The following is a 453,606-nucleotide window of genomic DNA, read 5'->3' as shown; positions in this document are numbered from 1 at the left end:
ACGACGACATCATCAACCCGGTGCAAAGCAACGGCGTCTACGTGCCTTCGCTCGAATTCTTCGGCGGCCAGTTCATCTTCAAGGCCGACCAGCCGATCATCGACAAGCTGCGCGAAGTCGGTGCGCTGATGCAGACCGACACCATCAAGCACAGCTACATGCACTGCTGGCGCCACAAGACCCCGCTGATCTACCGCGCCACCGCGCAGTGGTTTATCGGCATGGACAAAGAGCCGACCAGCGGCGACACCCTGCGTGTCCGTTCGCTCAAAGCCATCGAAGACACCAAGTTCGTCCCGGCCTGGGGCCAGGCGCGCCTGCACTCGATGATCGCCAATCGCCCGGACTGGTGCATCTCCCGCCAGCGTAACTGGGGCGTGCCGATCCCGTTTTTCCTCAACAAGGAAAGCGGCGAGCTGCATCCGCGTACCGTCGAACTGATGGAAGAAGTGGCCCAGCGCGTTGAACAGGAAGGCATTGAAGCCTGGTTCAAGCTGGACGCTGCCGAACTGCTGGGCGACGAAGCGCCGCTGTACGACAAGATCAGCGACACCCTCGACGTCTGGTTCGATTCGGGTACCACCCACTGGCACGTGCTGCGCGGCTCGCACCCGATGGGCCACGCGAGCGGCCCGCGCGCCGACCTGTACCTGGAAGGCTCGGACCAACACCGTGGCTGGTTCCACTCCTCGTTGCTGACGGGTTGTGCCATCGACAACCACGCACCGTATCGCGAATTGCTGACCCACGGCTTCACCGTCGACGAGACGGGTCGCAAGATGTCCAAGTCGCTGAAGAACGTGATCGAGCCGAAAAAGATCAACGACACCCTGGGCGCCGATATCATGCGCCTGTGGGTCGCGTCGACCGACTACTCGGGCGAAATCGCCGTGTCGGACCAGATCCTGCAGCGTAGCGCCGATGCCTACCGCCGGATCCGTAATACCGCACGCTTCCTGCTGTCGAACCTGACCGGTTTCAACCCGGCCACCGACATCCTGCCGGCCGAGGACATGCTCGCCCTGGACCGTTGGGCCGTGGACCGTACCCTGTTGCTGCAACGCGAGTTGCAGGAACACTACGGCGAATACCGCTTCTGGAACGTCTACTCGAAGATCCACAACTTCTGCGTGCAGGAGCTGGGTGGTTTCTACCTCGACATCATCAAGGACCGCCAGTACACCACCGGCGCCAACAGCAAGGCACGCCGCTCGGCGCAGACCGCGCTGTATCACATCTCCGAAGCGCTGGTGCGCTGGATCGCACCGATCCTGGCCTTCACCGCCGACGAACTGTGGGAATACCTGCCGGGCGAGCGTAACGAATCGGTGATGCTCAACACCTGGTACGAAGGCCTGACCGAACTGCCGGCCGACTTCGAACTAGGCCGTGAGTACTGGGAAGGCGTGATGGCCGTGAAGGTTGCGGTGAACAAGGAGCTGGAAGTGCAGCGTGCGGCCAAGGCCGTCGGTGGCAACCTGCAAGCCGAAGTCACCCTGTTTGCCGAGGAAGGCCTGACCGCTGACCTGGCCAAGCTGAGCAACGAGCTGCGCTTCGTGCTGATCACCTCGACCGCGAGCCTGGCACCTTTTGCCCAGGCGCCGGCCGATGCCGTGGCCACTGAAGTGCCGGGCCTCAAGCTCAAAGTCGTCAAGTCGGCCTTCCCCAAGTGCGCCCGTTGCTGGCACTGCCGTGAAGATGTCGGCGTGAACCCTGAGCATCCGGAAATCTGCGGCCGTTGCGTGGATAACATCAGCGGTACTGGCGAGGTTCGCCACTATGCCTAACGCCAGTCGTTTCGGACGTCTGGGCTGGCTCGTACTGAGCGTGCTGGTCCTGGTCATCGACCAGGTCAGCAAGGCTCATTTCGAAGGCTCGCTGGAGATGTTCCAGCAGATCGTGGTGATCCCGGATTACTTCAGCTGGACCTTGGCCTACAACACCGGCGCCGCTTTCAGCTTCCTGGCTGACAGTGGCGGTTGGCAGCGCTGGCTGTTCGCCCTGATCGCCGTGGTGGTCAGTGCGGTGCTGGTGGTCTGGCTCAAACGCCTGGGCCGCGATGACACCTGGCTCGCCATCGCCCTGGCGCTGGTGCTGGGTGGCGCGCTCGGCAACCTGTACGACCGCATTGCCCTGGGCCATGTGATCGACTTCATTCTGGTGCATTGGCAGAACCGCTGGTATTTCCCGGCATTCAACTTCGCCGACAGCGCCATCACCGTCGGTGCAATCATGCTGGCGTTGGATATGTTCAAGAGCAAGAAAACCGGAGAGACCGTCAATGACTGATCAGGTATTGGCTGAGCAACGCATCGGCCAGAACACGGAAGTCACTTTGCATTTCGCACTGCGCCTGGAGAATGGCGACACGGTCGACAGTACGTTCGACAAAGCCCCGGCGACCTTCAAGGTCGGCGACGGCAACCTGCTGCCGGGTTTTGAAGCAGCCCTGTTCGGTTTCAAGGCCGGCGACAAGCGCACCCTGCAGATCCTGCCGGAAAACGCTTTTGGCCAGCCCAACCCGCAAAACGTGCAGATCATCCCGCGTTCGCAGTTCCAGGACATGGATCTGTCGGAAGGCCTGTTGGTGATCTTCAACGACGCGGCGAATACCGAGCTGCCGGGTGTGGTCAAAACCTTCGATGACGCGCAAGTGACCATCGACTTCAACCACCCGTTGGCCGGTAAAACCTTGACGTTCGACGTTGAAATCATCGACGTTAAAGCAATCTGACCGACAAAACCGGTTCCTGTAGGAGCTGGCTTGCCTGCGATTGCATCCACTCGGGTTGCCTTCTACACCAAGTCGACTGCATCGCAGGCAAGCCAGCTCCTACAAAGACACGAGGCACAGCATGCAAATCAAACTCGCCAACCCGCGTGGCTTCTGCGCCGGCGTGGACCGGGCGATCGAAATCGTCAATCGCGCCCTGGAAGTCTTCGGGCCGCCGATTTACGTGCGCCATGAAGTCGTCCACAACAAATTCGTGGTCGAAGACCTGCGCGCGCGCGGTGCCATCTTCGTCGAAGAGCTGGACCAGGTGCCGGACGACGTTATTGTCATCTTCAGCGCCCACGGTGTTTCCCAGGCGGTGCGTACCGAAGCGGCAGGCCGTGGCCTGAAAGTATTCGATGCCACCTGTCCACTGGTCACCAAGGTGCATATCGAGGTCGCGCGCTACAGCCGTGACGGCCGTGAATGCATCCTCATCGGCCACGCCGGGCACCCTGAAGTCGAAGGCACCATGGGGCAGTACGACGCCAGCAACGGCGGCGCCATCTACCTGGTGGAAGACGAGAAAGACGTCGCCAACCTGCAGGTGCGCAACCCCGAGCGTTTGGCCTTCGTGACCCAGACCACCTTGTCCATGGACGATACCAGCCGCGTGATCGACGCGTTGCGCAGCCGCTTTCCGGCCATTGGCGGACCACGCAAGGACGACATCTGCTACGCCACCCAGAACCGCCAGGATGCCGTTAAGCAACTGGCCAATGAGTGCGACGTCGTGCTGGTGGTCGGCAGCCCTAACAGCTCCAACTCCAACCGCCTGCGCGAGTTGGCTGAGCGCATGGCGACACCGGCGTACCTGATCGACGGTGCAGAGGACATGCAGCGCAGCTGGTTCGATGGCGTCGAGCGAATTGGTATTACTGCGGGCGCTTCGGCCCCGGAAGTGCTGGTGCGCGGTGTTATCCAGCAGTTGCATGCCTGGGGCGCTACCGGCGCGGATGAATTGGCCGGTCGTGAAGAGAACATCACTTTCTCCATGCCCAAGGAGCTGCGGGTTCGCTCGCTGCTCTGAATGCCAGGGTGCCGGAGTAGCTCCGGCACAACGCCTGCTCGGCCCTGTCGCTGCGCAGGCTGATGCGCCCGCTGGGGGCCAGCACTATCTGGTGCAGGCTCTGAGCCTCGTCCGTCGCGCACACGTGCACGGTACCGGCACGGAATCCCCCACCTGAAAATACCGGTTCACCCAACCCGCTGAAGCGAACCTGGCTCTTGACCGGCCCATTGCCCACGATCGCTACTTGCCCGCTGTCCTGGCGCTCCAGCAGCACGGGGTTGTCGTCGTCCAGATGGCCGCGTCCACTCACATCCACTATCACCCGCCAACCCTGGCTCCAGTCGTCTTCGCGTGCGTGAATCACCACCGCCTGGTTGCGTGCAATGGCTTGCGTGCGTGCAAAGCGCAGCGCGCTCGCCAGCGATTGTGCGGCACTTTGTCGTTGCTGGGACGCCAGCAGGTGCTTGAAATTGGGCACCGCCAGGTGCGCCAGGATGCTGCTCACGATCAGCCCGAGCAGCAGTTCGATCAGGGTAAAACCGCGTTGTCGCATGTGCTGTCCCTCCGTGGACCCGATTCAGTGTTGGGGTGCTGCCGTAGGTATAGCGCCACGTCGGCGGTAACGGATGATGGCCTTCATGTCCAAAGTATTTCCCTTTGTTCCCGCAGCAGCGCGGGCTGAAAACCGACGCTAGTCTTGGGCCGCACAGCAGGATTTTCCTGCTTCCCTTGGCCTTCGACACGGATGACGACGGTAATGCTTGCCTGTCCGACTACCTGCTTTTTTAATGCCGCGCCCAGGCGCCAGGGCGGCACTACATTGGTCGAGGTGCTGATGGCGGTGCTGATTCTCGCCGTCGGCCTGCTGGGTGCGGCAGTGATCCAATTGAACGCGCTCAAGTACACCGACAGTTCACGGATGACCAGCCAGGCCAGTTTCATCGCCTACGACATGCTCGACCGAATTCGCGCCAATGCCGGTGCCGATTACGCTTGGCGCGCCGGGGCGAGCGTGCCGGCCAGTACCGCAAACGCCAGCGTGCGCGATCTGGATCTGCATGACTTCGAGGCGAATATTCGCGGTTTCGCCGGGGAGAGCGCGACGGGTTCTGTGGTGATCGGCGCCAATGAGGTGACTGTCAGCATCAGTTGGAGCGATCAACGCGGCACGCATACCCCGGGTGCGCGCGAAACCTTCACCCTGACCAGTCGCATGGAGGCCGCACAGTGAGGAGGGGCGCACGCGGTTTCAGCCTGGTGGAATTATTGTTGGCCCTGGCCGTCGGGCTGGTGCTGATCCTCGGCGTCAGCCAGGTGGCGATCAGCTCGCGAACGACCTCTGCCAGTCAGCAGGCGGCGATGTTGCTGCAGGATGATGCGCGGTTTGCCCTGGGCAAGTTGATCCAGGACATTCGCCAGGCCGGCATGTTTGGCTGCCTGGCGACAGCGTTTATCGAGAATGCCCCGCCGGCCTTTGATCGGCCTGTCGCCTGGAGTGCCGTGGGCGCCTCAAAGTCGCTGACGTTGATCACCGCTGATATCGCAGGTGGCAAGCCCGACTGGACAGTGCTGTCCGACTGCACCGGCACTGCCCATGCCTACTCCGCCAGCGCACCTGCGCCAACGCCTGGGCAAATCTCTTTTGCGCTACGCCAGCTTACCTACACCTTTGAGGCGGGGCAGTTGAAGGTCAGCACGCCCGCTGCGCCGGCCAAGGCGGTGCTGGTGGATAACGTGCAGCGTTTCGAAATCAGTTTTGGCATGGCTGACAGGTTGGACTCATTGACGGTGGCGCGCTACGACGACAGCCCGGTCGACGCTGCCTTGATACGCAGCGTGCGCATCCTGATGACGCTGCAAGACCCGACCGGCCGGGTCAAGGATCAAACCTACAGCGTCGCGGCGGCGCTGCGAAACCGTGTGGGGTAGGGCTGCCATGGTGTTTTCTCGTCAAGGCGGCATGGTGCTGTTGATCAGCTTAGTGTTTCTGCTGCTGTTGTCGCTGGTCGGTTTGTCATCGATGCAAATGGCTGTGACTCAGCAAAAGATCGCCGCGAGCCTCTGGCATCGCAACCAGTCACTTCAGACGGCTGAAAGTGGCTTGAGGCTGGGTGAGTCAAGGGTGCAGCGGGAGTTTGCGGGGTTGGCGCCGTGCCAATCGTTCGTCACCTGTGCACCACCCGGTGAGGCGTTCTCGGTGACAGGTGCTGGCGTGAATCCGGTGTCGGGCGTGAATTGGGCCGGCCTGAAAAGTGGTCTCTACGGTGTGCAATCCCTGGGGACTGGCGTGGGGGTGGCGCATTTGCCGGCGCAAACCCCGGCCACCTTGTACCGAGTGACCGCGGTCGGGTTCAGTGGCCAATCGCGTACGGTGCTGGAGAGTGTGTATGTGCGGGTAGAGGAGGACGGGCGGTCGTGGTTTCGGCGAGTGGCCTGGCGACAACTTCAATAAGGAGTAGAGGGATGGACATGGATAGCCAGGGTTTTACCCTGATCGAGTTACTGATCGCCGTGGCGATCATCGCGCTTCTGGCCGGTATCGCTTACCCCGGGTACGCCGGTCATGTGAAAAAAGTCTATCGCGCCGAGATCGTCGCGCTGTTGACCGAGCAGGCTCAGTACCTGGAGCGCTTTTATGCGAGGAACGGTACTTTTATTGACGCAAGCGGCGTCAGTACGGGCAATGATCGCTATAGAATCACCGCAGCATTGAACCCTCAGGATTACCGCCTGGTGGCTACGCCTGCCGTCGACTCGGGAATGGCCGGCGATCCCTGCGGTGACTTCAGCCTGACCAGCAGCGGTGCGCGGGCCAACCCTGGCGCCGCACCCGCCATGTCGCGCAAGACATGCTGGGGGCAATGATGAGAGTGCTGGATGATTGGGCGCCGGGTGCGCTTGTTCCTATTTATCGGCTGGATCAAATGATGGCTAAGCAACAGCAAGTGGTGATTGTCGGTGGCGGTGTTATCGGCTTGTTGACGGCGTACAACCTGGCGACGCAAGGGCAGGCGGTGGTGCTGCTGGAGCGCGCGGGCGTGGGGCAGGAGTCTTCCTGGGCCGGCGGTGGCATTGTTTCGCCCTTGTACCCATGGCGCTACAGCCCGGCGGTCACTGCGCTGGCCCATTGGTCCCAGGATTTTTATCCACAGCTGGCCGATCGGCTGTTTGCAGCCACGGGCGTTGACCCGGAGGTGCACACCACCGGGTTGTACTGGCTCGATCTGGATGATGAAGCCGAGGCCCTGGCCTGGGCGGCACGTGAAGGCCGGCCGTTGAGCAAAGTGGATGTGTCCGCTGCCCACGATGCCGTCCCGGTACTGGGCGGCGGCTATGCCCGGGCGATCTACATGGCCAACGTGGCCAATGTACGCAACCCGCGGCTGGTCAAATCGCTCAAGGCGGCGCTGTTGGCGTTGCCGGGTGTGACGATTCACGAGCAATGCGAGGTGGCCGGTTTTATCCTCGAGGATGGTGATGTCGTGGGCGTGAACACGGCGGATGGCCCGATCCATGGCGATCAGGTCGTGCTGGCGGCGGGGGCGTGGAGTGGTCAGCTGCTCGGTACGCTGGGGTTGGCGCTGCCGGTGGAGCCGGTCAAGGGACAGATGATTCTGTACAAATGCGCCTCGGATTTCCTCTCGAGCATGGTCCTGGCCAAGGGGCGCTATGCGATTCCCCGGCGCGACGGGCACATCCTGATCGGCAGCACCCTGGAACATGAAGGCTTCGACAAGACGCCTACCGACACTGCGCTGGAAAGCTTGAAGGCGTCGGCGGTGGAGCTGATTCCAGCCTTGGCAGATGCCGAAGTGGTGGGGCACTGGGCCGGTTTACGCCCCGGCTCTCCGGAAGGTATTCCGTATATCGGCCAGGTACCGGGTTTCAATGGGCTATGGCTCAACTGCGGGCATTACCGCAATGGCCTGGTGCTGGCGCCGGCGTCCTGCCAGCTGTTTGCGGATTTGTTGCTGGAGCGAGCGCCGATCATTGATCCAGCGCCCTACGCGCCCGCTGGTCGCCTCAACGCTGGATAGACTTCGGCCCCTGTTCCAGATGCGCCTGGGTGCAATACCACTCCTGGCGTGAGCTGAGGGCGCGGTCCTGCGGGAGGTGCACGCCGCAATGTGCGCAGCGCACCATCAGGGCTGCGCCCGGTTCGCCGGGGCGTTGCTGTCTGGCGGTCGGGCTTTTGAATTTGCGCCAGAACCATACCGCGGCAGCAATGACGGCAATCCAGAACAGTAGACGAACCATGATGGGCAGTTTCTCGATAAGTAATGCGCCAGTTTAGCCAAGGACGCGACAGGCGCACAGCGCAATAATGCTGGTGCATAAAAAAGGGAGCCCCGTGGGGCTCCCTTTTGCGTTGCGTCGACTGAATCAGTCGAACACACCGAAGGTCATGTAGCTGAACCACGAGCGGTCCTGGTTGTTGCCCAGGGCCTGCGGCTCTTGCTCTTCGATCACGTCGCCGTTCTCGTCGTGTGGCTTGAGGTCCGAAGGGATCGCGTCCTTGGCGTCCTGGTACTGCTTGATCACGTCCTGGTTGGCGCGGGTTTCGCCCGGCGGCAGCGGCGGACGGGACTCGATCAGGCCCAGGGTGTACTTGCTCAGCCACGAACGGTTGTCGGCTTCGGCAACCTGAGGCACGAACTGGCCGTCCTTCAGGCTTGGGTGGTCAGGGTAGTTGAGCTTGAGGGTTTCCAGGCTGGTGCTGGCCAGTTCATCCAGGTGCAGGCGCTGGTAAGCCTCTGTCATCACTGCCAGGCCATCACCGACCGAAGGCGTTTCCTGGAAGTTTTCCACGACATAACGACCACGGTTGGCTGCCGCTACATAAGCCTGACGGGTCAGGTAGTAGTGAGCCACGTGAATCTCGTAGGAAGCCAGCAGGTTGCGCAGGTAGATCATGCGCTGCTTGGCGTCCGGCGCGTAGCGGCTGTTGGGGAAGCGGCTGGTCAGCTGGGCGAACTCGTTGTAGGAGTCGCGGGCAGCGCCCGGGTCACGCTTGGTCATGTCCAGCGGCAGGAAGCGCGCCAGCAGGCCGACGTCCTGGTCGAACGAGGTCAGGCCCTTCATGTAGTAGGCGTAGTCGACGTTCGGGTGCTGCGGGTGCAGGCGGATGAAACGCTCGGCGGCGGACTTGGCAGCTTCCGGCTCGGCGTTCTTGTAGTTGGCGTAGATCAGCTCGAGCTGGGCCTGGTCGGCGTAGCGCCCGAACGGATAGCGCGACTCCAGTGCCTTCAGCTTCGCTGTGGCGCTGGTGTAGCTATTATTGTCCAAGTCTTTCTGAGCCAGTTGGTACAACTCGACTTCGCTCAGGTTTTCGTCGACGACTTCCTTTGTTGACGAGCAAGCAGCAGTCATGGCGAGGATGGCGATCAGCAGCAGGTGTTTCACTTGCATGGCGGCTTGCGTCCCTATGACGGCCGCTGTCTTGGGCGGGGCCGTCCTGTTATGATGAGCGCCCCGTTGAAAGCCTCGGGGCAAAAGACGCCGTATTTAACCACAAGCGCGCAGCCGAAACCAAAGGCTGTGCCACGCCTAGTCTGAGCATGTCCGATAAAATTGAACTTCGCGCAGAGGTGCCGTCCGAATTGGGCGGCCAACGCCTCGATCAAGTCGCCGCACAATTATTCGCTGAGCACTCGCGCTCGCGCCTTTCCGCCTGGATCAAAGACGGCCGCCTGACTGTGGATGGAGCGGTTATCCGCCCGCGAGACATAGTGCATGGCGGTGCGATTCTTGAGCTGACTGCCGAGCAGGAAGCCCAGGGAGAATGGGTCGCCCAGGACATCGAGCTGGATATCGTCTATGAAGACGACGACATCCTGGTCATCAACAAACCCGCAGGCCTGGTGGTTCACCCGGCGGCCGGGCACGCTGATGGCACCTTGCTCAATGCCCTGTTGCACCACGTGCCGGACATCATCAATGTCCCGCGTTGTGGCATCGTGCACCGCCTGGACAAGGACACCACCGGCCTGATGGTGGTGGCCAAGACCATCCAGGCACAGACACAGCTGGTGACGCAATTGCAGAGCCGCAGTGTCAGCCGGATCTACGAGTGCATCGTGATCGGTGTAGTGGTGGCGGGTGGCAAGATCAACGCCCCAATCGGTCGCCACGGCCAGCAGCGCCAGCGTATGGCGGTAATGGAAGGTGGCAAGCAGGCTGTCAGCCACTACCGTGTGCTGGAGCGTTTCCGGTCCCACACCCATGTGCGGGTCAAGCTGGAAACCGGGCGTACCCACCAGATTCGTGTGCACATGGCCCACATCAACTTCCCGTTGGTCGGCGACCCGGCCTACGGTGGCCGCTTCCGCATTCCGCCGGCGGCCAGTGCGACCATGGTTGATTCGCTGAAAAACTTCCCGCGCCAGGCACTGCATGCACGTTTCCTGGAGCTGGATCATCCGACGAGCGGTAAGCGGATGAGCTGGGAATCGCCTCTTCCAGACGATCTGGTCTGGTTGTTGTCGCTGCTCAAGCAGGATCGCGAGGCGTTTATCGGATGAGTGACTGGCTGATTCCTGACTGGCCCGCGCCGGCTCAGGTCAAGGCCTGCGTCACCACCCGTGCGGGCGGCGTCAGCCTGGCGCCGTTCGACAGTCTCAACCTGGGCGATCATGTCGAGGACAGCCTGGAGGCTGTACTCGAAAACCGCCGTCGCCTCACTGATGCCTTTGATATCCAGCCCGCCTGGCTGCGTCAGGTCCATGGGGTGAAGGTGGTCGAGGCGAATCCTGGAGTGACCGCCGAAGCCGATGGCAGTTGGAGCAGTACGCCCGGCATCGCCTGCACGTCCATGACCGCCGATTGCCTGCCCGCATTATTCTGCAACCGTGCTGGCACGCGTGTCGCAGCAGCCCATGCCGGCTGGCGTGGCCTGGCAGCGGGTGTGCTCGAAGCCGCTTTCGAAAGCCTGGATACCGATCCCGGTGAGGTGTTGGTGTGGCTGGGCCCGGCCATCGGTCCACAGGCCTTTGAGGTCGGCCCGGAAGTGCGTGAGGCCTTTCTGCAGCAACTGCCGGTTGCCGACGAAGCCTTTGTGCCGAGCCGCAATCCCGGCAAGTTCATGGCCGATATCTACCAGTTGGCCCGCCTGCGCCTGGCGGCACGTGGCATCACCGCGGTTTATGGGGGCGGCTTCTGCACCGTCACTGACCCGCGCTTCTTTTCTTACCGGCGCAGCCCCCGCACCGGTCGTTTTGCCTCCCTTATCTGGCTTGAGCGCTAGACTCTGTTGATCTGGGTCAACACTGATCCATATCAACCGTCGGTCGCTTGAATCTTCCAGAATCCACCCCATCTATAGGGGTATCTGGCAGGTTTCTTCATTCAGGATGTGTTTATCGCGAGCAAGCTCGCTCGCACATAGCTCCGGCCTGCTCAAAAGGAAGGTGACTAATGCGTATAGATCGTTTAACCAGCAAATTGCAGTTGGCCTTATCGGACTCTCAATCGTTGGCGGTGGGCCTCGACCACCCGGCCATCGAGCCTGCGCACTTGATGCAGGCGCTTCTGGATCAGCAAGGTGGTTCTATCAAGCCCTTGCTGATGCAGGTGGGCTTTGACGTCAACAGCCTGCGCAAGGAGTTGAGCAAAGAGCTCGACCAACTGCCGAAAATCCAAAACCCTACCGGCGACGTGAATATGTCGCAGGACCTGGCACGTCTGCTCAACCAGGCCGATCGCCTGGCCCAGCAGAAAGGTGACCAGTTCATTTCCAGCGAGCTGGTATTGCTCGCCGCCATGGACGACAACAGCAAGCTTGGCAAATTGTTGCTGGGCCAGGGCGTGAGCAAGAAAGCCCTGGAGAACGCCATCAACAACCTGCGCGGCGGCGAGGCGGTCAACGACCCCAACCATGAGGAGTCGCGCCAGGCCCTGGACAAGTACACCGTCGACCTGACCAAGCGCGCCGAAGAAGGCAAGCTGGATCCGGTGATCGGCCGTGACGATGAGATTCGTCGCACCATCCAGGTCCTGCAGCGTCGCACCAAGAACAACCCGGTGCTGATCGGCGAGCCTGGCGTGGGTAAAACCGCGATTGCCGAAGGCCTGGCCCAGCGCATCATCAACGGTGAAGTGCCGGACGGCCTCAAAGGCAAGCGCCTGTTGTCCCTGGACATGGGCTCGCTGATCGCCGGTGCCAAGTTCCGTGGTGAATTCGAAGAGCGCCTCAAATCCCTGTTGAACGAGCTGTCGAAGCAGGAAGGGCAGATCATTCTGTTTATCGACGAACTGCACACCATGGTCGGCGCCGGTAAAGGCGAAGGCTCGATGGACGCAGGCAACATGCTCAAGCCCGCATTGGCGCGGGGTGAGTTGCATTGTGTGGGTGCCACGACGCTCAACGAGTACCGCCAGTACATCGAGAAAGACGCAGCCCTGGAGCGGCGTTTCCAGAAAGTGCTGGTGGAAGAACCGAGCGAAGAAGACACCATCGCGATCCTGCGTGGCCTGAAAGAACGCTATGAGGTCCACCATAAGGTGGCGATTACCGACGGCGCGATCATTGCGGCGGCCAAATTGAGCCATCGCTATATCACTGACCGGCAGTTGCCGGACAAGGCCATCGACCTGATCGACGAAGCGGCCAGCCGCATCCGCATGGAGATCGACTCCAAGCCGGAAGTGCTCGACCGTCTGGATCGGCGCCTGATTCAACTGAAAGTCGAATCCCAGGCCCTGAAGAAAGAAGAGGACGATGCGGCGAAGAAACGCCTGGAAAAACTCCAGGAAGAAATCGTCCGCCTCGAACGCGAATACTCGGACCTCGAAGAAATCTGGACCTCGGAAAAGGCTGAAGTACAGGGCTCTGCCCAGATCCAGCAAAAGATCGAGCAGTCGCGTCAGGAGTTGGAAGCGGCGCGCCGTAAAGGCGACCTGAACCGCATGGCCGAGTTGCAGTACGGGGTAATCCCGGACCTGGAACGCAGCCTGCAGATGGTCGACCAGCATGGCCACAGCGAGAACCAGCTGCTGCGCAGCAAGGTGACCGAGGAGGAAATTGCCGAGGTTGTCTCCAAGTGGACCGGCATCCCGGTGTCGAAGATGCTCGAAGGCGAGCGCGACAAGTTGCTGAAGATGGAGCACCTGTTGCACCAACGCGTCATCGGCCAGGAAGAGGCGGTGGTCGCGGTGTCCAACGCGGTGCGGCGTTCCCGGGCCGGCTTGTCCGACCCGAACCGCCCAAGCGGCTCGTTCATGTTCCTCGGCCCGACCGGCGTGGGCAAGACCGAGCTGTGCAAGGCCTTGGCCGAGTTCCTCTTTGATACCGAAGAGGCCATGGTGCGGATCGATATGTCCGAATTCATGGAGAAGCACTCGGTGGCCCGCTTGATCGGTGCGCCACCAGGCTATGTGGGCTACGAGGAGGGCGGTTACCTGACCGAAGCCGTGCGGCGCAAGCCTTACTCGGTGATCCTGCTGGACGAGGTCGAGAAGGCCCACCCGGATGTGTTCAACATCCTGCTGCAGGTGCTCGAAGATGGCCGTCTGACGGACAGCCACGGGCGTACCGTGGACTTCCGCAATACGGTGATCGTGATGACCTCCAACCTGGGCTCGGCGCAGATCCAGGAGTTGGTAGGTGATCGCGAAGCGCAGCGTGCTGCGGTGATGGACGCACTGACCACGCACTTCCGTCCGGAATTTATCAACCGGGTCGATGAAGTGGTGATCTTCGAGCCTTTGGCGCGGGATCAGATCGCGGGCATTACCGAGATCCAGTTGGGTCGCCTGCGTGGCCGCCTGGCCGAGCGCGAGCTGTCGCTGGAGCTGAGCCGAGAGGCGTTGGACAAACTGATCGCGGTCGGTTACGACCCGGTGTATGGCGCACGGCCGTTGAAGCGTGCGATCCAGCGCTGGATCGAAAACCCGCTGGCGCAGTTGATCCTGTCGGGCAGCTTCATGCCAGGCACCAGCGTCACGGCGACGGTGGAAAACGACGAAATCGTCTTCCACTGAGCCCGGCCTGTATGGCGATAAGAGGAGGCCCCGCATTGCGGGGCCTTTTTTTTCGATAGGGCGTTGAACTGTAAGGCAAAGGCTTGTAAAGTGCGCCCCGCAGCAACGTCAGCCCACGGGTTTCTTCTCCCCAAGAAGAAATCAGAAAGAAGCGCAAATCATTGTCTTAAAAGCAATTTAAAGGGTTGACAGGGGTTTTTAAGATTGTAGAATAGCGCGCCTCAGAGACATGAACGTAGCGATACGGACGGGTCGAAGAGAAGGTTACACCGCAGCAAAAGTTGTACTTTGAAATATGTAGTTCCGTGATAGCTCAGTCGGTAGAGCAAATGACTGTTAATCATTGGGTCCCAGGTTCGAGTCCTGGTCACGGAGCCAATTTCAAACCGGGGTATAGCGCAGTCCGGTAGCGCGCCTGCTTTGGGAGCAGGATGTCGGGAGTTCGAATCCCCCTACCCCGACCATATTTGGGTCGTTAGCTCAGTTGGTAGAGCAGTTGGCTTTTAACCAATTGGTCGTAGGTTCGAATCCCACACGACCCACCATTTTTGAGACCAGTTAACACTGGAATCGAATCTTAAGATCAGAGGCCAAAAGCGCTGATCGAAGAAGGCGACTGAAAGGTCGCCTTTTTTTTACCGGGGTATAGCGCAGTCCGGTAGCGCGCCTGCTTTGGGAGCAGGATGTCAGGAGTTCGAATCCCCTTACCCCGACCATATTAAAAATCCCCGTATCGAAAGATACGGGGATTTTTTTTGCCCGAAATTCAACCTCTGTAGGCGCCAGCACAATTCCAATGTGGGAACTGGCAGCCAGCGCAATTCCCCTGTGGGAGCGGGCTTGCCCGCGAAAGCGTTGTATCAGCGACACCTTCGTCGACTGACCCACCACCATCGCCAGCAAGCCAGCGCCTACAAGGAGTCCGCCAGCGCAACTCCCATGTGGGCTTGCCCGCGAAAGCGTTGTATCAGCGACGGCTTCGTCGGCTGACCCACCACCATCGCCAGCAGGCGAGCGCCTACAAGGAGTCAGCCAGTGCAACTCCCATGTGGGAGCGGGCTTGCCCGCGAAAGCGTTGTATCAGCGACGGCTTAGTCGACTGACCCACCACCATCGCCGGCAAGCCAGCTGACCCACCACCATCGCCAGCAAGCCAGCGCCCACAGGGTTGTGAGGTATCAGTGCAGCTTGAGGCGCGGCTCGGTCCCGCGCCCGATCTTGCTGCCCAGCATCAGCATCGCCGTGCGGAAGAAGCCATACAGCGCCATCTGGTGCATGCGGTACAGCGACACATAGAACATCCGCGCCAGCCAGCCTTCGAGCATCACGCTGCCGGTGAGGTTGCCCATCAGGTTACCTACCGCCGAGAACCGCGACAGCGAGATCAGCGAGCCGTAGTCGGTGTACTTGTAGGACGGCAGGTCCTTGCCCTCGATCCGCAGCTTCAGCGACTTGGCCAGCAATGAGGCCTGCTGGTGAGCCGCCTGGGCGCGTGGCGGTACATTGCGGTCAGTGCCCGGTTGCGGGCAGGCGGCACAATCGCCAAAGGCGAAGATATTTTCGTCGCGGGTGGTCTGCAGTGTCGGCAGCACTTGCAGCTGATTAATGCGGTTGGTTTCCAGGCCATCGATATCCTTGAGGAAGCCAGGCGCGCGAATACCGGCTGCCCACACCTTGAGGCTGGCAGGAATCACCTGGCCGCTGCTGGTGATCAGCGCGTCGGCCGTCACTTCGCTGACGGCCGAGTTGGTCAACACGGTCACCCCAAGTTTCTCCAGGGTTTTATGCACAGGCCCGCCTATGCGCTCCGGCAGCGCGGGCAATACCCGTGGGCCGGCTTCGATCAGGGTGATGTGCATGTTTTCCGGTTTGATCCGGTCCAGGCCATAGGCCGCCAGCTCATGGGCGGCGTTATGCAGCTCGGCGGCCAGTTCCACGCCGGTGGCACCGGCGCCGACGATGGCGACGCTGATCTGTTCAATGGTATCGGTCTGCCCGGCATGGGCGCGCAGGTAGTGGTTGAGCAATTGCTGATGGAAGCGCTCGGCCTGCTTGCGGGTGTCGAGGAACAGACAGTGCTGTGCGGCGCCTTCGGTACCGAAATCGTTGGTGGTGCTACCGACCGCAATCACCAGGCTGTCATAGCCCAGCACGCGCGCGGGCACCAGCTCACGGCCCTCTTCATCGAGGGTGGCGGCCAGCTGGATTTTCTTCTGCTCACGGTCGAGTCCGCTCATGCGCCCCAGTTGGAACTCGAAGTGGTTCCATTTGGCTTGGGCGACGTAATTGAGTTCGTCTTCCGAAGAGTTCAGCGAGCCGGCAGCCACTTCGTGCAGCAACGGCTTCCAGATATGGGTCAGGTTGGCGTCTACCAGCGTGATGCTGGCGGTGCCGCGCTTGCCCAGAGTCTTACCCAGGCGGGTAGCCAACTCCAGGCCGCCGGCGCCGCCGCCGACGATAATAATACGATGGGTCATGGGGATATCTCGCAAGGCTAAAAGAAATCGGAGCAGTTACCCCCGCGAGCGCCAGGCAGCTCATAGCGTCAGGTAACTCAAAAGGCGGCTCAGCAACCCGAGCCCGATCACCACCACCAGCACCACACCAAGGAGCAGCCACGGCCGGAAAGGCTTGCGCTCGACTTGGTTCTGGGAGAGTTGCAGGTACTCTTCGACATGCTGTTGGTCATCGGGGTTCAGGCGGCTGGTCATAAAGGCCTCGTCAGGTAGACGTTGCAAAAGGGCGCCACGTTACAGTCGGGAAGTGGGCGGTCTCGCCACAAGCGTAGCCTGTGCCCGCTTCACAGGCTGATGCCCACGTCGAACACTATGCTGCGCCCCAGGTTGTTGCGCAAGAAATCCGGTGCATCCGGATGCGCGAACAATACCCGCGCAAATGTCGGCCCAACCAGCGACAGCGAGCGCCAGCCCTGGCGCAGGTATTCGGTAGGCGGCGGGAAGTGGCTGTTGAGGTCCAGCACTTCGCGCTTGAGGCTGGTGAAGGCGACGATGTCCAACTCGCCCAGGTCCATCCCGCGTTCCTTGTAGTTATGGGCCTTCTTGCGCAGGGTCGGCGCCAGGCGCAGCAGGAATTCGTGGGCGGGAATACGCCGAGGCTTGGCTTCGCGCCGCACCAGTTGGCTGAGGGAAAACGCACTGCGCCGGCGCAGCAATTCGTCGCGCCATTCGTCGTTCAGGCGCCGTCCCTCATCCAATACGAAAAACACTTCGAAACTGGCATCGCGAAACAGCACGTCCGGCGGTTCCTGCCCGGCGGCGTGAAACTCCTCGGCCCGATAAGGCACATTCAAGCCTTGCAACAGGCGCTGGCAGACCCAACGCTCACGCTCCCATTTGCGGGCATTGGACAGGAACGCATTGGCTTGTTCGGCCGCTACGGTGAGCAGGCGCAAATAATCTGAGTCATCCATGCTTGCAGCTTAGCGTCCAAATGATGACCGCAGGAAGTCCCACTGCAAAAGGTCGGTGTAGACTGGCCACTCGACCGCTATGCCGAGGATGAGGAGTCCGCTGTGAAGTTTTTTCTGCTGCTGTTGCTTGGCCTGCTGCCCTTGTGCGCCCAGGCCGTCGAGGTGGGTGAGCGCCTGGCGCCGTGGACCCTGCTGGATCAATTTGACCAGGCCTACACCCTGAATGATCAGGCGCAGATTCTGCTGGTCGCGCGCAGCATGGACGCCGCCAAGCAGGTGGACGCAGCGCTGCAAGGCCAGCCCAAAGGTTACCTGGAAGCACGGCATGCGGTGTTTGTCGCGGACATACAGCGCATGCCCCGGCTGATCGCCAAGCTGTTCGCCGTACCCGCCATGCAGGCCTACAACTACCGGGTCATGCTTGATCGGGACGCGCGCATCGCCCCGCGCTACCCGGGCGCTGTGGATAAAGTGCTGTGGCTGCAGCTGGATAAAGGCCAATTGATTGAGCAACGCGAATACAGCTCCGCCACCGATCTGCGCCAGGCCCTGGAGCAGGTGAAGCTGTGATCAGCGCCGCCGTGCTGGCACCGACGACGCTCGGCATCGGTTGGTTGTTGTACGCGCCGGTGTTGCTGTGGGCGATCCTGCGCGCGCCGTGGGTCGAGTTGTTTGCCGACCGGCGGCGCCAGCATTTGCTGTTCGGCACGGTATTCGCGCTGTTCATGCTGTGGCTGGTACGGCGTGATTTCGATACCGGGGTTTCCTACCACTTTATCGGCATGACTGCCGTGACCCTGTTGCTGGATTGGCCGTTAGCCATTGTCGGTGGGTTTGCCGCCCAGCTGGGCCTGATGGCACTGGGGCGCCAGGATCTCGCAGCCCTCGGCGTCAATGGCATGCTGCTGATTGTGTTGCCGGTGCTGGTCACTGAAGGCTGCGCACTGCTGGTGGAGCGGGCGCAACCGCGCAATCCCTTCGTGTACATCTTCTGTTCCGGTTTCTTCGCTGCGGCGTTGTCGGCGTTGCTCTGCCTGCTAGCCGCATTGGGCCTGCTGTGGCTGGACGGGCGTTTTGCCATGCCGGAATGGCTGGAAGATTTCATCGGCTACCTGTGGCTGATCATCTTCCCCGAGGCCTTTATCAACGGCATGGTCATCAGCGCCCTGGTAGTGTTTTGCCCGGAGTGGTTGGAGACGTTCAATCGCACGCGCTACCTGTCGGCACCCTGGAAGGATGACGATTCGCGGCGTTGATCCAGATCAAATCCCGCGGGGTCGCGCAGGCCCATGCTCTGCAAAATTTTCCAGGAGCACGGACATGAGTGTGTACGAATGGGCACGGCAGGAGTTGCGCAGAAGCCAGGACGCGGCACAGGAAATCGGTTTCGATCCGGGCTTGACCCTGCGCGCCATGCTCAGCGCGGTGGTGCAGCAGAGCAAGGGGGTACGCAGTTTCGAAGACCTGGCCGACGAGCTGCAATACCTTGCAGAGAATCTCGACGACCAGCAGGAATATGCCTTTATGCGCCCTTAATGACGCGGCGGCAGGTCCTCGGAGAACAGCTCGTCTTCAGCATCCGGAGCCACCGGGATCTTGTGTTCCTCAGCGGCCCACGCGCCGAGGTCGATGAGTTTGCAACGGTCCGAGCAGAACGGCCGGTTGAGGTTGGTCGCTTTCCATTCCACGGGGGCGCCGCAGGTTGGGCAATCGACGGTCAAGGGTTGGCTCATGATCGGCCTCCACGCAAAGTAAGGTAAAAGTGGTGCAGTCGCTCGACCTCGCTGTGCAGCCAGGCCAGGTCCTGGTCATTGACCAGTACGTCATCGGCATGGTTCAGGCGGTCTTCGCGGCTGGACTGGGCCTTGAGGATCGCCTGCACCTGCTGTTCGCTGATGCCATCGCGCTGCAGGGTACGCTGAATCTGCAGCGATTGCGGCACGTCGATCACCAGGATGCGCTGGGTCATGCTGTACTGGCCGGATTCGATCAGCAGCGGCGACACCAGAATCGCGTAGGGTGACTGCGCGCGCGCCAGGTGGCTGCGAATCTCTTCGCCAATCAGCGGATGCAGCAAGGCTTCGAGCCAGCGTCGCTCTTCAGGTACTTCAAAGATCAGCTTGCGCAGTGCGGCGCGGTCCAGCTGGCCGTCAGGTTGCAGCACGCCGTCGCCGAAATGCTCGGCGATGCATGCCAGTGCCGGCCGCCCAGGTTCGACCACCCAGCGCGCGGCGTGATCGGCGTCCACCAGGTCGATGCCCAGGTCGACAAAGTGCTGGGCAGCTGCGCTCTTGCCACTGCCGATACCGCCAGTCAGGCCAAGAATCCAGGGTGTTGCAACAGAATTGGTCATCTGAAACCGACAGACTGCAAATAGAAGTCGGTTATTTGACCACCCCAGAGCAATGCAATCCAGCCGGCAATCGCCAGATACGGACCAAATGGCATGGGTGTCGACGCCTGGGCCTTGCGCATTCGCATCAGGATCAAGCCACAAAATACCCCCACCAGCGATGACATCAGCAGTGTCATGGGCAGGATCTGCCAGCCGCCCCAGGCCCCGAGCAGGGCGAGCAACTTGAAGTCGCCGTGGCCCATGCCGTCCTTGCCGGTGGACAGCTTGAACAGCCAGAACACGCTCCACAGGCTCAGGTAGCCGATCACGGCGCCCCACAGGGCATCGGGCAACGTGGTGAACAGCCCGAAGCTATTGACGATCAGCCCCAGCCACAACAGCGGCAATACCAGCACATCCGGCAGCAGTTGGTGGTCGGCATCGATCAGGCTCATCGCCAATAACCCACAGCTCAACAGCATCAGCGCTGCGGCTTGCCAACCGAAACCGAAATGCCAGGCCACCAGCGCGCAGAGCAACCCGCTCGCCAGTTCGGTGAGTGGGTAGCGCGCACTGATCGCTCCCCGGCAGTGAGCGCAGCGGCCCTTGAGCAACAGATAACTGAGCAGGGGAATGTTTTCCCAGGGGCGGATGGGGTGATTGCAGTGGGGGCAGCATGAGTGGGGCAGCATCAGGTTGTAGGTCGGCCCGGCAGGTTCGGCGGGCAAGCCGAGCACTTCATGGGCCTGGGCTCGCCATTCCCGTTCGAGCATTTTTGGCAGGCGCCACACCAGTACGTTGAGAAAACTGCCGACGATCACCCCCAGCACCAAGGCCATCGACACAAAGGCCCAGGCGTGCTCGCTCAGCAGCAGGCTCAAAATGCGCTCCCCAATTGGAAAACCGGCAGGTACATGGCAACGACCAGTGCCCCGACAATCCCGCCCAATACCACCATGATCAGGGGTTCCATCAAGCTCGTGAGGTTATCGACCTGGTCGTCCACTGCGGCCTCGTAATGACTGGCGACTTTTTCCAGCATGCGGTCCAGGGTGCCCGACTCTTCGCCGATCGCCGTCATCTGGATCGCCATGCCGGGAAACAGCCCGCTGGCGGCCATGGATTGATTCAATTGCATACCGGTGGATACATCGTGTCGCATAAGCTCGATTGCCTGTTTGAACGGTTCTGAACCAGCAGCGCCGGCCACCGACCCCAGCGCCTGCACCAGCGGAACGCCGGCAGCAAACGTCGTGGAGAGCGTACGGGCGAAGCGGGCTACTGCCGATTTCTGCAGCAGTTTGCCTGCCAGGGGCGTTTTCAACAAACCGGCGTCCAGCCAGCGACGAACCTCTACTGAAGCGCGATAGGCGTGACGCAACCCCATGGCGGCAGACCCCAGGCCCAGCGCCACGATCCACCAGGCGCGTTGCATGAACTCGGACAGCGCGATCACGTGGAGGGTGAAATCCGGCAGCTTGCCGTCGACCCCGGCAAACAACGTCTGGAATTGCGGCACCACGTGGATCAACAGCACGCCGGTGACGACGCTCGCGACCACCAGCACTGCGATCGGATAGGTCATGGCCTTTTTGATTCTGGCTTTGAGCCGTTCGCTCTTTTCCCGGTGGACCGCCACGCGCTCCAGCAAGGTCTCAAGTGCCCCCGCTTGTTCACCGGCAGCCACCAGGTTGCAGTACAGCTCATCGAAATAGCGCGGTTGTTTGCGCAACGCTTCACTCAGGTTGGTGCCGGCGGCGACCTCCTGCTTCAAGCGCTGCACCCGCTCGCGCACCGAGGGGTTGTCGACGCCTTCGCTGATGATGTCGAAGGCCTGCAGCAGCGCGATCCCGGCTTTGAGCAGCGTGGCCAGTTGGCGCGTGAACAAGGTGATGTCCGCCGGTTTAACGGGCGGGGTGAAGCTCGGCAGCCAATGCGATCGTTCGCGCACGCGACCGGGGCTGATGCCTTGCTGGCGCAGCTGCGCCTTTACCAGGGCCGGGTTGTGCGCCGTGGCATGCCCGCAGACCTTGCGTCCTTTGCGGTTGATGCCTTCCCAGGCGTAAATCGTCGAGGCGTTGTTCATGTCACGGTTCCGCACACAAGTCGTCGAAGATTTATAGCTTAGTCAGGTGACGGATTCGGGCTGGCGGGGAACCACCGATAAAATGTCAGAATGTGCGTCTTGTGCGCGATTGACCGCTTGCAGATGAGTACACTGGCGCCGCTGCAAAATACGGGGCGCAGGACGCGCCTGGTCATGAGTTTTATTCTGGAGAGTGAATGTGATGCGTCAGAAAGGTTTTACCCTGATCGAGTTACTGATCGTCGTGGCAATCATCGGCATTTTGGCCACCATCGGCCTGCCGATGTACACCACCCACCAGGCCAAGGCTAAATTCACTGCCGGCCTGGCTGAAATCACGGCGTTGAAAGCCGGGTACGAAGACACCCTCAATCAAGGGACCGTGCCCACCCTGGCATTGATCGGCGGCACCAGCCCCACGGCCAACTGCAAGATCGACGTCTCCGGCGACGTTGCCACGGGGGCCGGTTCCATCAGCTGCGAAATACTCGACGCACCGGCACCGGTGCTGGGCAAGAGCATCAACCTCACGCGCAATGCCACCACGGGCTGGAAGTGCAGTACGACCGCCGATGCCAAATATGCAGCCAAAGGTTGCGGCGCCGACGGTGCCTGACTGCTAAACCATCCACATGGACGTAGAGGTGGCCGATGTCGTTATCTGTACAGCAGCGCGGCAGTATTTTCCTGGTAGTGACGGTGTGTTTGCTGGTTGTGGGGATATGCGTGCCCTTCAGTGGGCATGATCTACAGCGGACATTGCAGATTGCCATTGCCGTCTGCGCGGTGCTGTATGGGCTGTCGGTGACTTCGCAGGAGCGGTTGGTGGATCGGTCCACGGCCCTCGGGCTCGCGCTGATCATCGTGCTGGGGCTGGTGTCCTCGGCGCTGGCCCGACAGCCGCTCTGGGCGTTTACCGAAGTGGCGTTGTTTGTCGGTTGCGCGGCGATCACCGTGGCGTTTGCCGTGCTGCGTCGCCGCGAAGGTGAGCCTCTGGACCGTTTGCTGGTCATGGTCGTGGTGTTGCTGTGCCTGATCAAATCCATCCAATACCTGTACGCCGGCGCGGTGGCCTTCAGCAGTGGTGCGCTGACGCTGGACCCTGACCTGTTGCTGTCGAGCTTTTCCAACAAGCGCTTTTACGGCCAGTTCCAGACCTTTACCTTGCCGCTGCTGGCGCTCCCCCTGTTACTGCCCAAGGCCTCTCGAACCCAGCGAGGCCTGGTATTTGCGTTGCTGTGTGTCTGGTGGTTGATCGCGATCAGCGGCGGCACGCGCGGTACATGGCTTGGCCTCGGCGTGGCCGGGGCGGCGCTGGCGATGTTGGGGCCCTGGGGGCGGCGCTGGCTCGGCTGGCAATTGGCTGCAGTGTCATGCGGCTTGTTGCTGTACTGGCTGTTGTTCACGGTGTTGGCGGATTACCTGGGAATCGAGATTACCAATGCTGCGCGTGATCGCCTCACCACCTCGCTGTCGGGGCGTGGCCCGATCTGGTGGCAAGCGTGGCATATGCTCGTCGAGCGCCCCTGGCTGGGCTTCGGGCCGATGCATTTTGCCGATATTGCCAACAAGATTGCCGCTCACCCCCACCAGGCCATTCTGCAATGGGCCAGTGAATGGGGAGTGCCATCCGCCGTGTGCGTTGCGGCCTTGGCGTGGCGAGGTGGCTGGGCCACGTTGGCTGTGCTGCGTGAGCGCGCGCTGTCCGCCGAACGTGCGGACCTGCTGAGGCTATGCCTGTTTGCGGCATTGGTTGGCGCGTTGGTGCAGTCCATGGTCGACGGCGTTATTGTGATGCCAGTCTCCCAGGTCTGGCTGGCGCTGGTCGTGGGCTGGCTGCTGGCACTGCATGAGTGGCGGTTGCCGGCTTTCGCAGCGGTGCCATGGTTGCAGGGGGCATGGAAAGCCCTGAGTGTATTGGCCGTTGGTCTGTTGATCTTCATCGCAGCGCGCGACATCCCGCACATCACCCAAGCCCAGCAGCAGTACCTGGACAGCCATGGCAATTTGCTGCAACCCCGCTTCTGGACCCAGGGCGTGATTGCCCGTTGAGGGCCGCAAGTTGCCGGACGCCCGATGCGGTGCTAGCTTTAGCCCACCGCCCGTGTAGCTCAGCCGGTAGAGCAGCGCACTCGTAACGCGAAGGTCGCAGGTTCGATTCCTGTCTCGGGCAAAAGGGCACTACTGTTTCAAAGGCAACACTGTCTCAAAGGCAATACTGTTTTCAGATGATCCCAGAATGGTTCTGAAGGCCAGACGAGCTGGCATTTGCGCCCGCTCTTTTGTATCTGCGCAACCTTGATGACCCAGATGCATCCCCATTCCTCGATCTAAGAGAACAACATGACCACAACTGAAATGACCCAGGAAGTTCGGCATCAAGCAGCCCTCGAAAAATACCTCGAGGAATCGCCGCAGCTTAAAGAAGAGATCAAGGACCTGAGCGCCGATGATCAGCGCGACCAGATTCAGTGGGCATTCGAGGACGAGGCCGAGAGCCGGGGCTACCAGCCCTGGGAGCTGACCCTCTATTACACGTCGACACCGGAAGAATTCGAAGCCGCCAGGCTCGCCTTGCACAAGGAGGCGTCCGAGGTACTGGGCGTCGACTGGGAAGAATATTGCGAGATGAACGGCCTGGTTGTTTGAATCAGCCTGCAGGAGCCGGCAACCCGGCTCCTGCAGATTTTCCTCAGATGCTGAGACGCATCGACAGATCCACCGCTTTTACATCCTTGGTCATCGCGCCAATGGAGATGTAGTCCACCCCGGTCTCGGCGATAGGCAGCAGCGTGCTTTCATTGATCCCGCCGCTGGCCTCCAGCTTGGCCTTGCCGCCATTCAGGCGCACGGCTTCACGCATGTCTTCCAGGCTCAGCTCATCGAGCATGATGATATCGGCGCCCGCCGCCAGCGCTTCGCGCAGTTCCTGCAGGCTTTCCACTTCGATTTCCACCGGTTTGCCGGGGGCGATCTTGTGCGCGGCGGTGATGGCTTGGGCGATGCCACCACAGGCGGCAATATGGTTTTCCTTGATCAGGAACGCGTCGTACAAACCGATACGGTGGTTGTGGCAGCCGCCGCAGGTCACCGCGTACTTCTGCGCCAGGCGCAGGCCCGGCAGGGTTTTGCGGGTGTCCAACAGCTTGACCTGAGTGCTCGCGACAAAATCCGCCAGGTACTGCGCGCGGGTAGCGACCCCGGAGAGCAATTGCAGGAAATTCAGCGCACAGCGTTCGCCGCTGAGCAGCGAGCGTGCCGGTCCTTCAAGGCGGAACAGCACCTGATTGGGGCTGACGCGCTCACCGTCGGCCACCTGCCAATGCACGGCGACGCGTGGGTCCAACTGGCGGAACACTGCATCGACCCAGGCCGTCCCGGAAATGACTGCGTTGTCGCGGGTAATGATGGCGGCCGTGGCCAGCCGTTCGGCCGGGATCAACTGTGCGGTGATGTCGCCGCTGCCGATGTCTTCCAGCAGTGCGCGGCGCACGTTGGCTTCGATTTCGGCGATGAGGTCGGCAAGACGGAGATTCGGCATAACAGGCTCCACAAACAAAGTGCCCCGATTATAGGGGCAGTGCGCGTCCGAACCCACACTCGCTGCTCATTTACCGCGCCGTCGCAGAGTTTGCTGGCGCAACCCCCCTCATTTGCAAGATAATCTCGCGCCTTTCAATTGGCGTCATAGCTTTGACGTCATGGTAATCATCGGCTATCCAGTGTGCCCACGCGGGCCCGTAGCCGGTCTTTGCCCCACTCAATACCGCCGTTTCAGGAGGCCAGGATGCACAATGACGGAAAGGTGGTGCCAATCAACAAGGCACACGCCACGCCATCTCCGCTCGCCCGGTTGCCGGTGGTGTTGCTGCAGGTTCGCGACAAGGCAGCGCAACAGCTGCAGCAGGGGCTGCAGGAACTGTTCGATAACGCCGACGACACGTTGTTCGAAATGGCCGACAAGGCCCGTAACAACGTCGATCACCATATTTTCTTCGAAGCCATGCGCGACCTGCGCCTCAAGCGCAAGAATTTCGAGCGCGTGTTCATGGAGCGCCTGTTCGAAGCCTTTGCCAACCTGGGCGACGCGGGGCGGGGGGCGTTGAAATGGGTGCCGGTGATGTCCTACGACGCTGCACCTGGTACCTCCAGGGATCAACTGGAAAAAGCCGTGGCGCTGGAGGCCATGCTGGGCCGGGTGCATCACCGCGACGGCCTGGCGCTGGGGCAACTGACCGCCCGTTTGAGTGCATTGCTCGGCAATCGCCTGGACGATCGGGAGAACCCGCTCGGTCCGGCGCTGCTCTGCGAGTTTTTCCTGCGGGCGGGGCGCAGCCTCGGCGTGGAAATTCGCGTCAAGCTGATCATGCTCAAGCTCTTCGAGAAATACGTGCTCAGCGATGCCGACCAGTTGTACGGCGAAGCCAACCAATTGTTGGTCGCGACGGGGGTGTTGCCGGAACTCAAGGCCGCCCCCTCGCGCCGCCCCGGTGGGCGTGCCGCCCGTGAACAACCCAGTCCGGATGCGCAGCCGGGCGCCGAGCAGCCTGTCGATGACAGCGGCCAGCAAGCGTTCGCCGTCCTGCAGGAGCTGCTCAAAGCCGTGCGCGGCAGCGTGGCCCCCACCCTCGAAGCCAGCGCCGAGCCCCAGCCAATCGCCACCCGTGACCTGCTCAGGCTGCTGTCCCATTTGCAGCAGTATGTGCCGGAGCCGGAGCTTGAAGACGACTTCGATCTGCGCAACCAGCTGGAACAACTGCTCACGCGTGTCAGCGTCAAGAGTGGCAAGTCGCGGGTGGTGGAGGATGCAGACGAAGACGTGATCAACCTGGTCGCGCTGTTGTTCGAGTTCATCCTCAATGACCGCACGGTGCCCGATGCCTTCAAGGCCTTGATCGGCCGATTGCAGATCCCGATGCTCAAAGTCGCGGTGTTGGACAAGAGCTTTTTCACCCGCGCCAACCACCCCGCGCGGCGCCTGCTCAATGAAGTCGCGGCGGCGGCCATGGGCTGGAGCCCGTGTGATGACTATCAGCGCGACCACCTGTACCTGCGTATCGAACAAGTGGTGCAGCGCCTGCTCAACGATTATGTCGAAGACCCAGCGATTTTTTCCGGGTTGTTGACCGAGTTCAGTGCGTTTACCGCCGATGAGCGGCACCGCAGCGAATTGCTCGAACAGCACACCCGCGAAGCCGAGGAAGCTCGCGTACGCACCGAGGCGGCCCGTCAGCGAGTGGCTGATGTGCTCAACCGGCGGCTGCTGGGTAAGGTCCTGCCACGCACGGTGGTGCAGTTCCTCCAGCAGGCCTGGAGCCAGGTGCTGTTGCTGGCCAGCCTCAAGCACGGTGAGCAGTCGGTGCAATGGCAAGCGGGGCTGCGCACCCTCGACGAACTGATCTGGAGTGTCAGCCTGCAGCAAGACACCGAAGCCGGGCGCCACTTGCTGGAACAGTTGCCGGGATTGCTCAAGGCGTTGCGTGACGGATTGACCAGCGCTGCGTTCGACCCATTCAGCACGCGTGATTTTTTTGTGCGGCTGCAGGCCCTGCATAGGCAGGCGACTGACGACCTCGATGAGCTGATCGAGGTGAGTGAGCCCTTTGTACTTGGGGCGGTCCCGCATGAGACGGATGAAGACCTGCCGGACAACGATCCCGACCTGCTCCAGGCTCGGCAATTGCGGATGGGGCAGTGGTTGGAGTTCCATCGCGAGACTGCCAGCAGCCTGCGATGCAAGCTCACGATGATCATGGCGCCGGCCAATCGCTACATCTTTGTCAGTCGCACGGGGCTCAAGGTCCTGGAGCAAAGCGCCGGCCAACTGGCGGTGGCATTCAAGGCTGGCACGCTGCATAGGCTCGACGATGGGCCCTTGTTCGAGCGTGCGCTGGCGGCGGTGGTGGGCAAGCTGCGACAACTCAATCGCGGCAAGTGATCGCAACCACAGGGGCGAACGCGGCATACTGGTAACACTTTGTCTCGTTCAAGGAACCGGTATGCAGTTGGACTCCGCCAGCGGTTGGTGCAAGGGTATTCGTCATTGCCCTTCGCCCAACTTCAACGAGCGCCCCGCAGGCGAAATCTCACTGTTGGTGGTGCATAACATCAGCCTGCCGCCCGCGCAGTTCGCTACCGGCAAGGTGCAGGAGTTTTTCCAGAACCGCCTGGATGTCACGGAACATCCCTACTTTGAAGGGATTGCTGACCTACGGGTGTCCGCGCATTTTCTGATTGAGCGCGACGGCGCGGTGACGCAGTTTGTGTCCTGCATCGACCGCGCCTGGCATGCCGGGGTCTCGTGCTTCGAAGGGCGAGAGACGTGCAATGATTTTTCCCTGGGAATCGAGCTGGAAGGCACCGATGACCTGCCGTTCACCGACGCCCAGTATGTGTCGCTGATCGACCTGGCCCGCCAGTTGCTGGCGGCCTACCCAGGGATCACGCCGCAGCGGATTTGTGGCCACAGCGATATCGCGCCGGGACGCAAGACCGATCCCGGCCCCGCTTTTGATTGGACGCGCTTTCGCAGCGCCCTGCTGGATGGAGGACACGCACAATGAGTTTTCTGGTGTTGGTGCTGGCGGTCTGGATCGAGAAATTCTCGGCCCTGCGCCGGCGTGTGCAGCGCGATGGCGGTTGGTTGCGCGAGCTGGCCAAGCTGGAATCCAGCCCGCGCATGGGCAAGCAGCCCTGGCTGATTCTGACCGTGATGGTGTTGCTGCCGGTGGCGTTGCTGGCGCTGTTGCTTCTGGTGCTGGAGCCGGTGGCCTACGGGTTGTTGGCACTGCCGGTGCACCTGGTGGTGGTGATCTACAGCCTGGGGCGTGGCGATCTACTGGCCGGGCTGGGCCCGTTTCGCGATGCCTGGCGGCGCGGCGACCTGCAAGCCGCGGAGCACGTGGCCGAACGCGACCTGAGCCTGAGTGCCGACAGCGGCGAACAGCTGCTCGAGCGTGTCCAGGGGCATCTGCTGTGGCAGGCCTACCAGAGCTTTTTCGCGGTGATTTTCTGGTACTTCCTGCTGGGACCGGTGGCCGCCCTGGCGTATCGCCTGCTGGCGCTGGCCAGCGAATACAGCAAGAACCCGCTGGTGGCCGAGCGTGCCGGGCAATTGCGGCATGCGTTTGACTGGTTGCCGGTGCGCCTGCTGGCAGCCAGCTTCGCCCTGGTAGGCAATTTCGTCGCGGTCAGCCGCGTGATGCTGCACGAGCTGTTGAACTGGGATATCAGCGCCGCCCAACTGGTGGAAAAGGTGGGCCTGGTTGCCGCCGAAATCCCGCCGCCAGTGGTCGGTGCCGATGGCATCAACAGCTTGGACCGCCTGTGGGAGCTGCTGCTGCGCGCGGCGGTGCTGTGGTATGCCGGGTTCGCTATTTGGACCGTGTTGCCCTGATCCTCACAGACCCCCGGTTCGCTGGCGATACGAGCACTTTGGTGGTTACACCACCCGAGTTGCGTCGATCGCCGGCAAGCCGGCGCCTATCTCGTTAACTTTACGTTACAAAACTCCCTTTCAAATTGAGCTATACAGACAGAGCGCCAAATAGTGGCTTTCTGCCGCCGCCCTGCGCCTCAAATAAAAATAATAGAAAGGGAGTTCACCTGTGAAGAGCTTGCTCTATCCCGCCGTCGCGCTGATGAACCGTCTGAGTTTCGGCATGAAGTTCAGCCTGATCAGCGTGCTGTTCCTGCTGCCGATGCTGGCAACCAACTATTACCTGGTACGTGATTCCTGGCGCGAGTTCCAAGGCACGCGTATCGAACTGCAAAGCCTGGATCTACTCGGCAGCAGCCTGGCGCTGCGCCGCGACCTGGAAACCCTCAACAACCAGGTGCAGATCAACGCGACCCTGGGGCAGGCCGGCAAAGCCGGTGACCTGGAGGGCAAGATCACTGCCCTGGAGCAAAGCGTGCTGACCCGCCTGCAAGGCCTCAGCGCGATGGCCACCGACCCTGAGCAAATCGCCGCCTTTGACGCCAAGCGCGACGAGCTGGTCGCGGCCTTCAAGGCCCAGCAACAGGAAACCTCGCTGCTGAGTAAAAGTGCGTTGATCGGCAAATTGCTCAACAAGGCGCAGATGCTCAGCCAGATCATCGCCAGCCAATCCGGCTTGAGCCGCGACCCCCAGAGCGATTTGCGCCAACTCAGCGAACTCATCACCAGCGTGACCCCGCAGGTCACGCAAACCCTGGGGGAGGGCCGGGCGATGGGCGCGTATTCGCTGGGCCAGGGGTTCCTCAATTCATCCTCCAGCACGCGCTTTGACGAGTTGTTGCAGCAGTTGGAAAAGCTCCAGGCCGAATACGGCTTGAAGTTGCAGGACGCGTTGGGTTCCAGCAAGACCGCGCACACCGCGCTCGACAGTTTGGCCAAGGCCAGCAACGCCAGTCTCAAGCAAGGCAGCGAGCTGTTTGAAGAACAGGTGGTGATGGCCGAGACCCTCGATGCGCCCTGGCAGGCGTTCTACGACAACGTCACCCAACTGATGGCCCAGACGTATCAATTGGATGAAGCAACCCTGAGCTTCATCGGCCAGCAACTGGAGCAGCGCCTGGCGCAGAACCGCACACACATGGTGGTGCTGGTGTCGGCCCTCAGCGCGGTGTTCCTGCTGATCTTTTACTTGTATGCAGGTTTCTACGCCTCCACGCGTACCACGCTGCGGCGTTTGGGGGCGATGATGGACAAGGTCGCCGCCGGTGATATGACCGTCACTTTTGTCGCCCACAGCCGCGATGAATTGGGCGACCTGGGCCAGGTGTTCAACGGCACCGTGGCAAAAATCCATGACTTGATCGAGCGCGTCGGTCACACCGTCAGCCAGGTTGAACTGCAGGCCGGCCAGGTGGAAGCGGTCTCGGCGCAGAGCAACCAGGCCGTCTCCGGCCAGCGCACTCAAATCGAGCAGGTCGCAACGGCCATGAACCAGATGTCGTCTACTGCCCAGGAAGTCGCGCGCAGTGCGGCGGCGGCGGTCAGCAGTGCCCACAGTGTCAATGATGAAACTGTCAGCGGCCGTGGCCTGGTGCAATCCCAGCAGGGCAGCATCGCCCGGCTGGCCTCGGAGATCGATGAGTCGGTGCGGGTCATCAACCAGCTGGCCACCGACAGCCAGTCGATCAGCAGCGTGTTGGAAGTGATCAAGAGCATCGCCGAGCAAACCAACCTGCTCGCGCTCAATGCTGCCATCGAGGCGGCGCGGGCGGGTGAGCAGGGGCGCGGGTTTGCGGTGGTGGCCGATGAAGTGCGCACGTTGGCCCGCCGCACCCAGCATTCCACCGAAGAAATCGAGCAGATGATCAGTCGTTTGCACAGCGGGGTGGCAGCCGCGGTGAAGGCCATGGGCACCAGCCATGAAATGGCGAATGGCACGGTAGGGCAGTCGGAAAAAGTCCAGCAGGCCCTGGAAAACATCCTCGGGGCCGTAGGCATGATCGTCGATCAGAACCAGCAGATTGCCGCCGCGGTGGAGCAGCAGACCGCCGTCGCCCACGATATCGACCAGAACATCGTCGAAATCAATCGTGCCGGCGAGCATGCGGCCGAGGGCGCACATCAGACCGAAGCGGCGAGCCGGCAGCTGTCGATGCAGGTGATCGAATTGAAGCAACTGATCGGGGCGTTTCGTGTGTAAGGCGCAAGAGTAGGAATTGTCTACTTATGACGTAGTTCGTGTCTTGATTCGCCGCTCGCTCTTCTGTGGCTGTGTGAATGGGTGAGAATTTGTTTCACACACTCAAGGTACTGGGGAGCACGGCGATGGCCACGGCAATCGGCATCAAAGGGCACTGCGCCCATTGCGACATCACGTTTGAGCTCAAGCCTTGGCAGTTGAATGCCATCGCCATCGAAGAGCCCTTCGATTGCCCGTATTGTCATCGGGTGTTGCAGCTGAGCTGTCCGCGGCAACTGCGTCAGTTCAAGGCGCTCGACCACTGGGCGCTGGTGCATCCGAGCATGGCGGTCCTGACGTGTGTGGTGCTGATCGTGGCACTGGTGGCGGAGTGGGTGGGATTGATCAGTGTGATCGGCCAGCTCAACGTGTCATTGGTGGTGCTGCTGGTGCACTTCCTGGCATTGCGTTATGCCCGTTCGCGGCAGCGGATCACCCTGGACCTGCAAGCGGTCATGCCGGCACTACCAGTTGAACACCTCGCACGCATTGCGTGTGCTCGCCTCAGCCAGCAATAAGGGCGTGGTCCCCATGCGCGCGGCCAGGTCGATGCAGATCGCCGGCAAATGCTGCGGGCTATTGCGTTGGCCAGGGTACATGGCGGGCGCCATGTCCGGTGAGTCGGTTTCCAGCACCACCGCGTCCAACGGCAATTGCGCCAGTACCTTGTGCATACGCAAGGCCTGGGGCCAGGTAGCGGCGCCGCCCAGTCCCAGTTTGAAGCCGAGCTTGATGTACTCGCGGGCTTCTTCCCGGCTACCGGCAAAGGCATGGATGATGCCGCCCCGTGGCAGGCGGATGCGCTTGAGGGTGGCGATCACCGCCGCGTGACTGCGGCGTACATGCAGCAATGCCGGCAGTTGGCAGTCCACGGCGAGCTTGAGCTGGGCTTCAAACAGGTGTTGCTGGCGTTCGCGGTCCAGGGTTTCGAGGAAATAATCCAGGCCGATCTCGCCCACGGCGCACAGTTGCCGATGGCCCTGCAGGCGGGTCAGCCAGTCGCCCAGCTCGGTCAGGTCGGCAGGTCGATGATCATCGAGGTACACCGGGTGCAGGCCGAAGGCGGCGAACAGGCTTTCGTCTGCTTGCACCAGGTCCCACAGCCGCTGCCAATTCTGCTGATACACGCCCAACACCACCATGCGCCGAACGCCCAGCGCGTGGCTGTGGGCGAGGACTTCGCGGCGATCGCTGTCGAAGTCCGGGAAGTCCAGGTGGGTGTGGGTGTCGATCAGCTCCACGCTCAAGCCTCGTGAATACGCTGCTTGAACGTGCGGCCGATGGCGTGCACGCCGGGTTGGTACTGCTCGTCTTCGATGGCGGCCAGGGCCAGGCGCAGGGCGGTGTCGGCGATCAGTTGGTGCTGCTGGGCCATTGCGTTGACCGGCAACGGCAGGAAGTCCAGCAGTTGGGTGTCACCAAAGGTGCCGAGGCTCAGGGGTCGCGACTTCAACGGGAAGTCATGCAGCGCATCGAACACGCCTTGCAGCAGCACGTAGGACGTGGTCACCAGCGCGTCAGGCAAATGCCCCAGGCGTTGCAGTAATTGCTCCATCAGTTGTCGGCCACAGTCACGGCTGAAGGCTTCGCCGTGTTCGACCAATACCTCGCCCTTGAAGCCTTGCAGCGCCTCATGGAAACCTGCCGCGCGCTCCTGGCTGATGCTCAGCTCGGGGCGCGCGCCGATCAGCACGATCTGCTTGGGCAGCGGTTGCAGCAGGCTGCTGGTCAATTGCTGGCAGGCCTGGCGGTCGTCGCTGACCACCGAGCAGAACTGCCCAGGCTCCATTACCCGGTCGATGGCGATCACCGGCAAGCCCTTGGCTTGCAACTCGCGGTAACTGTCATCGCTGGCGGGCAGGCAGCTGGCGACGAACAGCGCGTCACAACGGCGCGCGCGGAACAGCTGCAGCAGTTGGCGCTCGCTGTCGGCCTCGTCATCGGAACTGGCGATCAGCAACTGATAGCCACGTGCCCGTGCGCCTTGCTCCAGCAGCTTGGCGATGCGCGCGTAACTGGGGTTTTCCAGATCCGGCAGGATAAACCCCAAGGTACGCGTGTGCCGGCTGCGCAGCCCGGCGGCCTGGGGGTTGGGGGTGAAGCCATGGGCTTCGACCACGGCACGCACCCGTTCGACGGTGGCGTTGCTGATCCGTTGCTGTTCAGCCTTGCCATTGATGACATAGCTGGCGGTGGTCACGGACACACCGGCGAGACGCGCGATATCACTGAGTTTCAAACCGGGATTTCCTTGTTTTTTGGAGCTTGCCCCGACATTTTGTCCAATCGTAACCGATTACGGCACGCGACCAATGTCTCAGCGCAAGTGCCGAGTGGTCCTTCAAGGATGCGCAATTAACGCGTAATCTGCCATAAATTCTAGATTAAACGTTTCAGCCAGCGTATTTTTACGACGTTCGCGACTGAGTAACTACTGCCAATTGACTGCTCAGTCAGTTATCCCGAAACGCCCTTACACTGTTTTATTCAAAACAATACCTAGTGCGGCCCCCGCACTAACTAGGAGAACGGCATGCTTGAGCTCACTGTAGAGCAGATTTCCATGGGCCAGACGGCTGTGGATAAATCTGCCGCCCTGCACCTGCTCGCTGACAAACTGGTGGCTGACGGCCTGGTCGCCGAGGGGTATCTCAGTGGCTTGCAAGCCCGTGAAGCCCAAGGCTCGACCTTTCTCGGCCAAGGTATTGCCATCCCCCACGGCACCCCCGAAACCCGCGACCAGGTGTTCTCCACCGGCGTGCGCCTGCTGCAGTTCCCCGAAGGGGTGGACTGGGGCGACGGCCAGATCGTCTACCTGGCGATCGGCATCGCGGCCAAGTCCGATGAACACCTGCGCCTGTTGCAACTGCTTACCCGTGCCCTCGGTGAAACCGACCTGGGCCAGGCGCTGCGGCGTGCCGGCAGTGCCGAAGCGCTGCTGAAACTGTTGCAGGGTGCGCCACAGGAGCTGGCGCTGGACGCGCAGATGATCAGCCTGGGCGTGTCCGCCGATGATTTTGAAGAGCTGGTATGGCGCGGCGCCCGCCTGTTGCGTCAGGCCGATTGTGTGAGCAATGGTTTCGCCGCCGTCTTGCAACAGGTCGATGCGCTGCCCCTGGGCGATGGCCTGTGGTGGTTGCACAGCGAGCAGACCGTCAAGCGCCCGGGCCTGGCGTTTGTCACCCCGGACAAACCCATGCGCTACCTTGGCCAGCCGCTCAACGGCCTGTTCTGCCTGGCCAGCCTGGGCGAAGCGCACCAGGCCCTGCTGGAGCGCCTGTGTGCATTGCTGATCGAAGGGCGCGGCCAGGAGTTGGGCCGCGCCACCAGCAGCCGCGCGGTGCTCGAAGTGTTGGGTGGCGAACTGCCGCTGGACTGGCCCAGCGTGCGCGTCACCCTCGCCAATGCCCATGGCCTGCACGCGCGGCCGGCGAAGATCCTCGCGCAGTTGGCGAAAAGTTTCGACGGCGATATCCGCCTGCGCATTGTCGACGGCCCGGTAGGCGCTGTGTCGGTAAAGAGCCTGAGCAAGTTGCTCAGCCTCGGCGCCCGACGTGGCCAGGTGCTGGAGTTTGTCGCTGAACCGGCGATTGCCGGTGATGCGCTGCCCGCGCTGTTCGCTGCCGTTGAAGCCGGCCTCGGCGAAGAAGTCGAGCCGCTGCCGACCGTGAGCGCCCAGCCTGCCACTCCGGATAGCGCACCGGTGCTCAGCGCACCGCTGGCCGGCAGCCAGCTCCAGGCCATCGCCGCCGCCCCCGGCATCGCGATTGGCCCGGCGCATGTCCAGGTTCAACAGGTGTTCGACTACCCGCTGCGCGGCGAGTCCTCGGTCATCGAGCGCCAGCGCCTGCAGGCCGCATTGACCGATGTGCGCGGTGATATCCAGGGCCTGATCGAACGCAGCCAGGCCAAGGCCATCCGCGAAATTTTCATCACCCACCAGGAAATGCTCGACGACCCGGAACTCACCGACGAAGTCGACACCCGCCTCAAGCAAGGCGAAAGCGCCGAAGCGGCTTGGATGAGCGTGATCGAAGCCGCCGCCAGACAGCAGGAGTCGTTGCAGGACGCCTTGCTCGCCGAGCGCGCGGCCGATTTGCGCGACATTGGTCGCCGCGTGCTGGCGCAACTGTGCGGCGTCGAAACCGCCCAGGAGCCCAGCGAACCCTACATCCTGGTGATGGACGAAGTGGGCCCCTCGGACGTCGCGCGGCTGGACCCGGCGCGCGTCGCCGGCATCCTCACCGCGCGTGGCGGTGCCACGGCCCACAGCGCCATCGTCGCCCGCGCCCTGGGGATTCCCGCGCTGGTGGGCGCCGGTCCGACGGTGTTGCTGCTGGCTGCCGGCACCGCGTTGTTGCTGGATGGCCAGCGTGGCCGCCTGCATGTCGACCCCGATGCCGCCACCCTGCAACGGGCCACCGTCGAACGCGATACCCGCGAACAACGCCTGCAAGCCGCCTCGGCCCAGCGCCATGAACCGGCCCTGACCCGTGACGGCCACGCGGTGGAAGTGTTCGCCAATATCGGCGAAAGCGCCGGTGTGGCCAGCGCGGTGGAGCAGGGCGCCGAAGGCATTGGCTTGCTGCGCACCGAACTGATTTTCATGGCCCATCCGCAAGCGCCGGATGAAGCCACCCAGGAAGCCGAATACCGCCGCGTGCTCGACGGCCTGGGCGGTCGCCCGCTGGTGGTGCGCACCCTCGATGTGGGCGGCGACAAACCGCTGCCGTATTGGCCGATCGCCGAGGAAGAAAACCCCTTCCTGGGCGTGCGCGGGATTCGCCTGACCTTGCAACGTCCGCAGATCATGGAGGCGCAATTGCGCGCGCTGCTGCGCTCAGCGGACAACCGCCCGTTGCGCATCATGTTCCCCATGGTCGGCAGCGTGGATGAATGGCGCGCGGCCCGCGACATGACCGAGCGCCTGCGCCTGGAAATCCCGGTAGCCGATCTGCAACTGGGGATCATGATCGAGGTGCCATCTGCGGCATTGCTCGCGCCGGTGCTGGCCAAGGAAGTGGATTTCTTCAGCGTCGGCACCAATGACCTGACCCAGTACACCCTGGCCATCGACCGTGGCCACCCGACCCTGTCGGCCCAGGCCGACGGCCTGCATCCGGCTGTGCTGCAACTGATCGACATCACCGTGCGCGCCGCCCATGCCCAGGGCAAATGGGTGGGCGTGTGCGGTGAGCTGGCGGCAGACCCGCTGGCAGTGCCGGTGCTGGTCGGGCTGGGGGTGGATGAGCTGAGCGTGTCGGCCCGCAGCATTCCTGAGGTGAAGGCGCGCGTGCGTGAATTCAGTCTGAGCGAGGCCCAGGGCCTGGCGCAAAAAGCACTCGCGGTGGGTTCGCCCGCCGAAGTGCGTGCCCTTGTGGAGGCCGTGTAGATGGCAATGATTCTGACCCTGACGCTGAACCCGGCGTTGGACCTGACGGTACGCCTGGGGCGCCTGGAGCCGGGTGAAGTCAACCGTAGCGAAACCCTGCTGACCCACGCGGCCGGCAAGGGCGTGAATGTCGCGCAGGTGCTGGCCGACCTCGGCCATCAGGTGAGCGTGGGCGGCTTTCTCGGTGCGGCCAACCCCGAGGCGTTCGAGGCGCTGATCGCCAGCCGAGGGTTTGGCGACGCGTTCATTCGCGTGCCGGGCGAAACCCGCAGCAATATCAAGATTGCCGAACAGGACGGTCGGGTCACCGACATCAACGCGCCGGGGCCGCTGGTGAGCGAGCAGGCACAACACGCCTTGCTCAAGCTGCTCGCGGTGATCGGCCCTGAGTTCGATGCCGTGGTGGTGGCTGGCAGCTTGCCGCGCGGCGTCAGTGCGCAGTGGTTCCAGGACTTGCTGGCGCAACTCAAGGACCTGGGTTTGAAAGTCGCCCTGGATACCAGCGGCGAGGCCCTGCGCGCCGGTCTGAAGGCCAGCCCATGGCTGGTCAAACCCAATACCGAGGAACTGGCCGATGCCCTGGGGCATTCCACTGACGTCATCCACCAACTGCATCAGCAAGGCGTGGAACACGTGGTCGTCTCCGACGGCGCCGCAGGCGTGACCTGGTACAGCCCGCAGGGGGCCCTGCATGCCACGCCGCCGAAGGTGACGGTCGCCAGTACGGTCGGCGCCGGTGACTCGCTGCTGGCCGGGATGCTTCACGGTCTGCTCAGTGGCGATACACCGGAGCACACCCTGCGCCGCGCGACGGCGATTGCCGCGATGGCGGTGACGCAGATCGGTTTTGGCATCAGCGATGACGCGCAGTTGGCGCGCCTGCAAAACGGCGTCGACGTCCGCACGCTGACAGAACAATAAGAGGGATTGTGATGAAGTTAGCCATTGTTACTGCCTGCCCGAACGGCATGGTCACCAGTGTGCTGTGCGCCCGCTTGTTGGACGCAGCCGCTCAGCGTCAAGGCTGGAGCACCAGCGTCGAAGTGGTCGACGTGCAACGTCCGGAACGCCAGCTGTCCCAGGCGACGCTCGACGCGGCCGAATGGGTGTTGCTGGTCAGCAGCACCGCGGTGGACATGCAGCGGTTTGTCGGCAAGCGCGTGTTCCAGAGCACCCCGGCCCAGGCGCTGGCGGATGTCGAGGCGGTCTTGCGCCGTGGTGCGCAAGAGGCGCAGGTGTATGTCGCGACGGCCCCCGTCGCCGCGAAAAACGTCCCGCGCATTGTTGCCGTCACGGCTTGCCCCACCGGCGTGGCCCACACCTTCATGGCTGCCGAGGCCTTGCAGCAAACGGCCAAGCGCCTGGGGTATGACTTGCAGGTCGAGACCCAAGGCTCAGTCGGCGCCCGCACGCCGTTGAGCCCGCAGGCCATCGCAGACGCCGATGTGGTGTTGCTGGCGGCCGACATTGAAGTCGCCACCGAGCGCTTCGCCGGCAAGAAAATTTACCGCTGCGGCACCGGTATTGCGCTCAAGCAGTCCGAAGCGACCCTCAACAAGGCCCTGGCCGAAGGTGCGGTGGAAAGTGCGGCCGGCGGTGCGGCGACCAAGAAGCCGGAAAAAACCGGCGTCTACAAACACCTGCTCACGGGCGTGTCGTTCATGTTGCCGATGGTGGTGGCGGGCGGCTTGCTGATCGCCTTGTCATTCGTGTTCGGCATCCACGCGTTCGAACAGGAAGGCACCTTGGCGGCGGCGCTGAAAACCGTCGGCGACCGCGCCTTCATGCTGATGGTGCCGTTGCTGGCAGGCTATATCGCCTACTCGATTGCCGACCGTCCGGGCATTGCGCCCGGCATGATCGGCGGCCTGCTCGCGGGGACGCTGGGCGCCGGGTTTATCGGCGGGATCTTCGCCGGTTTCCTCGCCGGCTACTGCGTCAAGCTGATCACCCGCGCGGTAAAGTTGCCGCAGAGCCTGGAAGCGCTCAAGCCGATCCTGATCATCCCGTTGCTCGCTAGCCTGTTCACCGGCCTGGCGATGATCTACCTGGTCGGCCCGCCGGTGGCGCGCATGCTCACCGGGCTGACGGATTTTCTCAGTACCATGGGCACCACCAATGCGGTGCTGCTGGGCATCCTGCTGGGCGGCATGATGTGCGTGGATCTCGGCGGGCCGATCAACAAGGCCGCGTATGCGTTTTCCGTCGGCCTGTTGGCCGCGCAGAGTGGCGCACCGATGGCCGCGACCATGGCCGCCGGCATGGTGCCGCCGATCGGCATGGGCATCGCCACGTTCCTGGCGCGGCGCAAGTTCGCCCAGACCGAACGCGAGGCCGGCAAGGCCGCGATGATCCTGGGCCTGTGCTTTATCTCCGAAGGTGCGATCCCGTTTGCCGCCAAGGACCCGCTGCGCGTGATCCCGGCCAGCATCGCCGGCGGCGCGTTGACCGGCGCGCTGTCGATGTACTTCGGCTGCAAACTGGCGGCGCCCCATGGCGGCCTGTTTGTGCTGGTGATCCCGAATGCGATGAACCATGCGTTGCTGTACTTGCTGGCGATTGTCGCGGGTAGCCTGCTGACCGGGTTGGTGTACGCGCTGATCAAGCGCCCGGAAGCGGTGGAGCTGGCCGTCGCCCCTGCCTGACCCTGTAGGGGCCGGCTTGCCGGCGCCTACACTGGGGTGTCATCTGGCTTTCATCCCGGCGTGGTTAAGTTGCCCTTTTGATACTCAAGAGGGCACCTGCATGAGCCACTTCGACCTCGGCCGTCGCCGCGTGATGCAAGCCGTCGGCGCCGGCCTGTTGCTGCCGGGCCTGGCCCCGGCGGTGATCGCTTCGGTGAAAGATCGTCCGCAACTCACCGATGGCGTGCAGTCCGGCGACCTGCTGGGCGATCGCGCGATGATCTGGAGCCGCAGCGACCGCCCGGCGAAGATGGTGGTGGAGTGGGACACCCGCAGCGTGTTCAGCAACCCGCGCAAATTCGTCTCGCCGCTGGCCGACAGCCGCACCGACTTTACCGCCCGCGTCGAACTCACCGGGCTCCCCGCCGACCAGGCGATCTTCTATCGCGTGCACTTCGAAGACGCCCAGACCGGCGTGGCCAGCGAGCCCTGGTTCGGCCACCTGCGCAGCGTGCCGCAACAGCGCCGTGACATCCGGTTTGTGTGGAGCGGCGACACCGTGGGCCAGGGCTTTGGCATCAACCCGGAGATCGGCGGCATGCGCATCTACGAAGCCATGCGCCTGCGCCTGCCGGATTTTTTTATCCACAGCGGCGACACCATCTACGCTGACGGCCCGGTGCCCGCGCAACTGGCCACCGAAGGCGGGCGCATCTGGCGCAATATCACCACCGAGGCCAAGAGCAAAGTCGCCGAAACCCTGGATGAATATCGCGGCAATTACCGCTACAACCTGCTGGATGAAAACGTGCGCCGCTTCAATGCCGAAGTGCCGCAGATCTGGCAGTGGGACGACCATGAAGTGGTGAACAACTGGTCGCCGAGCAAGCAGCTCGACGAGCGCTACCAGACCAAGGACATCAACACCCTGGTCGGCCGCGCGCGTCAGGCCTGGCTGGAATATTCGCCGATGCGCCGGCAAGCCGCCGATGGAGGCGGGCGCATTTATCGCAAGCTCAGCTATGGTCCGCTACTGGATGTGTTCGTGCTCGACATGCGCAGCTATCGCGGCCCCAACGACGACAACCTGGGCGCAGAAAAGCCCTTCCTCGGCCGCGAGCAACTGGACTGGCTCAAGCGCGAACTCAAGGCTTCCCAGGCGCAGTGGAAGGTCATCGCCGCCGACATGCCCATCGGCCTCGGCGTGCCCGACGGCGAAGTCAGCCCCGGCGTGCCGCGTTGGGAAGCCATCGCCAACAATGACCCGGGCCCGGCCCAGGGCCGCGAGCTGGAAATCGCCGAGCTGCTCGGGTTCCTGCGTGCACAGCAGGTGCGCAACCATGTCTGGCTGACGGCAGACGTGCATTATTGCGCCGCGCATCACTATCACCCGGATCGCGCGGCGTTCCAGGATTTCGAGCCGTTCTGGGAGTTTGTCGCCGGGCCGTTGAATGCGGGGAGCTTCGGGCCTAATCCGCTGGACAAGACCTTTGGCCCCGAGGTGGTGTTCGAGAAGGCCCCACCGGCGCAGAACACGTCGCCGTTTGCGGGTTTCCAGTTTTTTGGCGAGGTGCAGATCGATGGGCAGACTGCGGAGTTGACCGTGATCCTGCGTGACCTGGATGGCGTCTCGGTGTTCGAGCAAAAGCTGCAACCCGCCTGATTGGCCTGCGCTCAAGACTGTGGGAGCAGGCAAGCCAGCGCCCACAGTTGATCATCAGTAGACGTCGCGGCGGTAGCGGCCTTGTTCGATCAAGCGCTCCACCGCGTCACTGCCGAGTATGTCCACCAACGCCTGATCCACCCCGGCCGCCATCCCCTGCAGGCTCCCGCACACATAAATCGCCGCGCCTTCTGCCAGCCACCTGCGCAGTACCTCGGCCGATTCACGCAGGCGATCCTGCACGTAGATTTTTTCCTCCTGGTCGCGTGAAAACGCCAGGTCCAGCAACGCCAGGTCACCGCTGGCGAGCCAGCCTTGCAGCTCGTCCTGGCACAGGAAGTCATGCTTGATATTGCGTTCGCCGAACAACAGCCAGTTGCGCTGCTGGCCATCGGCAATGCGCGCCTTGAGCAAACTGCGCAGGCCAGCGAGGCCCGTGCCATTGCCCAGCAGGATCAACGGCACGGGCGCGTCCGGCAGGTGGAAGCCACTGTTGCGGCGCAGGCGCAGGCTGATTGCGGCACCGATGGCCGCATGCTCGGTGAGCCAACCCGAGCCGACGCCCAGGCCGCCATCCGGGTGGCGCTCCTGGCGCACGATGAGTTCCAGCACGCCGTCGCTGGCGATCGAGGCGATGGAGTATTCGCGCATGCCCAGCGGCGCCAGTGCATTCACCAGTGCCTGGGCATGCAGGCCCACCAGGTGCGCGCGGTTGTCCGGCAATTGGCGTGTGGCCAGGGCCTGGTTGAGGGTTTGCGCCAAGCCGTCGATCAGTACGCCGTCGCTGCCGGCCAGGCCCAGTCCTTCCAGGAAGTGCTCGATGGCCCATGGGCAGTTGCGCGGCAGCACTTCGACCAGATCGCCGGCCTCCCAGCGCTGTGGCGACGTGCTGGTGAGGCCGAGCAGGTAGACATCCGAGCCTGTGCTGTCGCGGTTGAGCAGGGTGCGCTGGCTCAGCGTCCAGTTTTCGTATTGGGCGGTCGGCCAGGCGGCGGCCGGTGCGTGCCCTGTCAGCTGTCCCAGTTGTTGTTGCCAATTGAGCAGCGCGGCGCTGTCGCCGCTATCCACTTCGACCGGGGCGAACAACGGGTTGCCGCCCTGGTTGGTCAGCCAGAAATGCAAGCGGCGGGCAAAGCCGCAGAAGTGTTCGTACTGTCGGTCACCCAGGGCCAATACCGAGTAGTTCAGGCCCTTGAGGGACATGTCCTGGCCGAGCACGCTGCGCTCGAAACCCCGCGCGCTGTCGGGCGCTTCGCCGTCACCGAAGGTGCTGACTACAAACAGCGCATTCTGCGACTGGCGCAGGTCGTCCTGGCTGACACTGCCCAAGGGCTGCACCTTCACCGGCAAGCCGGCAGCCTGCAATTGCCCGGCCGTCTGCCAGGCCAACTGCTCGGCAAAGCCGCTCTGGCTGGCAAAGCCGATCAACCAGGCCGGGGCATCGCTGGGGTTGGCGCCGAGGCCTTTGCGTGCATCGCGCACCTGGCGTTTTTTACGCCGGCGGTCCAGGTACAGCAGCCAACCGGTGATGAAGAACAACGGCATCAGCAGCGAGCTGACGGTGAGGATGATGCGCCCCGCCACGCCGAAATAACTGCCGGTGTGCAGCGCGTAAATACTGGTCAGCAGCTGCGACTTGAGGCTCTTGCTCGCGTACTGGTCGTGGGATTTGACCTCGCCGGTGGCCGGGTCCAGGTTGATCTGGTTCAGCGCTCGGTCATGGGGCGAGTCTTTCAACAGGTAGTAGACGGTGGCCGGCTGCCCCGCGACGGCGGGCATGCGGATGTTGTAGGCGCTGAGGCCGGGACCGGCATTGCTGTAGATGCTGCTCCAGATCGCGTCATAGTTGGCCACCGGCAAAGGGCCTTCGGGTGCCGGGCCACGTTTGCGCACCCGTTCATTTTGCGGGGCATCGGACAGCAGCTTGGTCAGGCCCTGGCTGTACCAGTCGTAGGACCACGACAGGCCGGTCAGCGCCGACAACAGGTAGGCCAGCAGGCACCAGGTGCCGAACACGGAATGCAGATCCCAGTTGAAGCTGCGACCTTTTTTGCGCCAGTCCAGGGTCAGCCAGGCACGCCAGCTTGCCACCTGGCGTGGCCAGCGCAGGTACAGGCCGGAGAGGCAGAAGAACACCAGGATCAGCGTGCACGCACCGGTAATCTGCCGGCCGGTTTCACCCATGACCAGGAAGCGGTGCAGTTGCAGGATAAAGCCGAAGACATCCTGGCCGACAGCATCGCCCATGTAGTCGCCGGTGTAGGGATCGAAGTAGCGCATCTGGCCACGGCGCTCGCCGGGTGGCGGGGTGAAGAACACGCGCGCGGCGTTGCCGCTTTCGCCTTCGACCCACAGCATCGACACGGTTTTGCCTTCGGTGGCTTCGAGCTTGCGCACCAATTCGGCGGGCGGCAGTACCCCGGCCTCGCGTTTTTGCACGCTGAGCACCGTCGGGTTGAGCGCCCGCAGTATTTCATCCTGAAACGAGACCGCAGCCCCGGTGATCCCCATCAAGGCCAGCACCAGCCCGGCAGTGATGCCGAAGAACCAGTGCAACTGGAACAGGGTTTTCTTCAACACGTCGGACCGCCTCGCTCATCTGTCTGTAAATGCCACGGCGCGCATTATGCCGTGAGTTGTCGAGAAACATTCTGTTTTACACGCAAAAGCCCCACGCATCCGATGCGTGGGGCTCCTGGTTGCGCGTCGAGCGCGTTTAGAAGTGGAAGCTGGTGGTCAACAACGCAGTACGCCCGGCCGCCTGGTTGGCGAAGTGGGTGGAGAAGGCCTTGTCGTAATACACCTTGTCGGTGAGGTTCTGCACGTTCAACTGCAGGTCGACGTTCTTGGTCAGCTTGTAGCTGGCCATGGCGTCATAGCGGGTATAGGACGGTACATAAACGAGGTTGCCGGCATCGCCATAGACTTCGTCGACATAGAACGCGCCGCCGCCGACGGTGAGCTTGGAGGTGATGTCGTAAGTGGTCCACAGGCTGAACGTGTTCTTCGGCGTGTTCGGCATCTGGTTGCCTTTGCTTGAGCCCGTGCTGACCACGCCGTTTCGACCGTTGAGGCCGGCGTTGACCAGTTCGCTGTCCAGGTAGCTGTAGCCCGCGAACACCTGCCAGTGATCGGTGATCTTGCCGCTGGCCGACAACTCCACGCCATCCACGCGGGACTCGCCGGCGTTTTCGTAGGTGAGGGAGTCCACCAGGATGCGGGTGTTTTTCTTCTCGGTACGGAACACCGCCGCCGTCAGGGACAGGCGATCGTGGAACAGGTCCCACTTGGTGCCCAACTCGTAGTTGACGGTTTCCTCAGGTTGCAGGTCGCTGGTCGCGGCGCCGGCGGACAGCGGGTTGCCGTCCGAGCCTTCACCGACCAGGCCACCGGCAGGGGTTGCCGAGGTGGCGTAGGAGGCATAGATGCTGGCGTTCTCCACCGGCTTCCAGACCAGGCCGGCCTGCCAGTTGAAGAACTGGCTGTCTTGCTTGAGTTTGGTGCGGCCGGTGGCGGAGTCGGTATTGGCCACAGTGTCGAAGGTGTCGTAGCGCAGGCCGACGTTCAGCAGCCATTTCGGGTCCAGCTCGATCGTGTCGAAGACATACGCGCCACGGCTGGTGGCCTTGGTGTTGGTGCCGAAGTAGTTGCGCGCGACGCTGCCGGTCCACGCGTCGTCCGGGTTGGGATTGCCCAGCGAGGTGCAGTTGCCGCCGCTGCTGCCGATCTGGCTCGGCAGGCAGCCGCCGCTTGGGTTGGCTGCGACGGCACCGTTGGCGGTGCGCACGGTGTAGCTGCTGGCGCGGGTTTCTTCGCCGGTGAATTCCAGGCCGGTGGAGTAGGAATGCTTGAAGCCCAGGGCCTGGAAGCTGCCGAACAGGTCGGTCTGGTTGGTGGTGGTCTCCGTGGTGGAGACGCGTGAGTTGGGGCGACGCCACACGGTGCCGAACCGGTTGACGTTGAATTTGCTGTCGTCCGGTTGCGTCAGGATGTAGTCCTGGCCGGTGCTGCCATGACGCAGGGTGTTTTTCAGCGTCATGGTGTCGCTCAGGTCGTGCTCGATGGAGATCGTGCTGATATCGGCGCGGGTCTTGCGGAAATCACGGTCCTTCAAGCCATAGAAGTTCGTGCTGTCGCCGCCATCGTTGGGTTTGTCATGCACGTGGGCGGTGGCCGTCGAGGAGCCGTAGCCATACGGAATGCCCGAATCCGGCAGGTCGTCGCTTTCCATGTGGTAGTAGCTGAGGTTGACGCGGGTCGGCGTGCCCAGGCCGAAGGTCAGCGACGGCGCCACGCCCCAGCGGTCATAGTTGATCGCATCGCGACCGGCCACGTTTTGCTCGTGGCTCATCAGGTTCAGGCGGAACGCGGCGCTGTCGTCGAGGAACTGGCGGTTGACGTCGAGCACATAGCGGCGAGTCTGGTCGGAACCGTAGGTGAAGCCGCCGTTGGTGAAGTCCCGCGCTTGTGGGGTCTTGCTCACCAGGTTGAGGCTGCCACCGGCCGAGCCACGGCCGCCGAACGAGGAGTTCGGGCCTTTGCTGACTTCAATGGATTCAATGTCGAAGATCTCACGGCTCTGGCCGCCGGTGTCACGCACGCCGTCCAGGTAGGTGTCGCCCTGGGCGTCGAAACCGCGGATGAATGGGCGGTCGCCCTGCGGGTTGCCGCCTTCGCCGGCGCCGAAGGTGATCCCCGGGACGGTGCGCAAGGCATCCTGCAACGAAGTGGCGGCGGTGTCCTTGAGCACTTGTTGCGGCACCACGGTGACCGAGCGCGGCGTGTCCACCAGCGGGGCGGTGTATTTCTGCGAAGAGGCTTTTTCGACCTGGTAGGACGTGGTGTCCTGCTCTTCCCCGGTAATGCTGGTGGCGCCCAGGGAGATGCTGTTGCGCTGGCCTTTTTGTTCAGTGTCTTCGGCCGCCTGCGCCAGATGGGCAACAGAGCCGGCGCTGAGGGCGACGCCGATGGCCGAAGCCAGCATGCGTGGTGAACTGGCAGGTATTTTTGTAGTGGTGCGCGACATGACGTGTCCTTTCCCCAAGGATGTGAGGCCGCGGAATATAGGGTCAACAAGACTTTCTATCAATTGCGATACATTGCTATTCGCACTGAATTTACATTCTTTACACTTTTTGCTTACGGTTTTTACGAAGTCGTTCGTCTGGCATGTTTTACAGCGTGGATAAGAATCAATATCATTGATGTCTCTTCGATATCAGGTACTGCCCATGCTGCTGCACATTCCCGGCCTGTTCTCTCGTGAGGAAGTGCAGCGCATTCGCCAAGCCCTGGAAAACACCGAGTGGGCCGACGGAAAAATCACCGCCGGGCACCAATCCGCCAAGGCCAAGCACAACCTGCAATTGCCCGAAGGCCATCCATTGGCCAAGGAAATCGGTGCGGCGATGCTTGAGCGCTTGTGGAAAAATCCGCTGTTTATGTCAGCGGCGTTACCGCACAAAGTTTTCCCGCCGTTGTTCAACTGCTACACCGCGGGTGGCAGCTTCGACTTCCATATCGACAATGCCGTGCGCCAGGCCCGGGGCAGTCACGAGCGGGTGCGCACCGACCTGTCGTCGACGCTGTTCTTCAGCGACCCGGAGGAATACGACGGCGGCGAACTGGAGATCCAGGACACCTTCGGCCTGCAGCGCGTGAAGTTGCCGGCCGGCGACATGGTGCTGTATCCCGGCTCCAGCCTGCACAAAGTCAACGCCGTGAGCCGTGGTGCGCGCTATGCCTCGTTTTTCTGGACGCAGAGCCTGGTGCGCGAAGACAGCCAGCGCACCCTGCTGTTCGAGATGGACGGCGCGATCCAGCAACTGACCCGCGATGTGCCTGACCATCCGGCCCTGATCCAGCTCACCGGCACGTATCACAACCTGCTGCGCCGCTGGGTCGAGGTCTGACATGGGCTTTTTGTTGCGTCGTGAAGAAGTGCTCAACGTCGAGCAGTTGCAGAGCATGCTCGACGACTCCCCGGTGCGCGCGGCCCAGGCGATCCTGATGGCGGCGAAAGAGGGCGTGGTGGATGCCCAGGCCCTGCTCGGGCAAATCCTGCTGGAAGGCCGTGGCATTGCCCGCGATGAAGCCTTGGCGCTGCGCTGGTTCCAGATTGCGGCGGAGGGCGGCCACTTGATGGCGCGCAATATGACTGGTCGCTGCCTGGAGCATGGCTGGGGCTGCGCGGTGGATGAGGCAGCCGCGGCGCGTGAATACCGCGTGGCAGCCGAGGCCGGACTGGATTGGGCGCAGTACAACTATGCCAATCTGTTGGCGACCGGGCGAGGCGTCGCTGAAGACCAACCGCAGGCACTGGCGTTATACCGCCAGGCGGCGGAGCAGGGGCATGCCAAGTCGATGAACCTGTTGGGGCGCTATCTGGAAGACGGCCGGTGTTGCCCCAGGGATCTGGAGACGGCGGTGACGTGGTATCGCCGCTCAGCCGAAGCCGGGGATTTTCGTGGGCAGTTCAGTTATGCAGCGGTGTTGGCCGACGGAGGCCAGATCGAGGCGGCGCTGGAGTGGCTGCGCAAGGCGCTGGCCGGTGGCAACCTGAAGTTCCTGCGCACGGCGCACAAGGCGCTGGCGGCGGCGAATGACCCGCAGATCCGGGCGATGGCCGAGGCTTACAAAGAGCGCGCCACACACCTGAACCCGTAGGAGCCGGCTTGCCGGCAATGGCGTCTTGAAGATCGCCATCGCCGGCAAGCTGGCTCCTACAGAGGGTGATCGTTCCCGGGCGGGATGATCAGACGTAGAACGACTTCAGCGGCGGGAAGCCATTGAACTCAACCGCGCTGTAGCTGGTGGTGTAGGCACCGGTCGACAGCCAGTACAGGCGGTCACCGATCGCCAGGTTCAGCGGCAGGCCGTACTTGTAGTTTTCGTACATGATATCGGCGCTGTCGCAGGTAGGACCGGCGATGACCACTTCTTCCATCTCGCCTTTCTTCTCGGTCCAGATCGGAAACTTGATGGCTTCGTCCATGGTTTCGATCAGGCCGGAGAATTTGCCCACATCGGTGTACACCCAGCGCTCGACGGCGGTGCGCGATTTGCGTGCCACCAGTACCACTTCACTGACCAGGATGCCGGCGTTGGCGATCAACGAACGGCCCGGCTCCAGGATGATTTCCGGCAGGTCATCGCCGAAATCTTCCTTGAGGAAGCGAATGATTTCTTCGGCGTAGGTTTCCAGGCTGTTGGTACGGGTGATGTAGTTGGCCGGGAAGCCGCCACCCATGTTGATCAGCTTGAGGTGGATGCCGTCTTCTTCCTTCAGGCGCTCGAAGATCACTTTGACCTTGGCAATCGCCGCGTCCCACACGCTGATGTCACGCTGTTGCGAGCCGACGTGGAAGGAGATGCCGTAAGGCACCAGGCCGAGGTCACGGGCAAGGATCAGCAGGTCCATGGCCATGTCGGTCTGGCAGCCGAATTTGCGCGACAGAGGCCAGTCTGCGGTGGTCGAGCCTTCGGTGAGGATGCGCACATAGACTTTCGAGCCCGGCGCGGCCTTGGCGATGTTGCGCAGGTCGGCTTCGGAGTCGGTGGAGAACAGGCGCACGCCCTTCTCGTAGAAGTAGCGGATGTCCTTGGATTTCTTGATGGTGTTGCCGTAGCTGATACGGTCCGGGCTGACGCCGCGGCCGAGCACCTTGTCCAGCTCGTAGATCGAGGCGATGTCGAAGCTCGACCCTTTGTCTTTCAACAGGTCGATGATCTCGACGGCCGGGTTGGCCTTGACGGCGTAGTACACCTTGGCGAATTCGAAACCGGCGCGCAGGTCATCGTAGGCCTGGCTGATCATCGCGGTGTCGATGACCACGAACGGGGTTTCTTGCTTGTCGGCGAACGCCTTCATTTTGTCAAAAGTGGCGCGCGCGAAATAATCTTCGACGTTGATCGACATGCTGGGAACTCCTAAGGGCAAACTGTATTGATCAATGGGTGCAAATGAACGTCCTCCGTATCCCCACTTTGGTTCGCCTACTTCCCAAGGCATGTCGCCGAAAGCAAAAAGGCCATGGGAATAACCGCTTCCCTTGGCCTTGCTGTCTCGTCGTCAGTACTTGAGCCGGATGGATCGTTTCCAGCATGGACGTTCGGCGCGAACTTTAGGACGTGAGGGGCCATAGATCAACTAAAAATGTCGCGTTTTTGCACGCGTTCGTCGCGCGATGGCGTGCAGCTACTTATGTAACCGACAGGTGTGACGGATTGATGTTCCCCGGGAGGGGCAATTTGCAAGGAAAACGGCTGGTCGGCGAGGGCTTTTGTGGCGAGGGGGCTTGTCCCCCGTTGGGCTGCGGAGCGGCCCCAAATCCTGCCCCCGCGTTTTGTATGAAAAAAACGCGCGGAGTTCATTGGGGCTGCTACACAGCCCAACGGGGGACAAGCCCCCTCGCCACACAGGCAGGTTTATCAGGCCAGCGCAGTTTCCGCAGGGGAGACGATGCTGGTCTTGCCGCCACGCGACTTACCGGAACTCAGGTACTCGGCAATCGACTCCTGGGTCACCTCGCCGAGGAATACCCGCTCGGCATCCATCACCGGCAACCACGAGCGGTTGAACTCGTACATGCGCGACAACAGGATGCGCAAGTGCTCGTCGTACGCCGCGGTGGCGTTGAACTCGCGCAGGTACTGGCCGCAGGTGCCGGTCTGACGGTGCAGGTCGCGACGTCGTACATAACCCAGCGCCTTGTTCTCGGCGCAGGTGACCACCATGTAGCGGCGGTCATGTTCGTCCATCAACTCCAGGGCCTCGGCCACCGGGGTTTCCGGGCTCACCGACGGGGCGTTGTCGGCGGCGACTTCGGCCTTCACCAGCAGCAGGCGCTTGAGGGTGCTGTCCTGGCCCACGAAGTTGCTGACGAACTCGTCGGCCGGATGCGCCAGCAGGGTGTCCGGGTGGTCGATCTGCAGCAGCTTGCCGGCGCGGAAGATGGCGATCTTGTCGCCCAGCTTGATGGCTTCGTCGATGTCGTGGCTGACCATGATCACGGTCTTGTTCAGCGCGCGCTGCATCTCGAAAAACTCGTTCTGGATCATCTCGCGGTTGATCGGGTCGACCGCGCCGAACGGCTCATCCATCAGCAGCAGCGGCGCATCGGCCGCCAAAGCGCGAATCACGCCGATCCGCTGTTGCTGGCCGCCCGACAGCTCGCGCGGGTAGCGGTGCAGGTACTGCTTGGGTTCCAGCTTGATCATGCTCATCAACTCGCGGGCGCGGTCATGGCATTTCTGCTTGTCCCAGCCGAGCAGCTTGGGCACTACCACGATATTTTCTTCGATGGTCATGTTGGGAAACAGGCCGATCTGCTGGATCACGTAGCCGATGTTGCGGCGCAGGGTCACCTCGTCAAGGTCGGTAGTGTCTTCGCCGTTGATCAGGATCTTGCCCGAGGTGGGCTTGATCAGGCGGTTGATCATTTTCAACGTGGTGCTCTTGCCGCAGCCCGAGGGGCCGAGGAATACGCAAATCTCGCCTTCGTTGACGGTCAGGCTTACGTCGTTGACGGCGGAAACAGTCTTGCCGTTGCTTTGAAAAGTCTTGGTCAGGTTTTGAAGTTCGATCATTTGAGCAGTCCTTTTGGAGTCAGCGAGCGTTGCAGCCATTGCAGAAGCAGGTCGGCGAAGATGGCCAGGAGACTGACCAGCACGGCGCCGACGATCAGCATCGACATGTCGCTGCGGCTGATGGAAGCCAGAATAAGTACACCCAGGCCACCGGCGCCGATGGTGGCGGCGATGGTCATCACGCCGATGTTCATCACCACGGCGGTGCGCACACCGGCGAGGATCACCGGCACGGCGATGGGCAACTCGACCATGCGCAGGCGCTGGCCGAAGGTCATGCCGATGCCGCGTGCGGCCTCGCGAATGCCCGGTTCAACGCCGGTCAGGGCCAGGTAGGTGTTACGCATGATCGGCAGCAGGGAGTAGAGGAACACGGCGGTGATCGCCGGCATCGGCCCCAGGCCCTGGCCGAATTTGGAGTAGAACGGCAGCAGCAGGCCGAACAGGGCGATGGACGGCACGGTCAGCAGCACCGTGGCGCTGGCTTGCAGCGGGCCGGCCAGGGTCGGGAAGCGGGTCATCAGGATGCCCAGGGGCACGCCGATAAAGATCGCCAGCAGTACGGCGATCCCCACGAGGGTAATGTGCTGCCAGGTCAGATGCAGGACTTGTGCCCAATCAAGATGGGAAAAGGCGTTCAGGAATTCCATGTCTTCTCCTCTTAGTTGAGTGGGTGCTGGCGCAGGAAATCGGCAGCCACGGCGGACGGGCTTTCATGCTCGACGTCGACCCGCGCGTTCAGCTCGCGCATGGTTGCATCGTCGAACAGGGCGGCCAGCGGCTTGAGGTCGGCGGCCAACTCAGGGTGGGCGTCGAGATAAACCTGACGCACCACCGGCGCGGCGGTGTAGTCCGGGAAGTAGTGCTTGTCGTCTTCCAGCAGCTTCAATTTGAAGGCGTTCAGGCGACCGTCGGTGGTGTAGACCAAACCGGCAAACACCTGGCCATTACGCAGGGCGGTGTAGACCAGGCCGGCGTCCATCTGCCGGGTGTTTTTGCGCGTGAGGTTCATGTCATACAGCTTGACCATGCCCGCCATGCCGTCGGAACGGTTGGCGAACTCGGTGTCCAGGGCGACCAGGCGCGTGCCTTTGGTTTTTTCCGCAAGGGCTTGGGTAAGGTCGCTGATGCTGTTGATCTGCGGGAATTCCTTGGCCACGTTCTCGGGGAGTGCCAACGCGTAGGTATTGCTGAATTTCGACGGCGAGAGCCAGACCAGACCTTTTTTCGCGTCGAGTTCTTTCACCCGGGCGTAGGACTGTTCGCTGTCGAGTTTCTCGTCGACGTGGTTGTAGGCCACCAGCGACACGCCGGTGTATTCCCAGATCAGGTCCAGTTGCCCGCTTTCCTGGGCACTGCGCGCCAGGTTGCTGCCCAGGCCGCCGGTCACGCGGGCGTCGTAGCCCTTGGTGCGCAGGTACTGGGACGTGATTTCGGCGAGCAGGGTCTGTTCAGTGAACACCCGGGCGCCGATGCGGATCACCGGTTTTTCGGCAGCTTGCGCAATGCCTGCAAACAGCAGGACGCAGCTCAATATCAGGGTCAGTCTTTTCATGTGATTTCCTTTGCCAAGCCTTAAGACGGACGCAACCCGCGTTCCAGCCAGAGGCGGCTGGCCATGGTCACCAGACCGTCGAGCAGCAATGCCAGCAACGCGGTGCACGCGGCGCCAAGCAGCAATTGCGGCTGGTTGTTCAGGGCGATGCCGGGGAAAATCAGGCTGCCCAGGCTGTTGGCGCCAATCAGGAAGGCCAGCGGCGCGGTACCGACGTTGATCGCCAGGGCCACGCGCACACCGCCGATGATGATCGGCACGGCGTTGGGCAATTCCACGCGAAACAGCACCTGGCGCGGCGTCATGCCGATGCCGGTGGCGGCTTCTTTCAGCGAGCCTTGAACGTTTTTCAGGCCTTCGTAGGTATTGCGCACGATGGGCAACAGGGAGGCGAGGAACAGCGCGAAGATAGCCGGGCCACTGCCGATGCCGAGGACGCCGAGGGCGATGGCCAGTACGGCCAGGGGAGGGACGGTGTTGCCGATGTTGAAGATCTGCATGAAGCGTTCTGCGCGCCCGACCATAGTCGGTCGACTGAGCAGGATACCGGCGGGGATGCCCACAATCAGGGCGGCCAGCATGGAGACAAGAACGAGGATCAGATGAGCTTGCAGGTAAAACAACAAATCGTCGCGGTACAGTTCGATCGTGTTGATGCCGATCCAGTGGACCAGCAGGGCCAGGAGAGCGACGACAACCGCTCCTCCTATCAGCCCTTTGCCATAGCGAATAGCCACAGGCGGACTCCTTTTTTCTTTTGTCGGCGACCACATTTCCGAGCGGCAATGCCATTCCTGGCTGTCGGCGAATAGGGTCGCGAAAAGCAGCTCGTCGATACCGGCAATGCGGTATGTATTCGAGCCATGAGCGCAGCCTCGTCAGGCTAACTTGCTGATTTTTCAGCCCCTGTTACGAGTGCGGCAGCAGGGGAGTGGACGTCTCTACCTTTTAAAAGGTTCCACACTTGGCAGCATTTAGCCACCCCCAATGGGGTGAACGGTGGTCCGTGACCCTGGGTTTGCGCTATACTCGCCGCCCTTTTTTGACTCACCTGCCAGGCGATTTCCCATGACCCACCAGGCCGCCGAAGTCGCGAAACGCCGCACTTTCGCCATTATTTCCCACCCCGATGCCGGTAAAACCACCATCACCGAGAAGCTCCTGCTGATGGGCAAGGCAATCGCTGTGGCCGGCACGGTGAAGTCGCGCAAATCCGACCGCCATGCGACATCCGACTGGATGGAGATGGAAAAGCAGCGCGGTATTTCCATTACCACGTCGGTCATGCAGTTCCCGTATCGCGACCACATGGTCAACCTGCTCGACACCCCGGGCCACGAAGACTTCTCCGAAGACACCTACCGCACCCTGACCGCGGTGGACTCGGCCCTGATGGTCCTCGACGGCGGTAAAGGCGTCGAGCCACGCACCATCGCGCTGATGGACGTGTGCCGTCTGCGGGATACGCCGATTGTCAGCTTCATCAACAAACTCGACCGCGATATCCGCGACCCGATCGAACTGCTCGATGAAATCGAAGCGGTCCTCAAGATCAAGGCCGCGCCGATCACCTGGCCGATCGGTTGCTACCGCGACTTCAAGGGCGTGTACCACCTGGCTGACGACTACATCATTGTCTACACCGCCGGTCACGGTCACGAGCGCACCGAAACCAAGATCATCGAGAAACTTGATTCCGACGAAGCCCGCGCCCACCTGGGTGACGAGTACGACCGCTTTGTCGACCAGCTGGAACTGGTGCAGGGCGCCTGCCATGAGTTCAACCAGCAGGAATTCCTCGACGGCCAGCTGACCCCGGTGTTCTTCGGGACCGCCCTGGGCAACTTCGGTGTCGACCACGTGCTCGACGCTGTCGTCGACTGGGCGCCGCGTCCCTTGGCCCGTGTGGCCAACGAGCGCACCGTGGAGCCCGTGGAAGAGAAATTCTCCGGCTTCGTGTTCAAGATCCAGGCGAACATGGACCCCAAGCACCGCGACCGCATCGCCTTTATGCGCATCTGCTCCGGCAAATACGAAAAAGGCATGAAGATGCGCCACGTGCGCACCGGCAAGGACGTGCGCATCGGCGACGCGCTGACATTCTTCTCCTCCGAGCGTGAACAGCTCGAGGAAGCCTACGCCGGCGACATCATCGGCCTGCACAACCACGGCACCATCCAGATCGGCGACACCTTCACCGAAGGCGAAACCCTGGGCTTCACCGGTATCCCGCACTTCGCCCCGGAACTGTTCCGCCGCGTTCGCCTGCGTGACCCGCTGAAATCCAAGCAACTGCGCCAAGGTCTGCAGCAACTGGCGGAAGAGGGCGCCACCCAGGTGTTCTTCCCCGAGCGCAGCAACGACATCATTCTTGGCGCCGTCGGTGTGCTGCAGTTCGATGTGGTCGCCAGCCGCCTGAAAGAGGAATACAAGGTCGAATGCTCCTACGAGCCGATCACCGTGTACTCCGCGCGCTGGATCGATTGCAGCGACAAGAAGAAGCTGGAGGAATTCTCCAACAAGGCCGTGGAAAACCTCGCGGTCGATGGTGGCGGCCACCTGACCTACCTGGCCCCGACCCGGGTCAACCTGGCGCTGATGGAAGAGCGCTGGCCGGACGTGAAATTCCGCGCGACCCGTGAGCATCATTAAGGTCTGAGTGGTAAAGAGAAGGGCGAAGCTGTCATGGCTTTGCCCTTTTTTGTGGGTGGCATAAAGCTAAGGGTGGGAAGCCTGAATCCTGTGCCTGGCGCAGTTACCACACTTATTTGTGTGGGGCCTGATTCCTGTGCCTGGCGCAGTTCCAATGTGGGAGCGGGCTTGCCCGCGAAAGCAGTATGTCAGTGATAAATAGGTTGTCTGACCCAACGCTTTCGCAGGCAAGCCAGCTCCCACACTTATTGTGTGTGGCCTGATTCCTGTGCCTGGCGCAGTTACCACACTTATTTGTGTGGGGCCTGGTTCCTGTGCCTGGCGCAGCTCCAATGTGGGAGCGGGCTTGCTCGCGAAAGCGGTGTGTCATTGATAAATAGGCTGGCTGACCCAACGCTTTCGCAGGCAAGCCAGCTCCCACACTTATTTGTGGAGGCCTGATTCCTGTCCCTGGCGCAGCTCCCATACTTATTTGTGGGGCCTGATTTCTGTGCCTGGCGCAGTTCCAATGTGGGAGCGGGCTTGCCCGCGAAAGCGGTGTGTCAGTGATACTAGGCTGGCTGACCCAGCGCTTTCGCAGGCAAGCCAGCTCCCACACTTATTTGTGGAGGCCTGACTCCTGTGCCTGGCGCAGCTCCCACACTTATTTGTGAAGGCCTGATTCCTGTGCCTGGCTCAGCACCTACAGGGTGGGGGGCTGAATCGGGTGCCCGCCGTTGCTTTTCATCTGTCAGGGCGATTGGCGAGAAGCCCACATCCAGTCTAGCGTTTGAACTACTTCACCCACTCACCGACGGATCAGGAGAGGACCTTGCGTATAACTCAACGCGCCATCCAACTGGTGCTGCTGGGAGCCTTGGGCGTGTCCACTACCCTGGCGTACACCTCGACGCTGGCGGACGCGGGCACGCCCCAGTGGAAGGACACCGGACCGGTGACCAAGAAAAAGCAGAACGAGGTCAACTCGGGCGGCTGGCAGCCACAGGCCCAGCCGGCGCCCAAGGAGGATGCAGAAAACCCCTACAACGAAGGGGAAGACAGTGAAACCTATGACGACGGTGATACCTGAAGCGCGAGTGGCGCAAACCCAGGATCGGAACTAGCTTAATTCACAGCGACGGTCGAACGCCGGCGCACGTGATTCACTGACTGGACGGAAATCGACCATGAGTATTTTTCAACGTTTAGTGCTGCTGCTGAAAGTGCTGGTGATGTTGTCGCTGGGCGCGTCCTCTGCGTGGGCCAGTACGGCCGTGCAGAGCCAGGCCCCAGGGTTTGTAGCGGCGAAGACGGCGCAGGCGGGTGGCTTGCAGCTGGCCAAGAGCGAGTCCGAGCCGGGTGATGAAGGCCAGGGCGGCTCCAAGGATGATGACGACCAGCAAGCCCCACCAGACGACGATGACGCCGATGCTGACGGTGACAGCGATACGTAAGTCGAGGTAAAAAAAGCCCCGCCTGCCGGACTGATGCGCAATCCGACAGGTGGGGCGGTACAACTTCTGCAAGGCCCTGGGCTAACCCCCCAGGGCCTTTATCATTTCCGAGCAGGGCACGGATGATTTCAGGCGACGAATTGCTCCGCGTAGTGGCAAGCCACCTGACGGTTATCCAGCGCCCGCAATTGCGGCTCTTCGGTGCTGCATCGCGCGGTCGCATACGGGCAGCGTTTATGGAACGCGCAGCCCGGCGGCGGGTTCAGCGGGTTGGGCAGCTCGCCGACGATCTTGATCTTCGGCTTGTTCGGGTCCGGGTGAATCGTCGGGGTCGCCGACAGCAGCGCCTGGGTGTAGGGGTGCAAGGGGCGGGCGTAGATATCTTCCTTGGGTCCCACTTCCACCGGGCGACCGAGGTACATCACCATCACGTCGTCGGCCACATGCTGCACCACCGCCAGGTTGTGGGAGATGAACACGTAGGCAGTGTTGAACTCCTGCTGCAGGTCCATGAACAGGTTGAGCACCTGGGCCTGGATCGACACGTCGAGTGCCGAGGTCGGCTCGTCCGCCACCAGCACCTTGGGCTGCAGCATCATCGCCCGGGCCAGGGCGATGCGCTGGCGCTGGCCACCGGAGAACATGTGCGGGTAGCGCTGGTAATGCTCGGGGCGCAGGCCCACCTGCTTCATCATCGCCTGCACTTTCTCGCGGCGTTCGGCAGCGGACAGGTTGGTGTTGATCAACAACGGCTCGCCGAGTTGATCACCGACTTTCTGCCGAGGGTTCAGCGAGGCGTACGGGCTCTGGAACACCATCTGCACGTCTTTGCGCAATTGCTTGCGCTGGGCTTTGTCGGCACCGGCGACTTCCTGGCCGGCGATTTTCAACGAGCCCGAAGACGGCTCTTCAATCAGCGTGAGTGCACGGGCCAGGGTGGACTTGCCGCAACCCGACTCGCCTACCACGGCGAGGGTCTTGCCGGCTTCCAGCTCGAAGGACACTCCATTGAGGGCACGCACGGTGGCGTGGCCCTTGAACAGGCCACGGGACACTTCGTAGTGACGGGTCAGGTCGCGGGCGGTAAGAACGACGGCCATTACGCCACCTCCTGGTTCAAGGGGTAGAAGCAGCGTGCAAGGCTGTTGGATTTAGGGTCCAGGCCCGGGCGGGTCTGGCGGCAGCTTTCCTGCACATACGGGCAGCGTGGCGACAGCAGGCAACCCTGCGGACGGTCGTAGCGGCCGGGCACGATACCCGGCAGCGTGGCCAGGCGCGTGGCGCCGAGGCTGTGCTCGGGGATCGCCTTGAGCAGCGCTTCGCTGTACGGATGCGCCGGAATGTCGAACAGTTGCGGCACCTGGCCGACTTCCACGGCCTGGCCGGCGTACATCACGCACACGCGCTGGGCGGTTTCGGCCACGACCGCGAGGTCGTGGGTGATCAGCACCAGGCCCATGTTCTGCTCTTTCTGCAGGGCCAGCAGCAGGTCCATGATCTGCGCTTGAATGGTGACGTCCAAGGCGGTGGTCGGCTCATCCGCGATCAGCAGTTTCGGCTCGCCGGCAATTGCCATCGCGATGGCCACACGCTGGCTCATCCCGCCGGAGAGTTGGTGCGGGTAGGCATCCATACGGCTGGCAGCGCCTGGGATTTCGACCTTTTCGAGCAGCTCGATGGCCCGCTTGCGCGCTTGCTTGCCGGACATCTTCAGGTGCAGGCGCAGTACTTCTTCAATCTGGAAACCCACGGTGTAGCTGGGATTCAGCGCGGTCATCGGGTCCTGGAACACCATTGCCAGGTCCTTGCCGACGATCTGGCGGCGCTGGCGGTTGCTCAGCTTGAGCATGTCCTTGCCATCGAAGTTCAGCGCGTCGGCGGTGACGATGCCGGGGTGCTCGATCAGGCCCATCAGCGCCATCATGGTCACGGATTTACCCGAGCCCGACTCGCCAACGATCGCCAGTACTTCGCCTTTGTCGACGGAAATGTCGAGGCCATCGACCACCGGTACGGCGGTCTTGTCGCCGAAGCGCACGTTGAGATTCTTGATTTCTAACAGTGACATGGGAATCTCCTCAGGCGGCGTTCTTGAGTTTCGGGTCCAGCGCGTCGCGCAGGCCGTCACCCATCAAGTTGATTGCCAGCACGCTGAGCAAAATGGTCAAACCAGGCAAGCTCACCACCCACCAGGCGCGTTCGATGTAGTCACGGGCCGAAGCCAGCATGGTGCCCCACTCAGGGGTTGGCGGTTGGACGCCAAGGCCGAGGAAACCCAGGGCTGCGGCATCGAGGATCGCCGAAGAGAAACTCAGGGTGGCCTGGACGATCAGCGGTGCCATGCAGTTGGGCAGCACGGTGATGAACATCAGGCGCGGCAGGCCGGCACCGGCGAGGCGGGCGGCGGTTACGTAGTCACGGTTCAGCTCGCCCATCACCGCAGCGCGGGTCAGGCGGACGTAGGACGGCAGCGACACGATGGCGATCGCGATCACGGTGTTGATCAGGCCAGGGCCGAGGATCGCGACGATGGCAACCGCCAGCAGCAGCGACGGCAGGGCCAGCATGATGTCCATCAGGCGCATGATGGTCGGGCCGAGCAAGCGCGGGAAGAACCCGGCGAACAGCCCCAGCAGGATCCCCGGGATCAGCGACATCACCACCGAGGACAGGCCGATCAGCAAGGACAGGCGCGAGCCCTGGATCAGGCGCGAGAGCAGGTCACGGCCCAGTTCATCGGTACCGAGCAGGAATTGGATCTGCCCGCCTTCCAGCCACGATGGCGGGGTCAGCAGGAAGTCACGGTATTGCTCGCTGGGGTTATGCGGGGCCACCCAGGGGGCGAAGATCGCGCAGAACACGATCAGCAACATGAACAGCAGGCCGGCAACCGCGCCTTTGTTCTTGGAAAAGGCTTGCCAGAATTCTTTGTACGGGGACGGGTACAGCAGGCTCTGATCGACTGCTGACACTTGAGTAGGTGTGGTCATGGTCATGATCTCAGCGCTGGTGACGGATGCGTGGGTTGGCGAAGCCGTAGAGGATATCCACCACGAAGTTCACCAGGATCACCAGGCAGGCGATCAACAGGATGCCGTTCTGCACCACCGGGTAGTCCCGCGCGCCAATGGCTTCGATCAGCCATTTGCCGATGCCGGGCCACGAGAAGATGGTTTCGGTCAGGACCGCACCGGCCAGCAGGGTGCCGACTTGCAGGCCGACCACGGTCAGTACCGGGATCAGCGCGTTACGCAGGCCATGCACGAACACCACGCGCGCCGGCGACAGGCCTTTGGCCTTGGCGGTGCGGATGTAGTCTTCGCGCAGCACTTCGAGCATCGACGAACGGGTCATCCGCGCAATCACCGCCAGCGGGATGGTGCCCAGCACGATGGCCGGCAGGATCAGGTGGTGCAGGGCGTCGAAAAACGCGTCCGGCTCGTCAGCCAGCAGGGTGTCGATCAGCATGAAGCCGGTGCGCGGCTCGATGTCGTAGAGCAGGTCGATACGCCCGGATACCGGGGTCCAGCCCAGGCTTACCGAGAAGAACATGATCAGGATCAGGCCCCACCAGAAGATCGGCATCGAATATCCCGCGAGGGAGATGCCCATCACCCCATGGTCGAACAGGGATCCTCGCTTGAGTGCCGCGATCACCCCGGCCAGCAGGCCCAGGATGCCGGCGAACAACAGGGCGGCCATGGACAGTTCCAGGGTCGCCGGGAAAAGCGCGGTGAACTCGGTCCACACGCTGGTGCGGGTGCGCAGCGATTCGCCAAGGTCGCCCTGGGCGAGCTTGCCGACATAGTCCAGGTATTGCGCATACAGCGGCTTGTTAAGGCCAAGGCGTTCCATTGCCTGTGCGTGCATCTCGGGATCGACGCGGCGTTCGCCCATCATGACTTCTACGGGGTCGCCAGGGATCATGCGAATTAACGCAAACGTCAGCAACGTGATGCCGAAAAACGTGGGGATCAGTAACCCCAGTCGGCGGGCAATAAAACTAAACATCTTGTTGTGTACCTCAATCAGCCGGTTAGGCAGGTTCGGCGCCTTCAATAGCGAAGGCGCCGAGCGTTTTTCTTATTTACTTCACCTGGGTGGTGGCGAAGTTATTTGTCCCCAGAGGGCTTTGGGTGAAGCCTTCCACGTTCTTGCGCATGGCGGTGAACAGTTTCGGGTAAGCCATGGGAAGCCATGGTTGGTCCTTCTCGAAAACGTCCTGTGCTTGTTCATAGAGTGCAGCGCGCTGGCCGGGTTCAGCGATGGCGCGTGCCTTGTCGATCAAGTCTTGAAACTCTTTGTTACACCAGCGGGCGTAGTTTTCGCCGTTTTTCGCAGCATCGCAACTCAGGTTTGGGGTCAGGAAATTGTCCGGGTCGCCGTTGTCACCGACCCAGCCAGCCGAAACCATGTCGTGCTCGCCGTTCTTGGCGCGCTTGAGCATCTCGCCCCATTCCATGACTTTGATGTTGATCTTCAGGCCAATCTGCGCCAGATCCGCCTGCATGCGCTGGGCGCCGAGCATCGGGTTGGGGTTGGTCGGGCCGCCGCCGTTACGGGTGAACAGGGTGAACTCGGTGCCTTCCGGTACGCCGGCTTCCTTGAGCAGGGCGCGGGCCTTGTCCAGGTCGCGGGGCGGGTTCTTCAGTTTGTCGCTGAAACCCAGCAAGGTCGGCGGATAAGGGCCGGTACCTACCACCGCATTGCCTTTGCCGAACAGGGCTTCGGTATAGCCGGTCTTGTCGAACGCGATGTTGATCGCGTGACGTACCCGCGCATCGCTCATGTATTTGTGAGTGGTGTTCAGCGCGGTGTAACTGGTGGTCATCGCCGCCAGTTCGTCGACTTTCAGGTTCGGGTCTTGCTTGATGCTTGGAATGTCATCCGGCTTGGGGAACAGCGCGATCTGGCATTCGTTGGCCTTGAGCTTCTGCAGGCGCACGTTGTTATCGGTGGTGATCGCCAGGATCAGCGGGTCGACTGCTGGTTTGCCGCGGAAGTAGTCCGGGTTGGCCTTGAATCGCGCCTGGGCGTCTTTCTGATAACGGTTGAAGATGAACGGACCCGTGCCGATGGGCTTGGCGTTGAGGTCTTCGGTCTTGCCGGATTTCAGCAACTGGTCGGCGTATTCCTTCGAGTGGATTGAAGAGAATGCCATGCCCAGGTCGGCCAGGAACGGTGCCTCAGGGCGGGTCAGGGTGAAGACGACGGTGTGATCGTCGGTCTTTTCCACGCTCTTGAGCAGTTCCTTGAAGCCCATGCTTTCGAAGTACGGGTAGCCCACTAGGGACTTGTTATGCCACGGGTGATTCGGGTCCAGCTGGCGCTGGAAGCTCCAGAGCACGTCGTCGGCGTTCATGTTGCGCGTGGGTTTGAAGTAGTCGGTGGTGTGGAACTTGATGTCGTCACGCAGCTGAAAGGTGTAGGTCAGGCCATCGGCGCTGATCTGCGGCAGGTCTTTGGCCAGCGCGGGGATCACTTCGGTGGTGCCGGGCTTGAAGTCCACCAGGCGGTTGAACAGGGTTTCAGCGGCGGCATCAGCGGTGACGGCCGTGGTGTACAGGACCGGGTCGAAGCCTTCCGGGCTGGCTTCGGTGCAGACTACCAGCGGTTTGGCCGAAACGCCGATCGCCACGCTCAACAGCGCAGCGGCAATGGCGGCTTGTAGCGGGAGCATTTTCATTCAGAGCCCTCTGCAATCGATGGGACCAGACAAGCGTAGACGGCAGGCTCGTCCTGAGCCCGCCGTTTACCTGGTGCTAATTAAAGAATGTTGAACGGGATGGTGGTGACCAGACGGAATTCTTTGATGCTGCCGTCGGATTGGAACTCGCTGCCACGGTGCTCAACGTAGGTTGCGCGCACGGTGGTGGCCTTGAGAGCGCCGCTCTGGATGGCGTAAGAAGCGCCTACACCGTATTCCTGGTGTTTTTCGCCGTCTTGTTTCTGGATGCCGTCGTAGGCGAACTTGGCCCGCCCGTTGTTGCCGGTGTAGTGAGTACCGTCGATGTCCCAGCCGCGCGCCGAGTAGGCGTTGAACTTCAGACCTGGCACGCCGTATTCGGCCATGTTGATGCCGTAGGCGATCTGGAAGGATTTCTCGTTCGGACCGTTGAAGTCAGAGGTCAGGGAGTTGGCGAGGTAGATACCGTTGGTTTCGTGCAGGTAATCGAAGTACTCGTTACCGTTCACTTGCTGGTAGGAGAAGGTCAGGCTGTGAGCCTGGTGAGCCAGGCCCAGGGACAGGGAGAAGGTATCGTTGTCGATTTTCCCCATCTCTTTTTTGCCTTCATCGACGGTTTTGTAGTAGTTGAAACCGGTGGTCAGCGCCAGTTGCTGTGCATCGCCCAGCTCGTGGGTTGCGCCGAAGTAGTACTGGTTCCAGAAGTCCTTCACGTTAGCGCCGAAGACGCTGACTTTCAGGCTTTTCAGCGGCTGGTAGTTCAGGCCCAGTGTGGACACCTTATCGGTTTCCGCGCCATTGCCGTATTCGGTACGGAATTTCGACAGGCTCTGTTCGGTACGTGGCGAAACGCGGTCAAACACGCCGCCCTGGAACGACAGGTTGCTGAATTCTTCGCTGTTGAAGCTCACACCTTCGAAGCTCGATGGCAGTGCACGGTTGCCGATGGTGTCGACGATGCCGCTGCTGAAGTTCTGACGACCGGCGGTCAACGTGGTGTTCGATACGCGGAACTGCACGTTGGCCAGGCCCAGTTTGCTCCACTGGCCTACTGCATCACCGTCGGAGTCAGCCAGGGTACGGTTGGAACCACCCTTGATGTCACGCTTGTTACGGTCCAGGACCAGCGCGTTGTAGACCGCCAATTCGGTCTTGACGCCTACGGTGCCTTGGGTGAAGCCCGAGCTGCCGTTGATGATGGTGCCCTGTACCCAGTTGGTACGGTTACGGTCGGTACGGGTTACACCGTTCTTCTTGTATTCGAAGGTGCCGCCACGGTATTTGCTTTCGTGGGAGTACCAGTTGCGCGTGGTGCCGCCCAGGCTGAAATCTTCGATAAAGCCTTTGGCCTCGCTTTGAGCGCTGGTGCCGGCCAGTGTGGTGGGGACGAATTCCTGGCTGGCGGATTCAGCGAAGGCGGTAGCCGTGATGCTGCTGATGGCCAGGGCCAGAAGCGCTTTGCTGCTCAGTTTCATGGGTTGAAGCTCCTTTGGTTCTCTTTTTTATGCCGGTCTTTTTTGGTGATCCGGCTATTGGGTGTGTAACTCGTTCAAGCTATTGCAAACGTTTGCCGTAGGAAAATTCCCAACAAAAGGCTGCACGTTTGCCGGAGAGCGAGTTTCGCTCCCCTGCATCCGGTTATTTTTTATGGGTTGATACTGACGCCCGAGAACACGTTGCGGCCGAAGGGGCTCACTTTGAAATCTTCGACTTTGGCGCTTAACGGCTGGTTGACCGTCGAGTGGGCGACCGGCGTGATCGGCACCTGCTGCTTGAGCAGTTGCTGCGCCTGTTTGTACAGAACAGTCCTTTGTTCTCGGTCGGTGACGACCTTGGCTTGCTTGATCAACTTGTCGTACGCCGGGTCACACCACATGGAGTAGTTGTTCCCGCCGATGGCGTCGCAGCTGTAGAGGGTGCCCAGCCAGTTGTCCGGGTCACCGTTGTCGCCGGTCCAGCCGATCAGGCTGATATCGTGCTCACCGTTCTTGGTGCGCTTGATGTATTCGCCCCACTCGTAGCTGACGATCTTGACCTTGAGGCCGATCTTGGCCCAGTCGCTTTGCAGCATCTCGGCCATCAGCTTGGCGTTGGGGTTGTACGGCCGTTGCACCGGCATCGCCCACAGAGTGATTTCGGTACCTTCCTTCACCCCGGCAGCCTTGAGCAGTTCCTTGGCCTTTTCCGGGTTGTAGGCGGCGTCCTTGATGGTGTCGTCGTAGGACCACTGCGTCGGCGGCATGGCGTTGACCGCCAATTGGCCCGCGCCCTGGTACACGGCATTCAGGATGCTCTGCTTGTTCACCGCCATGTCCAGCGCCTGGCGCACTTCGAGCTGGTCGAACGGCTTATGGCGCACGTTGTAGGCGATATAGCCGAGGTTGAAGCCAGGCTTGGTCAGCAGTTGCAGGTTCGGGTCGGCCTTGAGGGCCTCCACATCCGCCGGACGCGGGTGCAGGGTGACCTGGCATTCGCCGGCCTTGAGTTTCTGCACGCGCACCGAGGCGTCGGTGTTGATGGCGAAGATCAACTGATCGAGCTTGACCTTGCTCGGGTCCCAGTACTGTTTGTTGCCTGCATAACGGATCTGCGAATCTTTCTGGTAGCGCTGGAACACGAACGGTCCGGTGCCGATCGGCTTCTGGTTGATGTCGCTGGGTTTGCCGGCCTTGAGCAACTGGTCGGCGTATTCGGCCGACAGGATCGAGGCGAAGCTCATGGCGATGTTTTGCACGAAGGCAGCATCGACCGTGTTCAGCGTCATCACCACGGTGTACGGGCCGGTTTTCTCGACCTTGGCGATGTTCTTGTTCAGGCTCATCCCGTTGAAGTACGGAAACTCGGTGGGGTAGGCCTTGCGAAACGGATGGTCGGGGTCAAGCATGCGGTTGAAGGTGAACAGCACGTCGTCCGCGTTGAAATCGCGCGTCGGCTTGAATTCCTTGTTGCTGTGGAATTTCACCCCTTCACGCAGGTGGAAGGTGTAGGTCAAGCCGTCTTCGGAAATATCCCACTTGGTCGCCAGCCCAGGTACGACATTAGTCGCGCCCTTTTCAAATTCAACCAGGCGGTTGTACAGCGGCTCGGCCGCATCGTTGTCGGTGGCGGTGGTGTATTGCGCAGTGTCAAACCCTGCCGGGCTGCCTTCGGAGCAGAACACCAGGCTCTTCTTGTCGGCGGCCTGGCCCAGCGTGGCGACAGCCAGCAGGCTGGTGCCGAAAATTGCGGATAGAACGGTGGTATGGCGCATGACGATCCCGATCCTTGTTTGTAGTTGTCATCAGCGAGCAATCACCCAGGCCTTGCGGCCAGGGCGACATCACTGATCCCACACACGGCAAGTGCCTTTCCCAGATTGCAGCCTCTGCTGTCCTACGACGTTATGGGTCGCGGACTTCGCAGTAAATGCGCAAAATCGGACTGACCTTGTAGGCAAAAGAGCTGCGTATCGCAGTGCGTTGCTGTAGGAGGCAACGACTGCGAACGTGGTCTGTTTCCTACGGTCCAGGCGGATGCAATAACGGCGACGTTATGAAACGTCGCCGTCAGTGATCCTTACTTGCCGCTTACGCTCACGCCGTAGAAGGAGTTCAAGCCAAACGGGCTGATCTTGAAGTCCTGCACGGTGGTGCGCATGGGTTGATACACCGTCGAGTGCGCGATAGGTGTCATCGGGACTGCATCTTTGAGGATATGTTGCGCCTGCTTGTACAGCTCGGTGCGTTTGGCGACATCCGAGGTAGCCTTGGCTTCTTTCACGATGCCATCGAATTTCTTGTCGCACCATTTGGAGAAGTTGTTACCGGCCAGCGAGTCGCAGCCGAACAGCACGTTCAGCCAGTTGTCCGGGTCACCATTGTCACCGCTCCAGCCAATGATCATGGCCTGGTTCTCGCCGCCTTTGGAGCGCTTGATGTACTCGCCCCACTCATAGCTGGTGATTTTTACGTTCAGACCGATCTTCTTCCAGTCGTTCTGCAGCATTTCAGCCATCAGCTTGGCGTTCGGGTTGTACGGACGCTGGACCGGCATGGCCCACAGCACGATCTCGGTACCTTCCTTGATGCCCGCTTCCTTGAGCAGCGCCTTGGCTTTCTCAGGGTCGTACTTGGCATCCTTGATGGTGGTGTCATACGACCACTGGGTTGGCGGCATGGCGTTGACGGCCAGTTGGCCCGCGCCCTGGTACACGGAGTCGATGATCTGCTGCTTGTTCACCGACATGTCCAGCGCCTGGCGCACGCGCAGGTCTGCCAGTGGGTTCGGCTGGTCGCTGCCCTTGACCTTGTCCATGACGTTGTAGGCGATGTAGCCCAGGTTGAAACCGGCCTGGTGCGGCAGTTTCAGGTCCTTGTCTTCGCCCAGCGCCTTGAGGTCGGCCGGACGCGGGAACAAGGTGATCTGGCATTCGTTTTTCTTGAGCTTCTGGATACGCACCGACGGGTCGGTGGTGATGGCGAAGATCAGGTTATCGATCTTCACATCGGCAGGGTTCCAGTAGTCCTTGTTGCCGGTGTAGCGAATGTTCGAGTCTTTCTGGTAGCTCTTGAACACGAACGGACCGGTGCCGATCGGCTTCTGGTTGATATCTTGCGGCGTGCCGTTCTTCAGCAGTTGGGCTGCGTACTCGGCGGACTGGACCGAGGCGAAGCTCATGGCCAGGTTCTGGATGAAAGCGGCGTCCACGGTGCCAAGGGTGAACTTGACGGTGTGGTCATCGACTTTCTCGATGTTCTTGATGTTGGTGTCCATCCCCATGTCCGTGAAGTACGGGAACTCGGTGGGGTAGGCTTTGCGGAACGGGTCGTCCTTGTTAATCATGCGGTTGAACGTGAACAGCACGTCATCGGCATTGAAGGTACGGGTCGGCTTGAAGTACGGGGTGGTGTGGAACTTGACGCCGTCGCGCAGGTGGAAGGTGTACGTCAGGCCATCCGGGGACACGTCCCAGCTGGTGGCGAGCCCAGGAATCACAGCGGTGCCGCCGCGTTCGAACTGGGTCAGGCGGTTGAACATGGTTTCGGCCGAAGCATCGAAGTCTGTTCCGGTGGTGTACTGGCCTGGATCGAAACCAGCCGGGCTCCCTTCGGAGCAGAACACCAGGTTAGTCGCCGCATGGGCGAAAGGGGCCGCGGCCATAAGGCCAGCGCTCACTAATAACGGAAGGACTGCGTGTTTAAGCATGTTGGCCTCATGATTTGTTGTCATTTTTGGTGGTGAGGGCGACCTCGTGAGTCGGCCTGCGGATACTTATGCAGGCGCCATACCCATTGCAAGATGCTGAACCGTTGCGAGGCTGAAACAGTGGTACGAACGTACAGGAATGTCGCAATTATGAAAGTTTCTACACAATTGCGTCTATTTCGAGGGTTTTTTCGGTGCAACAGGCGCACCAAAAAAGCCCAACCGAGGCGTCTAGCGCACTCGGTTGGGGCGCTGCTGTTACTTATCTAGACTCACGCCGTAGAACGGCGTCAGGCCGAACGGGCTGATCTTGAAGTCGCGCACTTCCTTGCGCAGCGGTTGGAAAACCGTCGAATTCGCAATAGGCGTTATAGGTACTTGTTCCTTAAGTATTTTTTGCGCCTGTTGATACCACTTGATGCGCTGCTCGCGGTCGCTGCTGACCTTCGCTTCCTGGACCAGTTTGTCGTACGCCGGGTTACACCATTTTGCGTAGTTGCTGCCCTTGACCGCAGCACAACTGTAGAGCACGCCGAGCCAGTTATCCGGGTCACCATTGTCGCCCGTCCAGCCATAAATCATCGCGTCGTGCTCGCCATTTTTGGCGCGCTTGATGTATTCGCCCCACTCATAGCTGACGATATTGGCCTTGATGCCGACCTTTTCCCAATCCTGCTGGATCATCTGCGCCGACATGCGTGCATTCGGATTGGAGGCACGCTGGACCGTCATCGCCCACAAGTTGATGGTCGTACCCGGTGCAACCCCTGCTTCTTTTAGTAGCGCCCGCGCCTTGGTCGGATCGTAGGGCGCATCCTTGATGTTCGGGTCATAAGACCACTGCGCCGGAGGCAACGCGTTCTGCGCCAATTGCCCGGCGCTCTGGTACACGGCCTTGATGATCGCCGGCTTATCGATGGCCATGTCCAGGGCCTGGCGCACCTTGAGCTGGTCCAGCGGCGGGTGGGTCACGTTATAGGCCAGGAAGCCCAGGTTGAAACCGGCTTGCTGCAGCACGCGCAGGTTGGGGTCCTGTTTCATCACCTCGATGTCGGCAGGCCGCGGGTAACCGCTGACCTGGCACTCACCGGCTTTGAGCTTCTGCAGGCGCGAGGCGGCGTCCGGGGTGATGGCGAACACCAGGTTGTCGAGCTTCACATCCTCGGGCTTCCAGTACTGTTTATTCGCCACGTAGCGAATCTGCGAGTCTTTCTGGTAGCGCTTGAACACGAACGGCCCGGTGCCCACGGGCTTCTGGTTGATGTCTTCGGCTTTGCCTTGTTTCAGCAGTTGGGCGGCATATTCGGCGGACTGCACCGAAGCAAAGCTCATGGCCAGGTTCTGCACGAAGGAGGCATCCACGTTGTTGAGGTTGAAGCGCACGGTGTGTTCGTCGAGTTTTTCGACGTTTTTGATCGTGGTGTTCAACCCCATGTCGGTGAAATACGGCGACTCGGAGGGGTAGGCCTTGCGGAACGGACTGTCGACATCCAGCAGGCGATTGAAGGTAAACAGCACGTCATCCGCATTGAAGTCGCGGGTAGGGGTGAAGAAATCGGTGGTGTGGAACTTGACGCCATCGCGCAGGTGGAAGGTGTAGGTCAGGCCGTCTTTGGAGACATCCCAGCTCGTCGCCAGGCCAGGTTCGACTTCGGTGCCGCCACGCTTGAACTGGGTCAGGCGGTTGAACACGGTTTCGGCAGAGGCATCGAAATCGGTGCCGCTGGTGTACTGGCTGGGATCGAAGCCGGCGGGGCTGGCTTCGGAGCAATAGACCAGGGTGCTGGCCGCGTGGGCCATCGGCATAAAGGCCAGCAGGCCTGCGGCAAGGAGGAGCGGTTTGAAAGCAATTCTTTCCATGGAGACCCCTGAAGTGGCAGGAAACTAACGCTGTCCTAACGAAAACGGCGGTAACCGAGGTTACCGCCGTTCTGGTTTTTCAGGTAGCGGCAGGGCTATTGATGGTCGGTGATAATCGACGTCCTCAAGGTAAAGGGCGCGCTGGTATCGATGACGTATGGATTGGCCTCTTGTTCCAGATCGTTGCTTTCTCGAATGTGGAAAGTTCGTTCCGTGGCGGCGGCTGTGTTGGGAATCGGGGCGGCATCCTTGTCCAGATCAAGCAGTGTCATTTGAGCGTCGAAGCTGACCTGGGCCTCATTGGTGGCAGGGTCATAGGTGATGACGTAATGGGTGTCCTTGCCTTTGAAACCCACGTGATCTTGCAGTTGATTTATTTTCAGCTCCACCGATGTCGGGGCGACACTGCCCTGATGAGCAACTTCGGAGATGCGCGCGCGCATGTTCGCATCCGGAACTGCTTGCTCAAACTGCTGCAAGCGCATACGCAATGTTGCTCCGTCGGCGCTTCCCGTGGCATCCAGTTCCACCGTGGTGTACCCGTCGGGTTGCTTGATCCGCACGGAATAACGGTCACGGTTCAAATCTTTTAAAAAGTTTGGCGAATAGTCAGTTGAGCCATACTCATTGGGTTGCGCCTTTTCACTGGGAAAAACTTCGAAGTTCTCTTCCTCGACAGTCCAGGAAACCGTGAGCTTTCTTTTGAAAATACCGTCCTCTTCAAAGTTGCTCACCCCTTGTTGGTAGGCGGTGTTGCGGTTGTATTTAAAGATCTCATCAAACTTGTCGGCCCCACTGGTTTTGGCGTCGCCGAGAATTTCGAAGCCATCGGAAAGCCTGGGCTCTGCCTTGAGGTCGTTGCTGGGCGTTGGTGAAGGTGCACGTTGCCACGGCCACTTCATGCCGCCATCGGTTTTGATGCGGGCCCAGTCACCGTTTCCGTCAGCGTGTACTGTCATTACCGGCTTACCGGTACCGGGTTCAATAATCTGCACATAATCATTGCTCAGTTTGAAATCGCTTTTTATCTCAAATACCTGGCGAATACCCTTTTCGTCGGTGTAGCGAATAAACCACTGGTCCAGTCCGGTGGTTGCCTCTTTGACCTGGTAGATACCCTTCGTGTTACGTACAGCCGTTTCGATGAGTTGCTCGCCGTTCGGTACCGCGTATTGATTGAGGTTGCCCGCTTGGCTGGGCTGCAAGCGGTTGGGAGCCGGCACGGTTTGTGGGCTTTCAACTCGTGGTGGCTCGTTCGGGGTGGGCGTGATGGGGCTTTCTTCAGGGGGCACAAACGGGTCTTCAACCGAGCCACTGGCGCCCACCGAGAACAACATATTCAGCAAGCCATCGAATGCCTTTGATGCTCCGTCATTGCGTTCAGCCAGGGTATCGCCCGAGGCTTGTTTTTCCACCCCAAGTGCCAGCTCGGCCAACCCGGTAGCCACCGCCGCGGCGGCCACAGGGGCGGCGATGGGTGCCAGCTTGGCCAGCAAACCCGCTGCCACGGTAATGTCGTTGAGCCAGGTGTCCCGCGTTACTTCACTGTTGGACTTGATCATTACGTCGGCGTCACTGGTCATGCGCGCCTTAGTCGCGGTGGCGATAGCGCAGAAGACGTCACCCTCAATATTCGAGCCGTCACCATCGAACGTCGGATCTTTCAGTTCTCCACTGGCGAGCTTTTCGAACGTGCTGTCCAAGCCTTCGGTTTTTCTGGCCACATTGGTAAAAGACACTATGGGCATGAAAATGCCTGCCAGTTTTTCAATCGTCCCGGGCTCGTGGTCCTGGCGGGCGATCAGTGGGAAATGTTTCATCAAGGATTCGCGTTTTTTCGGATCCTTGGCTTGGTCGATTACCCATTGATCCAGTTTCTCCAGGGAGTCGAACCGCAGGAAGGCGGGTTCCGAGCCCGGTATGTAGAGGACCTGGCGGCCACCGTCGGCAGCACTGAACCGCACAATATCGTTGGATAAGAAGCCCTTGATATTGAAGGCATGCGCCTGGACTACACCTTTTACAGGCGCCTGGGACTTGAGTTGTTCGACATTGAGCGGTGCATTTTCGTCAAGCGGAAGGTTGGAGACCGCGCCCATGACCAAGCGGTAGTCTTCCCGCGTGAACCGATGCTCGGGTGCTTGTAGCGTTTGCTCGGCCGCCGGCCTGGCGGCGACCGTCTTCAGTTGTTTTCGGGCCTGATAGGCGAACTCGCCTTTGATCGCTGTCTGGTAATCGGTGCCGTGGGTATTCCAGAAATCGTCGATTTTCTGCGTCATGACCGATTGGAAGTCGGTTTTCCAACTGGCGTGCATCAACACCGAAGGAGCCAGTGGGAATTGGTTATGCGCACCGTACCCACCCGTTCTACTTTTACCTGGCCCGTCTATATATAAACCGGCTTCCGAGTCCAGATTGCCGGGGACCCAGTCGTTTTCAGAGAAGTTCTTCAGCAGTGCATCCGGCAGGCGCAGGGAGGCGGTTGGCTCCTCGCCCATGTGCTCCCAACCGGTAGCCGTTGATGCGCTTTGCGAACTGTTGAAACGGTTGAGATAAAGGGTGTCGGCATCCACGTGTTTGCCCGTCAGTTTGAAAATGACCGACTCCGCCCATTGTTTTGCTTGGGCGCGCACATTTGGCAATGTCTCGGCAACTTCCACTGCCAGGTGTTTGTAGGCCAACGCCTGGGGCGCTTGGGCGTAAAAGGTTGCGGCACGCAGCTTGAGCTGTTCAAGCGCTTGCGCCGAGCGCTGGTTCGCCGGGCGTACGGGATCCTCAGGCGAGAGGGGGTCGAAGGCTTGGTTGTGCTCCAGGCGCCTGATTTGTGACCTGCCCTCGGTCAGTGATGTTGGAAGGTGTTCACCCTGGAAGTTGGCAACCAACCCTGCGCGCACTTGGATGAAGTCGTCGCCAAAGCGCATCTGCAATTTCTCTACAGTTCCTGGCGCAATGACTTTGGCCGCTTCAAGCAGCGGGCGGCTGACTTGGCCCCAACCGGAGTTGTCCGTGAGGGTGAACGTTTTCATCTTGCCGTCCGCGGCGGCTGTCAGAGCGCCTGTGCGCGGATTGACGGCGATTAGGGTGGTCGGGTCGATCTTCTGGTCACGCATCCAGCCTTGAACCACAGGATGCTGCAATTGCGCCCGATAGACTTCGAGCCACTGGCCCAGATTGCTCTCGCGGGGGACTTTGATAAGCCCGGGTTTTTTACCCTCTGCTTTGCTCTGCACCGCTGCGAGGTATTCGTTGAGCAACGCCGTTTCGTGGGGGGATGTCGATAGGCCAGGATTGCCCTGTCGCGCCGCTGGGGTGGCTGTCTCGCTGGTCTTTGTCTGCTCGTTTGACAGAGGGGAGATGGGGTGCCGAGGAGGAGCGGTGTTGCTGGAGGGTGCGTACATGGTTTTCAGTTCTCGTGAAGTGAATAAGTACCGCCACTGCACTCCCTGTTAGCCTTGGCACTATTTGCGTAACGAAAACCGGTGGGTTGATTCCATTGAATGTGCCGCTGGATATGACATGTCCGTGGGGACACATCGCAAAAAAAAGGCGCAAACCCGTGAGGGCTGCGCCTTTGTTTTGTCCAGATCGTGGTTATTGCAAGACTTCGATCACCCCGTCAGCGCTCATGCTGACCTGGCTGGTACCGGCTTCTACTTCCGGCGTCGGTGCCGAATCGGCCATGGCCGCCTTCATCATCATCCCGCCACGGGCATAAGGCATCGGGTAGCCATTGGTGTTGAAGTTCAAGTTGACGATCTTGTAACCCTTGCCGCCCAGCGCGTCGGTGGCCAATTGTGCGCGGGCTTTGAAGGCGGCAACCGCGTCCTTGAGCAGGGCGTCTTCGCTGGCCTTGCGCGTGGCGTCGGCGATGGCGAAGTCCATGTTTTCCATTTTCAGGGTGTTGAGCAACTCGCCGGTGAGTTTGGACAGTGCCGGGAAGTCCGCGCTTTCCAGGCGCAGTTCAGCGCGCTCACGCCAGCCGGTGATCTTCTGGTTCTTGTTGTCGTAGATCGGGTAGCTGTTGCGGCTGCCCTGGCGCAAGGTCACGCCTTTGACTTCGCGCGCCTCGCCCAGGGCCTTGTTCAGGGTGGTGGTGATTTCGGCGGCGAGCTTGGCCGGGTCAGTGTTCTGGGACTCGGTGTAGAGGGTGACGATCATCTTGTCGCGGGCCACTTCCTGGCTGACCTCGGCACGCAGGGAAATCTGGTTGTAATGCAGTTCATCGGCAGCCAGGGCCGGGAGGCTGGCCAGGGCGCTGGCGCTGAGGGTGAAAATGGCTGCACTGCGAGTGAAACGAGACATGGAAGCTCCTTAGGGGGGTCGTATCGGGTATGACTGTAGACGGTGGCATCGGGTTCTTCGGGTTTACGAATTAGAAAAAAAAGTTTCAAGCTGCGAGCTACAAGCTAAAAGGCGCGCGGATTCCTGCTGTTTGAAGCGTGCCACGTGAAGCGGCGGCGCCCTGCGTCAAAGAGCCACACACCCAATGTCCGAGGCGCCGCTTCGTTTATACTCGTGCCGATCCGCCTGCAGCGCTCACCGGGAGAGCTCATGCTCGCCGCCGTAAAACTGACTTCCGCCACCCGCCAGAACCTCTGGCGCCTGACGTTCATCCGCACCCTGGTACTGGCCGCACAGGCCGGCTCCGTCGGGCTCGCCTATTGGTTCGACCTGTTGCCGCTGCCGTGGCTGCAACTGGCCGTGACCCTCGGTTTCTCCATCGTGCTGTGCGTGTTCACCGCGATCCGGTTGCGCACCACGTGGCCGGTGACCGAGCTGGAATACGCCCTGCAATTGGCCTGCGACCTGTTTATCCACAGTGTGTTGCTGTATTTCTCCGGCGGTTCCACCAACCCGTTCGTGTCTTATTACCTGGTGCCACTGACCATCGCCGCCGTGACCTTGCCGTGGCGCTACTCGGTGGTGCTGTCGGGTATCGCCCTGACCTTGTACACCCTGTTGCTGGCGCGCTTCTATCCGCTGCAAACCTTCCCCATCGCCCGCGAAAACCTGCAGATCTACGGGATGTGGCTGAGTTTTGCGCTCTCCGCCGCCGTGATCACCTTCTTCGCCGCGCGCATGGCCGAAGAGTTGCGCCGCCAGGAAGAATTGCGCGCCATCCGTCGTGAAGAAGGCCTGCGCGACCAACAGTTGCTCGCGGTCGCCACCCAGGCTGCCGGCGCTGCCCATGAATTGGGCACACCGCTGGCGACCATGAGTGTGCTGCTCAAGGAAATGACCCAGGACCATCACGACCCGGCCCTGCAGGACGATTTGAGCGTGCTGCAGGAACAGGTCAAGCAGTGCAAGCAGACCTTGCAGCAACTGGTGCGCGCCGCCGAGGCCAATCGCCGCCTGGCGGTGGAGATGCAGGATGTGACCCAGTGGCTCGACGAAGCCCTGAACCGCTGGCACCTGATGCGTCCCGAGGCCAGTTACCGTTTCAACCTGCTGGGGCAGGGCACAGTGCCACGCATGGCGCCGCCGCCAGACTTGACCCAAGCGCTGCTGAACCTGCTGAACAATGCCGCCGACGCCTGCCCCGAAGGCCTGGGCGTGCAACTGGACTGGGACGCCGAAAACGTCACCATCAGCATTCGCGACCACGGCGCGGGCGTGCCGCTGGCCATTGCCGAGCAGATCGGCAAACCCTTCTTTACCACCAAGGGCAAAGGCTTCGGCCTCGGCCTGTTTTTGAGCAAGGCCAGCGTGACCCGCGCGGGCGGCTCAGTGAAGCTCTATAGTCATGAGGAAGGTGGCACGCTCACCGAGCTGCGCCTGCCCCGTGTCGCACGAGGAGATATCGATGAGTGACGAGATCCAAGTCGAAGGCGAAGAACTGCCGCACCTGCTGCTGGTAGATGACGACGCCACCTTTACCCGCGTGATGGCGCGCGCCATGAGCCGTCGCGGCTTTCGCGTGAGCACTGCAGGTTCGGCCGAGGAGGGCCTGACCATCGCCCAGGCCGACCTGCCGGACTATGCCGCGCTCGACCTGAAAATGGACGGCGACTCCGGCCTGGTGCTGCTGCCCAAGCTGCTGGAGCTCGACCCGGAAATGCGCGTGGTGATCCTTACCGGTTATTCCAGCATCGCCACCGCTGTCGAGGCCATCAAGCGCGGCGCCTGTAACTACCTGTGCAAACCGGCGGACGCCGACGACGTGTTGGCCGCCTTGCTCTCGGAGCACGCCGACCTCGACACCCTGGTGCCGGAAAACCCGATGTCGGTTGACCGCCTGCAGTGGGAACACATCCAGCGCGTGCTGACCGAGCACGAAGGCAACATCTCCGCCACTGCCCGCGCCCTCGGCATGCACCGCCGCACCTTGCAGCGCAAGTTGCAGAAGCGCCCGGTACGGCGCTGAACGAAGTCTGAACAATCTGCTTCAGGCCGCACGGAGCCCTGAACCGATCGTCTATGATCGGTTCAAACGCCTGTCATTCTTTACCCTACCGAGCCTGAACGATGAATCAGAACGCTGAGTATTCCGCGGTCAATGACGCGGTGCGTGGGCAATTCTTCCGCCGAACCTGGACGATGATCACGCCGTATTGGCGCAGTGAAGAGAAGGGCAAGGCCTGGCTGCTGCTGGCTGCGGTGATTGGCCTGTCGTTGTTCAGCGTGGCAATTTCGGTCTGGATCAACCACTGGTACAAAGACTTCTACAACGCCTTGGAGAAGAAGGACACGGCGGCCTTCTGGCAGTTGATCGGCTACTTCGGCGGGATCGCCGCCGTGGCGATACTCGGCGCGGTGTACCGCTTGTACCTGACCCAGATGCTGACCATCCGCTGGCGGGCCTGGCTTACCGAGCAGCACTTCGCGCGCTGGCTGGGCCACAAGAACTACTACCAGCTGGAGCAGGGCGGTTACACCGATAACCCGGACCAGCGGATTTCCGAAGACCTCAACAACTTCACTTCAAGCACCTTGAGCCTGGGCCTGGGGCTGTTACGCAATGTGGTCAGCCTGGTGTCGTTCTCGATCATCCTGTGGGGCGTGTCGGGCAGCATCGAAGTGTTCGGCATCACCATCCCGGGCTACATGTTCTGGTGTGCGCTGCTTTATGCCGCCGTCGGCAGTTGGCTCACGCACCTCATCGGCCGTCGCTTGATCGGCCTGAGCAACCAACAACAACGCTTCGAAGCGGACCTGCGTTTCTCCATGGTGCGTGTGCGCGAGAACGCCGAGAGCATCGCCCTGTACAACGGCGAGCCGAATGAGAACCAGCGCTTGAGCGCCCGCTTCGCCAAGGTCTGGCACAACTTCTGGGACATCATGAAAGTGTCCAAGCGCCTGACCTTCTTCACCGCTGGCTACAGCCAGATCGCGATCATCTTCCCCTTTATCGTCGCCGCGCCGCGTTATTTCACCGGCAAGATCGAGCTGGGCGAGCTGATGCAAATCAACTCGGCGTTCGGCAATGTGCAAGAGAACTTCAGCTGGTTTATCAGTGCGTATTCGGAGCTGGCGTCGTGGCGCGCCACGAGTGATCGTCTGCTGAGCTTCCACCAGGCCATGCGTGATAACGAGCAGCGTGCGCCGGCGATTGATGTGCGCGCGGAAGGCGAGCGCCTGGTGGTGCAGGACCTCGGCATGGACCTGGCCGATGGCCGCCACTTGCTCACCGCCGCCGACATGACCGTGGAGCCTGGCCAGCGCCTGATGCTCAGCGGGCGTTCCGGCAGTGGCAAAAGTACCCTGCTGCGCGCGATGGGCCATCTGTGGCCGGCGGGGCACGGCAGTATTCGCCTGCCGGCGGCGCGTTATTTGTTCCTGCCGCAGAAACCTTATCTGCCGATCGGCACCTTGAAGGCCGTGTTGAGTTATCCACAGGACGACAGCGTCTATCCGGCAGAACGTTATGCACAGGTGCTGGAAACCTGCCGCCTGCCGCATCTGGTCGCACGCCTGGACGAGGCCAACCACTGGCAGCGCATGCTCTCGCCGGGCGAGCAGCAGCGCCTGGCCTTCGCGCGCGCGTTGCTGTTTGCACCGCAATGGCTGTACATGGACGAAGCCACTTCGGCGATGGATGAAGAGGATGAGGCGAGCCTGTATCAGGCATTGATCGACGAGCTGCCGGGGCTGAGCATTGTCAGCGTCGGCCATCGCAGCAGCCTCAAGCGCTTCCATGGACGGCACGTGCGGATCGAGAGCGGGTTGCTGCAAGAGCAACCCGTAGCCTGAGCCTGAACGCAATCAAAATGTGGCAGCGGGCTTGCCCGCGAATGCGGTGTGTCAGCGACACAGATGCCGAATGACCCACCGCCATCGCCGGCAAGCCAGCTCCCACAGTTGAGCGCGGTTGCCTGATGGATTCGGCTCCCAAGGGCAGCATGTGTAGATCGAGAGCGAATTGCTGCAGCAGCAACGCCTCTCCCGAGCCTGGGCTCAATCAAAATGTGGGAGCGGGCTTGCCCGCGAATGCGGTGTGTCATTGACGCAGATGCCGAATGACCCACCGCCATCGCCGGCAAGCCAGCTCCCACAGTTGAGCGCGGTTGCCTGATGGATTTGGCTCCCGAGGGCAGCATATGTAGATCAAGAGCGGGTTGCCGCAGCAGCAACGCCGCTCCCGAGCCTGGGCTCAATCTAAATGTGGGAGCGGGCTTGCCCGCGAATGCGGTGTGTCAGTGACACAGATGCCGAATGACCCACCGCCATCGCCGGCAAGCCAGCTCCCACAGTTGAGCGGGGTTGCCTGATGGATTTGGCGCCCACAAAAAAGCCCGGCTGATCATCGATCAGCCGGGCTTTTTCAGTGCTTGAAAATGACTTACTTCTTCAAGCCGTAATGCTCATCCAGCATGCCCGGGGCGTTTGGCGTTTTTGGCGCGTAGTCCCGTGGCGGCTCCTGGTTTTCCCGGGGTGGGGTCAGGCGCTCGCGTGGAGCTTGCGGTGCATCGGAATGCAGCGCGGCCAGCAGGCGCTGGCGGGTGATGTCGTCGAGGGCCAGGCGGTTGGCGCCATCGGCGAGGTGATCCTGTACTTCCTGGTAGCTCTGGGTGAGCTTCTTGACCAGGGTCGCGGTGCTGTTGAAGTGGGTAACAACCTCGTTCTGATAACTGTCAAAACGTTCCTGGATGTCATCCAGCTGACGCTGCGTGCGGTTAGGCGCGGCATTCGGCAGCAAGCGAGCAACCAGGAAACCAATGGCGACACCGGCAACCAGGGCAAGAGTCGGCAACAACCAAACTAAGAGCGAGTGTTCCACGAGTCCTTCCTCTATAAACGGCTTTGCTTTACGTTAACGGCTCGGACCTGCGCTGTATACCGCGATTAAGCTCGCAATGATGCCATGCACAGACTTTTAGCTAGACGAGTCGACCCTTTGAGAGGTCACGGAGTTCATTCCTTGCTCATGCGTGAAACCCCCGTTTTGATCGATGGCCCGGTAGGCCAACTGGAAGCCCTGTACCTTGATCACCCCGAGCCACGTGGCCTGGCGCTGATCTGCCACCCTAACCCGGTGCAAGGCGGGACCATGCTCAATAAAGTTGTATCGACCCTGCAACGCACCGCCCGCGATGCCGGTTTGATTACTTTACGTTTCAATTATCGTGGCGTCGGTGCGAGTGCCGGCACCCACGACATGGCCACCGGTGAAGTGGACGATGCCGAAGCGGCCGCCACCTGGCTACGGGAAAAGCACCCCGACCTGCCGATCACGCTGCTGGGTTTTTCCTTCGGTGGCTACGTGGCCGCCAGCCTGGGCGGTCGCCTGGAAGCCAAGGGCGAAAAGCTCGCGCACCTGTTCATGGTCGCCGCGGCGGTGATGCGCCTGCGCGATACCGACGTGCTGCCGCAGGGTTGCCCGTTGACCCTGATCCAGCCGGAAACCGACGAAGTGGTCGACCCGCAAGTCGTCTACGACTGGTCCGCCGCCCTGAAACGCCCCCATGAGCTGCTGAAAGTGGCAGAATGCGGACACTTTTTTCACGGCAAGCTGACCGATCTCAAGGATCTGGTGCTGCCGCGTCTCTCGAATTGATAGCAGTCTGATAAGCGATTACCCATGACGACTCGTACCCGTATCCTCACCGGCATCACCACCACCGGCACGCCGCATCTGGGCAACTACGCCGGTGCGATCCGCCCGGCGATTCTCGCCAGCCAGGACGCCAATGCCGACTCTTTCTACTTCCTGGCCGACTACCACGCCCTGATCAAGTGCGATGACCCGCAGCGCATCCAGCGCTCGCGCATGGAAATCGCCGCGACCTGGCTGGCCGGTGGCCTGGACGTGAACCGGGTGACGTTCTATCGCCAGTCCGACATCCCGGAAATTCCCGAGCTGACCTGGCTGCTCACCTGCGTGGCCGCCAAGGGCCTGCTCAACCGTGCCCACGCCTACAAGGCCTCGGTGGACAAGAACGTCGAAGCCGGCGAAGACCCGGATGCGGGCATCAGCATGGGCCTGTACAGCTACCCGGTGCTGATGGCGGCGGACATCCTGATGTTCAACGCGCACAAGGTGCCGGTCGGCCGCGACCAGATCCAGCACGTGGAAATGGCCCGCGACATCGGCCAGCGCTTCAACCACCTGTTCGGCAACGGTCAGGAATTCTTCACCATGCCCGAGGCGTTGATCGAAGAAAGCGTCGCCACCTTGCCGGGCCTGGATGGCCGCAAGATGTCGAAAAGCTACGACAACACCATCCCGCTGTTCACCAGCGCCAAGGACATGAAGGACGCGATCTCGCGGATCGTCACTGACTCCCGCGCGCCGGGCGAAGCCAAGGACCCGGACAACTCGCACCTGTTCACCCTGTACCAGGCCTTTGCAACCAAGGCCCAGGAAGAAGAGTTCCGCGCCGAGCTGCTGCAAGGGCTGGGTTGGGGCGAGGCGAAGAACCGTCTGTTCCAGCTGCTGGACAGCCAACTGGCTGAGCCGCGTGAGCGTTACCACCAGCTGATGTCGCGCCCTTCGGACATGGAAGACCTGCTGCTGATCGGCGCCAAGAAAGCCCGTGCCGTCGCTGCGCCGTTCCTCGCCCAGTTGCGCGAAGCGGTTGGCCTGCGCTCGTTCGTCAACCAGGCGGCCGCGCCGGTCGCTACCAAGAAAAAAGCCGCGAAAGCCGCGCGCTTCGTAAGCTTTCGTGAAGACGACGGCAGCTTCCGCTTCCGCCTGTTGGCCGCCGACGGCGAGCAATTGCTGCTGTCGCGCAACTTTGCCGATGGCAAGGCGGCGGGCGCCGTGACCAAGCAACTGCAAAGTGGCACCGCGCTGGACGTACGCACCGAGGCCCTGAGCTTCAGCGTATGGCTGGACGGCGCCGCTGTCGCCGACAGCGCCGAGTTCGCCGACAGCACGGCGCGCGATGCCGCCGTTGAAGCGCTGCGCGTTGCGTTGACCCCAATCGAGGATTAACCCGACCAAGGGTTGATTGCCATTATCCAGGGCCGTCGTTACAGTGACGGCCCGTTTTTGTTGCCTTGCTAACGAAATTATGACGCCCCTAGAACGATATCAAGCTGATCTGAAACGCCCTGAGTTCTTCCACGACGCCGCCCAGGAAAATGCTGTGCGTCATTTGCAGCGCCTGTACGACGACCTGGTCGCGGCCTCGCAGAGCAAACCAGGGATGTTCAGCAAGCTGTTTGGCAAGAAAGACCACGTGCCGGTCAAGGGCCTGTATTTCTGGGGTGGCGTCGGCCGGGGCAAGACATACCTGGTCGACACGTTCTTCGAGGCGCTGCCGTTCAAGGAAAAGGTCCGCACGCACTTCCACCGCTTCATGAAGCGTGTGCACGAAGAGATGAAGACCCTGCCGGGCGAGAAGAACCCGCTGACCATCATCGCCAAGCGCTTCTCCGAAGAAGCACGGGTGATCTGCTTCGATGAGTTCTTCGTCTCCGATATCACCGATGCCATGATCCTCGGCACCCTGATGGAAGAGCTGTTCAAGAACGGCGTGACCCTGGTCGCCACCTCCAACATCGTGCCCGACGGCTTGTACAAGGACGGCCTGCAGCGTGCGCGCTTCCTGCCGGCCATCGCGCTGATCAAGCAGAACACCGAGATCGTCAACGTCGACAGCGGCGTCGACTACCGCCTGCGTCACCTCGAGCAAGCGGAGTTGTTCCACTTCCCGCTGAACGAAGCCGCGCATGACAGCCTGAAGAAAAGCTTCCGCGCGCTGACGCCGGAATGCACGAAGGCGGTGGAAAACGACAAGTTGATGATCGAGAACCGCGAAATCATCGCGTTGCGCACCTGCGATGACGTGGCCTGGTTCGAGTTCCGTCAACTGTGCGACGGCCCGCGCAGCCAGAACGACTACATCGAACTGGGCAAGATCTTCCACGCGGTGATCTTGAGCGGCGTCGAGCAGATGGGCGTCACCACCGACGACATCGCACGCCGTTTCATCAACATGGTCGACGAGTTCTATGACCGCAACGTCAAGTTGATCATCTCGGCTGAAGTCGAGCTCAAGGACCTGTATACCGGCGGCCGCTTGAACTTCGAGTTCCAGCGCACGCTGAGCCGCTTGCTGGAAATGCAGTCCCACGAGTTCCTGTCACGCGGCCACAAGCCGTAGTCGATGTGCTCGAAATAAAAAAGGCCTTCAGCGATGCGGGCCTTTTTTATGATCTCCAGTACAGCGCAGATCAAATGTGGGAGCCGGGCTTGCCCGCGAATGCGGTGTATCAGTGACGAATGTTTCGACTGACACTCCGCATTCGCGAGCAAGCCCGCTCCCACAGTTTTCTACCGCGTTTAGCCTTGGTTACGCGGCTTGCTGGAACTGCTGGCGGTACTGGTTGGGCGACAGCTCCGTGTGCTGCCTGAACAGCCGCGCAAAGAAACTTGCGTCGTCGTAACCCACCTCATAACTGATGGTCTTGATGCTCTTGCGGCTGGCCGAGAGCAGGCCCTTGGCGGTTTCGATGCGCAGCCGCTGCAGGTAATGCAGGGGCTTGTCACCGGTGGCGGTCTGGAAGCGGCGCATGAAGTTGCGGATGCTCATACCGTGTTCCCGGGCGACGTCTTCGAAGCGGAACTTGTCGGCGAAATGTTCTTCGAGCCAGTGCTGGATCTGCAGGATGATCACGTCCTGGTGCAGCTTCTGCCCCCCAAACCCGATGCGCCCAGGCGAGTAACTGCGCTGCACTTCGTAGAGAATATCGCGGGCCACGGCCTGGGCGATGTTGGCGCCGCAGAAGCGCTCGATCAGGTAGATATAAAGATCACACGCCGAGGTGGTGCCGCCGGCGCAGTACAGGTTGTCGGCGTCGGTGAGGTGCTTGTCCTGGTTGAGCTGGACCTTGGGGAAGCGTTCGCCGAAGGCATTGAAGAAACGCCAGTAGGTGGTCGCCTCCTTGCCATCGAGCAGGCCGGCTTCGGCCAGCCAGAACACCCCGGTGGCTTCGCCGCAGAGGACGGCGCCACGGGCGTGTTGTTCGCGCAGCCAGGGCAGCACTTGCGGGTAGCGCGTGCACAGGGCGTCGAAATCATCCCAGAAGGCCGGCAACACAATGATGTCGGCGTCTTCGAGGCCGCCGTCCACCGGCATGATCACATCACTGAAGCTGCGCACCGATTGCCCGTCGGGGCTGACCAGGCGCGTTTCGAATGCCGGGGTCAGGCCCAGGCCTTGCTGTTTGCCATACCGCAGGCTGGCGAGGTGGAAGAAATCCTTGGCTTGCATGAGGGTTGAAGCGAATACCCGATCAATGGCCAAAATGCTGACGCGCCGCAACGGCGTGGAGATTTGGTTAGACATAATTTCATTTATTCTTATAGGGGAAAGTGGTCACCAGACGGCTGGATCGTCTTATTTTTTGTCGCATGTGTCCAGTGTCCTGTGATGCCTTCGCGGCATAGGCTCTGTGGGCTCGTTCTTGTCCGACAATCCCAGCAGGTGACCCATGATCCCCAGAACCTTGTTCAGCCCGGAGCACGAACTCTTTCGCGAGAGCGTGCGCACCTTCCTTGAAAAAGACGCCGCACCGTTCCACGGGCAATGGGAGAAACAGGGTTACATCGACCGTGCCCTGTGGAGCAAGGCGGGGGAGGCGGGGATGCTGTGTTCCCATCTGCCGGAGGAGTACGGCGGCCTGGGGGCGGATTTTCTCTACAGCGCGGTGGTGATCGAGGAGATCAGCCGGCTCGGGCTCACCGGCATCGGGTTTTCCCTGCATTCGGACATTGTCGCGCCGTACATCCTGCATTACGGCAGTGAGGCGCTGAAGCACAAGTACCTGCCTAAATTGATCTCCGGCGAAATGGTCACCGCCATTGCCATGACTGAGCCCGGTGCCGGCTCCGACCTGCAAGGCGTCAAGACCACGGCCGTGCTGGATGGCGATGAGTACGTGATCAATGGCTCCAAGACCTTTATCACCAATGGCTTTCTTGCCGAGCTGGTGATCGTGGTCGCCAAGACCGATCCCAAGGCCGGCGCCAAGGGCACCAGCCTGTTCCTGGTGGAAGCCGACACGCCGGGCTTCGACAAGGGCAAGCGCCTGGAGAAGGTCGGCATGAAGGCCCAGGACACCTCGGAGCTGTTCTTCCAGGATGTGCGCGTGCCCAAGGAGAATCTGCTCGGGCAAGCGGGCATGGGCTTCGCGTACCTGATGCAGGAGTTGCCCCAGGAGCGCCTGACCGTGGCAATTGGCGCGCTGTCGTCCGCCGAGGCGGCGTTGCAGTGGACGCTGGAATACACCCGTGAGCGCAAGGCGTTCGGCAAGGCCATCGCCGACTTCCAGAACACGCGGTTCAAGTTGGCGGAGATGGCTACCGAGATTCAGATCGGCCGCGTGTTCGTCGATAAGTGCCTGGCGCTGCACCTTGAAGGCAAGCTGGACGTGCCCACCGCCGCGATGGCCAAGTACTGGGCCACGGACCTGCAATGCAAGGTGCTCGACGAATGCGTGCAGTTGCACGGCGGCTACGGTTTCATGTGGGAATACCCGATTGCCCGGGCCTGGGCGGATGCGCGGGTGCAGCGGATTTACGCGGGGACCAATGAGATCATGAAGGAGATTATTGCGCGGGCGCTTTGACCACGGAACGCTGGGCTGTTGTGGCGAGCGGGCTTGCCCCGCGTTGGGGTGCGTAGCAGCCCTGATCCCGCCCATCCCCTTTTTCCTTCAGAAGGATTGAGGGATGAGGTTTTGGGGCTGCTGCGCAGCCCAACGCGGGGCAAGCCCGCTCGCCACGGGGGCGGTGTCGGGCTGGTTAATTAATCAAGGCGCAGGGTTCGGATGATCCTTCTGAATCGCCTCGATCCCTTCCAGCACTTCCTTCGACAGCTTCAGGTCGGCACTGGCAATGTTGCTGTCCAGTTGCTCCAGACTTGTCGCGCCAATGATGTTGCTGGTCACGAATGGCTGCTGTGTCACAAACGCGAGCGCCATTTGCGCCGGGTCCAGGCCATGCTCGCGCGCCAGTGCCACGTAGCGACTGCACGCCGCTTCCGACTGCGGGTTGAAGTAGCGGCTGAAGCGGCTGTATTCCGTCAGGCGCGCCTTGGCCGGGCGTGCGCCATTTTCGTATTTGCCGCTGAGCATGCCGAACGCCAGGGGCGAGTAGGCGAGCAGGCCGCACTGTTCGCGGATCGCGACTTCCGCCAGGCCCACTTCAAAGCTGCGGTTGAGCAGGTTGTAAGGGTTCTGGATCGACACCGCGCGGGTCCAGCCACGGGCTTCGGCGAGGGCGAGGAATTTCATGGTGCCCCATGGCGTTTCATTGGACAGGCCGATGTGGCGGATCTTGCCTGCCTTCACTTGCTCGTCCAGCGCTTCGAGGGTTTCCTCCAGCGGGGTGAGGTCGTCCTCGTCCTTGTGCTTGTAGCTCAGTTGGCCGAAGAAGTTGGTGCTGCGCTCCGGCCAGTGCAGTTGGTAGAGGTCGATCCAGTCGGTTTGCAGGCGCTTGAGGCTGGCGTCGAGGGCCTCGACGATGTGCTTGCGGTTGTGGCGCAGGTGGCCGTCGCGAATATAGTCGATGGTGTTGCCGGGGCCGGCGATCTTGCTGGCAAGCACCCAGTCGGCACGGTCGCCGCGGCTCTTGAAGTAATTACCGATATAACGCTCGGTGGTGGCATAGGTGTCGGCCTTGGGCGGTACCGGGTACATTTCCGCGGTGTCGAGGAAGTTGATCCCCGCGGCCTTGGCCCGTTCGATCTGAGCGAAGGCCTCTGCCTCGCTGTTCTGCTCACCCCAGGTCATGGTGCCCAAGGCGATCGCGCTCACGTTCAGATCGGTGCGGCCCAGCTGTCGATAATCCATCGGGTACTCCTTCGGGGAAAACAATCATAAAAGCAGGTTGAATTTTTTTTCGCAATCTGCATAATTGCCCACCTCTTTCTGCAGTGGAAGTGATGCGCCGCCTGCCGAAGAATCTTGCCGTTGAACGGACGCGCCGACCCGAGCCCCCGATAGCGTCTGTATCCGGCTGCCTTTGACTTGTCAAAGTACGCACTATTCAGTAAGATCCGCCGTCTAATTTACAGGGCGGCCCCTGAGGCTATTAAAGAATGACAACTTTTACTGCAAAACCGGAAACAGTTCAGCGCGACTGGTTTGTCGTCGACGCCGCTGGTCAGACCCTGGGTCGTCTGGCCACTGAAGTCGCCAGCCGTCTGCGTGGCAAGCACAAGCCTGAGTACACCCCTCACGTTGACACCGGTGACTACATCGTGATCATCAACGCTGAGCAGGTTCGTGTTACCGGCAACAAAGCGCAAGACAAAATGTACTACCGTCACTCCGGTTTCCCAGGCGGTATCAAGTCTTCCAACTTTGAAGGCCTGATTTCCAAGAAGCCTGAAGCCCCGATCGAAATCGCGGTCAAAGGCATGCTGCCGAAGGGCCCACTGGGTCGCGATATGTTTCGCAAGCTGAAAGTCTATGCGGGCGCTGTACACCCTCATGCTGCTCAGCAGCCCCAAGAACTGAAGTTTTAACGGAATAGTTCATTATGTCGGCGACTCAAAATTACGGCACTGGCCGTCGCAAAACCGCAACCGCACGCGTTTTCCTGCGTCCGGGCACTGGTAACATCTCGATCAACAACCGCTCCCTGGACAACTTCTTCGGCCGCGAAACTGCCCGCATGGTAGTTCGTCAGCCGCTGGAACTGACCGAGACCGTTGAAAAGTTCGACATCTACGTCACCGTTATCGGTGGCGGTGTAAGTGGTCAAGCTGGCGCAATCCGCCACGGTATCACTCGCGCTCTGATGCAGTACGACGAAACCCTGCGTGGCGCTCTGCGCAAAGCTGGCTTCGTAACTCGCGATGCCCGTGAAGTTGAACGTAAGAAAGTCGGTCTGCGTAAAGCGCGTAAGCGTCCGCAGTACTCGAAGCGTTAATTCGCTTTACGTTCCACAAAAACGCCCAGCCTCCTCACGGAGCTGGGCGTTTTTTATTGCCTGCGATTTATGCACAAATTTGCGCGTGACAACTTGCCACATCCGTAGACCCCCTATACTACAAGGCCTGGAGGCGGAGGCCCCGGCAATTCCCTTGTCATACGTGGGGCTTTTCATTACCATTCGGCAAAATTTTTATAAGTAAAGATTCAACACTTAGTAGACGCCTGATTTAACAGGCCAAAAAGCTGATGGGAGAGGACTGAATGAGCAATGACGGCGTGAATGCAGGCCGGCGTCGCTTCTTGGTAGCAGCCACATCCGTGGTGGGTGCTGCAGGAGCGGTGGGGGCTGCGGTCCCGTTCGTGGGGTCATGGTTTCCCAGTGCCAAGGCGAAAGCCGCAGGTGCACCGGTGAAAGTGAATGTCAGCAAGATCGACCCAGGCCAGCAGATGATTGCTGAGTGGCGCGGTCAGCCGGTCTTCATTGTTCGTCGTACTGAGGAGATCCTGGGGAATCTGAAGAAAATCGAAGATCGCTTGTCTGATCCCGATTCGAAGAATTCCGACCAGCCCGCCTACGTCGATAAGGAAATGCGTTCGATCAAGCCTGAGATTCTGCTGCTGATCGGTATCTGCACCCACTTGGGTTGCTCCCCCACCTTCCGCCCGGAAGTGGCGCCTGCGGATCTGGGCAAGGACTGGGTCGGCGGCTATTTCTGCCCCTGCCACGGTTCTCACTATGACCTCGCTGGCCGCGTCTACAAGTCACAACCCGCACCACTGAACCTGCCAGTTCCGCCACATCACTACGAGACTGACAGCATCATTGTCATTGGCGTCGACGAGGGGGAGAAAGCCTGATGAGCAAGTTCATGGATTGGGTGGATGCGCGTTTTCCTGCTACCAAGATGTGGGAAGACCATCTCAGCAAATATTACGCTCCGAAAAACTTCAACTTCTTCTACTTCTTCGGCTCCCTGGCCCTGCTGGTGCTGGTCAACCAGTTGGTCACCGGTGTCTGGCTGACGATGAGCTACACGCCGTCAGCCGAAGAAGCCTTCGCCTCCGTTGAAGGCATCATGCGCGACGTCGAGTACGGCTCGATCCTGCGCCTGCTGCACTCCACTGGCGCGTCGGCGTTCTTCATCGTGGTCTACCTGCACATGTTCCGTGGTTTGCTCTACGGTTCGTACCAGAAGCCTCGTGAGCTGGTGTGGGTCTTCGGCATGCTGATCTACCTGGCGCTGATGGCCGAGGCCTTCATGGGCTACCTGCTGCCATGGGGCCAGATGTCGTACTGGGGCGCCCAGGTGATCATCTCGCTGTTCGGTGCGATCCCGGTGATCGGCAACGACCTGACGCAGTGGATCCGGGGTGACTACCTGATCTCCGGCATCACCTTGAACCGCTTCTTCGCCTTGCACGTCGTGGCCCTGCCGATCGTGATTCTCGGCCTGGTCGTGCTGCATATCCTGGCGCTGCACGAAGTGGGTTCGAACAACCCGGACGGTGTGGACATCAAGAAGCATAAAGACGAAAACGGCGTACCGCTGGACGGCATTCCCTTCCACCCGTACTACACCGTGAAAGATATCGTCGGTGTGGTGGTGTTCCTCTTCATCTTCTGCTCGATCGTGTTCTTCTTCCCGGAAATGGGCGGGTATTTCCTCGAAAAACCCAACTTCGAACAGGCCAACGCGTTCAAGACGCCGGAGCACATTGCACCGGTCTGGTACTTCACGCCGTTCTACGCCATTTTGCGGGCGATCCCCGACAAGCTCATGGGTGTGGTTGCCATGGGGGCTTCGATCGCGCTGTTGTTCGTGCTGCCCTGGCTCGACCGTAGTCCGGTCAAGTCCATGCGCTACAAGGGCTGGCTGAGCAAGATCTGGCTGTGGGTGTTCTGCATCTGCTTCGTGCTGCTGGGCTGGACGGGCGTCAAGGCGCCGACCCCGCAGCTGACGTTGCTGTCGCAGGTCTGCACCTTCCTGTACTTCGCCTACTTCATTCTGATGCCGTTCTACACCCGGCTCGAGAAGACCAAACCGGTTCCGGAAAGGGTGACTGGCTGATGAAAAAGTTATTCGTTGCATTGATGCTTGCGGCCCTGCCGCTACTGTCCTTCGCTGCCGAGCACGGCGGTCCGGAGCTGGAATCGGTCGATATCGACGTCTCGGACAAAGCCGCCATGCAAGACGGCGCCCGTACGTTTGCCAACTATTGCATGGGCTGCCACAGCGCCAAGTTCCAGCGCTATGAGCGTGTTGCCGATGACTTGGGGATTCCCCATGAAGTGATGCTGGAAAAACTGGTGTTCACCGGCGCCAAGATCGGCGACCACATGAACATCGGCATGCAGCCTGCAGACGCCAAGGCCTGGTTCGGTGCTGCACCGCCTGACCTGACCCTGGTGGCGCGGGTTCGTGGCACCGACTGGCTCTACGGCTACCTGAAATCGTTCTATGAAGACCCGACGCGCCCTTGGGGCGTGAACAACCGGGTATTCCCGAACGTCGGTATGCCTAACGTTCTGGTCAGCCTGCAAGGCAAGCAAGTGGTAGGATGCAAGCAGGTCCAGGTCGTTGAAGACGGCAAGAAGCAATACGATCCGTTGACCGGCACGCCGCTGACGCATGAGGCGTGCGATCAACTGAAGATAGACACCCCCGGTGCACTGACTGACGAGCAGTTCGACGAGAAGGTCAAGAATCTCGTGACCTTCCTGGCCTACTCGGCCAACCCGGTCAAACTGCAGCACCAGCGCATTGGTACCTATGTATTGTTGTACCTGGCCTTCTTCTTCGTATTCGCCTATCTGCTCAAACGCGAATACTGGAAGGATGTGCATTGATCCAACCGTAAGCAATTGCTGTTAATCTTGCGCGCCCAGCGGCATCTCTGAACACGTAGTGATCGGGTAACTCCCACTACAGAGATGCTCCCTGGGCGCGCTCGTTTTTGAGCTTTCGATAATTTCAACAAGCGAGGAGGACCGCCATGGGCGTGACCAACCGGTTGGCCTGTTACTCCGACCCCGCCGACCACTATTCCCACCGAGTACGTATCGTGCTCGCAGAGAAGGGTGTCAGCGCCGAGATCATCAGTGTGGAGGCGGGCCGTCAGCCGCCGAAACTGATCGAAGTGAACCCTTACGGCAGCTTGCCCACCCTGGTCGATCGTGACCTGGCGTTGTGGGAGTCGACTGTGGTGATGGAATATCTGGATGAGCGTTACCCTCATCCGCCTTTGCTGCCGGTGTACCCGGTAGCGCGTGCCAACAGCCGCCTGCTGATCCATCGGATCCAGCGTGACTGGTGCGGGCTGGTGGATGTGATCCTGGATACACGTAGCAAAGAAGCCGCTCGGGTGCAGGCACGCAAGGAATTGCGTGAGAGCCTGACCGGTGTTTCGCCGCTGTTCGCCGACAAACCTTTTTTCCTGAGCGAGGAACAAAGCCTGGTGGATTGCTGCCTATTACCCATACTCTGGCGCTTGCCGATCCTGGGCATTGAACTGCCACGGCCGGCCAAGCCGTTGCTTGATTACATGGAGCGCCAGTTTGCGCGTGAGGCTTTCCAGGCGAGTCTGTCTGGTGTCGAACGCGATATGCGCTAAGGCTTAAGGAGCCGCTGATGAACTCCAGTCGACCCTACCTGGTCCGCGCGCTCTATGAGTGGATTGTGGACAATGATTGCACCCCGCACATGCTGGTCAATTCCGAATTTCCTGCGGTTCAGGTACCGCAGGGTTTTGCCAGTGATGGACAGATTGTGCTGAACGTATCACCGAGTGCCGTGCGCCACCTGCACATGGACAACGAGGCGGTCAGTTTCGAAGGGCGTTTCGGCGGTGTGCCGCACACGCTGTTCGTGCCGATTGGCGCCATCCTCGGGATCTACGCCCGGGAAAATGGCCAAGGCATGGTGTTCGATCTGGAGTCGCCTTTCGAGGATGACGAAGCGATCGAAAGCGAAGACGGTGATGATGTGCCGCCACCGGATGCCGAGCCACCGCGTCCAAGCGGTCGGCCGAGCCTGAAAGTGGTGAAGTAAGCGGCTTTCATCTTCGGATGAGCCGGGAAAATGCCTCGACCTGTGTCGGGGCCTTTTTTTGCGCGCAGGATATGGATGAAAGTCGTGACAGGACGGTGATCGTACAACCGCCATGGGCTATGATGCGTGCTCAAGTTCACCGAGAAAGATGATCCATCATGGAAAACGCCAACACCGCCCCTCGTCTTCCCCGCAAGCGTCGCAGCCTTGCCCAGGAATTGGTCACGGTGTTGTCCGAGCAGATCCGTGACGGGCAGCTCAAGCGCGGTGACAAGCTGCCCACCGAGTCGGCCATCATGGACGCCCATGGTGTCAGCCGTACCGTGGTGCGCGAGGCCATCTCGCGCTTGCAGGCGGCGGGGCAGGTGGAAACCCGGCATGGCATCGGCACCTTCGTGCTCGATACGCCAAGCCCGAGCGGCTTTCGCATCGACCCGGCCACGGTGGTGACCCTGCGTGATGTGCTGGCGATTCTCGAGTTGCGTATCAGCCTGGAAGTCGAATCCGCTGGCCTGGCCGCATTGCGCCGCAGCGACGAGCAACTGGCAGCCATGCGCGCCGCCCTCGACGCCCTGAATGAAAGCGCCGCGCACGCTGGCGATGCGGTTGCCTCAGACTTCGCCTTCCACCTGGAAATCGCGTTGTCCACCGGCAACCGCTATTTCACCGACATCATGACCCACCTGGGCACCAGCATCATTCCACGTACCCGCCTGAATTCGGCGCGCCTGGCCCACGATGACCAGCAGCACTACATGAGCCGCCTGAGCCGCGAGCACGAAGAGATTTATGAGGCGATTGCGCGCCAGGATTCGGACGCGGCGCGGGCGGCCATGCGCTTGCACCTGACCAATAGCCGTGAGCGGCTGCGCCATGCCCACGAAGAGGCAGAAGCGCAGCGCGGCTGACGGGGCCTGTAGGTGCCGGCTTGCCGGCGCTAGCGGAGTATCAGCCAATGAGGTTTGACTGACACTCCGCCATCGCGGGCAAGCCAGCTCGCACAGTTGATCTCCATTGTCTGGAGCAATGCGTGTACTTAGCTTGCGGGCTGGTTGGGCTTGTAGTCCTTGAGCAGCAGGTACGTACTCCATCCCCACCAATCATTGGTCCAGTGCCTGTCGTTCAGGTCATTCACATCCTTGCGCCGCAGCACTTTGTCTCCCTCCACCTTGAACAGCGGCGAGAAGTTGTTCGCCGGGTTCTGCGCGGCATTCAGGTCCGGCACATACAGCGGCGCCTTGAAGGTGGCCGGGGAGGGCGCCACGCCGCTGATAAAGGTCGCGAAGATTTCATCAGCCGAGGCCTGTACCGCGCGTTTGACCTGCAGCCGATTGTCCGCGTCGATGGCGTCGAAGTAGCGCTTGTCCCCATAGGCGTGCCATTGGTCGCCCATGGCGTTGCGCACCTTGAGGCCGAACTTGCTGTCTTCATCGTGCATGAAGCGGCTGATCAGCGAACCCAACTCCCCCGGCGTGACTACGGCGGCCAGCTGTTTGCGCGGCACACGCAGGTGCCCGGCGGAAAACAGGTCGGTCAGGAAGTGATCGGCAAAACTGTTCATCGCATACGCCAGTTCCAGCGCCTGGTCGGTGCCGGTCTGATGCGCCACGACGGCTTGCTGCAGCGCGGCCGTATGGCCTGCCAGGTACGCCGAGAGCGCCCATTCGCCGAAGTGGTCGGCATTGTCCGCCGCCAGTTTCAAATAGCGCCCCAGGGGAATCAGCGCCGACACCGCACTGCCGCCGCCGGTGATGCGGTTCCATTCCTCGGACAACGTATCACCCAGCGCGTCATAGGCTTCATGGGCTTGCTTGCCGTCCTTGATCGCCTGGTTGACCGCGTTGATTTCCTTTTGCATGACCGCGAGGATCTTGTGCGCTTCCTCGCGTGAAGCGGGCAACACGGCCAGGGAGTTGAACGCGGCGGTAAAGCGCTGGATGCGCTCGGCGGGGGAGGCGCCGTCGCTGATGGGTTGGCCGGGAATGCCATAAAAGTCGCCGCCCAGGGCGATCACTTGGCCGTAGGTGAGGGCCAGCCCGTTGGGCAGGTGCAACTCGACCTGTCGCGCAGGAATCGCCGGGGCGTCCTTGGCAAAGCGCAACAGGGTGTCGTCGCCGATGGCGGTGTGTTCACCCCCTTCGAAGCGCAGGGTAGGAGGGTTCTTTTCGGGTGCTGCGAGTTCTGGACCTGACATGTTAGCTCCTTGCTATGTCGTAGGAATCTTCCGTAATAACTGTATGCATATACAGTTGTCTCGAGCATAGAGGAATAAATTCCTACGTCAAGAACGCCTCTGCATGAGGTGTCGCCCACCCGCACGTGCACCACGGCGATGAATTGCAGTTGACGAAATTATTTATAGTTGTACGATGACGTACGACATCATCAAAACCAACAACAACCTTTCCATCGAAAGTTTTCGCCCAGGGTGTTCGAATAATGAATCCACAAGAACTGAAGTCCATCCTCTCCCACGGTCTGCTGTCTTTCCCGGTGACCGATTTCAACGCCCAGGGTGACTTCCACCAGGCGGGCTATATCAAGCGTCTGGAATGGCTGGCCCCGTACGGCGCCACTGCCTTGTTCGCCGCCGGTGGTACCGGTGAGTTTTTCTCCCTCGCCGCCAGCGAATATTCCCAGGTGGTCAAGACCGCCGTTGATACCTGCGCCACCAGCGTGCCGATCCTCGCGGGCGTGGGCGGTTCGACTCGCCAGGCCATCGAGTACGCCCAGGAAGCCGAGCGCCTTGGCGCCAAAGGCCTGCTGCTGCTGCCGCACTACCTGACCGAAGCCAGCCAGGACGGGGTTGCCGCCCACGTCGAAGCAGTGTGCAAGTCGGTCAAAATCGGCGTGGTGGTCTACAACCGCAACGTCTGCCGCCTGACTGCACCTTTGCTGGAACGCCTGGCCGAGCGCTGCCCGAACCTGATCGGCTACAAAGACGGCCTGGGCGACATTGAGTTAATGGTGTCGATTCGCCGTCGTCTCGGTGACCGTTTCAGCTACCTGGGCGGCCTGCCGACTGCAGAGGTTTACGCCGCTGCCTACAAGGCCCTGGGCGTGCCGGTGTACTCCTCGGCGGTGTTCAACTTTATTCCGAAGACCGCGATGGATTTCTACCACGCCATTGCCAAGGACGATCACGCCACCGTCGCCAAGATCATCGACGACTTCTTCCTGCCGTACCTGGACATCCGCAACCGCAAGGCGGGCTATGCGGTGAGCATCGTCAAGGCCGGTGCGAAAATCGCTGGCTACGACGCCGGCCCGGTGCGCACGCCGCTGACCGACCTGCTGCCGGAAGAATACGAAGCCCTGGCCGCGCTGATCGACAAGCAAGGCGCGCAATAACTTATCTACAAGGCCGCTGAGTAATCAGCGGCCTTTTGCGTCAGGAGAAGATTTGTGTCCCAAGCTCAGCGTTATGAAAACTACATCAATGGCCAGTGGGTGGCCGGTGCCGACTACTGCGTTAACCTCAACCCGTCGGAGTTGTCTGATGTCATTGGCGAATACGCCAAGGCTGACGTAGCCCAAGTCAATGCTGCCATCGACGCCGCCCGCGCCGCGTTCCCGGCCTGGTCCACTTCCGGGATCCAGGCGCGTCACGATGCGCTGGATAAAGTCGGCAGCGAAATCCTCGCCCGCCGTGAAGAACTCGGCACCTTGCTGGCCCGGGAAGAGGGCAAGACCCTGCCCGAAGCCATCGGCGAAGTGACTCGCGCCGGTAACATCTTCAAATTCTTCGCCGGTGAATGCCTGCGCCTGTCCGGTGACTACGTGCCGTCCGTACGCCCAGGCGTCAACGTCGAAGTTACCCGTGAAGCCCTGGGTGTGGTCGGCCTGATCACCCCGTGGAACTTCCCGATTGCGATCCCCGCCTGGAAAATCGCCCCGGCCCTGGCCTACGGCAACTGTGTGGTGATCAAGCCGGCTGAGCTGGTACCGGGCTGCGCCTGGGCCCTGGCCGAAATCATCTCTCGCGCAGGCTTCCCCGCCGGTGTGTTCAACCTGGTGATGGGCAGCGGCCGCGTGGTCGGCGACGTGCTGGTCAACAGCCCGAAAGTCGATGGCATCAGCTTCACCGGTTCGGTCGGCGTAGGTCGCCAGATCGCCGTCAGCTGCGTGTCGCGCCAGGCCAAAGTGCAGTTGGAAATGGGCGGCAAGAACCCGCAGATCATCCTCGACGACGCCGACCTCAAGCAGGCGGTCGAGTTGTCGGTGCAGAGTGCGTTCTACTCCACCGGCCAGCGTTGCACGGCCTCGAGCCGCTTGATCGTGACCGCCGGGATTCACGACCAGTTCGTCGCGGCCATGGCCGAGCGCATGAAGTCGATCAAGGTCGGCCACGCCCTCAAAAGCGGCACCGATATCGGCCCGGTCGTGTCCCAGGCCCAGTTGGACCAGGACCTCAAGTACATCGACATCGGCCAGAGCGAAGGCGCGCGGCTGGTCAGCGGTGGCGGCCTGGTCACTTGTGACACCGAAGGCTACTTCCTGGCGCCGACGCTGTTTGCCGACAGCGAAGCCGCCATGCGCATCAGCCGTGAAGAAATCTTCGGCCCAGTGGCCAACGTGGTGCGCGTGGCGGACTACGAGGCGGCGCTGGCCATGGCCAACGACACCGAGTTCGGCTTGTCGGCGGGCATTGCCACGACGTCGTTGAAGTACGCCAATCACTTCAAGCGCCACTCCCAGGCCGGGATGGTGATGGTCAACCTGCCGACCGCCGGCGTGGATTACCACGTGCCGTTCGGTGGCCGCAAAGGTTCCTCCTATGGTTCGCGCGAGCAGGGTCGCTATGCGCAAGAGTTCTACACCGTGGTGAAAACCAGCTACATCGGTTCGTAATACGCGACACCCGTGGCGCCTGCTTTGTGTGGGAGCTGAGTTGCCTGCGATAGCATCACCGGTGTGTGCCTGACACACCGAGGTGCCTGTATCGCGGGCAAGCCCGGCTCCCACATGAAAGCGGTCCCACCGACAAATAGACCATTACCCGCAAAAAAAATAATTAGTGGGAGTACTTCTACATGCAAGCGACCAAGCCGACCCACGTCCGCTATTTGATCCTGCTCATGCTGTTCCTGGTGACCACGATCAACTACGCCGACCGGGCCACCATCGCTATCGCCGGCTCCAGCCTGCAAAAAGACCTCGGCATCGACGCGGTCACCCTCGGTTATATCTTCTCCGCATTCGGTTGGGCCTACGTGGCCGGGCAAATCCCCGGCGGCTGGCTGCTGGATCGGTTCGGCTCGAAAAAAGTCTATGCCCTGAGCATTTTCACTTGGTCACTGTTCACCGTGCTGCAAGGCTATGTCGGTGAGTTCGGCGTCTCCACCGCAGTGGTTGCGCTGTTCATGCTGCGCTTCCTGGTGGGCCTGGCCGAAGCGCCGTCCTTTCCCGGCAATGCGCGAATCGTCGCGGCCTGGTTCCCCACCGCCGAGCGCGGCACGGCTTCGGCGATCTTCAACTCGGCGCAATACTTCGCCACGGTGCTGTTCGCGCCGTTGATGGGCTGGATCGTCTACAGCTTCGGCTGGCAGCACGTGTTTATCGTGATGGGCGGGATCGGCATTGTGTTCTCGCTGATCTGGCTCAAAGTTATCCACAGCCCACGCCAGCACCCGATGATCAACGAGGCCGAGTTCAATCACATCGCCGCCAACGGCGCGATGGTCGATATGGACCAGGACAAGGTCAAGGGTAAGAAAACTGACGGTCCGAAGTGGGATTACATCCGCCAACTGCTGACCAACCGCATGATGCTCGGCGTGTACCTGGGCCAGTACTGCATCAACGGCATCACCTATTTCTTCCTGACCTGGTTCCCGGTGTACCTGGTGCAGGACCGTGGCATGACCATTCTCAAGGCCGGTTTCATTGCCTCGTTGCCGGCGATCTGCGGCTTTATCGGCGGGGTACTGGGCGGGGTGATTTCCGACTACCTGTTGCGCAAGGGCCACTCGCTGACCTTCGCGCGCAAGGCGCCGATCATTGGCGGGTTGCTGGTGTCTTCCAGCATCGTGGCGTGCAACTACGTGGACATCGAATGGATGGTGGTGGGCTTCATGGCCCTGGCCTTCTTCGGCAAAGGCGTTGGCGCACTGGGTTGGGCGGTGGTGTCCGACACTTCGCCGAAACAAATCGCCGGGCTCAGTGGCGGCTTGTTCAACATGTTTGGCAACCTGGCGTCGATCAGCACGCCGATCGTGATCGGCTACATCATCAGCACCACCGGCTCGTTCAAGTGGGCACTGGTGTTTGTGGGCGCCAACGCGCTGCTGGCGGTGTTCAGCTACCTGGTGATCGTGGGTCCGATCAAACGTGTGGTACTCAAGGAGCCGCCAAGCAAAGGGCCTGAGTTGACTAACCTTACCGAAGCGCATTCCTGAGGGGCGATGTAATGCAGTTGATTGAACATGCCGACTCGCCGCGCTCGATTCGTTTGCACGAGCGCGACAATGTGGTGATCGTGGTCAATGACCAGGGCGTACCGGCCGGGACCGAGTTCCCGGACGGCCTGGTGACCGTGGATTTCATCCCCCAGAGCCACAAGGTGACCCTGGAAGATATTCCCGAGGGCGGTCAGATTATTCGCTACGGCCAGACCATCGGGTACGCCCTGGCGCCGATTCCGCGCGGCAGTTGGGTCCAGGAAGATCAACTGCGCATGCCGACCGCGCCGCCGCTGGACAGCCTGCCGCTGTCCACCGATGTGCCCGAAACCCAGGCTCCCCTCGAAGGCTTTACCTTCGAGGGCTACCGCAATGCCGACGGCACCGTGGGCACGCGCAATATCCTCGGCATCACCACCACGGTGCAATGCGTCACCGGTGTGCTGGACCATGCGGTCAAGCGCATCAAGGACGAGTTGCTGCCCAAGTACCCGCACGTGGATGACGTGGTCGCGCTGACCCACAGCTATGGCTGTGGCGTGGCCATCACCGCGACGGATGCCTACATTCCGATCCGCACGGTGCGCAATCTGGCGCGCAACCCGAACCTGGGCGGCGAAGCCCTGGTGATCAGCTTGGGCTGCGAGAAATTGCAGGCCGGGCAGGTGATGCACGACAACGACAGCTCCGTCGACCTGAGCGAGCCGTGGCTGTATCGATTGCAGGATTCCAGCCACGGCTTTACCGAGATGATCGAGCAGATCATGGCGTTGGCCGAAACCCGTTTGAAAAAGCTCGACCAGCGCCGCCGCGAAACCGTGCCGGCATCCGAGTTGATCCTGGGCATGCAGTGCGGCGGCAGTGATGCGTTTTCCGGCATCACCGCCAACCCCGCGCTGGGGTATGCGTCGGACCTGTTGTTGCGGGCCGGGGCGACGGTGATGTTTTCCGAAGTCACCGAAGTGCGCGACGCGATCTACCTGCTGACCTCCCGCGCGCAGACCCGGCAAGTCGCTGAGGAATTGGTCCGGGAAATGGACTGGTACGACCGCTACCTGGCCAAGGGCGAGGCGGATCGCAGCGCCAATACCACGCCGGGTAACAAGAAGGGTGGGTTGTCGAATATTGTCGAGAAGTCCCTGGGGTCTATCGTCAAGTCCGGCAGCAGCGCGATCAACGGCGTGCTGGGTCCGGGCGAACGCTTCAAGAGCAAGGGCCTGATCTTCTGCGCGACACCGGCCAGCGACTTTGTCTGTGGCACCTTGCAACTGGCGGCGGGGATGAACCTGCACGTGTTCACCACCGGGCGCGGCACGCCGTATGGGCTGGCGATGGCGCCGGTGGTGAAGGTTTCCACGCGCACGGAGCTGGCACAGCGCTGGCCGGACCTCATCGATATCGACGCCGGGCGCATTGCCACCGGGCGCGCGACCATCGAGGAGCTGGGCTGGGAGTTGTTCCATTTCTACCTGGATGTGGCCAGCGGCAAGAAGCAGACGTGGGCCGAGCAGCATAAGCTGCATAACGACATCACCTTGTTCAACCCCGCGCCGATTACCTGAGACTGGCGCGGACCTTGTAGGCGCTGGCTCGCCTGCGATAGCGGTGTATCAGTAACCGATGTAACGCCTGACACACCGCCATCGCAGGCAAGCCGGCTCTCACATTGAGCGAGTGTCAACCAGACGAACCGGTTCGTACTGGCTTATCATTAGCCACCTGACGACGCTCACCAAGGTTCTCCCCGGCATGCTGGCAATTTTCCTCACCACCCTCACCATCACCGCGCCGGTGTTTGCCATGCTGTTTCTGGGGGTGTTGCTCAAGCGCGTCAACTGGATCAACGACAACTTTATCCACACGGCCTCGTCCCTGGTGTTCAACGTCACCATGCCGGCGCTGCTGTTTCTTGGCATCCTGCATGCCGACCTGCACTCGGCGCTCAAGCCGGGCCTGCTGATCTACTTCGCTGTCGCCACGCTGTTGAGCTTTGCCCTGGCCTGGGGCTGGGCGATTTTTCGCTGCCCGCGTGAAGACCGTGGCATCTACACCCAGGGCGCGTTTCGCGGCAATAACGGTGTGATCGGCCTGGCGCTGGCCGCCAGCATGTACGGCGACTACGGTATCTCCCTTGGTGCGATTCTCGCGGCGCTGGTGATCCTGTTCTACAACACCCTGTCGACCATCGTGCTGGCGGTGTACAGCCCGGTGATCAAGTCCGACCCGTGGAGCATCTGCAAGAGTGTGGTGGCCAACCCGCTGATCATCAGCGTGATCGCCGCCACGCCGTTCGCGGTGTTCCAGATTGGCCTGCCGGGTTGGCTGGAGTCGTCGGGCCAGTACCTGGCGGACATGACCCTGCCCCTGGCGCTGATCTGCATCGGTGGCACCCTGTCGCTGGCGGCTTTGCGCAAAAGCGGCAGCATGGCGCTGAGTGCGAGTCTGGTGAAGATGATCGGCTTGCCCGTGGTGGCGACGCTGGGGGCATGGTTGCTGGGCTTTCGCGGGCCGGAGTTGGGGATCTTGTTCCTGTACTTCGGCGCGCCGACCGCAGCGGCCAGCTTTGTCATGGCCCGGGCGGCCGAGGGCAATCATGAGCTGGCGGCGGCGATTATCGTGATCACCACGCTGATGGCGGCGGTGACCACCAATATCGGGATTTTCGTGTTGCAGGCGGGGGGTTGGATCTGAGGTTGCAGGGCTCTTGAGGGCCAATCGCGAGCAAGCCAGCTCCCACAGGAATTGAGGTATGGCTCAGGCACTCGGGCATATGGAGATCAAATGTGGGAGCGGGCTTGCCTGCGAAAGCGGTGGGTCAGGCAACGAATGCATCAGCTGACAAGCCGCCTTCGCGAGCAAGCCCGCTCCCACAGGAATTGAGGTATGGCTCAGGCACTCGGGCATATGGAGATCAAATGTGGGAGCTGGCTTGCCTGCGAAAGCGGTGGGTCAGGCAACGAGTGCATCAGCTGACAGGCCGCTTTCGCGAGCAAGCCCGCTCCTACAGGAATTGAGGTATGGCTCAGGCCCCCGGGCCTATGGAGATCAAATGTGGGAGCTAGCTTGCCTGCGAAAGCGGTGGGTCAGGCACCTGATGCATCAACTGACACATTGCCTTCGCGAGCAAGCCCGCTCCCACAGGAGTTGAGGTATGGCTCAGGCACCCGGGCCTATGGAGATCAAATGTGGGAGCTGGCTTGCCTGCGAAGGCGGTGGGTCAGGCAACGAATGCATCAGCTGACAGGCCGCCTTCGCGAGCAAGCCCGCTCCCACAGAAATTGAGGTATGGCTCAGGCACCCGGGCATATGGAGATCAAATGTGGGAGCAACTGGCTTGCCTGCGAAGGCGGTGGGTCAGGCACCTGATGCATCAACTGACAAGCCGCCTTCGCGAGCAAGCCCGCTCCCACAGGAATTGAGGTATGGCTCAGGCACTCGGGCCTATGGAGATCAAATGTGTGTGCTGGCTTGCCTGCGAAAGCTAGCTCGCCGTCACGGCTGATCGGCCTGATACGCCTCAATCACTTCCTGCGCCGCGCGGAACGCATCAATCGCCGCCGGGACGCCGGCGTACACCGCGCAGTGCAGCAGTGCTTCGCGAATCTCCTCCACGGTACAGCCATTGTTCAGCGCGCCACGCACGTGGCCCTTGAGTTCCTGGGGGCACTTGAGCGCGGTCAGGGCGCAGAGGGTGATCAGGCTGCGGGTCTTCAGCGGCAGGCCTTCGCGGTTCCATACGCTGCCCCAGGCATGCTCGTTGACGAAATCCTGCAGCGGTTGGGTGAACTCGGTGGCGTTGCCCAGGGCACGGTCGACGAACACATCGCCCATTACCTGGCGACGCATCTCAACCCCGGGCTTTTTCTGATCGGTCATTGCGAATCCCTCTTGTGTTGGCGGCGCCAGGCTCGCAGCGTGCTGAACAACAGGAAAGCCACTAGCACTGGCAGGACGTAATACAGCATCAGTTGTTCCAGCTTGTTGGCCAGGGGCATGCCGGTGGTGAACGACATCACGTGCAGCCCGTACGCCAGGTACAGGCCCAGCAGCACCAGGCCTTCGGCGCGGGTCACGCGGTAACCGGTGTAGAACACCGGCAGGCACAGCACCACTACACCGAGCATCACCGGCAGGTCGAAATCCAGCGCATTGGGCGACACCGACAGCGGCGAGGGCGCGAGCAGGGCGGTGATCCCCAGCACGCCCAGCAGGTTGAACAGGTTGCTGCCTATCACGTTGCCCACGGCAATTTCCCGCTGCCCCCGTAGGGCGGCGATCAGTGAGGTGGCGAGGCAGGGCAGCGAGGTACCGACGCCGATCAGCGTGAGGCCGATGATGCGTTCCGAGAGGCCCAGGTCCGCTGCCACATCCACCGCCGCGCCCAGCAGCAAGTGCCCGGCCAGGACCAGCACCAGCAGGCCTGCGAGCATCAGCAGAACGCTGCTGAGCCACGGCGCGCGGGCCACGGTGTCGAGGGTGCGCGGGCGGCGGGAATGGCGCGTCTGGTAGTGCAGCACGCCCAGGTAGGCGACCAGCGCCAACAGCAACCACAAGCCGTCGACGGGTGTCAGTTCTTCATTGGCCGCCAAGGTGAATACCAGCAGCCCGGCGAGGATCATCACCGGGATATCCACGCGCACCAGTTGGCGTGAGACGCGCAGGGGAATGATCAGCGCCGACAGGCCCAGGGTCACGAGGATGTTGAAGATACTGCTGCCGATCACGCTGCCCACGGCGATATCGGTGTTGCCGGCCAGGGTGGCCTGCAGGCTGACGGTCATCTGTGGCGCACTGCTGCCAAAGGCGACGATGCTCAAGCCGATGATCAGCGGTCGCACTTTCAAGCTCGCGGCCAGGCGCACGGCGGCGCGCACCAGGACCTCGGCGCCAACGATCAGCAGCAGCAGGCCGCTGACCAGTTCGAGCAGGCTCCAGGGCGAGAGGGCGGTCAATCCGAAAATGGCCACGGCTGCGCCTTCAGTTGCTCATGGCTTGCACGCGCACGCGCGCAGTGCCACTGCCGAGCATGCCCAGTTGTTCGGCAGCCTTGCGTGAAAGGTCGATCAAGCGCCCACGCGTATGCGGGCCGCGATCGTTGATGCGGACCACGACGGATTTGTCGTTGTCCAGATTAGTCACCTTGACCTGGGTGCCGAAGGGCAGTTGCCGATGGGCCGCGGTCAGGGCGTTCTGGTTGAAGGGTTCACCGCTGGCGGTCTTGTTGCCATGGTGTTTGGCGCCGTAATAGGAGGCGGTGCCGGTTTCGTCGTAGCCGTTGGGGTTGATGATGCCGCTGGCGCAACCGGCCAGTAGGGAGAACAGGGCCAGCAGGCCGAGTAGACGCTTCATGCAAGGAGTCCCATTACAAATGTTGGAGTTGGCTTGCGTGGGAGCTGGCTTGCCTGCGATGGCTTCACCTCGGTGTAACTGATGCTCCGAGGCGCCTGCATCGCGGGCGAGCCCGGCTCCCACAGAAGCCGGGTCCTACACGTGTCAGCCTTCGAGCTTGCTCTTCAGCAATTCGTTCACCTGTTGCGGGTTGGCCTTGCCCTTGGAGGCTTTCATGGCCTGGCCGACAAAGAAGCCGAACATCTTGCCGCGCTTGGCTTCGTCTGCCGCACGGTACTGCTCGACCTGCTCGGCGTTGGCCGCCAGCATTTCATCCAGCACGGCCGAGATCGCGCCGCTGTCGGTGACTTGCTTGAGGCCACGCTTCTCGATGATTTCGTCGGCGCTGCCTTCACCGCTGGCCATCGCTTCGAACACGGTCTTGGCGATTTTGCCGGAGATGGTGTTGTCCTTGATGCGCAGCAGCATGCCGCCCAATTGCTCGGCGGACACCGGCGCTTCGTCGATTTCCAGGCCTTGCTTGTTCAGCAGGCTGCCCAGCTCAACCATCACCCAGTTGGCCGCCAACTTGGCGTCACCGGCGATGCTCACGACTTTCTCGAAGTAGTTGGCTTGTTCACGGCTGGAAGCCAGGACGCTGGCATCGTAGACCGACAGGCCGAACTGCTCCTGGAAGCGCTCGCGTTTCTGCTGTGGCAATTCCGGCAACGTGGCGCGGATGTCGTTGAGGAACGAGTCTTCAAGGACGACCGGCAACAGGTCCGGATCGGGGAAGTAACGATAGTCGTTGGCTTCCTCCTTGCTGCGCATGGCGCGGGTTTCGTCTTTGTTCGGGTCGTACAGGCGGGTCTGCTGGATGACCTTGCCGCCGTCTTCGATCAGCTCGATCTGGCGACGCACTTCGCTGTTGATCGCCTTCTCGATGAAACGGAACGAGTTGACGTTTTTGATCTCGCAACGGGTGCCGAACTCGACCTGGCCCTTGGGCCGGATCGACACGTTGCAGTCACAGCGCAGCGAACCTTCGGCCATGTTGCCGTCGCAGATGCCCAGGTAGCGCACCAGCGCGTGGATGGTCTTGACGTAGGCCACGGCTTCCTTGGCGCTGCGCATGTCCGGCTCGGACACGATCTCCAGCAACGGCGTGCCGGCGCGGTTCAGGTCGATACCGGTGGCGCCCGGGAATTCTTCGTGCAGGCTCTTGCCGGCGTCTTCTTCCAGGTGCGCGCGGGTTACGCCGACACGCTTGATGGTGCCGTCTTCCAGCGGGATGTCCAGGTGGCCCTTGCCGACGATCGGCAACTCCATCTGGCTGATCTGGTAGCCCTTGGGCAGGTCCGGGTAGAAGTAGTTCTTGCGCGCGAACACGTTGTGCTGGCCGATCTCGGCGTCGATCGCCAGGCCGAACATCACCGCCATGCGCACCGCTTCCTGGTTCAGCACCGGCAGGACACCGGGCATGCCCAGGTCGACCAGGCTGGCCTGGGTATTGGGCTCGGAGCCGAACGTGGTGGCGCTACCGGAGAAAATCTTCGATTGGGTGGCGAGCTGGGTATGAATCTCCAGCCCGATCACAACTTCCCATTGCATAGTGTTCTCCTCAGAAGCCGGTAGGGGTGCGGGTGTGCCAGTCGGTGTGCAACTGGTACTGGTGCGCCACATTGAGCAGGCGGCCTTCCTGGAAATACGGGGCGAGCAGTTGCACGCCGACCGGCAGGCCATCGACGAAACCGGCGGGCATGGACAAGCCCGGCAGGCCCGCGAGGTTTGCGGTGATGGTGTACAGGTCTTCCAGGTATTCGGCGATCGGGTCGCCGGTCTTGGCGCCGATCTTCCAGGCCGGGTTGGGCGTGGTTGGGCCGAGGATGACGTCGACTTCTTCAAAGGCCGCCATGAAGTCGTTCTTGATCAGGCGACGGATTTTTTGCGCCTTGAGGTAGTACGCGTCGTAGTAACCGGCCGACAGCGCGTAGGCACCGACCATGATCCGGCGTTGTACTTCGACACCGAAGCCTTCGCCGCGCGAGCGTTTGTACAGGTCGGTAAGGTCTTTCGGGTTTTCGCAGCGATAGCCAAAACGCACGCCGTCGAAGCGCGACAGGTTGGAGGAGGCTTCAGCGGGCGCGATCACGTAGTACGCAGGAATCGCGTGCTGGTTGTTCGGCAGGCTGATTTCCTTGATCACGGCGCCGAGCTTTTCCAGCTCCTTGACGCTGTTGTGCACCAATTCGGCGATACGCGGGTCGAGGCCGGCGCTGAAGTATTCCTTCGGCACGCCGATGCGCAGGCCCTTGAGCGAGGTATTGAGGCTGGCGCTGTAGTCCGGCACCGGCTCATCGATGCTGGTGGAGTCCTGTTTATCGAAGCCTGCCATGCCTTGTAACAAAATCGCGCAGTCTTCGGCGGTGCGAGCCAGGGGGCCGCCCTGATCGAGGCTGGATGCGTAGGCGATCATGCCCCAGCGGGAAACACGACCGTAGGTCGGTTTCAGGCCGGTGAGGTTGGTGAAGGCCGCCGGCTGGCGGATCGAGCCGCCGGTATCGGTGGCGGTGGCAGCCGGCAGGAAGCGAGCCGCCACGGCCGCAGCCGAACCACCGGACGAACCGCCGGGCACGTGCTCCAGGTTCCACGGGTTTTTCACCGCGCCGTAGTAGCTCGACTCGTTGGCCGAGCCCATGGCGAATTCGTCCATGTTGGTCTTGCCCAGGGTCACGGCCCCGGCGGCAGCCAGCTTGGACACCACGGTGGCGTCGTAGGGCGCCTTGAAGTTGTCGAGCATCTTCGAGCCGCAGCTGGTGCGAATGCCCTGGGTGCAGAACAAGTCCTTGTGGGCGATCGGCGCGCCCAGCAGGGCACCGTTCTCACCGTTGGCGCGACGTGCGTCGGCGGCCTTGGCCTGGCTCAGGGCCAGTTCCTCGGTGAGGCTGATGAAGCTGTTGACCTTTGGATCGTGCTCGGCGATGCGCGCCAGCAGGGTCTTGGTCAACTCTTCGGAAGAAAACTTTTTATCGGCGAGACCGCGGGCGATCTCGGCCAGAGTCATGTGATGCATTGCAGGCTCTTTCCCTTTAGTCGATGACTTTCGGAACCAGGTACAGGCCGTTTTCGACCGCTGGCGCGATGGACTGGTAGGCCTCGCGATTATTACTCTCGGTCACGACGTCTGCGCGCAGGCGCTGGCTGGCTTCCAGCGGGTGAGCCAGGGGCTCGATGCCGTCGGTGTCCACGGCCTGCATTTGGTCAACCAGCCCGAGAATGCTGTTCAGGGCTGCGGTGGTCTGTGGAAGATCGGCTTCATTCAGGCCAAGCGAGGCCAGATGAGCGATTTTTTCCACGTCGGAGCGTTCAAGCGCCATGGGAATCTCCAGTGGAAAACAGAACGGAGGCTGTCCGTGTGTTAGATTGTCGGAACACTACCGCATTTCTACGGTCTTACGGCCGCGATTGTGGGGGTTGGTGCACAGAAAGTCGGCCAATTTAGCACATTGGCGCCTTGCCCAAAATCCCTGTCGTTGTTAGAGTTTGCCGCACTTTTTTACCCACGCGTTGCCTAGGGTCCCTTTCCCATGTTCAAGAAACTGCGTGGCATGTTTTCCAGCGATCTTTCCATTGACCTGGGCACTGCCAACACCCTTATTTACGTGCGCGAGCGCGGTATCGTCCTGAATGAGCCATCGGTTGTGGCCATTCGGACCCATGGTAATCAGAAAAGTGTCGTTGCCGTTGGCACCGAGGCCAAGCGCATGCTCGGCCGTACACCAGGCAATATTGCTGCCATTCGTCCGATGAAAGACGGCGTGATCGCCGACTTCAGTGTCTGCGAGAAGATGCTGCAGTACTTCATCAACAAGGTTCATGAAAACAGTTTCCTGCAGCCCAGCCCTCGTGTGCTGATCTGCGTTCCATGCAAGTCCACCCAGGTGGAGCGTCGTGCCATCCGTGAATCGGCGCTCGGTGCCGGTGCCCGCGAAGTGTTCCTGATCGAAGAGCCAATGGCCGCTGCGATCGGTGCCGGCCTGCCGGTTGAAGAAGCCCGCGGTTCGATGGTGGTGGATATCGGTGGCGGTACCACTGAAATCGCCCTGATCTCCCTGAACGGTGTGGTGTATGCCGAATCCGTACGGGTTGGCGGCGACCGCTTCGACGAAGCGATCATCACCTATGTACGTCGCAACTACGGCAGCCTGATCGGCGAATCCACCGCCGAGCGCATCAAGCAGGAAATCGGTACCGCTTACCCGGGCGGCGAAGTTCGCGAAGTCGATGTTCGCGGTCGCAACCTGGCCGAAGGCGTTCCACGTGCCTTCACCCTGAACTCCAATGAAGTGCTGGAAGCTCTGCAAGAGTCCCTGGCCACCATCGTTCAGGCTGTGAAGAGCGCCCTGGAGCAATCGCCGCCGGAACTGGCTTCCGACATCGCCGAGCGTGGCCTGGTGCTGACCGGTGGTGGCGCCTTGCTGCGCGACCTCGACAAGCTGCTGGCCCAGGAAACCGGCCTGCCGGTGATCGTTGCCGAAGACCCGCTGACCTGCGTCGCTCGTGGCGGTGGCCGTGCACTGGAAATGATGGATAAACACACCATGGACCTGCTCTCCAGCGAATAAGAGTTTGCTGGTTTGCCCATGTTTCGCCCGCAGGCAGCACTTTGCAGTGCTGCCTGTTGGCGTTTATCTTCTTCAATCTGCATCCAGGCCGGTTAGATGCCGTATGAATAAAGAGAACATTTGCCTGGGAGGAGCGGCTTATTAAACCGCTTTTCGCCAAAGGCCCCTCATTGGGCGTGCGCCTGCTGGTGCTGGTCGTGCTTTCGGTCGCGCTGATGGTGGTCGATGCCCGCTTTGCACTGCTCAAGCCTGTGCGTAGCCAGATGTCGCTGGTGTTGATGCAGACATACTGGATCACCGACCTGCCGCAACGTCTGTACCAGGGCGTGGCCAGCCAATTCGGCAGCCGCACCGAGCTGGTCGCCGAGAACGAAAAACTCAAGACCGAAAACCTGCTGTTGCAGGGGCGCATGCAAAAGCTCGCGGCCCTCACCGAGCAGAACGTTCGGCTGCGCGAGTTGCTCAACTCTTCCGCACTGGTCAACGAAAAGGTCGAAGTGGCCGAGTTGATCGGCATGGACCCCAACCCCTTTACCCACCGCATCATCATCAACAAGGGTGAGCGCGATGGCGTAGTGCTCGGTCAGCCGGTGCTCGACGCGCGTGGCCTGATGGGGCAGGTGGTCGAGTTGATGCCCTATACCTCGCGAGTGCTGTTGCTGACGGACACGACCCACAGCATTCCCGTGCAGGTCAACCGTAACGGCCTGCGCGCGATTGCCAGCGGTACCGGCAACCCGGAACGCCTGGAATTGCGCCACGTCGCCGATACGGCCGACATCAAGGAAGGCGACCTGCTGGTCAGCTCCGGCCTGGGCCAGCGCTTCCCGGCGGGTTACCCGGTGGCGACGGTCAAGGAAGTGATCCACGATTCCGGCCAGCCCTTCGCGATTGTGCGCGCGGTGCCGACTGCCGCCTTGAACCGCAGCCGCTACCTGCTGCTGGTGTTCAGTGACAACCGTACCCCGGAAGAGCGCGCCAACGAAGCTGCCCAGGCCCAGGAAGCGGAAGACAAGAAGAACGGCACCACGCCCATCATTCCTGCGACCGTGCCCAAGCCTGCCGCTGCTGCACCGGTTACGCCCGCGGTGGCCCCGGCTGCAGCGCCTGTGGCGACCGCCGTGAAGCCTGCGACGCATACCACGCATCCGGTTAAACCGGCGGCGACCAAACCCCCTGCGTCAACGCCAGTTGCTGCACCGGCGGCCAAGCCGCCCGTGACGGCACCGGCCGCCCGCCCAGCGACCACCGCTCCGGCGACCACACGGCAGAGGGAGGAATAAATGGCCGGTACTCATTCGCGCAATGGCTGGATCGTCTGGCTGACGTTCGCCATCGGCTTGTTGCTCAGTGTTTCGCCACTGCCGCAATTCATGGAAATCCTGCGTCCGCTCTGGCTGGCGTTGTTGCTGGCTTTCTGGTCGCTGAACCTGCCGCACAAAGTCGGCATGGTCACGGCCATGTTTCTGGGCTTGGCGGAAGATGTGCTGTATGGCACCTTGCTGGGCCAGAACGCATTGATCCTGACGCTGATCACTTTCCTGGTGCTGTCGTTGCAGCAACGCCTGCGCATGTTTCCCATGTGGCAGCAATGCCTGGTGATCCTGGTGATCTTCGGCCTGGCGCAGCTGGTGCAACTCTGGCTGAGCGCCCTGACCGGCAATCGCCAGCCAACCCTGGCACTGGTGCTGCCGGCCCTGGTCAGCGCCTTGTTGTGGCCGTGGATCAGTTTCGGCCTGCGTGGGTTACGTCGTCGCTATAAAATCAATTGAATGGATTGCGAGGCTCTGCCTGGTTATCGAACTCTACAGGGAGAGTCTGCAATGAATTCGCTTTACCTGGCCTCGGGCTCCCCGCGGCGGCGTGAACTGCTGACCCAGATCGGTGTGCCTTTCACCGTGGTCAGCGCCGCCATTGATGAAACCCCTCTTACCAACGAAACCGCCGTTGCCTACGTCGAGCGTCTTGCTCGCGGCAAGGCAGCGGCGGGTTTTGCTGCGCTTGAACACACCGCCGGCGCTTGTGTGCTGGGCGCCGACACTGCCGTGATTGTGGACGGCAAGATCCTCGGCAAGCCGGTAGACCAGGCCGACGCGCTGGCGATGCTGATGGCCCTGGCAGGGCGTGAGCATGAAGTGCTGACCGCCATTGCCCTGACTGACGGCCAGCGCTGCGAAACCCACTGTGTAAGCAGTCGCGTACGGTTTCGCGGGATTTCTGTCGAAGAGGCTACAACCTACTGGCACAGTGGCGAATCCCAGGACAAAGCGGGCGGCTATGCTATCCAGGGCCTGGGTTCGGTGTTCGTTGCCGGTCTCAATGGCAGTTATTCCGCCGTGGTGGGCCTGCCGGTGTGCGAAACCGCGCAACTGCTCGCCCAATTCGGCATACCCTGTTGGCAACACCTTACCGCGCGCTGAACGCCTTTAATTGCGCGCCCAGCCTTAAGCGATCGGTCACTATTGTGAAAATGCCTGAACGAGACCCAGCCATGAGTGAAGAGATTCTGATCAATATCACGCCGATGGAATCGCGCGTGGCGGTGGTAGAGAACGGTGTTCTGCAAGAAGTGCACGTCGAGCGCACCCAGAAGCGCGGGATCGTCGGCAATATCTACAAAGGCAAGGTGGTGCGAGTACTGCCGGGGATGCAGGCCGCATTCGTCGACATCGGCCTGGACCGTGCTGCGTTTATCCACGCCTCGGAAATTTCCCTGCGCGAGGGCCCGGCTGTCGAAAGCATCAGCGCCCTGGTGCACGAAGGGCAGAGCCTGGTGGTGCAAGTCACCAAGGACCCCATCGGCTCCAAGGGCGCACGGCTGACAACCCAGCTGTCGATCCCGTCGCGCTACCTGGTGTACATGCCGCGTACCGCGCATGTCGGCATTTCGCTGAAGATCGAAGACGAAGCCGAGCGCGAGCGCCTGAAAAAGGTGGTCAGCGACTGTGTGGCGGCCGAAGGTATCAAGGAAGCCGGCGGTTTTATCCTGCGCACGGCTGCCGAAGGCGCCGGTGCCGATGAAATCCTCATGGATATCCGCTACCTGCGGCGCCTGTGGGACCAGATCGGCGCGCAGATCAAGACCATCGGTGCGCCGAGCGTTATCTACGAAGACCTCGGTCTGGCCCTGCGGACCTTGCGCGACCTGGTCAGCCCGAAGATCGAGAAAATTCGCATCGACTCGCGGGAAACCTTCCAGCGAACCACGCAATTTGTTGCCGAATTGATGCCGGAAATTGCCGACCGCCTGGAGCATTACCCGGGCGAGCGGCCGATCTTCGACCTGTATGGCGTCGAGGACGAGATCCAGAAAGCCCTGGAACGCAAGGTCCCGCTCAAGTCGGGCGGCTACCTGGTGGTGGACCCGGCGGAAGCCATGACCACCATCGACGTCAACACCGGGGCGTTTGTCGGTCACCGCAACCTCGAAGAAACCATCTTCAAGACCAACCTCGAAGCGGCCACCGCGATTGCCCGTCAACTGCGCCTGCGCAATCTGGGCGGCATCATCATCATCGACTTCATCGACATGGAAGACGAAGAGCACCAGCGCCAGGTGTTGCGCACCCTGGAGAAACAGCTGGAACGCGATCACGCCAAGACCAACATCATCGGCATTACCGAGCTGGGCCTGGTGCAGATGACCCGCAAACGCACGCGCGAAAGCCTGGAGCAAGTGCTGTGCGAGCCTTGCAGCAGCTGCCAGGGGCGCGGCAAGTTGAAGACCCCGGAAACGGTTTGCTACGAGATTTTCCGCGAAATCCTACGGGAGGCGCGTGCCTACCAGGCCGAAGGCTATAGAGTGCTCGCCAACCAGAAAGTGGTCGACCGGTTGCTCGACGAGGAGTCCGGCAACGTGGCAGAACTGGAAGGTTTTATCGGGCGCACGATCCGCTTCCAGGTTGAAACCATGTATTCCCAGGAACAATACGACGTGGTGCTGCTCTGATCCCCAATCGTTTTCTTTTTACGAGACCTGCAGACCTTGACCTGCTGTCCGTCTACTGCCTTGAGGGTCGCCTGACATGGAGCGTCTGATACGCTTTTTTGCCGCTTTGACCCGTTGGGGCCTGGGCCTGTGCACTTTGCTGCTGGTGTTGGCGGCGGTGTACGTGAGCCTGGGTCGTGAATTGACCCCGTTGGTGGCTGAATACCGCGCAGAAATTGAAGCCAAGGCCCAGGCTGCGGTGGACATGCCGCTGCAGATCGGCAGCCTCGAAGGGCGTTGGAGCGGTTTTGCGCCGGTGCTGCTGGCCCATGACGTGATGGTCGGCGAGGGCAGCAGTGCCTTGCGTCTGGACCAGGTCGAAGTGGTGCCGGACCTCTGGGCCAGCCTGATGGCGCGCGAAGTGCGCATTGCCCATCTGGAAGTCAGTGGCCTGCAATTGAGCGTCAAGGAAGACAAGGACGGCCATTGGGCCTTGCAAGGCTTGCCGGTGCAGGATGACCAGCCATTGGACCCGGAGCAGGTGCTCACGCGCATGCAGAGGGTCAAGCGCGTGTCTTTGCTCGACAGCCAGGTCACGTTGCAGCCGTACGGCCAGGCACCGCTGACCCTGACGTACGTAGGCCTGAGCCTGCACACGGGGGCCACCCGCCAGCGCCTGGATGCCCGCCTGACACTGCCCGACGGCCAGCCGCTGGCCCTGAGCCTGCGCAGTCGCATTCGCGCGAGCCAGTGGAAAGACGGTGCCGTCGATGCCTACCTGAGCCTGCCACAAAGCGATTGGGCCAAGTGGATTCCGGCCCGGCTGACCCAGCAGTGGAAACTCACCCAATTCAAGGCCGGCGGCGAATTCTGGTTGAGCTGGGGCCAGCGCACCGTGCAGAGCGCGGTGGTGCGTCTTAATTCGCCACAGGTGAAGGGCAGCTACGCCGACCGCAAGCCCGTGCATATCGAAAACCTCGCGCTGACAGCGTACGTGCAACGCAGCGAGAGCGGTCTCAAGGTGTTGTTCGACTCGCTGGCCATGAACCTGGGGGACACCCGTTGGGAGTCGCGCCTGCAGCTGCAGCAAAGCCTGCCCACCGACACGGCGCAGGAGGTCTGGAAGCTGCAGGCTGACCGCCTGGACCTCACGCCGATCACCCCACTGTTGAATGCCCTGGCGCCGCTGCCCGAAGGCTTCGCCAAGACTATCGAACACCTCAAGGCCACCGGCTTGCTGCGTAATGTGCTGGTGGATTTCCGTCCCCAGGACAGCACCGACCAGAAGGTCAGCTTCGCCGCCAATCTTGAACGTGTGGGTTTTGATGCGTACTTCGGCGCGCCGGCTGCGCGCAACGTGTCCGGCAGCATCAGTGGCGACTTGGGCCATGGCGAGTTGCGCATGGACAGCAAGGACTTTTCCCTGCACCTCGACCCGATTTTCGCCAAGCCCTGGCAGTACCTCCAGGCCAATGCACGCCTGACCTGGAAACTCGACAAGCAGGGTTTCACCCTGATCGCCCCGTATATCAAGGTGCTGGGTGAGGAAGGCAAGATCGCGGCGGATTTCCTGATTCGCCTGCATTTCGACCATACCCAGGAAGACTACATGGACCTGCGGGTCGGCATGGTCGACGGCGATGGGCGTTTCACCCCCAAGTATTTGCCTGCGGTGCTGAGCCCGGCCCTGGACGAATGGCTGCGCACGGCGATTCTCAAGGGCGCGGTCGACCAGGGTTTCTTCCAGTACCAGGGTTCGCTGAACCACGACGCATTGCCGGCTTCACGCAACATCAGCCTGTTCTTCAAGGTGCATGATGCCGAGCTGGCGTTCCAGCCTGGCTGGCCGCATGTGAGCAAGGTCAAGGGCGAAGTGTTCGTCGAAGAGAGCGGGGTGCGCATCCTGGCCAGCAAGGGCCAACTGCTCGACACCAAGGTCAAGGACGTCTACGTCAATATTCCGCACGCGCCTGAGGGCAAGGACAGCCACCTGTTGCTCACCGGCGAATTTGCCGGCGGGCTTGGCGATGGCCTGAAGATCCTGCAGGAAGCTCCGATCGGTACGGCATCGACCTTTGCCGGCTGGAAAGGCGAGGGCGACCTGAAAGGCAAGCTCGACCTGGACATTCCATTGGCCAAGGGCACCGAGCCCAAGATCGTGGTGGATTTCCAGACCGACAAGGCGCGCCTGCAATTGGCTGAGCCGACCCTGGACCTGACCCAGCTCAAGGGCGATTTCCGTTTTGACAGTGCCAAGGGCCTGAGCGGCCAGAACATCACGGCCCAGGCGTTCGACCGGCCGATTACCGCGCAGATTTTCGCCGATGGCAAGCCGGGTAGTATCAGCACCCGTGTGACGGCCAAGGGGCAGGTCACGGTCAAGCGGCTGACCGATTGGCTGAAAATCAGCCAGCCATTGCCAGTATCCGGGGATATCCCGTACCAGCTGCAGGTCAACCTGGACGGTGCCGACAGCCAGTTGATGGTCAGTTCCAACCTCAAGGGCGTGGCGGTGGACCTGCCGGCCCCGTTCGGCATGCCGGCCAGCCAGGGCCGCGACAGCACATTCCGCATGACCTTGCAGGGTGCCGAGCGGCGCTACTGGTTTGACTATGGCGAGTTGGCGAACTTTACCTTTGCCGCGCCGCCGGAAAAATTCAATGACGGGCGCGGCGAGTTGTTCCTCGGCGATGGCGATGCGGTGCTGCCCGCAGGCAAGGGCCTGCGGATTCGCGGTGTGCTCTCCGAGTTGGATATCGACCCGTGGAAAAAACTGGTCGACCGCTATGCGGGCAAGGACCCGGGCGGCAGCGCCAAGCAATTGCTCAGCGGCGCAGACTTCAAGGTGGGCAAACTGACCGGCTTTGGCACCCAGTTTGATCAGGTCAGCCTGCAACTGGACCGCAAGCCTGCCGCTTGGGGCCTGCAGCTCGACAGCCAGCAAGCCAAAGGCACGGTGAACCTGCCGGACGCCAAGGGCGCTCCGATTGCGGTCAACCTGCAATACGTGAAACTGCCGGCGGTGGACCCGACGGTGCAGGCCGACGAGAACGCCCCGGACCCATTGGCCGACGTCGACCCCAAGGACATTCCGGCCCTGGATATCGCGATTGATCAACTGTTCCAAGGGCCCGACCTTGTCGGGGCGTGGTCACTGAAAATCCGTCCGACCGCCAAGGGCCTCGCCTTCAGCAACCTGGACCTGGGGCTCAAGGGCATGCAGCTCAAGGGCGCCGGTGGCTGGGAAGGTGCGCCGGGAGCCAGCGGCAGCTGGTACAAGGGCCGCCTGGATGGCAAGAACATCGGTGATGTGCTCAAGGGCTGGGGCTACGCGCCGACGGTCACCAGCAAGGACTTTCACCTGGATGTGGACGGTCGCTGGCCCGGTTCGCCGGCTTATGTCGGGCCGAAGCGTTTCTCCGGCAGCCTGGACGCGGCTTTCCGCAGCGGCCAGTTCGTTGAAGTGGAAGGCGGCGCCCAGGCGCTGCGGGTGTTTGGCCTGCTTAACTTCAACTCCATCGGCCGCCGTTTGCGCCTGGACTTCTCCGACCTGCTCGGCAAAGGCCTGAGCTATGACCGGGTCAAAGGCTTGTTGGCCGCCAGCAATGGCGTGTTCGTGACCCGTGAGCCCATCACCATGACCGGGCCGTCGACCAACCTGGAGCTCAACGGCACCCTGGACCTGGTGGCCGATCGGGTCGACGCCAAGTTGCTGGTGACCCTGCCCGTCACCAATAACCTGCCGATTGCTGCGCTGATCGTGGGGGCGCCGGCCATTGGCGGCGCGTTGTTCCTGATCGACAAGTTGATCGGCGACCGTGTGGCGCGCTTTGCCAGCGTGCAATACAAGGTGGAAGGCCCGTGGAAGGATCCAAAAATCACCTTCGACAAGCCATTTGAAAAACCAAACTGAGAGCCTGTGGAGTAGCATGGCCGCATGCCTTCTATGGAGTAGCGGCCCATGTCCTTTGCGGTAATTCAAATGGTCAGCCAGAGTGATGTGCTGGCCAATCTCGCCCAGGCCCGGCGTTTGCTGGAGCAAGCGGCGGCAGGCGGTGCGAAGCTGGCGGTATTGCCGGAAAACTTTGCCGCCATGGGCCGCCGCGACGTGGCCGCTATCGGTCGCGCCGAGGCATTGGGTGAAGGCCCGATCCTGCCATGGTTGAAACAGACCGCCCGCGACCTCACCTTATGGATAGTGGCCGGCACTGTGCCGTTGCCGCCCAGGGACTATCCGGATGCCAAGGTCAATGCCTGCTCGCTGCTGATCGATGATCAGGGCGAGATCGTTGCCCGCTACGACAAGTTGCACCTGTTCGATGTGGATGTTGCGGATGCCCGGGGTCGTTATCGCGAATCCGACGACTATGCTTTCGGTGGCAACGTGGTGGTGGCGGATACGCCGGTGGGCCGGTTGGGCCTGACCGTGTGCTACGACCTGCGCTTCCCGGAGTTGTACAGCGAGTTGCGTGCGGCGGGGGCTGAATTGATTACGGCGCCCTCGGCCTTCACCGCAGTGACCGGCGCCGCGCACTGGGACGTGCTGATTCGCGCACGCGCCATCGAGACCCAGTGCTACTTGCTGGCGGCAGCCCAGGGGGGCGTGCATCCGGGCCCTCGGGAAACTTACGGCCACGCGGCGATCGTCGACCCGTGGGGGCGTGTGCTGACACAACAGGATCAAGGCGAAGCGGTGTTGCTGGCCGCACGCGACAGCAGTGAACAGGCGTCGATACGGGCGCGCATGCCGGTGGTCAACCATCGGCGCTTTTTCTCGCAGGGCGCGCAGCGACCTGCTTCAGAACGATGAATTTAAGGCCAAACCTATGAGCGAGTTGTTGTCCTCAGTCAGTGAATACCTCCTGGCACCCGGTGGCGTGACCATCGAAAGTCTGCAAACCGTGCTCGGCGATCTGGCCGGGCCCGGCATCGACGCCGCCGACCTGTATTTCCAGGGACAGATTTCCGAGTCCTGGGCGCTGGAAGATGGCATCGTCAAGGAAGGCAGTTTCAACCTCGACCAGGGCGTGGGCGTGCGTGCGCAGTCCGGTGAGAAAACCGGCTTCGCCTACAGCAACGCAATCACGCTGGAGGCCCTCGGACTGGCCGCGCGTGCTGCGCGTTCGATTTCCCGCGCCGGCCAGAACGGCACGGTGCAGGCGTTCAGCACCCAGGATGTGGCGCAATTGTATGCGCCGGATAACCCCCTGGAAGTGATCAGCCGCGCGGAAAAAGTCGATTTGCTCAAGCGTATCGATGCGGCCACCCGCGCTCTCGACCCGCGTATCCAGCAAGTCACCGTGAGCATGGCCGGTGTGTGGGAGCGCATCCTGGTGGCCTCCACCGACGGCGGCCTGGCGGCGGATGTGCGCCCGCTGGTGCGGTTCAATGTCAGTGTGATCGTCGAGCAGAACGGCCGTCGCGAGCGCGGCGGCCATGGCGGCGGCGGGCGTACCGACTACCGATATTTCCTCACCGATGACCGCGCCATGGGGTATGCCCGTGAGGCGCTGCGCCAGGCGCTGGTCAATCTGGAGGCGATTCCGGCGCCGGCCGGCACGTTGCCGGTGGTGCTGGGGTCGGGCTGGTCCGGTGTGTTGCTGCACGAAGCGGTCGGTCATGGCCTGGAAGGCGACTTCAACCGCAAGGGCAGCTCCGCCTACAGCGGGCGCATGGGCGAGATGGTCGCGTCCAAGCTGTGCACGATTGTCGATGACGGCACCCTGGCCGGTCGCCGTGGCTCGCTGAGTGTCGACGACGAAGGCACTCCGACCGAGTGCACCACCCTGATCGAAAACGGCGTGCTCAAGGGCTACATGCAAGACAAGCTCAACGCCCGCCTGATGGGCGTGGCGCGCACCGGTAACGGCCGTCGCGAGTCCTATGCGCACCTGCCAATGCCGCGCATGACCAACACGTACATGCTCGGTGGCGAAAGCGATCCGGCGGAAATCATCGCCTCGGTGAAACGCGGTATCTACTGCGCCAACCTCGGTGGCGGCCAGGTGGATATCACCAGTGGCAAGTTCGTGTTCTCCACCAGCGAGGCGTACCTGATCGAAGACGGCAAGATTACCGCGCCGGTCAAGGGGGCAACGTTGATTGGCAACGGCCCGGAAGCCATGAGCAAGGTGTCGATGGTCGGCAACGACCTGGCGCTGGACAGCGGCGTGGGCACGTGCGGGAAAGATGGGCAGTCGGTGCCGGTGGGTGTCGGCCAGCCAACGCTGAAGATTGATGCGATCACCGTGGGTGGCACGGGGTCGTAAGCCGTGGAGCGCCGGGTGGCGAAGGTCGCCACCCGGGGAAGAGGATCAGCGCAGGCCGCGTTGAGTCTCGTCCAGCTCACGGATGTACTTGAAGATTTTACGGCTGGTGGCCGGAGCCTTGTTTTGCGCCAGTTCGTGCTGGGCCTGACGAATCAGGGAGCGCAGTTGCTGGCGGTCCGCGTCCGGATAATCCACTACAAACTTCTCCAGTACAGCGTCATCGCCCGAGATCAGGCGGTCACGCCAACGTTCCAGGTTATGGAAACGTTCGTTGTACTGGCGAGTGGAGGCATCGAGTTGATCGAGCAAGGTCAGAATGGCGTCAGTGTCCTGGTCGCGCATCAGTTTGCCGATAAACGAGATGTGCCGTTTGCGCGCGATATTCGCGGTGTGCTTGGGTGCATCCGCCAGGGCCCGGCGCATTTCGTCGGTCAGTGGCAGTTTTGCAATCAAGTCCGGCTTGAGCGTTGTAAGGCGCTCGCCGAGGTCAACCAGAGCATGCAGCTCACGTTTGACCTGGGATTTGCTTTTCTCCCCATCGAGGGAGTCGTCGTAAGAATCAACCATGGTGGCAGTCCGCAAAGAAACGCCGCCATGATAACCAGTCGGGGGCCGCTTGTCCGGCCCGGTCGCTCGATGGCCTTAACCGAAAGCAGAATTTGAGTGGAGAAAACCATGAGTGCAGCCCAAAGCGTCGGTCCGCAAGCGTTACCGGCACTGCAGGAACAAGTCGAGCAGATCCTTGCCGAGGCCAAGCGCCAGGGGGCCAGCGCCTGTGAAGTTGCGGTGTCGCTGGAGCAGGGGCTGTCGACGTCGGTACGCCAGCGGGAAGTCGAAACCGTCGAATTCAACCGTGACCAGGGCTTTGGCATCACCTTGTACGTGGGCCAGCGCAAAGGTTCGGCCAGCACCTCGGCGAGTGGCCCGGAGGCGATTCGCGAAACCGTGGCCGCCGCCTTGGCAATCGCCAAGCACACCTCCGAGGATGAAAGCTCGGGCCTGGCCGATAAAGCGCTGATGGCCAAGGACCTGAAGGACTTCGATCTGTTCCACGCCTGGGACATCACGCCCGAGCAAGCCATCGAGCAGGCACTGACCTGTGAGGCGGCGGCGTTCGACGCTGATGCCCGCATCAAGAACGCTGATGGCACCACGTTGAGCACCCATCAGGGCTGTCGCGTGTATGGCAACAGCCATGGTTTTATCGGCGGTTATGCATCCACTCGACACAGCTTGAGCTGCGTGATGATCGCCGAGGCCAATGGCCAGATGCAGCGTGACTACTGGTACGACGTGAACCGCCAGGGCGATTTGTTGGCGGATCCGGCCAGTATTGGCCAGCGCGCTGCACAACGTGCCGCGAGCCGCCTGGGCGCGCGCCCGGTGCCGACGTGCGAAGTGCCAGTGCTGTTTTCCGCGGAGCTGGCCGGCGGCTTGTTCGGCAGTTTCCTGGGGGCGATTTCCGGTGGCAACCTGTACCGTAAATCATCGTTCCTGGAAGGCGCGATCGGCCAGCAGCTGTTTCCGGAGTGGCTGACCATCGACGAACGTCCGCACCTGATGCGGGCCATGGGCAGTTCGGCGTTCGACGGCGATGGCCTGGCGACTTATGCCAAGCCGTTCGTCGAGAAAGGTGAATTGGTGTCCTACGTGTTGGGCACCTACTCGGGCCGCAAGCTCGGCCTGCCGAGCACTGCAAACTCCGGTGGCGTACACAACCTGTTCGTCACCCACGGCGACGAAGACCAGGCGGCGTTGTTGCGGCGCATGGGCCGTGGCCTGCTGGTGACCGAGTTGATGGGCCAGGGCCTGAACATGGTCACCGGGGATTATTCGCGCGGTGCGGCGGGGTTCTGGGTCGAAAACGGCGAGATTCAATTTGCCGTCCAGGAAGTCACCATTGCCGGCAATATGCGCGACATGTTCAAGCAGATCGTTGCGGTCGGCAATGATCTGGAGCTGCGCAGCAATATTCGCACGGGTTCGGTATTGATCGAACGGATGACCGTCGCCGGCAGCTGACCGTAGCGAGGTTCAACCAAAGCGCGTTATCCCACGGATAGCGCGCTTTTTTTATGCCTGCCTGACAGGTGGATTACTCTGCCGTCATTGCGTTGATTCTCAATATCATTTAATAATAAATATCATTACCGAATGAGTGTGGATCATGAGTTCTGTCCTGCATGAGGATCCGTACCTGGAGAGCTGGCGCTGGATGAGTCGTCAGATTCGCTGTGGCCTGGATCCGAATGAACCTCGCCTGATCGAACATTACCTCAACGAAGGTCGATACCTGGCCTGTTGCACGGCCACCCATCCGTGGACGATCGCTGAAACGTCGTTCCGGCTGCTGATCGACACCGCCAGCGATATCGCCTTGCCCTGGCACTGGCGTTCCCTGTGCCTGGACCAAGCCTGGCGCCCGCTGCGCGACCTGGAAAAACTCTCCCGCTGTGCCTGCCGCCTCAAGCGCTGGCAGACCTTTGCCTGGCAATTGGCGACCTGCGAATTGCTGCCGTCTATTTCTCACTCCGACCTGGTGCAAGGATCTAACGATGAGTAACACCCGTATCGAACGCGACAGCATGGGCGAACTGCAGGTACCGGCCGAGGCCTTGTACGGTGCGCAAACCCAGCGTGCGGTGAACAACTTTCCGATCAGCCATCAGCGTATGCCGGCGCAGTTCATCCGCGCCCTGATCCTGGCCAAGACGGCGGCCGCCAAGGTCAACGTCGACCTCAAGCAAATCAGCGAAGGGCAGGGCAAGGCCATCGTCGATGCCGCCCAGGGCTTGCTCGAAGGCGATTTCATGCAGCACTTCCCGGTGGACATCTTCCAGACCGGTTCCGGCACCAGCTCCAACATGAACGCCAACGAAGTGATCGCGACCCTCGCCAGCCGTTTGCTCGGCGAAGCGGTCAATCCCAATGATCACGTCAACTGCGGGCAAAGCAGCAACGACATCATCCCGACCACGATCCACGTCAGCGCCGCGCTGGTGCTGCACGAGCAAACGCTGCCGGCACTGCTGCACCTGGTACAGGTGATCGAGCAGAAGGCCGAAGAAGTCCATCCGTTCATCAAGACCGGCCGTACTCACCTGATGGACGCCATGCCCGTGCGCATGAGCCAGGTGCTCAACGGTTGGGCTCAGCAGCTCAAGGCCAATATCGGTCATTTGCAGGACCTGCTGCCGAGCCTGCAGGCCCTGGCCCAGGGCGGTACGGCGGTGGGCACCGGGATCAATGCGCACCCGGAATTTGCTGCGCGCTTCAGCCAGCAACTGAGCAGCCTGACCGGCGTGAAGTTCACCCCGGGCAAGAACCTGTTCGCGTTGATTGGCTCCCAGGACACCGCCGTCGCCGTCTCGGGCCAGTTGAAAGCCGTTGCCGTCTCGCTGATGAAAATCGCCAATGACCTGCGCTGGATGAACTCCGGCCCGCTCGCCGGCCTCGGTGAAATCGAACTGGAGGGCCTGCAGCCTGGCTCGTCGATCATGCCCGGCAAGGTCAATCCGGTGATCCCGGAAGCGACTGCGATGGTCGCCGCGCAGGTGATCGGCAACGACAGTGTGATCACCATCGCCGGCCAGTCGGGCAATTTCGAGCTGAACGTGATGTTGCCGATCATCGCGCAGAACCTGCTCGGCAGCCTGGAGCTGCTGGCCAATTCCAGTCGCCTGTTGGCGGACAAGGCCATCGCCAGCTTCAAGGTCAACGAAGCCAAGCTCAAGGAAGCGCTCTCGCGCAACCCGATCCTGGTCACCGCACTCAACCCGATCATTGGTTACCAAAAGGCCGCTGAAATCGCCAAGAAGGCCTATCAGCAAGGCCGCCCGGTGATTGATGTCGCCCTCGAGCACACCGACTTGCCGCGCAGCCAACTGGAGGTCCTGCTGGACCCGGAAAAGCTCACGGCCGGCGGCGTGTAATCACCGACACTGCTTTGGAGGCTCACCATGGAGCATTGGAAACGCACGATCGAACGGGCCAATCGCTGCTTTATGCAGGGCGAGCTGGTAGACGCTCGCGAGGCCTATCTACAGGCCCTGGCCCTGGCTCAGGTGTTGTTCGAGCGCTGGGCGGATGCCGACGAAGCGGTGGCGGCTTGCGTCATTTCCCATCACAACCTGGCGGACCTGCACCTGCGCCTGAACCAGCCGGAGGAGAGCGCCGAATACCTTTGCGCCATCCACCAGCGCCTCTTGCAGACCATGCAGGACCCGCGCCTGAGCCCGCAATTGCGTGAAGCGGCCCTGCGCCAGAGCAGCAAGACCTACGTTGAGCTGTTGAATTTCATCAGCGACCACGGCGAGTACCCGCGTACTCATCGGCTGCTGGGCAGCACGGCGGCGCCCTCGGATGCGTCGACTCGCAACAGTCCTTATTACGGAGCACATTGAAATGTCCTACACCTTGCCTGCCTTGCCTTACGCCTACGATGCCCTGGAACCGCATATCGATGCGCAAACCATGGAGATTCACTACACCAAGCACCACCAGACCTACATCAATAACCTCAATGCTGCGGTCGAGGGCACCGAGTTCGCCGGCTGGCCGGTAGAGAAACTGGTCTCCAGCGTGCAACAACTGCCGGAAAAACTGCGTGCGGCGGTCATCAACCAAGGCGGTGGCCACGCCAACCACTCGTTGTTCTGGGCGGTGATGTCGCCCAAGGGTGGCGGCAAGCCAGAAGGCGCGCTGGGCAAGGCCATCGACGAGCAACTGGGCGGTTTCGACAGCTTCAAGGAGGCGTTCACCAAAGCCGCGTTGACGCGTTTCGGCAGTGGCTGGGCCTGGTTGAGCGTGACACCGCAAAAGACCCTGGTGGTGGAAAGCAGTGGTAACCAGGACAGCCCGCTGATGAACGGCAATACGCCGATCCTGGGCCTGGACGTCTGGGAACACGCTTACTACCTGCTGTACCAGAACCGTCGCCCGGAATACATCAATGCCTTCTACAGTGTTATCAACTGGCCGGAAGTTGCCGCGCGCTATCAGGCCGCCCTGGCCTGATCTTCACCCTTCATAACCCGATCTAAGGCCGACTATGGGCACGCAAACACTGGCGATCAGCAGCGGACGAATGTTTCGTTATGCGTTTGGCTCGCTGCTGCTATTGGCAGGTACTGCATTGTTGGTGGCCCATGGGCTGGCCTGGCTGGACCTGGAGCCGCGTATCTTGCGCGCCCTGCAGGGCGGGTCAATCTGTGCACTCGGCACGGCACTCGGCGCGGTGCCGGTGTTGGTGATTCGGCGCATGCCGGTGGCGTTGAGCGATACATTGCTGGGCTTTGGCGCCGGGGTAATGCTGGCGGCGACGGCGTTTTCGCTGATCGTGCCGGGCATTGCCGCGGCTGAAGGCCTCGGGCTCTCGCCCTGGGGCGCCAGTGGCTTGATCAGCTTCGGCATCATGCTGGGTGCATTCGGGTTGTATCTGGTTGACCGCAAGGTCTCCGGCGCAAGCCCGGAAATGTTGGTGGGCACGCCGGACAACCCGGTGATCCCGCCGCGCATCTGGCTGTTCGTGTTTGCCATTATTGCCCACAACATTCCGGAAGGCATGGCGGTGGGCGTTTCCGCCGGCGGCGGCATGCCGGACGCCGATAGCTTGGCCATGGGTATTGCCTTGCAGGACGTGCCCGAAGGGCTGGTGATTGCGTTGGTATTGGCCGGGGCCGGGATGTCGCGGGTCAAGGCCTTCCTGATCGGAGCCGCGTCAGGCTTGGTGGAGCCGGTATTTGCAGTGCTTTGCGCATGGCTGGTGAGCCTGGCCGAGGTGCTGTTGCCGTTGGGCCTGGCCCTGGCTGCTGGGGCGATGCTGTTGGTGGTGACCCACGAAGTGATCCCGGAGTCGCGGCGCAATGGTCATGAGAAGCTCGCCAGCCTGGGATTGTGCATCGGGTTCTGCTTGATGATGGTGATGGATACAGCCCTGGGGTAAACCGCTCCCGGTTAGGCGTCGGCTCGCCGGCGCTCGGTCGCGGTCTTGAAGGACGCTATCGCCGGCAAGCCGGGCTCCTACGGAAGGTTATTCGCCTTCGTCGAAGAAGTTATTGATCAATGCCACCAGTGCGGCCATTGCTTCGTCTTCCTGCTCACCCTCGGTCTTCAGATGAATCTTGGTGCCCTTGCCGGCAGCCAGCATCATCATGGCCATGATGCTCTTGCCGTCGACCATGGATTCCGGGGTGCGCCCGGCGCGGATCTGACAGGGAAACTGCCCGGCAACACCGACGAATTTGGCCGAGGCGCGGGCGTGCAGGCCCAGCTTGTTGATGATTTCAATTTCCAGAGCGGGCATCGCGGGGGTGTTCCTTTCAGCTAAGGTCGCGGTGGCGAACCTGGACGTTCTTGAGGGTTTGTTGCAGCACCTGGCCCAGGCGCTCGGTCAGGTAGACGGAACGGTGGTGGCCGCCGGTGCAGCCGATGGCGATGGTGACATAGGCGCGGTTGCTCGCGGCAAAGCGCGGCAGCCATTTGAGCAGGTAGCTGGAGATGTCCTGGAACATCTCCTCCACATCCGGCTGCGCTGCCAGGTAATCGGCCACCGGCTGATCCAGCCCGGACTGATCACGCAGTTCCGGTTTCCAGTAGGGGTTGGGCAGGCAACGCACATCGAACACCAGGTCGGCGTCCACCGGCATGCCCCGCTTGAAGCCAAAAGACTCCACGAGAAATGCTGTGCCAGGCTCCGGCTGATTCAGCAGGCGCAGCTTGATGGCATCGCGCAGCTGGTACAGGTTGAGGCTGGTGGTGTTGATCTTGAGGTCGGCGAGGTCGATGATCGGCCCCAGCAACTTGGTCTCATCTTCGATGGCTTCAGCCAGCGAGCGATGAGGGCTGCTGAGCGGGTGGCGTCGGCGGGTTTCGGAGAAGCGCTTGAGCAGCGTCTCTTCGTCGGCGTCCAGGTACAGCACATCGCAATGAATGTGTTTGGCGCGCACTTCCTCGAGCAATTGCGGGAAGCGCTCAAGGTGGCTGGGCAGGTTGCGGGCGTCAATGGAAACAGCGACCAGGGGTTGCGCCAGTTCGGTGTGGATCAACGCACGTTCCGCCAATTCCGGCAGCAGGCCGGCGGGCAGGTTGTCGATGCAATAGAAACCGTTGTCCTCAAGAACATTGAGGGCGGTGCTTTTACCCGAGCCGGAGCGGCCGCTGACGATGATCAAACGCATGATTACTGCCCGTTTTGTTCATCCAGGACAACCTGATAGAGCGCCTCACTGGTGGCAGCGCTGCGCAGTTTGTCGCGTACTTCCTTGCGGTCTAGCATGCTGGCGATCTGCCGAAGCAGCTCCAGGTGCGCATCGGTGGCAGCCTGTGGGACCAGCAGTACAAACAGCAGGTCGACCGGGGCGCCGTCGATGGCGTCGAAATCGATAGGTTTTTCCATGTGCAGCAAGGCGCTGACAGGTGTTTCACAGCCTTGCAGGCGGCAGTGTGGAATGGCGATGCCGTTACCAAAACCGGTCGAACCCAGTTTTTCACGGGCGATCAGCGACTCATAGACAACTTGCTCATCCAATTCAGGCACTTGGCCATGGATCAGTTTGGCAATTTCTTCGAGGGCTTTCTTTTTGCTGCCGCCCGGCACGTTCACGAGGGAACGGCCGGGGGTCAGGATGGTTTCAAGTCGGATCATGGGGGGAGAGTTAACGACCTGTACCTTGCATCAGGTGCAGATTCTTTTCCTTATGCTTTATGAGTTGGCGGTCCAGCTTGTCGTAGAGCGAGTCGATCGCCGCGTACATGTCCTCATGTTCCGCATTGGCGACGAGCTTGGCATTCGGTACGTGCAGGGTGGCCTCGATTTTCTGCTTGAGCTTATCGACCTCCATGATGACCTGCACGTTGGTGATCTTGTCAAAATGCCCCGCAAGTTTGTTCAACTTGCTCTCGGTGTACTCACGCAGGGGCTTGGTGACTTCCAGCTGGTGTCCACTGATGTTGACTTGCATACAGCTTCTCCTTCGTTGCCAGTGCATAAAGCGGCAGGCCGGGGTGCCTGCCACTGGAACGCTTTGGCCCGCCCGTCACATCAAACGCTTTCGCTCGCTGGAAGGCGCGATCCCAAGGGATTCGCGGTACTTGGCGACGGTTCGACGGGCGACCTGAATGCCTTGTGCCTCCAGTAAACCAGCGATCTTGCTGTCACTCAACGGCTTTTTCTGATTTTCCGCGGCAACCAGTTTTTTGATGATCGCGCGAATCGCCGTGGACGAGCATTCGCCGCCTTCAGAGGTGCTGACATGGCTGGAGAAAAAGTATTTCAGCTCATATATACCGCGTGGGGTATGCATGAATTTTTGCGTGGTCACCCGCGAGATCGTCGATTCATGCATGCCCACCGCCTCGGCGATGTCGTGCAGGACCAGCGGTTTCATTGCTTCGTCGCCATATTCCAGGAAGCCGCGCTGATGCTCGACGATCTGGGTGGCGACTTTCATCAGGGTTTCGTTGCGGCTTTGCAGGCTCTTGATGAACCAGCGCGCTTCCTGCAATTGGTTGCGCATGAAGGTGTTGTCGGCGCTGGTGTCGGCGCGGCGCACAAAACCGGCATATTGCGGGTTGACCCGCAGGCGTGGCACGGATTCCTGGTTCAGCTCCACCAGCCAGCGCTCGTTGTCCTTGCGCACGATCACGTCAGGCACCACGTATTCGGCTTCGCTGGACTCGATCTGCGAGCCCGGACGCGGGTTGAGGCTCTGCACCAGTTCGATGACCTGGCGCAGGTCGTCTTCCTTGAGCTTCATGCGGCGCATCAGCTGGCTGTAGTCGCGGCTGCCGAGCAGGTCGATATAGTCGGTCACCAGGCGCTGGGCCTCGACCAGCCAAGGGGTCTTGGCTGGCAGTTGGCGCAGTTGCAGCAACAGGCATTCACTGAGGGTGCGCGCGCCAATGCCGGCGGGCTCGAACTGCTGGATGCGGTGCAGGACGGCTTCAATCTCGTCCAGCTCGATATCCAGCTCCGGATCGAAGGCTTCGAGGATCTCTTCGAGCGTTTCGTCCAGATAACCCTGGTTATTGATGCAGTCGATCAGGGTCACGGCGATCAGGCGATCGGTGTCCGACATCGGCGCCAGGTTCAGTTGCCACAGCAGATGGCTCTGCAGGCTCTCGCCGGCTGAGGTGCGCGTGGTGAAGTCCCATTCGTCATCGTCGTTACTGGGCAGGCTGCTGGCGCTGGTCTGGTAGACGTCTTCCCAGGCGGTGTCCACGGGAAGTTCGTTGGGGATGCGTTCGTTCCAGTCGCCTTCCTCAAGGTTATCCACCGTTGGGGCGGTTTCCTGGTAGGAGGGTTCCTGCACGTCGGAATTGGGTTTTTGCTCGATGTTGTCGGCCAGCGGGTCTGCATTATCGAAGTCGTCGCCTTCTTCCTGGCGTTCGAGCATCGGATTGGACTCCAGGGCCTCCTGGATTTCCTGTTGCAGGTCCAGGGTCGACAATTGGAGCAGGCGGATGGCCTGTTGCAGCTGCGGTGTCATCGTCAGCTGCTGGCCCATTCTCAGGACTAGCGATGGTTTCATGGCAGGGGCTTAACACCTTATTCGCCGGCGCAATGCGCCATCCACGACAGGGCGCGTGAGCGCCAAACATAAGCAAATTATATGCCTGATATCGGGGGCTTTGCCTAGAGCGCGGTAACAATAAAAATCCGGAGGTTTTCATTGACTCCCGCGCACCTTGGCGAACGGCCTGCCACCGCCTTTTTCAAACAGGCAGGCTTACAGGCGGAACTCGTGACCCAGGTACACTTCCTTGACCAGTTCGTTGGCCAGGATAGTGGCGGAGTCGCCTTCGGCGATCAGCTGGCCATCGTTGACGATATACGCGGTTTCGCAGATATCGAGGGTCTCACGGACGTTGTGGTCAGTGATCAACACGCCAATGCCCTTGGCCTTGAGGTGGTGGATGATCTGCTTGATATCACCCACCGAGATCGGGTCGACACCGGCAAACGGTTCGTCCAGCAGGATGAACTTGGGTGCAGTGGCCAGCGCCCGGGCGATTTCCACGCGGCGACGCTCACCACCGGACAGGCTCATGCCGAGGTTGTCGCGGATGTGGTTGATATGGAATTCCTGCAGCAGGCTTTCCAGCTCCTTGCGACGGCCGTCACGGTCGAGTTCCTTGCGGGTCTCGAGGATCGCCATGATGTTGTCGGAAACCGACAGCTTGCGGAAGATCGACGCTTCTTGCGGAAGATAGCCGATGCCCGCGCGGGCGCGGCCGTGCATCGGCTGGTGGCTGACATCGAGGTCGTCGATCAGGACGCGACCCTGGTCCGCCTGGACCAGGCCGACGATCATGTAGAAGCAGGTGGTCTTGCCGGCGCCGTTGGGGCCGAGCAAGCCGACGATCTGGCCGCTGTCGATCGACAGGCTGACGTCGCGCACGACCTGGCGGCTTTTATAAGCCTTGGCCAGATGCTGGGCTTTCAGGGTTGCCATTAGTTCGCCTTCTTCGCATCGGGTTTAGGCGCAGGCTGGGCAGCGCCGTCTTTCTTCTTCGGCTGGATAACCATGTCGATGCGTGGACGCGGTGCGCTGAGCTTGCTGCCCGTGGCGCGGCCGGCGTTGGCGACCTGCTTCACGGTGTCATAGGTGATCTTTTCACCTTCCGTGGAGTTGCCGTCGGGGCTGAGCACCTTGGCCTGGTCGATCAGCACGATGCGATTCTGCTGGGCGTGATACTGGATGGTCTTGCCATAGCCTTTCATCGGGCCGGTATCGGTCGCGGACTGCTTCTGTTCGAAGTAAGCCAGGTTGCCCACTGACGTCACCACGTCGATGTCGCCGGATTGGGTGCGAGTCAGCGTCACCGTGTTGCCGGTGATCTTCATCGAGCCTTGGGTGATGATCACGCCGCCGGTGTAGGTGGCGACGCCTTGCTTGTCATCCAGCTGCGCATCGTCGGCCGAGATGTGGATCGGTTGCTGGCTATCGTTCGGCAGAGCCCAGGCGCTCACGCTTCCCAGTGCTGCGCCCAGACCGAGCAAAATAGGGAGAGTTTTAACGAGCCTCATACTGTCCTCTTACGTTCGATAGCAGGTGTATCCTGCTTTCTTTCAAATACGCTTTCATTCCCTTGCCAGTCGATACACCGCCAGCGCCGTCGATTCTAACGTCTTGCTCGGTCTGCGCATATTGCTTCTGCGGGAATACGGTCATGCGACTGCTGGTAATCACGGTGTCGCGGTTTTTCGCATCGGTGCGTGCAACACGTACCGAGTCGATCAGTTCTACCTGGGTGCCGTCCGGGTTGACCTCGCCACGCTTGCTGGTGACGTGCCATGGAAACTCGGTGCCACGGTAGATGTTCATGTCCGGGTTGGTCAGCAGGGTCACTTCGGTGGCCTTCAAATGCTCGACCTTGTCCGACGTCATCTCGTACTGCACCTTGCCATCGGGCAGGAACTGCACGCTCTTGGCATTGATGGCGTAGTAGTCGATAGCCCCTTCGTCGACCTGCGCAGCAGGCTGGTCGAGAAAGCGCTCCGGGCTGATATTCCAGTAGCCCACCGCCAGGAACAGCGCGGCAATGACCCCGAATAGCAGGAAGTTGCGAATCTTTTTACTCAGCATAAAACGCTCTATAAGTAGGCGGCGTGGGCCGCTTCAAGGCTGCCCTGGGCACGCAGGATCAGCTCGCAGAACTCGCGGGCGGCACCTTCGCCACCACGCGCGGTGGTGATGCCATGGGCGTGCTCGCGGACAAAGGCCGCCGCATTGGCGACGGCCATGCCCAGGCCCACTCGGCGAATGACCGGCAGGTCAGGCAGGTCATCGCCCAAGTAGGCGACCTGCTCATAGCTTAGGTTGAGTTGGCCAAGAAGCTCGTCCAGGACCACCAGTTTATCCTCGCGGCCCTGATACAGGTGAGGAATCCCCAGGTTTTGTGCGCGGCGTTCCACAACGGGAGTCTTTCTGCCGCTGATAATCGCGGTTTGCACGCCCGCTGCCATCAGCATCTTGATGCCTTGGCCGTCGAGGGTGTTGAACGTCTTGAATTCGCTGCCGTCTTCGAGGAAGTACAGGCGGCCATCGGTCAGCACGCCGTCAACGTCGAAAATCGCCAGCTTGATGTTTTTGCCGCGTTGCAACAGGTCGCTGGTCATTTACATCACTCCTGCACGCAGCAAGTCGTGCATGTTCAGGGCGCCGATCGGGCGGTCGTCGGCATTGACCACCACCAGTGCGCCAATCTTGTGGTCTTCCATGATCTTCAGGGCTTCGGCGGCCAGCATGTCCGGGCGCGCGGTCTTGCCGTGGGGCGTCATCACGGCATCGATGGTCGCCGTATGGATGTCGATGGTGCGGTCCAGGGTGCGGCGCAGGTCGCCGTCGGTGAAGACCCCGGCCAGGCGCCCGTCGGCTTCCAGGATGACTGTCATGCCCAGGCCCTTGCGGGTCATTTCCATCAGCGCGTCCTTCAGCAGAGTGCCGCGCGGGACGTGGGGCAATTCATCGCCCGAATGCATGACGTTTTCCACTTTGAGCAGCAGGCGCCGGCCCAGGGCGCCGCCTGGGTGGGAAAATGCGAAGTCTTCCGCGGTAAAACCGCGTGCTTCCAACAATGCCACGGCGAGCGCATCGCCCATCACCAGGGCTGCGGTGGTGGAGGAGGTCGGCGCCAGGTTCAGCGGGCAGGCTTCATGGGCCACGTGAACATTGAGGTTCACTTCGGCGGCCTTGGCCAGCGTCGATTCCGGGTTGCCGGTGATGCTGATCATCTGGATGCCCAGGCGCTTGATCAGCGGCAGCAGGGTCACGATTTCGTTGGTGGTGCCGGAGTTGGACAGCGCCAGGATGATGTCATCCTTGGTGATCATGCCCATGTCGCCGTGGCTGGCTTCGGCCGGGTGCACGAAAAACGCGGTGGTCCCGGTGCTGGCCAGGGTCGCGGCGATCTTGTTGCCCACGTGACCTGATTTGCCCATGCCGACCACGACAACGCGGCCTTTGCTGGCCAGAATCATCTCGCAAGCGCGTACGAAATCCGCGTCGATATGCGCCAGCAAGCCTTCCACGGCTTCAAGCTCTAGGCGGATGGTGCGTTGTGCGGATTGAATAAGGTCGCTGGATTGGCTCATGTCTGAAATCGTATAGCCTGACGAAAAGTCGGCGATTATAACGGTAATGATCGATTCCCTCACGCAAGTTCGTCAGGCTTTATTCACCTGATGCCTGAGATTCCTTCTTCAGTAACACAGCCGGCAACGTTTTTTCGCTGTCCCCAATCTGAACAAGCGCAGTTCCGGCCTTGGGCGCGTTGTACCAGCAGTGATATAGTTCGCCGCCAGTTCGGTCCGCCCAGCCCATGTGGCTATCAATTGCGCAATCGTTGCAAACGTTTGTCGCAAGCGTGGTGTCTGAGTGAGAGGCTGCATCCCAAGGAGTTTAGATGAGTGCCGATAACGCCTACGCGGTCGAGCTGAAGGGACTGACCTTCAAGCGCGGGACGCGCAGCATCTTTGAGAACGTCGATATTCGCATTCCCCGCGGCAAGGTCACGGGCATCATGGGGCCTTCCGGTTGCGGCAAGACCACCCTGTTGCGCCTGATGGGCATGCAATTGCGTCCCAGCGCCGGCGAAGTGTGGGTCAACGGCCAGAATCTGCCGACGCTGTCGCGCAGCGATCTGTTCGATGCGCGCAAGCACATGGGTGTGCTGTTCCAGAGCGGCGCGCTGTTCACCGACCTCGATGTGTTCGAGAACGTGGCCTTTCCGCTGCGGGTGCATACGCAGCTGTCTGACGAAATGATTCGTGACATCGTGTTGCTGAAACTGCAGGCCGTCGGCCTTCGCGGTGCCATCGACCTGATGCCCGACGAGCTGTCCGGCGGCATGAAGCGCCGGGTCGCCCTGGCGCGTGCGATTGCCCTCGATCCGCAGATCCTCATGTACGACGAGCCCTTCGTCGGCCAGGACCCGATTGCCATGGGGGTGCTGGTACGCCTGATTCGCCTGCTCAACGACGCCCTCGGCATCACCAGCATCGTGGTGTCCCACGACCTTGCAGAAACCGCGAGCATTGCCGATTACCTCTATGTAGTTGGCGATGGCCAGGTACTGGGCCAGGGCACGCCAGAAGAACTGATGAACGCAGACAATCCGCGCATTCGCCAATTCATGACTGGCGATCCCGATGGCCCGGTGCCTTTTCACTTTCCGGCAGCGGATTACCGCTCAGATCTTCTGGGGAAGCGCTGATGCGCAAGACATCTCTTATCGAAAAGGTCCGCCTTTTCGGTCGCTCCGGCATCGACATTGTCGAAGTCCTGGGCCGCTCGACGATTTTCCTGTTCCACGCCTTGCTCGGCCGCGGCGGCATCGGTGGCGGCTTTGGCCTGCTGGTCAAGCAACTGCATGCCGTGGGCGTCATGTCCCTGGTGATCATCGTGGTCTCCGGTGTGTTCATCGGCATGGTGCTGGCGCTGCAGGGCTTCAATATCCTCTCCAGCTACGGTTCGGAGCAGGCGGTAGGGCAGATGGTTGCCCTGACGTTGCTGCGTGAGCTCGGGCCGGTGGTCACCGCGCTGCTGTTCGCGGGGCGTGCGGGTTCGGCGCTGACGGCTGAAATCGGCAACATGAAGTCCACCGAGCAGTTGTCCAGCCTGGAAATGATCGGCGTGGACCCGCTCAAGTACATTGTTGCCCCGCGCCTGTGGGCCGGCTTCATTTCCCTGCCATTGCTGGCGATGATCTTCAGCGTTGTGGGTATCTGGGGCGGTTCGTGGGTGGCAGTGGACTGGCTGGGCGTCTATGACGGTTCCTACTGGGCCAACATGCAGAACAGCGTGACCTTCAGCGGCGACGTGCTCAACGGCATCATAAAAAGCATCGTCTTCGCCTTTGTAGTGACCTGGATCGCCGTATTCCAAGGCTACGACTGTGAGCCCACTTCAGAAGGGATCAGTCGCGCCACCACCAAGACCGTTGTGTACGCCTCGCTGGCGGTACTGGGCCTTGACTTCATTTTGACCGCCTTGATGTTTGGAGATTTCTGATGCAAAACCGCACTGTGGAAATCGGTGTCGGCCTTTTCTTGCTGGCTGGCATCCTGGCTTTATTGTTGCTGGCCCTGCGAGTCAGTGGTCTTTCCGCGAGCCCCACCGCCGACACTTATAAACTTTACGCGTACTTCGACAATATCGCCGGTTTGACTGTCAGAGCTAAAGTGACCATGGCCGGTGTCACCATCGGCAAGGTCACGGCAATCGATCTGGATCGCGACAGCTTCACCGGTCGAGTGACGATGCAACTGGACAAGAAGGTAGATAATCTGCCGACCGACTCCACTGCATCTATCCTCACTGCGGGTCTGCTGGGCGAGAAGTACATCGGTATCAGCGTGGGCGGGGAAACAGCCTTGCTCAAGGATGGCTCGACAATCCACGACACACAGTCGTCGTTGGTACTTGAAGACCTGATCGGTAAATTCCTGCTCAATACGGTCAATAAAGACGCCAAATGAGGAATCTGTACATGATCTCTACCTTGCGACGTGGCCTCCTGGTACTGCTGGCGGCGCTGCCGTTGATGGCTAACGCGGCGGGTTCTGCGCACGATCTGGTGCAGGACACGACCAACAAGATGCTGGCCGACCTGACTGCCCATAAAGAGCAGTACAAGCAGGATCCCAGCAAGTTCTACGACGCGCTCAACACCATCGTCGGCCCGGTCGTCGACGCCGAAGGTATTTCGCGCAGCATCATGACCGTCAAGTATTCGCGCAAGGCGACGCCTGCGCAGATGCAGACGTTCCAGGAAAACTTCAAGAAAGGCCTGTTCCAGTTCTACGGCAATGCACTGCTTGAGTACAACAACCAGGGCATCACCGTTGATCCAGCCAAGGATGAGTCGGGCGATCGCACCAGCGTTGGCATGACCGTCAAGGGCAACAACGGCGCGGTCTATCCTGTGCAGTACACCCTGGAGAAGGTCAACGGCGAGTGGAAACTGCGCAACGTGATCATCAACGGTATCAACATCGGCAAGCTGTTCCGTGACCAGTTCGCTGACGCGATGCAGCGCAATGGCAACGACCTGGACAAAACCATCAATGGTTGGGCCGGTGAAGTTGCCAAGGCCAAGGAAGAGACCGACAAAGCCGCCGGGAAGCCCGCGCAATGACCGAGTCGGCTGTTCGTCTCGGCGACGCTGGCGAGCTGTTCATCAGCGGCGTGCTGGATTACCGCACCGGGCCTGACCTGCGCAAGCAGGGCCAGGCGCTGATCAAGACCAGCACCGCGCCTGCGCTGGTGCTGGATTGTTCGGCGGTGACCAAGTCCAGCAGTGTCGGTTTGTCGTTGCTGCTGTGCTTCATGCGCGATGCAGAGGCGGCCAAAAAGCCGGTCAGCATCCGTGCATTGCCCGAAGACATGCGTGAAATTGCCGAAGTTTCCGGTTTGACCGAACTGTTGGCGCATCCTTAATACACATTATTAAAGAAGCCCCCCGTCAGAGTCCTGCTATGCGGGGTTCGCAGGCGCGGGGCTTTTTTGTATGATGTGCGACCCGTGCGCACTGGGCGCCGATAGAGGTTGAGCATGCAGGCCCTAGAAGTTAAAAGCTTCCTTGAAGGAAAGCTGCCGGAAACGAACGTAGAAGTTGAAGGCGAAGGCTGCAACTTCCAGCTGAACGTGATTAGCGATGAACTGGCGGCATTGAGCCCGGTCAAGCGTCAACAGCAGGTCTATGCCCATTTGAACCCGTGGATCACCGATGGCAGCATCCACGCGGTCACTATGAAATTTTTCAGCCGCGCGGCCTGGGCCGAGCGCACCTGAGCCCCCAAGGCGTCGAGATTCTTATGGATAAATTGATTATTACCGGCGGTGCCCGCCTTGATGGCGAGATCCGCATCTCCGGTGCAAAAAACTCCGCCTTGCCGATCCTGGCAGCGACCCTGCTGTGCGATGGCCCGGTGACCGTGGCCAACCTGCCGCACCTGCATGACATCACCACCATGATCGAGCTGTTCGGTCGCATGGGCATTGAGCCGGTGATCGACGAGAAACTGGCCGTCGAAATCGACCCGCGCACCATCAAGACCCTGATCGCTCCGTACGAACTGGTGAAAACCATGCGTGCTTCGATCCTGGTGCTGGGCCCGATGGTTGCCCGTTTCGGCGAAGCTGAAGTAGCCCTGCCTGGCGGTTGCGCGATTGGCTCGCGTCCGGTTGACCTGCACATCCGTGGTCTCGAGGCCATGGGTGCAACCATCGACGTCGAAGGCGGCTACATCAAGGCCAAGGCGCCGGAAGGCGGCTTGCGCGGTGCCAATTTCTTCTTCGATACCGTCAGCGTGACCGGTACCGAGAACATCATGATGGCGGCTGCCCTGGCCAACGGTCGCAGCGTCCTGCAAAACGCCGCGCGCGAGCCGGAAGTGGTCGACCTGGCCAACTTCCTGATCGCCATGGGTGCCAACATCACCGGCGCCGGCACCGACACCATCACCATCGAAGGCGTCAAGCGCCTGCATTCGGCCACCTACAAGGTGATGCCGGACCGCATCGAGACCGGTACCTACCTGGTTGCCGCTGCCGTCACCGGTGGTCGCGTCAAGGTCAAGGACACTGATCCGACCATCCTTGAAGCCGTGCTGGAAAAACTCAAGGAAGCCGGTGCTGAAATCACTACCGGTGCCGACTGGATCGAGCTGAACATGCATGGCAAGCGGCCAAAAGCCGTGAACGTGCGTACCGCTCCGTACCCGGCGTTCCCGACCGACATGCAGGCGCAGTTCATCTCCCTGAACGCGATTGCCGAAGGTACCGGTGCCGTGATCGAGACGATCTTCGAAAACCGCTTCATGCACGTGTACGAACTGCACCGCATGGGCGCGAAGATCCAGGTCGAAGGCAACACCGCTATCGTTACCGGCACCGAGAAGCTCAAGGGCGCGCCAGTGATGGCGACCGACCTGCGCGCTTCGGCCAGCCTGGTGATCTCGGCGCTGATCGCCGAAGGTGACACGTTGATCGACCGCATCTACCACATCGACCGTGGTTACGAGTGCATCGAAGAAAAACTGCAGATGCTCGGCGCGAAAATCCGCCGCGTACCGGGCTAGTCCCGGCACTGCAAACACCTTCACTGTGGAGAGGGAGCTTGCTCCCGCTGGACTGCGCGGCAGTCCCATTTCCAGCGCCGCTTCGTGCCCCAGCGCGAGCAAGCGTCCTCGCCACGGGAAGGTGTTTGTTGTTAAATGGTTTGTTTCAAATCGAGGCAGTAATGGCCTCGATCTGTGTCTGGCGCCGTTTGTGACCGGACCGCAATAGCCTGATGAAGGACTGACGTTTCCCATGTTGACCATCGCACTGTCCAAGGGCCGCATCCTTGACGACACTTTGCCGCTTCTGGCTGAAGCGGGCATCGTGCCGACCGAGAATCCGGACAAGAGCCGCAAGCTGATCATCCCAACGACCCAGGACGACGTGCGCCTGTTGATCGTGCGGGCTACCGACGTGCCGACCTACGTTGAACATGGCGCGGCCGACCTGGGTGTCGCCGGCAAAGACGTGCTGATGGAATACGGTGGCCAGGGCCTGTATGAGCCGCTGGATCTGCGCATTGCCCTGTGCAAGCTGATGACGGCCGGCCGTGTCGGTGACGTCGAGCCCAAGGGGCGCCTGCGAGTGGCCACCAAGTTCGTCAACGTCGCCAAGCGTTACTACGCCGAGCAAGGCCGCCAGGTCGATATCATCAAGCTCTACGGCTCGATGGAGCTGGCGCCGCTGATTGGCCTCGCCGACAAGATCATCGATGTGGTCGACACCGGCAACACCCTGCGCGCCAACGGTTTGGAGCCGCAGGATTTCATTGCCGACATCAGCTCTCGCCTGATCGTCAACAAAGCCTCCATGAAAATGCAGCACGCCCGTATCCAGGCGTTGATCGACACCCTGCGCAAGGCAGTGGAGTCTCGACACCGCGGTTGACTCACCCGCGTAGCCGGAAGGCTGCGCCCGTCTATCCGCCTCATAGCCAGAATTCTCAGGTGCCCAAGCGGAAACGACTGCTAGTTTAGGGCGCCTGAGTTTTTGCCAATTCTATTGAGGCCCTCGCTATGACCACGTCCACTGCAATTGCCCGACTCAACGCTGCCGACCCGGATTTCGCCCATCATCTGGATCATCTGCTGAGCTGGGAAAGCGTGTCCGACGATTCGGTCAACCAGCGGGTGCTCGACATCATCAAAGCCGTGCGCGAACGCGGTGACGCGGCGTTGGTGGACTTCACCCGCCAGTTCGACGGCTTGGACGTGAAGTCCATGGCCGACCTGATCCTGCCGCGCGAACGCCTCGAGCTGGCCCTGACGCGCATCACTGCGCCGCAGCGCGAAGCCCTGGAAGTGGCCGCAGCGCGGGTGCGCAGCTACCACGAGAAACAGAAGCAGGATTCCTGGAGCTACACCGAAGCTGACGGTACCGTGCTGGGCCAGAAGGTCACGCCACTGGACCGTGCCGGCCTGTACGTGCCGGGCGGCAAGGCGTCGTACCCGTCGTCGGTGCTGATGAACGCGATCCCAGCCAAAGTGGCGGGCGTGACCGAAGTGGTCATGGTGGTACCGACCCCGCGCGGCGAAATCAACGAGCTGGTGCTGGCTGCGGCCTGCATCGCCGGGGTCGACCGCGTCTTCACCATCGGCGGCGCGCAGGCTGTTGCCGCGCTGGCCTACGGCACCGAGAGCGTGCCGAAGGTCGACAAAGTGGTCGGTCCGGGCAACATCTACGTCGCCACTGCCAAGCGCCACGTGTTTGGCCAGGTCGGTATCGACATGATCGCTGGCCCGTCGGAAATCCTCGTGGTGTGTGATGGCCAGACCGATCCGGACTGGATTGCCATGGACCTGTTCTCCCAGGCCGAGCACGACGAAGACGCCCAGGCGATCCTGGTCAGCCCCGACGCCGAATTCCTCGACAAGGTGGCCGCCAGCATCAATAAATTGCTGCCGACCATGGAGCGCGCCGAGATCATCGAGAAGTCGATCAATGGCCGTGGCGCGCTGATCCTGGTGCGTGACATGGAACAGGCTATCGAGGTGGCCAACCGCATTGCGCCGGAGCACCTGGAGCTGTCGGTTGCCGACCCACAAACCTGGCTGCCATCGATTCGTCATGCCGGTGCGATCTTCATGGGCCGCCACACCAGCGAAGCCCTGGGCGACTACTGCGCGGGCCCCAACCACGTGTTGCCGACCTCGGGCACCGCGCGTTTCTCGTCGCCACTTGGGGTGTATGACTTCCAGAAGCGTTCGTCGATCATCTTCTGCTCGCCACAAGGCGCTTCCGAGCTGGGCAAGACCGCGTCGGTGCTGGCCCGTGGTGAATCCCTCAGCGCGCATGCTCGCAGCGCCGAATATCGCATCCTTGAAGACAAGCAGGGGAACTGAGACATGAGCAAATTCTGGAGCCCCTTCGTCAAGGACCTGGTGCCTTACGTGCCTGGCGAACAGCCCAAGCTGACCAGGCTGGTCAAGCTCAACACCAACGAAAACCCCTACGGCCCGTCGCCCAAGGCGCTCGCCGCGATGCAAGCCGAGTTGAACGACAACCTGCGCCTGTACCCGGACCCCAACAGCGACCTGCTCAAGCAGGCGGTGGCCAAGTATTACGGGATCGACGCCGGCAAGGTGTTCCTTGGCAACGGTTCCGACGAAGTCCTGGCGCACATCTTCCATGGCCTGTTCCAGCACGATCTGCCGCTGCTGTTCCCGGATATCAGCTACAGCTTCTATCCGGTCTACTGCGGCCTTTATGGCATCAAGTCCGCCCCGGTGCCGCTGGACGAGCAGTTCCAGATCCGCGTGTCGGACTACGCCAGGCCCAACGGCGGGATCATCTTCCCCAACCCGAACGCGCCGACCGGCTGCGTGCTGGCGCTGGACGCGGTGGAGCAGATCCTCAAGTCCAGCCCGGACTCGGTGGTGGTGGTCGATGAAGCCTATATTGACTTCGGTGGTGAAACCGCCATCAGCCTGGTGGACCGCTACCCGAACCTGCTGGTGACGCAGACCCTGTCCAAATCGCGCTCACTCGCCGGTTTGCGCGTGGGCCTGGCCGTGGGCCACCCGGACCTGATCGAAGCGCTGGAGCGGGTCAAGAACAGCTTCAACTCCTATCCGCTGGATCGCCTGGCGATTGTCGGCGCGGCGGCGGCGTTCGAGGATCGTGAGTACTTCGAGGCGACCTGCCGATTGGTTGTCGATAGCCGTAACAAGCTGGTCGCTCAATTGGAGGAGAAGGGTTTTGAGGTGTTGCCGTCGGCAGCCAACTTCATCTTTGCGCGTCACCCACGGCACGACGCTGCGGGTCTTGCCGCCAAGGTGCGTGAGCAGGGCGTGATCGTGCGGCACTTCAAGCAGGAGCGGATTGCCCAGTTCCTGCGGATCAGCATCGGTACGCCGGAGCAGAACCAGGCGCTGATTGATGGCCTTGGTGAGCTGTAAGACTTCAGTGCTTGATTGACTGAACTGGCCTCATCGCGGGCAAGCCCGGCTCCCACATTGGAATGCATTTCCCTGTGGGAGCCGGGCTTGCCCGCGATGAGGCCATCAGCAACACCGAAAATCGACAGCCTTAGAGCAGTGGCTCATCAGATTTTTTGTTCTTCCAGCCATCGTTGCCCGGCAGCAGCAGGTTCAAGCCAATCGCTACCACCGCACACAGGGCAATGCCCTTGAGGCCGAAATCATCCGGGCCGGTGCCGGTACCGACCAGCACCCCGCCAATCCCGAACACCAGGGTCACCGACACAATCACCAGATTGCGCGCCTCACCCAGGTCGATCTTGTGGCGGATCAAGGTGTTCATCCCCACCGCGGCAATCGAGCCGAACAGCAGGCACAGGATCCCGCCCATCACCGGCACCGGGATGCTTTGCAGCAGTGCGCCGAACTTACCGATAAACGCCAGGCTGATGGCAAAGACCGCCGCCCAGGTCATGATTTTCGGGTTGTAGTTCTTGGTCAGCATCACCGCGCCGGTCACTTCGGCGTACGTGGTGTTCGGCGGGCCGCCAAACAGGCCGGCGGCCGTGGTGGCAATCCCGTCACCCAGCAGGGTGCGGTGCAGGCCGGGCTTCTTCAGGTAGTCGCGACCGGTCACGCTGCCCACTGCAATCACACCGCCGATATGTTCGATCGCCGGGGCCAGGGCCACCGGTACGATGAACAGGATCGCCTGCCAGTTGAACTCCGGCGCGGTGAAGTGGGGCAGGGCAAACCAAGGGGCGGCAGCGATTTTTGCCGTGTCGACCACGCCAAAGTAGAACGACATGGCGAACCCCACCAGCACGCCGGAGATGATCGGCACCAGGCGGAAAATGCCTTTGCCGAACACCGCCACGATCAAGGTGGTCAGCAGCGCTGGCATCGAGATCATCATCGCGGTTTGGTAATGGATCAGCTCGGCGCCGTCACCGGCCTTGCCCATCGCCATGTTGGCGGCGATCGGCGCCATGGCCAGGCCGATGGAGATGATCACCGGCCCGATCACCACGGGCGGCAGCAGCCGGTCGATGAAACCGGTGCCCTTGATCTTCACGGCGAGGCCGAGGAAGGTATAAACGAAACCGGCCGCCATCACCCCGCCCATGGTCGCCGCAAGGCCGAACTGGCCCTTGGCGAGAATGATCGGCGTGATAAACGCGAAGCTCGATGCCAGGAATACCGGCACCTGACGCCCTGTGACCACCTGGAACAGCAACGTGCCCAGACCAGCGGTAAACAGTGCGACGTTTGGATCAAGACCTGTGATCAGCGGCATCAACACCAGCGCGCCAAATGCTACGAAGAGCATCTGTGCGCCGGACAGGATCTGGCGCCAAAGCGGGTCGTTGAATTCATCCTGCATGCTCACGCGTCCTTCTGCTTGGTGCCGAAGATCTTGTCACCGGCATCGCCCAGGCCTGGGATGATGTAGCCGTGCTCGTTCAGGCGCTCATCGATGGAGGCGGTGTAGATCTGCACGTCCGGGTGCGCTTTCTCGACGGCAGCGATGCCTTCGGGAGCGGCCACCAGCACCATGGCGCGGATGTCCTTGCAACCGGCCTTTTTCAGCAAGTCGATGGTGGCAACCATGGAGCTGCCGGTGGCGAGCATCGGGTCGATGATCATGGCCAGGCGTTCGTTGATTTCCGGAACGAGTTTTTCCAGGTACGTGTGGGCCTGCAAGGTTTCTTCGTTGCGGGCCACGCCGACGGCGCTGACCTTGGCGCCCGGGATCAGGCTGAGCACGCCTTCGAGCATGCCGATACCGGCGCGCAGGATCGGCACCACGGTAATTTTCTTACCGGCGATTTTCTCCACCTGGACGGGACCGGCCCAACCGGGGATCTCGTAGCTTTCCAGGGGCAAATCCTTGGTGGCTTCGTAAGTGAGCAGCGCTCCGACTTCCTGAGCAAGCTCACGGAAATTCTTCGTGCTAATGTCGGCACGGCGCATAAGGCCGAGTTTGTGTCGGATCAGCGGGTGGCGGATCTCGCGAGTGGGCATGGGAAAGGCTCCGGCGGCGGGCAAAAAAACCGGCCTAGATTAATCTATCCGAGGGTGTTGTCCTATAGACATCAAGTACGTTAGTCCATAAAGGCTTGAACGTTGCGCCTCACATGCGTACCTTTGCCCGCTTTTCTTGCCACAGCACCCCCTTGGAGAGCGCCATGTCCGCTGATCTCGAGCATATCCGTCAAATCATGCGCGAGGCTGACTGCCTGTACACCGAAGCGCAAGTCGAAGAAGCGATCGCCAAGGTCGGCGCACACATCACTCGCGAGATGGCCGACACCAACCCGGTGGTCTTCTGCGTGATGAACGGCGGGCTGATCTTCGCCGGCAAACTGCTCACTCACCTGCAGTTCCCGCTGGAAGCGTCCTACCTGCACGCCACGCGCTATCGCAACGAAACCAGCGGCGGTGACCTGTTCTGGAAAGCCAAGCCGGAAGTCTCGTTCATCGACCGTGACGTGCTGATCATCGACGACATTCTCGACGAAGGTCACACCCTGGGCGCGATCATCGACTTCTGCAAACACGCCGGCGCACGCAAGGTGCACACCGCCGTGCTGATCGACAAAGACCATGACCGCAAGGCCCGCCCGGACCTGAAAGCCGATTACGTCGGCCTGCCGTGCATCGACCGTTACATCTTCGGTTACGGCATGGACTACAAAGGCTACTGGCGCAATGCCAACGGGATTTTCGCCGTCAAGGGGATGTGATTGATGACCCGCTTTCTGGATCAGACGCTGTTCGCCGAATTGACCGAGAAAGCGGCCGCCAGCCCGCGTGGCCGGCACCATCACAACTTCCATCAGATGGATGAGCCCTGCCATCGCCTGGCCGTGGGCCTGCAGCCCGACACCTATGTGCCGCCGCATCGGCACCTGAGCGCCGACAAGGCGGAAACCCTGCTGGTGCTCCAGGGCAGCCTGGGCCTGCTGGTGTTCAGCGACACCGGTGAAGTCATTGCCAAGCGTGTGATGCAGGCGGGCAGCGCATGTGCCGGTGTCGACCTGCCGCCAGGGGTGTTCCACGGCTTGGTGGTGCTGGCACCGGATACAGTGATGTTCGAGTGCAAAGCCGGGCCTTATCGGCCGGTAGGCGAGGGCGAATCAGCCAGTTGGGCGCCACGCGAGGGCGATGCCGACGTGGTCGAGTATCAGCGCTGGATGCTTGCCCAGTTCGATTGAGCTACAGTGCTGGGCCATCTCCCATGGAGCGGCCCATGAGCCTGTTGATACGCACCTGCGCCGCCCTGGCGCTGACCCTCAGTTTGCCCCTGGCCGCCGCGCCTGCGCCGATGCACAGTCAGTTCCTGCCGTCGGACGACCTTACCCTGCGCGCCGAGACGCCCGATCAGCAGCAGTTGCTGCAAGTCACTGAATACGCGGTGGTGGTCGGCAACCAGCGTCAATCCAACCAGCAACCGATCCCGGTGACTTCGCCGCTGATGATCCGCCTCAAGGGCAAGCCCCTGAACAAGGGCGCGACCATCGCCCAGGTGGTGCTCAACTTCGACGCCGAAAGCAAAAGCCTGAAAAAGCCGGCATACGACGACAAGAGCAAAACCTTGACCTTGTCCTACCCGGTGGCCCAGTACCGCGTGATCGTCGACCTGCTGCGCAATGACACGGTGTATGTGCAATTCCTCAGTTATGCCAATGGGCATATCTGGGCGGACTTGCACACCGGTGTCGTTCGTTCCAGGCAGTGACAGCGCTGCAGAACACATCTGGGAGCTGGCTTGCCTGCGATGCAGCCAACTCGACCTGTTAGTAAAACCGAGGCGACACCATCGCAGGCAAGCCAGCTCCCACATTGAACGTGTGTTGCTTCCGCAGCGTGTGCCCCGCAGGTAAACTGCGTTTCCCGTGTAAATGTCTGCAGGCTGGAGTCGGTAATGCGTAAAGATAAGAAACAGGTGATTGGTGACGAGATCGGCGACGATCAGATCAAGTTGTTCCTGGACTTCGAGCCGGTCGACGCGACTTCACCGTCCCTGCACAAACTGATCAAGGCTTACCGTGGCCTGCGTATCGACGATTTCGAACGGTTCCTGGGCTTTTTCAAGGAAGCCGGCCTGGACCTGGACGGCAAGGACGAGCATGGCCAGACCTTTGTCGACCTGATCAAGGACCAGCGCAACGCCGCCGAGTACATCGAGCTGATCGATAACGCGCGCAGCTGATTATCCCGGCCATAAAAAAACGCCCCGTTCTCAGGCCGAGAGCGGGGCGTTTTTTATTGCAGCACGGCCTTAAGCGTAGCTTTCGGCTTCGTTGCTTTGCTCAACCAGTTCCAGGCTGATGTTGTTCTGCGCGTTGATCTTGCGATACAGCTCGGCATCGGTCTCCAGGACCTTTTCGCGAGCCGGGAAGATCTCGTGCAGCTTGGTTGCCCACTCGCCTGCAGCTTTTTGTGGGAAGCAGCGCTCGATCAGTTCCAGCATGATCGACACGGTCACCGAAGCGCCAGGGGAGGCGCCCAGCAGTGCCGCCAGGGAACCGTCCTTGGCCGCGACCAGCTCGGTGCCAAATTGCAGCACGCCGCCTTTTTTCGGGTCTTTCTTGATGATCTGCACCCGTTGGCCGGCCACTTCCAGGCGCCAGTCCTCGGCTTTCGCTTCAGGGTAGAAGCGGCGCAGGGATTCCAGGCGCTGCTCCATGGACTGGCGCACTTCGCTGACCAGGTACTTGGTCAGGTCCATGTTGTCGCGGGCCACGGCGAGCATCGGGCCGATGTTGCCGGCACGGATCGACAGAGGCAGGTCGAGGAACGAGCCGTGCTTGAGGAACTTGGTGGTGAACCCGGCGTATGGCCCGAACAGCAGGGACTTCTTGCCATCGACCACGCGGGTGTCCAGGTGCGGCACGGACATCGGCGGCGAACCCACGGCGGCCTGGCTGTAGACCTTGGCCTGGTGGTGCTTGACCACTTCCGGGTTGTCGCAACGCAGCCACTGGCCACTGACCGGGAAACCGCCAAAACCTTTGCTTTCTTCGATGCCTGAGGCTTGTAGCAACGGCAGGGCCGCACCACCGGCGCCGAGGAACACGAACTTGGCGTCCACCTCGCGGCTGTTGCCGCTGTTGACGTCCTTGATGCTCACGGTCCAGCCGGCGCCGTTGCGCTTGAGGCCGGTCACGCGCTTGCTGTACTTGACCTGGGCATCCGGCGAACTGGTGAGGTGGCTGAGCAACTGGTTGGTCAGGGCGCCGAAGTTGACGTCGGTGCCGTTCATCACGCGGGTGGCAGCGATTTTTTCGTCGAGCGGGCGGCCCGGCATCATCAACGGCATCCACTCGGCCATCTCATTGCGGTCTTCGGTGTAGTGCATGTCCGAAAACGCGTGGTGCTGGCTGAGGGATTCAAAGCGTTTCTTGAGGAACGACACGCCTTTTTCGCCCTGCACGAAGCTCAGGTGCGGGACTGGGCTGATAAAGGACTTGGACGAGCCAAAGGTGCCCTTTTTGGTCAGGTACGCCCAGAACTGCTTCGAGACCTCGAACTGGGTGTTGATGTGCACGGCTTTCTTGATGTCGATGGAGCCATCGGCGGCCTGCGGCGTGTAGTTCAGCTCACACAGGCCGGCGTGGCCGGTACCGGCGTTGTTCCACGGGTTGGAACTCTCCGCGGCACCCGAATCCATCAGCTCAACGACTTCCAGCTTGAGGCCGGGGTCGAGCTCTTTGAGCAATACGGCCAGGGTGGCACTCATGATGCCGGCCCCTACCAGTACTACGTCGACTGCTTCGTTATGCGCCATTTAACGCGTCTCCAAAATCTGCAGCACCAAATTGACGGCATGGCTGCCAGGAGTGACGGGGCGGTTCACGTGTTGCCCCAGGTTACCCATGGCCAGGATCGCCATGTCCGATTCGCAATTCTTTGCAATTTCAGCGCACGCTTCCTGCCGGCTAATCTGCCTATGAACGCATTCATGGGCGCCTGTGGCAATTCGACTTATGGTCAAAGCGTGCGATTCGTGCAACCAATCCGTAGCGGACAGGCTCAAGCTCCGGTTGTTGAGGAGTACTCGGTCCTGTGTGGTTGGGCTGTTCCAGACGCTGATGGTGCTTGTACAAACGCCAAACTATTCATTTGCTCGCCACACTCTTGTGAAGTTGTGAAAACCCGTTTTTTTCACGCTCTTTTGAAGACGTGAACCTCAAAAAAGGGCTGCCCCAGCCTGGCACCTGGCCCGCACAACCTTTGCCGAGACGCGGCAAGACGGGCAAACAACTCAAGTGGCCGAGCGCAATGGCAGCTCTGGCAGATTCGGTAAAGAGGGGTGGTTTGCAAAGAAAACAGCAAGCGCGCCAGCTTCACTCGATCTGTGTGGGCGGCTCTCTGTGGGCGATTCTTGAGGTTAATGCCGAGGCATTAACGATGCTGCGAGGCCCGATCAGGAGACGTCCTTATAATCGGGGGGAGATTGTAGCGAAGAACGCCAAGGAAATGGGCGTGTTTTATGACTTTTATTAGGACTTCGGTCAGGCGGCCAACGGCTGGTGGCGGGGCGACCGCGCAGGGCGTGGGCTGACGCGTGCGCTGGCCGGCAATGGGTGGTGCATCCAGCTCAGGCGAATCTCTTCGATTTCTACCCAGCCTTCGCCCACCGGAGGCTGGTGGCACTCTTTAAAGGCCTGGCAGCGACCTTGCACATCGAGCAGGGCGAACTGGCGAAGGGCGGGCTTGCGGGTAAACAGAGACCAGAGAAAATGCATGGCGATCAACCTCCTGAGATTGGGGCCAAGCATGCCCGCGTGGGGTGACGAGCCCATGTAACGGCTGTGACATCTGGGTTACAACGAACCGCGATCTCGGCTACAGGTCACAGGTTGTAACTGGCGCTAGTTCCGCGCAGTGGCGCCCCGCTATACTGCCGGCCTGTCGGTACCTGATTTCTGGAGAGAAGAGCATGTTGCAACGCCTGTTGTTCGGTTTGATCACTGTGACCAGCTTGACCCTGGTTGGCTGCGCCAACAGCCCGCAACAACTGAGCCCTGAGCCGAAAATCACCACGCAATTGGCTCCGGTGGGCCATGGCCAGCCGGTGTCGGTGCGGGTCGTGGATGGTCGTCCGTCGCCAACCCTGGGTTCCCGTGGCGGCCTGTACCCTGAAACCGCCCTGGTGTCGGTGAACGGCCAGGACGTGTTGCCCAAGCTGCAGGCCCAGGCCGAAGCTGCCGTGCGTTTGCTGGGTTTCACCCCGGCCAACTCGCCGGGCGCGCCTCAGCTGACCATTACCCTGGCCGAGCTGAAGTACCAGTCGCCCAAGGAAGGCCTGTACGTGACTGAAGCCTCGATTGGCGCGACGTTCAAGTCCGACGTCACTGCCGGCACGCGTCGCTACAGCGGCCGCTACGGCGCTTCGCTCAACCAGCGTTTCGGCATGGCGCCGAACCAGGAAACCAACACCAAGCTGGTCAGCGACGTGCTGAGCGATGCCTTGACCCGTCTGTTCAAGGATCCAAGCATCGGTTCATTGCTCAGTTCGCAATAACCGCTTACTAAAAAAGCCGGGCTCAGCGATGAGCCCGGCTTTTTTTCGCCTTCAGTTTCATGCGGCGGTGTCGATACAGAAATCCAGCAGGCTTACCCCCGTCAACCCATCGGCCTCCGGCAGGTCCGCATGCTGATGCCCGCCCAGGGCGCAATACACCAGCCAATGGCGGTCCTGGACGTTGAACGCCAGGCCGCCGATCAGCGCCTCTTGCTCATCGCTGGGGGCGATCAGATACAACCGATCCTGGTTTTGCGCGTGCAGCATGACAAGCTCCCGAACGTTCGAAGGGCAACAGAGTGGCCTGTTAAGGTGACGTTCAGGTGACGCTGTAAATTACTGGATACATTAGCCGTCAATGGGGGAGGGAGCATTTCAGGCGCCGGAGGCCACTATCGTTCAGGTTTGTATCTGAATTGATACCAAGACACTGTATTCCTGAGGTTTGCGATGGCGCTGCCCGCACTATTGATCAATGCTGTGGCTTTATTGGTGGCCTGCCCTGGGGCGGCCCTGCTGTTTTTTACCCGCCTGCGTGAACAGCGCGCGATGGCCGACCTGGCCGCGCAAAGCGAAGACCGCGCGATCGACCAACCGATGTTGTTTCTGGATGTGCGCACCGAACGGGCGCATCGTCTGGCTTACCGCGTCGGGTTCGCCTGCCTGGCGTTGGCACTGGCCATCTCGTGGCTGAGCACCCACCTCTGAAAAAACCGCTGAACAGATCTGGGAGCGGGCTTGCGTGGGAGCTGGCTTGCCTGCGATAGCATCACCTCAGTGTGACTGATACACCGAGGTGTCTGCATCGCGGGCATGCACGGCTCCTATACAAGCCCGCTTCTACACAAGATGGTTCGTACAGCGGTTACAGTGGAATGCCCGCCTTGACCCGATATTGATTGCGCACCGGTGTTGCATATTGCACCACCAGGAACGGCCGGTGCTCGGCCGGGCATTCGTTCAGGCGCCGCTCCCATTCAGCCTTGGCCTTGGCCAGTTCGTCCGCCGGGAACACCTCGGCCGCCGTCGGCACCTGCAATTGCGGGTCGGCGTCGCTCCATTGCTGATACGCCAGGTAGTGCACCGGGAACAGCCGGTAACCGCCGAGAATCTGCCGGTCCATTTCTACCGCCAGCAGCTTGGTGTCTTCGAAACGCTCGGTGATCGGTGGCGCGAAGTTGATGTGCACCCGGCCCTTGTAGCCGGTGATACCCAAGGCAATGCTCACGTCATCTTCGCCCGGCGCCTTGGTGTAGGTGCCGGTGGTGGCGCGGATATACAGCTCGCGGGCCTTGGCCGCGTCGCATGGGTCGTACTCGTAGCTGATGGACACCGGCGTCAGGTTCAGCGACTGGATGACCTCGGCAAACGGCTCGTCCTTGCGGCTGACGTGGAACATCTTGAGGATCGCCGACTCGGTGCGATCATCCCCATCCTTGGCGCGGCCTTCGGCCTGGGCGATCCAGATGGACTGGCAATCGTTGCGGATCGAATGGTTGATGTAGGCCGACAGCAGGTTATACGCCGCCATCTTCTCCTTTCGCCCGGTGATCGAGCGGTGCACGATAAAACTCTTGTTCAAGCGCATCAGGTCGCTGACAAACGGCTTTTGCAGCAGGTTGTCGCCGATGGCGATGCGCGGCGTCGGCAGGCCGGCGTGGTACACGGCGTAGTTAACGAAAGCCGGGTCCATCACGATATCGCGGTGGTTGGCCAGGAACAGGTAGGCGATGCCGGACTTGAGCTGCTCGACGCCGGTATAGGTCACGCCGTCGGTCGCCCGGTCGATGGTGTGATCGACGTAGTACTCGACTTTGTCCTGCAGCGTGGCCACGGTAGTGACGCCGGCAAACTCACGGCGCAATTTGCGGGCGATCATCGGCTTGAGCAGCCAGCCCAGGGCGCCGGCAAAGCGCGGGAAGCGGAAGTGGGTCAGGATGTCCAGAAAGGCCTTGTCACTGAACAGTCGGGCCAGCACTGCCGGGACTTCGCTGTCGTTGTAAGGTCGGATGGTATCGAATTCGCCCATCATGCTCTCTTGTTAGAAACGGCTAGGGTAAGTAGAGGAAATACCAGGGGGCGGCCGGAGTAATGGGCTCGGCCGAACGATAACCCTGTAAATAGACCGGCGATTATACGCACAAGTCACCTTGGAGGCTGCGATGCTGGAAACCGCGACGTACGATTGTCCTTATTGTGGTGAAGTGGTCGAGACAACGGTGGATTTATCGGGCGGCGATCAGACCTATATAGAAGACTGCCAGGTGTGCTGCCGGCCGATCACCTTCGTTCTTCAGGTCCATGATGAAGAATGGATGCTTGAAACCCGTAGCGAAAATGAATAGCGGGGACGCCCATGCAGCGAATCTACGAACCGGAAAACCTGATGGAAGGCGAGCTGCTGCAACAGATGCTCGCCAGCGAAGGTATCGAAGCGCACCTGGTGGGCCGTCATTTGCTCGGCGGCACCGGCGAGCTGCCGATCTTCGGCCTGCTGGGGCTGGAGGTGGACAACGACCAGGCGGCCTACGCCCGCGAGCTGATTACCGCCTACATCGGCGCGCAACCGCTGCCAGGCGATGAACCCGACAGCTTCCCCGACGTGCTGGTCTGTTAGGCTGTCGGTCGGTTTACCCAAGAGTCGTGTTGCCCCATGTGTGGACGTTATGCCCTGTTTCGCTGGAACCCCACCTTTGCTGCCTTGCCGGGCTTTCCGGCGGACCAGCAGGCCCAGTGGAACATCTCTCCGAACGATTCGGTGCTGATCCAGCGCCAGAGCGAAGGCCAGCGCACCCTGGCTCGCGCCCGCTGGGGCCTGACGCCGCCGTGGCTGACGGACCTGTCCCGCACGCCGGCTCATGCCCGCGCCGAAACCCTGGCCGAACAACCGATGTTTCGCGAAGCGTTTCGCCAGCGCCGTTGCCTGCTGCCCGCCAATGGTTTCTACGAATGGCGCGGTACCCAGCGCAAACGCCCCTATTGGTTGACGCCGGGGGAGGGCTCCACGTTGTTTTTTGCTGCGATCTGGGAAGCCTACCCGGTGCAGGAGCAGGTGTGGCTGAGCACGGCGGTAGTGACGCAAGCCGCGCAGAGTCAGCGACGACCATTGATCCTGGACGCTGCCGGGCAGGCCGCCTGGCTGGATCCGGAGACCCCACTGCATGTGCTGCAAGGCCTGCTGGCCAGTGAGCCCGTCGCGTTGCGCGAGCGGGTCCTGGCCAATATGGTCAACGATCCCAAGCTCAACGGGCCGGAGTGCCTGACCCCGGCCTGAGTCTGGGGTTTATGGGGTGTAGGTGCGGGCCTCATCGCAGGCAAGCCAGCTCCCACATTTGGATCTGTGAATACACTCCGATGTGGGCGCTGGCTTGCCTGCGACAGGGCCCTCGAGACCGCCAAAAGCTCAACCTTGAACGGATGGATTCGCTGGCACCGCCGCAGTAGGGGCTTGTGGGATGTATCCGAAAATGAGTGGTTAAACGTCTGTTGTATCTGGCGTCGATACACACGAGCGCCTACGATACGCGCCATGTTTTCAGGGAGAGCGTTTATGAAGAAATCATTGGCGGTAAGTGTGTTGGCGGCAGCGGTGTCGCTGGCCGGGTGCCAGTCGGTCAATACCACCAGCGGCGGCGCCGTTGGGGTAGAGCGCAAGCAATACATGTTCAGCATGCTGTCGAGCCAGGAAGTCGACCAGATGTATGCCCAGTCCTACCAGCAGACCCTGGGCGAAGCCAGTGGCAAAGGCCTGGTGGACAAGACCAGCGCCAACGCCAAGCGCGTGCAGGCGATCGCCAACCGCTTGATTGCCCAGGCGCCCACGTTCCGCCCCGATGCGGCGCAGTGGAAGTGGGAAGTGAACCTGATCAAAAGTGATGAGATGAACGCCAACTGCGGGCCTGGCGGCAAGATTTTCGTGTACAGCGCGTTGATCGATAACCTCAAGCTCACCGATGACGAATTGGCCGCGGTGATGGGTCATGAAATTGCCCACGCCTTGCGTGAACATGGCCGCGAAGCCATGTCCAAGGCCTACGGGATCGAGATGGCGAAGCAGGGCGCCGGCGCGTTGTTCGGCCTGGGCCAGGACAGCCTGGCACTCGCGGACACGGTGGCCAACTACGGCATGACCTTGCCCAACAGCCGCAGCAATGAAAACGAAGCGGACCTGATCGGCCTGGAGCTGGCGGCGCGTGCCGGCTACAACCCGAACGCCGCCATCACGCTGTGGAACAAAATGGCCAAGGCTTCCGAAGGCGCGCCACCGGAGTTCATGAGTACTCACCCGGCGTCCGACAGCCGAATCGCCTCGTTGCAGGCGGCAATTCCGAAGGTGATGCCGCTGTACCAGCAAGCCAAGAAATCTTGATTAAACGCTGAACCTTTGTAGGAGTCCGGCTTGCCGGCGATGGCGTCCTGAAGATCGCTATCGCCGGCAAGCCGGACTCCTGCAGGTGGTGTGCTAGATCCAGCCGCTGCTTTGCATGGCCTTGTACACCGCCACGATCGCCAGGATGAAAAACGCCGTGGCAGCCAGTCGGCGGATCAAGGTCAGCGGCAGTTTCTCTGCAGCAAAATTCCCCGCCAGAACCACCGGTACGTTGGCAATCAACATGCCCAGGGTGGTGCCGATAATTACCAGCCACAGCTCCGGGTATTGCGCCGCCAGCATCACCGTGGCGATCTGCGTCTTGTCACCGATTTCTGCGAGGAAAAACGCGATCAGCGTGGTCAGGAATGGCCCGAACTTGCGCGTGGTGCTGGCTTCGTCATCGTCGAGTTTGTCCGGCACCAGGGTCCACAACGCCGTGGCGCAGAAGCTCGCCGCGAGTATCCAGTGCAACACTGCATCCGAGAAGAAACTGCCAAACCAGGCCCCCACGGCACCAGCGGCCGCATGGTTGGCCAGGGTCGCGGCGACGATGCCAGCGATGATCGGCCAGGGCTTGCGAAAGCGAGCGGCGAGAATGAGCGCGAGCAGTTGCGTCTTGTCGCCGATTTCGGCCAAGGCAACGATTGCGGTAGGAACGAGCAGTGAATCCAGCATCAGGTAAGTTTCCAGGGGCGGGTCGACACGGCTATGACACGTACAGCCTTCCCGCCCCGGGTAAGGTGTGCGTGTCATAGGTCTTGTCAAACCCCGGTCCGTCTGTGCGGACTCCTGGGTCGCATACGCCATGGCCTGTTGACCAAGTATGTTGACGTATGCCGGACGAGCGTGGCGCTCGTGGGAGACTACTCCCCTAGGACGGAGCGGATTCTGCCTAGGCAAAACCCATTCGGCAAGCCTTCTTTTTCAAATTGCCATTAGCCGCGCTTGGCACGATAAATGCGAAAACCGTTGCCTTCGGCCTTGATCGCACACACGCCCAGATGCTCCTCGATCAGCGGCTGGTACTTCAGGAAGCTATTCGCGACCAGGCGTAGTTCGCCGCCTTTTGCCAGATGTTTGGCAGCTTTTCGCAGCAGGTTCTCGGTGGCGAAATAATCGGTATGCACGCCGACATGGAACGGCGGATTGCTCAAGATCGCGTTCAAACCCATCGGCGCGGCATCGATGCCGTCACCGGTCAACACCTCGGCTTCCAGGCCATTGGCGGCCAGGGTCAGACGGCTGCTGGCGGCGGCAAAGGCATCCACATCCAGCATCGTCACGGTGTTGTGCGGGTAGCGACGTTTTACCGCAGCCCCGAGCACGCCGGCGCCGCAACCGAAGTCGAGCAAATGGCCGCTCGGCAACTTATCCAGATGCTCCAGCAACAGCTCGGTACCGCGGTCCAGGCGACCGTGGCTGAACACGCCGGGCAGGCTCACAACCTTGAGTGGCCCTTCGGCCAGCGGGACGTCGAAGACCTGCGCGAGGCTTTGCAGGTCGACCGCCTGCGGCGCGTTGGCCACCGTAACCTGCCACAGCTGGCAATGGCGCGCGTTGTCGAGCTTGCGCGGTTTGCCAAAGGGGATCAGCTGTTTGGCGGCGCTTTCGATGCCGCCTTTTTTCTCGCCGACCAGAAACAGCTCGGCGCCGGGCAGTCGCGCGGCCACGGCGTTGAGCAGGTAGTCGGTGAGGTCCTTGGACTTGGGCAGGAAGATCACCGCCGCATCAAACGTACGCTCGGGCACCGTCACGCCGAACTGGCTGCGCGCGGGGAAACGCGCGTCGAGCGCTGCCTGGTCGCCGGCATGCCAACTCCAGCCGTGGGCGTTGGGCAGGCGACCCAGCAGGTCGTCGGCAGGCAAACCTACCAGCAGCAGGTTGCCTTGAAAAAGTTCGGCCTGACGAAGCAGTACTTCACTGCGCGGATCCATGGTCTGCTCCTTGAAAAGGGGCGCAGTTTATCAACTCACAACGCGCAGCGGGGCGCCGCTGAAAAAGCCCCGGGCGTTTTCCGTCAGTTGCCCGACGATGCGCTGGCGCGCCTCGCGACTGCCCCAGGCATTGTGCGGGGTGACGATCAGCCGAGGGATATCACCGGCCAGCAGCGGGTTGCCGTTGACCGGCGGTTCCACGCTCAATACGTCGGTCGCCGCGCCACCCAGGTGACCGCTGCGCAACGCGTCTGCCAGGGCCTGCTCGTTGATCAAGCCACCGCGCGCGGTGTTGACGATGAACGCGCCGGGCTTGAGCAGTGCCAGTTCGCGGGCGCCGATAAAGTCGCGGGTGTGCTCGTTGAGCGGGCAGTGCAGGGTCAGCGCGTCGACCTGCGCCAGTAGTTCATCCAGCGGCACGCGGTCGGCACGGGCAGGGCGGCCCGGGATCGCGCCGAGCAGCACGCGCATGCCAAAGGCTTCGGCCAGGCGTGCGACCGCGCTGCCCAGCTCGCCATGGCCCAGCAGGCCGAGGGTTTTGCCTTCCAGCTCGACAATCGGGTAGTCCAGCAGGCAGAACTGCTTGGCTTGCTGCCATTTGCCGGCGGCCACGTCCCGCTGATAGTCCTTCAAGCGCGTCGCCAGATTGAGCAGCAACATGATCGTGTGCTGTGCCACCGACGGCGTGCCGTAGCCCTGGCAGTTACTCACGGTGATGCCATGCGCGCGGGCGGCCTCAAGGTCGACGTTGTTGGTGCCGGTGGCCGACACCAGGATCAGCTTGAGTTGTGGGCACGCCGCCAGGGTTTCGGTGCTCAGCGCGATTTTGTTGCTGATCACCACGTCGGCGCCCTGCAGGCGCTCGACCACGTTCTGGGGCGTAGTGTCGGTGAACAACTGCAACTCGCTGAAGGTGTTGCGCAACTCACTGAGATCAAGATCCCCCAGGTCCAGGGACGGGTGATCAAGGAAGACGGCGCGGCGATTGTTCGTCATCAACTGTACCTTTTGCGACTGAGTTCGAAGGCGTAATCTGCCGAGCCTATCAGATGAAATAATCAGTTACTTAATGGAGTGAGTATGTACGTCGCCGAGTTTTTGACCGTGGCCTTGATTCACTTGTTGGCGGTGGCCAGCCCTGGCCCGGATTTCGCCGTGGTGGTGCGCGAAAGTGTTACCCACGGCCGTCGCGCCGGCACCTGGACCGCGCTGGGGGTGGGCTCGGCGATTTTCCTGCACGTGGGGTATTCGCTGCTCGGTATCGGTTTGATCGTGTCCCAGTCCATCGTGCTGTTCAACGCGCTCAAATGGGCGGCGGCGGCCTACCTGTTGTACATCGGTTTCAAGGCCCTGCGCGCGCAGCCGGCCAAGCCTGCCGCCGAGGGCGAGTTGCACCGTGAAGCCGGTGAGCGCACCCCGCGCGGCGCGTTTACCGCAGGTTTCGTGACCAATGGCTTGAACCCCAAGGCCACGCTGTTCTTCCTCTCGCTGTTCACCGTCGTCATCAACCCGCACACGCCGCTGGCGATCCAGGCCGGTTACGGTGTGTACCTGGCGGTGGCGACGGCGCTGTGGTTCTGCCTGGTGGCGATGCTGTTCAGCCAGCAGCGCGTGCGCGCAGGTTTTGCGCGGATGGGGCACTGGTTCGATCGGACCATGGGCGCGGTGTTGATTGCGATTGGGGTGAAGCTGGCATTCACCAGCATGAAATAAGCCGAATGCTGGCGCAAAGCTAGCATTCATTGGGGTCTGCAAATCATTCCTTTGGCTGATTTGGCTGAAACATAAGGTCTCTAAAGTGCAGGCCTACAAGCCAAGACCGTGCAGTCATTAAAGGGATTCTTATGTTGCAGACCCGTGTTATCCCGCCCGCCGAAGGCGCTTACCAGTACCCGCTCTTGATCAAGCGCCTGTTGATGTCCGGTACCCGTTACGAGAAGACCCGGGAGATCGTCTACCGCGACAAACTGCGCTACACCTACCCGACCCTGACCGAACGGGTTGCCCGCCTGGCCAATGTATTAACCGAGGCCGGGGTCAAGGCCGGTGACACCGTGGCGGTGATGGACTGGGACAGCCACCGTTACCTGGAATGCATGTTCGCCATCCCGATGATCGGCGCGGTGATCCACACCATCAACGTGCGGCTGTCGCCGGAACAGATTCTCTACACCATGAACCACGCCGAGGACCGCTTCGTGCTGGTCAACAGCGAGTTCGTGGGGCTCTACCAGGCCATCGCCTCGCAGCTGACTACCGTCGACAAAACCTTGCTGCTCACCGACGGCGACGCGAAAACCGCCGAGCTGCCCCACCTGGTCGGCGAGTACGAAACCCTGCTGGCGGCCGCCAGCCCGAAGTACGATTTCCAGGATTTCGACGAAAATTCCGTCGCCACCACCTTCTACACCACCGGTACCACCGGTAACCCTAAAGGCGTGTACTTCACCCATCGCCAGTTGGTGCTGCACACGATTGGCGTGGCGACCATCATGGGCAGCGTCGACAGCGTGCGCCTGCTCGGCACCAACGACGTGTACATGCCGATCACGCCGATGTTCCACGTGCATGCCTGGGGCTTGCCGTATGTGGCGACCATGCTCGGTCTGAAACAGGTCTATCCCGGCCGCTACGACCCCGAATACCTGGTGGAGTTGTGGCGCAAGGAAAAGGTCACTTTCTCCCACTGCGTGCCGACCATCCTGCAGATGCTGCTCAACGCCAAGGCTGCCCAGGGCGTGGATTTTGCTGGCTGGAAAATCGTCATCGGCGGCAGTGCCCTCAACCGTTCGCTGTATGAAGCGTCCAAGGCACGCGGGATTCAACTGACCGCTGCGTACGGCATGTCCGAGACCGGCCCGCTGGTGTCCTGCGCCCACCTCAACGAAGAGCTGATGGCGGGCACCGAGGACGAGCGCACCACGTATCGCATCAAGGCCGGCGTACCCGGGCCGTTGGTGGAGGCGGCGATCATCGACGGCGACGGGAATTTCCTGCCGGCCGATGGCGAGTCCCAGGGCGAGTTGGTGCTGCGCGCGCCGTGGCTCTCGGAAGGCTATTTCAACGAGCCGCAGAAGGGTGCCGAGCTGTGGGCGGGTGGCTGGATGCACACGGGCGACGTGGCCACGCTGGATGCCTTCGGCGTGATCGATATCCGCGACCGCATCAAGGACGTGATCAAGACTGGGGGCGAGTGGATCTCTTCCCTGGCCCTCGAAGACCTGGTCAGCCGGCACCCGGCGGTACGCGAAGTAGCGGTGGTGGGCATCGCCGACCCGCAGTGGGGCGAGCGCCCGTTTGCGTTGCTGGTGGTGCGTGATGGCCATGTGATAGGGGCTCGTGAACTCAAGGAACACCTCAAGCCGTTCGTGGAACTGGGCCATTTGAGCAAGTGGGCGATTCCGAACCAGATCGCCGTTGTTACGGAAATTCCCAAGACCAGTGTCGGCAAACTCGACAAAAAACGTATCCGCATCGACATCATTGAATGGCAGGCGAACAACAGTACGTTCCTGTCCACCCTCTGAGCCGCTTGGCCGTGCCCAAAAGGCACGGCAATGCTCTATCTCGCGCCTTCACTTGTGATTTGCCAATTTTCAGCCATCCTTGCCGCGTCGGCCCTCGCCGACATGGCGAAAGGGTTGTGGCAGACGGGTTGGTGATGCAAATCACACTTTAGAGGGATCAAGCGCTACCCCCTGCTGGCTATAGTCCCTTCCAGAGTTTTTCACGGATGTTCCGCTTCGGGCCATGGGGGCCCGGTTGCCGAGCGGCATTGGAATCGTTGTATTCCGGCCGTTACACGCATCACAGAAAGAACTCACTGCCATAACAATAATGCACATGGAGTAGCGTCGATGACCTCAGTAAACCAGTTCTGGCGCCGGGCGAAGTTGCCCCTGGCCGTCAGTCTCGCCTCTACGCTCGCCGGGCCCGCATTCGGCGTCAGTTTCAATATCGGTGAAATCGAAGGGAGTTTTGACTCGTCTCTTTCCGTGGGGGCCAGTTGGTCGACAGCCAAGCCCAACCAGGATCTCATTGGTGCCAACAATGGTGGCAATGGTCTGTCCCAGACATCCGATGACGGCCACTTGAACTTCAAGCGTGGTGAGACGTTCTCGAAAATTTTCAAGGGTATCCATGATCTGGAGCTGAAATACGGCGATACCGGCGTATTTGTGCGTGGCAAGTACTGGTATGACTTCGAACTCAAGGATGAAAGCCGCGAGTTCAAGGACATCAGCGACAACAACCGTAAAGAGGGGGCGAAATCTTCGGGTGGACAGATTCTCGACGCGTTCATCTACCACAACTACGCGATTGCCGATCAACCTGGCAGCGTGCGGTTCGGTAAGCAGGTAGTGAGTTGGGGCGAAAGTACCTTTATCGGTGGCGGCATCAACTCCATCAACCCGATCGATGTGTCTGCATTCCGTCGTCCGGGGGCTGAGGTCAAGGAAGGTTTGATTCCGGTCAACATGTTCTATGTGTCGCAGACACTGACCGATAACCTTTCGGCGGAGGCGTTCTATCAGTTGGAGTGGGACCAGACGGTTACCGACAACTGCGGTACGTTTTTCTCGCAGCCGGACATCGTTTCCGATGGCTGTAAGGACAACCTGCGCGTGCTGAACAGCCGTCGTACGTTGCCGGCAGCACTCAACCCAGGGTTGGCAGCAGCAGGTGTGGACGTCAACAACGAGGGCGTGCTGGTTCGTCGCGGTCCAGACCGCGATGCCCGTGACAGCGGACAGTTCGGGGTCGCGTTCCATTACAACTTCGAGCCGCTGGACACAGAGTTCGGCGCCTACTTTATGAATTATCACAGCCGTGCGCCGATTTTCAGTGCCCAGGGCGCACCGCAATCGGCCTATACCGGCCCTACACCTGGGCTGCCGCCACAATTGCGGCCCTTGGTTGTCGCGGGTAATTCCAACTACTTCATCGAGTACCCGGAAGATATCCGTCTGTATGGCTTGAGCTTCTCTACCACGCTTCCTACAGGTACTGCCTGGAGTGGTGAGTTGAGCTACCGCCCTAACGCGCCCGTACAGTTGAACTCTACGGATATCCTGTTCGCCGGCGTTAAACCTATTGGTGGGCCGGTACTGGGCAATGCTTCGTTGCTCAACGGCAGCCCGGGGCAGGACTTGCATGGCTATCGCCGCAAAGAGATCAGCCAGTTCCAAACAACGTTTACTCACTTCTTCGACCAAGTCATGGGTGCCAGCCGCTTGACGCTGGTAGGTGAAGTTGGCGTTACCCATGTGGGCGGGCTGGAGAGCAAGTCGGACGTACGTTACGGTCGCGACCCTGTCTTCGGTCCGGGTTCGTTGCCTAACAATGCCTGTGCGGCATTGAACCTCTCGACTGCCCAAGGCGCCGGCCTGGGTAATGCCAACGGGCTGAACACCAACTGCAACAATGATGGTTTCACCACAGCCACTTCGTGGGGCTATCGCGGTCGGGCTATCTGGGAATACCCGGATGTCTTCGCGGGTGTGAACCTCAAACCGAACGTGGCATGGTCCCATGACGTCAAGGGCTACTCTCCTGGACCGGGCGCCAACTTTGAAGAAGGCCGCAAAGCCGTGAGCCTTGGCCTGGACGCCGAATACCAGAACACCTACACCGCCAGCCTCAACTACACCAACTTCTTCGGTGGCGATTTCACTACGGTGAATGACCGCGATTTTGTTGCGCTCAGCCTCGGCGTGAACTTCTAAGCACACTGTATTTTCAGGAAGAACCAGAACATGAAAATAACTAAAAGTCTGTTGCACGTGGGTGTGCTTGGGCTGTCGATCCTGGCGAGCAACGTCATGGCGGCAGTCTCGGCGGATGAAGCGGCCAAGCTGGGTACGACCCTGACGCCGATGGGGGCCGAGATGGCCGGTAATGCGGCGGGTACCATTCCGAAATGGACGCCATTGCCGACCAACGCCGGCGCTGTCGACGCGCGTGGTTTCCTGGCCAACCCTTACGCCAGCGAACAGCCGCAGTTCACCATCACCGCGGCGAACGTCGAGCAATACAAAGACAAGCTGGCGCCGGGCCAATACGCGATGTTCAAGCGTTATCCGGACACCTTCAAGATGCCGGTCTACCCGACTCATCGCGGCGCGACCGTGCCGGCGGATGTGTTCGCCGCCATCAAGAAGAACGCCACCACCACCAACCTGGTGTCCGGCGGCAACGGCCTGGAAAACTTCGAAACCGCGATTCCGTTCCCAATCCCGAAAAGCGGCGTGGAAGTCATCTGGAACCACATCACCCGCTATCGCGGCGGCAGCGTGACCCGCCTGGTGACCCAGGCCACGCCGCAAACCAACGGCTCGTTCAGCCTGGTGTACTTCAAAGACCAGTTCGTGTTCCGCGACAAGATGAAGGATTTCGATCCGAAGAATCCGGGCAACGTGTTGTTCTACTTCAAGCAGCAAGTGACCGCGCCGGCACGTCTGGCCGGTGGTGTACTGCTGGTGCACGAGACCCTGGACCAGGTGAAGGAGCCGCGCTCGGCGTGGGTCTACAACGCTGGCCAGCGCCGTGTCCGCCGGGCGCCGCAAGTGTCCTATGACGGCCCGGGTACCGCCGCCGACGGCCTGCGTACCTCCGACAACCTCGACATGTACAACGGTGCGCCGGATCGCTACGACTGGAAACTGGAAGGCAAGAAGGAAATCTACATCGCCTCCAACAGCTACAAGATCGACGATCCGAAGCTCAAGTACGCCGACATCATCAAGGCCGGCCACATCAACCAGGACCTGGCACGTTACGAGCTGCGCCGCGTGTGGCACGTGGTTGCGACCCTGAAGGAAGGCCAGCGCCACATCTATGCCAAGCGTGACTTCTTCATCGACGAAGACACCTGGCAAGCCGCGGTCATCGATCACTACGACGGTCGTGGCCAACTGTGGCGCGTCGCCGAAGCGCATGCCGAGAACTACTACGACAAGCAAGTGCCGTGGTACGCCCTGGAAACCCTCTACGACCTGCAGTCCGGCCGCTACCTGGCCCTGGGCATGAAGAACGAAGAGAAGCAGGCCTATGACTTCGGTTTCACCGCCACCACCAGCGACTTCACCCCCGCAGCCCTGCGCCAGGATGGTGTTCGCTAAGCCCGCAATCCCTCGATAGGTAAGCCGGCCCCGTGTAGGAGCTGGCTTGCCAGCGATAGCATCCCCTCGGTGCAACTGACAGACCGAGGCGCCTGCATCGCCGGCAAGCCAGCTCCTGCTTTTTTGTGGTGAGATTTTTTGTCGCAGTTCTTTTCAGTCATTTGTTGCAAAGATCTACAAACCTGCCGCTTTTACCGCTAGTCTGCGGACATCTGCAATGCCGACAACAGCCTTCTACAAGAGCCCGGCGATGACTGATCTGTCCCGAATCCAAGGGCCTGCCAGCGCGGTAATCCCGACCCTGGAAGGTCGTTTCTACAGGCCACCGCTGCCTGAAGGCTACGTGCTGCGACCGCGTTTGTGCGAACGCCTGGCTGCTGGGCTGGAAGGTCGCCTGCTCTTGGTCAGTGCGCCGGCGGGGTTCGGCAAGAGTTCGTTGGCGGTGGAGTTCTGCCAGGGTTTGCCTGCTCACTGGCAAAGCCTGTGGTTGGGCCTGAGCCCGCGCGACAATGACCCCGGGCGTTTCCTCGAGCGCCTGCTCGATGGCTTGCAGCAATTCTTCCCGCAACTTGGCGCCCAATCCCTGGGCCTGCTGAAGATGCGCCAGCGTCACCAGCCTTTCGCCTTTGAAGAGTGGCTCGATGGCCTGCTCGATGAACTGACCGTACACCTGTCCAGCCGTGCACCGCTGTTGCTGGTGCTGGATGACTACCATCTGGCCCAGGGCCCGGTGCTCGACCGCTGCCTGCAATTTTTCCTCAATCATTTGCCTGATGGGCTGGTGGTGCTGGTCACCAGTCGCCAGCGGCCGGATTGGCATTTGGCGCGCCTGCGCCTGTCGCGGCACTTGCTCGAGTTGCATGAACAGGACTTGCGCCTGACCCATGCCGAATCCCTGGCCGTGCTGGACCACCACAGCAGTTCATTGCGCGGCGAGGCCCTCGACAACCTGATCCGCCGTAGTGAGGGCTGGGTTGCCGGCCTGCGTTTCTGGTTGCTGGCCGCGTCCGAAGCCGGCAGTGAAGGCGCCTTGCCGCAAAGCCTGCATGGCGGTGAAGGGCTGATTCGCGATTACCTGTTGGAAGAGGTGATCGACTGCCTGCCGGCCGAAGTGCAGGCCTTCCTGTTCGACACCGCCCCCCAGGAGCGCTTTTGCAGCGAGCTGTGCGACGCGGTGCGCGAAGCCCACGACAGCGCTGAAATCCTGCGGTACCTGCAATCCCACCAGGTGTTCCTGGTGCCGCTGGATGAGCAGGGCCATTGGTTCCGGTATCACCATCTGTTCTCCGACCTGCTGCGCACCCGCCGTGCCAGCAGCAATGTGTTGCCTGCCGCCAGCCTGCACCTGCGTGCCTGCCGTTGGTTCAACGCCCAGGGCTTGATCGACGAGGCGGTAGAGCAGGCGCTGCGCGCCGGGCATCTGGACGTGGCCGCCAACCTGGTGCAGAACCTGTCCGAGGAGCAGCTGCTGGCCGAGCAGAATGTCGGCATGCTGCTGCGCTGGAAAATGGACTTGCCCGACAGCCTGTTGATCAGTACGCCGCGCCTGATCGTGCTGTACAGCTGGGCCTTGGGCCTGGCCTGCCAGTTGGACGCGGCGGAAGAGTTGTCGAGCTACCTCAGTCGTTTCCTGCCGGCACCGTCGGCAACCGCGCAGAAATCGATGCTGGCCCAATGGCTGGCGCTGAGCGGGATCATCGCGCGTGGGCGCGGTGATCGCGAGCTGACCCAGCGTTATTGCAGCGAAGCCTTGGAAAGCCTGCCGCAACGCCGTTATGGCCAACGGCTGATGTGCCTGTCGACCCTTTCGAACCTGGCCATCGTCGACGCCGACCTGTGGCGCGCGCGCGGTTTGAATCGCGAGTCGCTGGAGCTGGCGCAGCGCGTCGGCAACCCGCTGTTCGAGGCGCTGGCGCATTACGACCGCGCGCGGGTACTGCAGGCGCGCGGTGAAATCCTGCGGTCTTTGGATGAGGTTCGCCAAGGCCTGCAGCGCCTGCACGGGCTGGCTCCACAGCGGCTTTATGCGGTGCGCGCGCGGTTATCGCTCTATGAAGGTTATCTGTTGCTGGTGCGGTTCGAGCCCGAGGCCGGCCTGGCTCGCCTGCGTGCCGGTCTCGCCGAGGCCCGTGCGTGCCGCGACATCAGTGTGCTGATCGGACATTGTGTGATCGCCAGTTTCGAAGGGCGCCGCGCGGATTTCCCCAAGGCCTTCGCCGAACTCGCCGAAGCCGAACGCCTGATGCACATCTGGGATGTGCCGCCGATCTACTACCTGGCGATGATTACCCTGATCAAATGCGAACTCTGGCTGGCCCAGGGCCGCACCGACCTGGCTGACGCCTGGCTGACGCGCCTGGGGCAAACCTACAACGGTGAACACGCCGCCGCGGCGCCGGAGTTTCATCCCCATTTGCCGCAACATATCGGGCTGCAACAGGCTGCACTGGATGCCACTCGCCATCAGCCCGAGGCGGCGCTGCAACGGCTTGAAGCGCTGGCGCAGCAGGCCCACAACAGCGGGCGCCAGATGATTGCCCTGATGGCCCTGACCCAACAGGCGCAGTTGTTGCTCGAGAACGGCGACGAGGCCAAGGCTCGACCGGTAGTGGCACAGGCGCTCGAGGCGGGGGCGGGCGGCGCGCTGCAGCCCTTCCAGCGGCTGCTGGAAAACCACCCGGACTGGATGCGCGAGCAACTCGGCAAGGATCCCCACGGTTTGCTCAATCAGAGCCTCCTGGCCCGGCTGCCGGCGGTCATCGTAATCGAGGCGTCACCCAACCACGAAACCTTGAGCGCCCGCGAGCTGGCGGTCCTGCAATTGATCGCCCAGGGCTGTTCGAACCAGGAAATCAGCAACCGATTGTTCATCTCCCTGCACACGGTCAAGACCCACGCGAGCCATATCAACAGCAAGCTTGGGGTAGAACGGCGCACCCAGGCGGTGGCGCGGGCGCAGGAATTGAGGCTGATTGGGTAAAGAATCCACCTTCCTGCCGACCGAGCCTGTCAGGGTGAGCAAGCGTTCTGTGGCGAGCGAGCTTGCTCGCGTTCGGCTGCGCCGCCGCGCCATTCTGTTTTAATAGTGCAATCAGAACATCACCTTGCACTTGCACCAGAGGCCCGCCATGAACACCCCCAAGCCGACACTCATCCGCGAAACCTTTCCCGTCGGCCCTTTGCAGTGCAACTGCACCATCATCGGCGATCCCGTCACTAAAAAGGCCATCGTGGTCGACCCGGGCGGCAACCACGAATTGATCCTGGCACGTCTCGATGCGCTGGGCCTGAAAGTGGTGAGCATCATCCACACTCACGCTCATCTCGATCACTTCCTGGCATCGGGCCAGTTGAAAGAGAAAACCGGCGCCACCCTGCATCTGCACAAGGAGGACCAATTCCTCTGGGACAACCTGGAAATGCAATGCCAGATGTTTGGTGTGCCCTACACCCCGGTGCCCGCGCCGGACCGCTGGCTGGCCGATGACGAAGAGCTGGCCTGCGGTTGCGGTGTGGCACTGCATACGCCGGGGCACACGCCGGGGTCGATGAGTTTCTGGTTTGCGGAAGCCAAGCTGCTGATTGCCGGCGACACGCTGTTTCGGCGCGGAGTAGGCCGCACGGACTTGTGGGGCGGTGACCAGGCGACGATCGTGCGTTCGATCAAGCAGCGGCTCTACACACTCGACGAAGGTGCGACGGTGGTGACGGGGCATGGACCGGATACGCGCCTGGGGGATGAGATGCGCGAGAACCCGTTTGTTAGGGCGTGAAGGACTAATCCCAAGGGCATGGCTGACCTTTAGCGGGCAAACGTTGTAGCAAAAAACACAGGTCGCATTCAGGAACCGTCTGCTACGGTTTCTGTAGCGGCGATGGTGGCCAATGTTTTGTTACAGGCCCGCACGTGGTCGCGGAATTTTTACCGTCTGTCGTGTTCCAAACTCGGCACAGGTCCATTGCCAATGTCCTTTGCACCACAGAATGCAAAAGTAGGAGCTCCCCTCATGTTCACTTCGCGTCGTCTGCTTGTTGTCGCTACTGTCGTAGCCCTGTTATCCGGCTGCGCTTCACCTAATCCTTATGACGGCAGCAGCCAGGGACAGGCGAGCAATGAATCCGGCGGTATCAGCAAGACCGCCAAGTACGGTGGCCTGGGCGCCCTGGCAGGCGCATTGGCAGGTGCGGCCATCGACCATAACAACCGTGGCAAGGGCGCACTGATCGGTGGCGCCATCGCCGGTATCGGCGCTGCAGGCTACGGCTACTACGCCGACCAGCAGGAAAAGAAACTGCGCGAGAGCATGGCCAACACCGGGGTTGAAGTTCAGCGCCAGGGTGACCAGATCAAGCTGATCATGCCGGGCAACATCACCTTCGCCACCAACTCGGATGCGATCTCCAGCAGCTTTTACCAGCCGCTGAACAACCTGGCCAACTCGCTCAAGCAGTTCAACCAGAACACCATTCAGATCGTTGGCTACACCGACAGCACTGGCAGCCGCCAGCTGAACATGGATCTGTCCCAGCGTCGTGCGCAGAGCGTGGCCAACTACCTGACCTCGCAAGGCGTCAGCCCGACCAACCTGAGTGCCCGCGGTGCCGGCCCGGATAACCCGATTGCCAGCAACGCCGACGTCAACGGTCGTGCCCAGAACCGTCGCGTCGAAGTGAACCTCGGCCCGATCCCTGGCCAGCAATACGGTCAGCCAGGTGCCCAGCAACAAGCGCCGCAGCAGAACAACCAGTTCCAAGGCAACCCGTACTCGCAGTACCAGTAAACTTTCGCCAATAAAAAGGGCGCCGTGCAGTCAATGCACGGCGCCCTTTTTTGTGGCTGTCGGTTACATCAGTCGATGTACTCGAACACCTTCACGATTTTTTGCACGCCGGACACGCCTTGCACCAGGTTGGCTGCGCGAGTGGCTTCGGCCTGGGTCAGCAGGCCCATCAGGTAGACGATACCGTTGTCGGTGACGACCTTGATGCGCGAACCGGGGATCGCATTGTCAGTGAGCATCTGCGCCTTGATCTTGGTGGTCAGCAGGGCGTCATTGCTGATGGCCAGCAGGGTGATCGGTTCCATGACCTGCAATTCGTTGTGGACCTTCTTGACCCGCTGCACGGCCGACGCCGCTTGTTCGGCCTGGGCCTTGAGGTCGGCGCGCGGGGTCTGGCCGGCAAGCAGCACCACACCGTTGAAGCTGGTGACGACGATGCGCGAGGCGCCGTTGCCCAGGTCCGTGGCGGCCTTGGCGACGTTCACTTCGACCTTGGTTTCGATCAGCGAGTCATCAATCTTGCTGCCGAAGGTGCGGGTACCCTTGTCATCCTGAATGGGGGTGTCTCGTGTCGCGGTGATGGCCGTGCTGCAACCGCTGATGCCGAGGCACAGCGCAATAGCCAATAGGCTGAGACGTTTAACGGTCATTCTTCACTCCCGAACAGTTGGCTGTCGATCAGATCGCACAGGCAGTGGATCGCCAGCAGGTGGACTTCCTGAATACGTGCGGTGACATTGGCCGGGACGCGAATTTCCACGTCTTCAGGCAGCAACAGCGAGGCCATGCCGCCGCCATCGCGTCCGGTCAATGCTACGACAATCATTTCGCGATCATGTGCGGCCTGGATCGCTTGAATAATATTCGCCGAGTTGCCGCTGGTGGAAATCGCCAGCAGCACATCGCCCGGTTGACCCAGGGCGCGGATCTGCTTGGAGAAGATTTCGTTGTAGCTGTAGTCGTTGGCGATCGAAGTAATCGTCGACGAGTCGGTCGTCAGGGCGATGGCCGGCAGGCTCGGGCGTTCACGCTCGAAGCGGTTGAGCAGTTCGGACGAGAAATGCTGGGCATCGCCGGCTGAACCGCCATTGCCGCACGAAAGCATTTTGCCCTCGTTGAGCAAGGCGTTGACCATGACCTGACTGGCTTGCTCGATGTGCGGTGCAAGTACTTCCATCGCCTGTTGCTTGGTGTCGATGCTGGCCTGGAAAAGCTGGCGAATTCGGGATTGCATGTCCATCTGTGTGACCTTAAGTAGCGCGGCTGTTTGGCACAGGAATGTGCAGCCCGCAAAGCAAAGAGCAAAAGTGTGTGGTGAAGATGTCCGGTGAATCAGCTGTCGAAGGCACTCTTGAGCCATCTCAGATCAGCAGAACCCGACGGTGTGCTTTCTATGGCAACCACATCGAAACGGCAGGGGGAATCGGCCCAGCGATGCTCTTTCTGCAGGAAAAACTGCGCGGCGAGTATCAGCTTCTGACGCTTGCGCCCGTCAATACTGGCGAGCGCGCCACCCCATTGTGCGTGTTTTCTGTAGCGGACTTCGACGAATACTACTGTATCGCCGTCAAGCATGACCAGATCAAGCTCGCCGCGTTTACATAACCAGTTCTGCGCCAGAAGGCGCAGACCCTGTTGTTGCAGATGTTTCAGAGCTTGAAGTTCGGCATCCTTGCCGCTTTGCGCGCGGGACCGCTCGGGCATCAGCGCGGGGTGTCCGGCAGGCGTTGGATATCGCCACCGACGAACTTGGCCCACGGCATCTGGCGGTCAACGCGCTGGTTGGCGTTGATGCCCAGGCTGCCCGAAAGGCCGTCAACGCGGGTATCCGGGAGCGCCTTGAGCTGACCCAGGCGCGGCGCCAGGCGGTAGGCATCGACACCCATCGCATACAGGCGGCCGAGGCTGCCATTGGCTTGTGGCCATTGCGCGGCAACCTGGTTGCGCAGTGGGTCGGTGGTGTTCAGCAGCCAAGGGGTTTCGCAGAACATCACGTTGGTCATGTCCAGGTACTGGTTCTTGTCACCGCTGGCGCTGAACACGTGGGAGGTCGCGTACACCGGCACGTCACCGGCATATTGGAAGTTCAGGGTCGGCTTGATCTGCTGGGCCAGTTGCGGGGTCACGGCCAGGAAGATGAACTCAATGTCCTGGCGACGCGACGGCTGTGCCGCTACGTCGGTGCCCACCGTGCTTTGCAGGCTCTTGGCGCGGCCTTCGCTTTTACGCAGCTGGAACAAGTCGGCAATTTGCTGGGCGAGGGCAACAGGCTGGTCGACATACTCGACACCGACGACGGTGCCGCCGTTGGCTTCCCAATCCTGGCGGAAGGCCTTGTAGACACGCTCGCCCCATTCGCCACGCGGCACCATGGCGGCAGCGCGATGCAGGCCGTCGGCGCGGGCGCGGCGCGACACTTCGCGAGCTTCGTCTTCAGCCGCGAGGCCGAACTGGAACAGTTGCGCCGGGCTCTGATCGGTCTCGCTGTAGTTCAGCGCCAGGGTAGTGATCGGCAATTGCGGGCGTGCGCTCAGCTGTTTGACCAGTGGCTTCTCCAGCGGGCCGACCACCAGTTGCACGCCGGCAGCCTGGGCCTTGGCGTAGAAGTCGTCGAGGGAAGTGAGGCGCGAGCTGTCATAGAACTCGATAACCGGCGGCTTCTGCCCGGCTTGTTCAGCCTGGTAGTGCGCGGCCATGAAACCTTCACGCAGCGCCTTGCCGACACCGGCCAGCGGGCCGTCCTGTGGCAGCAGCAGGGCGATCTTGTTCAAGGGCTGGCTGGCCAGCTCCTTGAGCTTGGTCAGCGGCGTCGGCAGCTGCACGGCCGCCGGGTGACCCGGGTTCTGCGCGCGCCAGGAGTCGATGGCCGCTTGCTGCTGTTCCAGCGTACCAGCGCCCTTGACCGACTGGGCCAGGGTGATCCAGCCGTCGAGCACCGGGTTGCCGCTGGCTTGCAGCTGATCGGCCGGCAGGGCGGCGATCAAGGTCCAGATGGCTTCGTGGTTGCTGCGGGCGGCGTCGCCGGTCAGCAGCGGGGCCATGGCCACGCGTTCGCGGACGGCGGCCAACGTCTGGCCATCGGCTTCATACGCGCGGGCATGCACGCTGCCGGTGCGGATCTGCTGTTCGGCCGGCAGGTCCTTCAAGCTTTGCAGGCTCGGATGGTTCAGGGCCGTCAACGCCGCCTTGGGCTGGTTGCGAGCCATCGCCAGCTCAGCGGCCAGGGTGCTGGCAAAGACTTGCGCCGCTGGCTTGAGGACGTCCAGTGGCACCTGCGCAAGGATCTGCGCCGAGCGGCCAGGATTGTTCTGCTTATAGGCCATGTCAGCCGCACTCAGGCGCAGTAATGCGGCCTTTTCTGGCGTCTTGGCGGTAGTGGCCTGTTCGAGCAGTTGCTCGATACTGGCGTCCGGGGTCCGTGGAAGGTCGCCAAGGCTGGACGAGGGCGAGCTGGCGCAAGCGGCCAGCAAGGCAGCGAGGCAGAGGGCGGAGAGCAGCCGCAGGCAAGCGATCATGTAAGTGTTCCTGATACCGATCAAATTAGCGTGGAATTGTACCCAAGCACTGGCCCAGGCGCGATGTTACTGGCGTGAAACCGTCGATTTAGGTGGTGCAAATGTTGCTGTCGGGCGTCGACGGCTGAAAAGGCATCGGCCTTGATGGCATTTTTTCAAAGCGCCTACGCGCTACAATATGGCTTTTGCCAACCATCGAGGTGTGCGTTTTGACTGCTCCAGGTCCTTTGAATTCCACTGCAGGCTCGCTTTTTGTCGTGGCGACGCCCATTGGCAACCTGGACGACATCAGTGCCCGGGCGCTGAAAGTGTTGCGCGAGGTTAAATTGATCGCGGCCGAAGACACGCGGCACTCCCAGCGCTTGATGCAGCATTTTGGTATCAGCACGCCATTGGCCGCCTGCCACGAGCACAACGAGCGCGAGGAAGGCAGCCGTTTTATCGTGCGTTTGCTGGCCGGCGACGATGTGGCGCTGATCTCCGATGCGGGCACACCGCTGATTTCCGACCCGGGCTATCACTTGGTCCGCCAGGCGCGGGCCGCTGGTATCAATGTAGTGCCTGTTCCGGGAGCGTGCGCGCTGATCGCTGCATTATCCGCGGCGGGGTTGCCGTCGGACCGCTTTATTTTCGAGGGTTTCCTGCCCGCCAAGGCGGTGGGGCGGCGTGCGCGTCTTCAGGCCTTGAAGGAAGAGCCGCGTACCCTGATCTTCTACGAAGCCCCTCATCGGATTCTCGAATGCCTGCAGGACATGGAGCTGGTGTTCGGCGGCGAGCGCCTGGCGCTGCTTGCCCGTGAGCTGACCAAGACCTTCGAAACCCTCAAGGGGCTGCCGCTTGAAGAGCTGCGCGCCTTTGTCGAGGGTGACAGTAACCAGCAGCGCGGCGAGTGCGTGGTGTTGGTGGCAGGTTGGACTGCGCCGGAAGCGGACGACGCCGTGGGCAGTGAGGCGATGCGCATCCTCGATTTGTTGCTCAAGGAAATGCCACTCAAGCGCGCGGCAGCCCTGGCGGCGGAAATTACCGGGGTGCGCAAGAACCTGTTGTATCAAGTTGCGCTGGATAAACAGAAAACCGAATAGTTCCGCAGCTAATCCTGTATTCCGTCTGAACGTGATGGCAATGCTGCACTTTAATACTTGTCCTCAAGCCGCCGTGCCGTTAACCTGCGCGGCGGAGAGTCGATTGGACAGTCGCTGCCCTCTATGAAAATTAGGGGGGGGAGGAAAGTCCGGGCTCCATAGGGCGAAGTGCCAGGTAATGCCTGGGAGGCGTGAGCCTACGGAAAGTGCCACAGAAAATAACCGCCTAAGCACTTCGGTGCCGGTAAGGGTGAAAAGGTGCGGTAAGAGCGCACCGCACGTCTGGCAACAGTTCGTGGCTAGGTAAACCCCACTTGGAGCAAGACCAAATAGGGTCCCAAGGCGTGGCCCGCGCTGGGACCGGGTAGGTTGCTAAAGATGTCCAGTGATGGCCATCGTAGACGAATGACTGTTCAAGACAGAACCCGGCTTACAGATCGACTCTCCACCTTTTTCCTTTTGTCCGAATCTCGGGCAGAAACCCGGTAATAACGCAAGAATCCCTCCCTGCCGAATCATTGGCAGATGCATCTTCGTAATACCAAAAAAATCTTACTCTTAATAAATCACTTTAACTTTAAGCCATAGCTCTTTGAGCTAACTGCGCTTGCTGGGCCCAAAACATCGCCGAACTCTGGTTTCTCCTCCTTTTACGCTCCTAAATCTCCGTTCTGTAAGGCTTTTCCTTGAATCCGCGCCTTGACGGTGTGGTAGGCGCATTCCTATAGTGTGCGCAAGTGGCGGAAAGTGGCACAAAGTGGGTTTTTTGAACGTAAAACGCTAAAATTTGGAGAAACGCATCTGTGTTTCGCGGAGCTAACGCTATCAGTCTCGATGCAAAAGGCCGTCTCGCCATGCCGAGCCGGTATCGTGACGAGCTCATTTCGCGAAGTTCCGGACAGTTAATCATCACCATCGATGCCGTTGACCCTTGTTTGTGCGTTTACCCCCTCGATGAGTGGGAGTTGATTGAAACCAAGTTGCGCTCCTTGCCTTCATTGCGTGAAGAAAACCGCCGTCTGCAGCGATTGCTGATTGGTAATGCCGTCGACCTCGAACTCGATGGCAGTGGTCGTTTCCTGGTGCCCCCGCGTTTGCGCGAGTACGCCAAGCTCGATAAGCGCGCAATGCTGGTCGGCCAACTGAACAAGTTCCAATTGTGGGACGAAGATGCCTGGGATGCTGTTTCTGCAGCTGACCTGGCTGCTATTCAACAACCGGGCGCGATGCCTGATGAACTGCGTGATTTGATCCTGTGACTATTGATAGCGGCTTTAACCACATCACCGTACTGCTTGACGAAGCCGTTGAGGCTCTCGCCGTACGCGCGGATGGCTGCTATCTGGATGGCACCTTTGGCAGGGGCGGGCATAGCCGCTTGATACTCAGCCAGCTCGGATCCGACGGTAAGCTCCTCGGGTTCGACAAAGACCCTCAAGCGATTGCCACCGGGCAAGCGCTAGCGGCCGAAGACGGCCGCTTTGTCGTTGTGCAGCGCAGCTTTGCCGAGCTGGGTGCCGAAGTGGCCGAGCGCGGCATGGCGGGCAAGGTGGCCGGGGTTTTGCTCGACCTGGGCGTGTCCTCGCCACAGCTTGACGACCCGGAGCGCGGTTTCAGTTTCATGAATGACGGTCCGCTCGACATGCGCATGGACCCCACCCGGGGTGTCAGTGCCGCACAGTTCATCGCCACTGCACCGGTGGAAGAAATCGCCCGTGTGTTCAAGGAATACGGTGAAGAACGCTTCGCCGGTCGCATGGCGCGTGCCGTGGTCGAGCGCCGCGAAATCCAGCCGTTCGAGCGCACTGCCGATCTGGCCGAGGTGCTGAAAGTCGCCAACCCCGCGTGGGAAAAGGGCAAGAACCCGGCAACTCGCGCGTTCCAGGGCCTGCGCATTCACGTCAACAACGAATTGGGCGACCTGGAGGCTGGCCTCGAGGCGGCCCTCGAGGCGCTGGAAGTGGGCGGTCGCCTGGTGGTGATCAGCTTCCACTCCCTGGAAGACCGCATCGTCAAACTGTTCATGCGTCGCCTGGTCAAGGGCGAGTCCGATAACCTGCCGCGCAACCTGCCGGTACGTTTCGAAGCCTTTGTGCCGAAAATCAAAATCCATGGCAAAGCGCAGTTCGCTTCCGAAGCCGAACTCAAGGCCAACCCGCGTGCCCGCAGTGCCGTCATGCGTGTTGCGGAGAAGTTGCGGTGAGCAAGCTTTTCGCCAAGCCCCTCCCGGGCGGCAGCTTCTTTATGTTGCTGCTGTTTGTCGGCGTGCTGGTGTCCGCGATTGCGGTGTCTTACAGCGCCCACTGGAACCGCCAGTTGCTCAACACCCTCTACGGGGAGTTGAGCGTGCGCGATAAGGCCCAGGCGGAATGGGGTCGGTTGATCCTGGAGCAAAGCACCTGGACCGCCCACAGCCGTATCGAAGTGCTGGCCACCGAACAGCTGAAGATGCACATCCCGGGCGCGGCCGAAGTTCGGATGGTGGCGCCATGATGAAACTCGAAGGCGCACTCTACCCTTGGCGCTTCCGCCTGGTGCTCGGCTTGCTGGCACTGATGGTGGGCGCGATCGCCTGGCGGATCATCGACCTGCAAGTAGTCGACCGCGACTTCCTGATCGGCCAGGGTGATGCCCGCAGCCTGCGTCATATTCCTATTCCTGCACACCGCGGCCTGATCACCGACCGTAACGGCGAGCCCCTGGCCGTCAGTACGCCGGTGACGACCCTGTGGGCCAACGCCAAAGAGCTGCAGGTGGCCAAGGACCGCTGGCCGGCACTCGCCGCCGCCCTCGGCCAGGACCCGAAAGCCTTGGCTGAGCGCCTGGAAGCCCAGGCCAACAAAGAATTCATCTACCTGGTTCGCGGCCTGACTCCCGAGCAGGGCCAGCAGGTGCTCGACCTTAAAGTCCCTGGTGTGTATGGCATCGAGGAATTCCGTCGTTTCTACCCGGCCGGTGAAACCACCGCGCATATGGTGGGCTTCACCGATATCGATGACCACGGCCGCGAAGGCGTGGAGCTGGCCTACGATGAATGGCTGGCCGGGGTTCCCGGCAAACGACAAGTCATCAAGGATCGGCGCGGCAGACTGATCAAGGATGTCCAGGTCACCAAAAACGCCAAGGCCGGTAAGCCCTTGGCGTTGTCCATTGACCTGCGCCTGCAATACCTGGCCAACCGCGAGCTGCGTAACGCGATCATCGAGAACGGCGCCAAGGCCGGCAGCCTGGTGATCATGGACGTGAAGACCGGCGAGATCCTGGCCATGGTCAACCAGCCGACCTACAACCCGAACAACCGTCGCAACCTGCAACCGGCGATGATGCGTAACCGCGCCATGATCGACGTGTTCGAGCCGGGTTCGACCATGAAAGCCATCTCCATGAGTGCTGCCCTGGAAACCGGGCGCTGGAAACCCAGCGACAAGGTCGAGGTGTATCCGGGTACCTTGCAGTTGGGCAAATACACCATTCGTGACGTATCCCGTACCGAAGGTCCGGTGCTGGATTTGACAGGTATCCTGATCAACTCCAGTAACGTGGGCATGAGTAAGGTCGCCTTCGATATCGGCGGCGAGACCATCTACCACCTGGCGCAGAAAATCGGCCTCGGCCAGCCTACCGGCCTGGACTTCCCAGGCGAGCGTGTCGGCAACCTGCCCAACTACCGCGACTGGAAAAAGGCCGAGACGGCCACGCTTTCCTATGGCTACGGCCTGTCGGTGACGGCGATTCAATTGGCGCACGCTTTCTCTGTATTGGCCAACAACGGCCGCATGGTTCCGTTGAGCCTGATCCATGTCGACGAGGCACCGAAAGCCACCCAGGTGATCCCGGAAAACGTCGCCAAGACCATGCAAGGCATGCTGCAACAAGTGATCGAAGCACCACGCGGCGTATTCCGTGCCCAGGTGCCGGCGTATCACGTGGCCGGCAAGTCGGGTACTGCGCGTAAGACCTCGGTGGGCACCAAGGGCTACGCCGAAAACTCCTACCGTTCGTTGTTTGCAGGCTTCGGCCCGATGAGCGATCCACGCTACGCCATCGTCGTGGTCATCGATGAGCCGAGCAAAGCCGGTTACTTCGGTGGCCTGGTCTCGGCACCGGTGTTCAGCAAAGTGATGTCCGGCACCCTGCGCCTGATGAACATCACGCCGGACAATCTGCCGCCGACCCAACAAGCGAACGCCGGACCACCGGCCGCTGCTGCAAAAGCCAATGGAGGGCGCGGCTGATGTCTCTTAGCCTGAACAAGATTTTTGCCCATGCCGGTCGCGATCTGTTGATCCGCGAGTTGAGCCTGGACAGCCGTAATGTGCGCGCCGGAGACCTGTTCCTGGCGGTGCCTGGCGGCAAGTACGATGGTCGTGCGCATATCTCCGATGCCCTGCAGCGCGGTGCGGCTGCCGTGGCCTATGAAGTCGAAGGCGCCACCGTGCTGCCTATCACTGACGTGCCGTTGATTCCGGTCAAAGGCCTGGCTGCGCAGCTGTCGGACATTGCAGGGCGCTTTTATGGTGACCCGAGCCGTCACTTGAACCTGGTCGGCGTGACCGGCACCAATGGCAAGACCAGCGTGACCCAGCTTGTCGCGCAAGCGCTGGACCTGTTGGGCCAGCATTGCGGCATCGTCGGCACGTTGGGCACCGGTTTCTACGGCGCGCTGCAAAGCGGCCTGCACACCACGCCGAACCCGATTGCCGTGCAGGCGACCCTGGCCGACCTGAAGAAGGCCGGCGCCAAGGCGGTTGCCATGGAGGTTTCGTCCCATGGGCTGCACCAGGGGCGTGTTGCCGCGCTGGCCTTCGATGTGGCGGTGATGACCAACCTGTCCCGCGATCACTTGGACTACCACGGCACCATGCAAGCCTACGCCGCCGAGAAGGCCAAGCTGTTTGCCTGGAACGACCTTAAGTGCCGGGTAGTGAACCTGGACGACGAGTTCGGTCGGCAGTTGGCGGCTGAAGACCGTGAGTCGCGCCTGATCAGCTACAGCCTGGAAGATGCCAGCGCCTACCTGTATTGCCGCGACGCCCAGTTCAATGACGAAGGCGTGCGCGCCACGCTGGTGACGCCACAAGGCGAACACCATCTGCGCAGCAGCCTGCTCGGTCGGTTCAACTTGAGTAACGTCCTCGCCGCCGTCGGCGCGTTGCTCGGCCTGGATTACGCGCTGGACGAAATCCTGCGCGTGCTGCCGAAGCTGGAAGGTCCGGTCGGCCGCATGCAGCGCCTGGGTGGGGGCAAGCAGCCGTTGGTGGTGGTCGACTACGCGCACACGCCGGATGCCCTGGAAAAAGTCCTGGTGGCCCTCCGTCCGCACGCCAAGGGCAAATTGCTCTGCCTGTTCGGCTGTGGCGGTGATCGCGATCGCGGCAAGCGTCCGTTGATGGCCGAGATCGTCGAGCGCCTGGCCGATGGCGTGCTGGTCACCGACGACAACCCGCGCAGCGAAGACCCGAGCCAGATTTTCGACGATATCCGCGTTGGTTTCAAAGATCCGTCCAAGGCCGCCTTCGTTGCCGGTCGCGGTGCAGCCATTGCCCAATTGATCGCCAGCGCCAGCGCTGATGACGTGGTGGTGCTGGCCGGTAAAGGTCACGAGGACTACCAGGAAATCAATGGCGAACGCCATGCCTTCTCCGATCTGGTCGAGGCTGATCACGCCTTGACGGCCTGGGAGGTCGCCCATGCTTAAGGCGATGAAATTCAGCGAACTGACCCAGGCCTTGTCGGCCCGTGTACTGTCGAGCGATTGCAGCTTCGACGGCGTCAGTATCGACAGCCGCAACATCAAGCCGGGGCAACTGTTTGTCGCCTTGGCCGGCCCGCGCTTCGACGGCCACGACTACCTGAATGACGTCGCCGCCAAAGGCGCCGTGGGTGCCTTGGTGCAGCGCGAAGTGGCGGACTCGACACTCCCGCAATTGCTGGTTGCCGATACGCGCCTGGCCTTGGGTCAATTGGGCGCGCTGAACCGTGCCGCATTTACCCAGCCTGTGGCGGCCGTCACCGGCTCCAGCGGCAAGACCACGGTCAAGGAACTGCTCGCCGGCATCCTGCGCACGCGCGGACCGGTGCTCGCCACCCGTGGCAACCTCAACAATGATTTTGGCGCACCGCTGACCCTGCTCGAACTGGCCCCGGACCACACTGCGGCGGTGATCGAGCTGGGCGCATCGCGCGTCGGCGAAATCGCCTACACCGTGGCGCTGACCAAGCCCCACGTGGCAATCATCAGCAACGCCGGTACCGCCCATGTCGGCGAGTTCGGCGGCCCGGAAAAAATCGTCGAAGCCAAGGGTGAAATCCTCGAAGGCCTCGATGCCTCCGGAACGGCGGTATTGAACCTGGACGACAAGGCCTTCGACACCTGGCGTATACGCGCCGCCGGTCGCAAGGTCCTGACGTTTTCCGTGCTCAACGCCGCGGCGGATTTCCACGCCTCCAACATCAGCGTCGATGCCCGTGGTTGCCCGTCCTTCACCTTGCATACCCCGCAAGGCAGCGAGCATGTGCAACTGAATCTGCTCGGCAACCATAACGTCGCCAACGCCTTGGCGGCTGCCGCTGCAGCATCCGTCCTGGGCGTGTCGCTGTTCGGTATCGCCACCGGGCTGGGTGCCGTGCAGCCGGTCAAGGGCCGCACTGTCGCGCAGCTGGCAACCAATGGCATGCGCGTGATTGATGACACCTACAACGCCAATCCGTCCTCCATCAATGCCGCTGTCGACCTGCTCAAAGGCTTTGCCGGGCGCAAGGTGCTGGTGCTGGGCGATATCGGTGAACTGGGCGACTGGGCGGAGCAAGGCCATCGCGAAGTCGGCGCTTATGCCGCCGGCAAAGTCGACGCCCTCTACGCCGTGGGGCCGAACATGGCCCACGCCGTCAATGCCTTCGGGCCGGGTGCGCGGCATTTCGCGACCCAGGCCGAGTTGATCCAGGCGCTGGGTGCCGCTGAACAAGACAAACACACAACCATTTTGATCAAGGGATCGCGCAGCGCGGTGATGGAAAACGTCGTCGCGGCCTTGTGTGGCTCAAGTACGGAGAAACATTAATGCTGCTGCTGCTGGCTGAGTATCTGCAACAGTTCCACAAAGGCTTCGCGGTCTTTCAGTACCTGACCCTGCGCGGGATCCTGGGTGTGCTGACTGCGCTGTCTTTGTCGCTGTTTCTGGGGCCGTGGATGATCCGCACCCTGCAGAACCTGCAAATTGGTCAATCGGTTCGCAATGACGGCCCGCAGTCGCACCTGTCCAAATCCGGCACCCCGACCATGGGCGGCGCGTTGATCCTGTCGTCCATCGGTATCAGCACCTTGCTGTGGGCCGACCTGCACAACCGCTACGTGTGGGTAGTGCTGCTGGTGACCCTGCTGTTCGGCGCCATCGGCTGGGTGGACGACTACCGCAAAGTCATCGAGAAAAACTCCAAGGGGCTGCCTAGCCGCTGGAAGTATTTCTGGCAGTCGGTGTTCGGTCTTGCCGCAGCGATCTTCCTCTACACCACGGCGCCAAGCGCAGTCGAAACCACCTTGATCATCCCGATGCTCAAGGACGCCAGCATTCCACTGGGCATCGGCTTCGTGGTGCTGACCTATTTCGTGATCGTCGGCTCCAGCAACGCGGTCAACCTCACCGACGGCCTCGACGGCCTGGCGATCATGCCAACGGTGATGGTCGGCGGTGCACTCGGCATCTTCTGCTACCTGTCGGGCAACGTGAAATTCGCCGAATACCTGCTGATCCCGTACGTACCGGGGGCGGGTGAGCTGATCGTGTTCTGCGGCGCACTGATCGGTGCGGGCCTGGGGTTCCTGTGGTTCAACACCTACCCCGCACAAGTCTTCATGGGCGACGTCGGCGCACTGGCGCTGGGCGCGGCCCTGGGCACCATCGCGGTGATCGTTCGCCAGGAAATCGTGCTGTTCATCATGGGCGGTGTGTTCGTGATGGAAACCCTGTCGGTGGTCATCCAGGTGGCCTCCTTCAAATTGACCGGGCGCCGCGTGTTCCGCATGGCGCCGATTCACCACCACTTTGAACTCAAGGGCTGGCCCGAGCCACGCGTGATTGTCCGCTTCTGGATCATCACCGTGATTCTGGTACTGGTCGGCCTTGCCACCCTGAAACTGAGGTAGAAACGAGTGTCCCTGATCGCTTCAGACCACTTCCGCATCGTTGTCGGCCTCGGCAAGAGCGGCATGTCCCTGGTTCGCTTCCTGGCGAACCGGGGCACGTCGTTTGCCGTGGCCGATACGCGGGAAAATCCACCGGAGCTGGTCACGCTGCGCCGTGACTACCCGCACGTGGAAGTGCGTTGTGGCGAGTTGGATGTCGAGTTTCTGTGCCGCGCCGATGAGCTCTACGTGAGCCCTGGCCTGGCCCTGGCGACACCGGCCCTGCAAGCTGCAGCGGCGCGTGGCGTGAAGCTGTCCGGCGACATCGACCTGTTCGCGCGTAACGCGAAGGCGCCGATCGTGGCCATCAGCGGTTCCAACGCCAAGAGCACCGTGACCACCCTGGTCGGCGAGATGGCGGCTGCGGCCGGCAAGCGCGTCGCCGTCGGTGGCAACCTCGGCACCCCGGCACTCGATTTGCTCAGCGACGACGTCGAGCTGTACGTGATGGAACTGTCGAGCTTCCAGCTGGAAACCACCCACGACCTCGGCGCCGAAGTGGCCACCGTGCTGAACGTGAGTGAAGACCACATGGACCGCTACAGCGGGCTGCCGGCCTATCACCTGGCCAAGCACCGGATCTTCCGTGGCGCCCGGCAAGTGGTGGTCAATCGCCAGGATGCCCTGAGCCGTCCGCTGATGGGCGAGGGCCTGCCCTGCTGGACCTTCGGCCTGAGCAAACCTGATTTCAAGGCATTCGGCATTCGTGAAGAGAACGGCGAGAAATACCTGGCCTTCGAATTCCAGAATCTGATGCCGGTGCGCGAGCTGAAAATCCGTGGCGCGCATAACCAATCCAACGCCCTCGCGGCATTGGCGCTCGGGCATGCCGTCGGCTTGCCATTCGACGCGATGCTGGCGAGCCTGCGCAGCTTTGGCGGCCTCGAGCATCGCTGCCAATGGGTACGCGATCTGGATGGCGTCAGCTACTACAACGATTCCAAGGCCACCAACGTCGGTGCGGCCCTGGCAGCCATCGAAGGCCTCGGCGCCGATATCGAAGGCAAGCTGGTGCTGATTGCCGGTGGCGACGGCAAGGGCGCCGACTTCAAGGACCTCAAAGGCCCGGTGGCCGAGCATTGCCGCGCCGTGGTGCTGATGGGCCGCGATGCCGACCTGATCGCCGCTGCCCTGGGCGATGCCGTGCCGCAAGTGCGCGCGACTTCGCTGGACGACGCCATCGCCCACTGCAAGGCCCTGGCCCAGCCGGGTGACGCCGTGTTGCTGTCGCCGGCGTGCGCCAGTTTCGACATGTTCAAGAACTACGAAGAGCGCGGCCTGCTGTTCGCTCGCGCCGTGGAGGCCTTGGCATGAATTTGCGCAATATCATCAAGCCCTATCCGTCGCCGATCATTACCGGGCGCGGTATCGACCTGGATTTCCCGATGCTCGCCGGTTGCCTGGCGCTGCTCGGCCTGGGCCTGGTGATGATCACTTCGGCGTCTTCCGAAGTGGCTGCCGTGCAGTCGGGCAACACCCTGTACATGATGATTCGTCACCTGGTGTACCTGGTGATCGGCCTCGGCGCGTGCATCGTGACCATGATGATCCCCATCGCCACCTGGCAACGCCTGGGCTGGTTGATGCTGATCGGGGCGTTCGGCTTGCTGATCATGGTGATCCTGCCCGGCATCGGTCGCGAGGTGAACGGTTCGATGCGCTGGATCGGCTTCGGCGCCTTCAACGTGCAACCCTCGGAAATCGCCAAGGTGTTCGTGGTGATCTACCTCGCCGGCTACCTGGTACGGCGCCAGAAAGAAGTGCGCGAAAGCTGGATGGGCTTCTTCAAGCCGTTCATCGTGTTGCTGCCAATGGCCGGCCTGTTGCTGATGGAACCCGACTTCGGGGCCACCGTGGTGATGATGGGCGCGGCGGCGGCGATGCTGTTCCTCGGCGGCGTGGGCCTGTTCCGCTTCACCCTGATGGTGCTGCTGGCCGTGGCTGCCGTGACCATCCTGGTGCAGGCGCAACCCTACCGGATGGCGCGCCTGATTACCTTTACCGACCCGTGGTCCGATCAATTCGGCTCCGGCTACCAGCTGACCCAGGCGCTGATCGCCTTCGGTCGCGGCGAGTGGCTGGGCGTGGGCCTGGGCAACAGCGTGCAGAAGCAGTTCTACCTGCCGGAAGCGCACACCGACTTCGTGTTCTCGGTACTCGCCGAAGAGCTCGGCGTGGTCGGCTCGCTGTGCACCGTTGCGCTGTTCGTGTTCGTGTGTGTACGCGGCATGTACATCGGCTTGTGGGCCGAGAAGGCCAAGCAGTATTTCGCCGCTTATGTGGCGTACGGCTTGTCGTTCCTGTGGATCGGCCAGTTCCTGATCAACATCGGCGTGAACGTCGGCCTGCTGCCGACCAAGGGCCTGACCTTGCCGTTCCTCAGTTACGGCGGCAGTTCGTTGGTGATTTGCTGCGCGTGCCTGGGCCTGTTGCTGCGCATCGAGTGGGAGAGTCGAACCCACCTGGGCAGCGAAGAGATGGAATTCAGCGAAAGCGATTTTGCCGAGGAGCCATCCCATGGGCGCTAACGTGCTGATCATGGCGGGCGGCACCGGGGGCCATGTGTTCCCGGCCCTGGCCTGCGCGCGGGAATTCCAGAACCGTGGCTACACCGTGCACTGGCTGGGAACACCGCGCGGCATCGAAAACGAACTGGTACCGAATGCCGGCTTGCCGCTGCACTTGATCAACGTCACCGGGCTGCGTGGCAAGGGCAAGCTGTCCCTGCTCAAGGCGCCGTTCGTGTTGCTCAAGGCGGTGTGGCAGGCGCGCAAGGTCATTCGCGAATTGAAGCCGGTGTGTGTGCTCGGTTTTGGCGGTTATGTGACCGGTCCTGGTGGCGTCGCGGCGAAGCTCGCCGGTGTGCCGGTAATCGTGCATGAACAGAACGCCGTCGCCGGTACCGCCAACCGTTTGCTGGTGCCCCTGGCGGCGCGGGTCTGCGAGGCATTCCCCAACACCTTCAGCGCCGCGGACAAGCGCCGCACTACCGGCAACCCGGTGCGCACCGAATTGTTCATGGATATCGCCCGCGAGCCCCTGGTCGGGCGCAAGGCGCACCTGCTGATCCTGGGCGGAAGCCTGGGGGCTGAGCCGCTGAACAAATTACTGCCCGAAGCACTCGCGCAACTGCCTGTGGACCTGCGCCCGGAGATCTTCCACCAGGCCGGCAAGAACCACGATGAAGTCACCGCCACGCGCTATCGCGAGGCCGGTGTCGAGGCGAATGTGCAGCCCTTCATCAAAGACATGGCCCATGCCTATGGCTGGGCCGACCTGGTGGTCTGTCGCGCTGGTGCGCTGACCGTCAGTGAATTGGCCGCCGCCGGTCTGCCGTCCTTGCTGGTGCCTTTGCCCCATGCAATCGACGATCACCAGACCCGCAACGCCGAATATTTGGCCGGGGAGGGCGCTGCCTTCCTGCTGCCGCAAAGAACGACTGGCGCCGCCGATTTGGCCGCACGCCTGACCGAGGTTTTGATGCAACCGGAACGACTCAACAGCATGGCGAGCACCGCAAGCCGCCTGGCCAAACCTGACGCAACCCGCACCGTGGTCGATATCTGCCTGGAGGTGGCCCATGGTTGAGAATCAGAAAGCCATGCCACAACCCGAGATGCGTCGCATCCGTCGTATCCACTTCGTCGGTATCGGCGGCGTGGGCATGTGCGGGATTGCCGAAGTATTGCTGAACCTGGGTTACCAGGTGTCCGGCTCCGACTTGAAAGAGTCGCCGGTCACGGATCGCCTGAAGTCCTTTGGCGCGCAGATCTATATCGGTCACCGTGCCGAGAACGCCGCCGAGGCCGACGTACTGGTGGTTTCCAGCGCCGTGAACACCTCCAACCCGGAAGTGGCCACTGCCCTTGAGCGCCGTATCCCGGTGGTGCCACGCGCCGAGATGCTCGCCGAGCTGATGCGCTACCGCCACGGCATCGCCGTCGCCGGTACCCATGGCAAAACCACCACCACCAGCCTGATCGCCTCGGTGTTCGCCGCCGGTGGCCTGGACCCGACCTTCGTGATCGGTGGCCGCCTGAATGCAGCGGGTACCAATGCCCAGCTCGGTACCAGCCGCTACCTGATCGCCGAAGCCGATGAAAGCGACGCCAGCTTCCTGCACCTGCAGCCGCTGGTCGCTGTTGTCACCAACATCGACGAAGATCACATGGCCACCTACGATGGCGACTTCAACAAGTTGAAGAAAACCTTCGTCGAGTTCCTGCACAACCTGCCGTTCTACGGTCTGGCCGTGGTGTGCCTGGACGACCCGGTGGTGCGCGAAATCCTGCCCTTGGTCAAGCGTCCGACCGTGACCTACGGCTTCAGCGAAGACGCTGACGTGCGTGCGATCAATGTGCGCCAGGAAGGCATGCAGACCTTCTTCACCGTGCTGCGCCCTGACCGCGAGCCGCTGGATGTCTCGGTGAACATGCCGGGCAACCACAACGTCCTGAACTCCCTGGCGACCATCTGCATCGCCTCCGATGAAGGCGTCAGCGATGAAGCCATCGTCGAAGGCCTGTCGCGCTTTGCCGGTGTCGGCCGGCGTTTCCAGGTCTACGGCCAGTTGCCGGTAGAAGGTGGCGACGTGATGCTGGTGGACGACTACGGTCACCACCCGACCGAAGTCGCCGCCGTGATCAAGGCCGTGCGCGGCGGCTGGCCGGAGCGCCGCCTGGTGATGGTCTACCAGCCGCACCGCTACAGCCGCACCCGCGACCTGTACGACGACTTTGTAAATGTATTGGCCGATGCCAACGTGCTGCTGCTGATGGAAGTCTACCCGGCCGGTGAAGAGCCGATCCCGGGCGCCGACAGCCGCAAGCTGTGCAACAGCATCCGCCAGCGCGGCCAGTTGGACCCGATCTACATCGAGCGTGGCGTGGACCTGGCACCGATCGTCAAGCCGCTGTTGCGCGCCGGTGACATCCTGCTGTGCCAGGGTGCCGGTGATATCGGCGGCCTTGCCCCTAAATTGCTTGCGAGCCCATTGTTCGCGGCCGTACAGGGGAAGTCGAAATGACCACGAACTATGACGCCCTGTTTTCCACCCTCGCGCCCGCCGACTTCGGCCGCGTGGCGGTGCTGTTCGGCGGCAAGAGCGCCGAGCGTGAAGTCTCGCTCAAGTCCGGCAATGCCGTGCTTGAAGCCCTGCAAAGCGCCGGCGTGAATGCGTTCGGTATCGACGTGGGCGATGACTTCCTCGCGCGCCTGCAGGCCGAAAAGATCGACCGTGCGTTCATCATCCTGCACGGCCGTGGCGGCGAAGACGGCAGCATGCAGGGCCTGCTGGAGTGCGCCGGCATCCCTTACACCGGCAGCGGCATCCTCGCCTCGGCACTGGCGATGGACAAGTTGCGCACCAAGCAGGTGTGGCACAGCCTGGGTATTCCAACCCCGCGCCACAGTGTGCTGTGCAGCGAAGACGATTGTATTTCTGCGGCCAAGGAACTGGGCCTGCCTTTGATCGTCAAACCAGCCCATGAAGGCTCCAGTATCGGCATGGCCAAAGTGAACTCGGCCGCCGAATTGATCGACGCATGGAAAGCGGCAAGTACCTACGATTCGCAAGTGTTGGTGGAACAGTGGATCCAGGGTCCCGAGTACACCATCGCCACCCTGCGTGGCCAGGTATTGCCGCCTATCGCATTGGGCACGCCCCACACCTTTTACGACTACGACGCCAAGTACGTGGCTTCCGATACCCAGTACCGGATCCCCTGCGGCCTCGACGCAACCAAGGAAAAACAATTGATGGACCTCACGGCGAAAGCCTGTGAGGCGCTGGGTATCGCCGGTTGGGCGCGGGCAGACGTGATGCAGGATGAGCAAGGGAATTTCTGGTTCCTGGAAGTCAACACCGCACCGGGTATGACCGATCACAGCCTGGTACCTATGGCCGCTCGCGCAGCCGGTCTGGATTTCCAGCAGTTGGTGCTGGCGATTCTTGCCGCAAGCATTGAGCCACGAGGCTAAGGACATGAAAGGCGCATCGCTTCGTCATCAGCCCCCACAAGCACCGAGCCGCAAGCCGGTGCCCCGGGGTGCCAGCCGAATGGTGGCTAAAGAGCCGATGTCGGCGCGCCTGCCGAAAGCCAATTTTGGTTTCCTCAAGGCGCTGTTCTGGCCGGTGCTGCTGGTAGTCCTGGGCTTTGGCACTTACGAGGGCGCGCAGCGTCTATTGCCGTATGCCGATCGTCCCATCACCAAGATCAGTGTGCAGGGCGACTTGAGCTACATCAGCCAGCAAGCGGTGCAGCAGCGTATCGGGCCGTACCTGGCGGCGAGCTTCTTCACCATCGACCTGGCCGGTATGCGCTCGGAGCTGGAGCAGATGCCGTGGATCGCCCACGCCGAAGTCCGCCGTGTCTGGCCGGACCAGGTGACGATCCGCCTGGAAGAACAACTGCCGGTGGCCCGCTGGGGCGACGAGGCGCTGTTGAACAACCAGGGCCAGGCGTTCACCCCGCGTGAGCTGGCCAACTACGAGCACCTGCCGCAGCTGTTCGGGCCGCAGCGGGCGCAGCAGCAAGTGATGCAGCAGTACCAGGCCTTGAGCCAGATGCTGCGGCCACTGGGCTTCTCCATTGCACGCCTGGAATTGCGTGAGCGGGGCAGCTGGTTTTTGACAACCGGGGCAGGCAGTTCCGGCCCGGGCATCCAGTTGTTGCTGGGACGCGACCGCTTGGTGGAAAAGATGCGCCGCTTCATTGCCATCTATGACAAGACCTTGAAAGAACAGATTACGAACATTGCGAGCGTCGACCTGCGTTACGCCAACGGCCTTGCCGTCGGCTGGCGTGAACCGGCTGCGCCCACGGCAGCGCAACCCGCTGTCGCGAAGAATTAAGAAGAGGCAGGACCCATGGCAAACGTGCAAAGCGGCAAAATGATCGTCGGTCTCGATATCGGCACCTCCAAGGTGGTGGCGCTGGTGGGCGAGGTCGGGGAAGACGGCACGATCGAAATCGTCGGTATTGGCACGCATCCGTCCCGGGGCCTGAAGAAGGGCGTGGTGGTGAACATCGAGTCCACCGTGCAATCGATCCAGCGCGCGATTGAAGAAGCGCAGCTGATGGCCGGTTGCCGGATCCACTCGGCGTTCGTCGGCGTAGCCGGCAATCACATCCGCAGCCTGAACTCCCACGGCATCGTGGCGATCCGCGATCGCGAAGTCAGCTCGGCTGACCTCGAGCGTGTGCTCGACGCTGCCCAGGCCGTGGCAATCCCGGCTGACCAGCGGGTGCTGCACACCCTGCCGCAGGACTACGTTATCGATAACCAGGAAGGCGTGCGCGAACCCCTGGGCATGTCGGGCGTGCGCCTGGAAGCCAAGGTCCACGTGGTGACCTGTGCCGTCAACGCCGCACAGAACATTGAAAAATGCGTGCGTCGCTGCGGCCTGGAAATCGACGACATCATTCTTGAGCAACTGGCGTCGGCCTACTCGGTACTGACCGACGACGAAAAAGAACTGGGCGTATGCCTGGTGGACATCGGCGGCGGCACCACCGATATCGCGATCTTCACCGAGGGTGCGATCCGTCACACCGCCGTGATCCCGATTGCGGGCGACCAGGTCACCAACGACATCGCCATGGCGCTGCGTACGCCGACCCAGTACGCCGAAGAAATCAAGATCCGCTACGCCTGCGCCCTGGCCAAGCTGGCCGGTGCCGGTGAGACCATCAAGGTGCCAAGCGTGGGCGACCGTCCACCGCGCGAGCTGTCGCGCCAGGCCCTGGCCGAAGTGGTCGAGCCGCGCTACGACGAGCTGTTCACCCTGATCCAGGCTGAACTGCGCCGCAGCGGCTACGAAGATTTGATCCCGGCCGGCATCGTGCTGACCGGGGGCACCTCGAAGATGGAAGGCGCGGTCGAACTGGCCGAGGAAATCTTCCACATGCCGGTGCGCCTGGGCGTTCCCCATGGCGTGAAAGGCCTGGGCGACGTGGTGCGCAACCCGATTTATTCGACTGGCGTGGGCTTGCTGTTGTACGGGCTGCAAAAGCAGACCGATGGCATTTCCCTGTCGGGCCCGAGCAACCGTGACAGCTACCGCAGTGACGACGAGGCGAAAGCGCCGTTGTTCGAGCGTCTGCAGGCATGGGTCAAGGGCAACTTCTAAAGAAGCTGCGGCGAGCGCCAAGCCGCAAGCTTCAAGAGTATGGCGTTCCGAGCTTGCAGCTTATGGCTTGAAGCTTGGAACTCCTGCAGCAGTAGGCGTAGGCGAAAAAACTAGAGAAATGAAAGGAGAGGGAACATGTTCGAACTCGTAGACAACATCCCCGCAAGCCCGGTCATCAAAGTGATCGGTGTCGGCGGTGGCGGCGGCAACGCTGTCAACCATATGGTCAAGAGCAACATTGAAGGCGTTGAGTTCATCTGCGCCAACACTGATGCCCAGGCGCTGAAAAGCATCGGCGCGCGGACCATCCTGCAATTGGGCACTGCCGTGACCAAGGGCCTCGGCGCTGGCGCCAACCCGGAAGTCGGCCGTCAAGCCGCACTCGAAGACCGCGAGCGTATCGCTGAAGTGCTGCAAGGCACCAACATGGTGTTCATCACCACCGGCATGGGCGGCGGTACCGGTACCGGTGCGGCACCTATCATTGCTGAAGTGGCCAAGGAAATGGGGATCCTGACGGTTGCCGTCGTGACCCGTCCGTTCCCGTTCGAAGGCCGCAAGCGCATGCAGATCGCCGACGAAGGCATCCGTCTGCTGTCTGAAAGCGTCGACTCGTTGATCACCATTCCCAACGAGAAGCTGCTGACCATCCTGGGCAAGGACGCAAGCCTGCTGTCCGCGTTCGCCAAGGCTGACGATGTACTGGCCGGTGCCGTTCGCGGTATCTCCGACATCATCAAGCGTCCAGGCATGATCAACGTCGACTTTGCCGACGTACGTACTGTCATGAGCGAAATGGGCATGGCGATGATGGGCACTGGCTGCGCCAGCGGTCCGAACCGTGCACGCGAGGCCACCGAAGCGGCCATTCGCAACCCGTTGCTGGAAGACGTGAACCTTCAAGGTGCACGCGGCATCCTGGTGAACATCACCGCCGGTCCTGACCTGTCCCTGGGTGAGTACTCCGACGTGGGTAGCATCATCGAAGCCTTCGCTTCCGAGCACGCGATGGTCAAGGTCGGTACCGTGATCGATCCGGACATGCGCGACGAACTGCACGTGACCGTGGTTGCTACCGGTCTGGGCGCGAAAATCGAGAAGCCTGTGAAGGTCATCGACAACACGCTCCACAACAGCCAGGCCAGCCAGCAAGCTGCCGCTCCAGCACCTGCGCGTCAGGAACTGCCGTCGGTCAACTACCGTGACCTGGATCGTCCGACCGTGATGCGCAACCAGGCCCAGGCCGGTGCTGCGGCGTCTCGTAGCCCGAATCCGCAAGATGATCTGGACTACCTGGACATCCCGGCATTCCTGCGTCGTCAGGCCGATTAATGGAATGTATCAGGGCTATGAAGGTGATTGGTGTTCAGCAAAGGTCTGGTCTGCTATTATCGCCAGCCTTTGTTGATACCAGTTCGCAATTTGCGCTGAAGCGGTCCAAGCCATGATTAAACAACGCACTCTGAAGAATATTATTCGTGCCACAGGTGTAGGTCTGCACTCCGGGGAGAAGGTATACCTGACCCTCAAGCCTGCACCTGTCGACACCGGCATCGTGTTTGTGCGTGCCGACCTGGACCCTGCGGTGCAGATTCCTGCTCGCGCGGAAAACGTTGGCGAAACCACTATGTCGACCACATTGGTCAACGGTGACGTCAAAGTGGACACGGTGGAGCACTTGCTCTCGGCCATGGCTGGCCTGGGCATCGATAACGCCTACGTCGAGCTCTCCGCGTCCGAAGTCCCGATCATGGATGGCAGCGCTGGACCCTTCGTATTCTTGATTCAATCTGCCGGCCTGGAAGAACAGGACGCAGCCAAGAAGTTCATTCGCATTCTGCGGGAAGTGACAGTAGAAGACGGCGACAAGCGCGCCACCTTCGTCCCGTTCGAAGGCTTTAAAGTGAGCTTTGAGATCGATTTCGATCACCCGGTATTCCGTGACCGCACCCAAAGTGCAAGCGTGGATTTTTCCAGCACTTCGTTCGTAAAAGAAGTCAGCCGTGCCCGTACCTTTGGTTTCATGAGTGACATCGAGTACCTGCGCAAGCACAACCTCGCACTCGGCGGCAGCGTTGAAAACGCCATTGTGGTCGACGCGGATGGTGTACTGAACGAAGACGGCCTTCGCTATGAAGACGAATTCGTGAAGCACAAGATCCTCGATGCAATCGGTGATCTCTACCTGCTGGGCAATAGCCTGATAGGCGAGTTCAAAGGCTTCAAGTCGGGCCACGCCCTTAACAACCAGCTGCTGCGCAAGTTGATTGAGCAGACAGACGCTTGGGAAGTCGTGACCTTCGAAGATGCCAGCACCGCACCGATCTCTTACATGCGTCCCGTCGCGGCGGTGTAAGTAACAACTCTCTTTCTTTAGTTTTGAAAGGCTGCCTTCGGGTGGCCTTTTTTTATGCTTGATGGGTTTGCAGTGGAGTATGCAAGCGCCCTCATCCCAGCAGACCTGCTCCCACCCTAGATCTGTCCAGCATCCACGATCCGGTTGCGCCCGCTGTGCTTGGCCTCATACAACGCCTGGTCAGCCTTGAGCAGCAACGCCTCAAGAGTCATACGGCTGCGTTTGTCCCAGGTGCTCATGCCGATGCTCACCGTAATCGGCCGGTCGGCACCGTTCACCCGGGGCAAATGTTCGACGCTGCTGCGGATGTGCTCGGCGATAACCCAGGCGCCCTTGGCATCGGTATGGGGCAGGATTACCGCGAACTCTTCGCCGCCATACCGCGCGGCGAGGTCGGCCGGGCGGCGGATGTTGTCGCCGATCACCTGGGCGACCGTGCGCAATGCCGCGTCGCCGCCGTGATGGCCATGGCGGTCATTGAAGGCCTTGAAGTGGTCCACATCAATCATCAGCAGCGTCAACGGCTCAGTCGAGCGTTGGGCGCGATCCCACTCCAGGCGCAGGCGCTGGTCGAGAATGCGACGGTTGGCCAGGCCGGTGAGCGGGTCGGTGGCTGCCAGTTCTGACAGCACCTGCTCGGCGTGATGGCGGCGGCGCAGTTCACTGCAGAGCATCCAGGTCAGCCACAGCAGGCCCATGCACAGAATGCCCGTCGCGATGCTGACCAGCCACGCCGCGCGGCGCCAGGGAGCGAAAATCTCGTCACTGGACAGCGCCACCACGACGATCAGCGGCAAGTTGCCCACAGTCGAAAAACTGTACAGCCGCGGCTGGTTATCGACGCTGGAGATGCTGCTGAAACTGCCATCGCGCTCGCGCAGCATACGCGCCACGTTCGGGCGTTGGCTCAGGTCCTTGCCCACCATATCCAGCTCCAGCATGGGTTCCTGCGCCAGCAGGATGCCCTGGTGATTGATCAGGTTGATGGTGCTGTCACTGCCGATATTCAGGCTGCTGAACAGTTGGTGAAAGTACGACAGGCGCATGGAGGCCACTGCTACGCCGAGGAAGCGCCCGTCTGCCGACGACACGCGCCGACTGAATGCAATGCGCCATTGGTCGTCGCACACGCAGCGGGCCAGGAACGGACGGCTGATATACAGGCCCACATCCGGGTCGTTGCGGTGTACCTGGAAATAGTCACGATCGGCGAAGTTGCCGGTCTTGGGGGTCAGCAACGAGGAGTCGGCAAGCACCTCGCCCTCGGGGTCGAGCAGCAGGATATCGCCCTTGTAGGGTGCGGCGGCGGAGCGGTCGAACAGCACCAGGTGCCGGATGCTCGCGGAAACGCCCAGCAGGTCATTGCGTTCAGTGGCGGTGATCAGGCCCTTGATGGACATGTCGTAGAGTTCGACGTTGCGCAACACATCGGCGTCGATCAGCTGTGTGATGTTGTTGGCCGTGCGTTTGGCGCTCTGCAAGGTATTGGCGTGTTCACGAATCAATAACGCGGTGACGACCGCGACGATCATCAGGACCGTGAGGGTGCTGCCCAGTATCAGCAAGCGTTCCGGGCGGCGGGTAGGGCGGGCGAGGCTTGGGCTCATCGGGCGTACTTCTGCTTCGAGGATGCCAATAGCGTAGTAGCAACTCTGGAATATGGCGCCCGGCAAAACGGTGCGAGGGGGCTTGCTCGCCAATGCGATGCGTCAGTAACGGCTGGGTTGGCTGCTACACCGCATTCGCGAGCGAATCCGCGCCCATCCTGGTTCTGCCTGGGCGACAGGGTGCGTGTCAGAACACGTTAATCGGGTAGTCGACGATCACGCGGTATTCATCCACATCGCGGTCCACCGCCGAATAGCCGTTGCTGCCGCGATTGACCGCCCACTGCAGGCGCACCGCCAGGTCTTTGGCCTTGCCGCCCTGCACGACGTATTTGAGGTCGATATCGCGTTCCCAGTGCTTGGCGTCCTTGCCGTCGGCGCTGTACCAGGCGCTGTAGCCACGGCTTTGCGGGTCGACTGTGGTGAGGTCGGTCTTGCCGCTGATGTAGGACACGGCCGAGGTCAGGCCGGGCAGGCCCAGGCCGCCGAAGTTATAGGCGTACTTGAGTTTCCACGAACGCTCATTGGGGCCGTTGAAGTCGGAGTATTGCTGGGAGTTGTCCACGTACACGCTGTCGCCCTGGGCAATGTAGTCGAACGGGGTATTGCCGTTGACCCGCTGGTACGCGGCAGTGACGCTGTGATGGCCGACGTCGACGGTGAAGTGCAGGCTGTAGGTGTTGTTGTCGATGTTGCCCAGCAGCGCCTGCCCGGTGTCCTGGGTGTGGTAGTAATGCAGGCCGGGGTTGAGGCTGACCATTTCGTTGACCACATAGGTGTAGTCGAGGTCGTAGTAGTACTGGTGCCACACGTCCTTGAGTTCGGAGGCGTAGAGGTTGCTGGTCAGCCCGTCGATGCCGCTGAACGACACACCGGCCCAATTCATGTGCTGGCTGTCCGTGTTGTTGGGCAGCGCACCATAGCTGGTGCCAATGCGCCGGTGGCCGCTCTGGTTGTAGAGCTTGGTAAAGCTGGCCTGGCCGCCCTCGAACATCCAGCCGTCGACGCTGTGGTTGGTCAGGCTCACGCCACGGAAGGTCTGCGGCAGCATGCGGGTCATGCCGCCGGCGATCACCGGGTTGTTCAGGAACAGGTCGCCGGCCTTCAACTCGGTGTCGAAGGCGCGCATTTTCAGGGTGCCACCTGCGGTGGAGAACGAGCCCGGCGCCTTGCCGTTGCCACTGCCGTACGGAAGGATGCTGGAGCCATCAGTGCCGCCTCCGCCGTCGAGCTTGAGGCCGAGCATGGCGTGGGCGTCCAGGCCGAAGCCGACGGTGCCCTGGGTGTAGCCGGATTCGAAGGTGCCGATAAAACCCTGGCCCCATTCCTTGCTGTCATCGGTGTGGATATCGCGACGGTCGCGGTTCATGTAGTAGTTGCGGGTGTTGATGTTGAGGTGCGAGCCTTCGACGAAACCGTCGGTGGGGATGGTGTCTGCCGCGTGGGCAAGGGGGACGATCGTTGCTGCAATCGCGAGGAATAACGGGGTGAACGTCAGCGAGTTCTTCACCGGTGGAGCTCCTTTGGTCAATCGAAAACGGCCAATGTCGTGGGGGTGTGCCTGGCCTTTTTTTACCGCAAAAAAAAGCCGCTGAAGTCAGCGGCTTTAAGACAGATTCCCAGTGTAGAGCCCTGGAAATAAGTCGAGGGAAATTCGGGTAAGCGGGTCAGCTGTCTATGCCGTCGCGCTCATCGATGCGTCAAATTAACGCAGGTGAGCGGTGGGATACAGAGTGTAACAAGATAATGACTGTTGCCCAAATCGCAACAGTTCGGCCGTCAGACGGGCAGGGTAATGCCAAAGGTATTGCCGCCGCCGGCACTGCGCACAAACACATCGCCGCCGTGCATCAACGCGATGGCCTTGACGATGGCCAACCCCAACCCATGATTCGCCCCACTGTTGCTGCGTGACGCATCCACCCGATAAAAGCGTTCGAACAGCCGGGGCAGGTGTTCGCTGGCAATCTCATCGCCAGGGTTGGTCACCCCGATCGCCACCTGATGCCCCTGCACCTCGATGCTCACCTCGATAACCTGCCCCGGCGCCGTGTGTTGCACCGCATTGCTCAGCAGGTTGATCAGCGCGCGGCGCAGGTGGGCTTTTTCGATCTGCACCAGGGCGTCGCCGCGCACACGCACCTGGACCTGGGCGTCTTCGAGGATGAAGTCCAGGTAGTCGAGGGTGGTCGCCACTTCGTCGGCCAGGGAGCTTTCGATCAGCTTAGTGGCCTTGCTGCCCTGGTCGGCGCTGGCGAGGAACAGCATGTCGTTGATGATCGAACGCAGGCGCTCGAGTTCCTCGAGGTTGGATTGCAGCACTTCGAAATAATGCTCGGCCGAACGCCCGCGCGTCAGGGCGACCTGGGTCTGGCCGATCAGGTTGGTCAGCGGTGAGCGCAGTTCGTGGGCCACGTCGGCGTTGAACGACTCCAGGCGTGAGTAGGCCTGCTCCACTCGGTCGAGCGTTGAGTTGAACGAGTTGACGAACTGGCTCAGTTCCGGCGGCAGCGGCGACAACTGCAGGCGCCCGGAAAGTTTCGGCGGCGCGAGTTTCTGCGCCTCATCCGACAGCGTGATCAACGGCTTGAGGCCGATACGCGAGACCCAGAAGCCCAGCAGCGAAGCCATCACCACCCCCACGAATGCGAGGCCGATCAGGGCCATCAGCAACTGGTGCTGGGTAGCCCGAAAGTTCTCGGTATCAATGGCGATCATGAAGCGCAGCGGCGGGCGCTGGTCCTTGGCCGCAAATTGGCTGACCAACACCTTGAACGGGTATTCACGCCCCGGCAGGCGCATGTCGCGCTTGCCCGTTGGCCCGGCGGCAAAGGCGCGAATCTGCGCGTCGGGGTTGCCGTATTCATAGGCCGGGTCGCTGCTGACCACCCAGAAGCGGATGCGCTTGTCTTCCTCGCCCAACAGCTTGAGCTTGGCCTGGATCTTCACCCAGTGGTCCGGCGTGCCAAAGCGGTTCACCGAGGATTCGAGCACGCTGTAGCGCGCGTCCAACTCTGCCCCCGGCAACAAGCCCAGGCCGCGGTCAACCTGCTGGTACAACGCGCCGCCGATCAACAGGAAGATCAGCAGCGCCACCAGGGTGAACATGCCGCTCAGGCGCAGGGCGATGGAGTTAGCCGACACTGCGGTTCTCCAGCACATAACCCATGCCGCGAATGGTGTGCAGCAGTTTGGTGTCGAACGGCCCATCGAGCTTGGCGCGCAGGCGCTTGATCGCGACTTCGACCACGTTGGCGTCGCTGTCGAAATTGATGTCCCAGACCATCTCCGCGATGGCGGTCTTGGACAGGATTTCACCCTGGCGCCGCGCGAGTACGCTGAGCAGCGAGAACTCCTTGGCGGTCAGGTCCAGGCGCAGGCCGTTGCGGCTGGCCTTGCGGCTGATCAGGTCGATCCACAGGTCGGCGACCGTGACCTGCACCGGTTCGTGGCCGCCGCTGCGGCGGGTCAACGCCTGCAGGCGCGCCACCAGTTCGAGGAACGAGAACGGCTTGCCGAGGTAATCATCGGCCCCTTCGCGCAGGCCGCGAATGCGATCTTCCACGCGTTCACGGGCGGTGAGCATGATCACCGGGGTCTGCTTGCGCGCCCGCAAGGCGCGCAACACGCCAAAGCCGTCGAGGCCGGGCAGCATCACGTCGAGCACGATCACCGCGTAATCGTTCTCCAGCGCCAGGTGCAACCCCTCGACGCCTTCGCGGGCCACATCGACGGTGTAGCCTTGTTCTGTCAGGCCGCGGTGCAGGTAGTCCGCGGTTTTTTCTTCGTCTTCAATAATCAGGACGCGCATGAGCCTTTTGCTCCAGGGCGGGGCCTCAGCCTCATTGTGTGGTCGCCAACGCAGGCGTTGGTTTGGGCCGGTGGAAAAACTTCTCGAGGTACAAGTATATGACCGGTGTAGTGAACAACGTCAGCGCCTGGCTCACCAGCAGCCCGCCGACCACCGCAATGCCCAGCGGCTGGCGCATTTCCGCGCCTGGGCCTGCGCCGAGCATCAACGGCACCGCGCCGAGCAGGGCGGCGAGGGTGGTCATGATGATCGGCCGGAACCGCGTGACACAGGCTTCGTAGATCGCATCCTCCGGCGACAGGCCCCTGACGCGCTGGGCCTCAAGGGCAAAGTCGATCATCAGGATGCCGTTCTTCTTCACGATCCCGATCAGCAGCACCAGGCCGATCAGCGCCATGATCGAAAAGTCCTGGCCCATCAGCGACAGCATGATCAGCGCACCCAGGCCTGCCGAGGGCAGGGTGGAAATGATCGTCAGCGGGTGGACAAAACTTTCATACAGCACGCCGAGGATGATGTAGACCGCCACCAGCGCCGCGAGGATCAGCCACGGCTGGCTGGCCAGCGAACTCTGGAACGCCTGCGCCGCGCCCTGGAAGTTGCCGATGATGGTAGTCGGCATGCCGATTTCATTCTTTGCCTGGTTAAGCATGATCACCGCATCGCCCAACGCCACGCCGGGCGCGAGGTTGAACGACAGGTTGGCGGCCGGGAACATGCCGTCATGACTGATGGACAACGGCCCGACGGTCGGCGGGTCGACCTTGGCCAGTGCCGACAGCGGCACCATCTCGTTGGTCAGCGGTGAGCGCAGGTAGAAATAATTCAGGCTCTCGGCCTTGCCGCGTTGCTTCGTGTCGAGTTCCAGCACCACCTGGTACTGGTTGATCTCGGTCTGGAATTCGTTGATCTGGCGCTGGCCGAACGCGTCATACAGCGCCTGGTCGACGTCGGTGGCGGTCAGGCCGAAACGTGCGGCGGCCTGACGGTCGATGCTGATGTGGGTAATGCTGCCGCCCAGTTGCAGGTCGTTGGAGAGGTCACGAAAGGCCGGGTTGGCGCGCAGTTTCTCCGTCAGGCGCTGGGTCCAGGTGTTGAGCGTCGGGCCGTCGTTGCTCTTGAGCACGTACTGATACTGGGCGCGGCTGGGACCGGAACTGAGGTTGATGTCCTGGCCGGCGCGCAGGTACAGCACGATGCCCGGCACCTTGGCCAGTTTCGGTCGGATGCGGTCGATGAACTGGCTGGCGGAGACATCGCGGTCGCCGCGGTCTTTCAGGGCAATCCAGAAGCGGCCGTTGGCGATGGTCTGGTTGCTGCCGGTCACACCCACCGAATGGGAGAACGCTTCCACCGCCGGGTCGTCCTTGACGATCTCGGCCAGGGCCTTGTGCTTGGCGACCATGTCCGGGTACGACACGTCCGCCGCCGCCTCGCTGGTGCCGAGCACAAAACCGGTGTCTTGTACCGGGAAGAAACCCTTGGGGATAAACACGTAGCCGACCACGGCGAGGGCCAGGGTCACGATGAAAATCGCCGCCATGGTGCGCTGGTGCGCGAGGGCCCGGCGCAGGTTGCGCGCATAGCCCGCGAGCAGGCGTTCGCTGAAACCGGGTTTGTCGTGGGCATGATGGGTGGGCGCGCGCATGAACAGCGCGGCCAGGGTCGGCGCCAGGGTCAGCGACACCACCACCGAAATCAGGATGGTCGAGGTAGCCGTCAGCGCGAACTCCTTGAACAGCCGCCCGACCACGCCGCCCATGAACAGCAGCGGAATAAATGCGGCCACCAGCGAGAAACTGATGGAGACCACGGTGAAGCCGATCTCGCCGGCGCCCTTGATCGCCGCCTCGCGCTTGTCGAGCCCCGCTTCGAGGTGGCGGTGAATGTTTTCCACCACCACGATCGCATCGTCCACCACGAACCCCACGGCGATCACGATCGCCACCAGGGTCAGGTTGTTCAGGCTGAAGCCCATCAGGTACATCAACGCAAAACTGGCGACCAGCGACACGCCGAGCACGCTGGACACAATCAGCGTCGCCGACAACTGGCGCAGGAACAGCGCCATCACCGCCACCACCAGCAGGATGGCAATCAGCAGGGTCACTTCGACTTCATGCAGGGACGCGCGGATGGTCTTGGTGCGGTCGGTCAGCACGCTGACCTGCACCGACGCCGGCAGCATGGCTTGCAGGCGCGGCAGTTCGGACTGGATGCGGTCCACCGTCTCGACAATGTTGGCGCCGGGTTGGCGCGAAATCACCAGGTTGACGCCGGGGGTATCGCCGGACCAGGCCTGCACGTAGGCATTTTCCGAACCGTTGATGACTTTAGCGATATCACGCAACTGAACCGGTGCACCGTCCTTGTAGGACACGATCAATTGCGCGTAGTCATTGGGGTGGAACAACTGGTCATTGGTCGACAGGGTCGACACGCTGTTCTCGCCGTAGATCGCACCCTTGGCCAGGTTGAGGCTCGATTGCTGGATGGCCAGGCGGATATCGGCCAGGGTCAGGCCGATGGCCGCGAGCTTGTCGGGGGAGGCCTGTACGCGAATCGCCGGGCGTTGCTGGCCGGTGATGTTGATCTGGCCGACGCCATCGATCTGGCTGATCTGCCGGGCCAGCAGGGTTTCCACGTAGTCGCTCAGCTCGGTGCTGGGCATGCTGTTGGAGCTGACGCTGAGGATCAGCACCGGGCTGTCCGCCGGGTTGACCTTTTTCCAGGTCGGCAGGCTCGGCATGTCGCTGGGCAACTTGCCGGATGCGGTGTTGATCGCCGCCTGGACTTCCTGTGCAGCCGTGTCGATGCTCTTGTTCAGGGTAAATTGCAGGGTCAGCAGGCTTGAGCCCAAGGCACTGCTGGAGGTCATCTGGGTCATGCCGGGGATGGCACTGAATTGCACCTCCAGGGGCGTGGCCACGGATGAAGCCATGGTGTCCGGGCTGGCGCCGGGCAGGGTGGCGGTCACCTGGATCGTCGGAAATTCCGCTTCCGGCAGTGGGGCGATGGCCAGGCGTGGGAAGGCAATCATCCCGAGCAGCACCAGGGCGAAGGTCAGCAGCAGGGTGGCGACCGGGTGGTCGACGCACCAGGCCGACGGCGAACGGCTGCCACTCATGGCTGCACCTTGGCGTCGACGGTCTGGATCACTTGCGGTGGCTCCTTGAGCACCTCCACCTGGGCGCCCGCCTTGAGCCGCGACTGGCCGTCACTGACCAGTACATCACCGGCCTGCACCCCCTTGATGATGTTCACGTCACTGTCCTGGTACGTCACCTGCACCGGCACCACGTCGACCTCGTCCCCGTTGATCCGGTACACGAAGTGCGAATCCAGGCCGCGTTGCACCACCGTCGGCGGTACCACCAGGGCGTTTTTGTCGAGGGCGGTCTGGATCTTGATCGTGACCAGTTGCCCCGGCCACAGGCGCTGCGAGGCGTTGTTGAACTCGGCCTTGGCACGCAGGGTGCCGGTGGTCGAGCTGATCTGGTTGTCGATCAGGCTCAAGTGGCCTTCACCCAGCAGGTCGCCGGTCTGGCCGTCGGTGTCGGCGCCCATGTAGGCGTCGACGCTGGCCCTGGTCGGTGCCGCGATCAAGCCTTGCAGGGTCGGCAGCATTTGTTGCGGCAGGGAGAACTCGACGGCAATCGGGTCGATCTGGGTCACTGTGAACAGGCCCTGGGTGTCGCTCATGCGCAGGAAGTTGCCTTCGTCCACGGTACGAATACCCACGCGGCCAGTGACCGGCGAGCGAATCTGGGTGTAGGAAAGCTGTACCTGGGCCGAATCGATGGCGGCCTGGTTGCCTTGGGCGGTGGCCTTGAGCTGGTTGACCAGCGCTTGCTGCTGATCATAGGTCTGCTTGGAGACGCCGTCGTCGACGCTCAATTCCTTGTAGCGCTTGAGGTTGACCTGCGCCACTTGCAACTGCGCCTGGCTCTCGCCCAGCTGTGCCTTGGCTTGCTCCAGGCTGGCGCGGATCGAGCGGTCATCGATGGTCGCAAGCAAGTCCCCGGCCTTGACCAGTTGGCCTTCCTTGACCAGCAATTTGGTGAGAATGCCGTCCACTTGCGGGCGGATCACCACACTGTGCAACGACAGCACCGAGCCAATTCCGCTGACAAACCGTGGAATATCCTGCTGCACCACGCTCACCACCCGCACCGGAATCGCAGTCGGCGCTGCCAGTTTGGTCTTGGCCGGGCGCGTCAGGGCCCAGGCGGCAACGGCCAGCACTACGAGGACACCCACGAGCAGGGCGGTTTTTCGTTGTATTTGCATGGAGGTGAGGCGCCAGGGCAAAGGAGTGGGAGACTAAGGGCCTTTATAGCCTGCGAACCCGGTCAGCAAGGTGACTGCTAACTGACAGCGCTGTCAGTAAGCGCAGACCATTCGTACAGGCGGTGGTTAAAGATCCGAGGCGGGCAGGTATACTGCGCGCCAGCGAGGCCCGCAAGCCGGCCTCGCGTCATTTTTTGCACGTTCCGGAGCTTCCATGACTTCCCCGACACAACCCCCTGTTGAAGCGACCGACCTGGTCGATCCGGCCAGCGCCGAAGGCGTTGAAAAAGCCGAGATCCCGGCGTTCAAGTTTCCGTTCAAGCCGGGTGAACTGGCCGGGGCCAAGCAAGCCGCCCAGCCCTGGTACAAGAACGGCGCCAAGAACGGCCACACCAAGTCCCCAGGCATGGCCCCGCCGGGAACGCGTCGCTCCATGGGTAAACGTTAAGATTAACTAGCTGCAACATTTGGCGGAAGCTGCCTACAGCTTTCGCGGATGTTTCTGCTTGTGGGGCAGCAACCATTTCTTGAAAGCTTCCACAGCCTCTGCTCCGCCCCGTCGGTATTTCCCGGGACGGAGTGTGTCGAGGCTGGTCTTTCCGGAAAAGGACGCTTCCCGTGGCCCTGATACACATATGTGTAATGCTTGTCCTGTTGTGCGCGGCTGAAGCCGTCGCCGCTGGTGATCCCCCTCGGCAGGAAATCCGCTTCGCGGTTGCCGCGCAATTCCCCCCCTTCCAGAGCCGTGATGCGCAAGGTCAGTTGGTCGGCCTGAATATCGACCTGGGCAATGCCCTCTGCCAGCAACTGAATGTGCGCTGTACCTGGGTCGACCAGGTGGTCGTCGAAGACTTTCCTGCCCTTGAAGCCCGGCAATTCGATGCAATCATGGGCATGGCACCGACGTCGCTGCGCCGCCGTCGGGCGGGCTTCACCGACACCCTTTATCCCTTCACGACACGGCTGGTCGCCCGCCGGACCTCTGGCCTGCTGCCGCACGTCAAGTCGCTCAAGGGCAAGCGCGTCGGCGTTTTGCTCGGCAGCAATCGTGAAGCCTTTGTGCGCTCGAAGTGGGCGCCCAGGGGCGTGATCATCAAGAGCTTCTGGCTCAATGATGAACTGGTGCGCAGCCTGGTGGCCGGTGATATCGATGCGACCCTGCAGGGCACCGTGGAAATCCGCCAGGCCCTGCTCGACACCGATGATGGCCAGGACTTCGACTTCCTCGGCCCGCCTGTCTCGGCCGCGCTGTTGGGCGACGGCGTGGCGATTGCGGTGCGCAAGACCGATACGGCGTTGCTCAATGACCTCAATCGCGCCCTCGAAGAGTTGATGCAAAACGGTGAGTACCGGCGAATCCTCGCGCCCTACCGCCTGGAAACTCCGTGATGGCTAATTAATTGCGCAGAACATGAGCTGGATCAGTATTTGCCCCATGGGTGCGCTTAGAGTCGACGCCCTGCCGACTCCTCCAATAATCACGAGCGCGCTTCTCCATGAAGATCAATCTGCCGGTCACCGGTCGGAATGTGGACTTTGCCCCCGACGCCAACATCCTCTCGACCACTGACCTGACCAGCGCGATTACCTACGCCAACCAGGATTTCATCGACATCAGCGGCTACCACCGTGACGAGTTGCTGGGGCTGGCCCATAACGTCCTGCGCCATCCTGACATGCCGTCCGAGGCCTTTGCCCATATGTGGCAGACCTTGAAACGCGGCCGGTCGTGGATGGGCATGGTGAAGAACCGCTGCAAGAATGGCGACCATTATTGGGTCAGCGCGTATGCCACGCCGGTGACCCGCGACGGGGCGACGGTGGAGTACCAATCGGTGCGCACCAAGCCGGATGCGTCCAGGGTGGCGGCGGCAGAACGGGCGTATGCGCGACTGCGGGCGGGCAAGGGGCGGGCGTGGCCGGCGGTTGGTCTCCAACTGAAGCTGTCGGGCTGGGCGGCTGTCAGCTGCGCCGTGGCGTGGGTGCTCGGCGTAGGCCTGGCGGCTTACGCGCCAGTCTGGCAACTGCTGGGCCTGGTGGCAGGATGTGCGGTCGGCGCGGCCGGGGTGAGACTGATCGTGCGGCCCCTGGCCCAGTTGAGCCAGCGCGCCCGCCAGATTGCCGATAACCCCCTGAGCCAGGCGATCTACACCGGGCGCCGCGATGAATGCGGGCAGATCGAGTTTGCCCTGCAGATGCTCGAAGCCCAGGTGGGCGCGGTGGTCGGGCGCATCGGCGATGCCTCCCAGCGCCTGGCGGGGCACGCGGCGCAACTGGTGCGGCATCTGGACAGCAGCCAGGCCAGCACCCAGGGCCAACAGACCCAGACCGATCAGATAGCGACGGCCATTCACCAGATGGCCGCCAGCGTGGCGCAAATGGCCAGCCATGCCCAGCAGGCGTCCAGGGCGGCCGACCAGGCTGGCAACGAAACCCTTGAAGGCCATCAACGCGTGGATGAAAGCCGTGACGCGGTGATGCGCTTGTCCCAGGAGTTGGCGCGGGCCACAGACGTCATCCACCAACTGGAAAGCCACAGCGGCGAAATCAGCGGCGTGCTGGAGGTGATCCGCACGATTGCCGAGCAGACCAACCTGCTGGCCCTGAATGCGGCCATCGAAGCCGCGCGGGCCGGTGAGCAGGGCCGTGGTTTTGCCGTGGTGGCCGACGAAGTGCGTGGCCTGGCCCAGCGCACGCAGCAATCGACCGATGAAATCCAGCGCATGATCAGCACCCTGCAGGGCGGCGCGCGCGACGCGGTGCAGGCCATGGCGCAGAGCAGCGAACATGTGCACGCCAGCGTCGAGCAGGCGCAACGGGCGGCGGCTGCGCTGGATGGCATCAGCCAGCGGGTCATGCAGATCACTGCCATGAGCCAGCAGATCGCGACCGCCGTGGAAGAGCAGAGCGCGGTGAGCGAGGACATCAACCGCAATATCCTCGGCATCCGCGATGCCGGTGAAGCCACGGTCAGCGCCGGCCAGCAGAGCCAGCTCAGCTCCGGTGACGTGGCGGCCCTGGCGGAGGATTTGCGCCAGTTGGCGCGGGAGTTCTGGAGTGGACGGCGCTAACCGGGTGCCCCCGTCGGAATGCAGTCACCTGTGGGAGCGGGCTTGCCCGCGAAGCGGCCCGCAAGCCCTACGCTGCGCGCAGCGGAATAAACGCGTAGTTGGCCGGCACTTCAGTCGCAATCTGCGCGCCGGCATCCAGCAGTTGCTCGGCGATGTCCATGCCGGACACATGGAACACCCACTCGTTGGCCACGGATGGCTGATCCACCGCCAGCTCGATCGCCTGGGCAAACGCGTTCATGTCCGGCAGGTAGGCGGTGAAGCCATCCCCCTTGAGCGCCGTGGTGCGAATACCCAGCAAGGCGCACACCGCCTCCTTGGTCTGCACATCGTCACGGTCGGCCTGGCGCGAGCGCAGGATCAGGTCCGCCAGCGCCGGGTCGGCCAACTCGCCGCCGACGATCAGCGCCGGGCCCTGTTCCCAGGATTCCGGCGGGCAGTCCTTGGCGGCGGGGTTCAGTGGGATATGCGGGTTGATCTCCATCGGATAGATCCGGCACACCAACGGACGGCGTTCATAGATGCGGCACAGGTTGTCTTCGTCAAGATTCCGGCAGCGGCCGGCGTTATAGGCGGCAAAGGTGATGGCTACAAACGCCTCGGTGTTGCCGCTGGGCACCACCACTGAACGCCGCTCGGCATGTTCGCGTTGCTGCTGTGGCAAGCCCAGGCCATTGCCCAGGAAACCCTCTACCAGAACGATGACGTTGCCGCCGTCCGCCGCCCACATACGGGCTTCGGCGAGGGTCAGGGGGACGTGATGGTCGGTGCAGCATTTGCCGCAGCCAACGCAGGAAAAATGGGTGTTCATGGGCGGATCTGTCACCAGGCAAGGTCAGAGGGCACGCGTGAACGGTGACGGGTTTTGACCTCTATGTACCGTTCGGTGTCTCTGGAAGCAAGTTATGCGCCAGTGCCTGTCAGTCCTCGGCGACTGCATCGCGCAGTACCAAGAACATGCCTGCGCTTGCGTACAACTGCCGGGCGCGCTGGTTGCTCTCCAGCACCTTGAGGTCGACGCAGGGTTCGCCGCGTTGCTTGAACACCTGGAAGGCCTGCAGCAACAAGGCGCGGCCCAGCCCCTGGCCCTGGGCGCAGGGGTGTATGGAAAGGTTCTTGATAAAGGCGCTGGTCCAGCACTGGGCCACGCCGAGAATGCCTTCTGCGTTGCTGGCCACCAGACACAGCGTGGGGTCGAATTCGGCATCGGTGATGAACTGCTGCTGCCAGGTTTTCAGCGGGGGCACGCGTCCACCGCCTTGCTCCTGGGTCATGCGCAATACCGCATGAATCGCCGGGGCCAGCTCATCGCGGTAGTGGTCCAGCTGCGTACCCGCCGGCCACTGCGGGGCCGGCAGGCTGCCGGTGAGGTCGCGACGCAGCAACTGGTAATACGTGCTCACGCGTTACAGGCCTTTTTGCGCCACGGTCTGGGCCGCCACCACCAGGCACTTGGTCAGCTCGGGCGACGAAAATTTGGTCAGTACCGCGTCGGCACCGGCCAGGCGCGCTTTTTCGCTGTTCATCGCGCTGTCGAGCGAGGTGTGCAGCAGCACATAGAGATCTTTGAAATCCGGGGTTTCGCGCAGGGTGCGGGTGAGGGCGTAGCCGTCCATTTCCGACATCTCGATGTCGGACACCACCACGTTGATCTGCTCGACCGTGCCTTGCAGCTCCAGCAGCACATCGATGGCTTCCTTGGCACTGCGCGCGGTGTGGCAGGTGAGGCCGAGGTTGCGCAGGGTGTGTACGGATTGCTGCAGGGCCACCTGGCTGTCGTCGACCACCAGGATGCGCGCGTTGCCGAGTACTTCGGCTTCTTCCATGGTCAGGTCGGTGGGCGCCGCTTCAATCGGGGCCGGTGCGATGCCGTGGATGACTTTTTCGATGTCCAGCACTTGCACGAGGCCGCCTTCGACCTGGGTGACCCCGGTGATGAACGCGCGGTTACCGCCGGAGCCGTAGGGCGGCGGGCGGATGTCGGTGGTCAGGCAGTGCACGATCTTGCTCACCGCCTGCACATGCAGGCCCTGCTTGGATCGGCTTACATCGGTGACGATCAGGCAGCCACCGTCCGGGTCCTGCAGGGGCATTTCACCCAGGGCACGGCTCAGGTCGATGACCGCCAGCGAGTTACCGCGCAGGGTGGCGATGCCTTTGACGTGGGGGTGCGACTCCGGCAGCTTGGTCAGCGGCGGGCAGGGGATGATTTCACTGACTTTCAGCAGGTTGATCGCCATCAGCTTGCCGCTGCGCAAGGTAAAGAGCAGAAGCGAGAGAGAGTCTGCGCGGGCTTTGGTGGTGGACATAAAAACCTTCTGTGGATCAGGGATGACGATCTATAGAGAGTTATCGACTTGGGGAGGCCAGGCTTTAACCGGATTTTGTGTCGGGATGGGTCTGTAGGAGCTGGCTTGCCTGCGATAGCAGCGCTTCGGTCTTTCTGTGGAACCGGGGTGATGCTATCGCAGGCAAGCCAGCTCCCACACAAGCCAGCTCTTACACAAGCTGGCTCCTACACAAGTCCCCATTTCACCGGGGGGATGAGTCAGCCTTTCCAGACCTGCGGGTTCACCAGGTCCTGGGGGCGCTGGCCGAGCAGGGCGCTGCGCAGGTTGTCGAGGGCGCGGTTGGCCATGGCTTCGCGGGTTTCATGGGTGGCCGAGCCGATGTGCGGCAGGGTCACGGCGTTGCTCAGTTGGAACAACGGCGACGCGGCCAGCGGCTCCTGCTCGTACACATCCAGCCCGGCGCCGCGGATGCGCTGGGTTTGCAGGGCCTCGATCAGCGCCGGTTCGTCGACCACCGGGCCACGGGAAATATTGATCAGGATCGCGCTGGATTTCATCAGCCCCAGCTCGCGGGTGCTGATCAGGTGGCGGGTCTTGTCGCTCAATGGCACCACCAGGCACACGAAGTCCGCCTCGGCCAGCAGCTCGTCCAGGCTGCGAAATTGCGCGCCCAGTGCCTGCTCCAGCGCCGGCTTGCGGCTGTTGCCGCTGTACAGGATCGGCATGTTGAAGCCCAAGTGCCCGCGACGGGCCACGGCCGCGCCGATGTTGCCCATGCCGACGATGCCCAGCGTCTTGCCATGCACATCGCAGCCGAACAACGGCGCGCCGACACTGGCTTTCCACTCGCCGGCCTTGGTCCAGGCGTCCAGCTCGGCGACCCGGCGCGCGCTGCTCATCAGCAGGGCGAAGGCCAGGTCGGCGGTGCTTTCGGTGAGTACGTCAGGGGTGTTGGTGAGCATGATCCCGCGCTCGTTGAAGTACGGCACGTCGTAGTTGTCGTAGCCCACCGAGACGCTGGACACCACCTCCAGCTTGCTCGCGCCCTGCAATTGCTCGCGTCCCAGCTTGCGGCCCACGCCGATCAGGCCGTGGGCGTGGGGCAGGGCTTCATTGAATTGAGCGTTGATGTCGCCCAGCTTGGGGTTGGGCGCGATCACCTCGAAATCCTGTTGCAGGCGTTCGATCATTTGCGGGGTGACACGGCTGAAGGCGAGGACAGTCTTTTTCATTGCAGGCGGGCTCATCGACTACGGAAGAATGCCAAGCAAGCTAACATTCTTGCGGGTGATTGTCAGGACACCGCCAAACCAATGTGGGAGCGCGTTTGCTCGCGAATGCGCAGTGTCAGTCACTACATCTGTGGCTGGACTATCGTATTCGCGAGCAAGCCCGCTCCCACCTTTGATTTAGATCGACAGGTGGAAATCAGTTCGTCAGGCGCGCGCCACTCAGGCTGCCGCTCAATTCATACGCCACCAGTTCCGCCTGGTGCGCCGCCAGGATCTCCGGCAGCGAGCCGCGCAGGTATTCGACCCAGGTCTTGATCTTCGCGTCCAGGTATTGGCGCGACGGGTAGATGGCGTACAGGTTCAGCTCCTGGGAGCGGTAGTTGGGCATGACCCGCACCAGTGTGCCGTTGCGCAGGCCTTCGATGGCCGCGTACACCGGCAACAGCCCGACGCCCATGCCGCTGGTGATCGCGGTTTTCATCGCATCGGCCGAGTTCACCAGGAAGGGCGAGGTGTTGATCGCCACGCTCTCCTGGCCTTCGGGGCCGTTGAAGGTCCATTTATCCAGCTGGATCACCGGGCTGACCAGGCGCAGGCAGGCGTGATTGAGCAAATCCTGGGGCCGTTGCGCGCAGCCCTTGGCCTTGACGTAATCGGGCGAGGCGCAGGCGATGCTGTAGGTGATGCCCAGGCGTTGCGAGACGAAGCCCGAATCCGGCAGCTCGCTGGCCAGCACGATGGACACGTCGTAGCCCTCGTCGAGCAGGTCCGGCACGCGGTTGGCCAGGGTCAGGTCGAAAGTCACGTCCGGGTGGGTGCGGCGGTAGCGGGCAATCGCATCAATCACGAAGTGCTGGCCGATGCCGGTCATGGTGTGCACTTTCAACTGCCCGGCGGGGCGCGCGTGGGCGTCGCTGGCTTCGGCCTCGGCTTCCTCGACGTAGGCGAGGATCTGCTCGCAGCGCAGCAAATAGCGTTTGCCGGCTTCGGTCAGCGCGATGCGGCGGGTGGTGCGGTTGAGCAAGCGGGTTTGCAGATGGGCCTCAAGGTTGGAGACCGCGCGCGAAACGTTGGCGGTGGTGGTGTCCAGTTGCACGGCGGCGGCGGTGAAGCTGCCGGCTTCGGCCACGCAACTGAAGGCGCGCATGTTTTGCAAAGTGTCCATGGAGTGTTCTCAAGGGAGATGCCAAATTGTGACATGAAGTTGCGCACAGGTGTGTATCCGCTGGGCGCTGCTCTCCCCGGAGCACGGTGACGAAGGATCAGGACAAGGTCCAGGCCTCGCTGACTTTGGCCTGGTAGTGCGGCAGATACTCGCGCAGCAAGTGATTGAAGGCTTCCTGCGTGCTGGCGCGATTTTCGCCGGTAGGCGCTTCAAGGGCGGTGTGCGCATGTTGTACCAGGGTTTCGGCGGCGCGGCTGAGTGCCGGGCTGAGGCGTTTGAGCGCGTCAATCTCAGCGGTCAGCGGCGTACCGTGCGCCTGTCGGCCAAGGGTATGGAACAACGCGTGAAAGTCGTCGGCGTGTCGCGCGACGTAGGCGTCCCAGCCCGGCTGCTGATCAGGGGGTTCCAGGTAGCGGCGGGCGATGGGCAGGAGATGATCCAGCGAGTCGCTGCCCAGCTGTTCTTTGTGCAGGGTTTGCCGGGTACGCAGCGACTGCGCCGCTACGCCGAAGAACTGCTCGACCGGCGCCGGGAGCTTCAGGTCACGGCTCTTATTCAGCGTATGGCGGGTATGCAGCAGCACCGGTTGGCCGTGCTTTATTTTCACCAGTACTTGAGTGGACGACGGCCTCGCGGGATCGAGCACCGATTCGCTGATCGAGCGGACCAGGTTTTCCCAGTCGAACGTTTGCTCGCCAATCGCGCCCAGTACGCGAAGCAAGGTTTTCTTCACGACCTGCCGCGAATCTATCGGGGCGATGTCGATTGTCAGGTAATCACCGCTCAGGTGCGGGTCATCAAGCTTGCGGTGGCTGGCTTCAATCGCCACCCCTTTGCCTGCCCCGGCCTGCGCCGAGGCCGTTACTGCGGCGCTGAAGCTCACTATTCGGGTCTCGGCTGTCAGCGTGTGGACTTTTAATTCGTCGGGGCGAAGCAGTGCCGGGTTGCGCTGGATCAGGCTGCGTATCTCAGCATCCTGCTGTGGAGTCAGGCGCGAGTGGGTCTTGAGCAGCACATAGCGTTCCAGCAGGGATTGGGCCTGTTTGTGGCGGGCGTGCCGGGCAGCGTTCAACGCGGACGCCGGCACGGGTGTACAGGCCTGCTGGGTGAAGTGTTGGCTGGTGTCGGCGATGTGGCGTTGCATGGCATTCAACAGCGCCGCAGGGTCGTCGTTGTAGTGCTTGGACGAGGCCAGGCGCAGTCGTGCCATCTCAGGTGCGGTTTCGTGCAGGCTCAGGATATCCAGGGTGATCTGGCGCTGGGTACGCTGCAGGGTTGGCTTTATCGTGGTATTGAGCTTCAGGGCGCTGAAGACATCCACCGTGACCTTGTTTCGCGCATTCAGGAGGAGGCCTCGTTCGGTGATGACCGGCTGGGAGGTGCTTCTCATGCTGGGCAACTCAACATCGACAAGGCCGGCGCTGGCCAGGGTATCCCGGACATAGGGTTGGCTCAGTGCTGAGCAGGCGAGGTGTTTCTGCAGGTTATGGCTATCACGCACCAAACTGGGCAGGTTTTGAACGGTTCGCCGGATGCTCTCGCTCAGGGAAGTGCGCACCGAATGGCTGCGGGCATCGGCGTACGCTTCCAGGTTTGCGTATTCGCGAGACGATACATAGCCTACGCCGAGCTGGCTGTGGGTCTGGAACTGGTTTGCGATCGATGACTTCAGATGGGCCTGCAGGCTGAGGGTGCGCGTGCTTTTGACGCGTTGGTCAGCGGTGATTTCCAGGCGCGAGTCGGCTGCCAGTTGTGGCCCGGCCTGGTTCTGCAGCGTGGGGTCCAACACAAAGTTGTAGCCGATATGACGGTGGTTGCTGCGCTCGCCGCCGTTGCGCACGTAGGCAAGCGCCGGCAACAACTTCTGCGTCAGGTGCAGGTGTCGGTCATTGCTGACCGCTGCGCGAAACTGCCATTTCAGCGCGCGACACAAGGCATAGTCGGCTTCGACGTCCGGACGCTGGCTGGAGCGATGTTGGCCAAGCACCTGCTCGGCCTTTTTGAAAAACGCGTAGTAGTCCGGTAACTCCTCTACCGACACCTCCAGGCTTGACGGGCTGCTGGACAATTTGTGGTGAAGTGCTTCCATCTGCGCTTGATCGCGATGATAGCCCGCAAGCGGGACCAGCTTGTCCAGGACCAGGTCGGCGATCCAGCGCACGTCCCGTTGCAAAGGGAACATGCCCGGCTGCAAAGGCTCGGGCGAGAGGTGCAGTTGCCTGCGCAGGGCATCAGCGGAGGCGGGTGCGGGTGTCGGCGCTATGCGGGCGCGCGTGCTGGGGGCTGAAAACATTCGGGCACTCCAGAAGGGTGGGATGCTCGTCATTCTGCTGGTGGGCACTTCGGCACGCTGTAGGGGAATAGCCTGGCGTCGGGATAAACATCCCAACTTGCCTTGAGCCGGCGCGGATTATCGCCTGAACGGTAACAAAGATTCACAGGAATACCCGCTTATCGTTCCCCATGCCGCCCCCTAGAATTGCGCCACCTCTCCCCGCATCACCACCTCAGGAATTCGCAGCAGTGCCGCGTCGCATCAGCAGAGAGCTGAAGACTCTCAGTGTTTGGGCCTTATCGTTAGCAATCAGCGGCTGCGTCGGAACCGGAGGAATCGCCCCACAGGGCCAGGCGCTCGACGCCAATCACCTGGCCACCGACGAGGCGATCCAGCAGGCCGCCCAGGACGCCCACTGGCCCACCGCGCAATGGTGGCAGGCCTTTGGCGACCCGCAACTCAACCGTTGGGTGGCACTCGCCACTCATAACAGCCCGAGTATGGCCATCGCTGCCGCGCGAGTGCGCGAGGCGCGGGCCATGGCCGGGATTGCCGAGTCGGCCGAGTCGCTGCAGATCAACAGTGACACCACCCTCAAGCGCCACAATTGGCCGAAGGATCAGTTCTATGGCCCGGGCGAGTTGAGTGGCCAGACCACCTGGGACAACAACTCGTCCCTGGGCCTGAGCTACGCGCTCGACCTGTGGGGCCGTGAAAGCAATGCCTCCGAGCGTGCCGTCGACCTGGCGCACATGAGCGCTGCCGAAGCCCGCCAGGCCCAGCTCGAATTGCAGAACAACGTGGTGCGCGCCTATATCCAGCTGTCGTTGCATTACGCCAACCGCGATATCGTCGCGGCGACCCTGGCCCAGCAACAGCAGATCCTCGACCTGGCCAACAAACGCCTGAACGCCGGGATCGGCACGCACTTCGACGTGAGCCAGGCCGAAACCCCGTTGCCGGAAACCCATCGCCAATTGGACGCCCTGGACGAGGAAATCGCCCTGAGCCGCAACCAGTTGGCGGCATTGGCCGGCAAGGGGCCGGGCGCGGGCGCGCAATTGCAGCGTCCGACCTTGTCCCTGGCCGCGCCGCTGAAACTGCCGTCTTCCTTGCCTGCACAACTGCTCGGCCAGCGCCCGGACGTGGTCGCCAGCCGCTGGCAGGTCGCGGCGCAGGCGCGTGGCATTGATGTGGCGCATGCCGGCTTCTACCCCAACGTCGACCTGGTCGGCAGCCTTGGCTACATGGCCACCGGCGGCGGCATGCTGGAGTTCCTGGCCGGCAAGAAATTCAACTACAACGTCGGCCCGGCGATCACCTTGCCGATCTTCGACGGCGGCCGTTTGCGTGGCGAGTTGGGCGAGGCGAGCGCCGGTTACGACATCGCCGTGGCGAAGTACAACCAGACCCTGGTCACCGCGCTCAAGGGCATCAGTGACCAGTTGATCCGCCGCGAGTCCATGGACAAGCAAGCGGGCTTCGCCGCGCAGTCGGTGGCCTCGGCGCAGAAAACCTATGACATCGCGATGATCGCCTACCAGCGCGGGCTCACCGATTACCTCAATGTGCTGAATGCCCAGACCCTGCTGTTCCGTCAGCAGCAGGTCGAGCAACAGGTGCAGGCCGCCCGCCTGAGCGCGCACGCCGAACTGGTGACAGCCCTGGGCGGCGGCCTTGGTGCCGGCAACGATGTGCCCGACGACGCCAAGACCCTCCCGAGCAAGACCCCGGCGGCACTCGCCGTGTTTGATCACTGAGTAGGATTGAATGACTCCCTTGCCTGCACCGCTGCGCTGGCTGCATGCCCTTGAGTGGCGCCGTGGCTTTTTCGACTGGGCACGCAGTGATGGCGTGACCTGGGTGTATATCTTCAAGGTGCTGATCGCCGCGTTCCTGACGTTATGGCTGGCCATGCGCCTGGAACTGCCGCAACCGCGCACGGCAATGATCACCGTGTTCATCGTGATGCAACCGCAGAGCGGCCAGGTGTTCGCCAAGAGCTTTTACCGCTTCCTCGGCACCCTGGCGGGCTCGGCGGTGATGGTCTTTTTGATTGCCTTGTTTGCGCAGAACACCGAGTTGTTTCTTGGCGCGCTGGCGATCTGGGTCGGCATTTGCACCGCCGGTGCGACCCGCAACCGTAACTTTCGCGCCTATGGGTTTGTGCTGGCCGGCTACACCGCGGCGATGGTTGGTTTGCCGGCGCTGGCGCACCCCGACGGCGCCTTCATGGCGGCGGTGTGGCGCGTGCTGGAAATCTCCCTGGGGATTCTCTGCTCGACGCTGGTCAGCGCCGCGATCCTGCCGCAAACCAGCAGCGCCGCGATGCGTAACGCCCTGTACCAGCGCTTTGGCGTGTTCGCGCTGTTTGTCACCGATGGCTTGCGGGGTCGCAGCCAGCGCGAAGGGTTCGAGGCCAGCAACGTGCGCTTTATCGCCGAAGCCGTAGGCCTGGAAGGGCTGCGCAGCATCACCGTGTTTGAAGACCCGCACATGCGTCGGCGCAACGGTCGACTCAGTCGCCTCAACAGCGAGTTCATGAGCATCACCACGCGCTTCAATGCGTTGCACCAGTTGCTCGAACGCCTGCGCACCGACGCGGCCGATCACGTGGTAGCGGCGATCAAGCCCGGCCTGCAGGACCTGGCCGAACTGCTCGACGGCTTTTCCGGTCGTGCCCTCACCAGCCCCGACGCCGCACGCCTGGTCAGTCAACTGAGTGCCTACAAGGACGGCTTGCCCGCCACGGTGCGCAGCCTGCGCGCGGCGTTCCAGGAGGGCAACCCGAGCGAAGCCGAGCAGCTGGATTTCCACACCGCCTACGAGCTGCTGTACCGCTTCGTCGACGACCTGCACAACTATGCGCAAACCCACGCCTCCCTGGCCGATCACAGCCATGCGCGCGAGCAGTGGGACGAAACCTTCATCCCCAAGACCAACTGGCTGGCCTGCGCCGCTTCGGGGATTCGCGCCTCATTCATCCTGATCGTGCTGGGCAGCTACTGGGTGGCGACCGCGTGGCCCAGCGGCGCGACCATGACCCTGATCGCGGCGGCCACCGTCGGTTTGTCCGCCGCCACGCCGAACCCCAAGCGCATGGCGTTCCAGATGGCCTGCGGCACCTTGATCGGCGCGTTGGTGGGCTTTGTCGAAATGTTCTTCGTGTTCCCCTGGATCGACGGCTTCCCGCTGCTGTGCGTGATGCTCGCCCCGGTCATCATCTTCGGCGCGTTTCTCGCCTCACGCCCGCAATACGCCGGGGTCGGTGTGGGCCTGTTGATCTTCTTCAGCACCGGTTCGGTGCCGGATAACCTCACGGTCTACAACCCCTACACCTTTATCAACGACTACATCGCGATGGTCATCGGCATGCTGGTGTGCGCGGCGGCGGGGGCGATCATCCTGCCGCCCAACAGCCGCTGGCTGTGGCGCCGCCTGGAGCAGGACCTGCGTGAGCAAGTGGTGTACGCGATCAGCGGCAAGCTCAAGGGCCTGGCCTCAAGTTTTGAAAGCCGCACCCGTGACCTGCTGCACCAGGCCTACGGCCTCGCCGTCGGCCAGCCGCAAGTGCAACGCGACCTGCTGCGCTGGATGTTCGTGGTGCTCGAGGTCGGCCACGCGATCATCGAGCTGCGCAAGGAACAGGCGATCCTGCCGGTGCACCCGGCGTATGCCGAGTCCCAGCCGTGGCGCCAGGCGATCCGCGTGATGGGCCGCTCGCTGGTGCGGCTGTTCCTGCAGCCCAGCGCGAGCAACCTGGAGCGCGGGCTGATCGCCGTCGACCACGCGATCAGCCGCGTGCAGGCCACCGACGAACCCTTCGCCCCGCACTTCGATACGTCGGCCCTGCGCCGGGTGAAGAGCTACCTGCACTTTATCCGCACTTCGCTGCTCGACCCGCAATCGCCACTGGCGGCCCTCAAAGGAGCCCCGCATGCCCCGTGAAATCGCGTTCCACGGCCTCTACATGCCGACCATGACCCTGATGTTTTTGATTGCCGCAGGGCTGGCCTGGGCGCTGGACCGCTTCCTGGCCGGGTACGACCTGTACCGTTTTTTCTGGCACCCGGCGTTGCTGCGCCTGAGCCTGTTCGTTTGCTTGTTCGGCGCATTGGCGCTGACCGTCTACCGTTGAGAATGCCCCGATGAAAAAGTTTTTCAGCCTGCTCGCGACCTTGCTGGTACTGGCTCTGGCAATCTGGATTGGCCGCACGCTGTGGGTGCATTACATGCAAACGCCGTGGACCCGCGATGGTCGCGTGCGCGCCGACATCATCAACGTCGCCGCCGACGTGACGGGCGAGGTGGTCGACGTGCCGGTGCGTGACAACCAGTTGGTCAAGAAGGGCGACCTGCTGATGCAGATCGACCCCGAGCACTACCGCATCGCGGTCAAGCAGGCGCAGTCCCTGGTTGCCTCGCGCAAAGCCACCTGGGAGATGCGCAAGGTCAATGCCCACCGCCGCGCCGACCTCGACGCCCTGGTGATCTCCAAGGAAAACCGCGACGACGCCAGCAACATCGCCGACTCGGCCCTCGCCGATTACCAGCACGCACTGGCGCAGCTGGAAGCCGCCGAACTCAACCTCAAGCGCACGCAAGTGGTAGCGGCGGTGGACGGCTACGTCACCAACCTCAACGTGCACCGTGGCGACTACGCGCGCATCGGCGAAGCCAAGATGGCCGTGGTCGATATGAACTCGTTCTGGGTCTATGGCTTCTTTGAGGAAACCAAATTGCCGCATGTGAAAGTCGGCGATAAAGCCGACATGCAACTGATGAGCGGCGAGACCTTGAAGGGCCACGTGGAAAGCATCTCGCGCGGCATCTACGACCGTGACAACCCCGAGAGCCGCGAGTTGATCGCTGACGTGAACCCGACGTTCAACTGGGTGCGCCTGGCCCAGCGCGTGCCGGTGCGGATTCACATCGATGAAGTGCCGGAGGGCGTGCTGCTGGCGGCAGGCATCACCTGCACGGTGATCGTCAACCAAACACAAGACTAAAAGGTGAAGCCGGGGGGTTGGCGGCATGGCTGGAATAGTCGGGCCTTGCACCGCAAGCATGAGCGACGCCTCTTTCCCTGTGGGAGCGGGCTTGCTCGCGAATACGGTGTGTCAGTCAACGAATATGCGGGCTGATCCACCGTCTTCGCGAGCAAGCCCGCTCCCACCTTTTTGATCGCGGTGAAGCCGGGGGTTTGGCGGCGTGGCTGGAATAGTCGGGCCTTGCACCGCAGGCATGGACAACGCCTCTCTCCCTGTGGGAGCGGGCTTGCTCGCGAAAGCGATGTGTCAGTCAACGAATATGCGGGCTGATCCACCGCCTTCGCGAGCAAGCCCGCTCCCACCTTTTTGATCGCGGTGAAGCCTGGGGTTTGGCGGCGTGGCTGGAATAGTCGGGCCTTGCACCGCAAGCATGGACAACGCCTCTCTCCCTGTGGGAGCGGGCTTGCCCGCGAATACGGTGTGTCAGTCAACAAATATGCGGGCTGATCCAGCGCCTTCGCGAGCAAGCCCGCTCCCACCTATCATGCGCTTGGGCCTGATATCGCAACGGCACACACTCACGCAGCACCGTCACCAGTCAGGCTGTTCGCTGTTTTTTTAGGACCGGCCCGATCAGTTATTTCATTGCGCTAGCGCTACATAGGTTTCATGCAAATGGCGCCACGACAGCGCGCCACTCGCCTGTTTCTCGAACACCACGGTGGCACGGCGGTCGGTCTGCGTGCCGCTGGCGTCGATCTGATGTTCGCGATACGTCACGGTGGCGCCGCGTGCGTGGCGGTCGATGCCGGTCATTTCACTCAAGGTGATTTTCAACCCCGGGCGCATGCCGCCCAGACGGGTGAACAGCGCGTTGACCCCGGCTGCATTGACCCGTGTGCCCGTGGCGGGGGCGATCATGCTGAACTCGGGGGAGAAGCGCGCGAGCAAACTCTGCAGGGTGCCTTCGGGTGCGACGCCGGCAAACCATTGCTCGATCTCGACGTGGGTCTGGATCACTTCCTCAAAAAAATCGCTGTAATCAATCATGACGGGGCTCGCTGGCAGGGTGAAGCAGTGTCCGTACTGTGGAGGCATCCAGGCGCAGCACTGCAAAGAGAGGCAACAGGGTTAATGCGGCTGCCATCGTGAAGGTTATGACGAAGGAATCCAAGGCCGACAACAGTGCACTGAGGGCCGCCGCACCCAGGCAGAAGCTTATTTGCCGATTGATATTCCACAACGCGCTGGCATGGCCCATGCGCTCGGCGGGGATATCCAGGAATGCCAGGGTCTGTGCAGTGCTGCTGCACAGGCTGCCGCCCAGGCCCATCAAGGCGTAGGCGAGCACGATCAGGCCTGGCTCGTTGAGCAGCAGGATGCCGGCGCATTGCAGCAGCATGCCCACCAGCAGCAAGGGTTTGGGGCCGCAGCGATTGAACAGTTTTTTGCTCAGCCAAATAGCCAGCGCCGAGGCCAGTGCCCACGGCAACATCAGGGCGCCGGTGTGTGTGGCGTCGTAACCCAGGCCGCGCAGGTAGAGAATGGCGATCAGGCTGGTACCGATAAAGACGCCGGGAATGCACAGGTAGACCAGCATCGCGGTGCGCAGCATCGGGCTGGCGATCTGTTTGAAAATGCTGCCCACCTCCAAGGTAGGACACACGCTGGCGGGCACGTCGGGTTTTATCCACAGCCTCGCCAGCAGCAGGGTGATCAACGCCAGCGGCAGGTTGGCGTAGAAGATCCAGCGCCAGGACACGTTGTCGACGATCAGCCCGCCCAACGCCGGGGACAGGGCAGGCACCAGAAGGGCCACCGACATCACGCGGGCGGTCAGTTGGCTGCGCTCTGCCGCGCGGTAGTGACGGTACGCCATGGCCTGGCCCACAGGGATCAGCAAGCCGCCCCCGAGCCCTTGCAGGGCACGCCAGCCAATCAGCGTTTCAATCGAGTCCGCCTGGCCCACCAGCACCGAGGCACCGGCAAATATCAGCAGGCTCACCACGATCAGGCCGCGCTCGCCCATGAGCGCCGCGAGCCACACACTCAAGGGAATGATCAGGGTCAGCCCGAGTAGGTAGGCGTTGCTGACCCAGGCCAGTTGCGTCACCGACGCCTGCAGCTCGCGGCCGATATCCGGGTAGGCGACGGTGGCGACAAACATGTTCACCAGGTCAAGGGCGAAACCCAGTAGAAAGATCCAGGCGATTTTCGAGCGGTAGGTCATTGAGCGCGATCCGGCGAGTGAAGCGCGCAGGGTAGGCTGCACGCAACGTTTGGGATACGCCGGTTTGGCTGCTAGTTTGTCAAAAATTTTTTGACAAAAGAGGAGGCAATTGATGGTCAGCCTGGACCGATTCGACACGTTCAAGGCCGTGGTCGAGGCCGGGTCGCTCACTGCAGCGGCCGATCTGCTGGGCCAGACCCGCGCCGTAGTGAGCTTCAATCTCAAGCGCCTGGAAGCGGAACTGGGGGTCACCCTGCTGACGCGCAGCACCCGCCAACTGGCGCTGACCGATGCCGGCGAGCGTTTTTACCTGCGCTGCACACGCGTGCTCGAAGAGGCGCAGTTGGCCGTGGAAGAGGCGCGCTCCGAACAGGCCCAGCTCAAGGGCACCCTGCGCATCACCACCACCGTGGAATATGCGCTGGCCGTGGTCGCCCCTGCGGTGGAGCGTTTTCGCCGTCTGCACCCGGACCTCACCCTGCACTTATCCACATCCTCCACCCACGCGGATCTGATCTCCGAGCGCTTTGACGTGGCGATTCGGTTGGGACGTTTACTCGATTCCAACCATCGTGCGGTGCAGTTGTCCACGTTCGACGTGTTCGCGGTGGCGGCGCCCGAGTTTGCCGGCGTGCACACCCTGGATCAGTTGGCACTTGCGCCCAAACTGGGCCACGGCCGCTTGACGGAACTGAGCGTCACCGACCCCGCCGGCGGCGAGCATCAATACCGTGCCGGGCCCGCAGCCATGGTGGCCGACAGCGCGGCCGTACTGCTGGCCTTTGCCGTGCGTGGCCTTGGCGTGGCAGTACTGCCGCAATGGCTGGTGCAGGATGACCTTGAGTCGGGACGCCTGGTGCGGCTATTGGCGGACCATCACTTCGCCCCACAAGGGGTGTTTGCGCTGTACCCGGACACCCGTCACCTGCCGCTGAAAGTGCGGGCGTTTATTGATTTCATGAAGGGTTAAAGCGTCCCGCTCAAGCCAAAGCGCTTTTTCAAGACCTTCTCAAGCAGCCCCTTGGGCAACAACGCCGCCATCAACGGCAGCGCTCGGCTGCCATTGCCCGCGCGCAGCAAGCGTGGCGGTGTTGCTTGTTGCACCGCGTTCAGCACCTGGCTGGCGAATTGGCTGGCGGGTGTCGGCTTGTCCTGGGAGGCCTGGCTGCGAGCACGAATACCCTCGCGCAACGGCCACCACGGTGACTGCTCATTGATCAACAGCTCGGCCTGGGCCCCGGCGTTCTTCGCAAAGCGGGTATCGATGGCGCCGGGCTGCACTTCCATTACGCGGATACCAAACGGCGCCAGCTCCATGCGCAGTGCATCGCTCAAGGCATGCACTGCCGCCTTGGAGGCGCAGTAGGCACCGGCAAACGGTGTGACCAGTACGCCGGAAACGCTGCCGATATTCACCACCAGGCCTTTGCGCTTGCGCAGGGCGGGAAACAGCGCCTGGGTCACGCCGACGATGGAAAATACATTGGTCTCGAACTGGCGCTGCATTGCTTCAGTGCCGCCATCGAGCAATGGCCCCATGGCGCCGTAGCCGGCGTTGTTGATCAGCACATCCAATTCGCCCAGATGCGTGGCCAGGGTTTGCAGGGCACCCGCGTCGTTCACGTCCAGCAGCACGGCATGGAAGCCGGCGTCGTTGAGGGCGATCACGTCGTCTTCGCGGCGGGCGCTGGTCAATACGTCGAATCCCGCCGCCTTGAAGGCCTCGGCCAGGGCGCGGCCGATGCCGCTGGAGCAGCCGGTGATGAGTACGTTGGGCATGGATCAGTCCTTTGTCAGTCCGAGAAACTGCCTTGCAGGTGCTCGGCACGAAATTCCAGGGTTTGCGCGCGGTAACCAGGGCGCAGCGGCGGGGTGGGCAGGCAGTCTTCCCAGGTGGCGCCCGCCTGCAATTCGCCGGGGCCGCGATAGCGAGGGGCAGCATAGACGTTGTCGGCCAGGTTGACCGAGTCGCCTGGCGCATAGGCCGCGACGCGCCAGCGCAGTTCGGTGAGAGGCACGTCGTTGCCGTTGTTCAGGGTCAGTTTCAATGGGCGGTCCGCCGGGCATTCCTGCGGGGCATAGCTGATGCGCAGTTCCAGGCGCGCCAGTTGCGAGGCTTCGCGATTGTCCAGCCAGACCACCCAGACGGCCACGCAACCCAGGCCTGCCAAGGCAGCAAGGGAAACCGGAAGGGCCTTGGCCGGGTAGCGCAGCAGGAGGATCAGCCAGGTGATGATCAGGAGAACGCCGAAGAACATGGAGACCACCTCGAATAGGGAACGAGCATCCTAACTTAAGCGTAGGTGGGATTGGCTACCTTGAGTGCTGTGGTGGGCGTGCCGGCCTCATCGGGGCAAGCTATTCGCAGATCAAAGGTGGGAGGGGGCTTGCCCCCGATGGGGCCCTAACAGCCAGTGCAGATCTCAAAAAAAAGCCCCCACCCAACCCACTGCGGATAGGGGACGCAATGGGCTGGGCGAGGGCTTCTTGTACGACTGTTTTACTGCGCGATAGTTTTCACCGACACGCCACGTTCAACCGGGGTCGAGCGACCGTAGATATCTTCGAACCGCTCGATATCGTCTTCGCCCAGGTAGCTGCCCGATTGCACTTCGATGATCTCCAACGGGATCTTGCCCGGGTTGCGCAGGCGGTGCACCGAGGCGATCGGGATGTAGGTGGACTGGTTTTCGCAGAGCAGGAACACGTTCTCGTCACAGGTGACTTCGGCGGTGCCGCTGACCACGATCCAGTGTTCGGCGCGGTGGTGGTGCATCTGCAGCGACAGGCACGCGCCCGGCTTGACCGAGATGTGCTTGACCTGGAAGCGCCCGCCCATGTCCACCGAGTCGTAGGAGCCCCACGGGCGATAGACTTCGCAGTGGTTCTGGGTTTCGCTGCGGCCCTGGTCGTTGAGGGTCGAGACCATCTGCTTGACGCCCTGGACCTTGTCCTTGTGGGCAATCATCATCGCGTCCTTGGTTTCCACCACCACGATGTTGTCCAGGCCGATCACCGATACCAGCTTGCCGTTGCCGTGGATCATGCAGTTGCGGCTGTCCTGGATCACCACGTCGCCCTTGCTGACGTTGCCGTTGACGTCTTTATCGTTGACCGCCCACAGCGAGGCCCAGCAACCGACGTCGCTCCAACCGGCGCTCAGCGGCACCACGCAGGCGCGCTGGGTTTTTTCCATCACGGCGTAGTCGATGGAATTGTCCGGGCAGCAGGCGAAGGTGGCTTCGTCGAAGGTCACGGTGTCAGCGGTCTGCTCACTGCGTTCCAGGGTCAGCAGGCAGGTGTCGTAGATGTCCGGATCGTGCTTTTTCAGCTCTTCGAGGAAGCGGCTGGCGCGGAACAGGAACATGCCGCTGTTCCAGAAGTACCCGCCGCTCTTGACGAACTCGACGGCGCGTTTTTCATTGGGTTTTTCCACGAACTGCTCGACGCGGCTCACGCCTTCGGGCAGCAGCGAATCGTTGGTCGACTTGATGTAGCCGTAGCCGGTTTCCGGACGGGTTGCCGGCACGCCGAACAGCACCATCTCGCCACGCTCGGCCGCCACGGTGGCCAGGGCCAGGGCGCGTTGCAGGGCTTTCTGGTCGTCGATTACGTGGTCGGCCGGCAGCACCAGCATCAATTCGTCGCGACCTTCATTCACCAGCATCATCGCGGTGAGGGCCACGGCCGGCGCCGTGTTGCGACCGAACGGCTCCATCAGGATGCGCTGGCATTCGAGCTTGCGAGTGCTCAGTTGCTCGTTGACGATGAAACGGTGGTCCTTGTTGCAGACCACGATCGGGCTGTCCATGCCTTCGAACACCAGGCGTTCCAGGGTTTGCTGGAACAGCGTGTGCTCGCCGGTCAGGGCCAGGAATTGTTTCGGGAACTGTTTACGGGAAAGCGGCCAAAGACGTGAGCCGCTACCACCGGAAAGGATTACTGGGATCATGCTGTTTCTCCTTGAATCGATTTGGGTCAGAGCTACGAAGGTTTGTCGTTTCACTCTTGTTTTTGTCTCGGTCCGACTGGGCTCCTCGGCTCCAGTGGGAGCCGGGCTTGCCCGCGATGCAGACGACTCGGTGTGTCAGTGACACCGAGGTGATGCCATCGCAGGCAAGCCAGCTCCCACAGGGGAACGGGGCCCGGTCGAAAATCTGATCAGCGGGTCGACACTGGGCGTTTCACCCAGACTGGCGACAGGCTCGAACCGGAACCGGTGACGTACAGCACCGCTGCCTCACCACGTTCCAGGGCCACTGGCTTCACGTCGCCGACTTTCTTGTCGCCGTCATACAGCGCCAGGCTCACCTTCACCGGGTTGATTTCGCGCTCGCCACGGCCTTTGGCGGCCACCGACTTGACCACGTCGGTCTTGCCGTCGGCGGTCTTCAGGGTCAGGGCCTTGTCGCTGAGGTTCTGCACGCGCACCAGGGATTTCTGCTTGTTCTTGAACGGCGGTTCCTCGATCAACTGCGGCTGGCCGCTGCTGTTGTTGACCAGGGTGTAGTAGTGGTCCGGGGCGAGCTTGACCGGCACGGTCTGGCTGCCGACCTTGGCGCTGTAGTCACCGCCGGGCATGAAGCTGAAGTCACTGCTGGCCAAGGGCGCAACGTCGCTCAGGTTGGTCGCGCCGACGGTGGCGCTGACTTCCTGGTTGCTGGCGTTGTAGACCCGCACGAAGCTCGAGCCTTTTGGCGCAGTTGGGCCGTACAGGGCGGCGTCGCCACCGGCGAAGGCAGACATCGATACAACGCTCATGCCGGCAACCAGGGCCAGGGTCTTGGCGAGACGACGCGGAGTAGTAGTGAAAGTCATGTGAGTTACCTCTCTTTCAGTTTTGCGCCCGGTCGGGCGTCTCGGATTTTGAGTGTTTAACTGGGGTGTTCAGTGCCATGTTCTGTTGGCGCGAACCGGCTTGTTTAAGCTGCGCAACCCACTGCGGGTCGGCATCACCGATTTCGTTGTTGACGGGCAGATAGCGTTCAGGGAACTCCCAGATCAGCACCTGCGGCGGGCTGTTCTTGAAGTCGTCGCTCTTGAGGTAGCTGAGCATCGGCAGGATCGGGCCGTGACCGTCTTCGGAGTAGTTGATGACGTCGCTGCCCAGGGCTTGCTTGAGCGCGCCGACGAAGTTCCAGTTGGGGTTGGCGCTGTAGCTGGTGCCGACCAGTGCAACCGGGGTTTCGCTGTCGCTGAACAGCGCGTCGTCGCCTTTGGTTTCAGCCAGGTGCGTGACGCGTTTTTCCAGCGGCTCTTTAGGCGGCATCAGGTTTTCAAACAGCGGGTCCAGCGGCAGGAACAGACGCAGGTCGCCTTTGTGCGGCTCGGTCTTCTCGGCTTCGGTGACAAAACGCTGCGGCTCGCCGTTCAGTGGCGCCTTGTCGGCAATCACCTTGGCCAGTTGCTTGGCAGCGATTTCGGCACCGTCCGGAGTCCAGTGGGTGTCGGTGCGCAGGAACACCTGCTTGCCGCCCAGCTTGGCCTGTTGCAGCGGGTCGAGCAGGTCGGGGGCGATGATCTTGTCGGCGGCAACACGCGCGTGGAAGTCCTGGTACAGGTTGGCGTGGATGCTCGCAGGCTTCACCTCACCCAGGTGTTCCGGGTACAGGCGCACTTTGGCCGGCACGATTGCCATCACCAGTTGAATGCCTTGGGCCTTGAGTTTCTGGCGCACGCCTTCGACCAGCGCGTAATTGCCCTCGAGGTTCTGGTCTTCATTGACGGCCGGATTGAACTCCTCGTCGCTGTACAACCAGTGATCGCGGCCCAGCACGACGCCAGGGCGGCCTTCATTGAACAGCTTGTAGTCCAGCGCGGCCCAGAGGTTGGTGCCCAGGCGCTTGATCGGGAACTGGTCGTCGTAATGGGTCTCGACGGCCTTGGTCCAGCGACCGTTGAGCACGGTCGCATCGGCATTGGTGCTGAAGCCGAAGAAGCTGCGCATCGACCAGGCGCCCAGGGCGAGCAACACCACCAGGAACAGGCCGATATAGAGGACGCGGAATGAACGGGTCATGGTCGGCTCCCTCAGAATTGGAAGTAAAGGAACGGCGAGAAACTCTGCGCCGACAGTTTGAGAATCGACGCTACGAACAGCAGCAGCACTGCCGCGCGCATTGCGTAGCGTGGCCAGTCAGCGGTCCAGTAGGCCGGTTGCACGGCGGCGTCCTGGCCGACGGTGAAGCCTGGCTCGTGGATGCTGCCCGGGTTGTCGCCCGGTACGGCCTTGATCAGGCTCGGATCGGCCGGCTTGGCTTTTTCGGCGGGGCGGTTGGTGTAGAAGTCGCGCAGGCCGAAGAACGCCAGGGTCACGTACGCCACCACCAGGGTTGCCACTTGCAGGCCGGTGAGGTTGGCGCGGTTGAGTTCCGACAGCGACCATTCGCCAAAGCTGAACATCGCGCCGTACATACGGCCGGCGACGTGCAGGTTTTCGGCGCGGAAGATCACCCAGCCCATCACCACCAGCAGGAAGGTGAAGGCCCAGCGCACCGGGTTGAAGCTGCGCGGCGAGGTGTTGAGGCCGATGGCTTTTTCGATTGCCAGCCACATGCCGTGCCAGGCGCCCCACACGATGTAGGTGATGTTCGCACCGTGCCACAGGCCACCGAGCAGCATGGTCAGGAACAGGTTGCGGTAGGTGGTCAGCGTGCCTTTGCGGTTGCCGCCCAGGGTGATGTACAGGTAGTCACGCAGCCAGGTGGAAAGGCTGATGTGCCAGCGGCGCCAGAACTCGGTGATCGACTGGCTGATGTACGGCTGCTTGAAGTTTTCCATGAAGCGGAAACCCATCATCAAGCCCAGGCCGATAGCCATGTCGCTGTAGCCGGAGAAGTCGAAGTACAGCTGCGCGGTATAGGCCAGCGCGCCGAGCCACGCGTCGCCGGTGGTGGGGTTTTGCAGCGCGAAGCAATGGTCGGCGACCACCGCCAGGGTGTCGGCGATGAAAACCTTCTTGATGAAACCCTGCATGAACCGCGTGCAGCCCTCGGAGAACTTGTCGAGGGTGTGGGTGCGGTTGTTGAACTGGTCGGCCAGGTCGCGAAAACGCAACACGGGGCCGGCAATCAAGTGCGGGAAGATCGCCACGAACGCTGCAAAGTCGATGAGGTTGCGGGTCGCCGGGGTATCACCGCGGTACACGTCGATGATGTAGCTGATGGACTCGAAGATATAGAACGAGATACCGATCGGCAGCAGCACATGGGTGAGGATGAAGGGCTCAAGGCCTGCAGACTTCATCATCAGGTTGATGCTGTCGACGCCGAAGTTGGCGTACTTGAAGTAGCCGAGGATGCACAGGTCGACCGCCACGCCCAGCAGCAGCCAGCGTTGGGCCGGCTTGGTGCGCACGCCGGCGGCACCGACCTTGAGGCCGATCCAGTAATTCCACAGCGTGACGGCGGCGAACAGCGCCAGGAAGTCCACTCGCCACCAGGCGTAGAACACGTAGCTGGCAATCAGCAGCAGCAGGTTGCGATAGCGTTGCCCGCTCAAGTAGTACAAGCCGAGAAAGATCGGCAAGAACAGAAACAGGAACACATTGGACGAGAAAACCATCCCGATCTCTCCATGTTTAACCAACAGTCAAGGGCCAGAGCCCCCCCAAACCCCCCACCGAAAACGGAGAGGGGCGGTATTACATTTCCACTGACGAAACCGGCTCAAACTGTGGGAGCGGGCTTGCTCGCGAATGCGGTGTGTCATTCAACACAGATGGCGACTGATACACCGCCTTCGCGAGCAAGCCCGCTCCCACATTTGAAGTGCGTTTCGTCAGGAACCTTTGTTGCCTTTTTCATGCGTCGGGTCGTAGACCTTGGTCAGGTCGCCGCCGAGGCGGAAGGTCTTGAACGGCTGCATGCCATGCTTGCGTTCGAGCACATCCGGGGCGCAGGTGTAGAGGGTGCAGAAGGGCTCAAGCCAGGCAAATTTCATGTCCTCCTTGAGGTCCTTCATGTCCTGTTCCTTGCCGTTCTTCTGTTCGAAGATTTCCGGGTCTTTCACGCCGGCCAGCACCTTGTCGCCCAGGCGTTTCAGCGCGCCGTTGTTTTCCTGGCGCAGATCGACACCGTTGACCAGGGCAAAACTGGCGATCATCGACAGCGGCGGCAGCGCGTAGTTGTGGTACGACAGGGCACGTTGCTGACGCTTCAACTCGTTGGGCAGGAAGCCCTGGTCGTCGACCTGGTTGGCGCCGACCTTGTATTCCTTCACCGCCCAATCAAACAGGTCGCGACGGTTCACGGCGACGGAAGTCGCCATCACCGACCAGGCGGCCCAGTAGGAGTGGTTGTTGGTTTTTTCCAGCGGCAGGTTGTCCCAGTCGCTCACCACCTGGTCGGCCAGTTTGTTGAACCAGGCTTCGATCAGTTGCGACTCCTGCTGGTGGTTGGCCAGCGGGTGCGAGTCGGAGAACTTCAGGCGCACATAGGCCGAAGCCATGCTGCCCAGCGCCCATTTGCGCATGGACTTGCCGGTGTGGTTGAAATCCTTGGACATCAACGCGTCGGCCTTGGCCCAGCTGGTCAGCCAGTTGAGTGTGCATTCCAGCTGCTCCGGACGCCCGTCGCGCATGAATTGCATCACGCGCTTGCTGGTGTCTTTTTCCAGCTTGGTGATGTCGGCCGTGCTGTCGCGAAAGGCTTTTTCGGATTGCACATTCAGGGTGGAACGGGCCTTGTCCGAACCTTCGTACTTGCTGCGAAATTGCAGCGAGCCGGTGTACGGCGCCGGCATGGCGTCGCAGTCATTCTTGAAATCGCCGGTCTTGAACGCTTCCACCGGAGCGAAATAGCCCTGGGGCGGACGCAGTGGCGCGGCGGCGTTGACTGAGCCGGCGAACATTGCCAGGCCCAGCAGCGTTGGAATCAATAACTTCTGCATAAGTAACCTCATTGCCCAGTTGAGGCGGTCTGCTGACCACCGGCTGGGAATACGTTGCGTGTGCAAATTTTCGCTTCGACTTTCTGCGCGGCAGCGCCCGCTTCGGGGCCCTGCACTTCCACGGCCAGCAAGTTCTGCGAGGCCCAGTCTTCATCGGTGCGCAGTTCAAAGGCGAAACGCCCGTCTGTATCGGATGTTTCGGGTTTCTCGATCTTGATGTCCTCGTGGCGCCCGTTCATGTACCAGAGGGTGGCTTGCAGGGTTTTCACCGACGGGTCGGCGAAGCGGATATCAACCTGATGGTTGGCGTTGCGCAGGTCTTTGTTCGAACTGTTAACCAGCAATTCGTTCTTGCCGGGCTTCAGGGTAGTGCTCGCGGTCATCTGTGCGGTCTTGCCTTCGCAACCGTTGTCGAGCAGCGACATCATCTGGCGGTAGATGGTCTCCTGGTCGAGGCGGTACAGCGGCGAGAATTCCCAGATGAGGATTTTCGGCGGCGTCTTCTGGAATTCATCGCTGCCCAGGTACTGGATCATCGAGCCTTCCAGGCCACCGCCGGGGAAGGCGACGTTGAGGATGTCAGCACCGATTTCCTGTTCGAGGAAGCCGGCGAAGTTGTAGTTCTTGCCGCTGTGGCTGGTGCCCACCAGGGTGATCTGCGGGTTGCCGGAGTCGCTGAACAGGTCGCCGTCACCGGCCTCGCCCTTGGGCTCGGTGGTGAACTGGTCCATGTACTGGATCGCGTAGCTGGTGCCACACAGTTGGCCGGCCATGTTGTGCAGGGTGCCGGTCTTGCCCATGCGCCCGGAGCGCTTGGTCTCGAACTCACGCTTGGGAATATCCGCGAACTCAGGCATCGCACGAACTTTGGCGCCGACGATTTTCGCCGTGCGCTGCGCGCCGTAAGGGGTCCAGTGCTGGTCGCCGCGGAAGTAGAAGTCGTGCGCTGGCAATTCATCCGGCAGTTGCTCGTTGGTCAACGGCGACAGGTCCGGCACCACATAGCCCATCTTGGCGAAGCGGCCGAGCATGGTCTTGTAGTTGCTCAGGGCCTTGTCGAAATCGAACTTGGCTTTCTCTTCGGGGTTGAGCTTGTTGCGGTTCACCAGGCCACGGGTCGGCTGGTAGACCACCACCAGTTCCACGCCCTTGGCCTTGAACGCATCGTGCAGTTGCTGCATGCGCTTGTAGCCGGCGGGGCTGGTGTCGAATTCGGTGCGCAGGTCTTCCTGGGTGCGGAACAGCCAGTCGCCCTGGGCCTGTACCAGGGTGGTGAAGTTCTGCTGGTAGCGCGTGGTGTAGTTCTTCGCGTCGTGGGCGGCCGGGCACAGGCTGCAGCACGGCTCGGCGGTGAAGGTCGGCGCCTTGATTTCGTCGGCGCGTACGCCCTGGCTGGCCGCGAGCAGGCCGAGGGTCAGACCCGAGAGGCTCAGCAGTTTGATCATGTGTGGGTGCATAAGAGTCATCCTCAGTCCTGCAATTCGGTCTGGCGTTCGACAGGGTCGATCAGCACGGCTTTCTGCTGGCGCACCAGCAGGTCGAGAATCTCTTCCTGGCGATCGCCCAGCACGCCGGAGAAGCTGATGCCGCTGGATTTGGTCGGCGCCAGCATCGACACGCGATACAACTCGACACTCAGCGGCGAGTCGATCGACAGCGGTCCGCTGCCGTTACCTGCCAGCTCACCGCCGACCACGATCAGCGAGACCTTGGCGTCGAACGGGTCGAGGGCGATGTCGCGGTCGGTGTCGGTCAAGTCCTTGATGTGGCCGTAGAGGCCGGTCAGGCCGTTGGCCATCGAGGTGTTTTCGTACAGCCGGATGTTCACGCTGTTACGCACGCGGATGCCGTGGCGACGGTTGCTGATCACCTTGTTGCCCCACAACAGGTTGTCGCCGCTCTCATAGAGGGTGATGCCGTCGGTGTGGTTGCGGTAGATCTCGTTGTCGGCGATCAGGTTGTTGACGCTGTTACGGTCGATTACCAGGCCCGAGAGCTTGTTGTCGTAGCTGCGGTTGTTGAAGATGAAGCTGTCGTTCACTTCACGGGAAATGATGATGCCGTGCTTCTTCTTGGTGCCGTACACGGTGTTGTCCGCGATGATCAGGCCGTGGGAACGGTCGTGCGGGTCAATGCCGTAGACGATGTTGTCTTTGTAGGTGTTGCCCTTGATCACGAAGCCCGTGGTCTCGTAGCAGTAGAAGCCGTACCACATGTCCGAAAACTCGGAATCGATGATCCAGCCGGTCGGCTCGGGACGCTTGAGCACCTTGGCCATGTTCGGCGTGTACTGGGAAATACTCACCCCGTACGACTTACTGTTGGCGTAGCCGAAACTGGCCATCTTGGTGTTGGCGACGTAGGTCTCGGTGCCGCCCCAGGCCAGCAGGAACGGGCGGAACTCCTTGGGCGACTGGAACAGCGCCGGGCCGTTGGCCTTTTCTTTCCAGCCGGTGATCCTGGTGTCGCGCACGAACAGCTGGCCGTCGTTGATCAGGAACGAACCGGCTTCCTGGGACAGGCGCAGCTCTTTGGTCTGCTTGTCGATTTCGAGGATGCCCTTGCGCCCGACCACGATCGGCAGCTTGGCCAGGAACACACCCGGCGAGGTTTCGCTGAGGTACTGCTTGGGCACTTTGCCGAGCAGGTCCTTGAGGTTCATGTAGCCGTCGTCGACAAAGATCGCCTGGGGAATGCCGTGCTGGCGCACCACCCATTCGGCCATCTTGTTGTCGCCGCCGATAAAGTCCTTGAGGGCGTCTTCCTGCATCATCCGGCGGATGCTGATCTTGCCCGGCTTGGTCCTGACGATTTTCTTTTCCATCGCTGCGGCGGTGTAGCCCGACAGGTCCGGCAGGGCAGGCTTGGCCAGTTCCAGCGGCGCGGTCGGCGGGCTGGAAATGGTGTAGGTCTTGGCCTGTTGCAGTTCTTTGGCGATGGTCGGCGCCTTGACCTGCTGCGCGGTATCGGCGAAGGCTGTGGCACTGGCCATCAGCATCGCGGCAACCAGCAAGCGTTGAGGTTTCATTGCGCAGGCTCCCATCAGAACTTCCAGATCACGTCGACAAAGGCGCGATGCATGTACGAGTCAACCTGGCTGCCGTAGGCGTCGCCCGGCTTGAACACGCCCGCACGAAAGCGCACCAGGGCCGACGGTTCTTCGATCGACTGGCTGAGCGCGGCCGGCAGCAGGCCTTTCTTGAAGTACTTGGTGACGACCAGGTCCATCTCCTGGCCCAGGTCCTTCTTGCCGTCTTCAAGCGGCAGGGACGTGCTGGACAGGATCGCGCCGGTGACGTCATCGGTGTTGTTCTGCACGGCATCGATGCCGTTGCTGCCGACCGGCTTGTTGCCGTCGACGCGCCAGAACTTGTGGTACACCAGGCTGGCGTCGTAGTCCTCGCGCAGCTGCCAGGAACCGAACAGGCTCATGGACTGCATGTTGTTCATCTCGCCGCGAAACGCTTCGCCGAAGCGGTGCACGCGGGACTGGGTGCCGGTCCAGTTCGAACGGTTGCTCTGCAGGCCGTTCTGCTCGTATTCGGCGCTGGCGCGGGAGTAGGCCGCACCCACTTGCCACTGCGGGTCCAGACGCAGGCGGATACCCAGGTCGGTGGCCCAGCCATTCACGTCGTCGCTGCGCTTGGCGTTGGTGGGGCGGGTGCCGTCGGCGTTCAAGGCGTTGACCGTGTCGCGGTCGCCCTGCATGCCGGTGATGCTCGCCCAGTAGTTGACGGTGTTGGTGTTGCGCCAGTTGTAGGCGTCGCTGTTGGCCTCGATGCCGAGCCATGTCAGGTCGCCGTTCTCGCGCTTGTCCAGCGAGTCGGTGGCCACGCCCGGTTCCGGGTAGTCGAGCTTGCCGTCGTCATGGGTGTGGTGGGCGCGCAGGCCGATCCACTGGCCGGGCGTCCACTGGTAGGCGGCGTCGGCGTAGAGGTGCTGGCGATCCTTGTCCTTGGGCGACAGCTCCTTGAGGTCGGTGCGATATTCGCTGAAACGTTCAGCGACGCCGACGTTGGCCTTGAGCAAGGTCGTGTCGAAGGTCCAGTTCAGCGCTTCGATGTTGGTGTCGCGCCATTGGCCGTCGTCATTGCGCAGGCGTTGGCGACCGAACTTGAGGATCTCGCCAGGGTAGGGCGTGAAGCCGCTGTAGCCGACCCAGAATTCGCGCATGGCCAGGTAGTTTTTCTTGGCCTTGCGGTCGTTGTTGGTGGTTTGCTGGTTCTCGTCATCCGCCGACTGTTGCAGGGTGTCGGTCTCGATAATGTCGCTGGACACCACGGCCTGGCCCATCGCGTAGGCGCTCCACGCGCCGCTTTCACCGTAGATCCACGGGCGCAGGTCGAGGCCGATGCCGTTGACGTCGCCGCCTTTCTGGGTGCCGAGGTCGCGGTCATCTTCGGACTGGGCGGTGGCTTTGACTTCCAGGCCGAAGTTCTTGGCTTCGGTCAGCGCGGCCAGGGTCGGGCACGACCACAGCAGGGCGAAGGTCAGGCCGATGCCGGCCTTGACGAATGGGTTGAGCTTCATAGGGATTCCTCGCCGTCTTCTTCTTGCAGGGCGTGCAGTTGCAGCGTGCTCTGGGCCAGGGTGCCGCGCGCGGCCAGCTCCTGTTGCACCAGGCGTTGGCCTTCGGCGCGTTGCTCAGGCGTGAGCGGGGCTTCGAGCTGCGTGGCCAGGTCAGTGGCCTCTGGCGTGTCCTGGGCTTTAGCCAACTGGCTGAAGACATAGGCGTTCAATGGGTCGGGCTTGGTGCCCTTGCCTTGGGAAAACAATTGGGCGATGGCGAAGTCGGCGCTGTTCTGGCCGTTGCGCGCAGCGGTCAGCAAGTGGTCGAGGGCTTTTTGCGGGTAGACCTTGCCCAGGTAGCCACGGCGATAGATCTGGCCGAGGTAGTAATCGGCGGCCACTTCCTTGCCCACGGCTTTTTCGAAGTGGGCTTCAGCGGCCTTGGCGTCGGCCGGCACCCATTTGCCTTCGTAGTAGAGCTTGCCCAGCAACAACTCGGCGCGCGGCTGGTCGGCGGCGCGGCCGTTGTCCAGGTACTTCATCATCTGGTCGATGTCGCCCAGTTCAGGGAAGTCGTAGAGCAACTGCGCCAGGCTGACCCAGGAAGCCGGGTAGCCAGGGGCGATTTTTTCCAGCAGGGCCTGGGCGGTTTTTTCGTCGGTCTTGCCCAGCGAGGCATCGCCCAATACGCGGGCCACGCTGTCGACGCGTTGTGCGGTGACGGTGCCACGGCTGTAGCCGGCTTCCATCTGCTTGAGCAATTGGGCCTGTTTTTCCGGCTCGGCTTTCTTCTGGTAGACGGTGGCCAGTTCGACGTAGCAGATGTCGGTGGTGTTCAGCGCGGCCTTGCAGATGCGCTCGACGTCATCCAGGTGCTGGTCGTAGGTGTCCTGGGTGCGATACAGCAGCACTTGGGCCAGCCCGGCTTCCGGGTAACCGGCGGCCTGCCACTTGCTGATCTGCTGCTGGGCGTTCACGTTGGGGAAGCTGTGCGGGTATTGCAGGTACAGCATCGCCAGTGGGATCAGGGTGTTGCCTTCGCCATTGGCAAAGGCTTTTTTCAGCAGGCCTTCGGCTTCGTGCTGCTCGGCCTCGGTGACGCCTGGCTTGGCGACCAGCAGGCGACCCAGGCGCGCCTGGGCACGTGGCGACGTATCGGCAGCCGCGCGATAAGTGGCTTCGGCCTGACGGATCTGCTCGGGGTCACGGGTGGTCACCTGGATATCGGCCAGGCCCACCTGGGCCTCGCTGTAGCCCAGGTCCGCGAGCTGCTGGTAGTTCTGCTGGGCAGTGACGGTGTCGCCACGTTTCAGCGCTTCGTTGGCCAGGCGCTGGTCGGGCAGGCCGGCGCAACCGGCGAGGCTGACCGCAACAGCCAGCAACGCCGCAGTTCCCATGTGGGAGCGGGCTTGCTCGCGAAGGGGCCCTGTCAGTTGATGCATGTGTTGGCTGACACACTGCTTTCGCGAGCAAGCCCGCTCCCACAGGGACTGCGGTGTTTTTGAGAGAGTCATCACAGGCATGTCCTCTGCTTACAGACCGTTGGCCATGGCTTTGTCGATCAGCCAGTTCAGCGAAGGGCCACGGTCGCTGGTCACTTCCACCGGGCGGCCGGCGTAGGTGCTGTCCAGCGGCGCATCAGGCTTGATCTGCACGCGGATGTCGGAAGACAGGTCGGCGCTGTTCAGGCTGGTGCTGCTGACGATTGTGCCGGTGCGGACCTGTTCTTCGTCGGCGACCTGGAAGCTCACTGGAGTGCCGGGGCGCACGTCGGCGAACTGGCGATAGGTGAAGCGCGCTTCGACATTGGCCAGGCTGCCGCGTGGCACCAGTTGGAAGATCACGTCGCCTTTGCTGGCGTACTGACCGTCGGCGACCAGTTGCTGCGCCACCACGCAATCGCATGGGGAGGTCAGGGTGCCGGTCATTTGCTTGCCGAACAGCTCTTCGACTTTGGCCGGTTGCAGCTGGTCTTCGTCCAGGTGGCCCTTGAGCACGTCGAGCATGCTGGTGCTGAAGGTCGCCAGTGGCGCGCCTTTGGCAGCGACCGCATCACCCTTGAGCAGGCTTTGCACGGTACCGTCGCGCGGCATGGTCACGTTCATGCCCGGTACGCTGACGATGCCCGCCTGGGCGTGGCTGACGAAGTACATGCCGTACACCGATTTAAAGACAAACCCGAACGCAGCGAGGCCGACCAGGAAGATCGCCAGGCTGAAGGTCACGGCACGCAGGCGGCCGAAGGCGCTCATGTTGCTGCCGCCGTCCTTGACCTTGCGCGCCTTGGTGAAGTTGTCGCGCTGCAGGGTTGCCAGCACGTCGCCCATGGTCACGATGTCACCGGACAGGTGCGAGGTGATCAGGTGGCGCAGGGTCGAGATGTCCTGAGCGTCGAGGTTCTGGAACTGGCAACCGGTGCGACCTGTCTGGCGGTCGTAGGAGCGAATTTGCAGTTCCACGTCCATGGCCAGGCCAAGGTTGTCGATGACGAACTGCAGGCGGCCTTTGTGCACTTCACCCACGGTCAACGGCTGGGTGGCGGTGAACGCCAGGCCGCCGGCGGAAAGGTCGATCACCCGTGCTTCGGTCTGGGTGCGGTCTGTGTTGAAGAAGCGCAGCTTGGCCGGGATTTTGACCCGGGCATGTTGGCGCTGGGCTTCGGACTCGTGGACAACGTTGGCGTTTACTTGGCTGTTCATGACGGTGTAATTCCTTGGTTAATTCAGGCTTGGCAGGGTCAGACCATCATCAGCAACACGGCGACGAAAATGCTGCCGGCGGAGAAGGTCATGGTCCGAGACGACCAGGTGTTGAACCAACGTTGAAAGCTGGCCAAATCGCGGGTCAGTTTGGTGTCCTGGCGGGTCCAGGACTGTTGATCAAGGCGGAAGAACACGTAGATCTTCACCAGCGCGCCCATGATCTGGTTGTAATAGAGAATCACGGGGTAGGCCGGGCCGATCCCGTGGCCGGAGCACGACAGCAGCAGGGTCAGGATCAGGCGGGTGATGCCGATCCACAGCAGGTAGGCGAGGATGAACGCGCCGCCGTACTTGAAGGTGGCGATGATTGCCACGGTCAGGCCGAGCAGGGAGGTCCACATCGACACGCGCTGGTCGAACAACACGATGCTGGTGAACAGGCCCAACCGGCGTACACCCAGGCCCAGGGCACGGGAGTTCTGGCGCAGGTTGTTGCCGTACCAGCGGAACATCAGCTTGCGGCTGGCCTTGATAAAACTCTTTTCCGGCGGGTGTTCCACGGTGTTGATCGCGGCGTCCGGCACGTAGAAGGTGTCGTAGCCAAGGCGCATCAGGCTGAACCAGCTGGACTTGTCATCGCCGGTCAGGAACTTGAAGCGGCCCAGGCGCCAGTGTTGCAGCGAGTCGCTTTCCACGTCGGCGATAAAGCCCGGGTCGGTGACCACGCTGGCACGGAACACCGACATGCGCCCGGTCATGGTCAGCACGCGCTTGGACAGGGCCATCGAGCACATGTTGATGTGGCGCTGGGCGAAGCGCAGCTTGTGCCATTCGCTCATGATGTAGCCGCCGCGTACTTCGCAGAACTCGTTGGTGGTCAGCCCGCCGACATTGCCGAACAGCTGGAACCACGGGACGGTCTTGCGGACCACGCCTTCGGCGAGCACGGTGTCGCCATCGATCACGGCGACCACGGCGCGGTCATCCGGCAGGTGGCGGGAGATGGCGCGAAAACCGAAGGCCAGGCCGTCACGCTTGCCGGTACCGGCGATGCGCACGAAGTCGAGCTTCACGTGGTCTGGCGGGTTCATGCGTTCCCACAGGCTCTTGACCAGCAGCTCATCGGACATTTCCACCAGCGAGCAGACCACGGTGGTCGGAAAGCCACATTCGATGGCCTCGCGAATCACCGAGCTGTAGACCTGCGCGGTGGTCAGCGCATCGATCCGGAAGCTGGTAACCATCAGGAACACATGGGACGGGTCGGCGGCCTTGCCCAACTTGCGCACTTTGCGGCGCAGGTGCGGGTAGACCACGTACAAAAACAGCATGCCGCGAAAGAAATGCGTAGCACCCATCGAGTAGCGCCAGATACCGACGGCGCCAATCAGGAAAATAAAATTCTTCGACTCGGAGTCGAACGTACTCGCCGGCAAAAGCAGGGCGAGTCCCATCAGCAGGCTCAGAAAGAACAGCCAGCCGGCGGATTGGAGCAGTACGTGTTTTAACTTGGACATAAGCGTCATCCGAAGGTGGTGAAAGCGGCTGGTTGCAAGCCGCAAGCTGCAAGGGCGGTGCTTTTACTTGCAGCTTGCGGCTCGAAACCTGCCGCTGCTCTTCCGTTACCAGCAAATGCCTTCGGTGCGGCCGCTGACGCTGGTGGCTGCGGACATGAAGCCCACCAGGTCGACCACTTGCTTGCCGTGCGGGGCGTTATGCGCCAGGGCACGGAACTTCTCATCGCGGTTGCCCAGGATGATCACGTCGGAGTTGTTGATCACGTCGTCGAAGTCCGAGTTGAGCAGGGACGACACGTGCGGGATCTTGCCTTCGATGTAGTCTTTGTTCGCGCCGTGGACACGGGCGTACTCGACGTTGCTGTCGTAGATGCTCAGGTCGAAGCCTTTGCCGATCAGCATCTCGGCCAGCTCGACCAGCGGGCTTTCGCGCAGGTCATCGGTGCCGGCCTTGAAGCTCAGGCCCAGCAGCGCGACTTTGCGTTTGTCGTGGCCGGCGACGATGTCGAAGGCGTTCTGCACCTGGGACTCGTTGCTGCGCATCAGCGAGTTGAGCAGCGGTGCTTCCACGTCCAGGGAACCTGCGCGGTAGGTCAGGGCACGCACGTCCTTGGGCAGGCACGAGCCGCCGAACGCGAAGCCTGGGCGCATGTAGTACTGGGACAGGTTGAGGGTCTTGTCCTGGCAGACCACTTCCATCACTTCGCGACCGTCGACGCCGACCGCCTTGGCGATGTTGCCGATCTCGTTGGCGAAGGTGACCTTGGTGGCGTGCCAGACGTTGCAGGTGTACTTGATCATCTCGGCAACGGCGATGTCCTTGCGGATGATCGGGGCGTCGAGTTCTTCGTACAGCGACTGCAGGACATCGCCGGAGGCTTTGTCGAACTCACCGATAACGGTCATCGGCGGCAGGTCGTAGTCGGCGATGGCGGTGGATTCACGCAGGAATTCCGGGTTGACCGCGACGCCGAAGTCGACGCCGGCTTTCTTGCCGGAGCAGTCTTCGAGGATCGGGATCACCACATTGGCGACAGTGCCCGGCAACACGGTGCTGCGCACTACGATGGTGTGGCGGGTGGTCTTGTCACGCAGGACAAAACCGATCTCGCGGCATACCGATTCGATGTAGTTGAGTTCCAGGTCGCCGTTCTTCTTGCTCGGCGTGCCGACACAAATCATCGACAGGTCGGTATCACGGATGGCTTCGGCGAAGTTGGTCGTGCCACGCAGGCGACCGTTTGCGATGCCTTGGCTCAACAGTTCGCCCAGACCCGGCTCAACGATGGGCGATTTGCCTGCGTTGATCAGGTCGATCTTTTCCTTGGAGATGTCTACGCCGACCACTTCGTGGCCACGTGCAGACAGGCAACCGGCACAGACTGCGCCAACGTAACCTAGACCAAATATGCTGATGCGCATCGCATTTACCTCTTTGTCATTGAAGACGGTGTTAATCATGCCAATAGATGGCCGGAGTTCATGTTTGCAAACGTCACTGTTCACGCGGAAGTTGGGCGAATAGACGCCGACTTACCGCGTACAGGCAGGTTAAATAGTGAGTGACTAACTATTGCACTCAAGGTGTGCGCAACTTGGCCTTGTTATTGGGGCTTGCCCTAAAATGCAGCCAGGTTTCCGGGTGGAAGGGCCTGACGCCGGCGCCGTAGAGCCTTGATAGAGGCGGTTAGCCCTTTAATATCAATGGCTTGAGCGTTGGCACCGACACATTTGGGTAAGCGCTGCCTTGGCCTATAGGGGTTAGCAATTCATCCTTATCGCCGCCCTCAACTCATATCAGTTGATGATGTGACCCGTGAGTCAAAGTTGATGGGGCAACTTTGCTACTTCCGTGGATCGTTATGTAAGTCATCTCTTACAGAAACAGAGAATTTCGTTACCGGTGGTATGAGCGGCGCTTTAAGGTGAAGTTCCGGGCCGCTCATCCTGTTTCCCGAAATTTCTTGAAATATTAGAAAAGATGGCACTGGTAGTACAGTGATAGCACTTGCTATTCGGGCCAGTAGTTGTAGGGAGTTGGCGCGCATAGATAGTTTTGTGCCACCACGGTTTGAAAAAAGTGGTGCCACTACGAAAAAAAATTGGAAATGTCGAGTGAAAGAATTGTTAGAGATGCGTCAAGATATTTTTTGACGCCAAAATAATGACTATTTGCGCGCTGAAATGCGCACAAAAAATGTGGGAGCGGGCTTGCTCGCGAAAGCGGTCTGTCAGTCAAACATGTGCTGACTGATAGGTCGTTTCGCGAGCAAGCCCGCTCCCACCTTTGATCTTTAGCGTCAGTGAGGGCGGAGCTGGGCCTTATTCCGGTGCGTGATCGCGCAAAAACACCAGGTTATCCGGCTTGGACTGCTCTGCATTGAAGCGATAACCCTGCACGTCGAATTGCTTGAGCTTGGCCGGGTCGTTGATGCGCTCCTCGATGACGAAGCGGCTCATCATGCCCCGGGCCTTCTTGGCGTAGAAGCTGATGATCTTGTACTGGCCGTTCTTCAGGTCCTTGAACTCGGTATTGATGATGCGCGCGTTCAGGGCCGTGCGCTTGACCGCCGAGAAGTACTCGTTGGAGGCCAGGTTGAGCAGCACGTCGTCACCTTGTTCGGCCAGGGCTTCGTTGAGCCATTCGCTGATGCGGGTGCCCCAGAAGGCGTACAGGTCCTTGCCACGGGCGTTGGCCAGTTTGGTGCCCATCTCCAGGCGGTACGGCATCATCAGGTCCAGCGGGCGCAGCAGGCCGTAGAGGCCCGAGAGCATGCGCAGGTGGTCCTGGGCGTAGGAGAAATCGGCATCGCTGAAGGTCTCGGCGTTCAGGCCGGTGTAGACATCGCCCTTGAACGCCAGCAGCGCCTGCTTGGCATTGTCCGGCGTGAAAGCGGGAGTCCAACTGCCAAAACGCGCGGCGTTGAGGCCGCCGATCTTGTCGGATACGTGCATCAACTCGCTGATTTGCGCCGGGCTCAGGTCGCGCAATTGCTCGATCAACTCCTGGGAGTGGTCAAGGTATTGCGGCTGGGTGAAGCGCGGGGTTACCGGCTTTGACTCGAAATCGAGGGTTTTGGCGGGGGAAATCACCATCAGCATGAAGTTGGCTCCTGTAATCGTGGAGGGGATTCTAGGGGCAGGGGCGTTTTGACTCCACCTATCAAGGCAATAGATACCAAAACTGCGGGAGCCAGCGTGGGATGGGGTGTATCGGCTATAGTGGCCGACGACTCTGGAGAGGGAGACCCTAGGTGCGAATCGCGCTTTTATTATCAGCTTGCCTGCTCTGCCTGACCGTCCAGGCGGCGCCGGTGGATGTCGCCAGCCTGGACCGTGGCACCTGGCCCGAAAAGCTCGGCAGCCCGGCGCTGTTCGACGTGGCCTCGCGCGCCGAAATCCTGATGTTCGCCCACAGCCTGCTCGCCAGCGAGAATCAGGATGAAGCCGCGCTCAAGCAACGGCTGGGCCTGAAGATCATCAACATGGCATCCATCGACGACCTGCGCCGCCAGCTCTGGCAGCGTCTGCTGGAGAACTACACGTTCGCCCAGCAAAGCTGCGAGGAAGATGCCTCGTTCTGCTACCTGGTGGAAAACATGGACGACCTGCGCGAGCAGGCCGGCAAGTTCGAGGTCAGCGAAAACTCCTTCTATATAGGCTGGGCCGGCCCCAGCCACGCGTTCCACGAACGCTACCTGGACGAGCTGCTGCGCAAGGCCGCGCTGTTTCCGCAGATCAGCAGCGAAATCGCGCGCTTTGGCGATCACGAGCGCAATGGCGACGAGTTCAACGACCGGCTGTTCCTGCTGACCTTCGATGGCGGCCCGGCACCGGTCAGCGGCAACACCGACTGGCTCACCGATTACCTGCGCAAGCAGAAGATGAACGCGACCTTCTTCGTCCTCGGCAGCAGCCTGCAGACGCGCGTCGAGCGCAGCTCGGTGGCCGATGTGCAGGCGCTGTACCAGGGCCAGTGCGTCGGCACCCAGGGCTGGCAGTATCGCTCCCATAGCCATTGGGTCGACTGGCAGGGCTCCATTACCCGCAGTGCCTCGCTCGCGCAGAACCTGATGCCGGAAAACTACCTGCCGCTGTTTCGGCCGCCCTACGGTCAGCGTCGCGCGGACAGCCAGGGGTTCTTCCAGGCCCAGGGCCTGCAAGTGGCGTTGTGGGATATCGATTCCCAGGACGAACCGGGCAAGCTCAAGGCCGATGAGTCGGCGCAACGGGTGCTGACGTTGATGCTGCTGTGGCGCAAAGGGGTGATTGTGTTTCACGACACCCAGGACAAGGCGCGGGTGGCGTTGCCGATATTATTGCAGGCGACGGGGCAAAGCGGATTGGGTTGGCAGGACTGCCGGGAGGCGTTTCGCTGAAAAGACCGAAGTGCCCGGCCCCGTTGGGGATGCGGCATTTTCGGGGTGATTTCGTGCGACATTTCGATGCAGGCGGACTTCCGACTTTAACGGGGTCCATGGCACTCGGCTAGTGCTATTCGTCATCCTGAAAAATAAACTTCAAAAATGCGTCAAAGTGCTTTTTCCTGTCATGGGTTTTGCGGTATTACGAAGTCAGATCGCCGAAACCTGCAACACAGGTGGCGTCTTCCAAGACTCCTCATGTGGGCACTGCACTTGACGTCACTCAGGTGCAGTCGGTGGTCGAATCGAGGCGCAGCACTGTTGCGGTATTGCGTCGACTGGCTCCCACAAAGGTGACCGAGTATGGATGATCATGGACGTAACCCTTCTTCCGACCAGCCAATCCTTTATGTGCTTGATACCAACGTACTGATCCACGATCCGAACGCACTGCTTAACTTCGAAGAACACCACGTCGCCATCCCGATGATCGTGCTTGAGGAGCTCGACAAACTCAAAAGCGGGCACCACAGCGTGGCTGCCGAATGCCGGCAGGCCATCCGCCTGATCGACAAGACCCTGGGCGAAGCGTCACCTGACGACGTTGAAGTCGGTGTGCCGATCCAGCGCGGCAAAAGCGGGCCCAAGGGCTTGCTGTCGATTCTGATGAGCAAGCGCAGCGAGCCCAACAGCCTGCTGCCGGAGAATCTGAACGACAACAAAATCATCAACCAATTGATCGACCTGCACGCACGCGACAAGGACCTGCGCCTGGTGCTGGTGACCAAAGACATCAATATGCGCCTCAAGGCACGAGCGTGTGGGATCGCTGCCGAGGACTACAGCACCGACCAACTGGTCGACGACGTGTCGATGCTCTCCCGTGGGTATCACACTGTGACGGGCTCCTTCTGGGACCTGGTCAGCAAAGTTGAAACCCGTCAGGACCATGGCCGCACCTGGCACCAGGTACAGTTGATCGACAACCTGCCGGCCGTGCACATCAACGAGTTCATCATCGACGAACAGGGCTTCGTGGGCTGGATCAAAGAGATCCAGGTCGACAAGCTGCTGATCCTCGACCTGCATCAGGAACCCCTGTTGCACCAGGAAGCCTGGGGCCTGAAACCGCGTGATATCTACCAGAGCCTGGCGCTGTATGCGCTGCTCGATCCGGACATCCACCTGGTCAACCTGACCGGCGCCGCGGGTTCGGGGAAAACCATCCTCGCCCTGGCTGCCGCCATCGAGCAGACCATGGTGACCAAGCGCTATCGCCGCATCATCGCCACCCGCAGCGTGCAGGGCCTGGACCAGGAAATCGGTTTCCTGCCCGGCACCGAGGCGGAAAAAATGGAGCCGTGGCTGGGGGCGATCACCGACAACCTCGAAGCCTTGCACATGGATGACGAAAACACCCATGGCAGCGTCGACTACATCCTCAGCAAAGTGCCGTTGCAGTTCAAATCCCTCAACTACATCCGAGGTCGCAGCTTCCAGCAAAGCCTGATTTTGATCGATGAATGCCAGAACCTCACCCCGCACCAGATGAAAACCATCATCACCCGTGCCGGCGCCGGTTCCAAAGTGGTGTGCCTGGGCAACCTGGCACAGATCGACACCCCTTACCTGTCCGCGACCAGCTCCGGGCTGACTTACCTGACGGAACGCTTCAAGGACTTCCCGAACGGCGTGCACATCGCCCTGCAGGGTGTCCCTCGTTCGATTCTGGCCGAATACGCCGAGTCCCACCTGTAACCACGGTCAATGTGGGAGCTGGCTTGCCTGCGATAGCATCACCTCGGTGTAACTGACATACCGAGGTGCCTGCATCGCGGGCAAGCCCGACTCCCACAAAAGCCAGCTCCCACCTTTTGATCTGCGTTGGGTTTACAATCGACGCTCCTGATCAGGAGTACCGCTGTGCTGACTCATCTCGATTCCCAAGGTCGCGCCCATATGGTCGACGTCACCGACAAAGCCGTGACGTTCCGCGAGGCGGTGGCTGAAGCGCGGGTGCGCATGCTGCCCGAGACCCTGAAAATGATTGTCGACGGCGCCCATCCCAAGGGCGACGTGTTTGCCGTGGCCCGCATCGCCGGGATCCAGGCGGCGAAAAAAACCAGTGACCTGATCCCCCTGTGCCACCCGCTGATGCTCACCGGCGTCAAGGTCGAGCTCAGCGCCGAGGGCGTGGACGTGGTGCATATCCTCGCGCGCTGCAAACTCTCAGGCCAGACCGGCGTAGAGATGGAAGCCCTCACCGCCGCCAGCGTCGCGGCACTGACGATCTACGACATGTGCAAGGCGGTGGACCGCGGCATGACCATCGAAAGCATCCGCCTGCTGGAAAAGCTCGGCGGTAAAAGCGGGCATTTCAAGGCGGACCAGGCATGAGCATCAACGTACTGTTTTTTGCGCGCTACAGCGAAGTGATCGGCCTGGACTCCCTGGAGATGGAAGGCGATTTCGCCACCGTCGAGGCTGTGCGCCAGGCATTGGCGGGCGATCCCGAATTCGCGGTGTTGAACGAAACCAGCCTGATGTGCGCGCGCAACCAGGAATTGTGCACCCTCGACGAGCCGTTGCAGGCCGGCGACGAAGTGGCGTTCTTCCCGCCCGTGACCGGAGGCTGAGCATGGCCATTCGTGTGCAGGCCCAGCCCTTTGACCCCGGCGCCGAAGTCAACGCCATGCACGCCGCCAATGTCGGCGTCGGCGCAGTGGTGAGCTTTGTCGGCTATGTGCGCGATTTCAACGATGGCCTCGATGTGGCGGGGATGTTCCTCGAGCACTATCCCGGCATGACCGAAAAAGCCCTGGCCAAGATCGCCGTCGAGGCTGAGCAGCGCTGGCCGCTGCTCAAGCTGGAAGTGCTGCACCGCATCGGCGCCCTGGAGCCTGGCGAGCCCATCGTGTTCGTCGCGGCTGCCAGTGCCCATCGCCAGGCGGCGTTTGATGCCTGTGCGTTTGTGATGGACTACCTCAAGACCCGCGCACCGTTCTGGAAGAAGGAAAATACCAGCGAAGGGCCGCGGTGGGTGGAAGGGCGGGACAGTGATCATAAGGCGGCGAATCGCTGGAAGGTGTAAGTGCATGAGTGCACTTTACTGAATTCTCGTCCGATGCGGGCCCGCCCGCGTTCAATGCGGGGGCTGGTGAGTCGACCCAAAGCCAGTCGTATGATACGAGCAGCAGCGTGCTGGATATGCCGGCCAGCAGTTTCGACTATTACCAGTCATTCAGAGACGAGGCCTCGAGAATTCGGCAACCCATCCTGGGGGAATTGTATCGAGGCTAGTCTTGGGTACGCGGCGTGTGCAGGCGCTGGCAAGCCAGCGCCTACAACGGTGGTGCAGGTTTAAGGCCGTTTGCGCTCAACGGCGCGCAGCAAGTGCGTCGGCGGCGTCTCGCAGCTGATCTTGCGGCCCAGCAAGGCCTCGATCGACGGCAACTGATACGAGTCGTCCTCGCCGGCAAAGCTGATCGACACCCCCGCAGCGCCCGCGCGACCGGTGCGGCCGATACGGTGCACGTAGTCATCCGGCACTTCCGGCAGGGTGAAGTTGATCACGTGGCTGATGCCGTCGATGTGGATACCACGCCCGGCCACGTCGGTGGCCACCAGCACGCGGATCTTGCCTTCGCGAAAGCCTTCCAGGGTCTTGATGCGCTTGTGTTGCGGCACATCGCCGGACAGTTGCGCGGCGTTGACGCCATCGCGCACCAGGCGCTCTTCGATGCGGCGCACTTCGTCCTTGCGGTTGGCGAACACCATCACGCGCTCCCAACCGTTGTCGTTGACCAGGTTGTAGAGCAGCTTGTACTTGTCGGCGCCGGCCACGGCATAGATGTGCTGTTCGACGTTCTCGCTGGCCACGTTTTCCGCTTCGATCTCGACGATGGACGGGTCGGTGGTCCATTGCTTGGCGAGGTTCATCACGTCTTCGGTGAAGGTGGCGGAGAACAGCAGGGTCTGGCGTTCGCTTTTCGGCGGAGTCTGGCGAATGATCTGACGCACTTGTGGGATGAAACCCATGTCGAGCATGCGGTCGGCTTCGTCCAGCACCATCACTTCGACCATGTCCAGGTGCACGTCGCCGCGCTGGTTGAAGTCCAGCAGACGGCCGGGCGTGGCCACCAGAATGTCGCAATGCCGCGCTTCGAGGTGCTTGAGCTGCTTGTCGAAATCCATGCCGCCGACAAACGTCATGACGTTGAGGCCGGTGTACTTGGTCAGGTCGGCAGCGTCCTTGGCGATCTGCACCACCAGCTCGCGGGTCGGCGCGATGATCAGCGCGCGCGGCTCACCCATGTAGCGTTCCTTGGGTGGTGGCGTCTGCAGCAGTTGGGTGATGATCGAGATCAGGAATGCGGCGGTCTTGCCGGTGCCGGTCTGGGCGCGGCCGATGGCGTCTTTGCCCGCGAGGGTAAAGCCCAGCACCTGCGCCTGGATCGGCGTGCAGTACGGGAAACCCAGGTCCTGGATGGCGTGCATCAGTTCCGGGGCCAGCTTGAAGTCGTGGAAGCGGGTCTTGCCTTCCTGTGGCTCGACGACGAAGTCTTCGAGTTTCCAGGGGATGACCGCCGGTTTGGGGGCGCGTTCGCGCCGCGGCTTTGGCGCGACTGGCGCAATAGCGGCCTCGACCGGTGCTGCCGGTTCAGGTGGCGTCACCGTCGGCTTCTTCGGCTGGGCGACAGGTGCGGTCCGGCCGGGCTGTTTACCGTCATTGCGGCTGCCGGCAGTCGGGACAGGAGCACTGGGAACAGGCGCGAGCGGCTCAGCCTCGCTTTTGCCGAACATCTTCTTGAGTGCTTTGAGCACGGTGATCTCATTAATTGGTTAAGGAATATACGCCGGCCAGTGTAATGCAAGAATCGGGCGCGGCGTAGTGCGTCTGTCATACGGCTACATAAACGCTGGTTTCAGCCCAGGCGAGCGGCCAGCCAGGCACCGATGTCGTGTATCTCTTGAGGTAACACTTCGTGGCCCATTGGGTATTCCTGCCATGTCACGGTGACACCACGGCTCTTCAAATGCTCAAAGGCGCTGCGGCCCATGGCGTTCTGCACCACGTCGTCGTACTGGCCATGCAGGCACAGGGCGGGAATGCGTTGCTGGCTGGCAGACAATTCCAGCTCGTCGCCAAAAGTCGGCGCGTAGGTGGAGAGGGCGATGACGCCGCCCAAGGGCCCTTGCCAATTTATAAACGCCGTGTGGAAAACCACGGCGCCACCCTGGGAAAAACCGGCGAGGAAAATCCGAGAGGCGTCTATTCCGGTTCTCTTCTGCGCTTCGATCAGATCCGTGACCATGTTGGCCGACACTTCCAGCTCCTCCAGGCTGATCGAACGGGCCGGGCTCATGGCCTTGATGTCGTACCAGCTCGGCATCTCGTAGCCGCCGTTGATGGTCACCGGGCGTGTCGGCGCCTGGGGCAAGACGAAGCGCGTGGTCAGCAGGCTTTCCTGCAGGGCTTCGGCTACCGGCATAAAGTCGTAGCGATCGGCACCCAGGCCATGCAACCAGATTACGCAGGCGTCTGCGGGCTTGGCGGGCTGAAGAATCAAGGGTTCGGTCATGTCTGCTCCATTAATGTGCGTGCGCTCCGATTGGGTGCGTCGGAACGGTGCGCAGTGAGTTGATCTGTTAAGAGAATGTCGCAAGGTTGAATCTTTTCCTATTGACCATGGGCTGAAACGACTCAGCCATCACTCTGGTACGCGCCTTGCTATGTGTAGGTCGATGTCAGAACTATCTCAGGACGGTAACACTATCAGTGACTGCCGCTCGTGGGATAGCAACTGGAATTACTGCGACAGTCTCATGCTGCTTGACCCCAAAAAAAGCCAACACGGGTCAATATCGCCTCATAAGGGTGCGCTGAGGTTCGAGCTCCGACACAACAAGAGCAACTGGAGGTTTGAATGAAGGTATTGAAATCCACCCTGGCCATCGTTTGCGCGGCGGCTGTACTGGGTGTCAGCGGTTTCGCCCAAGCAGGCGCCACCCTGGACGCCGTGCAGAAGAAAGGCTTTGTGCAATGTGGCGTGAGTGACGGTCTGCCGGGTTTCTCGGTACCGGATGCCAGCGGCAAGATCCTGGGGATCGATGCTGACGTTTGCCGCGCTGTGGCCGCTGCCGTGTTCGGCGACGCGACCAAGGTCAAGTTCAGCCAGTTGAATGCCAAGGAGCGTTTCACCGCGCTGCAGTCTGGCGAAGTCGACATCCTCTCGCGTAACACCACCATGACCAGCTCTCGCGATGCGGGCATGGGCTTGAAATTCCCAGGCTTCATCACTTACTACGATGGCATCGGCTTCCTGGTAAACAACAAGCTGGGCGTGAAAAGTGCCAAGGAACTGGACGGTGCAACCATCTGCATCCAGGCCGGTACCACCACTGAGCTGAACGTTTCCGACTACTTCCGCGCCAACAACCTCAAGTACACCCCGATCACCTTCGACACCTCCGATGAAAGCGCCAAGTCGCTGGAATCCGGTCGTTGCGACGTGCTGACCTCCGACAAGTCCCAACTGTTCGCCCAGCGCAGCAAGCTGGCTTCGCCGAAGGACTACGTGGTTCTGCCGGAAACCATTTCCAAGGAGCCATTGGGCCCGGTCGTGCGTAACGGCGACGACGAGTGGCTGGCCATCGTGCGCTGGGTGGGCTACGCCATGCTCAACGCTGAAGAAGCCGGCATCACTTCCAAAAACGTCGAGGCTGAAGCCAAGTCCACCAAGAACCCGGACGTCGCCCGTCTGCTGGGTGCTGATGGCGAGTACGGCAAAGACCTGAAAGTGAAGAAAGACTGGGTCGTGCAGATCGTCAAGCAAGTCGGTAACTACGGTGAAATGTTCGAGCGCAACCTGGGCAAGAGCACCCCGCTGGAAATCGACCGTGGCCTGAACGCGCTGTGGAACAACGGTGGCATTCAATACGCACCCCCTGTGCGCTGATCGCTGATGGTTCTGTCACCCGGTGGGCCAACCGCCGGGTGATGTTCTGTTCCATTATTTCCGGGGCACTTCATGCAAAATCAAATCGGCGCACCAAAGCAGAAGCTCAGCTTCAGCGATCCCAAAGTGCGTGCGTGGCTCTTCCAGATCATCACGATTGTGGCGGTGGTCTCGCTGGGCTGGTACCTCTTCAACAACACCCAGACCAACCTTCAGCACCGGGGCATCACCTCGGGTTTCGACTTTCTTGAGCGCAGTGCCGGCTTCGGCATCGCGCAGCACCTGATCGACTACACCGAATCGGACAGCTATGCCCGGGTCTTTGTGATCGGCTTGCTCAATACCTTGCTGGTGACCTTCATCGGCGTGATCCTGGCGACGCTGCTCGGTTTCATCATCGGCGTGGCACGGCTGTCGCCGAACTGGATGATCAACAAGCTGGCGACCGTGTATGTGGAAGTGTTCCGCAACATTCCGCCGTTGCTGCAGATCCTGTTCTGGTATTTCGCGGTGTTCCTGACCATGCCGGGGCCGCGCAACAGCCATAACTTCGGCGACACCTTCTTTGTCAGCAGCCGTGGCCTGAACATGCCGGCAGCACTGGCCGCCGACGGCTTCTGGCCGTTTGTGGCGAGCATCGTCGTGGCCATCGTGGCGATCGTGCTGATGGCCCGGTGGGCCAACAAGCGCTTTGAGGCGACCGGCGTACCGTTCCATAAATTCTGGGCCGGCCTGGCGCTGTTCATCGTGATCCCGGCGTTGTGTGCCTTGATCTTCGGCGCGCCGCTGCACTGGGAAATGCCCAAGCTGCAAGGGTTCAACTTCGTCGGTGGCTGGGTCCTGATTCCTGAGCTGCTGGCCCTGACCCTGGCGCTTACCGTGTACACGGCAGCGTTTATCGCCGAGATCGTGCGCTCGGGCATCAAGTCCGTCAGCCACGGCCAGACCGAAGCCGCGCGCTCCCTGGGCCTGCGCCCCGGGCCGACGCTGCGCAAGGTCATCATCCCGCAGGCCCTGCGGGTGATCATTCCGCCGTTGACCAGCCAATACCTGAACCTGGCGAAAAACTCGTCGTTGGCCGCCGGTATCGGCTACCCGGAAATGGTTTCGCTGTTTGCCGGCACGGTGCTCAACCAGACCGGCCAGGCCATCGAAGTCATTGCCATCACCATGAGCGTGTACCTGGCGATCAGCATCAGCATTTCCCTGCTGATGAACTGGTACAACAAGCGCATTGCGCTGATCGAGCGGTGAGGAAACGCCCATGAGTACGCATACTTTCAAACCGGATATGCCGCCGCCGAGCAAAGTCTTCGGCCCGGTGGCATGGATGCGCGCCAACCTGTTCTCCAGTTGGCTCAACACCCTGCTGACATTGCTGGCGTTCTACCTGGTCTACCTGGTGGTGCCGCCGATCCTGCACTGGGCGATTCTCGACGCCAACTGGGTCGGCACGACCCGCGCCGATTGCACCAAGGAGGGCGCCTGCTGGGTGTTCATCCAACAGCGCTTCGGGCAGTTCATGTACGGCTACTACCCCGGCGACCTGCGCTGGCGCGTGGACCTGACCGTGTGGCTGGCCATCGTTGGCGTGGCGCCGTTGTTCATCTCGCGTTTCCAGCGCAAGGCGATCTACGGCCTGAGCTTCCTGGTGTTGTACCCGATCATCGCCTACTTCCTGCTGCACGGCGGGATCTTCGGCCTGACCAACGTAGCCACCAGTCAATGGGGCGGCCTGATGCTGACCCTGGTCATCGCCACCGTCGGTATCGCTGGCGCCTTGCCGCTGGGCATCCTGCTGGCGCTGGGGCGGCGTTCGAACATGCCGGCGATTCGAGTGGTCTGCGTGACCTTCATCGAGTTCTGGCGGGGCGTGCCGTTGATCACCGTGCTGTTCATGTCGTCGGTGATGCTGCCGTTGTTCCTGCCGGAAGGCATGGGTATCGACAAGCTGCTGCGCGCGTTGATCGGCGTGATCCTGTTCCAGTCGGCCTACGTCGCCGAGGTGGTGCGCGGGGGCTTGCAGGCGATTCCCAAGGGTCAATACGAAGCGGCCGCGGCGATGGGCCTGGGCTACTGGCGCAGCATGGGCCTGGTGATTTTGCCGCAAGCCCTGAAGCTGGTGATCCCGGGCATCGTCAACACGTTTATTGCGCTGTTCAAGGACACGAGCCTGGTAATCATCATCGGCCTGTTCGACCTGCTCAACAGCGTCAAGCAAGCCGCTGCCGACCCGAAATGGCTGGGCATGGCCACTGAAGGCTATGTGTTTGCCGCCCTGGTGTTCTGGATTTTCTGTTTTGGTATGTCGCGCTATTCCATTCATTTGGAACACAAGCTCGACACAGGCCACAAGCGTTAGGAGTTGTTGTTATGAGCGAAGCGATCAAACAGCCTGTGAGCCCTGAAGGCATTATCCAGATGCAGGGCGTCAACAAGTGGTACGGCCAATTCCACGTGTTGAAAGACATCAACCTCAACGTCAAGCAGGGCGAGCGTATCGTGCTGTGTGGCCCGTCGGGTTCGGGCAAGTCCACCACCATCCGTTGCCTCAACCGCCTGGAAGAACACCAGCAGGGTCGCATCGTGGTCGATGGCGTGGAGCTGACCAACGACCTCAAGCAGATCGAAGCGATCCGCCGCGAAGTCGGCATGGTGTTCCAGCACTTCAACCTGTTCCCGCACCTGACCATCCTGCAGAACTGCACGCTGGCGCCGATGTGGGTGCGCAAGATGCCCAAGCGCAAGGCCGAGGAAATTGCCATGCACTACCTGGAGCGCGTGCGTATTCCGGAGCAGGCGCACAAGTTCCCGGGGCAACTGTCCGGCGGCCAGCAACAGCGCGTGGCCATCGCCCGCGCCTTGTGCATGAAGCCGAAAATCATGCTGTTCGACGAACCGACCTCGGCCCTCGATCCGGAAATGGTCAAAGAGGTGCTGGACACCATGATCGGCCTGGCCGAAGACGGCATGACCATGTTGTGCGTGACCCACGAGATGGGCTTTGCGCGCACCGTGGCCAACCGTGTGATCTTCATGGACAAAGGCGAAATCGTCGAGCAGGCAGCGCCGAACGACTTCTTCGACAACCCGCAGAATGACCGGACCAAGTTGTTCTTGAGCCAGATTCTGCATTGATCGAAGTGTGAAAGGATAAACCCGGCCTGGTGCCGGGTTTATTTTTGCCTGCTGTTTTTACGCAGACGCTTGAGTGGCCAGTTGTTGCTCATCTTTGGCAATGAGCAGGCGGTTGAGGTCATCTGCGACATTGAGCGCCTGAATCTCGGCCAGCAGGTGCGGGTGCTTATCCAGTAGACGCATAAGAATAAGCAGCGGCTCGGGTAGAATTTCAGCTTTCTCATAGCGAGAAAATGCATGATGCCCGCGGACCCTCTGAGGGTGATTTTACTAATCGAAAATACTGCTCCTTTACCTGCCTCAGAACCCTAGTGCGTTGCCTTTGTAGGCAAGTCCGAATAGGCTGTGGGAAAATTCATCCTATGATTGGACGAAAGTGCAAAACCCATGACAGACATCGCTCCGCTGATCAAACGCTCGCTGGTCGACCAGGCCCTGGAACAGTTGCGCCAGCGCATTACCCAAGGCACCTGGGCCATTGGCGAGCGCCTGCCTACCGAGCCGGAGTTGTCGGCCGAGCTGGGAATCAGCCGCAATACCGTGCGCGAGGCCATGCGCGTGCTGGCGTTTTCAGGATTGATCGAGATCCGCCAGGGCGACGGCAGTTACCTGCGCTCGATGACCGACCCGCTGGGCGCGATGCGCGCGTTGTCGCATTGCACCCTGGAGCAGGCGCAGGAAACCCGGCAGATTCTCGAAGTGGAGGCCATCGGCCTGGCCGCGCTGCGCCGGACCGAGGACGATCTGCACGGTCTGCGTGAGGCCCTGCAACAAAGCGCTGTGCTGTACCACGGCGACCTGGAGGCCTACATCAGTGCCGACCTGGTGTTTCACAAGCGCCTGGTCGACGCCGCGCACAACCCGGCGTTGAGTGAGCTGTATCAGTACTTTTCCGCCATCGTCGGCGCGCAGTTGCGCCAGACCCTGAGCATCTCGCCGCGTCGCCAGGCGGTGTTCGACCTGCACATCGCCCTGCTCGACGCCGTCGAACACCAGGACCCGGAACGCGCCAAATCCCTCTGCCGGCAGTTGATCAATGAACCTTGAAACCCGACCTACCCGTGAACTCGAAGAGCTGTTGATCGACGCCGAAGCCGACGACGAAGTGGTGCAAACCAGCCCGCCCGTGGTGAGCCGCCCGTGGCTGTTGCTGCTCGGCCTGATCCTGGTGGCCCTGAACCTGCGCCCGGCGCTGTCGAGCATGTCGCCGCTGCTCGCCGACGTGTCCAGCAGCCTCGGGTTGTCGGCGGCCAAGGCCGGTCTGCTGACCACATTGCCGGTGTTGTGCCTGGGTCTGTTTGCGCCCACGGCGCCGATCCTGGCCCGCCGTTTCGGCGCCGAGCGAGTGGTGCTGGGGATTCTGCTGACCCTGGCTGCGGGCATCATCCTGCGCAGTTCATTCGGTGAAGTGGGGCTGTTCGCCGGCAGCCTGATTGCCGGCGCGAGCATCGGCATCATCGGCGTATTGCTGCCCGGCATCGTCAAGCGTGATTTCGCCAGACAGGCCGGCGCCATGACCGGCGTGTACACCATGGCGCTGTGCCTGGGCGCGGCGCTGGCGGCGGGTTCCACGGTGCCCTTGAGTCATTACTTCGGCGACCGCTGGACCCTCGGCCTGGGGTTCTGGATTCTGCCGGCGCTGGTGGCCGCATTGTTCTGGCTGCCACAGGTCGGCCAGAAACACGGCGCCCACCAGGTGGCTTATCGCGTGAGAGGGCTGCTGCGTGATCCGCTGGCCTGGCAGGTGACCTTGTACATGGGCCTGCAATCGTCCCTGGCGTACATCGTGTTCGGCTGGCTGCCGTCGATCCTGATCGGCCGTGGCCTGAGCGCGACCGAAGCCGGCCTGGCGCTGTCCGGCTCGATCATTGTGCAATTGGTCAGCTCCCTCGCCGCGCCCTGGCTCGCCACCCGTGGCAAAGACCAGCGCCTGGCGATTGTAGTGGTGATGCTGTTGACCCTCGGTGGCCTGTTCGGCTGCCTGTATGCGCCACTCGATGGTCTGTGGGGCTGGGCGATTCTGCTCGGGCTCGGCCAGGGCGGCACTTTCAGCCTGGCGCTGACCCTGATCGTGCTGCGCTCGCGCGACTCCCACGTGGCGGCCAACCTGTCGAGCATGGCCCAGGGCATCGGCTACACCCTGGCGTCCGTGGGCCCGTTCGCGGTGGGCCTGGTGCATGACTGGACGGGCGGCTGGTCGGCCATCGGCTGGATTTTTGCGGTGATTGGCCTGGGCGCGATCATCGCCGGGCTGGGTGCCGGGCGTGCGCTGTATGTGCAGGTCAGCAGCGAAAAAGTCTAGAGGTACACCACTTCGAGGGTGGCCGAGCCATCGAGCAAGGTGTCGCTGCTCAGGTCCAGATTCTGCCTGGCATTGATCACCGCTTCGATCTTGACGGTGCTGGTCAACGCCTGGATCGCCGAGGGGCCGGCGGTGCTGCCTTGGGTATCGGTGAAGCCCAGGTAACTGTTGGCGCCGATGTCGATCGGGTTGAGGTTGGCGCTGCGCCACGCCACGCCGCCGGTGGTGGATTCGGTGCCATAGGCGATTGCAGTGCTGTCCACCTGCGTCTGGCGAGGGTCGAAATTCATCGAATACAGGCCAATGCGATTGCCACTGTTGTCCAGCCCCAGCCCATAGTAAATCTCACTGTTGACGGTGGCCGTGCCGTCACGGTTGTCGCGCATGCGCAGGGCAAAACGGCTCGCCGCGTTGCAACCGATGCTGACTTGCAATTGTTTGACCGGCAGGCGCGTGCCCTTGTCGACGTTGAGGTCCTGCTGGGAAATCTTGCCGTAGTCGATCACCCCGTTGCTCGACAGCAACGGCGTGCAGGCGGTGGGGGTGATCACGCCATTGACACTCAGGTCGACGCTGGAGGCCGCCAGCGTGTGTGGGGCGCCGCCCAGCAAAACCAGCGCGCAAAGGGCAAGGGAACAGGTCTTCATGAGGCGAACTCCATAGGTCAGAGGTAGATGATTTCAAGGGTGCCCGAGCCGTTGATGTACACCACGCTGCGCAGGTCCAGTGATTGGGTCGGGGCCAGGTAGGCCTTGATGCGCACGGTGCCGGCCAGTTGCTGGATCGGCACCGGGCCACGGGTGCTGCCGACACTGTCGGTAAACCCCATCAGGCTGTTGGCGGCCATGGGGATCTGCCGCGCACTCGAACTGCTCCAGGCTGCGCCGCCACTGGTGGAGTCCGTGCGATACAGGGAGCCGAGTGCGTCGGCGGTAAATTCGGCCGGATCGATGTTGAGGTAGAAGCGCCCAATCTTGTTCTGGCTGTTGTCCAGGTCCAGGCCGTAGGCGGTTTCGTCGATCCCGCCGGTGGCCGAGCCGTTGCGGTTGTCATGCATCTTCAGCGCGAAGGGTGTGGCGGCGTCGCAACTCACCGAGAGCTGCAAGGTGCGGGTCGGCAGCGGGGTTTCATTGCTGGCATTCAAGTCCTTCGCCAGCAGCGTGCCGTAATCCACCAATCCGCCATTGGACAGTTGGGGCGTGCACGCGGTGGGCGCGAAGTGGGCGCGCAGGGTCAGAGCCCGGGAGCGACCGCTCTGCAAGGCATCGAACGTGCCGGACGCTTCCCAGGTGGTAGCCTCGCGCACACGGGTGGCGGCGATATCGGCCCAGGCGCTGAGGCTCAGTTGCATGGCGAAGTGCTTGCCCTGCACCACGCTGGCGCCTTGTACCGGCGCCACACCATGGCCGGGACGCCAGTTCAATGCCGTGCCGACGACCGCCGGCGGCTGCCCGGCAGCCGGCAGCAAGCCCAGTTCAACCGCTTGGCCGTCCAGCACGCCGTCGCTGACCTGCAGGGCGTAGGTGCCGTGCTCGGTAAACTGCAGGCGGTGTGCGTTCGCCGCCAGGGCCCGATAAAACACACTCATGTCCGCCGGTTGCGGGCAGGTAAGGTTCAAGCTCAGGCGACGCTCGCCAAGCGGGCGTTGAGGGTCGCTGTCGTTTTGCGCCAGGCGACTCATCAGGCCGAGGTCCAGCACCGCTTCGCTGATGTTCAACTGGCAGTCGTCATTGGCCATGGCGTGGCCGGCGAAGCCGACGGTCAGCACGACCGCCGTCAGCCGGCGCAGGGCGCGAAAAAAAAGCATGGTGATCGTCCTCATGAAGGGTTGCAGCGCGCTGGCGCGTTTTCGAAATACACCTGGGGATCGCCCTTGGCCGGCAACTCGAACTGCAGCCGACAGCGCGTCATGCCTGGCCCGCTGACCCACAAACCGGCGTGCTCCAGCACATTGGGCAGGAACACCTGGCCGCCGTCCTGCACCAGGGTCACGAACTCGCCGCCCGCGGTGCTGACGGAGGCACCTCGGGGCAGCAGCGCGCCCTGTTCGGTGCGGGCGGTGAGCAGCACGCGACGGGTCAGGGTCACGCCGAAGTCGACCCGGTCCACCGCGCCGCGCCCGGCCGAGATCATTGCCAGGCCGTTATTGATATCGGCATTGCGCGGCAGTGAGCGGGTCTGCACCTCCACCGGGCTGCGGCCATAGGCGCTGACCTGGGGCACCACGGCCTGGCCTTGCCAGTCGGTCCATACCGGGCCGCTGGGGGTGCTCAGCTTGACCCCGGCCGTATCGCCCACCGAGACCACGGCGAAGGTGTCGCGTACCGGGTAGGGCGAGAAGGTCACGCCATCGCCGTGCACCACCACGCCACCGCGGGCACTGCCTTGATAACTCGAGCGCTCGGCATCGGAGCGGCTGTAGCTGACGTCGAGTTGGCTGTAGCGGGGCAGGGCCGAGACGCCGAGAGTGGTTTCCACCTGCTGGTCGCGGGTGTCGTGTTCGGCGCTGACGCGATAGCTCAATTGATCATCGATCTGTTCGTTCAGCCCCAGGCCGGTGCGGTGTTCGCCTCCCGAATTGCGCACCCAGGCCCGCACGCGGCGGCTTTCGCCCAGAGGCAGGCTGGCATTCAGATACACCGCGTTGTCCTGTTGCTGGCGCCCGCCCATCTGCCATTCGGCGCTCGCCGACAACGACACGCCGCCGACGCTGGTGCCCCACGAGGCCAGGCCTCGGCTGCTGCTGTCGCCATCAAAGCTGCTGGAGCGCGACACCCCGGCACTGAATGCGCCCAGCCACGGGTGCGACCAGCCGACGTTGGCACTTTGTTGATCGCGATAACGCGAGCGCCGTTGCTGGGTGGTTTCTGGTTCGTAGGTGGCTTCTTCCAGTTCGCGGTAGCCGGGCGTGCGCCACGAGTTGGCCACGCTGAATGACCATTGATCATTCAGGCGCTGGGACCATGCCAGGACGGTCTGTACCCCACGCACCTTGTGCCGTGCCTGGGTATCGGCGACCTGGGTGGCCAGTTGCACCTGACTGTCCAGCCATGGCAGCCAGCCCAGGCTCACGCCCGCCGCCCGGTATTCGCTGGACGCCAGCACGCCGCTGCCCAGGGACAGTTGCGGGTGGACGGCGCCGGTCCAGCCAGCGCTGGCCACCCACGGATCGTCACCCTGGGCATCGCCGATATTGCGCACACGGCCCGCTGCCACCGAGTACCCCGGCGCTGGCAAACCCAGGCCGAGCATCGCGGCGGGTACGGTGAAGCGGCGCTCGCCGCCGCTGCTTTCCTTGACCGTGACTTCAACGTCCGAGCGAGCATTCAGGCGCCGCACATCGGTCAGGGAAAACGGCCCGGCCGGGACTACGGTGGAGTGAATCAACGCGCCGTTCTGCCGCACCTCGACCTGGGCCGGACTGTTGGCGATACCCTCGATGGTCGCGCCCTGGCCTTGTTCTTGAAGCGCCTGTTCGGTCAGGACCTGTACCCCGGTGATCTGCGCACCGGCCAACACCGGGTTATAGAGGTTGATCTGCCCGGCCTGCAGCACTGCCTGTTGGCTGGCAAAGGTACGCTGGGCATACGCCTCGAGATGGGTGCTGCGCGACCGACCGTCCTGCCAGGTCTGCACCTGGCGGCTGCGCACGATCCAGTCGCCGGCGTTGAAGCCAACCTCGGTATTGGCCGAGCCAAACCGGCTGTCGTTGTCGCCGAAGCGGTTATAGAACCCCGTCAGGTCGTAATTGAACAGGCCGGCAACGCCCCCCGTCTGATAGCCCGAGACGTCCTGTTGCAGTGGCCGCAAGGCTTCGGTCGGGACTACCAGCGACACGCTGAGGTTGGCCGGGTCCGGCTCCACCAGGCTTTGTGGGTACTGCGCGAGCAGGTCATGGCAGGGGCCATTGTCGCCGGGCACTATCAGGTTGGCGGCGTCCAGCACGGCCTGGTCAAAGCACAATCGGCCCTGTTGATCGAAACCCACCTCGACACGCCCACGGGGCTGGCCGTTGACGCGCAGGCTCACCGCATGCCGGCCAGCCGCAAAACGTGGGGCGTCGAGCAGCAGGCTGGCCAACTGCGGGTCGATGCCGCGTTGGTGCAGGGTGGTCGCATCGAAGCCGGCACGCGTTTCGGCCCAGGCTTCAAAGGGCAGCAGGGCACACGCCAGCAGCAGCGCTGGGAAGGCGCTGCGGGCGGGTATGTCGGGCACGGCATCGCCGTCACGGTAGCTCAATACTGTTTTCACGAAAGGCACTCAAATGATGGGCGTCTGCGCGCCCCGGTGACGGTCTTCGAGCCGCCACTTCGTTATGCAGGCGTCGGGCGCCTGAAGTGTTGGTCAGGTGAGGGGGGCTTCGTAGGCAGCCACGGCAAAGCCGTACACGGTGGCCGGTTGCAGCCGGACTTTGCTCGCCGGGCCGCCCGTGGCAGGCACGCTCAGGGTTTCTCCCGGCAACACGTAGGTGCGCGGCAGCATGGCCTTGCCGTCACCGGGCAGCAGCCGCAACTCCTGGGCCAGGCGCACCACGTACGGGCTGTCGTTGCGCACCTGCAAGGTGCTGCCGTGCTGTGACCAGGTCAGGTGGGTCCAGGGGGTGCGATTCAGCGCCAGGCCTTTGGGATGAATGATCACCGGCAGGTTCTGGCGCACCGTCACACCCACCCGGGCGTGCCCGGCTTCGGTCGCGGGGCGGCCCTGGGGCATGCCCTCGAAGATCGCGCGCTTGAGCCGTTGGGTCAGCAGCGGTTGCTGGCTTTGCAGGATGAACCGTACCAGTTGCGATTTGGAGGCTTCCACCCGCGACAACGGCGGGGTGACCACCAGCAGCGGCTCTTTGTCTTCGGGAATGTCTTCCAGGGTGACGTGCAGCAGGGCGAGTTGGCTGTCGGTGTTGGTGACCGACACGGCCGCCTCGCCTTCGGCTTCGTAGACGATGACCACCGAAGTGTCGGGGATCATCCCGTCGGCCTGCGCACCTGCGCCAAACAACAGGGTCAGGGCAAGCAGGCCGGTAGTGGGTTTGAATGATGTCGTCAGCATGACGGGGTTTTCCATTGGGGCAACATGAAGAGGTCAGAGGTAGCGCAGATCCAGCACGATGGCGCCGTCGAGCGGCACCTCCTGATTCAGGGTCAGGTACTGGGCGAAGTTGATGGAGGTGTCGATGCGCAACTGGGTGCTGAGCTGGCCGATGAAGTCGGGTTGGCGATCACCCGGCGGCGCAAATCCCACATAGGCTCTGGGACTGGCAGTGGCTTGCGGCGACCAGGTTTCGCCGTTGTCACTGGACGCCAGGGCCTGCATGGCCTGGGCGTCGCCCATCGGGTTGCGATAAGACAAGGCCACCGACCCCAGGCGCTCGGCCGGCGCATGCAGGTTCCTGCCCAGGCCGTAGAAAGCCCCGGGGTCGAGTGACGACTCGGCGCGGTTGTCGAGCCCCACCAGGGCAAACAGCATGGGCCTGCTGCACTGCACGCTCAGCTCCAGCAACCGAGTGGGCAGCACGGTGAATTCGCTCGGGTTCAAGGTGTGCGAGGGGATTTTCCCGTGGTCGACCGTACCATCGTCCGATAGCGTGACGTGGCAAGCGTCCGGCGTCACCCGGCCGGTCACGGTGAGGTCGACAAAGGAGGCGGCGAAGGCCGCAGGAGCGGTCGTCAACCAGAGCAATACAGCCAGGAAGCGAGAGTGCGTGTTCATCGGTGGGCGCCACGGGTCGAGTTGAATACGGGCGGTACAACAACAACGCCCATGCCTGCGAGGTGCTGCCAGGCATGGGCGCCCAGGGGTTACAGGTACTTCACTTCCAGGGTGGCCGAACCGTCGAGGGTCACCTCGTTGCTCAGGTCCAGGCCGTCGGTGCGTGCGATGGAGGTTTCAACCATCAACTCCAGCGACAAATCCTTGACCGGCACCGGTTGAGTGGCGTCATCCATGCTGGCCACCGACATGTACAGGCCTGGATCCCAGAATTTTTCGCGGTACCAATTATCCTGGCCGTTGAAGGATGCAATCGACTGCACCGCAGTACCGTCGGCAACCGGGTTATCGAGTGTCAGATAAAACCAGCCGAGCTTCTGGGTGCCGTTGATCAGGCCCAGGCCGTAGTTGCTGGGAGTAATCGACGAGCCGGCCCGGTTGTCGACCGAATGCAGTGCAAAGAGGATTGCGCTGTCGCAGCTCACGGCCATGGTCAGGATGTGCGTCCCGATGTGCGTCGGGTTGTCCGTGCGCAGGTCCTTGGCGGAAATCTTGCCGTGGTCGATCACCCCACCGCTGGACAGGACGGGGGTGCAGGCACTCGGTACGATCAGGCCCTTGACGGTCAGGTCGACGGTGGACGCGGCGTAAGTGGCAGCGGAGCCGAGCAGCATCAGGCTGGTGGTGAGGGCGGTAAACAGGGGCTTCATGAGAGTCGAATTCCTTTCGATTGAGTCTGTGTGAGGCATTACAGGTAGTTGACCTGGACCGTCGCGTGCCCGTCGACGGGGACTTCGTCGGTCAGGGTCAGGCCGTTGGCGGGGGCGATGTGGGTGTACAGGCGGATTTCGGCATCGAAGTCCTGCACGGCGATGGGCACCAGTTGGCTGCCCATCGCCACGGCTGTCAGCACGCTGTGGTTGAGCATTGTGGTGGGCGCCCACGTCACGCCACCGTCCAGTGAGGTGATGGTGCGTGCGGCGACGCCATCAGCCACTGGGGTATAGAGGTGGAAGGAGGAGCCGCCGAGTTTCTCCCCTTGCGCCGTCATGCCCAGGCCATGCGAGTAGGGGTGGTTGGCAGAGGAGCCGGCGCGGTTGTCGATGGTATTCAGGGTGAAAAACGTGGGCGCTTCACAGCGCACGCTCAATTGCATGGATTGGTTCGGCAGCGGGGTGTGTTGCTCGGCGTTGAGGTCCTTGGCGGCCATTTTTCCGAAGTCGATCGTGCCACCGCCGGAGATCAGCGGCGCACAGGCGCTGGGGGTAATGGTGCCTTTGACGGCGAGGTCGGTGGAGCTGGCGGCCAGTGCCCATGGCGAGGCCGCGAGCAACAACACTGCCAATGGGATTGCAGGGGGAACGTGCATGGTTGGAACCTTCCGTGTGGACGGGATTGGGGTTACAGGTACATCACTTCCAGGGTTGCGGAGCCGTCGATGGGCGCCTCGTCACTGAAATCGAACTGGTCTGCACGGGCGATGCTGGCGCTGACTTCCAGGTCCAGCACCAGGCTCTTGATCGGCAGCAGTGTGGTTGCGTCGTCCACTGCCCCGGCGCCCCACAGGGTTTGCAGTTCCCAGTTGCGCTCGCTGTACCAGGTGCGACCGCCATCAACGGAGGCAATCGGCTGGGCACTCACACCGTCGGCGAGCATGTTCAAGGGGGTCAGGTAGAACCGGCCCAGTCGCTTGTTGCCATTGATCAGGCCGAGGCCGAAATCACTGCTGCCGGTCGAGGTGCCGCTGCGGTTATCGATGGGTTTGATGGCAAAGGGGATGCTTGCATCGCAAGTGATGCTCAACTGCAGGGTCACTCGGGGCAATGACGTCGGATTGTTCTGGACCAGGTCCTTGGAAGCTATTTTTCCGTGATCCACCATACCGCCGCCCGAGAGCGTCGGTGTGCAGGCATTCGGGGTGATCAGGCCTTTGACGGTCAGGTCGACGTTGCTGGCGGCAAAAGCGGGTGTAGTACAGGCGAGTAAAAGGGCGATGCTCGACAGCGTCAGGGACTTGCTCATTTCAATACGTTCCACTACGGGGCTGGCTGATATAAAGCGCGCGCAGCGTCGACCGGCCTGTCTGGGCAGGCGGCGAGCAAGGCGGCAGGTTGTATTTGGATGGGATCGCCGATGACCGCGAGCCCGTTCCCTCTTTGCGGGGTGGCGGCAATTTAGCCGGGCTCTGGGGCCGGGGAAATACAACTATTACGACAATCGAAGTAACAAGTATTTGGGCATGAGAACGTGAGAACTTATGTGCTTGTTATGTAAGAAAGTTGAATTTTTCGTAGTTGTTGTATCGTCATTTTTATCTCCAAAAGGCTATTCATGGTCGCTTGTAAACAGTCGTGTGAGAGCCTTGGGGTGTTGATGAACTCATGGGCTGGACAATCACGGTAAGCACAATGAGGTGACCCTGGTGACAAGGGTATTTTCCGATCAAGTACCTGTCCTGAAGTTGGCACCCTCACCCTCGCCACCGTGGGTGGCAGAGCCCCCGGACAACTCGCAGGGCATCACGTGGCCAACCCGTGCCCGCCTGGTCGAGATTTTCGGCAGTGATGAAATGGTAAGCCGGGTGCTGGTCAGCCTGATGAATGAAGCTCACAAGGACGATGCCTTGCTGGATCAGGCGCGGATCAGCGCCAATGCCCCTTTGGTAGTGGAGCGCCTGCACCGGTTGGTGGGCAGCCTGGCGTTTGTCGGCGGGGTCGACCTGGAGCGTGGCAGCGAGCACCTGATCGCACGGGTACAGGCCTTTGGGGTGGCGGCGAATGCGCTGCAGTTGCAAGCGTTCCAGCGCAACCTGCGGGTCTATATCGCTTACTTGAGTCGACTATGAACCCTCGGAATAGAGAACTTTGTAGGAGGTTTTTCGGTTGTGCTGAAGGCCTTGTATGTAGGTAATTTCTTTTTATTTTGTAGGTATAAGGTTGTCGGCTATCAATTACTGGGCGCGGTTAAAAACACCGCGCGCCGAGTGGTTGTTGAGGCTCGCGCACAGAGGTATTTTGCCAAAATTCCAATTGCCATCATTCGTGGGTATTTATGCTTCGTGTAATTATTGCCGACGACCATCCGATTGTGCGTATCGGGCAACGGGTGGTGATTGAAGCGGGCGGCCGGTGCAAAGTGGTCGGCGAAGCCGATGGGCCCGATGAGTTGCTCAAGTTGTTGAGCACGGTGGCCTGCGATGTGCTGGTGACCGACTTCGCCATGCCGGGCGGCCAGCAGGCCGACGGTTACGGACTGCTCGGCCTGTTGCGGCGCCAGTATCCGACTTTGCCGGTGATCCTGGTGACCATGTTTGCCAACGTCGCAACGCTGCGGGCCTCGTTTGCCCACGGTGCGCGCGCGATCGTCGCCAAGAGCGCGTCGGCCAGGGAGTTGCCGATCGCGATCAGGACGGTGATCCAGGGCGAGACGTTTGCCAGTGAGTGCCTGAAGGCGCAACTGTTGGAGGCCGGCACCGGCGACCAACTGCAACAGCCGCAGTTGTCCAGCAAGGAACGTGAAGTGGTGAGGATGCTCGCCAGCGGCATGACCGTCACCCAGATTGCCGCGCGGGTCAATCGCAGCATTTCGACGATCAGCAAACAGAAAAGTACCGCCATGAGCCGGTTGTGCATTTCCACCGACGTCGACCTGTTCGCCTATGCGCGCAGTTGCGGTATGGTGCCGTAGCGGGGGGCGGGCCATTCCCGGCGTAAATGCCGATAGAGTTTTGCCCAGGCGCAGACTATCTTGATCGGCTTACAACCCTGGTTTGGAACCTGCCCATGAGCGATGCACACAACGCCCTGATCACCGAGTTCTACAGCGCCTTCCAGCGGCTGGATGCCGAGGCCATGGCGGCCTGCTACACCGAGGACGTGCTGTTCAGCGACCCGGCCTTCGGTGAACTGCGCGGCCGTGATGCCGGCGACATGTGGCGCATGCTTACCACCCGGGCCAAGGATTTTTCCCTGACTTTCGACCATGTGCGCAGCGATGAGACCAGCGGCAGTGCGCATTGGGTGGCCACCTACCTGTTCAGCGCCACCGGCAACACGGTGGTCAACGATATCGGCGCACGCTTTGTGTTTCGCGAGGGCAAGATCTGCGAGCACCACGACCACTTCGACCTGTGGCGCTGGTCGCGCCAGGCCCTGGGCCTCAAGGGCCTGTTGCTGGGCTGGTCGCCGGCGCTGAAAAACGCCGTGCGCGCCCAGGCGCTCAAAGGCCTGAAGGCATTTCAGGCCAGTCGTTGATAAGCTTGGCGCACCTCTGGATTGCCGACTCGACCTGTGACTGATCTTCCTGCCCCCAAACCCTGGTTCGTCTACCTGGTGCGCGCCGCCAACGGCGCGCTGTACTGCGGCATCAGCAATGACCCGGTGCGCCGCTTTGCCTCGCACCAGAGCGGCAAGGGCGCGCGGTTCTTCCTGTCGAGCCCGGCAGTGGCGCTGGTCTACACCGAGCAATGTGCGAGCAAGGGCGAGGCTCTGCGCCAGGAACGCTTGATCAAAAAGCTGAAAAAAAGCGCCAAGGAATGCCTGGCGGCGAGCGGCTCATTGATTTGACTGATGGGTTCCCATGGTCCCCACGCGCGTGGTTGCAGGCTAAGCTAGCGGCTCACCTATCGAGCGGAGCCTGGCATGTCTGAGTTGATCCTTCATCACTACCCGCAATCTCCCTTTGCTGAAAAAGCCCGCCTGTTGCTGGGTTTCAAGGGCTTGTCCTGGCGCTCGGTGCATATCTCACCGGTGATGCCCAAGCCTGACCTGACGGCCCTCACCGGTGGCTATCGCAAGACGCCGGTGCTGCAAGTCGGCGCCGATATCTACTGCGACACTGCCCTGATCGCCCGCCGCCTGGAGCAGGAAAAAGCCGCGCCGGCGCTGTTCCCCCAAGGCCAGGAACTGGTCACCCAAGCCTTTGCCGCCTGGGCCGATTCGTTGGTGTTTTCACACGCGGTGGCGCTGGTGTTCCAGCCAGAATCCCTTGCGGTCAAATTTGCCAAAGTGCCGCCGGAAATGATCCAGGTGCTGGTGGCCGACCGCAGCAAATTGTTCAGCGGCGGCACGGCCGCCCGTGTGCAGCTGGACCAGGCCAAGCACCAATGGCCGGTGATCGTCGCGCGCATTGATCAGCAATTGCAGCATCAGTCGGGGGATTTCCTGTTCGGCGAGCCGTCGATTGCCGACTTTGCGCTGGCGCATCCGTTGTGGTTCCTCAAGGGGTCTTCGGTGACCGCGCCTCTGGTGGACGCTTATCCCGCTGTCGCTGCGTGGCTGGACCGGGTGCTGAGCTTCGGCCATGGCACGGCGACCCAAATGAGCGCCGAGCAAGCCCTGGACGTGGCGCGCAACGCGACGCCTGCGGTGTTGCCTGACGAGATCTTCGAGGACCTGAACGGCTTCAAGCCTGGTCAGCAAGTGAGCATTTGCGCCACTGACTACGGCACTGACCCGGTCGCGGGTGAACTGCTGTTCGCGGGCCGCGAGGAACTGATCCTGCGCCGTATTGATGAACGCGCCGGCACCGTGCACGTGCATTTCCCACGCTTGGGGTTCCGTATTCAGGCGTTGTAGGCGCGTTCGTGCACAGGGCCAGCGGTTTTTTTTGAATTATTTTCAAAATCAGGTGAGGTAAATCGTCAGCCCATCCGTGTAGTGCTTGAAACTGCGATCTATTCGCATTAACAGCGTTTTCTACACGGGTTCTCACAGCATGAAGTCGACGGCGGGCGGTTTGGTTAAACAGTGGCTGGGAGCCTCGGTATTGGCGGTGTCGGGGCTGGCGTTGCTGCCCCTGTGCGTGGCGCAGGCCCAGGAACAGCAAAGCGCCCAGTTCAATTTTGCCCTGGCCGCCAAACCGCTGCCTCAGGCCCTGAGTGATTTCAGCCGGGTTACCGGGATCAGCGTGATCTACACCGATGAAGCGCCTTACGGCCTCAGCGCCCCGGCGGTCAGCGGGCAAATGAGCGCAACCCAGGCGCTGCAACGCCTGCTGGGCAACTCAGGCTTCACCTTCCGCCAGATCGACGCCCGCACGCTGGCCCTGGAACCGCTGCCCACCGACGGCGCGGTCAACCTCGGTGCCACCACCATCAGTGGCGTTGGCCAGAACCCGTCCCAGGACAGCACCAGCTACCAGCCGCCGCCCACCAGTTCGGTAATGCGCTCCCATGGCCTGCTGCTGGAAACCCCGCAAACCGTCAACGTGGTGCCGGCCCAGGTGCTGCGTGACCAGACCCCGCGCAACCTGGATGATGCCCTCGCCAATATCAGCGGCATCACCCAGGCCAACACGTTGGCCAGCACCCAGGATGCGGTGATGCTGCGCGGCTTTGGCGACAACCGTAACGGCTCGATCATGCAGGACGGCATGCCGGTGGTGCAGGGCCGGGCGCTGAGCTCCACGGCCGAACGCGTCGAAGTGCTCAAGGGCCCGTCCTCGCTGCTGTACGGCATCCAGGACCCGGGCGGCGTGGTCAATATCGTCAGCAAGAAGCCGCAATTGACCCAGGCCACGTCGCTGACCGTACGCGGCTCGACCTTTGGCGACGGCAAGAACGGCAGCGGCGGCAACCTCGACACCACCGGGCCGATTGGCGATTCGGGCCTTGCCTACCGCCTGATCGTCGACCATGAAGACGAAGATTACTGGCGCAACTTCGGCACCCGCCGCGAATCGTTGGTGGCGCCGTCGCTGGCCTGGTATGGCGACACCACCCAAGTGGTATTCGCCTACGAGCATCGCGAGTTTCTCTCGCCATTTGACCGGGGTACCGCCATCGACCCCAAGACCAACCACCCGTTGGATATCCCGTCGACCCGTCGCCTGGACGAGCCGTTCAACGACATGGAAGGCCGTTCCGATCTGTACCGCTTTGAAGTCGATCACGAACTCAGTGACGACTGGAAAGCCCACTTCGGCTACAGCTGGAACCGTGAAACCTACGACGCCAGCCAGGTGCGCACGGTGTCCGTCAACGCCAACGGCACCCTGACGCGCAGCATGGACGGCACCCGCGGTGCCCTGACCACCGACCGCTTCGCCACGGCGAGCCTGGAAGGCAAGGTCAACCTGGGCGGCATGCAGCACGACCTGGTGTTCGGCCTGGACGACGAGTACCGCAAGATCTACCGCGCCGACCTGATTCGCCAGGCGCAGCGCAGCGTCTTCAGCTACGTCAATCCGGTCTACGGCAGGGACGTGGAAGGCACCGCCGTCAGCGCCAAGGACAGTGCCCAGACCGACCTGCTGCGCAGCGACTCGCTGTTCTTCCAGGACTCCGTTCACCTGACCGACCAGTGGATCTTCGTCGCGGGTGCGCGCTACCAGATGTACGACCAGTACGCCGGCAAGGGCGTGCCATTCAGCGTCAACACCAACGGCAACGGCCAGGCCTGGGTGCCACGTGCCGGCCTGGTGTACCGCTACACCGATGAGTTGTCGTTCTACGGCAGCTACACCGAATCCTTCAAGCCCAACTCCACCATTGCGCCTTTGGCCGATGGCAGCAAACTGACCGGTGACCTCACGCCGGAGCAGTCCAAATCCTGGGAACTGGGCGCCAAGCTCGACATCCCCGGACGCATCACTGCCAGCGCGGCGTTGTTCAACATCGACAAGCGTAACGTGTTGGTGTCGGTGGGTTCGGGCGCGAATACCATCTACAGCATCGCCGGCCAGGTGCGTTCGCGTGGCCTGGAACTGGACGCCACTGGCCAGTTGACCGACCAATGGAGCGTGATCGGCAGCTATGCCTACACCGACGCCGAAGACGTGAAAGACAAAGACCCGACCCTGGAAGGCAACCGCCTGCAGAACGTGGCCAAGCACACCGGCTCGCTGGCGCTGGCCTATGACTTCGGCAACGTTTTTGGCGGTGACCAACTGCGCGTCGGCACCGGCGCGCGGTATGTCGGCGCCCGCGCAGGCGACGCCGCCAACGATTTCACCTTGCCCGGCTACACCGTGGCGGACGCGTTCGCCACCTACGACACCAAGATCGAAGGGCAGAAGGTCAAGTTCCAGCTCAACGTGAAGAACCTGTTCGACCGCACCTACTACACCTCGGCGGCCAGCCGGGTGTTTGTGTCCCTTGGCGATGCGCGACAGGTATCGGTCTCGAGCACGCTGGAGTTCTAAAGATCCACCGTTGTGGAGAGCGGGCTGCCTGTGGCAAGCAAACTTTCCGGGGCCGGCATGCTGCCTGTGATAAGCAAACTTTTTGGGGCCAGCATGCTTCCTGTGACAAGCAAGCTTTTTGGGGCCAGCATGCTTCCTGTGACAAACAAGCTTTTTGGGGGCCGTGTGCTTCCTGGGACAAGCAAGCTTTTTGGGGCCAGCGTGCTCCTGTGACAAGCAAGCTTTTCGGGGCCAGCATGCTTCCTGTGACAAGCAAGCTTTTTGGGGCCAGCATGCTTCCTGTGACAAGCAAGCTTTTTGAGGGCCAGCATGCTTCCTGTGACAAGCAAGCTTTTTGGGGCCAGCATGCTTCCTGTGACAAGCAAGCTTTTTGGGGGCCAGTGTGCTTCCTGGGACAAGCAAGCTTTTTGGGGGCCAGCATGCTGCCTGTGACAAGCAAGCCTTTTTTGGGGCCGACATGCTTCCTGTGGTGAGCGGGCTTGTCCCGCGTTGGGCTGCGCAGCAGCCCCAAATCCAGGCACCGCGATACCCCTGAAAAAAACGCAGTGGCTTTATTGGGGCCGCTTCGCCGCCCAACGCGGGGCAAGCCCGCTCGCCACAAACACCTTGAGCTGTTAGCGTTGCCGCCACCTGACGCTTTGCGGAACACGATACTGATGCACTTTGGACGATGGTTACACACCGGCACGCTGTGGGTCGGCTTGAGCTTTTTACTGGGAGGTTGCGCGAGTGTTTCGCCGACCTCCACCCCAGCGACCCTGGACCACCTGCTGGCCGACCCGGTCCTCAACGGCGCCACCGTCTCAGTGATGGTGCGCGACGCCCGCAGTGGCACCACCCTCTATCAGCACAACCCGCGCACACGGTTGATCCCGGCCTCCAACCTCAAGCTGCTGACCACTGCTGCGGCGATGGATGTGCTCGGCCCGCAGTACCGCTTTTCCACCCAACTCTTGAGCAACGGCACCCGCCAAGGCGAGCGCCTCAACGGCAACCTGTACCTGCGTGGCCTGGGCGACCCGACCACGCAGTTCGCCGACTACCAGGCCCTGGCCGCCCAACTGGCGAGCCAGGGCGTGCGCCAGGTGCAGGGCGATTTGGTGTTCGACGACACCTGGTTCGACGCCGAGCGCCTCGGCGTGGACTGGGCCCAGGATGACGAAAGCACCTACTACGGCGCACAGATTTCGGCGCTGACGGTGTCGCCCAACAGCGATTTTGATGCGGGCACTTTGCTCGTTACCGCCCGCGCGCCGGTAGCAGTCGGGCAACCGGTGAGTGTCGCGGTGAGCCCGGCCACCGATTATGTGCAACTCAGTAATCGTGCGGTGAGCGGAGCGGGCAACAGCTACGCGATCACTCGCCAGCACGGCACCAACCTGCTGCAACTCAGCGGCGCGTTGGCGCCGGGCAAGCAGAGCCGGCAGTGGGTGAGTGTGTGGGAGCCGACGCAACTGGTGGCCAATCTGTTCGAACAGGCGCTGGCGCAGCAGGGCATCCAGGTGCTGGGGCGGCGTGTGATCGGTGCGAGCAGCCCTGCGACGGCCACTGTGCTGGCGGAGCATCAATCGGCACCGCTGCAGGAGCTGATCACGCCGTTGCTCAAACTCTCGAACAACAACATGTCCGAAGCCTTGCTCAAGGCCATGGGCCGCAAGACCGCCAATGCCGGCACGGCAGCGGCGGGCGTGGCGGCGGTGGCGGGCTTTCTGCAGCGCCAGGGGCTGGACCCGGCAACGCTGAGCCAGGTGGACGGCTCGGGCTTGTCGCGACGCAACCTGGTGTCGTCGCAGACCCTCACCGACCTGCTGCTGGCCACGTCCAGACAGCCGTGGTTCGAGGCCTGGTACAACGCCTTGCCGATTGCCGGGAATGCCGACCGCATGACCGGTGGCAGCCTGCGTTATCGCCTGCGTGGCAGCGCTGCCGAAAACAACCTGCACGCCAAGACCGGCTCGATGGCCGGCGTGTCATCGCTGAGTGGCTACATCACCGACGCCAAGGGGCGGCGCCTGGTGTTCTCGATGATCAGCAATAACTATGTGAGTGACGCCGCGCCTATTCGCGCTGTGGAAAACCGCGTGGCGCTGGCCTTGAGCCAATGGCACGAGTGAGTTGACTCAGGGCTGATAGCCCATGCGCCAACTCACGGCCCGAGTGGCGGCCAGCAAGTGCTGGGCCGCCGGGCCATCTTCATCGGCGTGAAACAGTGAGGTGGGGCCGACCACGGTCATCACCGCCGCCACTTGCCCGACCGCGTTGAACACCGGCGCCGACAACGCATCCACCCCCGGCATCAGCAGGCCGTGCACAAAGTGCAGGCCGCGCTGGCGGATCTGCTCGCAGGTGCGCGCATAGGCCTGATCGCCCGCCAGGGCATGGGCGATGCCGGCCTGGACCTCACGCTCACGCAACTCCACGGTTTCCCGCGAAGGCAGGAAGGCGCTGAATACCAGCCCGGTGGACGAACTGAGCAACGGCAACACCGACCCCAACTGCGTCACCACAGTGATGGCGCGCACCGCCGGCTCGATGTGCACGACGGTCGCGCCTTGATTGCCCCACACCGCCAAAAAGCAGGTTTCATTCAATTCATCGCGCAGTTCCGCCAGCGGCATTGCGCCGACTTTCAACACATCCATGCTGCCCAGCGCGGCCAGGCCGACACGCAGCGCCTCGCGGCCGAGACCGTAGTGGTTGGTGGCGGTGTTCTGTTCGGCAAATCCCGAGGCGATCAGCGCCTGCAGGTAACGGTGCACCTTGCTCGCCGGCATTTGCACATGATCGGCCAGGCGTGACAGCGAGGTGGCCGGCGACAATTCGGCCAGGGCCTTGAGGATATCGGTGCCCACTTCGGCCGAGCGGACTTTCTGTTTACCGGTGTCGCGGGGCTTTTCCATGGAGGGGCGAGAATCCGAGAGATGAATGGGCGTCTTTATAGCTTGACGGTCGACAGTGATCAAATTACGTTATGCGTAACTGGATTACGATAAAAACAACTTCCGTCAGAGGATGATCCATGAACCTCGAATACCTCTCGGGCTTCGGCAATGAATTCGCCAGCGAAGCCCTGCCCGGCGCATTGCCGGTCGGCCAGAACTCCCCGCAAAAAGCGCCCTACGGGCTGTACACCGAACTCTTCTCCGGCACTGCCTTCACCATGGCGCGCAGCGAAGCCCGCCGCACCTGGTTGTATCGCATCCAGCCGTCGGCCAATCACCCGGCGTTCGCCAAGCTGGAGCGGCAATTGGCTGGAGGACCGCTGGGCGCGGTAACGCCCAATCGCCTGCGCTGGAACCCGTTGGATAGTCCGAGTGAGCCGACGGACTTTATCGACGGTCTGGTTGGCATGGTCGCCAACGCCGGCTCGGAAAAGCCTTCAGGTATCAGCATCTACCACTACCGCGCCAACCGCTCGATGGACCGCGTGTTCTTCAACGCCGATGGCGAGTTGTTGCTCGTCCCCGAGCAGGGGCGCCTGCGCATCGCCACCGAACTCGGTGTGCTGGACGTCGAGCCGCTGGAAATCGTGGTGCTGCCGCGCGGCCTTAAATTCCGCGTCGAACTGCTGGATGCGCAAGCGCGCGGCTACGTCGCCGAAAACCACGGCGCACCGCTGCGCCTGCCGGACCTGGGGCCCATCGGCAGCAACGGCCTGGCCAACCCACGCGACTTCCTCAGCCCCGTCGCCCACTACGAAGACCTGAAGCAGCCGACAACGCTGGTGCAGAAATTCCTCGGTGAACTGTGGGCCTGCGAGCTCGACCACTCGCCGCTGAACGTGGTGGCCTGGCACGGCAACAACGTGCCGTACAAGTACGACCTGCGCCGCTTCAACACCATCGGCACGGTGAGTTTCGATCACCCGGACCCGTCGATCTTCACCGTATTGACCTCGCCCACCAGCACCCACGGGCTGGCCAACCTCGACTTCGTGATCTTCCCGCCGCGCTGGATGGTGGCCGAGAACACCTTCCGTCCGCCGTGGTTCCACCGCAACCTGATGAACGAATACATGGGCCTGATCCAGGGCGCCTACGATGCCAAGGCCGAAGGTTTCCTGCCCGGCGGCGCCTCGCTGCACAGCTGCATGAGTGCCCACGGCCCGGACGGTGAGACCTGCACCAAGGCCATCAATGTGGACCTGGCGCCGCACAAGATCGACAACACCATGGCCTTCATGTTCGAGACCAGCCAGGTACTGCGGCCCACGCAATTCGCGCTGCAATGCCCGCAGCTGCAACCTTCCTACGACGCGTGCTGGGCCTCGTTGCCTGCCACCTTCAACCCGAATCGGAGATAACCCATGACGCAACCAACCCTCACCCGCAGCTGGGTAGCCTCCGCCAACGGTCATCGCGATTTTCCCCTGCAGAACCTGCCGCTGGGCGTGTTCAGTATCAACGGCTCGGCACCGCGCAGTGGTGTGGCGATCGGCGACGCGATCCTCGACCTGCACGCGGCCGTGGACGAGTTCGACGGTGAAGCCCGGCGTGCAGTCGAAGCCACCGCCGGCGGCCAGCTGAACGCCTTTTTCGAACTCGGCCGAGGCCCGCGCGTGGCGTTGCGCGAACGGCTGCTGGAACTGCTCGCGGAGGGCAGCAAACTGCAAACCCGTGAAGCGCAGGTGTTGCATCGCGCCGCTGATTGCCAGATGCACCTGCCAGCCAAGATCCACGACTACACCGACTTCTACGTCGGCATCGAGCATGCGCAGAACGTCGGCAAGCTATTCCGCCCGGATAACCCGCTGCTGCCGAACTACAAGTACGTGCCGATTGGTTATCACGGACGCGCCTCGACCATTCGCACCTCGGGCGCCGAAGTCCGTCGTCCCAAAGGCCAGACCCTGCCGGCCGGGCAGACCGAACCCAGCTTCGGCCCCTGCGCACGCCTGGACTATGAGTTGGAACTGGGCATCTGGATCGGCCAGGGCAATGCCATGGGCGACTCGATTGCAATTGGCGATGCGGCCGAGCATATCGCCGGTTTCTGCCTGCTCAATGATTGGTCGGCGCGGGATATCCAGGCCTGGGAATACCAACCGTTGGGGCCGTTCCTGTCGAAAAGCTTTATCACCACGATCTCGCCCTGGGTGGTGACGGCCGAAGCGCTGGCGCCGTTCCGCAAGGCGCAACCGGCGCGTCCCGAAGGCGACCCGCAACCGCTGCCGTACCTGCTGGATCAGCGCGACCAGGCGGGCGGGGCCCTCGATATCGAACTGGAAGTGCTGCTCACCACCGCGTCGATGCGCGAGCAGAACCTGCCGGCCCACCGCCTGGCCCTGAGCAACAGCCTGCATATGTACTGGACCGTTGCGCAGTTGGTTGCGCACCACAGCGTCAACGGTTGTCAGTTGCAGGCCGGTGACCTGTTTGGTTCGGGCACCTTGTCGGGGCCGCAGGCCGGGCAATTCGGCAGCCTGCTGGAGATGACCGAAGGTGGCAAAAAACCGATCGAATTGCCCTCCGGCGAGGTGCGCAAGTTCCTCGAAGACGGCGACGAAATCATCCTGCGTGCGCGTTGCAGTCGCGAAGGCTATGCCTCGATTGGCTTCGGCGAATGCCGCGGCACCGTGGTCGCCGCGCGCTAGGAGGGCAGGGCGATGGAACTCTATACCTACTACCGCTCCACCGCGTCGTACCGGGTGCGCATCGCCCTGGCGCTCAAGGGCCTGGATTTCACTGCACTACCAGTGAATCTACTGGTGCCGGCGGGCGGCGCCAATCGCCAGCCGGAGTACCTGGCCATCAACCCGCAGGGCCGCGTGCCGGCCTTGCGCACGGATGACGGCGAGTTGTTGATCCAGTCTCAGGCGATCATCGAGTACCTGGACGAACGTTATCCACAGGTGCCGCTGTTGTCCGAAGACCTGGCCACCCGTGCGCATGAGCGCGCGGTCGCCTCGATCATTGCCTGTGACATTCACCCGCTGCACAACTCCAGCACCCAGAACCTGCTGCGCCAGTGGGGACATGACGAGGCGCAGTTGCTGGAATGGATCGGGCACTGGATCAGCCAGGGCCTGGGCGCGGTGGAGCAGTTGATTGGCGACGAGGGTTATTGCTTTGGCGCGCAGCCGGGGCTGGCGGATGCGTTTCTACTGCCGCAGGTGTATGCGGCAGAGCGCTTCAAGGTGGCGTTGACGGCGTACCCGCGTATCGGGCGGGTAGTGGCGTTGGCGGCTGGGCATCCGGCTTTCCTTCAGGCTCATCCCGCAAATCAGCCGGATACCCCTGCCACCCCGTGAATCTGAAGGCTTGCACCGATCAATTGTGGGAGCGGGCTTGCTCGCGAAAGCGTTGTATCAGTCACAGAGTCGACGACTGACACTCTGCTTTCGCGAGCAAGCCCGCTCCCACATGGGGTCTCCAGCGTGTCCAGAATATAAAAACAATACAGGTACCTTGCGATGCACAATCAGATTGCCAGCTTTCGCGCGGCACTCGACGCCCGTCCGGTGTCGCGCTATCAGTGGTTGATCCTCCTGTTGCTGGCGCTGCTGCTGGTGACCGATGGCTACGACGCCCAGGTGCTGGGCTATGTAGTGCCTGCGCTGGCCAAGGATTGGGGCCTGGAAAAAGCCGCCTTCGGCCCGGTGTTCAGCGCCAACCTGTTGGGCCTGACCCTCGGCTCGCTGCTGGTGACGCCCCTGGCGGATCGGTTTGGTGTGCGACGCATCCTGCTCGGCTGCGTCCTGATCTACGCCAGCCTCACGGTACTGATGGTGTTCGCCAACTCGTTGACGACGCTGATGGCCGCGCGGTTTATCTGCGGCATTGGCATGGGCGGGGCGATGCCCAGCGCCATGGCCTTGATGTCGGAATATTCGCCGCCGCGCCTGCGCACCCTGATGGTAACCCTGGCGGCGTGCGGTTTCTCGTTCGGCGGCGCCGCGGGCGGGTTTGTGGCGGCGGGTTTTATCGAGGGGTATGGCTGGCAGGCGGTATTCCTGGCGGGCGGTGTCACGCCATTGCTGCTGTTTCCTTTCCTGGTGTGGCTGCTGCCGGAATCACTGCCGCGCCTGCTGCGTGATGCGCCGCCGTATGCGCGGCTGCAGAAGGTCACCGCGCGCATGCTGCCCGGCTGGCAGGCCCCGCCGGCAAGCGCGGCGGAAAACGCTCAAGAGCAAGGCAGTAAGCTGACGGTCGTAGAGTTGTTTCGCAATGGCTACGCGCGTCCGACTGTGCTGATCTGGGCGACCTTTTTCGTCAGCCTGATCCTGCTGTACTTCATGATCAGTTGGTTGCCGTCGCTGTTGCTGGAAAGCGGCCTGGCCCTCAAGCAAGCCAACCTGGTGACCTCGATGTTCCTGTTTGCCGGCACCTTGGGCGCGATTGGCATGGCGTGGTTTGCCGACCGGTTGAAGAGCAAGGTCCGGCTGTTGTCCGGCGTGCTCGCGGCAGCAGCCGTGTGCACTGTGCTGCTGGGCTTGAACCACGACAATCCGCGTTACCTGGTGGCCTGCGTGTTCGCGGCCGGGTTCTGCATCATCGGTGGGCAACTGACCCTGAATGCCTTCGCCAGCAACTTCTACCCGGCGCACGTACGCGCCACGGGTACCGGCTGGGCATTGGGCGTGGGGCGGTTTGGCTCGATCCTCGGGCCGCTGTTTGGCAGCATGCTGCTGGCGATGCAGATTCCGGTGCAGCAGATTTTCTTCTTCTGCGCGATTCCGGCGGTGATTGCCGCATTGCTGATTATCCAGGTGCGCTCGCCGGGTGTGGCGTCGGCGGAACGCCCGGTGCCGGGCGATATTCTCAAGACCCCTTGAGGCCAGGCGCGAGTCACTGTGGCGAGCGGGCCTGTCGTGGTGAGCATGCTTGTTGTGGGGGGCTTGTTGTGGTGAGCGGGCTTGCCCCGCGTTGGGCGGCGAAGCCGCCCCAAACCTGGCGCTGAGGTATGTCTGACACTCCGCATGGGTTTTTGATGGGGCTGCTACGCAGCCCAACGCGGGGCAAGCCCGCTCACCACAACAAGCCCGCTCACCACAGTCATTGATACAGCCACAGTCCCTGCCAGAGCCCCCCCCACCCAGAACTCAACACCAACGGATCCGGCAGCGTCAATGCACCACTGTATTCGGCGGCAAGTGTCCCAGGCGCTCCGTCAGGCGCAGGCGCTGGATCGGATCTTCACTGAGCAGCAGTGCGTGTTCCAGGTCAAAGCGCTCGGCGTTCGGGCAGTCCAGGCGCTGATACAGGCTGGCACGGGCGAGGTAGTCGGCGGCACTCGCATTGCCCAGTTCCAGCACGCGCTCGGCGTCGATCAGGGCGGACAACGGGTTGTCATTGGAAAGGTGCAGCTGGCGCAGGTTGCGCGACAGGCGCTGCAGGATCGAGCGCGGTCCGGCGGTGTGCAGATGGTCGGCCTGCAACTTGAGGTTGGGGCCGTATTGGCGTTGCAACAGTTCGCGGCAATCATTGGGGTACAGGCGCCGACCGCCGCAAGGGTCCAGCAGGTGATCGGCGCCGGGCACCCGCAGCAGGAAGTGGCCCGGAAAGTTGACGCCGACCATGGGGATGTCCAGGCGTCGCGCCAGCTCCATCGCAATCAACCCCATGGCCAGCGGCTGTCCGCGCTTGCGCTGCAGGACCTTGTCCAGCAGGGCGGCGGCGGGGCGCAGGGGGGTGAAGTCATCCTGGGCGAATCCGAGGTCATTCATTCGCCGCAGCAGTGGTTGACCCAGTTCATCGGCCGGCAACATTGGCATGCCCAGGCTCACCTGTTGTTGCAGCAACCCCAGCTCCTGCAGGATCACCAACGGCTGCACCGCCGGGTCATGCTCGGCAGCAATCCACAGCGCGGCTTCAAACAGCGCAGGGGGTGAACGTTCCAGGCAGGCGAAAAAGGCTTTGCGGGGGTTCATTGCATTCTCCGGCGGATGCCCTCCCGTTTTAGCCTTGCTGGGAATTTTCGTCCAGTGGCTTAGAAAATATCCTCCGTGCTTATGTCGCAAGCCCCGTAAAACCGGGCGGCTTATTCCAGCGTACTTCGGCAGTTTTCTGCCGCAAGCCTATACTTGGCGACTACAAAGAGTGATTCGGGAGCTCGACGATGTTTGCTCTCATGCACAGCACCCGCCTTGAATCGCTGCACCTGAGCATCGACCCGGTGACGGGGTTGAAGGCGGTCATCGCCATTCACAACAGCCGCCTGGGCCCTGCCCTGGGCGGCTGTCGCTACCTTGCCTACCCCGACGACGAAAGCGCCGTGGCCGATGCCGCGCGCCTGGCCCAGGGCATGAGCTACAAGGCTGCCCTGGCCGGGCTGGCGGTGGGCGGCGGGACGGCGGTAATCATCCGCCCCGTGCACGTGGAAAGCCGCGCCGCCTTGTTTGAAGCCTTTGGCCGTTGCATCGAAAAACTCGACGGCCGCTTCATCACCTCGATCGACAGTGGCACATCAGTGGCCGACATGGATTGCATCGCCCAACACACGCGCTTCGTCACCAGCACCACGGCGGCAGGCGACCCGGCTCCGCATGCCGCCATGGGTGTATTCACCGGCATCCGCACCACCGCCATGGCCCGCCTGGGCAGCGACAACCTCGAAGGCCTGCGCGTAGCGGTGCAGGGCCTGGGCAATGTGGGTTATGCCCTGGCCGAACAGCTGCACGCCGCCGGCGCCGAACTGCTGGTCAGCGACATCGACCATGGCAAGGTGCAACTGGCCATGGAGCAATTGGGTGCGCATCCTATCGCCAATGACGCCTTGCTCAGCACGCCCTGCGACATCCTTGCGCCGTGCGGTGTGGGGGCGGTGTTCAATCGGCACAGCGTTGGCCAACTGCGCTGCGCCGCCGTGGCCGGTTCCGCCAGTGCGCAACTCACCAACCTGCAAGTGGCCGACCAACTGGAAGGGCGCGGCATCCTCTACGCCCCGGACTACGTGATCAATTCCGGCGGCCTGATCTACGTCGCTCTCAAGCACGGCGGCGCCGAGTTGCCGACCATCACTGCACACCTGTCCAACATCGGCACGCGCCTTACCGAAATCTTCGCCCACGCCCAGGCCGAAAAACGCTCGCCTGCACGGGTCGCGGATGAGCTGGCCGAGCGTCTGCTGTACAAATAGGCCGGGTATTAAAAAGGCCCTGAATCCATGATTCAGGGCCAGTTCAATTCGGGCTTTATTCCGCCGGCGCGTTGAGCAATTCGGACAGCGCGTCCGGTTGGCTCTTGAACGCCTTGGCAAATACATCGCGGTTCTTCGCCATGTAGATCCCGGCTTCTTCAACCTGCTGCTCGCTCAGCGACGGCACGGCTTTTTGCAACACTTCTGCCAGCAACTCAGCGAGTTCAAGCATCTTGTCATGACGGTCAGCTTCGGCTTTATCCATGAACAAACGCTCCAGATCTCGGCTGCTGCGGTATACCACTTCGACGGCCATTCACCACCTCACATGCCTTCACGATAGTTGTCTTTTGCGAATACTGTATTTATATACAGCGAAAAGGGTAAGCCAAACCACGGGGTTTGGGTAGCAGTTTTTTAATCTAGCCCGTAAATACAGGTTGAGCGTGCCTCATGTCACCCCGCCATCATCTTATACCTGCCTCTGGCCTTTTTTCTGCATGCAGAACAACCGTCACGTCCAACCCGCATTATCCGGTCGAGTCGACCTAAGGAAGCATCATCGTGAAAATCAACTGGGCCGAAAAGTTGCGCCAGAACGTCCATGGGCTGGCTGAGTCCCTGGGCAATCTGTTTGTCGAGTCGTTCCACTACCTGGCGCTGTTCTCCATTGGTGCAGTGACCGCCTGGGCAGCGGTGATGGAGTTTCTGGGGATGCTGGAAACCGGGCACATCAAGATCGATGACATCTTGCTGTTGTTCATCTACCTGGAATTGGGGGCGATGGTCGGGATCTACTTCAAGACGAAGGTATACGTTACTACCACTCTTCGTAGTAGTTATCAGATGCTTGCAAGCCCTAATAATGCTGGGACGTGGTGTGCATGACCCGCTTCTGACACGCCCTATAGTCGGCTTTGATTTGCTCAATTTCTGAACAGTGGTGGGTACGATGACGCAAGAAGTGAAATGGGCTGAAAGCCTGCGCAAAAAGCTGCATGGTGGTGCTGATTCGATTGGCAATTTATTCGTAGAAACGTTTCATTATCTCGCTCTTTTCGCAATTGGATTAATCACCGTTTGGGCTGGAATTTCTACATTTATAGGTATGCTTCAACAGTCGAAAATTACAGTTGATGATATTTTACTACTATTCATCTATCTTGAACTGTTGGCCATGGCGGGCATATATTTTAAAACAAATCATATGCCTTTGCGTTTTCTTTTATATATTGGCGTAACGGCACTGATTCGACTATTGATAAGTGATGTTTCTCATCATAATGCACCTGACACCGGAATTCTTTACGTGTGCGGTGGTGTGTTGCTGCTGGCGATTTCAATTCTGGTCGTCAGATATTCCTCTTCAAAATATCCTTCTGTAAAAGAAAAAACAGATTGAGAGAGTTGTTTTGAGTGGATGAGCTGCTTCCAGTGAAGCAGCGCTACTATTATGCGAGAGTCGTCCTTCCGGATAGTGGAGCTAGTTTGTGTTGTTAAAAATAAATCCAGCCGTAAGATTTGCTTTGCCAAACTCTCATTCAGAGATAAAACTAACTCCTACGTTTGGCGTTGTGCGGGTGCTGTAGATGATGCACAACCAATTAGGTGGTTGTGCATCATTTTTTATATAGCACCAAAAATGGATTGTTCAAGCTCTAAGAATGAGGTCGAGTTGGTTGGGAAAACTCTTGCTACTTCAAGTTTGAATTTTTCAGGGTTGATGCTTGTGTTGATGCCACAGATTCCTTTAATTCGGTTCCAAAGGTCCTTAACGCTTTGGTCTTGTATGTTGGATACAAGCTTGTCGTATGAGTCTTCATCAAATGGGAGGCTATTTTTTTCGCAGTAATGTATCAGTACGTCTTTGCTGAAAATATAGTTTTCGATCTCCCAGCGATTTAGCATTCGGTGGTGGTCACCGTTGGTACTTAGGTATATTTTCCTTTGCTCGACTGATACGCCTTTTCCAGAGCCGGAATCTCTATCTTTAAGTAGTAATATTTCCAAGTCTGGAAGTGCCTTCGACAGAATTGCAATCGCTATATCACTTCGTTGATCTAGTTCAGTGTTGCCGCCGCTCGAAATGAACAATGTATCCGGATATTTTTCGTTGAAAATACTATTGTAAGCTTGAGCATCCATCCCGCGTTCTCTGCCGCCGGATCCTGGGCTGTCTCGACCCTCGCAATAGACGATCCGTTTGGGGCTTAAAAGGTGGGTAAGATCATCTAATGCTACTCCAAAAAATTTCCGCCACATTGTCGAAGTCTTAGGTGCCGGGGTGAGAGTTTTTGGTTGAGATGCGAGGTTGTCGTTGTCATCAAAATAGATTATTTGACACTCATTTTTGATCTCCTCCTGAAGCGCTCGCATAAAACCTATACTATGAGTCGTGATCCAGATTTGGCAATTTTTTCCCACCAGACGGTTTATTTCAATGAGAAGATTTCTCTGTATTGCTGTGTTTATGTGAAGCTCTGGTTCGTCGAGGAGGAAGATAGTATCGCTGTAGTCGTCCTGTCTTAGATATAGATCTAGAAGAATGTCAACTACTTCTTTTTCGCCAGACGACAACACGTCAAATGGAAAAGGCTTTGTGGAGTCTTTTTTTATAAAAAAAAGTGTACCCTGCGAGCTTTCGACGTTCCCGATATTGTCAATTTCAAGGCTCAGGCAGTTTCTAATTGATTTATTTAACTCTTCTATTATTTGGTCTTTTGCTTCGCTGGGTCGGCAATTTTGTTCGTTCAGATATTTGTTATATCTGATGTTCAATCTGCGATAGTTTTCTTCCATCTTATCATCAATATCTGAGGCGGAAGTAGCGCCGTAATTATTAAGGCGCATCTCCGAAACTGCTCTTGTCTCAGTTACATTTAAACTGCTGTTATACCTGTAGGGACTTCTAAATGAAAAAATAGTATTTTCTGCTCCGGGTCTCTTTCCGCGGATGCTAGGATAGTCGCCGTCAGTGAAGTCAATTGAAATGCTTTGATAGTCGAAGGCAGGGTCGGAATTCATAGAGTGGTATAAATGGTTTTTGGCGGATTTGTTACCAAGTCGACCGTATGCATTGTTTAAGAAAAGCATGCCATCGAGAACGCTACTTTTACCACTACCATTCGCACCTACTAGAGCTATAATTCGAGAGGGTGACTCTCCAAGGTCTATAGTTAAGTCATAGAAGCGTTTGTAACCGTTAAACAGACGTAGTTTTTTTACTCGCATTTTTTATCTGAATCCATTCCGTTATTTAAGCGTTGGTAAGATGGAAAATAACACGAATGAAGATGGTGGCGATATGCCTATTGACGCTCGATAAAGCACTTGGCTGTGCGGTTGTAGCGGTCAAGACCAACCACATGCCGGTACGCTTCCTGATCTACGTGGCGATCACCGCGCTGACGCGCCTGCTGATCTCCAACGTGTCGCACCACAACCCGCCCGATATCGGCATCATCTACCTGTGCGGTGGGATTCTGCTGTTGGCGTTCGCGATTCTGGTGGTGCGCTATGCCTCGTCGGCCTTCCCGTCGGTGAAGGTCGAAGGCCCGCGTCGCAAGGGCGAGACGAGCCTGGAAACCGAGAAGGGCGAGCTTTAAAGCCCGACGCTGAAGGGCAGGGCGCGGGTCGGTGGCCGCTGCAACAGTTTGTGGCTGTCGCCGTCGGTCATCACCGCCAGGATTTCCATGGCGCTGTGGCCCTGCTCGATGGCAATTCCGAATTGGATGCTTTGCACCAGGCGTTTGAGGCGTTGCGGGTCGTTGCGCTGTTCGGCGCTGATCATGCGCTTGGCGACGACGCCGGTGTCATCCGAGAGGGTGAGCATGATGCTGCCATCCAGCCGCTGGATGCTCAGGTTGACGCGGTATTGGGGGGTGAAAGTGTCGGTGATGATCTGAAAAGGATTGTCCATGGTGCGTTACCGCCTGATAAGAACATGCAGTCATTGACGGCCGGTGTCTGGATTAGTTCGCATTGCCTGACCGCCGGCCACTCCGTCGCTGAGGGTGTACAAATTCCGTTTGCCTCATGAGCTGTACAGCAAGGGGCGTGCCGTACAGCGACTTCCCAGCCCATGGGGGCTGGATGTGGGAGCGGGCTTGCCCGCGAATGCGCTCTTTCAGCCAATAAATACTCAGCTGAAGGAGCGCATTCGCGAGCAAGCCCGCTCCCATATTTATCTTGGGTTGATCTTCAGGTCTGTGGGCTATTTCAGGGCAGTACCGAGAAAACGATCGCAGACAGCGCAATCAACCCGATCACCACCACAAACACGTTCGACAGCTGGCCCGAGTACTGGCGCAGAGATGGCACGCGGCGGATCGCGTACATCGGCATCAGGAACAGCAGGCACGCGATGATCGGCCCGCCCAGCGTCTCGATCATGCCGAGGATGCTCGGGTTGAACGTCGCCACGGCCCAGCAGGTCAGCACCATGAACAGCGCGGTGCAGCGCTCCAGTCCTTTGGACGACATCGAACGGTTGCGCCCGCGCAGGGATTTGACGATCAACCCCTGGAAGCCTTCGCTGGCGCCGATGTAGTGGCCCAGGAAGGATTTGGTAATCGCTACCAGCGCGATCAATGGCGCGGCATAGGCAATCACTGGCGTCTGGAAGTGGTTGGCCAGGTACGACAGGATCGAGATGTTCTGGGCCTTGGCCGCCGCCAGGTCAGCCGGCGACAGCGCCAGCACGCAACTGAAGCAGAAGAACATCACGGTCAGCACCATCATGCCGTGGGCTGTGGCCAGGATGCCGCTGCTCTTGCGCTCGGCCTGCGCGCCGTACACGCGTTTCTGGTCGACGGCAAAGGCGGAGATGATCGGCGAATGGTTGAACGAAAACACCATCACCGGGATTGCCAGCCACAGGGTCTTGAAGAATATCGGCAGCGGCATGCCGTCGCCGGCGGAGGCGAAGAATGCACCGTTCCAGTTGGGGATCAGGCTCACCGCCAGCAACAGCAGGGCGGCGACGAACGGGTAGACCAGCACGCTCATGGCCTTGACGATCACACCCTGGCCGCAGCGCACGATGGCCATCAGGCCGAGGATCAGCACCAGCGACAGGATCGCCCGGGGCGGCGGCGCCATGTGCAGTTGATGTTCCATGAAGCTGCCGAGGGTGTTGGTCAGCGCCACGCTGTACACCAGCAGGATCGGGAAGATCGCGAAGAAATACAGCAGGGTGATCAGCTTGCCCGCACCCACGCCGAAATGCTCTTCGACGACTTCGGTGATGTCACCGGATTTGCCCGACAGCACAAAGCGCGTGAGCCCACGGTGGGCGAAGAAGGTCATCGGGAAGGCCAGCAGTGCCAGCACGATCAGCGGCCAGAAACCGCCGACGCCGGCGTTGATCGGCAGGAACAGGGTGCCCGCCCCGATGGCGGTGCCGTAGAGGCCAAGCATCCAGGTGGTGTCGTGTTTGTTCCAGCCTTTTGCAGCGGGGGTCGTCAGGTCTACAGCGGGATTTTCGGCAGCAGGTGTACGTACATCGGTCATCGTTATTGCCTCGTTATTATTTTTGCGCGGGCTCACGTTGGGGCGGTCAGGGAATGCTCCTCAGCACTCCACCCAGTTCACGGCCAGGCCGCCCCGTGAAGTTTCTTTGTATTTGTCATGCATATCGGCGCCGGTATCGCGCATGGTGCGGATCACCCGGTCGAGGGAAATGAAGTGTTTGCCGTCACCGCGCAGGGCCATCTGCGTGGCATTGATCGCCTTGACTGCCGCGATGGCGTTGCGCTCGATGCACGGCACCTGTACCAGGCCACCGACCGGGTCGCAGGTCAGGCCGAGGTTGTGCTCCAGGCCAATTTCGGCGGCGTTTTCCAGTTGCTCGGGCGTGGCGCCCAGCACATCGGCCAAGCCGGCGGCGGCCATGGCACAGGCCGAGCCGACTTCGCCTTGGCAACCGACTTCGGCGCCGGAGATCGAGGCGTTTTTCTTGCAGAGGATGCCGACGGCGGCCGCGGCCAGAAAGAAATTGACCACATCGTCGTCAGACGCGTCGGGGTTGAACTTCATGTAGTAATGCAGCACCGCCGGGATGATGCCGGCCGCGCCATTGGTCGGCGCGGTAACCATGCGCCCGCCGGCGGCGTTTTCTTCGTTGACGGCGAGGGCGAACAGGTTGACCCATTCCATCGCCGACAAGGTCGAAGTGATCACATTCGGTTTACCGATTTCCAGCAGGCTGCGGTGCAATTTCGCAGCGCGGCGCGGCACGTCCAGGCCGCCGGGCAGGATGCCTTCATCGCGCAGACCCTGCTCGACGCATTCGCGCATCACCGACCAGATATGCAGCAGTCCGCTGCGGATCTCCTCGTCACTGCGCCACGCGCGCTCGTTGGCCATCATCAGTTCCGAAACCCGCAGCCCGTGCTGGTTGCACAGGGCCAGCAGTTCGACAGCGCTGGAAAAGTCGTAGGGCAATTCCACGTCACTGGTCGGCGCAATGCCCGAAGCCGCTTCAGCGGCTTCGATGATGAAACCGCCGCCCACCGAGTAATAGGTTTGCTCGCTCAGCAGGCCATTGTCGCCGTAGGCATGCAGGGACATGGCGTTGGGGTGGTAAGGCAGGCTTTCGTCGAGCAGCAACAGGTCGCCGTGCCAGTTGAAGGCAATGTCCTGCTGGCCGGCGAGCAGCAGCCGGCCGCTCTCGCGCAGTTGCTGGATACGGGCGTTGATCGAGGTGGGGTCGATCTGGTCTGGCCATTCGCCCATCAGCCCCATCACGCAGGCGCGGTCGGTGGCGTGGCCCACGCCGGTCGCCGACAGCGAGCCGTACAAGCGCACTTCGACGCGACGGGTTTCGCTGAGTAGCTGTTGGTCGATGAGGGCCTGGGCAAACGTCGCCGCAGCGCGCATCGGGCCGACGGTATGGGAACTGGACGGGCCGATGCCCACCTTGAATAGATCGAAAACACTGATAGCCATGCTAAAGCCTTACAAGCAATGGAGTAGGAATCGCTGCCATGTTTTGTAGGACGAGCGCAATTGGCGCGATACTGAGCCTCTGGAACGGCACTGACCAACGAATTATCCTAAGACACCCTTTAGCAGGACTAAACCCTATGACCCGGCCCCTTCATGGCCAGACGTATGTCTGGTTGCACGTTTTTTCCTGCGCGGCGCGGCATTTGTCGTTCACCCGTTGCGCCGAGGAACTGCACATCACGCCGGGGGCGGTGAGCCAGCAGATTCGCCAGCTGGAAGAGCGCCTGGGTTTCCGCCTGTTCCATCGGCGCGCGCGCGGCGTGGAGTTGAGCGCAGAGGGGCAGCGGCTGGCGACCACGGTGGGGGAGGCCTACGGCAGCATTGATGCCGAGTTGCAGCGCTTGGATGCGGGGATGATCAGTGGCACCTTGCGCCTGCGTTCGATCCCGTCGTTTCTGGGCAAATGGCTGACGCCGCGCTTGCCCCGCCTGCAGCAGCGGTTCCCGGATATCCAGCTGCGCATGGTCGCCGAAGACAGCAGCATTGCGCTGCACGAGGGCGACTTCGACCTGGCGATCGACCTGAACGACGGCAGCTACCCCGGCCTGTTATCCACAGCCTTGCTGGATGAACAGATTTTCCCGGTGTGCGCGCCCAGCCTGCTGCGCGGCCGTCCGCCGTTGCATGGGCCGGCTGACCTGGTGCATTTCCCATTGCTGCACGACATTACCGCGTGGCGTGGGAGTTATGAGTACGCCGAGTGGGAGTTTTACCTGAATGCCATCGGCTATCACCACGCCGACGTACGGCGCGGGCACACGTTCAACCGCAATCACCTGACCATCGAGGCCGCCATCGCCGGCATGGGCGTGGCCATCGCGCGGCGCACCTTGCTCAACGATGAGTTGGAGCGCGGCACCTTGATCGTGCCGTTCGGCCTGGCCGTGCCCAACCATAAACGCTACGTGCTGCTGTATGCACCGGGCGCGCTGAGCCATCCGGGCGTGCGGGCAGTGCATGACTGGCTGGTGGAGGAAGCAGGGATTTTTCGCAGCTTGCACCCGTTGGGAGAGGGGCAATTATGAGGATTGTCGGGCGTAAGAAGATGTAACTAACTCCCCACCCTACCAGCGTTTTTGCTCGTAGTCAGAGTTAATTTGTAATGTGTGATTTATCTTTGCAAAGGGGTTGAATTGTTCTGCTGACTGCTCAATTGTGTAATCAAGAGGTCATGGTTTCACCACACCGGTGTTGCAGTTGTGACCTCTCGCGAGCTAGCTGAAATAAGGGAAGAACTATGCAAATCCAAGTCAATAGCGATAACCATATTGAAAGCAGCATCCGACTGGAGGAGTGGGTACGTAATACCATTGAAAGCACGCTCGAACGTTATGAAGAAGACCTGACCCGTGTTGAGGTCTACCTGCGGGATGAGAACGGCGACAAGCCCGGTCCCCACGATCTGAGTTGCCGCCTGGAAGCGCGGCCAAAAGGCCATCAACCGCTGTCGGTGCTGCACAAGGCCGATACCTTGGAGCAGGCGATCGACGGCGCTGCGACCAAGCTGGACCATGCGTTGGAACATTTATTCGGCAAACTGCAAGGCAAGCCCCGCGCTGCCGGGAAAAGTCTGTCGGACACCAAAGTGAATGAAGATGAGCTTGAACAGGAGTTTCTGGAAAAAGAACGTGCCGTGTTTAACAGCTGATCGCTGAAGGTTTTTACCCTCCGACTGAAACGGGCCTGCACATGCAGGCCCGTTTTCGTTTAGCGGCCGCGTCGGAAGAAATACCCACTCAGCAGCGCCAGGACACCAGCCCCCAAGCCGGCAAAAAGCATCGCCCATCCCGCCCCTTGGCGCAGCCCCGCCTGTGCCTGGGAGATTGCCAGCCCAGGCACTTCCAGTTTGCCTGCCGCAATCTCCTGGCTGAGGGCCGGCCACTGGGATGCCGTGGTGGCGGGCAATACTTCGGCCAGGTAATGGCTGATCCCCAACAACAGCACCAGTCCCATCAACGCGATGTTGAGTGCCAGGGTAATCAGGCGTGCACTCAGGTCGATGCCCGATGCCATGCCCGCGCGATCAGCCGAGACCGCGCCAGTGGTGGTGTTGGTGGTCGGTGAGTTGGTCAACGCCAGGCCCACGCCGGCGATCACACAACTGGCCAGCATCCAGGAGAGGCTCGGATGCCCGGTTCCATTCGCGGTGGCCATGGCCAGGAAGCCTGCACCCATCAGGCCCAACCCCAGCGGGATAATGCGCTCGGCACCGTAGCGCAGCGCCAGGCGCTCGGCGAGCGGCGGCACCAGCAAGGTGGGCAAGGTGTAGGCGAGCAGGGCGCCGCCGGTGGTCAAGGTGTCGTAGCCGAGGCCGGCCTGGAAGTAAAGCGGCAGGTAGATCATGAACGGCCAGAAGCTGAAGTTCATGCCGATGGAGCCCATCAGCGCGCCGTTGAAACGCTGGATTCGAAACACCGAGAAATCGAACATCGGCTGCGCACTGCGGCGCTCAACCACGATGAACAGCAGTAACCCGCCGATCGCCAACCCGGCCCAGCCGAGCATGGCCGCCGTGCCGAAGCCTTGCTCGGTGCCCTGGGTAATGAAGTACACCAGCGCGAAGACCGACAGCGTCAACGTGAGCATGCCGGCGATGTCCAGGCGATGGGCCGCCGGATCGCGAGATTCCTGCACGCTGATGTGCAGCAGCGCCAGGGTGAACAACGTCAGCGGCACATGCACGAGGAAGACCCAGCGCCAATCCGCGATCGCCAGGATCAACGCGCCCACCATCGGCCCGAAACCCAGGCCGATGCCGGCAATCACGCCCCATATCGCAAACGCCCGCGCCCGTGCCGCCGGCTCGCGGAACAGGTGCGAAAGAATCGCGAACTGGCAGATCATCATCGCCCCGGCGCCCACGCCTTGTACGAAACGTGCCGCGATCAGTGTCGGCGCATGATCGGCCAATCCACAGGCCAGCGATGCCAGGCCGAACACCCATAGACATAGCACCAGCATGCGCCGCCGCCCGAAGCGGTCGGCCAGCGTGCCCGCCGCCATCAGCACACTGGTGCAGGCCAGGGTGTAGGCATTCATGATCCATTGAGCATCCTGAAAGCCGGTGCCCAGCTCTCGTTCAAGCGTCGGGAGGATGACGGGCACACTGGAAATCTCCAGGCCGAACATGAGGGCGACGAGGCACACGGCGGTGAGGGCCAGGCCGTTCCTGGCGGTAAGCGCAGGCGTGGCGGCGGATAACGTAGCGGCGGGTGGCATGGGATTCTCCTGTCGATGGCAATCGGGTTATTTTCAGGGGAATCTGTTTCTTTATTCGTGATAAGTTTTCTTCTTATCAGGGAATCAAGAGCGACAATCAAATCATGGCCACTCCGCGTTTTGATGGCGTCGAGCTGTTTCTACAGATCGTCGAAAGCGGCAACCTGACCGAAGCCGCCGAGCGGCTTAACCTCACGCGCTCTGCGGTCGGCAAAGGGCTGGCGCGATTGGAGGCGCGCCTGGGCACGTGTTTGCTGCAGCGTTCCACGCGCCGCCAGCGATTGACCGAGGACGGCCAGGCCTATTACGAGCATTGCCTGCGCGCGCTGGCGGAGCTGGAGGCCGCCGAGTCGGTGCTGGAGAGCGGTCGGCAGCAGCCACGCGGACGCCTGCGCGCGAGCCTGCCGCTGGCGTTCGGGCACCACTATGCCGCGCCTGCGCTGTGGCGGTTGATGGACCGGTTTGCTGAGCTGGAGATCGAGATTTCGTTCTCGGATCGGCTGATCGATGTGGCCCAGGAGGGTTTTGACCTGGCGGTGCGTATTGGCCCGCTGCCCGACACTGATCGCTTGAGTGCTCGCCGCCTGGGCGAACAGGCCATCGGCCTGGCGGCGTCATCTGCGTATTTGCAGCGCAGCGGCCGGATCGAGTGCATCGAGGATTTGGCGGGGCATCGCGGTATTGCCTACCGCTGCAGTGCTCCACGCCTGGAATGGGAGTTGAAGGATGCGCAAGGGCGCGCGCACCGTGCGCGGGTGGCCTCGCCGTTGATGATGGACGACCTCCAGGCCGTGGCCGATGCCGCGATCGCGGGCGTGGGCCTGGCCTGGTTGCCGAGTTGGTTGATTGCCCACTATGTTTTGCGTGGGCAACTGGAGGCGGTTTTGCCGAGCTATCGCGACCAGCCTGCGCCGATCCATGTGATTTGGCCGACGGCGGCGCATATGCCGGCCAAGACGCGTTGTGCCATTGATGCCTTGGTTGCTGCGACGCCTAGTTGTTTGGCGGGGAGTTAGGTGTCAGGGCTTTTTGGGGTTGCTTCGCAACCCAACGCGGGGCAAGCCCGCTCGCCACAGGAGGCATGCTCGCCACAGGAAGCGTGCTTGCCACATTAAGCCTGCTCTCCACAGTAAGCCTGCTTGCCACGGGAAGCCCGCGTGGGCTTTGCTCGGCAGTCAGAACGCGATAGACGTTTGCACGTATACCGTACGCGGCTCGCCGACATACTTGCCCTTGTTATTGTCGTCGAACGAACGGGTGAAATACTGGGTGTTGAAGATGTTTTTCACTCCGACGGCCACGTTCAAGTCCGATAGTTGCGGGCCGAAGTCATACGCCGCGCGGCTGCTGAACAGCATGTAGCCGGGGATGCGACCGGTGGCACCGTTGGCGCTTTCGGCCTCGGTGTTGGCGTTGTCGGCGAACTGGCTGCTCTGGAAGCTGCTGTCCAGGTTGAGCTTCCAGCGGCCTTCGGTGTAGCCCACGCCGAGGGTGCCTTTGCGCTTGGACGAGAAGGGCACGCGGTTGCCTTTGTTCGGGCCGTCTTCGCGGATGGTGGCGTCGACATAGGCATAGGTGGCGTACACATCAAACCCCGCCAGCGCCGGGCTCAGGCCGTCGAGTGCATAGTTGACGCTGGTCTCGATGCCCTGGTGGCGGGTTTCGCCACGGGCGATCACCGAGTCATCGGTCTGGTTGCTTTCGTACTGGTTGTCGAAGTTGATCAGGAACGCGCCGATCTCTGCACGCAAGGTGCCGTCGTCGTAGCGGGTACCGAGTTCCCAGGTGCGGGCCTTTTCCGGTTGCACTTCGCCCTTGGGCACGCGCTTGGCCATCTGGCTGTATTGCACGCTGCCGAACGAACCTTCGGTGTTGGCGTAGAGGTTCCAGCTGTCGGTGAGGTGATAGAGCACGTTCAACGCCGGCAGTGCGGTGTTGTAGTCACCTTTGTAGTTCAGGTTGTTGATGTGGTCGGTCTGCTCGGACTTGATCATTTCGTAGCGCACGCCCGGGGTGATGGTCCACTTGCCGATATCAATCCGGTCATCGAGGAACAGTGCATTGGTCTCGGTGCTGCCGCGGGTGTCGCGGTCGTTGCGGCTGTCGGTGGTGGGGATCTGCTGGTTGGCGGCGATCGGTGTGCGGTAGCGCAGTTCGTGGCCGGCTTCGTTGATGTAGCGGTAGCCGATGCCCACTTCGTGGCTGGTCGGGCCGAGGTCGAAGCCTTGGGCGAAGCGCGTTTCCAGGCCGCGCACCCAGTATTCGCGTGGCGACAGCGAGAGGAAGTTGCCCTGGTCCAGGTAGCCGTTGCGCAAGGTGGTGGTGAAGAAAGTGTTGGCGGTGAATTCGCGGCGATCTTCCTGGTAGCGGTAGCCGGCGTTGAACATGGTGCGCCGGCCCCAGAACTTGTCGTAGGGACGGGTGGATTGGTACGGGTCGGCCTTGTAGTCCCTGACGTTCAACCCCCCAGGCATATCGGCCTGGCCTTCGTAGTATTGCGCCATGGCGTTGAAGCTGTTGGCGTCGTCGAGCTGGTATTTGCCTTTGAGAATCAGGTCATCAATGCGCGTGTTGCTGTTTTCGCGCCAGTCGCCGCCACGGGTCCCGGAGTAGAGGATCGCGCCGCCGAGGCCGTTGTCGGCGGTGCCGCCGGCGAGCAAATTGCCGGTGGTCTTGAACCCGTCGTGGCTGGAGGACGGGCTGGTTTCAGTCTGCAGGCCGCCTTTGACGGTTGGCGCATCGGGAATCGCGCGGGTCACGAAGTTGACCACGCCGCCGACGTTCTGCGGGCCATAGCGCACGGCGCCGCCGCCGCGCACCACGTCCACCGCGTCCATGTTACCCATGCTGATCGGTGCAAACGACAGTTGCGGCTGGCCATACGGCGCGAATGGCACCGGGATGCCGTCCATCAGCACGGTCGAACGCGAGGCCAGGCGTGGGTTGAGGCCACGAATGCCGAAGTTCAGCGCCATGTCATGGCTGCCGGTGCCGTTGTTTTCCGGAGCGTTGACGCCGGGAATACGGTTGAGCACATCACGGGCCTGGGTCGCGCCCTGGCGTTCGAATTCTTCGCGACGGATCACGTCGCGGGCGCCGGGGTGTTCGAATACGTTGGTCTGCGCCGCATCGCCGAGCCAGTCGCCCACCACGCTGGAGGTGCCCAGTTCAATGCTGGCCGGGGCGTTGGCCGGTTGCAGGCTGTAGGCATTGTCGCCTTCGGCACGCGCTTGCAGGCCGGTGCCTTCGAGGAGTTTCTGCAGGCCGTCAGCGGCGCCGTAATTGCCCGACAACCCACGACTCTGCATGCCCGCCGTGACTTCGGAACCGAAGGAAATCAGCACGCCGGCTTCACGACCAAACTGGTTCAGTGCCGCCTCCAGCGACGCCGGGGCGATGTGGTAGGGCTTGGCGTCAGCGGCCATTACCGGTGGCAGCACGGTCAGGCCGAGGCTGGCGCCGAGCAGGAGTTGGCGCAGGGTGCGGGCGAGAAGGGTGGGTTGCTGGGGCATGACGAGCGGTCCTGAGAAGGAAGGATCAAGGTGGCTTTCCTTCTCTGTCACGCGAGGTGTGGAAAACGGCTCACTGGGATTGAAAATAATTTCAGGCGCGTGCCTGCACGGTCACCCAATAGCGGGTAAAGCGCCGCACTTTCACCGGCAGGCTGATTTCGAGCAGGTCGAGAATGCGCTCGCTGTCGTCCAGCGGGTAGCTGCCGGAAATCAGCAAATTGGCGACTTGCGGGTCGCAGTTGACCTGGCCACGGCGGTAGCGGCCCAGTTCGGCGAGGAAGTCCTCCAGGCGCATGTGCGCGGCCATCAGCATGCCATCGGCCCAGGCACCGCTGTTGGCGTCGGTGGCGCGCGGGGTGTCCCAACCCTTGCGGGTAAAGTTGACCTGGCGTGCGGCCTCGACCGTCAGCGGCAGGCCGCTGTAGTGATTGGGCATCACCTCGACGCGCCCGCTGAAGACCGCCACTTGGGTGTGGTCGTTGAACTGGCGCACATTCAGGCGCGCTGCCTGGCTGCTGAGCACGCCCTGGCCGGTCAGCACGTGCAGCGGTGTCGCGCCGGCGCTGCCCGTCAGCAGGATCTCGCCTTCGAGCAGGCGGATCAGCCGTTGCTGGCCATCGAAATGTACATCCACCGCGCTGCCGGTATTGAGCTGCAACTGGCTGCCATCGGCCAGTTGCACCTTGCGCCGCTGGCCGACGGGGCTGCGGTAATCGGCCGTCAGCGGTGGCAGGATATGTTGCTGGCGCAGGCTCCAGGCCGCCGCCGAGCCAGCCCCCAGGATCAACAGCAACTTCAGTGCCTGGCGCCGGCTGGTGGACGTCGGCGCGTTCAACGCTGCGTGCGCCAATGGCGAGGGCATGCCGCGCAGGCGCTGGTTGACGCGCTGGATATGGTCCCACGCGCGCTGGTGTTCGCTGTGGGCATTCAGCCAATGCTGCCAGGCCGCCTGCTGGCGCGGGTTGAGTGCGCCTTGCTGCATTTCCATCAGCCAATGCACGGCTTGTTCGGCAACCTGGGTCGAGAAGTTCATAGGGCGAAGTAGCAGCGCATCGCTGCTTTATTCAGGTGGCGCTTGACGGTGGCAATGGAGATGCCCAGCTCCGCGCCGATTTGGGCGTAGGTGAGGCCGTCGAGCTGGGCCAGCAGGAATGCACGCTTGACCTGCACGGGCAGGCCGTCGAGCAACTGGTCCAGTTCAATCAGGGTCTGCAGGATGATCGCGCGTTCTTCTTCCGACGGCGCCACGTGCTCAGGCATTTGCGCCAAAGCATCGAGGTAGGCGCGCTCGAGGTCCTGGCGGCGGTAGAAATTGAACAGCACGCGCTTGGCGACGGTGGTGAGGAATGCGCGCGGTTCGATCAGCGTGGGGGCTTCCCGGGCGGTCAGCACGCGGATGAACGTGTCTTGTGCCAGGTCGGCGGCGCTTTCCGGGCAGCCGAGCTTGCGTCGCAACCAGCCGGTGAGCCAGTGGTGATGGTCGTGGTACAACACTTCGACGGTGTGGGACGGGCTCAACGAAGACACTCCACAAGCACCCATGCACGTTAGAGAACAAGAATTGTTCGCATTGTAGGGCGCAAGAACGGCTTCGGCAATCGGCCTGGGCAGGTGATTCATCCGTTCTGTTTTGCTTATGAGAATATTTATCATTAATATTGCGCGCTGATGAACCTGGCGCCTCCCGCATGAAAAGCAAAACCTCGCTGCCTGTCTCTTATCGTCTTGCCGTGACCTCCCGCGTGCTGGCTGCCGTGGTCGGCGGCTACCTGATGGCTTCGCTCGCCAGTATCTGCCTGGCGCTTTGGATGCCCACCAGCCGCGCCGATGCGGTGATCACCGGGATGATGAGTTCATTTGTGTTCTATCTGCTGGCGGTGCTCTGGTGTTTCGCCTGTCGCAGTGCCGCGCGCGCCTGGTTCGGCGTGATGTTGCCGAGTGCGGCGTTTGCCACCCTGGCGGGTGTGGGGTTCTGGATGACACGCACATGAAAGAGGGATTTCGCCAGGCCATGGCCTGGCTGCACACCTGGGCCGGCTTGATCTTTGGCTGGTTGCTGTTCGCGATTTTCCTGACCGGCACCTTGTCGTATTTCAAGGATGAGATCAGCCACTGGATGCAGCCTGAAGTGCAGGCGCATCCGCTGGACGATGCGCGCAGCCTGAGCGTCGCGCAAACCTACCTGCAGCAGGTGGCGCCGTCCGCCGCGCGCTGGTTCATCACCTTGCCCGACAGCCGTGACCCCGGCCTGTCGGTGATGTGGCAAGACAAGGTCGACCCCGGCAAGCGTGGCAACTTCATCCAGAAAACCCTCGACCCGGTCAGCGGCCAGGCAGTGCAGGCCCGCGAAAGCATGGGCGGCGAGTTCTTCTATCGTTTCCATTTCCAGCTGCAGATGCCTCATCCCTGGGGGCGCTGGCTGTCGACGATTGCCGCGATGGTGATGTTTGTCGCGTTGATCACCGGCATCATCACCCACAAGAAAATCTTCAAGGACTTCTTCACCTTCCGCCCCCGCAAAGGCCAGCGCTCCTGGCTCGACGGGCACAATGCGGTCGGGGTGCTGGTGCTGCCGTTCCACTTGATGATCACCTACAGCAGCCTGGTGATTTTCATGAGCCTGGTCATGCCGGCGCCGATCCTGGCCTCCTATGGCAATGACACCCGTGCCTTTTTCAATGAGGTGTTCCCGGCCTCCAACAATGCGCCCGCGCTGGGCCAGCCGGCCGAACTGCTGCCGCTGGTGCCGATGTACGAGCAAGCGCGGGCGCAGTGGGCGGGCGGTCATGTCGGGCGGTTGGCGGTGAATAACCCGGGTGATGTCAACGCGTCGGTGAATGTGTTCCGCGCCGGCTCCGACCGCGTGGTCCATGATTTCGGCAGCACCGTGTCGTTCAACGGCAGCACCGGCGAGCTGCTGCGGGTGAGCGGCGAGCAGTCGCTGCCGGCGGTGATCGGCGGCAGTTTCTACGGCCTGCACATGGGCCATTTCGCCGGCCCGGTGCTGCGCTGGTTGTACTTCATCTGCGGCCTGGCGGGCACGGCGATGATCGGCACGGGGCTGGTGATCTGGCTGGGCAAGCGCCAGCTCAAGCATGCAAAGGCCTCGGTCATGCCGTTTGAATTGCGCCTGGTCGAAGTACTGAACATGGCCAGCATGTCCGGGCTGATGATCGCGATCGCGGCATTTTTCTGGGCCAATCGCCTGTTGCCGGTGAGCTTCGCCGAACGCTCCGACTGGGAAGTACAAACCTTCTTCATCGCCTGGGGCTTGAGTCTGTTGCACGCGATCCTGCGTCGCGGCCGCCAGGGTTGGGTCGAGCAGTTGAGCGTTGGTGCGCTGCTGTTTGTTGCCATCCCTGTGCTCAACGCACTGACCACGTCCAGCCACCTGGGTGTGTCCCTGGTCACCGGCGACTGGGCCATGGCCGGTTTCGACCTGACCTGCCTGGCCAGCGGCGTGTTCCTGAGCTGGGCTGCCTGGAAGATGCAACACCGCACCGCGCCCGTGGCCAAGGCCGAACGTGCGCGTCCGATGACCCTCAAGCGCGAGACGAACTGATGCTGCTCGCCCTGTTGATGTGCTACGCCGGTTTCACTGCCTTGTGCCTGTCCACCGACCGTCATCATGGCGAATTGCTCCACAGCAAGCCTTCGGCGCGTCGGCGTGTGGGACTGCGGGTGATCGGCTGGTTGCTGTTGAGTGTGTCGATCTGGCCGGCCGTGAGCATCGCCGGTTGGGGCCAGGGCCTGGTGGAGTGGTGCGCCGTGTTGATGCTCAGCGCACTCCTGCTGGTGCTGTTGTTGCCGTATCGGCCAAGGCTGGCCTTGATCCTGGCGGGTGTCGGACTGCTGGCCAGCCCCGTCGCGGCCTTTGCCACCCTCTGAGCCCCAGCCATGATGATCAGCACGCCGCCCGAATCCCAGGACAGCCAGCACGCTGAAGCGGCGGGCGGGCGTGCGCATTTTCTGCAAGTGTTCCTGTCCCAGCGTTCGCAGATGGAAGCCCTGGTCAGCCGCCGCGTCGGCTGCCGTGCGACGGCGGCCGACCTGGTGCAGGACTTGTTCCTGCGTTTCTGGCGCCGGCCGCTGGTGCAGGTCGAAGAACTCAGCACCTACCTGTTGCGCTGCGCCGGCAACATCGCCATCGACCACTTGCGCAGCGAAGGCGCGCGGGTGCGCAGCAGCGAGGGCTGGTTGCCCGAGCAGCAGGATAACCAAGGCTGCGAGCCGCAGGCTGCACTGGAAGCGGGCAATGACCTGCGCCATGTCGAGGCCGCGCTGCGCAGCTTGCCGGAGCGCACCCGACAGATCTTCCTGCTCAACCGCATCCATGGCCGCAAATACGCACAGATCGCCAAGGCGATGGGCCTGTCCCAAAGTGCCGTGGAAAAACATATGATGCGTGCCCTCGAAGCCTGCAAGGCCAGCCTTCGCGAACCCTCACCCCCACGCACGCCAGGGAAAGCACCGTGAACGCCAGCCCCACGCCCGACCAGGAACAGGCCGCTCTCGCCTGGCTGAGCCTGCTGCATGATCAGCCCAGCAGCGGCGACCAGGCCACGTTCAGCCGCTGGCTGCGCGCCGACCCCGCGCACGTCGAGGCCTATTCCCAGGCCCAGGTCCTGTGGGAACTGAGCGAAGTGCCAGCGCGCAAGCTGGCGGACGAAGACGCCCTGGCGCTGCAGGGCTACCTGAATGCAATGAACGCTCCGACGCGTTCGCGAGTGCTGCGCTGGTCCGGCGCCCTGGCCATGGCCGCGTGCTTGCTGGTGATGGTGTCGATGGGCGCTGGCTGGCAGCCTTCGCGCTGGGTCGATGACTTCGGCGCCGACTACGTGACCGCGCCAGGCGAGGTGAAAACCGTCACCCTGGCTGATCAATCCCAGGTAACCCTGGATGCCGACAGCGCCATCGCCGTGGATTTCAGCCACGGCGAGCGGCATATCCAGCTACGTCGAGGCGCAGGATTTTTCCGCGTGACCCACACCGGCGAGTCGTTTGTCGTGGGGGCGGGCAGTGGCGAGGCGCGGGTGTTGGGCACGCAGTTTGAAGTGCGCCTGCAACCGGCGGGGGCCCAGGTAACGGTGTTGTCGGGGCGGGTTGGGGTGACGCCGTCGAAACAGGGCCAGCAGCAAATACTGACGGCAGGCCAGCAAGTGGCCTACGCCGATGGCATCGCAGAGCCGCTGCATGCGGTCGACAGCGAGTCACGCCTGGCGTGGCGCGACGGCTGGCTCAACTATTACAAGGCGCCGTTGGCGGACGTGCTCAAGGATCTGGGCCGTTACTACCCAGGCCGCATCCTGTTGCTCAACGAAGATATGGGCGCCAAGCGCGTCAGCGGCAGCTTCCCGAGCAAGGACCCGCAAGCCGTTTTGAATGCCTTGCAGGCGGTGCTGGGGTTTGAACAGCACCAGCTGCTGGGCCGGATGATCGTGGTGCGCTGATTACTGAGTCAGCGCCGCCATGATTTTCTCGGGGCTGTATTCGCGGATCAGCGTGCCGTTCACCGCCACAAACGGAATTCCGCCGCCGCCCAGCGCCTCATACGCCTTGCGGGCCTGGGCGTCCTTGTCGATATCAAACGCCTGGTAGGGAATGGCTTTCTGGTCGAGGAAGCGGCGAATCTGCTTGCAGTAGCCGCACCACTCGGTGGTGTAGAGCACCACCTGCGCCGACTCGCGCAGGTGTTCGGGCGCCACCTGCGAAGGGTTGAACACCCGCTCGATCTTGCCCCAGTTCTGGATCACCACGACCACCAGCAACACCAGCAGGACTTTCTTGAAAACCCCGCCGAGCATCAGTTACGGCGCTTGAGCTGATCAGTCAGTTGCGTCGGCAGGCCCTTGATGATCAAGGTGCCAGCGGCTTCGTCGTACTCGATCTTGTCGCCCAGCAGGTGCGCTTCAAAGCTGATGGACAGGCCCTCGGCGCGTCCGGTGAAACGGCGGAACTGGTTGAGAGTGCGCTTATCCGCCGGGATTTCCGGCGACAGGCCGTAGTCCTTGTTGCGGATGTGGTCGTAGAACGCCTTTGGCCGATCTTCATCGATCAAACCCGATAATTCTTCAAGGCCCATCGGCTCGCCGAGCTTGGCCTGGCTGCTGGCGTAATCGACCAGGGTCTTGGTTTTCTCGCGGGCGGACTCGTCCGGCAGGTCTTCGCTTTCGACGAAGTCGCTGAAGGCCTTGAGCAGGGTGCGCGTCTCACCTGGGCCGTCGACACCTTCCTGGCAGCCGATGAAGTCGCGGAAGTACTCCGAGACCTTCTTGCCGTTCTTGCCTTTGATAAACGAGATGTACTGCTTGGACTGCTTGTTGTTCTGCCACTCGGAGACGTTGATGCGCGCCGCCAGGTGCAACTGGCCCAGGTCGAGGTGGCGCGAGGGGGTCACGTCCAGCTCGTCGGTCACCGCCACGCCTTCACTGTGGTGCAGCAGGGCGATGGCCAGGTAATCGGTCATGCCTTGCTGGTAGTGGGCAAAGAGCACGTGGCCGCCGGTGGACAGGTTGGACTCCTCCATCAGCTTTTGCAGGTGCTCGACAGCGGTGCGGCTGAAGGTGGTGAAATCCTGGCCACCGTCGAAATATTCCTTCAACCAGCCGCTGAACGGGTGCGCGCCGGACTCGGCATGGAAGAAACCCCAGGCCTTGCCTTGTTTGGCGTTGTAGCTCTCGTTGAGGTCGGCAAGCATGTTCTCGATGGCGGCCGACTCGGCGAGTTCGGAGTCGCGGGCGTGGAGAACTGCGGGTGTGCCGTCGGGTTTTTTGTCGATCAGGTGGACGATGCAATGACGGATCGGCATAGGCTTCTCGGCTGGTTGAGCGGGGAGCGGTTGGCCTCCCCGAAAAGTCGCCCAGTGTACCGCACCCATTGGCCAAGACACCTGTCGAAGGGCATTTTGCAGGCTCTCCGACGGGGCATATGCCTTTTTTTCACGGTTTAGAGCGATAAAGCTGACCAAATGGGTAGGTAGAAGCGGATATTTCCCCGTCTCTGTGCTAGTTTTGCCCCGTCTTACGCCAAGTCTCGGCGATAAGCGTGCATTCAGCATCTGTCAGGTCGAACCAATCCCCGTTTCAAGCATCTATAACCCCGATCTCCGTGGTTATAGCCGGGGGTGCCAGGCCATGACGGCCAGGCTCGACGGCTGACACTGCACTCTGCAATCCATATGAATTTGATAGGGAAGGAACACCACAATGGCTATTACTAAAGACCAACTGATCGCTGACCTGGCTGAAGCAGTAGACGCACCGAAAACTACCGTGCGCGCTCTGCTGGACCAACTGAGCCAAGTTGTTGCTGACCAGCTGGAAAACGGCGGCGAAATCACTCTGCCAGGCGTTGGCAAACTGAAAGTGACCGAGCGTCCTGCCCGTACTGGCCGTAACCCTTCGACTGGCGCTGCCATCGAAATCGCTGCCAAGAAAGTTATCAAGCTGGTTGTGGCCAAAGGCCTGACCGACGCTGTTAACAAGTAAGACGCAGCAAAAAAAACCGTGCTCCGGAGCGATCCGGGCACGGTTTTTTGTTGCCTGCGATTTGTTGCCGGTCCTAGCGAACCCAGCGCTGGCGCCAGATCTGCTGTTCGTTCTTGGTCTGGAAGGTCCAGGCCACGAAGCGGCTTTGCTTCTGCCCCTGGGACATTTCCACCACCTGGCTTTCCAGCACGCCGGCTTTTTTCAGGGCTGTCTCGATCGCGGGCAAGTTCGACGCTTTTGACACCAGTGTGCTGAACCACAACACCTTGTGGGCAAAATGCGCACTCTCGGCAATCAGCTGCGTCACAAACCGCGCCTCGCCGCCTTCACACCACAACTCCGCCGATTGGCCGCCGAAGTTCAGTACCGGCAACTTGCGCTTGGGGTCCGCCTTGCCCAGGGCGCGCCACTTGCGCTCGCTGCCCTTGGTGGCTTCGTCCATGGATGCGTGGAACGGCGGGTTGCACATGGTCAGGTCAAAGCGCTCACCCGGCTCCAGCAGGTTCAGCAGGATCTGCTTGGGGTTGGTTTGCTGGCGCAGCTGGATGACCTTGCTCAGGTCGTTGGACTGCACGATGGCCTTGGCGGCGGCCACGGCGGTAGGGTCGACCTCCGAGCCGAGGAAGTTCCAGCGGTACTCCATGTAGCCAATCAGCGGGTAGACGCAGTTGGCGCCCATGCCGATGTCCAGCACCTTGACGATCGAACCGCGCGGGATCTTGCCGTCATTGCCGCTGGCCAGCAGGTCGGCGAGGAAGTGCACGTAATCGGCACGTCCCGGCACCGGTGGGCACAGGTAATCGGCCGGGATGTCCCAGTGCTGGATGCCATAGAAGCTTTTCAGCAGCGCGCGGTTGAACACCCGCACCGCGTCCGGGCTGGCGAAGTCGATACTTTCCTTGCCGTACGGGTTGATGATCACGAATTGCGCCAGTTCCGGCGTGGTCTTGATCAGCGCTGGGAAGTCGTAACGGCCTGTGTGGCGGTTGCGCGGGTGCAGGGTGGCCTCTTTGCGCGGTACCACGGGCTTGGCCGGAGTGGCGGTTTTAGGCTTCTTGCGCGGAGGTTTTGGCGTGCTGGGGGCGGTCATGTTGATTCTGGTGTTGGCTCAAAGTGGTGGGCATTGTCACACATCCTGAGGCCAACTCGTTCAAATCTGGGCGCTGGCTTGCCGGCGATGCTGGCGACTCGGTCCATCCGCCACACCCAGGTGATGCTATCGCCGGCAGGCCAGCGCCTACATTTGTCGGGTTTTCAAGGCAAAAAAAAGGGACCCGAAGGTCCCTTTTTTCACACGGTTCGCACCCTTACAGGCTGGAAATCCGCGCATGTTGCTCCGCCAGCTTGCCCAGGGCCTGCTCAGCCTCGGCCAGCTTGGCGCGTTCCTTCTCGATCACTTCGGCCGGCGCCTTGTCGACGAATGCCGCGTTGGACAGCTTGCCGCCCACTCGCTGCACTTCGCCTTGCAGGCGCAGGATTTCCTTGTCGAGACGTGCGAGTTCCGCACCTTTGTCGATCAGGCCGGCCATCGGCACCAGCACTTCCATGTCGCCCACCAGCGCGGTGGCGGACAGTGGTGCTTCGGCGCCGTCGGCCAACACAGTGATCGACTCCAGCTTCGCCAGCTTCTTGAGCAGAGCGTCGTTCTCGGTGAGACGACGCTGGTCTTCGGCGCTGGCGTTCTTGACGAACACGGCCAGTGGCTTGCCCGGCCCGATGTTCATTTCGGCGCGGATGTTGCGCGTGCCGAGCATCAGGGTCTTGAGCCACTCGATGTCGCTTTCGGCGGCTTCATCGATGCGGGCTTCATTGGCCACCGGCCAAGGCTGCAGCATGATGGTCTTGCCGTCGATGCCGGCCAGCGGCGCGATGCGCTGCCAGATTTCTTCAGTGATGAACGGCATGAACGGGTGCGCCAGGCGCAGCGCCACTTCCAATACGCGTACCAGGGTGCGACGGGTGCCGCGCTGGCGTTCGACCGGCGCGTTTTCGTCCCACAGCACCGGCTTGGACAGTTCCAGGTACCAGTCGCAATACTGGTTCCAGATGAACTCGTACAAGGCTTGTGCAGCCAGGTCGAAGCGGAACTGGTCGAGTTGGCGGGTCACTTCGGCTTCAGTGCGCTGCAGCTGCGAGATGATCCAGCGGTCAGCCAGGCTCAGCTCATAGGCTTCGCCGTTCTGGCCACAGTCTTCGCCCTTGTCCAGCACGTAGCGCGCGGCGTTCCAGATCTTGTTGCAGAAGTTGCGATAGCCTTCGACGCGGCCCATGTCGAACTTGATGTCGCGACCGGTGGACGCCAGCGAGCAGAAGGTGAAGCGCAGCGCATCGGTGCCGTAGCTGGCGATGCCGTCGGCGAATTCGTCGCGGGTCTGCTTCTCGATCTTCTTCGCCAGTTTCGGCTGCATCAGGCCCGAGGTGCGTTTCTGCACCAGGGTTTCCAGGTCGATGCCGTCGATGATGTCCAGCGGGTCCAGGACGTTGCCCTTGGACTTGGACATCTTCTGGCCCTGGCCATCACGCACCAGGCCGTGCACGTACACGGTCTTGAACGGTACCTGCGGCGTGCCGTCCTCGTTCTTCACCAGGTGCATGGTGAGCATGATCATCCGGGCAACCCAGAAGAAAATGATGTCGAAGCCGGTGACCAGCACGTCGGTGGAGTGGAATTTCTTCAGGAATTCGGTCTGCTGCGGCCAGCCCAGGGTCGAGAAGGTCCACAGGCCCGAGCTGAACCAGGTGTCCAGGACGTCGTTGTCCTGTTGCAGCGCAACGTCAGCCCCCAGGTTGTGCTTGGCACGCACTTCGGCTTCGTCGCGGCCGACATAGACCTTGCCCGACTCGTCGTACCAGGCCGGGATGCGGTGGCCCCACCACAGCTGACGGCTGATGCACCAATCCTGGATGTCGCGCATCCACGAGAAGTACATGTTTTCGTACTGCTTGGGCACGAACTGGATACGGCCGTCTTCCACGGCAGCAATGGCCGGCTCAGCCAACGGCTTGGTCGACACGTACCACTGGTCGGTCAGCCACGGCTCGATCACGGTACCGGAGCGATCGCCTTTCGGGACTTTCAGGCCGTGGTCGTCAACGCTGACCAGCAGGCCGGCGGCGTCAAAGGCCGCAACGATCTGCTTGCGTGCTTCAAAGCGGTCGAGGCCGGCGTATTCGGCCGGGATCTTGCCGTCGATGCTGTCGTTCAGCGTGCCGTCGAGGTTGAACACCTGGCAGGCCGGCAGGACAGCGGCGTTCTTGTCGAAGATGTTCAGCAGCGGCAGGTTGTGACGCTTGCCGACTTCGTAGTCGTTGAAATCGTGGGCCGGGGTGATTTTCACGCAGCCGGTGCCGAATTCCGGGTCGCAGTAGTCATCCGCGATGATCGGGATGCGGCGGCCGACCAGCGGCAGCTCGACGAACTTGCCGATCAGTGCCTGGTAGCGCTCATCGTTCGGGTTAACGGCCACGGCGGCGTCGCCGAGCATGGTTTCCGGACGGGTGGTGGCGACGATCAGGTAGTCGTTGCCTTCAGCGGTCTTGGCGCCGTCGGCCAGCGGGTACTTGAGGTTCCACAGGAAGCCTTTCTCGTCGTGGTTTTCCACTTCGAGGTCGGAAATCGCCGTGTGCAACTTGGTGTCCCAGTTGACCAGGCGCTTGCCGCGGTAGATCAGGCCGTCTTCATGCAGGCGCACGAAGGCTTCTTTCACGGCTTCCGACAGGCCGTCGTCCATGGTGAAGCGCTCACGGCTCCAGTCGACGGACGAACCCAGGCGACGGATCTGACGGCTGATGTTGCCGCCGGACTGGTCTTTCCATTCCCAGATCTTCTCGAGGAATTTCTCGCGACCGAGGTCGTGACGGTTCTGGCCGGTGGCTTCGAGTTGGCGTTCCACCAGCATCTGGGTGGCGATACCGGCGTGGTCGGTGCCTGGCTGCCACAGGGTGTTGCGGCCCTGCATGCGGCGGAAACGGATCAACGCATCCATGATCGCATTGTTGAAGCCATGGCCCATGTGCAGGCTGCCAGTGACGTTCGGTGGCGGAATCATGATGGTGTAGGAATCGCCCGCGCCTTGCGGAGCGAAATAATTCTCGGACTCCCAGGTCTGGTACCAGGAAGTTTCAATAGCGTGCGGTTGGTAGGTCTTATCCATGCGCGGCGGGACCCTAGTTGGCATTAATTCAGGAAAGCCGACAAGTATAGCGGGGGGGAGCAGCTGCAAGCTACAAGCGACAAGCTGCAAGTTGATCGCGGTGCTCTGACTTGCAGCTGGAGGCTTGAAGCTAGTTGCTTGTGGCCGCGGCGATCAGCCGCTCCATGCGCGCATCCAGCCGGCGCTTGATCTCGGTCTCGATATGCGGGGCAAAGTCGTCGATCACGTCTTGCATGATCAATTGCGCGGCGGCGCGCAGTTCGTTGTCCAGGTGCAGCAACAAGGCGTCCGGGGACTTCTCGGCGACAGGCTCTGCAACGGGGGCGGCTGGCGCGACAGGCGCCGCAACCGGCTCAGCTGCGGCAGGTTTGCCACCGACCATGTCGAACAACAGCGGAATCTGTACCTCGCCATTGACCGATTCGGTCAGCAGCGGCGGTTGCAAGTCATCATCACCCAGCAACTGACGGATCGACTCGAGGTCGTCCAGCAGGTGGTCGTCTTTTTTTATAGGGTTTGGAGTGTCCATCATGTGCTCAAAGTCGTTGTAGCCGGTGATCTTGCAAAGGATAGCCCTGTTCGCGGTAGAAGCGGAAACTCTCCCGCGCGGCCTGACGAATAGCCGGATCTTCGACCACCACTTCCGCCACGCGGGCGAATGCCTTGGCAAAGGGCGGCACTTTCAGGTCCAGGTTGACCAGCAGGTCATGGTGATCGCCACAGCTGTCGCCCAGGCCCAGGACGATCAGGCCTTCGGGTTCTGATTCGGCGGGGCCGTGCGGCACGAAGCTTTCACCCTTGAAGCGCCAGAGGCGGGCGTCGAGTTCATCGCGTTGGGTCGCGTCGCTGCAATGCAGGTAGATGCGGTGGCCCATGCGCCAGGCTTTTTCGGTGAGTTTGCAGGCAAAGTCCAGGCGCGCGGAGGGATCGGCGCTGGGCAATATATAGAAGTCGACTTGGGTCATTACAGTTCCTGGGCATGCGCATACCCCTTGCAGGAGGCGGCTTGCCGGCGATGAGGCCCTTGAGTCTGGTGACGATTTCAAGGCAGCCATCGCCGGCAAGCCGGCTCCTGCGCAGGGGTTGCGTTTAGGCCTTGGCGCGATCCAGCAGGTACTGGGTCAGCAGGGGCACCGGACGGCCGGTGGCGCCCTTGTCCTTGCCGCCGCTGGTCCAGGCGGTGCCGGCGATGTCCAGGTGTGCCCAGTTGAAGTTCTTGGCGAAGCGCGACAGGAAGCAGGCCGCGGTGATGGTGCCGGCTTTCGGGCCGCCGATGTTGGCGATGTCGGCGAACGGGCTGTCCAGTTGCTCCTGGTACTCATCGAACAGCGGCAATTGCCAGGCACGGTCGTCGGCAGCCTTGCCGGCGCTGAGCAGTTGTTCGATCAGCTCGTCGTTGTTGCCCAGCAGGCCCGAAGTGTGGGCGCCCAGGGCAACCACGCAGGCGCCGGTCAGGGTCGCGATGTCGATCACGGCCTGTGGCTTGAAGCGCTCGGCGTAGGTCAGTGCGTCGCACAGCACCAGGCGGCCTTCGGCGTCGGTGTTGAGGATTTCGACGGTCTGGCCGCTCAGGGTGGTGACGATGTCGCCCGGACGGGTCGCGCCGCCGCTCGGCATGTTCTCGGCGCAGGCCAGGATGCACACCAGGTTGATCGGCAGCTTCAGCTCGAGTACGGCGCGCAGGGTGCCGAACACGCTGGCGGCGCCGCCCATGTCGTACTTCATCTCGTCCATGCCCAGGCCCGGCTTGAGGCTGATGCCGCCGGTGTCGAAGGTGATGCCTTTACCCACCAGGGCGTAAGGCTTCTCGGACTTCTTGCCGCCGTTGTATTGCATCACGATCAGGCGTGGCGGCTGGTCGCTGCCCTGGCCCACGGCATAGAACGAGCCCATGCCCAGTTCCTTGATCTTTTTCTCGTCCAGCACTTCGACCTTGAGGCCCTTGAACTCTTTGCCCAGCGCCTTGGCCTGTTCGCCCAGGTAGGTCGGGTGGCAGATGTTCGGCGGCAGGTTGCCCAGGTCGCGGGTGAACGACATGCCGTTGGCGATGGCCTGGGCATGGGTCACGGCGCGCTCGACTTCAGCCTGGGCAGCCTTGATGGTCAGCAGGGTGATTTTCTTCAGGGCGCGCGGTTCGGCTTTCTGGCTCTTGAACTGATCGAAAATGTAACCGCCGTCGACAAGAGTCTCGGCCAGCAGGCGGGTCTTGCCGTAGCTGTCACGGCCCTTGACGACGATTTCGTCGAGTGCCAGTGCCGCGTCGCTGCCGCCCAGGCCCTTGAGGGTGCTGAGGATGCTGCTGATTATCTTGCGGAATGGACGGTCGCCGAGCTCGGTGTCCTTGCCCACGCCCACCAGCAATACGCGGTCGGCCTTGAGGTTGGGCAGGCTTTGCAGCAGCAGGCTCTGGCCGACTTTGCCGGCCAGGTCGCCGCGCTTGAGCACGGCGCTGATCGCACCGCCGCTGAGTTCGTCGAGTTGCTTGGCGGCGACGCCGAGCTTGCGGCCTTCGCCGATGGCGACCACGAGGGTGGCGGTTTTCAACGTTTCGGGGCTAACGCTTTTTACAACCAATTCCATTTTCGGGTCCCTTATAAAGGTCTGAGAGCCGTGCGTCTGTACGCCGGCTTTAAGGCTGGGCAGCGGTGTAAGCCGCCCGCGACAAAGGCCGCAGTTTGAACCTCGCCGGCGGAGCCTGACAACCCTTGCCACGTGCTTTGTGCATGCGCATGAGGTTGCGCAGTGACAGGCGCGGTCAATCACAGGATAATGCGCCATCTTTTTAGCCGGCCCGCTGTAAACGGGCTGACTCGGTATGCTGCTTGTTTGGCCGCCTTAGCCTGACAACCCTGGAGTGTCTGGTTTGATCGTCTTCCGTTATCTGTCCCGCGAAGTCCTGTTGACCCTGAGTGCCGTGAGTGCGGTGTTGCTGGTCATCATCATGAGTGGTCGTTTCGTCAAATACCTGGCCCAGGCTGCCTCCGGCGCCCTGGACCCAGGCTCGCTGTTCCTGATCATGGGCTTTCGCCTGCCGGGGTTCCTGCAGCTGATCCTGCCGTTGGGCCTGTTCCTCGGGATCCTGCTGGCCTACGGCCGCCTGTACCTTGAAAGCGAAATGACCGTGCTCTCGGCCACCGGCATGAGCCAGCAGCGCCTGTTGGGCATGACCATGATTCCGGCCGCCGGCGTCGCGCTGATCGTGGCCTGGTTGAGCCTGAGCCTGGCCCCGCAAGGCGCCATGCAGTTCCAGCTGGTGCTGAACAAGCAGGACGCGATGACCGAGTTCGACACCCTCGAACCTGGCCGTTTCCAGGCCTTGAACGATGGTTCACGGGTGACCTACACCGAAACCCTGACCGACGACCGCGCCAACCTGGGCGGAGTCTTCATTTCTGAAAAACGCTTGGGCCAGGACAAGAAAGACCGCGGCATTTCCGTGCTGGTAGCCGATTCCGGCCGCCAGGAAGTCCGCCCGGACGGCAGCCGCTACCTGATCCTGGAAAATGGCTATCGCTACGATGGCAGCCCGGGCATGGCGGATTATCGCGCGATCAAGTATGACACCTATGGCGTGATGCTGGCTCGTCCGGACATCAGCGACGAAGTCACTGACCGCGACGCCATCCCCACCACCGACCTGTTCGGCAGCAAGGAGCTGCGCTCGATCGCCGAGCTGCAATGGCGGATTTCCCTGCCGCTGCTGGTGTTCATCGTGACCTTGCTGGCCGTGCCGCTGTCGCGCGTCAACCCGCGCCAGGGCCGTTTCCTCAAGCTGTTGCCGGCGATCCTGCTGTACATGGCTTACCTGACCATCCTGATTTCCGCCCGTGGCTCCCTGGAGAAAGGCAAGCTGTCGCCGACCCTGGGCCTGTGGTGGGTGCACGGTATCTTCCTGGTGATCGGCCTGGGGCTGCTGTATTGGGAACCTATACGCTTGAAAATGATGAGCCGTCGTGGCCAGAAGGAGTTGGCTCGTGGCTAAGCTCGATCGCTACATTGGTAGCAGCGTACTGATCGCCATCCTGGCGGTATTGGGCATCATTCTGGGCCTGGCCTCGTTGTTCGCCTTCATCGATGAAGTCGGCAACGTCAGCGACACCTATACCGTGTGGGACGTGCTGAGCTACGTCGCCCTCACCGCACCGCGTCGCCTCTACGACATGATGCCGATGGCCGCGCTGATCGGCTGCCTGATCGGCCTGGGCAGCCTGGCCAGCAACAGCGAACTGACCATCATGCGGGCCGCCGGGGTGTCCATCGGCCGTATCGTCTGGGCGGTGATGAAGCCCATGCTGCTGCTGATGCTGTGCAGCGTGCTGATCGGCGAATACGTCGCGCCACCGGCTGAAACCACGGCCCAGGCCAACCGCGCCCTGGCCCAGGGCTCGGGCGATGCGCAAAGCTCCAAGCATGGCCTGTGGCACCGCCAGGGTGATGAATTCATCCACATCAACGCCGTGCAGCCGGGCGGCCTGTTGATCGGGGTCACGCGCTACACGTTCGACAAGGAACGTCACTTGCTGGCGTCCAGCTTCGCCAAACGTGCGCAGTACGGCGATGAAAAGTGGCAACTGAGCGACGTCACCACGACTTATTTCCGCAATATCGGCCAAGGCACCAAGGCCAGCACCGAAGTGATCAATGTGCCAAGCGAGGAGTGGGATATCGCCCTCAAGCCGCAATTGCTCAACACCGTGGTGATGGTCCCCGAAAGCCTGCCGATCTCCGGCCTGTGGGGTTACATCCACTATCTCAAGGACCAGGGCCTGAACAACGGCCGCTACTGGCTGGCGTTTTGGGTCAAGGTGTTGCAGCCGGTGGTTACCGCCGCGCTGGTACTGATGGCGATTTCGTTCATCTTCGGCCCGCTGCGTTCGGTCACCCTCGGCCAGCGCGTGTTTACCGGCGTGCTGGTCGGCTTCACCTTCCGGATTGCCCAGGACCTGCTGGGCCCGTCGAGCCTGGTGTTCGGGTTCTCGCCCCTGTTTGCGGTGCTGGTGCCGACCGGTATCTGCGCCCTGGCTGGGTTCTGGCTGTTGCGCCGCGCCGGTTGATGCTGCGCTTATGAACAAAAAATGCCCCGCTCGCGAGATCGGGGCATTTTTGTTCTGGTCAGCAAAGATGACGCCTGGCCTGAGCATCAGGTACAATTCCCGGCTATTTTTCAGCGGGCAATCTGCCTGCAGCCTTTTTGAGTGTTGATCCGTGAGTGATTTGAGTCATATCCGCAATTTCTCCATCATCGCCCACATTGACCATGGCAAGTCGACGCTGGCCGATCGATTCATCCAGATGTGCGGCGGCCTTGCCGAGCGTGAAATGGAAGCCCAGGTCCTGGACTCCATGGACCTCGAGCGCGAGCGCGGGATCACCATCAAGGCCCACAGCGTTACTCTGTATTACAAGGCCAAAGACGGCATCACCTACCAGCTGAACTTCATTGACACCCCGGGCCACGTCGACTTCACCTATGAAGTCAGCCGTTCCCTGGCGGCCTGTGAAGGTGCCTTGCTGGTGGTCGACGCCGGCCAGGGCGTTGAAGCGCAGTCGGTTGCCAACTGCTACACCGCGATCGAGCAGGGCCTGGAAGTCATGCCCGTGCTGAACAAGATCGACCTGCCACAGGCCGAGCCCGAGCGCGTCAAGGAAGAGATCGAGAAGATCATCGGCATCGACGCCACCGACGCCGTCACCTGCAGCGCCAAGACCGGCCTGGGTGTCGACGAAGTGCTCGAGCGCCTGGTGCAAACCATTCCCGCGCCGACCGGCAACTACGAAGATCCGCTGCAAGCGTTGATCATCGACTCCTGGTTCGACAACTACCTGGGCGTTGTGTCCCTGGTCCGCGTGCGCCATGGCCGCGTGAAGAAGGGCGACAAGATCCTGGTCAAGTCCACCGGCAAGATCCACCTGGTGGACAGCGTGGGTGTGTTCAACCCCAAGCACACTGCGACCGTTGATCTGAAAGCCGGTGAAGTGGGCTTCATCATCGCCGGTATCAAGGACATCCACGGCGCGCCGGTAGGTGACACGCTGACGCTCAGCTCGACGCCGGACGTCGATGTACTGCCGGGCTTCAAGCGCATTCAGCCACAGGTCTACGCCGGTCTGTTCCCGGTCAGCTCCGATGACTTCGAGGATTTCCGCGAAGCCCTGCAGAAGCTGACCCTCAACGACTCGTCGTTGCAGTACACCCCGGAAAGCTCCGACGCCCTGGGCTTCGGCTTCCGCTGCGGGTTCCTGGGCATGCTGCACATGGAAATCATCCAGGAGCGCCTCGAGCGCGAATACGACCTGGACCTGATCACCACCGCACCGACGGTTATTTTTGAGCTGTTGCTGAAAACCGGTGAAACGATTTACGTCGACAACCCGTCCAAGCTCCCGGATCTGTCGGCAATCGAAGACATGCGCGAGCCTATCGTGCGGGCCAATATCCTGGTTCCGCAGGAGCACCTGGGCAACGTCATCACCCTGTGTATCGAAAAGCGTGGCGTACAACGCGACATGCTGTTCCTCGGTACCCAGGTGCAAGTGACCTACGACATGCCGATGAACGAAGTGGTCCTGGACTTCTTCGACCGCCTCAAATCCACCAGTCGCGGCTACGCTTCGCTGGACTACCATTTCGATCGTTACCAATCGGCTAATCTGGTGAAACTGGATGTGCTGATCAACGGCGACAAGGTAGATGCCCTTGCACTGATCGTGCACAAGGACAACGCGCACTACAAAGGTCGCCAGTTGACCGAGAAGATGAAAGAACTGATTCCGCGCCAGATGTTCGACGTCGCGATCCAGGCCGCCATCGGCGGGCAGATCATTGCGCGGACCTCCGTCAAGGCACTCAGAAAGAACGTACTGGCCAAATGCTACGGCGGTGACGTAAGCCGTAAGCGCAAGCTGCTTGAGAAGCAAAAGGCCGGTAAAAAACGCATGAAGCAAGTAGGTAACGTGGAAGTTCCACAAGAAGCCTTCCTTGCGGTGCTCAGGTTGGATAGTTAGGTCCTATGTCGCTAAATTTCCCGCTGTTGCTGGTCATCGCCGTTGCCGTTTGCGGTCTCTTGGCGTTGCTCGATCTGGTGTTCTTCGCCCCGCGTCGGCGGGCGGCTATCGCGGCCTATCAGGGCAGTGTCAGCCAGCCCGATGGCGTGGTTATCGAGAAGCTGAACAAAGAGCCTTTGCTGGTTGAATACGGCAAGTCGTTCTTCCCGGTGTTGTTCATCGTGCTGGTGCTGCGTTCGTTCCTGGTGGAACCGTTTCAGATCCCTTCGGGGTCGATGAAACCCACCCTGGATGTCGGCGACTTCATCCTGGTCAACAAGTTTTCCTACGGGATCCGCCTGCCGGTGATCGACAAGAAGGTCATCGAGATCGGTGACCCGCAGCGCGGCGACGTGATGGTGTTCCGCTATCCGAGCGATCCGAACGTCAACTACATCAAGCGTGTAGTGGGCCTGCCGGGCGACGTGATTCGCTACACCAGCGACAAGCGCCTGCTCATCAACGGCGAATCGGTGGCCGAGAAGTTGATCGGTTCCGAACCGAACAGCCTGGGCAGCGCTGAGCTGTACGAAGAAAAACTCGGTGCGGTAGAGCACGAAATCCGCAAGGAAATGAGCCGCTACCGTGCCCAGCCTGATGGTGAGTGGAAAGTGCCGGCCGGTCACTATTTCATGATGGGCGACAACCGTGACAACTCCAATGACAGCCGCTACTGGGATGATCCCACCATTCCCAAGGACCTGCTGGGCATGGTTCCCGACCAGAATATCGTCGGCAAGGCCTTCGCGGTCTGGATGAGCTGGCCGGAACCCAAGCTCAGCCACCTGCCGAACTTCTCGCGGGTCGGGCTGATCAAGTAATACAGGCGGCGCTGTGAACACAGCGCCGAATGCTTTTCTGGGGTTGGGACAAATCGGTCCCGCCTCATGCAGCACCAACCAGGATTTGAATTTGAACACTGCGTCAATCGTCGATGGCCGCCGGTGCCACCAAACAGATATGGGTAAACCGTGAGCGTTTCTTTAAGCCGTCTCGAGCGTCAGCTCGGCTACACCTTCAAGGACCAGGAATTGATGGTCCTTGCCCTTACACACCGCAGCTTTGCCGGGCGTAATAACGAACGCCTGGAATTCCTCGGTGATGCCATCCTCAATTTCGTCGCCGGTGAAGCCCTGTTCGAGCGCTTCCCACAAGCCCGTGAAGGCCAGCTGTCGCGCCTGCGTGCGCGCCTGGTGAAGGGCGAGACCCTGGCGGTGCTGGCTCGCGGCTTCGGCCTGGGCGAGTACCTGCGCCTGGGGTCCGGCGAGTTGAAGAGTGGCGGTTTCCGGCGTGAATCGATCCTCGCCGATGCCCTCGAAGCGCTGATCGGCGCGATCTACCTCGATGCCGGCATGGAAGCGGCCAAGGAGCGCGTCACCGCGTGGCTGACCTCCGAGATCGAAAGCCTCACGCTCGTCGACACCAACAAAGATCCCAAGACCCGCCTGCAGGAATTCCTCCAGTCGCGCGGGTGCGAACTGCCACGCTACGAAGTGGTGGATATCCAGGGTGAACCGCATTGCCGCGTGTTCTTCGTGGAATGTGAAATCACCTTATTGAATGAAAAAAGCCGAGGTCAGGGTGTGAGCCGTCGTATTGCCGAACAGGTAGCGGCCGCTGCAGCACTGATTGCCCTGGGCGTGGAGAATGGCCATGACTGATTCAACCGCAACACGCTGTGGCTATGTTGCCATCGTCGGCCGCCCCAACGTGGGCAAGTCCACGCTGCTGAACCACATCCTCGGCCAGAAGCTCGCGATCACCTCGCGCAAGCCGCAGACCACCCGCCACAACATGCTGGGCATCAAGACCGAAGGCAACGTGCAAGCGGTCTACGTCGACACCCCGGGCATGCACAAAGGCGGCGAGAAAGCCCTCAACCGCTACATGAACAAGACCGCTTCGGCGGCGTTGAAAGACGTCGACGTGGTGATCTTCGTGGTCGACCGTACCAAGTGGACCGACGAAGACCAGATGGTCCTCGAGCGTGTGCAGTACGTCACCGGCCCGTTGATCGTGGCGCTGAACAAGACCGACCGCATCGAAGACAAAGCCGAGCTGATGCCGCACCTGAGCTGGCTGCAGGAACAACTGCCGAACGCGCAGATCATCCCGATCTCGGCCCAGCACGGGCACAACCTCGATGCCCTGGAACGCGTGATCGCCGAGCACCTGCCGGAGAACGAGCACTTCTTCCCGGAAGACCAGATCACCGACCGCAGCAGCCGTTTCCTCGCCGCCGAACTGGTGCGCGAGAAAATCATGCGCCAGATGGGCGCCGAGCTGCCGTACCAGATCACCGTCGAGATCGAAGAGTTCAAGCAGCAGGGCAAGACCCTGCATATCCATGCGCTGATCCTCGTCGAGCGTGACGGCCAGAAGAAAATCATCATTGGCGACAAGGGCGAGCGCATCAAGCGCATCGGCACTGAAGCGCGCAAGGACATGGAATTGCTGTTCGATTCCAAAATCATGCTCAACCTGTGGGTGAAGGTGAAGGGGGGCTGGTCCGATGACGAGCGCGCACTGCGTTCGCTGGGCTACGGCGACCTGTAAACGGCCTTCGGTAACGCCGCAAGTCAAAATGTGGGAGCGGGCTTGCTCGCGAATACGGTCTATCAGCGATGAATGTATCGACTGACACTCCGCCTTCGCGAGCAAGCCCGCTCCCACATTGGATAGTCGCAGTTTTCAAGACCGTGCTTGTCAGCGAGAACCTAATGTCCCAATCCCCACCTCCCAGCCAACTCGCCTACGTCCTGCACAGCCGCGCCTACCGCGAGACCAGCGCGCTGGTGGATTTCCTCACGCCCCAAGGTCGTCTGCGCGCAGTGTTGCGCAGCGCGCGGGGCAAGGCGGGTACATTGGCGCGGCCCTTCGTGGCGCTGGACGTGGAGTTTCGCGGCAAGGGCGAGCTGAAGAACGTCGGCCGCATGGAGAGTGTCGGCACCAGCGCCTGGCTCAATGGCGAAGCGCTGTTCAGCGGCCTCTACCTGAATGAACTGCTGATCCGCCTGCTGCCCGCTGAAGACCCGCACCCCGCGGTCTTCGATCACTACGCTGCCACCTTGCTGGCCCTCGCCGAAGGGCGCCCGCTGGAGCCGTTGTTGCGCGCCTTCGAGTGGCGCCTGCTGGATGACCTCGGCTACGGCTTCGAACTGGCCAACGACCTGCACGGCGAGCCCATCGCCGCCGACGGCATGTACCGCCTCCAGGTCGATGCTGGCCTGGAGCGCGTGTACCTGCTGCAGCCGGGGCTGTTCCAGGGCACTGAGCTGCTGGCCATGAGCGAAGCCGACTGGACCGCCCCCGGCGCCTTGTCCGCCGCCAAGCGCCTGATGCGCCAGGCACTGGCCGTGCACTTGGGCGGACGGCCGCTGGTCAGTCGCGAGTTGTTTCGAAAGCCCTGACATCCCCGTGTATGCTGTGCACCGATTCTTTCCCTTTTCAGGAGCGCTTCCGTGACCACCAGCAATCGCATTCTTCTTGGCGTCAACATCGACCACGTCGCCACCCTGCGCCAGGCCCGGGGCACCCGTTACCCTGACCCGGTCAAGGCCGCGCTGGACGCCGAAGAAGCGGGCGCCGACGGCATCACCGTGCACCTGCGCGAAGACCGCCGCCACATCCAGGAGCGCGATGTGCTGCTGCTCAAGGACGTGCTGCAAACCCGCATGAACTTCGAAATGGGCGTCACCGAAGAAATGATGGCGTTCGCCGAGCGCATCCGTCCGGCGCACATCTGCCTGGTGCCCGAAACCCGCCAGGAACTGACCACCGAAGGCGGCCTCGACGTCGCCGGCCAGGAAGCGCGGATCAAGGCCGCGGTGGAGCGCCTGTCGAAGATCGGCAGCGAAGTCTCGCTGTTCATCGACGCCGATGAGCGCCAGATCGAAGCGTCGCGCCGCGTTGGCGCACCGGCCATCGAGCTGCACACCGGTCGTTATGCCGATGCCACCACGCCGACCGAAGTCGCCGACGAACTGCAACGCATCATCGACGGGGTCAATTGCGGGTTGAATGAAGGCCTGATCGTCAACGCCGGCCACGGCCTGCACTACCACAACGTCGAGGCCGTGGCTGCGATCAAGGGCATCAACGAGCTGAACATCGGCCATGCGCTGGTGGCGCATGCGCTGTTTGTCGGCTTCAAAGGTGCCGTGGCCGAGATGAAGGCGCTGATTCTGGCAGCTGCCAAGGCCTGATACCGCCGCCCAAGCTCAGCCGTGCCACCTGTGGTGAGCGGGCTTGCCCCGCGTTGGGCTGCGAAGCGGCCCTGAAACCTGCGATTTCGGTCTCCCTGACACTCGGCGGCGATTGAACTGGGGCTGCTGCGCAGCCCAACGCGGGGCAAGCCCGCTCGCCACACAAGGCGTGCTCGGCCCGACAGGCTCCTTGTTACAAAAGGCGTGCTCGCCAAGCGACGCAATGAAATCAGCAACTGCGGCAATGCGAAGCCTTACTGTTTAGCCGATGCAGGTGTATCGTATCTGCCTTTTGCGGGCCTCTGGCCTGCGGCAGATTCGTGAGGTTGTTGTGTCCCGATCCTTTTCCCGTCGACAAATCCTGGGTGGTCTTGCAGGCCTGGCCGTTGTGGGCGTCGGTGCCGGTGGCGCCTATCGCTACTGGCTGGGGAAAGTCGCCGAGGCCGAGGCGGGGCACGATTACGAACTGATCGCCGCGCCGCTTGACGTGGAGTTGGTGCCAGGACACAAGACCGAAGCCTGGGCGTTCGGCCCGTCGGCGCCGGGCACCGAGTTGCGCGTGCGCCAGGGTGAATGGCTGCGGGTGCGCTTTATCAACCACCTGCCGGTCGCCACCACCATTCACTGGCACGGCATCCGCCTGCCGCTGGAAATGGACGGCGTGCCCTACGTCTCGCAACTGCCGGTACTGCCCGGTGAATACTTCGACTACAAATTCCGCGTACCCGACGCCGGCAGCTACTGGTATCACCCCCACGTCAACAGCAGCGAAGAACTCGGCCGTGGCCTGGTCGGTCCGCTGATCATCGAAGAGCGCGAGCCCACCGGTTTCAAACACGAACGCACCCTCAGCCTGAAAAGCTGGCACGTGGACGAAGAGGGTGCCTTTGTTGCCTTCAGCATCCCGCGTGAAGCGGCGCGTGGCGGGACCGCCGGGCGCCTGTCGACGATCAATGGCGTGTCCCAGGCGGTGATCGATTTGCCGGCCGGGCAGATCACCCGCGTGCGCCTGCTCAACCTCGACAACACCCTGACGTATCGGCTCAATATTCCCGAGGTTGAAGCGCAGATCTATGCGCTGGACGGCAACCCGGTCGAACCGCGGCCGTTGGGCAAGGAATACTGGCTGGGCCCGGGCATGCGCATCTGCCTGGCGATCAAGGCGCCAGCGGCGGGTGAAGAGCTGTCGATCCGCAATGGCCCGGTGCGCCTCGGCACCTTCCGTTCCGTCGCCAACAACGACGCTCCCACCGAGTGGCCGCCCGCTTTGCCAGCCAACCCGATTGCCGAGCCGGACCTGGCCAACGCCGAGAAACTCAACTTCAATTTCGAATGGGTCGGCTCGGTTTCCGTCGACGTCGACAACGGTAAGCCGCCGAGCCTGTGGCAGATCAACGGCAAGGCCTGGGACATCACCGACAAGACCTGCGCCGACCGCCCGATTGCCAAGCTGGAAAAGGGCAAGAGCTACATTTTCGAATTGAAGAACATGACCCAGTACCAGCACCCGATCCACCTGCATGGCATGAGCTTCAAGGTGATCGCCTCGAACCGCCACAAGGTGATCCCGTACTTCACCGACACTTACCTGTTGGGCAAGAACGAGCGCGCGCGCGTGGCGTTGGTGGCGGATAACCCGGGGGTGTGGATGTTCCACTGCCACGTGATCGACCATATGGAAACCGGCCTGATGGCCGCCATCGAGGTGGCGTGATGCGCCAGTTTCGTCCCACGGCGATCATCGACCGCAGCCGCGACCAGGACTTCATGCGCGAGGCCCTGGCCCTGGCCGCCCAAGGCGCTGCGCTGGGCGAGGTGCCTGTGGGCGCAGTGCTGGTGCAGGACGGCGAAATCATCGGTCGCGGCTTCAACTGCCCGATCAGTGGCAACGACCCCAGTGCCCATGCCGAAATGGTCGCGATCCGCGCCGCCGCGCAAGCGATCAGCAACTATCGCCTGGTCGGCAGCACGCTGTATGTGACCCTCGAACCGTGCAGCATGTGCGCCGGCCTGATCGTGCATTCGCGGGTGGCGCGGGTGGTGTACGGCGCGCTGGAACCCAAGGCCGGGATCGTGCAAAGCCAGGGGCAGTTCTTTACCCAGGGTTTTCTCAATCACCGCGTGCTGTTTGAAGGCGGGGTGCTGGCTGAGGAGTGTGGGACTGTCTTGAGCGAATTCTTCAAGGCGCGCCGCGCAAAACCATCGGTTTAAACAACACTGAAAACCAATGTGGGAGCGGGCTTGCTCGCGAAAGCGATGGGTCAGCCACCCTCTGCATAGCTGAACCAGTGCTTTCGCGAGCAAGCCCGCTCCCACCTTTTGATCTGCATTTATCCAGGGCGATTGGGTTTATTTCTTGGCGATAATGACGGCGCGCATCGGCGCCGGCAGCCCTTCGATCGTCTTGCTGTGATCCTGCGGATCAAGGAAGTCGCTCAGCGACTGATACTTCATCCACTCCGTCCCGCGTTGTTCCGCGACCGTCGTCACGCTCACGTCCACGCAACGCACCTCACTGAAGCCGGCGCGGCGCAGCCACAGCATCAGCGCCGGCACCGAGGGCAGGAACCATACGTTGCGCATCTGCGCGTAGCGGTCTTCCGGCACCAGCACTTGCTGCTGGTCGCCTTCGACCACCAAGGTTTCCAGCACCAGTTCGCCGCCCTTGACCAGGGTGTCCTTCAGCGCCAGCAAATGCTCGATCGGCGAGCGACGGTGGTAGAACACACCCATGGAAAACACGGTGTCAAAGCCTTCCAGGTTGGGCGGCAGGTCTTCGAACGGGAATGGCAGGTGCCAGGCATTCGGCGCGGACAAATAGCGCTGCACGGCCTGGAACTGACAGAAGAACAGCCAGTTGGGGTCCACGCCAATCACGCTGTCGGCGCCGGCGCCGAGCATGCGCCACATGTAGTAGCCGTTGCCGCAGCCGACGTCGAGGATGCGCTTGCCCTTGAGGTCCAGGTGCGGCGCCACGCGCGACCATTTCCAGTCCGAACGCCACTCGGTGTCCACATGCACGCCGAACAGGTGGAACGGCCCCTTGCGCCACGGGCTCAGGCCCATCAGCGCGGTGTGCATTTGCGCGCGAGTGGCAGCGTCGCAGTCGGTGTCCAGGGTCAGGCCGTTGAGCAAATCCACTTCGCTGGGCTGGATGGCAGGCAACGCATCCAACGCACTCTGCCAGCGCTCGAGGTCGCCATGACCTTTTTCCATCTTGCTATCGAGTTGCGCTTGCAGGCCCTGGGCCCACACGGCCAGGGGAGTGCCGACCAGATGGCGGGCGAGGGGAGACAGATCAATCATGGCAAGGCTATCAACGAGGCAAAGTTAAGACACTGGAACCACGGCACGACTTTCGAGAACCCGGCCGCCAGCAGGCGTTCGCGGTGTTCTTCGAGGCTGTCGGGCTTCATGACGTTTTCGATGGCGCTGCGCTTCTGGGCGATTTCCAGTTCGCTGTAGCCATTGGCGCGTTTGAACGCGATGTGCAGGTCGGTGAGCAGCGCGTGTTCTTCAAGGTCATTGAAGCGCAGCTTTTCCGACAGGATCAACGCACCGCCCGGCAACAGCGACTGGCGGATGCGGCCGAGCAGCGCCAGGCGCTCCTCGGGGGCGATAAATTGCAGGGTGAAGTTCAGCGCCACCACCGAGGCCGGTGCAAATTGCAGCGCGAGGATATCGCCCTCCACCACCTCGACCGGCAACAGCTCCTGGAACATCGAGTCCTGGCCATTCAGGTATTCGCGGCAGCGCTCGACCATGGCCGCCGAGTTATCCACAGCGATCACCCGACAACCGTCGGTGCGCACATGGCGGCGCAACGCTTGGGTGACCGCGCCAAGGGATGACCCCAGGTCATACAGCACGCTGTTGGGCTGGGCGAACTGCGCCGCGAGCACGCCGAGGTTCTCGACGATGGTCGGGTAACCCGGCACCGAGCGCTTGATCATGTCCGGGAACACCCGCACCACGTCCTCGTTAAAGGCGAAGTCCGGCACCTGGGGCAGGGGCTGGGCGAATAGGCGATCGGGTTCTTTGCTCACGGCTGTTCCGGCGACGATGGGGGAAAGGCCGGCATTTTAGCCAACTTGGCCCTCGGATGCGCGGGTTGTCTGATGGAAAGCCGAGGCCGTGATACCCCACTGGCCAAGCCAGTAAGTGACGATCAACAGATACGGTGCCGCCTCGAACGACAGCACAAACCGATTGATGCCGATCAGCGTGTCGGAAAACACAAACGACACTGCACCGGCCGCCGCCAGCAGCGCCGAGCGTTTCGGCACGTCACTGCCCAGCCGTGCCAACGCGCGCCAGAGCATGGCGCTGATCACCGTCGCGTACACCACCACCGGAATCAGCAGGTCACCCAGGCCGTGGGAAATCAGGATGCTCAGCAGGATCGCACCCACGCCCAGCGCCAATACCAATGGCAGCAGCGCCAAGCGGCGGCAATCGCTGAAGTAGGCTTTCAGATACGCCAGGTGCGCGAACAGGAACGCGCCGAGGCCGAAGATGAACAAGTCGCCCGGCCACGCCAGCAGCACATCGCCGACCAGCGAGAAAATCAGCCCCAGGCTGATCCAGCGTCGATAGTCGGTGGGCGGCGCGTCATGCAGCCAGCCCAGCAGCGCGAGTACCGGCAGCGGCTTGACCAACAGGCACAACAAGCTGGCGTGGGTGGTCAGGCCGTAGATAAAGGTGCCGGCGCCCATCAACGCAAGAATCAGCCATGGCATATCAGTTCACCGTAATGGCGCAGTCGAAGGTTTCGGCGGGTTCGGCTTCCGGCTCCCAGGGTTGCTGGGAGGTCAGGCGCAAACGTCCCTGGCCGGCCGCAAAGGCTTGGAAGCGCCAGGTGGACTGGCCGCCGCCACCAATCACGCCGGATTCCGAGCTGCTGTAGACCTCGGGGCTCAGCGCGCGCAATACGCCGCCGGCCGAATCCTGGATGGCCCAGCGGTAACCGGTGGTGGGATTGCTGGGCAGGGTCAGGATCAGATTCTGCCCGGACTTGAGCTGGAGCGGGCAGGCGCCCTGATCTTCCACGGTGACGTTTTGCTTGGGGGCACTGGCGCAGGCGGCCAGCAGGGCAAGGCTCAGGGGAAGCAGCAGGCGGGCAGCGGTCATGGAGGCTCCGTTGATTAGCGACGAAGGGCGAGCATAACCGAAGATGAGACAAGGTGTGACAAGAGGACCGCAGAGTGCGCTTGGTGGAGAGCAGCCCTGCCCTGCGTTGGGCTGTGGAGCAGACCCAGAACTGACGACCCCATTCTTTTGGAAAGAATGGGGTCTATTCAAGAGGGGCTGCTACGCAGCCCAACGCAGGGCAAGCCTGCTCACCACAGGGGGGGCACTCGGGCCACTCGGGGCACTCGGGCTAGTGAGCGATCAGAAGAGCACCTTCGCCACGTCGGCAAAGCGCTTGGCAAAGTGCACGGTCATGCCTTCCTTCAGGTAGTCCGGCAACTCCTCGAAGCTGCCACGGTTTGGCTCCGGCAGGATCAGCTCGTGAATCTTCTGGCGTCGCGCCGCAATCACCTTCTCGCGCACCCCGCCAATCGGCAGGACATGCCCGGTCAGCGTCAGCTCACCGGTCATCGCCACGCCTTTTTTCGGCGGCTGGTTGCGCGCCAGCGACAGCAACGCGCTGGCCATAGTCACCCCGGCACTCGGGCCGTCTTTGGGCGTGGCGCCTTCCGGCACGTGCAGGTGCACGAAGGCCTCGTCGAAGAACTTCGGATCACCGCCAAACGACTTCAGGTTGGAGCTGATGTAGCTGTAGGCGATTTCGGCAGACTCCTTCATCACCTCACCCAACTGCCCGGTGAGCTTGAAACCACGGTTGAGCGTGTGAATGCGCGTCGCCTCGATCGGCAGCGTGGCGCCGCCCATGCTGGTCCAGGCCAGGCCGGTGATTACCCCGGTGCCGGACAGCACTTGCTCGTTGCGGAACACGGGAATGCCCAGGGAGCTTTCCAGGTCCTTGTTGCCGATCTTGATCACCGAGTCGGGCTCATCCAGCAGCTTGACCACGGCTTTGCGCACCAGTTTGCCCAGCTGTTTCTCCAGCTGGCGCACACCGGCTTCCCGCGCGTAGCCGTCGATCAACGCGCGCAGGGCGCCGTCGCTGATGCTCAGGCTGTTTTTCGACACGCCGGCTTTTTCCAGCTGCTTGGGCCACAGGTGACGCTTGGCGATGGCGACTTTTTCTTCAGTGATATAGCCGGACAGGCGAATCACTTCCATCCGGTCCAGCAGCGGGCCGGGGATGGAATCCAGGGTGTTGGCGGTGCACACGAACAGCACCTTGGACAGGTCCAGGCGCAGGTCCAGGTAGTGGTCGAGGAATTCGACGTTCTGCTCAGGGTCGAGGGTCTCCAGCAATGCCGACGCCGGGTCGCCCTGGAAGCTCTGGCCCATCTTGTCGATCTCGTCGAGCATGATCACCGGGTTCATCACTTCCACATCTTTGAGCGCCTGCACCAGCTTGCCCGGCAGGGCGCCGATGTAGGTGCGGCGATGGCCCTTGATCTCGGCCTCGTCGCGCATGCCGCCGACGCTGAAACGGTAGAACGGCCGGCCCAGTGACTCGGCGATGGATTTGCCGACGCTGGTCTTGCCCACGCCCGGCGGGCCCACCAGCAGCACGATGGAACCGGCCACTTCGCCTTTATAAGCGCCCACCGCGAGGAACTCGAGGATGCGGCTCTTGATGTCGTCCAGCCCCGCATGGTGTTTATCCAGCACCTTGCGCGCGTGCTTGAGGTCGAGCTTGTCCTCGCCATACACCCCCCACGGCACCGAGGTGGCCCAGTCGAGGTAGTTGCGGGTGACCGCGTACTCCGGCGAGCCGGTTTCCAGGATCGACAGTTTGTTGAGTTCTTCATCAATGCGTTTTTTCGCCTGGGCCGGCAACACTTTGCCCTCCAGGCGTTGCTCGAACTGCTCGACGTCCGCGCTGCGGTCGTCCTTGGTCAAGCCCAGCTCCTGCTGGATGACCTTGAGCTGTTCCTTGAGGAAGAACTCGCGCTGGTGCTCGCCGATCTTGCGATTCACTTCGGCGGAGAGTTCTTTTTGCAGGCGCGCGACTTCGACTTCCTTGCGCAGCATCGGCAGGACTTTTTCCATGCGCTTGAGCATGGGGACGCAGTCCAGCACTTCCTGCAGCTCGTTGCCGGTGGCCGAGGTGAGGGCGGCAGCGAAGTCGGTCAGCGGCGACGGGTCGTTGGGGCTGAAGCGGTTGAGGTAGTTCTTCAGCTCTTCGCTGTACAGCGGGTTGAGCGGCAGCAGTTCCTTGATCGCATTGATCAGCGCCATGCCGTAGGCCTTGACCTCGTCGGTCGGCTCGCTGGGCTGGTGCGGGTATTCGACTTCCACCAGGTACGGTGGGCGGTGGTGCTTGAGCCAGGTGCGAATCCGCACGCGGGTCAGGCCCTGGGCGACGAATTGCAGTTTGCCGTTCTCGCGGCTGGCGTGGTGCACCTTCACCAGGGTGCCGTACAGCGGCAGGCTGGAGGTGTCGAAATGCCGGGGATCTTCGGGCGGCGTGTCCATGAAAAACAGGGCAAGCGAGTGGTGATCGGATTTGCTCACCAGCTCCAGGGTTTCCGCCCACGGTTCTTCATTGACGATCACCGGCAGCACTTGCGCCGGGAAGAACGGCCGATTGTGGATCGGAATGATGTAGACCTTGTCCGGCAGGTTTTGCCCAGGCAGGGCAAGGCCGGTGTTGGATGAAGCTGCGTGTTCAGCGTTTTCGGGATCGGCGTAATCGTTGAGGTCGATGTCCGGGAATTCTTGCTGGTCGCTCATGGGGCACCTGCATAAGGAAGTATGCAGGTTAGATGGGGCAGGGCAGTGGTGGTTTCAATGGCGGGCGTGAGATAGCAACATATTGCATGATATTTTCGAAACCCGTAGGCGCCAGCAAGCCGGCTCCTGCAGGGCTCAGCTGATTTTGTGGAGATAGGCGGGCAGTGGCTGTTCCGGCAGCACCGACAGCACTTTCAACCGCTGCAACATGCGCTGCCGGGCCCGTTGCAGGTGCTCGCGCAGGTTCAGCGCGGCCGCGTCGACGGCACCGTGCAGCAACAACTCCAGAATCAGGCGATGTTCGGCAAGCATGGCTGGATCGGCGCCGATCCCCAGCAAACGGTAGAAAATCCGGCTGATGATCATCGGGCTCTGGCCCTGGCGAATCAACGCGGCGATCTTGCGATTCTGCAGGCCCGCCAGGCAGCGCTGGTGCAAATCCTCTTCGATCTGTTCGATGGCTTCCAGGCTGCAATGGGGGCTGTCCTGGGCGTCCAGCACGCGTTGCAGCATGGCTTCGAGCAGCTCGCGGTCCAGGTTCGGTGCGCTCTGGCGCAGGGCTTCGGGCTCCAGGCAGGCACGCAGTTCGTAGTCTTCGGTGACTTCCCGCGCGGTCAGCGGCCCCGCCAGCCACTGCGAGTACGGCTCTTTTTCCACCAGGCCTCGATCGCGCAGGCGCATCAATGCTTCGCGCACCACCGCGCGGCTGACGCCGTAGTGGTCGGCGGCGGCCTGCTCGTCCAGGCGGTAGTGGCCGAAGGCGATGCAGGTGGACAGCGCCGCGCCGATCTCCTCGACGATCCGCTCGCCCAGCGGTCGGGTATCCACCAGCTCATCTTCGCCATTCAGGCCCAGGTGCGCATGGCTCAGCGGCAAGCGCAGCGGCTCCATGGCCAGGCCTTCGGGGTTGATCAGGTAGCCGCGGCCATTGAAGCGGCAAATCAGCCCTTCGGCGTGCAGCAGGTCCAGGGCCTTGCGCACCGGCACGCGGCTGGTGCCGAACAGTTCGGCCAGCGGTGCCTCCAGCAGGACCAGCCCGTGGCGCGCGGTGCCGTTGACGATCGCATCACGCAACAGCTGATGAATCATCGCGTAACGGGAGGCCGAGGCGGACACTGCTTTCATTGCTTTCTCAAGAGGATGTAGGACGGTGGCCGGGGATTCTCTCATAGATGCGCCTGTCACTCTGCGCCACATCGGTGGCACTTTTTTGGGGCCTGGACAGCGGGAATGTTACTTTTCTGCACCAAAATGTACTTATTCATAAAAGATACATTATTTCTTTTAAGCTCTGCGCTGGATGTGTTGCACGATTTTTTTTCCAGACCCAGTAGCATCTATCCCGTGGATCCTGACGTGAACATCTGATCTGCACGTTGGGCGCGTTCATACACTGGCACGAAACCTGCCTTTGTAAAATGTACATTTTATTAATATGTACGTTTTATGAGGGTCATCTTGATGTCAGACGCCACTTCAATGGCCGAGGATTTCGCCAGCGGTCGCAACGACCCGGTGCACGCCCTCGAGCAGGCACTCGACAAGGCCAGCCAGGCCCCGGCGGTATTTATCAGCCTGACCACCGAGCGCGCCCGCCGTGAAGCCGAAGCCGCCGCCGCGCGCTGGCGGGCCGGCCAGCCATTGAGTGGGTTGGATGGCGTGCCCGTGGCCTGGAAGGACCTCTATGACGTGGCCGGCAGCGTCACCACTGCCGGTGCCGCCTACCGGCGCAACGCGCCTGCCGCCTTGCTCGATGCGCCCAGCGTAGGGCTGCTGTGCCGCGCGGGGATGGTCAGCGTCGGCAAGACCAACCTCAGCGAGCTGGCCTATTCCGGGCTCGGTCTCAATCCGCACTTCGGCACCCCGCACAACCCGCACGGCACTGACCAGCCACGTATTCCGGGTGGCTCATCGTCCGGCTCGGCGGTGGCCGTCGCCGCCGACATTGTGCCCATCGCGATGGGCACCGACACCGCCGGTTCGATCCGCATCCCCTCGGCATTCAATGGCCTGGTGGGCTACCGCAGCAGCAGCCGACGCTACAGCCGCGACGGCGTGTTCCCCCTGGCTCACACCCTCGACAGCCTTGGCCCGCTGACCCGCAGCGTGCGCGATGCGCTGGCCATCGACGACCTGCTCCACGGCCGCCGGCAAACCCATGTCGCGCGAAGCCTCAAGGGCCAGCACTTTGTGCTGGAGCAAGGCGCCCTGGAAGGCATTGAACCCGCCGTGCACAACAACCTGCTGCGCGCGGTGGACCAACTCAAGGCCGCCGGTGCGCGGGTCGAGTTGCGCCCCTCGCCCACGTTCCAGGCCACGCTGGAGCTGATCAAGCACCAAGGCTGGCTCGGCGCCTTCGAAGCCTTCGCCCTGCACCAGGCGTTGCTCGACAGCGCCGATGCCGAGCAACTCGACCACCGCGTACGCCGCCGCCTCGAAGCCGCGCGCGCGTTGCCGGCCAGCCAACTGATCGCCCTCACCGATGCCCGCCGCCGCCTGCAACAGCAACTCATCGACGACCTCGACGGCGCCGTGCTGATCACCCCCACCGTTGCGCATGTCGCCCCGGCCCTGGCACCGCTGGAAGCCGACGACGCGCTGTTTGTCAGCACCAACCTCGCCACCCTGCGCCTGACCATGCCCGGCAGTTTGCTCGACATGCCCGGCGTGAGCCTGCCCAGCGGCCGCGACGCCCTGGGATTACCCACCGGCCTGCTGCTCAGCGCCCCCAGCGGCGAAGACGCACGCCTGCTGCGGGCCGCTTTGTCGGTCGAAACCGCCCTGACTTTTTAAGGAGACACACCATGGCTAAAGACATCCTCTGTGCATTTGGCGTCGACGTCGACGCCGTCGCCGGCTGGCTCGGTTCCTACGGCGGCGAAGACTCGCCCGATGACATCTCCCGCGGCCTGTTCGCCGGGGAAGTCGGCGCGCCGCGCCTGCTCAAACTGTTCGAACGCTACGGCCTGCGCACCACCTGGTTCATCCCCGGCCACTCGATGGAAACCTTCCCCGAGCAGATGAAGGCCGTGGCCGACGCCGGCCACGAAATCGGCGTGCACGGCTACAGCCACGAAAACCCGATCGCGATGACCGCCGAGCAGGAAGAAATCGTCCTCGACAAGTCCATCGAGCTGATCACCCAGGTCACCGGCAAGCGGCCCACCGGCTACGTCGCGCCGTGGTGGGAATTCAGCAAGGTGACCAACGAGCTGCTGTTGAAAAAAGGCATCAAGTACGACCACAGCCTGATGCACAACGACTTCCATCCCTACTACGTGCGCAAGGGCGACACCTGGACCAAGATCGACTACAGCCAGCACCCCGATACCTGGATGAAACCCCTGGTGCGCGGCGAAGAAACCGACCTGGTGGAGATCCCGGCCAACTGGTACCTCGATGACCTGCCGCCGATGATGTTCATCAAGAAAGCCCCGAACAGCCACGGCTTCGTCAACCCGCGTCACCTCGAGGAAATGTGGCGCGACCAGTTCGACTGGGTCTACCGCGAGCACGAACACGCGGTGTTCACCATGACCATCCACCCCGACGTGTCCGGCCGCCCGCAAGTGCTGTTGATGCTGGAGCGCCTGATCGAGCACATCCAGAGCCATGCTGGCGTGCGCTTCGTCACCTTCGACGAAATCGCCGACGACTTCATTCGCCGCCAACCCCGTACCTGAACCCCACCCTGCAGGAGCCGGCTTGCCGGCGCCTGCCGGTCAAATCCTTGAGGCGCGCCCCATGTCCATCTACAACAAGCTTGACCTGACTGGCTGGAAACCCCGGCAACTGACGTCCCAGGAAGTGCGCTTCGCCACCTGGATCGCGTTTTTCGCCTGGGTGTTTGCGGTGTATGACTTCATCCTGTTCGGCACGTTGCTGCCGGAGATCGGCCGGCACTTTGGCTGGGGTGAAGTGGAGCAAGCTGAAATCGCGACCTGGGTGGCGGTGGGCACGGCGGTGGTCGCGTTTGCCATTGGCCCGGTCGTGGATAAGTTGGGTCGGCGCAAAGGCATCATCTTCACCGTGGCCGGTTCGGCGCTTTGCTCGGCACTCACCGCGATTGGCGGGGCGTGGGGCAAGTCGCCGCTGATTCTGATCCGGTCGCTGGGCGGCCTCGGCTATGCCGAGGAAACCGTCAACGCGACCTACTTGAGCGAGCTGTATGGCGCCTCCGAAGACCCGCGCCTGACCAAGCGCCGCGGGTTCATCTATAGCCTGGTGCAGGGCGGCTGGCCGGTCGGTGCGTTGATCGCCGCCGGGTTGACCGCGCTGTTGCTGCCGGTCATTGGCTGGCAGGGCTGCTTCATCTTCGCCGCGATCCCGGCGATCGTGATCGCGATCATGGCGCGCAAGCTCAAGGAGAGCCCGCAGTTCCAGATCCACCAACGCATCAGCGAGCTGCGTAAAAGCGGCGCGGTGAAGGACGCGCAGAACGTCGCCGCGACCTACGGCGTGGACTACGACGAACACAGCAAGGCTGGCCTCAAGGCGGCCTTCCGTGGCCCGGCGCGCCGCGCCACGCTGGTGATCGGCGCCGCGCTGCTGCTCAACTGGGCGGCGATCCAGGTGTTCAGCGTGCTGGGGACTTCGGTGATCGTCAGCGTGCACCACATCTCGTTCGAGAACTCGCTGATCATCCTCGTACTGTCGAACCTGGTGGGTTACTGCGGCTACCTCAGCCACGGTTGGATGGGCGACAAGATCGGCCGCCGCAACGTGATCGGCCTGGGCTGGATGCTCGGCGGGCTGTCGTTCGCCGGCATGCTGTTTGGCCCGAGCAACATGGCGATGGTCGTCGGGCTGTACAGCCTGGGCCTGTTCTTCCTGATCGGGCCGTACTCGGCAGCGCTGTTCTTCATCAGCGAAAGTTTCCCCACCAGCATCCGCGCCACCGGTGGCGCGATCATCCATGCCATGGGCCCGATCGGCGCGGTGGTCGCAGGTTTTGGCGCGACCCAGGTGTTGTCCGCCGGCAGCGACTGGCAGACCGCCGCGCTGTGGTTCGGTGCACTGCCGTGCTTTTTGTCCGGTGCCCTGATGTTTGCCGCACGCCACGTGCGTCCGGAAACCGTTCAGTAAGGAGTGTTTGATGAGCCGTAAAGTTGCCTTGATTACCGGTGCCGCCAGCGGCATCGGCCAAGCCCTCGCCGTGGCCTATGCGCGCAACGGCGTGGCGGTGGTCGGCGGGTATTACCCCGCCGACCCCCATGACCCGCACACCACTGTGGCCCTGGTGGAAGCGGCCGGCGGCGAATGCCTGATGCTGCCACTGGACGTGGGCGCCAGCGCATCGGTGGACGCCCTGGCCGAGCAGGCCGTGCAACATTTTGGCCGCCTCGATTACGCAGTGGCCAACGCGGGTCTGCTGCGCCGCGCGCCGTTGCTGGAGATGACCGATACGCTGTGGGACGAAATGCTCAATGTCGACCTGACGGGGGTGATGCGCACCTTCCGCGCGGCGACCCGGCATATGCACGAGGGCGGCGCGCTGGTGGCGATTTCGTCGATTGCCGGCGGCGTGTATGGCTGGCAGGAGCACAGTCACTACGCGGCGGCCAAGGCCGGTGTGCCGGGGCTGTGCCGGTCGCTGGCGGTGGAGTTGGCGCCCAAGGGCATTCGCTGCAACGCGGTGATTCCCGGGTTGATCGAGACGCCGCAGTCGCTGGATGCGAAAAATTCGCTGGGGCCGGAAGGCTTGGCGAAAGCGGCGCGCGCAATCCCCCTGGGCCGGGTAGGGCGGGCGGATGAAGTGGCGTCGCTGGTGCAGTTCCTGACCAGTGAGGCATCGAGTTATTTGACCGGGCAGAGCATCGTCATCGACGGTGGCCTGACCGTGCGCTGGCCGGACTGATGCGGATTCAAGCCTGATGCACATCAAATGCGGGAGCGGGCTTGCTCAAGAATGCGGCGCAACAGTACTGCATGCACCGACTGACACACCGCTTTCGCGAGCAAGCCGCTGCCACATTTAACCGCGTTCGCCGCTCGATTATTCAAGGAGTTCACCATGCCCCAACTCACTCACCGCCGCGCCGTCATCACCGGCGCCGGCAGCGGCATCGGGGCCGCCATCGCGCGCGCCTATGCCGTCGAAGGCGCACGCCTGCTGCTGTCCGACCGCAACGCTGCCAGCCTGGCTGAAACCGCGATCACCTGCCGCAACCTTGGCGCCGAAGTGGTCGAGTGCCTGGCCGATGTCGGCACGGTCGAAGGCGCCCAGGCCAGTGTCGACCGCTGCGTCGAGCATTTCGGCGGCATCGATATCCTGGTCAACAATGCCGGCATGCTCACCCAGGCGCGCTGCGTCGACCTCTCCCTCGAAATGTGGAATGACATGCTGCGTGTCGACCTCACCAGCGTGTTCATCGCCAGCCAGCGCGCCCTGCCGCACATGCTCGCGCAGCGCTGGGGGCGGATCATCAACGTCGCCTCGCAACTGGGTATCAAGGGCGGCGCGGAGCTGACCCACTACGCCGCCGCCAAGGCCGGGGTGATCGGCTTTACCAAGTCCCTCGCGCTGGAAGTGGCCAAGGACAATGTGCTGGTCAACGCCATCGCGCCGGGCCCTATCGAAACGCCGCTGGTGGGCGGCATCAGTGCCGACTGGAAACGCGCCAAGGCCGCCGAACTGCCCCTGGGCCGCTTCGGCCTGGCGGATGAAGTCGCGCCCACCGCCGTGCTGCTGGCCAGCGAGCCGGGTGGCAACCTGTTCGTCGGCCAGACCCTGGGCCCCAATTCCGGCGATGTCATGCCATGAGTGGGGTGTAGGCATGTGCGGACTCTGCGGACTGCTCGGCGAAGACCTGCACTGGAGCGACCCCCTGGGCGACGAACTGCCCAGGCGCCGCGAACGCCTGCGCCGTATCGCCGCCATCAACCAGGTGCTGGCGGTGTTCCGGCTCAAGGTCGAAGACTTCCAGGGCGCGTCGTACCTGCTGCTGGGCGCCACCGGCAAACAGGCGTTGGCGAGCGGCCTGGATCAACTCTGGCAGGCCGCTGAAACCATGCTCGGCCGCCCGCTGGACCCGCTCGATCCGCACTTGCTCGATCACCTGGACCTGCAGGCGTCATGAGGTAAGAAGAAAATGAGCATCGCTCTAAATGTGATCACCGGCTTCCTCGGCAGTGGCAAGACCACCTTGCTCAAGCGCCTGCTGCAGCACGAAAGCCTCGGCGATACCGCGTTGCTGATCAACGAATTCGGCGACGTCGGCATCGACCATCTGCTGGTGGAAGAAGTGGCGCCCAATACCGTGTTGCTGCCCAGCGGCTGTATTTGCTGCTCGATCCGCGGCGAACTGAAAGACGCGCTGCTTGGCCTGTTGCAACGCCGCGAGCGCGGTGAGATTCCTGCGTTCAAGCGGGTGATCCTGGAAACCACCGGCCTGGCCGATCCGGCGCCGATCCTCGCGACCTTGAACAACGACGCGCAATTGCGCGGGCGTTTTCATATCGGCCTAGTGATCACCCTGGTCGACGCCAGTCACGCCGCGCTGCAGGAACGCTTGCACCCGGAATGGCTGGCCCAGGTCGCGGCGGCGGATCGCCTGTTGCTGAGCAAGACCGACCTGGTGCCTGATTGCGCGGCGCTGCGTGCGCACCTGCAGGGGCTGAACGCCGGTACGCCGATCCTCGATACACAGGCGATTCTCAGCGGCGATCAACTGCTGCTCGGCGAAGGCCTGCGCAGCGCCGAGCCCGCCGTGGAAGTCAGCCGCTGGCAACTGCATCAAGCCACCAACGTCACCCACGGCGCCGCGCAGGTGTGCAGCCTGACCTTCGACCAGCCGCTGGACTGGGTGGGTTTCGGGGTGTGGTTGTCGATGCTGTTAAGATGCCACGGCGAACGAATCCTCCGCGTCAAAGGGCTGCTCAACGTGAACGCCAGTAACGCCCCCATCGTCATTCATGGCGTGCAGCATTGCCTGCACGCCCCGGTGCACTTGCCCGCATGGCCGGGCAGCGACCGCCAGTCGCGCCTGGTGTTTATCCTGCGCGGGCTCGACCCCGCGCTGCTGCGGCGCTCCTTCGACGTGTTCTCGCGACGGTTCGCCGCATGATCACATTGCGCGTTCTCGGCACCTCGGTGACCCTGCTCGAATGCCTGCGCGTGCGCGCCGAACAGGAGCTGGGCATCCGCCTGGTGTACCAGGTGCACGACGTCGAACAGGCCCAGCGCATCGCGGTGATGCAGCCCGACAGCTACGACCTCTACGACCAGTGGTTTCACAACGTCGACTTCGTGTGGCCGGCCCGCGCGATCCAGCCCATCGACACGCGACGCCTGGCGCTGTGGCACGAGATCAACGACTTGCCCAAGCGCGGGCGCCTGTCGCCGAACGACCGCCTGGGCAGCGGCAGCGTGCCCAGCGAGCGCCTGTTCGTGCAGCACGATGGCAGCCTCGGCAGTACCGTCACCGAGCGCATCAGCATGTTGCCGCTGACCCACAACGCCGACAGTTTTGCCTACCGCCCCGAACGCTTGCCCGAGGGTTTTTGCCACGGCAATGAAAGCTGGGGCTGGTTGCTCGATCCGGCGTGGCGCGCACGCACGGCGCTGCAGAGTGACGCCGCCATCGGCGCGCTGGACGCCGCGCTGGCGGTGCAGGGCGCGGGGCTGGCCAGCTTCAAGGACATCGGCAACATGAGCATCGAAGAGATCGATGTGCTGGCCGACATTCTGGTGCGCAAACAGAAGGAAGGGCACTTTGCGGCGTTCTGGTCCGATGACGAGGAGGCGGCGCAATTGATGCTCAGCCCGAGCATCGATATCCAGAGCCTGTGGTCACCGACCTTGATGCGCCTGCACCGCGCCGGGGTGAAATACCGCCTGGCGGTGCCGCGCGAAGGCTATCGTGCCTGGTTCGGCGGCTTGTCGTTGTCGCGCCATGCCCAGGGGCCGGTGCTGGATGCGGCGTATGCCTATCTCAATTGGTGGCTGTCCGGCTGGCCCGGTGCGGTGATGGCGCGCCAGGGTTACTACATCGGTAACCCGGCGCGTACGCGTGATCACCTGAGCAGCGCCGAATGGGATTACTGGTATGCCGGCAAGCCTGCGCGGGAGGAGTTGCTGGGCAGCGACGGCTTGCCGCTGATTGATATCGGCGAAGTGCGCGATGGCGGCTCCTATGAGCAACGCATGGGGCATATCGCGGTGTGGAACTCGGTCATGGATGAGCACAACTACCTGGTGCGGCGGTGGGGGGACTTTATGCGGGCGCGCGGCTGAGCGCCGGTCAAGCGCGTGTCGCCAATAAAATGACTGTGAAATCCCCGTATTTATTGAGTGCGCTTATGCTTTTCCCCAGCTAATCTGCTCAAACCAAATATTCATGCAAAATGGATATTTTTTTGACGCCAGTCAGCAGTTGCCAGGAAAGCATATGACAAAGGGACCGAGTGGCAGAGAGCGGCGAAGGCAGCCAGCGGGCACTGCAATGAGCTGGCGCCACACCTTTCAAACCCGCATTGCGGGGGTGTTGGCGCTCTTGCTGCTGGTGGTCGTCGCAGCCACTTATTTCGCGGTCAAGACCGCGACGTCCCGCGCCGTGGAAAACCAGGCGCAAGTCCAACTCAAGACCGGCAGCCAGGTGTTCGAACGCCTGCTGGACCTGCGCGGCCGTCGCCTGCAATACGGCCTTGACTGGCTGACCGTCGACGGCCCGTTCAAACAAGCCGTGGCCGAGGGCCAGACCGTGCCGATCCTCGCCGCCCTGCGGCGTCATGGCACCGGTATTCGTTCCAGCGAAGTGTTTGTGCTGGGCCTGGATGGCAAGGTCATGGTCAGCACCTTGCCCGTCCTGTCGCGCGGCCAGGTGTTCCCCTATAACAACGCCCTGCGCCTCGCGCGGCGCAGCGGCCTGCAGATGTTGATCGTGGCCATGGACGGCCGGCCGTACCTGCTGGTGCAGGAGGAAGTGCTCGACCCGTTGCCCATCGCACGGGTGGTGATGGGTTTTCCCATGGACAAGCTGTTCGCCAATGAGCTGCGTTCCATGAGCAACCTGGAGGTGTCGTTCCTCAGTGTGCAGGAGGGCAAGCCGGGTCCGCTGTTCAGCACCCAGCCCGATGCGTACCAGGCCTCCACTTTCAGCTTGCTGCGCGAAGCGCCTATCGACCCCGAGCCGCAAATCCACCTGTTCTACGGCCAGCGCGTGCTCAGCCAGGTACTGCCGCTGGCCAATACCGGTGACGGCAATGAAGTGCGGGTCCTGCTGCAAAGCCCGCTGGACCATGCGCTGGAATCCTTCGCGCCGCTGGACCGGCAGTTCCTCGGGATTGCCCTGGCGGTGCTGCTGGTGTCATTGGCCGGCGCGCTGTTCCTCGCGCGTCGCGTGTCGCGCCCGTTGAATGCGTTGGTCGAGGCGGCGGGGCGGATTGGTGCCGGCGATTACCGCACGCCGGTGCGGGTGCGCGGCCATGACGAGTTCGGCCTGCTGGCGCGCGCCTTCAACGCCATGCAAAGCGGGATCGCCGTGCGCGAACGGCAACTGGCGCATAACGCCCTGCATGATCCGCTCACCGGCCTGCCCAATCGGGCCTTGGCCATGGAGCGCCTGGGCAGCGCGATCAGCGCGCGGCGGCCGGTGGTGTTGTTGTACCTGGGCATTGAGAACTACCGGGTGATCAACGAAGGCTTCGGTCCCGAGGGCGTCGAGGAGATGCTCCGCGAAGCCAGCCGCTGCCTGTCCATGAGCCTGTTGGCCAGCGACACGGCGGCACGCATCACCGGCAGCGAGTTCCTGTTGTTGCTGGAGAACACCGAGATCGACCGCGCCGTGGCCCGCGCCGACCGCCTCTACGCGTTGCTCACCGAACCCCAGCGCATCGGCAATGACGAACTGCGCCACGAAGTCAGCATCGGTATCGCTGCCTACCCTGCCGACGGCCAGCAGGTCGAAGAGCTGATCAGCCGCGCCGCCATCGCCCGTCATGATGCGGCGGCGCTGCCGGGCTACCTGCAGATCTACCAGCAGGACCGCGATCTTGCCCACCAGCGCCAGATCACCTTGATCCGCGACCTGCGCCGGGCGGCCGTCGAAGGCGAGTTGTACCTGTGCTACCAGCCCAAACTCGACCTCAAGCACGGCTATGTACGCCAGGCCGAAGCCCTGCTGCGCTGGCAGCATCCGAGCCTGGGGCTGGTCTCGCCCGCCGAATTCATCCCCCTGGCCGAGCGCACCGGCAGCATGGGCGGCCTCACGCAATGGGTGATCGAAGAAGCCATCCGCCAGATCGGCGAGTGGGCCCAGCGTGGGCTGCATATTCAATTATCGGTGAATATCTCGGTGGATGATCTGGCCGATGATGACCTGGCGATCCGCGTCACCACCTTGCTGATGCACTACGGCGTGTCGGCCCAGCAGCTGCTTTTCGAGATCACCGAAAGCGCGATCATGCACAACCCGCAGCAGGCTCTGAGCGTGCTGGAGCAATTGCGTGGTTGCGGTATCAGCCTCTCGGTGGATGACTTCGGCACCGGCTATTCTTCCCTCGCCCAGCTGCAACGGCTGCCGGTGCAGGAGTTGAAGATCGACCAGTCCTTCGTGCGCAACCTCGACAGCACCAGCGGCGACGGCGTGATCGTCCGTTCCACCATCGAGATGAGCCACAACCTGGGGCTCAAGGTGGTGGCCGAAGGGGTCGAGTTCGAGCCCAGTCTCAAACTGCTCAAACTGTGGAATTGCGACACGGCCCAGGGCTACCTGATCAGCCGTCCCCTCAACGCCATGGCCTTCGAGATGTGGATGCGCCGCGAGCGCACTCCGGTTTAATCAGGCGCAATAAAAAGGCGGCTACCCCTGGGGGTAGCCGCCTTTTTTGTACCGCCGGTGGTGCTTAATCCGGCAGTTTGAACGCCATCACGTAGTCACCCTGCTTGGTGCCCAGCGAGCCGTGACCGCCAGCCATGACCAGCACGTATTGCTTGCCGTCCTTGCCGGTGTAGGTCATCGGTGTGGTCTGCGCGCCTGCAGGCAGGCGGCCTTCCCACAGCTGCTTGCCGTTTTTCACGTCATAGGCACGCAGGTACTGGTCGAGGGTACCGCTGAGGAACGCTACGCCACCGGCGGTGGTGAAGGTGCCGCCCAGGCTTGGTACGCCCATGGTCAGGGGGATTGGAACCGGCGAGCTGTCACGCACGGTACCGTTTTTGTGCATCCAGATGGTTTGGTGGTTGGTCAGGTCGACCGCCGCCACATAACCCCATGCTGGTGCCTGGCACGGCAGGCCCAGGGGCGACAGCAGTGCTTCGAGGATCACGCCGTACGGCGCGCCTTTGTTCGGCTGCACGCCTTCGGTTTCACTCACGCGCGGACCTTGCTTGGCGATATCGGCCGCCGGGATCAGCTTGGACTTGAACGCCATGTAGCTTGGGTTCACGAAGGCGATCTGGCGTACCGGGTCGACGGAAATGCCACCCCAGTCGAACACGCCGAAGTTGCCTGGGTAAACGATCGAGCCTTGCAGCGAAGGCGGCGTGAACGGGCCGTCGTAGCGCATCGATTTGAAATCGATGCGGCACAGCAGCTGGTCGAACGGCGTCACGCCCCACATGTCACGCTCCTTGAGGGGCGGTGGCATGAAGTTCAGCTCGGACTTCGGTTGGGTCGGCGAGGTGTGGTCGCCAGCAACAGCGCCTTGCGGCACGGCGACTTCGTGGATCGGCACCACTGGCTGGCCGGTAGCACGGTCGAGCACGTAGATGCTGCCTTGCTTGGTCGACGCCATCACTGCCTGCTTCACGCCGGCTTCGGTCTTGATGTCGATCAGCGAAGGCTGGCCGCCCACGTCCATGTCCCACAGGTCGTGGTGGGTGAACTGGAAGGTCCACTTCACGTGGCCGCTGTCGATGTCCAGGGCGGTCAGGCCGGCGCTGTATTTTTCCGAGTCTTCGGTACGGTCGCCGCCGTATTGGTCGGGCATCTGGTTGCCCATCGGCAGGTAGAGCATGCCGAGTTTTTCATCCACGCTGAACATGGACCACATGTTCGGCGAGTTGCGGGTGTAGGTCTTGCCCTCGGCCAACGGGGTAGTGTCGTCCGGGTTGCCGCTGTCCCAGTTCCACACCAGCTTGCCGGTGTGCACGTCGAACGCGCGGATCACGCCGCTAGGCTCGTCGGTGGAGACGTTGTCGGTCACGTGACCGCCAATCACCACGAGGTTCTTGGTCACGGCCGGTGGCGAGGTGGAGTAGTAACCGCCGGGGGCGAAGCTGCCGATATTGGCACGCAGGTCGACCTGGCCTTTGTCGCCGAAGTCTTCGCACATCTTGCCGGTGTCGGCGTTCAGGGCGATCAGACGGGTGTCGGCGGTCGGTACGAAGATGCGTTTCGGGCAGGCATTCGGCGCGGCGGCCGGGCTGGCGCTGCCGGTAGGGCTCTGCTCGGAAGCGTAGACGGCGTCATCGTGATACGACACGCCACGGCAGGTCATGTGCGCCCAGCCCTTGAAGTTCTCGGCACCTTCGGTGCTGATCTTCGGGTCGAAACGCCAGATTTCCTTGCCGGTGTCCGGGTCCAGCGCGATCACCTGGCTGTGCGGCGTGCACACGTAGAGCATGCCGTTGACTTTCAGCGGGGTGTTTTCCGCGGTGGTTTCACCCGGATCGCCAGCACCAGGAATGTCGCCGGTGCGGAAGGTCCACGCCGGGACCAGCTTGTGCGCGTTCTCCGGGGTGATCTGCGCCAGCGGCGAGTAGCGATCACCATGGGCCGAACGGCCGTAGGAGTTCCAGTCGCCATCGGCCTGGGCCGGCGCAGAACTGGCCATGCCAGGTACCGCGTCGCGATCCAGTTGGCCGGTCTTGACCATCTCACCCGGGTTGGTGAATTGGCTGGCGAGGGCGGCAGCACCGGCCAGCACCACGGCCACGCTCAGCGCGCCAGTGCCCAGCGGGGCAGGCTGGCCACGCAGCAACGGACGGCGAAACCACGGGAGCAGCAGGACGATGCCCAGGGCAAACAGCAGTGCCAGGCGCGGCACCAACTGCCACCAGTCCAGGCCGACTTCCCACAAGGCCCATACGGTACTGGCGAACAACACCAGTGCGTACAAGCCCAGCGCGGCGCGGCGGGTAGCCAGCAGCAACACGCCGGTCAGGGCGATGCCGATACCGGCCAGCAGGTAGTACAGCGACCCGCCGAGCATGCTCAGCTTGACGCCGCCGGCCAGCAAGGCCAGCCCCATGATCAGCAGCAAGATCCCCAGCAGCCTGGGCAGCAGGCGGCTTGGGCTTGAAGCACCATCAGTGCTCATAGTGTGTTTCTCCGTTACGTTGGAATTATGTAACCCCGTGCTTCACTGTAGATGACGATTCGGCGCGGGCTTGGTTCAGCGTTAATTCGGTTTTTCTGGGGACAGGCGGTTATCCACAGGCGGGCGATAGACCTTCAGGCGCAGGTCGGTGCAAGACAGCGCTGTCTTCGAGGAGAGGGCAATTCGGCAAATGGGATCGACCGCGGGAGTGAAACGTTTCAGTTTGTTGCGGCAAGGATAAAGTGCTGGTGCACCAAGCGAAAGCACAAATCGCAAGATGCATCATTTCCGATTTGGTAACAGTGACAGAACGTCGCTGCACAAAGTGCAGGCGCCGGCTTGCCGGCGATGGGCCCGTGAGGCTGCCATCGCCGGCGAGTCGGCGCCTACAGGCGTGGGTTAGAAGGTGGTGCGGATACCCAACTGCACGCTTCTGCCTGGTGCCGGCGCGATGTCACGCAGGATCGAGCTGGCGTAGCGCACGGTCTGGTTGGTGAGGTTTTCGCCGTTCACAAATGCCAGCCATTGGCTGCCGCCGACGTTGAAGCGATAGCCTGCGCTCGCGCCCAGCGTGGTGTAGCCGTCGGTGCCGCTCTCGTTATTCGGTACCCGGCCCTGGCCGGCGGCGTGTTCCACATCGATACGTGCCTGCCAGCGGTCGAGTTCCCACAGCAGGCCGCTGTTCAAGCGCAGCGGCGCAATGCGCGGCAAGGCTTCGCCGGTGTCGAGATTGGTGGCGCGGGTGTAGTCGCCCGACAGCTCCAGGGCGAACTTGCCGTAGGCGCTTTCACCGAGTTTCCAGTGGTCCTGGGCTTCAAAGCCGGCAAATCGCGCACGTACGCCGGAATATTCGTACTCAGGGATACCGCCGGCGTCTTCTTCACCTTCATCGTTCAGCGTACGACCGGTGCCCAGCAAGCCGATGTAATTGGAGAAGTGGCTGTAGAACACGCCGACGCTGCCCTTGTGGGTGCCGTTGTCGAAACGCAGGGCCAGGTCGCTGGACACGGCTTTTTCTTTCTTCAGGTTGGCGTTGCCCAGCTCATAGGTACCGGTGGCGACATGCGCACCGTTGGCGTACAGCTCGTAGAACGTCGGCGCGCGCTCGGTATAGCCGAGGGTCGCGGCCACCGACCAGATCGGCGTGAGGGTGTACACCGCACCCGACGACAGGCTGCCGGCGGTGAAGTCATTGCTTTTGTCGGCGCCGGCAAAGCGCTCGTTGCCCTTGGCGTCCGGGTCGACGCTGGTGTGTTCCAGGCGCCCGCCGAGGCTGAGTTTCAAGCGCTCGGTGGCCTGCATTTCTTCGAGGATAAACAGCGCGCCGGCTGTGGTGTCGGTCTGCGGCACGAACGCTTCTTCACCCAGGGCGGAGAACTCGTTGCGGGTGATCTGTGCACCGACCACCCCGTCGAGCGGGCCAAGTGGCTGGTGACGGGCTTCAACCCGCGCCTCATAACCCTTGTTCTTGAAGATCGTGCCGGTCTCGCCGCCTTCGATTTCACGGTGCTCGTAGTCGGTGTAGCCCGCGTCGACTTTCACCGAGGTAAACGGGCCTTGGAGGTTGCGGATTTCGGAGGCGAACGCGTAGTGATCCTGCTTCATGCGGATGCGCACATCCTGCTCGGCGGGGGAGCCGTAGTTGGCGTCGTAGCTGCTGTAGGACAGCCCGGCGTAACCGTCATCCCAGGTGTAGGAACCGCCCACCGCGCCGCCGTCCTGGCGTCCGTCGCTGTTGCCCAGGCGGCCGTTCTTGCCGGGGGCGTCATCGGTTTCCGGGGCGTGGCGACTGCGTGCCTGGCCGGGGATTTTCAGGTCGTTGAATTCCCGCGCATTCGCATCCAGGTGCAAGGCGAAGGTGCCGTTGCCGGCTTCCAGCTTGCCGGCGCTGCTGCGCGTGGTGTCGGCGCCGCCGTAGCGCAATTCACCGGCACCGTGGATGCCTTCGATGGCTTCGGTGGGAATGCGGTTGTCGAAGGTGTTGACCACGCCGCCGATGGCGCTGCCGCCGTACAGCAGCGCTGCCGGGCCGCGCACGATTTCGATGCGGTCGACGTTGACCGGGTCCAGTGGCACCGCGTGGTCGTAGGACAGCGACGAGGCATCCAGCGCGCCCACGCCGTTGCGCAGGATGCGGATGCGGTCACCGTCCTGGCCACGGATGATCGGCCGGCTGGCGCCCGGCCCGAAGTACGAAGACGACACGCCGGGCTGCTTGTTCAGGGTTTCGCCGAGGCTGCCTTTTTGCTGCAGGGTCAGGTCATCGCCTTCCAGCACGGTGGTCGGCGAGGCAAGTTGCTCGCTGCCCAGCGGGTTGCCGGTGATGACTTGGGGTTGCAGTTCCAGGGCGTGGGCTTCGGAGCAGATCAACAGGGCGGCGGCAAGCGGGGTCAAGCGCCACAGGGAGGAGAGGGACATCGGACATTCCTTGGCAAAACGGCAAAAAAGAGAAGGCTGCAGACGGTATCGAACGGCTTACTTTTGATAAGTATCGTTACAATATAACATCTCTTTTTTCACTGAAAAGGGGAACTTTCTCCCAAGGGCTATATTCAATGCAGTGCTTCCACCGGTACGCCCCGTCGGCTAAGGTGCGCGGCTGTATTTCCTCTTATTGCAAAAGGCCCGGCATGACCGCGACAAGCAACGACCCACTCCACGGCGTGACCCTGCAACACGTCCTCACCACCCTGGTGGAACATTACGAATGGGAAGGCCTGGCCGAGCGCATTGATATCCGCTGCTTCAAGAGCGACCCGAGCATCAAGTCGAGCCTGACCTTCCTGCGCAAGACGCCGTGGGCGCGGGAAAAAGTCGAAGGCTTGTACGTCAAGCTGATGCGCACCAAACGCCCGCTGGACTGACCTCATGAAGCGGTATGTGGCAGCAGCGGCGCTGGCCGGATGGGTCGGGTTGGCAATTCAGCAATACCTGATCTTTTATTCGCGCTGGGACGCCGGCGCCAGCCTGCTGGGCGGGCTGATCAACTTTTTCAGTTTCTTCACCGTGCTGACCAACACCCTGGCGGCGGTGGTGTTGAGCTATGCGTGGGTCAAGCGCGACTCGTCGGCGAAGCGGTGGTTTCTCGCGCCCGCGGTCAGCAGTGGCATCGCAGTGAGCATCGTGGTGGTGGGCCTCGCCTACAGCCTGTTGCTGCGGCATTTGTGGCAGCCCGAAGGCTTTCAATTTATCGCCGATGAGCTGCTGCACGACGTCATGCCGGTGTTGTTCGTCGTGTACTGGTGGCGGTATGTGCCCAAGGGCCATCTGCGCCTGAAACACATCGGCCTGTGGGTGATCTACCCGCTGGTGTACTTCGGCTATGCGCTGCTGCGCGGGGATTTGCTCGGGCAGTATCAGTACCCCTTCATCGATGTCGGCACCCTCGGTTATCCACAAGTGTTCGTGAATGCCGGGGGGATTCTGGCGGGCTTTGTGCTGGTTGCACTGGCCGTGGTGGGGCTGGATAAGCGCATCAAGCCCCGCTCCTGATTGATTCTTTCCTTACCTACCCGGCGAGCACCGTCTCGTCGAGCAGTTGTGCGCCTCTTCTCGATCGCTTCAACTCATTAGTTAATCTTTCCGCATGAAAGCGTTGACTTTCCAGGTGATGTAGTTCGGTTCTTACAGTTATAGTTACCGACAACTCAGCATTCATAAACTTCATGTCATCCACGTCTTACAGATGAATATAAAGTTTTGGCAAATTGCCATAATTTTCTTATAAGTCTTGGCGTCGTCAGGCTACGTCATTAAATGAACGGGCCGACTTTCCTTTTAAAGTCTGCACTGGATAATCACTCGGGCTCATCAAGCGAGTTGAGTTGCAATACAAGTAATTGGAAAAAGGTAGGGCGTTCTGCGCGCTCAGGCGTCGGAATGACTTAATGACGTTTATTACTCTGTGAGCCTCTAGACATGAAAGCCAAAATGAACACTGTGCTGTTATCCATCGGGTTGTTGGTAGGGTCTGTGTCTGTTGCCCAGGCGGCGGATGGAACGGTCACCTTTTTGGGTTCGGTGCATTCCGGCGCCTGCTCCATCAAGCCTGACTCCGTCGATCAAACCATTCCTCTTGGCGCGATTGCCAAGCATCAGTTGCAGGCGGGCGGGAAGTCCGAGCCACGGCGCTTGCTGATTGAACTCGAAGGTTGCGACCTGGCCGGCCTCACCGATAACACGGTGACCACGACCTTCACCGGGGCGCCATCCGGCGTGGTGCCGGGTGCGCTGGGCACCGTCGGTAGCGCGGGCAACGTCGGCATCATGATGACCCATGGCAGTCAACCCGTTCGATTGGGCGTGCCTACCACGCCGCAGATCATTGCCACCGGTGATAACACGCTGGAGTTCGGCGCCTATGTGCAAGGCGCTGCTACGGGCGACGTGTTGCCGGGTGATTTCAGCGCGGTGACCAATTTCACCTTGGCTTATCAGTAAGCTTTTTCCCCCGCCACCCAGCGTGGCGGGGGAGGCGGGTGGAGGCACAGGTGAAAACATTCGTAAGTCTCGCTATCACCTCTTCTTTGGCGATGTTCGCCAGCCCTTGGGGGGTTGCCCAGGAGCTTGCGCACGGGGATGGGCTCGTCACGCTGGGAGGAGAGGTCGTTGACTCGGCCTGCGGGTTGGAGTTGGTCAGCGTCGATCAAACCATCGATATGGACCCTGAGCCGATCGGCCGGTTTTTACGACGCGCCAGGGGCGGCGACCAATCCTTCCAGCTGCGCCTGGTCAATTGCACATTGAGTCGCACCGATCCGTTACGCCCCGGGGTAACGCTGCCCGACTGGCAGCACCTGCGCGTGACATTTGACGGTCCCTCCGACAGGGAGGGTCGCTCTTTTGCTGTATTGGGTGGCTCGCAAGGTGTTGCTCTCAATATCCAAGATTCGGTTGGCCAATTAAGTATTCCCGGTCAGCCGATGACACCGCACCCCTTGGCGGAAGGCGACATGACGCTGCACTTCACGCTTCATTTTGTTGGCAACGGATTGCCCATAGTGGCCGGAGCACACCGCGCCACCGTGCGATTCAAGTTGGAATATTTCTGAACTTTGATGGGTTGCTTGCATGTTGAATACGGCGAAGGTCAAGAATACGCTGCGCTCAAACTTTTTTAGTGGGTTGATATTATTACCGAGCACGGCTATGGCGAGCGGGGATATTGAGTTCAATACAGACGTCCTCGATCTAAGTGATCGGACCAATATTGACTTGTCTCGGTTTGCCCGCAGCGGTTTTATTCTGCCTGGCACTTACTCGATGGTGGTGCAGATCAATAATCAGGCGATGGCCGAGCAATCGGTGGCGTTCTATCCCCCCGATAATGATCCCAAAGGCAGCCAGGCCTGTTTGTCGCCGGCGCTTGTGGACCTGCTGGGCCTGAAAGTGTCGAGCGCTGCCGAACTCAAGTGGTGGAAAGGCCATGACTGCCTGGATATAGAAAGCTTGCCGGGCATGGAGGTCAGTGGCGATCTGGCCACCTCCACGCTGAACATCAGCGTGCCCCAGGCCTACCTTGAATACAGCGCCATCAATTGGGATCCACCTTCCCGCTGGGATGAGGGCGTGCCGGGGCTGCTGATCGATTACAACATGACGGCGCAGTCCCGCTACCAGAAGAATGACGGCACCCGTAACAACTTGACGGGTAACGGCACCGTGGGGGCGAATGCCGGCGCCTGGCGCCTGAGGGCGGACTGGCAGGGGCGTGTCGAAAAGGGCCTCGACAGTGGGTACGGCGATCCACAACAACTGGAGTGGAGTCGTTACTACGCGTATCGCGCAGTGCCTGCGCTGAAGGCGCGCCTGACGGTGGGAGAGGACTATCTGTACTCGGACCTGTTTGACAGCTTCCGCTATACCGGTGCCGCACTCGTTTCGGATGCAAGCCAGCTGCCACCCAACTTGCGCGGTTATGCCCCGGAAGTGGTGGGCGTCGCCAAGACAAACGCCCGGGTTGTTATCAGCCAGAAGGGCCGCGTGCTGTATGAAACGCTGGTCGCTGCAGGCCCGTATCGTATCCAGGACCTCAATGACGCCGTCAGCGGCACCCTGGATGTACGGGTGGAAGAACAGGATGGTTCGGTCCACACCTTCCAGATCGATACGGCAGGCATTCCCTACCTGACGCGTCCTGGCCAGGTTCGTTACAAGCTGGCGTTGGGGCGGCCCTCCGATCTTCAATACGGCGCCAATGGCAATTTTTTCGGTACCGGTGAGTTCTCCTGGGGCGTCAGCAATGGCTGGTCGCTGTTCGGCGGTGCTATCACCGATAACAACTACCGTGCGTTGTCTGTCGGCGCCGGTCGTGACCTGTTGGCGTTCGGCGCCGTATCGCTGGATGTCACCCAGTCCCACGCCAGCGTGTGGAATCAGGCGCTCTCGGGCAAATCCTACCGCCTTCAATACTCCAAGCACTTCGAGCAGTACGACAGCCAGGTGACGTTTGCCGGCTACCGGTTTTCCGAGAAAAACTACTTGAGCATGAGTGAGTACCTGGACGCCAGCCATTACGGGTTGAACGGCGAGCTCGGCGGGATCGAGAACGTAGAGATCATCGAGGGCTGGAAACCGATTGGCGACAGCAAGTCACTGTATACGGTGACGCTCAATAAACAGTTTCGTGACCTTGGGGCGACCGTCTACGCCAGTTACAACAAGCAGACGTATTGGGGGCGCCCGGACACTCAGCGCTGGAACCTGTCCATGTCGCGCTACTTTAATCTGGGGACAGTCAGGAACATGAGCCTGTCCCTGAATATGTACCGCAGTCAGGAATACGCTTACAAGGATAGCGGAATGGCGCTGACGGTCAGCCTGCCATTGGGGCGCAGCGGCACACTGTCGCTGGATAGCAGCAGGACCTCGGGCAAAGAGAGCTATGCCACGCGTTACAGTGACCGCCTCGATGAGCGCAATAGCTACCAGCTCAGTGCAAGTGACAACTCTACCAGCGGTTACCTGAGCCATATTGGCGACCAGGCTGACATCGATCTCAGCGCCAGCACACAACAAGGCAATGGCAGGACCCTCAGTGCGTCTGTTCGCGGTGGCGGCACACTCACGCCCTACGGTGCAGCCCTGCACCGAACCAATGCCGTTGGCGGAACCCGTCTGATGATCGATTCCGGCGGGGTACCCGACGTGCCTGTGCGGGGCTACGGCGTGTCGACCCGCACCAACATCTTCGGCAAGGCGGTGATCTCCGATATCAGCAGCTACCAGCGCACGGCCGCCAGTGTCGACCTGGAGAGCTTGCCGAGCAACATCGAAGCCACGCAGTCGGTGACGCAACTGACACTCACCGAAGGGGCCATCGGTTATCGATCGCTGGACGTGATTGCCGGTGAAAAGGCCATGGCCGTGCTGCGCCTGCCGGATGGCAGTTCACCGCCCTTCGGCGCGACGGTGAAGAACCTAAAACAGCAGGACACCGGGATTGTGAACGACGGCGGTGCTGTTTACCTGAGTGGCATCCAGGCCGGCGAGCAGATGATTGTCAGTTGGAGTGGCCTCGAGCAATGCCTGCTCACGCTCCCTGTGGTTTTGCCAGCCGACAGCTTGAGCGATGCCCTGCAACTGCGCTGCCAGAGTGTAGCCACTGATCAATCCTCACCCGAGCCAGCATCGCTGACCGGCAAGCGTACCGATACGGAGAACCCCGCCTCATGATGCTCAATACGCGCTCTAGATTCCTGCTCTTCGCACTCTTGGCAACAGGCCTGAACCCGGCCGCCAACGCTGCGGTTGGCCTGGATCGCACCCGTGTGATCTTTGAGGGTGGCAAGGATGCCACCAGCGTGAACATCACCAATAACAACACCCAGTTGCCGTACCTGGCCCAGGGTTGGATCGAGGATGAGCAGGGCAACAAAATCACCTCGCCCTTGATCGTGCTACCGCCGGTTCAACGCTTGGAGCCCGGTAAGCAAAGCCAGGTGAAAGTTCAGGCGTTGCCGGCGGTCAAATCGTTGCCCCAGGATCGCGAGACTGTTTACTACTTCAACCTGCGGGAAATTCCGCCGCGTAGCGACAAATCCAACACCCTGCAAATTGCGCTGCAGACCCGCATCAAATTGTTCTACCGCCCCCAAGCCATCATGCCCAGCCAGCAGGACTTGTCCAACCCCTGGCAGGAAAAGCTCACCCTGACCCGGCAGGGCGACCGATACCAGGTGAATAACCCCACGCCTTACTACGTGTCCCTGGTGGACGCGCGCAGCAGCAAAGACGGTAAAACCGTGGCGGGCTTTGAACCGGTGATGATCCCGCCCAAGGGGACGCTGGCCTTGGGGCCAACGGCCACGGCACTTGGCCAGGCGCCGTATTTGGCCTACGTCAACGATTACGGTGGACGCCCGCTCCTGGCATTCACTTGCAGTGGCGAAACCTGCACCGTGAATGCGCAGGTCTCATCGCCTAATGAGTAGCGCCTGCTGCGGGAGAACGTCATGAAGTCGCACACCGTGAAAGTCTTGGGTTGCGTGTTATGGGTCCTGGCGGCGCGGGTAGGCGCCGAGGATGACGAAGGCATCGATGGCCAACGTGGGCGGTTGAACGTTAACGGGTCCATGCATGAATCGCCTTGCAGCCTGGAGATGACGTCGCGCCATCAAACGATTGACCTGGGCGCCGTGTCGGCCAGCCTGCTGCTACGACCTGGCGACCAGGCGCCATCAAGGGCATTCCAGCTGCGCTTCCAGGATTGCCAGCGCACCGCCGGCAGCATCCGCAGCGAGCGTACCGGGAACCTGGCATGGAGTTCCCATCAACCGGTGTTATCGGTCACGTTTCTCGCGCCTGCCGATGCCGATGATCCACGGCTGGTCAAAGTGCAAGGCATCACCGGGATGGGGCTGCGGTTGACCGATGCCCTGGGTCGGGACGTGCAACTGGGCTCCCGGGGCGAACCGTTGTTTTTGACCGAGGGCGGCAGTCTCCAGACCTGGAATGTTCAACCCACGCGCACCTCCGCGCCGTTGACCAGTGGGGCCTTCCGCGCCGTCGTGGATTTCAGGCTCAGTTATGAGTGAGGCCAATGTAATGACCAAGGCAGTCGGCCCGCGGGCCATTCTTATTGGGGCAGGTCTGCTGTGGGTCGCCAGCCAGGGTGTGCAGGCCGACACCAACCTGATCATCCGCGCGGTCATCATCGCACCTCCGCCGTGCATCATTAACGGCGCGAGTACGCTCAATGTGCCCTTTGGCAATGACCTTCTGACGTCACGGGTGGACGGTGTCAACTACCGTCGCAACGTGCCTTATACCGTCACCTGTGATGCCCCTTTCAGCAACGCCATGAGACTTGAACTCAGGGGCACGGGGGCCTCGTTTGATGCTCGCGTACTCTCGACCCGCAACCCGAATCTTGGGGTGAAACTGTTCATCAACGGTGCGGATTGGCCGCTGAATGCGGCCGTGAATTTTACCTATCCCAACTTCCCCGTCGTGCAGGCAGTACCGGTCAAGCGCGCGGGCAGCGTCCTGCTCGGGGGCGCATTTGATGCCGCCGCCACGCTTGTGGTCGATTACCAATGATGAGGAATGCGCAATGACATGCGGCCAGCAGCGAGCCTTGCTCGCCTTGTGTTTGATCGGCCTGAGCAGCAATGCTTCGGCCAACTTGACGTTCAGCGGGACGCTCAACGAGCCACCGCCCTGCACGATCAATGCGGGGAACACGATCGAAGTCGATTTCGGCGATGTCGGCGTCAAGCGAGTCGATGGCGTGAGATACCGCCGAGCGCTCGGCTACATCATCAGCTGTGGTAGCGCCACGCTCCCGTGGGTGCTGAAGTTGAGTGTCAACGGCACACCCACGACGTTCGACGGCTCGGCTGTGCAAACCAGTGCGACAGGCCTGGGCATTCGGATATTCCAGAATAACCTGCCGTTTCGACTCAATACGCCACTGGACATAACCGTGTCGTCCCCGCCGATGTTGGAAGTCGTGCCGGTCAAACAGCCGGGTGCAACGCTGGCCCCCGCACGGTTCACAGCGGTGGCCACGCTGTTGGCCGAATACCAGTAGGAGTTGAATGCATGGGACATGAGAGTGTTCATCCCAGGTGGCTGTGCGCCGTGCTGGCCTGGGTGCCAGCCTTCAGCCTGATACCCGAGGCGTCTGCGACGGACAACCTGAATTTCAAGGGCAACCTGGTTGAACAGGCTTGCAACATCAGGCCTGGCGACGAGGCAATCACCCTGGAGCTCTGGGACCTGACCAGCAAGCACCTCTACATCAACACGCGCTCCGTGGGCAAAGGCTTCAAGCTGCATCTGGAAGACTGCGACACCACCATCGGCAACACGGTGACCATCACCTTCGGCGGTGTGGAAAACCGGGCGCTGCCCGGATTGTTTGCGCTGGATAGCGGCAATGGTGCCTCGGGTATCGGGCTCGGTCTGGAGACGCTGAGTAACAAGCCATTGCCCGTGAACAAAGTCAGCGACGAACAGGTTTTGGCCAATGGCAGCAATGTCATTGAGCTCAAGGCCTATGTGCAGGGGGAGCCGGATGCCCTCAGGGAGCAGACCATAGGGCACGGAGCCTACAGGGTGACCTCGACGTTTACGCTGGACTACCCGTAGCGCTGTGAATCGTAACTCATAGGCCGCCACGGCCTCGGACGAACTTCAACTCTCTTCTGGACGGCACCAGACCGCAGGCCGATATTCGCTGCGCGGTGCCAGGGGAGGGAAGCCACGAGATATAACAAATGAAACGACTGCATGTAGCCATCGTGACTCTCGTCTTGCTGGGTGTCGGTACGACCGCGCAGGCGGTTGATTGCCGAGTGAATGGCGGACCCTGGGTCAATGGTAATCCCAACCTGGTTGTGCCGGTCACGGTCACCCTGAGCGCAGACCGCACGCGGGTTTTTATGGAAGGGGCAAGGCTGGAATGTCGATTTACCCCTGATGGAGGTCCATCTTCGCGCGAAGACTACTGGACCACTGGCAGCGTCGCAGGCGCCCCCTGGTCTCCCGGCCCCAAGTTCAGCACTCAAGGGACGGGATTGCGGATTAACGGCGCGTTCTATAACACCCCTGTCCCGTCGGGAATTCGGATAGCCACTATTCCGAACAATATGGCTGCTTACCCGATCAATATCACCCCCTACATTCTGTTGCGTAACTATCCGGCTACGCCGATCGACGTGCGAATAGGGGACAACCTCGGGCTATTGCGCCTCACCAGTTCGAACAATTACGACGCCACCCGGCCGCAACTCACCGTCACTTATACGGCCGCCAACACCTTCACCATTTCCCCGTCTACCTGCACGATCAACAATAACAACCCGATCGAGATCAACTTCGGCAATGTTCACCAGAGAGCAATCGGTACCGATCCGCTGACCACGACCATCCGCAGCAACCGCCGGCTCACTTATTCATGCCCGGACGGCGGGATCAGCACACCGATCACGATCACTTACAAAGGCACCGCCTCTTCGTTCGACACGCGTCTGCTGCGAATGACCAACCCGGACGTGGGGACGGCCCTTGTTCGTGGCGCAGGTGCGGTTCATGTCAACGGTTCATTCCTGACCCAAATTACCAACAGTGCGGGGGGCGACGATGTGACGTTTTCCCTGGTCCGGCGAGCAGGCTCCCTGCCTGCCGCCGGAGCTATCAGCGGCAGCGGAGTACTCGTAATGGGAGTGCCATGACACACCCCTGGCGTACGGCTTACTCCTCTTCGCTGCCGTCCGCACGCCAGTAGCCCACGGCCTTGAGGAACTCCTCATTGACCTTATGGGTGTCCAACAGCACCCGGCGGACCTGGCGCGACAGCTTGGTTTCGGTGGCGACAAAGCAGTACAGCGAGCCACTCGGCAGCGTGAGGTTTTTCACGCGGTCGAGCAGGTCGTCCTGACCGCGCACCACCCAGATCACCTCCACATCGGCGGCGCTTTGCAGCGCTTGTTGTTCCGCCGCATCGGCGATCTCGATCACCGCCAGCACCTTGCGCCCCGCCGGCAGTTCTTCCAGGCGACGGCCGATGGCTGGCAACGCGGTTTCGTCGCCGATCAGCAGGTAGCTGTCGAAGATGTCCGGCACGATCATCGAGCCGCGTGGCCCGCCGATGTACAGGTGCTGGCCGACCTTGGCCTGGTCGGCCCAGGTGGAGGCGGGGCCATCGCCGTGCAATACGAAGTCGATGTCCAGTTCACCGATGTCCAGGTCATAGCGGCGCGGCGTGTAGTCGCGCATCGCTGGCTGCGGGCCTTCGCCCTTGATGCTGAAGGTCGGGCTTTCCAGCGCGGCCTGTTCGGCAGCGTTCTGCGGGAACAGCAACTTGATGTGATCGTCGCTGCCCAGGCTGATAAACCCGGCCAGTTCCGGCCCGCCGAGGGTGATGCGGCGCATGCGCGGGGTGATGTCGACCACGCGCAATACCTGCAGGCGGCGGCGTTTGATCTCGTGGGTCACGCGGTGGATGGCTTGAGTATTCATTGAGCTTTCCCGTCGGCAATGGCTTGGGCGGTGCTGTTGAGCAGCGCCGCGACACGAACGATTTCTTCCGGGCTCCAGCGCCCGTGGTGCGAATGCAAGGCGTGGCGCAGGTTGTGCACCGCCTCGTGAATTTCCGGTGGACGGTCATGGCCGCGCAGCGAGCGTTTGCTCACCTCCATGCGCAGGCGAATACCGTCGAGGGCCACCGTCTGTTCGCTTATGAAGAGACGACCGGCGTCAGTGATTGTGTAGCGTTTTTTTCCGCCTTCGGCGTCGCCGGCGATCAACTCGCTTTCTTCCAGGAAGGTCAGCGTGGGGTAGATCACCCCGGGGCTGGGGCTGTAGGCACCGTCGAACAGGGTTTCAATGCGGCGGATCAGGTCGTAGCCGTGGCACGGCTGTTCGGCGATCAACGCCGGCAGCAGCAATTTCAGGTCGCCCGGCGCAAAGACGCGCGGGCCGCGCCCACCGCGTTCGCGGCCAGGGCGTTTTTCGAAGCCATCGCGGTCGTCACCGTGGTCTCGGTGGTGATGAGGGTCTCTCACTGTCGTGTTCTCCTGTCTGATTTAGATACAACTTAAGATATATCTTACGTAAGGCGCAAAACCGTCTGACGAACGGTAGCGACAGGAAAACGCGGCTGCGCAAGATGGCCGCCGCCTCCGAACAGGGCTTCGCCTTATCAACGAATCAGCGCGGCTAAATGACCATTTTATGAAGACACCATCAGCGGGTTCAGTGGAGTTATTGCTCTAATGGCGGGGAATAACCAGAGCGGCTCTGGTGTGTAGCTGATGTCCTACAGAGTGCGGATTTATATAAGTAGTACTGTCCATGTTTGCGTGTAATAACAAGATGACAGTTAATATTCATATTTTTGATTTTTATGGTTTTTTTCTGTATTTGCGTGTCGTGTTTAATTACGGGTCAGCGCGAAAGGGCCGGCATCATCAAGTGGCGTTTCGAGGGACTATTTACCTGCTTCGCAAGACCGGATTATTGGGTTTCGGCGGGGCGAGAAAACAGTTTTCTCAACTAACATTTGATGTCACCACAGGTACTAAAAATGCTTAAAAAGACCGCTTTCGTCCTGCCTCTCGTTGCTTTGGCGATCGGCTCCTCCAGCGCTTTCGCTGCCGGTGAGGCCAGCAGCGTCATCAACATCAAGGCGACGATTCCTACCAAGCAGTTCCATGTGCTGCCACGTGATCCCAACTTCGGTCGCGACGAAACCATGAACTACAACCCCGTCACCGGTGAACTGAGTTCGCTGCGCGCCACCTACGACCTGAAAAACACTGACGGTTCGATCCACGCCTACATCGAAGGCGGCCCCGCTTCGTTGACCAACGGCACCTCCGCGATCGCACTGACCAACACCTTCAACGGTGTAGTCCTGACCGGCGCGCCACTGGAAGTGGCCGATGACGCAAGCACCACCCCAGGCACCCAGGCTGACCTGGTCGTGGCTGCCGCCAAACCTGCAGATGGCGTATCCGGGCTGTTCACCACCAACTACACCATCGTCTTCGACCACGTGCCACGCGTCACACAGTAAGGCCTGATCAGCACCGGCTTATTGTTGGGTAGCGATACCGGTCGACAGGCAGTCGCTGTCGGTCGACCGGTTTTGCGTTTGAAGTCCGAAATCAGAGTATTCCGTTCATGTTCCCGATGACTTCCATCGCGGCAGCGCTTGCCTTGTTGTTTTGTGCGGGCGCGTTGGCGGCAGGTACCGCCGAAGGCACAACACCGCGTAGTTTGCTTTCCCAGGCCAAGGGATTGCCGGCGGACTTTGAAGAGCACTTTTTTGATGTCCCCCTGGCCGTCAGGGTTGAACTGGACCAGGAGTTTGTCTCCGAGGCGATGATCGTCCTGACCCGTGACGACCGCCTGACCCTGCTCGACTTTACCGACCACGACGGCAGCGTCATCAAGGATGAAGAGCGCGACCACTGGGCCGATTACCTGAAGCAGGGTGTGGCGCTCGGTGCCTGCGCCAGCAACTGCCCCTCGGGGCTCATGGCTGTGCACTATAACCTGGAAAACTCCACGGTGTCCCTGCTCACCGAAAACGCCGAGCGTGATGCCCAGGAGCAGCGTTATTACTTCCTGCCCACCGGCGGCAGCACCGGCCTGATCGTGCGCAACCAGTTGAACCTCAGCGGCGGCGAAGGCCAGGACCTCGGCGGGCGCTTCGGCGTCGACGCCAGCAGTAGCCTGGGCCTGTGGAGCCAGACGCTGAACATGCAGTTCTCGCGCCTTGGCGGCCCCGATGACGATGACCTCAACCACGCGGTGTACGCGCTCTACACCCAGCTTGAGCTGGAAGGCAACTTCCTGCGCCTGGGTTACTTCACGCCCAATGCCGAAGGCCTGACGCGCCAACTGCGCACTTTCGGGGCCAGCCCCGACACCGCCGTCGGCGTGATGTACGGCAGTTCCGACAGCCTGGTGATCAGCAACGCCAAGCCTGCGGTGTACCCGATCTACGTCACCGCCAGCCGTCAGGCGTCGGTGGAGATTTATCGCAATGGCCTGCTGATCAACACGCAGCCGGTCGGCAGCGGCTTGCACAGCCTCGACACGCGGCCCCTGCCCGGCGGCATCTATGAAGTGGAAGTGCGCCTGGTGGAAGACGGCCAGATCACCAGCACCACCCAGGAGTTGGTGTACAAACCCAACAACTGGCGCAACCACGACGAGCGCTGGCGCTACAACCTGTTTGCCGGCCAGGAAAGCAAGCTGCTGAGCAACTTCGACGAGCAGAGCAGCGGCAGCCCGACTGCCGGCGTCTCCCTCAATTACCTGGCGCATCCGCGTGTGGTGCTGGGGGTGTCCGGGCGCCAGGTCAAGGACAACATGCAGTACGGCACCTCGTTCGACTGGACCCTTGCCGACCAGGCCAGCCTGTATGCCAACGTCTACTGGACGGAAAAATACGGCACCGGCCTCGACTTCAATGGCCTGTACAACTACGGCCTGGGCAGCGTGGTGTTCAACCACACGCGCAGCTGGCTCGACACCCGCAACACCTACGAAACCCTGCCCGACGGCACGCGCATTCGTCAGCGCGACGTGTTCATCGGGCAGACCAGCAATTCGTCGATTTCGGTTAACCACCGCCTGAGCAACCTGCGCTCCATCAATGCCCGGCTGTTCTACAGCGAGGGCAACAACGAAGGTGTCGGCCTGGACCTGGGTTGGACCGAACGTACCCACCTGTTCGGCAACGACGCCAACTGGCGCGTGTCGGTGTTTGACCGGCCTGCCAGCTTCGCCACGGGCGAGCAGCGCAATCGCGGGGTCGACCTGAGCATCAGCCTGGCCCTCGGCGCGCCGGGCGAGCAATGGTCCGCCAGCATCGGCACACGGACTTCCCGCGACGGCACCCGGGACAACAACGCTTCGCTGACGTACCGCAAGGACCTGCAGGACCACCTGCTGCAAAGCGTGTCCGCCACGACAACCACCGACACCTACGGCATCGGTTTGTCCGGCATGGCCAGTTTTGAAAACGAGTACGTCAACGGCGACGGCTACCTGCAGCGCTCCTCGTTCAACGACGACTTGAGTGGCGGCCTGAACCTGGACAGCACGTTCGCCGTCGGCCAGCAAAAGATGGTGATGACCAGCCAGTACCACGGCAACGGCTCCGGGCTGATCGTGGACGTGGAGACCGATGTCGACGACATCGCCCTGCGTGCCGACGACCTGAGTGGCGGCAGCACGGCCTTGCGTCCCGGTCGCAACTTCATCCCGATCACTGCCTACAAGGGCAGCTCGGTGAGTTTCGACTTCGACGGCAACCATGCGCCGTCGGCCTCGATCCAGCCGCCGCGCACGCGCTACCACCTGAACAAGGGCGGGGTGGAGTACCGCAAGATCAGCGTGATGCAAACCGTCACCGTGCTCGGCCGTCTGGTCGACCCCCAGGGCAAACCGCTCAAGGGCCTGCACGTCATCAATCACGCCACCCGTGGGGTGAGCGAGGTCGACGGGTTCTTCTCGCTGGAAATGAACGCCAGTTCACCGACCCTGGAAGTGCGCCGCAATAACCAGTTGCTCTGCCAGTTCCGGCTCGACCCTTCCACGGCGCGCAGTGAAAACAACCTGCTGATGATCGGTGATTTGCGCTGCACGCCGGACACGTTGGCCGAGTCCACCGCCACTGAACAGATTGCCGGTTGAGCATGATGACGAGAAAACCCAAGGTTATGAACAGCTTCCTTTTACGCACCACGGGCACGGCGATGCTGCTGTATTCCTTCGCGGCGTTGGCTGACGAGGACATTACCGCGCGCTTCAGGCCGGACCCCAGCAACCCTATGGTGAACAAGTTCGAGAACACCACGCCGATCAGTTCGATCTGCGGTTACCACATTGCAGCGCGCTGCAAGGCGATGGGGATTTTCAGCCTGCGGGATGTGAACCTCAGGATCACCAGCATTGCGCCGATCATTGCCAACCATGAGGAGGAGCGCCAGGGCTTCATGGTCAAGGTGCCGTCCGATTGGCGTGATTTGACCGTAACGCATACTGCCACCCGGGAAACCGAGATCGTTCAAGTGCGGATGGCCGGGATTGGTGGGCTCTGGACCGTGCCCAGTCCAGGTGTGTCGGCGTGGGCACAGCCTGGGATCGCCTGGACAACGATGTGGCGGTCTGCGCCTCCCCCTTGCCAAAGCACCAACCACCTTGCAGCGGGTACCCGGACGGCTTCGTACTTCTGGCTGACGCCTGAAGGTGCTGGCCCTTGCAGCCGGAAACCGTCCCAGGAGCTGCGCAGTATGAGCGTCAACACCATGGAGTACGCCTACGAACTGCGCACACCCAATCCGCTGGGCATGTCCAGTGGGCTGTACACCGGCAGCATCACCTACAGCATGGGCCCGGGCGCCGATTACGATTTTGGCGACATCATGCTGCCCTCGAAAAACGCCTTCACCCTCAACTTCACCTTGAGCGTGGAGCATGACCTGAAGATCGACGTGCCGCCCGGTGGCAATCGCGTCGAACTGCTACCACAGGGCGGCTGGCAAGCGTGGCTGAACCAGGGCCGCAAACCCGCGCGGTTGTTCCGTGACCAGACCTTCCACATCTCCGCTTCATCGCGTTTCAAGATGCAGATGGCCTGCGAGCGCGTCATTGGCGACACCTGCGCCCTGCGCAACACCAGCGATGGCCACGAAGTGCCGGTGGATGTCAGCGTCAGCCTGCCCCATGGCTTGAACCGTGAAGACGGCGGCGCCGTGATTCGTCAGCCGCTGTTATTGAGCGGCGCCGGTACCGAGCAGTTTCAGCCAGGGTTTTATGTCAACCGACGCCCCGGCACCTTGCACTTCGAGGTCCAGAAGCCATACGCCGACCAGATGGTCGAGCGCGGCGGCAGCACGTACGCGGGCCAGGTTTCGGTGATTTGGGATTCGGATCTCTAGATGAGGCTCATGACAATGAAACATGTGTTGGCGCTGTGTGCGCTGTGCTGGTTGCCGCAGTCGGTACCGGCGGCTCCGAATATCAATGTCGGGGTGTTTTATGACTACCTGGACGCCGATAAAAGTACCTACCTGAAACGGGTGTTCAACAGTGGTGACAGCACGGCCTTCATCAAGGTCGCGGTGATGGAAATCCTCTACGACAGCGACGGCGGTTCCGCGGAAGTCGAGCTCAAGAGCGATGCCCAGACCGGTGTCCGCGATGGCCTGATGGCCACGCCGTCACGCCTGATCGTGCCGGCCAATGGCGTGCAGGGCACGCGCTTGCTGTACCTCGGCGAGCGGGAAAAAGAGCGCTACTTTCGCGTGCGTTTTGTGCCGGTGATGCCCGAGCAGGACGACGAGTTTGCCGTGTCCGAGGAGGAGCGCGACGTCTACAAGACCCGCCTGTCGGCCGGGGTCACGGTGCTGGCCGGGTTCGGCACGGTGTTTTTCGTGCGGCCCAAGGTCACGCGGTTTGCCACCCGTGTCGATGAGCAACCCGTTGAGTACGGGCTGCATAACGACGGTAACAGTGTGGTGGTGGTCGATGAGTTCAAGGACTGCGCCAGCGGCGATAGCCACGACTGCCGACCGGTGACCAAACATCACATTTTGCCGGGTCGTGCCTTCGGTTTTACCAGGCAGGCCGGGCGTACCTATCGCTTTACCCTGATCGAGGGCAGCGAGAAAACACCCTATGAGGTCAAAGGCTGATGGTCAGTGAAATAGCCCAGGCACGCGCATACCGTGCGTGCAGACGGTGCAAGGTCATGTCCGCGGCGCTGCTGCTGATGGTGCTCGCGTTGCTCAGTACCCAGGCCCTGGCGATCCGTGAAGAGCACGTGTTTGACGTGTCGGTGACCATCCCCACCCAGGATTTTTATGTACTGCCGATCAACCCCGGGTTCTTCGAACGTGAACAACAGATGGTCTGGGACCTGGTGCCGGGACGCCTGCGACCGGTGCGCGAACACTTTGACGTGAAGAGTTCGGCGGGCGGCATCAACGCACGGCTGGGCGCGCTGCCGATGCTGTTCAACGGCGGGCGTACCTACATCGACTTGAGTGTGACCTTCAACGGCCAGGTGCTGGGCCTGGCTGACACCCTGGTGGTGCCGCAGGCCGAGGCCAGCCAGGGCAAGCGGGTGCTGCTGGATATCTCGGCGGTCGAGCCGGCGGAGGGGTTTACCCCGGGTGAGTACTACGGCAGCGTCGAGTTGCTGTTCGATGCGGTACGGCCGTAATGGTTTTTCGAGGAGTGGTGATGAAGTCTTTATGTGCAACCCTGGGTTTGCTGCTGTGTGCCCTGAACGCCCACGCCGGGCCGAACATCAATGTCGGTGATTTCTACGACTATCTGCGCGGCGATAAAAGTACCTACCTGAAGCGCATCTTCAACGGCGGCACCCAGACCGCCTTCGTCAAGGTCAACGTCAGCGAGATGCTCTACAAACCGGACGGCAGCTATGAGGAAGTGCCGCTTCGGGTCGAGGCCGACGGCAGCGTGCGCAATGGCCTGATCGCCAGCCCGGCGCGCCTGATCGTGCCGGCGGACGGCATGCAGAGCACGCGCCTGGTGTTCATTGGCGAGCGCGATCGCGAGCGCTATTTCCGCGTGCGCTACCTGCCGGTGGCACCCGATAAAGATGATGGCTTCGGGCTGAACGATGAAGACCGCCAGGCCTACGAAAACACCCTGGCGGGCGGCGTGCAGGTAATGGCGGGCTACGGCACGGTGTTCTTCGTGCGGCCCACGGACAGCCGCTTCGATACCCGTGTCGAGAACGGCGGCCGCACCTACACCTTGCGCAATGCCGGCAACACCGTGGTAGTGGTGGATGAGTTCAAGGATTGTGCGGTGAATGACCGCACCGCCTGCGCGCCCACCACCAAGAACCATATCTTCCCCGGCCGGGTCTTCAGCTTTGAAAAACAGGCCGGGAGGATCTATCGGTTCTTCCTGGTGGAAGGCACCACCGAGACTGTCATCGAGATCAGCGGCTAGGGCGATTGCGTAAGGTCTGCGCCGCCATCAGCGCTGCGCGGGTGCGGTCACGCATCCATGCCTGGGCGATGTCGCCCAGTTCTTCCTCGCGTTTTTCGCAGGCGGCCTGGAATGCCGCCGGGTCGGCGGGGTCCAGTCCGCTCATGCCCAGCTCACTGGCCAGGGCATCGACCTGTGTTTGCAGCGCTGCGGTGTCGGGTGTCTGCGGCCACTGTTCGCCCAACTCCAGCAGGTCGAACAAGCGGTTGTGTTGCGCCTTGAGCCACTGCTGCTGTTGGGCATATTGGCCGGCATAGCGACGTTGCAGCCACTCGCACCAGTGCGCGTCGAGCAGCATGCGGTTGACCAGGCCGTCGCCCTCGCCAAGCTCGAGTACTTTGGCATACGCCGCGTCGATCTGTGCGTCGCTGACCCCGGCGATGCTGCGGTAGAGCATGTGCTCGGCGATCCACGGCAGGTCCAGGCGCTCGGCGAGGGCGGTCTGGTAAGCCAGGTAGATTTCCACTTCATCCACCTGGCCGGCCACGCCGTCGACGACCTCGGTGAGAAACCGCAAGCCCTGGCCTCCTTGGGCGACCGGCGCCAGGCGCTGTTGAACGTCGGCCCGGATTACATCGTTGAGCTGTTGCAGGCGCGCACGGCCCTTGACCAGGGTGACCAGTTGCCGTTCATGGGCCTCTGGCGTCGGTGACTGGTGCTCGATCTGGTAGAGCAGCACCTCGACCCCCATTTCGTTGAAGATCTGCGTGCCGGCATCCGGGCAATTGCCGGGAAAACTGGCGATCTCGAACAGCCGATTGCGCAGCGGGGTGTCGACGGCGGCCGCCTGCAGCAGGGTCCAGACCTGCCGGGTCAGGGTGCGGTGGTTGGCGCGGTAGCGTTGCTGATCTTCATCTGTCTGGAACCGCTCCGGTATTTCCAGGGCCTTGATCACCTCGAACAATCCCTGGGAGCCGTGTTCGTGCTCCAGCGCATCCCAGACTTTGCGGGCGTCGTCCTGGCCTTGCGGTGACAGGTAGTCCAGCCACGGCGTGCTGTCGCCCTGGGGTTCATAGGTGCGCTCGGGATCCAGCCCGACTGACGCGCGGTAGGCCTTGAACCGTTCACGCTGCAGGGCGTCGAGTGCGGCGCGATTGAGGTAGGTCGCGGCGACAAGCCGGGCCTCGGCACTGCCCAGGGCCACCTCGGGCACGTGGGTAATGGCGGTGCCCTGCAGGTTGAGGACAAACCGCGAGGACCGGGGCACCTCGAACAGCCCATCGGGCCACTGCGCGACAGGGCTGTGGCTGAGGTCCAGGTGAACCAGGTCGCGCATGCGCCCGATATCCGGGGCCCTGTGGCTGCGGGTGTTGTTGAGCTTCAGGCGCCGCAGGTAGCGCAGGTTTTTCAGGCGGGTGACATCCACCGCCTGCAACGCCAGCGGGCACCAGGCCAGGTCGAGGTTTTCCAGGTGGCGCAGGTCGCGGATCGCTTCCGGCAGCCGGGACAGCGGGTTATCCGCCAGATACAGGGTGGACAGCTGCGGGAAGTGTTGCAGGAACTCACCATGGTCCGCGTTGAACTGACTGTGGATCAGGTTCAGCCGGGTGACATGGCTGAAGTCGGCGCGCAGCGGTGGCAGGGTATCGGGCAGCGTTATGCCGCTCAGATCCAGGCGCGTGCCGGAGGGTTCGGTATAGGCGCGGATCTGATCCTGCCAGCATTCAAGGAGTTTGCCGCGAATGAACAGGCGCAACTCAAGCTCCCTGTCCGGCGGATGGTTGCCTGGCTGGCGCGACCAGTGCGCCAGGTCAGCGTCCAGGCGGTAATGGTCGACGATCAGTTGGTTGACGCGGGGGCTGAGGTGCTCGCTGCCGACTTTTTCCATAAAGGCCAGGATGTGCGCCTCGCTCTGGTGCGTAAACACGGTTTTCAAGGCGTTCAGGATCACCACCTGCTCACTCATGACGACCAGCTTCGGCGTGCGCGCAGGCGCGGGGGAGCCGAGCAGCTTCAGTGTCTCCTCGTCAGCCTGGCTGCGCACGGGGGGGTGGGCCAGCGCGCTGCGGCGTTCGGCCAGCGGTTCCAGGGTGGTCAGCAGCCAGTGCCGCAGGCCCTCGCCTTGGCCGGGTGAAAGCCCGACCGCCTGGCGGCTATCGGCGGGCGCGGCGTGCAACAGGGCTTCGTACAGGGTGTCGGGGCCATGCAGCTTGCGGTGTGCGCCGTCGCGGACCTCATAGCCCAGGGTGTCCTTCCTGACCAGGATGCGCCGGGTGCCGGCGTTGACGGGGCCGGCCTCGCAGCGCAGCGGACCGTCGGCGGTGTGCTGGCGAATCTGCAGGTGCAGGTCGGCGAAGAAGTCGCTGTGCCGCTTCAGGGTGTTGAGCAGCATGCGTTCGCTGTCGGCGGTCTGGCGCCAGGGGAAGTAGAAACTTTCATAGGCGTGGCTGGTGCCGGCGGCGAAATTCAGTTCACGGGCCAGATTTTCCAAACGCAGCGGCAGGCGCCGGTGGTCCAGCATCAGGCTGCGCTCGGCGGCATCAGCACTGTCGAGCAGAGACCGTGCGACGCTGGAGTCCATCTGCGGGAAATGCTCGCGCAGCAGGCGGATGCCCGGCTCATCGGACAGCTCACGCACATGGTGGGCGTACTGGCCGATCTCGGGGGCCTGGCGGGTGACGTAGGCGGCCAACAGCTCGCGCAAGTGCTGCACTTGCCCGGCCTTGGGCACCTGGGCGCCGAGCAGCAGGCGCGCCTGGGCTTCATCGAGAAACCCCAGCACCCGCTCCGGCAACTGCCCGGACATCACCTGCGCCACACTCATCTTGAGGGTGTCCGCCGGGGCGGCGTCGAGCCGGCCATAGCGGTGGGAGTCGCCGCTCAGGCTGGGGCTGAGGAACACTTCCAGGGCCTTGTCCTGTGGCCAGCCCTCGAGTTCGGTAACGGTTTGCTCGAACCAGGCGGCAGCCGGGTCCAGCGGCATGCCCGTGCGGATCTGATCACTGGCCGACTGCGCGCTGGCGTAGGCCTCGAAGCGGTTGAGCGTGTCAGCGAGCAGCGGTGGCAGCGGCTGGTCCTGCAGATACGCGCCACGTAGCACGTCGTCATCGCAGCCACTGGTGAGGCGGATGCGTTCCAGTTGCTCATCGCTGAAGGCCTCGACCCTGGGCCCGAGGCGGCGCATCAACGTGCGGCTGTCCCAGGTCTGCGGCTGGTCGGCTTCATGCACGACAATCCCGTTGGCCCGGCGATACAGCTGTGGTCGATACGCTTGCGGGCGGCGTGGGTGGACGATGCGCGCGTGTTGCACCCGATACTGCGCGCCTTCGTGTATCAGCCGTTGCGCGGGATCGAGTGTGCCCTGGTCGTCGACATAGGGCGCAAGGTCCGGGTTCCACAGGCGTTGACGACCGTCTGCACTCTGCACCGGCTTGAGCCCTTCGACGAACGCTGAGAGTTTCAGGCGCAGTGGCGCGGCCAAGGTGGTACCGGCGGCGAACAGGCCGAACTGGACAAAGTCCTGCGCCACCCCGAGCAGATGATCCGCCGCCTCCGCGCCTCGGCCCTGGGCCCAGTCGACCACGCCTTCGAACACCTCGTCGGTGATCTGGTAGGCGGTGTAGGCGAGCATCACTGCGCCCAACCCCGGCAAAAACGGCGTGAGTACCTGCAGGGCGGCGTTGAAGAGGTCGCCGAGGATTTTCCCCAGGTTGTCCCACCAGGCCTGGCGCGCCAGGGTATCGGCGCGAAGGGTGGAAACGGCGATGTCCTGGGCATCGTTGAGCACCTTGTTCAGGTGCACCCGGTAGCGGTAGTGCCACAGGTCATCTGCGCCGCCGTTGCCAGCGCGGTTGGGGTGGTCAGCCGCGATGGGCTGCACATGAAATTGCAGGTGGGGGTTGTCCAGCGGTGTGTCTTGCCAGGTGGGCTGGCTGTCGGTGGGCGCTTTGATGCGCCATTGCACCCGGCTCAGGCGGGTGTTGAGGTTGGCGAAAAAAAAGCCGCGCTGGTCATGGTCGACAAACCGGCTGAAGAACACCTGGTAGTGCTCGGCATCCCGCAACTGGCGGGTCACTTGCGTCATGAAGGCCATCGGCGTCGGGTATTGCTTGAGCGGGTGCTCGGGGTCGTCCGGCACATAGGCGATCACCCGCGCTGCCGAGGGCGACGTCGCGCAGAACAGCAGGATGCCGGTGAGCCGGCTGTTCATCATGTCCAGGGTATGGGCGGCCAGGGTCTGGCCGTCGAGGCGCAGTGTCGGGTTTCCATTGATCAGCCCCAGCACGGCGGTGCAGGCATCGTGGGCAATATCGCCCTTGACCAGCGCCAGGTGGGCGGCGGCTTTCAACCCGGCTTTGTGCTGGTCGATCACTTGCCGGCGTAGGTCGCGGGCGACCGTGGGGGTGTAGACCCCCATGACGATCTTCAGGTGCTCGCGGTAATGGCGGCCGATGTCCAGGCCACGACACAGTTGCTTGAAGCGCTCGGCAGTGAGGGCGGTGCCATTGGCCTTGTGCTTGAACGTCAAGCTGCGTTGCTGGCCACGGGCATCGGCGGCGGACAGGAAGGCATAGTCGACGAAACGTTCTGAGGCGGCAAAGTTTTGCAGCGCCGCGTCCAGCAGGGACACCGTGCGGCTGGTCACGGCTTGCTTGAAGTCATGCACCCACCAGGCGCTGGTGGCTTTGACATACACGCGCAGGAAGGTGTTTCTCACATCGATCGGGCCGTAGTCCGCCAGCAAGGCGCTGCCCAGCACCCGTTCGGCGTAGGCATATACGTCATTGAGCTTCTGCAGCCGCTGGTCGAGGGTGTTGAGGGTGTCCCAGTGGTCGGCAATCGCCTGCTTGAGGCCGGCGTGCTGGTCCGGTGTGGCGCGGGGGTACGGCGCGGGATCCTTGAGCCCGACGGCGCGCAAGGCGTGCAGGCGTGCCAGGGAGGTGCTTTTGAGCCAGGGCGGCAAGGCATGCTTGAGCAGCGGGTAGTGCCGACCTTGAAACGCGGTAGTGAACGGGACAGGGGAAATGACGACCATGCAACAGATCCTGAAAAGAGCCATGAAAGCGCTTCAGTCTATTGAGGCCAGGGGCCGGGAATAAGTTTGAATACTGGGTCGGACAGGCCGGATAACCGCGCCTTCCGTCCAACAAATGTCACCTCGAAAACAGCCGGCTACCGCCTTCGGTGACCGCCATCGTGGCGGGGGTGCACAAGGTATGGCTGCCCGGTTGCAGGTACGGCATCAGCACCGGTGCCATGCCCTTGAGCACCTGCACCGGCAACGCCGAGGTAAAGGTGAAATTCTGCGCGCCGCTGCCGGGGACGAAGGCGGTGAGGGTGCCGAAATGCCGGTCGCCGATGTAGAACACAAAGGTCGCCGTGCGGTTGATCGCCTTTGAGCTGAGGATGCGTCCACCGGCGCCGATCGCCTCGATACGGTTGTCGCCCGTGCCGGTCTTGCCGCCCATGGCCAGCGGTGTGCCGTCGGCCAGTTTGAAACTGCCCGACACGCGTTTCGCCGTACCCGCATCCACCACCTGCGACAACGCCCCACGCAATGCGGTGGCAACTTCGCTGGGCATCACCCGCTTGCCTTTGTCGGGGTTGTTCACCAGCCGGGTTTCATACGGCGTGTCGGCGGCAAAGTGCAGGCTGTCGATGCGCAGCGTCGGCTCGCGTATGCCGTCGTTGAGGATGGTGCCGACCAGTTCCGCCAGCGCCGCCGGGCGGTCGCCCGAGCTGCCGATTGCGGTGGCCAGGGATGGCACCAGATGGTCGAACGGGTAGCCGACCGCCTGCCAGCGCTGATGAATATCCAGGAACGCTTCGATCTCCAGCATGGTGCGGATACGGCTGTCGCGGGCGCTTTTGTGCCGGCTCTTGAACAGCCAGCCGTAGACTTCCTGGCGCTCATGCTCGCTGGCGGCGACGGCCTGGGTGAAGGTGGCGTCGGGGTGGTTCAACAGGTAGCCGAGCAACCACAAGTCCAGCGGGTGGACCTTGGCGATATAGCCTTGGTCCGGCAGGTCGTAGGCGCCAGGGCCGTAATCTTTATAGAGCTTGGCCAAGCGTTCGTCGCTGAGTTTTTCCGAGGCTTTTTGCGTGTTCAGGTGCGCCCGGACAAAGCGGTTGAAACTGTCCTGGCTGGCCTGCGGCAGCAGGTAACGGTGCACGGCGGCCAGGCGCATGGCGGTTGGGCGCATGCCGTCCAGGAAGGTGTCGAGCCGGGCCTGGGTGTCCTTGTTGCGGTACTTTTTCCAGAAGCGCAGCAGGAAGGTGGTGCCTTCGCGGTCGGCGAACTGGGCCAGGTATTCCTGGCGACGTGGGTCGCTGTCGTCCTTGAGCAGCTCGGCACTGTTGTTGGCGCCGTGATAGGTGCTGTAGCGCACCAGGTCGCGCATCAGCCGAATGAACGGCAGGTTGATCGACTCGCGCAGGGCGTCGCGCAAGCTCGGGCTGCGGCCGTTGTCTTCGTTGCGAAAGTTGTGAAAGTGATGCATCCCGCCACCGGTAAAAAAGCTCTCGCCGGGGCTGGCGGAATACTGCCGGTCAAGCGCCGCATCGAGCATCTTCGGCAGGCTCTGGTCGCTGTTTTGCGCCAGGTAGTCCACTGCCCAGCGCGACAGGCGATCCTGTTCGTCGATGTCGACTTTCTTCAAGGCCGCAGGCGTCTGGCCGGCGTAACGGTCGTGCAGCTCGCTGATGATTTGCAGGTAGGTGGTGAGCACGCGCAGCTTGGCCGTGGAACCGAGTTCCAGCTTGCTGCTCTCGTTGATATCGAAGGGCTGGTCGGTGTTGTCGGTCTGCACCCGCACGCGGGCACCGTCGCCGGTCATCTCATACAGCGTGAAGCTGTAGCGCACCTGGGCGGTGCTGGCGGGCGTCAACAGACGCGGGCCGAGCAGGCCGAGCTGGCCGGCGAAGGCGGGGTCGGCCAGGTGCTTGAGGTAGGCGGTGGCCTGGGTCTGCAGGTCATTTTGCAGGGTGCTGGTGGCGGACAGGTCGAGGCGGTCGAGGTCGTACAGCGGACGGTTGAGCAGGGCGGCCAGGCGACTGCGCGCGACGCTGATGCCTTTGTTGGTTTCAATCGGTTGCAGCGTTGGTTGCTGCAGCCAGTCGCGGTAGCTGATCTTGCTCGCCAGCGCGGCCTTGGCCAAGGCCGGCTCGACCACGCCGTTCTGCTCCAGCAGGCGGATATGGCTGTCCGTCAGGCTCGTCAATTCGTCGCGGCCCTTGGACAAGTAATGCGAAGGCCGGCGCTGGGCAATCATCAACGACAACACTTCGCGCAGCGCCAGGCCTTTTTGCGCGAGGTGTTGCGTGCCGGGTTCGGCGAGCAGGGCGTTGGTTTTGTCAAAGTCGGCGCCGTACCACACCCGCAAACCTTCGGCCATGCCATGCACTTCACCATGACCGGGCACGGCCGACAGCGGCACGCTATTGAGGTAATCGCGCACGATATTCTGCCGGGCCTGCAAGGTTTGCGGGCCGGCCTGATAGGCGCGCACGCTGGCGGAAAACATCTGGCGCAGTTTCTCGCCGCCGGACAGGGTCAGGCCGTCGGGGGAGTGGCGGTATTTTTCCAGTTGCGTGGCCAGGGTACTGCCGCCGGCGCTCTGCCCGGGCAAGTGCAGCAGCCTGGCCACTTGTGACCATGCCGCCTTGGCGAAGCGCGGCCAGTCCACCGCCGGGTTGGCCTGGGGCTGGGCCGGGTCGAGCAGGTCGCGGTTCTCGATGAACAGCAGGCTGTTGACCACCACCGGCGGGATCGCGCTGAACTGCTGGTACGCCTGCTGCGGGTAGGTGAACTGGTACAGCGGCTCGGCCCGGCAGTCATTGATCGACAGGCCCGCCTGGATCTTTTCGGCATAGGGCACGAACAGGCCGCGCCCGACATACGTCATGAGTGGCGCGGAAAAGCGCACCTGGCTCTGCACCTGGTAATTGCGCTTGAGCAGGCGCGGCAGGAATTGATCGAGGTCGCTGTAGCCCAGGCGCTTGTCGAAGGGGCCGTCACCGGGATACACGATGGCATCGCTCGCACCGGCTTGCAGCGTGTAGCCGAGGGTGCCCGCCAGACGGCTGAGTTCGCGCGCCTGCCAGTGCGCGGTGCGCATCTCGCGCTGGGCGGCAAACCCTGCGGCGATCAGGCCGATCACCAGCAGCAGCCACACCAGGCGCCAGCGGTACGCAGGTCTGCGCGGGCGTCGTGGCAATGGCTGTTCATCCGCGCTGTCGGTGGGAACCGCAGCCTGGGTTGAATCGGTTTGCCATAGAGCGCCCATAGTCGATTGATCCCATCCCGGCAGATTGATCGGACTTGAATGAAGCTTAGACGCTGATTGGCGCCGTCGAAGAATTTGTCTGCGTGGGGGCATCCGGTTACCACCGACCGTCGTGGTACTTCCCTACCGTTCGGGCTTATCGGACTCACTTCAGCGTCCGTCACAAGGAAGTCCACTGCCATGCCTGTAACACATTCGCCGCGTCGCCCCCATATCGAGCAGATCATCAGTCTGTTTTCCCAGCCCCCGACCTTGCGCGAAGTCGCCCTCAAGCAGCTGCAAGCCACGCTGAATCAACGTTTCCCCAGCCTCAATCTGCACGCCGAAGGGGTGAGCATCGGTACCCCGGTGCAAGCCGATCAATATCATTACAGCCCGCTGGCCGATGAGGTGCTGGTGTGCCTGGCCGGCGCCGAGCCGCTGCGCTATGTCGAGGATTATCACCAAGTGTTCCTGCACCAACGCGAGATCCATGTGCGCGGGGGCCCGCCACTGGCGGACGTCGAGCAAGTGATCAACCAGCTCGGCCCCAGCCTGCTCGACGCCTGGCTTGAACAGCTGCAGGACTGGTGGCGCGGCACGGTGCCGGTGAACACCACGCGCTGGGCTTATTTGTCGGATGATTGCCTGGCGTTGCTCTATGACAGCCCGAAACCACCGGGCATGAATGCGCAGCAATTTGGCGACGCGTTCCCACGCGCGGCGATGCGTGCCAGTCGTCCCGATCACCAGTGGAGCCTGCACGACGCAACCTTGCCGGTGCACACCGTGTACGTGCGGCCCCGAGGCACTGCGCAGCCGGCGCAAATGCTGCCGCTGTTGATCCTCGGCACGTGGCTGTTCAGCCCTGCGACCGGGCTTCACCTGCTCGAGCGTGTGGACGATATCGACACACGGATCCCCGACTACCTGAACGCCCGCCTGGCCGGCCAGGCCCTTGAGTGGTTTGTGCAGGCCCCCTGGGGCGACCCCTTCGATGCGCTGGCCGCCAGCTATGCCGAGCGCCAGCGTGCGGACACCTTGGCGATCGACCGCACGGTGCCGCGCACGCCCGCACAGTTCCAGGCCATGCTCGATTACATCACCGACCCTTCGCGCTGGTTCGAGTCGGTGCTGACCCCGTTTCAACTGCGCGTGCAGGACCAGTTGCCGCTGTGGCTGATCCATGCCTCGGCGGCCGACAGCCTGGCCTACGCCGGCGCGTTGCAGGCGATGGTAGTGGCGGGCGGGCAGGGTTTCCTGGACGGCATTGCGCCGATCCGCACCTTCGCTGCCGAGGCCCTCAAGGGCTGCCTGCGCAAGGAGCGCCGCGCTCACGGCATCGAGCCGGACGACATCGAGCTGACTTACCACATCGTGACGGCGGTCATGACCCCGGGCGGCTTTGCCACGGGCGAGGTGCACCCGCTGACCTTGACGCTCACGGACCTGGCGCTGGAGAACCTTGGCGGGTTCCCCCACTTGCCGTCGGCGATCAAACTCAAGGGCGCCGCCGCGCCCGACTGGATGACGGCCACCCTGCTCACGGGCTGTGTCACCGAGGTGGATATCGGCCAGGCGTACCCGGCGCTGCTGCGCCAAAAGCTGGTGGACGATCCGGCCGAACGCCTGCGCCGTGAAACGTTGTTCACCCGACAGCTGCGTGCGCAACTGCCGCTGCTGGCGTTGCAGATGAAGCTCCAGGGCGAGAACGGCCTGACCGACGCCGGTTATCGCCTGGTGCAGGCCGCGCTGCTGCAGCAGCCGGAGGCGGCGTTATGGCCGTTGGCATTCAAGGCCTCGCCGACCTCAGCGCCGGACACGGTGCTCAATCTGTATGTCATTGGCCCACGGCATTCGGAGGATGGGCCGCACCTGCTCTACCAGCCGTTGTTCAGCCCCAGCCTGCGTGAGTTTGCATCCGCCCAGGCGCTGTTCGATGCGATCGGTGCGCCAGGCCCATTGCAGGACACGGTGCTGGCGTGGCTGCCGCCGAGGCGTCAGGCGGTGTACGCCAACGGCGGATTCCAGGAACCCCATGTGCAGCATTTCCTGGCGGGTGATGAGTTCACTGTGCCCGATCGTCCTGCGCCGGTGCGCCTGAGCAAACAACTGCTGGACGCGGACCCGTTGCCTGGGGTGTTCGCCTCCACGGTGCAGGCGCTGGTCAGCCTGGCAGAGCGCGAATCAGTCTCCAACGCCGAGCAGCGCTGGATGACGTTCAAGGAAGGCGGCTGGTTGCTCTTCAATAGCCTGTTGCCGTTTCTCCGGGGGCCGGTGGCGCTGGTGGGATGGATGCTGCAGGTGATGGACAGTGTTCACCAGGATGTGCCGGCCATCAGTACGACTGACCCTGCCGCCCAGGCCAAGGGAGTGATGGACCTGCTGACCAACCTGGTGCTGATCCTCGCGCATCGGGCGTCACCTCACGAGGTGCCTGCCAGCCTTGACCTGCAGCATCCGGCGTTCGAGCCGACGCCGCGGCCGGCGCCGACCACGTTGGTTCGCGGTCCGCTGGAGGTGCCGTTGCGCGCCGCCGGTGGCTGGAGCAATGCCCGTGACACCCTTGCACCGGCGATGCAGGCGCGGCTCGAGCGGCTGAGCCTCAAGGCCTTCGCCCGGCCCTGGCCGGCGCGGTTGCCCGGCGCGCAGGTGGGCGGGCGCCTCGACGGGGTGTTGTTCAATGCCGCCGCGCAACCGCCGCAATGGCAGGTGCTGGTGCGGGGTCACGTGTACCGGGCCAGGGTCACCGACAACAGTGTGCGAGTCATCAGTGCCGATGGCCGCGAGAATGGGCCTTGGCTCAAGTTGCTCGACACTGGCCGCTGGGAGGTCGACCTGCGCCTGCGCCTGCTGGGGGGGCAGCCCGATTATTCGCGCGTTGGCGTGGACAGCGAATCGCGCCGCCAGCAGCTTGAGCAGGAGTACCGCCAGTACGGCGTGCGCCGCGAAACCGCGAACCGCGCCATGGTGGTGGCTTACACCCTCAAGACCAGCGACGCCGCCAGCGTCACCGCACAGCAACGGGCCACGGCGGCCAGCCGCTACACCCAGGAGCTGCAGAACAAACTCGACGCTTCGCTGCTGGAGCTGCAGTGCCTCAAGGACCTGCAGGCACTCAAGCCCCGCGCCGGTTATGAACGTGAACTGTCGACGTCGCTTGAAGGCGTGATCCTCGGCCTGCAGCAGTTGCTGGTAGAGGCGCGCTCAACGACCCTCGCGATCAATACTCGCCTGGAGCCGCTGCTGGACCGCGTGCAGTCGCTGAGTGAGGAAGAGGCCGCATTGGACATCAATCTGCAGGCGCATCAGACCCTGATCGACGGGCTGCGGCAATTGGCGGACAGCAACGAGAACGCGATCCGCTGGCGCACCCAGGAGTTTGCCTTCCTGAAGGAATTGGAGCGTGTTCCCAAGTTCGGACAGGACAAGGCCCGGGCCTTGCAACTGGGCTTGCCGACAAGTCCGTCGGTGTTGGAATTGCAGTCGCTGCAGGTGACAGCGTTGTGGGCGGTGGCGCTCAATACCGAAGGGCCGAGGCTGGATGAGGATTTTTTTCAAGGCTTGGACGACACCATTCAGCGCGCACGCTGGGCCAGTGGATCCCAGGCGCAGCTGGAGGAGTTGGCGCCCCATAGCACTGAACTGCGCATCGAGTTGCTGGAGAGCTTCAACCGTGTTTATGCCCAGACCGATGACCGCATCGAATTCTGGCGCGCGATGGCGCCGGATAAATTCCACCTGGTTTACCTGGACAAGTTGCAGCAGCTGTTCAGCCAGTTGCACGCAGAGGCAGACCGCGAGTTGTCCACCGCCCTGGCGCCTGCGACCCCTGCGACCCCTGCGCTACGCACGCAGCTGACACCTCGTGCGCCGCGCAAAAACATCATCCGCACGCGCAATCAGGAGCTGTATGTGGCTCAGCTAAAGATAACGACTGGCGAAGAGCCGGCGGAGGTGGCAGAGGTGGTGGATGCACAGAACACCGTAATCGCCTCGTTTACCCATGCCGCCGATGGGGTCTGGGAGCCGGTCAAGAAACCGGCTGCCACGCGTGCGGGTTCAATGTCCGGTCTCAATAGCCTGATTGAGCAGGGCCAGGCATTGCGGGCTGAGGTGGAAAAAGCCATCGGCGAGGTCTTGAGGATGGCGCGCACGGCCAACGAGCCGCAGTCGCTGCAGGATATCCTGGAGCAGCGTGCCGATAAGTTGCGCCAGTGTGCCGAGACCCTTCATCGGCACCTGCAGTACAGCGAGCCAGCGCGCCTGGCCGCCACCCAACGGGCGCGCGCCAGGACCGAGGTCGATGCCCTGCGAGCCGCCGCCAGCCGTTTATCCGAGCAGGGGTTGCGCGCTCGACTGAGTACCATCAAGGCACGCCTGCCCACCCAGTCCGGCGTGGATGTGCTGGTCAGTCATCATGAGGTGAGCATATTCCGGCAAGGCGGGCGAGTCGCGGTGGCCGGCAGCTCCAATGATTGGCTGCAAACCTATGTGGTGATCGATGTGCATACGCGCGAGGCCTTTTGTTACGCGCACTTTCACTATGAGCGCCAGACCAGCCCGGACGATCACTTCAATGCCGCGCACCTCAAGACATCTGCGCAGCATCGAATGGGCAAGCAGACTCAGGCACAGGCCCAGGCGCAGGCATTTGCCAGTATTCAGGCCGGGCAGGGCGGGCGTGTCAGCCTAAGCCTGGATATCCATCGCGGCGAAATCAACCGGCGGATGGCACGCAAGTTGTTCTTCGACGCACCGCTGTGGACGCCTGGTGGATAGGCCGGGATTGAAATGGCGCACCATTGCTGTGCGATACTCCAACCGCGCAATAGGATTTATACGGGAATTCCCTCTGAATATTGCCGTTTATAGAGTGAAAATCACTGGGTTGAGCTTTTTATACTGCACCCCCCTGATCTGGCCCGGCCAGACCGATTGACCCAAAAGGCCAAGCGGAAACGGTACGCCATGGCAGACCCGTCGTGACGTACCGGACTCAGAGGCTCATATCCAATAACAAGACGAGGTTGTATCCCTATGCCAGTCGGCAACCACCTGCCCCATGGCGAGACCGCTTCGGGCGGCCCGCTCAAACGCGAACTGGGCGAGCGGCATATCCGCCTGATGGCCCTCGGCGCCTGTATCGGTGTCGGCCTGTTCCTGGGCTCGGCCAAGGCCATCGAAATGGCCGGACCGGCCATCATGCTGTCCTACATCATCGGTGGCCTGGCCATCCTGGTGATCATGCGCGCCCTCGGCGAAATGGCCGTGCACAACCCGGTGGCCGGCTCCTTCAGCCGCTATGCCCAGGATTACCTCGGGCCGTTGGCGGGCTTCCTGACCGGCTGGAACTACTGGTTCCTGTGGCTGGTGACCTGTGTGGCCGAGATCACTGCCGTGGCGGTGTACATGGGCGTGTGGTTCCCCGATACGCCACGCTGGATCTGGGCCCTGGCGGCCCTGATCAGCATGGGCACCATCAACCTGATCGCGGTGAAAGCCTTCGGTGAGTTCGAATTCTGGTTCGCGCTGATCAAGATCGTCACCATCATTGCGATGGTGATCGGTGGCGTCGGCATCATCGCGTTCGGTTTTGGCAACGACGGCGTGGCACTGGGGATTTCCAACCTGTGGGCCCACGGCGGCTTCATGCCCAATGGCATCCAGGGCGTGCTGATGTCGCTGCAAATGGTGATGTTTGCCTACCTGGGCGTAGAGATGATCGGCCTCACCGCCGGTGAAGCGAAGAACCCGCAGAAAACCATCCCCAGCGCCATCGGCTCGGTGTTCTGGCGCATTCTGCTGTTCTACGTGGGCGCGTTGTTCGTGATCCTGTCGATCTACCCGTGGAATGAAATCGGCACCCAGGGCAGCCCGTTCGTGATGACCTTCGAGCGCCTGGGTATCAAGACCGCCGCCGGCATCATCAACTTCGTGGTGATCACTGCGGCGCTGTCGTCGTGCAACGGCGGCATCTTCAGCACCGGGCGCATGCTCTACAGCCTGGCGCAGAACGGCCAGGCGCCGGCCACGTTCGGCACCACCTCAAGCAACGGCGTGCCGCGCAAGGCGCTGCTGCTGTCGATCTTCGTGTTGTTGTTGGGCGTGCTGCTCAACTACATGGTTCCGGAAAAAGTCTTCGTCTGGGTCACTTCCATCGCTACCTTCGGCGCGATCTGGACCTGGCTGATGATCCTCCTGGCCCAGCTCAAGTTCCGCAAGAGCCTGACCCAGGCCGAACGTGACGGCCTTAAATACCGCATGTGGCTGTACCCGGTCAGCTCCTACCTGGCCTTGGCGTTCCTGGTGCTGGTGGTGGGCCTGATGGCGTACTTCCCGGACACCCGTGTGGCGCTCTACGTGGGGCCGGTGTTCCTGGTGCTGCTGACGGTGTTGTTCTACGTGTTCAAGCTGCAGCCGACTCAAGCGGCGGCACGCACCGCGAGCTGAGTTTCCTGCGCTCAACAAAAAGCCCCTTTCGGGGCTTTTTGTTTTTCAGGCGGTGGCGGGAGGCGCCGGTTGGGTGAGCCGTTTGTTCAAATCCAGCCAGGCCCCCAGCAGCGCCATCAGCCCGGCACCTACCAATGCGGTGAAGATTTGCATGGCGAAGGCATCGCCGGTGATCGCATTGATCATGTCCGCCAGCGGTGCCAGCAGCACCCCCAGGCAGAACACCTCCAAGGAGTAGCGGCCCATGCGGCAGGTTTGCTGCGCTAGCCAGTTTTGCGTCCAGGCGTGGCCGGGTAGCAGCTTGGCGGTGACATAGGCCAGGGCCAGAAAGTGCAGCAGACGCACCGGCGACAGGTCGGTCTTGCTGATGGGGTACAGCAGGTCACTGAGCGCCGACGGCATCAGCGCGTCGTGGATTTCCGGCCAGCGCCACGAGAGCGTGAGAACCCCCGCCAACAGCGCATACACCGCCGCAGCGACGAACAACGGCTGACGCAACAGGCGCCGAGTCTTGACCGGGCGGGGTTGCCCGGCATGAATCGCCGCCGCGCCGCCCAGCACAAACAGCAACTGCCAGGTCACCGGATTGAAATACCACACGCCGTCGGCAATCGCTGCCAGGTTCCAGCCCAGATGCGGCGCCAGCAGGTACACCGTCAACGAAACAGCTACCACTGCCCAGGTCTTGCGCAACAGCAGCGGCAACACCAGCGGCAGGCAACCCAGCAGCACGATGTACAGCGGCAAGGGGTCCATCAGGTTGGGTTTGAAGCGCAGCAGCAGTTCATCCACCAGGGCTTGCTGGGGATGAGTGACGAAGTGCGTCAAGCCCATCTCTTCAACGAGGTCGCGGGTTTCCACATGGCTGTTGGCGAAGAACACGATGCCCATCAGCATCGCCAGCAAGAAGATGTGCACCACGTACAGCACCCAGGTGCGCCGCCAGATCTTCACGCAGGCGATCAGATAACCGTCGCGCTGCAGGATCTTGCCGTAGGCCAGCACGGCCGCATAACCGGCCAGGAACACGAAGACTTCCGCCGCGTCGCTGAAACCGAAGTTGCGCAAGGTGATCTGGCCCAGAGGGTTGTGGGGCACGTGATCCCAGAAAATAAAGATCAACGCCAGGCCCCGAAAAAAATCGATGCGCGGGTCGCGTCCGTTCAACATGGCAGCGGGCTCTTGAACAAGGGGTTTAGTAATGACAAGTGGACGACGGCTTCAGTCGAGCCGTACGTCGGGCGGGCGCAGGTTGGCGGTATTTGTAAGCAATTGCAAAGCTGAGTTTTTTGCTGAATGTCTCATCGCTTTGTTTAAACGTCGATGATCACCAGCGTGCCTTGACTGCCGGCGAGTACCGCGTGGGCGATGCCGGCTTCAACCAGGTACATCTGACCGGCGCCGACGTCGATGGCCTCCTCGCCAATAGACAGGCGCAAAAGGCCGTCGATCACCAACAGCCCTTCGTTGTAGTCGTGGCTTTCTTCTTCATAAGCCTGTGCATCCATGCGCAACACCTTGATCCGCGCCGGGCCGACCTGGCCCACGCGCGTGGATTTCCAGGTGTCCGGCAGTTGGGCGGCAAGGGCGGTGAAGTCGAGTAACGGCATGGTGAAGCTCCTTGTTTCAACGATGCCGTTCGGTGGTCCGGTTCAGCAGGAAAGTGGATGGTTTAGAACGTGTCCATCAGCAAAACCCGGCAGGGTTTGGCTTCGTATTGGTTGATCTGCGGCACCAGACGGGTGAAGTGTTCCGTCTGGCAGTGCGCATCGAGAGCGGCCTGGTCGGGCCATTGCTCGATAAAGATAAAGTGCCCGGGGTCTTTCTGGTCGACGAACAGATCGTAGGCAATACACAGGGGTTCCTGGCGGGTTTTTTCCACCAGTTCTGCATACCAGGGGCGCACGGTGTCGAGGTGTTCAGGTTTGATGAAGTCTTCGGCAATCACTTTCAGCATCGTATCGTTCCGTTACAAACATCAGGCAGCCGCGATTTCATTCGGCTCAAAACTATCGGCCCGCGCCATCTGCCACATGCGCGAGTAGAACTCGCCGTTCACTTCGCCGGTGAGCAATTCGCCAGGCTTGAGGAACACATGCAACTGCGAGAACAGCTTGATTTCGGTGGCCGACATGCGCCGCACCAGGTGTTTGGCCGACAGCTGCGACGGATGATCCAGGCCGGCTGCCGCGAGCATTTCAGCCAAGGCTTTAAGCGTGTTGCGATGGAAGTTGAACACGCGCTGGGCCTTGTCCGGTACCACCAGGGCGCGCTGGCGCAGCGGGTCCTGGGTCGCGACGCCGGTCGGGCATTTGTTGGTGTGGCAGCTTTGCGACTGGATGCAACCAATGGCAAACATGAAGCCACGCGCCGAGTTGGCCCAGTCGGCACCGATGGCGAGGACGCTGGCGATATCGAAGGCGCTGACGATCTTGCCGCTGGCGCCGAGCTTGATCTTGTCGCGCAGGTTCAGGCCCACCAGGGTGTTGTGCACGAACAGCAGGCCTTCACGCAGCGGCACGCCGATATGGTCGGTGAACTCTACCGGCGCGGCACCGGTGCCGCCTTCCTTGCCGTCGACCACGATAAAGTCCGGGAGGATGCCGGTTTCGAGCATGGCCTTGGCGATGCCCATGAACTCCCACGGGTGACCCAGGCAGAATTTGAAGCCCACCGGTTTGCCGCCGGACAGTTCACGCAACTGCGCGATGAACTGCATCATTTCGACCGGGGTGGAGAAGGCACTGTGACGTGACGGCGAGATGCAGTCTTCGCCCATCAGGATGCCGCGGGTATCGGCGATTTCCTGGGTGACTTTGTGCTTGGGCAGAATCCCGCCGTGGCCCGGCTTGGCACCCTGGCTCATCTTGATTTCGATCATGCGCACTTGCGGGTTCTGTGCCTGCACGGCGAAGCGCTCGGGGTCGAAGCGCCCGTCGCTGGTGCGGCAGCCGAAGTAGCCGCTGCCCAGTTCCCAGGTCAGGTCGCCGCCGTTTTCGCGGTGATAAGGGCTGATGCTGCCTTCGCCGGTGTCGTGGGCAAAGTTGCCGAGCTTGGCACCCTGGTTCAGCGCGCGGATGGCGTTGGCGCTCAACGAGCCAAAGCTCATCGCCGAGATATTGAACACCGAGGCCGAGTACGGCTGCGTGCACTGCGGGCCGCCAACCATCACGCGAAATGCGCTGGGGTCGCTCAGCGGCGCGGGGCGCATGGAGTGGCCGATGAATTCGAAGCCCGACTGGTACACGTCGATCAGCGTGCCGAAGGGTTTGTCGGCGGTTTCGTTCTTGGCGCGCGAATACACCAGCGAACGTTGGGCCCGCGAGAAGGGCAGGGCGTCGCTGTCGGACTCGAGCAGGTACTGACGGATTTCCGGGCGGATGGCTTCCACCAGGTAACGGATATTGCCCAGGATCGGGTAGTTGCGGCGTACCGCGTGGGGGCTTTGCAGCAGGTCGAACAGACCGATCAGGCTCAGTACACCGGTGACCAGGGTGATGGGCCACAGCCATTCATGTTCGATAAAAGGGAGGCTGGCGAGGGTGAAAATGACACAGGCAGCAAAGAACGCGTAACGGCTTAACAAGGACAGGCTCATACGGTTTTTCCTTGGTTCAACTCTGAAGGTCGATCACCCATTCTGCGCCTGTTGCGAAACCGCGGACAAGGTTTGAGCGCGCAGAGGCCCATTTCAGAGGGGTTGGCGCGCGGAACTCATCGGTTGCCCCGAGCCACTTAAACACACGTTCCTCAACCTCTCCAAAGTGAGCCGACCATGAATATCAATACTGCCCTGACTGCGGTGGATCTCCTGACACGCCTGACCCAGGCGCCGGAGGCGCGTCCTGCTGCGCCTCAAGTGGCTTCCGGGCGTGAGCCGTTCATCACACCGACCCATCGTCAATTTCCGTCTGGCTTGCGCAATGACAACCCCTTGGTCAGGTCCAGGCTCGACCAGCAATTCTCGTCTTCATCGGGCCACCATCCACGGGCCGCATCAGCGCAAATGCCGGGAGGCGCCGAGCGCACTGGGCTACAAAAGGCGGCGGGCGACGTTGCTCGCAACACCTGGTTTATTCCCGGCTTGAGCAACATGCTCCATGGGGTGGAAAAGTCCGACGGCAGCTTGAGCGGCGCGTTGGCGGGGATGATAAACGGTGTTGATAAAACCCTGCAGACGGGCCTGGCCACGGCGGCTCTGGGGGCTGCGAGGGGCGATTGGATGGCGGTTGCCGATGGCTACTCGCAAGCGGTGGCCCATAACGAATCCACGCCCGACTCGGTCAAGTCGACGCTGGCGCTGTCCCACTCCGTGAGGGGCGTCGCGGCTAGTTCCGCTGCGCTTGCAGGAAAATAGAGAACAGCTCCGACTGGGATTTGATCCCCAGCTTGCTGTACATGTGCTTCTTATGGACTTTCACGGTTTCCACCGAGATTTCCAGCTTGCGCGCGATCTCCTTGCTGGAGCAGCCGCTGAGCATCAGGCGGCCCACGTCCAGCTCGCGGGCGGTGAGTTGGGCGCCCCAGTCGTCATTCTGGATCGGCGGCTGTGGGGTGCTGACCTGGTTGAGTTCAAAGGGCAGGCGCTGGCGCAGCAGGCTCAGCACCCAGGGCTGGATCAGCGACAGCAGGGCAATCTGCTGCGGGTCGAAACGCTGCTTCGAGCCCAGGGAGAGGCACAGCGTGCGCCCGTCCGGCAGGTGGCAATTGAACTGAATTTCATCGGCCACCACATTGAGGCGGAAGTAACGCTGGTAGTACTCGGTGAGTTCGAAATGCTCCGGCGCCACTTCAGCCAGGCGTAACAGGCCGGTGTGCGAGTGCTCGCGGCTGGCGATATAGAAAGGGTCGAGCAGGTAGAGGCCGTTGAGATAATCCTGGAACAAATGGTCCGGGGTGCCGTCGGCGCCCGGGCATTCGGCGAACACCAGCGGGCGGTGTTCGCTGCTGAACAGCAACACCACCCAACTGTCGAACGGCACGTACTGGTCGAGCAGGCGCACCAGTTGGGTCCAGAAGTTGGCCTGGTCGAGGGCGTCTATCATTTGCCCGACTGAACGGTGCCAGGCGATGTCTTGCAGCGAAACGGTCATTCGTCTACCCCCATAGGGTTACCCCGGCGGCGTGATTTCCCCGGCGTGTGCGGCTGCGCATACTGCGCCACAGATAAAACCACAGGATGTCCCATGAAGGTCGAATTTGCCCAGTTGGCAGGCCGCGATAACGGCACAGCTTACAACCTTGAGCGCGCGTTGGCAGCGATTGCTGCAAGTGCAAGCGACACGCAACTGATCGTATTCCCGGAAACCCACCTCATGGGCTTCCCGACAGCCGAGACCGTCGCCGCCATCGCCGAGCCGGTGGATGGCCCTACTGTGCAGGCGATTATCCAGGCCGCCCAGGCGCGCGATATCGCGGTGGTGATCGGCATGGCCGAGAGCGACGGCGGCCAATTCTATAACACCACCTTGCTGATCACCCCCGAAGGCATCGCGCTGCGTTATCGCAAGACCCACCTGTGGGCCTCCGACCGTGGCGTGTTCACCCCGGGCGATCGCTACGCCACCTGCGTGTGGAACGGCGTGCGCGTGGGCCTGCTGATCTGCTACGACATCGAGTTCCCGGAAAGCGCCCGTGCGAATGCGCAGCTGGGTGCTGAATTGCTGATCGTCACCAACGGCAACATGGACCCGTACGGCCCCACGCACCGCACCGCGATCATGGCTCGGGCCCAGGAAAACCAGGCGTTTGCGCTGATGGTCAACCGCGTGGAAGAGGGCGATGGCGGCCTGCTGTTCGCCGGCGGCAGCGCCCTGGTGGACCCGTTCGGCACCTTGCTGTTCGAAGCCGGGCGCGAGGCCGGGCAATTTACCGTCGAGCTGGACCTCGACCAGCTGGCGGCGGCGCGCAAGGACTACCGCTACCTGGATGACCAGCGCTTGAAATTGCCCGGTGAGGTGATTGAGCACCCTGACGGCACGCGCGAGCTGCTGATCCCTGGAAACTGATGGAGCTCCTGTGGCGAGCGGGCTTGCCCTGCGGCCCCAAAACCTGCCACCGCGGGTTGTCTGGAGAAATGCGCTGAACGCAATGGGGGCTGCTGCGCAGCCCAACGCGGGGCAAGCCCGCTCGCCACAATAAAACGGCTGGGCCTATCAATCGGCCTGGCCTTGTAAATCGGTTTGACCATAAGAAAAAAGACGTCCGCTTCACCGACTTCAGTTCTGCCATAAATCTAATAAATCAGCGGAGAATCGCTCATGGCTCGTTTGCAACGCACCCTGTCGTTAGGGTCGGTGGTGCTGTTTGGCATCGCCTATATGACGCCGATCATTGTGCTCGGCACCTTCGGCATCCTCGCGCAATCCACCGCCGGCATGGTCCCTGCCGCCTACCTGGCAGCGCTGGTGGCAATGTTCTTTACCGCCATGAGCTACGGGCGCATGGCCTCGGCGTTCCCGGTGGCCGGTTCCGCCTACAGCTACGTGCGCAAGGCGATCAGCCCCAAGCTGGGCTTTATCGCCGGCTGGGCGGTGTTGCTCGATTACCTGTTCCTGCCCATGGCCATCTGGCTGATCGGCGCGGCGTACCTCAACTCGGCGTTCCCTGCGGTGCCGCAATGGGTCTGGGTGCTGGCGTTTATCGGCATCACCAGCGTCATCAACATCATTGGCCTCAAGCTGGCGAATGGCATCAACGCGTTGCTGATGCTGGTGCAGTTTCTGGTGCTGATCGCGTTTGTCGCGCTGTGCATCCACTACATCGGCGGTGATGCGAGCAAGCCATTGTGGACCGTCGCCCCGTTCTTCAACGGCCAGATGCAGATGCCGCTGATCATGAGCGGCGCCGCCATCGCCTGCTATTCGTTCCTGGGTTTTGACGCGGTCAGCACCCTCACCGAAGAAACCCGCGACCCTCGCCGCACCATCCCGCGGGCGATCATGTTGATCACGCTGATCGGCGGGCTGATTTTCGTGGCGGTGTCCTATTTCGTGCAGATCGCCCATCCGTCCTTCGAATTCGCCAATGTCGATTCGGCGGCGTATGAAATCGCGCGCAACATCGGTGGCGACCTGTTCGTGTCGATCTTCCTGATCGGCCTGATCGTCGGCCAGTTCGCCTCGGGGCTGTCGGCCCAGGCCAGTGGTTCGCGCCTGCTGTTTGCGATGGGCCGCGACGGCGTGTTGCCCAAGTCGTTCTTCGGCACCTTGCATGCGCGGTTCGGCACGCCGGTCAACAGTATCCTGCTGTGTGCAGCGGTGGCACTGCTGGCGTTGAAGCTGGACGTGACCACCTCCACGTCGTTCATCAACTTCGGCGCGTTCCTGGCGTTCAGCCTGGTGAACCTGTCGGTGATCTTTCACTACTGGATCGGCGCCCAGCAGCGTGGCGTTCGTGAGTTGATCCTGTTCCTGGTGTTCCCGACCATTGGCTTGCTGGCGGACCTGTGGCTGATGATCAGCCTCGACCACCTGGCGATCTACCTGGGCCTGGTGTGGTTGGCGATCGGCGTGGTTTACCTGGGTTTCCTCACGCGCGGCTTCTCCCGACAGCCGCCGGAAATGGACTTCCAGGAGGCCGCATAGAAGCGTACGGCCTATTCTTATTGCAATCGGTTCTCGTTTGGGTGCATGATTTGTGTTACTGTATAACACATCAAATGCACCCAGACGCCCCGGAGGCCTTATGAAAGCTGGTATCCATCCCGACTACCGTACCGTGTTGTTCCATGACACCGCCGCCGATGTGTTCTTCCTGATCGGCTCCACCGCCGACAGCGACCGCACGCATAAACACAGCGACGGCAACACCTACCCTTACATCCCGCTGGACGTGTCCAGCGCCTCGCACCCGATCTACACCGGCCAACAGCGCAAGACCCAGGCCGAAGGCCGTATTGCCGGGTTCAACAAGCGTTTCGCTTCGTTTGGCTCCAGCCCGAAAAAAACCGAGGCGTGAGGGCTCCGCGTTTCACCTCGAAGGCCGCTCCAGAGAATGGAGCGGCTTTTTTTTGTGGGTTGATATCGTAAGGCCATTACTTTGGCGAAAACCAACTAAACTCCTCAGTAATCGCCAAGGAGGCCGTGAACCACAACAACAAGGAAACCCAACCGACGATCCGAGGTGTGCCATGGGAGAGTCAGTGGCTTTCACCGATACCGAACGCGCCGTAGTGCTGCTGATCGATGCCCATCCGCAGGTGCTGCACAGCCTGACGCACCTGCTGCGGCTGGAGCCCTTCGAACTGCACAGCGCCACTTGCGCGGCCGATGCCCTGGCCATTCTCGCCAGCCAACCCGTCGACCTGGTGATGAGCGCTGCGCGCCTGCCCGACATGGACGGCGCGTCATTGCTGGCGCATATCCACCAGCACTATCCCCACACCGTGCGCATCCTGCTGACCAGCGAGACCGACCTGACCCTGATCATCAAGGCCATCAACGAAGGCGAGATCTACCGCTACCTGAGCAAACCCTGGAAGGATGAAGAGTTGTTGCTGGCGCTGCGCCAATCCCTGGCGCATCAGCATTCGGAGCGCGAGCGTGCGCGGCTGGAGCAACTGATCCAGCAGCAGAACGACGCACTCAAGCAGCTCAACACGACCCTGGAAAAACGCGTGGCCTCGCGCACCAGCGAGCTGCAGCAAACCGCCGACATGCTTGACCTGGCCTACGAAGAACTCAAGCACAGCTATGCCACCGGCGCCGAGGTGTTCTCGCTGCTGGCCAACCTGCGCCTGCCGCGCGCGAAGCAGACCAACCGGCAGATCATCGAACTGGTACGCACCTGGTGCGTGGCCCATGGCGAGGACTGCGCCAGCAATCGCGACCTGACCATGGCCGCCGCGCTCTACAACATCGGCAAGTTGAGCTGGAGCGACAGCATGATGGCCTCGCCCTCGGACTTGCTGCACAGCAGCGACCGCGAACGGTATCGCGCCTACCCGGCCCAGAGCGAATCACTGCTGATGACCCTGGAGCCGATGAAAGATGCCGCGCGCCTGATCCGCCATCATCAGGAGCGCTGGGACGGCAGTGGCTTCCCCGATCACCTCAAGGGCGAAGCGATTCCCGCCGGGTCGCGGCTGTTGAAGTTGGCAGTGGATTTTATCGAGCTGCAAAAGGGCCTGATCCTCGAGCGGCAGATGAACAGCGATGAAGCGCTGCTGTATATCCGCAAATACGCCGGGCGGCTGTATGACCCGCTGTTGGTGGAAGACTTTGTGCAGGTCTGCGCAACCTACTTGAATGACGTGACCTTGGGCGACCCCAACGTCAAGGTGCTCGGCACCCGCGAGCTGGAGGAGGGCATGGTGCTGGCGCGCAATCTGAATGCCGACAACGGCATGCTGCTGCTCAATGCCGGCAAGGTGCTGAACCTGCCGCTGGTGGACAAGTTGATCGCGTTCGAAACCATGGAGGGTGCGCGCTACAGCGTGTTTATCAAGGAGCACACCGAGATCGCGGCTCAACACCCTTGAACCGATAGGCGCAGGCAAGCCAGCTTTCGGATTGATTGCGGCGTTCGTGTCGATCATGTGATCCTTGCGCCTTTTGCTTTCCAAGGACGACTTATCCATGACCTCGACCATCCGCATCGCCGCCGCCCTTTTGATCGGCAGTGACGGCCAGACCCTGCTGGTGCGCAAGCGCGGCACCCAGGCGTTCATGCAACCTGGCGGCAAGATCGACGCCGGCGAGCAACCTGCCGAGGCGCTGGCGCGTGAGCTGTTTGAGGAGCTGAACCTGCGTATCGAGCCCGGCGCTGCGACCTACCTCGGCCAGTTTTCGGCACCTGCCGTCAACGAGCCGGGTTTCACCGTGGAAGCCGAGCTGTTCCAGGTGCAGATCGACGTCCCGGTCACCCCCGCCGCCGAGATTGAAGAGGTACGCTGGATCGACCCCGCCGGCGATGGCGGCCTGCTGTTGGCGCCGTTGACCCGTGATCTGATCCTGCCGTTCTATCGCGCGTCGCTGACCTCCCCGGCCTGATCGCCCCTTGCGCGTCAGCGCACCGCGCTGACGCCATCCAGGGTGGAAAACGAGGTGTCCTTGGCCGTCAGCAGGAAGTCGCGCATATACGGCGCGTCCAGCATGTCCGCGCGGATGCCCGCATACAGCGTGGCAAACAGGCCTTTCTCGCCCAGGCGCTTGGCCTTCACGTAACCCCGTGAGCTGTATTCATGCAGCGCCCAATGGGGCATGCCGCACACGCCGCGGCCGCTGGCGACCAGTTGCATCATCATCACCGTCAGCTCCGAGGTGCGCACCTGGGCCGGTTCCACATCGGCCGGCTCGAGGAAGCGCGTGAAAATGTCCAGGCGGTCGCGCTCCACCGGGTAGGTGATCAGGGTTTCGGTCAGCAGGTCTTCGGGCACGATGTAGGACTTGTGCGCCAGTGGGTGTTGATTGGCCACCGCGAGCATGGCTTCGTAGGTGAACAACGGCACGTAGGTGATGCCCGGCAATTCCAGTGGATCGGACGTCACCACCAGGTCCAGGTCGCCACGGGCCAGGGCTGGCAGCGGCGCAAAGGCGAAGCCCGAGGCCAGGTCCAGCTCGACTTCCGGCCAGGCATCGCGGAACTGGTCGATGGTCGGCATCAGCCATTGGAAGCAGCTGTGGCACTCGATCGCCATGTGCAAACGCCCGGCGGTACCGCCGGCCAATCGTGCGATGTCACGCTCGGCGCCGCGCAGCAGCGGCAGGGTCGCATCGGCCAGTTGCAGCAGACGCAGGCCGGCGCTGGTGAAGCGCAGCGGCTTGGTCTTGCGCACGAACAACGGCATGCCCAGGCGTTCCTCCAACTCCTTGAACTGGTGGGACAGCGCCGACTGCGTCAGATGCAGGCGCTCGGCGGCTTCTACCAGGCTGTCGGCTTCGCGCAGGGCGTGCAGGGTCTTGAGGTGGCGGATTTCGAGCACGGGCTCTCCATGAAAACAATTTGTGAAGAATTGGAATGGCGTGAGTTTGTCTAATGTTGCAGGCCGTGTCGACCATGACCACTGGGCACTCTTCATCAAACTGTCACGCAACTGTGGCAGCGCGCTCGAACAAACTTCATCAGACTCGCGCTCTACTGGGGTTCTGTGTTTCGGTGTTTTCCATGCGCGTGTTGCTGTTATTGGCCGCTTTTATGTTCGGCCTGCCGTCTTTTGCGGCGTCTCGATGTGATGTCAATGTCCCGACCCAAACGGTCGACCTGGAAACGGTCAGCATCGCCTACCAGAGCATCGGGCGGGCGTCCGATCCCGCGTTGCTGCTGGTCATGGGCCTGGGCGGGCAGTTGATCCACTGGCCGGATGAAGTGGTGGTGGCGTTGTGCGAACAGGGCTTTCGGGTGATCCGCTACGACAACCGGGATGTCGGCCTGTCCACCTGGCGACAGGCACCTGCCAGCGCCAACCTGACCTTCGAAGTGCTGCGCTACAAGCTCGGCCTGCCGGTGGCGGCGCCCTACACGCTGACTGACATGGCCGACGACGCCCTGGGCCTGATGGACGCGTTGCAGGTCCGCCAATTCCATGTGCTGGGCGCGAGCATGGGCGGCATGATCGCCCAGCACCTGGCGGCCATGGCGCCGCAGCGGGTCGAAAGCCTCACGCTGATCATGACCAGCTCCGGCGCCGAAGGCCTGCCGGCGCCGAGTGCGGCGTTGGTGCAATTGCTGTCGCGGCGCAGCGCACCAAACCGTGAAGTCGCGCTGGAGCAGCAGGCGGATTTGTTGGCAGCCCTGGGCAGCCCGTCGGTGAAAGATGATCGCCAGGTGTTGCTGCAGCAGGCGGCGCTGTCCTACGACCGCGCCTTCAACCCCGACGGCGTGAAGCGCCAGATCATGGCGATCCTCGCCGAGCCAAGCCGGGTACCGTTGCTCAACCAGTTGCGCGTGCCCACCCTGGTAGTCCACGGCACGGCCGACCCGTTATTGCCGGTGATGCACGGCGTGCATTTGGCGGCGCATATCCAGGGCAGCCAGCTGAAACTGATTCCAGGCCTGGCCCATCGATTCCAGGAAGCCTTCAAGGCGCCGCTGCTGGCGGCAGTGCTGCCGTACCTGCAAGCCCATCGCGAAGATGCCGCCCATTGGGCGCAGATTGACTTGGGCGAGCCTTCGAAGGTGTTGTGACATTGGTGTATCGTGCAACTTTTGCGGCGCATTGCCAGCGAGGTTGCCTACCATGAGTACTCCCCTGAAAATCGATTTCGTCAGCGACGTGTCCTGCCCCTGGTGCATCATCGGCCTGCGTGGCCTGACCGAAGCCCTCGACCAGCTTGGCGCCGAGGTGCAGGCCGAGATTCATTTCCAGCCGTTCGAACTGAACCCGAACATGCCAGCCATCGGTCAGAACATCGTCGAGCACATCACTGAAAAGTACGGCTCCACTGCCGAAGAATCCCAGGCCAACCGTGCGCGCATCCGCGACTTGGGCGCAGCGTTGGGCTTTGCCTTTCGCACCGATGGCCAGAGCCGTATCTACAACACGTTCGATGCGCACCGCCTGTTGCACTGGGCCGGGCTGGAAGGCTTGCAGTACAACCTCAAGGAAGCGCTGTTCAAGGCGTATTTCACCGACCAGCAGGACCCTTCCGATCACGCCACGCTGGCAATCATTGCTGAAAGCGTCGGGCTGGATATCAAGCGGGCGGCCGAGATTCTCGCCTCCGACGAATACGCCGCCGATGTCCGCGAGCAAGAGCAGTTGTGGATATCCCGGGGCGTGACCTCGGTGCCGACCATCGTGTTCAACGATCAGTATGCGGTCAGCGGTGGCCAGCCGGCCGACGCCTTCGTCAGCGCGATTCGCCAGATCATCCGCGAGGCGAAGGGCTAAGCCTTTGGGTGGAGGCTGGCTTGCCCGCGATGGTCTGCGCGGTCTACCGGATAGACCGAGGTGCCGGCATCGCTGGCAAGCCAGCGCCTGCAGGGGGCGCGGGTTCTTCAGTCAAACTTGTAGCTGATCGCGGTCTGCACCTGGCCCTGGTTCACATCCCCGGTGTCCTTGACGATGGTGCTGTTGGCCGCCGAACCCACCAGGTGGACCCAACTGGCGCTGGTCAGCAGTGACCAGTTGTCCGCCAGGGGGAATTCGAAACTCTGGGTCAGCGTCAGGTTCTGGAAGCCGGCACTCGCGTTGTAGGCGCGAATGCCCGAGGCCGCGGATTCCTTGTCGTCGACGCCGAAAAAGGTCTGGGTCTGGCGGGCGTCGGCAAAGTGCGCCAGCAAGCCGGTGCTGCCAATGATCCCGCCGCCGAGCGGGTAGCCGAGTTCGCCGCCGACCTTGCCCAGCACGCCGCTTTGATCACGCCCTCCGCCGACGGCCTGGCCCATCTGGGCGTACACGCGCCAGAAGTCGGCCGGCGCGTATTGGATGAAACCGCCCACCTCGGCCATGTCCGAGACATTGCGCAGACCGCGCAGTGAGCCGTTGGCGGTACGCCCCGGCAGGTAATTGATGTACGGGCCGACGGTGAAGCCGTGGGTGTCCAGCGCGCTCCAGGTCAGGCCATCGTCGGTGCCCAGGCTGACCGGGCCCCAGTCCAGGTCGAAGTAGGGAATGGGCCGGGTTTCGTAGCGACTGCCCGTCGGGTCGTGGGGTTGATAGCTGACGCCCGCGCCCATCTCGCCGGTAATGCCTTGGGCCAATGCCGTGCTGGAAAAGCCCCACAGCCCCAACAGGCCGGCGAATACAGCAGAAGTCACCTTGAACATGCAGCGGTTTCCTTATCTGGACATACGCGCATTCACGCGCGAAGGGCGTCCCTGGCGCAAGCACTCATCTTGTTTGTAGCGAGCTACAAAAATTGTAGCTTGCGCGACACATATCGCCCGACAAATTCACGCAAAGCCCAGCCCCGCTGGGTTTGCGCCAGTTGGCACGCTCCCTGCTCTACTCCAGTGGCAAGCGCACAGAGCGCTCTTCTTCAAGCCCTCCAACTCAAGGAAAGGCAATGATCCACTGGCATATCGTGTGTGACTTCGACGGGACCATCACCCCCACCGATGTCATCGACAACGTCCTCCAACGCTTCGCCGGCCCCGAGTGGGAAACCATCGAACAGGAATGGCTGGATGGGCATATCGGTTCCCGCGAATGCCTGAGCCGCCAACTGGCACTGATCAAGGCGACCCCGACTGAACTGCTGGCGTACTTCGACAGTGTCGAGATCGATCCGGACTTCCCGGATTTCGTCGATCACGTCATGGGCCTGGGTGCGACCATCGAAGTGGTCAGCGACGGCATCGAACAAGGCATCGCGCGCATTCTGTCGCGCAACTACGTGACCTTGCTGCCGATCCTCGCCAACCGCCTGCGCCAGGTCGACCAGAACAGCTGGCGCATCGACTTCCCGTATGCCAGCGATGCCTGCCGTGCCGCTTCCGGCAACTGCAAGTGCAAGTCCACCCCGCGCAACAAGCGCGTGCTGGTGATCGGCGACGGCAAGTCCGACATGTGCGTGGCCTCCACCGCCGATTTCGTGTTCGCCAAAGGCAGCCTCGCCGACTACTGCGTGGCCAACAACATTCCTCACGCGCGCTTCGACACCTTCGCCGAAGTGCCTGCATTGCTGGCGCAACTGCCGCAGGGCATCGCCGCCAACGCCAGCGCTTTTGCTGGCGAACTGTCTACCGAAAATCAGGAACTCTTCCACCATGTCTGATATCCGTATCGCTACCGCCGAAGACCAGGTCCTTCTGGATAAAGAAGCCAAGTATTGCTCCTACGGTGACACCGTCCACTACATCGAGCCGCCGCGTATTTTCAGCCGTTGCGAAGGCTCCTATGTGTGGGACACCGAAGACCAGGCCTACCTCGACCTGCAAATGTGGTACTCGGCCGTCAACTTCGGCTACGCCAACCCGCGCCTGAACAACGCGTTGAAGCAGCAGATCGATACCCTGCCGCAAATCGCCAGCCAGTACCTGCACAAAGGCAAGATCGAGCTGTCGGAAATGATCGCGGTCGATGCCAAGAAAAAATTCGGCCTCGACGGTCGCGTGCACTTCAACGTCGGCGGTTCGCAGTCGATCGAAGACTCGCTGAAAGTGGTGCGCAACGCCACCAACGGCAAGAGCCTGATGTTCGCCTTCGAAGGCGGCTACCACGGCCGTACCCTCGGTGCGTCGTCGATCACTTCCAGCTACCGCTACCGTCGCCGCTACGGCCACTTCGGCGAGCGTGCGCAGTTCATCCCGTTTCCGTACCACTTCCGCGGCCCTAAAGGCATGACCAAGGAAGAGTACGGCAGCCACTGCGTGCAGCAATTCGCCCGCCTGTTCGAGACCGAATACAACGGCGTGTGGGACCCGAAAGTCGGCCAGAGTGAATACGCCGCGTTCTACGTCGAGCCGATCCAGGGCACCGGCGGTTACGTGATCCCGCCGATGAACTTCTACCGCGAACTCAAGCAGGTGCTCGACCAGCACGGCATCCTGATGGTGTCCGACGAAATCCAGATGGGCTTCTACCGTACCGGCAAGCTGTGGTCGATCGAGCACTTCGACGTGCAACCGGACGTGATCGTGTTCGGCAAGGCGCTGACCAACGGCCTCAACCCACTGGGCGGCATCTGGGCCCGTGAAGAGTTGATCAACCCGAAGATCTTCCCGCCAGGTTCGACCCACTCCACCTTCGCCTCCAATCCACTGGGTACGGCGGTCGGCCTGGAAATGTTCAAGATGACCAACGAAGTCGACTACGGCGCGATGGTCATGGCCAAGGGCAAATACTTCCTGGAAGGCCTGCAGGACCTGCAGAAACGGTTCCCGATCATCGGCGACGTCGACGGCCTGGGCCTGGCCCTGCGCTGCGAAATCTGCGGCCCGGATGGCTTCACCCCGGACAAGGCGACCCTGGACTACATGGTCGAGGAAGGCATGAAAGGCGACATGGTCGTTGATGGCCAGAAACTCGGGCTGATCCTCGACGTGGGCGGCTACTACAAAAACGTAATCACCCTGGCACCGTCGCTGGAAATCAGCTACCCGGAAATCGACCTGGGCCTCAAGCTCCTCGAGCAACTGCTGGTGCGGGCGACCAAACGGTGAACAGCCTCGGGATCGACCTCGGTGAAGGTGATGCCGGCTTCGTTCTCGGTGAAGGTCCGGTCGGGATCCTGTTGATCCACGGCCTGACCGGCACCCCGACGGAATTGCGCCAGGTCGCCAAGGGCCTGGCCAAGGCGGGTAACTGCACGGTCTACGTGCCCACCCTGGCCGGGCACTGCGGCGATAACAGCGACCTGCAGGCCACCGGCTGGCTGGACTGGTACGAAGGCGTGCGCAAGACCTTCGTCCAGGTCAAGCAACGCCACGCGCAAGTCTTTGTCGGTGGCTTGTCCATGGGCGCGGTGATGTCGATGTACGTGGCTGCCGAGCACCCCGGGCAAGTCGCCGGGCTGTTGATGTATTCCACCACCTTGAAGTACGACGGCTGGAGCATTCACAAGCTGGCGTTTCTGACGCCATTGCTGATGAAGATTCCGTTCGGCGTGCACATCTGCCGCTTCGAAGAGAAGCCGCCGTATGGCATCAAGAACGAACGCCTGCGGGCGATCGTCGAGCGCCAGATGAAGGAAGGGGAGAGCAGCGAAGCCGGCTTGCTGACCATGGAAGGCATCACGGTGCGCGAGTTGCATCGGATGAACGCCGTGGTCAAGAAACGCATGCCCGAGGTCAAGGTACCGGCGCTGGTGCTGCACTCCATCGAGGACGACATCACCAGTCGCTGGAACGCCGATTACGTGGAACGCCACCTCGGCGGGCCGGTGACCAAGATCCTGCTGGACAACTGCTATCACATGATCACCGTCGACCTGCAATACCGCCGGGTGATCGAGTTGAGTGCCGAGTTTGTCGAGCAGCATGCGCGCATCAGTGGTGAGCGGGTTTCACAGGGGCAACGAGCTTCTGCGGCTGAAGCTGTGTTCCAGGGTGAGGCAGCTTCGCATGCTGGAGCTGGTTTGCAGGCTGAACCTGCTGCTCATGCTGAACCTGTTTTCCAGGGTGAGGCAGCTTCCCATGCTGGGTCTGTTTTCCAGGCTGAACCTGCTGCTTATGCTGAACCTGTTTTCCAGGCTGAACCTGCTCCTCGTGGCGAGCGGGCTTGCCCCGCGTTGGGCGGCGAAGCCGCCCCCTCGCTGACACTGCATGCTTCCCGTTAGGACTGGGGTGGCTGGGTTTGGGGCGGCTTCGCCGCCCAACGCGGGGCAAGCCCGCTCGCCACAATAGAGCGGTTGCCACAAGAGGATTGCTGCCACACCACGCCCGATCATGACCACAGGCCGGCTCGCTCAAGAAATAGAAAAAGGGAAATCCGTGATCACCGCCCAAGCCTTCTCGACCATCCGGGCCATCCAGCGCAGTGCCTGGAACGACTGTTTTCCCGGTGCCCTGGAGGATTGGGACTTTTACGTGGCCGTGGAAAACGCGGCCATTGATGATTTCAAATGGCGTTACCTGGCGGTCTACGACAGCGGGTCGCTGGTGGCGGTTGCGCCCGCGTTCATCACGCAGTATCGACTCGACACCACGGTGTCGGGCACCGGCAAGCGCTTTACCGAGCGCCTGGAGCGACTGTGGCCGGGTGTTTTACAGTTGCCGTTGTATGCCATCGGCTCTCCGGTGGCCGAGCGCTGTGATGCGGGCATCGCCAGTAGCGTGCCCGAGGCGCGGCGCCCGCTGATGATCACGCACGTACTCAAGGCCGCGCGCCAGGATGCCAACGCATTCGGCATCGGCCTGGTGGCGGTCAAGGATGTGCCCACCCACGATACGCAGTGGGCCGCCAGTTGCCGAGTTGCCGGGTTTCAGAGCATGCCGAGCCTGCCCAGCGGCTGGCTGACGGTGCCTTACGGTTCGGTGGACGCCTACCTGGGTTCGCTGTGCAAATCGACCCGCAAGGACCTGCGCCGTAAACTGCGTGCGCCGGGGCCACGGGTGGAATGGCGGCACAACATAGACGACGTGTTGCCGCAGGTGATGCGCTTGTATGAAGACACGCTCAGCCGCGCGGATTTACAGTTCGAACGCCTGCCGGCAAGTTACTTCACCGGTATCCTTGAACGGCTTGAAAAACGCGCGGTCTGTGCACTTTATTGGGTGGACGAGCGCCTGGTGGCGTTCAACCTGATGCTGGTGGATCAGCACCGCTTGGTCGACAAGTTTTTCGGGCATGACCGTGAGTTCAGCCGTGAGTACAACCTGTACTTCAGGTGTTGGCTGACCAATGTCGACTATTGTATTCAGCACAATATCCCCGTGTATGAATGCGGCCAGGAGGGCTATGCCAGTAAGCTGCGCCTGGGGTGCGAATTCCGCGGCAACAACCTGTTTTTCCGTCACCGTAATCGGCTGGTCAACGGCCTGCTCAAACTTGTGAAGATGTACCTCCGACCGGATCGTTCCGACCCTGCCATGGCTGCTGCGATAAGCGAAACCTGATGATCACCAAGACCCGCCAGAAAGCCCGCCCCTTTGCCATTTCGCGCTGGAGCGTCCAGCGCAAGCTGGTGCTGGCGTTTTGGCTGGTCAGCGTCATTCCCACCATGATCGCGGCCGAACTGGCGGCGACCACGCTGTCGCAGATTTTCGACAGCAACGTGCGGATCTGGCTGCAGGAGTCGACCAAGATCGTCAAGGACGAAATCGGCGACATCCTTCATGACAACGCGCGCATGGCCAAGCTGTTCCTGCGCTACACCAGCCCGCCGTCGAACAAGCAGGCGGCCAAGCACGACCGGCTCACCGCCGACATCGCCGATGCCACCGACATCGACGTGGTCGCGCTGATTCGCGTCAGTGACCACAAAGTGGTGTTCAGCACGGCGGCCGACGACGTCGTCAAACAGATCGACCTGACCAGCAACGCGGTGCTGCAGACGGTCAAGGTGGCGGGGGTGAGCACCGGCCTGGTGGTGTCGACCTTCGAAACCACCCAGGAGGGTGTCGACTACCTGCTGCTCGTGGCCACTTACCTGGACAGCAGCTTCCTGACCAGCGTGGCCGATGTGCATTCGCTGGATTTGCGCTTGTACCTGGCCAACCCCGACGGTTTCTCGGAGATCTTCTCGACCCAGCGTTTCGAGGATCACCCTTCGCGCATCCCGAAAAATGTCGAAGCCGCGATGCGCAGCACCAAGCAGCCCAGCGAGCAGTTCACCAATAACTACAGCGGTCTGTACTGGCCGATCTTCAACGATGCCGGCGACCTGCAAGGCGTGATCTTCAGCGGCCTGCTGCGCCACACCAGCCTGGTCGGGCTGGTGAACCAGAGCAACCTGTTCGTGCTGATTTTCCTGCTCAGCTCGGCGCTGTCGCTGGCGGCCGGGGTGTTGGTGTCGCGGCGCCTGACCAAGCCGCTGCGGGATTTGTCCCAGGGCGTGGACGCGGTGATTTCGGGCAACTACGAGCACCGGGTGCTGGTCAGCGGTGGCGACGAACTGGCGCAGTTGAGCAGCACCTTCAACCACATGACCGAACGCCTCGGCGAGTTGCATCACCTCGAGGCCCAGTTGCGCCGCCGTGATCGCCTGCACGCCCTGGGTGAAGTCGCCATGGGCCTGGCCCACGAGATCCGCAACCCGCTGGGTATCATCAAGACCGCTACCCAGTTGCTGCACCGCCGCGCCGACCTGGCAGAATCCGATAAGCGCCACCTGGAATACGTGATCAGCGAAGTCAGCCGCATCAACGACCTGATCACCGAGTTCCTCGACTTCGCCAAGCCCAACCCGCCACTGCGTGTACTGCAGCCGGCCCGGCCGCTGGTGGAGGAGATCCTGGGCTTCTGCTCGCCGGAACTGGCCACGCATAACATTGATGCACAGATCGACGACCAGGCGCCGGGGGCGACGATCTACGCGGACGCCAAGCAGCTCAAGCAGGCCTGCCTCAACCTGATTCTCAACGCCATCGATGCCATGCCCGAAGGCGGCCGCCTGACCCTGGGCATTCGCAGCGTCGGCGACAATACCCTGATCAGCATCGGCGACACCGGCCAGGGGATCCCGGCGGAGATGATCGAGCGCATCTTCACGCCGTTTGTCACCACCAAGGCCTCGGGCACTGGCCTGGGCCTGGCAAAAGTCTATTCGATCATGGAAAGTCACGACGGCAGCATCGAATGCACCAGTGAGAAAGATGCCGGCGCCACCTTCAGCCTGTACATTCCGGCGATTGGCGAAGACGACGAGGACAGTCATGACGCATAACATTCTGGTAGTCGACGACGAACCCAAGCTCTGCGACCTGCTGGCCTCGGCCCTGGGCCAGAACCACGTGCAGGTGTTCATTGCCGGTAATGGCCTGCACGCGCTCAAGGTGCTGGAGCAGGAAGACATCGACCTGGTGATCAGCGACTGGCGCATGCCGGGCATGGACGGGCCGGCCCTGTTGGCGGAGATCAAGGTGCGCTACCCCCAGGTGCCGGTGATTGTGATGACCGCCTACAGCACGGTGAAAAACGCCGTGCAGTCGATGCGCAACGGCGCCTATGACTACATCGCCAAGCCGTTCGATATCGACGAGCTGGACATCACCGTGGCCAAGGCCCTGCAGTTTCGCGAGATCATGCGCGACAACGCGCGCATGCGCGCCGAGCTGGACGAGCACGCGCAATTCGACAGCCTGGTCGGCGACAGCCCGGCGTTTCGCAAAGTGCTGCAGGCGGTGGATTCGGTGCGCGACAGCGCTGCTACCGTGCTGCTGACCGGTGAAAGCGGCACTGGCAAGGAAATGGTCGCCCGCGCCATCCACAAGCACGGTAGCCGCGCCGACAAACCGTTCGTGGCGGTCAACTGCGCCGCCATTCCCGAGGGCTTGCTGGAAAGCGAGATGTTCGGTCATCGCAAGGGCGCCTTTACTGGCGCCGTGACTGACCGGGTCGGACGCTTCCAGCAGGCCGACAAGGGCACGCTGTTTCTCGATGAAGTGGGCGACATGCCGCTGGCGCTGCAGGCCAAGATTCTGCGGGCGTTGCAGGAGCGGGTGATCGAACCGGTGGGCGACCCGCGCGAGCGCAAGGTGGACGTGCGGGTGATTGCCGCCACCAACAAGAACCTCCTCGATGCGGTGGCCAATAAAGAGTTTCGCGAAGACCTGTATTACCGCCTCAATGTCTTCCCGATTCCGCTGCCGGCGCTGCGCGAGCGCGCCGAAGATATCGTGCCGCTGGCCCGCCACTTCGCCCAGACCCTGAGTGCTACCGCGGGTAAACGCATCACCGGCTTCAGCCCGGAGGCGCTGCAGGCCATGGCCGCCTATCACTGGCCGGGGAATATTCGCGAACTGCAAAACTGTGTGGAGCGCGCGACCATCGTGGCGGCCTCGCCGGTGATCGAGGATATCGACCTGCCGGCGTACCTGTTTGCTTCCCGGCCTGGCGAAGGCGGCGTCACCGCGCTGCTGGGTGACACACCAGGCGTGCCTGCTGACCTGGATGCGGCCCTGGCCGAAGTCGAGAAAACCTACATTCTGGCGGCGCTGAACGAAAGCAACGGCGTGCAGGCCGCAGCGGCGGCGAAGATCGGGATATCCGAGCGCAGCTTCTGGTACCGCCTGAAAAAGCTGGGCATCCAGGTCGACAAGATCGTGCGCTGATCTTTCTTGAGCCACCGATCCAGATGTGGGAGCTGGCTTGCCTGCGATGGCGGTATGTCTGTGTTAGCTGAGTTGGCGGGTAGACCGCTATCGCAGGCAAGCCAGCTCCCACATTTGGAGCGGGTTGGGTCAGGCGTGAATGCGCACCCAGATGCTGACCAATATCGTCGCCGCCATCAGCCACGCCACCGCCGCCACGGCGAGTGATGCTTCCAGGCGCATCCGATCGACCATCAGATACAACGTCGCCAGGTACACAAAGTACGGAATGATCGACCACATCCCGAACAGGATCGTGGTCTTCAAGTCGTCCAGCGAACGGCCCTTGCCGACGATGTAGTGGGCGATCAGCGCAAAGGTCGGAAACAGCGGCACCAACCCGGCGATGTAATAGTTTTTGGTCTTGGCCAATGCAGCCAATATCAATACCACCGCCGCGCCGAGGGCGGCCTTCAATACCAGATCCACAACGCGCTCCTTAGTGGCTCAAGCCATATTTCTTGACCTTGTCGAACAGGGTGGTCTTGGCCATCCCCAATTCCTGGCTGGCCTGGGTCAGGTTGCCGCCGCTGCGTTGCAGGGCATCGTTGAGCAGGTTGCGTTCAAAGGCTTCCACTGCTTCGGTGAAGGCCAGGCCATGGCTGCCGCTGCTCGCGCCGCTCTTCTTGAAGGCGGGCAGGCCGAGGGCGAAGCGTTCGGCGACGTTGCGCAGTTCGCGCACGTTGCCGGGCCAGTCATGGCTCATCAGGCTCGAGACGGTCTGGTTGTCCAGCTCCGGTGCCGCGCGATCAAAGCGCAGGGACGACTGCTGCAGGAAGTGCTCGAACAGTTGCAGGATGTCTTCACGGCGTTCGCGCAGGGGCGGCAACTCCAGGGTTACCACGTTGAGGCGGTAATACAGGTCGCTGCGGAACTGGTTGGCGCGGCTCAGTTCATCCAGGTCGGACTTGGTGGCGGCGATCACGCGGCAATCCACGGCCACGCTCTGGTTCGAGCCCAGGCGTTCGAGGGTGCGCTCCTGCAGGACTCGCAGCAATTTGATCTGCAGGTTGATCGGCATGCTTTCCACTTCATCGAGGAACAGCGTGCCTTCATGGGCGTGCTCGATCTTGCCGATACGGCGCTTGCCGGCACCGGTGAAGGCGTTGGCTTCGTGGCCGAAGATCTCGCTTTCGAAGAGGTTCTCCGGCAGGCCGCCGCAGTTCAGCGCGACAAACTGGTGGTCGTGGCGTCGGCTGAAATCATGCAGGCAGCGCGCCACCAGCTCCTTGCCGGTGCCGGTCTCGCCTTCGATCAACACGTTGGCCGAAGTGTCGGCGACGTTGGCGATCAGCTCGCGCAGGTTCTGCATGGCCGGTGATCGGCCGATGATGCGGCCTTCCAGCGAGTCGCGCTCGGCCAACTGGCGGCGCAGCGACCAGACTTCGCGTGCCAGCCCACGTTGCTCCAGGGCGCGGCGGGCGACGTCGACCAGGCGCTCGGGGGAGAAGGGTTTTTCCATGAAGTCATAGGCGCCGTTGCGCATCGCGCCCACCGCCATGGAGATGTCGCCATGCCCGGTGATCAACACCACCGGCAGGCTTTTATCCAGGGCCTTGAGGCGCGTGAGCAGCTCCAGGCCGTCGATGCCCGGCAGGCGAATATCGCTGATGACAATGCCGGCGAAGTTCTCGCCGATGCGCTTCAACGCCTCTTCGGCGCTGCCCACGCCGACGCTGGGAATATCTTCCAGCGCCAGGGCCTGCTGGCAGCCGAGCAGCACATGCGGGTCGTCTTCGACGATCAGGACGGTGAGGTCTTTCGGATCTGTATTCATGTCGACTCAACATGTTGAGCGCCCACCAACGGCAGGCACAGGACAAAGGCAGTACCACCACTGGCCGGGTGTTCGACGGCGAGGTTGCCGCCGGTGGCCGCCGCGAGGCTGGCGGACAGGGTCAGGCCCAGTCCCAGGCCTTGCTCGCCGGGCTTGGTGGTGAAGAACGGTTCGAATAAATGCTTGCGGGCCTCGGCGTCGATGCCGTGGCCGTTGTCACGTACCAGCAGGCGGTATTTACCGTCGGCGGCGCTGCCTTCCAGCCACAGTTCGGGGGCCGGTTGCGCTTGCATGGCGTCGAGGGCATTGCCGATCAGGTTGACCAGGATCTGTTCCAGGCGTGTCTGGTCGATCTGCAACTGGGCCGGCGCGAAGTCGCGGTGCAGGGTCAGCGACAGGTTGTCCAGGCGTGCGCCCATGACCTGGAACGCCGCGTCGACCGCCTTGCCCAGGCTGGCTTCGCCCTGGTCGTCGCCGCGCCGCGCAAAGGAGCGCAGGCTGGCAGTAATGCGGCCCATGCGGTCGATCAGTTCGTTGATGGTCTTGAGGTTGGCGCTGGCGGTGTCCAGCGCGCCGCGTTCGAGGAAGCGCACGGTGTTGCCGGACAATGTGCGCAGCGCGGCCAGCGGCTGGTTCAGTTCGTGGGCGATGCTGGTGGACATCTGGCCGATGGCGGCGAGCTTGCCGGCCTGCACCAGTTCATCCTGGGCGCGGCGCAGGGTCTCTTCGGCCTGGCGGCGTTCGCGGATCTGGCTCTTGAGCCGTTCATTGCTGGCGCGCAAGTCGGCGGTGCGCTCGGCAATCCGGCGTTCCAGCTGGCTGTTGGCTTCCTGCAGCGCTTCGCGCGCGGCCAGGCGAGTGGCGATGACCTTGCGCCGCTCGTTCCAGGCAATCAGCAGGAAGGCCACCAGGCCAAAGGCCACGGCCACCAGGATGCCCTGGTTGATCGCCGCGCGGCGCAGGTCGTTGAGTGGGGTGAGCAGGGTGAAATTCCACGGCGTGTCGTTGAGCGGACGGGTTTGCGCGAGGTAGCTGACCTCGTGCTCGTCGTTCACCACTTCGCTGTTGGCGGGGAAGGTCAGTTTCTCGGTGCCTTCGTTGATACGCTCGCGGGCCAAGGGCTCCAGCTCGTTCAGCGTCGCCCAGTAATATTGCAGGCTGTGGGCCAGGCGTTCCTTGGTGTCATCGCTGAGCGGGCGCACGGCCTTGAGGCGGCGGGCCGGGTCGCTGGAGAGGATGATGATGCCGTTTTCGTCGCTCACAAATGCTTCGAGACGCGCGCGCTGCCAGCGCTCTTCCAAGGCTTCGAGGCGCACCTTGACCACGGCGACGCCGATGATCTTGCCGTGTTCTTCCAGGCCATGGGCCAGGTAGTAGCCGGGTTCGCCGTTGGTACTGCCGATGCCATAAAAGCGCCCGGGCTGACCGCGCACGGCATTCTGGAAATAGGCACGGAAGGACAGGTCTTCACCCTGGTAACTGTCGGCATCGCGCCAGTTACTGGTGGCCAGCACGCGGCCGGTGGTGTCCATCACGTAGATGGCCCGACTGCGACTGCGTCGGTTCAGGCCTTCGAGGTAATCGTTGACTGTCTGCCGGGTCTCCTGGTTGGGGTCGGCGAGCAGCTTGGAGACGCTGGACTCCAGCTCCAGCAGGCTGGGCAGGTAGGTGTATTTGCTGAGTTCGCTTTCGACGGTGCGCGCATGCAGCTCCAACTGGCGTTCGCCATTGTCGCTGAGAGTGCGGATGCCGTAGTGCTCACTGACCCAGAAGCCGATATAACCCAGGCCGATCATCAGGGCGATGATCAACGGCGGCAGGAACAGTTGGCGAATCAGACGAGGTTTCACGGCAAGTGATGGCGGTGCGGCGCGAAATTGGTTGGGGTCGCATTTCATCACAGATGCCTTGGGTCAACCAGCGCTTGCCAGCCTGCGGGGGCCAATGTGGGAGCGGGCTTGCTCGCGAATGCGATCTGTCAGCAGATGCTTCAGTGACTGAAAGACCGCATTCGCGAGCAAGCCCGCTCCCACAATAGATCCGGTTTCTACAGTGGAAGCGCTGTAATGCTTAGTGCTGCAGGATTTTCTCAAGGAAGTGCTGCGCGCGTTCGGAGCGGGCGCTGATGTCGCCGAAGAACTCTTCTTTCGGGCAGTCTTCGATGATCTTGCCGGCGTCCATGAAGATCACGCGGTCGGCCACTTTGCGGGCGAAGCCCATTTCGTGGGTCACGCACATCATGGTCATGCCTTCGTGGGCCAGTTGCACCATCACGTCGAGCACTTCGTTGACCATTTCCGGGTCCAGTGCCGAGGTCGGTTCGTCAAACAGCATGACGATCGGGTCCATGGCCAGGGCGCGGGCAATCGCTACACGTTGCTGCTGGCCGCCGGAAAGCTGGCCAGGGTGCTTGTGGGCGTGTGCCGACAGGCCGACGCGCTCGAGCAATTGCAGGCCTTTCTTGGTGGCTTCTTCCTTGCTGCGGCCCAGCACCTTGATCTGCGCGATGGTCAGGTTTTCGGTGATGGTCAGGTGCGGGAACAGTTCGAAGTGCTGGAACACCATGCCCACGCGCGAACGCAGTTTTGGCAGGTTGGTCTTCGGGTCGGCGATGGAGGTGCCGTCGACCACGATGTCGCCCTTCTGGAACGGTTCCAGCGCGTTGACGCACTTGATCAGGGTGGATTTGCCCGAGCCCGACGGCCCGCACACCACGATCACTTCGCCTTTTTTAACCTCGGTGCTGCAATCGGTCAGCACCTGGAAGTCGCCATACCACTTGTTGATGTTCTTGATAGAGATCATACGGCAAACCTTTTTTGCAGACGCTTGACCAGCAGCGAGGCGGAAAAGCTGATGATGAAGTAGACGACACCGGCGAAGATCAGGAACTCATTGGAGCGGCCAATGATGTCGCCGTTGGAACGGGCGGAGTTGAGGAAGTCCACCAGGCCCACGGTGTAGACCAGCGAGGTGTCCTGGAACAGGATGATCGACTGCTGCAGCAGCAGCGGGGTCATCTTGCGGAACGCCTGGGGCAGGATGATCAGGCGCATGGTCTGGCCATAGCTCATGCCCATCGCCTGTGCTGCCGCCATCTGGCCCTTGGGGATCGACTGCACGCCGGCCCGCACGATCTCACAGAAGTACGCGGCTTCGAACATCATGAAGGCCACGACACAGGAGGTGAATGCGCCGATCGGGGTGTCTTCGCCGGTGATCCAGCGCAGCACGAACGGCACCGCCAGGTAGAACCAGGTGATCACCAGCAGCAGCGGGATCGAACGGAAGTAGTTCACATAGGCGCCGGCCAGGCGCGACAGCAGTTTGCTGGACGACAGGCGCATCAGCGCGAGGATCGTACCCAGGACGATGCCGCCGACCACGCCCATGACCATCAACTGCAGGGTCATGACCATGCCGTTCCACAGGCCCGGGATGGCGGGGATGATGCCGCTGAAATCGAAGTCCATTATTTACCCCCCACGGAGATCAGGCCGGGCACCGCGACTTTCTTCTCGACCAGGCGCATGAGCAGCATCAGGCTCATGTTCAGGGTGAAGTAGATCAGCGTGGCCAGGGTGAAGGCTTCAAACAGGTTGGCCGAGAACTCGGCGGTCTGTTTGGTTTGCGCCAGCAGTTCCATCAAGCCGATCAAGGACGCCACGGAGGAGTTCTTGAACACGTTGAGGAATTCCGAGGTAAGCGGCGGAATAATGATGCGGTAGGCCTGGGGCAGCAGCACGTTCCAGTAGATCTGCGGCAGCTTGAAGCCCATGGCGCGCGCGGCGGATTCCTGGCCACGTGGCAGCGCCTGGATACCGGTGCGCACTTGCTCGCACACCCGGGCGGCGGTGAACAGGCCCAGGCACACGACAACGCTCAGGTAGGCCGAGGTGGTCGGGTTCAGGTCTTGTTTGTACCAGTCTTGCAGGTTCTGCGGCAGCAGGTCGGGTATCAGGAAATACCAGATGAACAGCTGGACCAGCAGCGGTACGTTACGAAACAGTTCCACGTAGCAGGTCGCGATGCCCGATACGATGCGGTTTGGCACGGTGCGCATGACCCCCAGAACGGAGCCCAGCAACAAGGCGATAATCCATGCCACGACAGCGATGGCGATGGTCCAGCCCAGGCCGGCGATGTACCAGTCGAGATAAGTCTCGCTGCCAACGCCAGTGGACTTGAAGAACACGCCCCAGTCCCAGTTGTAATTCATTAGGGTCTCCCCTCGAGATCGATCGATGTACAAGCACCCGCTTGGGGAAGATCCTTTCCCACCTGACGTTGAACGCCAGGCACACACGATCGGCTCGAAAACCGCCAGGTCGAGTGTTCCAAAATAAAGCCAGCAGGTAGTAACAGACGCCTGAGGGAGGTTTGCTCCCTCAGGAGATAAGGTTAGTCAGAAATCAGATTTTTACGTCAGGCGCTGGCTTGTCGCTTGGGTTAGCGATCAGATCCTTAACCTTGTCGCTCATCGGGAAGTTCAGGTTCAGGCCTTTTGGTGGAATCGGGCTCTCGAACCACTTGCTGTAGATCTTGTTGATTTCGCCGGATTTGTACAGGCCGGTGATGGCGTCATCGACAGCCTTCTTGAACGCTGGATCGTCTTTACGAACCATGCACGCGTAGGCTTCAAACGACTGTGGAGTACCGGTGATGACCCAGTCATCCGGCTTCTTGGCCTTGGCTTCTTCGCCGGCCAGCAGGGCGTCGTCCATCATGAAGGCAACGGCGCGGCCGCTTTCCAGCATCTGGAAGGACTCGCCGTGGTCTTTGGCGGAGATGACGTTCATGCCCATCTGCTTGTCGGCGTTCATCGCCTTGATGATGCGCTCGGACGTGGTGCCGGCGGTGGTCACGACGTTTTTGCCTTTCAGGTCGGCAAAATCGCTGTAGGACGGCTTGCCATCCTTGTCTTTCTTGACCAGCAGGCGGGTGCCGATTTCGAAGATGTTGACGGTGAAGTCGACTTGCTGGGCGCGTTCGGCGTTATTGGTGGTGGAGCCGCACTCGATATCCGCGGTGCCGTTCTGGATCAGCGGGATACGGGTTTGCGAGGTGACCAGGTTGTACTTGGTCTTCAGGTCGGGTTTGTTCAGGTCTTTTTTCAGGGCTTCAACGATGGCCAGCTGAATGTCGTGGGAGTAGCCCACTGGTTTGCCCGAACCATCCGCGATGTAGGAAAACGGAATGGAGCTGTCGCGGTGAGCGAGAGTGATGGTGCCGGAGTCGTTGATTTTCTTCAGTGTGCCGGTGAGTTCGGCGGCGAAAACTGGAGTGCTGATCAGAGCAGCAGCGATAGCTGCGCCCAAGATATGGGGAACGATGCGCATCAATACTTCCTCGACATTTGTTTTTTTTATGAAGCCGGCTAAACGGCTCTCTTGTACAGCGAATGCCCGTGACGGCTCCTAAGGCGTCCCAGGTAATCGTCAGGAAGTGTAGAGCATGAGTCGTGCCATACCCGAATTAAAAGGCTAAGCGGCTGATTTATAAGCGTATTAACTTTGTGTGACGATGTATTTTCAAGGCTTTGGTCCGGCAAACCGAATGGTTGGGGGTATGTCGTTCGGAAAACCGAATGCCAGCGGGTCAGTATTTTCTGTAGGAACGAGCACGCCTGCGAGGGCATCGACCGGGCTTATTGATCTGCCCAGTGTCTGCATCGCAGGCGCGCCAGCCCTCACAGGGCTATCGACGGCAGGTTCTGCTGTCAGAAGGTGTAGTCGGCCGAGACCACCGCCGCACGCCCATCGCCAGGCACCGCCCAACCGTTGTTGCGGATGCGGGTCAGGTACTCCTTGTCGAACAGGTTGTTGACGTTCAACTGCAGGTTGAGCTGCTTGTTGACCTTGTAACCCAGCATCGCACGCTGCACCGCATAGCCAGGCGCAGTCGGTGCCCCGGCGGCGCTGACCAGGTACTGCTTGGTCTGCGCCGTGATGCCGTAACCCACCTGGAAGTCGTATGGCAGGTCGTACACCGTCCAGAGGCTGGCCGCATGCTTGGGGGTGAAGGTCAGCGGTTCACCTTTCTGCACATCGATACCGGTGGTTGCCAGGGTGTAGTCGCTGGCGCTGCGCAGTACACGGGTGTTGAGGTAGGTGTAGTTGGCGAAGACTTTCCAGCGATCCGTCAGCGCGCCGCTCAGGCCGAGTGCCACGCCATCGGCACGCGCCTTGCCGTCGAGGGTTTGCGTGCCACTCAGGTTGCTCGGGTCGTTATCGGCGACTTTGTAGTTGGTGCGGTCATTGCGAAAGATCGCGCCGGTGACCGACAAGGCATTGTCGAGGAAGTCCCACTTGGTGCCGATTTCATAACTGACGGCGGTTTCCGGGGCGACGTTGCAGTTGTTGGTCGCCGTGCTTGAAGTCTTGGCCGGGGTGTAGCAGCCACCGTTGACGCTGGCTTGCGACGGCGTCTTGCTGTTGCCATAGGCGACATAGAAGCTGCCGTTTTCCACCGGCTTGTAGACCAGCGCCAGGCGGTAGGACGTCAGGTCGTCTGCCTGGCCGTAGCGCACGCCTGGCGTTTCCACGCCGGTGCTGGAATAGGCGTTGCTCACCGAACTGCCGGCGTTGTGCTCGTAACGCAGGCCGCCATTGATTTCCCATTGCGGGTTGAGCTTGAGCGTATCGAAGGCATAGGCGGCGCGGTTGTTCAGTGCTCCGTCGACGTGGGCCGCGCGGGTGAAGTTGACCGGGCCTGTCCAGTCGGAATTCGGATCGCTGTAGCTGACCGGCGGTGGCACGATCGTGCTGCCGTTGCTGTTCGTCAGCCACTTGCCGGTATCGGCCTGGTATTCCTCGCGGCTGATGGCGATGCCGGTCACCAGCGTGTGGTCGATGAAGCCGGTGCTGAAGTGGCTGGTCACGTCAGTCTGGTTGGTGAACATTTTGTTCTGGGTGTTGCGCTCGTTACCCAATGAGCCACCGGCTGGCTGGAAAAAGCCCGGGCTCAGGCCTGCGGGGCAGGGGGCACCGGTAATCTGGGTGCCGCTGGCCAGGCAACCGGCCTGCGCACCTTCGGGGCCGGAGGCGCGCAGCTCCTGGCGTACGCGCTCGACGCGGGTGAAGTTGCGGACCGACACGGCATCGTTGAAGTCATGTTCGAGCTTGAGGCTGAACGCGTCCGAGGTGATGTTCTGGTCGTTGATGTTGTGGTAACCGTAATAGTCGCTCCAGCCCACGCCCGGCATCGGCTTGCCGTTGTAGATGGGGATGCCGTATTGCGGCGTGTTGTCATCTTTCTGATGTTCATAACTGACGGTCACGCGCGTCGGCGTGCCCAGGCCGAAGGCGATCGAGGGGGCAATGCCCCAACGCGAGTAATCTTCATAATCGCGGCCAGGCACGTCGTTACCATGGGCCATCAGGTTCAAGCGGAATGCCGTCGTGTCATTAAGTGTCTGGTTGCTGTCCAGGGTGAGGCGCTTGTAGCTGTCTGTGCCGATGCCGGCGCTGATCGTGGTTTTGTCGCGCAGTTCCGGGGCCTTGGTGACCAGGTTGATGGTGCCGCCGACAGCGCCCGAACCCGAGTACACCGAGCTGGCGCCGCTGACGACTTCGACTTGCTCCAGGTTGAACGGGTCGGTGCGGCTGTATTGCGCACTGTCGCGCACGCCGTCCACGTAGATATCGCCGCTGGCGGAAAAGCCGCGCAGGTTGATGCTGTCGCCATAGCCGCTGCCGCCTTCACCGGCACCGAATGTGATGCCCGGCACGGTGCTGAGCACGTCGCGCAGGGTCAGCAGGTTTTGATCGTGAATGACTTCCTTGGGCACCACCGTGATGGTCTGCGGCGTGTCGCGCAGCGCTTCGGTGTACTTGGGTGAAGACGGTGCCACCGGGTTGTAGGCACTTTGCGCCTGGCCTTCGATGCTGGTCGCGCCGAGCTGGATCGGCCCGGTGTTGTCGTCTGGTGCGGCATCCCCCGCATAACTGAAGCCTCCCTGCGCAGCCACTGCCAAACCCACTGCCGATGCGAGCAAATGCCGCGTGGAGAGGGGAGCGGAACGGGTGCCGGTCGTCATTGAATGGTCTCTTGTTAGTAGGATTGAGAGGTGGTCGTGTTTGATAACCAATCTCAAATGTAATAGATTGTTACGTAATGTTTCATGAAAGTTTTGTAAGTTTTATCCACCGTGGGGAGACGCAAATGCACAGCACCGAGCCTTCTGATTTGGCCGGTAACCCCCGGGCCTACGCACGGTGGGTGATGCACGCCGCACAATTGGGGGATGCCGACGCGCAGGCCACCTTGGGCCAGTTGCTGCTGGAGGGGCGTGGCATCCAACTGGACCCGGCCTTGGCGCTGAGTTGGTTTCGGATCGCTGCGCGCCAGGGGCATCCGATGGCAATCAATATGATCGGCCGTTGCCTGGAGCATGGCTGGGGCGACGCGATCAACCTGGAACAGGCCGCACGGCATTACCGGCAGGCGGCCGATCTGGGCCTGGATTGGGGGCTGTACAACTTCGGTCAGTTGCTGACCCGTGGCCGCGGCGTCGAGCAAGACCTCGCCGCGGCGTTCCAATTGTTCCAGCAGGCGGCTGCCCAAGGGCACGCCAAGTCGATGAACCTGCTCGGGCGTTTCCACCATGAGGGCGTCGTGGTACCCAGGGATGTGCCGCTGGCACGCCAGTGGTACCGGCGCGCGGCCGAGGCCGGTGATTTCCGTGGGCAATACAACCACGCGGCGGAGTTGGCAGAAGCCGGCGACGAGGCGCAGGCCTGTGTCTGGCTTGAGCGCGCGCTGGTGGGCGCCACGCCGGGCTTCCTGCTGGCGGCTTACCCGGTGCTGCTCGGGTCGGCCTTGCCCGGTGTTCGGGACATGGGGCTGCGTTACCAGCGCCAGGCCCTCCAGGCATGAAAAAGCCCCTGGACCTTTCGGCACAGGGGCTTTTTTACGAGCGGTTGATCAGGCCGCTTCGATCTTGCGGTTCTGCTCGACCTTGGACAGGTAACGTTGCACGTTGTCCTGTTCCTGCGCGGTGGTGAACAGGCCCAGCTTGGTGCGCCGCCACAGCACGTCCTGAGGTTGGGTCACCCATTCTTCAGCGCACAGATAATCCACTTCGCGGGTGTACAGGCCGCCACCCAGGTGGTCACCAAGGTCGGCCAGCGATTGCACGCCTTCGAGCAAGCGCCAGGTCCGGCTGCCATAAGTGGTGGACCAGCGGCGCGCTATCTCGCTTGGCACCCAGTCGAACTTCGCGCGAATGGCCTCGGCCAGAGCTTCCGGCGTGGTCATGTGCTCGCCGCCGGGCAGGCTCGCGGTGGCGGTCCAGCTCGGGCGCATCTGCGTGAAGTACGGCGCCAATTGCGCCATCGCCGACTCGGCAAGTTTGCGGTAGGTGGTCAGCTTGCCACCGAACACCGACAGGATCGGTGCTTCGCCCGTGCCGCCGGACAGCGACAGGGTGTAGTCACGGGTGATCGCCGACGGGTTATCCGACTCGTCGTTGCACAGCGGGCGCACACCGGAGTAGGTGTGGACGATGTCGTCGCGGCTCAGTTGCTTCTTGAAGTGCGCGTTGACCACCTTGAGCATGTAGTCGGTTTCGCCTTCGGTGATCGCCACTTTCGCCGGGTCGCCGGTGTATTCGCGGTCGGTGGTGCCGATGATGGTCAGGTGATTCAGGTACGGAATGGTGAAGACAATGCGCTGGTCTTCGTTCTGCAGGATGTGCGCGTGGGCGCCTTCGTACAGTTTCGGCACGATCAAGTGGCTGCCCTGGATCAGGCGGATGCCGTAGGGCGAGTCCAGCTTCAAGTCTTCCTTGATGAACTTGGCAACCCACGGGCCGGCCGCGTTCACCAGGGCGCGGGCGCGGATCGAGAACAGGCTGCCGTCGGCGCGCTCCATGTTCATTTCCCACATGCCGTTGCTGCGGTGCGCGCTGACGCAGCGCGTCTGGGTGTGGATATGCGCGCCTTTTTCACGCGCGGCCATGGCGTTGAGCACCACCAGGCGGGCGTCGTCGACCCAGCAGTCGGAATATTCGAAGCCTTTGGTGATTTCGCTTTTCAGCGGGCTGTCAGCGCCGAACTTGAGGCTTTTGGAACCGGCCAGCTTCTCGCGCTTGCCCAGGTGGTCATAGAGGAACAGGCCCGCGCGGATCATCCAGGCCGGACGCAGGTGCGGTCGGTGCGGCAGGACAAAACGCATTTGCTTGACGATGTGCGGGGCCTTGGCCAGCAGCACTTCACGTTCGGCCAGGGCTTCGCGCACCAGGCGGAATTCGTAATGTTCGAGGTAGCGCAGGCCGCCGTGGATCAGCTTGCTGCTGGCGGAGGAGGTGTGGCTGGCGAGGTCGTCCTTTTCGCAAAGGAATACCGACAAACCGCGCCCGGCTGCGTCTGCTGCAATGCCGACGCCATTGATCCCGCCGCCGATCACGGCGACGTCATAGACTTCGGCAAGCGGTGCAGCAGGCAAGGTAGAAGGGTTCATCGGCTGGCCTCGCGATCTTTTCGTATTGGAATTCGAACATTAATGTTCATTTGCGAAAATGGTAGCTGATAAACGCGCGCACAGCCACCCGACTTCGATTGAAAAAACTCATCGAAGGGCGGGAAAAGGAAAATTTGCGAACATAAACCTGTGGAAGCCTGGTTTGCCGGCGAAGGCGATCTCAAGGGCGCTATCGCCGGCAAGCCGGGCTCCCACAGGTGATCGCATTTCGCCAGGCCTTACGCAGTCAAATGTGGGAGCGGGCTTGCTCGCGAAGGCGTCGGTGCAGGCGCCACAGAGATCGAAGCGTCACACGACTTCGAGGCGAACCTTATGCTGATTCAACAGCTGCACCAGCGCGGGCACCGGCTGCTGGTCGGTTACCAGGCAGTCCACCAGGCTGATCGGCCCCAGCCGAATCATGGCATTGCGCCCGAATTTGCTTGAGTCCGCCGCCAGGATCACTTGGCGCGCATTGGCGATGATCGCCTGGGAAACCCGTACTTCCTGATAGTCGAAGTCGAGCAGGCTGCCGTCTTCGTCGATGCCGCTGATACCCACCAGGGCAAAGTCGACCTTGAACTGGTTGATGAAATCCACACTGGCCTGGCCTACCACACCGCCGTCACGGCGCACGTTGCCGCCGGTCAATAGCACGTCGAAGTCGTCCTTGGCGCTGAGCATGGTGGCGACGTTGAGGTTGTTGGTGATGATTTTCAGGTGATTGTGGTTGAGTAACGCGCGGGCGATGGATTCGGTGGTGGTGCCGATATTGATGAACAGCGAGGCATGATCGGGGATTTGCGCCGCGATGGCTTCGCCGATGCGCTGTTTCTCGTCGCGCATCTGGTCGGCACGCATGGCGTACGCGGTGTTTTCGACGCTGGAGTCATAGGCTGCGCCGCCATGGTAGCGGCGCAACAGATTGGCGTCCGCCAGCTGGTTGATATCGCGGCGGATGGTTTGCGGGGTGACAACGAACAGCTGCGCCATTTCCTCGATACTGACGTAGCCGCGTTCGCGGACCAGTTCGAGGATTTGTTGCTGGCGGGGAGGCAGATTCATGGGGCGTCCTTTGGGCTGCCATACAAAAGTGGCCCATGATGACGCAGGAATCCGCTCCCTGCCAGTTACAACCCTATCGCCGTCCGGCGCTTGGCTTATTCAGCGCCTTCGTGGGGTTCCCAGTCGCGGGTGCGGCTGACTGCTTTCTGCCAGCCGGCATACAGCTTCTCTTTGGCGACTTCGTCCAGTTGCGGTTCGAATTCGCGCTCGATCACGGCCTTGCCGCGCAGTTCGTCAAGACTGCCCCAGAACCCGCAGGCCAGGCCGGCCAGATACGCCGCGCCAAGCGCCGTGGTCTCGCGCATTTGCGGGCGCTCGACCTGGGTGCCGAGGATGTCGGCCTGGAACTGCATCAGGAAGTTGTTGGCGACCGCGCCGCCGTCCACGCGCAGGGCCTTGAGGCGTTCGCCGGAGTCTTGCTGCATGGCGTCCAGTACGTCGCGGGTCTGGTAGGCAATCGACTCCAGGGCTGCACGAATAATGTGATCCACGCGTACGCCGCGGGTCAGGCCGAACAGCGCGCCACGGGCATACGGGTCCCAGTACGGAGCGCCCAGGCCAGTGAACGCCGGGACCAGGTACACGCCGTTGCTGTCTTTGACCTTGCCGGCGAAGTATTCGGTGTCGGTGGCGTCGGCGATGATCTTCAGCTCATCACGCAGCCATTGCACGGTGGAGCCGCCGTTGAACACCGCGCCTTCGAGGGCGTAAGCCACTTCGCCACGCGGGCCGCAGGCGATGGTGGTGAGCATGCCATGCTTGGACTTCACCGCCTTGTCGCCGGTGTTCATCAGCAGGAAGCAGCCGGTGCCATAGGTATTCTTGGCCTGCCCGGCTTCGACGCACATCTGGCCGAACAACGCAGCCTGCTGGTCACCGGCGATACCACCGATGGCGATGCCGCTTTTGGTGCGGCCGTAGATTTCCGAGGAGGATTTCACCTCCGGCAGCATTTCGCGCGGCACGTCGAGAATCTCCAGCATCTTCGCATCCCACTCCAGGGTGTGGATGTTGAAGAGCATGGTGCGCGAGGCGTTGGTGTAGTCGGTGACGTGGGTTTTGCCGCCGGTAAATTTCCAGATCAGCCAGCTGTCGATGGTGCCGAACAGCAGTTCGCCGTTGCGCGCCCGCTCGCGGCTGCCTTCGACGTTGTCGAGGATCCACTTGAGCTTGGTGCCGGAGAAGTACGGGTCGGTCACCAGGCCAGTGGTGTCATTGATGTATTGCTCGTGGCCGTCGCGCTTGAGCTGCTGGCAGATCTCGGTGCTGCGGCGGCACTGCCAGACGATGGCGTTGTAGATCGGCCGGCCGGTGATCTTGTCCCACACCACGGTGGTTTCACGCTGGTTGGTGATACCGATGGCGGCGACCTGGTCATGGTGCAGGCCGGCTTGTGCCAGGGCCTCGACCATCACCGCACTCTGGGTGGCGAAAATTTCCATCGGATCGTGTTCGACCCAGCCGGCTTGCGGGTAATGCTGAGTGAATTCACGCTGGGCGGTGCAGACCACGTTGGCGTCGCGGTCGAAGATGATCGCGCGCGAACTGGTGGTGCCCTGATCAAGGGCAATGATGTAGTTCTTATTCTCGATATCGGTCATGTCAATTGCCTTGGACGAAATAAGGAAGTCAGAAATCAGCCTGGACCGCGAAGGGCAGGGGCCCAGGCTGGCGCTTTCAGGAAATACGGGTCTTGCCGTTGACAGCCGTGTCAGGTGTTTCAGCTATAGCAGGTGCGGCGCTCGGCAGATGACGGGCAATCAGCCCGCGATAGGCCGCAGCACCGAGGCATGCGCCGACAATCGGCGCGAAAATCGGAACCAGGAAGTAAGGAATATCACGGCCACCGGTAAAGGCCATTTCACCCCAGCCGGCGAAAAAGGTCATCAGCTTGGGCCCGAAATCCCGCGCCGGGTTCATCGCAAAGCCGGTCAGCGGGCCCATGGCGCTGCCAATCACGGCAATCAGCAAGCCGATGAGCAGCGGTGCCAACGGGCCGCGTGGCAGGCCGTTGTTGTCATCGGTGAGGGCCATGATCACGCCCATCAGGATCGCGGTAATGACCACTTCCACCAGGAACGCTTGGGCAGTGCTCAGCAGCGCATGGGGGTAGGTGGAGAACACCGAGGCCAATTCCAGGCTGGCTTGTGAGCCGCGCACCATATGGTGGGTTTGTTCGTAATCGAAAAACAGATTGCTGTAGAGGGTGTACACCAGGGCTGCCGAGCAGAAGGCGCCGGCGATCTGGGCCAGGATGTAGAAGGGCAGTTTACGTTTTTCGAAATCGGCGAAGATGCACAGGGCGATACTGACCGCCGGGTTGAGGTGGGCCCCGGAAATACCGGCGCTCAGGTAGATCGCCATGCTGACGCCGACCCCCCAGATGATGCTGATTTCCCACAAGCCAAAGCTGGCACCCGCGACCTTGAGCGCAGCGACACATCCCGTACCGAAGAAGATCAGCAGCGCAGTCCCCAGGAACTCGGCCATGCATTGGCTCGAAAGTGAAGGCTGTTGAAGAGCAGTTGTCATGGAAAACCTCAATTGTTGTTCTTGTCTGGCGTTTGACCTCAACGGGTCATGCGCGATTTTCACCGTGGTGGGGATCCCCATCTCCGCCACGGCTTACTGCTCGAAACACGTAGGTGTATTCCTACAGTATTCGGAAACGAAAAAATATAGACAAGAATCACGGCTGTCAAAGGTCGAAAGTGAACGGTCGGTCACTTTCCAACTATTGGTCTGGTGAATGATCATGAGGCGCTCTCTGAAGTGATAGGTCACGAGCGCGCGCACTAGAGCGTTTCGCACGGGCTTGGCTTAGAATTGGTGCTCTGTCTGCCACGCCCGGAGAGGTCATGACGCCTGCATTGGATTTGTTGAAAAAAGTTCGTGCCGAACATCGCATCCACAGTTATGAGCACGATCCGAAGTCTGCCTCCTATGGCCTGGAGGCCGCGGAAAAATTGGGCTTGGACCCGGCGCAGGTGTTCAAGACCTTGCTCGCCAGCAGTGAGAAGGGCGAACTGTTGGTCGCGGTGGTGCCGGTCGTCGGAAGTCTGGATTTGAAAGCGCTCGCCCAGGCGGCGGGGGTCAAGAAAGCCGAAATGGCCGACCCGGCTGCGGCGCAACGCTCCACCGGTTATTTGCTCGGCGGTATCAGCCCGCTGGGTCAGAAAAAGCGCCTGCGCACCTTTATCGATATGACGGCGCAGCAATTTGCCACGATTCACGTGAGTGCAGGGAGAAGGGGGTTGGAGGTCGAACTGCCCGCAGCAGTGCTGGCCGAACACACCCAGGCCAAGTTCGCGCCGATAGGCCGGGCCTGATCTCAGGCCGGTGCAGATCCAATGTGGGAGCGGGCTTGCTCGCGAAAGCGGTGTGACAGTCAAAGATGCAGTGACTGATGTAGCGCATTCGCGAGCAAGCCCGCTCCCACATTTCGATAGGGTTTTGTCAGTTCGTTGGGCTGGAAGGGCGCATGCTGGGTCGGAGTGATTTGTCGAACACACCCCAGGCCACGTTCGCGCCGATAGGCCGGGCCTGATCCAATGTGGGAGCGGGCTTGCCCACGAAAGCGGTGTGACAGTCAAAGATGCAGTGGCTGATGCAGCGCATTCGCGAGCAAGCCCGCTCCCACATTTCGATGGGGTTTTGTCAGTTCGTTGGGCTGGAAGGGCGCATGCTGGGTTCGGAGGGATTTGTCGAACATACCCCAGGCCACGTTCGCGCCGATAGGCCGGGCCTGATCTCAGGCCAATGCAGATCCAATGTGGGAGCGGGCTTGCCCGCGAAAGCAGTGTGACAGTCAAAGATGCAGTGACTGATGCAGCGCATTCGCGAGCAAGCCCGCTCCCACATTTCGATAGGATTGCGTCAGTTCGCAGGGCTGTAACGCCGTACACCGGATTCGGCATGCGGAATCTGCGCGGCAGTGCTGCCCGAGGCCTGGAACAATACCAGGTGTTCTGCCGCGACACGGATACCCACATTCGCGCCGACCTGGTGATCCGCATGGCTGGGGAAGATCGACTCCAGCTGCGCGCCCGTTGGCAATTGCAGGCGGTACAGGGTTGAGGCGCCCAGGAAGGTCTTGCCGACGATCCGCGCTTTCAGTGCGCTGTCCGGCGCATAGACGATGTCGTCCGGGCGCAGCAGCACGTCCACTGCGCCGCCGGTAGGCCAGGTATAGGCACGATTGCCCCGCAGGTCGCCCAGTTCGGTGCTGACCGATTCCGGCGAACTGAGCTGGCCACGGATGAAATAGCCCTGGCCAATAAAGCTGGCGACATACGGCGTCTGCGGCTCGTGGTAGAGGTTATAGGGCGTGTCCCACTGCTCCAGCCGACCCTCTTTGAACACGCCCACCTGATCACTCACCGCGAAGGCTTCTTCCTGGTCATGGGTGACCAGAATCGCACTGGTGCCGCGTGCCTTGAGGATGTCGCGAACTTCGTGGCTCAGCTTGCGCCGCAATTCGCCATCGAGGTTGGAGAAGGGTTCATCGAGCAACAACAGTTGCGGTTCCGGCGCCAGGGCACGGGCCAGGGCCACCCGTTGTTGCTGGCCGCCGGAAAGCTCGTGGGGGAAGCGTTTGCCGAGGTTCTTCAGGTTCACCAGTTCCAGCAGTTCGGCGACCACGCGGTCTTTTTGCGGGTGCTTGCGAATGCCGAAGGCGATGTTGTCCGCCACGCTGAGGTGCGGAAACAGCGCGTAGTCCTGGAACACCATGCCGATGCGACGTTTCTCCGGAGCCAAGGTGAAGCCGGCACTGGAAATCACTTCGCCGGCCAGGCTGATTTCACCTTCATGCACCGGCTCGAACCCGGCGATCGCCCGCAGGGTAGTGGTTTTGCCGCAGCCCGAGGATCCGAGCAAGCACCCGATGTCGCCGGCATTGAGGTGCAGGTTGAGGTTCTGCACCACACGTTGATCTTGATAGCCGCATGCCAGGTTGCGCAGGTTCAGCAGTAATGGCTGGCTCATGCGTGGTGGTACGCCGGCTCGACGAGGAACTCGAGCAGGGCCTTCTGTGCGTGCAGGCGGTTTTCTGCCTGGTCCCAGGCCACGGAGCGCGGGTCGTCGAGCAGGTCGAGGCTGATTTCCTCGCCACGGTGGGCCGGCAGGCAGTGCATGAACAGCACATCTGGCGCAGCCTGGTCGAGCAGGGCGCGGGTAACCTGGAAGGGCGCAAACAGCGCCAGGCGCTTGGCGGTTTCGTCTTCCTGACCCATCGAGGTCCAGACGTCGGTGCTCACCAGGTGGGCGCCGATCACCGCGTCGCGCGGGTCTCGCACCACGGTCACGCGGTCGCCGGCCTGTTCGAGGAAACGCGCGTCAGGCTCGTAGCCTTCCGGGCAGGCAATGCGCAGCTGGAAATCGAATTGGATCGCCGCTTCTATATAGCTGTTGCACATGTTATTGCCGTCGCCGATCCAGGCCACGGTCTTGCCCTGGATCGAGCCGCGATGTTCGAGGAAGGTTTGCATGTCGGCCAGTAACTGGCACGGGTGCAGATCATCGGACAGGCCATTGATCACCGGCACGCGCGAGTTGGCAGCGAATTCGGTCAAGGTGCTGTGGGCAAAGGTACGGATCATCACCGCATCAAGCATGCGCGACATGACGATGGCGCAATCGCTGATCGGCTCGCCACGGCCCAGTTGGGTGTCGCGCGGCGACAGGAAGATGGCCTGGCCACCCAGCTGGATCATGCCGGCTTCGAAAGACAAGCGGGTGCGGGTCGACGACTTCTCGAAAATCATTCCGAGCACGCGGTTTTTCAAAGGCTCGAACAGTACGCCGCGGTTACGCAGGTCTTTAAGCTCAATGCCTCGACGGATCACGCTGACCAGCTCTTCGGGCGTGCAATCCATCAGGGAGAGAAAGTGCCTTGCGCTCATCATTAACTACCTTTTTGCAACAGACCGCAGATACTCAAAGCCTTGTTTATTGTGACAACGGGCGAGACCTGCGGCGAAAGCCGCACGGGGCGACGAAATAGGGGAAGGCGCGATCTTATAATTAAATGTCGCGTCTTACCAATAGGGCTACGGTTTTTAAGGGTGTTCAAGCAGGGCGCCGGAGCGCGTTTGAAGACGATTTCCTGACAGCAGCGGGCCATTTGTACACTGGCGCCGCAGCCTTTTGCAATGCGCGGGGACGCGCCCAGGCCAAGCTGCGTCGGTTTTGGCGGCTATGTGGGAAGTTTCTGAAACATTTGCTCACGTATACCCATGCCCGGGCCTGATGCCGGCCGATTCACGGGACGAACGTTACTGGTCCCTGTGCCTGGCGCGGCCCATAGTGCAGCCATCCCCAATAAAGAGACTGGCCATGACCAAGACTCTCCATCACCGTGCCTGCCACCTGTGCGAAGCCATCTGCGGCCTGACCCTGGAAACCACCCAGGCCGACGACGGCAGCCTGGCGATCACCTCGATCAAGGGCGACGCGCTGGATACGTTCAGCCGCGGGCATATCTGCCCCAAGGCCGTTGCGCTGCAGGATATCCAGAATGATCCGGACCGCCTGCACCAGCCGATGCGGCGCGTGGGCAGCGAATGGCAGTCGATCTCGTGGGAAGAAGCCTTTGCGCTTGTAGCCGAACGGCTGGCGGGCATTCAGGCGCGTCACGGGCAAAACGCGGTGGCGGTGTATCAGGGCAACCCCAGCGTGCATAACTACGGGCTGATGACCCACAGCAACTACTTCCTGGGCCAACTGAAGACACGCAACCGTTTTTCCGCAACCTCGGTGGACCAGTTGCCCCATCACCTCACCAGTCACTTGATGTACGGACACGGGCTGTTGTTGCCGATCCCGGACATCGACCACACCGACTTCATGCTGATCCTGGGCGGCAACCCGCTGGCGTCGAATGGCAGCATCATGACCGTCCCCGATGTGGAGAAGCGCCTCAAGGCCATCCAGGCGCGGGGCGGCAAAGTGGTGGTGGTCGATCCTCGGCGCAGCGAGACAGCGGCAATGGCTGACCAGCACCTGTTCGTGCGCCCGGGAGGGGATGCCGCGTTGTTGTTCGGGGTGCTCAACACGCTGTTTACCGAAAACCTGACCCGCGCCAGCCATCTGCCGGTTGAAGGCCTGGAGGAAGTGCGCCAGGCCATCGCCGGCTTTACCGCTGAGGCCATGAGCGGTCAGTGTGCGGTGCCGGCTGAGCAGATTCGCCAGTTGGCGCGGGACTTTGCAGGCGCCGACAAGGCGGTGTGCTACGGGCGCATGGGTGTCTCGACCCAGGCGTTTGGCACGCTGTGCCATTGGCTGGTGCAGTTGATCAACCTGGTGACCGGCAACCTGGACCGCGTCGGCGGCGCCTTGTGCACCACCCCGGCCGTGGACTTGGTCGCGTCCACCGGCGGCGGGCATTTCAATCGCTGGCAGAGCCGGGTCTCCGGACGACCGGAGTACGGTGGCGAGTTGCCGGTGTCGGCCCTCGCCGAGGAAATGCTCACCGAAGGTGAAGGACAAATCCGCGCGCTGGTGACCGTGGCCGGCAACCCCGTGCTGTCGACGCCCAATGGTCGTCAGCTCGAACAGGCCCTGGATAGCCTGGAGTTCATGGTCAGTATCGACCTGTATATCAACGAGACCACGCGTTATGCCGACCTGATCCTGCCGTCCACCTCGGCGCTGGAAAACGATCATTACGACACCACCTTCAACATGTTTGCGGTGCGTAACGTCACCCGCTTCAATCGCGCAATCCTGCCCAAGCCTGCGGGCGCGCTGCATGACTGGGAGATTTTTGTCGGGCTGGCTCAAGCGTTTGCGGCGCACACCGGCGCTGCGCTCAAGCCCACCATGCCGCCAGCGCAGATGATCGATTTCGGGCTGCGGGCCGGGGCCTATGGTGATGCGTCCGGGCACAAGTTGTCGGTGGCGATGCTTGCCGAGCATCCCCATGGCCTGGACCTGGGCCCGCTCAAGCCCAACCTCGCCGCGCGTCTGAAAACCGCTGATGGCAAGGTGCGCGCGGCGCCGGCGGTGATCCTCGCGGACCTGGCGCGTTTTGCCGCGCAGCCGGTGCCGGTGGCTGACGAATTGTTGCTGATCGGTCGGCGCCATGTGCGCAGCAACAATTCCTGGATGCACAACTATCACCGGCTGGTGAAGGGCAAGCCTCGGCACCAGTTGCTGATGCATCCAGACGACCTGAGCCATCGGCAGTTGAGTGATGGCCAGCGCGTGCGTGTGAGTTCGCGCATCGGCATGATCGAGGTGGAGGTGGTGGCCAGCCTGGACATGATGCCCGGCGTAGTCAGCCTGCCTCACGGCTGGGGCCATGGCCGCCCCGGCGTGCAGATGAGCATCGCCAGCAGCCAGCCGGGTGCGAGCGCGAACGACTTGACTGACGAACGGCAATTGGACGAATTGTCCGGCAACGCCGCGTTGAACGGGGTGCCGGTGCAGGTTGCAGCCGCTTAAGGAGCCCGAGCACCACGCTGGGATTTTGCGTTACAATGCGCCACCGTGCCGACCTGTGAGTCGCAAAGTTCCAGCCGAGGTGTTCCATGGATATCATCGAAACGATCAAAGAGCAGATTGCCAACAACACCATTCTGCTTTACATGAAGGGCGCTCCGAACGCTCCTCAGTGCGGTTTCTCCGCGAAGGCTTCCCAGGCCATCATGGCGTGCGGCGAGAAGTTCGCTTACGTGGATATCCTGCAAAACCCTGAAATCCGCGCCAACCTGCCGAAGTACGCCAACTGGCCTACTTTCCCACAACTGTGGGTTGCCGGTGAGCTGGTTGGCGGTAGCGACATCATCGTCGAAATGGCCGCTGATGGTTCGCTGCAGGCGCTGATCAAAGAAGCCGCGGCAAACGCTGCAGCCAAGACCGACGCTTGATTCTCGAAATCATCGGTCAATAAAAAGCCCCGCTTCTCATAAGAGAGCGGGGCTTTTTTGTACCTGTCGCCTAGGGCTTATTCACCCATCTGCGATTGCAGGTAGTTCTCCAGGCTGACTTTGTCGATCAGGCCCAGTTGGGTCTCCAGCCAGTCGATATGTTCTTCCTGGTCTTCCAGGATATCTTCCAGCAGTTCACGGCTGCCGAAGTCACCCTTGGTCTCACAGTGCGCAATGGCGGCCTTGAGGTCGCTGTGGCTCTTGCGTTCAAAGCCCAGGTCGCTGCTGATCATTTCCTGGGTGTGCTCGCCGATGTTGAGCTTGCCCAGGTCCTGCACGTTCGGCAGGCCTTCCAGGAACAGGATGCGCTTGATCAGCGCGTCGGCGTCCTTCATGGCTTTGATGGATTCTTTGTATTCACGCTTGCCGAGCTTTTCCAGGCCCCAATCGTCATACATGCGCGCATGCAGAAAGTACTGATTGATCGCGACCAGTTCATTGGCAAGGATTTTGTTGAGTTGCTGGATGACTGAGATGTCGCCTTTCATGACTGGGGTCCTGCCCTGTAATAGCTGTGTATAAGGCGGAGTTTGAGCGGCGAAATCCCTAGTGTCAAACCTAAGTTATTGAATAATAAATGAAAATTAATCGGAATAAGAATGTTTGTGTTCCGCGTCTTGACGCTAACTAATTGAATTGCAGGCATAAAAAAACCGGACACTAAGTCCGGTTCTTTAAAACACGCGTATTCAGGCGTGTGTAAATTCTGCTGTGTAGGGGAGCGCGGCCTGGGCTGTCTGCAGCTGCGTCAGGGTTTCCCGTACCACTTGCTTGGCGAGGCAAGCACATTTTCCGCACTGGCTGGCAACGCCGGTGGTTTCACGTACTTCCTTGTAGCTGCAGCAACCTTCGTAGATTGCTTCGCGGATTTGTCCGTCGGTGACGCCAGTACACAGGCACACATACATAAGGGAGAACCGTCGCGGGTTTAAGGCTTAAGTGCGATGGATCTTAATGTTAACGAGAATGATTGTCAAAGTAGATTCGTAGGGTATTCGCAGGCATTGCCCACGCACTGACGAACGGTTTTTTCAGTGTATGATGCTCGGTCTTCACGAAGCGTGACTGCGTCACGGGCCTGTCGCTTGAATGCGGCAGACTTGAGGCCGGTCCTTTTACTTCAATCGTCACCCTACTATCAGGAGATAACCAATGAGCGTACTCGTCGGCAAACAAGCCCCGGATTTCGACGTACCTGCCGTCCTCGGCAATGGCGAAATCGTTGACAGCTTCAAACTGTCTGAAGCCATCAAAGGCAAATACGGCCTGGTATTCTTCTACCCGCTGGACTTCACCTTCGTCTGCCCTTCGGAGCTGATCGCTCTGGACCACCGCATGGACGATTTCAAGGCGCGCAACGTAGAAGTGGTTGCCGTTTCCATCGACTCCCATTTCACCCACAACGCCTGGCGCAACACTGCCATCAATGATGGCGGCATCGGCAAAGTCAAATACACCATGGCTGCCGACATGAAGCACGACATCGCCAAGGCCTACGACGTCGAGTCCGAAGGCGGCGTGGCTTTCCGTGGCGCGTTCCTGATCGACGACAAGGGCGTTGTACGTTCCCAGATCATCAACGACCTGCCGCTGGGTCGTAACATGGAAGAGCTGATCCGCCTGGTCGACGCTCTGCAATTCCACGAAGAGCACGGCGAAGTCTGCCCTGCCAACTGGAAAAAAGGCGACAAAGGCATGAACGCTTCGCCAGAAGGCGTTGCGGCTTACCTGACCGAGAACGCTGGCAAGCTGTAAGCCAGTTTCACGGTAAAAAAAACCGGCCTGAGAAGGCCGGTTTTTTTATGCGCGGGATTCAGCTGTGTGACTGGCTTTGAGTCGCGAGCGCGCTGCTTGTGGTCAGCAAGGCCCTTTGTGGTGCACAAGCTTCTCGTGGTTAATAGGCTTCCTGTGAGAACAAGCCTCTCGTGGTGAGCAGGCTTCTTGTGGCGAGCAGGCTTGTCCTGCGTTGGGCCGTGCAGCGGCCCCAAAACCAGACACCGCTGTTTACCTGATAAACCCTGTGGGTGCCAATGGGGCTGCTGCGCAGCCCAACGCAGGGCAAGCCTGCTCACCACAACACAGCAACCAGATGACCACAGCAGGGCAAGCAGGCTGTGGTGAGGAGGCTCCACGTGGAGGAACAAGCTTCTTGTATTGAATAGGCTTCTTGTGGGAAACAAGCCTTCGTGTGAGCAGCTCTCGTGGTGAGCAGGCCTCTTGTGGCGAGCAGGCTTGCCCTGCGTTGGGCTGCGCAGCGGCCCCAAAACCAGACACTGCGGTTTACCTGATAAACCCTGTGGGTGCCAATGGGGCTGCTACGCAGCCCAACGCAGGGCAAGCCTGCTCACCACAACAGCGCAGCCACATTGCTACATCAGGGCAAACCGGCTTGTCACATCAGGGCAAGCAGGGCGCCACAACCGCGCCGTCAGTCGTTGAAGTCTTCCCAACCGCCCATCTGCTTCCAACGGTTGACGATGCCGCAGAACAGCTCGGCCGTCTTCTCGGTGTCGTAGCGCGCCGAGTGGGCTTCGCGTCCGTCAAAGTCGATACCGGCTGCCTGGCAGGCTTTCGCCAGTACGGTCTGGCCATAAGCCAGGCCTGCGAGGGTGGCGGTGTCGAAGCTGGAGAAGGGGTGGAACGGGTTGCGCTTCATGTCCAGGCGGGCCACGGCAGCATTCAGGAAACCCAGGTCGAAGCTGCTGTTGTGGCCTACCAGGATTGCGCGTTTGCAGCCATTAGCCTTCAACGCCTTGCGCACGCCACGGAAAATATCGGTCAGCGCCGCTTCTTCACTCACCGCCATGCGCAGTGGGTGATCGAGCTTGATCCCGGTGAATTCCAGGGCTGCTGCTTCGATATTGGCGCCTTCAAACGGCTCGACGCGAAAGAAGTGGGTGTGCTCCGGGAACACAAAACCCTGTTCATCCATGCCGATGGTGGTGGCGGCGATTTCCAGCAAGGCGTCGGTGGCGCAATTGAAACCACCGGTCTCTACGTCGATGACAACCGGCAGATAACCGCGAAACCGCTCGGCCATCGGGTGACGGGAACCGCCACCACTGTGCTCGTGCTCGTCATCGTAATGGTCTTCACTCACTTGCTTTCCTCCAGCAGGCGCCAGCGCAGTGTTTCACCGGCGCGCAGCGGGATAACAGTCAGCTCGCCAAACGGCAGGCTGGCAGGGGCGGTCCAGTCTTCACGGACCAGGGTAATGCGGTCGGTGTTCGCCGGCAGGCCGTAGAAACGTGGGCCGTTGAGGCTGGCGAAACCTTCGAGCTTGTCCAGGGCGTTGCGTTGTTCAAACGCTTCGGCATACAACTCGATGGCGGCATACGCGGTGTAGCAGCCGGCACAGCCACACGCGGCTTCCTTGGCGTGTTGGGCATGGGGCGCGGAGTCGGTGCCGAGGAAGAACTTCGGATTACCGCTGGTCGCGGCATCCAGCAGGGCCACCTGATGGGTGTTGCGCTTGAGAATCGGCAGGCAATAGAAATGCGGCCGAATCCCGCCCACCAGCATGTGGTTGCGGTTGTAGAGCAGGTGATGCGCAGTGATGGTCGCGCCCACGTTGGCCGAAGCCTCGGTGACGAACTGCACCGCATCGGCCGTGGTGATGTGCTCGAACACCACCTTCAGGGTCGGGAACAGCTCGACCACGCGGCGCATGTGCTCGTCGATGAAGATCTTCTCGCGATCGAACACGTCGACATCACCACGGGTCACTTCGCCGTGGATCAGCAGCGGCATGCCGACTTCCGCCATGGCTTCGATGGCCGGCAGGATCTTGTCGATACTGGTCACGCCGGAATCGGAGTTGGTGGTCGCGCCCGCCGGATACAGCTTGGCGGCGTGCACGAAACCGCTGGCCTTGGCCTGACGAATCTCTTCAGGCTGGGTGCGGTCGGTGAGGTAGAGCACCATCAACGGTTCAAAGCGGCTGCCGGCCGGCCGCGCAGCGAGGATACGCTGGCGATAGGCGTCGGCTTCAGCGGCGTTGCGCACCGGAGGTACCAGGTTGGGCATGATGATGGCGCGGCCAAACGTGCGCGCTACATCGGCCACGGTTTGAGGCAACGCAGCACCATCGCGAAGATGAATATGCCAGTCGTCGGGACGCAGCAGGGTCAGGCGGTCGGACATTGGGGATTCCAGGCGGGTCAATCTGGTGGGAATGCTACCGGAAAAGACTCTTGCAGGCACTCGCTATCAAGTTTTGCCGGATGCAACCGATAGCCCTAGGTATGCCTTAACGATGTATGACGCTTTGAAGTGTTGTAGAAACCAGTGGAGCCTCCCGTGCGCCAGCATTATCTAGCCCTGCTCAGTGTGTTCGCCAGCCTGCCTGCGATGGCCCTCACGTTCCAGACGCGTCTGGAGAATATTGAGTGGAAGGTGGAAGGCGATCAGTTCGAGTGCCGCCTGACCCAGCCAATCACTGATTTCGGCTCGGGTGAGTTCGTGCGCCGGGCCGGCGAGCAGGCAACATTTCGTCTGAAAGCCTACAGCGGCGCGCTGGGCGCGGGCTCGGCCACGTTGTTGGCGGCGGCTGCCCCTTGGCAACCGGGCCGGGGCGATATCAACCTCGGCGCGGTGCGGGCAGGCAGTGGCGATGTACTGTTCAACAGCTCTCAGGCCCAGGCCGGGCGCTTGTTCACCGGTTTGCTGGAAGGACGCAGCCCGACTGTGCGGCATTACGGGCGCGAAGGCGGCTATTCGGAAATTCGCCTGTTGCCGGTGAAATTCAACAAGGCCTACAACGACTATCAGTTGTGTACCACCAAGTTGCTGCCGATGAATTACGATCAGGTCAAGCAGACCGAGGTCGGTTTCCCCGGTGGCGGCATCGAGCTGGATGCGGCTGCGAAGAAAAAACTGTCGGTGATTCTTGCGTTCATGAAGGCCGACCCCACCGTCAACCATATCGAGTTGAACGGGCATTCGGACAACAGTGGCAATCGCCTCACCAACCGCGATGTCTCGCGCCGCCGCGCGTTGGCGGTGATGGATTACTTCAAGGCCAATGGTATCCAGGAGTCGCAGATCACCATGCGTTTCCACGGTGAAAGCTATCCCTTGGTACCCAACACCAATGCGGCCAACCGGGCGCGCAACCGCCGCGTGAATATTCAGCTGGAGCGCGTGGCCGCTCCCGAGAAACCGGCGCCCCAGGCTACTGCGCCGAGCAACCCGGCACACACGTCATAAGCCCGTCCCTGTGATGCGACCATCGGTCGCTCACTCGACATAATCTGTCGCTTTATCTTCATTTGCTGTCGCGCCTCTGTAAATTCACGGTTTTGGTCGGTAGAATCGACGGCTTTCCGTACAACCCCGTGGAGTGATGGCATGGCCGACGTAAACAAGGTCGTTCTCGCGTATTCCGGCGGCCTGGACACTTCGGTGATCCTCAAGTGGCTGCAGGATACTTATAACTGTGAAGTGGTGACCTTCACCGCTGACCTGGGTCAGGGCGAAGAGGTCGAACCTGCACGTGCCAAGGCGCAAGCCATGGGCGTGAAAGAGATCTACATTGACGACCTGCGCGAAGAATTCGTCCGCGATTTCGTCTTCCCGATGTTTCGCGCCAACACCGTCTACGAAGGCGAGTACCTGCTGGGTACTTCCATCGCACGTCCGCTGATCGCCAAGCGCCTGATTGAAATCGCCAACGAAACCGGCGCCGACGCCATTTCCCATGGTGCTACCGGCAAGGGCAACGACCAGGTGCGCTTCGAATTGGGCGCCTACGCCCTCAAGCCAGGCGTCAAAGTGATTGCCCCTTGGCGTGAGTGGGACCTGCTGTCGCGTGAAAAGCTGATGGATTACGCTGAAAAGCATGCGATCCCGATCGAGCGTCACGGCAAGAAGAAGTCCCCGTACTCGATGGATGCCAACCTGCTGCACATCTCCTATGAAGGCGGCGTGCTGGAAGACACCTGGACCGAGCACGAAGAAGACATGTGGCGTTGGACCGTCTCCCCGGAGAACGCACCCGACAAGCCGCAATACCTGGAACTGACCTACCGCAACGGCGACATCGTCGCACTGGACGGCGTCGAAATGACCCCGGCCACCGTGCTGGCGACCTTGAACCGTATCGGTGGTGAACACGGTATCGGCCGTCTCGACATCGTCGAGAACCGCTACGTGGGCATGAAGTCCCGTGGCTGCTACGAAACCCCAGGCGGCACCATCATGCTGCGTGCCCACCGCGCCATCGAGTCGATCACCCTGGACCGCGAAGTGGCTCATCTCAAAGACGAGCTGATGCCCAAGTACGCCAGCCTGATCTACACCGGCTACTGGTGGAGCCCAGAGCGTCTGATGCTGCAGCAGATGATCGACGCTTCCCAGGCCCACGTGAATGGTGTGGTGCGCCTGAAGCTGTACAAGGGCAACGTGATCGTCACCGGGCGCAAGTCCGATGAGTCGCTGTTCGATGCCAATATCGCCACCTTCGAAGAAGATGGCGGCGCCTACAACCAGGCGGACGCTGCGGGCTTCATCAAGTTGAACGCACTGCGCATGCGCATTGCGGCCAACAAGGGTCGCAAGTTGTTCTGAGTGTCAGACGCGTTGTGAGAATGGCCCCTTTATCAAGGGGCCATTTTTTTTGCCTGTCGATTAAGCAACACAGTCTCATGTTTATAAATGTTTAAAGTTGCCGAGCTGATAAGGGTTAAAAGTTTCAATCCTGAACATTTATTGTCGATTCTTGGAGGGGGCGAATTATTTACATCTGACTAGGAACTATGTCTTACAGAAAATTCACACATGTAAGTGTGTTTTGACTAAGCGTTTATGAAAGTTCTGTAGGAGATTTTGAGTGTAAATGGATATGTCAAATGGAACTGAGCGCGTCGGCCTCTTTTCGCCGGCCCGCTTATGCCTACGCCCCAAGCAAGGGATATTTCCTGAAGGTTGCGTGCGCCGCGTTTACCCCAACCCCCTTATTGGTTGGATATTTCATTCAAAATATGTGCGACCCAGGAAAGGTCTGAAAGGCCACATAAATCTCGACACATCCGAGTTGGCGTTTTTTTGTAGGTTAATTCCGAAGTGGTTGTGGGTTGGGTCTCTGGTTGCTCTAACTTGGGGGTGAATGCTATGCCAACTAGGAAACGACTAGGCTATTGTGTTTGCTCTGAATAATTCGAACAGCGAAATTGGACTTTCTCATGAATAAAGTGCTGATCGTGGATGATCATCCCGTCATTCGTCTTGCTGTGCGTATGCTAATGGAGCGTCATGGTTATGAGGTCGTTGCCGAGACCGATAACGGTGTCGATGCGTTGCAACTTGCGCGCGAGCATATGCCGGACATTGTCATACTGGATATTGGAATTCCCAAGCTCGACGGCCTGGAAGTCATTTGCCGACTGTCGTCCACCAAGCAGGCCACACCGTTCAAGGTGCTGGTGCTGACGTCGCAGGCCCCCGGCCATTTCTCGATGCGCTGCATGCAGGCGGGGGCTGCCGGCTATGTGTGCAAGCAGCAGGATCTGACCGAGTTGCTGAGTGCCATAAAAGCGGTGCTCTCGGGCTACAGCTATTTCCCCAACCAGGCGCTGAACTCGGTGCGCTCCACCATGGGCAACGCCAGCGAGGCTGACATGGTCGAGCGCCTTTCCGGTCGCGAGATGATGGTGTTGCAACAGTTGGCCCGAGGCAAAACCAACAAGGAGATCGCTGACGGCATGTTCCTCAGCAACAAGACCGTCAGCACCTACAAGACACGCTTGCTGCTCAAACTCAATGCACGGTCGCTGGTGGACCTGATCGAGTTGGCCCAACGCAACGGTCTGGTATAGGGCCGCTGTCAATCCAGGTGTGCCGGCACAAAAAAGCCTCCGTAAAGGAGGCTTCCGGCCGTTACAGGCTCTATCAGAGGTCGAAGTCGTAGTCGGCCAACTGTTTTTGCAAGCGTCGCTCTTCCAGAAGATTGTCGATGGTGCGGCGTTTGCTCAGATTGGTCTTGGCCACCTCTGCCACAGGTGCTTCTGCCCCATCGTCATCCGACTCAACGAGGTCGTCTTCCACTTCCAGTTGTTCTTTGCCAGTGCTCATAAGGTTAACTCCGGGCTAAGACTGCCGTTGGCGCTCCTTATAACGATATTCCATGAGCGGGTAAAAAAGATTTTTTCAATCGACTGATCGAGAAAATCAATGATTGCTCAATCGTCGGAGGTTTTTTCCTTGTATTCGCACAGGTCTTCGATCCGACAGCTGCCGCAGCGAGGCTTGCGCGCCTGGCAAACGTAGCGCCCATGCAGGATCAGCCAGTGATGGGAGTCGAGCAGATAGGGCTTGGGGACAAATTTCATCAACTGCTTTTCGACTTCCACCACATTCTTGCCACGGGCAATCCCGGTGCGATTGCTGACCCGAAATATATGCGTGTCCACGGCCATGGTCAGTTGTCGGAACGCGGTGTTGAGCACCACGTTGGCGGTTTTACGGCCCACTCCCGGCAGCGCTTCAAGGGCTTCGCGGGTTTGCGGCACTTCGCTGCCGTGCAGTTCGACCAGCAGGCGGCAGGTTTCGATCACGTTCTTGGCCTTGCTGTTGTACAGGCCAATCGTCTTGATGTATTCCGATAACCCTTCCACTCCTAGGGCGTAGATCGCCTCGGGTGTGTTCGCCACCGGATACAGCTTTGCCGTAGCCTTGTTGACGCCAACGTCCGTGGATTGGGCCGAGAGGATCACCGCAATCAGCAACTCGAACGGCGTGGTGTAGGCCAGCTCGGTCTTGGGTTCCGGATTGTCTTCGTGAAGCCTGCGGAAAATTTCCAGGCGTTTTGCGGCGTTCATGGGGCGGTGGGTTCCTTGCAAACGGTCGACATCAGTATGAAAAGTGGATCCAGGCTTGGGGCCCGCGGGCGATGACCCGAGCAGGATAAACCATCGCCACGGCGCACGGCAGCGTCGCCTGCAGTGGGTCAAGCGCCGACGTGAGTGTCCACCCGCTGCTGCGCTTGCTCCAGCGCGTGTTGTGCGGCTTTGAGTTGATCGACACTGACGCCTGGTTGGCGTTGTAGCTTGGCGACATCGGCTCGAGCATAGGCCAACGCCGTTTTCAGCTGCCGCAGTTGGGCGTCGATCGGACGTTTTTCCACGCGCTGTAAATTGGGCCGGGGCTGCTCACTGTCAATCTCGGCGTCATGCAAGGCTTGCTCGGCGCTGGACAGCGCAGCGCTCAAGGTCGCCAGCTGCTGCTCGTCAGCGTTCAGGTCCTGAGCTTTTTTCAATTCGGCGCGGCGCATCGCCAATTGGATTTTTGCGCGTTTGAGCGCAGGGTCTTTTTGCGCTGGCGGCGCCGCTCGCTCGGTGACCTCCAGGGCCGCCAGCGCCTGCTCCGCCGCTTCGAACTGCTGCTGCAGGACGATCAATTGCGACTGCTGCTCAAAGGTCGGCGGGTGGCCGAATGCCTTCAAGGATTTGTGCAGTTGCGCGCGGCTCATGGCGAGCGTGATCTTGGCCTTCTTGATCGCGGCGTCTTGTGCTGCCTGAGCGGCATCGGGCGGTGCAGGGATCTCGGGCGCGGCGCGCTTGGCCCGTGCCAGGCGTTCAGCGAGCTTGATGGCTTCTTCCCGTTGCAGGCGTGCGTTGCGCTGTTCAAAGCGCCGCCGCGCGCGATCGCGTTTCAGGCCGCGTTCATGACGCTGGGACTCATTGGTCGCCAAGCCGCCCACAATCGGCAACACGCTGGCCGTTGGGCGCATCTCAATGCAATCGACAGGGCAGGGCGCGACACACAGGTCGCAACCGGTGCACTCATCGACGATAACGGTGTGCATCAACTTGGCGGCGCCGACAATCGCGTCCACCGGGCAGGCCTGGATGCATTTGGTGCAGCCGATGCATTCGGCCTCGCGGATGTAGGCAACCTGGGCCGGGGCTTCGCCACGGCTGGTGTCCAGCTCCAGCGCTGGCACACGCAGCAAGAGCGCCAGGCCGGCGATGGTTTCCTGCCCACCGGGCGGACATTTGTTGATCGCCTCACCACGCGCGATGCCCTCGGCGTAAGGCTTGCAACCCGGGTGCCCGCACTTGCCGCATTGGGTCTGCGGCAGCAGCGCGTCGATACGTTGAATCAGATTCATGGAGTAATCATTGGCATGCCGGTTGGACAAACAGAGCGTTTAGCTAAAAGCCACAAGCCACAAGCCACAAGCTACAAGCCTCAAGCCTCAAGCCTCAAGCCTCAAGCTACAAGCTACAAGCTGGCTCGTGGCTCTTAGCTTGTAGCTTGTAGCTTGTAGCTTGTAGCTTGAGGCTTGTGGAAGGCTGTGGTGAGCGGGCTTGCCCCGCGTTGGGCTGCGAAGCAGCCCCATCAGGGCCGCCGCATTCCTACAGACAGAATTGGGTGCCTGGTTCAGGGCCGCTACGCGCCCCAACGCGGGGCAAGCCCGCTCACCACAAGAAGCCCAGCTCACTACAACAAGCCCAGCTCACCACCACAAGCCCGGCCAACCACACCAGGCTCGCTCACTAAAGGCCTAGACGCTTACTTGATACGCTGGCCTGGCTTGGCGCCGCTGTCAGGGCTCAGCAGGTAGATCTCTTCGCCGCCAGGGCCGGCTGCCATCACCATGCCTTCAGAGATGCCGAACTTCATTTTCCGTGGCTTGAGGTTGGCGATCATCATGGTCAGGCGACCATCGAGCTTCGACGGGTCTGGATAAGCGCTCTTGATCCCGGAGAACACGTTGCGTCGCTCGTCACCGATATCCAGGGTCAGGCGCAGCAGCTTGTCGGCCCCTTCCACGGCTTCGGCCTTGACGATCAGGGCAACACGCAGGTCAACAGCGGCAAACGCGTCGAAATCGATCTCCGGGGAGAGCGGGTCCTTGGCCAGTTCGCCGTTGCCGGCCGGAGCCGATTCGCCGGTGTCGGTCTGGCTGGCGACCAGGTCTTCCTTGGACGCGTCGGTCATGGCCTGCACCTTGACCGGGTCGATACGGGTCATCAGCGGCTTGAACTCGTTCAACTGATGGTTGCTGAGCAAGGTGGCGTGGTCGTTCCAGGTCAGTGGTGCCACATTGAGGAACGCCTCGGCGTCGGCGGCCAGCAATGGCAGGACCGGCTTGAGGAAGATCACCAACTGGCGGAACAGGTTGACGCCTGTGGCGCAGATCGCCTGGACTTCAGCCTGCTTGCCTTCCTGCTTGTTCAGCGACCACGGCGCCTTGTCGGCAATCCAGGCGTTGGCGCGGTCGGCCAGGCCCATGATTTCGCGCATGGCGCGGGCAAAGTCGCGCGCCTCGTAGGCGTCGGCGATGCTGGGCGCAGCCGCCAGGAACGCTTCGGTCAGTTCCGGCGCGGCGTTCTCGGCCACCAGCAGACCGGCGTTGCCCTTGTGGATAAAACCGGCGCAACGGCTGGCGATGTTGACGACTTTGCCCACGAGGTCCGAGTTGACCTTCTGTACGAAGTCTTCCAGGTTCAGGTCCAGGTCGTCGACGCCACGGCCCAGCTTGGAGGCGTAGTAGTAACGCAGGTATTCCGGCGACAGGTGGTCCAGGTAGGTGCGCGCCTTGATAAAGGTGCCACGGGACTTGGACATCTTCTGGCCGTTGACGGTCAGGTAGCCGTGCACGGCGATGCCGGTTGGCTTGCGGTAGCCCGACCCTTCGAGCATCGCCGGCCAGAACAGCGCGTGGAAATTGACGATGTCCTTGCCGATGAAGTGGTACAGCTCGGCCGTGGAATCCTTGTTCCAGAACGCATCGAAGTCCAGCTCCGGCGTACGGTCGCAGAGATTCTTGAAGCTGGCCATGTAGCCGATCGGCGCGTCCAGCCACACGTAGAAATACTTGCCCGGCTCACCGGGAATCTCGAAGCCGAAGTACGGCGCATCGCGGGAGATGTCCCACTGTTGCAGGCCGGCATCCAGCCATTCGGCGATCTTGTTCGCCACGGCATCCTGCAGGGTGCCGCTGCGGGTCCAGGTTTGCAGCATCTGCTGGAAATCCGGGAGCTTGAAGAAGAAGTGCTGGGAGTCCTTGAGTACCGGGGTGGCGCCGGAGATGGCCGACTTCGGATCCTTCAAGTCGGTGGGTGCGTAGGTGGCACCGCATTTCTCGCAGTTGTCGCCGTACTGGTCTTCAGTGCCGCATTTCGGGCAGGTGCCCTTGATGAAGCGGTCGGCCAGGAACATTTTCTTTTCCGGGTCGAAATACTGCGTGATCGAGCGCGTGGCAATGTGCCCGGCATCTTTCAAGCGCAGGTAGATCTGGCTCGACAGCTCGCGGTTTTCTTCGGAGTGGGTCGAGTGAAAGTTGTCGAAATCAACCAGGAACTCGGCAAAGTCGGCGCTGTGTTCAGCCTGCACATTGGCGATCAGTTGTTCCGGGGTGATCCCTTCCTTTTCGGCGCGCAGCATGATGGCCGAACCGTGGGCGTCGTCCGCGCAGACATAAATGCATTGATTGCCGCGATGCTTCTGGAAGCGCACCCACATATCGGTCTGGATGTACTCAAGCATATGGCCAAGATGGATGGAACCATTGGCATAGGGCAGGGCGCTGGTGACGAGGATCTTGCGTGGCTCGGACATGGGGCTCGGCTACTTGATGAAACGGAGGTCGGCCACTATAAAGCGCCGGGAAATTTATTTCACCCCGTGCTGCTGTTTCAGAATCTTCCTTGCCGGCGAAAGCATGCCGCAACGACGCTGGAACGGTTAGGATAGCCGCCTGTTTCAGTCAGTCTTTTTTCGGGAGTTGCCCATGAGCGCCGTCAATCGCGCAGCGGTGGAAGCCGTTCTTCGCCAGTACACCGACCCCTATTTGAACCAGGACCCGGTCAGTGCCGGCTGTGTACGCGCCATCGAGGTCCAGGGGGGCCAGGTGTCCGTCCAGATGGAGCTGGGCTATGCCGCCGGGCTGTTCAAGAGCGGCTGGGCGCAGATGCTGCAAATGGCCATTGAAGGCCTCGACGGCGTGAGTTCGGCCAAGGTCGACATCCAATGCGTGATCGCCCCGCACAAGGCCCAGGCACAGATCCCGGGCCTGGCCAACGTCAAGAACGTGGTAGCGGTGGCATCCGGCAAGGGCGGCGTGGGCAAATCCACCACCGCCGCCAACCTGGCCCTGGCGCTGGCCCGTGAAGGCGCGCGCGTGGGCATCCTCGACGCGGATATCTACGGCCCGAGCCAGGGCGTGATGTTCGGCATTGCCGAAGGCACGCGGCCCAAGGTCAAGGATCAGAAGTGGTTTGTGCCGATTGAGTCGCTGGGCGTCGAAGTGATGTCCATGGCCTTCCTTACCGATGACAACACGCCGATGGTCTGGCGTGGGCCGATGGTCTCCGGCGCGCTGCTGCAGTTGGTCACGCAGACCGCCTGGGGCGACCTGGATTACCTGGTGATCGATATGCCACCAGGCACCGGTGATATCCAGCTGACCCTGGCGCAGAAAGTCCCGGTGGCCGGCTCGGTGATCGTCACCACGCCCCAGGACCTGGCGTTGCTCGACGCGAAAAAAGGTGTGGAGATGTTCCGCAAGGTCAACATCCCGGTACTGGGCGTCGTGGAAAACATGGCGGTACATATCTGTTCCAACTGCGGGCACGCCGAGCATTTGTTCGGCGAGGGCGGTGGCGAGAAACTGGCCACCCAGTACGGCGTCGAGCTGCTGGCCTCGTTGCCGCTATCGATGGTCATTCGTGAGCAGGCCGACGGCGGCAAACCGACCGTGGCCGCCGAGCCGGACGGCCAAATCGCCATGATCTATCAGGAACTGGCCCGCCATGTAGGCGCGCGGATCGTCCTTCAGGAAGCGGCGGCGCCGGCAATGCCGACGATAACGGTCAGCGACGACTGAGCGGATTGAAAGGAAAAAGCCTCGACGGTGTCGGGGCTTTTTCTTGCCTGCAAATCACCCCAAGGTCTCCAATGACACTTTTTCGCAATTGCGCTTGTAAGCATTCACTTACTTTTTCGTAAGTGTTTGGGTTTTTTCCTGGGGGGTAGAGGTCTCGAGTGCTCGAAAGACTTTTCTATCTTGTTGAAATATAACAACTATTTATGTGGGCATTAGCGTTGGCATCTGTCAGTCGGCTCGTTGCATCCCGTTGAACTTCCCAGGGAACTCTCTAACATCAGCCCTGTGTCCACGGATTGACACAGCCATCAAGGAACGATGGTTTGAGGGAACGTCGCAGGATGCGATTCATCAGGACGATGAAAAGGACTACAGGGACTAGGGAAAAAATGTGGGCGGGTCATACCGCCCCTTTTTTTTGCCTGCAGGAAAGTGAATCCCGTCATCCAGAAACGCAAAAAGGCCCGCAAGGGGCCTTTTTAGAGGGCGGCGACGCTATCAGCGTTCGAGATCTGCAATCTTGCCTTTCTTGCCATCCCACTCTGCCGCATCCGGCATCGGGTCTTTACGTTCGGTGATGTTCGGCCAGATTTCCGCCAGCTCGACGTTCAACTGAATAAATTCCTGCATCTCTGCCGGGACTTCGTCCTCGGAGAAAATGGCGACGGCCGGGCATTCAGGTTCACACAGGGCGCAGTCAATGCACTCGTCCGGGTGGATGACCAGGAAGTTCGGGCCTTCGTAGAAGCAGTCCACCGGACACACTTCTACGCAGTCGGTGTACTTGCACTTGATGCAGTTGTCGGTGACGACGAAGGTCATTTCTAATTTTCTCCTCAGGCGGCGGCAGCGAAACCCTTTGTGGCAGGGCTCGCGAGGTTCGGGAGCGATAGTCTGCGGACCAGGCTAAAAGCCCGCAGCATCCCAAACCGCGCGAGAGTCTACCAGCTTGCAAGCGTCTGCGTTATATCCGAGTCTTAAGTGCATATAACATTTCGAGCGCTTTTCGCGGCGTCAAGTCATCCAGGTCAAGTTTAGCCAACTCGTCCAGCACTGGGTGGGGCAGGCTGGCAAACAGATCGCTCTGGTGGGGCGCGCTGGCTTTTTTGCTGGCTTTGGCCGGGCTTGCCACGGGAAGCTCGTGGGGCAGTGCGGTTTCTTCCAGGCGGCTCAGGTGCTCGCGGGCACGGGTGATCACCTCCGTGGGGACACCGGCCAGTTGCGCCACGGCCAGGCCGTAACTCTGGCTCGCCGGCCCAGGCAGCACATGGTGCAGGAACACGATGCGCTCGTTGTGCTCGGTGGCATTGAGGTGCACGTTGGCCACCAGCGGCTCGTTTTCCGGCAGCACGGTCAGCTCGAAATAGTGCGTGGCAAACAGCGTATAGGCGCGCAGATGCGCCAAACGCTCGGCTGCAGCCCAGGCCAGGGACAGGCCGTCGAAGGTGCTCGTGCCGCGACCCACTTCGTCCATCAGCACCAGGCTGCGTTCGGTGGCGTTGTGCAGGATGTTGGCGGTCTCGCTCATTTCCACCATAAAGGTCGAACGGCCACCGGCCAGGTCATCGCTGGAGCCAATCCGCGTGAAGATGCGGTCCACCAGCGACAATTCGCAACTGGCCGCCGGCACAAAGCTGCCGATGTGTGCGAGCAGCACGATCAAAGCGGTCTGACGCATGTAGGTGGATTTACCGCCCATGTTCGGACCCGTGATCACCAGCATGCGGGTATCGTCATCCAGCGACAGGTCGTTGGCGACGAATGGCGTGGTCAATACCTGCTCTACAACCGGGTGGCGACCTTGCACGATGCGCATGCAGGGCTCGCTGACAAAACGCGGGCAGTTCAGGTCGAGGTTCAGCGCGCGTTCGGCGAGGTTGCTCAGTACGTCCAGTTCCGCCAGGGCGGCTGCCGTGTCCTGCAGCGGCGCCAGTTGGCTGATCAGGTCTTCAAGCAGGTTTTCATAGAGCATCTTTTCCCGAGCCAGGGCGCGGCTCTTGGCCGAAAGTGCCTTGTCTTCGAATTCTTTCAGCTCAGGGGTGATAAAGCGCTCGGCACCTTTGAGGGTCTGGCGGCGCTGGTAGTCGATCGGCGCTGACTCGGCCTGCTTGCTTGGCAACTCGATAAAGTAGCCATGCACGCGGTTATAGCCGACTTTAAGGTTGGCCAGGCCAGTGCGAGCCTTTTCGCGGGCTTCCAGGTCGATCAGGAATTGCCCGGCGTTTTCGCTCAGGGCCTGGAGTTCGTCCAGCTCGCTGTCGTAACCGGTCTTCAATACGCCGCCGTCACGGATGATTGCCGGCGGGTTGTCGATGATCGCCTTTTCCAGCAACGCCGCCAGTTCCGGGTAGGTGCCGGCGGTGACGGCCAGTTGCTGCAGGTGCGGCGTGTCCAATTCGGTCATCGCCGCTTGCAACTGCGGCAGGGCGCCGAGTGCATCGCGCAGGCGCGCCAAGTCACGCGGCCGCGCGTTGCGCAGGCCGATCCGTGCCAGGATGCGTTCGATATCGCCAATTTCCTTCAGCTGTGGCTGCAGTTTTTCAAAGCGATAGCGGTCGAGCAGGCAGGTAATAGAGGTCTGGCGAGCTTGCAGCACGCTCAAATCGCGCAGCGGACGGTTCAGCCAACGGGTCAGCAAGCGGCTGCCCATGGCCGTCTGGCAACGGTCGACCACCGACTGCAGGGTGTTATCACGCCCGCCTGACAGGTTGGTGTCCAGTTCCAGGTTGCGACGGCTCGCGCCATCGAGCACCACGGTGTCGTCCAGACGCTCATGACGCAGGCTGCGCAAGTGCGGCAGGGCGGTGCGCTGGGTTTCCTTGGCATAACTGAGCAGGCAACCGGCAGCGCCGATGGCCAGGGTCAGGGTTTCGCAACCGAAGCCCTTGAGGTCCTGCACCGAGAACTGCTGGCACAGACTTTTCAGCGCCGAATCCCGCTCGAAATCCCACGGCGCACGGCGTTTTGTCCCACGGCGTTTTTCTGCGGGCAGATCCTTCGGCCAATCATCCGGGATCAACAGCTCCACCGGGTTGATACGCTCCAACTCCGCCAGCAGGTTCTCCCAACCCTTGATCTCTAGCACGCTGAAGTTGCCGCTGGTGATGTCCAGTACCGACAGGCCGAACAGACGCTCGTCGCCCAATACCGCCGCGATCAGGTTGTCGCGACGCTCATCCAGCAGCGCCTCATCACTCACCGTCCCCGGCGTGATAATGCGCACCACCTGGCGTTCGACCGGGCCTTTACTCGTCGCGGGATCGCCGATCTGCTCACAGATCACCACCGACTCGCCCAGCTTCACCAGCTTGACCAGGTAGCCTTCCAACGAGTGGTAAGGAATCCCGCACATCGGAATCGACTGCCCCGCCGATTGCCCACGCGCGGTCAGGGTGATATCCAGCAGCTTGGCAGCCTTCTTCGCGTCTTCGTAGAAGATCTCGTAGAAGTCGCCCATGCGATAGAACATCAACTGATCAGGGTGCTGGTTTTTCAGGCGCCAGTACTGCTGCATCATTGGGGTGTGGGAGGACAGATCGGACGTGTTTTTACTCATTGGGTCGTAGGCAAATTCGTTGAAAGTGATGGGGCAAAGGGGGCGCTTGGCCCAGCATTTTTTGCGATGGGCGCAAGGTTAACACGCGAGGTCGGCCCTTCGCAGGATGCAAACGGCTTGGGAAAACGCAAAGGGGGCGGTGCATTTACTCAAATGTGCGAGGCTTATTGCACGCAAGCAACGCTGTTGGCGCGCAATGGAGAAAGTCTTCTTATCAGTACGCTGACACGATTGCCTTGGCCAGTTGCATGTCGGACATAAGAGGCGCGGCGTAGGTCGAGCGATAGTACCGAGATGCCTGTTCAAAATCGGCACCGCGGATCTCTCCGTCCGAACCGATAAAAGCAAGGGCATCGGTTTTGGAGGATGTGAAAAGCTTTGGCGCATCGGTCGTGAGAGAGGTAGTCCCCGCAACCAGGATGGTTGGCACGAACGTCGAGTACATCAGCGCTTTATCGAAAGGGTTGGCATTTTCAGCGGCCACTGCTGGGGCGCCGATCAATACCGTGACAGCGATTGCCAGAGTCTTCCATGAGTCCATTCTTCGAAGCTTCCATTTCTATAAGAGGGGCGCACGATAGCAGCGCTGGTGACTTTGCAGATATAAGGCGCCGTCGACGCTGGGGGATTGCCGTGCTTGACGGCGGCGTCTTTAGCTCTCGACTCATCCGTTCGCCCCATAGAAATGGTTCAGCACTATCAATTCAATCACCGCGACGAAACAGCACAGCACAATGAATCCGGGACTGAAGACCCGCTTGCGATTAGAGCCCCCGTCGCCCAGCGAGCTTAGGTCTGCGCCGTCGGAAATCAACATTAGGATCGCCAGCACGGCGTATATCCACGCCTTGCCCCAGAAGCTCTGATTTCTCCATTCGGTCATTTGTGGTCTTGCGCATAACGCTTTAAATTGAGGTGAATGGGCGTTGGCGACAAGGTTAGCACGCAACGTCGGGGGCTTCGCAGGTCATAAACGGATAGGCAGACCGTAAAACTGGGGCGACTTTTTTGTCCCTTAGCCCATCCTTGATCAACGCTTCATTGCGTTGCACTGAGTGCGCAAATCGCTATTGCTGATGTTTTCGCAGCTGGCGCCACTTTGTTTGGCATTGCAAAGGGCGCGTTGATCGCTGTCGCTGATGGCGGAGCAAGAGCTCCCATTCATCTCTGCGTTACAGGCGGCACGCATCTCAGAATTACTGATGTTTTCGCAGCTAGAACCGCTTTGTTTGGCGTTGCAGTAGGCTCGCTTGTCAGGATTACTGATAGCGGCGCACGGGCTACCGCTCATCTCTGCGTTGCATTGCGCCCGTAACTCACTATTGCTGATGCTGTAGCAGCTGGAGCCACTTTGCTGGGCGTTGCAGTACGCTCGTTGGTCAGGGTCACTGATGCTGGTGCAACTTGCCGCAAAGGTGTACCCACTGAACATCAACAAAATGGCAAGCACGAGTTTCATTACTTTCTTCCTTGGCTCGCCAGGAATCAGCCTGGCGCTGTTTGAGCACATTGCATCAAGTACCGTGGTGCTCATGTCAAATTGACATTATTTTTCCCGGAAGTTCAGCTGATGTGCATGGAATATGCAAATTAGCATTTGCCAACCCTAAAAACTCCCGTCACTATCCGCGTTATGCAAAAACGCAACGTTTCTATCGTCTTAAGAGAACTGCTGGATCGCGACCGGATCTCCCCCACGGAGCTTCACCGGCGTACCGGCGTGCCTCAATCCACACTGTCCCGGATCCTCAGCGGCAAGATCGTTGATCCGTCGGATAAACACATCTCCCGCATCGCCGAGTACTTTCGCGTGAGCACCGACCAGTTGCGCGGGCGCGCGGCGGTGGGCGCTTTGCGCGAGGACGGACGCGACCCGATGCATTCGGAACTCAAGGACATAAGCCTGTGGGACGATGACACCCCCGTGAATGACGATGAGGTGTCGATCCCCTTTCTGCGCGAGGTTGAATTGGCTGCTGGATCAGGAAGATTCGTCATCGAGGAAAGCGAAAAGGCCAGCCTGCGTTTTGGAAAACGCAGTCTGCGACACAACGGTGTGCAGTTCGACCAGGCCAAGTGTGTGACGGTGCGCGGCAACAGTATGCTGCCGGTACTGCGTGATGGCGCCACGGTGGGGGTGAATGCGGGCAAGAGTGGCATTGGTGACATCGTCGATGGTGACTTGTATGCCATCAATCACAATGGCCAACTGCGGGTGAAACAGCTCTACCGCCTGCCTTCCGGGATTCGTCTGCGCAGTTTTAATCGCGATGAACACCCGGATGAAGACTACAGCTTCCAGGATATCCAGGATGAGCAGATCAGCATCCTCGGTCATGTGTTCTGGTGGGGCATGTACGCCCGTTAACCTTCTTGTGTCAGACAAAGCCCGCTCATTAGCGGGCTTTTTTTCGCCTGCAGAAAATCGGCAAACCCTGGCGCTGCAAGGCCTGAAATGCATTCGTGCATTTCACGGCTAAAAATAAATGCATTTGTGCATTGACTGTATATGCATACATGCATATTCTCCATCTCAAGCCAGCCAACAAGGCCTGGTGGAGGCGGCAAGGATGCTGCCAAGGAAGACAAGGAAGGCATGCAACATCGGCAAGGACGCCATCAGAGCGATGGCAGGGAGGCCAGGCAACACCGGCAAGGATGCCGACGCTCTTTAGTCATACCGCTTCAACAAAAAAGGCAGCGATGAACCGGCCTGATAACGGTTCAGAGGGTTGGCAACTGACCCGGGTGTGCAGCGTAAAGCACCAGAAGCAGTTATCCGGCAGACAGGGATCGTGGTCGGAAAAACATTGAGGAAAGATCCGTACCGCGCCAGTAGCGCCGAAAGATCGATGTTGGACCGCATTACTGAAAAGCCTGGGCAACCGGGCTTTTTGGAATGCCTACCCATAAATGGATTTACCCAAGAGCCGGCCCTGCGCCGGTAGTGCTCAGCCAGGAGGCGTGACATGACAAACGAGCAGCAAGCGTTAGCGGAAATGCCTATCTGGCTGGTGATCGTACTGGCCCTGATCGGCGGGGTGTCCGGTGAAATGTGGCGCGCCGACAAGGAGGGCGCGCGCGGTTGGTCACTGGTACGGCGCCTGGCCTTGCGGTCCGGTGCATGCATGGTCTGCGGGGTCTCGGCACTGATGCTGTGCTACGCCGCCGGCATGTCGATCTGGACTGCCGGCGCCATTGGTTGCCTGACCGCCATGGCCGGCGCGGATGTCGCCATTGGCCTTTATGAACGCTGGGCAGCCAAGCGCATCGGGGTCGACGAGACCCCGACCTCGCGCCCGGACCAGCAGTAACCGCTGCAAGGATGCAACCACATGAGCCTTATCGAAAAACCTTCCCAGTTGCCCGTGGCGATTGGGGCGGCGCTGAAGAGCGCCTTCCCACACTTGCCTGTAGGCAATTATCAGGACTTTACCGGCGTCGCGGATAAAACCGGCGTGCTGATCAGCGTCGAGCGCAACGGGCCCGCAGTTCGCTCCCTTGAAGGGCGCAAGGCGCATGCCTTGTCGGTCTCACTCAGGGCCACGGTCGCCAGCGGGGCGGCAGCCTTTGAAGCCTGCGACCTGGCCAGCCAAGTGATGGACCTGGCCCTGGATAACCGCTGGGGCCTGCCGCCCGACCAGTGTGACCTGCCGACGGCTATCGTCGCGGCGCCTTCCGGATTGACCGGGACCGAAACGGACTACGACACCTGGATCGTTTCCTTCACCCAAACCCTCTATCTCGGCCCGTTACTGCTCGAGGATCCCACAGGCAAACCGCTGTTTGCACGCACCTGGGAAGTCTCGGACATCGACGATCCAGATCAATATCGACCCCTGCAGGAGTAGCCCATGTTCGATGCATTGCTACGCATGCAACTGGGGCCGATCGTTGAACGCCTGGCGGAAATGGAAGCCCAGCTGGAAGACCTGTATCGACGCGCAGAAAGCTTCTGCCGGATTGGCGTGTGCCAGGAGGTTGATGCCGCCAGTGGTACCTGCAAGGTCAGCCACGGGGACCTACTCAGCCCGGCGATCCAGTTTTTCAACCCGAGCGCTGGGGCGCAAACCGAAACCCGCATCCCTTCAGTGGGCGAGCAGTGCCTGCTGCTCAACTACGGCGGCGGGGAAGGGGGGACGCAGTCTGTGGCTTTGTTCGGCCTCAACAGTGGTCTGTTTCCGCCCGTGTCCGCTGTGGCGTCGCTGACGCGTCGTCGTTATCAGGACGGCACTCAAAGCGACTATGACGACGCCAGCCACATTTTCAATTGGGTCAACGGCCCCACCACATTCAGCGGCTCCCGCGAGCAGGTCGACCTCAAGGTCGGCGCCGCGAACCTGAGCATGAATGCCCAGAGCATCACCCTGCAGCTCGGCGCCACCGGCTTATTGCTGGATGCCGCCGGTGTGCATTTGAGCGGCCCGGTGGTGGATCACCAGGGTCGCGTGATCAGCAGCGCATAAGGATTTGCCATGATCGGAATCGACAGGAACACCGGGGCAGCCGTGGATGACTGGCTGCAATTTGTACAGCGCGCCACCCGAGCGCTGACCACCCCCGTGGGGACACGCCAGAAGCGCCCGTTGTACGGCTCGATGGTCCCGCAACTGCTCGGCCAGAACCTCGGCGATGACCTCTTGCTCCTCGCCCAAAGCCATGCCGCCCAAGCCTTTTTCAACCCTCAGAACGGCATCGCCGACTTCCAACCCCAGGTCATCGTCGCCACTCGCCAGGGCGCCGGCCTGCTGCTGCGTTTTGCCGGCAGCTGGAAAAACCGCCAACAAACTTTTGAGGTCGTGACATGAGCATGTTGATCCCAGGCCAGAACCAACTGGCGGAACCGGCGATTATCACGGTCGACGCGTTCGAGCCGTTGCTCGCCGAGTTCAAGGCGTTTGTCGTCGACTATGTTGCCACCCGAGCGCCACAAAGCGCGGCCAAGCTCAAGGTCAGCCTCGACAATGAAAGCGAACTGTTGACCCTGGCCCTGGAAGCGTTTTGCGTGCGCTTGCAAACCCACGAACGCAAGTACAACGCCCGCATCAAGCAGATGCTGGCGTGGTGGGCGACCGGCAGTAACCTGGATGCACGCCTGGCGGACATGGGCCTTGAGCGCCAGGTGCTCGATCCAGGCGATCCCGCCGCGTTCCCGCCCGTGCCGCCGACGCTGGAAAGCGATGATGATGCCCGCCTGCGCTATTACCTGGCGCCCCATGCACCGGCAGCAGGCTCGCGCATGCAGTATCGCCGTGAGGTGTTCACCCTCGGCGAGCGGCCGGCGGTGAAGGTGCAAAGCGCCACCCCTGGCGTGGTGACCGTCAGCTACACCTTTGAACCGGACGGTTACGCGGCCCAGGTCAAGGACGGAAACGCACGACGCACCGCGCCCGGTGAAGTGATGGTCACTGTGCTGTCCAGGGAGGGTGATGGCAGTGCTTCTGCCGATTTGCTTGACGGTGTGCGTCGACATTTCGCACGGCCCGATGTACGACCGGAAACTGACCTCGTCACGGTCCAAGGTGCACAGATTCAACACTACAAGATTCGCGTGGTGGCCAAGATCAATGCCGGTCCGGATTCGGGCCTGACCCAAGTGGCTGCACAACAGCTGCTGCAAACCTATGCCGACTCCTGCCATCGCCTGGAAGGGCGCGTCGACCCAAGTTGGATCGACTACGCCATCCACAGTGCCGGCGCCGCGCAGCTGCAAATCCTCGAACCGCTGCAGCCGATCATTAGCACGGCATTCCAGGCCCCGTACTGCACGGGCGTCGAGGTGGAGGTGCGCACGCTATGACTGAACCCAAAGCGAGCCTGTTGCCCGCCAACAGCTCACCACTTGAGAAAGCCTTGGACCTGGGGTTCGGCTATTTGCTGGAGCGGGTCACGCCGCCTTTCCCACAGTTGATGGACCCGGATCATACGCCTTCGGCGTTCTTGCCCTACCTGGCAGCGGACCGCGCGGTGAACGAATGGAGCACCACGGCCCCCGAGGCGGAGAAGCGCCTGACCGTCAAACTTGCCTGGCCCACCGCGCGACAGGCCGGCACCCGCCAGGCCCTGGAAAATGCGGCCAAGGGCTTGCAACTGAGCCCCGAAGTGCGCGCCTGGTACGAACAGAAACCACCGGGTGTGCCCTACAGCTTTGCCGTACGCGCCTGGACCGATTTGCCCTACAGCGAAACCATCGATGCCCGACTCGACCGCCGCTTGGCCGACGCCAAAAGCGAGCGCGACATCCTGTCGATCTCGGTGGGCCTGAGTGCTTTCGGTCGCCATGTCATTGGCGCCGCCACGCTGTGCGGCGAACTCACCACGATCTACCCAAGCGTGCTGGCTGGCGTCGAGGCCGCGGGCCGCGCCTTTATGGCGGCCGGTCTGTACAGCGTCGAAACCACCACCCTTTATCCACAGGAGCACTAAATGGCTGACTATTACACCCTGCTCACGAATGCGGGGATCGCCTACGAAACCGCCTGCAAGGCGGCTGGCGTGCCGATCAAACTGGCGCAGATTTCCGTCGGCGACGGCAACGGCGCCGTCTATAACCCCGATGCCAGCGCAAAAGCGCTGAAACGCGAAGTCTGGCGCGGGCCGCTGAATGCGCTGTTCCAGGACGAGAAAAACGCCAACTGGCTGATGGCCGAAGTCACCATTCCATCGGATGTCGGCGGCTGGTATGTGCGCGAAGCCGGCCTGTGGACGGACACCGGGATCTTGTATGCCATCGTCAAGTATCCAGAGTCGTATAAGCCGGTGTTGGCGACGTCGGGCTCGGGCAAAGAGTTTTATATTCGCTCGATCTTCGAGACGAGTAATGCGGCGATCGTGACGTTGTTGATTGATGACACGGTGGTGAAGGCGACTCGGGCTTGGGTGATGGATTATCTGAAGCAGGGGACGTATTCCAAGGCTGAGATTGAGGCGATGATTGCTCAGTCCTCGGCGCTGCCGGTGGGGTCCATGGTGGCGTTTCCAGTCGACAAGGTCCCGGTGGGATTCCTGGAAATTGATGGCAGCGTGAAGAGTGCCTCGGCCTATCCCGATTTGGCGAAGTTTCTGGGTACGGCGTTCAATAAGGGGGATGAAGGGGCGGGGAATTTTCGGCTGCCGGAGTCGCGTGGGGAGTTTTTGCGGGGTTGGGATCATGGGCGGGGGGTTGATGCTGCGCGAATGATCGGCTCCCCTCAACTCGATGCATTCCAGGGGTTCACTCCTGCTGGTTCGATCGCCTATTCGAAAAATGACTCCGCTCGATTTAAAGATCTGCGTGGGGTGCCGTGTTTCAACGGCGCTGGTGGCACAACTCCGGCAATTGCATTGGACTGGGACGCCACAGTTGTTTCAGTCGATAGTTGGTCACTGACCGGCGGATTCATTGTCAGCGATGATGTGCATGGTACGCCACGGGTGGCGTCTGAAACCCGCCCGCGCAACCTCGCGGTGATGTGGTGCATCAAAGCCTGGAACGCCCCCATCAATCAGGGAAATATCGACATTGCCGCGCTAGCACTGTTGGCAACGCAAGCCACCGAAACCAATCAAGGCACGGCAAAGACAGCCACCCAACCCCAAGCCGACGCTGGGGTCGATGACGCCACAATCGTCACTCCGAAAAAGATGCGCTTCGGCTTTGCAATGAACTTCACCGCAGCCAGTGGATACGTCCTGTTTCCAACGTGGCTCGGCGGCCTGCTGATTCAATACGGCCGCGCATCCCTGGCGGCTGACCAGTTCACCACACTGACCTGGCCACTTGCCTGGCCCGATGCGTGTTATGCCATTTCCGGCGCGGTGCACTCGTCACTTGCCCGTGTCGACGACGGTATCTCCGCACAGTATCGAAGTCTGACTAAAACCACGGTCATCCTGGACCGGCAAGACATCGGCACGGCAGTAGCCAACAACCGCGATATGTTCGTTATCGGAATCGGAAAATAACCATGAGCATTTTTTATTGCGCAGAAACGGGCGGATTTTATCTGCCCGGCATGCAGCCATCTGATAGGGCCTGCCAGGAAATCACCCATGCGCGCCACGCTGAGCTTCGCGCTCAAAACGCTGCCGGAAAAATCATTGCTGCAGATGAGCTGGGTGCCCCGGTCGCCATTGATCCACCAGGGCTGAGCATTGAGCAAATGGCCGCTAAAGAGCGCGCGTGGCGAGATCGGCAGTTGGTGACCGCGACCGGTCTGCGCGATCGGCATCGCGATCAGCTGGAATTGGGCATTCCAACGACGCTGGAAGCAGAGCCGTTCACGGCGTTGCTGAACTACCTGCAGTTGCTGCGTGACTGGCCACAGTCTGCGGATTTTCCCACGTTGCAAAAGCGTCCGGTCCCCCCGGACTGGCTCGCCGAACACACCGATTAAACCTCAACTGCCCCCCAAACCGCCCTCCGCGGTTTTTTTTCGCCTGGAGATTACCCCACATGGCAAACCGCCAAACCTACACCGTCCTCATCCCTTTCCCCACCGGCGCCGGCCATTGGTCCACCGCCGGCCAGCAACTGGAACTGCTGGACGTCGAAGCATCCGCCCTGCGCACCGCCGGCCGCCTGGAACTCACCAGCGTCCTTGCTGCGCAGCAAACCATCCCGGCCAAAAAGGCCACCACCAAGAAGGCTGACTAATCATGGCTGAGGTTTTGAACTTCGAGCACAACGGCATCACCGTCAATGCCACTGAATCCCCCGAGGCCATGGGTGGCCTTGGCGACAACGTGATCGGCCTGGTCGGCACTGCGCCGAATGCGCATGCGTCGATCCCCAAGAACGCGCCGTTGCGCATCAACAGCTTCACCACCCAGGCGCTGCTGGACCCCACCGGTGCTGAGTCGGGCACGCTGTTTCACGCCGTCTACCAGATCCTCAAAGTGGTGAAGGTACCGGTGTACGTGGTGATCGTGGAGGAGGGCGCGACACCGGCCGACACCCTCAACAACGTGATTGGCGGTGACGAGCCGATCACCGGTCGCAAGTTGGGCCTGGCGGCACTGGCGAATGTGCCGGAAGACCTGACCATCATCGGTGCCCCGGGCTTCACCGGTACCAAGGCCGTGGCCGGCGAGTTCGCCGCGTTCGGCAAACGCATCAAGGCCCGCGTGGTGCTGGATGGCAAGGACGCAGCAGTGGCTGAGCAGGTGACCTACAGCGGCGAACTGGGCGGTGCCGACCTCGGTTTCGACCGGTGCCTGCTGGTGCACAACATGCCGTCGGTGTACTCCAAGGCGGCGAAGAAAAACGTGTTTCTCGCACCCTCGTCCCTGGCTATCGCCGCGTTGGCGAAGGTCAAGCAGTGGGAAAGCCCGGGCAATCAGGTGACGTTCGCCGAGGACGTGTCCCGCGTGGTCGAGTACAACATCCTCGACACCTCCACCGAGGGCGACCTGCTCAACCGCTACGGCGTGAGCTACTACGCGCGCACCATCCTTGGCGGCTTCTCGCTGCTGGGCAACCGCTCGATCACCGGCAAGTTCATCAGCTACGTGGGCCTTGAAGATGCGATCAGCCGCAAGCTGGTCAAGGCCGGCCAGAAAGCCATGGCCAAGAACCTCACCAAGTCTTTCATGGACCAAGAGGTCAAGCGCATCAACGACTGGCTGCAAACCCTGGTCGCCGACGAAACCATCCCGGGTGGCAGCGTGTACCTGCACCCGGAATTGAACAGTGTCGAGAAGTACAAGAACGGCACCTGGTACATCGTCATCGACTACGGCCGCTACGCGCCGAACGAACACATGATTTATCAACTCAATGCCCGCGATGAAATCATCGAGCAGTTCCTGGAGGACGTTCTCTAATGTTTACCAATCGAGTCAGACAGGCCATTGCGGCCACTCTTCAAGGCCTGCCGTTGTCCGCGACGGTGGACTCGTTCACGCCGCCGAAGATCGAGTTCGAAATGGAACTGATGACCGGCGGACGCTTTATTGCCGAGGAAATGGCCAAGAGCGGCAAGCCGTTGACCGCCACCTTGATCCTGCAGGGCGCCGGCCCGGAAATCATGCTGGCACTGGGCGTGCGCCTGGGCGATGACATCCTGCTCAATGTGCGTGAAGCCGGCCAGGACCAGGACGGCAAGACCTATTTCACCTACCACACCGTTGGCGGCAAGCTCAAATCCTTGAGCGAGGCGGCGATGGTGATGAATACCAAGGCCACCACCACCCTGGAGCTGTCCTGCCGTACTTACAACCGCTTGGAAAACGGTATTTCGGTGATCGACATCGACGTGCGCACCCAGAAGTTCGTGCTCAACGGCGTTGACATCCTCGGCGACGCGCGCCGCGCTGTATTGATGCCGTAAGGGCTACCGTGACCTGAAGTGGACTCAGCCAATGTGGGCGCCGGGCTTGCTCGCGATGCAGGCGGCTCGGTGTGCCTGGTGCACCGAGCTGTTGCTATCGCAGGCAAGCCAGCTCCCACATTGACCGCGCGCAGCTTTAGATTTGCGCTGCTTTCAACATCGTTTAAACAAGGAATTGCCCCATGGCCTGGATGCCACCGCTGCATGTCCTGCTGTCCCCGATCACCGCCGATACCGGCGCGACGATCCAGCAGGTTCAACTCAAACCGCTGTACTACGCCGCGCAAAAAGACGCGCTGGCCCGGGCCGGTGATGACGAGGATGACCAGTTCTTCGAACTGGCGAAACTCGCCACCGGCCTGTCGGAAAAAGAGCTCGACCAACTCAAGCGACCGGACTACGTGACCATCGCCCAATACGTACACGAGATGTCGACTCGTCCGGCGTCATTCTTCCTTGGCGAACAAACGGAATCGCCCCACGACCAGCCCGTCCAGCTGTTGCTGCCCCTCGACGCAGCGGGCCGCACCCTGACTGAACTGGTCCTGGAAATGCCCGCCCTGCGTGCCACCAAGGTGATGAAGAAGCTCGCCACCAACAAGGAGCGCGCCGAATTCATCACCGCGCATTGCAGCAGCTTGATGATCCCCGATCTCGCCGGCCTGACCGTGCCCGACTGGACCGAATTGCAGGAGCGCATCGACCATTTTTTAAATCAACCGGCGGCCTTCTTTCGCAACGCGACATCGAAGTGATCCTCGATGTGGTGCCGCTGGTTTACTCGGTAAATGAAGCGGAGATCCTGGATTGGGATGCCGCAAAAGCATTGCGCCGCTACGACATCGCGATGACTCGCCTTGGCGTTAAACAGGAGTAGAGCGGGATGCAAGAGACTAAATATGGGCTCAGGCTAGCCCAGGAGGACTTTCGCTGGATGTTCGGCGAGGCGGATCTTGGCAATGTGCTGGCACCGTTTTCCACAAGCGCTGCGGAACCTTTAAGCCTGGAAACTGCATCGCAGCCGTTTGAACTGCGCTCCGCGTTGGTCACCCTCAGCGTGGACATCAACGCCTTGATCCAGGAGCAAGTGCGACTGCGCGAGACGCTGAAGACGCTTAACAGCACCTTGTCCATCTATGGCGACTCTCTGGTGCCCAAAGCGGCTGATGTTGCCACGAGCGCATTGAAAGATAAGCCCGAGAAGCCCGCTGATGGTCCTTTTGCGAGCGCGGCCAAGGCGGTTGGAGGCGAGTTGTGGGACGCGTTGAAAAGCAAAGCTGCTGAAAAAACGATTGATTTGACCTTTGACCTAATCACTAAGGGCGCCAAAAGTATCAAAAATCGGGGTTGGCGTGGTTCAGGCCTAACGAACCCGTTCGGAAAAAAACGCCAGGCCTTGGTTGCTTCGCCACCAGGCATTCAACCGGGTGCGACCACGCAAAGCTTTCAATCCTTTGCCGGGTCAAGCGTTGCAGCACCAACGTTATCGCGGCTAAACCTATCTTCGGGTGCCCTGAACGATGCCTTTGCCACGCTTGGATCCACCGGCATTCGACGGCTGGCGCCATTGAGAACCGCCGAAGCCACCCTGGACGTGATTCAGGGCGTACGCAACGGCGACGCCAAAGCCATCGGCACCGGCCTGAGTACGGCCGGCGGTGCCTGGGCGGGCGCTTCTGCCGGCGCGGCAATTGGCACTCTGGTCTTCCCCGGCGCAGGCACTGTGGTCGGCGGGGCCCTGGGTGGCTTATTGGGCAGTGAGGCAGGCGCCTGGCTGGGTGAAAAACTGTTCGGTTCGAGTGACCGCCTGCCGCCGCCGAACGCGGTCGGCAAAGAGCTCAACAGCGCTCGCGCCGACAACGTTCAAGTTTCGATTGCCCCGAGTATCCAGATCACCGGTGTCAACCCGGCAGACGCCCAGCAAGTGGCCAATCAAGTGATCCAGGCCCTGCAATTTCAATGCGTGCCAATGCTCACCGACTCGCTGGGGATCCGGCGCAACGCGGCACTGACCGACCCAGGAGGTGATTGATGCGACAGCAAATGGTACTGGGCGACTTTATCTTTGGCCTTTCCCGAGGGTTTGCCTACTCCACGTTGTCCCGTGGCAGCGACGGCGGCTGGAGCGACCTGGCGATTATCGCCAGCAAGCCGCAGTCGCGGCAAAGCGGACAGAAGCTGGAAAAACTCACGTTTACCGGCGCCGCCATGTACGGCATAGGCATGCAGCGACTGGATGAACTGCGCGCGCTGCAAAACAAGCGGGCGCCTTTGCCTCTGGTGGATGGGATCGGCCGAAACTGGGGCCTGTGGCGTATCAATTCGGTGCAGGAAAACCAGAGCAATGTGATTGATGACGGCACCGCCATGGTCATGACTTGGATCCTTGAACTGGAGGAATTCGTCAATGCGTAGAGTGCGAAGTATCGCCGGTGATTCGGTCAATCTGCTGCTCTACCGTGAGTTGGGGCGTTGCGACGATGTGGCTGAAGAAACCCTGTGGCGCTTGAACCCGGATCTTGCCGAGTACGGCCCGGTGCTACCGGCAGGCGTGTGGGTAATCGTGCCGGAGATGCAATCACGGCCGGCTGCGTTGCGGCCTGTCCTGGCGTGGGATTGAGGAGGTTTTATGGCTCAGGGATTTACGCCGATCGTGGAGTTTTACGGCGCCAATGCGGCATTGCTTAATCAACGGATCATGAGCTGGAGTCACACCGACGCGGCGGGTATCGAGTCTGACCGGCTGGAGCTGACGCTCAATATCGAAGACCTTGAAGGTCTGCCGAGCTTGAGCGGCAAGATCGGCATGCGCGTCGGTTACTCAGAGTCGGGACTGGTAGAGAAGGGCGAGTTCGTGATTACCCAACGTACCCCCGTCCTGTTTCCCATGCGCCTGATGATCGTCGCGACGGCCGCACCTTTCAGCGTGGGCGACCCGCGCGGCTACCGTCAGCGGCGCTCCGCCAGTTACGGGCCTACGACCCTGGGGGCACTGTTTCGGCAATTGGTCGGCCGGCATGGTTTTTCGCCGCGTGTGGCGCCGTCGCTGGAGGGTATTGCGATTGCTCATATCGACCAATCCAATGAAAGCGACATGGCGTTTATCACGCGACTGGCCAGTCGCTACCACGCGGTGACGAAGCCGTTCAACGAGCTGTATGTGCTGGCCGAAGCGGGGCAAGTCAAATCGGTGTCCCTTAAACAATTGCCGGAGGTGAAGTTGTCCGTGACCCAGGATAACCGTCCCGGTGACCAGGCCTTCATAACGGCCACGCTCAACGATAAAACCCGCTCCAAATACATGGGCAGCCGTGTCACCTGGTGGGATGTTGCCGGTGGCAAACAGCACGTGGTCGAGGTCGGGGTCGCGCCTTTCAAGACCCTGCGCCAGCGTTGCCAGAACGAAGAGGAAGCGCGTGCCGTCGCTGAAGGTGAACTGCGTCGCGTCGGGCGAGAGGGGCTGGAGATGGTGATTGATTGCCCTGGTAACCCGTTGGTGGCTGCCGAAGGGCTGCTGCGCCTGGATGAAACCTGGCCGGCGTATATGCAAGGCCAGTGGTCGATAACCAAGGTGATCAATGCGGGGGACCCGGTAAAGGGCTATCGCAGCACGATCACGGCCGGTGGTTTGTCTACATAAGGACCTTTGAAGGTGAACGTGGTGGTGATAACTCAGCCCCAATTGATCCAGATCATGCCTGGAGCCCGCCGTGTAGCGGGCATTTTTTTAGCGGCTTTCAATGCCGCCTTTATCCGGTACCAGATCAACAGCGTGCAGCGCGCTGCCGCCTTTCTCGCCCAGATCGGCCACGAGTCCGGCGAATTGCACTACATGCGCGAACTGGGCAGTGACGCGTATTTGAGCAAGTACGATACCGGTGCATTGGCCGTGCGCCTGGGCAACACGCCCGAAGCGGATGGTGACGGCCAACAGTACCGGGGGCGGGGGCTGATCCAGATCACCGGCCGCCGCAACTACCTGGCCTGTAGCCAGGCCCTGTTCGGCGACGATCGTCTGTTGCGGGAACCGACATTGTTGGAGCAGCCGCAATGGGCGGTCGAATCGGCCGCCTGGTTCTGGCAGAGCAACGGCCTGAACGAGCTGGCGGATCACGACCAGTTCATCACCATCACACGGCGTATCAACGGTGGGCTCAATGGGCTGGAGGACCGTTTGCGCCTGTGGGCGCGCGCCAAGGCGGTGTTATGCGTGTCTTAGGCGTGTGCCGCCTGATCGGTATCTGCCTGCTGGTGGCTGTTGTCTGGCAGGTGCAAGCATGGCGGTACGGGGGGCAGATTGAACGCTTGTCGGCACTGCAGGTTCAGGCAATCTTGCAGCAACAGCAGGCTGAACAGGACAAACGGCTGGCCCTGGAGCAACAGCTCAGTGCCAGTGACCAACAACATGCCCGGGAATTGAGCGATGCCCAACGTCATCAGGCAGCTCTGCGTGATCGCCTGGCCACTGCTGATGTGCGGTTGTCAGTCCTTCTCGACGCCTCCAGTGGCTGTCCAGTGCCAGCCACCGCCACCGCCGGCGGCGTGGTTCATGCAGCCGCGCGAGCCCGACTTGACCCGGCGCATGCTCAGCGAATTATCGGCATCACCGACGACGGTGATAACGCCCTGATTGCCTTGCGCGCCTGCCAGGCGTATGTGCGCGCCATCGCCCGCTAATCTCTTGATCCAGTCTGTCGCTTGCATGCGCGATTTGCTCCTGTAGGGTAGGCAAACCCCCACCCACTTCTGGAGACGACCGTGAAGGAAATCACTCAACTTGCCGCTGAACTGGGTCGCCGCTTGCAGGTACTCAATGCGCACGTCACCACGGCCGAATCCTGCACCGGTGGCGGTATCGCCGAGGCGATCACGCGGATTCCCGGGAGTTCGGCGTGGTTCGAGGCAGGGTATGTCACCTATTCCAACCGTCAGAAAACACGACAGTTGAATGTGCCCGAGGCGTTGTTTCCCAAGGTCGGTGCGGTCAGCCAGGAAGTGGTCGAAGCGATGGTGCGCGGCGCCCAGGAAAAAAGCCTGGCGCGGTTCGCCGTGGCGGTGAGTGGAGTGGCCGGGCCGGATGGTGGTTCGCCGGACAAACCGGTGGGCACGGTGTGGCTCGCGTTTGGCGTGGGTGACGAGGTTACGGCCGAGCTTGCGCACTTCCCTGGCAGTCGCGACGAAGTCCGCCGACAGACGGTAAAGGCCGCCCTTGAAGGCTTGATGCGACGAGCTGCAGCAGAAATAGACAATCAGGGGTAGGCGATCTCTGATCTTTGTGGAACAATACTGTCTACTTATACAGGTGTTGGCCGTCAGGCCTTATTGATTACGTGAGGACTTTAATGGACGACAACAAGAAGAAAGCCTTGGCTGCGGCCCTGGGTCAGATCGAACGTCAATTCGGCAAGGGTGCCGTAATGCGTATGGGCGATCACGACCGTCAGGCGATCCCGGCTATTTCCACTGGCTCTCTGGGTCTGGACATCGCGCTCGGCATTGGCGGCCTGCCAAAAGGCCGTATCGTTGAAATCTACGGTCCTGAATCTTCCGGTAAAACCACCCTGACCCTGTCGGTGATTGCCCAGGCGCAAAAAATGGGCGCGACCTGCGCGTTCGTCGACGCCGAGCACGCCCTGGATCCTGAATACGCCGGCAAGCTGGGCGTCAACGTTGACGACCTGCTGGTTTCCCAGCCGGACACCGGTGAGCAAGCCCTGGAAATCACCGACATGCTGGTGCGCTCCAACGCCATCGACGTGATCGTGGTCGACTCCGTGGCTGCCCTGGTGCCGAAGGCCGAGATCGAAGGCGAAATGGGCGACATGCACGTGGGCCTGCAAGCCCGCCTGATGTCCCAGGCGCTGCGTAAAATCACCGGTAACATCAAGAACGCCAACTGCCTGGTGATCTTCATCAACCAGATCCGTATGAAGATCGGCGTGATGTTCGGCAGCCCGGAAACCACCACCGGTGGTAACGCGTTGAAGTTCTACGCTTCGGTCCGTCTGGACATCCGTCGTACTGGCGCGGTGAAAGAAGGTGACGAGGTGGTGGGTAGCGAGACCCGCGTTAAAGTCGTGAAGAACAAAGTGGCCCCGCCTTTCCGTCAGGCCGAGTTCCAGATTCTCTACGGCAAGGGTATCTACCTGAACGGCGAGATGATCGACCTGGGCGTGCTGCACGGCTTCGTCGAGAAGTCCGGTGCCTGGTATGCCTATAACGGCAGCAAGATCGGCCAAGGCAAGGCCAACTCGGCCAAGTTCCTGGCGGACAACCCGGATATCGCCGCCACGCTTGAGAAGCAGATTCGCGACAAGCTGCTGACTGCAGCGCCAGACGTGAAAGCTGCCGCCAACCGTGAGCCGGTTGAAGAAGTAGAAGAAGTCGACACTGACATCTGAAGCAAACGATGACAGTTGTACTGGATACACTCGTCGCCGTTCGGCGCACTGCGATGGACCTGCTCGCTCGCCGCGAGCATGGTCGAGTCGAGCTGACGCGTAAGCTGCGTCAGCGCGGTGCGGAGCCTGAGATGATCGAAACCGCCCTCGACCAGTTGACGGAAGAGGGGCTGCTTTCCGAATCCCGTTACCTTGAAAGCTTTGTGTCCTACCGAGCCCGCTCGGGCTATGGCCCGGCGCGCATTCGTGAGGAGCTGAGCCAGCGAGGCCTGCAACGCGCGGATATTGACCTGGCCCTGCGAGAGTGCGGGATCAGTTGGCAGTCGCAACTGGAAGACACTTGGCGTCGCAAGTTCTCGGGCCATCTTCCCATCGATGCCAAAGAGCGCGCGAAGCAAGGGCGCTTCCTCAGTTATCGCGGGTTTTCGATGGACATGATCAGCCGCTTGCTCAGCGGTAAGGCCATGGACGACTGACACCTTGGTGCCTCGCCTGCTCTGATACTCCGTCTCCCGTGGCAAACGAGTTTCTGTAGCAAACGGGCCTCTGTGGTACACCTGCTTCTATGGCAAACGGGCGTCTATGGCAAAAGGGTGTCTGTGGCAAACGGGCGTCTATGGCAATCGGGCTTCTGTGGCGAGCGGGCTTGCCCCGCGTTGGGCTGCGAAGCAGCCCCAATCCCCTCCACCCGCCCAAAATGATCCCTCCAAAAAGGCCCACTATGAAAATAGTGGGCCTTTTGTCGTTCCTTCAAAAAATCAAGCCGGCTCCGGCGCCAACCGCTGCTGCGCCTTCCCCTGAGCCTGTGCCCAGTTCTCCGGCAAGTTGATGTAATCCACCAACTCTCGCAACCGGCCCTGATCGCGGCCATTGAAGTTGAACACCAGCCGCGTCAGATGGCTGAACCTTGGCTCGTCATGCTCCTCGCCCGTGTAGGCAAGTTGCTGGAACTCCCCACTCAATCGCAGGCTGGCAAACTCGCTTTGCAAATGGGCCAACGCTCGATCACTGAGCGGGTGATTCATGCGCACCACAAACTCGCGTTTCAGCCAGCGTGTGGAGTGGAAGTTGGCATAAAACTGATTGATCTCTTCCACCGCCTCTTCGGCGCTGTAGACCAGCCGCACCAGCTTGAGGTCAGTCGGCAGGATATAGCGATTGGCTTCCAGCTGGCTGCGGATGAAGTCCAGGGCGCCCTGCCAAAAGCCGCCTCCGGGTGCATCCAGCAATACCACGGGCACTAGCGGGCTCTTACCGGTCTGGATCAGGGTCAGTACTTCCAGGGCTTCATCCAGGGTGCCGAAACCGCCCGGGCACAACACCAACGCATCGGCTTCCTTGACGAAGAACAGCTTGCGGGTAAAGAAGAAGTGGAACGACAGCAGGTTCTCGGTGCCATCGATAGTCGGGTTGGCATGCTGTTCAAACGGCAGGGTAATATTGAAGCCCAAGCTGTGTTCCAGGCCGGCACCTTCATGGGCTGCCGCCATGATGCCGCCGCCGCCGCCCGTGATCACCATCAGATCCGAGCGTGCCAGGGCCGCGCCCACTTCCCGGGCCAGCGCGTACAGCGGGCTTTCCACCGGGGTACGGGCCGAGCCAAACACCGTGACTTTGCGCCGGCCCTTGAACTGTTCCAGTACACGGAAGGCATGGTCCAGCTCGCGGATGGCTTGCAAGGTTATCTTGGCGTTCCAACGGTTGCGGTCATCCTGGGCCATGCGCAGCACGGTCAGGATCATGTCGCGATACAGGGGAATGTTCGGGCTGTTGGGAGCGACCAGTTGGAGTTGTGCTTCGACCTGTTGTGTAAGGTCGGTCCCGTTTTCTTCAAAATGACGGAGCAGGCGGTCATTCGGTTCGTAAGGCATTCAACTTCTCCTTCTTCACAGAGACCGGGCCATCGGCGAGAGATTCGTCCGGGGGCCACGACACTGCATGTGTCGCTGCATACCCAATGCATTACACGTGTTCGCCAGGCAGCAAACGGGCTCTGTATGTTCCTTGTGATTTAAAAACCTTTGCACTGCAAGTCGCAGGAGGGCAACCCTCTTTTGCCCTGAAAATGTTACAGAACGGCGTGGAAACCGTTGTGGACGGGCGGTTGGGATAGCTTGATCATGGGCCGAAAAACCCTTGGCTGGCAACCGCTTATTGGTCACTCATCAGCAAGTTTAGCCGTGTAAAGGGAGTTGACGCGGGGGGGAGTGCGCGCCACCGAAAAGCAGCGCGCTGGGGGCAGGCGAGGGTTACTTTTTCTTCTTGGCGGCAGCCGGTGCCGGGCAGTCCGCTTCCACGAACTTCACCGATGCCACAGGACGGTTGGTCTTGTTCTCGGTGATTTCGTAGCGCATTACCGCGCCCTTGGCCATCAGCTCGCGGTAGCCTTTGTTCAGGCACACGCTCTGGCCCAGTTGGAAATACACCGCCTTGGGGTTGGCACGCATCTGTTCGGCGCGGTCGGGCAACACGCTCAAGTGATCGATCAGCTGCATACCTTCAACGGTGTAGGCCACTTCCAGGGTTTTTTCGTCGATTTCCCGGGGCAGGTCCTTGTTGCTTTCGGCCGCGACGCTTTGCAGCTTCCGGTTCATTTGGGCCTCCAGCAGCGAGGCCGCCTGGGCGCCGACGGGCAATACCAGCGCAAGGGCGATGGAAGGGGCGGCAAGACGCAGCATGGAACGCAGCATGAAACTCTCCTGATTCGGTTACTGGTGCATAGACCAGCCACTGCGCTGTGCGTTCAGTGGCGCGCAATTATAGGTGAGCCGTTGCCACTACAGCCAGGCGTATCGCTGGTAAACTGCCGCCACTTCAGTCTTCCACGAGTTTTTCCGTGTCGATCTACCCCTCTTTACGGCCCACCCAATGAGTCACGCCGTTTCCCGCCTGCGTACCCAGCGCCTGGCGCGGGCCGTCAGGCCGTTTCTGAACCGTGGCTCGCGGGCCGAACGCTGCCCCGGCTGCCGCGTGATCCCCGAGTATTGCCTGTGCGCCTGGCGACCCAAGGTCGCGGCCAGGTCGGCGATGTGCCTGTTGATGCATGATGTCGAGCCGATGAAGCCCAGCAACACCGGCTGGCTGATTGCCGATGTGATCGACGACACCACGGCGTTTGCCTGGTCGCGCACTGAAGTCGACCCGGAGTTGCTCACCTTGCTGGCTGACCCGCAGTGGCAACCCTATATCGTATTCCCCGGCGAATTTGTCGCGCCCCAGCGCGTCGTCAGCGCAGTGGCGGTGGAGGAGGGCAAGCGCCCGTTGTTCATCCTGCTGGATGGCACGTGGAGCGAAGCGCGCAAGATGTTCCGCAAAAGCCCGTACCTGGAGCATTTGCCGGTATTGAGCCTGGCGCCCGAGCAGCTCTCGCGCTACAAACTGCGTCGCTCCAAGCGCGATGACCATTTCTGCACCGCCGAAGTCGCGGCCTTGTGCCTTGAGTTGGCCGATGATGGCGCCGCCAGCGAAGTGCTGGACGCCTACCTCGACGTCTTCAGCAGCCATTACCTGGCCGCCAAGTTCCAGCTGCCCCTGGACCCGACCGACATCGTCCATACTCGTCTGGCACCTTATATACCTGCGGTATAACCAGACGACGTTTGCATGATGGCACCGTAAACCCGTGCCCCGCTAAAATGCCCGCGGGCGTAGTGCTTGACCCCCCAGGCTGCGCTGGGCATGCTGGGCGCCGATTGGGGTGCAACCGTGAATTTTCGACGTCGTTCAAGTGCTTTTGACGTTGAACGTACCCTGTGGCGTCGGCTGCCTGGCTGTCGCCTTGTGTCTTGGTGAACCCTGAACCCATCAGGGCTGCCATAAAAAACAGGATCATTTAATCAATGGCCACATACGAAATCCTGATAGCCGATGATCACCCGCTGTTTCGCAGTGCGCTGCATCAAGCCGTCACCCTGGGCCTGGGCCCTGACGTACGCTTGGTCGAAGTGGCCAGCATTGCCGAACTGGAAGCCCGCCTCACCGAAAAGTCCGACTGGGACCTGGTGCTGCTCGACCTGAACATGCCGGGTGCCTACGGTTTCTCCGGGCTGGTGCTGCTGCGTGGGCAATACCCGCAGATTCCCGTGGTGATGGTTTCGGCCCAGGAAGAAGCCGATGTGGTGGTGCGCTCCAAGGAGTTTGGCGCCAGCGGTTTCATTCCCAAGTCCAGCTCGATGGAAGATATCCAGAAAGCAGTACGCACCGTGTTGGATGGCGATGTGTCCTGGCCGCCACAGGCGTTTGAAGAAATCAACGTGTCCGATGAAGCCAAGGCCGCCCGCGATGGCCTGGCCAGCCTCACACCCCAGCAGTTCCGCGTGCTGACCATGGTCTGCGAAGGCTTGTTGAACAAGCAGATTGCCTTCGAGCTGAGCGTGTCCGAAGCGACGATCAAGGCTCATGTGACGGCGATCTTCCGTAAGTTGGGAGTGCGTACACGCACCCAGGCGGCGCTGCTCTTGCAACAACTTGAGTCAATTTCGCAGCACTAAGCTGTCAGCGCTTCACGCTTTTTTGACTTGGCGTGATCTAGTTTCCCCACTTCTTTGGTTCAGTTGCCTACGTCTATGTCGCCTTTGAAGGGTCAAACCGGTATCAAACGTATCTTCAATGCAGGGGGTTACTCCCTGGATGGCCTGCGCGCGGCGTTCACTGGCGAGGCGGCGTTCCGTCAGTTGGTGCTGCTCAACGTTATCCTGATCCCGCTGAGCTTTTTCCTGCACGTCAGCCGGGTGGAGCGGGCGTTGCTGATCGCGGTGTGCCTGCTGGCGCTGATCGTCGAATTGCTCAATTCGGCGGTAGAGGCGGCCATCGACCGTATTTCCCTGGACCGCCACCCATTGTCGAAAAACGCCAAGGACATGGGCAGCGCCGCGCAATTTGTAGCGCTGACCATGATCACGCTGGTGTGGGCCGTGATCCTGATCTAACCCTCAGGCAATGCTTGGCAGCACGATCTCGTCGCTGCGCTGAACCCCGGCGGTGAAGGCGCGGCAAAGCTCGAGGAATTCGCGCATCGCCGAGGTCTGGTACTTCTGTTTATGCCAGATGAAGTAGAACTGCCGGGCCAGGTCCAGGTCCGGGGTTTCCACCGGCACCAGGCTGCCACGGCGGAATGCATCGCGCAGCGCCAGGCGAGAGATGCAGCCAATCCCCAATCCCGACTCCACCGCCCGCTTGATCGCCTCGGTATGCTCCAGCTCCAGGCGGATATTCAGCGCGCTGCGGTGATGGCGCATGGCCTGGTCGAACGTCAGGCGCGTACCTGAGCCTTGTTCGCGCAGGATCCAGGCTTCGTGGGTCAGCTCGTCCATGCTCGCCACACCGCGCTTGGCCAGGTGATGCTGCGGCGCGCAAAACACCACCAGCTCATCTTCTACCCAGGTTTGTACCTCGATGTCCGGGTGGCTGCAGTCGCCTTCGATTAGACCCAGGTCAATTTCGTAGTGCGCCACCTGGTGCACGATATGTGCAGTGTTTTGCACATGCAGCTTCACCTGGCTCTCGGGGTGCTGTTGCATGAAGCTGCCGATCAGCAACGTGGCCAGGTAATTGCCGATGGTCAGGGTGGCGCCCACCGCCAGCGAGCCGAAGCCGGACTTGCCGTTGAGCAGGTCCTCGATCTCCTTGGCCTGGTCCAGCAGCGCCACCGCCTGGGGTAACAGCTGGTGACCCAAGGCGTTGAGACTCAGGCGCTTACCGGCGCGGTCGAATAATTGGCAGCTGGATTGGCGCTCCAGCTCGGTGATCGAAGTGCTGGCGGCGGATTGCGATAAGGCCAGAAGGCCAGCAGCGCGCGAGACGCTTTCCTGCTGGGCGACGGCGACGAAGACTTGCAGTTGACGGAGAGTAAATCGCATATCGATATAACCGATAACCCTTATCTTAATAATCCAGTTAACAGATATTGTCGCCGCCATTAGAATGCTGTGCAATTGCGCACCTATCATTTGGCGCAGACCCATTTCCAGGAGTCCCCCGTACATGAGCAACATGAACCACGAGCGTGTCCTCAGTGTTCATCACTGGAACGACACTCTGTTCAGCTTCAAGTGCACCCGCGATCCGGGCCTGCGCTTCGAGAACGGTCAGTTCGTGATGATCGGCCTGCAACAGCCCAACGGCCGCCCGCTCATGCGCGCTTACTCGATTGCCAGCCCGAACTGGGAAGAGCATCTGGAGTTCTTCAGCATCAAGGTGCCCGATGGCCCGCTGACTTCCCAATTGCAGCACTTGAAGGAAGGCGACGAGATCATCATCAGCAAAAAACCGACAGGCACCCTGGTGCTTGACGATTTGAAGCCGGGCAAACACCTGTACCTGCTCAGCACCGGTACTGGCCTGGCGCCGTTCATGAGCGTGATCCAGGACCCGGAAACCTACGAGCGTTTCGAAAAAGTGATCCTGTGCCACGGCGTGCGTTACGTCAATGAAGTCGCCTACCGCGAGTTCATCACCGAACACCTGCCGCAGAACGAATTCTTCGGCGAAGCGCTGCGTGACAAGCTGATCTACTACCCGACCGTGACCCGCGAGCCGTTCGAGAACGAAGGCCGCCTGACCGACCTGATGCGCAGCGGCAAGCTGTTCAGCGACATCGGCCTGCCACCGATCAACCCCGAGGACGACCGCGCCATGCTGTGCGGTAGCCCGAGCATGTTGGATGAGACCAGCGAAGTGCTGAACAGCTTCGGCCTGAAGGTTTCGCCACGCATGCGTGAGCCGGGTGACTACTTGATCGAACGCGCCTTCGTCGAGAAGTAACCCCTGCAGGAGCCGGCTCCTACAGTAAAAAGAAAAGCCCGCGTTGCCTGAAGGCAGCGCGGGCTTTTTCATGTCTGCGGTTTACTGGGCCGCAACCACTTCCAGCACGCAAATCATCCCGGCCTCGGGATAGTGCCAGCGCACATCCACATCCCAGAACTGCGCGCCATATTCACGCTCCGGCCCCGGGGTTTGATACGCCGGCCGCGGATCCTGGGCCAGACACTGCTCGATCAGCGCCACCAACGGCTCGTCAAGGCGCTGGGCGTGGCCTTGTGCCTGATGCAACGCGGTCTTCAGCCACTGCACCGTAATCAGCGGCGGCGCGCTGCTGGCGATGTGGTTGGTGGCTGTGTCGACGATGTCGGCATAGGGCACATACGGCTTGATATCCAATACCGGCGTGCCATCGAGCAAATCGATCCCGGAAATCCACAGCTTGCCCGGTTCGACCCTGTCCAGCTTGACCACCGATTGACCAATCCCGTTGGGCCGATGCGTCGCGCGGGTGGCAAATACGCCCATGGACGTGTTGCCGCCCAGGCGCGGCGGGCGCACCTTGAGGCGCGGCTTGTCTTCCAGTGCCTGGTGAAACAGGAACAACAGCCACACATGGCTGACCTGCTCCAGGCCCTGCACCGCCTCACCCTGGTCGAACGGCGCGACCAATTCCAGCACGCCCCGTGCGGCAGGCGCCAGTTGCGGCTGGCGCGGGATGGCGAACTTCTCCTTGAAACAGGAGCGGACAAAGCCGATGGGCGAGACGCTGTAACTCATTTTTGAAGCCTCAAGTGGCAAGCTGCAAGCTCTTGGCGCTTGAAGCTTGTAGCTGATTTAAGCTCTGACGCGCAGCGTCAGCCCCTTGAGGAAGTTGCGCAGCAACTGGTCGCCGCACGGGCGGTAGTTGGTGTGGCCGAACTTGCGAAACAGCGCGCTCAGCTCCGGCTTGGACACCGGGAACTCGGCGGCCTTGAGGATGGCGTGCATGTCGTCTTCCTTCAGCTCGAAGGCCACGCGCAGCTTCTTGAGGATGATGTTGTTGGTCACCGGGGTCTCGATCGGCTGCGGCGGACGGCTTTCGTCCTTGCCGCGCTTGAAAATCACCAGGCCGTCGAGGAAATGGGCCATGACTTCATCCGGGCAGAACACAAAGCCTTCTTCCTCATCTTTCTTGAGGTAGGTCAGCAGGTCTTCCTTGGTCACGTCCATGCCGCCGAGTTTGATGATCTCGACCATCTTGTTATCGCTGATATCGAGCATGTAGCGCACGCTGCGCAGTACGTCATTGTGAATCATGGTGGGCAATCCTGGTTTTCAACGGTGGACACCGCCGGGTGAGGCGGTATCGAGAAAAGGTGCGCGGCTTAGAACTTCTCTTTGCCGGACATATAACGCCATTGGCCAACCGGCACTTTGCCGATGGACACGCCGCCGATGCGGATGCGGCGGATGGCGACGACTTTCAGGCCAACGGCTTCGCAGAACAGGGCGATCACGCCCGGTTGCGGGTTTTTCATGGCAAAGCGCAGGCGGTTTTCGTTCTGCCAGCTGGCTTTCACGGCAGGCAGCTCTTTGCCTTTGTAGGTCAGGCCGTGGTTCAGGCGGTTGAGGCCGTGCGCAACCATGTCGCCTTCGACCTCGACCACGTATTCCTGCTCGATCTTGGCGGCATCGGCGGTCAACTTGCGCAGGATCTTCCAGTCCTGGGTGAAGACCAGCAGCCCGCTGGCCTTGGCTTGCAGGTCGGCGCTGGCGCTCAGGCGCAGGAAATGGCCCTTGAGCGGGCGTTTGCCGAAGCGATGCTCCTCGGACAAAGTCTCGGCGCTGATCGACGCCAATGCCGTCTCGGCATCCACGCCGGCAGGCGCGTGCAGCAGGATGGTCACCGGCTCCGGCGCAGTGGCCTTGGCTTCGGGGTCCAGCTCGACTTTCTGCGTGGTGACCTTGAACTGCGGCTCGTCGATCACTTCGCCGTCCACCGAGACCCAGCCGCCTTCAATAAACAGCTCAGCCTCCCGACGGGAGCAACCGACCAGTTCGATGAGGCGTTTGGAGAGGCGTATGGGGTCAGTCATGACAAGGGCCGTAACAAAAGGGGGCGGTTATTGTACCTGCCTGGCGCCGGTTAATCCCGGCCCCATTTCAGTGCTGCTGCTTTTTGTCGGAGCTTGCCTGCGATGGCGTCGCCTCGGTACACCCGATACACCGAGTTGTCTGCATCGCAGGCAAGCCAGCTCCCACAGGTGTTCTGCGCTGTGTCAGCCACTGCGTAGCTGTTGCTGCTGGCGCAAGCGCATGTGCAGCAACGGATACGGCTGCCCAAGACCATCATGCTCCGTGCGTCCGATCACCTCGAACCCCTGCTTGAAGTAAAACCCCAGGGCCTGCGGGTTTTGTTCGTTCACGTCCAGTTCGTCGGCATTCATGCGCTCGATCGCGTAGCGCAGCAGTTGGCGGCCGAGGCCCTGGCCGCGGTGCTGCGGGTCGATGAACAGCATCTCGACCTTGCCCGCAGCGACGCCGGCAAACCCGGTGATGCGTTGGCGCGAGTCCTTGGTGCAAATCAGCATCACCGCGTCCAGGTAGCGGGTCAGCACCAGGTTTTTCAGCAACTCGATGTAACTGTCTGGCAGAAAATCGTGGGTGGCCCGCACCGATGCCTCCCAGATGCGTGCCAATTCGGCGTAATCGCTGATTTTTGGTGTGTGGATAACCGAATGCTGACGCATGCCCGCTGCCCCTTTGCCTTGATGTGCGCTGATGGGCAAAACGATAGACCTAAAAAAGCCCCGCATCTTGTCCAGAGGCAGGGCTTTTTCAAAATATTACACGTCAGTCACGCTTCTCGGCCCACAGGTCGTATTCGTCGGCGTCCGTCACGGTGCACCAGACCTTGTCACCCGGCT

Annotated in this window: 415 protein-coding genes, 5 tRNA genes, 1 other RNA gene, 7 pseudogenes and 1 riboswitch (2 of these 429 cut by a window edge); of the genes and pseudogenes, 250 read left to right on the top strand and 178 right to left on the bottom strand. The window is 61.5% G+C overall.

Annotated elements, in window-relative coordinates:
• The 4 genes from ileS to ispH form a co-directional block, all read left to right on the top strand.
• On the top strand, positions 1 to 1,787 hold the 3' portion of the coding sequence (gene ileS / locus AC07SI_RS02385; protein WP_065900543.1) for an isoleucine--tRNA ligase. 1,045 nt of this gene lie to the left of the window's left edge; only the last 1,787 of its 2,832 coding nucleotides appear in the window; its start codon lies beyond the left edge, outside the window; its stop codon occupies positions 1,785 to 1,787.
• Positions 1,780 to 2,289: a signal peptidase II gene (gene lspA / locus AC07SI_RS02380; protein ID WP_065900545.1), complete on the top strand. Its 510-nt coding sequence runs from the start codon at positions 1,780 to 1,782 to the stop codon at positions 2,287 to 2,289. The genes ileS and lspA overlap by 8 nt, the downstream gene beginning before the upstream one ends.
• 7 nt (positions 2,290 to 2,296) lie before the next feature.
• Positions 2,297 to 2,734: an FKBP-type peptidyl-prolyl cis-trans isomerase gene (gene fkpB / locus AC07SI_RS02375; protein ID WP_173390393.1), complete on the top strand. Its 438-nt coding sequence runs from the start codon at positions 2,297 to 2,299 to the stop codon at positions 2,732 to 2,734.
• Positions 2,735 to 2,855: 121 nt separating this feature from the next.
• Complete coding sequence (gene ispH, locus AC07SI_RS02370; protein WP_065900550.1) at positions 2,856 to 3,803, top strand: 4-hydroxy-3-methylbut-2-enyl diphosphate reductase; 948 nt, start codon at positions 2,856 to 2,858, stop codon at positions 3,801 to 3,803.
• Here ispH and AC07SI_RS02365 read toward each other — a convergent pair.
• Entirely contained in the window at positions 3,757 to 4,338 is a 582-nt protein-coding gene (locus tag AC07SI_RS02365; RefSeq protein WP_213550624.1) for a GspH/FimT family pseudopilin, read from the bottom strand. The genes ispH and AC07SI_RS02365 overlap by 47 nt on opposite strands.
• A gap of 204 nt (positions 4,339 to 4,542) precedes the next feature.
• Between AC07SI_RS02365 and pilV the strand changes: the two genes are divergently transcribed.
• The 5 genes from pilV (at position 4,543) to thiO (ending at position 7,822) form a co-directional block, all read left to right on the top strand.
• A complete protein-coding gene (pilV, locus tag AC07SI_RS02360) occupies positions 4,543 to 5,016 on the top strand; it encodes a type IV pilus modification protein PilV (protein WP_120447600.1) in 474 nt (157 codons plus the stop codon).
• The gene (locus AC07SI_RS02355; RefSeq protein ID WP_201143514.1) at positions 5,013 to 5,714 is read left to right on the top strand and encodes a prepilin-type N-terminal cleavage/methylation domain-containing protein; all 702 of its coding nucleotides are present in this window, start codon (positions 5,013 to 5,015) and stop codon (positions 5,712 to 5,714) included. The genes pilV and AC07SI_RS02355 overlap by 4 nt, the downstream gene beginning before the upstream one ends.
• A gap of 7 nt (positions 5,715 to 5,721) precedes the next feature.
• A complete protein-coding gene (locus tag AC07SI_RS02350; protein ID WP_262135844.1) occupies positions 5,722 to 6,237 on the top strand; it encodes a pilus assembly PilX family protein in 516 nt (171 codons plus the stop codon).
• Positions 6,238 to 6,248: 11 nt separating this feature from the next.
• The gene (locus AC07SI_RS02345; protein ID WP_106805190.1) at positions 6,249 to 6,650 is read left to right on the top strand and encodes a type IV pilin protein; all 402 of its coding nucleotides are present in this window, start codon (positions 6,249 to 6,251) and stop codon (positions 6,648 to 6,650) included.
• 62 nt (positions 6,651 to 6,712) lie between these two features.
• Complete coding sequence (gene thiO, locus AC07SI_RS02340) at positions 6,713 to 7,822, top strand: glycine oxidase ThiO (protein WP_495004995.1); 1,110 nt, start codon at positions 6,713 to 6,715, stop codon at positions 7,820 to 7,822.
• On the opposite strand, the gene AC07SI_RS02335 is transcribed toward thiO, so the two are convergent.
• Together AC07SI_RS02335 and AC07SI_RS02330 are read right to left on the bottom strand one after the other, a co-directional pair.
• The gene (locus tag AC07SI_RS02335) at positions 7,809 to 8,042 is read right to left on the bottom strand and encodes a PP0621 family protein (RefSeq protein WP_065900562.1); all 234 of its coding nucleotides are present in this window, start codon (positions 8,040 to 8,042) and stop codon (positions 7,809 to 7,811) included. The genes thiO and AC07SI_RS02335 overlap by 14 nt on opposite strands.
• A 126-nt stretch (positions 8,043 to 8,168) precedes the next feature.
• The gene (locus AC07SI_RS02330) at positions 8,169 to 9,194 is read right to left on the bottom strand and encodes an outer membrane protein assembly factor BamD (RefSeq protein ID WP_065900564.1); all 1,026 of its coding nucleotides are present in this window, start codon (positions 9,192 to 9,194) and stop codon (positions 8,169 to 8,171) included.
• Positions 9,195 to 9,343: 149 nt separating this feature from the next.
• On the opposite strand from AC07SI_RS02330, the gene rluD reads away from it, so the two are divergent.
• The 7 genes from rluD to AC07SI_RS02295 all read left to right on the top strand — a co-directional run bounded on the left by rluD (position 9,344) and on the right by AC07SI_RS02295 (position 14,479).
• Positions 9,344 to 10,306, top strand: a complete 963-nt coding sequence (gene rluD / locus AC07SI_RS02325) for a 23S rRNA pseudouridine(1911/1915/1917) synthase RluD (protein WP_010213248.1) — start codon at positions 9,344 to 9,346, stop codon at positions 10,304 to 10,306.
• Positions 10,303 to 11,028: a peptidoglycan editing factor PgeF gene (gene pgeF / locus AC07SI_RS02320; protein ID WP_495004994.1), complete on the top strand. Its 726-nt coding sequence runs from the start codon at positions 10,303 to 10,305 to the stop codon at positions 11,026 to 11,028. The genes rluD and pgeF overlap by 4 nt, the downstream gene beginning before the upstream one ends.
• 170 nt (positions 11,029 to 11,198) lie before the next feature.
• A complete protein-coding gene (clpB, locus tag AC07SI_RS02315) occupies positions 11,199 to 13,763 on the top strand; it encodes an ATP-dependent chaperone ClpB (RefSeq protein WP_065900568.1) in 2,565 nt (854 codons plus the stop codon).
• A 302-nt stretch (positions 13,764 to 14,065) separates the two neighbouring features.
• Positions 14,066 to 14,141, top strand: a tRNA-Asn gene (locus AC07SI_RS02310).
• Positions 14,142 to 14,150: 9 nt separating this feature from the next.
• Positions 14,151 to 14,227 (top strand) — tRNA-Pro (locus tag AC07SI_RS02305).
• A gap of 5 nt (positions 14,228 to 14,232) precedes the next feature.
• Positions 14,233 to 14,308 (top strand) — tRNA-Lys (locus AC07SI_RS02300).
• A 94-nt stretch (positions 14,309 to 14,402) separates the two neighbouring features.
• Positions 14,403 to 14,479: transfer RNA gene (locus tag AC07SI_RS02295), tRNA-Pro, on the top strand.
• Between the two features lie 462 nt (positions 14,480 to 14,941).
• Here AC07SI_RS02295 and AC07SI_RS02290 read toward each other — a convergent pair.
• From AC07SI_RS02290 to AC07SI_RS02280, 3 genes are all read right to left on the bottom strand, one after another.
• Entirely contained in the window at positions 14,942 to 16,240 is a 1,299-nt protein-coding gene (locus tag AC07SI_RS02290; protein WP_065900570.1) for an NAD(P)/FAD-dependent oxidoreductase, read from the bottom strand.
• Between the two features lie 60 nt (positions 16,241 to 16,300).
• Positions 16,301 to 16,474 carry a DUF3094 family protein gene (locus AC07SI_RS02285; protein ID WP_048724181.1) on the bottom strand — a complete coding sequence of 58 codons (174 nt, stop codon included), beginning with the start codon at positions 16,472 to 16,474 and terminating at the stop codon, positions 16,301 to 16,303.
• An 89-nt stretch (positions 16,475 to 16,563) separates the two neighbouring features.
• Positions 16,564 to 17,193, bottom strand: coding sequence for a DUF1780 domain-containing protein (locus tag AC07SI_RS02280; protein ID WP_010213242.1), 630 nt, complete (start codon positions 17,191 to 17,193; stop codon positions 16,564 to 16,566).
• A 102-nt stretch (positions 17,194 to 17,295) separates the two neighbouring features.
• Between AC07SI_RS02280 and AC07SI_RS02275 the strand changes: the two genes are divergently transcribed.
• The 3 genes from AC07SI_RS02275 to AC07SI_RS02265 all read left to right on the top strand — a co-directional run bounded on the left by AC07SI_RS02275 (position 17,296) and on the right by AC07SI_RS02265 (position 18,729).
• Entirely contained in the window at positions 17,296 to 17,763 is a 468-nt protein-coding gene (locus tag AC07SI_RS02275; RefSeq protein ID WP_495004993.1) for an FAD/FMN-containing dehydrogenase, read from the top strand.
• Positions 17,760 to 18,449, top strand: coding sequence for an energy-coupling factor ABC transporter permease (locus AC07SI_RS02270; protein WP_106805187.1), 690 nt, complete (start codon positions 17,760 to 17,762; stop codon positions 18,447 to 18,449). The genes AC07SI_RS02275 and AC07SI_RS02270 overlap by 4 nt, the downstream gene beginning before the upstream one ends.
• Before the next feature lie 64 nt (positions 18,450 to 18,513).
• On the top strand, positions 18,514 to 18,729 hold the full coding sequence (locus tag AC07SI_RS02265) for a hypothetical protein (protein WP_003171680.1): 216 nt from the start codon (positions 18,514 to 18,516) through the stop codon (positions 18,727 to 18,729).
• Here the strand turns inward: AC07SI_RS02265 and yacG are convergent.
• From yacG to AC07SI_RS02245, 4 genes are read right to left on the bottom strand one after another with little or no spacing between them, the layout of a single operon-like run.
• Complete coding sequence (gene yacG, locus AC07SI_RS02260) at positions 18,726 to 18,926, bottom strand: DNA gyrase inhibitor YacG (protein WP_003188437.1); 201 nt, start codon at positions 18,924 to 18,926, stop codon at positions 18,726 to 18,728. The two genes, AC07SI_RS02265 and yacG, sit on opposite strands and share 4 nt — an antisense overlap.
• Complete coding sequence (coaE, locus tag AC07SI_RS02255; RefSeq protein WP_065900573.1) at positions 18,923 to 19,546, bottom strand: dephospho-CoA kinase; 624 nt, start codon at positions 19,544 to 19,546, stop codon at positions 18,923 to 18,925. The genes yacG and coaE overlap by 4 nt, the downstream gene beginning before the upstream one ends.
• A complete protein-coding gene (locus AC07SI_RS02250; RefSeq protein WP_495004992.1) occupies positions 19,543 to 20,409 on the bottom strand; it encodes a prepilin peptidase in 867 nt (288 codons plus the stop codon). Before AC07SI_RS02250 ends, coaE begins: the two co-directional genes overlap by 4 nt.
• Positions 20,406 to 21,614 carry a type II secretion system F family protein gene (locus tag AC07SI_RS02245; protein WP_495004991.1) on the bottom strand — a complete coding sequence of 403 codons (1,209 nt, stop codon included), beginning with the start codon at positions 21,612 to 21,614 and terminating at the stop codon, positions 20,406 to 20,408. Before AC07SI_RS02245 ends, AC07SI_RS02250 begins: the two co-directional genes overlap by 4 nt.
• 202 nt (positions 21,615 to 21,816) lie before the next feature.
• On the opposite strand from AC07SI_RS02245, the gene AC07SI_RS02240 reads away from it, so the two are divergent.
• The 4 genes from AC07SI_RS02240 (at position 21,817) to AC07SI_RS02225 (ending at position 24,263) form a co-directional block, all read left to right on the top strand.
• Positions 21,817 to 22,230 carry a pilin gene (locus AC07SI_RS02240; RefSeq protein WP_065900578.1) on the top strand — a complete coding sequence of 138 codons (414 nt, stop codon included), beginning with the start codon at positions 21,817 to 21,819 and terminating at the stop codon, positions 22,228 to 22,230.
• Positions 22,231 to 22,265: 35 nt separating this feature from the next.
• Entirely contained in the window at positions 22,266 to 23,666 is a 1,401-nt protein-coding gene (locus tag AC07SI_RS02235) for an O-antigen ligase family protein (protein WP_495004990.1), read from the top strand.
• Positions 23,667 to 23,714: 48 nt separating this feature from the next.
• A tRNA-Thr gene (locus tag AC07SI_RS02230) sits at positions 23,715 to 23,787 on the top strand.
• A gap of 170 nt (positions 23,788 to 23,957) precedes the next feature.
• Positions 23,958 to 24,263, top strand: a complete 306-nt coding sequence (locus AC07SI_RS02225; protein ID WP_065900582.1) for a DUF6388 family protein — start codon at positions 23,958 to 23,960, stop codon at positions 24,261 to 24,263.
• Between the two features lie 43 nt (positions 24,264 to 24,306).
• Here AC07SI_RS02225 and nadC read toward each other — a convergent pair whose 3' ends face one another.
• Complete coding sequence (gene nadC / locus AC07SI_RS02220) at positions 24,307 to 25,155, bottom strand: carboxylating nicotinate-nucleotide diphosphorylase (RefSeq protein ID WP_495004989.1); 849 nt, start codon at positions 25,153 to 25,155, stop codon at positions 24,307 to 24,309.
• A 246-nt stretch (positions 25,156 to 25,401) separates the two neighbouring features.
• Between nadC and AC07SI_RS02215 the strand changes: the two genes are divergently transcribed.
• The 6 genes and pseudogenes from AC07SI_RS02215 (at position 25,402) to AC07SI_RS02190 (ending at position 31,809) form a co-directional block, all read left to right on the top strand.
• On the top strand, positions 25,402 to 27,552 hold the full coding sequence (locus tag AC07SI_RS02215; protein WP_495004988.1) for a DUF1631 domain-containing protein: 2,151 nt from the start codon (positions 25,402 to 25,404) through the stop codon (positions 27,550 to 27,552).
• 61 nt (positions 27,553 to 27,613) lie between these two features.
• Positions 27,614 to 28,177: a 1,6-anhydro-N-acetylmuramyl-L-alanine amidase AmpD gene (gene ampD / locus AC07SI_RS02210; RefSeq protein ID WP_106805180.1), complete on the top strand. Its 564-nt coding sequence runs from the start codon at positions 27,614 to 27,616 to the stop codon at positions 28,175 to 28,177.
• On the top strand, positions 28,174 to 29,010 hold the full coding sequence (gene ampE, locus AC07SI_RS02205) for a regulatory signaling modulator protein AmpE (RefSeq protein WP_106805179.1): 837 nt from the start codon (positions 28,174 to 28,176) through the stop codon (positions 29,008 to 29,010). The genes ampD and ampE overlap by 4 nt, the downstream gene beginning before the upstream one ends.
• 244 nt (positions 29,011 to 29,254) lie before the next feature.
• A pseudogene (locus AC07SI_RS02200) lies at positions 29,255 to 30,394 on the top strand (HAMP domain-containing protein); the annotation flags it as partial.
• Between the two features lie 144 nt (positions 30,395 to 30,538).
• On the top strand, positions 30,539 to 31,252 hold the full coding sequence (locus AC07SI_RS02195) for a methyl-accepting chemotaxis protein (protein ID WP_371920711.1): 714 nt from the start codon (positions 30,539 to 30,541) through the stop codon (positions 31,250 to 31,252).
• A gap of 125 nt (positions 31,253 to 31,377) precedes the next feature.
• On the top strand, positions 31,378 to 31,809 hold the full coding sequence (locus AC07SI_RS02190) for a hypothetical protein (protein WP_065900596.1): 432 nt from the start codon (positions 31,378 to 31,380) through the stop codon (positions 31,807 to 31,809).
• Here the strand turns inward: AC07SI_RS02190 and AC07SI_RS02185 are convergent.
• Together AC07SI_RS02185 and cra are read right to left on the bottom strand one after the other, a co-directional pair.
• Entirely contained in the window at positions 31,756 to 32,532 is a 777-nt protein-coding gene (locus tag AC07SI_RS02185) for a TatD family hydrolase (protein ID WP_495004987.1), read from the bottom strand. The two genes, AC07SI_RS02190 and AC07SI_RS02185, sit on opposite strands and share 54 nt — an antisense overlap.
• Positions 32,533 to 32,534: 2 nt before the next feature.
• Positions 32,535 to 33,530, bottom strand: coding sequence for a catabolite repressor/activator (cra, locus tag AC07SI_RS02180; RefSeq protein WP_065900599.1), 996 nt, complete (start codon positions 33,528 to 33,530; stop codon positions 32,535 to 32,537).
• A 294-nt stretch (positions 33,531 to 33,824) separates the two neighbouring features.
• On the opposite strand from cra, the gene ptsP reads away from it, so the two are divergent.
• The 4 genes from ptsP (at position 33,825) to AC07SI_RS02160 (ending at position 40,970) form a co-directional block, all read left to right on the top strand.
• Complete coding sequence (gene ptsP / locus AC07SI_RS02175; RefSeq protein WP_495004986.1) at positions 33,825 to 36,683, top strand: phosphoenolpyruvate--protein phosphotransferase; 2,859 nt, start codon at positions 33,825 to 33,827, stop codon at positions 36,681 to 36,683.
• A complete protein-coding gene (gene pfkB / locus AC07SI_RS02170; protein WP_106805175.1) occupies positions 36,684 to 37,604 on the top strand; it encodes a 1-phosphofructokinase in 921 nt (306 codons plus the stop codon).
• Positions 37,605 to 37,615: 11 nt separating this feature from the next.
• Positions 37,616 to 39,328 (top strand): PTS fructose-like transporter subunit IIB, encoded by a 1,713-nt coding sequence (locus AC07SI_RS02165; RefSeq protein WP_213550598.1) that lies wholly within the window; start codon positions 37,616 to 37,618, stop codon positions 39,326 to 39,328.
• Positions 39,329 to 39,428: 100 nt separating this feature from the next.
• Positions 39,429 to 40,970, top strand: a complete 1,542-nt coding sequence (locus AC07SI_RS02160) for an alkaline phosphatase D family protein (protein WP_495004985.1) — start codon at positions 39,429 to 39,431, stop codon at positions 40,968 to 40,970.
• A gap of 54 nt (positions 40,971 to 41,024) precedes the next feature.
• On the opposite strand, the gene AC07SI_RS02155 is transcribed toward AC07SI_RS02160, so the two are convergent.
• Together AC07SI_RS02155 and AC07SI_RS02150 are read right to left on the bottom strand one after the other, a co-directional pair.
• Positions 41,025 to 43,550: a PepSY domain-containing protein gene (locus tag AC07SI_RS02155; protein ID WP_495004984.1), complete on the bottom strand. Its 2,526-nt coding sequence runs from the start codon at positions 43,548 to 43,550 to the stop codon at positions 41,025 to 41,027.
• Between the two features lie 136 nt (positions 43,551 to 43,686).
• Positions 43,687 to 45,996 (bottom strand): TonB-dependent receptor, encoded by a 2,310-nt coding sequence (locus AC07SI_RS02150; RefSeq protein ID WP_106805171.1) that lies wholly within the window; start codon positions 45,994 to 45,996, stop codon positions 43,687 to 43,689.
• Positions 45,997 to 46,201: 205 nt separating this feature from the next.
• Between AC07SI_RS02150 and AC07SI_RS02145 the strand changes: the two genes are divergently transcribed.
• Positions 46,202 to 46,882, top strand: a complete 681-nt coding sequence (locus AC07SI_RS02145) for a Fe2+-dependent dioxygenase (RefSeq protein WP_065900613.1) — start codon at positions 46,202 to 46,204, stop codon at positions 46,880 to 46,882.
• 1 nt (position 46,883) lies between these two features.
• Complete coding sequence (locus AC07SI_RS02140; protein WP_495004983.1) at positions 46,884 to 47,636, top strand: tetratricopeptide repeat protein; 753 nt, start codon at positions 46,884 to 46,886, stop codon at positions 47,634 to 47,636.
• Positions 47,637 to 47,724: 88 nt separating this feature from the next.
• Here AC07SI_RS02140 and AC07SI_RS02135 read toward each other — a convergent pair whose 3' ends face one another.
• The 5 genes from AC07SI_RS02135 to AC07SI_RS02115 all read right to left on the bottom strand — a co-directional run bounded on the left by AC07SI_RS02135 (position 47,725) and on the right by AC07SI_RS02115 (position 52,886).
• Positions 47,725 to 48,888, bottom strand: a complete 1,164-nt coding sequence (locus tag AC07SI_RS02135) for a type III PLP-dependent enzyme (protein ID WP_025856258.1) — start codon at positions 48,886 to 48,888, stop codon at positions 47,725 to 47,727.
• A 512-nt stretch (positions 48,889 to 49,400) separates the two neighbouring features.
• Entirely contained in the window at positions 49,401 to 50,558 is a 1,158-nt protein-coding gene (locus tag AC07SI_RS02130) for an osmoprotectant ABC transporter ATP-binding protein OsmV (protein WP_495004982.1), read from the bottom strand.
• Positions 50,555 to 51,208, bottom strand: coding sequence for an ABC transporter permease (locus AC07SI_RS02125; protein WP_065900622.1), 654 nt, complete (start codon positions 51,206 to 51,208; stop codon positions 50,555 to 50,557). Before AC07SI_RS02125 ends, AC07SI_RS02130 begins: the two co-directional genes overlap by 4 nt.
• A gap of 11 nt (positions 51,209 to 51,219) precedes the next feature.
• Positions 51,220 to 52,113 carry a glycine betaine ABC transporter substrate-binding protein gene (locus AC07SI_RS02120; protein WP_065900624.1) on the bottom strand — a complete coding sequence of 298 codons (894 nt, stop codon included), beginning with the start codon at positions 52,111 to 52,113 and terminating at the stop codon, positions 51,220 to 51,222.
• A gap of 20 nt (positions 52,114 to 52,133) precedes the next feature.
• A complete protein-coding gene (locus tag AC07SI_RS02115) occupies positions 52,134 to 52,886 on the bottom strand; it encodes an ABC transporter permease (RefSeq protein WP_257235904.1) in 753 nt (250 codons plus the stop codon).
• A 295-nt stretch (positions 52,887 to 53,181) separates the two neighbouring features.
• On the opposite strand from AC07SI_RS02115, the gene AC07SI_RS02110 reads away from it, so the two are divergent.
• The 3 genes from AC07SI_RS02110 to AC07SI_RS02100 all read left to right on the top strand — a co-directional run bounded on the left by AC07SI_RS02110 (position 53,182) and on the right by AC07SI_RS02100 (position 56,198).
• A complete protein-coding gene (locus AC07SI_RS02110; RefSeq protein ID WP_065900628.1) occupies positions 53,182 to 54,765 on the top strand; it encodes a peptide chain release factor 3 in 1,584 nt (527 codons plus the stop codon).
• Positions 54,766 to 55,576: 811 nt separating this feature from the next.
• Positions 55,577 to 55,834 (top strand): hypothetical protein, encoded by a 258-nt coding sequence (locus AC07SI_RS02105; protein ID WP_065900630.1) that lies wholly within the window; start codon positions 55,577 to 55,579, stop codon positions 55,832 to 55,834.
• 97 nt (positions 55,835 to 55,931) lie between these two features.
• Complete coding sequence (locus AC07SI_RS02100) at positions 55,932 to 56,198, top strand: hypothetical protein (RefSeq protein WP_065900632.1); 267 nt, start codon at positions 55,932 to 55,934, stop codon at positions 56,196 to 56,198.
• A 128-nt stretch (positions 56,199 to 56,326) separates the two neighbouring features.
• Here the strand turns inward: AC07SI_RS02100 and AC07SI_RS02095 are convergent, their stop codons facing one another.
• From AC07SI_RS02095 to AC07SI_RS02045, 11 genes are all read right to left on the bottom strand, one after another.
• Entirely contained in the window at positions 56,327 to 57,298 is a 972-nt protein-coding gene (locus tag AC07SI_RS02095) for a peptide ABC transporter ATP-binding protein (protein ID WP_025856265.1), read from the bottom strand.
• Entirely contained in the window at positions 57,298 to 58,266 is a 969-nt protein-coding gene (locus AC07SI_RS02090) for an ABC transporter ATP-binding protein (protein ID WP_024073411.1), read from the bottom strand. The genes AC07SI_RS02095 and AC07SI_RS02090 overlap by 1 nt, the downstream gene beginning before the upstream one ends.
• A 10-nt stretch (positions 58,267 to 58,276) precedes the next feature.
• The gene (locus tag AC07SI_RS02085) at positions 58,277 to 59,188 is read right to left on the bottom strand and encodes an ABC transporter permease subunit (protein ID WP_027604858.1); all 912 of its coding nucleotides are present in this window, start codon (positions 59,186 to 59,188) and stop codon (positions 58,277 to 58,279) included.
• 10 nt (positions 59,189 to 59,198) lie between these two features.
• Positions 59,199 to 60,209, bottom strand: coding sequence for an ABC transporter permease subunit (locus tag AC07SI_RS02080; RefSeq protein WP_017739471.1), 1,011 nt, complete (start codon positions 60,207 to 60,209; stop codon positions 59,199 to 59,201).
• A 76-nt stretch (positions 60,210 to 60,285) separates the two neighbouring features.
• The gene (locus AC07SI_RS02075) at positions 60,286 to 61,884 is read right to left on the bottom strand and encodes an ABC transporter substrate-binding protein (RefSeq protein ID WP_495004981.1); all 1,599 of its coding nucleotides are present in this window, start codon (positions 61,882 to 61,884) and stop codon (positions 60,286 to 60,288) included.
• 80 nt (positions 61,885 to 61,964) lie between these two features.
• Positions 61,965 to 63,359, bottom strand: a complete 1,395-nt coding sequence (locus AC07SI_RS02070) for an OprD family outer membrane porin (RefSeq protein ID WP_065900634.1) — start codon at positions 63,357 to 63,359, stop codon at positions 61,965 to 61,967.
• A gap of 170 nt (positions 63,360 to 63,529) precedes the next feature.
• A complete protein-coding gene (locus AC07SI_RS02065) occupies positions 63,530 to 65,134 on the bottom strand; it encodes an ABC transporter substrate-binding protein (RefSeq protein ID WP_065900636.1) in 1,605 nt (534 codons plus the stop codon).
• A gap of 305 nt (positions 65,135 to 65,439) precedes the next feature.
• Positions 65,440 to 67,068, bottom strand: coding sequence for an ABC transporter substrate-binding protein (locus AC07SI_RS02060; protein WP_065900641.1), 1,629 nt, complete (start codon positions 67,066 to 67,068; stop codon positions 65,440 to 65,442).
• A 258-nt stretch (positions 67,069 to 67,326) separates the two neighbouring features.
• Positions 67,327 to 68,928, bottom strand: coding sequence for an ABC transporter substrate-binding protein (locus tag AC07SI_RS02055; RefSeq protein ID WP_495004980.1), 1,602 nt, complete (start codon positions 68,926 to 68,928; stop codon positions 67,327 to 67,329).
• A 95-nt stretch (positions 68,929 to 69,023) separates the two neighbouring features.
• Entirely contained in the window at positions 69,024 to 72,182 is a 3,159-nt protein-coding gene (locus AC07SI_RS02050) for a dermonecrotic toxin domain-containing protein (protein WP_495004979.1), read from the bottom strand.
• Between the two features lie 337 nt (positions 72,183 to 72,519).
• Positions 72,520 to 73,230 (bottom strand): SIMPL domain-containing protein, encoded by a 711-nt coding sequence (locus AC07SI_RS02045; protein ID WP_120447626.1) that lies wholly within the window; start codon positions 73,228 to 73,230, stop codon positions 72,520 to 72,522.
• Positions 73,231 to 73,479: 249 nt separating this feature from the next.
• Here AC07SI_RS02045 and AC07SI_RS02040 point away from each other — a divergent pair, with 249 nt between their 5' ends.
• The 3 genes from AC07SI_RS02040 (at position 73,480) to AC07SI_RS02030 (ending at position 77,121) form a co-directional block, all read left to right on the top strand.
• Positions 73,480 to 74,742, top strand: coding sequence for an ATP-binding protein (locus AC07SI_RS02040; protein ID WP_065900649.1), 1,263 nt, complete (start codon positions 73,480 to 73,482; stop codon positions 74,740 to 74,742).
• Positions 74,735 to 75,295: a response regulator transcription factor gene (locus AC07SI_RS02035; RefSeq protein ID WP_003171731.1), complete on the top strand. Its 561-nt coding sequence runs from the start codon at positions 74,735 to 74,737 to the stop codon at positions 75,293 to 75,295. The genes AC07SI_RS02040 and AC07SI_RS02035 overlap by 8 nt, the downstream gene beginning before the upstream one ends.
• 101 nt (positions 75,296 to 75,396) lie before the next feature.
• Positions 75,397 to 77,121: an ABC transporter ATP-binding protein/permease gene (locus AC07SI_RS02030; RefSeq protein WP_495004978.1), complete on the top strand. Its 1,725-nt coding sequence runs from the start codon at positions 75,397 to 75,399 to the stop codon at positions 77,119 to 77,121.
• Between the two features lie 589 nt (positions 77,122 to 77,710).
• On the opposite strand, the gene AC07SI_RS02025 is transcribed toward AC07SI_RS02030, so the two are convergent.
• Positions 77,711 to 78,148 (bottom strand): Z-ring associated ZapG family protein, encoded by a 438-nt coding sequence (locus AC07SI_RS02025; RefSeq protein WP_017138275.1) that lies wholly within the window; start codon positions 78,146 to 78,148, stop codon positions 77,711 to 77,713.
• 147 nt (positions 78,149 to 78,295) lie between these two features.
• On the opposite strand from AC07SI_RS02025, the gene AC07SI_RS02020 reads away from it, so the two are divergent.
• The 3 genes from AC07SI_RS02020 to zapE all read left to right on the top strand — a co-directional run bounded on the left by AC07SI_RS02020 (position 78,296) and on the right by zapE (position 81,479).
• Positions 78,296 to 78,925, top strand: coding sequence for an alpha/beta hydrolase (locus AC07SI_RS02020; RefSeq protein WP_065900651.1), 630 nt, complete (start codon positions 78,296 to 78,298; stop codon positions 78,923 to 78,925).
• Between the two features lie 24 nt (positions 78,926 to 78,949).
• Positions 78,950 to 80,305 (top strand): tryptophan--tRNA ligase, encoded by a 1,356-nt coding sequence (locus tag AC07SI_RS02015; protein WP_315422108.1) that lies wholly within the window; start codon positions 78,950 to 78,952, stop codon positions 80,303 to 80,305.
• A gap of 79 nt (positions 80,306 to 80,384) precedes the next feature.
• Positions 80,385 to 81,479: a cell division protein ZapE gene (zapE, locus tag AC07SI_RS02010; protein ID WP_065900657.1), complete on the top strand. Its 1,095-nt coding sequence runs from the start codon at positions 80,385 to 80,387 to the stop codon at positions 81,477 to 81,479.
• Between the two features lie 189 nt (positions 81,480 to 81,668).
• Here zapE and AC07SI_RS02005 read toward each other — a convergent pair whose 3' ends face one another.
• Complete coding sequence (locus AC07SI_RS02005) at positions 81,669 to 82,589, bottom strand: GlxA family transcriptional regulator (RefSeq protein ID WP_177343923.1); 921 nt, start codon at positions 82,587 to 82,589, stop codon at positions 81,669 to 81,671.
• A gap of 220 nt (positions 82,590 to 82,809) precedes the next feature.
• On the opposite strand from AC07SI_RS02005, the gene AC07SI_RS02000 reads away from it, so the two are divergent.
• Complete coding sequence (locus tag AC07SI_RS02000) at positions 82,810 to 83,946, top strand: acyl-CoA dehydrogenase family protein (protein WP_065900659.1); 1,137 nt, start codon at positions 82,810 to 82,812, stop codon at positions 83,944 to 83,946.
• A gap of 183 nt (positions 83,947 to 84,129) precedes the next feature.
• On the opposite strand, the gene AC07SI_RS01995 is transcribed toward AC07SI_RS02000, so the two are convergent.
• Positions 84,130 to 85,170, bottom strand: coding sequence for an NADP(H)-dependent aldo-keto reductase (locus AC07SI_RS01995; RefSeq protein WP_101266500.1), 1,041 nt, complete (start codon positions 85,168 to 85,170; stop codon positions 84,130 to 84,132).
• 248 nt (positions 85,171 to 85,418) lie between these two features.
• Here AC07SI_RS01995 and rplM point away from each other — a divergent pair, with 248 nt between their 5' ends.
• The 8 genes from rplM (at position 85,419) to AC07SI_RS01955 (ending at position 91,216) form a co-directional block, all read left to right on the top strand.
• Positions 85,419 to 85,847 carry a 50S ribosomal protein L13 gene (gene rplM, locus AC07SI_RS01990; RefSeq protein ID WP_003171742.1) on the top strand — a complete coding sequence of 143 codons (429 nt, stop codon included), beginning with the start codon at positions 85,419 to 85,421 and terminating at the stop codon, positions 85,845 to 85,847.
• Between the two features lie 14 nt (positions 85,848 to 85,861).
• Entirely contained in the window at positions 85,862 to 86,254 is a 393-nt protein-coding gene (gene rpsI / locus AC07SI_RS01985) for a 30S ribosomal protein S9 (protein WP_002555064.1), read from the top strand.
• Positions 86,255 to 86,520: 266 nt separating this feature from the next.
• Positions 86,521 to 87,117, top strand: a complete 597-nt coding sequence (gene petA, locus AC07SI_RS01980) for a ubiquinol-cytochrome c reductase iron-sulfur subunit (protein ID WP_065900662.1) — start codon at positions 86,521 to 86,523, stop codon at positions 87,115 to 87,117.
• Positions 87,117 to 88,328, top strand: coding sequence for a cytochrome b (locus tag AC07SI_RS01975; protein ID WP_065900667.1), 1,212 nt, complete (start codon positions 87,117 to 87,119; stop codon positions 88,326 to 88,328). The genes petA and AC07SI_RS01975 overlap by 1 nt, the downstream gene beginning before the upstream one ends.
• Positions 88,328 to 89,107, top strand: a complete 780-nt coding sequence (locus tag AC07SI_RS01970; RefSeq protein WP_065900669.1) for a cytochrome c1 — start codon at positions 88,328 to 88,330, stop codon at positions 89,105 to 89,107. The genes AC07SI_RS01975 and AC07SI_RS01970 overlap by 1 nt, the downstream gene beginning before the upstream one ends.
• A 146-nt stretch (positions 89,108 to 89,253) precedes the next feature.
• On the top strand, positions 89,254 to 89,871 hold the full coding sequence (locus tag AC07SI_RS01965) for a glutathione S-transferase N-terminal domain-containing protein (protein WP_010213164.1): 618 nt from the start codon (positions 89,254 to 89,256) through the stop codon (positions 89,869 to 89,871).
• 17 nt (positions 89,872 to 89,888) lie between these two features.
• Positions 89,889 to 90,308 (top strand): ClpXP protease specificity-enhancing factor, encoded by a 420-nt coding sequence (locus tag AC07SI_RS01960; protein ID WP_065900671.1) that lies wholly within the window; start codon positions 89,889 to 89,891, stop codon positions 90,306 to 90,308.
• 158 nt (positions 90,309 to 90,466) lie between these two features.
• Complete coding sequence (locus AC07SI_RS01955; protein WP_025856285.1) at positions 90,467 to 91,216, top strand: FadR/GntR family transcriptional regulator; 750 nt, start codon at positions 90,467 to 90,469, stop codon at positions 91,214 to 91,216.
• Between the two features lie 128 nt (positions 91,217 to 91,344).
• On the opposite strand, the gene AC07SI_RS01950 is transcribed toward AC07SI_RS01955, so the two are convergent.
• Positions 91,345 to 92,502, bottom strand: coding sequence for a phospholipase (locus tag AC07SI_RS01950; protein WP_262135817.1), 1,158 nt, complete (start codon positions 92,500 to 92,502; stop codon positions 91,345 to 91,347).
• A gap of 245 nt (positions 92,503 to 92,747) precedes the next feature.
• On the opposite strand from AC07SI_RS01950, the gene kdgD reads away from it, so the two are divergent.
• From kdgD to AC07SI_RS01925, 5 genes are all read left to right on the top strand, one after another.
• Positions 92,748 to 93,659 carry a 5-dehydro-4-deoxyglucarate dehydratase gene (gene kdgD / locus AC07SI_RS01945; RefSeq protein ID WP_034102171.1) on the top strand — a complete coding sequence of 304 codons (912 nt, stop codon included), beginning with the start codon at positions 92,748 to 92,750 and terminating at the stop codon, positions 93,657 to 93,659.
• Positions 93,660 to 93,713: 54 nt separating this feature from the next.
• A complete protein-coding gene (locus AC07SI_RS01940; protein WP_065900678.1) occupies positions 93,714 to 95,159 on the top strand; it encodes an aldehyde dehydrogenase family protein in 1,446 nt (481 codons plus the stop codon).
• 182 nt (positions 95,160 to 95,341) lie between these two features.
• Entirely contained in the window at positions 95,342 to 96,706 is a 1,365-nt protein-coding gene (locus AC07SI_RS01935) for an MFS transporter (protein WP_065900680.1), read from the top strand.
• An 11-nt stretch (positions 96,707 to 96,717) separates the two neighbouring features.
• The gene (garD, locus tag AC07SI_RS01930) at positions 96,718 to 98,271 is read left to right on the top strand and encodes a galactarate dehydratase (protein WP_106805154.1); all 1,554 of its coding nucleotides are present in this window, start codon (positions 96,718 to 96,720) and stop codon (positions 98,269 to 98,271) included.
• 187 nt (positions 98,272 to 98,458) lie between these two features.
• Entirely contained in the window at positions 98,459 to 99,400 is a 942-nt protein-coding gene (locus tag AC07SI_RS01925; protein WP_021491890.1) for an AEC family transporter, read from the top strand.
• A gap of 801 nt (positions 99,401 to 100,201) precedes the next feature.
• On the opposite strand, the gene AC07SI_RS01920 is transcribed toward AC07SI_RS01925, so the two are convergent.
• The 6 genes from AC07SI_RS01920 to gatC all read right to left on the bottom strand — a co-directional run bounded on the left by AC07SI_RS01920 (position 100,202) and on the right by gatC (position 105,414).
• Positions 100,202 to 100,585 (bottom strand): carboxymuconolactone decarboxylase family protein, encoded by a 384-nt coding sequence (locus AC07SI_RS01920; protein ID WP_495004977.1) that lies wholly within the window; start codon positions 100,583 to 100,585, stop codon positions 100,202 to 100,204.
• Positions 100,582 to 101,628: a calcium/sodium antiporter gene (locus AC07SI_RS01915; protein ID WP_177343924.1), complete on the bottom strand. Its 1,047-nt coding sequence runs from the start codon at positions 101,626 to 101,628 to the stop codon at positions 100,582 to 100,584. The genes AC07SI_RS01920 and AC07SI_RS01915 overlap by 4 nt, the downstream gene beginning before the upstream one ends.
• Before the next feature lie 58 nt (positions 101,629 to 101,686).
• The gene (locus tag AC07SI_RS01910) at positions 101,687 to 102,058 is read right to left on the bottom strand and encodes a septal ring lytic transglycosylase RlpA family protein (RefSeq protein WP_106805152.1); all 372 of its coding nucleotides are present in this window, start codon (positions 102,056 to 102,058) and stop codon (positions 101,687 to 101,689) included.
• 144 nt (positions 102,059 to 102,202) lie between these two features.
• Entirely contained in the window at positions 102,203 to 103,648 is a 1,446-nt protein-coding gene (gatB, locus tag AC07SI_RS01905; RefSeq protein WP_106805151.1) for an Asp-tRNA(Asn)/Glu-tRNA(Gln) amidotransferase subunit GatB, read from the bottom strand.
• Between the two features lie 10 nt (positions 103,649 to 103,658).
• Positions 103,659 to 105,110, bottom strand: coding sequence for an Asp-tRNA(Asn)/Glu-tRNA(Gln) amidotransferase subunit GatA (gene gatA, locus AC07SI_RS01900; protein ID WP_065900689.1), 1,452 nt, complete (start codon positions 105,108 to 105,110; stop codon positions 103,659 to 103,661).
• 16 nt (positions 105,111 to 105,126) lie between these two features.
• Positions 105,127 to 105,414, bottom strand: a complete 288-nt coding sequence (gene gatC, locus AC07SI_RS01895; protein WP_065900690.1) for an Asp-tRNA(Asn)/Glu-tRNA(Gln) amidotransferase subunit GatC — start codon at positions 105,412 to 105,414, stop codon at positions 105,127 to 105,129.
• A gap of 210 nt (positions 105,415 to 105,624) precedes the next feature.
• Between gatC and mreB the strand changes: the two genes are divergently transcribed.
• The 8 genes from mreB to tldD all read left to right on the top strand — a co-directional run bounded on the left by mreB (position 105,625) and on the right by tldD (position 116,859).
• Positions 105,625 to 106,662 carry a rod shape-determining protein MreB gene (gene mreB, locus AC07SI_RS01890; RefSeq protein ID WP_002555108.1) on the top strand — a complete coding sequence of 346 codons (1,038 nt, stop codon included), beginning with the start codon at positions 105,625 to 105,627 and terminating at the stop codon, positions 106,660 to 106,662.
• A 140-nt stretch (positions 106,663 to 106,802) separates the two neighbouring features.
• Entirely contained in the window at positions 106,803 to 107,945 is a 1,143-nt protein-coding gene (gene mreC / locus AC07SI_RS01885) for a rod shape-determining protein MreC (RefSeq protein ID WP_495005048.1), read from the top strand.
• Positions 107,946 to 108,434, top strand: coding sequence for a rod shape-determining protein MreD (gene mreD, locus AC07SI_RS01880; protein WP_003171788.1), 489 nt, complete (start codon positions 107,946 to 107,948; stop codon positions 108,432 to 108,434).
• 51 nt (positions 108,435 to 108,485) lie between these two features.
• Positions 108,486 to 109,082: a Maf family protein gene (locus AC07SI_RS01875; protein ID WP_495004976.1), complete on the top strand. Its 597-nt coding sequence runs from the start codon at positions 108,486 to 108,488 to the stop codon at positions 109,080 to 109,082.
• Positions 109,083 to 109,153: 71 nt separating this feature from the next.
• Positions 109,154 to 110,611: a ribonuclease G gene (gene rng / locus AC07SI_RS01870; RefSeq protein WP_010213134.1), complete on the top strand. Its 1,458-nt coding sequence runs from the start codon at positions 109,154 to 109,156 to the stop codon at positions 110,609 to 110,611.
• 76 nt (positions 110,612 to 110,687) lie between these two features.
• Positions 110,688 to 114,503, top strand: a complete 3,816-nt coding sequence (locus AC07SI_RS01865) for a YhdP family protein (RefSeq protein WP_495004975.1) — start codon at positions 110,688 to 110,690, stop codon at positions 114,501 to 114,503.
• Between the two features lie 48 nt (positions 114,504 to 114,551).
• Positions 114,552 to 115,400, top strand: a complete 849-nt coding sequence (locus AC07SI_RS01860; RefSeq protein WP_495004974.1) for a carbon-nitrogen hydrolase family protein — start codon at positions 114,552 to 114,554, stop codon at positions 115,398 to 115,400.
• A 16-nt stretch (positions 115,401 to 115,416) separates the two neighbouring features.
• Positions 115,417 to 116,859: a metalloprotease TldD gene (gene tldD, locus AC07SI_RS01855; protein ID WP_495004973.1), complete on the top strand. Its 1,443-nt coding sequence runs from the start codon at positions 115,417 to 115,419 to the stop codon at positions 116,857 to 116,859.
• A 45-nt stretch (positions 116,860 to 116,904) separates the two neighbouring features.
• Here the strand turns inward: tldD and yjgA are convergent, their stop codons facing one another.
• A complete protein-coding gene (gene yjgA, locus AC07SI_RS01850; protein ID WP_065900703.1) occupies positions 116,905 to 117,426 on the bottom strand; it encodes a ribosome biogenesis factor YjgA in 522 nt (173 codons plus the stop codon).
• Positions 117,427 to 117,534: 108 nt separating this feature from the next.
• Here yjgA and pmbA point away from each other — a divergent pair, with 108 nt between their 5' ends.
• The 6 genes from pmbA to AC07SI_RS01820 all read left to right on the top strand — a co-directional run bounded on the left by pmbA (position 117,535) and on the right by AC07SI_RS01820 (position 122,803).
• Entirely contained in the window at positions 117,535 to 118,881 is a 1,347-nt protein-coding gene (pmbA, locus tag AC07SI_RS01845; RefSeq protein WP_065900704.1) for a metalloprotease PmbA, read from the top strand.
• Between the two features lie 145 nt (positions 118,882 to 119,026).
• Positions 119,027 to 119,422 carry a FagA protein gene (locus AC07SI_RS01840; protein WP_065900706.1) on the top strand — a complete coding sequence of 132 codons (396 nt, stop codon included), beginning with the start codon at positions 119,027 to 119,029 and terminating at the stop codon, positions 119,420 to 119,422.
• Positions 119,415 to 120,791 carry a class II fumarate hydratase gene (locus AC07SI_RS01835; RefSeq protein ID WP_106805146.1) on the top strand — a complete coding sequence of 459 codons (1,377 nt, stop codon included), beginning with the start codon at positions 119,415 to 119,417 and terminating at the stop codon, positions 120,789 to 120,791. Before AC07SI_RS01840 ends, AC07SI_RS01835 begins: the two co-directional genes overlap by 8 nt.
• Positions 120,792 to 120,818: 27 nt before the next feature.
• A complete protein-coding gene (locus AC07SI_RS01830; protein WP_065900711.1) occupies positions 120,819 to 121,262 on the top strand; it encodes a DUF2753 family protein in 444 nt (147 codons plus the stop codon).
• 1 nt (position 121,263) lies between these two features.
• Entirely contained in the window at positions 121,264 to 121,875 is a 612-nt protein-coding gene (locus tag AC07SI_RS01825) for a superoxide dismutase (RefSeq protein WP_065900714.1), read from the top strand.
• 34 nt (positions 121,876 to 121,909) lie between these two features.
• Positions 121,910 to 122,803: a ZIP family metal transporter gene (locus AC07SI_RS01820; RefSeq protein ID WP_065900716.1), complete on the top strand. Its 894-nt coding sequence runs from the start codon at positions 121,910 to 121,912 to the stop codon at positions 122,801 to 122,803.
• Between the two features lie 87 nt (positions 122,804 to 122,890).
• On the opposite strand, the gene AC07SI_RS01815 is transcribed toward AC07SI_RS01820, so the two are convergent.
• The 10 genes from AC07SI_RS01815 to AC07SI_RS01770 all read right to left on the bottom strand — a co-directional run bounded on the left by AC07SI_RS01815 (position 122,891) and on the right by AC07SI_RS01770 (position 129,955).
• Entirely contained in the window at positions 122,891 to 123,163 is a 273-nt protein-coding gene (locus tag AC07SI_RS01815; protein WP_016974292.1) for an HPr family phosphocarrier protein, read from the bottom strand.
• Between the two features lie 16 nt (positions 123,164 to 123,179).
• Entirely contained in the window at positions 123,180 to 124,037 is an 858-nt protein-coding gene (gene rapZ / locus AC07SI_RS01810; RefSeq protein WP_065900719.1) for an RNase adapter RapZ, read from the bottom strand.
• Between the two features lie 2 nt (positions 124,038 to 124,039).
• Positions 124,040 to 124,504 (bottom strand): PTS IIA-like nitrogen regulatory protein PtsN, encoded by a 465-nt coding sequence (gene ptsN, locus AC07SI_RS01805; RefSeq protein WP_065900720.1) that lies wholly within the window; start codon positions 124,502 to 124,504, stop codon positions 124,040 to 124,042.
• Between the two features lie 10 nt (positions 124,505 to 124,514).
• Positions 124,515 to 124,820 (bottom strand): ribosome hibernation-promoting factor, HPF/YfiA family, encoded by a 306-nt coding sequence (hpf, locus tag AC07SI_RS01800; RefSeq protein WP_003171804.1) that lies wholly within the window; start codon positions 124,818 to 124,820, stop codon positions 124,515 to 124,517.
• 75 nt (positions 124,821 to 124,895) lie between these two features.
• Positions 124,896 to 126,389, bottom strand: coding sequence for an RNA polymerase factor sigma-54 (locus AC07SI_RS01795; protein ID WP_065900722.1), 1,494 nt, complete (start codon positions 126,387 to 126,389; stop codon positions 124,896 to 124,898).
• Between the two features lie 198 nt (positions 126,390 to 126,587).
• Complete coding sequence (gene lptB / locus AC07SI_RS01790; RefSeq protein ID WP_016974288.1) at positions 126,588 to 127,313, bottom strand: LPS export ABC transporter ATP-binding protein; 726 nt, start codon at positions 127,311 to 127,313, stop codon at positions 126,588 to 126,590.
• A complete protein-coding gene (lptA, locus tag AC07SI_RS01785; protein ID WP_106805144.1) occupies positions 127,313 to 127,888 on the bottom strand; it encodes a lipopolysaccharide transport periplasmic protein LptA in 576 nt (191 codons plus the stop codon). The genes lptB and lptA overlap by 1 nt, the downstream gene beginning before the upstream one ends.
• The gene (lptC, locus tag AC07SI_RS01780; RefSeq protein ID WP_065900725.1) at positions 127,875 to 128,447 is read right to left on the bottom strand and encodes an LPS export ABC transporter periplasmic protein LptC; all 573 of its coding nucleotides are present in this window, start codon (positions 128,445 to 128,447) and stop codon (positions 127,875 to 127,877) included. The genes lptA and lptC overlap by 14 nt, the downstream gene beginning before the upstream one ends.
• A gap of 8 nt (positions 128,448 to 128,455) precedes the next feature.
• On the bottom strand, positions 128,456 to 128,980 hold the full coding sequence (locus tag AC07SI_RS01775; RefSeq protein ID WP_034118123.1) for a KdsC family phosphatase: 525 nt from the start codon (positions 128,978 to 128,980) through the stop codon (positions 128,456 to 128,458).
• Positions 128,981 to 129,955 carry a KpsF/GutQ family sugar-phosphate isomerase gene (locus AC07SI_RS01770; protein ID WP_065900727.1) on the bottom strand — a complete coding sequence of 325 codons (975 nt, stop codon included), beginning with the start codon at positions 129,953 to 129,955 and terminating at the stop codon, positions 128,981 to 128,983. It abuts the gene before it with no gap.
• Between the two features lie 311 nt (positions 129,956 to 130,266).
• Here AC07SI_RS01770 and AC07SI_RS01765 point away from each other — a divergent pair, with 311 nt between their 5' ends.
• The 10 genes from AC07SI_RS01765 (at position 130,267) to hisC (ending at position 138,322) form a co-directional block, all read left to right on the top strand.
• Positions 130,267 to 131,076, top strand: a complete 810-nt coding sequence (locus tag AC07SI_RS01765) for an ATP-binding cassette domain-containing protein (RefSeq protein ID WP_065900728.1) — start codon at positions 130,267 to 130,269, stop codon at positions 131,074 to 131,076.
• The gene (gene mlaE, locus AC07SI_RS01760) at positions 131,076 to 131,873 is read left to right on the top strand and encodes a lipid asymmetry maintenance ABC transporter permease subunit MlaE (protein WP_060754952.1); all 798 of its coding nucleotides are present in this window, start codon (positions 131,076 to 131,078) and stop codon (positions 131,871 to 131,873) included. The genes AC07SI_RS01765 and mlaE overlap by 1 nt, the downstream gene beginning before the upstream one ends.
• Complete coding sequence (mlaD, locus tag AC07SI_RS01755) at positions 131,873 to 132,340, top strand: outer membrane lipid asymmetry maintenance protein MlaD (RefSeq protein WP_017845975.1); 468 nt, start codon at positions 131,873 to 131,875, stop codon at positions 132,338 to 132,340. Before mlaE ends, mlaD begins: the two co-directional genes overlap by 1 nt.
• Before the next feature lie 11 nt (positions 132,341 to 132,351).
• The gene (locus tag AC07SI_RS01750) at positions 132,352 to 132,999 is read left to right on the top strand and encodes an MlaC/ttg2D family ABC transporter substrate-binding protein (RefSeq protein WP_065900730.1); all 648 of its coding nucleotides are present in this window, start codon (positions 132,352 to 132,354) and stop codon (positions 132,997 to 132,999) included.
• Positions 132,996 to 133,301 carry an STAS domain-containing protein gene (locus AC07SI_RS01745; protein ID WP_106805143.1) on the top strand — a complete coding sequence of 102 codons (306 nt, stop codon included), beginning with the start codon at positions 132,996 to 132,998 and terminating at the stop codon, positions 133,299 to 133,301. Before AC07SI_RS01750 ends, AC07SI_RS01745 begins: the two co-directional genes overlap by 4 nt.
• Before the next feature lie 114 nt (positions 133,302 to 133,415).
• A complete protein-coding gene (locus tag AC07SI_RS01740) occupies positions 133,416 to 133,655 on the top strand; it encodes a BolA family protein (RefSeq protein ID WP_017845972.1) in 240 nt (79 codons plus the stop codon).
• Between the two features lie 23 nt (positions 133,656 to 133,678).
• A complete protein-coding gene (gene murA, locus AC07SI_RS01735; RefSeq protein WP_065900737.1) occupies positions 133,679 to 134,944 on the top strand; it encodes a UDP-N-acetylglucosamine 1-carboxyvinyltransferase in 1,266 nt (421 codons plus the stop codon).
• 232 nt (positions 134,945 to 135,176) lie between these two features.
• The gene (gene hisG, locus AC07SI_RS01730) at positions 135,177 to 135,812 is read left to right on the top strand and encodes an ATP phosphoribosyltransferase (protein WP_003188599.1); all 636 of its coding nucleotides are present in this window, start codon (positions 135,177 to 135,179) and stop codon (positions 135,810 to 135,812) included.
• Positions 135,813 to 135,940: 128 nt separating this feature from the next.
• Entirely contained in the window at positions 135,941 to 137,266 is a 1,326-nt protein-coding gene (hisD, locus tag AC07SI_RS01725) for a histidinol dehydrogenase (RefSeq protein WP_065900740.1), read from the top strand.
• A gap of 3 nt (positions 137,267 to 137,269) precedes the next feature.
• Positions 137,270 to 138,322 (top strand): histidinol-phosphate transaminase, encoded by a 1,053-nt coding sequence (hisC, locus tag AC07SI_RS01720; protein ID WP_495004972.1) that lies wholly within the window; start codon positions 137,270 to 137,272, stop codon positions 138,320 to 138,322.
• 130 nt (positions 138,323 to 138,452) lie between these two features.
• Here the strand turns inward: hisC and AC07SI_RS01715 are convergent, their stop codons facing one another.
• Both AC07SI_RS01715 and upp read right to left on the bottom strand, forming a co-directional pair.
• Complete coding sequence (locus AC07SI_RS01715; RefSeq protein ID WP_092240754.1) at positions 138,453 to 139,727, bottom strand: uracil-xanthine permease family protein; 1,275 nt, start codon at positions 139,725 to 139,727, stop codon at positions 138,453 to 138,455.
• Positions 139,728 to 139,729: 2 nt separating this feature from the next.
• Complete coding sequence (gene upp, locus AC07SI_RS01710; protein ID WP_024073483.1) at positions 139,730 to 140,368, bottom strand: uracil phosphoribosyltransferase; 639 nt, start codon at positions 140,366 to 140,368, stop codon at positions 139,730 to 139,732.
• Positions 140,369 to 140,532: 164 nt separating this feature from the next.
• On the opposite strand from upp, the gene AC07SI_RS01705 reads away from it, so the two are divergent.
• The 4 genes from AC07SI_RS01705 to AC07SI_RS01690 all read left to right on the top strand — a co-directional run bounded on the left by AC07SI_RS01705 (position 140,533) and on the right by AC07SI_RS01690 (position 142,559).
• On the top strand, positions 140,533 to 141,090 hold the full coding sequence (locus tag AC07SI_RS01705; protein ID WP_025856323.1) for a hypoxanthine-guanine phosphoribosyltransferase: 558 nt from the start codon (positions 140,533 to 140,535) through the stop codon (positions 141,088 to 141,090).
• A 3-nt stretch (positions 141,091 to 141,093) separates the two neighbouring features.
• A complete protein-coding gene (locus tag AC07SI_RS01700; RefSeq protein WP_120447638.1) occupies positions 141,094 to 141,561 on the top strand; it encodes a WbuC family cupin fold metalloprotein in 468 nt (155 codons plus the stop codon).
• A 35-nt stretch (positions 141,562 to 141,596) separates the two neighbouring features.
• Positions 141,597 to 142,085 carry a hypothetical protein gene (locus AC07SI_RS01695; protein ID WP_065900746.1) on the top strand — a complete coding sequence of 163 codons (489 nt, stop codon included), beginning with the start codon at positions 141,597 to 141,599 and terminating at the stop codon, positions 142,083 to 142,085.
• 186 nt (positions 142,086 to 142,271) lie between these two features.
• Positions 142,272 to 142,559 carry a PA4642 family protein gene (locus AC07SI_RS01690; RefSeq protein ID WP_065900748.1) on the top strand — a complete coding sequence of 96 codons (288 nt, stop codon included), beginning with the start codon at positions 142,272 to 142,274 and terminating at the stop codon, positions 142,557 to 142,559.
• Between the two features lie 69 nt (positions 142,560 to 142,628).
• Here the strand turns inward: AC07SI_RS01690 and mqo are convergent, their stop codons facing one another.
• Entirely contained in the window at positions 142,629 to 144,137 is a 1,509-nt protein-coding gene (mqo, locus tag AC07SI_RS01685; RefSeq protein WP_065900751.1) for a malate dehydrogenase (quinone), read from the bottom strand.
• A gap of 395 nt (positions 144,138 to 144,532) precedes the next feature.
• Between mqo and AC07SI_RS01680 the strand changes: the two genes are divergently transcribed.
• The gene (locus tag AC07SI_RS01680) at positions 144,533 to 144,856 is read left to right on the top strand and encodes a hypothetical protein (protein WP_157955102.1); all 324 of its coding nucleotides are present in this window, start codon (positions 144,533 to 144,535) and stop codon (positions 144,854 to 144,856) included.
• Between the two features lie 8 nt (positions 144,857 to 144,864).
• On the opposite strand, the gene AC07SI_RS01675 is transcribed toward AC07SI_RS01680, so the two are convergent.
• Positions 144,865 to 145,098, bottom strand: a complete 234-nt coding sequence (locus AC07SI_RS01675; RefSeq protein ID WP_065900757.1) for a hypothetical protein — start codon at positions 145,096 to 145,098, stop codon at positions 144,865 to 144,867.
• 194 nt (positions 145,099 to 145,292) lie between these two features.
• Here AC07SI_RS01675 and AC07SI_RS01670 point away from each other — a divergent pair, with 194 nt between their 5' ends.
• Entirely contained in the window at positions 145,293 to 145,877 is a 585-nt protein-coding gene (locus tag AC07SI_RS01670) for a YajG family lipoprotein (protein ID WP_065900759.1), read from the top strand.
• Between the two features lie 57 nt (positions 145,878 to 145,934).
• Here the strand turns inward: AC07SI_RS01670 and AC07SI_RS01665 are convergent, their stop codons facing one another.
• Positions 145,935 to 146,144, bottom strand: coding sequence for a hypothetical protein (locus AC07SI_RS01665; protein WP_065900761.1), 210 nt, complete (start codon positions 146,142 to 146,144; stop codon positions 145,935 to 145,937).
• Positions 146,145 to 146,327: 183 nt separating this feature from the next.
• Between AC07SI_RS01665 and AC07SI_RS01660 the strand changes: the two genes are divergently transcribed.
• Positions 146,328 to 146,585, top strand: coding sequence for a hypothetical protein (locus AC07SI_RS01660; RefSeq protein WP_495004971.1), 258 nt, complete (start codon positions 146,328 to 146,330; stop codon positions 146,583 to 146,585).
• Positions 146,586 to 146,742: 157 nt separating this feature from the next.
• Here AC07SI_RS01660 and AC07SI_RS01655 read toward each other — a convergent pair whose 3' ends face one another.
• Positions 146,743 to 147,906, bottom strand: a complete 1,164-nt coding sequence (locus tag AC07SI_RS01655) for a 1-acyl-sn-glycerol-3-phosphate acyltransferase (protein WP_177343919.1) — start codon at positions 147,904 to 147,906, stop codon at positions 146,743 to 146,745.
• Positions 147,907 to 148,039: 133 nt separating this feature from the next.
• Between AC07SI_RS01655 and AC07SI_RS01650 the strand changes: the two genes are divergently transcribed.
• From AC07SI_RS01650 to AC07SI_RS01635, 4 genes are all read left to right on the top strand, one after another.
• Positions 148,040 to 148,222 (top strand): CPXCG motif-containing cysteine-rich protein, encoded by a 183-nt coding sequence (locus AC07SI_RS01650; protein ID WP_262135575.1) that lies wholly within the window; start codon positions 148,040 to 148,042, stop codon positions 148,220 to 148,222.
• Positions 148,223 to 148,233: 11 nt separating this feature from the next.
• Entirely contained in the window at positions 148,234 to 148,494 is a 261-nt protein-coding gene (locus AC07SI_RS01645; RefSeq protein WP_064450739.1) for a putative signal transducing protein, read from the top strand.
• Between the two features lie 36 nt (positions 148,495 to 148,530).
• Positions 148,531 to 149,151, top strand: coding sequence for an SOS response-associated peptidase (locus AC07SI_RS01640; RefSeq protein ID WP_065900768.1), 621 nt, complete (start codon positions 148,531 to 148,533; stop codon positions 149,149 to 149,151).
• A 276-nt stretch (positions 149,152 to 149,427) separates the two neighbouring features.
• Positions 149,428 to 150,246 (top strand): M48 family metallopeptidase, encoded by an 819-nt coding sequence (locus AC07SI_RS01635; RefSeq protein ID WP_495004970.1) that lies wholly within the window; start codon positions 149,428 to 149,430, stop codon positions 150,244 to 150,246.
• Positions 150,247 to 150,339: 93 nt separating this feature from the next.
• Here AC07SI_RS01635 and AC07SI_RS01630 read toward each other — a convergent pair whose 3' ends face one another.
• The 3 genes from AC07SI_RS01630 to AC07SI_RS01620 form a co-directional block, all read right to left on the bottom strand.
• On the bottom strand, positions 150,340 to 150,924 hold the full coding sequence (locus AC07SI_RS01630; RefSeq protein ID WP_004372026.1) for a TMEM165/GDT1 family protein: 585 nt from the start codon (positions 150,922 to 150,924) through the stop codon (positions 150,340 to 150,342).
• 88 nt (positions 150,925 to 151,012) lie between these two features.
• A riboswitch (yybP-ykoY riboswitch) is annotated at positions 151,013 to 151,134 on the bottom strand.
• Between the two features lie 50 nt (positions 151,135 to 151,184).
• Positions 151,185 to 152,183, bottom strand: coding sequence for a methyltransferase (locus AC07SI_RS01625; protein ID WP_065900774.1), 999 nt, complete (start codon positions 152,181 to 152,183; stop codon positions 151,185 to 151,187).
• Positions 152,184 to 152,213: 30 nt separating this feature from the next.
• Positions 152,214 to 153,179 (bottom strand): 2-hydroxyacid dehydrogenase, encoded by a 966-nt coding sequence (locus AC07SI_RS01620; protein WP_065900777.1) that lies wholly within the window; start codon positions 153,177 to 153,179, stop codon positions 152,214 to 152,216.
• An 84-nt stretch (positions 153,180 to 153,263) separates the two neighbouring features.
• Between AC07SI_RS01620 and AC07SI_RS01615 the strand changes: the two genes are divergently transcribed.
• The 7 genes from AC07SI_RS01615 to AC07SI_RS01585 all read left to right on the top strand — a co-directional run bounded on the left by AC07SI_RS01615 (position 153,264) and on the right by AC07SI_RS01585 (position 164,085).
• Positions 153,264 to 153,896, top strand: coding sequence for a LysE family translocator (locus AC07SI_RS01615; RefSeq protein ID WP_025855566.1), 633 nt, complete (start codon positions 153,264 to 153,266; stop codon positions 153,894 to 153,896).
• Positions 153,897 to 154,027: 131 nt separating this feature from the next.
• On the top strand, positions 154,028 to 155,710 hold the full coding sequence (locus tag AC07SI_RS01610; protein ID WP_065900780.1) for a fatty acid--CoA ligase: 1,683 nt from the start codon (positions 154,028 to 154,030) through the stop codon (positions 155,708 to 155,710).
• A gap of 330 nt (positions 155,711 to 156,040) precedes the next feature.
• On the top strand, positions 156,041 to 157,909 hold the full coding sequence (locus AC07SI_RS01605; protein WP_065900783.1) for a DUF1302 domain-containing protein: 1,869 nt from the start codon (positions 156,041 to 156,043) through the stop codon (positions 157,907 to 157,909).
• 30 nt (positions 157,910 to 157,939) lie between these two features.
• Complete coding sequence (locus AC07SI_RS01600; protein WP_065900787.1) at positions 157,940 to 159,304, top strand: DUF1329 domain-containing protein; 1,365 nt, start codon at positions 157,940 to 157,942, stop codon at positions 159,302 to 159,304.
• A gap of 250 nt (positions 159,305 to 159,554) precedes the next feature.
• On the top strand, positions 159,555 to 162,284 hold the full coding sequence (locus AC07SI_RS01595) for a winged helix-turn-helix domain-containing protein (protein WP_495004969.1): 2,730 nt from the start codon (positions 159,555 to 159,557) through the stop codon (positions 162,282 to 162,284).
• Between the two features lie 148 nt (positions 162,285 to 162,432).
• Positions 162,433 to 163,077: an MBL fold metallo-hydrolase gene (locus AC07SI_RS01590; RefSeq protein WP_065900793.1), complete on the top strand. Its 645-nt coding sequence runs from the start codon at positions 162,433 to 162,435 to the stop codon at positions 163,075 to 163,077.
• 234 nt (positions 163,078 to 163,311) lie between these two features.
• On the top strand, positions 163,312 to 164,085 hold the full coding sequence (locus AC07SI_RS01585; RefSeq protein WP_065900796.1) for a YiaD family glycine zipper/OmpA-like lipoprotein: 774 nt from the start codon (positions 163,312 to 163,314) through the stop codon (positions 164,083 to 164,085).
• Between the two features lie 68 nt (positions 164,086 to 164,153).
• Here the strand turns inward: AC07SI_RS01585 and AC07SI_RS01580 are convergent, their stop codons facing one another.
• From AC07SI_RS01580 to AC07SI_RS01565, 4 genes are all read right to left on the bottom strand, one after another.
• On the bottom strand, positions 164,154 to 164,735 hold the full coding sequence (locus tag AC07SI_RS01580; protein ID WP_065900799.1) for a BON domain-containing protein: 582 nt from the start codon (positions 164,733 to 164,735) through the stop codon (positions 164,154 to 164,156).
• Positions 164,732 to 165,325 (bottom strand): phosphoheptose isomerase, encoded by a 594-nt coding sequence (locus tag AC07SI_RS01575; RefSeq protein ID WP_007972584.1) that lies wholly within the window; start codon positions 165,323 to 165,325, stop codon positions 164,732 to 164,734. The genes AC07SI_RS01580 and AC07SI_RS01575 overlap by 4 nt, the downstream gene beginning before the upstream one ends.
• 92 nt (positions 165,326 to 165,417) lie before the next feature.
• Positions 165,418 to 165,789: a YraN family protein gene (locus AC07SI_RS01570; RefSeq protein WP_065900802.1), complete on the bottom strand. Its 372-nt coding sequence runs from the start codon at positions 165,787 to 165,789 to the stop codon at positions 165,418 to 165,420.
• Complete coding sequence (locus AC07SI_RS01565; protein ID WP_495004968.1) at positions 165,789 to 167,600, bottom strand: penicillin-binding protein activator; 1,812 nt, start codon at positions 167,598 to 167,600, stop codon at positions 165,789 to 165,791. The genes AC07SI_RS01570 and AC07SI_RS01565 overlap by 1 nt, the downstream gene beginning before the upstream one ends.
• Positions 167,601 to 167,809: 209 nt before the next feature.
• On the opposite strand from AC07SI_RS01565, the gene rsmI reads away from it, so the two are divergent.
• The 18 genes from rsmI to lpxC all read left to right on the top strand — a co-directional run bounded on the left by rsmI (position 167,810) and on the right by lpxC (position 187,351).
• Entirely contained in the window at positions 167,810 to 168,682 is an 873-nt protein-coding gene (rsmI, locus tag AC07SI_RS01560; RefSeq protein WP_106805133.1) for a 16S rRNA (cytidine(1402)-2'-O)-methyltransferase, read from the top strand.
• Positions 168,683 to 168,777: 95 nt separating this feature from the next.
• Positions 168,778 to 169,131, top strand: an RNA gene (gene rnpB / locus AC07SI_RS01555) — RNase P RNA component class A.
• A gap of 354 nt (positions 169,132 to 169,485) precedes the next feature.
• Complete coding sequence (gene mraZ / locus AC07SI_RS01550; RefSeq protein ID WP_495004967.1) at positions 169,486 to 169,941, top strand: division/cell wall cluster transcriptional repressor MraZ; 456 nt, start codon at positions 169,486 to 169,488, stop codon at positions 169,939 to 169,941.
• The gene (gene rsmH / locus AC07SI_RS01545; protein WP_065900808.1) at positions 169,938 to 170,885 is read left to right on the top strand and encodes a 16S rRNA (cytosine(1402)-N(4))-methyltransferase RsmH; all 948 of its coding nucleotides are present in this window, start codon (positions 169,938 to 169,940) and stop codon (positions 170,883 to 170,885) included. Before mraZ ends, rsmH begins: the two co-directional genes overlap by 4 nt.
• Complete coding sequence (gene ftsL / locus AC07SI_RS01540; protein ID WP_003188663.1) at positions 170,882 to 171,175, top strand: cell division protein FtsL; 294 nt, start codon at positions 170,882 to 170,884, stop codon at positions 171,173 to 171,175. Before rsmH ends, ftsL begins: the two co-directional genes overlap by 4 nt.
• Positions 171,175 to 172,917 carry a peptidoglycan D,D-transpeptidase FtsI family protein gene (locus AC07SI_RS01535; RefSeq protein WP_162946142.1) on the top strand — a complete coding sequence of 581 codons (1,743 nt, stop codon included), beginning with the start codon at positions 171,175 to 171,177 and terminating at the stop codon, positions 172,915 to 172,917. The genes ftsL and AC07SI_RS01535 overlap by 1 nt, the downstream gene beginning before the upstream one ends.
• Entirely contained in the window at positions 172,917 to 174,380 is a 1,464-nt protein-coding gene (locus tag AC07SI_RS01530) for a UDP-N-acetylmuramoyl-L-alanyl-D-glutamate--2,6-diaminopimelate ligase (RefSeq protein ID WP_495004966.1), read from the top strand. The genes AC07SI_RS01535 and AC07SI_RS01530 overlap by 1 nt, the downstream gene beginning before the upstream one ends.
• Positions 174,373 to 175,743 carry a UDP-N-acetylmuramoyl-tripeptide--D-alanyl-D-alanine ligase gene (locus tag AC07SI_RS01525; RefSeq protein WP_495004965.1) on the top strand — a complete coding sequence of 457 codons (1,371 nt, stop codon included), beginning with the start codon at positions 174,373 to 174,375 and terminating at the stop codon, positions 175,741 to 175,743. The genes AC07SI_RS01530 and AC07SI_RS01525 overlap by 8 nt, the downstream gene beginning before the upstream one ends.
• Positions 175,743 to 176,825, top strand: coding sequence for a phospho-N-acetylmuramoyl-pentapeptide-transferase (gene mraY / locus AC07SI_RS01520; RefSeq protein ID WP_003171875.1), 1,083 nt, complete (start codon positions 175,743 to 175,745; stop codon positions 176,823 to 176,825). The genes AC07SI_RS01525 and mraY overlap by 1 nt, the downstream gene beginning before the upstream one ends.
• A gap of 6 nt (positions 176,826 to 176,831) precedes the next feature.
• Positions 176,832 to 178,178: a UDP-N-acetylmuramoyl-L-alanine--D-glutamate ligase gene (gene murD, locus AC07SI_RS01515; RefSeq protein WP_106805129.1), complete on the top strand. Its 1,347-nt coding sequence runs from the start codon at positions 176,832 to 176,834 to the stop codon at positions 178,176 to 178,178.
• Positions 178,175 to 179,392: a putative lipid II flippase FtsW gene (gene ftsW, locus AC07SI_RS01510; RefSeq protein ID WP_065900821.1), complete on the top strand. Its 1,218-nt coding sequence runs from the start codon at positions 178,175 to 178,177 to the stop codon at positions 179,390 to 179,392. Before murD ends, ftsW begins: the two co-directional genes overlap by 4 nt.
• Complete coding sequence (murG, locus tag AC07SI_RS01505; RefSeq protein WP_495004964.1) at positions 179,382 to 180,452, top strand: undecaprenyldiphospho-muramoylpentapeptide beta-N-acetylglucosaminyltransferase; 1,071 nt, start codon at positions 179,382 to 179,384, stop codon at positions 180,450 to 180,452. Before ftsW ends, murG begins: the two co-directional genes overlap by 11 nt.
• Positions 180,445 to 181,890 carry a UDP-N-acetylmuramate--L-alanine ligase gene (gene murC / locus AC07SI_RS01500; protein ID WP_065900827.1) on the top strand — a complete coding sequence of 482 codons (1,446 nt, stop codon included), beginning with the start codon at positions 180,445 to 180,447 and terminating at the stop codon, positions 181,888 to 181,890. Before murG ends, murC begins: the two co-directional genes overlap by 8 nt.
• Positions 181,887 to 182,843: a D-alanine--D-alanine ligase gene (locus AC07SI_RS01495; RefSeq protein WP_065900830.1), complete on the top strand. Its 957-nt coding sequence runs from the start codon at positions 181,887 to 181,889 to the stop codon at positions 182,841 to 182,843. The genes murC and AC07SI_RS01495 overlap by 4 nt, the downstream gene beginning before the upstream one ends.
• A gap of 4 nt (positions 182,844 to 182,847) precedes the next feature.
• Complete coding sequence (locus AC07SI_RS01490; RefSeq protein ID WP_003171882.1) at positions 182,848 to 183,717, top strand: cell division protein FtsQ/DivIB; 870 nt, start codon at positions 182,848 to 182,850, stop codon at positions 183,715 to 183,717.
• Between the two features lie 15 nt (positions 183,718 to 183,732).
• Positions 183,733 to 184,995 (top strand): cell division protein FtsA, encoded by a 1,263-nt coding sequence (gene ftsA, locus AC07SI_RS01485; RefSeq protein WP_025855584.1) that lies wholly within the window; start codon positions 183,733 to 183,735, stop codon positions 184,993 to 184,995.
• A 135-nt stretch (positions 184,996 to 185,130) separates the two neighbouring features.
• Positions 185,131 to 186,327: a cell division protein FtsZ gene (gene ftsZ, locus AC07SI_RS01480; RefSeq protein ID WP_065900833.1), complete on the top strand. Its 1,197-nt coding sequence runs from the start codon at positions 185,131 to 185,133 to the stop codon at positions 186,325 to 186,327.
• A 112-nt stretch (positions 186,328 to 186,439) separates the two neighbouring features.
• On the top strand, positions 186,440 to 187,351 hold the full coding sequence (lpxC, locus tag AC07SI_RS01475; RefSeq protein WP_065900836.1) for a UDP-3-O-acyl-N-acetylglucosamine deacetylase: 912 nt from the start codon (positions 186,440 to 186,442) through the stop codon (positions 187,349 to 187,351).
• 116 nt (positions 187,352 to 187,467) lie between these two features.
• Here lpxC and AC07SI_RS01470 read toward each other — a convergent pair whose 3' ends face one another.
• From AC07SI_RS01470 to AC07SI_RS01445, 6 genes are all read right to left on the bottom strand, one after another.
• Positions 187,468 to 188,958, bottom strand: coding sequence for a diguanylate cyclase (locus tag AC07SI_RS01470; protein WP_495004963.1), 1,491 nt, complete (start codon positions 188,956 to 188,958; stop codon positions 187,468 to 187,470).
• Between the two features lie 187 nt (positions 188,959 to 189,145).
• The gene (locus AC07SI_RS01465) at positions 189,146 to 190,468 is read right to left on the bottom strand and encodes an OprD family porin (RefSeq protein ID WP_495004962.1); all 1,323 of its coding nucleotides are present in this window, start codon (positions 190,466 to 190,468) and stop codon (positions 189,146 to 189,148) included.
• Between the two features lie 269 nt (positions 190,469 to 190,737).
• Positions 190,738 to 192,102 carry a heavy metal sensor histidine kinase gene (locus tag AC07SI_RS01460; protein ID WP_495004961.1) on the bottom strand — a complete coding sequence of 455 codons (1,365 nt, stop codon included), beginning with the start codon at positions 192,100 to 192,102 and terminating at the stop codon, positions 190,738 to 190,740.
• Positions 192,092 to 192,769, bottom strand: coding sequence for a heavy metal response regulator transcription factor (locus tag AC07SI_RS01455; RefSeq protein WP_065900845.1), 678 nt, complete (start codon positions 192,767 to 192,769; stop codon positions 192,092 to 192,094). Before AC07SI_RS01455 ends, AC07SI_RS01460 begins: the two co-directional genes overlap by 11 nt.
• A 31-nt stretch (positions 192,770 to 192,800) precedes the next feature.
• Positions 192,801 to 195,896, bottom strand: coding sequence for a multidrug efflux RND transporter permease subunit (locus AC07SI_RS01450; protein ID WP_120447647.1), 3,096 nt, complete (start codon positions 195,894 to 195,896; stop codon positions 192,801 to 192,803).
• Positions 195,893 to 197,059, bottom strand: coding sequence for an efflux RND transporter periplasmic adaptor subunit (locus tag AC07SI_RS01445; protein WP_495004960.1), 1,167 nt, complete (start codon positions 197,057 to 197,059; stop codon positions 195,893 to 195,895). Before AC07SI_RS01445 ends, AC07SI_RS01450 begins: the two co-directional genes overlap by 4 nt.
• 214 nt (positions 197,060 to 197,273) lie before the next feature.
• Here AC07SI_RS01445 and AC07SI_RS01440 point away from each other — a divergent pair, with 214 nt between their 5' ends.
• The 4 genes and pseudogenes from AC07SI_RS01440 to AC07SI_RS01425 all read left to right on the top strand — a co-directional run bounded on the left by AC07SI_RS01440 (position 197,274) and on the right by AC07SI_RS01425 (position 200,130).
• Positions 197,274 to 197,507: a hypothetical protein gene (locus AC07SI_RS01440; protein ID WP_065900852.1), complete on the top strand. Its 234-nt coding sequence runs from the start codon at positions 197,274 to 197,276 to the stop codon at positions 197,505 to 197,507.
• A gap of 170 nt (positions 197,508 to 197,677) precedes the next feature.
• Entirely contained in the window at positions 197,678 to 198,448 is a 771-nt protein-coding gene (locus AC07SI_RS01435; RefSeq protein ID WP_495004959.1) for a transporter substrate-binding domain-containing protein, read from the top strand.
• Positions 198,449 to 198,555: 107 nt separating this feature from the next.
• Positions 198,556 to 198,837 (top strand): annotated as a pseudogene (locus tag AC07SI_RS01430) (PAS domain-containing protein); the annotation flags it as partial.
• 246 nt (positions 198,838 to 199,083) lie between these two features.
• The gene (locus tag AC07SI_RS01425) at positions 199,084 to 200,130 is read left to right on the top strand and encodes a methyl-accepting chemotaxis protein (protein ID WP_404940333.1); all 1,047 of its coding nucleotides are present in this window, start codon (positions 199,084 to 199,086) and stop codon (positions 200,128 to 200,130) included.
• Between the two features lie 67 nt (positions 200,131 to 200,197).
• On the opposite strand, the gene AC07SI_RS01420 is transcribed toward AC07SI_RS01425, so the two are convergent.
• The 6 genes from AC07SI_RS01420 to AC07SI_RS01395 form a co-directional block, all read right to left on the bottom strand.
• Complete coding sequence (locus AC07SI_RS01420; RefSeq protein ID WP_065900856.1) at positions 200,198 to 200,941, bottom strand: YkgJ family cysteine cluster protein; 744 nt, start codon at positions 200,939 to 200,941, stop codon at positions 200,198 to 200,200.
• Between the two features lie 109 nt (positions 200,942 to 201,050).
• Positions 201,051 to 201,533, bottom strand: a complete 483-nt coding sequence (locus AC07SI_RS01415; protein ID WP_495004958.1) for a GNAT family N-acetyltransferase — start codon at positions 201,531 to 201,533, stop codon at positions 201,051 to 201,053.
• Positions 201,534 to 201,536: 3 nt separating this feature from the next.
• Positions 201,537 to 202,439: a chemotaxis protein CheV gene (locus AC07SI_RS01410; protein WP_106805117.1), complete on the bottom strand. Its 903-nt coding sequence runs from the start codon at positions 202,437 to 202,439 to the stop codon at positions 201,537 to 201,539.
• 239 nt (positions 202,440 to 202,678) lie between these two features.
• The gene (locus tag AC07SI_RS01405; protein WP_106805116.1) at positions 202,679 to 203,653 is read right to left on the bottom strand and encodes a 2-hydroxyacid dehydrogenase; all 975 of its coding nucleotides are present in this window, start codon (positions 203,651 to 203,653) and stop codon (positions 202,679 to 202,681) included.
• Between the two features lie 196 nt (positions 203,654 to 203,849).
• Entirely contained in the window at positions 203,850 to 204,818 is a 969-nt protein-coding gene (locus AC07SI_RS01400; protein WP_065900869.1) for a LysR family transcriptional regulator, read from the bottom strand.
• Positions 204,819 to 204,915: 97 nt separating this feature from the next.
• On the bottom strand, positions 204,916 to 207,111 hold the full coding sequence (locus AC07SI_RS01395; RefSeq protein WP_495004957.1) for a hypothetical protein: 2,196 nt from the start codon (positions 207,109 to 207,111) through the stop codon (positions 204,916 to 204,918).
• Positions 207,112 to 207,341: 230 nt separating this feature from the next.
• Between AC07SI_RS01395 and AC07SI_RS01390 the strand changes: the two genes are divergently transcribed.
• The 4 genes from AC07SI_RS01390 to AC07SI_RS01375 are packed head-to-tail and all read left to right on the top strand — an operon-like array spanning position 207,342 to position 212,102.
• The gene (locus AC07SI_RS01390) at positions 207,342 to 208,853 is read left to right on the top strand and encodes an efflux transporter outer membrane subunit (protein WP_495004956.1); all 1,512 of its coding nucleotides are present in this window, start codon (positions 207,342 to 207,344) and stop codon (positions 208,851 to 208,853) included.
• Between the two features lie 10 nt (positions 208,854 to 208,863).
• The gene (locus AC07SI_RS01385; protein ID WP_495004955.1) at positions 208,864 to 211,041 is read left to right on the top strand and encodes an FUSC family protein; all 2,178 of its coding nucleotides are present in this window, start codon (positions 208,864 to 208,866) and stop codon (positions 211,039 to 211,041) included.
• Positions 211,031 to 211,231: a DUF1656 domain-containing protein gene (locus tag AC07SI_RS01380; protein ID WP_065900886.1), complete on the top strand. Its 201-nt coding sequence runs from the start codon at positions 211,031 to 211,033 to the stop codon at positions 211,229 to 211,231. Before AC07SI_RS01385 ends, AC07SI_RS01380 begins: the two co-directional genes overlap by 11 nt.
• Positions 211,232 to 211,241: 10 nt before the next feature.
• A complete protein-coding gene (locus AC07SI_RS01375) occupies positions 211,242 to 212,102 on the top strand; it encodes an efflux RND transporter periplasmic adaptor subunit (protein ID WP_282397793.1) in 861 nt (286 codons plus the stop codon).
• A gap of 624 nt (positions 212,103 to 212,726) precedes the next feature.
• On the opposite strand, the gene AC07SI_RS01370 is transcribed toward AC07SI_RS01375, so the two are convergent.
• Complete coding sequence (locus AC07SI_RS01370; RefSeq protein ID WP_495004954.1) at positions 212,727 to 213,134, bottom strand: DUF4440 domain-containing protein; 408 nt, start codon at positions 213,132 to 213,134, stop codon at positions 212,727 to 212,729.
• Positions 213,127 to 214,314 carry an MFS transporter gene (locus tag AC07SI_RS01365; RefSeq protein WP_495004953.1) on the bottom strand — a complete coding sequence of 396 codons (1,188 nt, stop codon included), beginning with the start codon at positions 214,312 to 214,314 and terminating at the stop codon, positions 213,127 to 213,129. The genes AC07SI_RS01370 and AC07SI_RS01365 overlap by 8 nt, the downstream gene beginning before the upstream one ends.
• 112 nt (positions 214,315 to 214,426) lie before the next feature.
• Here AC07SI_RS01365 and AC07SI_RS01360 point away from each other — a divergent pair, with 112 nt between their 5' ends.
• The gene (locus AC07SI_RS01360; protein WP_495004952.1) at positions 214,427 to 215,284 is read left to right on the top strand and encodes a LysR family transcriptional regulator; all 858 of its coding nucleotides are present in this window, start codon (positions 214,427 to 214,429) and stop codon (positions 215,282 to 215,284) included.
• On the opposite strand, the gene AC07SI_RS01355 is transcribed toward AC07SI_RS01360, so the two are convergent.
• The 16 genes and pseudogenes from AC07SI_RS01355 to yaaA all read right to left on the bottom strand — a co-directional run bounded on the left by AC07SI_RS01355 (position 215,281) and on the right by yaaA (position 235,033).
• On the bottom strand, positions 215,281 to 216,093 hold the full coding sequence (locus AC07SI_RS01355) for an SDR family oxidoreductase (protein WP_213550514.1): 813 nt from the start codon (positions 216,091 to 216,093) through the stop codon (positions 215,281 to 215,283). The genes AC07SI_RS01360 and AC07SI_RS01355 overlap by 4 nt on opposite strands.
• A 14-nt stretch (positions 216,094 to 216,107) precedes the next feature.
• Complete coding sequence (locus AC07SI_RS01350; protein WP_065907081.1) at positions 216,108 to 216,572, bottom strand: multidrug transporter; 465 nt, start codon at positions 216,570 to 216,572, stop codon at positions 216,108 to 216,110.
• A gap of 242 nt (positions 216,573 to 216,814) precedes the next feature.
• Positions 216,815 to 218,266, bottom strand: a complete 1,452-nt coding sequence (locus AC07SI_RS01345) for a mannose-1-phosphate guanylyltransferase/mannose-6-phosphate isomerase (protein WP_065907077.1) — start codon at positions 218,264 to 218,266, stop codon at positions 216,815 to 216,817.
• Between the two features lie 209 nt (positions 218,267 to 218,475).
• Entirely contained in the window at positions 218,476 to 219,132 is a 657-nt protein-coding gene (locus tag AC07SI_RS01340) for an alginate O-acetyltransferase AlgF (RefSeq protein WP_065907075.1), read from the bottom strand.
• Positions 219,133 to 219,148: 16 nt separating this feature from the next.
• Complete coding sequence (locus tag AC07SI_RS01335; protein WP_495004951.1) at positions 219,149 to 220,333, bottom strand: alginate O-acetyltransferase; 1,185 nt, start codon at positions 220,331 to 220,333, stop codon at positions 219,149 to 219,151.
• Between the two features lie 11 nt (positions 220,334 to 220,344).
• On the bottom strand, positions 220,345 to 221,877 hold the full coding sequence (locus tag AC07SI_RS01330) for an MBOAT family O-acyltransferase (protein ID WP_201143564.1): 1,533 nt from the start codon (positions 221,875 to 221,877) through the stop codon (positions 220,345 to 220,347).
• A 109-nt stretch (positions 221,878 to 221,986) separates the two neighbouring features.
• A pseudogene (locus tag AC07SI_RS01325) lies at positions 221,987 to 222,097 on the bottom strand (metal ABC transporter ATP-binding protein); the annotation flags it as partial.
• Complete coding sequence (locus tag AC07SI_RS01320; RefSeq protein WP_083221459.1) at positions 222,094 to 223,203, bottom strand: mannuronate-specific alginate lyase; 1,110 nt, start codon at positions 223,201 to 223,203, stop codon at positions 222,094 to 222,096. The gene AC07SI_RS01320 and the pseudogene AC07SI_RS01325, both read right to left, overlap by 4 nt.
• Positions 223,204 to 223,211: 8 nt before the next feature.
• Positions 223,212 to 224,660, bottom strand: a complete 1,449-nt coding sequence (locus AC07SI_RS01315) for an alginate O-acetyltransferase (protein ID WP_065907096.1) — start codon at positions 224,658 to 224,660, stop codon at positions 223,212 to 223,214.
• Between the two features lie 11 nt (positions 224,661 to 224,671).
• The gene (gene algG / locus AC07SI_RS01310) at positions 224,672 to 226,246 is read right to left on the bottom strand and encodes a mannuronan 5-epimerase AlgG (RefSeq protein WP_106805103.1); all 1,575 of its coding nucleotides are present in this window, start codon (positions 226,244 to 226,246) and stop codon (positions 224,672 to 224,674) included.
• Positions 226,246 to 227,733 (bottom strand): alginate export family protein, encoded by a 1,488-nt coding sequence (locus AC07SI_RS01305; protein WP_495004950.1) that lies wholly within the window; start codon positions 227,731 to 227,733, stop codon positions 226,246 to 226,248. The genes algG and AC07SI_RS01305 overlap by 1 nt, the downstream gene beginning before the upstream one ends.
• Positions 227,730 to 229,154, bottom strand: a complete 1,425-nt coding sequence (algK, locus tag AC07SI_RS01300; RefSeq protein WP_495004949.1) for an alginate biosynthesis TPR repeat lipoprotein AlgK — start codon at positions 229,152 to 229,154, stop codon at positions 227,730 to 227,732. Before algK ends, AC07SI_RS01305 begins: the two co-directional genes overlap by 4 nt.
• Positions 229,155 to 229,244: 90 nt before the next feature.
• Positions 229,245 to 230,411 (bottom strand): alginate biosynthesis protein Alg44, encoded by a 1,167-nt coding sequence (locus AC07SI_RS01295; RefSeq protein WP_065907047.1) that lies wholly within the window; start codon positions 230,409 to 230,411, stop codon positions 229,245 to 229,247.
• Between the two features lie 38 nt (positions 230,412 to 230,449).
• Positions 230,450 to 231,931, bottom strand: a complete 1,482-nt coding sequence (gene alg8 / locus AC07SI_RS01290) for a mannuronan synthase (RefSeq protein WP_495004948.1) — start codon at positions 231,929 to 231,931, stop codon at positions 230,450 to 230,452.
• 105 nt (positions 231,932 to 232,036) lie between these two features.
• Positions 232,037 to 233,353, bottom strand: coding sequence for a nucleotide sugar dehydrogenase (locus tag AC07SI_RS01285; RefSeq protein WP_065907093.1), 1,317 nt, complete (start codon positions 233,351 to 233,353; stop codon positions 232,037 to 232,039).
• A gap of 900 nt (positions 233,354 to 234,253) precedes the next feature.
• Positions 234,254 to 235,033, bottom strand: a complete 780-nt coding sequence (yaaA, locus tag AC07SI_RS01280) for a peroxide stress protein YaaA (RefSeq protein ID WP_106805102.1) — start codon at positions 235,031 to 235,033, stop codon at positions 234,254 to 234,256.
• Between the two features lie 152 nt (positions 235,034 to 235,185).
• On the opposite strand from yaaA, the gene AC07SI_RS01275 reads away from it, so the two are divergent.
• From AC07SI_RS01275 to moaE, 5 genes are all read left to right on the top strand, one after another.
• Positions 235,186 to 236,310: a polysaccharide deacetylase family protein gene (locus AC07SI_RS01275; protein ID WP_495004947.1), complete on the top strand. Its 1,125-nt coding sequence runs from the start codon at positions 235,186 to 235,188 to the stop codon at positions 236,308 to 236,310.
• Between the two features lie 348 nt (positions 236,311 to 236,658).
• Entirely contained in the window at positions 236,659 to 238,053 is a 1,395-nt protein-coding gene (locus AC07SI_RS01270) for a PhoH family protein (protein WP_017135209.1), read from the top strand.
• Positions 238,054 to 238,218: 165 nt separating this feature from the next.
• Entirely contained in the window at positions 238,219 to 238,692 is a 474-nt protein-coding gene (gene moaC / locus AC07SI_RS01265; RefSeq protein WP_065907039.1) for a cyclic pyranopterin monophosphate synthase MoaC, read from the top strand.
• Positions 238,689 to 238,931 carry a molybdopterin converting factor subunit 1 gene (gene moaD, locus AC07SI_RS01260; RefSeq protein WP_065907037.1) on the top strand — a complete coding sequence of 81 codons (243 nt, stop codon included), beginning with the start codon at positions 238,689 to 238,691 and terminating at the stop codon, positions 238,929 to 238,931. The genes moaC and moaD overlap by 4 nt, the downstream gene beginning before the upstream one ends.
• Positions 238,932 to 238,933: 2 nt before the next feature.
• Positions 238,934 to 239,386, top strand: a complete 453-nt coding sequence (moaE, locus tag AC07SI_RS01255; RefSeq protein ID WP_065907035.1) for a molybdopterin synthase catalytic subunit MoaE — start codon at positions 238,934 to 238,936, stop codon at positions 239,384 to 239,386.
• Positions 239,387 to 239,655: 269 nt separating this feature from the next.
• On the opposite strand, the gene rhlB is transcribed toward moaE, so the two are convergent.
• Together rhlB and AC07SI_RS01245 are read right to left on the bottom strand one after the other, a co-directional pair.
• The gene (rhlB, locus tag AC07SI_RS01250; protein ID WP_083221457.1) at positions 239,656 to 241,125 is read right to left on the bottom strand and encodes an ATP-dependent RNA helicase RhlB; all 1,470 of its coding nucleotides are present in this window, start codon (positions 241,123 to 241,125) and stop codon (positions 239,656 to 239,658) included.
• 95 nt (positions 241,126 to 241,220) lie between these two features.
• Positions 241,221 to 241,877, bottom strand: coding sequence for an alpha/beta hydrolase (locus tag AC07SI_RS01245; RefSeq protein WP_106805098.1), 657 nt, complete (start codon positions 241,875 to 241,877; stop codon positions 241,221 to 241,223).
• 345 nt (positions 241,878 to 242,222) lie between these two features.
• On the opposite strand from AC07SI_RS01245, the gene AC07SI_RS01240 reads away from it, so the two are divergent.
• The 4 genes from AC07SI_RS01240 (at position 242,223) to AC07SI_RS01225 (ending at position 246,392) form a co-directional block, all read left to right on the top strand.
• Positions 242,223 to 243,254 (top strand): amino acid ABC transporter substrate-binding protein, encoded by a 1,032-nt coding sequence (locus tag AC07SI_RS01240; protein WP_016974565.1) that lies wholly within the window; start codon positions 242,223 to 242,225, stop codon positions 243,252 to 243,254.
• Positions 243,255 to 243,326: 72 nt separating this feature from the next.
• Positions 243,327 to 244,508 carry an amino acid ABC transporter permease gene (locus AC07SI_RS01235; protein WP_065907020.1) on the top strand — a complete coding sequence of 394 codons (1,182 nt, stop codon included), beginning with the start codon at positions 243,327 to 243,329 and terminating at the stop codon, positions 244,506 to 244,508.
• Positions 244,509 to 244,518: 10 nt separating this feature from the next.
• Positions 244,519 to 245,616, top strand: coding sequence for an amino acid ABC transporter permease (locus tag AC07SI_RS01230; RefSeq protein WP_065907019.1), 1,098 nt, complete (start codon positions 244,519 to 244,521; stop codon positions 245,614 to 245,616).
• Between the two features lie 11 nt (positions 245,617 to 245,627).
• Positions 245,628 to 246,392, top strand: coding sequence for an amino acid ABC transporter ATP-binding protein (locus AC07SI_RS01225; RefSeq protein ID WP_003171943.1), 765 nt, complete (start codon positions 245,628 to 245,630; stop codon positions 246,390 to 246,392).
• A gap of 57 nt (positions 246,393 to 246,449) precedes the next feature.
• On the opposite strand, the pseudogene AC07SI_RS01220 reads toward AC07SI_RS01225, so the two are convergent.
• Positions 246,450 to 246,626 (bottom strand): annotated as a pseudogene (locus AC07SI_RS01220) (transcriptional regulator); the annotation flags it as partial.
• A 153-nt stretch (positions 246,627 to 246,779) separates the two neighbouring features.
• Between AC07SI_RS01220 and AC07SI_RS01215 the strand changes: the two are divergent.
• Both AC07SI_RS01215 and AC07SI_RS01210 read left to right on the top strand, forming a co-directional pair.
• Complete coding sequence (locus AC07SI_RS01215) at positions 246,780 to 247,439, top strand: FadR/GntR family transcriptional regulator (RefSeq protein WP_495004946.1); 660 nt, start codon at positions 246,780 to 246,782, stop codon at positions 247,437 to 247,439.
• Positions 247,429 to 248,694: a CynX/NimT family MFS transporter gene (locus AC07SI_RS01210; protein ID WP_495004945.1), complete on the top strand. Its 1,266-nt coding sequence runs from the start codon at positions 247,429 to 247,431 to the stop codon at positions 248,692 to 248,694. Before AC07SI_RS01215 ends, AC07SI_RS01210 begins: the two co-directional genes overlap by 11 nt.
• On the opposite strand, the gene AC07SI_RS01205 is transcribed toward AC07SI_RS01210, so the two are convergent.
• From AC07SI_RS01205 to AC07SI_RS01170, 8 genes are all read right to left on the bottom strand, one after another.
• The gene (locus AC07SI_RS01205; protein ID WP_495004944.1) at positions 248,691 to 249,341 is read right to left on the bottom strand and encodes a DUF1120 domain-containing protein; all 651 of its coding nucleotides are present in this window, start codon (positions 249,339 to 249,341) and stop codon (positions 248,691 to 248,693) included. The genes AC07SI_RS01210 and AC07SI_RS01205 overlap by 4 nt on opposite strands.
• 17 nt (positions 249,342 to 249,358) lie before the next feature.
• Positions 249,359 to 250,501: a DUF1120 domain-containing protein gene (locus AC07SI_RS01200; RefSeq protein ID WP_495004943.1), complete on the bottom strand. Its 1,143-nt coding sequence runs from the start codon at positions 250,499 to 250,501 to the stop codon at positions 249,359 to 249,361.
• Between the two features lie 11 nt (positions 250,502 to 250,512).
• Entirely contained in the window at positions 250,513 to 252,933 is a 2,421-nt protein-coding gene (locus AC07SI_RS01195; protein ID WP_495005047.1) for a fimbria/pilus outer membrane usher protein, read from the bottom strand.
• A 105-nt stretch (positions 252,934 to 253,038) separates the two neighbouring features.
• Positions 253,039 to 253,740: a fimbria/pilus chaperone family protein gene (locus AC07SI_RS01190; RefSeq protein WP_065907006.1), complete on the bottom strand. Its 702-nt coding sequence runs from the start codon at positions 253,738 to 253,740 to the stop codon at positions 253,039 to 253,041.
• Positions 253,741 to 253,773: 33 nt separating this feature from the next.
• Complete coding sequence (locus AC07SI_RS01185; RefSeq protein WP_106805089.1) at positions 253,774 to 254,400, bottom strand: DUF1120 domain-containing protein; 627 nt, start codon at positions 254,398 to 254,400, stop codon at positions 253,774 to 253,776.
• A gap of 89 nt (positions 254,401 to 254,489) precedes the next feature.
• Positions 254,490 to 255,110 carry a DUF1120 domain-containing protein gene (locus tag AC07SI_RS01180; RefSeq protein ID WP_495004942.1) on the bottom strand — a complete coding sequence of 207 codons (621 nt, stop codon included), beginning with the start codon at positions 255,108 to 255,110 and terminating at the stop codon, positions 254,490 to 254,492.
• 38 nt (positions 255,111 to 255,148) lie between these two features.
• Positions 255,149 to 255,769 (bottom strand): DUF1120 domain-containing protein, encoded by a 621-nt coding sequence (locus tag AC07SI_RS01175; protein ID WP_495004941.1) that lies wholly within the window; start codon positions 255,767 to 255,769, stop codon positions 255,149 to 255,151.
• 32 nt (positions 255,770 to 255,801) lie between these two features.
• Positions 255,802 to 256,422, bottom strand: a complete 621-nt coding sequence (locus tag AC07SI_RS01170; RefSeq protein WP_495004940.1) for a DUF1120 domain-containing protein — start codon at positions 256,420 to 256,422, stop codon at positions 255,802 to 255,804.
• Between the two features lie 466 nt (positions 256,423 to 256,888).
• Between AC07SI_RS01170 and AC07SI_RS01165 the strand changes: the two genes are divergently transcribed.
• From AC07SI_RS01165 to dacB, 7 genes are all read left to right on the top strand, one after another.
• On the top strand, positions 256,889 to 257,245 hold the full coding sequence (locus AC07SI_RS01165) for a hypothetical protein (protein ID WP_495004939.1): 357 nt from the start codon (positions 256,889 to 256,891) through the stop codon (positions 257,243 to 257,245).
• 206 nt (positions 257,246 to 257,451) lie between these two features.
• Positions 257,452 to 258,087 carry a response regulator gene (locus AC07SI_RS01160; protein ID WP_065906994.1) on the top strand — a complete coding sequence of 212 codons (636 nt, stop codon included), beginning with the start codon at positions 257,452 to 257,454 and terminating at the stop codon, positions 258,085 to 258,087.
• Positions 258,088 to 258,182: 95 nt separating this feature from the next.
• Positions 258,183 to 258,653, top strand: coding sequence for a nuclear transport factor 2 family protein (locus AC07SI_RS01155; protein ID WP_065906989.1), 471 nt, complete (start codon positions 258,183 to 258,185; stop codon positions 258,651 to 258,653).
• A gap of 36 nt (positions 258,654 to 258,689) precedes the next feature.
• Entirely contained in the window at positions 258,690 to 258,965 is a 276-nt protein-coding gene (locus AC07SI_RS01150) for a GIY-YIG nuclease family protein (RefSeq protein WP_065906988.1), read from the top strand.
• 75 nt (positions 258,966 to 259,040) lie between these two features.
• On the top strand, positions 259,041 to 259,976 hold the full coding sequence (locus AC07SI_RS01145) for a glutathione S-transferase family protein (RefSeq protein WP_065906986.1): 936 nt from the start codon (positions 259,041 to 259,043) through the stop codon (positions 259,974 to 259,976).
• A 139-nt stretch (positions 259,977 to 260,115) separates the two neighbouring features.
• Positions 260,116 to 262,542 carry a TonB-dependent siderophore receptor gene (locus tag AC07SI_RS01140; RefSeq protein WP_495004938.1) on the top strand — a complete coding sequence of 809 codons (2,427 nt, stop codon included), beginning with the start codon at positions 260,116 to 260,118 and terminating at the stop codon, positions 262,540 to 262,542.
• A gap of 656 nt (positions 262,543 to 263,198) precedes the next feature.
• Complete coding sequence (gene dacB / locus AC07SI_RS01135; protein ID WP_495004937.1) at positions 263,199 to 264,656, top strand: D-alanyl-D-alanine carboxypeptidase/D-alanyl-D-alanine endopeptidase; 1,458 nt, start codon at positions 263,199 to 263,201, stop codon at positions 264,654 to 264,656.
• A 6-nt stretch (positions 264,657 to 264,662) separates the two neighbouring features.
• Here the strand turns inward: dacB and AC07SI_RS01130 are convergent, their stop codons facing one another.
• Positions 264,663 to 265,442, bottom strand: coding sequence for an IclR family transcriptional regulator (locus AC07SI_RS01130; RefSeq protein ID WP_495004936.1), 780 nt, complete (start codon positions 265,440 to 265,442; stop codon positions 264,663 to 264,665).
• A 119-nt stretch (positions 265,443 to 265,561) separates the two neighbouring features.
• On the opposite strand from AC07SI_RS01130, the gene hmgA reads away from it, so the two are divergent.
• The 4 genes from hmgA (at position 265,562) to AC07SI_RS01110 (ending at position 270,316) form a co-directional block, all read left to right on the top strand.
• Positions 265,562 to 266,845, top strand: a complete 1,284-nt coding sequence (gene hmgA / locus AC07SI_RS01125; RefSeq protein ID WP_120447682.1) for a homogentisate 1,2-dioxygenase — start codon at positions 265,562 to 265,564, stop codon at positions 266,843 to 266,845.
• A gap of 3 nt (positions 266,846 to 266,848) precedes the next feature.
• Positions 266,849 to 268,135 carry a fumarylacetoacetase gene (gene fahA / locus AC07SI_RS01120; protein ID WP_495004935.1) on the top strand — a complete coding sequence of 429 codons (1,287 nt, stop codon included), beginning with the start codon at positions 266,849 to 266,851 and terminating at the stop codon, positions 268,133 to 268,135.
• A gap of 12 nt (positions 268,136 to 268,147) precedes the next feature.
• Entirely contained in the window at positions 268,148 to 268,792 is a 645-nt protein-coding gene (maiA, locus tag AC07SI_RS01115) for a maleylacetoacetate isomerase (protein ID WP_106805082.1), read from the top strand.
• Between the two features lie 162 nt (positions 268,793 to 268,954).
• Positions 268,955 to 270,316, top strand: coding sequence for an MFS transporter (locus AC07SI_RS01110; RefSeq protein WP_495004934.1), 1,362 nt, complete (start codon positions 268,955 to 268,957; stop codon positions 270,314 to 270,316).
• A gap of 291 nt (positions 270,317 to 270,607) precedes the next feature.
• On the opposite strand, the gene AC07SI_RS01105 is transcribed toward AC07SI_RS01110, so the two are convergent.
• Complete coding sequence (locus tag AC07SI_RS01105) at positions 270,608 to 271,411, bottom strand: SirB1 family protein (protein ID WP_106805080.1); 804 nt, start codon at positions 271,409 to 271,411, stop codon at positions 270,608 to 270,610.
• Positions 271,412 to 271,599: 188 nt separating this feature from the next.
• On the opposite strand from AC07SI_RS01105, the gene AC07SI_RS01100 reads away from it, so the two are divergent.
• Positions 271,600 to 272,619 carry a Glu/Leu/Phe/Val dehydrogenase family protein gene (locus AC07SI_RS01100; protein WP_065906967.1) on the top strand — a complete coding sequence of 340 codons (1,020 nt, stop codon included), beginning with the start codon at positions 271,600 to 271,602 and terminating at the stop codon, positions 272,617 to 272,619.
• A 55-nt stretch (positions 272,620 to 272,674) separates the two neighbouring features.
• Here the strand turns inward: AC07SI_RS01100 and AC07SI_RS01095 are convergent, their stop codons facing one another.
• Positions 272,675 to 272,935, bottom strand: a complete 261-nt coding sequence (locus AC07SI_RS01095) for a YebG family protein (protein ID WP_012722374.1) — start codon at positions 272,933 to 272,935, stop codon at positions 272,675 to 272,677.
• A gap of 248 nt (positions 272,936 to 273,183) precedes the next feature.
• Here AC07SI_RS01095 and AC07SI_RS01090 point away from each other — a divergent pair.
• Together AC07SI_RS01090 and AC07SI_RS01085 are read left to right on the top strand one after the other, a co-directional pair.
• A pseudogene (locus AC07SI_RS01090) lies at positions 273,184 to 273,426 on the top strand (phosphate-starvation-inducible PsiE family protein); the annotation flags it as partial.
• Positions 273,427 to 273,571: 145 nt separating this feature from the next.
• Positions 273,572 to 274,021: a phosphate-starvation-inducible protein PsiE gene (locus AC07SI_RS01085; RefSeq protein ID WP_495004933.1), complete on the top strand. Its 450-nt coding sequence runs from the start codon at positions 273,572 to 273,574 to the stop codon at positions 274,019 to 274,021.
• Between the two features lie 224 nt (positions 274,022 to 274,245).
• Here AC07SI_RS01085 and AC07SI_RS01080 read toward each other — a convergent pair whose 3' ends face one another.
• Positions 274,246 to 275,850, bottom strand: a complete 1,605-nt coding sequence (locus tag AC07SI_RS01080; RefSeq protein ID WP_495004932.1) for an AAA family ATPase — start codon at positions 275,848 to 275,850, stop codon at positions 274,246 to 274,248.
• Positions 275,851 to 275,921: 71 nt separating this feature from the next.
• On the opposite strand from AC07SI_RS01080, the pseudogene AC07SI_RS01075 reads away from it, so the two are divergent.
• Positions 275,922 to 276,224, top strand: a pseudogene (locus tag AC07SI_RS01075) (phosphate-starvation-inducible PsiE family protein); the annotation flags it as partial.
• On the opposite strand, the gene AC07SI_RS01070 reads toward AC07SI_RS01075, so the two are convergent.
• From AC07SI_RS01070 to AC07SI_RS01060, 3 genes are all read right to left on the bottom strand, one after another.
• A complete protein-coding gene (locus AC07SI_RS01070; RefSeq protein ID WP_065906965.1) occupies positions 276,221 to 276,538 on the bottom strand; it encodes a DUF3509 domain-containing protein in 318 nt (105 codons plus the stop codon). The pseudogene AC07SI_RS01075 and the gene AC07SI_RS01070 sit on opposite strands and share 4 nt — an antisense overlap.
• 299 nt (positions 276,539 to 276,837) lie before the next feature.
• Positions 276,838 to 278,130 (bottom strand): serine/threonine transporter, encoded by a 1,293-nt coding sequence (locus AC07SI_RS01065; protein WP_495004931.1) that lies wholly within the window; start codon positions 278,128 to 278,130, stop codon positions 276,838 to 276,840.
• 60 nt (positions 278,131 to 278,190) lie between these two features.
• The gene (locus tag AC07SI_RS01060) at positions 278,191 to 279,567 is read right to left on the bottom strand and encodes an L-serine ammonia-lyase (protein WP_106805078.1); all 1,377 of its coding nucleotides are present in this window, start codon (positions 279,565 to 279,567) and stop codon (positions 278,191 to 278,193) included.
• Positions 279,568 to 279,704: 137 nt separating this feature from the next.
• On the opposite strand from AC07SI_RS01060, the gene AC07SI_RS01055 reads away from it, so the two are divergent.
• Positions 279,705 to 280,652 (top strand): LysR substrate-binding domain-containing protein, encoded by a 948-nt coding sequence (locus AC07SI_RS01055; RefSeq protein WP_065906960.1) that lies wholly within the window; start codon positions 279,705 to 279,707, stop codon positions 280,650 to 280,652.
• Positions 280,653 to 280,864: 212 nt separating this feature from the next.
• Entirely contained in the window at positions 280,865 to 281,275 is a 411-nt protein-coding gene (locus AC07SI_RS01050) for an HPF/RaiA family ribosome-associated protein (protein ID WP_065906958.1), read from the top strand.
• Positions 281,276 to 281,334: 59 nt separating this feature from the next.
• Here AC07SI_RS01050 and AC07SI_RS01045 read toward each other — a convergent pair whose 3' ends face one another.
• Positions 281,335 to 282,846 carry an MFS transporter gene (locus tag AC07SI_RS01045; protein ID WP_495004930.1) on the bottom strand — a complete coding sequence of 504 codons (1,512 nt, stop codon included), beginning with the start codon at positions 282,844 to 282,846 and terminating at the stop codon, positions 281,335 to 281,337.
• Between the two features lie 104 nt (positions 282,847 to 282,950).
• Between AC07SI_RS01045 and AC07SI_RS01040 the strand changes: the two genes are divergently transcribed.
• Positions 282,951 to 283,862 (top strand): LysR family transcriptional regulator, encoded by a 912-nt coding sequence (locus tag AC07SI_RS01040; RefSeq protein WP_106805076.1) that lies wholly within the window; start codon positions 282,951 to 282,953, stop codon positions 283,860 to 283,862.
• Positions 283,863 to 284,021: 159 nt separating this feature from the next.
• On the opposite strand, the gene fecA is transcribed toward AC07SI_RS01040, so the two are convergent.
• The 3 genes from fecA to AC07SI_RS01025 all read right to left on the bottom strand — a co-directional run bounded on the left by fecA (position 284,022) and on the right by AC07SI_RS01025 (position 287,876).
• The gene (fecA, locus tag AC07SI_RS01035; RefSeq protein ID WP_495004929.1) at positions 284,022 to 286,358 is read right to left on the bottom strand and encodes a TonB-dependent Fe(3+) dicitrate receptor FecA; all 2,337 of its coding nucleotides are present in this window, start codon (positions 286,356 to 286,358) and stop codon (positions 284,022 to 284,024) included.
• Between the two features lie 91 nt (positions 286,359 to 286,449).
• Positions 286,450 to 287,391 (bottom strand): FecR domain-containing protein, encoded by a 942-nt coding sequence (locus AC07SI_RS01030; protein WP_495004928.1) that lies wholly within the window; start codon positions 287,389 to 287,391, stop codon positions 286,450 to 286,452.
• The gene (locus AC07SI_RS01025) at positions 287,388 to 287,876 is read right to left on the bottom strand and encodes a sigma-70 family RNA polymerase sigma factor (protein WP_120447691.1); all 489 of its coding nucleotides are present in this window, start codon (positions 287,874 to 287,876) and stop codon (positions 287,388 to 287,390) included. Before AC07SI_RS01025 ends, AC07SI_RS01030 begins: the two co-directional genes overlap by 4 nt.
• Before the next feature lie 170 nt (positions 287,877 to 288,046).
• On the opposite strand from AC07SI_RS01025, the gene AC07SI_RS01020 reads away from it, so the two are divergent.
• From AC07SI_RS01020 to AC07SI_RS01000, 5 genes are read left to right on the top strand one after another with little or no spacing between them, the layout of a single operon-like run.
• Positions 288,047 to 288,349, top strand: a complete 303-nt coding sequence (locus AC07SI_RS01020; RefSeq protein ID WP_065906949.1) for a DUF3649 domain-containing protein — start codon at positions 288,047 to 288,049, stop codon at positions 288,347 to 288,349.
• Positions 288,346 to 289,920, top strand: coding sequence for a PepSY-associated TM helix domain-containing protein (locus tag AC07SI_RS01015; RefSeq protein WP_495004927.1), 1,575 nt, complete (start codon positions 288,346 to 288,348; stop codon positions 289,918 to 289,920). The genes AC07SI_RS01020 and AC07SI_RS01015 overlap by 4 nt, the downstream gene beginning before the upstream one ends.
• Positions 289,920 to 290,246: a DUF3325 domain-containing protein gene (locus AC07SI_RS01010; RefSeq protein ID WP_262132873.1), complete on the top strand. Its 327-nt coding sequence runs from the start codon at positions 289,920 to 289,922 to the stop codon at positions 290,244 to 290,246. The genes AC07SI_RS01015 and AC07SI_RS01010 overlap by 1 nt, the downstream gene beginning before the upstream one ends.
• Before the next feature lie 9 nt (positions 290,247 to 290,255).
• On the top strand, positions 290,256 to 290,834 hold the full coding sequence (locus tag AC07SI_RS01005; RefSeq protein ID WP_120447694.1) for an RNA polymerase sigma factor: 579 nt from the start codon (positions 290,256 to 290,258) through the stop codon (positions 290,832 to 290,834).
• Positions 290,831 to 291,808: a FecR family protein gene (locus AC07SI_RS01000; protein ID WP_495004926.1), complete on the top strand. Its 978-nt coding sequence runs from the start codon at positions 290,831 to 290,833 to the stop codon at positions 291,806 to 291,808. Before AC07SI_RS01005 ends, AC07SI_RS01000 begins: the two co-directional genes overlap by 4 nt.
• On the opposite strand, the gene AC07SI_RS00995 is transcribed toward AC07SI_RS01000, so the two are convergent.
• Positions 291,809 to 292,162, bottom strand: coding sequence for a glutaredoxin family protein (locus tag AC07SI_RS00995; protein ID WP_213552962.1), 354 nt, complete (start codon positions 292,160 to 292,162; stop codon positions 291,809 to 291,811). It lies immediately after the preceding gene.
• Complete coding sequence (gene yejK, locus AC07SI_RS00990; RefSeq protein ID WP_010212893.1) at positions 292,162 to 293,166, bottom strand: nucleoid-associated protein YejK; 1,005 nt, start codon at positions 293,164 to 293,166, stop codon at positions 292,162 to 292,164. Before yejK ends, AC07SI_RS00995 begins: the two co-directional genes overlap by 1 nt.
• Positions 293,167 to 293,563: 397 nt before the next feature.
• Here yejK and AC07SI_RS00985 point away from each other — a divergent pair, with 397 nt between their 5' ends.
• Positions 293,564 to 293,845, top strand: coding sequence for an HU family DNA-binding protein (locus AC07SI_RS00985; RefSeq protein ID WP_003188840.1), 282 nt, complete (start codon positions 293,564 to 293,566; stop codon positions 293,843 to 293,845).
• A gap of 73 nt (positions 293,846 to 293,918) precedes the next feature.
• On the opposite strand, the gene rlmF is transcribed toward AC07SI_RS00985, so the two are convergent.
• The 5 genes from rlmF to AC07SI_RS00960 all read right to left on the bottom strand — a co-directional run bounded on the left by rlmF (position 293,919) and on the right by AC07SI_RS00960 (position 300,579).
• Positions 293,919 to 294,935 (bottom strand): 23S rRNA (adenine(1618)-N(6))-methyltransferase RlmF, encoded by a 1,017-nt coding sequence (gene rlmF, locus AC07SI_RS00980; protein WP_065906937.1) that lies wholly within the window; start codon positions 294,933 to 294,935, stop codon positions 293,919 to 293,921.
• Between the two features lie 217 nt (positions 294,936 to 295,152).
• The gene (locus tag AC07SI_RS00975) at positions 295,153 to 297,999 is read right to left on the bottom strand and encodes a valine--tRNA ligase (RefSeq protein WP_120447697.1); all 2,847 of its coding nucleotides are present in this window, start codon (positions 297,997 to 297,999) and stop codon (positions 295,153 to 295,155) included.
• A 130-nt stretch (positions 298,000 to 298,129) separates the two neighbouring features.
• Complete coding sequence (locus AC07SI_RS00970) at positions 298,130 to 298,528, bottom strand: DNA polymerase III subunit chi (RefSeq protein ID WP_495005046.1); 399 nt, start codon at positions 298,526 to 298,528, stop codon at positions 298,130 to 298,132.
• Positions 298,529 to 298,535: 7 nt separating this feature from the next.
• On the bottom strand, positions 298,536 to 298,964 hold the full coding sequence (locus tag AC07SI_RS00965; protein WP_106805068.1) for a DNA polymerase III subunit chi: 429 nt from the start codon (positions 298,962 to 298,964) through the stop codon (positions 298,536 to 298,538).
• Positions 298,965 to 299,088: 124 nt separating this feature from the next.
• Entirely contained in the window at positions 299,089 to 300,579 is a 1,491-nt protein-coding gene (locus AC07SI_RS00960; RefSeq protein WP_106805067.1) for a leucyl aminopeptidase, read from the bottom strand.
• Between the two features lie 283 nt (positions 300,580 to 300,862).
• Between AC07SI_RS00960 and lptF the strand changes: the two genes are divergently transcribed.
• From lptF to tadA, 10 genes are all read left to right on the top strand, one after another.
• Positions 300,863 to 301,981, top strand: a complete 1,119-nt coding sequence (lptF, locus tag AC07SI_RS00955) for an LPS export ABC transporter permease LptF (RefSeq protein WP_495004925.1) — start codon at positions 300,863 to 300,865, stop codon at positions 301,979 to 301,981.
• Positions 301,974 to 303,053, top strand: coding sequence for an LPS export ABC transporter permease LptG (lptG, locus tag AC07SI_RS00950; protein ID WP_065906929.1), 1,080 nt, complete (start codon positions 301,974 to 301,976; stop codon positions 303,051 to 303,053). The genes lptF and lptG overlap by 8 nt, the downstream gene beginning before the upstream one ends.
• 151 nt (positions 303,054 to 303,204) lie before the next feature.
• Entirely contained in the window at positions 303,205 to 305,004 is a 1,800-nt protein-coding gene (lepA, locus tag AC07SI_RS00945) for a translation elongation factor 4 (protein WP_028618986.1), read from the top strand.
• A 5-nt stretch (positions 305,005 to 305,009) separates the two neighbouring features.
• Positions 305,010 to 305,864 (top strand): signal peptidase I, encoded by an 855-nt coding sequence (lepB, locus tag AC07SI_RS00940; protein WP_213552960.1) that lies wholly within the window; start codon positions 305,010 to 305,012, stop codon positions 305,862 to 305,864.
• A gap of 150 nt (positions 305,865 to 306,014) precedes the next feature.
• A complete protein-coding gene (gene rnc, locus AC07SI_RS00935; RefSeq protein WP_016978270.1) occupies positions 306,015 to 306,704 on the top strand; it encodes a ribonuclease III in 690 nt (229 codons plus the stop codon).
• Positions 306,697 to 307,599: a GTPase Era gene (gene era / locus AC07SI_RS00930; protein WP_016978271.1), complete on the top strand. Its 903-nt coding sequence runs from the start codon at positions 306,697 to 306,699 to the stop codon at positions 307,597 to 307,599. Before rnc ends, era begins: the two co-directional genes overlap by 8 nt.
• 164 nt (positions 307,600 to 307,763) lie before the next feature.
• Positions 307,764 to 308,453, top strand: coding sequence for a DNA repair protein RecO (gene recO, locus AC07SI_RS00925; RefSeq protein ID WP_106805066.1), 690 nt, complete (start codon positions 307,764 to 307,766; stop codon positions 308,451 to 308,453).
• Positions 308,454 to 308,504: 51 nt separating this feature from the next.
• Complete coding sequence (gene pdxJ / locus AC07SI_RS00920; RefSeq protein ID WP_065906925.1) at positions 308,505 to 309,248, top strand: pyridoxine 5'-phosphate synthase; 744 nt, start codon at positions 308,505 to 308,507, stop codon at positions 309,246 to 309,248.
• 331 nt (positions 309,249 to 309,579) lie between these two features.
• Positions 309,580 to 310,962, top strand: a complete 1,383-nt coding sequence (locus tag AC07SI_RS00915; RefSeq protein ID WP_106805718.1) for a multicopper oxidase family protein — start codon at positions 309,580 to 309,582, stop codon at positions 310,960 to 310,962.
• Positions 310,962 to 311,459: a tRNA adenosine(34) deaminase TadA gene (gene tadA, locus AC07SI_RS00910; RefSeq protein ID WP_065906923.1), complete on the top strand. Its 498-nt coding sequence runs from the start codon at positions 310,962 to 310,964 to the stop codon at positions 311,457 to 311,459. The genes AC07SI_RS00915 and tadA overlap by 1 nt, the downstream gene beginning before the upstream one ends.
• A 138-nt stretch (positions 311,460 to 311,597) precedes the next feature.
• Here the strand turns inward: tadA and cmoB are convergent, their stop codons facing one another.
• The 6 genes from cmoB to AC07SI_RS00880 all read right to left on the bottom strand — a co-directional run bounded on the left by cmoB (position 311,598) and on the right by AC07SI_RS00880 (position 318,188).
• Positions 311,598 to 312,554, bottom strand: a complete 957-nt coding sequence (cmoB, locus tag AC07SI_RS00905; protein WP_120447701.1) for a tRNA 5-methoxyuridine(34)/uridine 5-oxyacetic acid(34) synthase CmoB — start codon at positions 312,552 to 312,554, stop codon at positions 311,598 to 311,600.
• Positions 312,551 to 313,294, bottom strand: coding sequence for a carboxy-S-adenosyl-L-methionine synthase CmoA (gene cmoA / locus AC07SI_RS00900; protein ID WP_065906921.1), 744 nt, complete (start codon positions 313,292 to 313,294; stop codon positions 312,551 to 312,553). Before cmoA ends, cmoB begins: the two co-directional genes overlap by 4 nt.
• Positions 313,295 to 313,330: 36 nt before the next feature.
• Positions 313,331 to 313,987, bottom strand: a complete 657-nt coding sequence (locus AC07SI_RS00895) for a lysoplasmalogenase (RefSeq protein WP_495004924.1) — start codon at positions 313,985 to 313,987, stop codon at positions 313,331 to 313,333.
• Between the two features lies 1 nt (position 313,988).
• The gene (locus tag AC07SI_RS00890) at positions 313,989 to 314,378 is read right to left on the bottom strand and encodes a protease inhibitor I42 family protein (protein ID WP_106805063.1); all 390 of its coding nucleotides are present in this window, start codon (positions 314,376 to 314,378) and stop codon (positions 313,989 to 313,991) included.
• A 261-nt stretch (positions 314,379 to 314,639) separates the two neighbouring features.
• Entirely contained in the window at positions 314,640 to 317,063 is a 2,424-nt protein-coding gene (lon, locus tag AC07SI_RS00885) for an endopeptidase La (protein WP_065906917.1), read from the bottom strand.
• Between the two features lie 135 nt (positions 317,064 to 317,198).
• Positions 317,199 to 318,188, bottom strand: coding sequence for a GntR family transcriptional regulator (locus tag AC07SI_RS00880; RefSeq protein WP_065906913.1), 990 nt, complete (start codon positions 318,186 to 318,188; stop codon positions 317,199 to 317,201).
• A gap of 336 nt (positions 318,189 to 318,524) precedes the next feature.
• On the opposite strand from AC07SI_RS00880, the gene AC07SI_RS00875 reads away from it, so the two are divergent.
• The 9 genes from AC07SI_RS00875 (at position 318,525) to AC07SI_RS00835 (ending at position 328,843) form a co-directional block, all read left to right on the top strand.
• Positions 318,525 to 319,856, top strand: a complete 1,332-nt coding sequence (locus AC07SI_RS00875; RefSeq protein WP_495004923.1) for an amidase — start codon at positions 318,525 to 318,527, stop codon at positions 319,854 to 319,856.
• 11 nt (positions 319,857 to 319,867) lie between these two features.
• Positions 319,868 to 320,746: a polysaccharide deacetylase family protein gene (locus AC07SI_RS00870; protein ID WP_065906905.1), complete on the top strand. Its 879-nt coding sequence runs from the start codon at positions 319,868 to 319,870 to the stop codon at positions 320,744 to 320,746.
• A gap of 61 nt (positions 320,747 to 320,807) precedes the next feature.
• Positions 320,808 to 322,148, top strand: coding sequence for an MFS transporter (locus AC07SI_RS00865; protein ID WP_065906903.1), 1,341 nt, complete (start codon positions 320,808 to 320,810; stop codon positions 322,146 to 322,148).
• Between the two features lie 10 nt (positions 322,149 to 322,158).
• A complete protein-coding gene (locus tag AC07SI_RS00860; RefSeq protein WP_495004922.1) occupies positions 322,159 to 322,920 on the top strand; it encodes an SDR family NAD(P)-dependent oxidoreductase in 762 nt (253 codons plus the stop codon).
• A 156-nt stretch (positions 322,921 to 323,076) separates the two neighbouring features.
• Positions 323,077 to 323,826: an SDR family NAD(P)-dependent oxidoreductase gene (locus AC07SI_RS00855; RefSeq protein WP_106805060.1), complete on the top strand. Its 750-nt coding sequence runs from the start codon at positions 323,077 to 323,079 to the stop codon at positions 323,824 to 323,826.
• 13 nt (positions 323,827 to 323,839) lie between these two features.
• On the top strand, positions 323,840 to 324,142 hold the full coding sequence (locus AC07SI_RS00850; protein ID WP_106805059.1) for a hypothetical protein: 303 nt from the start codon (positions 323,840 to 323,842) through the stop codon (positions 324,140 to 324,142).
• 12 nt (positions 324,143 to 324,154) lie between these two features.
• The gene (locus AC07SI_RS00845; RefSeq protein ID WP_495004921.1) at positions 324,155 to 325,129 is read left to right on the top strand and encodes a CobW family GTP-binding protein; all 975 of its coding nucleotides are present in this window, start codon (positions 324,155 to 324,157) and stop codon (positions 325,127 to 325,129) included.
• A complete protein-coding gene (locus AC07SI_RS00840) occupies positions 325,126 to 326,298 on the top strand; it encodes an ABC transporter substrate-binding protein (protein ID WP_065906896.1) in 1,173 nt (390 codons plus the stop codon). The genes AC07SI_RS00845 and AC07SI_RS00840 overlap by 4 nt, the downstream gene beginning before the upstream one ends.
• A 208-nt stretch (positions 326,299 to 326,506) precedes the next feature.
• On the top strand, positions 326,507 to 328,843 hold the full coding sequence (locus tag AC07SI_RS00835; protein WP_495004920.1) for a putative bifunctional diguanylate cyclase/phosphodiesterase: 2,337 nt from the start codon (positions 326,507 to 326,509) through the stop codon (positions 328,841 to 328,843).
• 64 nt (positions 328,844 to 328,907) lie between these two features.
• On the opposite strand, the gene AC07SI_RS00830 is transcribed toward AC07SI_RS00835, so the two are convergent.
• Positions 328,908 to 331,325 (bottom strand): glucose/quinate/shikimate family membrane-bound PQQ-dependent dehydrogenase, encoded by a 2,418-nt coding sequence (locus AC07SI_RS00830; protein ID WP_065906886.1) that lies wholly within the window; start codon positions 331,323 to 331,325, stop codon positions 328,908 to 328,910.
• A 399-nt stretch (positions 331,326 to 331,724) separates the two neighbouring features.
• Positions 331,725 to 333,743: a TonB-dependent receptor gene (locus tag AC07SI_RS00825; RefSeq protein ID WP_495004919.1), complete on the bottom strand. Its 2,019-nt coding sequence runs from the start codon at positions 333,741 to 333,743 to the stop codon at positions 331,725 to 331,727.
• A 212-nt stretch (positions 333,744 to 333,955) separates the two neighbouring features.
• On the opposite strand from AC07SI_RS00825, the gene AC07SI_RS00820 reads away from it, so the two are divergent.
• From AC07SI_RS00820 to AC07SI_RS00770, 11 genes are all read left to right on the top strand, one after another.
• Positions 333,956 to 334,189: a VF530 family protein gene (locus AC07SI_RS00820; RefSeq protein ID WP_012722427.1), complete on the top strand. Its 234-nt coding sequence runs from the start codon at positions 333,956 to 333,958 to the stop codon at positions 334,187 to 334,189.
• A gap of 4 nt (positions 334,190 to 334,193) precedes the next feature.
• Positions 334,194 to 334,817, top strand: coding sequence for a Pr6Pr family membrane protein (locus AC07SI_RS00815; protein ID WP_495004918.1), 624 nt, complete (start codon positions 334,194 to 334,196; stop codon positions 334,815 to 334,817).
• Positions 334,818 to 335,255: 438 nt separating this feature from the next.
• Positions 335,256 to 335,765 carry a fimbrial protein gene (locus tag AC07SI_RS00810; RefSeq protein WP_065906879.1) on the top strand — a complete coding sequence of 170 codons (510 nt, stop codon included), beginning with the start codon at positions 335,256 to 335,258 and terminating at the stop codon, positions 335,763 to 335,765.
• Positions 335,766 to 335,815: 50 nt separating this feature from the next.
• A complete protein-coding gene (locus AC07SI_RS00805) occupies positions 335,816 to 336,376 on the top strand; it encodes a fimbrial protein (RefSeq protein WP_065906878.1) in 561 nt (186 codons plus the stop codon).
• A gap of 19 nt (positions 336,377 to 336,395) precedes the next feature.
• Entirely contained in the window at positions 336,396 to 338,999 is a 2,604-nt protein-coding gene (locus AC07SI_RS00800; RefSeq protein ID WP_495004917.1) for an outer membrane usher protein, read from the top strand.
• On the top strand, positions 338,996 to 339,757 hold the full coding sequence (locus AC07SI_RS00795) for a fimbria/pilus periplasmic chaperone (RefSeq protein ID WP_120447711.1): 762 nt from the start codon (positions 338,996 to 338,998) through the stop codon (positions 339,755 to 339,757). Before AC07SI_RS00800 ends, AC07SI_RS00795 begins: the two co-directional genes overlap by 4 nt.
• A 21-nt stretch (positions 339,758 to 339,778) precedes the next feature.
• Entirely contained in the window at positions 339,779 to 340,360 is a 582-nt protein-coding gene (locus AC07SI_RS00790; protein ID WP_106805051.1) for a fimbrial protein, read from the top strand.
• A 10-nt stretch (positions 340,361 to 340,370) separates the two neighbouring features.
• Complete coding sequence (locus AC07SI_RS00785) at positions 340,371 to 340,865, top strand: fimbrial protein (protein WP_106805717.1); 495 nt, start codon at positions 340,371 to 340,373, stop codon at positions 340,863 to 340,865.
• Between the two features lie 13 nt (positions 340,866 to 340,878).
• Positions 340,879 to 341,358 carry a fimbrial protein gene (locus tag AC07SI_RS00780; RefSeq protein WP_106805050.1) on the top strand — a complete coding sequence of 160 codons (480 nt, stop codon included), beginning with the start codon at positions 340,879 to 340,881 and terminating at the stop codon, positions 341,356 to 341,358.
• A gap of 11 nt (positions 341,359 to 341,369) precedes the next feature.
• Positions 341,370 to 341,918 carry a fimbrial protein gene (locus tag AC07SI_RS00775; protein WP_120447712.1) on the top strand — a complete coding sequence of 183 codons (549 nt, stop codon included), beginning with the start codon at positions 341,370 to 341,372 and terminating at the stop codon, positions 341,916 to 341,918.
• 128 nt (positions 341,919 to 342,046) lie between these two features.
• Positions 342,047 to 343,003, top strand: coding sequence for a fimbrial protein (locus AC07SI_RS00770; RefSeq protein ID WP_106805048.1), 957 nt, complete (start codon positions 342,047 to 342,049; stop codon positions 343,001 to 343,003).
• Positions 343,004 to 343,022: 19 nt separating this feature from the next.
• Here AC07SI_RS00770 and AC07SI_RS00765 read toward each other — a convergent pair whose 3' ends face one another.
• Together AC07SI_RS00765 and AC07SI_RS00760 are read right to left on the bottom strand one after the other, a co-directional pair.
• Positions 343,023 to 343,790, bottom strand: coding sequence for a siderophore-interacting protein (locus AC07SI_RS00765; protein ID WP_106805047.1), 768 nt, complete (start codon positions 343,788 to 343,790; stop codon positions 343,023 to 343,025).
• Entirely contained in the window at positions 343,787 to 344,335 is a 549-nt protein-coding gene (locus AC07SI_RS00760; RefSeq protein WP_120447714.1) for a PadR family transcriptional regulator, read from the bottom strand. The genes AC07SI_RS00765 and AC07SI_RS00760 overlap by 4 nt, the downstream gene beginning before the upstream one ends.
• Before the next feature lie 521 nt (positions 344,336 to 344,856).
• On the opposite strand from AC07SI_RS00760, the gene AC07SI_RS00755 reads away from it, so the two are divergent.
• The 6 genes from AC07SI_RS00755 to AC07SI_RS00730 all read left to right on the top strand — a co-directional run bounded on the left by AC07SI_RS00755 (position 344,857) and on the right by AC07SI_RS00730 (position 351,275).
• On the top strand, positions 344,857 to 345,348 hold the full coding sequence (locus AC07SI_RS00755) for a CS1 type fimbrial major subunit (protein ID WP_065906859.1): 492 nt from the start codon (positions 344,857 to 344,859) through the stop codon (positions 345,346 to 345,348).
• 107 nt (positions 345,349 to 345,455) lie between these two features.
• Positions 345,456 to 347,981: a CS1-pili formation C-terminal domain-containing protein gene (locus AC07SI_RS00750; RefSeq protein ID WP_495004916.1), complete on the top strand. Its 2,526-nt coding sequence runs from the start codon at positions 345,456 to 345,458 to the stop codon at positions 347,979 to 347,981.
• 26 nt (positions 347,982 to 348,007) lie between these two features.
• On the top strand, positions 348,008 to 349,228 hold the full coding sequence (locus AC07SI_RS00745) for a hypothetical protein (protein ID WP_495004915.1): 1,221 nt from the start codon (positions 348,008 to 348,010) through the stop codon (positions 349,226 to 349,228).
• Between the two features lie 15 nt (positions 349,229 to 349,243).
• Positions 349,244 to 349,984, top strand: a complete 741-nt coding sequence (locus tag AC07SI_RS00740) for a molecular chaperone (protein WP_495005045.1) — start codon at positions 349,244 to 349,246, stop codon at positions 349,982 to 349,984.
• A 56-nt stretch (positions 349,985 to 350,040) separates the two neighbouring features.
• A complete protein-coding gene (locus tag AC07SI_RS00735; RefSeq protein WP_065906851.1) occupies positions 350,041 to 350,514 on the top strand; it encodes a CS1 type fimbrial major subunit in 474 nt (157 codons plus the stop codon).
• Between the two features lie 20 nt (positions 350,515 to 350,534).
• A complete protein-coding gene (locus AC07SI_RS00730) occupies positions 350,535 to 351,275 on the top strand; it encodes a molecular chaperone (RefSeq protein WP_495004914.1) in 741 nt (246 codons plus the stop codon).
• On the opposite strand, the gene AC07SI_RS00725 is transcribed toward AC07SI_RS00730, so the two are convergent.
• Together AC07SI_RS00725 and AC07SI_RS00720 are read right to left on the bottom strand one after the other, a co-directional pair.
• A complete protein-coding gene (locus tag AC07SI_RS00725) occupies positions 351,265 to 356,289 on the bottom strand; it encodes an NEL-type E3 ubiquitin ligase domain-containing protein (protein WP_495004913.1) in 5,025 nt (1,674 codons plus the stop codon). The genes AC07SI_RS00730 and AC07SI_RS00725 overlap by 11 nt on opposite strands.
• A gap of 118 nt (positions 356,290 to 356,407) precedes the next feature.
• Positions 356,408 to 359,539, bottom strand: a complete 3,132-nt coding sequence (locus tag AC07SI_RS00720) for a transglycosylase domain-containing protein (RefSeq protein WP_495004912.1) — start codon at positions 359,537 to 359,539, stop codon at positions 356,408 to 356,410.
• A 180-nt stretch (positions 359,540 to 359,719) separates the two neighbouring features.
• Here AC07SI_RS00720 and AC07SI_RS00715 point away from each other — a divergent pair, with 180 nt between their 5' ends.
• Entirely contained in the window at positions 359,720 to 364,300 is a 4,581-nt protein-coding gene (locus AC07SI_RS00715) for a hypothetical protein (protein ID WP_495004911.1), read from the top strand.
• Positions 364,301 to 364,558: 258 nt separating this feature from the next.
• The gene (locus tag AC07SI_RS00710; protein ID WP_065906841.1) at positions 364,559 to 365,971 is read left to right on the top strand and encodes an amino acid permease; all 1,413 of its coding nucleotides are present in this window, start codon (positions 364,559 to 364,561) and stop codon (positions 365,969 to 365,971) included.
• Between the two features lie 45 nt (positions 365,972 to 366,016).
• Here the strand turns inward: AC07SI_RS00710 and AC07SI_RS00705 are convergent, their stop codons facing one another.
• From AC07SI_RS00705 to AC07SI_RS00690, 4 genes are all read right to left on the bottom strand, one after another.
• A complete protein-coding gene (locus tag AC07SI_RS00705; RefSeq protein ID WP_065906839.1) occupies positions 366,017 to 367,141 on the bottom strand; it encodes an OpgC family protein in 1,125 nt (374 codons plus the stop codon).
• 143 nt (positions 367,142 to 367,284) lie between these two features.
• Positions 367,285 to 367,581 carry a cupin domain-containing protein gene (locus AC07SI_RS00700; protein WP_065906837.1) on the bottom strand — a complete coding sequence of 99 codons (297 nt, stop codon included), beginning with the start codon at positions 367,579 to 367,581 and terminating at the stop codon, positions 367,285 to 367,287.
• Positions 367,582 to 367,643: 62 nt separating this feature from the next.
• Positions 367,644 to 367,928, bottom strand: coding sequence for a putative quinol monooxygenase (locus tag AC07SI_RS00695; protein WP_282396798.1), 285 nt, complete (start codon positions 367,926 to 367,928; stop codon positions 367,644 to 367,646).
• Between the two features lie 21 nt (positions 367,929 to 367,949).
• Positions 367,950 to 369,569 carry an FMN-binding glutamate synthase family protein gene (locus tag AC07SI_RS00690; protein ID WP_065906834.1) on the bottom strand — a complete coding sequence of 540 codons (1,620 nt, stop codon included), beginning with the start codon at positions 369,567 to 369,569 and terminating at the stop codon, positions 367,950 to 367,952.
• Positions 369,570 to 369,746: 177 nt separating this feature from the next.
• Here AC07SI_RS00690 and AC07SI_RS00685 point away from each other — a divergent pair, with 177 nt between their 5' ends.
• Positions 369,747 to 370,328: a hypothetical protein gene (locus AC07SI_RS00685; RefSeq protein WP_065906832.1), complete on the top strand. Its 582-nt coding sequence runs from the start codon at positions 369,747 to 369,749 to the stop codon at positions 370,326 to 370,328.
• Here AC07SI_RS00685 and AC07SI_RS00680 read toward each other — a convergent pair.
• Positions 370,300 to 371,064, bottom strand: coding sequence for a helix-turn-helix transcriptional regulator (locus AC07SI_RS00680; RefSeq protein WP_106805031.1), 765 nt, complete (start codon positions 371,062 to 371,064; stop codon positions 370,300 to 370,302). The two genes, AC07SI_RS00685 and AC07SI_RS00680, sit on opposite strands and share 29 nt — an antisense overlap.
• Positions 371,065 to 371,157: 93 nt before the next feature.
• Here AC07SI_RS00680 and AC07SI_RS00675 point away from each other — a divergent pair, with 93 nt between their 5' ends.
• The 5 genes from AC07SI_RS00675 to AC07SI_RS00655 all read left to right on the top strand — a co-directional run bounded on the left by AC07SI_RS00675 (position 371,158) and on the right by AC07SI_RS00655 (position 375,963).
• Entirely contained in the window at positions 371,158 to 371,979 is an 822-nt protein-coding gene (locus AC07SI_RS00675; protein WP_495004910.1) for a carbon-nitrogen hydrolase family protein, read from the top strand.
• Positions 371,980 to 372,231: 252 nt separating this feature from the next.
• Positions 372,232 to 373,557, top strand: coding sequence for an APC family permease (locus AC07SI_RS00670; protein ID WP_495004909.1), 1,326 nt, complete (start codon positions 372,232 to 372,234; stop codon positions 373,555 to 373,557).
• 100 nt (positions 373,558 to 373,657) lie between these two features.
• Entirely contained in the window at positions 373,658 to 373,930 is a 273-nt protein-coding gene (locus AC07SI_RS00665; protein WP_025858669.1) for a type B 50S ribosomal protein L31, read from the top strand.
• A gap of 172 nt (positions 373,931 to 374,102) precedes the next feature.
• A complete protein-coding gene (gene nosR / locus AC07SI_RS00660) occupies positions 374,103 to 375,452 on the top strand; it encodes a response regulator c-di-GMP phosphodiesterase, NosR family (protein ID WP_065906822.1) in 1,350 nt (449 codons plus the stop codon).
• A 97-nt stretch (positions 375,453 to 375,549) separates the two neighbouring features.
• On the top strand, positions 375,550 to 375,963 hold the full coding sequence (locus AC07SI_RS00655; protein ID WP_495004908.1) for an NUDIX hydrolase: 414 nt from the start codon (positions 375,550 to 375,552) through the stop codon (positions 375,961 to 375,963).
• Between the two features lie 14 nt (positions 375,964 to 375,977).
• Here the strand turns inward: AC07SI_RS00655 and metR are convergent, their stop codons facing one another.
• Positions 375,978 to 376,895: a transcriptional regulator MetR gene (gene metR / locus AC07SI_RS00650; RefSeq protein ID WP_065906818.1), complete on the bottom strand. Its 918-nt coding sequence runs from the start codon at positions 376,893 to 376,895 to the stop codon at positions 375,978 to 375,980.
• 182 nt (positions 376,896 to 377,077) lie between these two features.
• Here metR and AC07SI_RS00645 point away from each other — a divergent pair, with 182 nt between their 5' ends.
• Both AC07SI_RS00645 and AC07SI_RS00640 read left to right on the top strand, forming a co-directional pair.
• Entirely contained in the window at positions 377,078 to 378,097 is a 1,020-nt protein-coding gene (locus AC07SI_RS00645; RefSeq protein WP_065906816.1) for an alpha/beta fold hydrolase, read from the top strand.
• Positions 378,098 to 378,149: 52 nt separating this feature from the next.
• Entirely contained in the window at positions 378,150 to 378,803 is a 654-nt protein-coding gene (locus AC07SI_RS00640) for a DsbA family oxidoreductase (RefSeq protein WP_495004907.1), read from the top strand.
• A gap of 107 nt (positions 378,804 to 378,910) precedes the next feature.
• Here AC07SI_RS00640 and AC07SI_RS00635 read toward each other — a convergent pair whose 3' ends face one another.
• Positions 378,911 to 379,681: a MipA/OmpV family protein gene (locus tag AC07SI_RS00635; RefSeq protein WP_495004906.1), complete on the bottom strand. Its 771-nt coding sequence runs from the start codon at positions 379,679 to 379,681 to the stop codon at positions 378,911 to 378,913.
• A 239-nt stretch (positions 379,682 to 379,920) separates the two neighbouring features.
• Here AC07SI_RS00635 and AC07SI_RS00630 point away from each other — a divergent pair, with 239 nt between their 5' ends.
• The 6 genes and pseudogenes from AC07SI_RS00630 to AC07SI_RS00605 all read left to right on the top strand — a co-directional run bounded on the left by AC07SI_RS00630 (position 379,921) and on the right by AC07SI_RS00605 (position 387,568).
• The gene (locus tag AC07SI_RS00630) at positions 379,921 to 380,631 is read left to right on the top strand and encodes an MtnX-like HAD-IB family phosphatase (RefSeq protein WP_065906809.1); all 711 of its coding nucleotides are present in this window, start codon (positions 379,921 to 379,923) and stop codon (positions 380,629 to 380,631) included.
• The gene (locus tag AC07SI_RS00625) at positions 380,624 to 382,018 is read left to right on the top strand and encodes an aspartate aminotransferase family protein (RefSeq protein WP_107338926.1); all 1,395 of its coding nucleotides are present in this window, start codon (positions 380,624 to 380,626) and stop codon (positions 382,016 to 382,018) included. Before AC07SI_RS00630 ends, AC07SI_RS00625 begins: the two co-directional genes overlap by 8 nt.
• A pseudogene (locus tag AC07SI_RS00620) lies at positions 382,015 to 382,869 on the top strand (alpha/beta hydrolase); the annotation flags it as partial. The gene AC07SI_RS00625 and the pseudogene AC07SI_RS00620, both read left to right, overlap by 4 nt.
• Positions 382,870 to 383,287: 418 nt before the next feature.
• A complete protein-coding gene (locus tag AC07SI_RS00615; protein ID WP_106805026.1) occupies positions 383,288 to 384,412 on the top strand; it encodes a GNAT family N-acetyltransferase in 1,125 nt (374 codons plus the stop codon).
• Entirely contained in the window at positions 384,412 to 386,181 is a 1,770-nt protein-coding gene (locus tag AC07SI_RS00610) for a HAMP domain-containing sensor histidine kinase (RefSeq protein WP_065906806.1), read from the top strand. The genes AC07SI_RS00615 and AC07SI_RS00610 overlap by 1 nt, the downstream gene beginning before the upstream one ends.
• Positions 386,171 to 387,568 (top strand): sigma-54-dependent transcriptional regulator, encoded by a 1,398-nt coding sequence (locus AC07SI_RS00605; protein ID WP_065906804.1) that lies wholly within the window; start codon positions 386,171 to 386,173, stop codon positions 387,566 to 387,568. Before AC07SI_RS00610 ends, AC07SI_RS00605 begins: the two co-directional genes overlap by 11 nt.
• Before the next feature lie 129 nt (positions 387,569 to 387,697).
• Here the strand turns inward: AC07SI_RS00605 and AC07SI_RS00600 are convergent, their stop codons facing one another.
• The 8 genes from AC07SI_RS00600 to AC07SI_RS00565 form a co-directional block, all read right to left on the bottom strand.
• A complete protein-coding gene (locus AC07SI_RS00600; RefSeq protein WP_065906802.1) occupies positions 387,698 to 388,036 on the bottom strand; it encodes a GlpM family protein in 339 nt (112 codons plus the stop codon).
• 10 nt (positions 388,037 to 388,046) lie between these two features.
• Entirely contained in the window at positions 388,047 to 389,384 is a 1,338-nt protein-coding gene (gene aauR / locus AC07SI_RS00595; protein WP_106805024.1) for a two-component response regulator AauR, read from the bottom strand.
• Positions 389,381 to 391,282, bottom strand: a complete 1,902-nt coding sequence (aauS, locus tag AC07SI_RS00590; protein ID WP_065906797.1) for a two-component sensor histidine kinase AauS — start codon at positions 391,280 to 391,282, stop codon at positions 389,381 to 389,383. The genes aauR and aauS overlap by 4 nt, the downstream gene beginning before the upstream one ends.
• A gap of 172 nt (positions 391,283 to 391,454) precedes the next feature.
• On the bottom strand, positions 391,455 to 392,189 hold the full coding sequence (locus AC07SI_RS00585) for an amino acid ABC transporter ATP-binding protein (RefSeq protein WP_007916729.1): 735 nt from the start codon (positions 392,187 to 392,189) through the stop codon (positions 391,455 to 391,457).
• Positions 392,186 to 392,857 (bottom strand): amino acid ABC transporter permease, encoded by a 672-nt coding sequence (locus tag AC07SI_RS00580; protein ID WP_065906795.1) that lies wholly within the window; start codon positions 392,855 to 392,857, stop codon positions 392,186 to 392,188. The genes AC07SI_RS00585 and AC07SI_RS00580 overlap by 4 nt, the downstream gene beginning before the upstream one ends.
• Positions 392,857 to 393,603, bottom strand: coding sequence for an amino acid ABC transporter permease (locus tag AC07SI_RS00575; RefSeq protein WP_106805023.1), 747 nt, complete (start codon positions 393,601 to 393,603; stop codon positions 392,857 to 392,859). Before AC07SI_RS00575 ends, AC07SI_RS00580 begins: the two co-directional genes overlap by 1 nt.
• A 193-nt stretch (positions 393,604 to 393,796) precedes the next feature.
• Positions 393,797 to 394,723 carry a glutamate/aspartate ABC transporter substrate-binding protein gene (locus AC07SI_RS00570; RefSeq protein ID WP_065906791.1) on the bottom strand — a complete coding sequence of 309 codons (927 nt, stop codon included), beginning with the start codon at positions 394,721 to 394,723 and terminating at the stop codon, positions 393,797 to 393,799.
• Between the two features lie 380 nt (positions 394,724 to 395,103).
• Positions 395,104 to 397,422, bottom strand: coding sequence for a TonB-dependent receptor (locus AC07SI_RS00565; protein WP_106805022.1), 2,319 nt, complete (start codon positions 397,420 to 397,422; stop codon positions 395,104 to 395,106).
• Positions 397,423 to 397,547: 125 nt separating this feature from the next.
• Between AC07SI_RS00565 and AC07SI_RS00560 the strand changes: the two genes are divergently transcribed.
• A complete protein-coding gene (locus AC07SI_RS00560) occupies positions 397,548 to 398,261 on the top strand; it encodes a tetratricopeptide repeat protein (RefSeq protein WP_495004905.1) in 714 nt (237 codons plus the stop codon).
• A 48-nt stretch (positions 398,262 to 398,309) separates the two neighbouring features.
• On the opposite strand, the gene glpD is transcribed toward AC07SI_RS00560, so the two are convergent.
• The 4 genes from glpD to AC07SI_RS00540 form a co-directional block, all read right to left on the bottom strand.
• A complete protein-coding gene (gene glpD / locus AC07SI_RS00555; RefSeq protein ID WP_120447735.1) occupies positions 398,310 to 399,845 on the bottom strand; it encodes a glycerol-3-phosphate dehydrogenase in 1,536 nt (511 codons plus the stop codon).
• A gap of 309 nt (positions 399,846 to 400,154) precedes the next feature.
• Positions 400,155 to 400,910, bottom strand: a complete 756-nt coding sequence (locus AC07SI_RS00550) for a DeoR/GlpR family transcriptional regulator (RefSeq protein ID WP_010212755.1) — start codon at positions 400,908 to 400,910, stop codon at positions 400,155 to 400,157.
• Positions 400,911 to 401,005: 95 nt separating this feature from the next.
• The gene (gene glpK / locus AC07SI_RS00545) at positions 401,006 to 402,511 is read right to left on the bottom strand and encodes a glycerol kinase GlpK (protein WP_065906783.1); all 1,506 of its coding nucleotides are present in this window, start codon (positions 402,509 to 402,511) and stop codon (positions 401,006 to 401,008) included.
• A gap of 76 nt (positions 402,512 to 402,587) precedes the next feature.
• A complete protein-coding gene (locus AC07SI_RS00540; protein ID WP_065906780.1) occupies positions 402,588 to 403,442 on the bottom strand; it encodes an MIP/aquaporin family protein in 855 nt (284 codons plus the stop codon).
• A gap of 326 nt (positions 403,443 to 403,768) precedes the next feature.
• Here AC07SI_RS00540 and ybaK point away from each other — a divergent pair, with 326 nt between their 5' ends.
• Positions 403,769 to 404,239 carry a Cys-tRNA(Pro) deacylase gene (gene ybaK, locus AC07SI_RS00535; protein WP_065906777.1) on the top strand — a complete coding sequence of 157 codons (471 nt, stop codon included), beginning with the start codon at positions 403,769 to 403,771 and terminating at the stop codon, positions 404,237 to 404,239.
• A 547-nt stretch (positions 404,240 to 404,786) separates the two neighbouring features.
• Here the strand turns inward: ybaK and AC07SI_RS00530 are convergent.
• Positions 404,787 to 405,896, bottom strand: a complete 1,110-nt coding sequence (locus AC07SI_RS00530; RefSeq protein WP_495004904.1) for an ABC transporter ATP-binding protein — start codon at positions 405,894 to 405,896, stop codon at positions 404,787 to 404,789.
• Entirely contained in the window at positions 405,893 to 406,813 is a 921-nt protein-coding gene (gene argF, locus AC07SI_RS00525; RefSeq protein WP_065906772.1) for an ornithine carbamoyltransferase, read from the bottom strand. Before argF ends, AC07SI_RS00530 begins: the two co-directional genes overlap by 4 nt.
• Positions 406,814 to 407,246: 433 nt before the next feature.
• Between argF and AC07SI_RS00520 the strand changes: the two genes are divergently transcribed.
• Positions 407,247 to 409,355 (top strand): molybdopterin oxidoreductase family protein, encoded by a 2,109-nt coding sequence (locus AC07SI_RS00520; protein ID WP_495004903.1) that lies wholly within the window; start codon positions 407,247 to 407,249, stop codon positions 409,353 to 409,355.
• 86 nt (positions 409,356 to 409,441) lie between these two features.
• A complete protein-coding gene (gene grxD / locus AC07SI_RS00515) occupies positions 409,442 to 409,780 on the top strand; it encodes a Grx4 family monothiol glutaredoxin (protein ID WP_065906770.1) in 339 nt (112 codons plus the stop codon).
• Positions 409,781 to 409,857: 77 nt separating this feature from the next.
• On the opposite strand, the gene bfr is transcribed toward grxD, so the two are convergent.
• A complete protein-coding gene (gene bfr / locus AC07SI_RS00510) occupies positions 409,858 to 410,328 on the bottom strand; it encodes a bacterioferritin (protein ID WP_012722487.1) in 471 nt (156 codons plus the stop codon).
• A 201-nt stretch (positions 410,329 to 410,529) separates the two neighbouring features.
• The gene (locus AC07SI_RS00505) at positions 410,530 to 410,748 is read right to left on the bottom strand and encodes a bacterioferritin-associated ferredoxin (RefSeq protein ID WP_078740971.1); all 219 of its coding nucleotides are present in this window, start codon (positions 410,746 to 410,748) and stop codon (positions 410,530 to 410,532) included.
• Positions 410,749 to 410,992: 244 nt separating this feature from the next.
• On the opposite strand from AC07SI_RS00505, the gene AC07SI_RS00500 reads away from it, so the two are divergent.
• Positions 410,993 to 411,595 carry a peroxiredoxin gene (locus AC07SI_RS00500; protein ID WP_003172097.1) on the top strand — a complete coding sequence of 201 codons (603 nt, stop codon included), beginning with the start codon at positions 410,993 to 410,995 and terminating at the stop codon, positions 411,593 to 411,595.
• Between the two features lie 673 nt (positions 411,596 to 412,268).
• Here AC07SI_RS00500 and rnt read toward each other — a convergent pair.
• Together rnt and pyrC are read right to left on the bottom strand one after the other, a co-directional pair.
• Complete coding sequence (gene rnt / locus AC07SI_RS00495; protein WP_010564138.1) at positions 412,269 to 412,940, bottom strand: ribonuclease T; 672 nt, start codon at positions 412,938 to 412,940, stop codon at positions 412,269 to 412,271.
• On the bottom strand, positions 412,937 to 413,983 hold the full coding sequence (pyrC, locus tag AC07SI_RS00490) for a dihydroorotase (protein WP_106805015.1): 1,047 nt from the start codon (positions 413,981 to 413,983) through the stop codon (positions 412,937 to 412,939). The genes rnt and pyrC overlap by 4 nt, the downstream gene beginning before the upstream one ends.
• Before the next feature lie 156 nt (positions 413,984 to 414,139).
• Here pyrC and AC07SI_RS00485 point away from each other — a divergent pair, with 156 nt between their 5' ends.
• From AC07SI_RS00485 to AC07SI_RS00475, 3 genes are all read left to right on the top strand, one after another.
• Positions 414,140 to 415,048 (top strand): flagellar protein MotY, encoded by a 909-nt coding sequence (locus tag AC07SI_RS00485; protein ID WP_495004902.1) that lies wholly within the window; start codon positions 414,140 to 414,142, stop codon positions 415,046 to 415,048.
• A 141-nt stretch (positions 415,049 to 415,189) separates the two neighbouring features.
• On the top strand, positions 415,190 to 416,407 hold the full coding sequence (locus AC07SI_RS00480) for an argininosuccinate synthase (protein ID WP_007938916.1): 1,218 nt from the start codon (positions 415,190 to 415,192) through the stop codon (positions 416,405 to 416,407).
• Positions 416,408 to 417,021: 614 nt separating this feature from the next.
• A complete protein-coding gene (locus AC07SI_RS00475; protein ID WP_017844627.1) occupies positions 417,022 to 417,654 on the top strand; it encodes a response regulator transcription factor in 633 nt (210 codons plus the stop codon).
• Between the two features lie 73 nt (positions 417,655 to 417,727).
• Here the strand turns inward: AC07SI_RS00475 and AC07SI_RS00470 are convergent, their stop codons facing one another.
• The 4 genes from AC07SI_RS00470 to metG form a co-directional block, all read right to left on the bottom strand.
• On the bottom strand, positions 417,728 to 417,910 hold the full coding sequence (locus AC07SI_RS00470) for a PA3496 family putative envelope integrity protein (protein WP_028619066.1): 183 nt from the start codon (positions 417,908 to 417,910) through the stop codon (positions 417,728 to 417,730).
• A gap of 107 nt (positions 417,911 to 418,017) precedes the next feature.
• A complete protein-coding gene (gene nth / locus AC07SI_RS00465) occupies positions 418,018 to 418,656 on the bottom strand; it encodes an endonuclease III (protein WP_065906761.1) in 639 nt (212 codons plus the stop codon).
• Between the two features lie 128 nt (positions 418,657 to 418,784).
• Positions 418,785 to 419,948, bottom strand: a complete 1,164-nt coding sequence (gene rsxB / locus AC07SI_RS00460; RefSeq protein WP_495004901.1) for an electron transport complex subunit RsxB — start codon at positions 419,946 to 419,948, stop codon at positions 418,785 to 418,787.
• A gap of 404 nt (positions 419,949 to 420,352) precedes the next feature.
• Positions 420,353 to 422,404 (bottom strand): methionine--tRNA ligase, encoded by a 2,052-nt coding sequence (gene metG, locus AC07SI_RS00455; protein ID WP_213553991.1) that lies wholly within the window; start codon positions 422,402 to 422,404, stop codon positions 420,353 to 420,355.
• A 172-nt stretch (positions 422,405 to 422,576) separates the two neighbouring features.
• Here metG and apbC point away from each other — a divergent pair, with 172 nt between their 5' ends.
• Positions 422,577 to 423,671: an iron-sulfur cluster carrier protein ApbC gene (gene apbC / locus AC07SI_RS00450; protein WP_065906755.1), complete on the top strand. Its 1,095-nt coding sequence runs from the start codon at positions 422,577 to 422,579 to the stop codon at positions 423,669 to 423,671.
• 498 nt (positions 423,672 to 424,169) lie between these two features.
• Here apbC and fdxA read toward each other — a convergent pair whose 3' ends face one another.
• From fdxA to AC07SI_RS00425, 5 genes are all read right to left on the bottom strand, one after another.
• Positions 424,170 to 424,493 (bottom strand): ferredoxin FdxA, encoded by a 324-nt coding sequence (gene fdxA / locus AC07SI_RS00445; RefSeq protein WP_003208688.1) that lies wholly within the window; start codon positions 424,491 to 424,493, stop codon positions 424,170 to 424,172.
• Between the two features lie 142 nt (positions 424,494 to 424,635).
• Positions 424,636 to 427,227: a DNA mismatch repair protein MutS gene (mutS, locus tag AC07SI_RS00440; RefSeq protein ID WP_065906753.1), complete on the bottom strand. Its 2,592-nt coding sequence runs from the start codon at positions 427,225 to 427,227 to the stop codon at positions 424,636 to 424,638.
• A 214-nt stretch (positions 427,228 to 427,441) separates the two neighbouring features.
• Positions 427,442 to 427,768 (bottom strand): DUF2388 domain-containing protein, encoded by a 327-nt coding sequence (locus AC07SI_RS00435; RefSeq protein WP_495004900.1) that lies wholly within the window; start codon positions 427,766 to 427,768, stop codon positions 427,442 to 427,444.
• A gap of 123 nt (positions 427,769 to 427,891) precedes the next feature.
• Positions 427,892 to 428,110 carry a hypothetical protein gene (locus AC07SI_RS00430; protein ID WP_495004899.1) on the bottom strand — a complete coding sequence of 73 codons (219 nt, stop codon included), beginning with the start codon at positions 428,108 to 428,110 and terminating at the stop codon, positions 427,892 to 427,894.
• A 147-nt stretch (positions 428,111 to 428,257) separates the two neighbouring features.
• On the bottom strand, positions 428,258 to 428,686 hold the full coding sequence (locus AC07SI_RS00425) for a hypothetical protein (RefSeq protein WP_495004898.1): 429 nt from the start codon (positions 428,684 to 428,686) through the stop codon (positions 428,258 to 428,260).
• Positions 428,687 to 428,851: 165 nt separating this feature from the next.
• Here AC07SI_RS00425 and AC07SI_RS00420 point away from each other — a divergent pair, with 165 nt between their 5' ends.
• The 23 genes from AC07SI_RS00420 (at position 428,852) to recX (ending at position 444,414) form a co-directional block, all read left to right on the top strand.
• Positions 428,852 to 429,595 (top strand): LexA family transcriptional regulator, encoded by a 744-nt coding sequence (locus tag AC07SI_RS00420; RefSeq protein WP_177343939.1) that lies wholly within the window; start codon positions 428,852 to 428,854, stop codon positions 429,593 to 429,595.
• Between the two features lie 601 nt (positions 429,596 to 430,196).
• Positions 430,197 to 430,541: a phage holin family protein gene (locus tag AC07SI_RS00415; protein WP_021492472.1), complete on the top strand. Its 345-nt coding sequence runs from the start codon at positions 430,197 to 430,199 to the stop codon at positions 430,539 to 430,541.
• A gap of 21 nt (positions 430,542 to 430,562) precedes the next feature.
• Positions 430,563 to 431,078, top strand: coding sequence for a hypothetical protein (locus AC07SI_RS00410; RefSeq protein ID WP_495004897.1), 516 nt, complete (start codon positions 430,563 to 430,565; stop codon positions 431,076 to 431,078).
• 3 nt (positions 431,079 to 431,081) lie between these two features.
• Positions 431,082 to 431,693 (top strand): phage baseplate assembly protein V, encoded by a 612-nt coding sequence (locus AC07SI_RS00405; protein WP_495004896.1) that lies wholly within the window; start codon positions 431,082 to 431,084, stop codon positions 431,691 to 431,693.
• A 9-nt stretch (positions 431,694 to 431,702) separates the two neighbouring features.
• Positions 431,703 to 432,035, top strand: coding sequence for a phage baseplate protein (locus AC07SI_RS00400; protein ID WP_065903317.1), 333 nt, complete (start codon positions 431,703 to 431,705; stop codon positions 432,033 to 432,035).
• Positions 432,032 to 433,027, top strand: coding sequence for a baseplate J/gp47 family protein (locus AC07SI_RS00395; protein ID WP_065903315.1), 996 nt, complete (start codon positions 432,032 to 432,034; stop codon positions 433,025 to 433,027). The genes AC07SI_RS00400 and AC07SI_RS00395 overlap by 4 nt, the downstream gene beginning before the upstream one ends.
• Positions 433,024 to 433,653: a phage tail protein I gene (locus AC07SI_RS00390; protein WP_106805006.1), complete on the top strand. Its 630-nt coding sequence runs from the start codon at positions 433,024 to 433,026 to the stop codon at positions 433,651 to 433,653. Before AC07SI_RS00395 ends, AC07SI_RS00390 begins: the two co-directional genes overlap by 4 nt.
• Positions 433,654 to 435,171 (top strand): phage tail-collar fiber domain-containing protein, encoded by a 1,518-nt coding sequence (locus AC07SI_RS00385; RefSeq protein WP_495004895.1) that lies wholly within the window; start codon positions 433,654 to 433,656, stop codon positions 435,169 to 435,171.
• 2 nt (positions 435,172 to 435,173) lie between these two features.
• Positions 435,174 to 435,602, top strand: a complete 429-nt coding sequence (locus AC07SI_RS00380) for a phage tail assembly chaperone (protein ID WP_495004894.1) — start codon at positions 435,174 to 435,176, stop codon at positions 435,600 to 435,602.
• A gap of 59 nt (positions 435,603 to 435,661) precedes the next feature.
• Positions 435,662 to 435,862 (top strand): hypothetical protein, encoded by a 201-nt coding sequence (locus AC07SI_RS00375; protein ID WP_201143626.1) that lies wholly within the window; start codon positions 435,662 to 435,664, stop codon positions 435,860 to 435,862.
• Positions 435,863 to 435,864: 2 nt separating this feature from the next.
• Complete coding sequence (locus tag AC07SI_RS00370) at positions 435,865 to 437,031, top strand: phage tail sheath protein (RefSeq protein WP_495004893.1); 1,167 nt, start codon at positions 435,865 to 435,867, stop codon at positions 437,029 to 437,031.
• Complete coding sequence (locus tag AC07SI_RS00365) at positions 437,031 to 437,537, top strand: phage major tail tube protein (RefSeq protein ID WP_282396533.1); 507 nt, start codon at positions 437,031 to 437,033, stop codon at positions 437,535 to 437,537. The genes AC07SI_RS00370 and AC07SI_RS00365 overlap by 1 nt, the downstream gene beginning before the upstream one ends.
• A 182-nt stretch (positions 437,538 to 437,719) precedes the next feature.
• Complete coding sequence (locus AC07SI_RS00360; protein ID WP_495004892.1) at positions 437,720 to 438,292, top strand: phage tail assembly protein; 573 nt, start codon at positions 437,720 to 437,722, stop codon at positions 438,290 to 438,292.
• A complete protein-coding gene (locus AC07SI_RS00355; RefSeq protein WP_034102430.1) occupies positions 438,289 to 438,414 on the top strand; it encodes a hypothetical protein in 126 nt (41 codons plus the stop codon). The genes AC07SI_RS00360 and AC07SI_RS00355 overlap by 4 nt, the downstream gene beginning before the upstream one ends.
• Positions 438,415 to 438,420: 6 nt before the next feature.
• Entirely contained in the window at positions 438,421 to 439,569 is a 1,149-nt protein-coding gene (locus tag AC07SI_RS00350) for a hypothetical protein (RefSeq protein ID WP_495004891.1), read from the top strand.
• Complete coding sequence (locus AC07SI_RS00345; protein WP_065903298.1) at positions 439,569 to 439,952, top strand: phage tail protein; 384 nt, start codon at positions 439,569 to 439,571, stop codon at positions 439,950 to 439,952. The genes AC07SI_RS00350 and AC07SI_RS00345 overlap by 1 nt, the downstream gene beginning before the upstream one ends.
• A complete protein-coding gene (locus tag AC07SI_RS00340; protein ID WP_065903295.1) occupies positions 439,945 to 440,157 on the top strand; it encodes a tail protein X in 213 nt (70 codons plus the stop codon). Before AC07SI_RS00345 ends, AC07SI_RS00340 begins: the two co-directional genes overlap by 8 nt.
• A 9-nt stretch (positions 440,158 to 440,166) precedes the next feature.
• Complete coding sequence (locus AC07SI_RS00335; RefSeq protein WP_282396537.1) at positions 440,167 to 441,177, top strand: contractile injection system protein, VgrG/Pvc8 family; 1,011 nt, start codon at positions 440,167 to 440,169, stop codon at positions 441,175 to 441,177.
• A 21-nt stretch (positions 441,178 to 441,198) separates the two neighbouring features.
• On the top strand, positions 441,199 to 441,756 hold the full coding sequence (locus AC07SI_RS00330) for a glycoside hydrolase family 19 protein (protein WP_495004890.1): 558 nt from the start codon (positions 441,199 to 441,201) through the stop codon (positions 441,754 to 441,756).
• A complete protein-coding gene (locus AC07SI_RS00325; protein WP_495004889.1) occupies positions 441,744 to 442,214 on the top strand; it encodes a lysis system i-spanin subunit Rz in 471 nt (156 codons plus the stop codon). Before AC07SI_RS00330 ends, AC07SI_RS00325 begins: the two co-directional genes overlap by 13 nt.
• 81 nt (positions 442,215 to 442,295) lie before the next feature.
• Positions 442,296 to 442,796 (top strand): CinA family protein, encoded by a 501-nt coding sequence (locus AC07SI_RS00320; RefSeq protein WP_065903282.1) that lies wholly within the window; start codon positions 442,296 to 442,298, stop codon positions 442,794 to 442,796.
• A gap of 83 nt (positions 442,797 to 442,879) precedes the next feature.
• The gene (recA, locus tag AC07SI_RS00315; protein ID WP_010170065.1) at positions 442,880 to 443,938 is read left to right on the top strand and encodes a recombinase RecA; all 1,059 of its coding nucleotides are present in this window, start codon (positions 442,880 to 442,882) and stop codon (positions 443,936 to 443,938) included.
• A gap of 8 nt (positions 443,939 to 443,946) precedes the next feature.
• The gene (recX, locus tag AC07SI_RS00310; protein WP_495004888.1) at positions 443,947 to 444,414 is read left to right on the top strand and encodes a recombination regulator RecX; all 468 of its coding nucleotides are present in this window, start codon (positions 443,947 to 443,949) and stop codon (positions 444,412 to 444,414) included.
• Between the two features lie 282 nt (positions 444,415 to 444,696).
• On the opposite strand, the gene AC07SI_RS00305 is transcribed toward recX, so the two are convergent.
• Both AC07SI_RS00305 and AC07SI_RS00300 read right to left on the bottom strand, forming a co-directional pair.
• On the bottom strand, positions 444,697 to 445,809 hold the full coding sequence (locus AC07SI_RS00305) for an LOG family protein (RefSeq protein ID WP_120447754.1): 1,113 nt from the start codon (positions 445,807 to 445,809) through the stop codon (positions 444,697 to 444,699).
• Between the two features lie 378 nt (positions 445,810 to 446,187).
• Entirely contained in the window at positions 446,188 to 446,628 is a 441-nt protein-coding gene (locus tag AC07SI_RS00300; protein ID WP_065903274.1) for a PA3611 family quorum-sensing-regulated virulence factor, read from the bottom strand.
• Positions 446,629 to 446,806: 178 nt separating this feature from the next.
• Between AC07SI_RS00300 and AC07SI_RS00295 the strand changes: the two genes are divergently transcribed.
• The 3 genes from AC07SI_RS00295 to AC07SI_RS00285 all read left to right on the top strand — a co-directional run bounded on the left by AC07SI_RS00295 (position 446,807) and on the right by AC07SI_RS00285 (position 448,866).
• Entirely contained in the window at positions 446,807 to 447,526 is a 720-nt protein-coding gene (locus AC07SI_RS00295; RefSeq protein ID WP_495004887.1) for a tRNA-uridine aminocarboxypropyltransferase, read from the top strand.
• Positions 447,527 to 447,777: 251 nt separating this feature from the next.
• Positions 447,778 to 448,428, top strand: a complete 651-nt coding sequence (gene erdR, locus AC07SI_RS00290) for a response regulator transcription factor ErdR (RefSeq protein ID WP_065903269.1) — start codon at positions 447,778 to 447,780, stop codon at positions 448,426 to 448,428.
• A 75-nt stretch (positions 448,429 to 448,503) separates the two neighbouring features.
• Positions 448,504 to 448,866, top strand: a complete 363-nt coding sequence (locus AC07SI_RS00285) for a diacylglycerol kinase (RefSeq protein WP_495004886.1) — start codon at positions 448,504 to 448,506, stop codon at positions 448,864 to 448,866.
• A 3-nt stretch (positions 448,867 to 448,869) separates the two neighbouring features.
• On the opposite strand, the gene AC07SI_RS00280 is transcribed toward AC07SI_RS00285, so the two are convergent.
• The gene (locus tag AC07SI_RS00280; protein WP_010212678.1) at positions 448,870 to 449,796 is read right to left on the bottom strand and encodes a LysR family transcriptional regulator; all 927 of its coding nucleotides are present in this window, start codon (positions 449,794 to 449,796) and stop codon (positions 448,870 to 448,872) included.
• 124 nt (positions 449,797 to 449,920) lie between these two features.
• On the opposite strand from AC07SI_RS00280, the gene fpr reads away from it, so the two are divergent.
• Positions 449,921 to 450,700, top strand: coding sequence for a ferredoxin-NADP reductase (gene fpr / locus AC07SI_RS00275; protein WP_003189055.1), 780 nt, complete (start codon positions 449,921 to 449,923; stop codon positions 450,698 to 450,700).
• A gap of 81 nt (positions 450,701 to 450,781) precedes the next feature.
• Here the strand turns inward: fpr and tsaA are convergent, their stop codons facing one another.
• From tsaA to rimO, 5 genes are all read right to left on the bottom strand, one after another.
• Complete coding sequence (gene tsaA / locus AC07SI_RS00270) at positions 450,782 to 451,477, bottom strand: tRNA (N6-threonylcarbamoyladenosine(37)-N6)-methyltransferase TrmO (protein ID WP_495004885.1); 696 nt, start codon at positions 451,475 to 451,477, stop codon at positions 450,782 to 450,784.
• Positions 451,478 to 451,534: 57 nt separating this feature from the next.
• Entirely contained in the window at positions 451,535 to 451,996 is a 462-nt protein-coding gene (locus tag AC07SI_RS00265; RefSeq protein WP_043048901.1) for a YehS family protein, read from the bottom strand.
• Between the two features lie 68 nt (positions 451,997 to 452,064).
• Positions 452,065 to 452,775, bottom strand: a complete 711-nt coding sequence (locus AC07SI_RS00260) for an rRNA pseudouridine synthase (protein ID WP_120447756.1) — start codon at positions 452,773 to 452,775, stop codon at positions 452,065 to 452,067.
• Between the two features lie 183 nt (positions 452,776 to 452,958).
• Positions 452,959 to 453,429, bottom strand: coding sequence for a GNAT family N-acetyltransferase (locus tag AC07SI_RS00255; RefSeq protein WP_106804993.1), 471 nt, complete (start codon positions 453,427 to 453,429; stop codon positions 452,959 to 452,961).
• Positions 453,430 to 453,532: 103 nt separating this feature from the next.
• Positions 453,533 to 453,606: the final stretch of a 30S ribosomal protein S12 methylthiotransferase RimO gene (gene rimO / locus AC07SI_RS00250; protein ID WP_003231334.1), read on the bottom strand. The gene runs 1,267 nt beyond the window's last position; only the last 74 of its 1,341 coding nucleotides appear in the window; the start codon falls outside the window, past its right edge; it ends in the stop codon at positions 453,533 to 453,535.

This window comes from Pseudomonas sp. GW821-FHT05D12 (assembly GCF_059419825.1).
The sequence above is the reverse complement of the archived record's forward strand: the minus strand, read 5'-3'. Positions and strand labels throughout refer to the sequence as shown.

Excerpts from the sequence above, each read along its gene's own strand:
- AC07SI_RS00350 (WP_495004891.1), top strand. The coding sequence starts at position 438,421 with ATGCAAGAGACTAAATATGGGCTCAGGCTAGCCCAGGAGGACTTTCGC.
- glpK (WP_065906783.1), bottom strand. The coding sequence starts at position 402,511 with ATGACCGATATCGAGAATAAGAACTACATCATTGCCCTTGATCAGGGC.
- AC07SI_RS00680 (WP_106805031.1), bottom strand. The coding sequence starts at position 371,064 with ATGACCGTTTCGCTGCAAGACATCGCCTGGCACCGTTCAGTCGGGCAA.
- AC07SI_RS01385 (WP_495004955.1), top strand. The coding sequence starts at position 208,864 with ATGACTCCCTTGCCTGCACCGCTGCGCTGGCTGCATGCCCTTGAGTGG.
- AC07SI_RS02265 (WP_003171680.1), top strand. The coding sequence starts at position 18,514 with ATGAGTGTGTACGAATGGGCACGGCAGGAGTTGCGCAGAAGCCAGGAC.
- AC07SI_RS00575 (WP_106805023.1), bottom strand. The coding sequence starts at position 393,603 with ATGAATTACAACTGGGACTGGGGCGTGTTCTTCAAGTCCACTGGCGTT.
- AC07SI_RS02135 (WP_025856258.1), bottom strand. The coding sequence starts at position 48,888 with ATGTCGATCAACGTCGAAGATTATTTCGCGCGCGCCACTTTTGACAAA.
- AC07SI_RS01660 (WP_495004971.1), top strand. The coding sequence starts at position 146,328 with ATGGCGCTGCCCGCACTATTGATCAATGCTGTGGCTTTATTGGTGGCC.
- AC07SI_RS02130 (WP_495004982.1), bottom strand. The coding sequence starts at position 50,558 with ATGATCGAACTTCAAAACCTGACCAAGACTTTTCAAAGCAACGGCAAG.
- AC07SI_RS01715 (WP_092240754.1), bottom strand. The coding sequence starts at position 139,727 with ATGCAGGATGAATTCAACGACCCGCTTTGGCGCCAGATCCTGTCCGGC.
- AC07SI_RS00870 (WP_065906905.1), top strand. The coding sequence starts at position 319,868 with ATGGCTAAAGACATCCTCTGTGCATTTGGCGTCGACGTCGACGCCGTC.
- AC07SI_RS00700 (WP_065906837.1), bottom strand. The coding sequence starts at position 367,581 with ATGCCGTTACTCGACTTCACCGCCCTTGCCGCCCAACTGCCGGACACC.
- hmgA (WP_120447682.1), top strand. The coding sequence starts at position 265,562 with ATGAACCTCGAATACCTCTCGGGCTTCGGCAATGAATTCGCCAGCGAA.
- AC07SI_RS00340 (WP_065903295.1), top strand. The coding sequence starts at position 439,945 with ATGCGTAGAGTGCGAAGTATCGCCGGTGATTCGGTCAATCTGCTGCTC.
- AC07SI_RS02190 (WP_065900596.1), top strand. The coding sequence starts at position 31,378 with ATGGCCACGGCAATCGGCATCAAAGGGCACTGCGCCCATTGCGACATC.
- AC07SI_RS01865 (WP_495004975.1), top strand. The coding sequence starts at position 110,688 with ATGGAGCGTCTGATACGCTTTTTTGCCGCTTTGACCCGTTGGGGCCTG.
- gatC (WP_065900690.1), bottom strand. The coding sequence starts at position 105,414 with ATGGCGCTTGAACGCTCCGACGTGGAAAAAATCGCTCATCTGGCCTCG.
- AC07SI_RS00705 (WP_065906839.1), bottom strand. The coding sequence starts at position 367,141 with ATGTTGAACGGACGCGACCCGCGCATCGATTTTTTTCGGGGCCTGGCG.
- AC07SI_RS01210 (WP_495004945.1), top strand. The coding sequence starts at position 247,429 with ATGAACCTTGAAACCCGACCTACCCGTGAACTCGAAGAGCTGTTGATC.
- murG (WP_495004964.1), top strand. The coding sequence starts at position 179,382 with ATGGGCGCTAACGTGCTGATCATGGCGGGCGGCACCGGGGGCCATGTG.
- AC07SI_RS02240 (WP_065900578.1), top strand. The coding sequence starts at position 21,817 with ATGCGTCAGAAAGGTTTTACCCTGATCGAGTTACTGATCGTCGTGGCA.
- AC07SI_RS00295 (WP_495004887.1), top strand. The coding sequence starts at position 446,807 with ATGAGTCACGCCGTTTCCCGCCTGCGTACCCAGCGCCTGGCGCGGGCC.
- AC07SI_RS01145 (WP_065906986.1), top strand. The coding sequence starts at position 259,041 with ATGTCTGAGTTGATCCTTCATCACTACCCGCAATCTCCCTTTGCTGAA.
- AC07SI_RS00375 (WP_201143626.1), top strand. The coding sequence starts at position 435,662 with ATGGCAAACCGCCAAACCTACACCGTCCTCATCCCTTTCCCCACCGGC.
- AC07SI_RS01740 (WP_017845972.1), top strand. The coding sequence starts at position 133,416 with ATGCAGGCCCTAGAAGTTAAAAGCTTCCTTGAAGGAAAGCTGCCGGAA.
- AC07SI_RS01575 (WP_007972584.1), bottom strand. The coding sequence starts at position 165,325 with ATGGACATGCAATCCCGAATTCGCCAGCTTTTCCAGGCCAGCATCGAC.
- mlaE (WP_060754952.1), top strand. The coding sequence starts at position 131,076 with ATGCGCAAGACATCTCTTATCGAAAAGGTCCGCCTTTTCGGTCGCTCC.
- AC07SI_RS01345 (WP_065907077.1), bottom strand. The coding sequence starts at position 218,266 with ATGATCCCAGTAATCCTTTCCGGTGGTAGCGGCTCACGTCTTTGGCCG.
- AC07SI_RS00875 (WP_495004923.1), top strand. The coding sequence starts at position 318,525 with ATGTCAGACGCCACTTCAATGGCCGAGGATTTCGCCAGCGGTCGCAAC.
- AC07SI_RS02070 (WP_065900634.1), bottom strand. The coding sequence starts at position 63,359 with ATGAAACTGAGCAGCAAAGCGCTTCTGGCCCTGGCCATCAGCAGCATC.
- erdR (WP_065903269.1), top strand. The coding sequence starts at position 447,778 with ATGGCCACATACGAAATCCTGATAGCCGATGATCACCCGCTGTTTCGC.
- recO (WP_106805066.1), top strand. The coding sequence starts at position 307,764 with ATGTCCCAATCCCCACCTCCCAGCCAACTCGCCTACGTCCTGCACAGC.
- AC07SI_RS02195 (WP_371920711.1), top strand. The coding sequence starts at position 30,539 with ATGAACCAGATGTCGTCTACTGCCCAGGAAGTCGCGCGCAGTGCGGCG.
- yacG (WP_003188437.1), bottom strand. The coding sequence starts at position 18,926 with ATGAGCCAACCCTTGACCGTCGATTGCCCAACCTGCGGCGCCCCCGTG.
- AC07SI_RS00775 (WP_120447712.1), top strand. The coding sequence starts at position 341,370 with ATGGGACATGAGAGTGTTCATCCCAGGTGGCTGTGCGCCGTGCTGGCC.
- AC07SI_RS01320 (WP_083221459.1), bottom strand. The coding sequence starts at position 223,203 with ATGCAGAAGTTATTGATTCCAACGCTGCTGGGCCTGGCAATGTTCGCC.
- AC07SI_RS02350 (WP_262135844.1), top strand. The coding sequence starts at position 5,722 with ATGGTGTTTTCTCGTCAAGGCGGCATGGTGCTGTTGATCAGCTTAGTG.
- zapE (WP_065900657.1), top strand. The coding sequence starts at position 80,385 with ATGACGCCCCTAGAACGATATCAAGCTGATCTGAAACGCCCTGAGTTC.
- AC07SI_RS02100 (WP_065900632.1), top strand. The coding sequence starts at position 55,932 with ATGAGTATTTTTCAACGTTTAGTGCTGCTGCTGAAAGTGCTGGTGATG.
- rplM (WP_003171742.1), top strand. The coding sequence starts at position 85,419 with ATGACAACTTTTACTGCAAAACCGGAAACAGTTCAGCGCGACTGGTTT.
- AC07SI_RS02160 (WP_495004985.1), top strand. The coding sequence starts at position 39,429 with ATGAGCCACTTCGACCTCGGCCGTCGCCGCGTGATGCAAGCCGTCGGC.
- gatB (WP_106805151.1), bottom strand. The coding sequence starts at position 103,648 with ATGCAATGGGAAGTTGTGATCGGGCTGGAGATTCATACCCAGCTCGCC.
- AC07SI_RS02085 (WP_027604858.1), bottom strand. The coding sequence starts at position 59,188 with ATGACCACACCTACTCAAGTGTCAGCAGTCGATCAGAGCCTGCTGTAC.
- recA (WP_010170065.1), top strand. The coding sequence starts at position 442,880 with ATGGACGACAACAAGAAGAAAGCCTTGGCTGCGGCCCTGGGTCAGATC.
- cmoB (WP_120447701.1), bottom strand. The coding sequence starts at position 312,554 with ATGATTGATCTGTCTCCCCTCGCCCGCCATCTGGTCGGCACTCCCCTG.
- pgeF (WP_495004994.1), top strand. The coding sequence starts at position 10,303 with ATGAGTGACTGGCTGATTCCTGACTGGCCCGCGCCGGCTCAGGTCAAG.
- AC07SI_RS00635 (WP_495004906.1), bottom strand. The coding sequence starts at position 379,681 with ATGTTCAAGGTGACTTCTGCTGTATTCGCCGGCCTGTTGGGGCTGTGG.
- ftsW (WP_065900821.1), top strand. The coding sequence starts at position 178,175 with ATGAATTTGCGCAATATCATCAAGCCCTATCCGTCGCCGATCATTACC.
- yejK (WP_010212893.1), bottom strand. The coding sequence starts at position 293,166 with ATGCCGATCCGTCATTGCATCGTCCACCTGATCGACAAAAAACCCGAC.
- AC07SI_RS01645 (WP_064450739.1), top strand. The coding sequence starts at position 148,234 with ATGCAGCGAATCTACGAACCGGAAAACCTGATGGAAGGCGAGCTGCTG.
- fahA (WP_495004935.1), top strand. The coding sequence starts at position 266,849 with ATGACGCAACCAACCCTCACCCGCAGCTGGGTAGCCTCCGCCAACGGT.
- AC07SI_RS00820 (WP_012722427.1), top strand. The coding sequence starts at position 333,956 with ATGACCGCGACAAGCAACGACCCACTCCACGGCGTGACCCTGCAACAC.
- hisD (WP_065900740.1), top strand. The coding sequence starts at position 135,941 with ATGACCACGTCCACTGCAATTGCCCGACTCAACGCTGCCGACCCGGAT.
- AC07SI_RS02215 (WP_495004988.1), top strand. The coding sequence starts at position 25,402 with ATGCACAATGACGGAAAGGTGGTGCCAATCAACAAGGCACACGCCACG.
- yaaA (WP_106805102.1), bottom strand. The coding sequence starts at position 235,033 with ATGCTGATGGTGATTTCCCCCGCCAAAACCCTCGATTTCGAGTCAAAG.
- AC07SI_RS01875 (WP_495004976.1), top strand. The coding sequence starts at position 108,486 with ATGAATTCGCTTTACCTGGCCTCGGGCTCCCCGCGGCGGCGTGAACTG.
- AC07SI_RS01580 (WP_065900799.1), bottom strand. The coding sequence starts at position 164,735 with ATGACCGTTAAACGTCTCAGCCTATTGGCTATTGCGCTGTGCCTCGGC.
- AC07SI_RS01370 (WP_495004954.1), bottom strand. The coding sequence starts at position 213,134 with ATGATTGATTACAGCGATTTTTTTGAGGAAGTGATCCAGACCCACGTC.
- AC07SI_RS01240 (WP_016974565.1), top strand. The coding sequence starts at position 242,223 with ATGAAGGTATTGAAATCCACCCTGGCCATCGTTTGCGCGGCGGCTGTA.
- AC07SI_RS00505 (WP_078740971.1), bottom strand. The coding sequence starts at position 410,748 with ATGTATGTGTGCCTGTGTACTGGCGTCACCGACGGACAAATCCGCGAA.
- maiA (WP_106805082.1), top strand. The coding sequence starts at position 268,148 with ATGGAACTCTATACCTACTACCGCTCCACCGCGTCGTACCGGGTGCGC.
- AC07SI_RS00665 (WP_025858669.1), top strand. The coding sequence starts at position 373,658 with ATGAAAGCTGGTATCCATCCCGACTACCGTACCGTGTTGTTCCATGAC.
- AC07SI_RS01405 (WP_106805116.1), bottom strand. The coding sequence starts at position 203,653 with ATGAAAAAGACTGTCCTCGCCTTCAGCCGTGTCACCCCGCAAATGATC.
- AC07SI_RS01965 (WP_010213164.1), top strand. The coding sequence starts at position 89,254 with ATGGGCGTGACCAACCGGTTGGCCTGTTACTCCGACCCCGCCGACCAC.
- nosR (WP_065906822.1), top strand. The coding sequence starts at position 374,103 with ATGGGAGAGTCAGTGGCTTTCACCGATACCGAACGCGCCGTAGTGCTG.
- AC07SI_RS01010 (WP_262132873.1), top strand. The coding sequence starts at position 289,920 with ATGCTGCTCGCCCTGTTGATGTGCTACGCCGGTTTCACTGCCTTGTGC.
- AC07SI_RS01695 (WP_065900746.1), top strand. The coding sequence starts at position 141,597 with ATGAGCCTGTTGATACGCACCTGCGCCGCCCTGGCGCTGACCCTCAGT.
- lptA (WP_106805144.1), bottom strand. The coding sequence starts at position 127,888 with ATGAGGCTCGTTAAAACTCTCCCTATTTTGCTCGGTCTGGGCGCAGCA.
- AC07SI_RS01590 (WP_065900793.1), top strand. The coding sequence starts at position 162,433 with ATGAACACCCCCAAGCCGACACTCATCCGCGAAACCTTTCCCGTCGGC.
- AC07SI_RS00435 (WP_495004900.1), bottom strand. The coding sequence starts at position 427,768 with ATGGACTCATGGAAGACTCTGGCAATCGCTGTCACGGTATTGATCGGC.
- tadA (WP_065906923.1), top strand. The coding sequence starts at position 310,962 with ATGCGCCAGTTTCGTCCCACGGCGATCATCGACCGCAGCCGCGACCAG.
- AC07SI_RS02285 (WP_048724181.1), bottom strand. The coding sequence starts at position 16,474 with ATGACCAGCCGCCTGAACCCCGATGACCAACAGCATGTCGAAGAGTAC.
- mreD (WP_003171788.1), top strand. The coding sequence starts at position 107,946 with ATGGCCGGTACTCATTCGCGCAATGGCTGGATCGTCTGGCTGACGTTC.
- AC07SI_RS01975 (WP_065900667.1), top strand. The coding sequence starts at position 87,117 with ATGAGCAAGTTCATGGATTGGGTGGATGCGCGTTTTCCTGCTACCAAG.
- AC07SI_RS00560 (WP_495004905.1), top strand. The coding sequence starts at position 397,548 with ATGCACAGCACCGAGCCTTCTGATTTGGCCGGTAACCCCCGGGCCTAC.
- AC07SI_RS01350 (WP_065907081.1), bottom strand. The coding sequence starts at position 216,572 with ATGTTCTTCGGCGTTCTCCTGATCATCACCTGGCTGATCCTCCTGCTG.
- AC07SI_RS00640 (WP_495004907.1), top strand. The coding sequence starts at position 378,150 with ATGAGTACTCCCCTGAAAATCGATTTCGTCAGCGACGTGTCCTGCCCC.
- AC07SI_RS01355 (WP_213550514.1), bottom strand. The coding sequence starts at position 216,093 with ATGCCCAACGTACTCATCACCGGCTGCTCCAGCGGCATCGGCCGCGCC.
- AC07SI_RS01170 (WP_495004940.1), bottom strand. The coding sequence starts at position 256,422 with ATGAGCAAGTCCCTGACGCTGTCGAGCATCGCCCTTTTACTCGCCTGT.
- mraY (WP_003171875.1), top strand. The coding sequence starts at position 175,743 with ATGCTGCTGCTGCTGGCTGAGTATCTGCAACAGTTCCACAAAGGCTTC.
- AC07SI_RS01750 (WP_065900730.1), top strand. The coding sequence starts at position 132,352 with ATGATCTCTACCTTGCGACGTGGCCTCCTGGTACTGCTGGCGGCGCTG.
- ftsA (WP_025855584.1), top strand. The coding sequence starts at position 183,733 with ATGGCAAACGTGCAAAGCGGCAAAATGATCGTCGGTCTCGATATCGGC.
- AC07SI_RS01820 (WP_065900716.1), top strand. The coding sequence starts at position 121,910 with ATGGGCACGCAAACACTGGCGATCAGCAGCGGACGAATGTTTCGTTAT.
- AC07SI_RS02330 (WP_065900564.1), bottom strand. The coding sequence starts at position 9,194 with ATGCAAGTGAAACACCTGCTGCTGATCGCCATCCTCGCCATGACTGCT.
- aauR (WP_106805024.1), bottom strand. The coding sequence starts at position 389,384 with ATGAATACAGATCCGAAAGACCTCACCGTCCTGATCGTCGAAGACGAC.
- AC07SI_RS00740 (WP_495005045.1), top strand. The coding sequence starts at position 349,244 with ATGAAACATGTGTTGGCGCTGTGTGCGCTGTGCTGGTTGCCGCAGTCG.
- AC07SI_RS00985 (WP_003188840.1), top strand. The coding sequence starts at position 293,564 with ATGGCTATTACTAAAGACCAACTGATCGCTGACCTGGCTGAAGCAGTA.
- mlaD (WP_017845975.1), top strand. The coding sequence starts at position 131,873 with ATGCAAAACCGCACTGTGGAAATCGGTGTCGGCCTTTTCTTGCTGGCT.
- AC07SI_RS01200 (WP_495004943.1), bottom strand. The coding sequence starts at position 250,501 with ATGCTTTTTTTTCGCGCCCTGCGCCGGCTGACGGCGGTCGTGCTGACC.
- AC07SI_RS00470 (WP_028619066.1), bottom strand. The coding sequence starts at position 417,910 with ATGAGCACTGGCAAAGAACAACTGGAAGTGGAAGACGACCTCGTTGAG.
- murA (WP_065900737.1), top strand. The coding sequence starts at position 133,679 with ATGGATAAATTGATTATTACCGGCGGTGCCCGCCTTGATGGCGAGATC.
- AC07SI_RS02065 (WP_065900636.1), bottom strand. The coding sequence starts at position 65,134 with ATGCGCCATACCACCGTTCTATCCGCAATTTTCGGCACCAGCCTGCTG.
- AC07SI_RS02045 (WP_120447626.1), bottom strand. The coding sequence starts at position 73,230 with ATGTCTCGTTTCACTCGCAGTGCAGCCATTTTCACCCTCAGCGCCAGC.
- AC07SI_RS01400 (WP_065900869.1), bottom strand. The coding sequence starts at position 204,818 with ATGGACACTTTGCAAAACATGCGCGCCTTCAGTTGCGTGGCCGAAGCC.
- AC07SI_RS01020 (WP_065906949.1), top strand. The coding sequence starts at position 288,047 with ATGAAAAGCAAAACCTCGCTGCCTGTCTCTTATCGTCTTGCCGTGACC.
- AC07SI_RS01495 (WP_065900830.1), top strand. The coding sequence starts at position 181,887 with ATGACCACGAACTATGACGCCCTGTTTTCCACCCTCGCGCCCGCCGAC.
- AC07SI_RS01245 (WP_106805098.1), bottom strand. The coding sequence starts at position 241,877 with ATGACCGAACCCTTGATTCTTCAGCCCGCCAAGCCCGCAGACGCCTGC.
- AC07SI_RS00345 (WP_065903298.1), top strand. The coding sequence starts at position 439,569 with ATGCGACAGCAAATGGTACTGGGCGACTTTATCTTTGGCCTTTCCCGA.
- AC07SI_RS02245 (WP_495004991.1), bottom strand. The coding sequence starts at position 21,614 with ATGAACAACGCCTCGACGATTTACGCCTGGGAAGGCATCAACCGCAAA.
- AC07SI_RS00500 (WP_003172097.1), top strand. The coding sequence starts at position 410,993 with ATGAGCGTACTCGTCGGCAAACAAGCCCCGGATTTCGACGTACCTGCC.
- AC07SI_RS00745 (WP_495004915.1), top strand. The coding sequence starts at position 348,008 with ATGAACAGCTTCCTTTTACGCACCACGGGCACGGCGATGCTGCTGTAT.
- AC07SI_RS01650 (WP_262135575.1), top strand. The coding sequence starts at position 148,040 with ATGCTGGAAACCGCGACGTACGATTGTCCTTATTGTGGTGAAGTGGTC.
- AC07SI_RS01705 (WP_025856323.1), top strand. The coding sequence starts at position 140,533 with ATGTCCGCTGATCTCGAGCATATCCGTCAAATCATGCGCGAGGCTGAC.
- AC07SI_RS00605 (WP_065906804.1), top strand. The coding sequence starts at position 386,171 with ATGACGCATAACATTCTGGTAGTCGACGACGAACCCAAGCTCTGCGAC.
- AC07SI_RS00755 (WP_065906859.1), top strand. The coding sequence starts at position 344,857 with ATGCTTAAAAAGACCGCTTTCGTCCTGCCTCTCGTTGCTTTGGCGATC.
- AC07SI_RS02030 (WP_495004978.1), top strand. The coding sequence starts at position 75,397 with ATGAATCAGAACGCTGAGTATTCCGCGGTCAATGACGCGGTGCGTGGG.
- AC07SI_RS00790 (WP_106805051.1), top strand. The coding sequence starts at position 339,779 with ATGAAGTCGCACACCGTGAAAGTCTTGGGTTGCGTGTTATGGGTCCTG.
- ispH (WP_065900550.1), top strand. The coding sequence starts at position 2,856 with ATGCAAATCAAACTCGCCAACCCGCGTGGCTTCTGCGCCGGCGTGGAC.
- AC07SI_RS02345 (WP_106805190.1), top strand. The coding sequence starts at position 6,249 with ATGGACATGGATAGCCAGGGTTTTACCCTGATCGAGTTACTGATCGCC.
- AC07SI_RS00710 (WP_065906841.1), top strand. The coding sequence starts at position 364,559 with ATGCCAGTCGGCAACCACCTGCCCCATGGCGAGACCGCTTCGGGCGGC.
- AC07SI_RS01140 (WP_495004938.1), top strand. The coding sequence starts at position 260,116 with ATGAAGTCGACGGCGGGCGGTTTGGTTAAACAGTGGCTGGGAGCCTCG.
- AC07SI_RS01765 (WP_065900728.1), top strand. The coding sequence starts at position 130,267 with ATGAGTGCCGATAACGCCTACGCGGTCGAGCTGAAGGGACTGACCTTC.
- AC07SI_RS01330 (WP_201143564.1), bottom strand. The coding sequence starts at position 221,877 with ATGGTTTTCTCGTCCAATGTGTTCCTGTTTCTGTTCTTGCCGATCTTT.
- AC07SI_RS01795 (WP_065900722.1), bottom strand. The coding sequence starts at position 126,389 with ATGAAACCATCGCTAGTCCTGAGAATGGGCCAGCAGCTGACGATGACA.
- AC07SI_RS00750 (WP_495004916.1), top strand. The coding sequence starts at position 345,456 with ATGTTCCCGATGACTTCCATCGCGGCAGCGCTTGCCTTGTTGTTTTGT.
- AC07SI_RS01365 (WP_495004953.1), bottom strand. The coding sequence starts at position 214,314 with ATGACCTACCGCTCGAAAATCGCCTGGATCTTTCTACTGGGTTTCGCC.
- AC07SI_RS01360 (WP_495004952.1), top strand. The coding sequence starts at position 214,427 with ATGGTCAGCCTGGACCGATTCGACACGTTCAAGGCCGTGGTCGAGGCC.
- thiO (WP_495004995.1), top strand. The coding sequence starts at position 6,713 with ATGGCTAAGCAACAGCAAGTGGTGATTGTCGGTGGCGGTGTTATCGGC.
- fecA (WP_495004929.1), bottom strand. The coding sequence starts at position 286,358 with ATGCCCCAGCAACCCACCCTTCTCGCCCGCACCCTGCGCCAACTCCTG.
- AC07SI_RS01185 (WP_106805089.1), bottom strand. The coding sequence starts at position 254,400 with ATGAACACGCACTCTCGCTTCCTGGCTGTATTGCTCTGGTTGACGACC.
- AC07SI_RS01315 (WP_065907096.1), bottom strand. The coding sequence starts at position 224,660 with ATGCACCCACACATGATCAAACTGCTGAGCCTCTCGGGTCTGACCCTC.
- AC07SI_RS00410 (WP_495004897.1), top strand. The coding sequence starts at position 430,563 with ATGAGCCTTATCGAAAAACCTTCCCAGTTGCCCGTGGCGATTGGGGCG.
- AC07SI_RS00995 (WP_213552962.1), bottom strand. The coding sequence starts at position 292,162 with ATGCTCGGCGGGGTTTTCAAGAAAGTCCTGCTGGTGTTGCTGGTGGTC.
- AC07SI_RS02060 (WP_065900641.1), bottom strand. The coding sequence starts at position 67,068 with ATGCTTAAACACGCAGTCCTTCCGTTATTAGTGAGCGCTGGCCTTATG.
- AC07SI_RS01600 (WP_065900787.1), top strand. The coding sequence starts at position 157,940 with ATGAAAATAACTAAAAGTCTGTTGCACGTGGGTGTGCTTGGGCTGTCG.
- AC07SI_RS01030 (WP_495004928.1), bottom strand. The coding sequence starts at position 287,391 with ATGAACTTCTCGACCCAGGTTGCCGAACAAGCCGTGCATTGGCTGATG.
- alg8 (WP_495004948.1), bottom strand. The coding sequence starts at position 231,931 with ATGTCCAAGTTAAAACACGTACTGCTCCAATCCGCCGGCTGGCTGTTC.
- AC07SI_RS00810 (WP_065906879.1), top strand. The coding sequence starts at position 335,256 with ATGAACACTGTGCTGTTATCCATCGGGTTGTTGGTAGGGTCTGTGTCT.
- pilV (WP_120447600.1), top strand. The coding sequence starts at position 4,543 with ATGCTTGCCTGTCCGACTACCTGCTTTTTTAATGCCGCGCCCAGGCGC.
- AC07SI_RS01080 (WP_495004932.1), bottom strand. The coding sequence starts at position 275,850 with ATGCGAGTAAAAAAACTACGTCTGTTTAACGGTTACAAACGCTTCTAT.
- AC07SI_RS00670 (WP_495004909.1), top strand. The coding sequence starts at position 372,232 with ATGGCTCGTTTGCAACGCACCCTGTCGTTAGGGTCGGTGGTGCTGTTT.
- AC07SI_RS02090 (WP_024073411.1), bottom strand. The coding sequence starts at position 58,266 with ATGTCACTGTTAGAAATCAAGAATCTCAACGTGCGCTTCGGCGACAAG.
- AC07SI_RS00645 (WP_065906816.1), top strand. The coding sequence starts at position 377,078 with ATGCGCGTGTTGCTGTTATTGGCCGCTTTTATGTTCGGCCTGCCGTCT.
- mreB (WP_002555108.1), top strand. The coding sequence starts at position 105,625 with ATGTTCAAGAAACTGCGTGGCATGTTTTCCAGCGATCTTTCCATTGAC.
- AC07SI_RS01770 (WP_065900727.1), bottom strand. The coding sequence starts at position 129,955 with ATGAGCCAATCCAGCGACCTTATTCAATCCGCACAACGCACCATCCGC.
- AC07SI_RS00630 (WP_065906809.1), top strand. The coding sequence starts at position 379,921 with ATGATCCACTGGCATATCGTGTGTGACTTCGACGGGACCATCACCCCC.
- mqo (WP_065900751.1), bottom strand. The coding sequence starts at position 144,137 with ATGGCGCATAACGAAGCAGTCGACGTAGTACTGGTAGGGGCCGGCATC.
- AC07SI_RS01105 (WP_106805080.1), bottom strand. The coding sequence starts at position 271,411 with ATGAACCCCCGCAAAGCCTTTTTCGCCTGCCTGGAACGTTCACCCCCT.
- nth (WP_065906761.1), bottom strand. The coding sequence starts at position 418,656 with ATGAACGCCGCAAAACGCCTGGAAATTTTCCGCAGGCTTCACGAAGAC.
- AC07SI_RS01615 (WP_025855566.1), top strand. The coding sequence starts at position 153,264 with ATGTACGTCGCCGAGTTTTTGACCGTGGCCTTGATTCACTTGTTGGCG.
- AC07SI_RS00965 (WP_106805068.1), bottom strand. The coding sequence starts at position 298,964 with ATGACCCAAGTCGACTTCTATATATTGCCCAGCGCCGATCCCTCCGCG.
- mutS (WP_065906753.1), bottom strand. The coding sequence starts at position 427,227 with ATGAGTAAAAACACGTCCGATCTGTCCTCCCACACCCCAATGATGCAG.
- AC07SI_RS01490 (WP_003171882.1), top strand. The coding sequence starts at position 182,848 with ATGAAAGGCGCATCGCTTCGTCATCAGCCCCCACAAGCACCGAGCCGC.
- AC07SI_RS02015 (WP_315422108.1), top strand. The coding sequence starts at position 78,950 with ATGACGACTCGTACCCGTATCCTCACCGGCATCACCACCACCGGCACG.
- AC07SI_RS02145 (WP_065900613.1), top strand. The coding sequence starts at position 46,202 with ATGCTGCTGCACATTCCCGGCCTGTTCTCTCGTGAGGAAGTGCAGCGC.
- AC07SI_RS00825 (WP_495004919.1), bottom strand. The coding sequence starts at position 333,743 with ATGTCCCTCTCCTCCCTGTGGCGCTTGACCCCGCTTGCCGCCGCCCTG.
- AC07SI_RS00370 (WP_495004893.1), top strand. The coding sequence starts at position 435,865 with ATGGCTGAGGTTTTGAACTTCGAGCACAACGGCATCACCGTCAATGCC.
- AC07SI_RS00815 (WP_495004918.1), top strand. The coding sequence starts at position 334,194 with ATGAAGCGGTATGTGGCAGCAGCGGCGCTGGCCGGATGGGTCGGGTTG.
- AC07SI_RS00360 (WP_495004892.1), top strand. The coding sequence starts at position 437,720 with ATGGCCTGGATGCCACCGCTGCATGTCCTGCTGTCCCCGATCACCGCC.
- AC07SI_RS00725 (WP_495004913.1), bottom strand. The coding sequence starts at position 356,289 with ATGGTCGTCATTTCCCCTGTCCCGTTCACTACCGCGTTTCAAGGTCGG.
- AC07SI_RS01815 (WP_016974292.1), bottom strand. The coding sequence starts at position 123,163 with ATGCCCGCTCTGGAAATTGAAATCATCAACAAGCTGGGCCTGCACGCC.
- AC07SI_RS00715 (WP_495004911.1), top strand. The coding sequence starts at position 359,720 with ATGCCTGTAACACATTCGCCGCGTCGCCCCCATATCGAGCAGATCATC.
- ptsN (WP_065900720.1), bottom strand. The coding sequence starts at position 124,504 with ATGATCCGACTTGAAACCATCCTGACCCCCGGCCGTTCCCTCGTGAAC.
- AC07SI_RS01045 (WP_495004930.1), bottom strand. The coding sequence starts at position 282,846 with ATGCCACCCGCCGCTACGTTATCCGCCGCCACGCCTGCGCTTACCGCC.
- AC07SI_RS02040 (WP_065900649.1), top strand. The coding sequence starts at position 73,480 with ATGCTCGCCGCCGTAAAACTGACTTCCGCCACCCGCCAGAACCTCTGG.
- hpf (WP_003171804.1), bottom strand. The coding sequence starts at position 124,820 with ATGCAAGTCAACATCAGTGGACACCAGCTGGAAGTCACCAAGCCCCTG.
- rsxB (WP_495004901.1), bottom strand. The coding sequence starts at position 419,948 with ATGAATCTGATTCAACGTATCGACGCGCTGCTGCCGCAGACCCAATGC.
- AC07SI_RS01825 (WP_065900714.1), top strand. The coding sequence starts at position 121,264 with ATGTCCTACACCTTGCCTGCCTTGCCTTACGCCTACGATGCCCTGGAA.
- AC07SI_RS02035 (WP_003171731.1), top strand. The coding sequence starts at position 74,735 with ATGAGTGACGAGATCCAAGTCGAAGGCGAAGAACTGCCGCACCTGCTG.
- AC07SI_RS01040 (WP_106805076.1), top strand. The coding sequence starts at position 282,951 with ATGGCCACTCCGCGTTTTGATGGCGTCGAGCTGTTTCTACAGATCGTC.
- AC07SI_RS01190 (WP_065907006.1), bottom strand. The coding sequence starts at position 253,740 with ATGCTGACGACATCATTCAAACCCACTACCGGCCTGCTTGCCCTGACC.
- lon (WP_065906917.1), bottom strand. The coding sequence starts at position 317,063 with ATGAGCGACCAGCAAGAATTCCCGGACATCGACCTCAACGATTACGCC.
- AC07SI_RS01340 (WP_065907075.1), bottom strand. The coding sequence starts at position 219,132 with ATGACTTTCACTACTACTCCGCGTCGTCTCGCCAAGACCCTGGCCCTG.
- AC07SI_RS01375 (WP_282397793.1), top strand. The coding sequence starts at position 211,242 with ATGAAAAAGTTTTTCAGCCTGCTCGCGACCTTGCTGGTACTGGCTCTG.
- AC07SI_RS00305 (WP_120447754.1), bottom strand. The coding sequence starts at position 445,809 with ATGCCTTACGAACCGAATGACCGCCTGCTCCGTCATTTTGAAGAAAAC.
- AC07SI_RS00855 (WP_106805060.1), top strand. The coding sequence starts at position 323,077 with ATGCCCCAACTCACTCACCGCCGCGCCGTCATCACCGGCGCCGGCAGC.
- AC07SI_RS02095 (WP_025856265.1), bottom strand. The coding sequence starts at position 57,298 with ATGGCCGTCGTTCTTACCGCCCGCGACCTGACCCGTCACTACGAAGTG.
- AC07SI_RS02075 (WP_495004981.1), bottom strand. The coding sequence starts at position 61,884 with ATGAAAATGCTCCCGCTACAAGCCGCCATTGCCGCTGCGCTGTTGAGC.
- AC07SI_RS01230 (WP_065907019.1), top strand. The coding sequence starts at position 244,519 with ATGAGTACGCATACTTTCAAACCGGATATGCCGCCGCCGAGCAAAGTC.
- AC07SI_RS02020 (WP_065900651.1), top strand. The coding sequence starts at position 78,296 with ATGCGTGAAACCCCCGTTTTGATCGATGGCCCGGTAGGCCAACTGGAA.
- AC07SI_RS02235 (WP_495004990.1), top strand. The coding sequence starts at position 22,266 with ATGTCGTTATCTGTACAGCAGCGCGGCAGTATTTTCCTGGTAGTGACG.
- hisC (WP_495004972.1), top strand. The coding sequence starts at position 137,270 with ATGAGCAAATTCTGGAGCCCCTTCGTCAAGGACCTGGTGCCTTACGTG.
- era (WP_016978271.1), top strand. The coding sequence starts at position 306,697 with ATGACTGATTCAACCGCAACACGCTGTGGCTATGTTGCCATCGTCGGC.
- AC07SI_RS01700 (WP_120447638.1), top strand. The coding sequence starts at position 141,094 with ATGACCCGCTTTCTGGATCAGACGCTGTTCGCCGAATTGACCGAGAAA.
- AC07SI_RS00430 (WP_495004899.1), bottom strand. The coding sequence starts at position 428,110 with ATGACCGAATGGAGAAATCAGAGCTTCTGGGGCAAGGCGTGGATATAC.
- kdgD (WP_034102171.1), top strand. The coding sequence starts at position 92,748 with ATGAATCCACAAGAACTGAAGTCCATCCTCTCCCACGGTCTGCTGTCT.
- glpD (WP_120447735.1), bottom strand. The coding sequence starts at position 399,845 with ATGAACCCTTCTACCTTGCCTGCTGCACCGCTTGCCGAAGTCTATGAC.
- ampE (WP_106805179.1), top strand. The coding sequence starts at position 28,174 with ATGAGTTTTCTGGTGTTGGTGCTGGCGGTCTGGATCGAGAAATTCTCG.
- AC07SI_RS02365 (WP_213550624.1), bottom strand. The coding sequence starts at position 4,338 with ATGCGACAACGCGGTTTTACCCTGATCGAACTGCTGCTCGGGCTGATC.
- AC07SI_RS00475 (WP_017844627.1), top strand. The coding sequence starts at position 417,022 with ATGAATAAAGTGCTGATCGTGGATGATCATCCCGTCATTCGTCTTGCT.
- AC07SI_RS01395 (WP_495004957.1), bottom strand. The coding sequence starts at position 207,111 with ATGTTTTCAGCCCCCAGCACGCGCGCCCGCATAGCGCCGACACCCGCA.
- AC07SI_RS00975 (WP_120447697.1), bottom strand. The coding sequence starts at position 297,999 with ATGGATAAGACCTACCAACCGCACGCTATTGAAACTTCCTGGTACCAG.
- grxD (WP_065906770.1), top strand. The coding sequence starts at position 409,442 with ATGGATATCATCGAAACGATCAAAGAGCAGATTGCCAACAACACCATT.
- AC07SI_RS01935 (WP_065900680.1), top strand. The coding sequence starts at position 95,342 with ATGCAAGCGACCAAGCCGACCCACGTCCGCTATTTGATCCTGCTCATG.
- AC07SI_RS01745 (WP_106805143.1), top strand. The coding sequence starts at position 132,996 with ATGACCGAGTCGGCTGTTCGTCTCGGCGACGCTGGCGAGCTGTTCATC.
- AC07SI_RS01910 (WP_106805152.1), bottom strand. The coding sequence starts at position 102,058 with ATGAAGCGTCTACTCGGCCTGCTGGCCCTGTTCTCCCTACTGGCCGGT.
- pfkB (WP_106805175.1), top strand. The coding sequence starts at position 36,684 with ATGGCAATGATTCTGACCCTGACGCTGAACCCGGCGTTGGACCTGACG.
- AC07SI_RS01595 (WP_495004969.1), top strand. The coding sequence starts at position 159,555 with ATGACTGATCTGTCCCGAATCCAAGGGCCTGCCAGCGCGGTAATCCCG.
- AC07SI_RS01215 (WP_495004946.1), top strand. The coding sequence starts at position 246,780 with ATGACAGACATCGCTCCGCTGATCAAACGCTCGCTGGTCGACCAGGCC.
- petA (WP_065900662.1), top strand. The coding sequence starts at position 86,521 with ATGAGCAATGACGGCGTGAATGCAGGCCGGCGTCGCTTCTTGGTAGCA.
- AC07SI_RS00570 (WP_065906791.1), bottom strand. The coding sequence starts at position 394,723 with ATGCGCATCGTTCCCCATATCTTGGGCGCAGCTATCGCTGCTGCTCTG.
- AC07SI_RS00655 (WP_495004908.1), top strand. The coding sequence starts at position 375,550 with ATGACCTCGACCATCCGCATCGCCGCCGCCCTTTTGATCGGCAGTGAC.
- AC07SI_RS02290 (WP_065900570.1), bottom strand. The coding sequence starts at position 16,240 with ATGACCCATCGTATTATTATCGTCGGCGGCGGCGCCGGCGGCCTGGAG.
- rlmF (WP_065906937.1), bottom strand. The coding sequence starts at position 294,935 with ATGACCGCCCCCAGCACGCCAAAACCTCCGCGCAAGAAGCCTAAAACC.
- AC07SI_RS00480 (WP_007938916.1), top strand. The coding sequence starts at position 415,190 with ATGGCCGACGTAAACAAGGTCGTTCTCGCGTATTCCGGCGGCCTGGAC.
- AC07SI_RS02005 (WP_177343923.1), bottom strand. The coding sequence starts at position 82,589 with ATGCAAGCCAAGGATTTCTTCCACCTCGCCAGCCTGCGGTATGGCAAA.
- AC07SI_RS01270 (WP_017135209.1), top strand. The coding sequence starts at position 236,659 with ATGGATGATCATGGACGTAACCCTTCTTCCGACCAGCCAATCCTTTAT.
- AC07SI_RS02055 (WP_495004980.1), bottom strand. The coding sequence starts at position 68,928 with ATGGAAAGAATTGCTTTCAAACCGCTCCTCCTTGCCGCAGGCCTGCTG.
- rpsI (WP_002555064.1), top strand. The coding sequence starts at position 85,862 with ATGTCGGCGACTCAAAATTACGGCACTGGCCGTCGCAAAACCGCAACC.
- AC07SI_RS01830 (WP_065900711.1), top strand. The coding sequence starts at position 120,819 with ATGGAGCATTGGAAACGCACGATCGAACGGGCCAATCGCTGCTTTATG.
- AC07SI_RS01535 (WP_162946142.1), top strand. The coding sequence starts at position 171,175 with ATGAAACTCGAAGGCGCACTCTACCCTTGGCGCTTCCGCCTGGTGCTC.
- AC07SI_RS00690 (WP_065906834.1), bottom strand. The coding sequence starts at position 369,569 with ATGAGCCTGTCCTTGTTAAGCCGTTACGCGTTCTTTGCTGCCTGTGTC.
- ptsP (WP_495004986.1), top strand. The coding sequence starts at position 33,825 with ATGCTTGAGCTCACTGTAGAGCAGATTTCCATGGGCCAGACGGCTGTG.
- lpxC (WP_065900836.1), top strand. The coding sequence starts at position 186,440 with ATGATTAAACAACGCACTCTGAAGAATATTATTCGTGCCACAGGTGTA.
- AC07SI_RS01130 (WP_495004936.1), bottom strand. The coding sequence starts at position 265,442 with ATGGAAAAGCCCCGCGACACCGGTAAACAGAAAGTCCGCTCGGCCGAA.
- AC07SI_RS01100 (WP_065906967.1), top strand. The coding sequence starts at position 271,600 with ATGTTTGCTCTCATGCACAGCACCCGCCTTGAATCGCTGCACCTGAGC.
- AC07SI_RS01970 (WP_065900669.1), top strand. The coding sequence starts at position 88,328 with ATGAAAAAGTTATTCGTTGCATTGATGCTTGCGGCCCTGCCGCTACTG.
- AC07SI_RS00795 (WP_120447711.1), top strand. The coding sequence starts at position 338,996 with ATGATGCTCAATACGCGCTCTAGATTCCTGCTCTTCGCACTCTTGGCA.
- AC07SI_RS01630 (WP_004372026.1), bottom strand. The coding sequence starts at position 150,924 with ATGCTGGATTCACTGCTCGTTCCTACCGCAATCGTTGCCTTGGCCGAA.
- AC07SI_RS00580 (WP_065906795.1), bottom strand. The coding sequence starts at position 392,857 with ATGGACTTCGATTTCAGCGGCATCATCCCCGCCATCCCGGGCCTGTGG.
- rluD (WP_010213248.1), top strand. The coding sequence starts at position 9,344 with ATGTCCGATAAAATTGAACTTCGCGCAGAGGTGCCGTCCGAATTGGGC.
- AC07SI_RS00730 (WP_495004914.1), top strand. The coding sequence starts at position 350,535 with ATGAAGTCTTTATGTGCAACCCTGGGTTTGCTGCTGTGTGCCCTGAAC.
- AC07SI_RS00285 (WP_495004886.1), top strand. The coding sequence starts at position 448,504 with ATGTCGCCTTTGAAGGGTCAAACCGGTATCAAACGTATCTTCAATGCA.
- upp (WP_024073483.1), bottom strand. The coding sequence starts at position 140,368 with ATGCCCACTCGCGAGATCCGCCACCCGCTGATCCGACACAAACTCGGC.
- AC07SI_RS00880 (WP_065906913.1), bottom strand. The coding sequence starts at position 318,188 with ATGAAAGCAGTGTCCGCCTCGGCCTCCCGTTACGCGATGATTCATCAG.
- AC07SI_RS00540 (WP_065906780.1), bottom strand. The coding sequence starts at position 403,442 with ATGACAACTGCTCTTCAACAGCCTTCACTTTCGAGCCAATGCATGGCC.
- AC07SI_RS00860 (WP_495004922.1), top strand. The coding sequence starts at position 322,159 with ATGAGCCGTAAAGTTGCCTTGATTACCGGTGCCGCCAGCGGCATCGGC.
- AC07SI_RS01665 (WP_065900761.1), bottom strand. The coding sequence starts at position 146,144 with ATGCTGCACGCGCAAAACCAGGATCGGTTGTATCTGATCGCCCCCAGC.
- AC07SI_RS01445 (WP_495004960.1), bottom strand. The coding sequence starts at position 197,059 with ATGCAAATACAACGAAAAACCGCCCTGCTCGTGGGTGTCCTCGTAGTG.
- AC07SI_RS01860 (WP_495004974.1), top strand. The coding sequence starts at position 114,552 with ATGTCCTTTGCGGTAATTCAAATGGTCAGCCAGAGTGATGTGCTGGCC.
- AC07SI_RS01015 (WP_495004927.1), top strand. The coding sequence starts at position 288,346 with ATGAAAGAGGGATTTCGCCAGGCCATGGCCTGGCTGCACACCTGGGCC.
- AC07SI_RS01110 (WP_495004934.1), top strand. The coding sequence starts at position 268,955 with ATGCACAATCAGATTGCCAGCTTTCGCGCGGCACTCGACGCCCGTCCG.
- AC07SI_RS02225 (WP_065900582.1), top strand. The coding sequence starts at position 23,958 with ATGACCACAACTGAAATGACCCAGGAAGTTCGGCATCAAGCAGCCCTC.
- AC07SI_RS01950 (WP_262135817.1), bottom strand. The coding sequence starts at position 92,502 with ATGTCAGGTCCAGAACTCGCAGCACCCGAAAAGAACCCTCCTACCCTG.
- AC07SI_RS01440 (WP_065900852.1), top strand. The coding sequence starts at position 197,274 with ATGACTTCCCCGACACAACCCCCTGTTGAAGCGACCGACCTGGTCGAT.
- AC07SI_RS01180 (WP_495004942.1), bottom strand. The coding sequence starts at position 255,110 with ATGAAGCCCCTGTTTACCGCCCTCACCACCAGCCTGATGCTGCTCGGC.
- recX (WP_495004888.1), top strand. The coding sequence starts at position 443,947 with ATGACAGTTGTACTGGATACACTCGTCGCCGTTCGGCGCACTGCGATG.
- AC07SI_RS01840 (WP_065900706.1), top strand. The coding sequence starts at position 119,027 with ATGAGTTCTGTCCTGCATGAGGATCCGTACCTGGAGAGCTGGCGCTGG.
- AC07SI_RS01235 (WP_065907020.1), top strand. The coding sequence starts at position 243,327 with ATGCAAAATCAAATCGGCGCACCAAAGCAGAAGCTCAGCTTCAGCGAT.
- AC07SI_RS00735 (WP_065906851.1), top strand. The coding sequence starts at position 350,041 with ATGTCCGCGGCGCTGCTGCTGATGGTGCTCGCGTTGCTCAGTACCCAG.
- AC07SI_RS01565 (WP_495004968.1), bottom strand. The coding sequence starts at position 167,600 with ATGATCGCTTGCCTGCGGCTGCTCTCCGCCCTCTGCCTCGCTGCCTTG.
- AC07SI_RS01675 (WP_065900757.1), bottom strand. The coding sequence starts at position 145,098 with ATGCATTTTCTCTGGTCTCTGTTTACCCGCAAGCCCGCCCTTCGCCAG.
- AC07SI_RS00280 (WP_010212678.1), bottom strand. The coding sequence starts at position 449,796 with ATGCGATTTACTCTCCGTCAACTGCAAGTCTTCGTCGCCGTCGCCCAG.
- AC07SI_RS00830 (WP_065906886.1), bottom strand. The coding sequence starts at position 331,325 with ATGAGCACTGATGGTGCTTCAAGCCCAAGCCGCCTGCTGCCCAGGCTG.
- AC07SI_RS00300 (WP_065903274.1), bottom strand. The coding sequence starts at position 446,628 with ATGCTGCGTTCCATGCTGCGTCTTGCCGCCCCTTCCATCGCCCTTGCG.
- AC07SI_RS01065 (WP_495004931.1), bottom strand. The coding sequence starts at position 278,130 with ATGACCGATGTACGTACACCTGCTGCCGAAAATCCCGCTGTAGACCTG.
- AC07SI_RS00255 (WP_106804993.1), bottom strand. The coding sequence starts at position 453,429 with ATGCGTCAGCATTCGGTTATCCACACACCAAAAATCAGCGATTACGCC.
- AC07SI_RS00675 (WP_495004910.1), top strand. The coding sequence starts at position 371,158 with ATGAAGGTCGAATTTGCCCAGTTGGCAGGCCGCGATAACGGCACAGCT.
- coaE (WP_065900573.1), bottom strand. The coding sequence starts at position 19,546 with ATGACCAATTCTGTTGCAACACCCTGGATTCTTGGCCTGACTGGCGGT.
- AC07SI_RS02120 (WP_065900624.1), bottom strand. The coding sequence starts at position 52,113 with ATGAAAAGACTGACCCTGATATTGAGCTGCGTCCTGCTGTTTGCAGGC.
- hisG (WP_003188599.1), top strand. The coding sequence starts at position 135,177 with ATGTTGACCATCGCACTGTCCAAGGGCCGCATCCTTGACGACACTTTG.
- AC07SI_RS00425 (WP_495004898.1), bottom strand. The coding sequence starts at position 428,686 with ATGAAACTCGTGCTTGCCATTTTGTTGATGTTCAGTGGGTACACCTTT.
- AC07SI_RS01285 (WP_065907093.1), bottom strand. The coding sequence starts at position 233,353 with ATGCGCATCAGCATATTTGGTCTAGGTTACGTTGGCGCAGTCTGTGCC.
- AC07SI_RS01920 (WP_495004977.1), bottom strand. The coding sequence starts at position 100,585 with ATGACCGATCAGAAAAAGCCCGGGGTTGAGATGCGTCGCCAGGTAATG.
- AC07SI_RS00835 (WP_495004920.1), top strand. The coding sequence starts at position 326,507 with ATGAGCTGGCGCCACACCTTTCAAACCCGCATTGCGGGGGTGTTGGCG.
- AC07SI_RS02280 (WP_010213242.1), bottom strand. The coding sequence starts at position 17,193 with ATGGATGACTCAGATTATTTGCGCCTGCTCACCGTAGCGGCCGAACAA.
- AC07SI_RS01060 (WP_106805078.1), bottom strand. The coding sequence starts at position 279,567 with ATGGCTATCAGTGTTTTCGATCTATTCAAGGTGGGCATCGGCCCGTCC.
- AC07SI_RS00625 (WP_107338926.1), top strand. The coding sequence starts at position 380,624 with ATGTCTGATATCCGTATCGCTACCGCCGAAGACCAGGTCCTTCTGGAT.
- AC07SI_RS00390 (WP_106805006.1), top strand. The coding sequence starts at position 433,024 with ATGACTGAACCCAAAGCGAGCCTGTTGCCCGCCAACAGCTCACCACTT.
- AC07SI_RS00415 (WP_021492472.1), top strand. The coding sequence starts at position 430,197 with ATGACAAACGAGCAGCAAGCGTTAGCGGAAATGCCTATCTGGCTGGTG.
- AC07SI_RS01335 (WP_495004951.1), bottom strand. The coding sequence starts at position 220,333 with ATGACCCGTTCATTCCGCGTCCTCTATATCGGCCTGTTCCTGGTGGTG.
- AC07SI_RS00785 (WP_106805717.1), top strand. The coding sequence starts at position 340,371 with ATGACCAAGGCAGTCGGCCCGCGGGCCATTCTTATTGGGGCAGGTCTG.
- ampD (WP_106805180.1), top strand. The coding sequence starts at position 27,614 with ATGCAGTTGGACTCCGCCAGCGGTTGGTGCAAGGGTATTCGTCATTGC.
- AC07SI_RS01175 (WP_495004941.1), bottom strand. The coding sequence starts at position 255,769 with ATGCACGTTCCCCCTGCAATCCCATTGGCAGTGTTGTTGCTCGCGGCC.
- AC07SI_RS00565 (WP_106805022.1), bottom strand. The coding sequence starts at position 397,422 with ATGACGACCGGCACCCGTTCCGCTCCCCTCTCCACGCGGCATTTGCTC.
- rng (WP_010213134.1), top strand. The coding sequence starts at position 109,154 with ATGAGTGAAGAGATTCTGATCAATATCACGCCGATGGAATCGCGCGTG.
- moaD (WP_065907037.1), top strand. The coding sequence starts at position 238,689 with ATGAGCATCAACGTACTGTTTTTTGCGCGCTACAGCGAAGTGATCGGC.
- pyrC (WP_106805015.1), bottom strand. The coding sequence starts at position 413,983 with ATGTCCGACCGCCTGACCCTGCTGCGTCCCGACGACTGGCATATTCAT.
- tldD (WP_495004973.1), top strand. The coding sequence starts at position 115,417 with ATGAGCGAGTTGTTGTCCTCAGTCAGTGAATACCTCCTGGCACCCGGT.
- moaE (WP_065907035.1), top strand. The coding sequence starts at position 238,934 with ATGGCCATTCGTGTGCAGGCCCAGCCCTTTGACCCCGGCGCCGAAGTC.
- AC07SI_RS00895 (WP_495004924.1), bottom strand. The coding sequence starts at position 313,987 with ATGCCATGGCTGATTCTTGCGTTGATGGGCGCCGGCACCTTTATCTAC.
- aauS (WP_065906797.1), bottom strand. The coding sequence starts at position 391,282 with ATGAAATGCGACCCCAACCAATTTCGCGCCGCACCGCCATCACTTGCC.
- AC07SI_RS01585 (WP_065900796.1), top strand. The coding sequence starts at position 163,312 with ATGTTCACTTCGCGTCGTCTGCTTGTTGTCGCTACTGTCGTAGCCCTG.
- AC07SI_RS00800 (WP_495004917.1), top strand. The coding sequence starts at position 336,396 with ATGTTGAATACGGCGAAGGTCAAGAATACGCTGCGCTCAAACTTTTTT.
- murC (WP_065900827.1), top strand. The coding sequence starts at position 180,445 with ATGGTTGAGAATCAGAAAGCCATGCCACAACCCGAGATGCGTCGCATC.
- AC07SI_RS01455 (WP_065900845.1), bottom strand. The coding sequence starts at position 192,769 with ATGCGCGTCCTGATTATTGAAGACGAAGAAAAAACCGCGGACTACCTG.
- yjgA (WP_065900703.1), bottom strand. The coding sequence starts at position 117,426 with ATGGTTGATTCTTACGACGACTCCCTCGATGGGGAGAAAAGCAAATCC.
- lspA (WP_065900545.1), top strand. The coding sequence starts at position 1,780 with ATGCCTAACGCCAGTCGTTTCGGACGTCTGGGCTGGCTCGTACTGAGC.
- AC07SI_RS00260 (WP_120447756.1), bottom strand. The coding sequence starts at position 452,775 with ATGACTGACCCCATACGCCTCTCCAAACGCCTCATCGAACTGGTCGGT.
- AC07SI_RS01995 (WP_101266500.1), bottom strand. The coding sequence starts at position 85,170 with ATGGATTATCGACAGCTGGGCCGCACCGATCTGAACGTGAGCGCGATC.
- AC07SI_RS00405 (WP_495004896.1), top strand. The coding sequence starts at position 431,082 with ATGTTCGATGCATTGCTACGCATGCAACTGGGGCCGATCGTTGAACGC.
- AC07SI_RS00265 (WP_043048901.1), bottom strand. The coding sequence starts at position 451,996 with ATGATTCACAATGACGTACTGCGCAGCGTGCGCTACATGCTCGATATC.
- apbC (WP_065906755.1), top strand. The coding sequence starts at position 422,577 with ATGAGCGCCGTCAATCGCGCAGCGGTGGAAGCCGTTCTTCGCCAGTAC.
- AC07SI_RS02000 (WP_065900659.1), top strand. The coding sequence starts at position 82,810 with ATGATCCCCAGAACCTTGTTCAGCCCGGAGCACGAACTCTTTCGCGAG.
- AC07SI_RS01380 (WP_065900886.1), top strand. The coding sequence starts at position 211,031 with ATGCCCCGTGAAATCGCGTTCCACGGCCTCTACATGCCGACCATGACC.
- rapZ (WP_065900719.1), bottom strand. The coding sequence starts at position 124,037 with ATGCGTTTGATCATCGTCAGCGGCCGCTCCGGCTCGGGTAAAAGCACC.
- AC07SI_RS00765 (WP_106805047.1), bottom strand. The coding sequence starts at position 343,790 with ATGAATACTCAAGCCATCCACCGCGTGACCCACGAGATCAAACGCCGC.
- AC07SI_RS00770 (WP_106805048.1), top strand. The coding sequence starts at position 342,047 with ATGAAACGACTGCATGTAGCCATCGTGACTCTCGTCTTGCTGGGTGTC.
- AC07SI_RS01570 (WP_065900802.1), bottom strand. The coding sequence starts at position 165,789 with ATGCCCGAGCGGTCCCGCGCGCAAAGCGGCAAGGATGCCGAACTTCAA.
- ybaK (WP_065906777.1), top strand. The coding sequence starts at position 403,769 with ATGACGCCTGCATTGGATTTGTTGAAAAAAGTTCGTGCCGAACATCGC.
- AC07SI_RS01925 (WP_021491890.1), top strand. The coding sequence starts at position 98,459 with ATGCTGGCAATTTTCCTCACCACCCTCACCATCACCGCGCCGGTGTTT.
- AC07SI_RS01085 (WP_495004933.1), top strand. The coding sequence starts at position 273,572 with ATGACGCAAGAAGTGAAATGGGCTGAAAGCCTGCGCAAAAAGCTGCAT.
- gatA (WP_065900689.1), bottom strand. The coding sequence starts at position 105,110 with ATGCATCACATGACTCTGGCCGAGATCGCCCGCGGTCTCGCCGATAAA.
- AC07SI_RS01605 (WP_065900783.1), top strand. The coding sequence starts at position 156,041 with ATGACCTCAGTAAACCAGTTCTGGCGCCGGGCGAAGTTGCCCCTGGCC.
- AC07SI_RS01625 (WP_065900774.1), bottom strand. The coding sequence starts at position 152,183 with ATGGATCCGCGCAGTGAAGTACTGCTTCGTCAGGCCGAACTTTTTCAA.
- AC07SI_RS01305 (WP_495004950.1), bottom strand. The coding sequence starts at position 227,733 with ATGAAGCTCAACCCATTCGTCAAGGCCGGCATCGGCCTGACCTTCGCC.
- AC07SI_RS01610 (WP_065900780.1), top strand. The coding sequence starts at position 154,028 with ATGTTGCAGACCCGTGTTATCCCGCCCGCCGAAGGCGCTTACCAGTAC.
- AC07SI_RS02140 (WP_495004983.1), top strand. The coding sequence starts at position 46,884 with ATGGGCTTTTTGTTGCGTCGTGAAGAAGTGCTCAACGTCGAGCAGTTG.
- AC07SI_RS02150 (WP_106805171.1), bottom strand. The coding sequence starts at position 45,996 with ATGTCGCGCACCACTACAAAAATACCTGCCAGTTCACCACGCATGCTG.
- AC07SI_RS00695 (WP_282396798.1), bottom strand. The coding sequence starts at position 367,928 with ATGCTGAAAGTGATTGCCGAAGACTTCATCAAACCTGAACACCTCGAC.
- AC07SI_RS01655 (WP_177343919.1), bottom strand. The coding sequence starts at position 147,906 with ATGGGCGAATTCGATACCATCCGACCTTACAACGACAGCGAAGTCCCG.
- AC07SI_RS01095 (WP_012722374.1), bottom strand. The coding sequence starts at position 272,935 with ATGGCCGTCGAAGTGGTATACCGCAGCAGCCGAGATCTGGAGCGTTTG.
- AC07SI_RS01620 (WP_065900777.1), bottom strand. The coding sequence starts at position 153,179 with ATGACGAACAATCGCCGCGCCGTCTTCCTTGATCACCCGTCCCTGGAC.
- dacB (WP_495004937.1), top strand. The coding sequence starts at position 263,199 with ATGCACTTTGGACGATGGTTACACACCGGCACGCTGTGGGTCGGCTTG.
- AC07SI_RS02115 (WP_257235904.1), bottom strand. The coding sequence starts at position 52,886 with ATGTGGTCGCCGACAAAAGAAAAAAGGAGTCCGCCTGTGGCTATTCGC.
- AC07SI_RS01635 (WP_495004970.1), top strand. The coding sequence starts at position 149,428 with ATGAAGAAATCATTGGCGGTAAGTGTGTTGGCGGCAGCGGTGTCGCTG.
- AC07SI_RS01640 (WP_065900768.1), top strand. The coding sequence starts at position 148,531 with ATGTGTGGACGTTATGCCCTGTTTCGCTGGAACCCCACCTTTGCTGCC.
- metG (WP_213553991.1), bottom strand. The coding sequence starts at position 422,404 with ATGTCCGAGCCACGCAAGATCCTCGTCACCAGCGCCCTGCCCTATGCC.
- AC07SI_RS00850 (WP_106805059.1), top strand. The coding sequence starts at position 323,840 with ATGTGCGGACTCTGCGGACTGCTCGGCGAAGACCTGCACTGGAGCGAC.
- AC07SI_RS01775 (WP_034118123.1), bottom strand. The coding sequence starts at position 128,980 with ATGACCAGCGACCTGTTGCAACGCGGCAAAAACATCAAGCTGGCGATT.
- AC07SI_RS01450 (WP_120447647.1), bottom strand. The coding sequence starts at position 195,896 with ATGAGTGGCAGCCGTTCGCCGTCGGCCTGGTGCGTCGACCACCCGGTC.
- AC07SI_RS01005 (WP_120447694.1), top strand. The coding sequence starts at position 290,256 with ATGATGATCAGCACGCCGCCCGAATCCCAGGACAGCCAGCACGCTGAA.
- AC07SI_RS00960 (WP_106805067.1), bottom strand. The coding sequence starts at position 300,579 with ATGGAATTGGTTGTAAAAAGCGTTAGCCCCGAAACGTTGAAAACCGCC.
- tsaA (WP_495004885.1), bottom strand. The coding sequence starts at position 451,477 with ATGAGTTACAGCGTCTCGCCCATCGGCTTTGTCCGCTCCTGTTTCAAG.
- AC07SI_RS02335 (WP_065900562.1), bottom strand. The coding sequence starts at position 8,042 with ATGGTTCGTCTACTGTTCTGGATTGCCGTCATTGCTGCCGCGGTATGG.
- AC07SI_RS01410 (WP_106805117.1), bottom strand. The coding sequence starts at position 202,439 with ATGTCCACCACCAAAGCCCGCGCAGACTCTCTCTCGCTTCTGCTCTTT.
- AC07SI_RS00585 (WP_007916729.1), bottom strand. The coding sequence starts at position 392,189 with ATGATCTCTATCAAGAACATCAACAAGTGGTATGGCGACTTCCAGGTG.
- lptB (WP_016974288.1), bottom strand. The coding sequence starts at position 127,313 with ATGGCAACCCTGAAAGCCCAGCATCTGGCCAAGGCTTATAAAAGCCGC.
- garD (WP_106805154.1), top strand. The coding sequence starts at position 96,718 with ATGCAGTTGATTGAACATGCCGACTCGCCGCGCTCGATTCGTTTGCAC.
- AC07SI_RS00520 (WP_495004903.1), top strand. The coding sequence starts at position 407,247 with ATGACCAAGACTCTCCATCACCGTGCCTGCCACCTGTGCGAAGCCATC.
- AC07SI_RS01160 (WP_065906994.1), top strand. The coding sequence starts at position 257,452 with ATGCTTCGTGTAATTATTGCCGACGACCATCCGATTGTGCGTATCGGG.
- AC07SI_RS00780 (WP_106805050.1), top strand. The coding sequence starts at position 340,879 with ATGACATGCGGCCAGCAGCGAGCCTTGCTCGCCTTGTGTTTGATCGGC.
- AC07SI_RS00845 (WP_495004921.1), top strand. The coding sequence starts at position 324,155 with ATGAGCATCGCTCTAAATGTGATCACCGGCTTCCTCGGCAGTGGCAAG.
- AC07SI_RS00840 (WP_065906896.1), top strand. The coding sequence starts at position 325,126 with ATGATCACATTGCGCGTTCTCGGCACCTCGGTGACCCTGCTCGAATGC.
- lptC (WP_065900725.1), bottom strand. The coding sequence starts at position 128,447 with ATGCTGAGTAAAAAGATTCGCAACTTCCTGCTATTCGGGGTCATTGCC.
- AC07SI_RS01835 (WP_106805146.1), top strand. The coding sequence starts at position 119,415 with ATGAGTAACACCCGTATCGAACGCGACAGCATGGGCGAACTGCAGGTA.
- AC07SI_RS00550 (WP_010212755.1), bottom strand. The coding sequence starts at position 400,910 with ATGAATCTGCCTCCCCGCCAGCAACAAATCCTCGAACTGGTCCGCGAA.
- AC07SI_RS00400 (WP_065903317.1), top strand. The coding sequence starts at position 431,703 with ATGATCGGAATCGACAGGAACACCGGGGCAGCCGTGGATGACTGGCTG.
- AC07SI_RS00865 (WP_065906903.1), top strand. The coding sequence starts at position 320,808 with ATGTCCATCTACAACAAGCTTGACCTGACTGGCTGGAAACCCCGGCAA.
- AC07SI_RS02165 (WP_213550598.1), top strand. The coding sequence starts at position 37,616 with ATGAAGTTAGCCATTGTTACTGCCTGCCCGAACGGCATGGTCACCAGT.
- AC07SI_RS00610 (WP_065906806.1), top strand. The coding sequence starts at position 384,412 with ATGATCACCAAGACCCGCCAGAAAGCCCGCCCCTTTGCCATTTCGCGC.
- nadC (WP_495004989.1), bottom strand. The coding sequence starts at position 25,155 with ATGCCGAATCTCCGTCTTGCCGACCTCATCGCCGAAATCGAAGCCAAC.
- AC07SI_RS01070 (WP_065906965.1), bottom strand. The coding sequence starts at position 276,538 with ATGGACAATCCTTTTCAGATCATCACCGACACTTTCACCCCCCAATAC.
- AC07SI_RS01295 (WP_065907047.1), bottom strand. The coding sequence starts at position 230,411 with ATGAACAGCCAAGTAAACGCCAACGTTGTCCACGAGTCCGAAGCCCAG.
- algG (WP_106805103.1), bottom strand. The coding sequence starts at position 226,246 with ATGGGAGCCTGCGCAATGAAACCTCAACGCTTGCTGGTTGCCGCGATG.
- AC07SI_RS00395 (WP_065903315.1), top strand. The coding sequence starts at position 432,032 with ATGAGCATGTTGATCCCAGGCCAGAACCAACTGGCGGAACCGGCGATT.
- AC07SI_RS00385 (WP_495004895.1), top strand. The coding sequence starts at position 433,654 with ATGGCTGACTATTACACCCTGCTCACGAATGCGGGGATCGCCTACGAA.
- AC07SI_RS00335 (WP_282396537.1), top strand. The coding sequence starts at position 440,167 with ATGGCTCAGGGATTTACGCCGATCGTGGAGTTTTACGGCGCCAATGCG.
- AC07SI_RS00380 (WP_495004894.1), top strand. The coding sequence starts at position 435,174 with ATGAGCATTTTTTATTGCGCAGAAACGGGCGGATTTTATCTGCCCGGC.
- AC07SI_RS01420 (WP_065900856.1), bottom strand. The coding sequence starts at position 200,941 with ATGAACACCCATTTTTCCTGCGTTGGCTGCGGCAAATGCTGCACCGAC.
- AC07SI_RS00365 (WP_282396533.1), top strand. The coding sequence starts at position 437,031 with ATGTTTACCAATCGAGTCAGACAGGCCATTGCGGCCACTCTTCAAGGC.
- bfr (WP_012722487.1), bottom strand. The coding sequence starts at position 410,328 with ATGAAAGGCGACATCTCAGTCATCCAGCAACTCAACAAAATCCTTGCC.
- AC07SI_RS00890 (WP_106805063.1), bottom strand. The coding sequence starts at position 314,378 with ATGACCGCTGCCCGCCTGCTGCTTCCCCTGAGCCTTGCCCTGCTGGCC.
- ftsZ (WP_065900833.1), top strand. The coding sequence starts at position 185,131 with ATGTTCGAACTCGTAGACAACATCCCCGCAAGCCCGGTCATCAAAGTG.
- fpr (WP_003189055.1), top strand. The coding sequence starts at position 449,921 with ATGAGCAACATGAACCACGAGCGTGTCCTCAGTGTTCATCACTGGAAC.
- AC07SI_RS01690 (WP_065900748.1), top strand. The coding sequence starts at position 142,272 with ATGCGTAAAGATAAGAAACAGGTGATTGGTGACGAGATCGGCGACGAT.
- AC07SI_RS00325 (WP_495004889.1), top strand. The coding sequence starts at position 441,744 with ATGCGTGTCTTAGGCGTGTGCCGCCTGATCGGTATCTGCCTGCTGGTG.
- AC07SI_RS01050 (WP_065906958.1), top strand. The coding sequence starts at position 280,865 with ATGCAAATCCAAGTCAATAGCGATAACCATATTGAAAGCAGCATCCGA.
- AC07SI_RS02110 (WP_065900628.1), top strand. The coding sequence starts at position 53,182 with ATGACCCACCAGGCCGCCGAAGTCGCGAAACGCCGCACTTTCGCCATT.
- argF (WP_065906772.1), bottom strand. The coding sequence starts at position 406,813 with ATGAGCGCAAGGCACTTTCTCTCCCTGATGGATTGCACGCCCGAAGAG.
- AC07SI_RS02125 (WP_065900622.1), bottom strand. The coding sequence starts at position 51,208 with ATGGAATTCCTGAACGCCTTTTCCCATCTTGATTGGGCACAAGTCCTG.
- AC07SI_RS01525 (WP_495004965.1), top strand. The coding sequence starts at position 174,373 with ATGCTTAAGGCGATGAAATTCAGCGAACTGACCCAGGCCTTGTCGGCC.
- clpB (WP_065900568.1), top strand. The coding sequence starts at position 11,199 with ATGCGTATAGATCGTTTAACCAGCAAATTGCAGTTGGCCTTATCGGAC.
- AC07SI_RS01670 (WP_065900759.1), top strand. The coding sequence starts at position 145,293 with ATGTTGCAACGCCTGTTGTTCGGTTTGATCACTGTGACCAGCTTGACC.
- algK (WP_495004949.1), bottom strand. The coding sequence starts at position 229,154 with ATGCATCAACTGACAGGGCCCCTTCGCGAGCAAGCCCGCTCCCACATG.
- pmbA (WP_065900704.1), top strand. The coding sequence starts at position 117,535 with ATGAGTGCAGCCCAAAGCGTCGGTCCGCAAGCGTTACCGGCACTGCAG.
- AC07SI_RS01155 (WP_065906989.1), top strand. The coding sequence starts at position 258,183 with ATGAGCGATGCACACAACGCCCTGATCACCGAGTTCTACAGCGCCTTC.
- AC07SI_RS01205 (WP_495004944.1), bottom strand. The coding sequence starts at position 249,341 with ATGAAGACCTGTTCCCTTGCCCTTTGCGCGCTGGTTTTGCTGGGCGGC.
- AC07SI_RS02080 (WP_017739471.1), bottom strand. The coding sequence starts at position 60,209 with ATGTTTAGTTTTATTGCCCGCCGACTGGGGTTACTGATCCCCACGTTT.
- AC07SI_RS01470 (WP_495004963.1), bottom strand. The coding sequence starts at position 188,958 with ATGAGCCCAAGCCTCGCCCGCCCTACCCGCCGCCCGGAACGCTTGCTG.
- lepB (WP_213552960.1), top strand. The coding sequence starts at position 305,010 with ATGTCGCTAAATTTCCCGCTGTTGCTGGTCATCGCCGTTGCCGTTTGC.
- AC07SI_RS01055 (WP_065906960.1), top strand. The coding sequence starts at position 279,705 with ATGACCCGGCCCCTTCATGGCCAGACGTATGTCTGGTTGCACGTTTTT.
- AC07SI_RS00970 (WP_495005046.1), bottom strand. The coding sequence starts at position 298,528 with ATGGACACTCCAAACCCTATAAAAAAAGACGACCACCTGCTGGACGAC.
- fdxA (WP_003208688.1), bottom strand. The coding sequence starts at position 424,493 with ATGACCTTCGTCGTCACCGACAACTGCATCAAGTGCAAGTACACCGAC.
- AC07SI_RS01960 (WP_065900671.1), top strand. The coding sequence starts at position 89,889 with ATGAACTCCAGTCGACCCTACCTGGTCCGCGCGCTCTATGAGTGGATT.
- AC07SI_RS00530 (WP_495004904.1), bottom strand. The coding sequence starts at position 405,896 with ATGAGCCAGCCATTACTGCTGAACCTGCGCAACCTGGCATGCGGCTAT.
- AC07SI_RS01225 (WP_003171943.1), top strand. The coding sequence starts at position 245,628 with ATGAGCGAAGCGATCAAACAGCCTGTGAGCCCTGAAGGCATTATCCAG.
- AC07SI_RS01530 (WP_495004966.1), top strand. The coding sequence starts at position 172,917 with ATGTCTCTTAGCCTGAACAAGATTTTTGCCCATGCCGGTCGCGATCTG.
- AC07SI_RS00720 (WP_495004912.1), bottom strand. The coding sequence starts at position 359,539 with ATGGGCGCTCTATGGCAAACCGATTCAACCCAGGCTGCGGTTCCCACC.
- AC07SI_RS00685 (WP_065906832.1), top strand. The coding sequence starts at position 369,747 with ATGAATATCAATACTGCCCTGACTGCGGTGGATCTCCTGACACGCCTG.
- AC07SI_RS01955 (WP_025856285.1), top strand. The coding sequence starts at position 90,467 with ATGGAAAACGCCAACACCGCCCCTCGTCTTCCCCGCAAGCGTCGCAGC.